General features: G+C 68.4%; 427 protein-coding genes, 8 tRNA genes and 9 pseudogenes (2 of these 444 only partly in view). 165 read left to right on the top strand and 279 right to left on the bottom strand.

Annotation, left to right across the window (positions count from 1 at the left end; translation table 11 throughout):
- From Q9R13_RS04640 to Q9R13_RS04650, 3 genes are all read left to right on the top strand, one after another.
- On the top strand, nt 1–674 hold the 3' portion of the coding sequence (locus Q9R13_RS04640; protein ID WP_310963915.1) for a sugar ABC transporter ATP-binding protein. Its footprint begins 880 nt before the window's first position; 674 of the gene's 1,554 nt are visible here — the last part of the coding sequence; the start codon falls outside the window, past its left edge; it ends in the stop codon at nt 672–674.
- A gap of 14 nt (nt 675–688) precedes the next feature.
- A complete protein-coding gene (locus Q9R13_RS04645) occupies nt 689–1,792 on the top strand; it encodes an ABC transporter permease (RefSeq protein ID WP_310963916.1) in 1,104 nt (367 codons plus the stop codon).
- Between the two features lie 208 nt (nt 1,793–2,000).
- Nucleotides 2,001–3,020, top strand: coding sequence for a sugar ABC transporter substrate-binding protein (locus Q9R13_RS04650; RefSeq protein ID WP_310963918.1), 1,020 nt, complete (start codon nt 2,001–2,003; stop codon nt 3,018–3,020).
- Nucleotides 3,021–3,245: 225 nt separating this feature from the next.
- Here Q9R13_RS04650 and Q9R13_RS20200 read toward each other — a convergent pair whose 3' ends face one another.
- The 4 genes from Q9R13_RS20200 to Q9R13_RS04665 form a co-directional block, all read right to left on the bottom strand.
- Nucleotides 3,246–3,806 (bottom strand): PIN-like domain-containing protein, encoded by a 561-nt coding sequence (locus Q9R13_RS20200; protein WP_397219002.1) that lies wholly within the window; start codon nt 3,804–3,806, stop codon nt 3,246–3,248.
- Between the two features lie 2 nt (nt 3,807–3,808).
- On the bottom strand, nt 3,809–4,498 hold the full coding sequence (locus Q9R13_RS04655; RefSeq protein ID WP_310963920.1) for a DUF433 domain-containing protein: 690 nt from the start codon (nt 4,496–4,498) through the stop codon (nt 3,809–3,811).
- 221 nt (nt 4,499–4,719) lie between these two features.
- Nucleotides 4,720–5,397, bottom strand: coding sequence for a nucleotidyl transferase AbiEii/AbiGii toxin family protein (locus Q9R13_RS20205; RefSeq protein WP_397219004.1), 678 nt, complete (start codon nt 5,395–5,397; stop codon nt 4,720–4,722).
- Nucleotides 5,357–5,878: a helix-turn-helix transcriptional regulator gene (locus tag Q9R13_RS04665; protein ID WP_310963923.1), complete on the bottom strand. Its 522-nt coding sequence runs from the start codon at nt 5,876–5,878 to the stop codon at nt 5,357–5,359. Before Q9R13_RS04665 ends, Q9R13_RS20205 begins: the two co-directional genes overlap by 41 nt.
- A 35-nt stretch (nt 5,879–5,913) precedes the next feature.
- Here Q9R13_RS04665 and Q9R13_RS04670 point away from each other — a divergent pair, with 35 nt between their 5' ends.
- Nucleotides 5,914–6,087, top strand: a complete 174-nt coding sequence (locus tag Q9R13_RS04670; RefSeq protein ID WP_310963925.1) for a hypothetical protein — start codon at nt 5,914–5,916, stop codon at nt 6,085–6,087.
- Nucleotides 6,088–6,099: 12 nt separating this feature from the next.
- Here the strand turns inward: Q9R13_RS04670 and Q9R13_RS04675 are convergent, their stop codons facing one another.
- On the bottom strand, nt 6,100–7,161 hold the full coding sequence (locus Q9R13_RS04675; protein WP_310963926.1) for a site-specific integrase: 1,062 nt from the start codon (nt 7,159–7,161) through the stop codon (nt 6,100–6,102).
- 78 nt (nt 7,162–7,239) lie between these two features.
- Between Q9R13_RS04675 and Q9R13_RS04680 the strand changes: the two are divergent.
- Both Q9R13_RS04680 and Q9R13_RS04685 read left to right on the top strand, forming a co-directional pair.
- Nucleotides 7,240–7,536, top strand: a pseudogene (locus Q9R13_RS04680) (IS5-like element ISMt1 family transposase); the annotation flags it as partial.
- Nucleotides 7,537–7,645: 109 nt separating this feature from the next.
- Nucleotides 7,646–8,842, top strand: a complete 1,197-nt coding sequence (locus tag Q9R13_RS04685) for an IS701 family transposase (protein WP_397217824.1) — start codon at nt 7,646–7,648, stop codon at nt 8,840–8,842.
- Between the two features lie 326 nt (nt 8,843–9,168).
- Here Q9R13_RS04685 and Q9R13_RS04690 read toward each other — a convergent pair whose 3' ends face one another.
- Nucleotides 9,169–10,149, bottom strand: a complete 981-nt coding sequence (locus Q9R13_RS04690) for a GntR family transcriptional regulator (RefSeq protein ID WP_310963927.1) — start codon at nt 10,147–10,149, stop codon at nt 9,169–9,171.
- Nucleotides 10,150–10,221: 72 nt separating this feature from the next.
- Here Q9R13_RS04690 and Q9R13_RS04695 point away from each other — a divergent pair, with 72 nt between their 5' ends.
- Both Q9R13_RS04695 and Q9R13_RS04700 read left to right on the top strand, forming a co-directional pair.
- A complete protein-coding gene (locus tag Q9R13_RS04695) occupies nt 10,222–10,551 on the top strand; it encodes a hypothetical protein (RefSeq protein WP_310963928.1) in 330 nt (109 codons plus the stop codon).
- A 338-nt stretch (nt 10,552–10,889) separates the two neighbouring features.
- On the top strand, nt 10,890–11,735 hold the full coding sequence (locus tag Q9R13_RS04700; RefSeq protein WP_310963908.1) for an IS5 family transposase: 846 nt from the start codon (nt 10,890–10,892) through the stop codon (nt 11,733–11,735).
- Between the two features lie 160 nt (nt 11,736–11,895).
- Here the strand turns inward: Q9R13_RS04700 and Q9R13_RS04705 are convergent, their stop codons facing one another.
- Together Q9R13_RS04705 and Q9R13_RS04710 are read right to left on the bottom strand one after the other, a co-directional pair.
- Entirely contained in the window at nt 11,896–12,195 is a 300-nt protein-coding gene (locus Q9R13_RS04705; protein ID WP_310963929.1) for a PaaI family thioesterase, read from the bottom strand.
- A gap of 304 nt (nt 12,196–12,499) precedes the next feature.
- Nucleotides 12,500–13,876, bottom strand: a complete 1,377-nt coding sequence (locus Q9R13_RS04710) for a phenylacetate--CoA ligase family protein (RefSeq protein ID WP_310963930.1) — start codon at nt 13,874–13,876, stop codon at nt 12,500–12,502.
- Between the two features lie 193 nt (nt 13,877–14,069).
- Here Q9R13_RS04710 and Q9R13_RS04715 point away from each other — a divergent pair, with 193 nt between their 5' ends.
- Together Q9R13_RS04715 and Q9R13_RS04720 are read left to right on the top strand one after the other, a co-directional pair.
- Entirely contained in the window at nt 14,070–14,669 is a 600-nt protein-coding gene (locus tag Q9R13_RS04715; RefSeq protein WP_310963932.1) for a TetR/AcrR family transcriptional regulator, read from the top strand.
- Between the two features lie 34 nt (nt 14,670–14,703).
- Nucleotides 14,704–16,644, top strand: a complete 1,941-nt coding sequence (locus Q9R13_RS04720) for a thiamine pyrophosphate-binding protein (protein WP_310963933.1) — start codon at nt 14,704–14,706, stop codon at nt 16,642–16,644.
- Nucleotides 16,645–17,481: 837 nt separating this feature from the next.
- Here Q9R13_RS04720 and Q9R13_RS20210 read toward each other — a convergent pair.
- Nucleotides 17,482–17,751: pseudogene (locus Q9R13_RS20210) on the bottom strand (hypothetical protein); the annotation flags it as partial.
- Nucleotides 17,752–17,833: 82 nt separating this feature from the next.
- On the opposite strand from Q9R13_RS20210, the pseudogene Q9R13_RS20215 reads away from it, so the two are divergent.
- Nucleotides 17,834–19,072, top strand: a pseudogene (locus Q9R13_RS20215) (DUF6884 domain-containing protein); the annotation flags it as partial.
- Between the two features lie 69 nt (nt 19,073–19,141).
- Here Q9R13_RS20215 and Q9R13_RS04725 read toward each other — a convergent pair.
- Genes Q9R13_RS04725 through Q9R13_RS04750 form a run of 6 tightly spaced genes read right to left on the bottom strand, consistent with a single transcriptional unit; the run spans nt 19,142 to nt 24,728 of the window.
- Complete coding sequence (locus tag Q9R13_RS04725; RefSeq protein ID WP_310963934.1) at nt 19,142–19,306, bottom strand: XdhC family protein; 165 nt, start codon at nt 19,304–19,306, stop codon at nt 19,142–19,144.
- Between the two features lie 4 nt (nt 19,307–19,310).
- Nucleotides 19,311–19,844: a flavin reductase family protein gene (locus Q9R13_RS04730; protein WP_310963935.1), complete on the bottom strand. Its 534-nt coding sequence runs from the start codon at nt 19,842–19,844 to the stop codon at nt 19,311–19,313.
- A complete protein-coding gene (locus Q9R13_RS04735; RefSeq protein ID WP_310963936.1) occupies nt 19,828–21,294 on the bottom strand; it encodes a 4-hydroxyphenylacetate 3-hydroxylase N-terminal domain-containing protein in 1,467 nt (488 codons plus the stop codon). The genes Q9R13_RS04730 and Q9R13_RS04735 overlap by 17 nt, the downstream gene beginning before the upstream one ends.
- 19 nt (nt 21,295–21,313) lie before the next feature.
- Nucleotides 21,314–21,979, bottom strand: coding sequence for an SRPBCC family protein (locus Q9R13_RS04740; RefSeq protein WP_310963937.1), 666 nt, complete (start codon nt 21,977–21,979; stop codon nt 21,314–21,316).
- 59 nt (nt 21,980–22,038) lie between these two features.
- Nucleotides 22,039–23,526 (bottom strand): aldehyde dehydrogenase family protein, encoded by a 1,488-nt coding sequence (locus Q9R13_RS04745; RefSeq protein ID WP_310963938.1) that lies wholly within the window; start codon nt 23,524–23,526, stop codon nt 22,039–22,041.
- 2 nt (nt 23,527–23,528) lie between these two features.
- The gene (locus tag Q9R13_RS04750; RefSeq protein WP_310963940.1) at nt 23,529–24,728 is read right to left on the bottom strand and encodes a pyridoxal phosphate-dependent aminotransferase; all 1,200 of its coding nucleotides are present in this window, start codon (nt 24,726–24,728) and stop codon (nt 23,529–23,531) included.
- A gap of 95 nt (nt 24,729–24,823) precedes the next feature.
- On the opposite strand from Q9R13_RS04750, the gene Q9R13_RS04755 reads away from it, so the two are divergent.
- From Q9R13_RS04755 to Q9R13_RS04770, 4 genes are all read left to right on the top strand, one after another.
- On the top strand, nt 24,824–25,003 hold the full coding sequence (locus Q9R13_RS04755) for a hypothetical protein (RefSeq protein WP_310963941.1): 180 nt from the start codon (nt 24,824–24,826) through the stop codon (nt 25,001–25,003).
- Nucleotides 25,004–25,075: 72 nt separating this feature from the next.
- Nucleotides 25,076–26,575: an FAD-dependent tricarballylate dehydrogenase TcuA gene (gene tcuA / locus Q9R13_RS04760; protein WP_310963942.1), complete on the top strand. Its 1,500-nt coding sequence runs from the start codon at nt 25,076–25,078 to the stop codon at nt 26,573–26,575.
- Nucleotides 26,576–28,147 (top strand): MFS transporter, encoded by a 1,572-nt coding sequence (locus Q9R13_RS04765; RefSeq protein WP_310963943.1) that lies wholly within the window; start codon nt 26,576–26,578, stop codon nt 28,145–28,147.
- A complete protein-coding gene (locus tag Q9R13_RS04770; protein ID WP_310963944.1) occupies nt 28,144–28,899 on the top strand; it encodes an aspartate/glutamate racemase family protein in 756 nt (251 codons plus the stop codon). The genes Q9R13_RS04765 and Q9R13_RS04770 overlap by 4 nt, the downstream gene beginning before the upstream one ends.
- A 14-nt stretch (nt 28,900–28,913) precedes the next feature.
- Here the strand turns inward: Q9R13_RS04770 and Q9R13_RS04775 are convergent, their stop codons facing one another.
- The 19 genes and pseudogenes from Q9R13_RS04775 to Q9R13_RS04865 all read right to left on the bottom strand — a co-directional run.
- Nucleotides 28,914–29,903 (bottom strand): asparaginase, encoded by a 990-nt coding sequence (locus tag Q9R13_RS04775; RefSeq protein ID WP_310963945.1) that lies wholly within the window; start codon nt 29,901–29,903, stop codon nt 28,914–28,916.
- On the bottom strand, nt 29,900–31,330 hold the full coding sequence (locus Q9R13_RS04780) for a dihydroorotase (RefSeq protein ID WP_310963946.1): 1,431 nt from the start codon (nt 31,328–31,330) through the stop codon (nt 29,900–29,902). Before Q9R13_RS04780 ends, Q9R13_RS04775 begins: the two co-directional genes overlap by 4 nt.
- Before the next feature lie 9 nt (nt 31,331–31,339).
- Nucleotides 31,340–32,884, bottom strand: coding sequence for an acetolactate synthase large subunit (locus Q9R13_RS04785; RefSeq protein ID WP_310963947.1), 1,545 nt, complete (start codon nt 32,882–32,884; stop codon nt 31,340–31,342).
- On the bottom strand, nt 32,881–34,077 hold the full coding sequence (solA, locus tag Q9R13_RS04790; RefSeq protein ID WP_310963948.1) for an N-methyl-L-tryptophan oxidase: 1,197 nt from the start codon (nt 34,075–34,077) through the stop codon (nt 32,881–32,883). The genes Q9R13_RS04785 and solA overlap by 4 nt, the downstream gene beginning before the upstream one ends.
- Before the next feature lie 138 nt (nt 34,078–34,215).
- Nucleotides 34,216–35,073: a GntR family transcriptional regulator gene (locus Q9R13_RS04795; RefSeq protein WP_310963949.1), complete on the bottom strand. Its 858-nt coding sequence runs from the start codon at nt 35,071–35,073 to the stop codon at nt 34,216–34,218.
- Nucleotides 35,022–36,218 (bottom strand): acyl-CoA dehydrogenase family protein, encoded by a 1,197-nt coding sequence (locus Q9R13_RS04800; RefSeq protein WP_310963950.1) that lies wholly within the window; start codon nt 36,216–36,218, stop codon nt 35,022–35,024. Before Q9R13_RS04800 ends, Q9R13_RS04795 begins: the two co-directional genes overlap by 52 nt.
- A gap of 5 nt (nt 36,219–36,223) precedes the next feature.
- Nucleotides 36,224–37,177, bottom strand: coding sequence for a dihydrodipicolinate synthase family protein (locus tag Q9R13_RS04805; RefSeq protein ID WP_310963951.1), 954 nt, complete (start codon nt 37,175–37,177; stop codon nt 36,224–36,226).
- Nucleotides 37,174–39,312: a xanthine dehydrogenase family protein molybdopterin-binding subunit gene (locus Q9R13_RS04810; RefSeq protein ID WP_310963952.1), complete on the bottom strand. Its 2,139-nt coding sequence runs from the start codon at nt 39,310–39,312 to the stop codon at nt 37,174–37,176. The genes Q9R13_RS04805 and Q9R13_RS04810 overlap by 4 nt, the downstream gene beginning before the upstream one ends.
- Nucleotides 39,309–39,773, bottom strand: coding sequence for a (2Fe-2S)-binding protein (locus Q9R13_RS04815; protein ID WP_310963953.1), 465 nt, complete (start codon nt 39,771–39,773; stop codon nt 39,309–39,311). The genes Q9R13_RS04810 and Q9R13_RS04815 overlap by 4 nt, the downstream gene beginning before the upstream one ends.
- Nucleotides 39,764–40,585 carry an FAD binding domain-containing protein gene (locus Q9R13_RS04820; protein WP_310963954.1) on the bottom strand — a complete coding sequence of 274 codons (822 nt, stop codon included), beginning with the start codon at nt 40,583–40,585 and terminating at the stop codon, nt 39,764–39,766. The genes Q9R13_RS04815 and Q9R13_RS04820 overlap by 10 nt, the downstream gene beginning before the upstream one ends.
- A gap of 64 nt (nt 40,586–40,649) precedes the next feature.
- On the bottom strand, nt 40,650–41,981 hold the full coding sequence (locus Q9R13_RS04825) for a M20/M25/M40 family metallo-hydrolase (protein ID WP_310963955.1): 1,332 nt from the start codon (nt 41,979–41,981) through the stop codon (nt 40,650–40,652).
- 37 nt (nt 41,982–42,018) lie between these two features.
- Entirely contained in the window at nt 42,019–42,747 is a 729-nt protein-coding gene (locus Q9R13_RS04830; protein WP_310963956.1) for an ABC transporter ATP-binding protein, read from the bottom strand.
- Nucleotides 42,728–44,638 carry a branched-chain amino acid ABC transporter ATP-binding protein/permease gene (locus Q9R13_RS04835; RefSeq protein ID WP_310963957.1) on the bottom strand — a complete coding sequence of 637 codons (1,911 nt, stop codon included), beginning with the start codon at nt 44,636–44,638 and terminating at the stop codon, nt 42,728–42,730. The genes Q9R13_RS04830 and Q9R13_RS04835 overlap by 20 nt, the downstream gene beginning before the upstream one ends.
- A gap of 17 nt (nt 44,639–44,655) precedes the next feature.
- A complete protein-coding gene (locus Q9R13_RS04840; RefSeq protein ID WP_310963959.1) occupies nt 44,656–45,558 on the bottom strand; it encodes a branched-chain amino acid ABC transporter permease in 903 nt (300 codons plus the stop codon).
- 41 nt (nt 45,559–45,599) lie between these two features.
- On the bottom strand, nt 45,600–46,685 hold the full coding sequence (locus Q9R13_RS04845) for a branched-chain amino acid ABC transporter substrate-binding protein (RefSeq protein WP_310963960.1): 1,086 nt from the start codon (nt 46,683–46,685) through the stop codon (nt 45,600–45,602).
- Between the two features lie 505 nt (nt 46,686–47,190).
- Nucleotides 47,191–47,946 (bottom strand): 4-hydroxy-2-oxovalerate aldolase, encoded by a 756-nt coding sequence (dmpG, locus tag Q9R13_RS04850; RefSeq protein ID WP_310963961.1) that lies wholly within the window; start codon nt 47,944–47,946, stop codon nt 47,191–47,193.
- Nucleotides 47,913–48,197 carry a hypothetical protein gene (locus Q9R13_RS20345; RefSeq protein ID WP_310963962.1) on the bottom strand — a complete coding sequence of 95 codons (285 nt, stop codon included), beginning with the start codon at nt 48,195–48,197 and terminating at the stop codon, nt 47,913–47,915. Before Q9R13_RS20345 ends, dmpG begins: the two co-directional genes overlap by 34 nt.
- A complete protein-coding gene (locus Q9R13_RS04860) occupies nt 48,197–48,655 on the bottom strand; it encodes a hypothetical protein (RefSeq protein WP_310965037.1) in 459 nt (152 codons plus the stop codon). Before Q9R13_RS04860 ends, Q9R13_RS20345 begins: the two co-directional genes overlap by 1 nt.
- A gap of 13 nt (nt 48,656–48,668) precedes the next feature.
- Nucleotides 48,669–49,651, bottom strand: a pseudogene (locus tag Q9R13_RS04865) (ISL3 family transposase); the annotation flags it as partial.
- 831 nt (nt 49,652–50,482) lie between these two features.
- Here Q9R13_RS04865 and Q9R13_RS04870 point away from each other — a divergent pair.
- Nucleotides 50,483–50,926 (top strand): annotated as a pseudogene (locus tag Q9R13_RS04870) (IS1380 family transposase); the annotation flags it as partial.
- 109 nt (nt 50,927–51,035) lie between these two features.
- On the opposite strand, the gene Q9R13_RS04880 reads toward Q9R13_RS04870, so the two are convergent.
- The gene (locus Q9R13_RS04880; RefSeq protein ID WP_310965149.1) at nt 51,036–51,458 is read right to left on the bottom strand and encodes a hypothetical protein; all 423 of its coding nucleotides are present in this window, start codon (nt 51,456–51,458) and stop codon (nt 51,036–51,038) included.
- 85 nt (nt 51,459–51,543) lie between these two features.
- On the opposite strand from Q9R13_RS04880, the gene Q9R13_RS04885 reads away from it, so the two are divergent.
- The 3 genes from Q9R13_RS04885 to Q9R13_RS04895 all read left to right on the top strand — a co-directional run bounded on the left by Q9R13_RS04885 (nt 51,544) and on the right by Q9R13_RS04895 (nt 53,804).
- The gene (locus Q9R13_RS04885; RefSeq protein WP_310963963.1) at nt 51,544–51,672 is read left to right on the top strand and encodes a DUF6112 family protein; all 129 of its coding nucleotides are present in this window, start codon (nt 51,544–51,546) and stop codon (nt 51,670–51,672) included.
- A 274-nt stretch (nt 51,673–51,946) separates the two neighbouring features.
- The gene (locus Q9R13_RS04890; RefSeq protein WP_310963964.1) at nt 51,947–52,933 is read left to right on the top strand and encodes a helix-hairpin-helix domain-containing protein; all 987 of its coding nucleotides are present in this window, start codon (nt 51,947–51,949) and stop codon (nt 52,931–52,933) included.
- A 316-nt stretch (nt 52,934–53,249) separates the two neighbouring features.
- A complete protein-coding gene (locus Q9R13_RS04895) occupies nt 53,250–53,804 on the top strand; it encodes an IS110 family transposase (RefSeq protein ID WP_310963965.1) in 555 nt (184 codons plus the stop codon).
- A gap of 215 nt (nt 53,805–54,019) precedes the next feature.
- Here Q9R13_RS04895 and istB (Q9R13_RS04900) read toward each other — a convergent pair whose 3' ends face one another.
- Genes istB (Q9R13_RS04900) through Q9R13_RS04910 form a run of 3 tightly spaced genes read right to left on the bottom strand, consistent with a single transcriptional unit; the run spans nt 54,020 to nt 57,676 of the window.
- A complete protein-coding gene (istB, locus tag Q9R13_RS04900) occupies nt 54,020–54,838 on the bottom strand; it encodes an IS21-like element helper ATPase IstB (RefSeq protein ID WP_310963966.1) in 819 nt (272 codons plus the stop codon).
- Nucleotides 54,838–56,370: an IS21 family transposase gene (gene istA / locus Q9R13_RS04905; RefSeq protein ID WP_310965038.1), complete on the bottom strand. Its 1,533-nt coding sequence runs from the start codon at nt 56,368–56,370 to the stop codon at nt 54,838–54,840. Before istA (Q9R13_RS04905) ends, istB (Q9R13_RS04900) begins: the two co-directional genes overlap by 1 nt.
- Before the next feature lie 7 nt (nt 56,371–56,377).
- Nucleotides 56,378–57,676, bottom strand: coding sequence for an ISL3 family transposase (locus Q9R13_RS04910; RefSeq protein ID WP_310963967.1), 1,299 nt, complete (start codon nt 57,674–57,676; stop codon nt 56,378–56,380).
- Nucleotides 57,677–58,472: 796 nt separating this feature from the next.
- Here Q9R13_RS04910 and Q9R13_RS04915 point away from each other — a divergent pair.
- Both Q9R13_RS04915 and Q9R13_RS04920 read left to right on the top strand, forming a co-directional pair.
- Nucleotides 58,473–58,748 (top strand): helix-turn-helix transcriptional regulator, encoded by a 276-nt coding sequence (locus Q9R13_RS04915; RefSeq protein WP_082563595.1) that lies wholly within the window; start codon nt 58,473–58,475, stop codon nt 58,746–58,748.
- A 96-nt stretch (nt 58,749–58,844) separates the two neighbouring features.
- Complete coding sequence (locus tag Q9R13_RS04920; RefSeq protein ID WP_235532521.1) at nt 58,845–60,038, top strand: tyrosine-type recombinase/integrase; 1,194 nt, start codon at nt 58,845–58,847, stop codon at nt 60,036–60,038.
- 119 nt (nt 60,039–60,157) lie between these two features.
- Here the strand turns inward: Q9R13_RS04920 and Q9R13_RS04925 are convergent, their stop codons facing one another.
- Nucleotides 60,158–61,381, bottom strand: coding sequence for a hypothetical protein (locus Q9R13_RS04925; protein WP_056678525.1), 1,224 nt, complete (start codon nt 61,379–61,381; stop codon nt 60,158–60,160).
- Entirely contained in the window at nt 61,378–62,718 is a 1,341-nt protein-coding gene (locus Q9R13_RS04930; protein WP_310963968.1) for a hypothetical protein, read from the bottom strand. The genes Q9R13_RS04925 and Q9R13_RS04930 overlap by 4 nt, the downstream gene beginning before the upstream one ends.
- A 185-nt stretch (nt 62,719–62,903) precedes the next feature.
- Between Q9R13_RS04930 and Q9R13_RS04935 the strand changes: the two genes are divergently transcribed.
- The 4 genes from Q9R13_RS04935 (at nt 62,904) to Q9R13_RS04950 (ending at nt 67,930) form a co-directional block, all read left to right on the top strand.
- Nucleotides 62,904–64,214, top strand: coding sequence for an IS1380 family transposase (locus tag Q9R13_RS04935; protein WP_310963970.1), 1,311 nt, complete (start codon nt 62,904–62,906; stop codon nt 64,212–64,214).
- Nucleotides 64,215–64,699: 485 nt separating this feature from the next.
- On the top strand, nt 64,700–65,398 hold the full coding sequence (locus Q9R13_RS04940) for a hypothetical protein (protein WP_310963971.1): 699 nt from the start codon (nt 64,700–64,702) through the stop codon (nt 65,396–65,398).
- On the top strand, nt 65,391–66,482 hold the full coding sequence (locus Q9R13_RS04945) for a helix-turn-helix domain-containing protein (RefSeq protein ID WP_310963972.1): 1,092 nt from the start codon (nt 65,391–65,393) through the stop codon (nt 66,480–66,482). The genes Q9R13_RS04940 and Q9R13_RS04945 overlap by 8 nt, the downstream gene beginning before the upstream one ends.
- A 161-nt stretch (nt 66,483–66,643) precedes the next feature.
- On the top strand, nt 66,644–67,930 hold the full coding sequence (locus tag Q9R13_RS04950) for a hypothetical protein (RefSeq protein ID WP_310963973.1): 1,287 nt from the start codon (nt 66,644–66,646) through the stop codon (nt 67,928–67,930).
- Nucleotides 67,931–67,955: 25 nt separating this feature from the next.
- Here the strand turns inward: Q9R13_RS04950 and Q9R13_RS04955 are convergent, their stop codons facing one another.
- From Q9R13_RS04955 to Q9R13_RS04980, 6 genes are all read right to left on the bottom strand, one after another.
- Nucleotides 67,956–68,561, bottom strand: coding sequence for a hypothetical protein (locus tag Q9R13_RS04955; protein WP_056678536.1), 606 nt, complete (start codon nt 68,559–68,561; stop codon nt 67,956–67,958).
- Nucleotides 68,562–68,721: 160 nt separating this feature from the next.
- Complete coding sequence (locus Q9R13_RS04960) at nt 68,722–69,132, bottom strand: hypothetical protein (protein ID WP_156393525.1); 411 nt, start codon at nt 69,130–69,132, stop codon at nt 68,722–68,724.
- A 102-nt stretch (nt 69,133–69,234) separates the two neighbouring features.
- Nucleotides 69,235–69,408, bottom strand: coding sequence for a hypothetical protein (locus tag Q9R13_RS04965; protein WP_185254947.1), 174 nt, complete (start codon nt 69,406–69,408; stop codon nt 69,235–69,237).
- Nucleotides 69,409–69,418: 10 nt separating this feature from the next.
- Nucleotides 69,419–70,447, bottom strand: a complete 1,029-nt coding sequence (locus tag Q9R13_RS04970) for a DUF4192 domain-containing protein (protein WP_310963974.1) — start codon at nt 70,445–70,447, stop codon at nt 69,419–69,421.
- Between the two features lie 17 nt (nt 70,448–70,464).
- The gene (locus tag Q9R13_RS04975) at nt 70,465–70,854 is read right to left on the bottom strand and encodes a single-stranded DNA-binding protein (protein WP_056678545.1); all 390 of its coding nucleotides are present in this window, start codon (nt 70,852–70,854) and stop codon (nt 70,465–70,467) included.
- 247 nt (nt 70,855–71,101) lie between these two features.
- Nucleotides 71,102–71,557, bottom strand: coding sequence for a hypothetical protein (locus Q9R13_RS04980; RefSeq protein WP_310963975.1), 456 nt, complete (start codon nt 71,555–71,557; stop codon nt 71,102–71,104).
- Between the two features lie 306 nt (nt 71,558–71,863).
- On the opposite strand from Q9R13_RS04980, the gene Q9R13_RS04985 reads away from it, so the two are divergent.
- Genes Q9R13_RS04985 through Q9R13_RS04995 form a run of 3 tightly spaced genes read left to right on the top strand, consistent with a single transcriptional unit; the run spans nt 71,864 to nt 75,728 of the window.
- Entirely contained in the window at nt 71,864–72,478 is a 615-nt protein-coding gene (locus Q9R13_RS04985; RefSeq protein ID WP_310963976.1) for a ParB/RepB/Spo0J family partition protein, read from the top strand.
- A gap of 29 nt (nt 72,479–72,507) precedes the next feature.
- A complete protein-coding gene (locus tag Q9R13_RS04990; protein ID WP_310963977.1) occupies nt 72,508–73,635 on the top strand; it encodes a tyrosine-type recombinase/integrase in 1,128 nt (375 codons plus the stop codon).
- A complete protein-coding gene (locus tag Q9R13_RS04995) occupies nt 73,632–75,728 on the top strand; it encodes a tyrosine-type recombinase/integrase (protein ID WP_310963978.1) in 2,097 nt (698 codons plus the stop codon). The genes Q9R13_RS04990 and Q9R13_RS04995 overlap by 4 nt, the downstream gene beginning before the upstream one ends.
- A 183-nt stretch (nt 75,729–75,911) precedes the next feature.
- Here the strand turns inward: Q9R13_RS04995 and Q9R13_RS05000 are convergent, their stop codons facing one another.
- Nucleotides 75,912–76,565, bottom strand: coding sequence for a TetR/AcrR family transcriptional regulator (locus Q9R13_RS05000; RefSeq protein ID WP_310963980.1), 654 nt, complete (start codon nt 76,563–76,565; stop codon nt 75,912–75,914).
- A gap of 112 nt (nt 76,566–76,677) precedes the next feature.
- Between Q9R13_RS05000 and Q9R13_RS05005 the strand changes: the two genes are divergently transcribed.
- From Q9R13_RS05005 to Q9R13_RS05035, 7 genes are all read left to right on the top strand, one after another.
- A complete protein-coding gene (locus Q9R13_RS05005; protein ID WP_310963981.1) occupies nt 76,678–76,992 on the top strand; it encodes a hypothetical protein in 315 nt (104 codons plus the stop codon).
- 19 nt (nt 76,993–77,011) lie between these two features.
- Nucleotides 77,012–77,632, top strand: coding sequence for an NADPH-dependent FMN reductase (locus tag Q9R13_RS05010; RefSeq protein ID WP_310963982.1), 621 nt, complete (start codon nt 77,012–77,014; stop codon nt 77,630–77,632).
- A 531-nt stretch (nt 77,633–78,163) separates the two neighbouring features.
- Nucleotides 78,164–79,171 (top strand): hypothetical protein, encoded by a 1,008-nt coding sequence (locus Q9R13_RS05015; RefSeq protein WP_310963983.1) that lies wholly within the window; start codon nt 78,164–78,166, stop codon nt 79,169–79,171.
- A 345-nt stretch (nt 79,172–79,516) separates the two neighbouring features.
- Entirely contained in the window at nt 79,517–80,296 is a 780-nt protein-coding gene (locus Q9R13_RS05020; RefSeq protein WP_310963984.1) for a DUF932 domain-containing protein, read from the top strand.
- A 77-nt stretch (nt 80,297–80,373) separates the two neighbouring features.
- Entirely contained in the window at nt 80,374–80,829 is a 456-nt protein-coding gene (locus tag Q9R13_RS05025; protein WP_310963985.1) for a hypothetical protein, read from the top strand.
- Nucleotides 80,829–81,134 (top strand): hypothetical protein, encoded by a 306-nt coding sequence (locus Q9R13_RS05030; protein ID WP_056680673.1) that lies wholly within the window; start codon nt 80,829–80,831, stop codon nt 81,132–81,134. Before Q9R13_RS05025 ends, Q9R13_RS05030 begins: the two co-directional genes overlap by 1 nt.
- Nucleotides 81,135–81,555: 421 nt before the next feature.
- Complete coding sequence (locus Q9R13_RS05035; RefSeq protein WP_310963986.1) at nt 81,556–81,723, top strand: hypothetical protein; 168 nt, start codon at nt 81,556–81,558, stop codon at nt 81,721–81,723.
- 59 nt (nt 81,724–81,782) lie between these two features.
- On the opposite strand, the gene Q9R13_RS05040 is transcribed toward Q9R13_RS05035, so the two are convergent.
- The gene (locus Q9R13_RS05040; RefSeq protein WP_310963988.1) at nt 81,783–82,310 is read right to left on the bottom strand and encodes a hypothetical protein; all 528 of its coding nucleotides are present in this window, start codon (nt 82,308–82,310) and stop codon (nt 81,783–81,785) included.
- Nucleotides 82,288–82,677: a hypothetical protein gene (locus Q9R13_RS05045; RefSeq protein ID WP_310963990.1), complete on the bottom strand. Its 390-nt coding sequence runs from the start codon at nt 82,675–82,677 to the stop codon at nt 82,288–82,290. The genes Q9R13_RS05040 and Q9R13_RS05045 overlap by 23 nt, the downstream gene beginning before the upstream one ends.
- Before the next feature lie 311 nt (nt 82,678–82,988).
- On the opposite strand from Q9R13_RS05045, the gene mobF (Q9R13_RS05050) reads away from it, so the two are divergent.
- On the top strand, nt 82,989–88,880 hold the full coding sequence (mobF, locus tag Q9R13_RS05050; RefSeq protein ID WP_310963991.1) for a MobF family relaxase: 5,892 nt from the start codon (nt 82,989–82,991) through the stop codon (nt 88,878–88,880).
- Nucleotides 88,881–89,346: 466 nt separating this feature from the next.
- Here the strand turns inward: mobF (Q9R13_RS05050) and Q9R13_RS05055 are convergent, their stop codons facing one another.
- The 16 genes from Q9R13_RS05055 to Q9R13_RS05130 all read right to left on the bottom strand — a co-directional run bounded on the left by Q9R13_RS05055 (nt 89,347) and on the right by Q9R13_RS05130 (nt 106,102).
- The gene (locus tag Q9R13_RS05055; RefSeq protein ID WP_056680653.1) at nt 89,347–90,150 is read right to left on the bottom strand and encodes a M48 family metalloprotease; all 804 of its coding nucleotides are present in this window, start codon (nt 90,148–90,150) and stop codon (nt 89,347–89,349) included.
- Nucleotides 90,151–90,292: 142 nt separating this feature from the next.
- Nucleotides 90,293–90,640: a hypothetical protein gene (locus tag Q9R13_RS05060; RefSeq protein ID WP_156393578.1), complete on the bottom strand. Its 348-nt coding sequence runs from the start codon at nt 90,638–90,640 to the stop codon at nt 90,293–90,295.
- Between the two features lie 5 nt (nt 90,641–90,645).
- Nucleotides 90,646–91,347, bottom strand: coding sequence for a hypothetical protein (locus tag Q9R13_RS05065; protein ID WP_310963993.1), 702 nt, complete (start codon nt 91,345–91,347; stop codon nt 90,646–90,648).
- Nucleotides 91,344–92,822 carry a type IV secretory system conjugative DNA transfer family protein gene (locus tag Q9R13_RS05070; protein WP_310963994.1) on the bottom strand — a complete coding sequence of 493 codons (1,479 nt, stop codon included), beginning with the start codon at nt 92,820–92,822 and terminating at the stop codon, nt 91,344–91,346. The genes Q9R13_RS05065 and Q9R13_RS05070 overlap by 4 nt, the downstream gene beginning before the upstream one ends.
- The gene (locus Q9R13_RS05075; protein WP_056680641.1) at nt 92,819–93,103 is read right to left on the bottom strand and encodes a hypothetical protein; all 285 of its coding nucleotides are present in this window, start codon (nt 93,101–93,103) and stop codon (nt 92,819–92,821) included. The genes Q9R13_RS05070 and Q9R13_RS05075 overlap by 4 nt, the downstream gene beginning before the upstream one ends.
- Entirely contained in the window at nt 93,100–93,702 is a 603-nt protein-coding gene (locus Q9R13_RS05080) for a hypothetical protein (protein WP_056680638.1), read from the bottom strand. Before Q9R13_RS05080 ends, Q9R13_RS05075 begins: the two co-directional genes overlap by 4 nt.
- A gap of 77 nt (nt 93,703–93,779) precedes the next feature.
- A complete protein-coding gene (locus tag Q9R13_RS05085; RefSeq protein ID WP_310963995.1) occupies nt 93,780–96,935 on the bottom strand; it encodes a peptidoglycan DD-metalloendopeptidase family protein in 3,156 nt (1,051 codons plus the stop codon).
- Nucleotides 96,936–96,963: 28 nt separating this feature from the next.
- Nucleotides 96,964–98,499: an ATP-binding protein gene (locus Q9R13_RS05090; RefSeq protein WP_056680631.1), complete on the bottom strand. Its 1,536-nt coding sequence runs from the start codon at nt 98,497–98,499 to the stop codon at nt 96,964–96,966.
- Nucleotides 98,499–100,004 carry an SCO6880 family protein gene (locus Q9R13_RS05095; protein ID WP_310963996.1) on the bottom strand — a complete coding sequence of 502 codons (1,506 nt, stop codon included), beginning with the start codon at nt 100,002–100,004 and terminating at the stop codon, nt 98,499–98,501. The genes Q9R13_RS05090 and Q9R13_RS05095 overlap by 1 nt, the downstream gene beginning before the upstream one ends.
- Nucleotides 100,005–100,078: 74 nt before the next feature.
- Nucleotides 100,079–102,049: a type IV secretion system protein gene (locus tag Q9R13_RS05100; RefSeq protein ID WP_310963997.1), complete on the bottom strand. Its 1,971-nt coding sequence runs from the start codon at nt 102,047–102,049 to the stop codon at nt 100,079–100,081.
- Nucleotides 102,046–102,822 carry a hypothetical protein gene (locus Q9R13_RS05105; RefSeq protein WP_310963998.1) on the bottom strand — a complete coding sequence of 259 codons (777 nt, stop codon included), beginning with the start codon at nt 102,820–102,822 and terminating at the stop codon, nt 102,046–102,048. Before Q9R13_RS05105 ends, Q9R13_RS05100 begins: the two co-directional genes overlap by 4 nt.
- Entirely contained in the window at nt 102,822–103,688 is an 867-nt protein-coding gene (locus Q9R13_RS05110; RefSeq protein ID WP_310963999.1) for a hypothetical protein, read from the bottom strand. Before Q9R13_RS05110 ends, Q9R13_RS05105 begins: the two co-directional genes overlap by 1 nt.
- The gene (locus Q9R13_RS05115) at nt 103,688–103,981 is read right to left on the bottom strand and encodes a hypothetical protein (RefSeq protein ID WP_011755687.1); all 294 of its coding nucleotides are present in this window, start codon (nt 103,979–103,981) and stop codon (nt 103,688–103,690) included. The genes Q9R13_RS05110 and Q9R13_RS05115 overlap by 1 nt, the downstream gene beginning before the upstream one ends.
- Before the next feature lie 39 nt (nt 103,982–104,020).
- Complete coding sequence (locus tag Q9R13_RS05120; RefSeq protein ID WP_310964000.1) at nt 104,021–104,869, bottom strand: hypothetical protein; 849 nt, start codon at nt 104,867–104,869, stop codon at nt 104,021–104,023.
- Nucleotides 104,866–105,087 carry a hypothetical protein gene (locus Q9R13_RS05125; protein WP_056680613.1) on the bottom strand — a complete coding sequence of 74 codons (222 nt, stop codon included), beginning with the start codon at nt 105,085–105,087 and terminating at the stop codon, nt 104,866–104,868. The genes Q9R13_RS05120 and Q9R13_RS05125 overlap by 4 nt, the downstream gene beginning before the upstream one ends.
- Nucleotides 105,088–105,148: 61 nt before the next feature.
- Complete coding sequence (locus Q9R13_RS05130) at nt 105,149–106,102, bottom strand: hypothetical protein (RefSeq protein ID WP_310964001.1); 954 nt, start codon at nt 106,100–106,102, stop codon at nt 105,149–105,151.
- Nucleotides 106,103–106,514: 412 nt separating this feature from the next.
- Between Q9R13_RS05130 and Q9R13_RS05135 the strand changes: the two genes are divergently transcribed.
- From Q9R13_RS05135 to istB (Q9R13_RS05145), 3 genes are all read left to right on the top strand, one after another.
- Nucleotides 106,515–109,301 carry an NACHT domain-containing protein gene (locus tag Q9R13_RS05135; RefSeq protein WP_310964002.1) on the top strand — a complete coding sequence of 929 codons (2,787 nt, stop codon included), beginning with the start codon at nt 106,515–106,517 and terminating at the stop codon, nt 109,299–109,301.
- 236 nt (nt 109,302–109,537) lie between these two features.
- On the top strand, nt 109,538–111,073 hold the full coding sequence (gene istA, locus Q9R13_RS05140; RefSeq protein WP_021473522.1) for an IS21 family transposase: 1,536 nt from the start codon (nt 109,538–109,540) through the stop codon (nt 111,071–111,073).
- On the top strand, nt 111,070–111,855 hold the full coding sequence (istB, locus tag Q9R13_RS05145) for an IS21-like element helper ATPase IstB (RefSeq protein ID WP_021473521.1): 786 nt from the start codon (nt 111,070–111,072) through the stop codon (nt 111,853–111,855). The genes istA (Q9R13_RS05140) and istB (Q9R13_RS05145) overlap by 4 nt, the downstream gene beginning before the upstream one ends.
- Before the next feature lie 458 nt (nt 111,856–112,313).
- Here the strand turns inward: istB (Q9R13_RS05145) and Q9R13_RS05150 are convergent, their stop codons facing one another.
- Genes Q9R13_RS05150 through Q9R13_RS05175 form a run of 6 tightly spaced genes read right to left on the bottom strand, consistent with a single transcriptional unit; the run spans nt 112,314 to nt 118,223 of the window.
- Entirely contained in the window at nt 112,314–113,210 is an 897-nt protein-coding gene (locus Q9R13_RS05150) for a hypothetical protein (protein WP_310964004.1), read from the bottom strand.
- The gene (locus Q9R13_RS05155) at nt 113,204–113,770 is read right to left on the bottom strand and encodes a hypothetical protein (RefSeq protein ID WP_056680603.1); all 567 of its coding nucleotides are present in this window, start codon (nt 113,768–113,770) and stop codon (nt 113,204–113,206) included. The genes Q9R13_RS05150 and Q9R13_RS05155 overlap by 7 nt, the downstream gene beginning before the upstream one ends.
- Nucleotides 113,767–114,042 (bottom strand): hypothetical protein, encoded by a 276-nt coding sequence (locus tag Q9R13_RS05160; protein ID WP_056680600.1) that lies wholly within the window; start codon nt 114,040–114,042, stop codon nt 113,767–113,769. The genes Q9R13_RS05155 and Q9R13_RS05160 overlap by 4 nt, the downstream gene beginning before the upstream one ends.
- Before the next feature lie 22 nt (nt 114,043–114,064).
- Nucleotides 114,065–117,319 (bottom strand): LysM peptidoglycan-binding domain-containing protein, encoded by a 3,255-nt coding sequence (locus Q9R13_RS05165; RefSeq protein WP_310964005.1) that lies wholly within the window; start codon nt 117,317–117,319, stop codon nt 114,065–114,067.
- On the bottom strand, nt 117,316–117,741 hold the full coding sequence (locus tag Q9R13_RS05170) for a pilus assembly protein TadG-related protein (RefSeq protein WP_310964006.1): 426 nt from the start codon (nt 117,739–117,741) through the stop codon (nt 117,316–117,318). The genes Q9R13_RS05165 and Q9R13_RS05170 overlap by 4 nt, the downstream gene beginning before the upstream one ends.
- Nucleotides 117,742–117,764: 23 nt before the next feature.
- Nucleotides 117,765–118,223: a TadE/TadG family type IV pilus assembly protein gene (locus Q9R13_RS05175; protein WP_056680595.1), complete on the bottom strand. Its 459-nt coding sequence runs from the start codon at nt 118,221–118,223 to the stop codon at nt 117,765–117,767.
- Between the two features lie 170 nt (nt 118,224–118,393).
- Between Q9R13_RS05175 and Q9R13_RS05180 the strand changes: the two genes are divergently transcribed.
- The 3 genes from Q9R13_RS05180 (at nt 118,394) to Q9R13_RS05190 (ending at nt 121,615) form a co-directional block, all read left to right on the top strand.
- Nucleotides 118,394–119,488 carry a tyrosine-type recombinase/integrase gene (locus tag Q9R13_RS05180; RefSeq protein WP_310964008.1) on the top strand — a complete coding sequence of 365 codons (1,095 nt, stop codon included), beginning with the start codon at nt 118,394–118,396 and terminating at the stop codon, nt 119,486–119,488.
- Nucleotides 119,489–119,495: 7 nt separating this feature from the next.
- Nucleotides 119,496–119,822, top strand: coding sequence for a helix-turn-helix domain-containing protein (locus Q9R13_RS05185; RefSeq protein WP_310964009.1), 327 nt, complete (start codon nt 119,496–119,498; stop codon nt 119,820–119,822).
- 281 nt (nt 119,823–120,103) lie between these two features.
- Complete coding sequence (locus tag Q9R13_RS05190) at nt 120,104–121,615, top strand: hypothetical protein (protein ID WP_310964010.1); 1,512 nt, start codon at nt 120,104–120,106, stop codon at nt 121,613–121,615.
- Nucleotides 121,616–121,688: 73 nt separating this feature from the next.
- On the opposite strand, the gene Q9R13_RS05195 is transcribed toward Q9R13_RS05190, so the two are convergent.
- The 8 genes from Q9R13_RS05195 to Q9R13_RS05230 all read right to left on the bottom strand — a co-directional run bounded on the left by Q9R13_RS05195 (nt 121,689) and on the right by Q9R13_RS05230 (nt 128,224).
- Complete coding sequence (locus Q9R13_RS05195) at nt 121,689–122,129, bottom strand: TadE/TadG family type IV pilus assembly protein (protein ID WP_310964011.1); 441 nt, start codon at nt 122,127–122,129, stop codon at nt 121,689–121,691.
- A 6-nt stretch (nt 122,130–122,135) separates the two neighbouring features.
- On the bottom strand, nt 122,136–122,339 hold the full coding sequence (locus Q9R13_RS05200; RefSeq protein WP_056680591.1) for a hypothetical protein: 204 nt from the start codon (nt 122,337–122,339) through the stop codon (nt 122,136–122,138).
- A gap of 74 nt (nt 122,340–122,413) precedes the next feature.
- On the bottom strand, nt 122,414–123,328 hold the full coding sequence (locus Q9R13_RS05205; RefSeq protein WP_310964012.1) for a type II secretion system F family protein: 915 nt from the start codon (nt 123,326–123,328) through the stop codon (nt 122,414–122,416).
- Nucleotides 123,325–124,257, bottom strand: coding sequence for a type II secretion system F family protein (locus tag Q9R13_RS05210; protein ID WP_310964013.1), 933 nt, complete (start codon nt 124,255–124,257; stop codon nt 123,325–123,327). Before Q9R13_RS05210 ends, Q9R13_RS05205 begins: the two co-directional genes overlap by 4 nt.
- Nucleotides 124,254–125,936 carry a CpaF family protein gene (locus tag Q9R13_RS05215; RefSeq protein ID WP_310964014.1) on the bottom strand — a complete coding sequence of 561 codons (1,683 nt, stop codon included), beginning with the start codon at nt 125,934–125,936 and terminating at the stop codon, nt 124,254–124,256. The genes Q9R13_RS05210 and Q9R13_RS05215 overlap by 4 nt, the downstream gene beginning before the upstream one ends.
- A complete protein-coding gene (locus Q9R13_RS05220) occupies nt 125,933–126,772 on the bottom strand; it encodes a MinD/ParA family ATP-binding protein (RefSeq protein ID WP_310964016.1) in 840 nt (279 codons plus the stop codon). The genes Q9R13_RS05215 and Q9R13_RS05220 overlap by 4 nt, the downstream gene beginning before the upstream one ends.
- Before the next feature lie 3 nt (nt 126,773–126,775).
- On the bottom strand, nt 126,776–127,261 hold the full coding sequence (locus tag Q9R13_RS05225) for an SAF domain-containing protein (protein ID WP_310964017.1): 486 nt from the start codon (nt 127,259–127,261) through the stop codon (nt 126,776–126,778).
- Between the two features lie 516 nt (nt 127,262–127,777).
- Complete coding sequence (locus Q9R13_RS05230) at nt 127,778–128,224, bottom strand: helix-turn-helix transcriptional regulator (RefSeq protein WP_310964018.1); 447 nt, start codon at nt 128,222–128,224, stop codon at nt 127,778–127,780.
- 251 nt (nt 128,225–128,475) lie between these two features.
- On the opposite strand from Q9R13_RS05230, the gene Q9R13_RS05235 reads away from it, so the two are divergent.
- The 10 genes and pseudogenes from Q9R13_RS05235 (at nt 128,476) to Q9R13_RS05280 (ending at nt 135,263) form a co-directional block, all read left to right on the top strand.
- Nucleotides 128,476–129,111: a hypothetical protein gene (locus Q9R13_RS05235; RefSeq protein ID WP_310964019.1), complete on the top strand. Its 636-nt coding sequence runs from the start codon at nt 128,476–128,478 to the stop codon at nt 129,109–129,111.
- A 39-nt stretch (nt 129,112–129,150) separates the two neighbouring features.
- A complete protein-coding gene (locus Q9R13_RS05240) occupies nt 129,151–129,306 on the top strand; it encodes a hypothetical protein (protein ID WP_310964020.1) in 156 nt (51 codons plus the stop codon).
- Nucleotides 129,307–129,385: 79 nt separating this feature from the next.
- Nucleotides 129,386–130,301: pseudogene (locus Q9R13_RS05245) on the top strand (IS5 family transposase).
- Between the two features lie 141 nt (nt 130,302–130,442).
- Nucleotides 130,443–130,757, top strand: coding sequence for a hypothetical protein (locus Q9R13_RS05250; protein WP_310964021.1), 315 nt, complete (start codon nt 130,443–130,445; stop codon nt 130,755–130,757).
- A 98-nt stretch (nt 130,758–130,855) separates the two neighbouring features.
- Nucleotides 130,856–132,196, top strand: coding sequence for an ATP-binding protein (locus Q9R13_RS05255; protein WP_310964022.1), 1,341 nt, complete (start codon nt 130,856–130,858; stop codon nt 132,194–132,196).
- A 513-nt stretch (nt 132,197–132,709) separates the two neighbouring features.
- Nucleotides 132,710–133,117, top strand: coding sequence for a hypothetical protein (locus Q9R13_RS05260; RefSeq protein ID WP_310964023.1), 408 nt, complete (start codon nt 132,710–132,712; stop codon nt 133,115–133,117).
- A gap of 112 nt (nt 133,118–133,229) precedes the next feature.
- The gene (locus Q9R13_RS05265; RefSeq protein WP_310964024.1) at nt 133,230–133,382 is read left to right on the top strand and encodes a hypothetical protein; all 153 of its coding nucleotides are present in this window, start codon (nt 133,230–133,232) and stop codon (nt 133,380–133,382) included.
- A 6-nt stretch (nt 133,383–133,388) separates the two neighbouring features.
- Nucleotides 133,389–134,102 carry a hypothetical protein gene (locus tag Q9R13_RS05270; RefSeq protein WP_310964025.1) on the top strand — a complete coding sequence of 238 codons (714 nt, stop codon included), beginning with the start codon at nt 133,389–133,391 and terminating at the stop codon, nt 134,100–134,102.
- Nucleotides 134,103–134,110: 8 nt separating this feature from the next.
- On the top strand, nt 134,111–135,034 hold the full coding sequence (locus Q9R13_RS05275) for a helix-turn-helix domain-containing protein (RefSeq protein WP_310964026.1): 924 nt from the start codon (nt 134,111–134,113) through the stop codon (nt 135,032–135,034).
- A 10-nt stretch (nt 135,035–135,044) separates the two neighbouring features.
- Nucleotides 135,045–135,263 carry a hypothetical protein gene (locus Q9R13_RS05280; RefSeq protein ID WP_310964027.1) on the top strand — a complete coding sequence of 73 codons (219 nt, stop codon included), beginning with the start codon at nt 135,045–135,047 and terminating at the stop codon, nt 135,261–135,263.
- A 238-nt stretch (nt 135,264–135,501) separates the two neighbouring features.
- Here the strand turns inward: Q9R13_RS05280 and Q9R13_RS05285 are convergent, their stop codons facing one another.
- Entirely contained in the window at nt 135,502–135,960 is a 459-nt protein-coding gene (locus Q9R13_RS05285; protein WP_310964028.1) for a MerR family transcriptional regulator, read from the bottom strand.
- 53 nt (nt 135,961–136,013) lie between these two features.
- Between Q9R13_RS05285 and Q9R13_RS05290 the strand changes: the two genes are divergently transcribed.
- Nucleotides 136,014–136,985, top strand: a complete 972-nt coding sequence (locus Q9R13_RS05290) for an SDR family NAD(P)-dependent oxidoreductase (protein ID WP_310964029.1) — start codon at nt 136,014–136,016, stop codon at nt 136,983–136,985.
- Nucleotides 136,986–137,184: 199 nt separating this feature from the next.
- Here Q9R13_RS05290 and Q9R13_RS05295 read toward each other — a convergent pair whose 3' ends face one another.
- From Q9R13_RS05295 to Q9R13_RS05310, 4 genes are all read right to left on the bottom strand, one after another.
- Nucleotides 137,185–137,607, bottom strand: coding sequence for a hypothetical protein (locus Q9R13_RS05295; protein ID WP_310964030.1), 423 nt, complete (start codon nt 137,605–137,607; stop codon nt 137,185–137,187).
- Nucleotides 137,604–139,442, bottom strand: coding sequence for an integrase (locus Q9R13_RS05300; protein ID WP_310964031.1), 1,839 nt, complete (start codon nt 139,440–139,442; stop codon nt 137,604–137,606). The genes Q9R13_RS05295 and Q9R13_RS05300 overlap by 4 nt, the downstream gene beginning before the upstream one ends.
- A 269-nt stretch (nt 139,443–139,711) precedes the next feature.
- Nucleotides 139,712–141,475 carry a hypothetical protein gene (locus tag Q9R13_RS05305; protein WP_310964032.1) on the bottom strand — a complete coding sequence of 588 codons (1,764 nt, stop codon included), beginning with the start codon at nt 141,473–141,475 and terminating at the stop codon, nt 139,712–139,714.
- 86 nt (nt 141,476–141,561) lie between these two features.
- Nucleotides 141,562–143,121 carry a site-specific integrase gene (locus Q9R13_RS05310; protein ID WP_310964033.1) on the bottom strand — a complete coding sequence of 520 codons (1,560 nt, stop codon included), beginning with the start codon at nt 143,119–143,121 and terminating at the stop codon, nt 141,562–141,564.
- A 106-nt stretch (nt 143,122–143,227) separates the two neighbouring features.
- Here Q9R13_RS05310 and Q9R13_RS20220 point away from each other — a divergent pair, with 106 nt between their 5' ends.
- From Q9R13_RS20220 to Q9R13_RS05325, 4 genes are all read left to right on the top strand, one after another.
- A complete protein-coding gene (locus tag Q9R13_RS20220) occupies nt 143,228–143,518 on the top strand; it encodes a thermonuclease family protein (protein ID WP_397219396.1) in 291 nt (96 codons plus the stop codon).
- Complete coding sequence (locus Q9R13_RS05315; RefSeq protein ID WP_310964034.1) at nt 143,442–143,912, top strand: hypothetical protein; 471 nt, start codon at nt 143,442–143,444, stop codon at nt 143,910–143,912. The genes Q9R13_RS20220 and Q9R13_RS05315 overlap by 77 nt, the downstream gene beginning before the upstream one ends.
- Nucleotides 143,913–144,034: 122 nt before the next feature.
- Nucleotides 144,035–144,250, top strand: a complete 216-nt coding sequence (locus Q9R13_RS05320) for a hypothetical protein (RefSeq protein WP_310964035.1) — start codon at nt 144,035–144,037, stop codon at nt 144,248–144,250.
- A 9-nt stretch (nt 144,251–144,259) separates the two neighbouring features.
- The gene (locus Q9R13_RS05325; protein ID WP_310964036.1) at nt 144,260–144,436 is read left to right on the top strand and encodes a hypothetical protein; all 177 of its coding nucleotides are present in this window, start codon (nt 144,260–144,262) and stop codon (nt 144,434–144,436) included.
- Nucleotides 144,437–144,466: 30 nt separating this feature from the next.
- On the opposite strand, the gene Q9R13_RS05330 is transcribed toward Q9R13_RS05325, so the two are convergent.
- Nucleotides 144,467–145,321: a hypothetical protein gene (locus tag Q9R13_RS05330; RefSeq protein WP_310964037.1), complete on the bottom strand. Its 855-nt coding sequence runs from the start codon at nt 145,319–145,321 to the stop codon at nt 144,467–144,469.
- Nucleotides 145,322–145,553: 232 nt separating this feature from the next.
- On the opposite strand from Q9R13_RS05330, the gene Q9R13_RS05335 reads away from it, so the two are divergent.
- Both Q9R13_RS05335 and Q9R13_RS05340 read left to right on the top strand, forming a co-directional pair.
- Nucleotides 145,554–145,916, top strand: a complete 363-nt coding sequence (locus Q9R13_RS05335; protein ID WP_310964038.1) for a hypothetical protein — start codon at nt 145,554–145,556, stop codon at nt 145,914–145,916.
- The gene (locus tag Q9R13_RS05340; RefSeq protein WP_310964039.1) at nt 145,906–147,429 is read left to right on the top strand and encodes a hypothetical protein; all 1,524 of its coding nucleotides are present in this window, start codon (nt 145,906–145,908) and stop codon (nt 147,427–147,429) included. Before Q9R13_RS05335 ends, Q9R13_RS05340 begins: the two co-directional genes overlap by 11 nt.
- A 77-nt stretch (nt 147,430–147,506) precedes the next feature.
- On the opposite strand, the gene Q9R13_RS05345 is transcribed toward Q9R13_RS05340, so the two are convergent.
- From Q9R13_RS05345 to Q9R13_RS05435, 21 genes and pseudogenes are all read right to left on the bottom strand, one after another.
- Complete coding sequence (locus tag Q9R13_RS05345; protein WP_397219049.1) at nt 147,507–147,812, bottom strand: hypothetical protein; 306 nt, start codon at nt 147,810–147,812, stop codon at nt 147,507–147,509.
- Between the two features lie 8 nt (nt 147,813–147,820).
- Nucleotides 147,821–148,004: pseudogene (locus Q9R13_RS20225) on the bottom strand (transposase); the annotation flags it as partial.
- Nucleotides 148,005–148,049: 45 nt separating this feature from the next.
- Entirely contained in the window at nt 148,050–148,595 is a 546-nt protein-coding gene (locus tag Q9R13_RS05350) for a Mu transposase domain-containing protein (RefSeq protein WP_310964040.1), read from the bottom strand.
- Nucleotides 148,596–148,604: 9 nt separating this feature from the next.
- Nucleotides 148,605–150,176: an IS1634 family transposase gene (locus tag Q9R13_RS05355; protein WP_310964041.1), complete on the bottom strand. Its 1,572-nt coding sequence runs from the start codon at nt 150,174–150,176 to the stop codon at nt 148,605–148,607.
- A gap of 106 nt (nt 150,177–150,282) precedes the next feature.
- On the bottom strand, nt 150,283–151,011 hold the full coding sequence (locus tag Q9R13_RS05360) for a helix-turn-helix domain-containing protein (protein WP_310964042.1): 729 nt from the start codon (nt 151,009–151,011) through the stop codon (nt 150,283–150,285).
- A 145-nt stretch (nt 151,012–151,156) separates the two neighbouring features.
- A complete protein-coding gene (locus tag Q9R13_RS20230) occupies nt 151,157–152,020 on the bottom strand; it encodes a maleylpyruvate isomerase family mycothiol-dependent enzyme (RefSeq protein WP_397219052.1) in 864 nt (287 codons plus the stop codon).
- Entirely contained in the window at nt 152,005–152,787 is a 783-nt protein-coding gene (locus Q9R13_RS05365) for an enoyl-CoA hydratase/isomerase family protein (protein ID WP_310964043.1), read from the bottom strand. Before Q9R13_RS05365 ends, Q9R13_RS20230 begins: the two co-directional genes overlap by 16 nt.
- A 9-nt stretch (nt 152,788–152,796) precedes the next feature.
- Nucleotides 152,797–153,951, bottom strand: a complete 1,155-nt coding sequence (locus Q9R13_RS05370) for an acyl-CoA dehydrogenase family protein (RefSeq protein WP_310964044.1) — start codon at nt 153,949–153,951, stop codon at nt 152,797–152,799.
- Between the two features lie 70 nt (nt 153,952–154,021).
- Complete coding sequence (locus tag Q9R13_RS05375; RefSeq protein WP_310964045.1) at nt 154,022–156,013, bottom strand: ATP-binding protein; 1,992 nt, start codon at nt 156,011–156,013, stop codon at nt 154,022–154,024.
- Between the two features lie 14 nt (nt 156,014–156,027).
- Complete coding sequence (locus Q9R13_RS05380) at nt 156,028–157,626, bottom strand: acyl-CoA carboxylase subunit beta (RefSeq protein WP_310964046.1); 1,599 nt, start codon at nt 157,624–157,626, stop codon at nt 156,028–156,030.
- A 65-nt stretch (nt 157,627–157,691) separates the two neighbouring features.
- Complete coding sequence (locus Q9R13_RS05385; RefSeq protein ID WP_310964047.1) at nt 157,692–158,291, bottom strand: TetR/AcrR family transcriptional regulator; 600 nt, start codon at nt 158,289–158,291, stop codon at nt 157,692–157,694.
- A gap of 88 nt (nt 158,292–158,379) precedes the next feature.
- Nucleotides 158,380–158,685 carry an AtuA-related protein gene (locus tag Q9R13_RS05390; protein WP_310964048.1) on the bottom strand — a complete coding sequence of 102 codons (306 nt, stop codon included), beginning with the start codon at nt 158,683–158,685 and terminating at the stop codon, nt 158,380–158,382.
- The gene (locus Q9R13_RS05395; protein WP_310964049.1) at nt 158,682–160,043 is read right to left on the bottom strand and encodes an acyclic terpene utilization AtuA family protein; all 1,362 of its coding nucleotides are present in this window, start codon (nt 160,041–160,043) and stop codon (nt 158,682–158,684) included. The genes Q9R13_RS05390 and Q9R13_RS05395 overlap by 4 nt, the downstream gene beginning before the upstream one ends.
- Nucleotides 160,040–161,089, bottom strand: coding sequence for a phosphate acyltransferase (locus tag Q9R13_RS05400; protein WP_310964050.1), 1,050 nt, complete (start codon nt 161,087–161,089; stop codon nt 160,040–160,042). The genes Q9R13_RS05395 and Q9R13_RS05400 overlap by 4 nt, the downstream gene beginning before the upstream one ends.
- Complete coding sequence (locus tag Q9R13_RS05405) at nt 161,082–162,752, bottom strand: AMP-binding protein (protein WP_310964051.1); 1,671 nt, start codon at nt 162,750–162,752, stop codon at nt 161,082–161,084. The genes Q9R13_RS05400 and Q9R13_RS05405 overlap by 8 nt, the downstream gene beginning before the upstream one ends.
- Nucleotides 162,753–163,572: 820 nt before the next feature.
- Nucleotides 163,573–164,718 (bottom strand): thiolase family protein, encoded by a 1,146-nt coding sequence (locus Q9R13_RS05410; RefSeq protein ID WP_310964052.1) that lies wholly within the window; start codon nt 164,716–164,718, stop codon nt 163,573–163,575.
- Nucleotides 164,711–165,130: a Zn-ribbon domain-containing OB-fold protein gene (locus tag Q9R13_RS05415; protein WP_162250900.1), complete on the bottom strand. Its 420-nt coding sequence runs from the start codon at nt 165,128–165,130 to the stop codon at nt 164,711–164,713. Before Q9R13_RS05415 ends, Q9R13_RS05410 begins: the two co-directional genes overlap by 8 nt.
- A 43-nt stretch (nt 165,131–165,173) precedes the next feature.
- Entirely contained in the window at nt 165,174–165,944 is a 771-nt protein-coding gene (locus Q9R13_RS05420; protein WP_310964053.1) for an SDR family NAD(P)-dependent oxidoreductase, read from the bottom strand.
- A 37-nt stretch (nt 165,945–165,981) separates the two neighbouring features.
- Nucleotides 165,982–167,118, bottom strand: coding sequence for an acyl-CoA dehydrogenase family protein (locus Q9R13_RS05425; RefSeq protein WP_310964054.1), 1,137 nt, complete (start codon nt 167,116–167,118; stop codon nt 165,982–165,984).
- Nucleotides 167,115–167,930: an enoyl-CoA hydratase/isomerase family protein gene (locus Q9R13_RS05430; RefSeq protein WP_310964055.1), complete on the bottom strand. Its 816-nt coding sequence runs from the start codon at nt 167,928–167,930 to the stop codon at nt 167,115–167,117. The genes Q9R13_RS05425 and Q9R13_RS05430 overlap by 4 nt, the downstream gene beginning before the upstream one ends.
- Nucleotides 167,927–169,516 (bottom strand): AMP-binding protein, encoded by a 1,590-nt coding sequence (locus tag Q9R13_RS05435; protein ID WP_310964056.1) that lies wholly within the window; start codon nt 169,514–169,516, stop codon nt 167,927–167,929. Before Q9R13_RS05435 ends, Q9R13_RS05430 begins: the two co-directional genes overlap by 4 nt.
- Nucleotides 169,517–169,615: 99 nt before the next feature.
- Here Q9R13_RS05435 and Q9R13_RS05440 point away from each other — a divergent pair, with 99 nt between their 5' ends.
- Together Q9R13_RS05440 and Q9R13_RS05445 are read left to right on the top strand one after the other, a co-directional pair.
- The gene (locus Q9R13_RS05440; protein WP_310964057.1) at nt 169,616–170,164 is read left to right on the top strand and encodes a MaoC/PaaZ C-terminal domain-containing protein; all 549 of its coding nucleotides are present in this window, start codon (nt 169,616–169,618) and stop codon (nt 170,162–170,164) included.
- A complete protein-coding gene (locus Q9R13_RS05445; RefSeq protein ID WP_310964058.1) occupies nt 170,133–170,732 on the top strand; it encodes a TetR/AcrR family transcriptional regulator in 600 nt (199 codons plus the stop codon). The genes Q9R13_RS05440 and Q9R13_RS05445 overlap by 32 nt, the downstream gene beginning before the upstream one ends.
- Nucleotides 170,733–171,386: 654 nt before the next feature.
- Here the strand turns inward: Q9R13_RS05445 and Q9R13_RS05450 are convergent.
- From Q9R13_RS05450 to Q9R13_RS05490, 9 genes are all read right to left on the bottom strand, one after another.
- The gene (locus Q9R13_RS05450) at nt 171,387–172,478 is read right to left on the bottom strand and encodes an MBL fold metallo-hydrolase (RefSeq protein WP_310964059.1); all 1,092 of its coding nucleotides are present in this window, start codon (nt 172,476–172,478) and stop codon (nt 171,387–171,389) included.
- Between the two features lie 387 nt (nt 172,479–172,865).
- Nucleotides 172,866–174,020, bottom strand: a complete 1,155-nt coding sequence (locus Q9R13_RS05455; RefSeq protein ID WP_310964060.1) for an acyl-CoA dehydrogenase family protein — start codon at nt 174,018–174,020, stop codon at nt 172,866–172,868.
- Between the two features lie 10 nt (nt 174,021–174,030).
- Nucleotides 174,031–174,807 carry an enoyl-CoA hydratase/isomerase family protein gene (locus Q9R13_RS05460; RefSeq protein ID WP_310964061.1) on the bottom strand — a complete coding sequence of 259 codons (777 nt, stop codon included), beginning with the start codon at nt 174,805–174,807 and terminating at the stop codon, nt 174,031–174,033.
- Nucleotides 174,800–176,494 (bottom strand): long-chain-fatty-acid--CoA ligase, encoded by a 1,695-nt coding sequence (locus Q9R13_RS05465; protein ID WP_310964062.1) that lies wholly within the window; start codon nt 176,492–176,494, stop codon nt 174,800–174,802. The genes Q9R13_RS05460 and Q9R13_RS05465 overlap by 8 nt, the downstream gene beginning before the upstream one ends.
- Before the next feature lie 13 nt (nt 176,495–176,507).
- A complete protein-coding gene (locus Q9R13_RS05470) occupies nt 176,508–177,251 on the bottom strand; it encodes an SDR family NAD(P)-dependent oxidoreductase (RefSeq protein WP_310964063.1) in 744 nt (247 codons plus the stop codon).
- 11 nt (nt 177,252–177,262) lie between these two features.
- Nucleotides 177,263–178,438, bottom strand: a complete 1,176-nt coding sequence (locus Q9R13_RS05475; protein ID WP_310964064.1) for a thiolase family protein — start codon at nt 178,436–178,438, stop codon at nt 177,263–177,265.
- Nucleotides 178,435–179,250 carry an enoyl-CoA hydratase/isomerase family protein gene (locus Q9R13_RS05480; RefSeq protein WP_310964065.1) on the bottom strand — a complete coding sequence of 272 codons (816 nt, stop codon included), beginning with the start codon at nt 179,248–179,250 and terminating at the stop codon, nt 178,435–178,437. The genes Q9R13_RS05475 and Q9R13_RS05480 overlap by 4 nt, the downstream gene beginning before the upstream one ends.
- Nucleotides 179,243–180,769 carry a class I adenylate-forming enzyme family protein gene (locus Q9R13_RS05485; RefSeq protein ID WP_310964066.1) on the bottom strand — a complete coding sequence of 509 codons (1,527 nt, stop codon included), beginning with the start codon at nt 180,767–180,769 and terminating at the stop codon, nt 179,243–179,245. The genes Q9R13_RS05480 and Q9R13_RS05485 overlap by 8 nt, the downstream gene beginning before the upstream one ends.
- Nucleotides 180,770–180,797: 28 nt before the next feature.
- A complete protein-coding gene (locus Q9R13_RS05490) occupies nt 180,798–181,676 on the bottom strand; it encodes a CoA transferase (protein WP_310964067.1) in 879 nt (292 codons plus the stop codon).
- Between the two features lie 121 nt (nt 181,677–181,797).
- On the opposite strand from Q9R13_RS05490, the gene Q9R13_RS05495 reads away from it, so the two are divergent.
- Entirely contained in the window at nt 181,798–182,403 is a 606-nt protein-coding gene (locus Q9R13_RS05495) for a TetR/AcrR family transcriptional regulator (protein ID WP_310964068.1), read from the top strand.
- A 17-nt stretch (nt 182,404–182,420) separates the two neighbouring features.
- Here the strand turns inward: Q9R13_RS05495 and Q9R13_RS20235 are convergent, their stop codons facing one another.
- From Q9R13_RS20235 to Q9R13_RS05505, 3 genes are all read right to left on the bottom strand, one after another.
- On the bottom strand, nt 182,421–182,768 hold the full coding sequence (locus Q9R13_RS20235; protein WP_397219063.1) for a transposase: 348 nt from the start codon (nt 182,766–182,768) through the stop codon (nt 182,421–182,423).
- A 244-nt stretch (nt 182,769–183,012) separates the two neighbouring features.
- Nucleotides 183,013–183,270: a fatty acid desaturase gene (locus Q9R13_RS05500; protein WP_458295165.1), complete on the bottom strand. Its 258-nt coding sequence runs from the start codon at nt 183,268–183,270 to the stop codon at nt 183,013–183,015.
- A 16-nt stretch (nt 183,271–183,286) separates the two neighbouring features.
- A complete protein-coding gene (locus tag Q9R13_RS05505; RefSeq protein ID WP_310964069.1) occupies nt 183,287–183,925 on the bottom strand; it encodes a TetR family transcriptional regulator in 639 nt (212 codons plus the stop codon).
- Between the two features lie 115 nt (nt 183,926–184,040).
- Here Q9R13_RS05505 and Q9R13_RS05510 point away from each other — a divergent pair, with 115 nt between their 5' ends.
- Both Q9R13_RS05510 and Q9R13_RS05515 read left to right on the top strand, forming a co-directional pair.
- Complete coding sequence (locus tag Q9R13_RS05510) at nt 184,041–185,117, top strand: BtrH N-terminal domain-containing protein (RefSeq protein WP_310964070.1); 1,077 nt, start codon at nt 184,041–184,043, stop codon at nt 185,115–185,117.
- The gene (locus Q9R13_RS05515) at nt 185,117–185,788 is read left to right on the top strand and encodes a transglutaminase-like domain-containing protein (protein ID WP_056680455.1); all 672 of its coding nucleotides are present in this window, start codon (nt 185,117–185,119) and stop codon (nt 185,786–185,788) included. Before Q9R13_RS05510 ends, Q9R13_RS05515 begins: the two co-directional genes overlap by 1 nt.
- Here Q9R13_RS05515 and Q9R13_RS05520 read toward each other — a convergent pair.
- Nucleotides 185,722–186,504, bottom strand: coding sequence for a lysophospholipid acyltransferase family protein (locus Q9R13_RS05520; protein WP_082563713.1), 783 nt, complete (start codon nt 186,502–186,504; stop codon nt 185,722–185,724). The two genes, Q9R13_RS05515 and Q9R13_RS05520, sit on opposite strands and share 67 nt — an antisense overlap.
- 285 nt (nt 186,505–186,789) lie before the next feature.
- On the opposite strand from Q9R13_RS05520, the gene Q9R13_RS05525 reads away from it, so the two are divergent.
- Nucleotides 186,790–187,278, top strand: a complete 489-nt coding sequence (locus tag Q9R13_RS05525) for a PaaI family thioesterase (protein ID WP_310964072.1) — start codon at nt 186,790–186,792, stop codon at nt 187,276–187,278.
- Between the two features lie 4 nt (nt 187,279–187,282).
- Here Q9R13_RS05525 and Q9R13_RS05530 read toward each other — a convergent pair whose 3' ends face one another.
- On the bottom strand, nt 187,283–187,873 hold the full coding sequence (locus Q9R13_RS05530) for a TetR/AcrR family transcriptional regulator (protein WP_310964073.1): 591 nt from the start codon (nt 187,871–187,873) through the stop codon (nt 187,283–187,285).
- 240 nt (nt 187,874–188,113) lie between these two features.
- Here Q9R13_RS05530 and Q9R13_RS05535 point away from each other — a divergent pair, with 240 nt between their 5' ends.
- Together Q9R13_RS05535 and Q9R13_RS05540 are read left to right on the top strand one after the other, a co-directional pair.
- A complete protein-coding gene (locus tag Q9R13_RS05535) occupies nt 188,114–189,235 on the top strand; it encodes an acyl-CoA dehydrogenase family protein (protein WP_056680449.1) in 1,122 nt (373 codons plus the stop codon).
- A gap of 332 nt (nt 189,236–189,567) precedes the next feature.
- Nucleotides 189,568–191,229, top strand: coding sequence for a GMC oxidoreductase (locus Q9R13_RS05540; RefSeq protein ID WP_010832713.1), 1,662 nt, complete (start codon nt 189,568–189,570; stop codon nt 191,227–191,229).
- Between the two features lie 122 nt (nt 191,230–191,351).
- On the opposite strand, the gene Q9R13_RS05545 is transcribed toward Q9R13_RS05540, so the two are convergent.
- The 6 genes and pseudogenes from Q9R13_RS05545 to Q9R13_RS05570 all read right to left on the bottom strand — a co-directional run bounded on the left by Q9R13_RS05545 (nt 191,352) and on the right by Q9R13_RS05570 (nt 198,682).
- Nucleotides 191,352–192,179, bottom strand: coding sequence for an SDR family oxidoreductase (locus tag Q9R13_RS05545; RefSeq protein WP_310964074.1), 828 nt, complete (start codon nt 192,177–192,179; stop codon nt 191,352–191,354).
- Nucleotides 192,180–192,193: 14 nt separating this feature from the next.
- A complete protein-coding gene (locus Q9R13_RS05550; protein WP_310964075.1) occupies nt 192,194–193,702 on the bottom strand; it encodes an aldehyde dehydrogenase family protein in 1,509 nt (502 codons plus the stop codon).
- A gap of 322 nt (nt 193,703–194,024) precedes the next feature.
- Nucleotides 194,025–195,653: a long-chain fatty acid--CoA ligase gene (locus Q9R13_RS05555; RefSeq protein WP_056680435.1), complete on the bottom strand. Its 1,629-nt coding sequence runs from the start codon at nt 195,651–195,653 to the stop codon at nt 194,025–194,027.
- Between the two features lie 83 nt (nt 195,654–195,736).
- The gene (locus Q9R13_RS05560; RefSeq protein WP_310964076.1) at nt 195,737–196,942 is read right to left on the bottom strand and encodes an NAD(P)/FAD-dependent oxidoreductase; all 1,206 of its coding nucleotides are present in this window, start codon (nt 196,940–196,942) and stop codon (nt 195,737–195,739) included.
- 11 nt (nt 196,943–196,953) lie between these two features.
- Nucleotides 196,954–198,339 (bottom strand): annotated as a pseudogene (locus Q9R13_RS05565) (cytochrome P450); the annotation flags it as partial.
- 22 nt (nt 198,340–198,361) lie between these two features.
- Nucleotides 198,362–198,682 carry a 2Fe-2S iron-sulfur cluster-binding protein gene (locus Q9R13_RS05570; RefSeq protein WP_056680426.1) on the bottom strand — a complete coding sequence of 107 codons (321 nt, stop codon included), beginning with the start codon at nt 198,680–198,682 and terminating at the stop codon, nt 198,362–198,364.
- A 130-nt stretch (nt 198,683–198,812) separates the two neighbouring features.
- On the opposite strand from Q9R13_RS05570, the gene Q9R13_RS05575 reads away from it, so the two are divergent.
- Nucleotides 198,813–199,811 (top strand): helix-turn-helix domain-containing protein, encoded by a 999-nt coding sequence (locus tag Q9R13_RS05575; protein WP_310965039.1) that lies wholly within the window; start codon nt 198,813–198,815, stop codon nt 199,809–199,811.
- 340 nt (nt 199,812–200,151) lie between these two features.
- On the opposite strand, the gene Q9R13_RS05580 is transcribed toward Q9R13_RS05575, so the two are convergent.
- Together Q9R13_RS05580 and Q9R13_RS05585 are read right to left on the bottom strand one after the other, a co-directional pair.
- On the bottom strand, nt 200,152–200,640 hold the full coding sequence (locus Q9R13_RS05580; protein ID WP_310964077.1) for a PaaI family thioesterase: 489 nt from the start codon (nt 200,638–200,640) through the stop codon (nt 200,152–200,154).
- The gene (locus tag Q9R13_RS05585; protein WP_310964078.1) at nt 200,637–201,266 is read right to left on the bottom strand and encodes a TetR/AcrR family transcriptional regulator; all 630 of its coding nucleotides are present in this window, start codon (nt 201,264–201,266) and stop codon (nt 200,637–200,639) included. Before Q9R13_RS05585 ends, Q9R13_RS05580 begins: the two co-directional genes overlap by 4 nt.
- Nucleotides 201,267–201,376: 110 nt before the next feature.
- Between Q9R13_RS05585 and Q9R13_RS05590 the strand changes: the two genes are divergently transcribed.
- The 3 genes from Q9R13_RS05590 to Q9R13_RS05600 are packed head-to-tail and all read left to right on the top strand — an operon-like array spanning nt 201,377 to nt 206,183.
- Nucleotides 201,377–204,418, top strand: a complete 3,042-nt coding sequence (locus Q9R13_RS05590; protein WP_310964079.1) for an MMPL family transporter — start codon at nt 201,377–201,379, stop codon at nt 204,416–204,418.
- A gap of 22 nt (nt 204,419–204,440) precedes the next feature.
- Nucleotides 204,441–205,619 carry a cytochrome P450 gene (locus tag Q9R13_RS05595; RefSeq protein ID WP_310964080.1) on the top strand — a complete coding sequence of 393 codons (1,179 nt, stop codon included), beginning with the start codon at nt 204,441–204,443 and terminating at the stop codon, nt 205,617–205,619.
- 36 nt (nt 205,620–205,655) lie between these two features.
- Entirely contained in the window at nt 205,656–206,183 is a 528-nt protein-coding gene (locus Q9R13_RS05600; protein ID WP_310964081.1) for a hypothetical protein, read from the top strand.
- An 813-nt stretch (nt 206,184–206,996) separates the two neighbouring features.
- On the opposite strand, the gene Q9R13_RS05605 is transcribed toward Q9R13_RS05600, so the two are convergent.
- Together Q9R13_RS05605 and Q9R13_RS05610 are read right to left on the bottom strand one after the other, a co-directional pair.
- Entirely contained in the window at nt 206,997–208,076 is a 1,080-nt protein-coding gene (locus tag Q9R13_RS05605; RefSeq protein WP_310962367.1) for an IS110 family RNA-guided transposase, read from the bottom strand.
- Between the two features lie 204 nt (nt 208,077–208,280).
- Entirely contained in the window at nt 208,281–209,519 is a 1,239-nt protein-coding gene (locus Q9R13_RS05610; RefSeq protein ID WP_310964082.1) for an IS110 family RNA-guided transposase, read from the bottom strand.
- A gap of 603 nt (nt 209,520–210,122) precedes the next feature.
- Between Q9R13_RS05610 and Q9R13_RS05615 the strand changes: the two genes are divergently transcribed.
- The gene (locus Q9R13_RS05615) at nt 210,123–210,275 is read left to right on the top strand and encodes a hypothetical protein (RefSeq protein WP_310964083.1); all 153 of its coding nucleotides are present in this window, start codon (nt 210,123–210,125) and stop codon (nt 210,273–210,275) included.
- Here the strand turns inward: Q9R13_RS05615 and Q9R13_RS05620 are convergent.
- From Q9R13_RS05620 to mobF (Q9R13_RS05675), 12 genes are all read right to left on the bottom strand, one after another.
- On the bottom strand, nt 210,262–211,080 hold the full coding sequence (locus tag Q9R13_RS05620; RefSeq protein ID WP_310964084.1) for a nuclease-related domain-containing protein: 819 nt from the start codon (nt 211,078–211,080) through the stop codon (nt 210,262–210,264). The two genes, Q9R13_RS05615 and Q9R13_RS05620, sit on opposite strands and share 14 nt — an antisense overlap.
- 47 nt (nt 211,081–211,127) lie before the next feature.
- Nucleotides 211,128–213,080: a hypothetical protein gene (locus Q9R13_RS05625; RefSeq protein ID WP_310964085.1), complete on the bottom strand. Its 1,953-nt coding sequence runs from the start codon at nt 213,078–213,080 to the stop codon at nt 211,128–211,130.
- The gene (locus Q9R13_RS05630) at nt 213,077–213,376 is read right to left on the bottom strand and encodes a hypothetical protein (RefSeq protein ID WP_310964086.1); all 300 of its coding nucleotides are present in this window, start codon (nt 213,374–213,376) and stop codon (nt 213,077–213,079) included. The genes Q9R13_RS05625 and Q9R13_RS05630 overlap by 4 nt, the downstream gene beginning before the upstream one ends.
- A 275-nt stretch (nt 213,377–213,651) precedes the next feature.
- Nucleotides 213,652–214,875: a dsDNA nuclease domain-containing protein gene (locus Q9R13_RS05635; protein WP_310964087.1), complete on the bottom strand. Its 1,224-nt coding sequence runs from the start codon at nt 214,873–214,875 to the stop codon at nt 213,652–213,654.
- A gap of 13 nt (nt 214,876–214,888) precedes the next feature.
- The gene (locus Q9R13_RS05640) at nt 214,889–218,245 is read right to left on the bottom strand and encodes a DUF499 domain-containing protein (protein ID WP_310964088.1); all 3,357 of its coding nucleotides are present in this window, start codon (nt 218,243–218,245) and stop codon (nt 214,889–214,891) included.
- A 1-nt stretch (nt 218,246) separates the two neighbouring features.
- Complete coding sequence (locus Q9R13_RS05645; RefSeq protein ID WP_458295166.1) at nt 218,247–219,215, bottom strand: PGN_0703 family putative restriction endonuclease; 969 nt, start codon at nt 219,213–219,215, stop codon at nt 218,247–218,249.
- Nucleotides 219,202–221,955 carry a DUF1156 domain-containing protein gene (locus Q9R13_RS05650; protein ID WP_310964090.1) on the bottom strand — a complete coding sequence of 918 codons (2,754 nt, stop codon included), beginning with the start codon at nt 221,953–221,955 and terminating at the stop codon, nt 219,202–219,204. The genes Q9R13_RS05645 and Q9R13_RS05650 overlap by 14 nt, the downstream gene beginning before the upstream one ends.
- A gap of 146 nt (nt 221,956–222,101) precedes the next feature.
- Nucleotides 222,102–223,229 carry a hypothetical protein gene (locus Q9R13_RS05655; RefSeq protein WP_310964091.1) on the bottom strand — a complete coding sequence of 376 codons (1,128 nt, stop codon included), beginning with the start codon at nt 223,227–223,229 and terminating at the stop codon, nt 222,102–222,104.
- Nucleotides 223,229–226,639: a helicase-related protein gene (locus Q9R13_RS05660; protein ID WP_310964092.1), complete on the bottom strand. Its 3,411-nt coding sequence runs from the start codon at nt 226,637–226,639 to the stop codon at nt 223,229–223,231. The genes Q9R13_RS05655 and Q9R13_RS05660 overlap by 1 nt, the downstream gene beginning before the upstream one ends.
- 123 nt (nt 226,640–226,762) lie before the next feature.
- The gene (locus Q9R13_RS05665; protein WP_310964093.1) at nt 226,763–227,080 is read right to left on the bottom strand and encodes a hypothetical protein; all 318 of its coding nucleotides are present in this window, start codon (nt 227,078–227,080) and stop codon (nt 226,763–226,765) included.
- Between the two features lie 3 nt (nt 227,081–227,083).
- Complete coding sequence (locus Q9R13_RS05670) at nt 227,084–227,443, bottom strand: hypothetical protein (RefSeq protein WP_310964094.1); 360 nt, start codon at nt 227,441–227,443, stop codon at nt 227,084–227,086.
- A 97-nt stretch (nt 227,444–227,540) separates the two neighbouring features.
- Nucleotides 227,541–231,071 carry a MobF family relaxase gene (gene mobF / locus Q9R13_RS05675; RefSeq protein WP_310964095.1) on the bottom strand — a complete coding sequence of 1,177 codons (3,531 nt, stop codon included), beginning with the start codon at nt 231,069–231,071 and terminating at the stop codon, nt 227,541–227,543.
- Nucleotides 231,072–231,160: 89 nt separating this feature from the next.
- Here mobF (Q9R13_RS05675) and Q9R13_RS05680 point away from each other — a divergent pair, with 89 nt between their 5' ends.
- The 15 genes from Q9R13_RS05680 to Q9R13_RS05750 all read left to right on the top strand — a co-directional run bounded on the left by Q9R13_RS05680 (nt 231,161) and on the right by Q9R13_RS05750 (nt 243,831).
- Nucleotides 231,161–231,454: a hypothetical protein gene (locus Q9R13_RS05680; RefSeq protein WP_310964096.1), complete on the top strand. Its 294-nt coding sequence runs from the start codon at nt 231,161–231,163 to the stop codon at nt 231,452–231,454.
- Between the two features lie 167 nt (nt 231,455–231,621).
- Complete coding sequence (locus Q9R13_RS05685; protein ID WP_310964097.1) at nt 231,622–232,077, top strand: hypothetical protein; 456 nt, start codon at nt 231,622–231,624, stop codon at nt 232,075–232,077.
- A gap of 491 nt (nt 232,078–232,568) precedes the next feature.
- Entirely contained in the window at nt 232,569–233,021 is a 453-nt protein-coding gene (locus Q9R13_RS05690) for a hypothetical protein (protein WP_310964098.1), read from the top strand.
- 25 nt (nt 233,022–233,046) lie between these two features.
- Nucleotides 233,047–233,724, top strand: a complete 678-nt coding sequence (locus tag Q9R13_RS05695; RefSeq protein WP_310964099.1) for an SAF domain-containing protein — start codon at nt 233,047–233,049, stop codon at nt 233,722–233,724.
- Nucleotides 233,724–234,488 (top strand): hypothetical protein, encoded by a 765-nt coding sequence (locus tag Q9R13_RS05700; RefSeq protein ID WP_310964100.1) that lies wholly within the window; start codon nt 233,724–233,726, stop codon nt 234,486–234,488. Before Q9R13_RS05695 ends, Q9R13_RS05700 begins: the two co-directional genes overlap by 1 nt.
- Nucleotides 234,485–235,957 carry a CpaF family protein gene (locus Q9R13_RS05705; protein ID WP_310964101.1) on the top strand — a complete coding sequence of 491 codons (1,473 nt, stop codon included), beginning with the start codon at nt 234,485–234,487 and terminating at the stop codon, nt 235,955–235,957. The genes Q9R13_RS05700 and Q9R13_RS05705 overlap by 4 nt, the downstream gene beginning before the upstream one ends.
- Nucleotides 235,954–236,808 (top strand): type II secretion system F family protein, encoded by an 855-nt coding sequence (locus Q9R13_RS05710; RefSeq protein WP_310964102.1) that lies wholly within the window; start codon nt 235,954–235,956, stop codon nt 236,806–236,808. The genes Q9R13_RS05705 and Q9R13_RS05710 overlap by 4 nt, the downstream gene beginning before the upstream one ends.
- Nucleotides 236,805–237,707, top strand: coding sequence for a type II secretion system F family protein (locus Q9R13_RS05715; RefSeq protein ID WP_310964103.1), 903 nt, complete (start codon nt 236,805–236,807; stop codon nt 237,705–237,707). The genes Q9R13_RS05710 and Q9R13_RS05715 overlap by 4 nt, the downstream gene beginning before the upstream one ends.
- Nucleotides 237,708–237,738: 31 nt before the next feature.
- Complete coding sequence (locus tag Q9R13_RS05720; RefSeq protein ID WP_310964104.1) at nt 237,739–237,933, top strand: hypothetical protein; 195 nt, start codon at nt 237,739–237,741, stop codon at nt 237,931–237,933.
- Nucleotides 237,902–238,336, top strand: a complete 435-nt coding sequence (locus tag Q9R13_RS05725) for a TadE/TadG family type IV pilus assembly protein (protein WP_310964105.1) — start codon at nt 237,902–237,904, stop codon at nt 238,334–238,336. Before Q9R13_RS05720 ends, Q9R13_RS05725 begins: the two co-directional genes overlap by 32 nt.
- Complete coding sequence (locus Q9R13_RS05730) at nt 238,333–238,755, top strand: TadE/TadG family type IV pilus assembly protein (RefSeq protein ID WP_310964106.1); 423 nt, start codon at nt 238,333–238,335, stop codon at nt 238,753–238,755. The genes Q9R13_RS05725 and Q9R13_RS05730 overlap by 4 nt, the downstream gene beginning before the upstream one ends.
- Complete coding sequence (locus Q9R13_RS05735) at nt 238,752–239,174, top strand: pilus assembly protein TadG-related protein (RefSeq protein ID WP_310964107.1); 423 nt, start codon at nt 238,752–238,754, stop codon at nt 239,172–239,174. The genes Q9R13_RS05730 and Q9R13_RS05735 overlap by 4 nt, the downstream gene beginning before the upstream one ends.
- Nucleotides 239,171–242,182, top strand: coding sequence for a LysM peptidoglycan-binding domain-containing protein (locus Q9R13_RS05740; protein ID WP_310964108.1), 3,012 nt, complete (start codon nt 239,171–239,173; stop codon nt 242,180–242,182). Before Q9R13_RS05735 ends, Q9R13_RS05740 begins: the two co-directional genes overlap by 4 nt.
- A 98-nt stretch (nt 242,183–242,280) precedes the next feature.
- On the top strand, nt 242,281–243,270 hold the full coding sequence (locus Q9R13_RS05745; RefSeq protein WP_310964109.1) for a collagen-like domain-containing protein: 990 nt from the start codon (nt 242,281–242,283) through the stop codon (nt 243,268–243,270).
- A gap of 156 nt (nt 243,271–243,426) precedes the next feature.
- Entirely contained in the window at nt 243,427–243,831 is a 405-nt protein-coding gene (locus tag Q9R13_RS05750) for an NUDIX domain-containing protein (protein WP_310964110.1), read from the top strand.
- A 451-nt stretch (nt 243,832–244,282) separates the two neighbouring features.
- Here Q9R13_RS05750 and Q9R13_RS05755 read toward each other — a convergent pair whose 3' ends face one another.
- A complete protein-coding gene (locus Q9R13_RS05755) occupies nt 244,283–244,903 on the bottom strand; it encodes a hypothetical protein (RefSeq protein ID WP_310964111.1) in 621 nt (206 codons plus the stop codon).
- Between the two features lie 648 nt (nt 244,904–245,551).
- Between Q9R13_RS05755 and Q9R13_RS05760 the strand changes: the two genes are divergently transcribed.
- The 6 genes from Q9R13_RS05760 to Q9R13_RS05785 are packed head-to-tail and all read left to right on the top strand — an operon-like array spanning nt 245,552 to nt 250,399.
- Nucleotides 245,552–246,463, top strand: a complete 912-nt coding sequence (locus Q9R13_RS05760; RefSeq protein WP_310964113.1) for a bifunctional DNA primase/polymerase — start codon at nt 245,552–245,554, stop codon at nt 246,461–246,463.
- Nucleotides 246,460–246,798, top strand: a complete 339-nt coding sequence (locus Q9R13_RS05765) for a hypothetical protein (RefSeq protein ID WP_310964114.1) — start codon at nt 246,460–246,462, stop codon at nt 246,796–246,798. Before Q9R13_RS05760 ends, Q9R13_RS05765 begins: the two co-directional genes overlap by 4 nt.
- Nucleotides 246,795–247,604, top strand: coding sequence for a serine/arginine repetitive matrix protein 2 (locus tag Q9R13_RS05770; RefSeq protein WP_310964115.1), 810 nt, complete (start codon nt 246,795–246,797; stop codon nt 247,602–247,604). Before Q9R13_RS05765 ends, Q9R13_RS05770 begins: the two co-directional genes overlap by 4 nt.
- Complete coding sequence (locus Q9R13_RS05775; RefSeq protein WP_310964116.1) at nt 247,597–248,562, top strand: ParB N-terminal domain-containing protein; 966 nt, start codon at nt 247,597–247,599, stop codon at nt 248,560–248,562. The genes Q9R13_RS05770 and Q9R13_RS05775 overlap by 8 nt, the downstream gene beginning before the upstream one ends.
- Before the next feature lie 45 nt (nt 248,563–248,607).
- Nucleotides 248,608–249,273, top strand: a complete 666-nt coding sequence (locus Q9R13_RS05780) for a hypothetical protein (RefSeq protein ID WP_310964117.1) — start codon at nt 248,608–248,610, stop codon at nt 249,271–249,273.
- Nucleotides 249,274–249,286: 13 nt separating this feature from the next.
- A complete protein-coding gene (locus tag Q9R13_RS05785) occupies nt 249,287–250,399 on the top strand; it encodes a C40 family peptidase (RefSeq protein ID WP_310964118.1) in 1,113 nt (370 codons plus the stop codon).
- A gap of 5 nt (nt 250,400–250,404) precedes the next feature.
- Here Q9R13_RS05785 and Q9R13_RS05790 read toward each other — a convergent pair whose 3' ends face one another.
- On the bottom strand, nt 250,405–251,115 hold the full coding sequence (locus Q9R13_RS05790; RefSeq protein ID WP_310964119.1) for a DUF2510 domain-containing protein: 711 nt from the start codon (nt 251,113–251,115) through the stop codon (nt 250,405–250,407).
- A gap of 82 nt (nt 251,116–251,197) precedes the next feature.
- Here Q9R13_RS05790 and Q9R13_RS05795 point away from each other — a divergent pair, with 82 nt between their 5' ends.
- Genes Q9R13_RS05795 through Q9R13_RS05810 form a run of 4 tightly spaced genes read left to right on the top strand, consistent with a single transcriptional unit; the run spans nt 251,198 to nt 254,589 of the window.
- Entirely contained in the window at nt 251,198–251,488 is a 291-nt protein-coding gene (locus Q9R13_RS05795) for a DUF6112 family protein (protein ID WP_310964121.1), read from the top strand.
- A gap of 31 nt (nt 251,489–251,519) precedes the next feature.
- Nucleotides 251,520–251,828 (top strand): DUF6112 family protein, encoded by a 309-nt coding sequence (locus tag Q9R13_RS05800; RefSeq protein ID WP_310964122.1) that lies wholly within the window; start codon nt 251,520–251,522, stop codon nt 251,826–251,828.
- A 10-nt stretch (nt 251,829–251,838) separates the two neighbouring features.
- Nucleotides 251,839–253,131, top strand: coding sequence for a conjugal transfer protein TrbL (locus Q9R13_RS05805; protein ID WP_310964123.1), 1,293 nt, complete (start codon nt 251,839–251,841; stop codon nt 253,129–253,131).
- Nucleotides 253,132–253,137: 6 nt separating this feature from the next.
- Nucleotides 253,138–254,589, top strand: coding sequence for an SCO6880 family protein (locus tag Q9R13_RS05810; protein WP_310964124.1), 1,452 nt, complete (start codon nt 253,138–253,140; stop codon nt 254,587–254,589).
- Nucleotides 254,590–255,403: 814 nt separating this feature from the next.
- Here the strand turns inward: Q9R13_RS05810 and Q9R13_RS05815 are convergent.
- Nucleotides 255,404–260,401 (bottom strand): IPT/TIG domain-containing protein, encoded by a 4,998-nt coding sequence (locus Q9R13_RS05815; protein ID WP_310964125.1) that lies wholly within the window; start codon nt 260,399–260,401, stop codon nt 255,404–255,406.
- Between the two features lie 202 nt (nt 260,402–260,603).
- Between Q9R13_RS05815 and Q9R13_RS05820 the strand changes: the two genes are divergently transcribed.
- Together Q9R13_RS05820 and Q9R13_RS05825 are read left to right on the top strand one after the other, a co-directional pair.
- On the top strand, nt 260,604–261,836 hold the full coding sequence (locus Q9R13_RS05820; RefSeq protein WP_310961459.1) for an integrase catalytic domain-containing protein: 1,233 nt from the start codon (nt 260,604–260,606) through the stop codon (nt 261,834–261,836).
- Nucleotide 261,837: 1 nt separating this feature from the next.
- Nucleotides 261,838–262,512, top strand: a complete 675-nt coding sequence (locus tag Q9R13_RS05825) for an integrase catalytic domain-containing protein (RefSeq protein ID WP_310964126.1) — start codon at nt 261,838–261,840, stop codon at nt 262,510–262,512.
- A 173-nt stretch (nt 262,513–262,685) separates the two neighbouring features.
- On the opposite strand, the gene Q9R13_RS05830 is transcribed toward Q9R13_RS05825, so the two are convergent.
- Nucleotides 262,686–263,246 carry a DUF2510 domain-containing protein gene (locus tag Q9R13_RS05830; RefSeq protein WP_310964127.1) on the bottom strand — a complete coding sequence of 187 codons (561 nt, stop codon included), beginning with the start codon at nt 263,244–263,246 and terminating at the stop codon, nt 262,686–262,688.
- A 540-nt stretch (nt 263,247–263,786) separates the two neighbouring features.
- Between Q9R13_RS05830 and Q9R13_RS05835 the strand changes: the two genes are divergently transcribed.
- Nucleotides 263,787–264,185 (top strand): hypothetical protein, encoded by a 399-nt coding sequence (locus Q9R13_RS05835; RefSeq protein ID WP_310964128.1) that lies wholly within the window; start codon nt 263,787–263,789, stop codon nt 264,183–264,185.
- The gene (locus tag Q9R13_RS05840) at nt 264,182–265,672 is read left to right on the top strand and encodes an ATP-binding protein (protein WP_310964129.1); all 1,491 of its coding nucleotides are present in this window, start codon (nt 264,182–264,184) and stop codon (nt 265,670–265,672) included. Before Q9R13_RS05835 ends, Q9R13_RS05840 begins: the two co-directional genes overlap by 4 nt.
- Nucleotides 265,673–265,843: 171 nt before the next feature.
- Here the strand turns inward: Q9R13_RS05840 and Q9R13_RS05845 are convergent, their stop codons facing one another.
- Nucleotides 265,844–267,670 carry a hypothetical protein gene (locus Q9R13_RS05845; RefSeq protein WP_310964130.1) on the bottom strand — a complete coding sequence of 609 codons (1,827 nt, stop codon included), beginning with the start codon at nt 267,668–267,670 and terminating at the stop codon, nt 265,844–265,846.
- Nucleotides 267,671–267,860: 190 nt separating this feature from the next.
- On the opposite strand from Q9R13_RS05845, the gene Q9R13_RS05850 reads away from it, so the two are divergent.
- The 8 genes from Q9R13_RS05850 (at nt 267,861) to Q9R13_RS05885 (ending at nt 275,876) form a co-directional block, all read left to right on the top strand.
- Entirely contained in the window at nt 267,861–268,295 is a 435-nt protein-coding gene (locus Q9R13_RS05850) for a hypothetical protein (RefSeq protein ID WP_310964131.1), read from the top strand.
- Nucleotides 268,292–268,756 (top strand): hypothetical protein, encoded by a 465-nt coding sequence (locus Q9R13_RS05855; RefSeq protein WP_310964132.1) that lies wholly within the window; start codon nt 268,292–268,294, stop codon nt 268,754–268,756. The genes Q9R13_RS05850 and Q9R13_RS05855 overlap by 4 nt, the downstream gene beginning before the upstream one ends.
- Complete coding sequence (locus tag Q9R13_RS05860; RefSeq protein ID WP_310964133.1) at nt 268,753–270,462, top strand: type IV secretory system conjugative DNA transfer family protein; 1,710 nt, start codon at nt 268,753–268,755, stop codon at nt 270,460–270,462. The genes Q9R13_RS05855 and Q9R13_RS05860 overlap by 4 nt, the downstream gene beginning before the upstream one ends.
- 356 nt (nt 270,463–270,818) lie before the next feature.
- Nucleotides 270,819–272,840, top strand: a complete 2,022-nt coding sequence (locus Q9R13_RS05865; protein WP_310964134.1) for a leucine-rich repeat protein — start codon at nt 270,819–270,821, stop codon at nt 272,838–272,840.
- 308 nt (nt 272,841–273,148) lie between these two features.
- Nucleotides 273,149–273,568, top strand: a complete 420-nt coding sequence (locus Q9R13_RS05870; protein WP_310964136.1) for a single-stranded DNA-binding protein — start codon at nt 273,149–273,151, stop codon at nt 273,566–273,568.
- 12 nt (nt 273,569–273,580) lie between these two features.
- On the top strand, nt 273,581–274,087 hold the full coding sequence (locus Q9R13_RS05875; protein WP_310963899.1) for a hypothetical protein: 507 nt from the start codon (nt 273,581–273,583) through the stop codon (nt 274,085–274,087).
- A 164-nt stretch (nt 274,088–274,251) separates the two neighbouring features.
- Nucleotides 274,252–274,551, top strand: a complete 300-nt coding sequence (locus tag Q9R13_RS05880; RefSeq protein ID WP_310964137.1) for a hypothetical protein — start codon at nt 274,252–274,254, stop codon at nt 274,549–274,551.
- Nucleotides 274,551–275,876 carry a hypothetical protein gene (locus tag Q9R13_RS05885; RefSeq protein ID WP_310964138.1) on the top strand — a complete coding sequence of 442 codons (1,326 nt, stop codon included), beginning with the start codon at nt 274,551–274,553 and terminating at the stop codon, nt 275,874–275,876. The genes Q9R13_RS05880 and Q9R13_RS05885 overlap by 1 nt, the downstream gene beginning before the upstream one ends.
- Before the next feature lie 160 nt (nt 275,877–276,036).
- On the opposite strand, the gene Q9R13_RS05890 is transcribed toward Q9R13_RS05885, so the two are convergent.
- From Q9R13_RS05890 to dnaG, 7 genes are all read right to left on the bottom strand, one after another.
- Entirely contained in the window at nt 276,037–276,210 is a 174-nt protein-coding gene (locus Q9R13_RS05890) for a hypothetical protein (protein ID WP_310964139.1), read from the bottom strand.
- On the bottom strand, nt 276,207–277,475 hold the full coding sequence (locus Q9R13_RS05895; protein ID WP_310964140.1) for an IS256 family transposase: 1,269 nt from the start codon (nt 277,473–277,475) through the stop codon (nt 276,207–276,209). Before Q9R13_RS05895 ends, Q9R13_RS05890 begins: the two co-directional genes overlap by 4 nt.
- Nucleotides 277,476–277,735: 260 nt before the next feature.
- A complete protein-coding gene (locus Q9R13_RS05900) occupies nt 277,736–278,929 on the bottom strand; it encodes a tyrosine-type recombinase/integrase (RefSeq protein ID WP_310964141.1) in 1,194 nt (397 codons plus the stop codon).
- A gap of 100 nt (nt 278,930–279,029) precedes the next feature.
- A complete protein-coding gene (locus Q9R13_RS05905) occupies nt 279,030–279,395 on the bottom strand; it encodes a helix-turn-helix domain-containing protein (protein ID WP_310964142.1) in 366 nt (121 codons plus the stop codon).
- Nucleotides 279,396–279,545: 150 nt separating this feature from the next.
- Nucleotides 279,546–279,621: transfer RNA gene (locus tag Q9R13_RS05910), tRNA-Asn, on the bottom strand.
- Nucleotides 279,622–279,658: 37 nt separating this feature from the next.
- Entirely contained in the window at nt 279,659–280,018 is a 360-nt protein-coding gene (locus Q9R13_RS05915) for a hypothetical protein (RefSeq protein WP_310964143.1), read from the bottom strand.
- Nucleotides 280,019–280,184: 166 nt separating this feature from the next.
- Complete coding sequence (gene dnaG, locus Q9R13_RS05920; protein ID WP_310964144.1) at nt 280,185–282,038, bottom strand: DNA primase; 1,854 nt, start codon at nt 282,036–282,038, stop codon at nt 280,185–280,187.
- Between the two features lie 103 nt (nt 282,039–282,141).
- Between dnaG and Q9R13_RS05925 the strand changes: the two genes are divergently transcribed.
- On the top strand, nt 282,142–283,134 hold the full coding sequence (locus Q9R13_RS05925) for a YihY/virulence factor BrkB family protein (RefSeq protein ID WP_310964145.1): 993 nt from the start codon (nt 282,142–282,144) through the stop codon (nt 283,132–283,134).
- Here Q9R13_RS05925 and Q9R13_RS05930 read toward each other — a convergent pair.
- The 16 genes from Q9R13_RS05930 to Q9R13_RS06005 all read right to left on the bottom strand — a co-directional run bounded on the left by Q9R13_RS05930 (nt 283,128) and on the right by Q9R13_RS06005 (nt 299,325).
- Nucleotides 283,128–284,045, bottom strand: coding sequence for a 2-hydroxyacid dehydrogenase (locus Q9R13_RS05930; protein WP_310964146.1), 918 nt, complete (start codon nt 284,043–284,045; stop codon nt 283,128–283,130). The two genes, Q9R13_RS05925 and Q9R13_RS05930, sit on opposite strands and share 7 nt — an antisense overlap.
- Nucleotides 284,046–284,055: 10 nt before the next feature.
- Entirely contained in the window at nt 284,056–285,351 is a 1,296-nt protein-coding gene (locus Q9R13_RS05935; protein WP_310964147.1) for a deoxyguanosinetriphosphate triphosphohydrolase, read from the bottom strand.
- Between the two features lie 32 nt (nt 285,352–285,383).
- Complete coding sequence (locus Q9R13_RS05940) at nt 285,384–286,001, bottom strand: response regulator transcription factor (protein WP_310964148.1); 618 nt, start codon at nt 285,999–286,001, stop codon at nt 285,384–285,386.
- Nucleotides 285,998–287,113, bottom strand: a complete 1,116-nt coding sequence (locus tag Q9R13_RS05945; RefSeq protein ID WP_310964149.1) for a sensor histidine kinase — start codon at nt 287,111–287,113, stop codon at nt 285,998–286,000. Before Q9R13_RS05945 ends, Q9R13_RS05940 begins: the two co-directional genes overlap by 4 nt.
- Nucleotides 287,114–287,127: 14 nt before the next feature.
- A complete protein-coding gene (locus tag Q9R13_RS05950; RefSeq protein WP_310964150.1) occupies nt 287,128–287,919 on the bottom strand; it encodes an ABC transporter permease in 792 nt (263 codons plus the stop codon).
- Nucleotides 287,916–288,887 (bottom strand): ABC transporter ATP-binding protein, encoded by a 972-nt coding sequence (locus Q9R13_RS05955; RefSeq protein ID WP_310964151.1) that lies wholly within the window; start codon nt 288,885–288,887, stop codon nt 287,916–287,918. The genes Q9R13_RS05950 and Q9R13_RS05955 overlap by 4 nt, the downstream gene beginning before the upstream one ends.
- Before the next feature lie 108 nt (nt 288,888–288,995).
- Entirely contained in the window at nt 288,996–289,925 is a 930-nt protein-coding gene (gene era, locus Q9R13_RS05960; protein WP_310964152.1) for a GTPase Era, read from the bottom strand.
- A complete protein-coding gene (locus Q9R13_RS05965; RefSeq protein ID WP_310964153.1) occupies nt 289,918–290,700 on the bottom strand; it encodes a siderophore-interacting protein in 783 nt (260 codons plus the stop codon). The genes era and Q9R13_RS05965 overlap by 8 nt, the downstream gene beginning before the upstream one ends.
- A gap of 15 nt (nt 290,701–290,715) precedes the next feature.
- Complete coding sequence (locus Q9R13_RS05970) at nt 290,716–291,855, bottom strand: glycoside hydrolase family 43 protein (RefSeq protein ID WP_310964154.1); 1,140 nt, start codon at nt 291,853–291,855, stop codon at nt 290,716–290,718.
- Between the two features lie 50 nt (nt 291,856–291,905).
- Complete coding sequence (locus Q9R13_RS05975; protein WP_310964155.1) at nt 291,906–293,291, bottom strand: HNH endonuclease signature motif containing protein; 1,386 nt, start codon at nt 293,289–293,291, stop codon at nt 291,906–291,908.
- A gap of 83 nt (nt 293,292–293,374) precedes the next feature.
- The gene (locus tag Q9R13_RS05980; protein ID WP_310964156.1) at nt 293,375–294,670 is read right to left on the bottom strand and encodes a cyclopropane-fatty-acyl-phospholipid synthase family protein; all 1,296 of its coding nucleotides are present in this window, start codon (nt 294,668–294,670) and stop codon (nt 293,375–293,377) included.
- The gene (locus tag Q9R13_RS05985) at nt 294,667–296,031 is read right to left on the bottom strand and encodes an FAD-binding oxidoreductase (RefSeq protein ID WP_310964157.1); all 1,365 of its coding nucleotides are present in this window, start codon (nt 296,029–296,031) and stop codon (nt 294,667–294,669) included. The genes Q9R13_RS05980 and Q9R13_RS05985 overlap by 4 nt, the downstream gene beginning before the upstream one ends.
- A gap of 94 nt (nt 296,032–296,125) precedes the next feature.
- Nucleotides 296,126–296,464 carry a cytidine deaminase gene (locus Q9R13_RS05990; RefSeq protein ID WP_310964158.1) on the bottom strand — a complete coding sequence of 113 codons (339 nt, stop codon included), beginning with the start codon at nt 296,462–296,464 and terminating at the stop codon, nt 296,126–296,128.
- Entirely contained in the window at nt 296,461–297,822 is a 1,362-nt protein-coding gene (locus Q9R13_RS05995; RefSeq protein WP_310964159.1) for a hemolysin family protein, read from the bottom strand. The genes Q9R13_RS05990 and Q9R13_RS05995 overlap by 4 nt, the downstream gene beginning before the upstream one ends.
- Nucleotides 297,819–298,286 (bottom strand): rRNA maturation RNase YbeY, encoded by a 468-nt coding sequence (gene ybeY / locus Q9R13_RS06000; protein WP_310965040.1) that lies wholly within the window; start codon nt 298,284–298,286, stop codon nt 297,819–297,821. The genes Q9R13_RS05995 and ybeY overlap by 4 nt, the downstream gene beginning before the upstream one ends.
- 7 nt (nt 298,287–298,293) lie before the next feature.
- Nucleotides 298,294–299,325, bottom strand: coding sequence for a PhoH family protein (locus tag Q9R13_RS06005; protein ID WP_310964160.1), 1,032 nt, complete (start codon nt 299,323–299,325; stop codon nt 298,294–298,296).
- Nucleotides 299,326–299,477: 152 nt separating this feature from the next.
- Between Q9R13_RS06005 and Q9R13_RS06010 the strand changes: the two genes are divergently transcribed.
- Nucleotides 299,478–300,047: an RNA polymerase sigma factor gene (locus tag Q9R13_RS06010; RefSeq protein ID WP_310964161.1), complete on the top strand. Its 570-nt coding sequence runs from the start codon at nt 299,478–299,480 to the stop codon at nt 300,045–300,047.
- Nucleotides 300,044–301,000, top strand: coding sequence for a Gmad2 immunoglobulin-like domain-containing protein (locus Q9R13_RS06015; RefSeq protein WP_310964162.1), 957 nt, complete (start codon nt 300,044–300,046; stop codon nt 300,998–301,000). The genes Q9R13_RS06010 and Q9R13_RS06015 overlap by 4 nt, the downstream gene beginning before the upstream one ends.
- A gap of 22 nt (nt 301,001–301,022) precedes the next feature.
- Here the strand turns inward: Q9R13_RS06015 and Q9R13_RS06020 are convergent, their stop codons facing one another.
- The 4 genes from Q9R13_RS06020 to hrcA form a co-directional block, all read right to left on the bottom strand.
- The gene (locus Q9R13_RS06020) at nt 301,023–301,613 is read right to left on the bottom strand and encodes a hypothetical protein (RefSeq protein ID WP_310964163.1); all 591 of its coding nucleotides are present in this window, start codon (nt 301,611–301,613) and stop codon (nt 301,023–301,025) included.
- 105 nt (nt 301,614–301,718) lie between these two features.
- Nucleotides 301,719–302,447 (bottom strand): 16S rRNA (uracil(1498)-N(3))-methyltransferase, encoded by a 729-nt coding sequence (locus tag Q9R13_RS06025; protein WP_310964164.1) that lies wholly within the window; start codon nt 302,445–302,447, stop codon nt 301,719–301,721.
- 22 nt (nt 302,448–302,469) lie between these two features.
- Nucleotides 302,470–303,639: a molecular chaperone DnaJ gene (dnaJ, locus tag Q9R13_RS06030; protein ID WP_310964165.1), complete on the bottom strand. Its 1,170-nt coding sequence runs from the start codon at nt 303,637–303,639 to the stop codon at nt 302,470–302,472.
- 42 nt (nt 303,640–303,681) lie between these two features.
- Nucleotides 303,682–304,704 (bottom strand): heat-inducible transcriptional repressor HrcA, encoded by a 1,023-nt coding sequence (hrcA, locus tag Q9R13_RS06035; RefSeq protein ID WP_310965041.1) that lies wholly within the window; start codon nt 304,702–304,704, stop codon nt 303,682–303,684.
- A 161-nt stretch (nt 304,705–304,865) separates the two neighbouring features.
- Between hrcA and Q9R13_RS06040 the strand changes: the two genes are divergently transcribed.
- Together Q9R13_RS06040 and Q9R13_RS06045 are read left to right on the top strand one after the other, a co-directional pair.
- Nucleotides 304,866–305,819, top strand: coding sequence for an esterase/lipase family protein (locus Q9R13_RS06040; RefSeq protein WP_310964166.1), 954 nt, complete (start codon nt 304,866–304,868; stop codon nt 305,817–305,819).
- A gap of 18 nt (nt 305,820–305,837) precedes the next feature.
- Nucleotides 305,838–306,704, top strand: coding sequence for an MBL fold metallo-hydrolase (locus Q9R13_RS06045; RefSeq protein WP_310964167.1), 867 nt, complete (start codon nt 305,838–305,840; stop codon nt 306,702–306,704).
- A 61-nt stretch (nt 306,705–306,765) separates the two neighbouring features.
- Here the strand turns inward: Q9R13_RS06045 and Q9R13_RS06050 are convergent, their stop codons facing one another.
- The gene (locus Q9R13_RS06050) at nt 306,766–307,194 is read right to left on the bottom strand and encodes an NUDIX hydrolase (protein ID WP_310964168.1); all 429 of its coding nucleotides are present in this window, start codon (nt 307,192–307,194) and stop codon (nt 306,766–306,768) included.
- Nucleotides 307,195–307,239: 45 nt separating this feature from the next.
- Nucleotides 307,240–307,926 (bottom strand): PadR family transcriptional regulator, encoded by a 687-nt coding sequence (locus Q9R13_RS06055; protein ID WP_310964169.1) that lies wholly within the window; start codon nt 307,924–307,926, stop codon nt 307,240–307,242.
- 143 nt (nt 307,927–308,069) lie between these two features.
- On the opposite strand from Q9R13_RS06055, the gene Q9R13_RS06060 reads away from it, so the two are divergent.
- Both Q9R13_RS06060 and Q9R13_RS06065 read left to right on the top strand, forming a co-directional pair.
- On the top strand, nt 308,070–308,921 hold the full coding sequence (locus Q9R13_RS06060; RefSeq protein ID WP_397219100.1) for a DUF3097 domain-containing protein: 852 nt from the start codon (nt 308,070–308,072) through the stop codon (nt 308,919–308,921).
- Between the two features lie 2 nt (nt 308,922–308,923).
- Nucleotides 308,924–309,316 carry a DUF4870 domain-containing protein gene (locus tag Q9R13_RS06065; protein WP_310964170.1) on the top strand — a complete coding sequence of 131 codons (393 nt, stop codon included), beginning with the start codon at nt 308,924–308,926 and terminating at the stop codon, nt 309,314–309,316.
- A gap of 7 nt (nt 309,317–309,323) precedes the next feature.
- On the opposite strand, the gene hemW is transcribed toward Q9R13_RS06065, so the two are convergent.
- Nucleotides 309,324–310,442: a radical SAM family heme chaperone HemW gene (gene hemW, locus Q9R13_RS06070; protein ID WP_310964171.1), complete on the bottom strand. Its 1,119-nt coding sequence runs from the start codon at nt 310,440–310,442 to the stop codon at nt 309,324–309,326.
- A gap of 118 nt (nt 310,443–310,560) precedes the next feature.
- Here hemW and Q9R13_RS06075 point away from each other — a divergent pair, with 118 nt between their 5' ends.
- Nucleotides 310,561–311,484 carry a hypothetical protein gene (locus Q9R13_RS06075; protein WP_310964172.1) on the top strand — a complete coding sequence of 308 codons (924 nt, stop codon included), beginning with the start codon at nt 310,561–310,563 and terminating at the stop codon, nt 311,482–311,484.
- A gap of 39 nt (nt 311,485–311,523) precedes the next feature.
- Here Q9R13_RS06075 and Q9R13_RS06080 read toward each other — a convergent pair whose 3' ends face one another.
- The 5 genes from Q9R13_RS06080 to Q9R13_RS06100 all read right to left on the bottom strand — a co-directional run bounded on the left by Q9R13_RS06080 (nt 311,524) and on the right by Q9R13_RS06100 (nt 319,678).
- Entirely contained in the window at nt 311,524–313,356 is a 1,833-nt protein-coding gene (locus tag Q9R13_RS06080) for an AMP-dependent synthetase/ligase (RefSeq protein WP_310964173.1), read from the bottom strand.
- Between the two features lie 35 nt (nt 313,357–313,391).
- Entirely contained in the window at nt 313,392–314,312 is a 921-nt protein-coding gene (locus Q9R13_RS06085; RefSeq protein WP_310964174.1) for an aminoglycoside phosphotransferase family protein, read from the bottom strand.
- Between the two features lies 1 nt (nt 314,313).
- Nucleotides 314,314–316,188 carry a translation elongation factor 4 gene (gene lepA / locus Q9R13_RS06090; RefSeq protein ID WP_310964175.1) on the bottom strand — a complete coding sequence of 625 codons (1,875 nt, stop codon included), beginning with the start codon at nt 316,186–316,188 and terminating at the stop codon, nt 314,314–314,316.
- A gap of 171 nt (nt 316,189–316,359) precedes the next feature.
- A complete protein-coding gene (locus Q9R13_RS06095; RefSeq protein ID WP_310964176.1) occupies nt 316,360–318,084 on the bottom strand; it encodes a thiamine pyrophosphate-dependent enzyme in 1,725 nt (574 codons plus the stop codon).
- A 10-nt stretch (nt 318,085–318,094) separates the two neighbouring features.
- The gene (locus tag Q9R13_RS06100; RefSeq protein ID WP_310964177.1) at nt 318,095–319,678 is read right to left on the bottom strand and encodes an FMN-binding glutamate synthase family protein; all 1,584 of its coding nucleotides are present in this window, start codon (nt 319,676–319,678) and stop codon (nt 318,095–318,097) included.
- Between the two features lie 137 nt (nt 319,679–319,815).
- Here Q9R13_RS06100 and Q9R13_RS06105 point away from each other — a divergent pair, with 137 nt between their 5' ends.
- The 3 genes from Q9R13_RS06105 (at nt 319,816) to Q9R13_RS06115 (ending at nt 322,708) form a co-directional block, all read left to right on the top strand.
- Nucleotides 319,816–321,198, top strand: coding sequence for a WS/DGAT/MGAT family O-acyltransferase (locus Q9R13_RS06105; RefSeq protein ID WP_310964178.1), 1,383 nt, complete (start codon nt 319,816–319,818; stop codon nt 321,196–321,198).
- Nucleotides 321,199–321,308: 110 nt separating this feature from the next.
- A complete protein-coding gene (locus Q9R13_RS06110; protein ID WP_310964179.1) occupies nt 321,309–321,875 on the top strand; it encodes a DUF6318 family protein in 567 nt (188 codons plus the stop codon).
- Nucleotides 321,876–322,147: 272 nt separating this feature from the next.
- Entirely contained in the window at nt 322,148–322,708 is a 561-nt protein-coding gene (locus Q9R13_RS06115; RefSeq protein ID WP_310964180.1) for a hypothetical protein, read from the top strand.
- Here Q9R13_RS06115 and Q9R13_RS06120 read toward each other — a convergent pair.
- On the bottom strand, nt 322,705–323,157 hold the full coding sequence (locus Q9R13_RS06120) for a glutaredoxin domain-containing protein (RefSeq protein WP_310964181.1): 453 nt from the start codon (nt 323,155–323,157) through the stop codon (nt 322,705–322,707). The genes Q9R13_RS06115 and Q9R13_RS06120 overlap by 4 nt on opposite strands.
- A gap of 25 nt (nt 323,158–323,182) precedes the next feature.
- Nucleotides 323,183–323,716 (bottom strand): GNAT family N-acetyltransferase, encoded by a 534-nt coding sequence (locus Q9R13_RS06125; RefSeq protein WP_310964182.1) that lies wholly within the window; start codon nt 323,714–323,716, stop codon nt 323,183–323,185.
- An 85-nt stretch (nt 323,717–323,801) separates the two neighbouring features.
- Here Q9R13_RS06125 and Q9R13_RS06130 point away from each other — a divergent pair, with 85 nt between their 5' ends.
- Nucleotides 323,802–324,749 carry a phosphotransferase family protein gene (locus Q9R13_RS06130; RefSeq protein ID WP_310964184.1) on the top strand — a complete coding sequence of 316 codons (948 nt, stop codon included), beginning with the start codon at nt 323,802–323,804 and terminating at the stop codon, nt 324,747–324,749.
- Between the two features lie 147 nt (nt 324,750–324,896).
- The gene (gene rpsT, locus Q9R13_RS06135; RefSeq protein ID WP_310964185.1) at nt 324,897–325,157 is read left to right on the top strand and encodes a 30S ribosomal protein S20; all 261 of its coding nucleotides are present in this window, start codon (nt 324,897–324,899) and stop codon (nt 325,155–325,157) included.
- A gap of 66 nt (nt 325,158–325,223) precedes the next feature.
- Here the strand turns inward: rpsT and Q9R13_RS06140 are convergent, their stop codons facing one another.
- From Q9R13_RS06140 to Q9R13_RS06175, 8 genes are all read right to left on the bottom strand, one after another.
- Nucleotides 325,224–325,736 carry a hypothetical protein gene (locus tag Q9R13_RS06140; protein WP_310964187.1) on the bottom strand — a complete coding sequence of 171 codons (513 nt, stop codon included), beginning with the start codon at nt 325,734–325,736 and terminating at the stop codon, nt 325,224–325,226.
- An 88-nt stretch (nt 325,737–325,824) separates the two neighbouring features.
- A complete protein-coding gene (gene holA / locus Q9R13_RS06145) occupies nt 325,825–326,814 on the bottom strand; it encodes a DNA polymerase III subunit delta (RefSeq protein WP_310964188.1) in 990 nt (329 codons plus the stop codon).
- 57 nt (nt 326,815–326,871) lie between these two features.
- Nucleotides 326,872–329,190, bottom strand: coding sequence for a ComEC/Rec2 family competence protein (locus Q9R13_RS06150; RefSeq protein ID WP_310964189.1), 2,319 nt, complete (start codon nt 329,188–329,190; stop codon nt 326,872–326,874).
- Nucleotides 329,187–330,074, bottom strand: coding sequence for a helix-hairpin-helix domain-containing protein (locus Q9R13_RS06155; protein ID WP_310964190.1), 888 nt, complete (start codon nt 330,072–330,074; stop codon nt 329,187–329,189). Before Q9R13_RS06155 ends, Q9R13_RS06150 begins: the two co-directional genes overlap by 4 nt.
- Nucleotides 330,075–330,168: 94 nt before the next feature.
- Nucleotides 330,169–331,020, bottom strand: a complete 852-nt coding sequence (locus tag Q9R13_RS06160) for a DegV family protein (protein ID WP_310964191.1) — start codon at nt 331,018–331,020, stop codon at nt 330,169–330,171.
- A gap of 35 nt (nt 331,021–331,055) precedes the next feature.
- Nucleotides 331,056–333,542: a leucine--tRNA ligase gene (gene leuS / locus Q9R13_RS06165; protein ID WP_310965043.1), complete on the bottom strand. Its 2,487-nt coding sequence runs from the start codon at nt 333,540–333,542 to the stop codon at nt 331,056–331,058.
- Between the two features lie 159 nt (nt 333,543–333,701).
- Entirely contained in the window at nt 333,702–334,016 is a 315-nt protein-coding gene (locus Q9R13_RS06170; RefSeq protein WP_310964192.1) for an Asp23/Gls24 family envelope stress response protein, read from the bottom strand.
- 13 nt (nt 334,017–334,029) lie between these two features.
- Nucleotides 334,030–335,730, bottom strand: a complete 1,701-nt coding sequence (locus tag Q9R13_RS06175; RefSeq protein ID WP_310965044.1) for a sodium:solute symporter family protein — start codon at nt 335,728–335,730, stop codon at nt 334,030–334,032.
- A 106-nt stretch (nt 335,731–335,836) separates the two neighbouring features.
- Here Q9R13_RS06175 and Q9R13_RS06180 point away from each other — a divergent pair, with 106 nt between their 5' ends.
- Complete coding sequence (locus Q9R13_RS06180; protein WP_310964193.1) at nt 335,837–336,598, top strand: SDR family NAD(P)-dependent oxidoreductase; 762 nt, start codon at nt 335,837–335,839, stop codon at nt 336,596–336,598.
- 50 nt (nt 336,599–336,648) lie between these two features.
- Here Q9R13_RS06180 and Q9R13_RS06185 read toward each other — a convergent pair whose 3' ends face one another.
- On the bottom strand, nt 336,649–336,816 hold the full coding sequence (locus Q9R13_RS06185; protein ID WP_310964194.1) for a hypothetical protein: 168 nt from the start codon (nt 336,814–336,816) through the stop codon (nt 336,649–336,651).
- Between the two features lie 103 nt (nt 336,817–336,919).
- On the opposite strand from Q9R13_RS06185, the gene Q9R13_RS06190 reads away from it, so the two are divergent.
- From Q9R13_RS06190 to Q9R13_RS06205, 4 genes are all read left to right on the top strand, one after another.
- Nucleotides 336,920–337,699 (top strand): family 16 glycosylhydrolase, encoded by a 780-nt coding sequence (locus Q9R13_RS06190; RefSeq protein ID WP_310965045.1) that lies wholly within the window; start codon nt 336,920–336,922, stop codon nt 337,697–337,699.
- A 64-nt stretch (nt 337,700–337,763) separates the two neighbouring features.
- On the top strand, nt 337,764–338,552 hold the full coding sequence (locus tag Q9R13_RS06195; RefSeq protein ID WP_310964195.1) for a family 16 glycosylhydrolase: 789 nt from the start codon (nt 337,764–337,766) through the stop codon (nt 338,550–338,552).
- 60 nt (nt 338,553–338,612) lie between these two features.
- Complete coding sequence (locus Q9R13_RS06200) at nt 338,613–339,605, top strand: hypothetical protein (protein WP_310964196.1); 993 nt, start codon at nt 338,613–338,615, stop codon at nt 339,603–339,605.
- 9 nt (nt 339,606–339,614) lie between these two features.
- Complete coding sequence (locus tag Q9R13_RS06205; RefSeq protein ID WP_310964197.1) at nt 339,615–339,788, top strand: hypothetical protein; 174 nt, start codon at nt 339,615–339,617, stop codon at nt 339,786–339,788.
- 128 nt (nt 339,789–339,916) lie between these two features.
- Here Q9R13_RS06205 and Q9R13_RS06210 read toward each other — a convergent pair whose 3' ends face one another.
- Nucleotides 339,917–340,276: a YciI family protein gene (locus Q9R13_RS06210; protein WP_310964198.1), complete on the bottom strand. Its 360-nt coding sequence runs from the start codon at nt 340,274–340,276 to the stop codon at nt 339,917–339,919.
- Between the two features lie 244 nt (nt 340,277–340,520).
- On the opposite strand from Q9R13_RS06210, the gene Q9R13_RS06215 reads away from it, so the two are divergent.
- Nucleotides 340,521–341,879, top strand: a complete 1,359-nt coding sequence (locus tag Q9R13_RS06215; RefSeq protein ID WP_310965047.1) for an IS1380 family transposase — start codon at nt 340,521–340,523, stop codon at nt 341,877–341,879.
- Between the two features lie 394 nt (nt 341,880–342,273).
- Here Q9R13_RS06215 and Q9R13_RS06220 read toward each other — a convergent pair.
- The 12 genes from Q9R13_RS06220 to rplU form a co-directional block, all read right to left on the bottom strand.
- Nucleotides 342,274–342,346 (bottom strand) — tRNA-Ala (locus Q9R13_RS06220).
- 30 nt (nt 342,347–342,376) lie between these two features.
- Nucleotides 342,377–343,036: a histidine phosphatase family protein gene (locus Q9R13_RS06225; RefSeq protein WP_310964199.1), complete on the bottom strand. Its 660-nt coding sequence runs from the start codon at nt 343,034–343,036 to the stop codon at nt 342,377–342,379.
- Nucleotides 343,033–343,407 carry a ribosome silencing factor gene (gene rsfS / locus Q9R13_RS06230; RefSeq protein ID WP_310964200.1) on the bottom strand — a complete coding sequence of 125 codons (375 nt, stop codon included), beginning with the start codon at nt 343,405–343,407 and terminating at the stop codon, nt 343,033–343,035. The genes Q9R13_RS06225 and rsfS overlap by 4 nt, the downstream gene beginning before the upstream one ends.
- Entirely contained in the window at nt 343,404–344,018 is a 615-nt protein-coding gene (gene nadD / locus Q9R13_RS06235) for a nicotinate-nucleotide adenylyltransferase (RefSeq protein ID WP_310964201.1), read from the bottom strand. The genes rsfS and nadD overlap by 4 nt, the downstream gene beginning before the upstream one ends.
- Before the next feature lie 8 nt (nt 344,019–344,026).
- Nucleotides 344,027–344,167, bottom strand: a complete 141-nt coding sequence (locus tag Q9R13_RS06240; RefSeq protein ID WP_310964202.1) for a hypothetical protein — start codon at nt 344,165–344,167, stop codon at nt 344,027–344,029.
- Nucleotides 344,168–344,201: 34 nt separating this feature from the next.
- Nucleotides 344,202–344,660: a VTT domain-containing protein gene (locus tag Q9R13_RS06245; protein WP_310964203.1), complete on the bottom strand. Its 459-nt coding sequence runs from the start codon at nt 344,658–344,660 to the stop codon at nt 344,202–344,204.
- The gene (locus Q9R13_RS06250; RefSeq protein WP_310964204.1) at nt 344,657–345,913 is read right to left on the bottom strand and encodes a glutamate-5-semialdehyde dehydrogenase; all 1,257 of its coding nucleotides are present in this window, start codon (nt 345,911–345,913) and stop codon (nt 344,657–344,659) included. The genes Q9R13_RS06245 and Q9R13_RS06250 overlap by 4 nt, the downstream gene beginning before the upstream one ends.
- A 14-nt stretch (nt 345,914–345,927) precedes the next feature.
- Nucleotides 345,928–346,281, bottom strand: coding sequence for a hypothetical protein (locus tag Q9R13_RS06255; protein ID WP_310964205.1), 354 nt, complete (start codon nt 346,279–346,281; stop codon nt 345,928–345,930).
- 97 nt (nt 346,282–346,378) lie between these two features.
- Nucleotides 346,379–347,488, bottom strand: coding sequence for a glutamate 5-kinase (gene proB, locus Q9R13_RS06260; RefSeq protein ID WP_310964206.1), 1,110 nt, complete (start codon nt 347,486–347,488; stop codon nt 346,379–346,381).
- Nucleotides 347,485–348,999, bottom strand: a complete 1,515-nt coding sequence (gene obgE, locus Q9R13_RS06265) for a GTPase ObgE (RefSeq protein WP_310964207.1) — start codon at nt 348,997–348,999, stop codon at nt 347,485–347,487. The genes proB and obgE overlap by 4 nt, the downstream gene beginning before the upstream one ends.
- Before the next feature lie 119 nt (nt 349,000–349,118).
- Complete coding sequence (gene rpmA, locus Q9R13_RS06270) at nt 349,119–349,373, bottom strand: 50S ribosomal protein L27 (RefSeq protein ID WP_310964208.1); 255 nt, start codon at nt 349,371–349,373, stop codon at nt 349,119–349,121.
- 31 nt (nt 349,374–349,404) lie between these two features.
- A complete protein-coding gene (gene rplU / locus Q9R13_RS06275) occupies nt 349,405–349,707 on the bottom strand; it encodes a 50S ribosomal protein L21 (RefSeq protein ID WP_310964209.1) in 303 nt (100 codons plus the stop codon).
- Nucleotides 349,708–349,941: 234 nt separating this feature from the next.
- On the opposite strand from rplU, the gene Q9R13_RS06280 reads away from it, so the two are divergent.
- Entirely contained in the window at nt 349,942–350,523 is a 582-nt protein-coding gene (locus tag Q9R13_RS06280) for a DUF4232 domain-containing protein (RefSeq protein ID WP_310964210.1), read from the top strand.
- Nucleotides 350,524–350,533: 10 nt separating this feature from the next.
- Here Q9R13_RS06280 and Q9R13_RS06285 read toward each other — a convergent pair whose 3' ends face one another.
- The 3 genes from Q9R13_RS06285 to Q9R13_RS06295 form a co-directional block, all read right to left on the bottom strand.
- A complete protein-coding gene (locus tag Q9R13_RS06285) occupies nt 350,534–353,311 on the bottom strand; it encodes an Rne/Rng family ribonuclease (protein ID WP_310964211.1) in 2,778 nt (925 codons plus the stop codon).
- Between the two features lie 201 nt (nt 353,312–353,512).
- Nucleotides 353,513–354,268 carry a TIGR03936 family radical SAM-associated protein gene (locus Q9R13_RS06290; protein WP_310964212.1) on the bottom strand — a complete coding sequence of 252 codons (756 nt, stop codon included), beginning with the start codon at nt 354,266–354,268 and terminating at the stop codon, nt 353,513–353,515.
- A gap of 9 nt (nt 354,269–354,277) precedes the next feature.
- Entirely contained in the window at nt 354,278–355,453 is a 1,176-nt protein-coding gene (locus tag Q9R13_RS06295) for a winged helix DNA-binding domain-containing protein (RefSeq protein WP_310964213.1), read from the bottom strand.
- A 56-nt stretch (nt 355,454–355,509) separates the two neighbouring features.
- Here Q9R13_RS06295 and Q9R13_RS06300 point away from each other — a divergent pair, with 56 nt between their 5' ends.
- The gene (locus Q9R13_RS06300) at nt 355,510–356,721 is read left to right on the top strand and encodes a CynX/NimT family MFS transporter (protein ID WP_310964214.1); all 1,212 of its coding nucleotides are present in this window, start codon (nt 355,510–355,512) and stop codon (nt 356,719–356,721) included.
- 10 nt (nt 356,722–356,731) lie between these two features.
- On the opposite strand, the gene Q9R13_RS06305 is transcribed toward Q9R13_RS06300, so the two are convergent.
- The 9 genes from Q9R13_RS06305 to Q9R13_RS06345 form a co-directional block, all read right to left on the bottom strand.
- A complete protein-coding gene (locus Q9R13_RS06305; RefSeq protein ID WP_310964215.1) occupies nt 356,732–358,669 on the bottom strand; it encodes a TIGR03960 family B12-binding radical SAM protein in 1,938 nt (645 codons plus the stop codon).
- A 56-nt stretch (nt 358,670–358,725) separates the two neighbouring features.
- On the bottom strand, nt 358,726–359,904 hold the full coding sequence (gene rodA / locus Q9R13_RS06310) for a rod shape-determining protein RodA (RefSeq protein WP_310964216.1): 1,179 nt from the start codon (nt 359,902–359,904) through the stop codon (nt 358,726–358,728).
- Nucleotides 359,901–362,042 (bottom strand): penicillin-binding protein 2, encoded by a 2,142-nt coding sequence (gene mrdA, locus Q9R13_RS06315; RefSeq protein WP_310964217.1) that lies wholly within the window; start codon nt 362,040–362,042, stop codon nt 359,901–359,903. The genes rodA and mrdA overlap by 4 nt, the downstream gene beginning before the upstream one ends.
- Nucleotide 362,043: 1 nt before the next feature.
- Nucleotides 362,044–362,556, bottom strand: coding sequence for a rod shape-determining protein MreD (gene mreD / locus Q9R13_RS06320; RefSeq protein WP_310964218.1), 513 nt, complete (start codon nt 362,554–362,556; stop codon nt 362,044–362,046).
- Nucleotides 362,553–363,458: a rod shape-determining protein MreC gene (gene mreC, locus Q9R13_RS06325; protein ID WP_310964219.1), complete on the bottom strand. Its 906-nt coding sequence runs from the start codon at nt 363,456–363,458 to the stop codon at nt 362,553–362,555. Before mreC ends, mreD begins: the two co-directional genes overlap by 4 nt.
- 4 nt (nt 363,459–363,462) lie before the next feature.
- Complete coding sequence (locus tag Q9R13_RS06330) at nt 363,463–364,503, bottom strand: rod shape-determining protein (protein ID WP_310964220.1); 1,041 nt, start codon at nt 364,501–364,503, stop codon at nt 363,463–363,465.
- A 79-nt stretch (nt 364,504–364,582) separates the two neighbouring features.
- The gene (gene ndk, locus Q9R13_RS06335; protein WP_310964221.1) at nt 364,583–364,993 is read right to left on the bottom strand and encodes a nucleoside-diphosphate kinase; all 411 of its coding nucleotides are present in this window, start codon (nt 364,991–364,993) and stop codon (nt 364,583–364,585) included.
- Nucleotides 364,986–365,360: a DUF4233 domain-containing protein gene (locus tag Q9R13_RS06340; protein WP_310964222.1), complete on the bottom strand. Its 375-nt coding sequence runs from the start codon at nt 365,358–365,360 to the stop codon at nt 364,986–364,988. Before Q9R13_RS06340 ends, ndk begins: the two co-directional genes overlap by 8 nt.
- Nucleotides 365,360–366,811: a bifunctional folylpolyglutamate synthase/dihydrofolate synthase gene (locus Q9R13_RS06345; RefSeq protein ID WP_310964223.1), complete on the bottom strand. Its 1,452-nt coding sequence runs from the start codon at nt 366,809–366,811 to the stop codon at nt 365,360–365,362. Before Q9R13_RS06345 ends, Q9R13_RS06340 begins: the two co-directional genes overlap by 1 nt.
- 102 nt (nt 366,812–366,913) lie before the next feature.
- Here Q9R13_RS06345 and Q9R13_RS06350 point away from each other — a divergent pair, with 102 nt between their 5' ends.
- Complete coding sequence (locus Q9R13_RS06350; protein ID WP_310964224.1) at nt 366,914–368,014, top strand: NAD(P)-dependent alcohol dehydrogenase; 1,101 nt, start codon at nt 366,914–366,916, stop codon at nt 368,012–368,014.
- On the opposite strand, the gene Q9R13_RS06355 is transcribed toward Q9R13_RS06350, so the two are convergent.
- The gene (locus Q9R13_RS06355; protein ID WP_310964225.1) at nt 367,992–368,945 is read right to left on the bottom strand and encodes a GNAT family N-acetyltransferase; all 954 of its coding nucleotides are present in this window, start codon (nt 368,943–368,945) and stop codon (nt 367,992–367,994) included. The genes Q9R13_RS06350 and Q9R13_RS06355 overlap by 23 nt on opposite strands.
- A 92-nt stretch (nt 368,946–369,037) precedes the next feature.
- Between Q9R13_RS06355 and valS the strand changes: the two genes are divergently transcribed.
- On the top strand, nt 369,038–371,647 hold the full coding sequence (gene valS / locus Q9R13_RS06360) for a valine--tRNA ligase (RefSeq protein ID WP_310964226.1): 2,610 nt from the start codon (nt 369,038–369,040) through the stop codon (nt 371,645–371,647).
- Nucleotides 371,648–371,667: 20 nt separating this feature from the next.
- Here valS and Q9R13_RS06365 read toward each other — a convergent pair whose 3' ends face one another.
- The 13 genes from Q9R13_RS06365 to Q9R13_RS06425 form a co-directional block, all read right to left on the bottom strand.
- Nucleotides 371,668–372,285, bottom strand: coding sequence for a hypothetical protein (locus tag Q9R13_RS06365; RefSeq protein ID WP_310964227.1), 618 nt, complete (start codon nt 372,283–372,285; stop codon nt 371,668–371,670).
- A 115-nt stretch (nt 372,286–372,400) separates the two neighbouring features.
- Nucleotides 372,401–373,693: an ATP-dependent Clp protease ATP-binding subunit ClpX gene (clpX, locus tag Q9R13_RS06370; RefSeq protein ID WP_310964228.1), complete on the bottom strand. Its 1,293-nt coding sequence runs from the start codon at nt 373,691–373,693 to the stop codon at nt 372,401–372,403.
- A gap of 101 nt (nt 373,694–373,794) precedes the next feature.
- Entirely contained in the window at nt 373,795–374,403 is a 609-nt protein-coding gene (locus Q9R13_RS06375; protein WP_310964229.1) for an ATP-dependent Clp protease proteolytic subunit, read from the bottom strand.
- A gap of 10 nt (nt 374,404–374,413) precedes the next feature.
- Complete coding sequence (locus Q9R13_RS06380) at nt 374,414–375,043, bottom strand: ATP-dependent Clp protease proteolytic subunit (RefSeq protein WP_310965048.1); 630 nt, start codon at nt 375,041–375,043, stop codon at nt 374,414–374,416.
- 120 nt (nt 375,044–375,163) lie between these two features.
- Complete coding sequence (locus Q9R13_RS06385; RefSeq protein WP_310964230.1) at nt 375,164–375,631, bottom strand: SRPBCC family protein; 468 nt, start codon at nt 375,629–375,631, stop codon at nt 375,164–375,166.
- Complete coding sequence (locus Q9R13_RS06390) at nt 375,628–376,851, bottom strand: lipase family alpha/beta hydrolase (protein WP_310964231.1); 1,224 nt, start codon at nt 376,849–376,851, stop codon at nt 375,628–375,630. Before Q9R13_RS06390 ends, Q9R13_RS06385 begins: the two co-directional genes overlap by 4 nt.
- Before the next feature lie 58 nt (nt 376,852–376,909).
- Nucleotides 376,910–378,298 carry a trigger factor gene (gene tig, locus Q9R13_RS06395; RefSeq protein ID WP_310964232.1) on the bottom strand — a complete coding sequence of 463 codons (1,389 nt, stop codon included), beginning with the start codon at nt 378,296–378,298 and terminating at the stop codon, nt 376,910–376,912.
- A gap of 85 nt (nt 378,299–378,383) precedes the next feature.
- Nucleotides 378,384–378,456 (bottom strand) — tRNA-Pro (locus tag Q9R13_RS06400).
- 47 nt (nt 378,457–378,503) lie between these two features.
- Nucleotides 378,504–378,574, bottom strand: a tRNA-Gly gene (locus Q9R13_RS06405).
- 57 nt (nt 378,575–378,631) lie between these two features.
- Nucleotides 378,632–379,726: a PP2C family protein-serine/threonine phosphatase gene (locus tag Q9R13_RS06410; protein ID WP_310964233.1), complete on the bottom strand. Its 1,095-nt coding sequence runs from the start codon at nt 379,724–379,726 to the stop codon at nt 378,632–378,634.
- 64 nt (nt 379,727–379,790) lie between these two features.
- On the bottom strand, nt 379,791–380,621 hold the full coding sequence (locus Q9R13_RS06415; protein WP_310964235.1) for an Fpg/Nei family DNA glycosylase: 831 nt from the start codon (nt 380,619–380,621) through the stop codon (nt 379,791–379,793).
- A complete protein-coding gene (locus Q9R13_RS06420) occupies nt 380,614–381,111 on the bottom strand; it encodes a ribose-5-phosphate isomerase (protein WP_310964236.1) in 498 nt (165 codons plus the stop codon). The genes Q9R13_RS06415 and Q9R13_RS06420 overlap by 8 nt, the downstream gene beginning before the upstream one ends.
- 10 nt (nt 381,112–381,121) lie before the next feature.
- Nucleotides 381,122–382,048 (bottom strand): alpha/beta hydrolase, encoded by a 927-nt coding sequence (locus Q9R13_RS06425; protein ID WP_310964237.1) that lies wholly within the window; start codon nt 382,046–382,048, stop codon nt 381,122–381,124.
- Between the two features lie 77 nt (nt 382,049–382,125).
- On the opposite strand from Q9R13_RS06425, the gene Q9R13_RS06430 reads away from it, so the two are divergent.
- Complete coding sequence (locus Q9R13_RS06430; protein ID WP_310964238.1) at nt 382,126–383,406, top strand: GNAT family N-acetyltransferase; 1,281 nt, start codon at nt 382,126–382,128, stop codon at nt 383,404–383,406.
- Nucleotides 383,407–383,409: 3 nt separating this feature from the next.
- Here the strand turns inward: Q9R13_RS06430 and metG are convergent, their stop codons facing one another.
- From metG to Q9R13_RS06450, 4 genes are all read right to left on the bottom strand, one after another.
- On the bottom strand, nt 383,410–385,218 hold the full coding sequence (gene metG, locus Q9R13_RS06435; RefSeq protein ID WP_310964239.1) for a methionine--tRNA ligase: 1,809 nt from the start codon (nt 385,216–385,218) through the stop codon (nt 383,410–383,412).
- A 40-nt stretch (nt 385,219–385,258) separates the two neighbouring features.
- A complete protein-coding gene (locus Q9R13_RS06440; protein WP_310964240.1) occupies nt 385,259–385,789 on the bottom strand; it encodes a DinB family protein in 531 nt (176 codons plus the stop codon).
- Between the two features lie 92 nt (nt 385,790–385,881).
- Nucleotides 385,882–386,493 (bottom strand): mycothiol-dependent nitroreductase Rv2466c family protein, encoded by a 612-nt coding sequence (locus tag Q9R13_RS06445; protein ID WP_310964241.1) that lies wholly within the window; start codon nt 386,491–386,493, stop codon nt 385,882–385,884.
- Nucleotides 386,494–386,521: 28 nt separating this feature from the next.
- A complete protein-coding gene (locus tag Q9R13_RS06450; RefSeq protein WP_310964242.1) occupies nt 386,522–387,445 on the bottom strand; it encodes a ribonuclease HI family protein in 924 nt (307 codons plus the stop codon).
- 69 nt (nt 387,446–387,514) lie between these two features.
- Here Q9R13_RS06450 and pepN point away from each other — a divergent pair, with 69 nt between their 5' ends.
- Nucleotides 387,515–390,079 (top strand): aminopeptidase N, encoded by a 2,565-nt coding sequence (gene pepN / locus Q9R13_RS06455; RefSeq protein WP_310964243.1) that lies wholly within the window; start codon nt 387,515–387,517, stop codon nt 390,077–390,079.
- Between the two features lie 21 nt (nt 390,080–390,100).
- On the opposite strand, the gene Q9R13_RS06460 is transcribed toward pepN, so the two are convergent.
- Nucleotides 390,101–390,484, bottom strand: coding sequence for a DUF5130 family protein (locus tag Q9R13_RS06460; protein WP_310964244.1), 384 nt, complete (start codon nt 390,482–390,484; stop codon nt 390,101–390,103).
- The gene (locus Q9R13_RS06465; protein ID WP_310964245.1) at nt 390,471–390,821 is read right to left on the bottom strand and encodes a hypothetical protein; all 351 of its coding nucleotides are present in this window, start codon (nt 390,819–390,821) and stop codon (nt 390,471–390,473) included. Before Q9R13_RS06465 ends, Q9R13_RS06460 begins: the two co-directional genes overlap by 14 nt.
- 60 nt (nt 390,822–390,881) lie before the next feature.
- Between Q9R13_RS06465 and Q9R13_RS06470 the strand changes: the two genes are divergently transcribed.
- Complete coding sequence (locus Q9R13_RS06470) at nt 390,882–391,877, top strand: mechanosensitive ion channel family protein (protein WP_310964246.1); 996 nt, start codon at nt 390,882–390,884, stop codon at nt 391,875–391,877.
- Nucleotides 391,874–392,269: a globin gene (locus tag Q9R13_RS06475; protein ID WP_310964247.1), complete on the top strand. Its 396-nt coding sequence runs from the start codon at nt 391,874–391,876 to the stop codon at nt 392,267–392,269. Before Q9R13_RS06470 ends, Q9R13_RS06475 begins: the two co-directional genes overlap by 4 nt.
- A gap of 7 nt (nt 392,270–392,276) precedes the next feature.
- On the opposite strand, the gene Q9R13_RS06480 is transcribed toward Q9R13_RS06475, so the two are convergent.
- On the bottom strand, nt 392,277–393,152 hold the full coding sequence (locus Q9R13_RS06480; protein ID WP_310964248.1) for an acyl-CoA thioesterase: 876 nt from the start codon (nt 393,150–393,152) through the stop codon (nt 392,277–392,279).
- Nucleotides 393,153–393,224: 72 nt separating this feature from the next.
- On the opposite strand from Q9R13_RS06480, the gene Q9R13_RS06485 reads away from it, so the two are divergent.
- Nucleotides 393,225–394,442, top strand: a complete 1,218-nt coding sequence (locus Q9R13_RS06485; protein WP_310964250.1) for an acetyl-CoA C-acetyltransferase — start codon at nt 393,225–393,227, stop codon at nt 394,440–394,442.
- Nucleotides 394,443–394,502: 60 nt separating this feature from the next.
- Here Q9R13_RS06485 and Q9R13_RS06490 read toward each other — a convergent pair whose 3' ends face one another.
- Nucleotides 394,503–395,048, bottom strand: a complete 546-nt coding sequence (locus Q9R13_RS06490; protein ID WP_310964252.1) for a YceI family protein — start codon at nt 395,046–395,048, stop codon at nt 394,503–394,505.
- Nucleotides 395,049–395,248: 200 nt separating this feature from the next.
- Here Q9R13_RS06490 and Q9R13_RS06495 point away from each other — a divergent pair, with 200 nt between their 5' ends.
- Nucleotides 395,249–395,746: a MarR family winged helix-turn-helix transcriptional regulator gene (locus Q9R13_RS06495; protein WP_310964253.1), complete on the top strand. Its 498-nt coding sequence runs from the start codon at nt 395,249–395,251 to the stop codon at nt 395,744–395,746.
- 17 nt (nt 395,747–395,763) lie between these two features.
- On the opposite strand, the gene ettA is transcribed toward Q9R13_RS06495, so the two are convergent.
- From ettA to Q9R13_RS06520, 5 genes are all read right to left on the bottom strand, one after another.
- Entirely contained in the window at nt 395,764–397,446 is a 1,683-nt protein-coding gene (gene ettA, locus Q9R13_RS06500; RefSeq protein WP_310964254.1) for an energy-dependent translational throttle protein EttA, read from the bottom strand.
- Between the two features lie 63 nt (nt 397,447–397,509).
- Nucleotides 397,510–397,935 carry a single-stranded DNA-binding protein gene (locus Q9R13_RS06505; RefSeq protein WP_310964255.1) on the bottom strand — a complete coding sequence of 142 codons (426 nt, stop codon included), beginning with the start codon at nt 397,933–397,935 and terminating at the stop codon, nt 397,510–397,512.
- Between the two features lie 134 nt (nt 397,936–398,069).
- Complete coding sequence (locus Q9R13_RS06510) at nt 398,070–399,725, bottom strand: GTPase (protein WP_310964257.1); 1,656 nt, start codon at nt 399,723–399,725, stop codon at nt 398,070–398,072.
- A complete protein-coding gene (locus tag Q9R13_RS06515; RefSeq protein WP_310964258.1) occupies nt 399,722–401,443 on the bottom strand; it encodes a dynamin family protein in 1,722 nt (573 codons plus the stop codon). Before Q9R13_RS06515 ends, Q9R13_RS06510 begins: the two co-directional genes overlap by 4 nt.
- Entirely contained in the window at nt 401,440–402,597 is a 1,158-nt protein-coding gene (locus tag Q9R13_RS06520; protein WP_310964259.1) for a PrsW family intramembrane metalloprotease, read from the bottom strand. The genes Q9R13_RS06515 and Q9R13_RS06520 overlap by 4 nt, the downstream gene beginning before the upstream one ends.
- Before the next feature lie 50 nt (nt 402,598–402,647).
- Between Q9R13_RS06520 and Q9R13_RS06525 the strand changes: the two genes are divergently transcribed.
- The 6 genes from Q9R13_RS06525 to Q9R13_RS06550 all read left to right on the top strand — a co-directional run bounded on the left by Q9R13_RS06525 (nt 402,648) and on the right by Q9R13_RS06550 (nt 410,950).
- Complete coding sequence (locus Q9R13_RS06525) at nt 402,648–404,066, top strand: aminopeptidase P family protein (protein ID WP_310964260.1); 1,419 nt, start codon at nt 402,648–402,650, stop codon at nt 404,064–404,066.
- Between the two features lies 1 nt (nt 404,067).
- Complete coding sequence (rlmC, locus tag Q9R13_RS06530) at nt 404,068–405,195, top strand: 23S rRNA (uracil(747)-C(5))-methyltransferase RlmC (RefSeq protein WP_310964261.1); 1,128 nt, start codon at nt 404,068–404,070, stop codon at nt 405,193–405,195.
- Between the two features lie 217 nt (nt 405,196–405,412).
- Nucleotides 405,413–406,948 carry a hypothetical protein gene (locus Q9R13_RS06535; RefSeq protein ID WP_310964262.1) on the top strand — a complete coding sequence of 512 codons (1,536 nt, stop codon included), beginning with the start codon at nt 405,413–405,415 and terminating at the stop codon, nt 406,946–406,948.
- Between the two features lie 170 nt (nt 406,949–407,118).
- Nucleotides 407,119–407,192: transfer RNA gene (locus tag Q9R13_RS06540), tRNA-Arg, on the top strand.
- 177 nt (nt 407,193–407,369) lie between these two features.
- Nucleotides 407,370–408,863, top strand: coding sequence for a hypothetical protein (locus Q9R13_RS06545; RefSeq protein WP_310964263.1), 1,494 nt, complete (start codon nt 407,370–407,372; stop codon nt 408,861–408,863).
- 212 nt (nt 408,864–409,075) lie between these two features.
- Nucleotides 409,076–410,950 (top strand): hypothetical protein, encoded by a 1,875-nt coding sequence (locus Q9R13_RS06550; protein ID WP_310964264.1) that lies wholly within the window; start codon nt 409,076–409,078, stop codon nt 410,948–410,950.
- Here the strand turns inward: Q9R13_RS06550 and Q9R13_RS06555 are convergent, their stop codons facing one another.
- Genes Q9R13_RS06555 through Q9R13_RS06565 form a run of 3 tightly spaced genes read right to left on the bottom strand, consistent with a single transcriptional unit; the run spans nt 410,951 to nt 413,197 of the window.
- A complete protein-coding gene (locus tag Q9R13_RS06555) occupies nt 410,951–411,985 on the bottom strand; it encodes an adenosine deaminase (RefSeq protein WP_310964265.1) in 1,035 nt (344 codons plus the stop codon).
- Nucleotides 411,982–412,722, bottom strand: coding sequence for a DsbA family protein (locus tag Q9R13_RS06560; RefSeq protein ID WP_310964266.1), 741 nt, complete (start codon nt 412,720–412,722; stop codon nt 411,982–411,984). Before Q9R13_RS06560 ends, Q9R13_RS06555 begins: the two co-directional genes overlap by 4 nt.
- A complete protein-coding gene (locus Q9R13_RS06565; RefSeq protein ID WP_310964267.1) occupies nt 412,703–413,197 on the bottom strand; it encodes a MauE/DoxX family redox-associated membrane protein in 495 nt (164 codons plus the stop codon). The genes Q9R13_RS06560 and Q9R13_RS06565 overlap by 20 nt, the downstream gene beginning before the upstream one ends.
- Nucleotides 413,198–413,249: 52 nt before the next feature.
- Here Q9R13_RS06565 and orn point away from each other — a divergent pair, with 52 nt between their 5' ends.
- Both orn and Q9R13_RS06575 read left to right on the top strand, forming a co-directional pair.
- Nucleotides 413,250–413,891, top strand: coding sequence for an oligoribonuclease (orn, locus tag Q9R13_RS06570; protein ID WP_310964268.1), 642 nt, complete (start codon nt 413,250–413,252; stop codon nt 413,889–413,891).
- Nucleotides 413,892–413,918: 27 nt separating this feature from the next.
- Nucleotides 413,919–413,994: transfer RNA gene (locus Q9R13_RS06575), tRNA-His, on the top strand.
- Nucleotides 413,995–414,050: 56 nt separating this feature from the next.
- Here the strand turns inward: Q9R13_RS06575 and Q9R13_RS06580 are convergent.
- Nucleotides 414,051–415,031 carry a pirin family protein gene (locus Q9R13_RS06580; RefSeq protein WP_310964269.1) on the bottom strand — a complete coding sequence of 327 codons (981 nt, stop codon included), beginning with the start codon at nt 415,029–415,031 and terminating at the stop codon, nt 414,051–414,053.
- A 99-nt stretch (nt 415,032–415,130) separates the two neighbouring features.
- Between Q9R13_RS06580 and Q9R13_RS06585 the strand changes: the two genes are divergently transcribed.
- From Q9R13_RS06585 to Q9R13_RS06605, 5 genes are all read left to right on the top strand, one after another.
- Entirely contained in the window at nt 415,131–416,708 is a 1,578-nt protein-coding gene (locus tag Q9R13_RS06585; protein ID WP_310964270.1) for a phytoene desaturase family protein, read from the top strand.
- A gap of 152 nt (nt 416,709–416,860) precedes the next feature.
- Nucleotides 416,861–416,933, top strand: a tRNA-Lys gene (locus tag Q9R13_RS06590).
- Between the two features lie 143 nt (nt 416,934–417,076).
- Nucleotides 417,077–417,493, top strand: coding sequence for a hypothetical protein (locus tag Q9R13_RS06595; protein ID WP_310964271.1), 417 nt, complete (start codon nt 417,077–417,079; stop codon nt 417,491–417,493).
- A gap of 84 nt (nt 417,494–417,577) precedes the next feature.
- Nucleotides 417,578–418,012: a VOC family protein gene (locus tag Q9R13_RS06600; protein ID WP_310964272.1), complete on the top strand. Its 435-nt coding sequence runs from the start codon at nt 417,578–417,580 to the stop codon at nt 418,010–418,012.
- 101 nt (nt 418,013–418,113) lie between these two features.
- The gene (locus Q9R13_RS06605) at nt 418,114–418,674 is read left to right on the top strand and encodes a DUF2231 domain-containing protein (protein WP_310964273.1); all 561 of its coding nucleotides are present in this window, start codon (nt 418,114–418,116) and stop codon (nt 418,672–418,674) included.
- On the opposite strand, the gene Q9R13_RS06610 is transcribed toward Q9R13_RS06605, so the two are convergent.
- The 6 genes from Q9R13_RS06610 to Q9R13_RS06635 all read right to left on the bottom strand — a co-directional run bounded on the left by Q9R13_RS06610 (nt 418,671) and on the right by Q9R13_RS06635 (nt 426,575).
- Nucleotides 418,671–419,375 carry a YwaF family protein gene (locus Q9R13_RS06610; RefSeq protein WP_310964274.1) on the bottom strand — a complete coding sequence of 235 codons (705 nt, stop codon included), beginning with the start codon at nt 419,373–419,375 and terminating at the stop codon, nt 418,671–418,673. The genes Q9R13_RS06605 and Q9R13_RS06610 overlap by 4 nt on opposite strands.
- A gap of 21 nt (nt 419,376–419,396) precedes the next feature.
- Complete coding sequence (locus Q9R13_RS06615; RefSeq protein ID WP_310964275.1) at nt 419,397–420,929, bottom strand: hypothetical protein; 1,533 nt, start codon at nt 420,927–420,929, stop codon at nt 419,397–419,399.
- A gap of 53 nt (nt 420,930–420,982) precedes the next feature.
- A complete protein-coding gene (locus Q9R13_RS06620) occupies nt 420,983–421,354 on the bottom strand; it encodes a hypothetical protein (protein WP_310964276.1) in 372 nt (123 codons plus the stop codon).
- Nucleotides 421,355–421,492: 138 nt separating this feature from the next.
- Complete coding sequence (locus Q9R13_RS06625; protein ID WP_310964277.1) at nt 421,493–423,289, bottom strand: MFS transporter; 1,797 nt, start codon at nt 423,287–423,289, stop codon at nt 421,493–421,495.
- A 134-nt stretch (nt 423,290–423,423) separates the two neighbouring features.
- Nucleotides 423,424–425,043, bottom strand: coding sequence for a hypothetical protein (locus Q9R13_RS06630; protein WP_310962799.1), 1,620 nt, complete (start codon nt 425,041–425,043; stop codon nt 423,424–423,426).
- 335 nt (nt 425,044–425,378) lie between these two features.
- Nucleotides 425,379–426,575: an IS701 family transposase gene (locus Q9R13_RS06635; RefSeq protein WP_397217824.1), complete on the bottom strand. Its 1,197-nt coding sequence runs from the start codon at nt 426,573–426,575 to the stop codon at nt 425,379–425,381.
- A gap of 146 nt (nt 426,576–426,721) precedes the next feature.
- On the opposite strand from Q9R13_RS06635, the pseudogene Q9R13_RS06640 reads away from it, so the two are divergent.
- Both Q9R13_RS06640 and Q9R13_RS06645 read left to right on the top strand, forming a co-directional pair.
- A pseudogene (locus Q9R13_RS06640) lies at nt 426,722–427,607 on the top strand (IS5 family transposase).
- 109 nt (nt 427,608–427,716) lie between these two features.
- Nucleotides 427,717–428,913, top strand: a complete 1,197-nt coding sequence (locus tag Q9R13_RS06645; protein ID WP_397217824.1) for an IS701 family transposase — start codon at nt 427,717–427,719, stop codon at nt 428,911–428,913.
- A gap of 215 nt (nt 428,914–429,128) precedes the next feature.
- On the opposite strand, the gene Q9R13_RS06650 is transcribed toward Q9R13_RS06645, so the two are convergent.
- The 3 genes from Q9R13_RS06650 to Q9R13_RS06660 form a co-directional block, all read right to left on the bottom strand.
- Nucleotides 429,129–430,748, bottom strand: coding sequence for a hypothetical protein (locus Q9R13_RS06650; RefSeq protein ID WP_310962799.1), 1,620 nt, complete (start codon nt 430,746–430,748; stop codon nt 429,129–429,131).
- A gap of 159 nt (nt 430,749–430,907) precedes the next feature.
- Complete coding sequence (locus Q9R13_RS06655; protein WP_310965049.1) at nt 430,908–431,207, bottom strand: GroES family chaperonin; 300 nt, start codon at nt 431,205–431,207, stop codon at nt 430,908–430,910.
- A gap of 53 nt (nt 431,208–431,260) precedes the next feature.
- Nucleotides 431,261–431,509: a DUF3618 domain-containing protein gene (locus tag Q9R13_RS06660; protein WP_310964279.1), complete on the bottom strand. Its 249-nt coding sequence runs from the start codon at nt 431,507–431,509 to the stop codon at nt 431,261–431,263.
- Nucleotides 431,510–431,557: 48 nt separating this feature from the next.
- Here Q9R13_RS06660 and bcp point away from each other — a divergent pair, with 48 nt between their 5' ends.
- Nucleotides 431,558–432,046, top strand: a complete 489-nt coding sequence (gene bcp, locus Q9R13_RS06665) for a thioredoxin-dependent thiol peroxidase (protein WP_310964280.1) — start codon at nt 431,558–431,560, stop codon at nt 432,044–432,046.
- 69 nt (nt 432,047–432,115) lie between these two features.
- Nucleotides 432,116–432,196 (top strand) — tRNA-Leu (locus Q9R13_RS06670).
- Between the two features lie 29 nt (nt 432,197–432,225).
- Here the strand turns inward: Q9R13_RS06670 and rdgB are convergent.
- From rdgB to Q9R13_RS06690, 4 genes are all read right to left on the bottom strand, one after another.
- On the bottom strand, nt 432,226–432,831 hold the full coding sequence (rdgB, locus tag Q9R13_RS06675) for an RdgB/HAM1 family non-canonical purine NTP pyrophosphatase (RefSeq protein ID WP_310964281.1): 606 nt from the start codon (nt 432,829–432,831) through the stop codon (nt 432,226–432,228).
- Nucleotides 432,824–433,552: a ribonuclease PH gene (rph, locus tag Q9R13_RS06680; RefSeq protein ID WP_310964283.1), complete on the bottom strand. Its 729-nt coding sequence runs from the start codon at nt 433,550–433,552 to the stop codon at nt 432,824–432,826. The genes rdgB and rph overlap by 8 nt, the downstream gene beginning before the upstream one ends.
- Nucleotides 433,553–433,633: 81 nt before the next feature.
- A complete protein-coding gene (locus tag Q9R13_RS06685) occupies nt 433,634–434,419 on the bottom strand; it encodes a hypothetical protein (RefSeq protein WP_310964284.1) in 786 nt (261 codons plus the stop codon).
- Nucleotides 434,416–435,330 carry an ABC transporter ATP-binding protein gene (locus Q9R13_RS06690; protein WP_310964285.1) on the bottom strand — a complete coding sequence of 305 codons (915 nt, stop codon included), beginning with the start codon at nt 435,328–435,330 and terminating at the stop codon, nt 434,416–434,418. Before Q9R13_RS06690 ends, Q9R13_RS06685 begins: the two co-directional genes overlap by 4 nt.
- 132 nt (nt 435,331–435,462) lie before the next feature.
- On the opposite strand from Q9R13_RS06690, the gene Q9R13_RS06695 reads away from it, so the two are divergent.
- Nucleotides 435,463–436,614, top strand: a complete 1,152-nt coding sequence (locus tag Q9R13_RS06695; RefSeq protein ID WP_310964286.1) for a sensor histidine kinase — start codon at nt 435,463–435,465, stop codon at nt 436,612–436,614.
- Nucleotides 436,602–437,294 (top strand): response regulator transcription factor, encoded by a 693-nt coding sequence (locus Q9R13_RS06700; protein WP_310964287.1) that lies wholly within the window; start codon nt 436,602–436,604, stop codon nt 437,292–437,294. Before Q9R13_RS06695 ends, Q9R13_RS06700 begins: the two co-directional genes overlap by 13 nt.
- 4 nt (nt 437,295–437,298) lie before the next feature.
- Here Q9R13_RS06700 and Q9R13_RS06705 read toward each other — a convergent pair whose 3' ends face one another.
- From Q9R13_RS06705 to clpS, 10 genes are all read right to left on the bottom strand, one after another.
- Nucleotides 437,299–438,057, bottom strand: a complete 759-nt coding sequence (locus Q9R13_RS06705) for an MBL fold metallo-hydrolase (protein WP_310964288.1) — start codon at nt 438,055–438,057, stop codon at nt 437,299–437,301.
- Nucleotides 438,054–438,908 (bottom strand): glutamate racemase, encoded by an 855-nt coding sequence (murI, locus tag Q9R13_RS06710; protein WP_310964289.1) that lies wholly within the window; start codon nt 438,906–438,908, stop codon nt 438,054–438,056. Before murI ends, Q9R13_RS06705 begins: the two co-directional genes overlap by 4 nt.
- A 97-nt stretch (nt 438,909–439,005) precedes the next feature.
- Nucleotides 439,006–439,431 (bottom strand): hypothetical protein, encoded by a 426-nt coding sequence (locus Q9R13_RS06715; protein WP_310964290.1) that lies wholly within the window; start codon nt 439,429–439,431, stop codon nt 439,006–439,008.
- Nucleotides 439,424–439,780 (bottom strand): hypothetical protein, encoded by a 357-nt coding sequence (locus Q9R13_RS06720; protein WP_310964292.1) that lies wholly within the window; start codon nt 439,778–439,780, stop codon nt 439,424–439,426. Before Q9R13_RS06720 ends, Q9R13_RS06715 begins: the two co-directional genes overlap by 8 nt.
- A gap of 31 nt (nt 439,781–439,811) precedes the next feature.
- Nucleotides 439,812–440,774: a PLP-dependent cysteine synthase family protein gene (locus Q9R13_RS06725; RefSeq protein ID WP_310964293.1), complete on the bottom strand. Its 963-nt coding sequence runs from the start codon at nt 440,772–440,774 to the stop codon at nt 439,812–439,814.
- Nucleotides 440,771–441,043, bottom strand: a complete 273-nt coding sequence (locus Q9R13_RS06730) for a MoaD family protein (protein ID WP_310964294.1) — start codon at nt 441,041–441,043, stop codon at nt 440,771–440,773. The genes Q9R13_RS06725 and Q9R13_RS06730 overlap by 4 nt, the downstream gene beginning before the upstream one ends.
- A gap of 1 nt (nt 441,044) precedes the next feature.
- Entirely contained in the window at nt 441,045–441,479 is a 435-nt protein-coding gene (locus Q9R13_RS06735; protein ID WP_310964295.1) for a M67 family metallopeptidase, read from the bottom strand.
- Between the two features lie 105 nt (nt 441,480–441,584).
- A complete protein-coding gene (locus Q9R13_RS06740) occupies nt 441,585–442,448 on the bottom strand; it encodes an HAD family acid phosphatase (RefSeq protein WP_310964296.1) in 864 nt (287 codons plus the stop codon).
- Between the two features lie 132 nt (nt 442,449–442,580).
- Nucleotides 442,581–443,159: a DUF2017 domain-containing protein gene (locus Q9R13_RS06745; protein WP_310964297.1), complete on the bottom strand. Its 579-nt coding sequence runs from the start codon at nt 443,157–443,159 to the stop codon at nt 442,581–442,583.
- 12 nt (nt 443,160–443,171) lie between these two features.
- Nucleotides 443,172–443,465 (bottom strand): ATP-dependent Clp protease adapter ClpS, encoded by a 294-nt coding sequence (gene clpS / locus Q9R13_RS06750; RefSeq protein ID WP_310964298.1) that lies wholly within the window; start codon nt 443,463–443,465, stop codon nt 443,172–443,174.
- A 56-nt stretch (nt 443,466–443,521) separates the two neighbouring features.
- Here clpS and Q9R13_RS06755 point away from each other — a divergent pair, with 56 nt between their 5' ends.
- Nucleotides 443,522–444,838, top strand: coding sequence for a nicotinate phosphoribosyltransferase (locus Q9R13_RS06755; protein WP_310964299.1), 1,317 nt, complete (start codon nt 443,522–443,524; stop codon nt 444,836–444,838).
- A gap of 24 nt (nt 444,839–444,862) precedes the next feature.
- On the opposite strand, the gene Q9R13_RS06760 is transcribed toward Q9R13_RS06755, so the two are convergent.
- Entirely contained in the window at nt 444,863–445,972 is a 1,110-nt protein-coding gene (locus Q9R13_RS06760; RefSeq protein ID WP_310964300.1) for a hypothetical protein, read from the bottom strand.
- A 100-nt stretch (nt 445,973–446,072) separates the two neighbouring features.
- Between Q9R13_RS06760 and Q9R13_RS06765 the strand changes: the two genes are divergently transcribed.
- Nucleotides 446,073–446,648 (top strand): isochorismatase family protein, encoded by a 576-nt coding sequence (locus tag Q9R13_RS06765; protein ID WP_310964301.1) that lies wholly within the window; start codon nt 446,073–446,075, stop codon nt 446,646–446,648.
- A 3-nt stretch (nt 446,649–446,651) separates the two neighbouring features.
- Here the strand turns inward: Q9R13_RS06765 and Q9R13_RS06770 are convergent, their stop codons facing one another.
- From Q9R13_RS06770 to Q9R13_RS06780, 3 genes are all read right to left on the bottom strand, one after another.
- Nucleotides 446,652–447,422, bottom strand: coding sequence for an enoyl-CoA hydratase (locus tag Q9R13_RS06770; protein WP_310964302.1), 771 nt, complete (start codon nt 447,420–447,422; stop codon nt 446,652–446,654).
- Between the two features lie 75 nt (nt 447,423–447,497).
- The gene (locus Q9R13_RS06775) at nt 447,498–448,034 is read right to left on the bottom strand and encodes a DUF1697 domain-containing protein (RefSeq protein WP_310964303.1); all 537 of its coding nucleotides are present in this window, start codon (nt 448,032–448,034) and stop codon (nt 447,498–447,500) included.
- Nucleotides 448,034–449,266: a homogentisate 1,2-dioxygenase gene (locus Q9R13_RS06780; RefSeq protein ID WP_310964304.1), complete on the bottom strand. Its 1,233-nt coding sequence runs from the start codon at nt 449,264–449,266 to the stop codon at nt 448,034–448,036. Before Q9R13_RS06780 ends, Q9R13_RS06775 begins: the two co-directional genes overlap by 1 nt.
- A gap of 36 nt (nt 449,267–449,302) precedes the next feature.
- Here Q9R13_RS06780 and Q9R13_RS06785 point away from each other — a divergent pair, with 36 nt between their 5' ends.
- Nucleotides 449,303–450,193, top strand: a complete 891-nt coding sequence (locus Q9R13_RS06785; RefSeq protein WP_310964306.1) for a hypothetical protein — start codon at nt 449,303–449,305, stop codon at nt 450,191–450,193.
- Nucleotides 450,190–451,419, top strand: a complete 1,230-nt coding sequence (gene fahA / locus Q9R13_RS06790) for a fumarylacetoacetase (protein WP_310964307.1) — start codon at nt 450,190–450,192, stop codon at nt 451,417–451,419. The genes Q9R13_RS06785 and fahA overlap by 4 nt, the downstream gene beginning before the upstream one ends.
- A 14-nt stretch (nt 451,420–451,433) precedes the next feature.
- On the opposite strand, the gene Q9R13_RS06795 is transcribed toward fahA, so the two are convergent.
- Entirely contained in the window at nt 451,434–452,357 is a 924-nt protein-coding gene (locus Q9R13_RS06795) for an AurF N-oxygenase family protein (protein ID WP_310964308.1), read from the bottom strand.
- Between the two features lie 61 nt (nt 452,358–452,418).
- Here Q9R13_RS06795 and Q9R13_RS06800 point away from each other — a divergent pair, with 61 nt between their 5' ends.
- From Q9R13_RS06800 to Q9R13_RS06815, 4 genes are all read left to right on the top strand, one after another.
- On the top strand, nt 452,419–453,102 hold the full coding sequence (locus Q9R13_RS06800) for a TetR/AcrR family transcriptional regulator (protein ID WP_310964309.1): 684 nt from the start codon (nt 452,419–452,421) through the stop codon (nt 453,100–453,102).
- Nucleotides 453,095–453,379, top strand: coding sequence for a DUF4873 domain-containing protein (locus Q9R13_RS06805; protein WP_310964310.1), 285 nt, complete (start codon nt 453,095–453,097; stop codon nt 453,377–453,379). The genes Q9R13_RS06800 and Q9R13_RS06805 overlap by 8 nt, the downstream gene beginning before the upstream one ends.
- Before the next feature lie 88 nt (nt 453,380–453,467).
- Nucleotides 453,468–453,917: a MarR family winged helix-turn-helix transcriptional regulator gene (locus tag Q9R13_RS06810; RefSeq protein ID WP_310964311.1), complete on the top strand. Its 450-nt coding sequence runs from the start codon at nt 453,468–453,470 to the stop codon at nt 453,915–453,917.
- Nucleotides 453,914–455,188 carry an MFS transporter gene (locus tag Q9R13_RS06815; RefSeq protein WP_310964312.1) on the top strand — a complete coding sequence of 425 codons (1,275 nt, stop codon included), beginning with the start codon at nt 453,914–453,916 and terminating at the stop codon, nt 455,186–455,188. Before Q9R13_RS06810 ends, Q9R13_RS06815 begins: the two co-directional genes overlap by 4 nt.
- 19 nt (nt 455,189–455,207) lie before the next feature.
- On the opposite strand, the gene Q9R13_RS06820 is transcribed toward Q9R13_RS06815, so the two are convergent.
- Nucleotides 455,208–456,167: a glycosyl hydrolase family 8 gene (locus Q9R13_RS06820; protein WP_310964313.1), complete on the bottom strand. Its 960-nt coding sequence runs from the start codon at nt 456,165–456,167 to the stop codon at nt 455,208–455,210.
- A 274-nt stretch (nt 456,168–456,441) separates the two neighbouring features.
- Nucleotides 456,442–458,236, bottom strand: the 3' portion of a protein-coding gene (locus Q9R13_RS06825) for a glycosyltransferase family 2 protein (RefSeq protein WP_310964314.1). The gene runs 527 nt beyond the window's last position; only the last 1,795 of its 2,322 coding nucleotides appear in the window; its start codon lies beyond the right edge, outside the window — the gene reads right to left on this strand; it ends in the stop codon at nt 456,442–456,444.

Below are 458,236 nucleotides of genomic sequence, written 5' to 3' on the forward strand. Positions count from 1 at the left end.
TCCGAGGCGGCGAGATCGTCGGCGTGGCTGGTCTCGTGGGGTCCGGTCGAAGCTCTCTTCTCCGGGGCGTGTTTGGGGAGTGCCCTCTTCGCGGCGGAACATTAACTATTGCGGGCGAGAAGCAGCGGTTCTCCTCCTGCCGGCAAGCCATTAAGTCGGGAGTCGCTTATGTCCCTGAGAACAGAGCCGACGACGCTGCTTTCGTCGACTTGAGCATCGCCGCGAACATCGTGATGCCCTCCCTGCACGACTACCGCTCAGCGGTAGGGATCCGCGACCACGCAATTGTTGCGACCGCGCGCCGCATGATGGGCACGTTTCACGTAAAGGCAGATTCTGAAGATGCCCTTCTCGCCACGCTCTCAGGGGGCAACCAGCAGAAGGTGATCCTGGCGCGCTGGCTACGTATGGAGCCACTACTACTGCTGCTGGATGAGCCGACGCAGGGCGTAGATGTCGGAGCCCGAGCAGAAATCCACGACCTCATTCGCCGCGCTGCCGACGACGGGATGGCGGTCCTAATGGTCGCCTCCGATCCGGAGGAGCTGGCGCAGATCGTCGACCGCGCGCTCGTGCTTCAAGACGGCGAAATCGGGATCGAGTTGAGTCGAGAAGAAGTCACCGTCGAGCGTCTGACAGAAGAGATTCACCGCGGCCAGAAGTCGGTCGCATGACAAGGCTGGCCGTGATGAAGCACACCTCAGAAAACGGCAGGCGCGCGCAGTACACGCTGCGCACCAGAACGCGCCGCTATCTCCTGAGCGATCCAATCCTCCAACTTGAGCGTGCGGGACTCGGGATCGCACTCGCGGTAATGTTCACCGCATTCGGCATGAGTGGTACCGGAGATCTCTTTCTGAGTTCCGCCAACCTCGACAACGTTCTGGTGAGCGGCTCAGTGGTCGGAATCGTCGCGCTAGCGATGCTGCCGCCATTAGTAGCCGGCCACTTCGACCTCTCCGTCGCCGCAGTGGCCTGCGTCAGCAACATCATTGCCGCATCGCTGATCGGCAAGTATGGCCTGCCCGTCCTTTTGGGCGTCCTTCTAGGCGCGTTGGCGGGCGCTGTTCTCGGCGTGTTGACCGGATATCTGGTTGCAAAGTTGAAGTTGAACGCCTTCGTGGTCACCTTCGGTGTTTACATCCTGCTCAACGGACTGACCACGCTATACACCCACGGGGCGCAAATTGTCGCAGGCATCCCGCCGTCCCTGGGCGCTTGGAGCGGTAAGAGCTTCCTCGGTGTCCCACGACCATTCGTTGCCCTGATCGTGGTCGCCGCCGTCCTTTGGTATGCGCTGTTGCACGTCCCGTGGGGCCGCAAACTCGAGGCCATTGGCTCGAACGAGAGCGCGGCCCGTCTGGTCGGCATCAACGTAGACCGCTCGGTCTGGTACGCCTTCGTGGTCTCTGGCCTGCTGTCAGGAGTTGCCGGCTCGTTGTTGACGTCGATCCTCGGAGCGGGCGACCCAACCGCAGCGCTCTCTTACCTGTTCCCAGCCTTTGCCGCAGTGTTCCTGGGTGCGACCACGATTCGTCCTGGCCGATACAACGTCATCGGCACTGTAATCGGTGTCTATTTCGTCGGCACCGCTGTTAGCGGATTATCCCTACTCGGCGCCGACACGTGGGTGCAGCCGACGTTCAACGGGGGCGCACTAATCGTCGCTGTGGGGTTGTCGACATACCTCGCTCAAGTCCGTCAGCGTCGACAGACGCGCACGAGTGCAGCGACAGCAAGCTCAGCTACCCCAAGCTCGGAGGGGACCGTTCATGGGATCACCACGTCCTGAAGTAGCAAACAACAAGAAGGAGAACGTCACGATGTCACACGCGCCCTTTGCAGGTCGGATACGGCGAGGTCCCCTTTTGTCAGCCGTCGCTGCAGCCTCGGCCATGGCCGTCCTCACCGCATGCGGCGGAGGATCGGGCCCCAGCGGGACGACCTCGGGCCCAGCGAGTTCGTCGGCGTCCGGATCGTCATCGACATCGTCAGTCTCTATGGCCCACTTGAAGAAGGGCACAGAACAGACGCCGCCCACAACGGGGCCAACACCGAAGAAGGGGCTCACCATCGCCTACGTCTCGTGTGGGCAGGTTTCTCCCGGATGCAAGGACCCCGGCACCGGGCTTGAAGATGCCGCGACGGAGTTGGGCTGGACTGTCAAGACCTTTGACGGGAAGTTCAACGTCGGGGGTGGCTACTCCACAGCATTCCGCCAAGCCATCGCCATCAAGCCCGATGCCATCGCCACAGCGGGCATCGACTGTGCGCAGGTCCGACAGTCCCTCGTTGCGGCGAAGGCCGCCAAGATTCCCGTTTTCGACATGCTCGGATCCGACTGCGACGCAAATGGGGGGCAGAAACTATTCGCTGCGGACATCATTTATCGCCGGGGCGTGACCAGCGCCGCGCAGTTTTACGAGGCGTGGGGACGACAGAAGGTTCAGTACCTTGAAGCGAAGCTCGGCGGGCATGTGAACTTGATCGACGTTCACTTCAACGATGTCCTGCCATCTCTCGACCAGGGCGTCCGCAGCGAGATTGCGAAATGCTCTGGGTGCAGGATCGTCGGCGATGTCGCGGTGGGGACAGCTGACTCAGCCTCGCCGCAGGGCCCGATTGTCCCGGGCGTTCAGTCCGCGCTTCTTCGGCGCCCAGATGCAAATGCGCTTCTGGTGCCCTTCGACACCCAACTTATGGTGACGGGCCTGCTTCAGGCGCTGGAGAACAGCCCCACCGGGCGCAAACTCGTTGTCACGGGCGGTGAAGGCAGTCCAGCTGGCATCCAGGCACTCGATCGCGGTCCTATTCCCACCGCGGTAGAGGGCTACAGCAACGAATGGATGGGATACGCCTTTGCCGATGCAATTAACAGGTACCTCAACGGCGCACCGCAGGCTCCCGAAGGTTTTGGGACGCGTGTCGTCGAAAAAGGCGAGGCGCCATCCTCCGGGCCGTACGCTGCTGCGCTCGACTTCAAGGCCGCATACCGCAAGGCCTGGGGCCTGACGAAGTAACACCGCACGCACGCCCCCGGAGGGTCCAGCACGAGGTCCCGGGCTGGGCTCTCCGGGCACGATGCGTGACGCACATACAAGGAGCATGAAGTCGTTGAGCGTACCGACGTCACAACGTCGGCCGGACCGACGCCATCCCTCGTTTGCGTCTCATTGCCCCGGAGAGCGGGCTTCTGCGTTCAAAGTGGACACAATTGTGTGAACGCTCGAATCCCGACCGGGCCCTCAGGTTAGGCTACCTCGCCCCACATCGTTGCCATGGTGCACGAGCGCCTGGCGGGGGGTCGCTGCGGGCTCAGCTGTGTGAACGCACCGGCCGGGCGCCACCTCTTTGCAAGGCTTCATCGTCGGGGCCGAGTCCCCCATTTCTAGGGCTCGCGCAGAGTGAGCGGGCGAACGTCGGAGGGGTTCATCGCCAGCACCCACGGGCCGGGTCCGCGCTTGATGACCTCGCGTTGAAGTCGTTCTTCGTGGCGAAGGAGCAAGTCGACCTGTTGGCGCGGTCCAAGGTCCTGCTTGGCGCCGATCCACACCGACCTGATCCCGTGTTCCCCAGTAGGCACGTAGCTCAACGGGCCGGGTGCGGATCCGCCTGTCGCGGGTGACCACGATGAGCTGCCGGTACGCAACGACCGGCATCCAGTCCAGGTCGGGTGTGCCCACGGGTACTTCGGGAAGATCCTCATGCCCGGGGTAGATGACATCGTCACGGCCAGCACGGCGCAACAACTTGCCCAGACCCAGTGTGTTCTCGTCTGTGAAATACACCGGCGTCTGAGCCGTCATCGTCAGGCAGCGCGCTCGGCACCAGCGATCAGCTCGAAGCGGATCGCTTCATCGACCTGCTCGGAGGTGAGGTCATACAGATCCGCAAGGTCGTCGCGGCTGGTCCCCGCGCGATAGTCCTCGGCGAGCGAGTCGGGGCGGACACTGCGCACGACAGGCTGCCCGAAGGCACGGCGCGGGTCCATGACCACGTCAGGAGTTCGCGGGTCCGGGCGCAACAGACCAGCCACGTTCTCGACGTACTCAACCGCAGAACTGAACCGCTGCGCTGCATCGGTGAGGACATACTGACCGTCCCTCACGACGACCAGCCGCAGACCAAGCTCCAGCCCGATCTCCTGCTGCACCACCTGAACGAGCTCGCGGCCCTCAACATCGAGGAACGGGCGCGCATGCGCGAGCGGATAGCGCCCGAACTCGTCGCGAAGCTTCACGATCGCCGGATGCATCCGCTGCACGGGGACCCGACGATCGCGGAACTCTGCCAACAGCCGAGCCTCGACCATCTCGCCCCAAGTCACCGCATCCGAGCCGGTCGCCTCCGGCCGCAGGACCGGGTCATAGAAGTGGCTCTGGCCCTCATAGCCCTCCAGCCACCGCCGCGCAGTACCCGAGTGCAGCCCGACGAGCCGGTCGACGTCCGCGTAGGAGTAGATCGCGCGATCGAGCAGGAAGACGACCATGGCGCCCATCTTCGCACCCCACTCCCGGGCGGCGAACCAGTTTGACCCGTGTCGCGGCGCGTACCCCTGCTCTTGGGAGCGTACGTCTGCGCACAGCGCCGCTCACAGTCCGAGGCCCTTGCTGGACTCTGGAGAGCTGGTGACGGTGGTCCTTCGATCCTGGGTCGCATGTTCAAGAACCTGTTTGATGGCCGGTCCGATCCGTGGATTCGTGCCCAGCGGACTTTCGCCTACCCGAGTTCGCTCGCCCAGTCCGCGAAGAACGAACGCGCTGGCGGGAGTTCCTCGGGGACGAGTGGGATCTCGTGGTCCTCGAAGCGTCCGATGGTTCCGATCATCTGGGCGAGCACACCGGGGTCGAATCCCGCATCGAGTTCTTGCGTCTGCTCGATGAGGGCCGCCGTGCCGAAGCGTTGGGCGAGCACGTAGACGTCGGCGAAGTCGCGGGCCTCGGCACGGCCGAAGAGGGCGAGGAGCTTGCGGCCGGCGAGTTCGAGCGGTGCCAGGGTGGGGCCGAGGACGGTGATGGTCGGTCGGCTGTGGGGTGGGGAGTCGATGGCGAGGTCAACCAGGGTCTGCTCTCCCCCGCCCGTTCGACGACCAGCCTGCAGAACGTGGGTGCGTCGTGGACGATGACGACGGCGCAGCCCCGGTTGTGGAGTGCCTGCGCGAACGCGTCCTTGGCCGGTGTCACGGACGTCGTGGGTGTCCCGGCGAAGAGGTCGAGGTCCTCGGTGGGGCGGGCGATCAGGTCTGAGGCCAGGAGTGCCGCACCACCGGCGACCAGGTAGCCCTCGGTCGCGTCGAGGGCGAAGAAGATGGCGGCCAGGTCGATCTGGAAGGTGGTGAGTTGGTGGCGTCGATCCATTACGCGACCTGCTCGGTGCTCTGGTCGGTGACCACGGCATGCCACGCGGTCCGGATCGCGTGTGGGAGGACGAGCTCGTCCCAGAGGTCGACCAGCAGCGCGCCGTCGATGTAGGCGAGGACGTCGTCGGGTCCGCCCTCGCGCAGGACGATCTCGTATACCCGGGCCCGTTGGCGGCGCTCGCGCAGGTCGTAGCGGCGCCCGCGGTCGGACCAGTTCAGGTGCAGTGGCAGTTCCACGGTGACCAGGGCGCGGGTCAGCGGCAAACGGGGTAGTGCCGTGGGGACGTGGATCGGGTGGCCACGGGCAACGCTGACCTGTCGGAACTCGATCCGGGGAGCGAGGGTGAGGTCGAATCCGGCAGCCGCGGCGATCCTGGTCGCGGTGGCCAGCGTGGGCGATTTCCGATCGTGCTCGTAGGCCGACAGGGTGGGTCGCGAGGTCCCGGACCTCCGGGCGAGGTCGGCCTGGGACAGGCCCGCCTCGTTGCGCGCCTGTTCGATGATGTTTCCTCCAACCATGAGCCCATGGTATCCGATCGAATACCATCCCGGATATGCAGCGACGATCTGCCGACACGACGATCCTGGGACGTCCTGGTTCGGACCGCGCTTACGCCGCGCACCAGCGCGGCGCCATCCGGCGCGGGGTGCGGCGCGGGGTGCGGCGCGGGGTGCGTCGCGGGGTGCGTCGCGGGGTGCTCGGTCGGCACCGCCGCGAGTCGATCTGATCGGGACGTCGCTCACAGTCCGAGGTCCTTGCTGGAGGTGATGGCGAATCGTTCGAGGGGGCGGATGTAGCGCTCGAGGAGGACGCTGAGGTTCTGGTGGCGGGTCTGCGCGGCGATCCGCTCAAGTGGGACCCCGGCCAGCGCTGCGGTGGTGGCATGGCCGGCGCGCAGGGAGTGGGCGGTGATCCGGGTGCCGTCCAGACCGGCGGCCTCGGCGCGGGCGCGCAGCATCCGGGCGATGGCCCGGCCGGCGATCGGTTCGCCGCTGATCGTGGGTCCCCAGACCCGGGTGAACAACGGGCCCGGCGCGGATCCCCGGAGGGCCAGCCAGGCGTTGACGGCGGCGACGGGGTCGGTCTCGGTGTGGTGTCCGACCGCGACCACGACCCGTTGACCGCGCCCTTCGGGGTCGGTCTTCGAGGTGTGGATGGCCAGCAGGAGCCCGGCGGGCTCGTGGCTGAGGTCGGCCAGGGTGAGGGCGACGAGCTCGGAGCGGCGCAGTGCGGAGGCGAAGCCGAGCAGGATGATCGCGGCGTCGCGTGTCCCGGTCGGCGTGGCCCGGTCGATGGCGGCCAGGATCTGGCGGATCTCGGCGACCGTCAGCGGGCGGGCCAGTCGTCGGGGGGCGGTGCCGTGGGTCCGGGCCAGGCCGTGGCGGACCTGGCGGACGATCTCGGTGGCGACCGGGTCGGGGGCACCAGACAGCCGGTGGACGTGCCGGATCGCGGCACACGACAGGTTCAGGGTGCTGATCGCGCGGCCGGCCTCGGCGCGTTCGGCCAGGTAGGCGCACAGCGCGACCGGGTCCGCGGGCAGGGCCGGGGTGCCGCGGTGGACGCACCAGTGCTCCCACTGGTGCCACATCTGGGCATAGGCGGTCCGAGTGTTGGGGCTGTGCGCGGCGAGGATCGCCGAGGCGACCCGGCGCGCATCGGCCTCGGTCATCCCGGTCGGCATCGCCACCGCGGTGCCGGAGGTCTCGGGATCGAGGCGGACCAGGGAGGCGCCCGCCGGAAGGCCGGCACTGAGCAAGGTGGTCGTCGCGGTGGGCCCTGGGGCAGTCGATGGCGTCATCGCCGAGGTGTAGCGCCGCCACCCGAGCCTCGCCGGCTCACCCATCGGTGCACCCGCGCCGAACGGTCAGCGGCGACGGCTCATAAGTGTGACTCCCACAACTCCACGCGCGCCAGGTTGCGGACGATGAAGATCGCGCACACCATCCCCGAGAAGAGCGACCAGATCGCGTACCGCAAGGCCAAGGGCGCCTCGGGTGGTCGACCGCCGGCCTTCGACCCTGTGCTCTACAGCGAACGCAACACCGTCGAGCGAGGCTTCAACCGACTCAAGCAGTGGCGCGGCATCGCGACCAGGTATGACAAGTACGCGCTGACCTACCTCGGTGGCGTCACCCTCGCAGCCTTGGTGATCCACCACCGCGTCCGCCATTAGCAGACACGCTCTAGTACTACAGCCGCACTTATTTTGGCCGTGATCGGTGTGTCGCCTGTGTGAGACTGGTGTTCGCCGGCATGTTGCTGGTGTGACTGGTGAGGTTTGTGTGTCTGAGGTCGAGGAGTGGGCGGCGGGGCTTGCGGAGGTGCATGCCCGGATCGCGCCGCGGTTCGCGCGCTCGGAGCCGCGTGAGCGGGTGTTGGCCTATGTGCGGGGGTTGTTGGCGCCGTTGGAGAAGAAGAACTCCTGGACGCTGGCCGAGTCTGCAGGTGAGGCGATCCCCGACGGGATGCAGCGATTGTTGGCCTATGCCGATTGGGACGCCGACGCGGTGCGCGACGATGTGCGTGACTACGTGGTCGAGCACCTCGCCCCTGCGCCTGGCGACCCTGCTGGGGTGCTGGTGGTTGATGAGACTGGCTTCTTGAAGAAGGGCACGAAGTCCGCGGGGGTGGCGCGGATGTACTCCGGCACTGCGGGACGAATCGAGAACTGCCAGATCGGCGTCTTCCTCGGCTATGCCACTGGTCCTGGCCAGGGATCCGCACGGACGTTCTTGGACCGTGAGCTCTACCTGCCCAAGGCCTGGGCCGAGGATGCTGCCCGACGCGCTGAGGCGCATATCGGGGACGAGGTGGAGTTCGCGACCAAGCCGGAGCTGGCGATGCGGATGATCGGGCGCGCGATCGACGCCGGGGTGCCGGCTGGGTGGGTCACCGGCGATGAGGTCTATGGCCAGCACTACCGATTGCGCGCGATGCTTGAAGAACGTCAGATGCCTTACGTGATGGCGGTTCCGGTGAACCAGCGCGTCATCGCCGCCGTCGACGACGGTGACGGACCGAAAGTGCGTGAACTGCGCGCCGATGCGCTGGCCGCGATGCTTCCCGCCCAGGCGTGGAAGAAGATCTCCGCCGGGCGCGGCGCCAAGGGTCCGCGCCTGTATCACTGGGCCCGGGCGCCGATCCGCCCCCTGGAGGACAGCCCCAGCTACTGGTTGCTGGCCCGCCGCAGCCTGACCGACCCCGATGATGTCGCCTACTACCTGTGCTTCGGGCCCGAACGCACCCCATTGCGTGAACTGGTCCGGGTGGCCGGTGCCCGCTGGGCGATCGAGGAGACGTTCCAAACAGCCAAGGGCCAAGTCGGCCTCGACCAGTACCAGGTACGCCGCTACGACTCCTGGTATCGGCACATCACCTTGGCGATGCTCGCGCACGCCTTCTTGACCATCACCACCGCCCAGACCAACACCGCCGCCGGCGGCGGAAAAAGGGGGACCTCCGGCCGGTCGAGGAACTGATCCCCCTCACCGTGCCCGAAGTCAGACGGCTCCTCGCTGCCCTGATCTGGCAGCGCCAGCCAGACACCACCGTCGTCCTGGACTGGTCACGCTGGCGACGCCGCCACCAAGCCCGCGCCCGACGATGCCACTACGCCAGGCGCAGCGCTGTTCCCTAAGTGCGGCTGTAGTACTAGGTCATCGATCGACTCGTGGGGACGGTCGTTGTTGAACCAGCCGACATAGTTCAGGGTCTCCAGTTCTCGTGGGGTCCAGTGCCAACAGAACGAGCTGTGCTCGGGGTATTGGGATTGTCGGCAATTGGGGGCTCCAGACGGCGGGGCGTCTCAGGGGAGCGGCGAGATCCGTGCGAAGTGCGTGTCGTCCTCCTGCGCCCCGCGGAGTCCCCGCCCTGGCGTGCGCATCCTGATCTGCGTGCGGTCCGAACGGAACAAGTCATGGGAGAACTCGATCGGTACGCCGTCCTTGTCAAAGGTCGTGCGCGTGATGCTGAGGAGCGCGTCGCCGGCGGTGACAGAGAGCAGCGCCGCTTCCTCTTCGGTGGCATTCACCACTTCGATGATCTCGTCGGCGTCGGCAGGCACGACATCGAACTCGGACTCCAGGAGCTCGTAGATCGAGCCGCCAAGCGACATCTCGAGGAGGCCCGGGAACCGTTCTGCGGGCACACGTGCGTGGTCGAGCGAGAACGGCCTTCCGTCGGCGAGTCGCAGACGGCGTACGTCGAGCACCAGGCTGCCGGCCGGTAGTTGCAGGGCACGTCGGGTCATTGTGTCGGCAACACCCATGCGGGTGGAGACCACGCGGGTTCCGGCGGCGTACCCCTGCCGCGCGAGGTAGGCCGGGACCCCGACGACCTTGGTCAGGTCGTGCTCCACCTTGCCGTGAGTAATGAAGGTGCCGCCCGTGCGGCCGGCAACCCGACGGACCAGCCCTGCCTCTTCGAGCTTGGACAGCACCTGGCGCAGGGTGCCCCGGCTCACGCCGTAGTGCTCAGCCAGCTCTCGTTCGCTTCCCAGACGGGCACCGGGTGGCAAGGTTCCGGACCCGATGTCGGTCAGCATGCGCCGGCGCAGTTGCTCAGCTACGGCGTGCTCCGTTGCCTCCTCGTTGGTGTACGCGTTCGGTGGTGTCGAGCCGGTCGCCGCACCGCCGCGCGGCGCCGACCCCCGTACGTCGACATGGGACTGCTTCGCAGGCTTGGTGGATGCAGACCGTGACGCAAATGTCGTAATCCACATCAGCCCGACGCGCAGTACACCTATCCCGATTCGCGGCTCCGGCTCGCGGCCGATCTCGCCGAGCACCGCGGGCCACGCGAGGAGGCGCGCAGCCCAGTTGCTCCACGAGCTGGCCGTGGAGCAGAAGGCGGCAGATCGATGATCGTCCTGCCCGCGATGCCTCCCGAGCAGACCGCCTCGTGGTGGGGCCTGCTCGACCTCCACGAGCGGATCTCCGACGGGTGGACCTTGATCGGTGGCCAACTCGTCCATCTGCATTACGCCGAACGCGGGCAGCTGCCGGTGCGACCGACGAACGACGCCGACACGGTCATCGACGTAGGGGCCGACCCAACGATGCTCGCCACCTTCACCCAGACGCTGACCGACCTCGGGTTCAGGTCAGCCGGCTCTGGCGCTCATAGCCCTCCAGCCACCGCCGGCGCAGTACCCGAGTGCAGCCCGACGAGCCGGTCGACGTCCGCGTAGGAGTAGATCGCGCGATCGAGCAGGGAGACGACCATGGCGCCCATCTTCACACCCCACTCCCCCGGCGGCGCGAACCAGTTTGATCCGTGTCGCGGCGCGTACCCCTGCTCTTGGGAGGGTAAGTCTGCGCACAGCGCCGCTCACAGTCCGAGGTCCTGGCGTGTGATCAACGTCCGTCGCTGTTCGTGAGACGTAGCCCACGAGCCGACATCCCACCCGCATGTCGGTGCCTCGCTTAGAGATCGCGCGGATAGGGGCGCGTCGTTGACGCGAAACAGGCACAAGCCCTCGGAGGATCAACGGGTTGTCAAGACTCGTCTCTTCCCCGCGAGGTGCTTGTGCCTGCTGTGCCATCTTTCATCATTGAACCCCTTTGGGACCAGTTCACCGTGCTGCTCCCTGACCACGAGGACGCCCACCCGTTGGGTTGTCACCGCCCTCGGATCGGTGACCGCGTGGTCTTCGACAAGCTCGTCGAAGTGCTGGTCTTCGGCGCCGCCTACGTCAAGATCGCCGATGCGACCTGTTCGGCCACCACGATCCGCGATCGCCGCGATGAGTGGATCAGCGCCGGCCTCTTCGAAGCCCTCGAGCAGCTGTGCTTGCAGGCCTACGACTGCATCTGTGGGCTCGACTTGGAAGACCTCACCGTGGACGGCTGCATCGTCAAGGCGCCCTGTGGTGGCGAAGCGGCCGGGAAGTCCCCGGTTGACCGGGGCAAGCAAGGCACCAAACGATCGCTGCTCACCGACGGGGCCGGGGTCCCACTGGGGTGTGTGAGCGCTCCGGCGAACCGCCACGACTCGGTGTTCTTGCGCCCCACCTTGGAGAAGCTGGGACGCCTTGAGCGCTGGTTCGGGATCGGGCTGCCCGAGAAGATCACCGTGCATCTCGATGCCGGCTACGACAGCGCCAAGACCCGCGAACTGCTTGCCGAGCTGGGCTGTGATGGCGTGATCAGCCAGAAGGGCTGCCCCCTCCAAGCCGGCGCCCGATGGGTGGTTGAACGCACCAACTCCTGGCACAACCGCGGGTTCAAGAAGCTGCTGGTCTGCACCGAACGCCGCGGTCGCGTCATCGACGCCTACGTCGCGTTGGCCAACGCAGTGATCATCGTGCGCCGACTCATCCGGACCGCCTGGACCACCCACCGCTGGGACACCCGACCAGCACGTCGCCCCTGACCTATCCGCGCGATCTCTTAGGCCTTCGCACCTAAGCGAGGGTGAGGTGGTCGCCGTGCCCGTGGCAGGCTGAACTGGCCGCCAGCGCGGGCGCGCTCGCTCGTTGCTGACCGGCATGGAGAAGGGGTCATGGTGCCCGGTCGGCCCGATCTCTGCAAGTCTACTCCGCAGCGGTTCGCTCGCCGATCCAGATTCCCATAGCCTCGGCGATGAGCTCTCCGCCGTCGCGCAGCGCCGCCGAAACGAAGCGTTTGCGGCCCTCCACCCGATCGACGCGAGCGACGAAGGCCACCTCCACTCCGACGGCCGCCGGCCTGCGGAAGCCAAGGGAGAGGTGTGCGGTCTTCGCTCCGGTCGGCCCCAGTTGAGAGGCCATCCGCCCCAGCACGTCGTCGAAGAACAGGGCGATGGCTCCGCCATGGGCGAATCGGTCACCGACGTAGAACCGCGAGAACGTCACGTGTCCAGAGATCCTCCGGGCGCCGCTCTGGTCGATCCTGAACCGGGGGACCAGCGCCTGCGACCTCCCACGCTCCCCCACCTCGACGCTCGCCGAGTACGGCAGGTCGTCCGCACCCTCCGCGCTGAGGTCGTCGGCTAGCCGATGTAGCTCGGTGGCCGCTCGGGCCAGCGTCGCCGGGTCCGCGCCTGACCCTCGGGCCAGGTCCTAGACGCGACGCAGTGCCAGAGGGAGGTCATAGGCGGGCAGCGCATTGCTGCTCGGGGCACCCACGGCAGTGCCAGCCGTCCTCTGGGGCGCGCGCTCACGTCCGGCCACGCCGATCGACCACGCGCCGGGCCTTGAAGACCTGGGGCTCAAACGTGCCTGGCGCGACTACCTCGACCCTCGCACGCACCATGAGGCGAGCCTTGAGGTCCGCGGCCAGCGTGGCTGCGATGGCGCGGGCCTCCTGCGCCGCGGGATCGACGTCCGCCTCGACCTCGACGGTCAATTCGTCGAGTTCGCTCGCACGGTCCACGATGATGCGGAACTCTGAGCCTGTGTCGGGGTGGCTGTTGACGATCGCTTCGATCGCACTTGGATAGACGTTGGCGCCGCGGATGAGCAGCATGTCGTCGAGGCGCCCGATCACGCCTTCGGGCAGGCGTGGGAACGTGCGCCCGCAGGCGCACAGTTCGTCGGACAGGTAGCTTTCGTCGCCGAGCCAGAAGCGGATCATTGGCTGCGACTCGCGCCATAGGTGGGTGGCCACAAGACCGCCGCGCTCACCTACCGGCACGCTGATGTGCGGGTCGTCGCGGTCGACGACCTCGGTGTAGTTCTCGTCCTGGATGAGGTGGACGCCGCCCTCGGCGTGGGTGCATCCCACGTTGGCGTAGAAGGGGTGCATCTCCGAGGACGCACCCGCGCCCAGGTCGACGACGAAGGCGCCGCCGAGGCTGGTGGTCATGCTCTTCCGGATCTCCGAGATGCTGCCGCCGGGCTCGCCGGCGACGATGACCGTGCGGAGGCCCGCGGCGCCGAGGTCGATGCCGCGTTCCACTGCGCGACGACCGAGGTGCATGGCGTAGGACGGGGTGGCGACCAGGACGTCCACGCCGAGCTTGACGATGTGGTCGATCTGCTGGTCGGTCGGCATCAGACTACCGACGGGGAACGCCGCGGCCCCGAGGCACTCGCATGCCTGCAGCAGGCCCCATCCCCCGATGAAGAGCCCGAAAGGAAATGAGATCTGCACGAGGTGTCGCGGGCGGACACCGGCCGACCACAGGGCCATGCGGCACACTTCCTCGCTGCGAAGCCAGTCAGCGGCGGAGATCCCGTACAGCGTGGGTACGCCAGACGTGCCTGACGATCCGTGCACGCGCATCAGTGCCTCCCGGGGGACAGCCGCATAGCTCCCAAACGGCGGGTGCTCTTGCTGATCTGCGACCAGTTCCTTCTTGGTGACCACAGGGACACGGGCGGTGAAGTCGGCCAGCGTCTTGACTTGGCTCGGGTGAAACCCAGCGACGTCGTATCTGCGTCGGTAGAACGGCACCCCAGCATATGCCCGGTGAAGCTGGCGCTGCAGGCGCTCCAGCACCAAGGCCTCCCGCTCCCGAGGGTCGCGTGTCTCGCGCTTACGGTCCCAGAACTCATCGGTCTCGCTGTGCGCGGACTTCGGCGTCACGGTCACGTTGGTTCCTCTCGGTGTCAGTGGCCTCTATCGCAATGTGACAGCGAGCACGGCCGGCGTGTCAAGCATTTGCGAATACTTATTCGCACGCGCCATGGACTACTTGTTCTAGATCAGGCCCGTTGTTACGGTGCTCTGACCGACAAGGCGCGCCAGACTGCGAACAATGATTCGCAGTCAATAAGGAGGCAGGGTGAAGAGGGAGCGATCTGTCCGCTCGAGTGAAAAGCTAAGCCACATCACCGCGGTGGCCTCCCGCGAGATCACAACGCACGGGTTCGACAACCTGGCCGTCAGTGACATTGCGGACGCCGCCGGCGTGAGCGTGGGCGGGATCTACCGCTACATCACCACCAAGACCGACCTGCTCGTCATGGTTTGCAAAGGCATCTACGACGGCGTGCGCGAAGAACTCGGCGAGATCGTGGCTAGCGAAGGTCTCCTCGACGAGAAGCTCGCGGCCGCCATCGACGCGTATCTGCGCGCGTGTGAGGGTCAGCGTCAACAGATCGCCATGGTTTACCGCGAGTACAGGCGTCTACCCGGCGATGCCCAGCGCTTCTTCATGCAGCGCGAGCAGGCAATCGCCGACGTGTTCGCCGATCTGCTGCGCGCCGGAGCCAAGAGCGGGGTGTTCCGCCCGGCCGACGCCACGGTGCTCGCGATGGACATCGTCTTCCTCGGCCATCTCCCTTCCTTCAAGCACTGGGCGCTCGGCGGAGTGGTGACCGACGACGAGTTGCGCCGCGAGCAGGTGGCCATCTTCATGGACCGCGTCCGCACCGATCAATGATCCGCACAGGCACAGAGCCAGAAATGGAGACAACATGACCATCACAAATGAGGGCACGCAAGCGGTCGCCAACGACGTCTCGCCGAAGGACCGGCTCAACGGCGCGCGAGCTGTTGCACAAGCGCTCATAGACAACGGTGTCACAGACCTGTTCGGCATTCACGGGTACATCAACCCTGTGATCGAGGAGGCCTGTCGCCTTGGCGCCCGCATGTGGCACTTCCGCCACGAGCAGGCGGCCGGCTTCGCAGCAGAGGCCTACGGCCGCATGACACGGCGACCCGCGGTCTTCTTCGTCTCCGCGTCCGCGGGCATGGCCAACGCACTGTCCTCGCTCTCTCAGGGCATCGGCACCCGCAGCCCGATCATCCTCCTGGTCGGCCAGCACGGCACCGCCGGCGACCGGCTCGGCATCCTGCAGGAGGGCTATGCCGCCGACTGCTTCGAGTCGGTCGCGAAGTGGACCAAGCGGCTGACCGACTGGGAGCTCAACTCATACTGGGTCCGCAAGGCGCTGGTCGACTCGGTGACCTACCCCGCCGGTCCGGTGGTCCTGGAGCTCCCGCTCAACAACCAGTGGGCCTACGGCGACGCGCCACAACGGAAGTACGTCCCGGGGCAGGGCGCCCTACCCGTCGTGCCCATGACCCAGGCCGACCCGGCGCGCATCGACCGCGCAGTCGAGCTCCTACACAACGCCGAGCGGCCGGTCATCATCGCAGGCGACGGCGTGCACTGGTCGGACGGATCTGCCGAGATCACCGCGCTGGCCGAGTACCTCAACGCGCCCACCGGCGGTCGGCGCACCGCTCGAGGCGTGATCGATGAGCGCCACCCACTCGCCCTCAAGTCAAGTTTCCGCGGACCGCTGCTGCGCTCGGCCGACGTCCTGCTCACCGTTGGTCTCCGCGCAGGTGAGCTGGAGTCGTGGTTCGAGACTCCCGACTGGCCGGACGCCTCGCGCGTCACCTATATCCAGGCGCAGGAGAGCGCCGAGGACGTCTGGTGGGGCCTGGACTCCGAGGTGAACCTCGTCGGCTCCAGCAAGCTGCTCCTTAGACAGCTGCTCGACGGGCTCCGCGAGTGTGCGGGCTCCGACGCCCCCCGAGAGCGGCCCGACTGGCTCCAGACGCTGGCCACGGCTCGTGAGAAGGCCGAGGAGGCGCGCACCGCCTACCTCGACCGGGTCACCGACCGCACCCCGATCCACACCAAAGAACTGGCCGAGGCGATCGCCGCGGAGGCGAACGAAGACGCGATCTTCATCTACGACTCCTACCAGGGCTCGCTGTACCTGACCGACGCCGTCTCCGCGATTGAGTCCGGGCAGATCCTCGACGCGGGTCCGCGGGTGGCACTCGGCCAGGGCGTCGGCATGTGCTTCGGCGCCGGCATCGCCAAGCCGGGACGCCAGATCGTAAGTCTGATCGGGGACGGAGGCATCGGACTGGCCGGCATGGACATCGAGACCCTGACCCGCTACGAGGTTCCTGCCGTGCTCGTGATCCTCAACAACAGCTCGTGGGGCGGCAACTCGCTCATGCACGACGACATCCAGCCCAACATCGGGTCTTGGGACATGACGCCCGGTCTGCGCTACGACAAGGTCTTCGAGCCCTTCGGCTGCCACGTCGAGCACGTAGAGAACTCCGCCGACCTCCGCCCCGCGCTGCGACGCGCCTTTGACTCGGGCAAGGTCGCGGTCGTCAACGTGGTCGCCGACTCTGAGAGCATCGAGGCCTCGGTGCCGTGGCTTCGCCTGAAGATCGGCGAGTTCTACAGCCGCGGCATCGACGACCTTCCCGACGCGATCCGCCAGCACTTCCGTGTCCTGCCGGCCATCGAGATCCTGCGGCTTCACAAGTCTGCCGCAGACAACGGCACACAAATCCCGATGTCCTTCATGGCCTCGCTCTCCGATCGGTCCGAGTCCGAGCTCATAGAACTTGCCGACAAGACTTCGTACCGCTACTGAGGCTGTTCAGGTGCTCAAAGTGATTCGAGATTGGTCAGCTGACAAGCGGATCCGGAAGGCGCCAGCTGACGACTTCGAAAGCACGATCAGAGCTCGCGAACGTCTTCGTCAGCGCGTCCTGGGCCAGCTCGAGCAGGACGGGTCACCGCTTCCCCGGCCTTGTGGCCGACTTGCTCGCCCCAAAGAGACTTGAGGCCATCGACGCTGTGGCCGGCGCTGCCCCGGAGATCACGCCAACTATGAGGCGCTTCCTGACTGACCCTTCACATTGTCCCGTCAGCGTGCCCGTCCGACGACGTGTCACGGGAACCGTTGGCAGGCGCGTCTTACCGCCGCGATAGGTCGTCCAAGACGACCTTATGTGTCGGCGTCGGGCACTCGCCTCGGTGCCGAGGACCTGAGTTCAGTTGATCTGGTCGCTCTTCCTCTTGCTGACCGTCTTGCTCTTGTTCTTGCCGTTCTTCGTCCTCACCTGCTGCCAGCTCTACTGCCGACCGACCACGCATCGCCGGCATGTGGTCGCCGGTGGGTATCAACTGAAACTGACCGCCGCGGGCTCCGGTGCTAGCCGAGCCGCGCAGCGCGCTGGCTCCGCATGCGAGTCGGGCGAGCCTTGGTGGGCCCGAAAAGATCGCTATTTTCCAATACCTCGCCACGACATGGTATTTTAGGCATTCGCGAGGTGCGCCTGCGACGGCCGCGAGGTCGTCGTGGGCGGTCGCGCGGACGCCCTTCGCCGAACAAGCGCTCGGCCCCTGATGCAAAGCGACCTCGGGCGTCATGGGTTAGCGAATCTGTTCCACCTCGACTCGCTCGAACGCTGCGTCAGCGGCAAGTTCATTGACGAAGATCACGACGTTGGTTCCGTCGGCATGCGGAGAAGTTGGGGGACTGTAGATCTTCCGGGGAGGGACCGAGGGCATGCAGGTCCTCGGGGGTGATGCGCAAGACGTTTGCTGCGCTGACACGGAGCTCGTAGACGTACCGGCGTGCTTTCGGTCTCAGAGGTTGGGAGTCGATGGCGTGCTGACCCTCAGCGATAGCGGTCTCGCGCTGCTCGGAGGTGTAGATCGCTGCCAAGCCTTGGCCTTCCAGTGAGCGAAACCGGTTCTTGCTGGTAGGCCGAGCCTAGTGGGGGTTCTTGCCGGTTTTCCGGGGTTCTGTCGGACAACTCCGACAGACTTGGCCCATGGCCGACTGGAGCCCACTGCGAGCCCTGCTCACCACTGTCACCGACTCGGTCACTCTGAGCTGGGATGACCTGGACGTGCTCGTCGGCGGGCTCCCGCCCTCCGCGTACAACCACTCTGCGTTCTGGAAGGGTGCGCGTAGCGGCTGGCCGGGGTTCTTGACGACCGACGTCCGGGTAGGCGATTCAGTGACGTTTGTTAGGAGGGGAGCTGCGCTGCCGTCGCCGGCTCATAGGCCCCTCCCCCTGGCCGGCGCCGGTCCCGACAACTCGACCTCGTCGGACGTCATCCTGATCGGCTGCGTGAAAGGGAAACTTCCGACCGCGGCGCCGGCCAAGGACCTCTACGTGTCGCCGCTCTTCCGCAAGGGCAGGGCGTACGCCGAACGCGCTGGAGTCCCCTGGTTCATCCTCTCCGCCCATCACGGACTCGTCGCACCCGACGACGAGCTCGAGCCGTACGACCTCCGACTGAGCGCGACCTCCCGGCAGTACCGACGCGAGTGGGGCGAAGGTGTCGTGGCAGCGCTGCGTATGGTTCTCGGATCAATCGATGGGCTGAGCATCGAGATCCATGCAGGGTCGGCCTACGTGGACTCGATCCGAGATGAGCTGCGCTCGGCGGGTGCAACGGTCGTCGAGCCTCTCGCAGGGCTGGCCCTAGGGCCGCGACTCGCGTGGTACGGCGACCGGGCGATCGCCCCGGCACCGCCAGTAACTGCGCCCGACATGGATGAGTTGGTCGGCAACCTCCTGCAGGCAGACGAAGCCATCTCACCCGCAGAGTTCCTGGCGACCGGCGCCTCAATGTTCCGTTCCCCCGGCCTGTACAGCTGGTGGGCGGATGCGGACGGTGCTGCGGATATGGCGGTCGGCCTTCGTCACCCAATCGAACCCGGCCTCATCTACGCCGGGCTGGCCGGTGCCACACGGTCGGGCGGCCGGAAGTCGAAGAACACGCTGTGGGGTCGCATCAAGACGATGCATCTCGGCGGGCGACATGAGTTCTCGACTTTTCGCCTCAGCCTTGGGTCGGTCCTAGCGGAGTCAAGAGGAGACCAGGAGATCGACGAGCCGGGGCTGACGACCTGGATGCACGAGCACCTTCGGCTCATCGCCGTGCCCGTCGACGACCCCGACACCCTTGGCGACGTCGAGACCGAGGTGCTGCAGCAGCTGGATCCACCTCTGAACCTCGACAAGGTGGCGCGCAACCCACTGCGGACTGAACTCTCCGCACTCAGGAAGAAGTACGGGCGCGCACGCCCGACTCCACCACGGACTGACTCAACTCGTAGACGGCACGCTCTACGCAGCCGCCGGAGACGGACCGACGGCGCTCCCTCCGGTGCCGACGAGCATCGCCGCACCAGGCTCTCGGGGAGCGGAGCTGAAGGTGGCGACGACCGTACTCAGGGCGACGGTCTCACCGGACCGCCGCCAGCTCAACACCTCGGGTAGTACCTCACGCATCCGCTCACCAAAACCAACCGGCTTCGACGCCGTCGGGGGACATCTTGTGATAAGCGCCGCGGTAGAAGACGAGGGGCACGCCCTCGCGATGGAACGCGGCAACCACGCGACCGAAGACGACCAGATGATCGCCGGCGGTCACGGCCGAGTCGAATTCGCACATCGTCCAGCCGAGCGAGTTCGGGACGACCGGAAGATCTCCATCGACCTGCTCCGCTGCGAAGTGGGCGAACGGATCTTCCTTCGACTGGGCGAAGATACGTGAGATGTGCTGCTGGCGCTCGGACAAGAAGTTGACGACGAAGGCACCACGCTCCTGGAGCGCGACCGACGTCTTCGAGTCCGCCCGGAAGCACGCAAGCAACAGAGGCGGGTTCAACGACACCGAGGTGAGGGAGTTCGCGGTCATGCCGTAGGGCACACCTTCGGACGACGTGGTGATCACGACCACGCCGGTCGCGAAGACACCCATTGCATTACGCATCGCACGCGGGTCGAGATGCCCGGCGGTCGCTTCGTCCTCAGTCACCTCGGCCACCTCTCTCCAGCCCCTCCAGTCCTTCCCGATCACCCAGCCGTGCCTCGACCGCGCGCAGGCCGGGCTCGAAGTCGAACCAGTCGAACGCCTCGCGCCATTTCACAGACGCAGCGCCTCCGATGAGTGCTTCGAAATGCTGCGAGCGACCTGCGAACTCACTTCCGATGACATCCCAGGCGAGGCGAAGCAGCCCATGGCGTTCCACGTAGTCGCCACCCCTCGGAGTCGCGAGGCGCTTGACGTCTTCGAAGACGATCGAGTCCAGACCCGACACCGCGCTGGGCAGTTCGAGGATCTCTCCCCCGACCAGGTCCCGCAGTATCTGGACCGCACGCGCATGGGCCGTGACCTGTTGAGCGACCCCCGCCGTGAGGTACCGGGGGTTCGGGCACAACAGGTCGGTCTCCTCGAAGGGCTCCGCGGTGACCTCGGCTGCCAGGACCGCCGCCTCAGCAAGGGTCGCGATCGCACCGAGCTCACCCAGGAGCTCGCGCGTACGCACGCTGCCATCGGTCTCCTTCAGTGAGGCGATCTGGCGCCCAAGAGTGGCGATGAACTCCAACTTCACTCCGAGGCGCACCAGATTCTGGTGTTTGGCGAGCAGGAAGCCAGGAGTCCTCGTGAACTGTTCGCGTACGGCGTAGACGTCCGCGCAAACGAAGACGTCCTCCCAAGGGACGCGAACATTATCGAACACCACCAGGGCGTCGACTTCGTCGAATCGACCGGCCAGGGGCCCGGTCGATCGGCCCGCTTGCGCGTACGAACGTCGACAGTGGACTCGCAGTCCGGGAGCATTGACAGGAACGACGAACGAGAGCGCAAGGGCACTGTCATCGGCCGTCAGCGGATTCACGCAGGTGACGAAGATGTGATCACTGATCGCTGCGGCCGCGCCCGGCTGCTGAGCTCCGGACACGACGATGCCGCCCGAGTCGCGGCTCACGAGATGGACCTGTGTATAGATCCCCGTTTCATCCAGCGTGCGTTGCAGTTGCGATGGAGGGGGAACGGTGGCATAGGTGAAGTAGAGAGACTCGTCCAGCAAGCGTCCGTGCCAGGAACGGACGTTCGCACCGAGTTCGAGGTCGCCCCGATCGAACACGTCGGCTCGACTCGCAAGGCCCCCGATGATGGCCGCCACATGGTCCGGAGTCCGCGTGAGCCAACCGCTGCTCAGAGCCGCCCACGTACGTATGGACTCGGTCCGCCTTGCCAGCTCGAGTGGGGTCTTGGCCAGCGCGAAAGGCGTCAGAACGAGGTCACCTCGCCGGTGATCGACGGTATGCATCGGCTCCGGCATGTTGAGCGCGACGTCGTACATCCTGGCGACAGATCCGATAACGCCCGCGAAACCCGAATCGAGGGTCACATCGTCGACCCTACGGCCGTCCACGTAGACCTCACGACCGTCGCGCAACGACTCGAGGTAGTCCGCGCCCGACCTCATGCGGGCCCCTGACACGCGATCATTGTGGATCCTCGCTCGAGTGCAGGATCCTTCGCACGAGACGACGGACCTTGTCCAGCAACACCTTCACGATCAGTGACAGACCGTTGATCGGCGTGCTCACCGCTACGGCGCCTGGGACGGATCGAGACGTCAACTCATCGCGCGATTCCGGTGAATCGTGGCTGTGTCCGGCAGAGGGTGAGTCCGGCCCGTCGGCGTCCTCGGCGCGCAGCCGTGCGGCCAGGTTGTCCGTCATCTGGGCGATGATCCGCATGGCCACCTCGTCCATGAGGCCGCGGCCGAACTGCGCGGCACGGCCGGCAACCTGGTAGGTCACGTCGACCTGCACGCGCGATGTCGACGGATCGGCGGCGCCGTCGAGGACCGCCATCTTGATCTCGGCCGTTGCACGACCGGCGCCGGTCGTCTCGTCCCCGTCCGCCTTGAGTACGGCCAGCCGGCTATCGGCGTCGGTGTGGAGGATCTCGGCCTTCCCCTTGTAGCTGACGGTGACCGGACCCATCTTGATCTTGACCTTCCCGAGGTAGCTGCCGCCCTCCTCGCCCACGAATTCAGCGCCAGGGATGCAGGTCATCACCTCCGGGACGTCGAGCAAGGAGCGATAGACGCGCTCGGGGGAGGCGCCGATCTCGATTTCGTCGTGGAGTTCCGTTTGACTCACCCATTCCTGGCTCTAATCGCTCTACTCGCCCTCGACGGCGATCGGTACCTGTGCGACTTTCACGACAGTCGGATGACGACCGACTTCGTCTCGATGTAATGGTCGAGGACCTCCCGACCCATCTCCCGGCCCCATCCCGACTGCTTGAAGCCGCCGAACGGAATAGCCGCGTCGAAGGCGCCGTACGTATTCACCCACACCGTGCCGGCCTGGATGAGCTGGGCGGTTCGGTGAGCCCTGTTCAGATCCCGGGTGAAGACGCCGGCCGCCAGCCCGAACGGGGTGTCGTTGGCCTGGCGCACCAGCTCGTCGGGATCCTCGAAGGGGATCGCCACCACGACAGGTCCGAAGATCTCCTCGCGTACGACCTTCATGTCGCCCGTCGTGTCGGCCAGCACCGTGGGCTCGAGGAAGTAGCCCTTCCCTTGCGGCCGGTTCCCGCCGGTCAACGCCGTTGCCCCTTCGTCCTGGCCGGAGCGGACATAGCCGCACACGCGCTCGAGTTGCTCGCTGGAGATCAGTGGGCCCATCGTCGACTCGGGGTCGAGTACGGGCCCGACCTGGAATCCGCGTGCGATCTCGGCAACACCCTCGATGACCTCGTCGTAGACCTTGCGATGCACGAACAGGCGCGAACCGGCGTTGCAACACTGGCCCTGGTGGAAGAAGATCGCCTGAGCCGCGCCGGGGATCGCGATGTCCAGATCCGCATCGTCGAACACGATGTTCGGCGATTTGCCTCCAAGTTCGAGCGATACCCGCTTCAGGTTGCCGACAGCGGCCCCCACGATCAACCGACCGACCTCCGTCGACCCGGTGAACGCGATCTTGTCGACGCCTGGGTGTGCGGCCAGCGCGGCACCCGCCTCATGGCCGTAGCCGGTCAAGATGTTGACCACACCTGCCGGCACGCCGGCTTCGACGACGAGCTGACCGAGCCTCAGCGCGGACAGCGGGGTCTGCTCAGCGGGCTTCAAGACGATGGTGCACCCGGTGGCCAGCGCCGGACCGATCTTCCACGAGGCCATGACGAGGGGGAAGTTCCACGGAATGATGCCGGCGACGACCCCGACCGGTTCGGACCGGGTGTAGGCCACGTACTCGTCGGGAGAGCTCATGGTGAAAGGCATCGTATGACCCTCGGTCTTCGTCGCCCATCCAGCCATGTAGTGGAACATGTTGGCGGTGAGTACGACGTCGGAGCTGCGGGCCACCGATAGGACCTTGCCGCTGTCGATGGCCTCCAACATCGCGAGTTCATCGGCGTTCTCGAGGATCAGGTCACCGATCCGGTGGATCACGCGGCCACGGTCGGCAGGGGTCATCCGTCGCCAGGCAGACCCTGGCTCGAAGGCTCGCCGTGCCGAACGAACCGCGGCGTCGACGTCCTCTGCCCGCGCACGCTGCAGATGTGCGATCACCTCCTCGGTCGACGGATCGACCGACTCGAAGGTCTCGCCCGAGAGCGCCGGTATCGACTCGCCATCGATGAGGAGCCCCGGAGGCGCAGCCAGGAATGCCTGCGTTGCATCGTTGATAGTGGTCATACCTACTCCTTCACCATGTGTGGTTGCACGCGTCCCGCAGCGGCCGACCGCAGCAGCTCGCCCATGCGCGAGATGCCCTTTCGAAGGTCGGTTGCCGCACTGGCCAGGCTGATCCGAACCGCACCCTCGGCCGCCGAACCGAACGCAGACCCTGGTGCCACGGCCACGCCGTGCTCCAGGAGCATCCGGGTCGCGAACTCATGGGACGAGAGCCCCGAGGTCGAGACGTCCGCCATCAGGTAGAACGCCCCCGAGGGGTCATTGCCGGGGATCCCTTCCTCCGACAACCACTTCTGACTGAGCTGGAGGCGATCGCGGTAGGAGGCCGTCATCTGGTCGATGCAGTCCTGCGGCCCTTGCAGGGCCCCTTGGGCGGCACGCTGGCTGATGGTGTTGATGCAGGAGTTCGTCGCATCCGCGACCTTCAACATCTGCGTGACGACGTCGGACGAGGCGAATCCATAGCCGATCCGCCAGCCGGTCATCGCATAAGTCTTGCTGAAGGCCATCGCGGTGATCGACCGGTCAGGATCCATGAAGGTGGCCGCACTCGGCGCCGCGGCCGTTCCGTCGAGCATGATCTGGTCGTAACACTCGTCGCTGATCACCCACACTCCCGCAGCGGCCGCGATCTCCCCGATCCGGGCGAGCATCTCCCCCGAATAGACCGCACCGGTCGGGTTGTTGGGACTGTTGATCACGATGGCCTTCGTACGTGGCGAGATCTGGGCAGACAGATGATCGAGGTCGGGCTGGTAGTCCTGCTCTCGAGGACAGCGATACAAGACAGCCCGAGCACCGGCGAGCGCGACGATGGTGCGCAGGGTCGGCCAGTAGGGGTTCGAGATCAAGATCTCGTCCCCCGGCTCACAAACGGCCAGGACCGCCCCTGCGAGGAGACTGGTCCCACCGTTGCCGATCAGCACCTGGTCGACCGAGACGTCGTGACCGTTGACCCGGGCCAGCTTCTCGGTGATGAGGTCGAGCAGCGCTGGAATCCCCTTGGTCGGAGTATAGCCGTGGTCGCCCGCATCGATCGCCCACTTCGCCGCCTCGCAGATATGGCTCGGGGTCCGGAAATCCGGCTGGCCGAGCTCGAGATGGATGCACTCCGGGATCGTCGACGCGAGCGCGAAGAGATCCCGGATTCCCGAGGTCGGCGCGCCCACAACATGGCGTGCCGCCTCCAGCCGTCCCTGCATCCGCCCTTCCTTCCTGAGGTTGTCGCGACGGTCCATACGAGCAGTGCTCGACCATTACTGTAGACGTCGCTGCTGTGACTGCTACAGTAGTCACAATGGCAGCCGCACACAAGCGGCGCGAGATGGAAGGGGTCCGGGTCATGCGGGCACAGGTACGACGACTGGGGTCCGGCCTCATCCGGCTCATCCGGCTCATCGGGGCGATGGGCGCCGACGCCCCGGATGCCCCGGAGCACTGCCGCAACGGCGACATCCATCGGTTCTTCATCCCCTGATCCCTCGGGCCCGCCGCTTCTGACCGCCTCGCCGCCTCTCCTACCGAACGACTACCGAACGATTGGAACGACGTGGAACCTCGATATGACGTTGTCGTCGTCGGCGCAGGCAACGCAGCGCTGTGTGCCGCGCTCGCCGCGCACGACGCAGGAGCGCGCGTGCTGGTGCTCGAACGAGCCAACCGCGACGAACGCGGTGGCAACTCGGCGTTCACCGCCGGAGCCATGCGGGTCGCCTACCAGGGAGTCGATGACATCGTCCGGCTCGTCCCCGATCTGACCGCCGAGGAGCAGGAGATCACCGACTTCGGCTCGTACCCGGAGTCGGCGTTCTTCGACGATCTGGCCCGGGTCACCGACTATCGCACCGATCCCGATCTAGCCGAGATCCTGGTGAGCCGCAGCTTCGAGACGATGGCATGGATGCAGAGCAAGGGGGTTCGCTTCATGCCCATCTACGGCCGCCAAGCGTTCAAGGTCGACGGGCGCTTCAAGTTCTGGGGAGGCCTGACGCTAGAGGCGGTCGGGGGCGGTCCCGGACTCATCGACAGTCTGATGGCAGCGTGCGAGAACGCCGGGATCACCATCACCTACGACACCCGGGCGATGTCGCTCATCACCGAAGGCCCTCAGGTCACCGGCCTACGCGTGCGCCATGCCGGCGAGGACTCCGAGATCGAGGCGAGCGCGGTCATCCTCGCCTCGGGCGGGTTCCAGGCCAACGGGGAATGGCGCACGAAGTACCTCGGGCCCGGCTGGGACCTGGCCAAGGTCCGTGGCACCCGATTCAACACCGGCGACGGAATCCGGATGGCGCTCGAGATCGGTGCGATGTCCTGGGGGAACTGGTCGGGAGCACACGCCGTGGGCTGGGAATACAACGCGCCCCAATTCGGTGACCTCGCCGTAGGAGACGGCTTCCAGAAGCACAGCTATCCGTTCGCGATCATGGTGAACGCCCGCGGTGAGCGCTTCGTCGACGAAGGGGCCGACTTCCGCAACTACACGTATGCGAAGTACGGCCGCATCATTCTCGAGCAACCGGGGCAGATGGCCTGGCAGGTGTTCGACCAGAAGACCACCCACCTGCTCCGAGACGAATACCGCATCAAGCAGGTCACCAAGGTTCAAGCCGACACCCTCGAAGACCTCGGCAAAAAGCTGGAGGGTGTCGACGAGGAACGATTCCTCCGGACCGTCGACCAGTACAACGCTGCAGTCCAGCGCGACGTGCCGTTCAACCCGAACATCAAGGACGGCCGCGGCACGTCGGGATTGAGCATCGAGAAGTCGAACTGGTCGAACACGCTCGACACTCCGCCCTTCGTGGCCTATCAAGTCACCTGCGGCATCACGTTCACCTTCGGTGGATTGCGGATCTCGACGGACGCCGAGGTGCTCGACGAGGAAGCACAGCCCATTCCCGGCCTGTATGCGTGCGGCGAGCTCGTCGGGGGGATCTTCTACGGGAACTACCCCGGAGGCTCGGGCCTGACCAACGGCGCTGTCTTCGGCCGGATCGCGGGACGTACGGCAGGCTGTGCGACCTCATCAGCTGGCACCCGAGGCTAAGTGAGGCGCGCGACTGCATCACCTGAGGCCGACTGGTGGCCGTTGTTCGCCATCTGCGGCGGCGTCTTCATGCTGCTGCTGGATGTGACGATCGTGAATATCGCCCTCAAGAGCATCCAGTCCGCTTTCGGCGCCCCGTTGTCCGGACTTCAATGGGTGATCGATGCGTATGCACTCAGCCTGGCCGCACTCTTGCTCACCGCAGGCTCGCTCGCGGACATCTACGGGCGTCGCCGGATGTATGTGGTCGGCATGTGCATCTTCACCGCCGGATCGATCTTCTGTGGCCTTTCGCCGAACGTCGTGACCTTGAGCATCGCCCGTGCCGTACAAGGGATCGGTGGGGCGGCGATGTTCGCCACCTCCCTCGCCCTGCTGTCGGCGGCCTATCGCGGAAGATCCCGCGGATTGGCCTTCGGTGCCTTCGGTGCGACCACCGGGATCGCAGTCGCGGTCGGGCCGGTCTTCGGTGGTCTCATCACGACCTGGCTGTCGTGGCGGTGGATCTTCTGGGTCAACGTCCCCGTGGGCGCCCTCGCCATCGCCATCACCCTACGTCATGTGGCGGAGTCTCGTGACCCCAGTCCGAGACGGCCCGACTGGATCGGTTTCATCACCTTCGGCCCAGGACTCGCCCTGTTGATCTATGGTCTGATCCGATCCGGCCAGGTGGGGTGGACCGCGCCGTCGGTATGGCTCCTCCTGGGCGCGGCTGCCCTTGCTCTCGCGGGATTCGCGGTGTCGCAGGCCATCGGTAGCAATGCGATGGTCGCCCTGGGCCTCTTGAAGAACCCGACCTTCGCCGGCGCGATGCTGGCGGCTGCAGCGATATCTGCTTCCATCTTCTCCTTCCTTGCCTACCTGGTTCTCTACCTACAAGACGTCCTCGGCTATTCCCCGGCCGAGGCAGGTGTCCGGGTCGTCTTCGAATCGGCGGGCTCCTTCGTCTCCGCGACGATCGCCGGCAGGCTCAGCCAGCGCATTCCGCCGCGAATCCTCATCGGTTCTGGATTCGTCTTGATATCCATCGGGATGTTCCTGATCGCCCAATGCCGTCCCGGCGATGACTGGACCCAGCTGATCCCGGGGATGTCGATATGCGGTCTGGGCATCGGCTTCGTGACCGTGCCGTTGGCCGCGACCGCCGTGTCCGTCGTCGAGCCGGCCCGTGCCGCGATGGCGTCGGGAGCGAACTCGACGTTCCGGCAGGTCGGATTGGCCGTGGGCATGGCGCTTCTGGGCGCGCTGTTCAGTCAGCGGGTGCTCGCCGAGGCACAACACTCGGCGAGCAGGATCCCGGTCGTTTCTGCGGACTCATTGGCAGACGCGGTGACGGGCGGCCGGGTCGACGCCTACCTGTCGGCCCTGGACCCCACCACGCGTCGAGCCGCGCACACAGTGGCGGTCGATAGCTTCGTGGCGGCGTTCGACCACATCGGGTACATCTCCGTCGCGGTCGCACTCGTCGCCGCACTGGGGACCTTCGCCCTCATTCGCAGCAAGGACCTCATCCCCGGCACCTCGGAGGATGCCGTCACGGAACTGGCCGCCCGGGCGGTGATCGCCGAATGAGCGCAGAAGTGAGTGTCGACAGCCAGCGACGCCTGGGCATCATCCTGCTCGACAGCAGTCACTACACGACGAGCTTCCTGCACTGCGAGCCGGGCGATCCGGGTCCCGGTCTGCTGCCGCTCGGTTATTGGGAGTGCCCGGCAACCTGGCCGGTACCCAGCACCTACACAGTCGCCCGCGGTGCCACCCCGAGCGCTGTCATCGGTGGTGATCCGGGCGCGCTGGCCGGGGTGCAGCGTGCCTCGGGGCTGCTCGAGCCTCGTTGCTCGATGGTCATTGCAGACTGCGGCTTCTTCTTCAGTTTCGCAACGAGCCTGACCCAACCCTCCCGCCTGGTGACCACCCTCCACCTGCTCGACCTGGCCACGACAGCTGCAGGGAGACGCCCGGTCGTCGTCTTGACCTATGACGCCAGGGCAGCCGCCACCCTGCTGCGTGATCACCCCACGCGGCGTCGGCTTCACTTCCTCGGCCTCGACTCGCTCAGCACCTGGCAAGAGCTCGGCAGCGAGGACTGGGCGTTGCGCGTACGCGACGGGGCCGCGTTGCTGCGCTTCGAGCTCGTCCAGCGACTGGAGCAGTCCGACGTACGGGAACTGGCCGATCAGGCTGGCGCGGTTCTCGTCGAGTGCACGCTGTTGTCACCGCTCATCGACGACATCCGAGGCGCTTTCCCGGGACTCCCCTTGTTCGATCTGGCCGCGTTGGTGCGGATCCTCCTCAGCGGCCGATCGACCGCCCAGCCGTCATAGACCCCGCGCGTCGATCAGACACCTGCAAAGACTGCCTTCGGATCCAGGCCCAGCTCGAGAGCCACCATCAGGCGCAGACGTGCCTTTAACGGGCCGAGATCTCCGGCACTTATGAGTCCGCTCGCAAGCAACTGCTGCTCGGAGCCCGGGCCTGTGTAGGTCCCCTCGAGTACCCGCCCGGCGGCACATCGCGTGGAGAGCACGACCGGCATTCGAGCTGCCGCCTCCAACACCGCTGGAGAGACCGAAGCAGGGACGTGGCCACCGCCGGTGCCGGCGAGCACCAGCCCGTCGGCATACTGGGCGGTGGCTCGGACGAGCTCCCCGCGGGCTCCGGCCACGATCCAGAGTGCCTCCACGGTCTGCTGGATGCCCTCAGGTCTGCCCAGGCGGTGGCACGACGGCGCCCGGTCCAGCCAGAGTCGGTCCTCGACGATCTGCCCGATGGGCCCGTGCCCCGGGGATGCGAACGCATCGACGCTGCTGGTGTGCGCCTTCGTCACGTGAGCGGGATCGTGTACCGAATCGGCCAGTACGACCACGGGTCCGCAACCACGGAGCCCGCCCGCCGAGGCGGCCACGACCGCTGCGCATATGTTTCCCGGACCATCTGCACCCGGCGCATCCGCAGCTCGCATCGCACCCGTGACGACGACCGGGATCGCGACCTCGAGCACCAGCCCCAGGAAGTACGCAGTCTCCTCGAGGGTGTCGGTGCCATGGAGCACCACCACTCCGTCGGCGCCTGCTGCAGCCTCCGCCTCGATCGATGACGCGAGCGCGAGCATGTCGCGCGGTGTCATGTTCCGACTGGAGACCTGCATCACGTCGCGCCCGGTCAGCGCCACGTTCTCCAGACGCTGTGTCATCCCAGCCACCAGGTCGGTGGCTGCGAATCGATGGCTCAGGCCGGTCCCCGAGAATCCCGTAGAGATCGTCCCGCCACAGCCCAGGATCGATATCCGGACCTTGTGCGAGGGATCGGCGGGCACCGTGGAGCTCATTCCTCACGCACCGGCCGAACGTGCTCGGCTCGGACGTGTTTCCCGGCAGGGGTCTGGTCACGTACCTGCCCTGCCTCAGCGGCGACGCGGCCACCCAGGACCGTCGCGACAGGGGCACCCTTCAGGGTCCGGCCACGCCACGGCGATAGCGCGTTCAGTGAATGCAGGTGCTCGTCCGAGATCTTGACCGAACCTTCCGGATCCACGATCGTGATGTCGGCGTCGGCTCCGGGCCGCAACATACCCTTGCGCGGATACAGGCCATACAGACGCGCAGTGTTCGCGCTCAAGACGTCCGCAAGTCGCTGGGGGCTGAGGCGCCCACGCGCCATCGCGTCCAGCATGACCGGCACGATCGTCTCGACGCCGACGATGCCTGCCGGCTGGGTGTCGAGTGGCTCGGCCTTCTCTGCGAGCGTATGCGGAGCATGATCCGAGCCGATCGAGGCGATCGTCTTGTCCTCGATGCCGCGCCACAGAGCAGCTTGATCGGCAGCCGTACGGATCGGCGGGTAAACCTTCATGGTCGGGCCGATCTGGTCGTAATCCGCATCGGTGAGGGTGAGGTATTGGGGGCAGGTCTCGGCACTCACCAGCGCGCCGGCACGTTGCGCCCGACGGACGACGTCGGTTGCCTCGGCCGAAGCCATATGGACGACATGGAACCGGCACCCCGTCAAAGATGCGAAGTGCGCCGCGATCGTAACCGCAGTGGATTCTGCCGATGCCGGTCGTGCCCGGAGGAGATCGTCATAGGTGGACAACGAATGTCCGAGCTCCTCCTCCGCAGCCTCGAGCAGGTGCCGGTCCTCGCAATGCGCAGCGAGCAGGCCGCCTCGTGCCGCGACGGCCCGGAAGATCGAGAGGACGTCGCCGTTCTCGGGTGGCGCGATCACCTGCTCGGGTGGTAAATCGCCGATGTTGTAGACCAGGGACCTGGTGTCTCGTCGTAGCGCATATCCCCAGAACAGCTTCACGGCGACAGCGCCTAGGTCGAACATCTCGTCGATGGCGTCGACGTTCTCGTGACCCAGCGTCATACCCCACAAGCCGAAATCGACCCACGCCTGGGGCTCCAGACAGGCGACTCTGCTCGAGTAGGACGCTCCGTCGACCACGGGAGGCACCGAGTTCGGCATCTCGAGGACGGTCGTGACGCCTCCGTGCAGGGCCGAGAGCGTGCTGTGCCAGAACGTCTCCTTGTGGGTCAGGCCGGGGTCGCGGGAGTGGACGTGCGGATCGATGAAGCCCGGGAATAGCAGCTTCCCCGACGCGTCATAGGCCTCATCGGAGGGGACCGCCTCGCCGCGCGCCAGCCACGCTGCGACCTTGCCATCAGCACAGAGCAGGTCGACCTCGACCAGCCCGTCCGGGACGACCAGGCTGCCACCGCGAACCACCAACCGCGGAGCCGTATTCGTTTCCATGCGATCCCCCTAGATCTCGTCGACGTCGAGCTGGATGAGGTGCGGGCCGGCCTCGGACAGTGAGCCTGCGAACTGGGTCCGAAGGCCCTCGAGGTCGCGGGCCCGAGTCGCCGGTACGCCGAAACCTGCCGCCAAGCGCAACCAATCGATCGTCGGTAGCGACAGGTCCATGAGCGCGTCGACCCGGCCTGTGTTCTCCTCGATACCGGCACGGGCCTGCTCGACGCCGAGGATGCGATACCGATTGTTCGCACAGACCACGGTGGTGACGTTCAATCCTTCCCGGGCCTGGGTCCACAGCGCCTGCAGCGTGTAGAGCGCGCTGCCGTCGCCGACGACCGCGACCACCGGGCGGTCCGGTTCGGCAACGGCCGCACCGACAGCCAGCGGCCCGGCGATTCCGATGCTGCCTCCGGTCAGACCCAGATAGGTGAATCGAGTACGACCCATGGCATGCTCGAAGACGTCCGGCGCGGAGGTGATCGCTTCGTCCACGAAGATCGCACGGTCCGGCATGATCGCCGCCAGACGTTCGCTCAAGCGCTGCTCTCGCGTGCCCACAGGCGGTCGCACCGGTTGGTGGACATCGGCTGCCGAGTCGGGCCCACCGAGGCAGTCGGCCAAACCCTCCAAGGCACCGACGACGTCGTCGCCGACCCGAGCCACCGGATGCACCCGACTCTCGTGCGGCAAGACGTGCGTACGCCCGTCTCGGTAGGCGAAGATCGAGACCGGCTCCTCGGTCCCGACAAGGACGATGTCGGTGATCGAGGCCAGTTGGGCGGCGGACTCGTCCGGGAAGTATCCCAAGCGCTCGATGACAGGAATCTCGGGCCCGGATTCGATCCGAGTGGGCTGACGCTTGCAGAAGAGCCGGCACCCGGTCGCCGCCTGCACCCGGCCGGCCGCCCTGAGGCCGGCCTCGTGCAGCCCGGCTCCACCGATCATCAGCGCACCTCGGGCCGCCGCGGCCTTCAAGCGAGTGGCGGCCTCCTCGATCCGCTCCGCATCGAAGGTCGGCTTCCAGAGCTGGGCGGACCGCCGGGGGTGCTCGGGGACCTCGGACCACTGGACGTCGGTCGGAAGGATGAGGGTTGCTACCCCGCGCTGCTCGATCGCGGCGTTACGCGCGTCGACGAGATCTGCCGCAGCGTCCTCGGGAACGCGGGTCTCGCGTACGAAGATCGAGACCGCCTGCGCGAGCGCGGGGACGTTGGAGGAGAGCATGGACTCGTGATTCATATGTCGGGTCGCGTGCGTCCCGATCACGTTGACGACCGGCACCTCGGCCTTGCGCGCATTGTGGAGGTTGGCGATCCCGTTGGCCAGCCCCGGGCCGAGGTGCAACAGAGTCATGGCGGGCCGCTCGGCCATCCGGGCGAAGCCGTCGGCCGCGCCGGTGCAGACCCCTTCGAACAGACCGAGTACGGGTCTGATACGCGGCTCGGCGTTCATGCCACCGAGGATGTGCACCTCGGTGGTTCCTGGATTCGCGAAGCAGATGTCGAGGCCGACCGAAGCGGCGGCGTGGACGACGGACTCGGCGCCGTTCATGTGTTCTCCAATTCTGAGATGTCGAGCAAGAGTGGGTCGTGCGCCGCGGACCAGTCGCTGAAGCGGTCCGGACAGATGAAGGGGATGCGTGCCGCCGAGGACCCGTCGATGTGGTCGCAGACCATCTCCGCGAAGGCCGGCGCGAACTTGAAGCCGTGACCGGACAACGCACCGATCAAGCTGAGGTTGGAACGTCGCGGATGAGGCCCGACGACGGGGTCGCCATCGGGGGCGTCGAGAGTCACGCACACCTGACCGCCCGTCGAGTGCGGGTTCAGATAAACGTGATGCGTCCGGACGTACTCCTCGACCGCCGCATACTGCTGCCGCGATACTGCGCGCTCGACCGCAGCAATGCTCGGCGCCTCCGTGGCGACCAGCGCCATTATCTTGAACTGCGGGTCGCCCGGAAGTCCGGGCATCCCGCCCATCGGCGTCGCGCCCTCTCCCCGCTCATGGATGAACGCCGGCAGGCTGGGGCCGCTCGCTATCCACTCGAGACGGTCGAACCACGGCACGACCATGCGCTGAACCTGCAGCGACCGGCTGGACACCTCGATGTCGCCCAGCCAAGCCCCGACGGCCAGGACCACATGCCGTACTCGCAGCTCCTCGCCGTCGGCGAATCGGACGAGAGCCGGATTGCACTGGGTGTCGATCGAGCTCACCGCCCGTGGCGTCTGGATCGTTGCGCCTAGGTGCGCCGCACGGTCGACCATCAGTCGCACGGCCAGCTCGGGGCTCACCAGACCCGCGTGCTGCTCCTCGACGGCGACCGTTCCCGTCGCGGTCCGCAGCTGCGGATATGTCCGGCACAGCTGATCGTGATCGAGGGAGGCGATGGCAAGCGCGAAGCGGTCCGCCTGGTCGACCGCCGTGCGGACCATCCGTGAGTCCGGCGCTCCGAGGAGGAGCAGGCCGGTCGGATGCAGGACCCGACGAGCCGAAACGGTCTCCAGCTCATGCCAGAGGTCCAGCGCCCGGATACCCAGTGGCACGTAGTCGTCGGACTCGAAGGATGTGGTCCGCACGATCCGCGTGCGCCCATGGGTGGCGCCCTGGTCGTGCGGAGTGTCGAACCTGTCGACGCCGACGACATCATGGCCACGCTCGGCCAGACGCCACGCGGTCGCCGCCCCCGCCGCGCCAAGACCAACGACAAGGACGTCGGCTACGCGTGCCAGACCGGCCACTTGTCACCTCCGATACCTGCAGCATGCGCTGTAGTTGCCACTATAGTGTTAGCTACACGGGACCGCAAACGACGTGCCTCCTGGGTAGCAGAACGCCCCGAACAACCAGTCGTTCGGGGCGTCGCGCTACCGGGTCTCTCAGTTGGTGTCGTTGGACTGCATCATCATTCCGCTGAAGACGCTGTCCAGAGCCCCCTCGGGGCTGACCGCACGCTCGACCAGGGCCCGTACGATCCGCTCAGCGTTGTCGAACGCCTCGCGTTCACACAGGAGCTTCGCGCGGTCCAGGTCGCGGCCTTTGATCGCATCGAGGATCTGGAGGTGGGTGTCCTCCATCGCATCGGGCTCCAAGCCGTCGATCCCGAGATGGAAGAAGCGCTCGGAGGCGTCGAGGACCTGCGAGAGCGCGTGCACGAGGCGCGGATTCCCCGTCAGCCCGGCGATCGCCAGATGGAACTCGCGATTGAGAGCCACCCGTTCGGCGCCGGCCATCGGCTCGTGGCTAGCTATCGCGAGTGGGCGAAGGCCCTCGATGTCGGCCTCCTTCGCGCGATCGATTGCGATCTTGACGATGCCGGTCTCGATCGACCAACGAAGCTCCGCCAATTGCCGGATATCCGAAAAAGCCATCGGTGCGACTTCGACTCCGCGGTCCGGACGTTGCGTGACCAAACCCTCGTGGCGCAGCCGCTGAATCGCATCACGAACCGGCGTCGGACTCATCTGGTATTCCTTGGCCAGACTTTGTTCGGAAATAGCTGTCCCAGGCGCGATGTCACACGTCAGAATTCGACGACGCAAATCGGTGTATGCACGTGACCACGCCGGTGGCTTGGAGACCTTGCGCGGTGTTTGCTTGACCATCGTCTCTCTTGCCGGCCGCAGGGATGGAACAGTGAAACTATAGCAGACACTACGGCGCCGAATAACCGGGGCAGCGCCGGTTATCGTCTGGCCGGACGACCGGTCAGGTCCCACACCGCGCTGTCCACCCATCGGCGGCGCTGGTTCTGGATGTGGACCAGGTTGGCGTGCATGTCCCGGACGACCCTTTCGAGCGGGTTGTCGACGTAGATCGCCGCCGATCCGATCAGCTCGACGGCGATCTCCACGACGCGACGGGCAAGTTCGCCCGTGACCGGGCCCATGGCGATCATGCGGCTGAAGAGCTCGGGTTCGAGGAGGCGGCCAGGGGTGAATGCCACCTCGTCGAGCTGATCAGCCACGGCGTAGGCGTGGGAACGCGCGACGTCGAGATAGCTCGCCGCCTCACCCCAGAGGCGTTGCACTCCGTCGCGGTCGCTCATCGGAGCCGGCCCGCCGGTGATACGGGCGCGGGTGATATCGAGCGCGTGCCGTGCCAGTCCGAGTGTGATTCCCACCGCGTTGTAAAAAGGGAATTCGACGTGCTTATCCAGCGGGTCACCCTCCGGCTTGGGATCAGCCGATCGGACGAAGCAGTGCTCCTCCGGGACGAAGACCTCCGGAACCGAATAGCTGTTGCTCCCGCTCCCCCGCATTCCGGTCACGTGCCAATTGTCCTCAATGGCCACTTGGTCATGAGGAAGGAACGCGCCGAGTACGAGCGGTCCGTTCGGTCCGATCACCTTCTCGTCGTGGTCGAAGACATGGACTCCTCCGATAATCTGGTCCGCCGACCGTATCCCGCTCCCGAAGTTCCATCGACCGCTGACCAGGTAGCCACCGTCGACGTTTCTCGCTCTTCCCGGCGGATTGAACGAGCCCGCCGTTGCGTAGTCCAGGGACGGATACACCTGCGCGGCCGCCCGCTCCGACAACCGACTCGCATAGAAGCCCGAGTCCGACAAGATCTTGACATTCCAACCGACGGATCCGTCGACGCTGCACAACAGCTCGATCACTCGCGTCTGCTCGTGGAAGGTCAGCTCGGGTCCGCCGAGGCGTCGGGAAAACCCGATCCGGAAGCAACCGGCCCGTACCAAGGCTTCCTTCATCCTCGGCGTCAGGCACCCGTGCGCCTCGACCTGGCCTGCTTCGGTTTCGATGACCGGCCGCAGCCGTTCGGTGTTGGCGATGATCGAGGCGCCGTCGACCGGGTCGAGCAGTTCGACGCCGGCGACCTCGCGGTTGGTACCGGTGGTGCTGGTAGTGGTAGCCATCGGGGTCAGCCCTCCTGTGCACTGCGATCGTCGTATGAATCACTGGCCGCCGGACCGCTGCCCGGTTGTAGTCCCGCACCCACGAGCGCGTCAGCGACCAGATCGAGCTCGCCGTCGTCCAACGGCAGCAGCGGCGGCCGGAGGTGGTGCCCGGTCCTCCCCAGGAGCTGCATCGCGCCCTTCACGCCTCGGGTCGCGCTGCCGAGCTCCAGGATCGGCGACAGCGCACACAATCGACGGTAGGCCGTGAACGCCTCACCGACCTCGCCACGTGCCCAGGCGGCGACGATGCCGGCGGCATACTCTGGGGCGATATTGGCCTCGGCCGAGAGGAAGCCATCAGCTCCGAAGGCAACTGCGGACATGCCGTACCCGGCGAACCCGTTGTGGACGCTCACCCGTTGCCTAGCAGCACCGGCGATCTCGACCGCCTTCGCCACATAGGTCATGTTCCCGCTGTTGACATGGAGACCGGTCACGTTGTCGTAGTCCTCGATCAGGTGGGTCAGCAGCTCCGGGGCGAGCAGATATCCCATGTTCTGATGGGTGGAGATGACGACCGGTATCCGGATCTCTTCGAGGATGTCGCGGAAGTATCGTTCGAGCTCACGATCGCTGGGGCGCCCTCCGTGCCCGATGTCTAGGGAGTAGATCTGCATCCCCGCGAGCCCTTGACCTTCGACGAGATGGCTCAGCTCGACGAGCTCGGCGCTGGTCCGCGGCTCGAAGCCGCTGGCGTAGACCCTCGAGCGGCCGGCTGCTGCCGCAACCGACCACGCGTACAGATCGCTAGTCTCCTCGACCGACAAGGTGTAGCCCTGGCCCGGCGACGAGCCGCCGACGAACATGTCGATGCCCGCCTCGGCGATGCGCCCCACGTGCTGCTCGACGCCGCTGCGGTCGACGCTGCCGTCCGCAGCGAACGGCGTCACCATCATGGCTCTGATCGAGATCTTCAACGTTGCTCTCCTCCACCGACTGGGGCCGCACCGGACACGTCGACCACACCCGCCGCTGCCGCGTAGATGTCTGTCGGCGTATAGGGCAGCCGGGTCAGATGCACGCCCAGCGGTTCGACCGCGTCCATGACCGCATTGGCGACCGCACCGTGCGGCGCGATGGTGCCTACCTCGCCACAGCCCTTGCTGCCCAAGCTGTTGAGCGGACTCGGCGACTCGAAGTGGACGATCTTGAGCGCGGGAATGTCCGAGGCGAGGGGCATCAAGTAGTCGACCAGGCTCGCGGTCAGGATCTGGTCCCCCTCGCCGTACGCATGAGCCTCCATGAGCACACAACCGATCCCGTTGGCCGCGCCGCCTTGAACCTGACCGTTCACGAGGTCCTCCATGAGGACGGTGCCGCAGTCGTGGACCACCGTCATCGCCTCGACCCGAGGGATGAAGCTCACCGGATCGACCTCGACGACGGCCAATGCTGCGCACTGGGCGATCACGTGCTGTTGGTCCACCGTCCGCGTCTCATCCGCCCCCGGCTCCAGCTCCAACTTCTTGACCCCGCGCAGGGCCTGCACGAGGCTCTCGAAGATGCCGACCGCTCCTCGGCTGGCGAAGCTCCCAGTCCCCGGCGGGCACAGATCGGTATCGCCCTCGACCACGTCGATCAGCTCGGGATCGATGCCGAGCTCGGTGGCTGCGATGTGCCGATAGGTCGCGGCGTGCCCTTGACCCGACTCGGAGGCACTCGTTCGGATCTCAACCCTTCCGTCCTCGCCAACGATCACCCGGGCCGCGTCGTAGCCGGGGATCGAAACCATCCCTCGACGTTCGTAGTCGGATGCGCAGACGCCGCTTCCCTCGTTGAACAGGCCGATACCGATCCCGACCAGTCGCCCTTCGGCACGGGCCTGATCGCGCATCTCGAGCAGCCGGTCGTACTCGCTGTTCTCGCGAAGCAGGCGCAGGAGCGAGTCGTAGTCGCCGGAGTCGATCAGACCGCCCGCGGGCGTCGGCGCTGGGAGCGAGGGGATGCGGTTGCGCTTGCGCATCTCGAACGGATCGATCCCGAGTCGACGGCCGATGACATCCATCATCCGCTCCGTCGCGTGCGTCGCGGCCAGTGCTCCGACTCCCCGGTGCACTCCGGCCGGGCAGCGATTGCTGGCCACGCCTCGTGCGGTGAATCGGAATGCGTCGAGGTCATAGGGCGCGAAGACCCCTACCGCACAGGTGATCGTCTCCGAGATCGGCGAATGCGGATAGATGCTGTATGCACCGGCGTCGTGGACGGTCTCGTGGTCGACCACGAGCACCTTCCCGTCATTGGCGACACCTACCTTGAGCCGGATCGCGGTGTCGTGCGCATGCGCGCTGGCGGTGAGGTTCTCCCGCCGGTCCTCGACCCACCGGAACGTACGGCCCAACCGGCGCGCGGCGGCCGCAAGGGCCACCTCCTCGGGAAAGACGTGCGCCTTGAGACCGAACCCGCCACCGACCTCCGGGACGACGACACGCACCGACCGCTCGTCCATCCCGAGCGAACTGGACACGGCCGACCGCACGATGTCGGGGATCTGTGTCGAGGTCCATACCGTGAGCCGCTTAGTGGCCGCATCCCACGAAGCGATCACCCCGCGGCACTCGATGGGCATCGCCGAGGTACGCGAGGTCGAAAACGTCTCTTCGAAGATGTGGTCTGCGCGGGCAAAGGCCGCCTCAACGTCTCCGCGCTCCTGGGAGACCCGGAAGAACGAGTTCTCGGGAAGGCCGTCGTGAATCTGCGTGCCCTCCTCGAGGAGGGTGTAGTTCACTGCAGCCAAGTCGGCGAGGTCCTCCGCGGCATACCTGTCGGATGCCCAGACCATCGCGACCGGCTCTCCGACGTAGCGGACCTTGTCCACCGGCAGTGGGTGCCACGCGGAATCGTTCAGGCCGTGCCCGGTGATGACGAGCGGGCGGATGTCATCGAGAAGGTCGTTGCCCGTCAGACCCTGGTCGGTATCAAGGTCGATCGGACCCAACGTGGCATGGGGGAAGGGCGAGCGGACGAACGCCACCTCGAGTGCATCCTCCAAAGGCACGTCGGCGAGGTAGGTGCCACGCCCCTGAACGAGGTTCGCCTGTTGGTCGTGGGTCATCCTTGGCATTGGAACACCGCCTCTACGATCCCTGCATAGCCGGTGCAGCGGCATACGTTGCCTGAGAGCTCCCGGCGGATCTCCTCTCGCGTATAGCGCTTGTCAAGCCTGGCGCCCTCGGCAAGGAGGACCGTCGCACTCATCAAGAAGCCCGGCGTGCAGAAGCCGCACTGGAGCGCGGCGTGCTCGAGGAACGCATTCTGCAGCCGGTTGAGCTCACCGTCGGCCGCCAGGCCCTCGACCGTAGCCACCTCCGTGCCTTCTGCTTGCGGCGCCAGGATCAGACAGGACCGGACCGCACAGCCATCCATAACCACCGTGCACGCGCCGCACGCGCCCTGCTCGCAGCCGAGATGGGTACCGGTCAGCCCGAGGTTGTCTCGGAGATGGTCGGCGAGGGTGAGTCGCGGCTCCACCTCGCCGACGGCCTGTTCGCCATTGACGTTCATGCTCACGCGCATGCTTGGTCGATCACCTTCCTGGTCAGCTTCGCGCCCACCGCACGTCGGTAGTCGGCCGACGCATGGATGTCGCTCGCGACCTCCAACTCCTCGCGAGCCACGTCCTCTGCCCGAGAGGGGTCCATCCCCGAGGCGAGGGCCGCCTCGGTGGCGGTCAATCGCTGGGGCATCCCGCCGGTCGCGAAGGCGACCACGGTCCAGGACCCGCCGACCCGGTTCGCCATCGCACCGACAAGGGCGAAGTCGCCGTCACGGCGCTCGACCTCGGCGAACCCCCAGCCGCTGGAGGCGCGCGGCAACCGGATCTCCAGCAGGACCTCGTCGAGCTCGAGCGCGGACCACAGCGGCCCAACGATGAACTCCGCTGCAGGAATGAGCCGCTCTCCTCGCGGCCCGAAGGCCACCATCGTCGCGTCGAGGGTGAGCACGAGAGCGGGCCATTCGGCCGAAGGATCGAGATGGCACAGCGAGCCACCCGCGGTGCCGCGGCTGCGGATCTGGAAGTGGCCGATGCGGCTCACGGCCGCCGGGATGAGGCCGGGCAGCGCCGGATCCTTCGCGGCGAAGGCGAGGATCGCCTGCTCCGTCGTCCCGGCGCCGATGCGGACCTCGTCGGGGCGGGCCTCGATCTGCTTCATCCCCGGAATGCTCCCGATATCGACTAGCACGCTCGGCCGAGCGAGCCGGAGATTGAGGAGCGGAACCAGGCTCTGCCCCCCTGCGATGACCTTTGCGTCCTCGTTGTCCGCGAGAAGCTCCACGACGTCAGCCACCTGGCTCGGCCGCTCGTAGCGAAACCGCACCGGCTTCATGACCGTCCTCCGATCTCTCTCTTGGACGCTACCATAGCACTCACTACAGTGGCCCCTGTTGGGTTTACGATAGCAATTCTCTCGCGACGAACTTCCATACCGCGACGGACATCTCTAGCGACTCGAGGTCGACGCGCTCGTCCGAGGCATGGAACATCGCCTGCCACTCCGACAGCGAGATGCGGTTGCTGAACATGCCGAAGCCATAGGCCTGAGCACCCCGAGCACGGAAGAACCGCGCATCGGTTCCCCCGGTCATCAGTGCCGGGAGGGGGACGGAGTCTGCCCGCACCTTCATGCTTGCCGTTGTCAGTGCGTCCCACAGCGGCCCCGAGGCCGGTGTTTGCGTGGGGGCGGTCTCGTTGAAGAACTCCCACTCGACATCGCCTCGCAGATCTCCGATAGCCGCAGTAAGGAGCTCTTCGAGATCATCGCGCGTCTGGCCCGGGAGGAGCCTGACGTCAACGTCCAGCGCCGCCTGGGCCGCTATCGTGTTCGTCTTCTCTCCGCCATGGACGACGTTCGGGCTCACCGTGGCGTGCGTGCATGCATGGGCGATGCGCGCATGATCTTGGGGCAGACGCTCGAGCCCGGCCCAGATCTCGCGAGGATCGGTCAACTGTGCGGCGAGCGATTCCTCATAACCCATGCTCGCGACGTACTCGCGCCACGAGTCGCTAATATGGGTGGTCGGACGATAGGCCACCAGCCTGCGTACGACCTCAGCAGCCTTGACTACGGCGTTGTCGCTGTCGTACGGGCGCGAGCCGTGTGAGGGCGTACCGCGAATCGTGATCCGGGTCGCATACATGCCCTTCTCGGCAACGGTGACCAGCGTGCGCCGACCGTTCGGGGTCGCTACCGACATACCCCCGCCCTCGGTGAGCACGTAGTCCGCGGTTACCGCATCCCATGCGTTCTCGGTCAGCCACCGTGCGCCCTGGACTCCCCCGGCCTCCTCGTCGGCAACGCCCAGATAGATCAGGGTGCCCCGCGGCCGCCAACCCTCCTGGACCAGCTCCTTGACCGCGATCGCCATCGAGGCGGTCGAGTTGTACATGTCGATCGCACCCCGGCCCCACACCATGCCGTCATGGATCTCACCACCGAACGGGTCGTGACGCCAGCTGCTGGGATCGGCAGGGACGACGTCGGTATGCCCCATCAACATGAGCGTCGGCGCGTCGGGATCCGAGCCCTCGATCCGGGCGATCAACGAGTCCCGGCCGCTCACCGCCCGCATACGTTCGATATCGAGGCCACCGGTCACCAACACGGATTCGAGGAGGTCGGCGTTGCGACTTTCCTGCCCCGACTGCTCACTTCCGTCGTTGACGCAACGGTTCCTGATCATCTGCTGCAATAGATCGACGACGGGGGTCACGTGCTCGGCCACTCGTCTCAACTCCTCCTGTCGACTGCACGACCGCTGCTCACTCCATCGCGGCGAATCCGCCGAGATAGGCGTGTCTGACGCGCTCGTCCGCGGCAAGTGCCGAACCCGAACCGTCGAGCACGATCCGACCGCGCTCCAACACACAGGCGCGGTCTGCGATGCGCAGCGCCTGGCGCGCGTTCTGCTCGACCAGGAGAACCGCGACACCCGTATCGGCGATGTCCCTGACGACTTGCAGGACCTGCTTGGTAACGATCGGCGCGAGGCCGAGTGACGGCTCGTCCAGCGCGAGCAGCTCGGGACCCGCCATCAACGCCCGTCCGATGGCAAGCATCTGTTGTTCGCCTCCGGACATCGTGCCCGCGAGTTGCTTGCGTCGGTCGAGGAGTCGTGGAAACACGTCATAGACGTGTCGCCGCCGCTCTGCGAGCAGCTGCTTGTCGCGACGATGCAGGAACCCGCCGAGGGTGAGGTTCTCGTCGATCGTCAGCGCGGGGAAGATCCTGCGTCCTTCCGGAACGTGGCTGATGCCCAAGGACACGATGCGGTGCGCCTTGGCGTTGGTGATCTGCTCGCCGGCGAACCTCACCGAGCCCGAACGAGCTGTCTCGAGCCCTGTGATGGCCTTCAGGAGCGAGGACTTCCCGGCGCCGTTGCTACCGAGGATGCTGAGCACCTCGCCCCGTTCGAGTGCGAACGAGACCTCGTCGACAGCGCGTACGGCACCGTAGTTGACCGACAGGCCCTCAACCGTGAGCAGCGTCATCTGCCAGCCCCTCCCCGACGAGCTCCATGGCCCCCAGATCCAGGTCGGCGTCCTGAGGGAGCTCGTCCTCGTCCTCGCCGAGATACGCCCCGAGGACCCGCGGATCGGCAGCGACGTCCTTCGGTGCGCCGAGCGCGATCAGTCGCCCCTGGTCCAAGACGGCGACGCGATCCGAGACCGACATGACCAGCGGCATGTCGTGATCGATGATCACGACCGTGATACCCAGATCGCGGATCGCCCGGATCACCTTGCTGAACTCGAGCTTCTCCGAGCTGTTCATGCCGGCGGCCGGTTCGTCGAGGAGGATCATCTGCGGGTGCGACGCCAACGCTCGGGCCACTTCGAGCCGGCGCTGGTCACCGTACGGAAGCTCGTAGGGCAGCGCCGTCGTCACGTCGCCGAGCCCCACGAAGGTCATCCAGCCGCGCGCCTCGCGCGACTTGACCACCTCGACCTTGCGAACACGACCCGGGAAGAGCATCACCTTGGCAATCGAGGTTCGCACGCTCGCATACATCCCGGCCATGACGTTCTCGTGGGCGCCCATGTCCCTGAAGAGGCGTACGTGTTGGAACGTCCGCGCAAGGCCGAGGTGAGAGATCCGGTGCGGTGACAGACCCTGGATCGATCGGCCGTTGAACCTGATCGAACCCCTGGTGGGCCTGATCACGCCGGTCACGCAATTGAAGAGTGTCGTCTTGCCGGCACCATTGGGTCCGATGATGCTGAAGATCTCGCCACGATGGATGTCCAGCGACACCTTGTCGACGCAGACCAAGCCACCGAAGCGCTTCTCGACACCCTCCAGGGCAAGCAGCGTCTGGTCGCCGTGGGATCGCTCGCCGATCAAAGACATCGCCGGCGAGCCCGGCCTGACGTCTGCGTACTGCCAATCGCGATCAGGCGGGAGTGCCTTGACCCGTTGGTCGCGACCGCGCGGCCAGAGCCCCTGTGGGCGCAGCAGCATCACGATGATCAGCGCGACCGCGAAGATCAGCAGTCGGTACTCGGAGAACTGCCGGAAATACTCCGGGAGGGCGACGATGAGAACGGCCCCGAGGATCACGCCCGGCGTACTCCCGAGCCCGCCGAGGACCACCATAATGACCAACAGTCCGGATAGTGTGAACGTGAAGCTGGTCGGCCCGACGATGCCGATCCGGGCGGCGAAGAAGGCACCAGCGAGGCCGGCCCACGCCCCGCCGAAGACATACGCAACGAGCTTGAGCCGAAGGGTCGGCGTTCCCGTTGCTTCGGCTGCGACCTCATCTTCTCGAATGGCGATCCAGCCGCGTCCCAGCCAACTGTTTCCCAGATTGTAGTTGAAGAAGATCGCGACGCCGAGCAGGATGACGCCGAAGACGTAGAACCCGGTATCGGTGTCGATCTTCCACCCGAACGCCGACGGCGGCGGGATCGGGAAGATCCCTTCCGGCCCACCGGAGAACGACCAGTTGTTGAAGGCTACGTAGGTCATCTCGCCGAAGCCCAACGTGACGATGGCCAAGTAGTCGCTGCGAAGCCGCAGGGTCGGATAACCGAGGACGGCCCCGGCGATCCCGGCAGCGACGACAGCCGCCGGCAGGGTCGCGAAGAAGTTCCATTCGAGCTTGGTCATCAGCAACGCGGCGGTGTAGGACCCGATCGCGAAGAACGCTGCGTATCCGAGGTCGAGGAGACCGGCGTACCCCACCACGACGTTGAGACCGAGCCCGAGGATCGCATACGTGACGATGGAGGTGGCGACTGCGAGCGTGTATGCATTGGTCGTCGGCACCACGAGCATGGCCAGCGCAACGACGATCAGGACCCTGAGCGACACCGGCATGTTGTGTAGCCGATCGCCGACGCCCTGGAGCCGATCCTTGATTCCCGGCCTGATGCTCACGGCGCCAAGACCCTTCATCACACCCGCTCCACAACGCGCTCGCCGAGAAGCCCAGTCGGCCGGATCACCAGCGTCAGCACGAGAGCTCCGAACACCAGCGCATCGGTCCATCGCCCCGACACGTAGGCGGAGAAGTACGACGAGAGGAGGCCGATCAACAGACCACCGAGAACGGCTCCGGGAATGTTCCCGATGCCACCGATCACCGCCGCCGTGAACGCCTTCAGCCCCAGAAGGAAGCCCATCATGAAGTCGATCTGCGCATAGTAGAGCGCCAACATGATCCCCGAGGCGGACGCGAGCACCGCGCTGAAGACGAACGCCAGACGGATCATCCAGTCGACGTTGACACCCATCAACCGCGCAGCGTCATGATCGGACGATAGGGCACGCATCGCCGTACCTGTTGTGGTCTTGTTCGCAAACCACAGGAGGCCCACCATCAAGATGGCCGAGACGAGCACCAGGACGATCTGCTGGTAGCTCAGCACGACCCCACCGAGGTGGAAGGTCTTGTCGGGCAGCACAGGCGGATAGGCCTTGGGGATCGGCCCGTACAAGAGGCGTACCCCGTTCTCCAGGAGGAGCGCCATGCCCAGGGCCGTGATGACGATGCCCAAAGCGGACTTACGGCGGAGCATGGGCCGATACGCGGCCTCGAGAATCACAAGGTTGACGGCCACCGTGCCGACCATCGAGACCGCCAGGGTGACGACCAAGGCAAGGACCACGGGCATCCCGGCGGCTCCGAGCGTGACCAGGGCCGTATAGCCGAGGAAGGCACCGACCATCGAGAGGTCACCTTGCGCGAAGTTGATCATCCGCAAGATGCCGAACACGATCGTGTAGCCGAGCGCAACCAAGGCGAAGAACGAGCCGACCGTCAGGCCGTTGACCGTGTACTGAAGAAACGTCGCCATAAGGCTTCTACCCTGCTTCCAGGTCTCCGTGGGAGTACGAGTCAGCCCTCTGCCGTGAGCGGCTTCCAGCCATCGGTGCCGTAGACGTACTTGCCGACGAAGGTCTCGGGGTTGCCTTCGACGTGCAGTGCATAGAAGGACGTTGCAGGTCGATCGCCCTTCGCGTCAAACGAGATCGGACCCGTGATGCCGTTGTAGTGGACTGCATGCAGAGCGGTGTCGAGGTCGGAGGCTCCTGTCTTCCCACCATTGTCCTTGAGCGCTTGGACAAGCGTCATCATGCTGTCGTAGGCCGCCACCGCGAAGGCATCGGGCGCGCGCCCGAACTCCTTCTTGAACGCGTTATCGAAAGCGGTCGCCTGGGCGGACTTGATGACGTTCCCGTTGGGGATGCAGACGAAGCTCACGCGACTGTCGGTCACCGCAGGCCCTGCCGTCGGGAACAACGCCTCGTTGGTGTCGGAGTCGTTGCCGACGAGCTTGTACTTCTGCCCCAGGGAGGCCCATTCCTTGATGAGCAAACCGAACTCGGGATACTGACCGGTGAAAACCAGCGCCTCGGCAGGCGTCGTGCCCACCTTCGTCAACGTGGTGGTGTAGTCCTTCTGCCCCGGCGTGATGGCATCGTCGAAGACGATGTCGAGGCCCAATTGACCTGCCATCTTCTTGATTTGGTTCGCAATGGAGACGCCATAGGTCGTGCCGTCGCTGACGACTGCAAGCTTGGTGACGCCGAGGACCTTGCGCACGTACTCAGCGATCGCAGGCCCCTGACGGTCATCGCGAGAAGCAACGCGGAAGATGTTCTTGTATCCCTTCTCCGTGAGCTCGGGCGCACTAGATAAACCCGCCACGAAAGGGACGTTGCCCGCCTGCTCGAGCACTCCGACCTCAGGGATCGTTGCGGCAGAGCAATAGCCGCCGACAATGGCGACGACCTTCTGCTGCAGCAGCTTCTGTGCCGCTTGGACCCCAGCCTGAGCGTCGCACTGGTCGTCTTGCGGAATCACCTTCAGGTCACGGCCCGAGATGCCTCCGGCGTCATTGACCTCCTTCGCGGCCAACTCCGCGGCGTCGGCGGTATCCGTCCCCGACGCGGCAAGCGACCCACTGAGGGGCGCAGTCACACCGACCAGGATGTCGCCGCTACTCCCGACACTGCCTCCGTCGCCTCCGTTGGAACACCCGAGACACCCAAGGGCAATCGCGACGAGGACCACTAGACCTTTCGCGTTCCTGCTGTTCATTGCCGAACCTTTCTCGACGTGCCGGGAGCGTTGCGTCCGCACGAACTATGCGCGACCGAGTAACTCACACCATATGAGCCGCTGTAGTGAATACTGTAGCCGACTCGCACGACTCGGGCAATCGTCTCGTGCAACTGGCCTCGACTTTGTCGAGATCGCCTCCCACCGCACACTCCGGCGACCCGTTCTGAGCGGCAAATCGCGTCCCAATCCTGCGCGGCACTACTGCAGCACCCGCTGTAGTACACGCAGAGCCATGTCGGTGGTCGAGCTGCCGACGACCGTCCGGTCGTGATCTCGGTGGTGCGCCACGGATGTGCACCGCAACCGCTCACCGCCAGCGTGGGGCGACGGCCCTGATGGGCACCTGGGTGTGAAGGGGTGCTCAGGACGCGGACATCGTCAGTGCGATGTCGACGATCATGTCCTCCTGGCCGCCGACAAGACTGCGGCGACCGCATTCCATGAGGATCTCGCGGACGTCGACGCCATACCGCTCCGAGGCGACCTCAGCGTGCCGGAGGAACGAGCTGTACACGCCGGCATACCCAAGGGTGAGGGTCTCCCGGTCGACGCGCACCGGACGGTCCTGAAGAGGTCGGACGACGTCGTCGGCGGCATCCTGCAGCTTGAAGAGGTCACAACGGTGCTCGAAGCCGGCGAGATTGGCCACCGCGACGAAGGCCTCGATCGGACAGTTGCCGGCACCGGCACCCTGACCGGCCAGCGAGGCGTCGACGCGGAAGACACCGTTCTCCACGGCCACCACGGAATTGGCCACCGACATCGAGAGATTCTCGTGGGCGTGGATGCCGATTTCGGTCCCCGGGTCGAGGACATCGCGGTAGGCACGGACCCGGGCGGCGACGTCGTTCATTGTCAGCCGACCGCCGGAGTCGGTGACGTAGACGCATTGCGCGCCGTACGACTCCATCAGCTTGGCCTGCTTCGCCAACTCCCCGGCAGGTGCCATGTGGGAGAGCATAAGGAAGCCCGAGACGTCCATGCCGATATCCCGTGCTGCGGCGATGTGCTGAGCCGAGATGTCCGCCTCCGTGCAGTGGGTGGCGATCCGGACCGAACGCACGCCGAGCTCGTAGGCCTTCTTCAGCTCGTGGATCGTGCCGACGCCGGGAAGCACAGTGTCGTCAGCCGCGCCTTCTTCAGCACCGACGCAGCGGCCTCGATCCACACCCAGGCGGTGTGCGATCCCGGGCCGTAGTTGACCGACGACCCAGCCAGACCGTCGCCGTGGGCGACCTCGATCGCATCCACGCCCGCGTCGTCGAGTGCCATGACGATGCGTTGCACGTCTTCCGGGGTGATCCGGTGGCGTACGGCGTGCACGCCATCGCGCAAAGTGACGTCCTGGACGAAGATCGGAGTGCTCATCAGACGGCCTTTCCGGCTGCGATACGTTCCGCGACCTGGATGCCGGCGGAGGTCATGATGTCGAGGTTCCCGGCATAAGCCGGCAGGTAGTGGGCGGCTCCCTCGACCTCGAGGAAGACCGACACCTGGTGGGTCGGTCGGCTGCTGCCGTCGACGAGCAAGGTCTCTACTGGCTGGTCCGCGGCGATCTCGGTGATCTGCACCTTCTGCTTGAGCCGGTAGCCGGGCACGTACGCCGCCACGTCGGCCACCATTTTCTCTACGGAGGACACGATCTGCTCGTGCAATGCGGGATCGGCCGCATTGACCAGGCAGAACACCGTGTCGCGCATGATCAACGGCGGCTCGGCCGGGTTGAGAATGATGATCGCCTTGCCCCGCTTGGCTCCGCCGACCTCCACGATCGCCGCCGACGTGGTCTCGGTGAACTCGTCGATATTGGGGCTCTCCTGACTGATCTGTGGGTCAGTGCCGGCCCGGGAGGGCGGGTCGGTGCCCGCCGAGGGTGAGCATCGCCAGCGCGATCAACGCCTCGGCGGAGTGGAACCCGAACGCCATCCTGGTCAGCAGCCGGATCTTGGTGTTGGTCGACTCGATCAGCCCGTTGGACAGGTTGTGCTCGATCGCGGCGAGGATCCGGGAGCGGTGTTTGACGATGCTCTTCTGCAGCTTCACGAACGCCGAGATCCGGCAGCGTCGCGCCCAGGCGATCCACCGGTCCAGGGCCTCGGCGGCCGCGACGTGGGGTAGCTGGAAGACCACCCGCAGGCCTTCCTTGAGCAGGTAGGCGCGATACAGCCGTGGGTCGGTCGCCGCGATCCAGGCCAGTTTGGTCTGCTGGTTCTCGGTGAGGTCCTCGGGGTTCTTCCACAACGAGTAGCGGGCGCCCTTCAGGGACCTGGCCCGTTCGCTGGCCGGGCGCGGGGGTGCGTCGGCACGAGGACGTCCACGCGGTCGTTTGGGTTCGGTTCTGGCCTGCTTGCGGGCCTCGTTCCATGCCTCGCGGCGGACCTCATCGAGCGCCTCGGTGGCCCACTTCACCACGTGGAACGGATCGGCCACCCGGACCGCGTTCGGGCACCGTTCGGCGACGATGGTGTCGATGAAGTCGGCCCCGTCGGCGCTCACGTGGGTGATCTGCTGGCAGCGTTCTTCGCCGAGGAGATCGAAGAACTGCCCCACGGCAGCGCTGTTGCGTCCCGGCGCCGCCCACACCAGTCGCCGCTGGTCGTGATCAACCACGACCATCAAATACTTGTGCCCGCGCTTGTAGCTGATCTCGTCGATCCCGATCCGCCGCAGCGATCGTGCTGGATCTCGATGTCGGCCCAGACCCGGGAGATGATCGAGCCCACGGTGCGCCAGGCGATCCGCATCAGCTCGACCACGCATGACTTCGAGGCCTGGGTCGCCAGCCAGGCCACCTGGTCGCCGCGGGTGGCCTGCCGGGCCCATGCGCCTTTTCGCGGAGAGACGCGCTCGGAGCCATGATGACCTCATGAAGGACACATGGACGCTTGAGGAGCTCTTCGACCAGCTCGACGGGTTCGAAGAGGCTGCCCGTGCAGCCGGACTTGCCGAGAACTCAGTTCGCACCTACGTGGACAGATCGCGATTCTTTGTCCGATGGCTGGCCGGCGACTTCGCCTTCCGAGGACCAAACCGCTAACCCTTGCGTCGACGCCAACCGAGGCCCATGAAGGGCAGGCGCGGCGCCACGTGTCCCTTCGCGGCGGAAAACGCACCCGGCGTTTCCGGTATGGAGAGGGCTCGGACGTCGGGGAGCGGCCGGATCCGCACGACACGACGCCGCCTTTCGATGGCAAGGTGGTGGGCATGCCGACCAAGGTTTCCCAGTTACAGATGAGCATTGTGGACGAGTACGCCGCTGATCTTGGCCTCGAAGCCAAGCCGGCATATATCTCAGGCGCTCCCATAAGACCTCTCCCGCCTTTGGACGTCGGCACCGACTCGGTAATGATCGTGGGGGCCTATCCGTCAGTACGTTTTGGGGTCATCTCAGGCATCCGCGACGTTCCCATCGGCGATAACACGGGCCCGTTCGAGCCCCGAGCGCTACTTCGATGGCAGCGCGTTCGAAGCCAGGCTTCTGCAGACGAGCTGCGGGACTTGTCCTTCGATCCCCCTGGTCTGGACCGAGCTAAACCTCGATCCCCCGACGGGTTATCGGGGTGAGCGCGTCGTGAAGTGCGAATGCCCTTACGTGCTGGGCAATCTGTCTTCTCTAGGGACCGATTTCCACCATCACGAAGGGCATCTCGTAGGTGCAACTTCGCCACACGTCTCGGGCGACCCCAGCGGTCTTCGGTGATCCGAATCTCGTGTCTTCGGCCGGGCTGGTCCCGGTGATCGCGTTGTCCCGGTCAGCGGGACTTGCCGAGCTGGCTGCCACGCGTCTGACCGTGCCGACCGACAAAGGCTCGAACGCCGGGCTGAAGGTGACATCGCCGGCCGCTGGGATGGTCGCCGGCGCGGACTCCATCGATGACATGGGCCTGCTTTGTCACGGCGGGATGGCCGCGTTCGCGAACGCCTACTTGCCCTCGACGCTGTGCTCATTCCTCCGGACGTTCACCTTCGGCCACGTACGTCACCTCGACGCGGTCTCTTCCAGGTTCCTGACCCGCCTGGCCGCCCAGGCGCTGATCGCTGCATCCTTCGGCGAGCGGGTGATGGTCGACATCGAACGACACCATCACAACGATCAACCCGGAACGACCTGGCAGCAAGGCCAGCCGGACAGCCACGCCCACTCCAGCCGCAATCCGCCATCAGCGAAGCCGCCGACTCAGGCCCGGCTCATCGGTGGATCGAGGCTTAGCGGTGGCCCTCGCCCAACGTGTAGCCGTTGCCGCTGGATGAGGCAACGGACTGATACTCAAATTCGTATGCCTGTCCGTGCGGATCGACGAACCGGAAGCGGTACGGCTCGTCCACCAGGTAGATCCAATGCGAGACGTCCCACGCGACCATGAACGGAGGGTGAGCCGGAGCGCCAGGGCTGGCGTTGGGGAATACTCGAGCGGCGACGCTTGGATCCCCGCTTCGAAGGTCGTGCCAGATGGAAAGGTCGGGCGTGCTCCAGTTGAGGTAGCTATCACCGATCATGGCATCGAGCCGGAGCCATCTGCCGGCTCGGTCGTCGTCGACTTCGAGGAACCATCCAGGCGCCTCCTGATCGGTCGATGCGAGCATGAACACGTCGGAGTACGCAGTGCGCACAAAGACGGTGAAGCTCATGCGCGATGTCTATCGGTTTCTACCGACATGTCAAACTGCCAGGGTTCGGGCTTCTGGGCCGACACGTCGGGCGCACCTCCTGGGCATGAGACTCGCACCCGGCCTCTTGTCCACCGTCGGCCCCGACTTCGGCACGGTCGGCGGATCGGGTGCCCTGCGTCCGATCGTCGGCGCACTCCTGACCTACGGACTGCCCATCGCCGTACTGATTTGATCGTCTGCTCCGCGACATGGGCACTCGCATCCCATTCCGGCAGTTGGCACGGGGCAGAAGGCCAAGACCGGGCTCTTCGTCGCTCTCAGCGGCGCCGAGCTCACCGGCGTCGCGCTGACGTGAGCGAACTGGATACTGGGCAATCACGGCGGCACCCGAATTTGCGCTTGGGAGGTCGAAGGGCCGTGTTCTAGATATGGTCAGAGGTGGTCGGCTCAGCTCAGTACGTCTGGGTGACCCCCTGTACATGCGGCGGTACCGATAGGCGACGGAGGTGCTCGTGGGATTCCGCGATTGGGCCTGGCGCTACGGCCAGCAGGGCCGCGCTTGGCAGGCTTACGAGCTCGGGGGCACTAGGTACAAGACTGCATTGGACGTGACCACGGCGGATTATCGGCAGACCATCGCGGCGATTGAGGATGCTGGTTGGTGTTTTGAAGAGAGAGTCGACCACTCGCCGATCAGGACGACAACGGTCAATCCCAAGCCTGACGGTGGGCATGAGGTCATCAAGGCGACCAAGCAGCAGGCAACCTTCTACTTCACGCGGGCCGAATCTGCTCGGATTGCGCCAGAAGTCGAAGCGGCGAGGCGTCAGCGACGGGAGAGGCCTCAGCGAGACGGCGAGACCCCCGAAGAGTCAGCCATGGCTCCCCGGAAGATCCGAAAATATCTGGGCGCGCGGTCACATCGATATCGTGTGCTTGCTGCCAGCGTACTTTTAGTTCCTGGTCTGATTCTGATGACTCTCTTCTTCACATATACGAAGAAGACCACCGAGTCAGGCCACCTGTGGTGGAAGAAGACGACCACCGCTAACGTCACGGTTGGCGAGAAGCTGCCGCTATTGATCATCGGCCTGCTTCTGCTCGGTGCCGCGACGCTCTTCGCTGCATCGGCTCTCCGGCGAGTCAGACTGCAGAACGCAAATGTGGCAGCCGTTGCCAATGCAAGGTCCCTTCGCCACAGGCGAGCGGCCGCGCGCGAGTTTGCCAAGCGCGACCCCCAGATGGCTCGCGATCTCCGGATCGGGCGCCCTGACCTCCCTGGTGAATACGACGACGGCGGCCTCATCGACGTCAATATCGCGCCTGCTGAGGTCCTCGTTGTGTACCTGGGGCTGGACCGCACAGACGCCGCACAAATCGCGAACGCGCGAAAAGACGTAGGCAGATTCGAGAGCGACGCCGAGCTGGTGACTCTCGCGGGACTAGACCCAACCGCCCTCGACCAAATTCGCGGCCGAATCATCCTGCTATGACATCGCACCTCTAGGTCTGCGCTGGGCCCTCCTACTGCCTGCCCAGAACTGGGAGTGCCGCGGCGCACTGATCGGCGCAGTCGGGCTCGGTCCTTCCCGCGCTCGTCGGTATCGCTTACCGACTCGAGCCCATGGCGCCAAACGGCCGCGCCGGCAGCTTAGGGGGCGTTTGAGTACCGACGGGTCAAGAACGATCTCCGAGACGCCGAGGACCTCGCGGATCTGCTGCGGATGGGCCGGCTGCCCGAGACTGGATCGCGCCGCCGACCACACGGGAGCTGCGGGGCTGGTCCGGCACCGGGCGAAGCTAGTGGGGTTGCGTTCCCACTGCAAGGCCGAGGTGCACGCGGTGGTGGCCAAGCGCGGGATCCAGGTCGTGGTCTCGGACCTGCTCGGTATCGAGGGCAACGCCCTTCTGGACCGGCCGCGGGTGCCCGCTCCGTATGCGGCGCGGATCGCGTCACTGCGGCGGCTGATCGAGGACCTGGAGTTCGAGATCGAGGTGTTCACCAACTTGGTCCAAGGGCGCCTGCGCGCCGATCCGGGGTATGTCGCGGTGCGGCAGATCCCTGGCATCGGGCGGGTCCTGGCGGCGGTCTTCGTCGCCGAGGTCGGTGAGGTCTCGCGGTTCACCACAGCCCCGCAGTCGGCCTGCTGGGCGGGGCTGACTCCCAAACACCACGAGTCCGACACCCACGTCCACCGGGGCCGGATCACCAAACAAGGCTCTCGACTGGTCCGCTGGGCTGCGGTGGAGTCGGTCAAACGCATCGGCCCACACTGCAAGGTCGCGCAGCTGCGCGACCGGGTCGCTGAGCGTCGAGGCGCGAACATCGGCGCGGTCGCCGCGGCGCGGTTCAGATCAAACTAGCCGCTGACGCGAAGATTCATCGCCAGCGGCACTCGTCGTGTCGGTATCTCTCTGCGGGCGCCACCGATTCAAAGCGCACCCAAAGTGCGCCGTCGAAGAAGGCGGCTCGGAGGTTGTCAACGGACAGCGGGACTTCCCTGTGGGCGGTCAGGTGATCTCCTTGCTGGCGGACAGTTGATATCCCTGTCCACGGACAACTGATCTCCCTGCGTTGGTTAGGTCAGAGGCACCACTCCTCGTCCGGCGGTGGCTTCGGAGAGGCGCAGTGAGGTGCCCTCGGTGAGCACGACGTGTGCGTGGTGGAGCAGCCTGTCGACGGTGGCTGTGGCCAGAGTCTTGGGCATGATCGTGTCGAACCCGGAGGGGTGCAGGTTGCTGGTGACGGCGATGGAGCGGCGTTCGTAGGCAGCGTCGACGACGCGGTAGAACGCCTCGCCGGCTGCTTGGCCAGCGGGGAGCATGCCGATGTCATCAATCACGATGAGCTCGGCCCTGGTGATCCGGGCGATGGTCTTGGCGACGGATCCATCGACGCTCGCGCGACCGATCGCTGTGGTCAGCGATTCGAGGCTGAACCAGGAGACGCGCATGCCCTCGTCGATGACCTTGTGGGCCAGGGCTTCAACGAAGTGCGTCTTCCCGGTGCCGCTGGGGCCAGCGACGGCGAGGTTCTCGGCCCGGCCGACCCATTCCAGGGTGGCGAGGCCGGTCTGGGTGCCGGGTGGGATGGAGGAGTCGGTCTCGCGCCAGGACTCGAACGTCTTCCCGGCGGGCAGGCCGGCGGCTTTGCGTCGCATCCTCCTGGTGGCGTCATCACGGCCGCGGATCTCCTCGGTGATCAGGACCCGCAGGACCTCGGCGGGGTCCCAGCGTTGCGCCCGTGCGGTGGCCAACACTTCGGGTGCGACGTTGCGAAGGTAGGGCAACCGCATCCGTTTCAAGACCGCGAGGAGTTCCTCGGGCAGCTCCGGCGCCGAGGCCGACTGGGTGCTGAGGGCGGTCGACCGGGGACCTCGCGTGGTCGGCGTGGTCATCACTGTTCCTCTTCTAGACCCTCTGGGCGGGCACCGAAGGTTGCCCAGCCGCTGGTGCCGGGTTGGACCGAGTGAGCGTCGTCGGCGACGACCATGCTGGCGATCGAGGCACCGTTCGCGCGGTGGGTCACGATCGCGAGGAGGTCGCCCTCGGCGAACCGGCCGGCTGCGGCAGCAACACCCAACGCAGCGTCGACCGGTCCGGTCCCGACCAGGGCGGCGAGCTCGAGCGCGGCGGTCATCTTCGACCGAACGCGTTGCGCACCCACGGCTGCAGCTTCGATCAGCCACGAGTGCGCGCCCGGTCCCAACCCGAGGAACGCTTTCTCCTGGTCACTGCGGCCCTTCGGCTGCGGTGGCTTCGGGGACCCGTCGGGCTGTTGGGGATGGTCGGGATAGTGGGACAGGTCGATCCGCGGGTTCCCCGGCGTCGAGAGCCGGTGCCGGGCGACTTCGGTGAGCCCTGCCTGGAGGTTGGCAGTGATGACGAGCTCGTCGCCGTCGGCACGGACCCAGACCTCACGACCCACCAGGCCCGACGGGGTGGAGTAGCGCACCGACCCGAACCGAATTGTCTGGTCGGTGTTGACCATGCGGGTCTCACCGAGCGCTGCGGTGAATGGTGCCACCGGTATCGGATGCAACCGTGCCTGCTCGATGACCAGCGCCTCGGCCGGGATGCGTGCGGTCTCACGGTGGATCCGGTTGTTGACCTTGACGCAGAACGCCTCACACGCCTCGTCCAGTTCGGCGAACGAGTTGTAGCCGGTCAGCAGGTTCGCCTTGGTCGGGACCAGGTCTGCCTTCGCGATCCGCACGGTGGCTTCGGACCCACCCTTGGACTCAGGGTCGAACGGGACACAGGTATGGATCGTCAGCCCGTAGTGGCGGCCCGCGGCCACGGTCATCGGATGCCGGACCGGAACCCGGGCGATGTGCTCGACCGTCACGGTCTTCTCGTTGTCGGTCAACGCATACGTCGGCGCCCCACCCACCCTGCGCAAGGTGGTGTCCAGACACGTCAGCAGGGTCTCGAGTTTGCGGTCCCAGGTCGGCAGGACGACCCGGAATCGCGACCAGGCCAACCACGCGCAGAACAGCAGCGTCTGCCGTGGTCGACCATCAGGACCGAAGACGACCGGCCCGTGGCCCCAGTCGAACTGCAACCACAAACCAGGCTCGGTGATCCAGGGCCGGTACTGACGGCGGTGCCCGTTGCGCCAGGCCTGCTTGGCGTTCGCGACCGCGCGCCGGGTGGTCCGCTCGTCGCCGGTGAATCCCATCGCGGCCAGCCGCTCGTGCAGCACATCGGCACGGACCGTGCCCTCGGACTGCTCGACCAGTTCCTCGATCTTCGGCAGGAACGGGTCGATCAACTTCGGACGCTGCACCGGCGCATCGACCGGCTCACCAGCATCACGCTTGGCGACATACCGGCGCACGGTCTTGGGGTCTACCCCCGCCAACAGCGCCGCCGAGTGCGCACACCCGGTGGCATCAAACGCTTCCAGAATCTGGCTCTCCTGACTGATCTGTGGGTCAGTGCCGGCCCGGGAGGGCGGGTCGGTGCCCGCCGAGGGTGAGCATCGCCAGCGCGATCAACGCCTCGGCGGAGTGGAACCCGAACGCCATCCTGGTCAGCAGCCGGATCTTGGTGTTGGTCGACTCGATCAGCCCGTTGGACAGGTTGTGCTCGATCGCGGCGAGGATCCGGGAGCGGTGTTTGACGATGCTCTTCTGCAGCTTCACGAACGCCAAGATCCGGCAGCGTCGCGCCCAGGCGATCCACCGGTCCAGGGCCTCGGCGGCCGCGACGTGGGGTAGCTGGAAGACCACCCGCAGGCCTTCCTTGAGCAGGTAGGCGCGATACAGCCGTGGGTCGGTCGCCGCGATCCAGGCCAGTTTGGTCTGCTGGTCCTCGGTGAGGTCCTCGGGGTTCTTCCACAACGAGTAGCGGGCGCCCTTCAGGGACCTGGCCCGTTCGCTGGCCGGGCGCGGGGGTGCGTCGGCACGAGGACGTCCACGCGGTCGTTTGGGTTCGGTTCTGGCCTGCTTGCGGGCCTCGTTCCATGCCTCGCGGCGGACCTCATCGAGCGCCTCGGTGGCCCACTTCACCACGTGGAACGGATCGGCCACCCGGACCGCGTTCGGGCACCGTTCGGCGACGATGGTGTCGATGAAGTCGGCCCCGTCGGCGCTCACGTGGGTGATCTGCTGGCAGCGTTCTTCGCCGAGGAGATCGAAGAACTGCCCCACGGCAGCGCTGTTGCGTCCCGGCGCCGCCCACACCAGTCGCCGCTGGTCGTGATCAACCACGACCATCAAATACTTGTGCCCGCGCTTGTAGCTGATCTCGTCGATCCCGATCCGCCGCAGCCCGGCGAAGCGATCGTGCTGGATCTCGATGTCGGCCCAGACCCGGGAGATGATCGAGCCCACGGTGCGCCAGGCGATCCGCATCAGCTCGACCACGCATGACTTCGAGGCCTGGGTCGCCAGCCAGGCCACCTGGTCATCGAAGCTCAGCGTGTGGCCGGCGTCATGGCGAGCCCAGGGCACGTAGGCCACCACCACCCCATGGGCCCGGCAGGCCACCCGCGGCGCGTCGGCCTCCAACACCGCGACCATCGTTCCCAGATCCAGCGCCCGCCAACGCCTCCTGCCCGCCCCGGAGTCATAACCAGGGCTGCGTCGCCGACAACGCCCGCAGCGGCTCCGCTGCCGCTTGGTGGGCCGCACGTGGGCGACCAGCACCTGGTCGTCCTCGTCGAACTCGACCCGCTCGATCACCGTCTTCTCGACCCCAAACACAGCCCGCCATAGGCTGACATCACGCACGCCGTTCTCCTCGACATCGGTTCCTGTGCCTTCGACAGCTCAGAAACCTATGCAGGGAACGGCGTGCGCCACCCTCCGGCCCGCTCAACCACCCACGGATGCGTCAGAAGAGCCCAGAATCTCCATGATTTCCCTGTCAGACTTCTTCACAGTCCCTCCGGTGAGGCAGCTCGAGCGTGGTTAGAGACCTCGAGCGTTGCCCCGGAGGGACCTTCAATTTCGGACCGACACGACCGGCCCCGTAGTCCGTGGAAGGGAGATCAGCTGTCCGCGGAGAGGGAGATGAAGTGTCCGCCTACAGGGATCTTGGACTGTCCGCTGTCAGAGGTTCACAAGCGACAGCAAAGTGCGCACCTGGCTACCAGCCTGCGGAAAGCCAGTTCGAGCTGATCTACGACATCTAACCGGGCCGCCGGCTGCGGTCGTTCAGTAACGCTGAACAACCGCAACAAACAGCCGCTGACCTGCAGAAACGCCGCTGAGCGACCCTTTGGTCGCTCGGCGGCGTTTGCTGTTGCTAGCCGCTCGCCTGTTACAAATCCAGTACAAATCTCGGGAGCGCCACCTTCCGCCAGGCTCGTCTCTTGGCGCTCCCCGGGCGGTCCACCCTGGGGGTCTCGGCGTAACTCGGTCGCCCGAATCGTCGCCGTCGCATCGCATGAGCTGACAACCGTCGTAGCGGATGCTCGGCGAGCGCGTTGCCAGATCATTTCCACCTGCGTGATCGCTCCCGCGCGGTTGTCGGACATAGGTGCCCGTAGACCAAACGTCCGTCAACGCCGCGAGGAGGGGCTTGATGATGGCAACAAACTCGAACGTGCCGACTGCGGAACCGGGAGTCTTCGGTCCGCGGCGTCGCGGAAACGCCAGCAGCCGGTCACCCAGGCTGGTCGATGCGCAGGAACTGTGGGACATCGACGATGTCGCGTCTTACCTCGGCGTCACCAAGCAGACCATCTACTCGTGGCGGACGACAGGCTACGGTCCCGCCGGCTTCCGTGTCGGCAAGCACCTGCGCTGGCGAGCAGCAACCGTCATCAATTGGACGGTTCGACTCGAGGAGAATCAGTGATCCCGACGGGTCCTCGGCCAGACCCGGGACCGGCGATAGCGACGGGACATCCGGCAGCACGACTTGTCCCTCGATCGGATTGTGCCGAGGACAGCCATGGCCAGCGTTAGCTCTGGCAGGCCAGCCGACGACGGCAGCCCTCGTTACGTCGTCAACTACCGAGATCCCGAGGGGCGGCAACGCCGCAAGACCTTCCGACGCAAAGCCGAGGCGGTCGCGTTCCGCAACACAGTCGAGGCGGACAAACTCCGTGGAACCTATCTTGATGTCGACGCGGGCAGGATCTCGTTTCGGACGTATGCCGAGGAGTGGCTGGCAAGCCGGACGTTCAGTCCGCTGACCTACGAGGCGACCGAGCTGCGACTCAGGCTCCACGTGTTCCCGACCCTCGGACACCTCGAACTTCGCCAGATCAAGCCGTCGACGATCCAGAAACTTCTCCGGTCGATGGAGATGGCCGAAACCTATCGACGCGTCATTTTCTCAAACGTGTCCGCCATCTTCTCTGCTGCAGTCGATGACGACATGATCGCCAAGAATCCCTGCAAGGCGAGTTCAGTGACACGGCCCGCCACGTCGCGACGAAAGGTTGTGCCGTGGCCGTCAGAGTGGGTTTCCTCCATGCACGACGCGCTGCCACCGCAGTACAGGATCGCGGTGACGTTGGGTTCGGGACTTGGACTGCGTCAAGGCGAGGTTTTCGGCCTGGCAGTCGAGGATGTCGATTTCCTTCGTGGAGTTGTCGAGGTGAGGCGTCAGGTCAAGGTCTTCGGTGGCAACCGCCTGGTCTTCGGTCTGCCGAAGGGCGACAAGACCCGGACCGTCCCACTGCCCGAAAGTGTCGGGACGGAACTCAGCAGCCACCTCGCCGCCTACCCGCGGCGCAGTGTCACGCTGCCGTGGGGCGCGCCCGAGGTTGAGAGGAAGTCGAGCGCGGGGCTCATACTGACGACACGCGAACGCTCGGCCCTCAACCGCAACTACTTCAACACGCGCCTCTGGAAGCCCGCGCAGGCGCGCGTGGGCATCGAGCAGGTGCGGGATAACGGCATGCACGCCCTCCGCCATTGGTACGCATCCGTCTTGCTGGACGCCGGCGAGTCGATCCGCGCGGTTTCTGAATACCTAGGACACAGCGATCCAGGCTTCACCTTGCGGACGTACACGCACCTCATGCCCAGCAGCTCCGAGCGTACGAGGGCCGCCATCGATCAGGCATTCGCGGAAGTGCAGGATGAGAAGCCCACGGCAGTGAATGGCGATGGCATCACCGAACTCGGCGCACCCTGAGAAGATCGACACCCGCAAGCAGCGAGTAACCCTGCACAAGGTTGGTCTTCTACAGAGAAGGTCGATGACCCAACAGGTAAGACGACAATGGGACCCAGGGCCAAGAAGTTCAGCGCCAGCTAGGTCGCATCCGATCCATCGGCTGTGTCAGCCTCAGCAGCATTCGTCGCCTGACTCGCCGTCGACCTCTTGGCCGGGGTCTTCTTCGCGGCCATCGCGCCCGCGGAGGCCTTCGCTGCGCCAGCTACGGAGACCTCCGCAACCGACTCCCCCAGCAGGTAGGCGCGAGCTTGTACCCGAAACTCCGGGTCGATGCCGGTCGCGGTCACCAGGAACCCGCAGACGTCCGCGACCAACTTGGCGGCGATCTCATCGAACTCGTCACCGAACGCGTTCGAGAGCGTCATCCGCTGCCGCGCCGCGGCGAACGCGGACGCAGCCTCGGCCTGCCGGAGCGCGTTCTGCATGTGGTCAGGGCGCCGCATCAGCCGGGTGACGAGCTCCCGGAGCGTCGGGTAGTACTCAGGCAGGTGGTCGCGCTCCTTCGCGCCGTCAGGGCGTAGTGACTGCAGGAGCTGAGCGACCTGCTTCTTCTCCTTCAGCCCGGTCGCGCCGCCGTACAGATACTCCTGGAGCCCGCGGTCAGGGTCAGAAAGGAAAGCACCTCGCACGTGCTCGGTGACCTTGATGAGGGTCACCAGGTACAGCCACGCCAGGTCGAAGAACAGCGACAGGTGGTCGGGGTCCTTCGGCTTGAGGAACTTCACCGCGTCAGAGAGGTGCGCGACGAGCTGGAATGGGTTGCGGTGGTCGTCGTAAATCCAGTAGTCGAAGTCGCGGTAATCGATGAGCGGCTTCAACCGCTTGTCCAGGTTCGTGTACGCCTTCAGGTGCGCTTCTGCTGCGGCCTTGTCGAACAAGATGGCCAGCGGGCTGCCTTCGGGCACCGGCGGACCGTGCAGGGTCTGCATGTGGGCCAGGTCCGCTGAGGGGAGCACCGTGATGCGGAGCTTGTCCGACAGCTGCCTGGTCGAGTCGAGGACCTCGTGCTCGCGCACCAGCATGGCGTCGTCGGCGCCGAACAGGTCAGCGACACCGCGGACCCAGAACATCCGGGCGGTCGGCTTGTCCGACTTGCCAGACTTGCAATCAGCGATGGTCGTCGACAGCCGGTACCCCGGCGTGACGGAGACCCCGAGAACGTCTAGGTCGGTGAACGTCTCTGCCGGCCCTCCGTCAGCACGCTCGTGACCACGCAGCACCACGTCGAGTCGGGTCGAGAAACCCATCGACCACAGGAGCGACCGGACGCCTACCTTCAGGCCCAGATCGAGCTCGCTCACAGAGACCTCGTTCCCATCGCCGCCTCGAAGATCTTGTCGAACTGCTTCGCCGAAGGCTGCACACTCTTCCGGAGCCGATGCACGGTCTGCATCGGCGCCACGTACGACCGGTCCGACGCCAGCGTTTCCCGCGCCAGCGCGTCATCGACCCGGTGCTCGACCAGCTCACCGTGCGTCAGCAGCTCCCGCGCAAGCTTCAGCACCTCCCGGTTGTCGGCGGTGTCGATGAACCGAGGAGTCACCCACCGACCGCCAGGCAATGTGTCCGGAGCGAACTCGATGAGGCGGGCGTTCCGCATCAATTCATACTGCCGCTTGTGACCGCTGTGCGGCGCCAAGAACCCCCGGTTCGGGTCCAGCAACTTGTCGATGACGTTGATGAGCCCGGCTGCATCCAGACTCGAATACCCACCGAACGACTCCGCGCACCGCAGACACGCGATGACCGCGAGCGCCTTGTCCAGAACGGGCTTGCGGGCGGTCAGGAGCTTCCTATCCGCGATGTATGGCAGCGCAGCGAACGGCTGCGCACCCCCACCAGGAACGGTCACGGCCGGCGCCATGATGAGGCCCTTCGCAACCGCGTCGGTCAGCAGCGGGTGCGTGGTCGGAGAGATGGCCAGCCCCTGCTTCGCCCGGACCGCGGCGAACTCCTCCGCGAGCTGATCACCACCGTGACTGTTCACGAGCTCTCCGAGCAGGGCCGGGTTCTCGAACCCGAAGAATGGCGAGTACACGATGTCGCCGTCGATGGCCTGCACTTTTTGCATCAGCCCGGAGTCCATGGCCAACTGCACGATCAGCGGGACATCGGCGTGGTCCAGCGCGAAGGTCGACTCGAGCTCCTCCAGCGGCACCGGGGCCTCGGACAGCCCGTCGACAACCACCAGGAGCTGCTTCTCTAGTTCGGTCGGGTTGCGGTCCTGCCACACCTCCCCGAGCCGCGTGTACAGATCGTCGTAGTAGGGGACGTTCTCGGTGAAGGTCTGGATCTTGCCGCCCGAGCGCTGGATACCGCTTACGAACCCGGCGTCGCCCAGGAGCGTGACCACTTCGTTGAACGCCAGCATGTCAACATCAAGCTGGCTGGCCGCGATCGACATCAGCGCCTGCGCGTCCTTGATGACGTCGTTGCCGCGGATGAGGCCCGCGACGGTCGCCGCCATCCCGACGATCCGGGTGTCAACCAGCGGCTGCAGCACCGGCGAGTTCGGGTCGACGTTCCGCACGCCGGAGTGCACGTCCTGGCAACGCAAACCCTCGTCGAAGTTGTCCATCGCCCTGTCCCCGTAGTTCTTCATGTTCGCGCGCGGCAACGGCAACCACACGGACCACACGCGCTTCCTTCGGCGATTCTTCCAGCGCCCACGTTCGATCGCCTAAGCCCGGATCCACCGCTCGATGAGGGGTTCCCGCGTGCCGTGAACGTGCAGATGCCCTTTGTGCGTTGAGGATTGGTCTTGCGACAGAACGATCCTTGACCGCACGAAAGGGCATCTGACAGGTGCGAGCATCTCATGACTTGAGTCGGGTCTCGGTGAGCTTCACCGAGAAGAATCTGGTCCCGAATGCCGGGTTGCTGCCGGCCGCGGTGCTGGCGCAGCGGATCGGGCTGGGTGAGCTGATCGACCAGCGGCTCGGGCTGGCACAGCATGGCGCGAACAGCGGCGCGAAGGCGTTGACGGTGATCGGGTCGGTGCTCGCCGGCGGCGACAGCATCGACGACACCGCCCTGCTGCGGGCGAGCGCGGCCGGAGAGTTGTTCGACGCGACCCGGGCGCCGTCGACGGTCGGGTCGTGGCTGCGCGCACACAAGTGGTCCAACGTGCGCCAGCTCGACGCGGTCAGCCGGGAGCTGCTGGCCCGTCTCTGGGCAGCTGGTGCGGGTCCTGCCGACCTGGCAGGACCGTTGACGATCGACCTGGACTCCTCGATCGTGCCGGTGTTCGGGCGGTCCAAGCAGGGTGCTGGGTTCGGGTACACCAAGGTCCGTGGCTACCACCCCCAGTTCGCCACCTGCGCGAGCACCGGGATGGTGCTGTTCAGCCGCTTGCGGGGCGGCTCGGCGGGCGCGGCCCGAGGCGCGAAGAGCTTCCTGACCGAGACCGTCAGCCGGACCCGTGACGCCGGCGCGACCGGGCAGCTGACTGTCCGCGCCGACAGTGCTTTCTACAGCCGGGCAGTGCTCGGCACCGCGGTCAAGCTCGGTGTCGAGTTCTCGGTGACCGCACGGCAGGACAAGAAGATCCGGGCTGCGATCGAGGCCATCGACGAGGACGCCTGGGCGCCGATCCCGTACTGGCTCTCATCCCCGGAGGTCTCCGGTGCCGACGTCGCCGAGACCGCCTACACGGCGTTCTCCGGCAAGGACGCCACCACCGTCCGGTTGGTGGTGCGCCGGGTCCGTCCCACCCCCGGCAGCCAGCTCGCGCTGTTCACCACCTGGGACTACCACGCCTTCGTCACCAACCGCCCCGGAGACGTCCTTGAGATCGAGGCCGACCACCGCCGACACGCGGTCGTCGAGCAGCGGATCGCCGAGCTCAAGAGCGCCGGCCTGGCGCACCTGCCTTCGGGGAAGTTCATGGCCAACGCCGCCTGGCTCGCACTGAGCGTGATGGCTCACAACCTCGCACGCGCCATCGGTCGCCTGGCCGGCCCGGATCTGGAGAGGGCCACCGCGAGCACCCTGCAACGACGAATCTTCACCGTCCCAGGACGCCTGGTCCACAGCGGGCGACGACGACATCTACGACTACCCGCCTCCTGGCCATGGGCATCAGCGATCGCTCAAGCGCTGACCACGATCCAGGCGATCCCGCTGCGCTGCTGACCACCAACCCCTACCTCGACGACCAGGACCTCGGAGAGGCCGGCCAGACCGGCGGCTTCCGCACGCCCAGGACCGCCCGAACCGATGCTCACTCACCATCCGAGCTCCGCAATGGCCCACACCAGGGCGGGCGGTGGATCCGGGCTAAGAGATTCGGAGTGCCATTCGACCTTTCTGGCGGCGAAACGCCTGGCGAATGCCGCTGCTCGAGTGGCTGATGTCGAGCCTCGCCGATATGCAGACCGACCGTGGCTGGGGAGCATGGCGCGACGCGTACGACGATCTACCTCAGCTGGCGACTATCCCGCCCGAGGTCGCGAACACCCGGACGTCACCGCGACCGAAGTGGAGGAGATGGCTTCTGGCCGGCGACCCGCAGGGTCAGACACAGACGACTCGGCAACACTTACGAGCAGTCCGGAGCCGATCTGCCCGGCACAAATGCTACGCTTTCATTCCCAGAGCATTCCGAGCAGAGGATCGAGATGACTGCATCGAGCGAGGCGAACGAGTTCCCGGTCACCGCGCCGGCGAGCCACGAGGCGGTCGCGCAGGCAGTGGGGAGGCACCTTCCACTCTTCGGTCAGGTCCTCATCGAAGCGTGGGGCGGGTTCGCGACCACCCGCCGCTTGGCGGCGCCGCAGATGGCCTTTGCCGGCGCCTCCTCGCGCGGGATGCTGGTCTCGGACTTCACTCGTGAGCCGGCCCACCGCATCTTCAACCGGGTGCCTGAGGCCACCGTGGAGGACGACCAGTTCGGCCGGCCTTGGGTGAGCCTGGCCGGCGGCAGTCTCAGGGTCCGGTTCCGCAAGCTCACCTCCGAGCTCGGCCTGTGCCGCAGCGACTCCGACCGGGCGCTCAGCCTGGCCTACCACCTCGGCGACCCGTGCCTGCCGGGCATGGAGACGTTCACCGTCCTGACCGCTGGCTACGTCCTGGACACCGCCGAGGAGAACATCTCGCGCCTCGAGTTGGTCTGCCATCTCGGCTTCACCGACGTCTTCTACTCTCTTCCGATCCCACTCACCAGCATGACCAGCACGACCCCTGTTGTTGGCTCGGTCGCCGGCCCGGTGCAGATGCCGCTCGCGCCGCTGTCGCCACCGATCATCCGCTCGGCGCAGACGGCCGCTGCCAAGCGCCTCGCAGCCGGCTCTCGCCCCGGAGGAGGTCGTGGTGTCTGACCACGCACGGCCGCGGATGGTGACCCTCGTGCGGGAGTCGCTCGGCCTGACTCAGCTCGACCTGGGCGAGGCCGCCGGTCTGAGCCAGGGCTACATCTCCAAGGTCGAGTCGAGCCTGCTGCCCCTGACCGGTGAGAACCTCCTCAAGGTGGCGGACGCGTTGAAGTGCCCGGTCGAGCTGCTGGTCGACGACACCCCCGTGCAGGGGCTGGAGGTCACCTGCATGCACCACCGGCGCCGGCACTCCAAGATCAACGCCTCCACCAAGCGGCGCATCGAGGCCCTCACTCACCTGACCCGGGTCTCTGTCGAGGGCCTGCTGCGCGGCATCGAGCTCGTACCCGACACCGAGCTGCACCGTCTCGACCTCGACCTGTTCGACGGCGACCCCGCGGCCGCGGCACGCGCCGTACGCGCCTCCTGGCGAGTCCCGACCGGCCCGATCCACAACGTCGTCGAGGTGCTCGAGGCCGTTGGCATCATCGTGGTGGCACGGTCGCTGGTCACCAACGCCCAAGACGCGGTGTCCACCTGGCCACGTGACGGTGGGCGCCCGCCGATCATGGTCGTCAACCTCGGTCTGCCGGCCGACCGGCAGAGGTTCACCACCTGCCACGAGCTCGCTCACCTGCTCCTCCACACCATCCCCGAGGACGACCAGGAGAAGCAGGCCGACATCTTCGCTGCGGAGTTCCTCGCCCCGGCCGAGGAGATCGCACCGCAGCTGGCCGGCCTGACCACCCGCGACTTCCCACGGCTCATCCAGCTCAAGGCCCAGTGGGGCATGTCGATCGCGGCACTGATCCGGCGCGCCTACGACCTCGACGAGATCTCCGATCGGCAGTATCGCCAGTTCCAGATCCGGCTCAACCAGCTGGGCTGGAAGCAGCTCGAGCCCGGTGCCCCGCCGGCCGAAACTCCCAGCACCCTGACCAGGGTGATGGAGGTGCACCTGAGCCAGCACGGCTACACCATCGACGAGCTCGCCAAGACCGCCGGGATGCTCCCAGCCCCGTTCAAGGCCCACTACCGACCGCCCGGCGAGACACCTCCCGCGACCCCGCTACGGCTGGTGCAGCCATGAACGGCCAGGCACACAACCCGGCCGCTGACGCCGACGGCGCAGTCGTCCACAGGAACGATCAGACAGCGACTCATGCACAACCGCCGCTGAACACCGTCGAGCCGTCGGCCTCGCGGCCTAGGCTGTCCACACCCAGCCAGGTGGAAGGAGCAAGACCCCGGATGCAGATCCGCAGCAGCATCCACCGCGGAGCCCGCGACGACAGCCACGCCCACCCGGCCGCAGGGCGCGGTGTAGTGATCGGCCGCGAGGTCGACGTCCTGTCCGGGCAGATCGGAGAGGTCGGGGCCAGGTCCGCCGCAGGCCGCTTTCCGAGCCCGAACCCGCTGTTCGCAGGCTGCCCGTCCCTTTTCTTGCAGACCGCGTGCGCGACACGTCACCTCAGCGCCGCGGCTGCCCTGGTCGCGGTTGAGGAGACCGGCCTCCTGCTCACCTTGAACCCGCGGATGAAGGACCGCATCAAGGAACTGCAGCGCGTGGTCAGTGAGTGCCGAGTCACGATCGCCGCAGCCGTTCCTGCCGATGCATCCGCCCAACCGGTGCGCGCGGAGATTGTCGTGCTAGCCGACGCAAACAGGTATGCCGGGAAGAACCGAGCTGTCGCCACGGCTACGGGCTCAAACCTCGACCCGGCATGGGTCGCCGTGCAGCGCGAGCTCGGCCTTTCCGCGGCCCTCACTGATTCCCCCTACGTGCCGGCGAAGAAGCAGACGGCTCTTGCCGCGGTTCTCGACGAGGCACGCGCTCTCGGGCCTGACGTGGTCGCCGTGCTCCCACTCCATCTCGACTGGCTCAAGAAGGACGTCGCCAGCCTGATCGCCGAGATCAACAAAGCCGCAGTCCCGGTCGCGCTGGTGCTCGAGCACGACAACGACCCACTCGGCGTCCAGGACGCCGTCGCCGGACTGGTCCGACTGCTCGCCGAGGCCGAGGTCAAGATCGCGTTGCTGCGCTGCGACATCTCCGTGATCGGCGCAGTCGCCTTCGGTGCGAGCCTCGGCGCCGTCGGGACGACCACGGCGCTGCGACACCTCTACCCGACCAAGGAGAAGGGCGGCGGGTTCAACGGCGGTGCGCGGATCGGGATCTACGTGCCCCGTTCGATGGCCTACCGGGCCCTGGACACTCTCAACACCGCGATCGCGCTCGACCAGGAGCACCAGGAACGATGGATCTGCGGGTGCCATCGTTGTTTCAACCGGCCCCTGAGCCACATCCACGACGAGGTCGCGGCATACCAGCACTCACTGACAGCCATCGCAGAGCTCGGCCAGAACATCCTCGACGCCTCGAGCCCGTTGCACCGTCAGCACGCCTGGGTCGGCCAGTGCAACCACGCGCAGGTCACCAACATGGAGATCGCCGCAGAGACCGGCCTTAACTGGGATCCGCCCAAGTTCCAGGGCGCGTGGCACAAGCTCGCGCCGAGTCTGCCGCCACTGTCCTAGCCTCCGGCTCAGCCGCAGCGCTCGTTCAGCAGGCTGGCGTGACGCCCGTTCGGAGAGCCACGTCGAACAGTTGCTCCTCCATCAGGCGACGTTGGTGCGCAACCCCGCCCTCGGAGTGCTTGGCGCGTCCGAGGCCCTCGACGACCACTCGAGCGCCGACCGGGTTGACCTCGGCCACGGTGAACCCGTAGTAGTCGCACTCGAAGACATCCCAGCCATCTGCCCCTGGGGGCGAGGGGACGGCCGCGACCGCCGATGCGTAGGCCGAGGCAGCAGCTAGTGCACCCCGCGCCGCCGACAGCGGCCACAGGGTTATGAAGGCCTCCATGCGCAGGACGGCAGGCTCGATGTGGTCGCGCCCGTGCTCGAGCCGGTCGGCCAGGATGGAGCGGTACAGCACCGGACCCCGCCCAGTCGCGACCCGCCCCTCAAGAGCCTCGACGTCCCACGACACCACCGGCACCAGCAGGCCGTCGCAGAACCACACCGCCGGCAGGCACACCCCCGCACCGACCACGTCACGGCGTACGAACTCGGCGGCCTCGGCCGGCTGCAGATCGTGCCAATGCGCCAAACCGCGTGGCGTGGGCTTGGCGATGCCGAGCCGCTCCCGGGTCAGCATCTGCACCACCCCCAACGATCCTCTCCACCCACGTCACTGCGGTGCGCCTGAGCCGCGCCCCGGGCGACATCATCCGTCAGCGCGACCGCGGGGGTAACCCCCCACCCCCGCAACGAGACGCCGCCGCCAGCTGCTAGTCGGCGGGCCGAATGGCCCAACGCCCGGAGTATCACGACACACCTGCTGGAGTGACTACGCCGCGGCCCGCGAACCTACCCGCCCGCGCAGTGGGCAGCTCACGCAACATGACCTTCGCTTGAGGGACCACTCGCATCCCTCGGTCCTGGCCGAGCGAGCTGACGAACACCCAGTCATCAGGCTTCATCCCAACCCGCTCCATCAACAGCTTCGGCAACGTCACCTGCATCACCTCCGTCACCATCCGCGGTCGAACAGGGTCACGCCGCGCCGCGGCGCCGGGATCGTCCGGAGCCGGCACCGGCGTGAGCACAAGAGCCCACCGCCGGTCATCAGCAAGGCCCACCGTGACCCACACCCTCGGCCTGATCCCCGACAGCACCGCCAGCTCCATCGGAAGTCCAACACGACGTTTCTCGTTGACGCGCCGGGACACCTCCATAGTGTTCATACTAACACTACGCGAAGCCTGATGCTGAGGAGACACACTTCGGACAGGGATGGCTTTCACCTCTCACGATTCACCTCCGGTCGGCGCAGCTGCTCACGCCTCGCCTCCCCACAGCAGGTCGAGGTCCGGATCGTGGATGACGTCGAGGCGCTTGTCGGGGGCGTAGGCCGTGGGCTCAGGCACCACCAGGCGGCGCAGCTGGCGCTCTGTCGCGCTTAGCTGGGTGGCGTCTATCTGGTCGATCGGGTCTGTGTCGTCGTAGTTCATCGCGGTCTCCTCAGCGGCCCGGGGCCCGGCGGTCGGCGGTGGGCTGGGTGCGCGGCAGATCCCGCTGCTTCTCGGGAGGCTTGGGCACGAAGGACTCGTCGAGCTCGCCGGCGAGGTCCCGCATCTGGGTCTGATACCGCTCCCACTCGCGAGGGTGGATCCCGTTCTGCAGGGCGGAGGCGACGACGGCGGCCATGGAGTAGGGCCGGTCGGCGGGCACCTGGTCGAGTGCGCACCAGGCCTTGGCGCCGTCGCCGTGCAGCCAGCTGGCGAAGCCGAGCATGGAGGCCGGCGCCGCGCGGACCTCGTCAGGGGCGCGGCGGGTGAGGTCGTTCCAGATCGCCATGTGGGAGGTGTGGTTCTCCTTGGTCATGCCCTCCCACAGCGCGTCGCGGGTGCCGATCTTCTCCAGCGCGAGGAGCATCCGTGCGCCGTCGACGTCGGAGAGCCGGTTGCCGTCGGTGTGGAACTGCTCGAGACGGTCCAGGGCCCAGTCCCGCTCCGCGGCCGGCGAGCTGGCCGCGGCTTCTGCTCGAGCTGCGGGGATCAGCTGGGCGATCGGCTCGCGGTCGCCGACCATGGAGGCGGCCAGCGAGGACCGGCTGGAGGCCGGTTGGGCGGCGCCGGACAGCACGGTCGTGGCCGCGATCCGCTCGGCGGTCGCCTGGGTCTGCAGCCCGGTGGAGCCGGTGTTGAACTCCCGCCACCGCTCCCCGTCGGAACACAGCCGGATCTGGGTGGTGATGCCAACGGTCTCGAGTCGGTTGGACAGGTGCTGGCTGGCCAGCTCGGCGCTGCGGCGGTCCCCGGTGAAGCAGAGGATGCCCAGCCGAGCTCCGGGGCGGGCGTGGCGGCCGTAGGGGCCGCTGATGGCGTCCCAGACCTCCTCGCGGGCGGTCGCGCTGGTCGGGAGGTCGACGCGGGTGATCGGGAGCCCGGGCCCGAACGGGACCAGGACGATCGACTCCTCGGGCTTGAAGCCGAGGACATGCGGGACGGCGGCGAGCAGCTCGTCCGGGGACTGAACGACGAGATCCATCGGAACCCTCCCCGCGGTCAGCTGGCCTGGGCCGGGCGGGCGGCGCGATCGATGCGCGCGGAGACGTACTTGAGCGAGACGCCGACCTCGCCGAAGCGGCTGTCGACGACCACGACGTCCTTGGTGCGCTTCTCGCCGGTCTCCTTGTCCGGCCAGCTCTCGGTGCGCTCGAGGCCGTGGACGAAGATCGGGTCGCCGGATCCGCAGCTGTCGTGCACGTGGGTGGCGGCCGAGCCGAAGATATTGAAGTTGTGGGCAGTGGGCCCGTCGTTGACCCACTCCCCCTCGTCGTTCTGCACGCGCCGGTTGACCAGGACCCGGCAGCTGACGAACGGCTTGTTCTCGCGGGTGTAGAGCAGCTCGGGAGCCTCGGCCAGGTTGCCGGCGAAGGTGACGGTGGTGGACATGAGTTCCTCCTAGGTGACTGCGAGACGTCGGAATCGGTCCCGCAGTCACCTAGGTCCCGTCGGGCTCCCGCAGCGATCACCTGGGCCGAACTTGTTCGTTTCCGCTCGTGCTCGCGAAGGAGCTGCTCCTCAGGGCGCAGTGAGGGCGCAAAGAAGCGCCCCGACCGGCTCTCGGGTACCGGATCGGGGCGCTGAGAAGGACGCGAGAGGCAGGGATCGACACAACTGTGCCGGCCACCAGCTGGGCCTACCGTGCCGGCCGCCGCCGCGGCGGTCGGTTGCTGAGCTTCTGCGGTGGCGGAGGCAGGTCGTGGCCGAGCCGCCGGCGGGATTCCTCGCCCGCGGCGATCACCGCTTCCTGGGCGAACGCGGAGCGGGCGAGCATCCGGCCGAGCTCCTGGCGGTCGGCCACGAGCGCGTCGTCGACGGCCTCGATGGTGGAGGCCGGCAGGTCGTGCTTCTTGTTGAAGCTCTTGCGGGTCACGCTGACCAGGGCGGGATGCTTCTCGCTGGCGGCCGCGAGCTCGGCGCGCTGCTGGGGCGAGCGCCGGGCGTGCAGCTCGAGCGCCTGCGCGAGCCAGCCGACGAACGATCCGGGCGAGTCGGGGTCGGTGTCCAGGTCGGCGACGTAGGCCGATCGGGCGAGGTCCCACACGCCGGGCTTCCAGTAGATGCCGACCGGGGTCGTGGTCTGGCTCGTCATGCCGCCACTCCCCTGGCCCAGCGCCAGCTGCAGCACCTGGCGCTAACACCAACGCCGCTGCATTCCCGGGCGGGGCCGTGCGCAGCCGTTCCCACTCTCGCTCGATTCCTTCCGTCCAGACAGCTACGAGGGTGCAGCTGCGCCGCGTCGCCGCAGCGGAGTCCGCCTCCGTAGGAGCGGGGTTTTCCCCACCCTCCGGACGTGCCCACCTTTCCACAGGTTCGCGCTGTGAGCCGGTAGGCGTCGGCCCCGTTGGGAGACTTGGTCCTGTCAGTTCTTTCTATTCTACTCACGGAGGACAGCCGCATGACCGACACCATCCAGACCGACGCCGTCACCACCACCGAGGGCACCGACGCCGCCCCGGCTGAGGAGTTCCTGCACCTGGACCCCGCCGACATCATCATCGGCACCAACGTCCGCACCGACCTGCGACCCGACCACAAGGAGTTCCGCAAGTCGATCAAGGAGCGCGGCGTCATCGAGGCCGTCACGGTCTACCGCAACGAGGACGGCCAGTACGTCCTGCTGCGCGGCCAGCGCCGCACCGTGACCGCCGCCGACGTCGGCACCCCGACCGGCCTCATCCCGGCGCGGGTCGTCCCCCAGCCCGCCGAGACCGACCGGATCGGTGACCAGATGGTCGAGAACATCCACCGAGCCGGGATGCGCGAGACCGAGATCGTCGCGGGCGTGGAGCAGCTGGCCCTGCTCGGCGTGAGCGCAGCGCAGATCGCCAAGCGCACCAGCATCGACCGCCCGACCGTGAACGCCGCCCTGGCGGTCACCAAGGCCGACCAGACCCGCAACCGGCTCGACTCCGGCGATCTGACCTTGGAGGAGGCCGCGATCTTCGCCGAGTTCTCTGTTATCTCGACACGCCGGAGTGGCTATGTTCCCAGCATGGGGACTGCGGCCTGATGGGCTGAGTACCGGCGAGGGAGGCCGGTGTGCGGGTGGTCAAGGAGCGAGAGGACGGGATCGTCCGTCGCGTGATGCTGGTCGACGAGTCCGGTGACGAGGTGGTGCCGGTCAATCGGTTCCTGTCCCATCTGGTCGATTCGGGGTACAGCCCGAACACGGTGTGCGCCTACGGCTACGACCTGCGGCACCTGGCCCAGTTCCTGGCCGATCGATCGCTGGGCTGGAACGACTTCCGGCCGGCGATGGCGCTGGAGTTCCTCGGCTATCTGCGGCGGGTGCCGTCGCGACGGCCGGCGCAGCGACTTGGCCTGACGGTCGCGACCGGACAGGGGCGGCTGCTGTCGCCGGCGACGGTGCAACGTGTACTGGCCGCGACGTCGAGCTTCTTCGACTGGGCGATCGCGGCCGAGCAGTACACGACCGGTGAGAACCCGATGCAGCGGCGAGTCGACCTCGCGCTGGGCCGGGTGCATGAGCGTCATCAGCCGTTCGTGGGCGCGGCGAGCCGTCAGCAGCCGATTCGCCGTACGGTGCGGGTCCGGCTTCCGCTGCGGTTGCCGCGGCCGATGAGCAGCGGGGACATCGACGCGCTTCTGGCCAGCCTGACGACGATGCGCGACCTGGCGATCAACTTGTTGATGCTCGACGGCGGCCTGCGTCCGGGCGAGGTGCTGTGCCTGCAGCTGGACGACATCTCCTATGGGCGCCGGCGAGTGACGGTCCGCAAGCGCGATGACCACCCTCGTGGCGCCAGGGCGAAGGCACGTCACGAGCGGGTGGTGGACCTGCATGAGCCGCGCACGCTGGACGCGGTCAACCGGTACGTGCTGCACGAACGCCCGCTGGATGCGGAGAGCCCGTTCGTGTTCCTGGTCGGCGGCGCCGGTGCGCGTCGGTGCGAGCCGCTGAGCTACCAGGCCGTGGTGCGCGGGTTCGCCCGCCGGCTGGATCGGCTGGGGATCCGGTCGCCGGACAAGACGCCGCACGCGCTGCGCCACACGCACGCGACCGCGATGTGGGAGGGCGGGATGCGGCAGCTGGCCTTGCAGAAGCGGCTCGGGCACGCCTCGCCGGAGTCGGTTCGCATCTACACCCGAGTCTCGGACGAGCAGGTGCTTGCCGACTACGACCACGCGCTGCGGGACCGGTCGTGACCGCGGCCGGTCCGACGCGGCATCTCACCGCGGCACCTGACCCCGAGGTGGTGCCGTGGGTGCACGCCGACCGGGCGACCTACCAGGAGTGGGTGGAGCAGCACTGCACCAGCTACGCGTCGTGCTGGGACCGGATGAAGAACTACGACCGGTTCGTCGAACGGTGGCCGTCGTTGCAGGACTGGTTCGATGCGCCGTTGCGGCAGCGGCTGCTGGACAAGGAGAACTGCGTGCGTGGGCAGAATCCGCACGGCGGCGCGAGCGTGATCATGCCGTACCTGAGCTACTTGTCGCTGGTGCACGGCGTCGGTCTGGACTACCCGGTGCTGCTCGCCCGGACGTTCACTAGCCCGTTCAAGCTCCAGGCCCGTCACGGTGGCCTTGGTGTGGATGCCGGCCTGTTCGACCGGCACGTGGCCAGGCTCACCGAGCTCGGCTACGCCACGGCGCGCACGCAGTTGGTCTGGCCGCTGGGCCGGATGCTGCTGCACCGCGGCGATCCGGACCTGACCGTGCTGGGTGTGGACGACCTCGACGAGCTCCGCGACGCGATCGACGCCTTCACCGCTCGGCTGCGGCTGGACCCGGTGCGGGAGTTCTACTCCCGGGCGCCGGACGCCCGACCGCCGGCAGTGGTAGCCGACGGGTACCTGCGTTCGGCGACCGCTCGCTTGCACGCGGTGCACGTGTTGCTGTTCGACCTCGGTCAGGTCAACCGGCCGCCGACCGGACGTGTCACCGCGGGCAGCTGGGTGGACCGGCTCGCTCCGCCGGGGGCGCCGCCGAAGGTCCGCGCCGTCATCGAGCGCTACCTGCGCCTGCACCTGGACGCCAACCTGGACCGGCCACAGACCGTGCGCCACGCTCGGGACGCGCTGCGCCGCCTGGTGACCTGGATGGGCGAGGCGCATCCGGAGATGGCCAGCCTGGCCGATCTGCACCGCGAGCACGCCGAGCAGTTCTTGCGCTGGCTTGGCACGCAGACCAACCAACAGACCGGCGCTCCGTTGAGCATCAGTTACCGGCGAAGCGTGGTCACGCTGATCACCCGGTTCGTGACCGAGACCGCCGCGTGGGGCTGGGACGACGTCCCGGCGCGGGTGCTGTTCACCCGTGGCGACATCCCGAAGATCCCCAAGCCGCTGCCGCGGTTCATCCCCGACCACGAGCTCGCCAGGCTGATGACCGCGGTCGAGCAGCTGCCCAACCCCTATCAGCGGGCGGCGTTGATCGTGGCCCGGTGGAGCGGCGCCCGGCGCGACGAGATCCGCCGCCTCGCCGTCGACTGCCTCGACACCTACCCCGACGGGCACCCGCGGCTGCGGATTCCCGTCGGCAAGGGATACGCCGAACGCAGCATCCCGCTGCACCCACAAGCCGCCGACGCGCTGCAACCGCTCATCGAGCTGGCCCGCCGCACGGGCGGTCGTCGGCGCTACGACCCCAGCGCCGGCAGGGAGGTCCAGCACATCTTCGTAGTGCGCGGCAAACTGCTGTCCAAGTCGCTGCTGTTCGACATGGCCCTCGCCGAGGCCTGCACCGCGGCGGGCTTGGTCGACCCGGCCGGCAAAGCGACGATCACCGCGCACCGATTCCGGCACACCATCGGCACCCAGCTCGCCGAAGGCGGAGCCCGGATCCAGACGATCATGGCCGTGCTCGGGCACGCGACGCCCAACATGTCGATCATCTACTCGACCTTGTCCGACCCAACCGTCAAGCAGCAGTACCAAGACGCCCTCGACCGCCACATCGGAGCCGACGTCACGCTCGCCGGGCCGGCCGCGGACGCCCTTCGTGAGCACCGGCTCGATCCCGAAGCGGTGTCGTGGTTGCAGACCAACTTTCTCAAGACCGAGCTCGAACTGGGCCACTGCCTGCGCACGCCGGCCGAGGGGCCTTGCGAGTGCGACCTCGTGTTGACCTGCTCGAAGTTCCTCACCACCAGCGACTACGCACCCCGTCTGCGCGCACGCCTTGAGGTCGAGCAGCAGCTCATCGACGACGCCACCGCGCGAGGATGGCCACGCGAGATCGAGCGGCACGAAGCGACCAAGCGACGCCTGGAGCAGCTCCTCCACGACCTGGCCTGACGCTCACCGCCCGTGTTGGTATGCCCGCGAATGCCGGGAGCCAATCCGGGCACGCCACAGTTACAGTATCAACGCCTTCGCCATCAGGTTCGGTGACCGCTGGCCGGCCGCCGAGACCTACTAACCGAAGACGCCAGGTAACACCGTCCGTGCGATAGACCCAGACACCTTACGGACCAGCGGTCAACGCGTGGTTCGATCCTGACGAGTGTCCGGCGCAGGCCGGCATAACGCGTGCTCGGCGGTGTCGGCCAGGGTGGTGGTGACCGTGTGGGTGGACAGTCGTCGGCCGGTGAACAACAGGTCGAAGCTGTCGAAGCCGGTGAGGAGCCACAGCACGTCGGAGGCCTGGTCAGCGGTGATTCCGTCGCGCAGCGTGTGCTGGTCGTGGAGGCGTCGGGCGAGGCCGTTCATACCCTCGGCGCGGCCGTGTTCCAGGCGTTGGACTGATCCGCCGACTGCGTCGGCGTCGAGTTGGGCCATGGAGAACAGGGCGCGCAGGACGTCACGGTGAGCCGCGTACATGTCCACATTTCCGCGGATGCCGTCGCGCAGGGCCTGTCGGGCGTCGGGCTGCAGAACGGCGTGGACCATGCCTGTGAAGCCGCCGCGGTGGAGTAGGTCCATGCCGAGCGCGTCGAACAGGCCCGCACGAGACCCGAAGACCGTGTAAATGGTCGACCGGGCCACCTCGGCGAGTTTGGCGACCTTGTCCAGGCTGACCGGTTCGGACGGCGCGTTGACGAGCTGCTGGTAGACCGCGTCGAGGATGCGGCGCTTGGTGTCCAGGGCGGCCTGGGCACGCAGCCGCTGCTCGTACTTCCGCCTGGGGGGCATGAACCCACCCTAGCATTCACTTGACATAGCGTCTCGTGAAAGACACGCTGTCCGATGAAAGCCAGGCCGTCTGATGAAAGTGGCCTGCCGAGAACAGTGAAAGGAGCCGGGCATGCGGGTGCTGATCCGCTACACGGTCAAACCTGAACACATCCGCCGCAGCACCGAACTGCTGCGCGCGGTCTACGCGGACCTGGAACGCACCAGGCCGACGGGGCTGCGCTACGAGACGTTCCAGGTGGAGGGCACCGGCCAGTTCCTGGCCCTCATGGAGTCGGACGGTGGCCCAGGTGACGCCGCGCACCACCGGCTCGCCTCGTTCCAGCGCTACCGCGCCGAACTCGACGACATCTGCGCCGAACCGCCTACCGTCGCCCACCTGGAGACCGTCGGCGACTACCGATCCGCTGACCCCACCCCATCATGACCGCAAGGAGGTACCAATCGTGATCCGCATCGCCGTCGTCGTCGGCAGCACCCGTCCCGGCCGCCGTGGCGAGTCGGTGGCCCACTGGGTCGCCAACACCGTCGCAGCACACCCCGCCGTCACCGACGGCCGAGCCGCAGCCGAGTTCGTCGACCTAGCAGCCTTCGATCTGCCCCTGCTCGACGAGCCGGTCCCCGCCGCGTTCGCCAGCTACGCCCATGCCCACACCCGCCGCTGGGCGGACACCGTTGCGGGTTTTGATGGGTTCGTGTTCGTCACCCCGGAGTACAACCATTCCTTCCCCGCAGCGCTGAAGAACGCGATCGACTTCCTCTACGCCGAGTGGCACGACAAGGCCGCCGGGTTCGTCGGCTACGGCATCCACGGCGGCACCCGCGCCGTGGAACAACTGCGCCAGATCATGGCCGAGGTGAAGATCGCCGACGTGCACACCCAGGTAGCCCTGTCCATGTTCGCCGACTTCACTTTCACCAACCCGGCCGATCCCACTGACCCGGGAACCTGCACTCCCGGCCCGCACCACGCCGACGCCCTGGCCACCATGCTCGACGAGGTTATCGCGTGGTCGGCGGCACTGAAGCCGCTGCGCGCCCCCGCCGCCGAGCCGCAGTCCGTCTGACACCGACACGCGGTCGGGTGCCGTGGGCAGACAACGCGCCCACCGCCCGGCCGCGCGTCCAGCCCACGGACCGCCGAAGAATCGAGGCAGTGTGCCGGACCCGCAGCTCGACCAGCCCCGGCCACCCGGGGCAGAGCGCAACCTGCCGCGATGGTAGGCATGCAGACGCCCTGTCAGCGCGCCGCACAACGGGCACGACACCGGCACGTCTGCAGGCCGCGCCAGCACCAAACGTCCGCAGCGTCATCCATGAGCAGCGAAGACAGTTCCGGCATCAGAGTCTTGATCAAGTCGTGATCGCACCGCTGTGACCTTAGGTTTTGGGCGTCGGGTGGCGGCGTGGCGGGTGTGGTCCGTGAGGTTCTTGGTGGTTCCTCAACACGCCGTCAGAACCAGGAACCACACCCGCCGATGCCATCTTCGCCCACGACCCTCGTCTGTGTGCAACCCGTCGGCGATGGGCGCCGTCCGTCCTGTCATTCGGCTTGACAGACCAGAATTGTCCACATAATCGAGCACGACCCCGAGGCCGTGGAGCGCCTGGAGTACGCCAAGCGCTTCCGCCGCTCCCTGACGCACGAGGCACAACAGCTGCGTGACGAGGTCGCCGAGCGCGAGGCCGACGCCGCCGAGGTCGAGCGGCTGCGCGGCGAGGGCCTGCCGGTACTGACCGCCGAAGAGGTCGCGGCGGCTGACGAGGTGCTGCGCATCGAGCGTCTGCTCAACGCCGAGGGCGAGCCGGTGCCGGAGGAGGAGTGGCCCAGCGTCCCGGGCGCTCGCGTCCACGTCGTCAAGGAGTGGGTCTACCCCGAGGACGAGTACGACGAGAGCGAGGACGACACCGACTACGAGGCCGACGACTACGAGCCCGCCGAGCCCTACCGGCAGTACGTGCCGGTGTGGGTCGTTACCGACCTCGACGCCTCCGGCCTGCGGCGTCGTGGCGGCGTCAGTGGCGGCGCGAGCAGCGGCAGCACCGCCGACGAGGACGCGGGCGAGAGCGAGGAGGAGGCCGAGGCCCGCCGCGAGGAGCGCCGCCGTGTGATCGCCTACAACAAGGCGTGGGCCAGTGCGGAGACGGTGCGCCGCGAGTGGCTGGCCGGGTTCGTCGCTCGCAAGACGGCCCCGAAAGGAGCCGAAGCCCTGATCTGCGAGGCGGTCGTCACCGGCCACCACTCGCTGAGCAAGGCCATGGACCACCGGCACCCGATGCTCTTCACGCTGCTCGGCATCCCGGCCCCGACCGGCTACTACGGCGCAGGCCAGGACGAGTGCCGCAAGATCACCACCAAGGCGACCACTCCGAAGGCCGCGACCATGACCACGCTCGCCGCCGTCGTCGCCGCATGGGAGGCGACCACCGGCAAGCACTCCTGGCGCAACCCGAGCGCGTGGGACGCCCGCGTGCTCGGCGCGCTCGTGGAGTGGGGTTACCAGCCCAGCGAGGTCGAGTGCATCCTGCTCGGCGAGGAGCCCGAGCCGGACGCCGACACGGAGGGCGAGGCCAACGCCGACGAGGCCAGCGACAGCGCCGCCTGACGCGTCGCCCCTCCCCCACCCGAGGGCGGTTCTCCCTGTGGAGAACCGCCCCTCAGTGGAATAGAAACCATAGAATAACTCAGTTCGTTTGATCCGCTACCCGGGAGGACCCCGCATGTCACACGAGATCGAGACCCACGGCACGCAGGCTGCCGCCGTCTTCGCCCGCAAGGACGCCTGGCACCGGCTGGGCACAACCGTCCGCGACCGCGCATTCTCCGCCGAGGAGGCCATGACGCTCGGCCACCTGGGCGGCTGGGAGGTGCGCAAGTTGCCGCTCACCACCGCCGAGGTCAGCGAGGGCGGCGCGGCGTCACGCCGATCGAGATCCCCGGGTTCGCCACGGTGCGCACTACCCCGTTCACCGGCCAGCCCGAGGCGCTCGGCGTCGTTGGCGGCGGCTACACCCCACTGCAGAACGAGGACCACGCCGAGTTCCTGAACCTGCTGGCCGACGAGTCCGGCGCGATCTTCGACACAGCCGGGTCGCTACGCGGCGGGCGGCAGGTGTTCATCACGATGCAGCTGCCGAACTCACTCACGGTCGGCGGCACCGACCGCGTCGACCTCAACATCGCCGCGCTCAACAGCCACGACGGCAGCAGCGCGTTCCTCATCCTCGTCACGCCGGTCCGCGTCGTGTGCGCGAACACCCAGAGCGCGGCCCTGCGCAACCACGAGTCGTCGTTCTCGATCCGGCACACGCGCAACGCCAAGGCCGCCGTCCAGGCCGCCCGCGACGCGCTCGGGCTGACCTTCACCTACGTCGACGCGTTCCAGGTCGAGGCCGAGCGGCTGATCCAGCAGACCATGACCGACGCGACGTTCGACGCCCTGATCGACGCCACGTTCGGCAAGGCCGAGGCCAGCGCCACCAAGCGCGTCCGCGAGACCGAGCGCCGCCGCCGCTCCCGGCTGCACTGGCTGTTCGCCGACGCCGAGACCCAGGCCGGCATCCGCGACACCGCGTGGGCCGGCTATCAGGCCGTCGCGGAGTACGTCGACCACTACGCCCCGGTCCGCACCAAGGGCGACGAGGCCGCTGCCCGCGCCACTCGCGTGCTCACCAGCGACGACCCCGACCGGATCAAGCGCCGCGCCTGGACCGCGCTCGCCCCGGCCTGACCATCCGCGCCAGTTCTTCCGGTGGCGGGCTGAGACCCCGAGTCCGGCCCGCCACCGGCCCAACCGAAGGAGGAGCCATGACCGAAGCCACCGCCCTCGATACCGAGCAAGTCCGCGCATGGGAACTCCGGCCCACCGACACCCTGGTCGACCCCACAACCGGCGTCGCGTTCCCCATCACCACCGTCTCCGTGGATGAGCCCGGCCGCGCGGGACGCAGGGTCCACATCACCGCCCTGGTCCTCGGCGCCCGCATCCTGCCGCTCAACCAGTTCGTCACCATCGCGAAGCGGGACAACACCCCGACTTCCCCTGCCGCCGACGTCGAGGCCAGCGCCGCCAAGGACCGGCACACCCTCAGCGAGACGGCCTGCGACCTGATCGTCATCGAGCACCGGCTGCGCGACGTGCGCCGCTGGACCCCCGAGACCGCCAGCGCCCACCTGGACGCGGCCCTGTCCAGCGTCGCCACGGCGCTGGACGCCCTGCACGCCGAGTACGCCCACCGCACCACCACCGAACAGGAGCAGTGATGTCCAAGCAGACCCAGCCGGAGCCGACCGGCACCGTGATCAGCGAGCGCGACCAGCGCCGCATCCTCGCCGCCATGACGCGGATGCCGTACGCGGCCAGCAGCCGCGTCCCGAAGCCGTGGACGGCGCTGCGCGAGACCGTCACCGCCGATGCCGTCTTGGCGTTCCTCGACGGCCTCGCCGAGGTCCTGACCGAGGTCGCCGCAGAGAGCGACACGCACCGTCGTCGCCTGTTCTCCCTCGAGGCCGACATCGAGGCGTTCCGCCGCCTCATCGGCACCGCGCCCGCCGAGGTGACCCCGTGAGCGCGCACATCGAGTGGCTGGCCGCCCGCGAGACCAGCGTCCAGGTGTTCACACCCGGCGACGACTGGATCGGCGCCGGGGAGCACCGCCAGCCCGTCCTGACCCTCGCCGGTGACGAAGTGGTCGCGATCCAGGGGCACGCCCGCCGAGTTGCGCGCACTGGCCGTCCGGATCACCGCCGTGGCCACCGCCGCGTCCGGTCGGCTCGACCTGGCCGCCGCACGAGAGGACCAGCCCGCATGAGCGACGACGCCAGCCTCCGCGCCCTGGAGGAGCGCGCGACCCCGGCCCCTGGACTCCGGACGGCGACAAGATCCGTGCCACCGCCGCCGACGCCCTGATCCCGGACAACATCCTCGCGGCCTACTACACCGGCCACCGTCACCGGCTCGGCCTCAAGACCACCGGCCACGCCGCCGACGTGGAGTTCATGGCCGCTGCCCGCACCGCGCTGCCTGACCGGCTCGACCGGCTCGACCGCATTCGCGCTCTTCACGCCAAGTGGGGCGAGCAGTCGCCCGAGGACGCGGACGGCTACCTCGACCTGTGGGAGACGCTCGGTCGGCTCCTAGACGGCGAGCCCGGCTGACCAACAACCGCAAGGCCGCCCGTGCCATCGGTGCGGGGCGGCCTTCTGCGTCCGGCTGGTCACCACAGGGTCAGTTGCTCGCCCAGCAGCTCCTGGAGCCGCGCGAGGTCGTCGGCTACGAGCTGCGGGTCCTCACGCGCCAGGTCACGCAGTTCCCGAGCCCGCCGACGCGGCCCGCGCGGGTCGGCCAGCGGGCTGTACGGCAGTCGCCGTTGGACGGCCCACTCCTGCCGGTTCTTGCGCGCCGTCGAGACCACGACGTGTTCCGGCGCGATCCGCTGGCACAGCGGGTTGTGACAGCGGTGCCCGAGCAGCCGCGCCTCCGCGAGCGCGTCCACACCGTGCATCACCGCGTACGCGAACCGGTGGGCGATGATCACCCGACCCGGCGCGTACCAGAACCGGCCATGGCCACCGCCGTCGGTGCGCTCCCGCTCGGACCGACCCGAGACCGCCCCGGTCCACCACAGGCACTCACTGCCCGGCACCGTGGCCACCTTCGCCCGGTAGCGCGTGAGCACCGCCGGGTCTGTGAGCGCCGCCGCGACCGCCGCGAGGCCGGCGTCATCGAGCCGCCGAGCCGGCACCCGCTCCCCCGCTCTCGGCCGCCGCGTCGGGCTCCCGCTCGGCGGCCGGGCCGCCCTCGGTCTCCGCGCTGCCGGCCGGTGCGGCCAGCCGCCGCAGCCGCGTCGCCTCCCGCACGGTGATCGTCTCGCCGCACCACTCGACCGCCTCGCCCAGGGACAGCCCCTCGACCTCGGTCAACTCCCGCAGCGCATCCCCAGCGCGCTTCTCGGTCTCGGCCACCGCCGCGTCACGCTGGCCGATCGCCACCATGACCTGTTCGGCCAGGCCGACCACCCGGCGCTCGCGCTCCTCACGCTCGCGCCGCCTCTTGTCGGCCATCTCCCGCGCCGTACGCCGCGCCTGCTGCTTGATCGTCTGCTGACTCATCGGTCCTCACTCCGTGTCGACATGGACTCTGACAGTCACCTACGACAAATCCCGGTCCCCGTGCGATCACCTCCGGCCAAGAAGCCTTCCGAACCCACCAACCTCGACCCCAGCCAGCCCGTTCAACTCCCGCAGCCCGACCCGACGCCCCAGCCGTCACCGACACCCCTCAGCGTCCCCCCAGATTTCCGCGACCTTCCAAGTGCCACACACCTCTTGCATTCTCGGTCTGCCGAATAGAAAGAACACATCAGCAATCCGACCGGAAGTGATCGCAGCGGGCGCCCGCGCGCACGTAGGTGACCGTGACGATGAGCCTCCACAAGCTGACGGCGGGGTCGGGGTACGACTACCTGACCCGCCAGGTCGCAGCGATGGACGCCACGGATAAGGGCCACACCGGCCTCGCGAGCTACTACACCGAGAGGGGCGAGACTCCCGGCGTGTGGGTCGGCTCCGGCATGGAGGGACTCGAAGGGCTCGACGCCGGCGACGTCGTCACCGCTGACCACATGCAGAGCCTGTTCGGCTCCGGTCACCACCCGCTGGCCACCCAGCGGACCAAGGACCTGGACCTGCGCATCGGCCGCGACGGCGTCGACCGGCCGACCGACGCGGACTACAAGACGGCCCGCCAGCTCGGCACGCCGTACAAGGTCTACGAAAACGACATCAGCCCGTTCCGGATCGAGGTCGCCAAGCGCATCGCGGCCCTCAACGAGGCCGCCGGCCTGCCGGGTGACTGGCCGGTCCCCGCGGCCGACCGGGCCAAGGTCCGAACCGAGGTCGGCACCGAGTTCTTCCGTGCTGAGCACGGCCGCGAACCCGCCGACGCACGCGAGCTGGCCGCCGCGATCGCCAGGCACTCCCGACCGAAGACCAACGCGGTGGCCGGCTACGACCTGACCTTCTCCCCGGTCAAGAGCGTCTCGGTGTTGTGGGCGATCTCCGACCCGAAGACCGCCGCGGTGATCGAGCGGGCCCACCAGGCGGCGATCAAGGACGCGCTGGGCTTCATCGAATCCAAGGCACTGTTCACCCGCCGGGGCACCAACGGCGTCCGCCAGGTCGACGTCCGCGGCCTGGTCGCCACGGCGTTCACCCACCGCGACTCCCGCGCGGGAGACCCTGACTTGCATACGCACGTCGCCGTTGCGAACAAGGTCCAGACGCTCGACGGCAAGTGGCTGGCCATCGATGGCCGGCCGCTGCACAAGGCGGTGGTCTCGGCCTCGGAGACCTACAACACCGCGCTCGAGCGGCACCTGGTCGACGCCCTCGGCGTGCGGTTTAAGGAGCGGCCGAACGAGGACGCCCGCAAGCGGCCGGTGCGCGAGATCGTCGGCGTCGACCCCGAGCTGAACCGCCGCTTCTCTAAGCGCCGCGCCAGCGTCGAGGACCGCCGCAAGGTCCTCGCGGCCGCGTTCCATGCCACCCACGGCCGCCCGCCGACGCCGGTGGAGACCATCCAGCTGTCCCAGCAGGCGACGCTGGAGACCCGCGAGGCCAAGCACGAGCCGCGCTCGCTGGCCGAGCAGCGCGAGACCTGGAGCCGTGAGGCCATCGAGGCGCTGGGCACCCCTCAACGGGTCAAGCAGATGGTCCACGGGGCGCTGAACCCGAAGGGCGCAGCGCGGTCGCTGGCCGACTCGGCCTGGTTCGCCAAGACGACCGACCGGATCGTGGCGACGATGGAGGGAGCTCGGAGCACCTGGCAGTTCTGGCACGTCTACGCCGAGGCCCAGCGGCAGGTCCGGGGCGCCAACGTGCCCACCAACCAGGTCTCCCAGGTCGTCGAACTGCTCGTCAGCGAGGTCCTCGACGGCCGCTCGGTGAGCATGGCCCGACCCTGGGACGCCATCAGCGAACTGGTCGAGCTGCGGCGCGCGGACGGGGCCTCGGTCTACACCCAGAGCGGCGCCGTGCTGTTCACCTCGGGCAAGGTACTCGCCGCCGAGCAGCGTCTGGTCGAGGTCGCCGGCCGCCACGACGGGTACGCCGTCGAGCCGTCCTCGGTCGACCTGGCGCTGCTCGAGTCGACCGCCAACGGCATCACCCTCAACGCCGGACAGGCCACGCTGGTCCGCGAGATGGCCACCTCCGGTGCCCGGCTGCAGCTGGCGATCGCGCCCGCCGGATCCGGCAAGACCACCGCGATGCGAGCCCTGGCCAGCGCCTGGGCTGATGGTGGCGGCACCATCATCGGTCTGGCTCCCTCAGCGGCGGCCGCGGACGCGCTCCGCTCGCAGATCGACACCCAGACCGACACCCTGGCCAAACTAACCCACTCGCTCGAGCAGGCCCGCGAGTCCGGCGCCGCGATGCCCGCCTGGGTCGCCGGCATCGACGCCTCCACCCTCGTGGTCATCGACGAGGCCGGGATGGCAGACACCCTCTCGCTGGACGCGGCGGTGTCCTACATCCTCGAGCGCGGCGGCAGCGTCCGCCTGATCGGCGACGACCAGCAGCTCTCCGCGATCGGCGCCGGCGGCGTCCTGCGCGACATCCGCGCCACTCACGGAGCACTGCAGCTGACCGAGCTCGTCCGGTTCAAGGACCCCGCCGAGGGCGCCGCCTCGCTCGCGCTGCGCGAGGGCAAGCCCGAGTCGCTCGGCTTCTACCTCGACCGCGACCGCGTCCACGTCGGCGACCTGGCCACCATGACCGAGGACGTCTTCGCCGCCTGGCAGGCCGACCGTGCCGCCGGCCTGGACTCGATCATGCTCGCCCCCACCCGCGACCTGGTCAGCGAGCTGAACCAGCAGGCCCGCGCCCACCGGCTCGAGGGGATCGACCCGGCCGACCCCGACCATGAGTCCGCCAGCGGCCCGGTCCGCCGGCTCGCCGACGGCAACGAGGCCTCGATCGGCGAACTGATCATCACCCGCGAGAACGACCGTCGCCTGCGTACTTCGGCTACCGACTGGGTGAAGAACGGCGACCGCTGGAACGTGCTGGAGATCCACGACGGCGGCGACCTGACCGTCCAGCACACCCAGCACGGCCGCACCGTGCGGCTGCCCGCTGACTACGTCGCCCGATCCTCCGAGCTCGGCTACGCGTGCACCGTGCACACCGCCCAGGGCGTCACCGCCGACACGATGCACGGCCTGGCCACCGGCAGCGAGTCGCGCCAGCAGCTCTACACGATGATGACCCGCGGCGCGCACGCGAACCACGTCTACCTCGAGGTCGTCGGCGACGGCGACCCGCACTCGGTGATCCACCCGACGCTGGTCCGGCCGCTCACGCCGACTGACATCCTCGAGTCGGTGCTGGCGCGCGACGACACGCAGCGGTCCGCAACCAGCCTGCTGCGCGAGCAGGCCGATCCGGCCACCCGGCTCGGCGAGGCGTCCCAGCGCTACCTCGACAGCCTCTACGTCGCCGCAGAGGATCTCCTGCGCCATGACCACGTTGGCCAGGACGCCAACGGCGCCCCGATCAACGTGGTCGATGCCCTGGACAACGCGGTCGAGACGCTCGTCCCTGGGCTCTCGGAGGAGGCCGCCTGGCCGACCTTGCGTGCCCATCTGCTGCTGCTCGGCGCGGCCGGCGAGAACCCTGTCGACGCGCTCCGGGCGGCCGCCGGCGACCGGGAGCTGGAGACCGCGCACGACCGCGCCGCGGTCCTCGACTGGCGCCTGGACGCCTCCGGCCTGCGCAACGCCGGCGCAGGGCCGCTGCCGTGGATGCCCGCGGTCCCGGCCCGCCTGGCTGAGGACCCGCACTGGGGCGCCTACCTCTCCCAGCGCGCTCACCTGGTCGAGCAGCTCGCCGACCAGGTCCGAACGCGGGCGACCGACCAGGCAGCACTGCCGGCGTGGGCACAGAACGGCCTCCGGCCCGAGGCCGCCACGGTCGCCAACGTCGAGGTCTGGCGGGCCGCCATGCAGGTCCCGGTCGACGACCGGCGACCGACCGGTGCACCGCAGCTGCAGAAGGCCTCCGCGACCTGGCAGCGACGGCTCAACCGCGCCGTCACCGGCGACCACACGCCGGCGCTCAAGGAATGGCGCCAGCTGCTCTACTCGCTGGCCCCGCAGGTCCGCGACGACGAGTTCACCCCGCTGCTCGCCGAGCGGCTGGCCGCGATGTCCCGCGCGGGCGTCACCGCCCACGAGCTGCTGCGCACCGCCACTGCGGCCGATCACCCGGCCGGGCCGCTGCCCGATGAGCACGCCGCGGCGGCCGTGTGGTGGCGCATGGCCCGTCAGCTCACCCCGGCCGTTGCCTCCCAGATCGGCGACGGTTCCCACGGTGAGAGCGTCACCACCGAGTGGACTCCGCGGCTCGCGGATCTGTTCGGTCCCGAGCGCGCCGCGAGCATCCAGGCCAGCACCTGGTGGCCCGCGCTCGTCGCGAACGTGGACCACGGCGTGCAGCGCGGCTGGCAGGTCGAGGCTCTGCTGGGTGCCGGGCGGGCGATGCCGAGCGACGGCTGGGAGGGCGTCGACGAGTGCCAGGCGCTGGTCTGGCGGACCTCGATCGCGCTGGAGACCGCTCCCGACGAGCCACCCGCAGAGCTGTGGGACGGGATCGAGCCGGACCCGGCGACGCTCGTCGACCACGCCGCCGACCCCGACTGGGCCGACTGGCCGCTCGCCGAGGACCCCGGCCCGTACGACGAGCACGCGGCCGACGAGCACGTGGTCGACGCCGTCGCTGGCGACCTGGTCGACGTCGACGAGGACCAGTTCGTCGAGCCCGACCTGACGCTGGCCGCCTACATCCGCGACCTCGGCGGCAGCCGACTGGAGCCCACCGACGCCGACCTCCGGGTCATGTACCAGCGGGCCGACGAGTGGCACTCCTCCCCCGTCTCGCGTGAGCGCATGCTCGAGATCAACGACATGGCACAGGCCTTCTTCGAGGCCCGGTTCACCGACTCGTGGGGCCGCGACTACCTCACCGGACGGTTCGGCATCGACCTCGCCGGCGACGAGCGGTTCCGTCCCGGTCAGGCGCCAGCCGGGTGGACCAACCTGGTCGACCACCTGCGCGGCCGCGGTGTCAGCGACGCCGAGATGGTGGCCACTGGCGTCGCCACCGAGGCCAGCACCGGTCGCCTCATCGACCGGTTCCGCGACCGGGTGATGTTCCCGGTGATCCACCAGGGCGAAGTGCTCGGCTTCGTCGGCCGCCGCCGGCCCGACCTCACCGACGCCGACAAGGGCGGCCCGAAGTACCTCAACACAGCCGCCACCCCGCTGTTCCACAAGGGCGCCCAGCTATTCGGTGTCGTCGACGAACTGCTCGCCGAGGGTGCGGTCCCAGTGATCGTCGAGGGCCCGATGGACGCCGTGGCGGTCACGCTGGCCAGCGCCGGCCTCTACCTCGGCGTGGCGCCCCTCGGCACGTCGCTGACCGATGAGCAGGCCGCCCAGCTGGCTGCAGTCGGCCGAGACCCGATCGTGGCCACCGACGCCGACCTCGCTGGCCAGGTCGCGGCCGAGCGCGACTTCTGGATGCTCACCCCGCACGGCCTCGACCCCGGCTTCGCGCGGTTCCCCGACGGCCTCGACCCCGCCGACCTACTCGCCCAGCGCGGGCCCGCCGCGCTCACTGCCGCGGTGGCCAGCGGCCAGCCCGCCTTCCGCTCGCTCGGTGACCAATTGCTCACCGAGCGGCTGGACAACCTCGCCCCGGAGCAGGCACATCTGGCCGCCATGCGGGTCATCTCGGCACGTCCCAGCCGCGCCTGGGAGCCGGGCGTCAACCAGGTCCGGGCCCGGCTGCAGCTCTCCCAGTTGCAGGCGCGACGCGACCTGCGCGACGCGATCAAGACCTGGGATGCCGACCCGCGGAAGGCGGCACTGGCCGAGCTCCACAAGAGCAGCGAGGTTCGCACACGGCTCTCGGCCGCGGCCGAGAAGACCCCCGCCGAGCGGTGGGCCACCTTGGCTCGCGAGCTCGACCCGCGGCTGCTCGAGCAGGGCGACTGGCCGGCCACCGCCGCGATGCTGCAGCAGGCCCACGAGCAGGGTCAAGACGTCGGCGCCGCCACGCGCGGCCTGGTCGCTGAGAAGCCCCTGGGCGACAGCCCTGCGCGTGACCTGCGCTACCGGATCGTGTCCCGCCTCGAGATCCCGATCGACACCGGCGAAGGCACCCCGGCGCCGACCCAGTCGCCGGGCGTGGCACGAGATCGGCAGGACGTGAACCGTCCGCGGCCGCCCCGCCGCGGTACCCCTCGCCGGTGACCCGCTCCGGAAGCCCGCAGGCTGGCGTCACGGTAAGACCAGCTGCACGATCCTGTGGTCGCGGTGACAGCGGCCTCCGCAGCCGGTCTCGTCGATCAACGTCTTGGCCTCCAACGCACTATCAGCCGTCTGGTGCAGGGACACGGCTCCGTGCCGGTACCTGACAGGCCCAGAAGGTCTGCACGCCACCAACGCGATAGCTCCTTCGCCGGAGACCCACGGAGCGTCGTTCCAGATGCACTTCGCCATCGTCAGAAAGGTCCTGTGCTTACGTGAGCAATTGTGCTGCCGCCAAACTGGTCCCAGATCGGTTGGAGTCACGATCGTCATCCTCACGCAGCGAAGAAGCCAGGGTCTACCCAGGCCGCGGCCGACCGGATGGACTACGTCGGCTGCCAGCCGCAGAACGGGCCAACGAGGTCGGCCCGGCTGCTACCAGAGGTGTTTCGCCGCCGCGTTCGAGAAGTCACCCAAGGCGACTGCGCATGGCTGCGAGCCGCGCCTGCGGCTCGGGGTGGGTTGCGAACCACCGCCGCTCCAGCCGCGACCACGCGGGGCCGCCGTCGGGCGTCGGCCGCGCCAGGCTTTTCTCGTAGAACCGCATCAGCTCGGCGGCCGCGTCCAGGTCGCGAGTCAGGTCGATGGCGAAGAGATCGGCGGTGGCCTCTTCGCGCCGGTCGAAGGTGAAGCGGAGACCGAGAAACGCCACGGCCGCACTCATCGTGGCCAGCAACGAGGGGCCGGCCAGCTGGGGCGAGGCCGCAAGAGCAGCTGCAGTGAGACCAGCGCCTGCCAACACGAGGAGTAGGTAACCGACCAGCCACGAGTACCGCGCCGCGGCCGAACTGCGCTCGCGGCGGATGACGTGGCCGAGCTCGTGGGCGGCCAGGCTCTGCACTGCGCGGGCGCTGAGGCCGGTGAGCGCGGCCCGCGCGAACACCACGGTGGGGGGACGACCAGCCCGGAAGCGGGTCACCGCGAGACCACCATCGCCCACGGTCCCATCGGCTTCCCCGGCGACCGGGGCGCCCAGGATCGCAACGACGTCGGTTGCCGGAGGCGGGACGTTCGCGACTGCGGCGACGGCGGCCATCGCCGCGGCGGCCCGCTGCTGCAGCAGGACGTCGACCGGGCTTGTTTGCGCGCTGGTGCGCCAGCTGACCGACCAGGCGAGCAGGACCTTCGCAAGCGCCACGATCAACAGAACGGCTCCGCCGAGGTAGGCGATAGTCACCACGATGAGGAGCGCTGAGGTCAGCTGATCCGGCATCAGTCCTACGCCTGGGAGGTCGAAGGGGCGAGAACGCTCAGAATGGCTCTCCCACAACGAAGCGGTGTGTGACTACCCGCTGGCAGGGGTTGCCGTTCTCTCAGCGGCGTTCTAACGCCGTCTTGAGCCCGTCGTGCCCACTTCATCGCGATGCAGTGGGCGCGAGCTCCACGTCTGGGGTCGCCGACGTCGATGGGATTGCGCGGTCCTCGGCCGCTCGGCCGCGGGCGGCTGTCGCAGGCTCCTCGAGGTCCTCGGTCGCCTCGACCATTTGACGCTGCTCCTCTGTGCTCGGTACGCCGTATCGGCGATTGGCCATCGCCTCGACCTGTGCAACGGCGTTCCACACGTACTCACCCGAGCCGTGGGAGTAGCAGGCGTTGACGTGTTCGCGCGCGTGGCCGAGCTCCTTCTTGCTTGAGCGCGGGTGCTCGCCGAGAGCCTTGAGGGCGCGCTGGGCTCGGCGGATGGCCTCGGAGCGTTCGTTCATCTGCATCATTCGCGGGGTCCCTTCTCGGTGCGGGTGCGCGGCAGAGCGCCGCCCAGCTCGTCGTCGTGGATTTCGCCGGTGTCGAGGTCGACGAGGCCGAGCCGCGGTGGACCGGCCGGCGATTGTTCGTGTGCCCGCCGGTTGACGGGCAGAGCGTCGATGTCGTGGGCGAACGTGTTCTCGCGGCGCTGGCGGCTGGCGTCGGCCAGGTGCTCGCTGTGGCGCGGCTTGGCCGGCCAGCTCTTGTGCTCGTCGTCGCAGTGGGTGCGCAGCCTGTTGCGCATCCGGTCGGTGAACGCCGGCAGGCAGTAGCGGTGCCACTCCTCGAGCGCGTCGCTGGTCATCGCCAGGCCGGCCCGCCGGCGCTGGTCGGCAAGGACGGCGATCTCGTGGACCAGGTGCGGGTGCAGAGGCCAGCAGCTGGGGATGAGCCCGGAGACGTCCCAGGTGTACTCGCGGTTGAGCCAGATCACGACGTCCTCGAGCCACTCCCACAGGTCGTGACGCAGCTCGGGGTCCAGGCAGGTCGACGGCTCCCAGGGCCGCGACAGCAGCGCGTGGTTACCCAGGGCCTTCTTCTCCTCCTCGGTCCCGTTGATGGCGATGTGGAGCTCGCGGTAGGCGAGGCGGACGTGGTCCCCGGGGACGGGGAACGGGAAGACCATCAGCGTGGGTGCCGCCCGGCGGGTCTGCTGCTCGGTGGTCACAGTTCACTCCTTGCGTGGTCGGTCTCGTCGTCGACGAAGCCGAGACGGCGTGCCTCGACGAGCGCGGCGGTGGCTCGGGCCTCGGGGGTGATGACCATGCGCCGGTCGTTGGTGAGGCGCTCGCGCAGCGCCCGCTGGTCGGCCAGCAGGCGTTCCCCGGCCTTGCCTTCGACGCAGCGGTGCAGCTTGGCGATGATCGGGTTGCCGTTCTCGGCGACGACCAGAGCTTGGCGTTCGGGCAGTTGCCGGACTTCCTCGGGCCGCATGATCGGGATGTCGTCGCCGGAGAAGCTGCGCCCACCGCCACTGGCTCCGCCGGTGGAGTGGGTGACCCGCCCGATGCGGACCGTTCCGAGGAGGTCGGAGATCTCCTGGTTGAAGGCGACGTCCTTGGAGCCGCCGAACATCACCAGGGCGTTGGTGAGGCCGAGCAGTGCTCGGGCCTCGTGCTCACCGAAGATGCTGGTCAGCTGGGGCCGAGTCTGGGCGGCCCAGATGAACGACAGCCCCAGGGCGCGCTCGTTGGCCATTCGGGTGCGCAGGGTCGGAAGCGGCGCGGTCGACGGCAGCTCGTCGAGCACCGAGACCAGGGGCGGGCACAGCCGGCCGCCCCACGGTGAGCTGTTGGCCAGCAGCAGGCCGGTGTCCAAGACGTGCTCGGCCACGGCGGTCATCAGGGGGCTGGCCGAGGCGTAGGGGTCTTCGCGGCCGAGCAGGTAGATGGTGCCGCGTCGACGGATCACGTCGGCGAGGTCGGTGGCGGGACGTCCGGGGCTGGGAATGCAGCGGCGGCGGATGTCGGCCTGGAAGAACAGCGAGACCGCCTGCTGCACTGTGGTGACGGTGTTGCCGGCGGTGCGGTCGTCACCGTTCAGCGCACCGTGCAGGAGGCCGTGCCAGAACGGCTCGGCGTGCGGGTGCCGCCGCAGGATCTCCATCGGCTGGGTGGCTGCGGTGGGGTTGGCGACCCACTGCAGCACGTCCTCGAGCGTCCTACCGGTCAGCGCCGCGGCGTGGAAGTAGCCCTGCAGCACCTTCGCGGACTCGGCGGCGTAGAACCGCGCAGCATCGTCGCCGGTGCCGCCGGTGATCGCGCCCTTGACGGTGCCGGCGGTGAAAGCCTTGGCGCGCCGCTCGGCGACCTTGGGGTCCACGCAGCCGGCGATCGGGTCCCAGATCAGCTCGTCGACGGCGCCCTCGGCCAGGCCGAAGGGGTCGAGCACCACGCAGGGCCGGTCGTCGCGGGAACGCTCGGTGAGGCTGAGCAGCAGGTCCTCGACCTTTGTCAGTGTCACCAGGGCGGCACCCGGAGCGCCGAGCAGCGCAGGGGTGAGCAGGTCAAGGGTCTTGCCGGATCCCTGCGGGCCGATTACGCCGGCGGTGCGGTCCCACGGCACCCACAGCTCGCCGCCTCGCGGCTCGTGGGCATCACCGATGCGCCAGCCCACGTCCCAGGGGTCGAACCTCAGCTTCATCGCGCCACCTCGGGAACGGTGTCCCCGCACGGGGCGAGGCAGCGACGGCAGATCACCGCACGGCCGTGGCGTTCTTCTTTTCGGCGGCCGAGGAGCGGGAAAGAGGTGTCGGACAGCAGGTCGCGCGCCTCGCAGAGGAGTTCCACCTGGCCGGCAGCCACGTAGTAGTGGCGCCCGACGAGGACCGGCCGGTGTCCGCGGCGGCGACAGCTGATGCCGCCCAGGCGGCGGCCGCGGGTGCGAAGTGTCGGGTTGTCCTGCAGTGGGGTCTCGTTGCTCATCGGTCTTCCTTCGTTCGCCGGCCATGCAGGAGCCACGGGCTGAGGCCGTGGCCCAGCTGCGGGCCGGGTTGTTCGGTGAGGTCGCCGGCGGTGCGCTGGACCGGCGCTGCTGTCGCGGCGGCGTGCTTGCCGTAGAGGTCCGGGCGGACGATGCCGGCGACCTTGCGGAGCCGGGTGACGCCGAGCAGCTTCTCGGCCTCGGCTGCGGTCGCCATGCCGCGCATGCGGCCCGGGCCCCAGCGCTGGTAGGCCCACGCGCCGAGCCACATGGTCGCGGTGAGCAGCGCGACCTCAGTCAGGGCGAGGCTGACCCAGACCAGGCCGCTACCGGCCAGACCGTCGGGGGTGGGGCTGGGCAGCCCGGCGTCGGCGTGTCCGCCGAGGACGCCGGGAAGGCTGGTCCAGAAGGCGGTGCCGATGGGTGAGGGGAACGCGCCGGCGTTGGCGTCGGGCCATGTCCATCCGGCGCCGGCGACCAGGTTGGCGACTGATCGTCCGAGCTGGATGCCAATGACGATGATGAACAGGGTCGCCAAGGCCACCGCTACGGGGATCTCCCAGGTCCACGGGTAGGGGTCTCGTCGTCGCTCACGCTGCATCGGTCTGGCCACCTCCAGGCGGTCGTGGGTCGTTGGGCCTCGCTGGTCACCTATGTGCTGTCAGGGCTCCGGTGCGATCACACGGCGTGACTCGGGCGTGATGCGTTCTCTGCGAGCCAGGTCGAGGGGTCGACGTTGTCGGGGCCGTAGATGGAGCCGTTCTTGAGGTGGACCTCGAAGTGGAGGTGGCAGCCGGAGACGTTGCCCTCCTTGCCGACCTGGCCGATCGGCTCGCCGGCTGCGACGGTCTGGCCGCGGCTGACGCTGACGGTCGCCATGTGGGCGTACCACGTGGTCAGGGACCCGGCGCCGGTGGTGACCTTGACCAGCTGCGGCCCAGCCCAGGAACGCTGGGTGGTGTCGATCTCGATGGTGCCGGCGTGGGCGGCGTAGACGGTGGTTCCGCAGGGTGCGGAGAAGTCGGTGCCGGTGTGCCACCTGGACCAGTAAGGGCCGGTCTCGTGCCAGTTGTGGTTGTCGGTTCCGACATACTGCGCGGGCACCGGATAGACGACCTCGTCGCAGGAGGCGCCCTCGAGGCCGACCGGCTGGACGGAGGCGCCGGGCTTGACGTTGATGTGGACATGGTCGAGGTGGTTCTCGGTAGCGCTCCCCCGGTCCTCCATCGGCCGCCAGCCCTCGCCTGCGCGGGCGACCGACCAGATCCGCTGGTACCAGATGATGTAGTCGATGCCGAGCTTCTGGGCATTGGCCTTGGCGTAGGCGGCGAGACGGTCGCCCTGCGCGCGGCCCGCCGCGTTGAGTGGCACCATGAAGTCGGCCGCGAGCCCGGCCGGGTGGCCGTTGGGGTCGGTGGCGCTCTCGCGGTAGCCGCCGACGGTCTTGATGTCGAACATGGGGCCGAGGATGTTGACCAGCTGGGTCAGCTGCGGCTTGACCGGGCCGAGGTTGTACTTGGCCTCCGCGGTGCCGGAGTCGACTGCGCACCCGGCGCTGCTGCCGGCGGTGGTGGCGGTCACCAGCGGGTGGTCGGCGATCTTGCTGGCCTGGGCGCTGGTGTCGACCGCGGCGCTGGCCCAGGTGAGGTTGGCGCCGTAGACGTGGTCGATCGGCGCGTCCTGCTTGGGCTTCTTGCAGGGGTCGGCAGAGCCGCCGAAGGCGTTGCTCAGCTCAGGGGTCAGTGCGCAGTGCGAGGAGTTGCTGCCGTCCTTGCCGTCGTTGAAGTCGCCGAGGATCACCGAAGGGGTGCCGGTGCCTGCGAGCTCGGTCATCGTGGCCAGCTGGAGGCGCAGCGCCTCCTGGCGGTGCCCGGCGGCGTTCCCGTGGGTGTTGGCCGGGTTGTGGATGCTCCAGACCCAGATCACCTGCCCGGTGGTCGTCGAGGTCAGCTGTACCAGGGGCATGCCGACGTCCTTGCCGCCGAAGTACGGGATGTCGACGAGGCGCCCGTCGGTCTGCTCCCACTCGTTGTGGTCCCAGATCACCCGGTTCTGTGCCTTCCCGCTGGCCGGGTAGATCCCCCACTTGGCCGCGTACTGGTTCTCCAGCGCTTGGGCCTGCGGGCCATGCACCTCCTGGAGGCCGGCGATCGAGATGCCGGCGTTCTCGATCGTGCGCATGGCGCCGGGCAGTCGCTTGTCCCAGGTGTCGTACCCGGGCCGCTCCCCCGGCTTGTCGGTGTGGCCGGCGCCGAGCAGGTTGAGGGTGCCGACGGTGATGGGGTTGACGGTCTCGCCCTGGCAGTTGGCGACGTTCGTGGTGGAGCCCTCGGAGTCAGAGCCGGGCAGGTCCGGCAGGTCGCCGCCGAGCAGATCGGTGATGTCGCCGGCGACGTCCTCCCACTGGGCGTAGGCGTCTGGGTAGCCCGAGCGCTGGACGGCCTGCGCGGCCTGGGTGAGCGGCATGTTCTGCCAGCCGGGGATGTCGAGGAGGCCGGGGTTGCCGGTGTGCTGGGCCTGGCCGAAGAACGCGCGGGCCGCGAGGAGGGGGTTGGTGATCTCGGCCCGGCTTCCCCAGCCGGCCGAGGGGCGCTGCTGGAACAGGCCGCCGGAGTCGCGGTCACCTCCGGTGAGGTTGACCAGCTTGGACTCCTGGATCGCGGCGGCGATCGCGATCTGCAGCCCGTAGTGGGGAATCTCGAGGTCGCGGGCGACCTGGGCGATGGTGATCGCGTTGCGGGCCTGCTCGGCGGTCATGGTCGGGTAGTTGGACGCGAACCGCAGCCGCATCAGCTGGGCGAGCACGTCGCGGGCCGGCGGCTCGGCGGACGTCCGGGCGGTGGTCGCCGCGGGCACGATCCCGTCGGTCGTGGTGGTGGTCTCGGGCGCGCTCTCCGGGCCGGCGCCGTTCATCGCGATGCGAGCCGAGAGCCAGTGGTGGTCCGACACCATCGTGCCGTCCCAGCCCTGCTCGAGGCGGGCGCCCTGGTGGTGCGGGAAGAAGATGAAGTCGACGCCGTGGTTGTGCCATCCGTAGCCGGCGGCCTTCATCTTCGCGGCCGCCGTCCAGGGGATGTTGGTGTAGGAGGCCTGGGTGTTCATGTCGCCGCCGATCAGCACCGGACCGTGGGCGGCCAGCGAGTTGCGCAGCTGCAGCAGGATGACCATTCCGGCGCCGTACTGCTGGGGCCGGGTCAGCGGCGGGTTGCCGTGCTGCTTCGGCCAACGGTGCGGGTTGGTCATGTGGTGGGTGGAGACCACCGAGACCACGGAGCCGTCGGCGCGGCGCAGCATCACCCATGTCGCGAAGCGGTCCCACGTGACCGGACGCCCGTCGTAGAAGGTCTTGTCGTCGTCGACGAGCTGGACCCGGCCGCCGTTGACCTTCGTCCAGGTCGAGCTCTTCCAGAGCACGACGTTGCCCATGGCCTGCTCGGCGCCGGTGCCGGTGCCGGCCGGGGCTGCCACCCGGAAGGCTGAGTAGCCCGGCGTGGCGGCTTCGATCTGCTCCAGGCTCCAGCCGCTGGCCTCGTTGAGGGTGACGAACTCGGGGTTCTTGGACAGGACCTTGGGCATGGAGGCCCGGAACCCGTCGAGGCCGGAGCGGCGCGGGATGTTGGCCTGCGCCATGGTGATCTTGCCGTTGACCGGGCCGCCCACCGGGCCGTCGATGGCTCCGAGGTCACCGAGCTCGGTAGGCACGGTGCCTTGGCTGCTCTGGGTGCGGCACTCGGCGGCCGCGGTGGTCGTCATCACCACCATCAGCGTCACCAGGAACGGCAGCCCCATGAAGATGATCAGGACGGGCAGTCCCGCGAGCAGCAGCTTCTTCATGACAGGTCAGTCCCGAGGTCGCGCGCGCTCAGGCGGCGGACTCGATGGCCTCGTTGGTGTAGTAGAGCTTCTTCTCCAGCGGGTGGAGCACCGTCTGGACCTTGTAGGTGGCGTCGCCGATGCACCACAGGGCGCGGCCCTTGTCCTGCATGGCCCACCCGGAGACGAGGTCCTGGGCGATCGGGCCGAGCCCGAGCATGGAGTCGAGCTCGCGGGCGACCCGGGGCTTCTGGGCACCGAGGATCTTGATGTCGGCCAGCTCGAGGAGGTCCTTGGCGATCATCGCGGCCTGGGAGTCGGCGTCGCCGACCGAGAGCAGGTCGGAGGGCTTGTGGAGGTTGCAGAACTGGATATCGCCGCCCTTGCCGGCCATGCCGCGTGAGAGCCGCAGGTCGGCGTCGAAGCTCGCCACTGCGGCGGTTCCGAGGCGCATCTGCTTCCAGACCTCGTCGCGCACCACGATGCGCAGGTCGCCTGGCTCGGCGATCTCCCGCAGACCACGCCCCCAGGAGTTCATGCACAGCAGCGCGATGCCCACGGCCTCATCGCCCAGGCCGTCGAGCCGGGAGAGGCTGAACGACTGGATCGGGGCCCGCCAGTCGACCTCGATGTTGGTGAAGTCGTCGAAGAGGCCGGCGAGGGTGCCGGTGACCAGCTCGCCAAGCGCGTTGCGCAGCAGCCGGGTCTCGTCGAGGAACTGACGGGTGTTCGCGTATTCGCAGGCCCGGACGAGCTCCTCGGTGGGGTTACGGAGCAGGTCCCACAGCCGCGGGATGGTCGTCTCCTGCAGGACGCTGTTGCCGGCGGCGTAGCCGGTGAGGATCGCCAGCGCGTTGCGCACGACGTCGCTCTCGTCGGGGCCGAACGGCACCCGGCGCTCGTCGTCGATCTTCATGCTGCCGACCAGGCCTCGGACCAGGACGAGCCACCGCTTGAAGATGATCGTGGCGCGGCGCTGCGCCTCCTCGGCCGAGAGCTTCTCCCACCCGTCGCCGAGCGGCCCCATGGACAGCGGGTTGACCCGGGCCCAGAAGCCGGGGGCGATGACGAAGGGTTCGACACCGAGCGCGCGGCACAGCGACTCGTACTCGTCCTTGACGTCGCCAGTGACCAGGGTGCGGTAGCCGAACGGCGTCATCCGGGTGCAGAACGCCTTGGTGGTGCCGGACTTGCCACTTCCCGGCTTGGCGAACTGGAAGATGTTGGGGTTGGTCGCGGGCACGTCGTCGCGCAGCACCCAACCGAACGGGTCGCAGTAGAAGCTGCCGCCGGAGAGCTGGTCGACGCCCATCTGGGCGCCCGTCGGGGGCAGGGCGGGAGCCGACACGAAGGGCCAGAACACCGGGGCCTGGTCGCTGGTCATCCGCCAGGCCATCGCCGGGGCGGTGGCAGCAGCCCAGCCTCGGCCGCGGCGGGTGGCACCGCGGCGCGGCGCGTAGCGGAAGAGCCGGGGCTCCTTGGCCTCCGGGGCGAGCGTGGGGATCGTGGGCAGGTCGTGCCCGAAGTCGGAGAGCAGGGCAGCCATGTCGCGGCCGCCACGGCGGTTCCGGCGGGTGGTGGTCATCAGGCGTCTCCGCTCCGGGTCAGGCTCGTGCCGAGGGGGATGGTGGACGCGGCGAACCCGACGTCCTGGGCGAGGTCGAGGCGCAGCGGTGCGAACCCGGCGCGTCGGACCGAGGCGTCCAGGCGGCGCCCGAACTCGGTGATCCGCATCGACTTGGGGACGGTGACCGTGCACACGCCGTAGGGCCGGGTCAGCGAGTTGCCGCGGGCCAGCTTGGCGTCCAGGCCGCGGGCCTTGTGGGCTTCGTCGCGCTGCTTGGCGCGGGTCTTGCGGCCGAGCTTCTCGTTCATCCCCTCGGCCAGGTCGGCGGCCCACTCGGCGTTGCCGGACTGCCGGTCGGCCTTGGTCTGGGAAACGATCGGGTACGCGACGACGAACGATCGCCGCTCACCGAACTCGCTGGGGGTGAGGATCGGTGCCAGGGCACCCATCGCGACGCCGCGGGTCGGCAGCTTGATGGTGGCGCTGACCGAGTTCCAGGCGTCGTGGCTGTAGTGCCGCACCGTGGCGTCGGCACCCGAGGGGCCGGCCATCGCCCACGGGACGTCGGCGTTGACGCTCGGGTCCTTCTCCCGCAGCGAGAGGGCCTCGACGATGCCGGCGCGGTCGCCGGGGGCGAATCCGGTCCGGCAGGCCAGCGCAAGCTCGGGGCTGGTGAGCCAGCGCACCGTCGTCATCCCCATCGGGCCGCGCAGCTGGGCCTCGATCTCGGCCATGAGCAGGTAGAGCTCGCGGCAGCGGCCCTCGAAGCCGCCCCCGGACTCTTTGGCCGACCTCGCGATCCGGGTCTCCGGGATCACGACCGTCACGAATTGCTCGGTGCGCACCGATGCCTGGGTGAGGCCGTGGGCCAGGTCGCTGTTGACGACCTCCGACAGCCCCGGGGCGTTGGGGCGGCGGTGGCGGTTGACCCACAGGTCGCGCTCGGCGCCGTCCTCGGGGACGGTGCGCACCATGAAGAGGATCTCGTCGACCTTCTCTGTGCGACCGGCGACGTCGAGCAGCCCGGCCAGCGCCTCGCCGTAGCGGGCGCGCTCTTCGGTGTCCTTCATGCCGATGCCCGGGTGCACGATCGAGGCCGTGACCGCCCAGGTCTTCATGGCGTGGTCCTCGATGATCGCTACGCGCTGCAGCTGCGAGCCGTGCGGCGGGCCGTCGTGGATCTGGACGCCCTGGAGGACCCCGGGCAGGTCCGGGGTGTCGAGGTCGTCGCCGCGGCCCTGGGCGGCCTTGGCGCGGAACGAGGTCCAGCCGAACAGGCCGCCGACGGCGTACATCGTCGAGGCGAACACCCAGCCGGTGGCCGAGCGGCCGCGCACCGGGATCACGGTGATGGCCAGCAGGAACACCCAGACCAGAGCGAACAGAAACGCGGAGAACCACGCTCCGCGGCTGATCGCCCAGAACGCCGGCAGGCTGGCCAGCGCCAGGAACATCAGCTGGCCTCCGGAGAGGCCGAAGAACCAACCGATGCGGTCGCGCTGGTAGTCGGCGTAGGTGGTCATCGTCGGCTTCCCTTCTGGTCAGTGAGATCGGTGGGTGTCGATCGGTGCTCGAGCTGGGGCGGTCGGCGCATCGGTTACACCGCCACCGGTGGGATGCCGCCAGCTGCCGCGCCGGCGCCGCCGGCACTGCCAGCCGCTCCCCCACCGCCGGCGGCCGGGGTCTTGGGAGCGGCGTCAGCTCCTCCGCCGCCCTGGCCGCCTGAACCGCCGCCGGGGCCGCCGCCGGTGGGCAGCGTCGTCGGGGTGGGCGGCGCAGGAGGCGTGGGCGGGGTCGGCATCGACGAGTCCTCCTCGCTCTGGTCGCCGTTCTGCGACCCGGGGTGGGTCCCGCCCTGGCCGCCGGACTGGCCACCGGACTGCCGTCCACCCAGGCCGCTGAAGTCGGGGCCGTAGGTGCTCTGGCCCACACCGGCCTGGTTGCTCTCGTCCGACATCAGAGAGGTCGCCTTCGCGCCGGCGGAGTTGATCCAGCCCATGCCGGTCGACAGGGCCTGGCCGACCGGCCCGAAGCTGCCCAGGGCGCCCTGGGTCGACTTGCTGAACCGGTCGCCGGTCGAGGCTTCGGCGCTCTGCTCGCCCGAGGAGCGGCCGTTGGCGTCAGTGGTCGACGCAGCCGACGAGCCGCCACCTGCGCCGCCGCCGCTGAGCAGGCCCTGGAGGCCGCCCTGGATGGCCATGCCCTGGCGGAACGACGCGCCGCTGGGGGTGCCGGGGTCGACGAAGGCCAGGAGCTTGAACAGGGACAGCGGGGCGACGACGCTGATCAGGATCGTCATCACGGCCGGCAGCGCGGTGCCGAACGCCTTGGCTGTGTCCTCGGCCAGGTGGGCGGCGACTCCGTTGGCGAACTGCACGCCGATGCCCAGCACCATCACCATCAGCACCGGGGTGAACGCCGCGGCGTGGAACCAGCGCAGCGACTTCCAGAACCAGGAGCGGGTGAACTCCGAGACCAGGCCGGCGGCCGCGAGCGGCCCCGTGGCGGTGAGCACCAGCAGGGACGCCGCGCGGGCCAGGTAGACCAGGACGTGCCCGATGGCGGCCAGCCACAGGAAGATCCCCAGGAAGGCAAGAGCGGTGGCCACGCCGGCGTCGGCGATGTCGTCGATGCCGAGTCCGCCGAGCGGGTCCCAGTCGGGCCAGGTCTGCACCTTGAGCAGCGACTTCATCAGCGCCTTGGTCAGCGCCCCGCACGCCGCGATGATCATGACGCAGTACCCGAACCAGCAGGCGCACACCAAGACGAACTGGCCGGACCCGATGAAGGCCCGGGCGAGGCTCTTGCCCTCGCGCTTGAAGGCCGCGGCGCCGAGCTGGAGCATCGCCAAGATGACCACCAGGGCCAGCGCCAGCCACAGGGTGAAGGCGTAGACGTCCTTGCCCGGGCCGTCGGCGCTCAGGTCCGGAGTCAAGAACAGCTCACTGAACGTGAGCACGATGCGCAGCACGAACAGGCCGGAGTTCCAGATCGCGAGCATGGCCGCGGTCCAGGCGTCGGCCGCGGCCTTGGCGATGACGTCGCCGATGGCCTCGAACGGGTTGGGGATGTCACCGAGACCGGGGATGCCGCCGCCGAAGAGGTCACCGACGTTCGGCAGACCGGGGATCCCGGGCAGCCCAGGGACGCCCGGAAGCCCGGGCAACCCGCCGATGTTGCCGCAGATCGCGTCGAGGATCCCGCAGCCGTCGGGGAGCAGATCTCCCGCGCCGTCGAGCAGGTCGCCGGCACCGTCCTTCACATCGCCGGCGGCGTCCTTGCCGCAATCGATCGGGTCCTTGGCGCAGTCGACGGCGTCGCCGCCGAGATCGCACAGGGCGTCGGGCCCCGGGCAGCCCATCTTGAGGTTGCGGGCCGGCAAAGTGCCGCTGGCCACCACCGGGGCGATCGGAGCGAGGTGCGCCGTGCTGGCGGCCGGCTCGCTGGCCGCTGCGGCGGGAGGCTGGAGGGTCGAGGCAGCTCCGAGGAGCGTGGTGAGCACCAGGAGCGCCAGGGCGGCGTTGGCGAGTCGGCTCGCCCGGCGCACGGCGGTGATGACGGTGCTCACTGGGGAGCTCCGTTGATCCGGATCCAGCCGGCCTTCGCGAACTCGGGGGTGCCGGGCGCCACCGCCTGCGGCTGGCCCTCCGAGACCAGGTGCTCGATGTCCGCTTCGCTGCCCTGGACCAGTCGCCAGTCACCGTCGAGCCACCGCATCAGCTGGGTGCCGGCGTAGAGGCTGTCCTTGACCTGGCCGTCAACGGTGGTGAGGGTGACGTAGCTGAGCAGGTTCACCGCGTAGTAGCCGGTGTCGAGCTCCTCGAGTGTGAAGGCGACCGGGGTGACGGCGTACGACGCGGGGGCGGGCACGTCGCCCTCCTTCGCGACGCCGGCCTGCTGGCGGCGCAGCGCGACCGCGGCGCGGGAGCGCTCCTCGAAGACGGCCTTGTCCTCGAAATTGGCGTAGAGGCGGGCGACGGTGACGGCCTGGTCGTAGTCGAACCCGAGCTGTGCCTTGGCCAGCTCGACCTGAAGCGCCACGGCGCCCAGGTCGGTGGCCGGAAATCCCGTCGGGTAGCCGTCGACCTGGTCGTCGCCGGTCGGGATTACGACTCCGTCGACCGGCGCGGTGTCCGGTGCGACCTGCTCGACCGATGCGTTCTCGACCGTCTGGCTCGAGTTGTCCCCGCCGGTGGCGTCGGGGCCGCCGGAGTCGTCGTCGGCCCGGGTGCGAGCACCGAGCCAGACGACGGTGGCCACCATGCAGGCGATCCCCACCAGGATGCCGATGCGCACCAGGGTGGCCCGCGAGTCGTCGTTGCCGGTCGTCAGGTTCTTCATCAGTGGTCCCATTCGATGTGGTCAGGGTCAGTGGTGTCGTCGGTCGACCAGGTGCGCCAGCCGGCCTCGTGGGCCAGCTGCGTGCCGGGCCAGGTCGCGGGGGCGGGTGCGGGCGGGGCGCCGGGAGCGACCATCCAGCGCCCGCCGACCCACTGCATGCGCTCGCAATGGGCGAAGGCGATCTGGCCTTCCTGCTTGTAGGAGGCGGTGACCTTCATCAGCACGCAGACGGTGGTCCAGTCGGGCCCGTCGGTGCCCTTCACGAGCGCGGCGGCCGGCTCGAGGGAGACCGAGGCGCTGGGGTCCTTGACCTCGCCCATTCCGGTGCTGGTCAAGAAGGCCTGGACGCTGGCGGTGATCCACCACTCCTCGGCGCGGACCCCGCCGGGCAGAGCCCAGGCGTTGTAGACCTCCGCCGCGGTGGTCAGGCTCATCGACTGCAGCACCGCCAGGTCGATCTGCGCGAGCTGCCCGATCGCGCCCTCGGGGGTGTGCGGGAACCCGGTCATCACGAACGCCGGTCCGTTCACACCGGTGCCAGCCGGGACTTTGATGACGGGCACCTTGGCGCTGGTGGTCTCGGCCGGGAAGGCGGCGCTCTCGGGAACGGCCAGCATCGGCTCGGCCGCTACCTCGTCGCGATGCACGGCACCCTGGGCCACCGTCGAGCGATCGGTCTCGCCGGTGGCGACGTCGGTGTTGGCGCTGGCTTCCTCGCCGATCCCGGCGACGGCCAGGTAGACCGCGTAGCCGAGGCCACCGAGCAGGAGCACCGCCACGACGACGGCGGCGACCAGGATTCCGAGCAGGCGGCGCCGGCCCCACTCCGTGGCACCTTCGGCCTTCTTCGTGGCTGCGCGCCGCATCAGATGCAGCCCTTGCCGAGGATCCCGTTGAGCATGCCGGGCAGGACCAGGTAGGCGATCGCGCAGGCGAACACGACCACCACCGAGATCACCCCGACCTTGGAGGCGTGCGGCAGGGAGAACACGCGGCCGGCGATGATCGCGCCGATGGCGATCACGATGCCGAGGCCGAACAGGACGATGACGCCCCACAGCACGTAACTGGTGATCTCGTTGGTGGGTCCGACGGCACCCGGCGGCGCCTTCGGGCAGACCTGGGCGGCCATCGGGAGGAGAGCGGTCATGACGTCCATGGGTGGACTTCCTTTCTGGGTTTGCTGACTCGGTGCGGGTCAGGCGCTTTCGCTGGTGTCGGTGGACAGGTGGGCGGGCTCGAGCAGCTGACGGGCTGCCGAGATGAGGGGGGCCGGGACGGGCCGGGAGTCCAGGCCGTTGACCGCGAGCTCGCGTTCCTCGGGGATCTCCACGCACCGGTCCGCGACCAGGGCGCGACGTACGGCGGGGCCGCCGGCGTGCTCGAGGCCCCGGGGCCACTTCTTGCGGCGCGGCCCACGCACGGCGAGGGCGATCTGCTCGGGCTGCCAGTGGTTGGCCAGCAGCTCGAGCGCGACCGAGGCGCGACGCATCCCGGGGACGGTGGCGGTGGTGACCAGGACGACCTGGTCGGCGGTGCGGACGGCCTCGGCGAGCCAGCAGTCGGTGGCCAGCAGCAGGCCGGCCTCCCAGCCGACGTCGAGGATGGTCAGCTGGGTCTCGTTCTCGGCGTCGATCGGCAGCGGAATCTCGTCGACGCCGGCGAGCACCTCGCTGGCCCGCTCGAGCAGGACGTGGTCGCGCTTGCCCTGACGCCAGTCGGTCGGGTGCAGGCCGAGCTCGGCGGTGCTTGCGGCGGCGAGACCAGAGGCGGTGACCGAGCAGCACTCGATCACCCGGACCGGGCCGGCGGCAGCCAGGCCGGCAGCCAGGGCGATGGTGCTGGCCCCGACCGACCCGGCGCATCCGATCACCGCGATGGTGTGCTCCCCCGCGGCTGGCGACCAGTCGTCCGCGGCGGCGGGGCCGCGGCCGCGGGGTCCCCTGCCGGCGCCGACGCCGGTGCGGAACTTGCCGGCGTTCACGGCATCCCAGGCCCGCTTGAGCTCGTCGACCCCGACCGGGCGGCTGGAGATCTGGGTGCTCACTGGGCCTCCCCGATGCCGCCGCGGCGGAACTCAAGCGCGGCGCGGACCTCAGCCGGAGTCAGGCTTGCCAGCTGTGCCTTGGCGGCCTGGACCTCGTGCAGCTGGGCGACGCAGCCGGTGAGCTGCTCGATCGCCTCGGTCTCGCGGCCGGCGATCGCGAACAGCTCGGCAACCTGCTCCGGCGTCCGGCTCTCGCGGTCGTCCTGGGTGTTCGTCATGGGCTTCACCACCTCCAGTCGCCTATGTGTCGTGGGGCGGTGGGAGCGATCACGGTTGCGCTCATTCGTCATGGCCGAACTTCCTCGGGGCGGCCGCGGCGAGGGCGCGCATGCTGCGCGAGCCGCGGCGACGGACGGTTGCCTCGGACACCCCGACCCGCGGCGCGACCCGGCTGGACACCTCGTTGCTCAGCAGACCGCCGTAGCCGCGAGCAAGGTTGCGGGTCTCGACCCGGTCGGCCTCGTCGACCAGGCACAGCAGCAGGTACCGGTCGGCCGGGCTGATCACCTGGTTCTCGCAGGCCCACGCCAGCAGCTCCAGCAGCTCCTCGGTGGCCGACGGCTCCTCCTGCTCCGGGCCGGCGTCGGCGAGGATCTCGGGACGGTGGAACAGGGCGCCAGCAACCCGTTCGGTCGGCATCGCGGCGGCGCTCCACACTCCTGCGTCGCCGTCGGCCAAGTCTCCGGACGAGAAGGACTCCACGAGGGTGGTGTTCGCCCACGTGCGGTCGGCCCGGGAGACGTAGAAGAAGTCCCCGACCTCGCGGAGGACGCCGCCGCGAGTGTTGATCAGGATGTTCGCGGCGACCTTGCGCAGCCGGCGCCACTTGAAGGTCCGAACCTCGATCCACAGCTGGGAGGCCACCAGCTCGTCGATCCGCTCGACGGCCGACCAGGAGCCTGCCGCGACGGGCTGGCTGTCGCGGAAGACCTCGCGGGGAGGGAGGGTGCTCAGCCAGCCGGCGAGCCGGCACGCGCCGGGCAGCAGGCACTTGGCGAGCGCGGCCGCAGCAGCGATGTCGTCGCCGCCATCCGGAGCCGCCAGCATGGCCAGCGCCAGGAGGACCTCGTCAGAGGCTGCGCTGTCCACCGAGGGCAGCCAGGCCCGGAGGTCGTCGAACTCCTCGACGACTCCAAGCCGTGGATCCGCGGCCACCCAAGCCGGCCACTTCTGGCGGGCCTGGTCGAGCAGTTCGCTGTTGTCGTCGAGGCCGAGCTGGTCACCCACACTCATCGCACTCGCTCCCCTTTCGTCCGTGGCTGTGCACGGCAGAAAGGTCGCGAGCGGGCGTCCCCGCATCCGTCCCCCCAAACCCCCGATTTGGAGGGGGGACGCAGAGGAGGGACGCGCGTTTCCGCAGGTCAGAGGGCGTCCCCCCGAAAATTGCAGAAACTTCTTGACCAGGGTGGCGCGGGGCCTATTCGTCGAGATGCGCCGAACGTTTCCAAACGCGACGCCCCTACCTTTCAACACAGAATCGGTAGGGATTCGCTCCGCGGCAGCGCCCTGGTGACAGACGGACGGGTGACCGCGCGGGTCGAACCCGCCGTGTCGCTGCGCGTTGCTACCTTGAGCCGTCCGTCGAACAGTGGAGTCGTCCGTGAAGCACCAGCTGCAGTTGTTGTGCCCCGGTGCCTTTCAGTCGATGGCCGCTGCGCTGGCGATCGCCGAGTTCGGCCCAGGTGTCCAGGTCATGGGCGCTGGCAAGGACGGCGGCCGCGATCTGTACTTCGAGGGCAACCTGAAGTTCGCCTCAGCACTCGAGCCCTCAGAAGACACCTTCAGCGGTTACACCGTCTTCCAGGTCAAGCATCACGACAAGATCTCCGACTCGGAGACCACCAATGCCTCGTGGTTGTGGGGAGAGGTCAAGAAGGAACTCGACGCCTGGGCTGAGTGGGATAGGAAGGACCCGCGCGATCCCCTGCCCGATCAGCTCGTCTTCATCACCAACGTCGCACTCACGCCCGTTCAGAACACGGGCGGCCACGACGCCATCCGCAAGAACATCAAGGCCTACCGCGACAGACTCAACGACCCCAGCCGCGACATCGACGATCAGGATGCAATTCTCGATAGGGTCCAGCGGCGCAAGCGGATCGCGCACATCAAGACGATCCGATTCTGGGACGGCAACCAGCTAGACGCTCTGTTGAGCACGCACGAAGGCGTGCGCCGCCGGTTCGACGCCTTCTTGACCGCCAGCGACGTCTTCACCTTCATCTCTGAACTCACGGGCAACATCGCCGTTAAGGACAGCGAACCGGTTCTGCTTGACCAGGCACGCACCGAACTACTCTCCGACGGGCTCGTGTACTTCGACGACGCCGGTGACCGCGAAAACCGCGGCATCCCGGTGCACGAGGGCGCCATCGATCTCCCCGTGACCTTCCCGGGCGGAGGCCACAGGAGCACCGTGCTGCGGCATGTCTTCGAGCGGGGAGACAACCTCCTAGCTCGAGACATCACAGCTGTGGACGGGCCGCGCCACATCGTCCTCACCGGCCAGCCGGGCAACGGGAAGACCACGATCTCCAAGCTGATCGTGCAGGCATACCGGGTTGCAGCGCTCAAAGGCTCCACGGCACCAGCGGCCAACCACGACACCGTGATCACCGGGACCGTGGACGTGCTGCGGAGGCTGGGGCACCAACTCCCGCGGCACCGGCGCTGGCCGCTGCGCATCGACCTCGCCGACTACGCGGAGGAACGAGGCCACAAGCTCGACGAATCGCTGATGCGATACGTGGCCGAACACATCAGCAAGAAGTCGAACCATGGCACCGTCACTCCCGCAACGCTGACCTCCTGGCTGCGCGCTTGGCCCTGGCTAGTCGTATTCGATGGCCTGGACGAGGTCACCGAGCCAGAGACGCGGCGCACGGTGATCGAGCGCGTCGTGGAGTTCGTCAACAACGCAGAGGGAGACCGATGCGACCTACTTGCCGTCATCACGACCCGCCCGGTTGGCTACACCGAAAACATCGACCCGACGTCGTTCGAAACCGTCGGACTGGACGACCTGACACCCGCTGAGGCCGTCGCCTTCGGAACTAAGGCCGCCCAAGTACGCCTTAGCGGCGACGACGAGCGGATCGGCAAGGTCGTCACGGCCCTTCGGAACGCTGCGCAGGATGAGAACCTCGTCAAACTGCTGCGGACGCCGCTGCAGGTACTCATCTTGTCGATCATCGTCGACGGCGCAGGGACCATCGCACCAGACCGGTACAGCCTGTTCTGGAGCTATTACGACACCGTCGTACGACGAGAGCGCAACAAACCGACGATGGTCCGCACGCTCCTGACCAAGTACGAGCCGTTCATCCACCAGCTTCACGAGCGCGCCGGCTTCGTGCTTCAACAGCGCAGCGAGACGGCCGACCACTCCACGGCTGTCCTAACAGAGCCGGAGCTGCGCGACATCGTCTGGCACATCCTCAACGACGCCGAGTTCAAGCCCGACGGGCACCACTCCGACGTCCTGGACTCGATCATTAGGTCTGCCACACAGCGACTGGTCCTGATCGCGCCCCGGAACGACGGCTTCGGTTTCGACGTGCGCTCACTCCAAGAACTCATGGCGGCCCGGCGAATCAGCGACGCGCCCCTTGAGACCCTGATCAACCGGCTACGTCTCCTGGCCCCCAGCCCACATTGGCGCAACACCTGGTTGTTCGCGACAGGAAAGATGTTCGCGGAACCTCGCGCCCACGAACATCAGGCCGTGGTCGAGCTCATCGAGACGGTCGACCCGGAGGCTCCCGAACGATTCGGATCGCATCTACCGATCGGCCCCGAGGTAGCTCTCGACGTCCTTGACGACGGTATGGCGCGCGCATGGCCGAACTGGAGCCGCCGCATCTTGGCTCACGGGCTCCACGTACTGGACGCGCCCTCTGCGTTCAACCTGGACCGGTCGCTACGCATCCTTCTGCGCTACGCCGACAGCGGTGCCGAACAACGAGACGCAGTAGCACGAATGATGCGTGACGACCTCACAGCCACCGCAAACCGTCTGACGGTCGCCAGCGCGGCAGAGATGGTGTCCGCCATCGAGCACGATCTGCAGGTCAACGAGCGCACACTGGGACTCGGCTTGGTCCTGAACCAGCTGGCCAGCACTCCCCACCCCTGCCCGCCGGGCGTGGACTGGACAGCGTTCGACGACGAGCTCGACACCAGCCCCCACCCCGCCGCTCTCGACCCTGTCATCCGTGGCGCTGCCGCCGCGATGAAGGCAATCAAGGACGAGGTCTTCGTCGAGGAGCACGAAGCCGACCTCATCGCCTGCCTGAACATCCCCGAGGCGGCAGCAGTACTGAGCGCAGCTGTCGCTCACGTGCTCCCCGGCGACGTGTCCCTGTTCCTCCAACTCAGATCCGTGCTCTCGCAGCGCTTCCGCGCCCCACTCGCCGACTGCATCCTCGCCTGACTTCCTGCCGGACCAAGCGGCCGTCAGGCCACGCTGTGTCGAGGGTGTCGGCGGCCACGAGAAACTGCCCGGAGACGGCCACGAAGCTGCCCGGTGGCGGACATGAGAACTGCCCACTGACGGTCATGGGATCTGCCCGACACGACGTCGTCTGCCTCACCGGTTCCCACGGTTGAGGCCCCTCCTCAGGTGCGGTTGGCGGTGCTGATGCGCCGTTCGCCCCTGAGGAGGGACATGTGAAGTCTGCCGAGGAGATCATGGAAATCTTGGATGCCTACGACCTGACTGGGTCGTTTCGTGATGCCGGTGAGTTGGCCGGCTGTTCGCACCACACGGTGAAGCACTACGTGGACCGCCGCGCTGCCGGCGGGGAGCTGGACCAGACCGCAGCCCGGCTGCAGTTGATCGATGAGTACCTGCCCAAGGTCGAGGAGTGGGTCGAGCGGTCGTTCGGGAAGGTCCGTGCCGATGTCGCCCACGAGAAGCTCGTGGCGTTGGGCTACAAGGGTTCGGAACGCACCACACGCCGCGCGGTCGCTAAAGTCAAGGCGTCCTATCGCTCTGGTCGGGTGCGGGTGCACCGGCCCTGGGTCACCGAGCCGGGGATGTGGCTGCAGTACGACTACGGCGACGGCCCGGTCGTCGACGGCGTCAAGACGGTGCTGTTCGTGGCGTGGCTGGCGTGGTCGCGGTTCCGGGTCGTGCTGCCGTTGCGTGACAAGACGATGCCGTCCGTGTTCGCCGCGCTGGACGTCACGTTCCGCCGACTCGGTGGAGTGCCGACCTACGTGCTGACCGACAACGAGAAGACCGTCACGGTCGAGCACATCGCCGGGATCCCGGTCAGGAACCAGCAGTTGGTCACCTTCGCCGAGCACTACTCGGTCGTGGTGCACACCTGTGTGCCCGCGGATCCGGCGTCCAAGGGCGGCACCGAGGCGTCGGTGAAGATCAGCAAGGCCGACCTCGTCCCCAAGGACACCAACCTGCGGGAGGAGTACGCGAGTTTCGCTGAGCTCGAGGCGGCCTGCGAGGCGTTCTGCGAGAAGGTCAACACCCGTGCCCACCGGACGACGAAGCGGCCGCCGATCGAGATGCTCGCCGAGGAACGAGCTCGGCTGCACCCCGTTCCGGCGCGAGCGCACACGGTCGCGTTCGGCACCACCCGCATGGTGCCGGCGAACACCCCGATGGTGATGTTCGAGTCCGGCCAGTACTCGGTCCCACACACCCTGCTCGGTGCAACAGTGTGGGTCCGCACCCACGGGGTCGGTGAGGACGAGTGGGTCGTCATCGTTCATGTCGGCGACGACGGTCCGATCGAGGTCGCCCGCCACCGTCGCGCCACGCCGGGAACGCCGAAGATCGATGACGGGCACTTCCCGCCCCAGCCGTCCGGCCCGCTGGACCGCCAGCCCCGAGCGAAGAACGCCGCGGAGTCGGAGTTCCTCGACCTGGGTGAGGGGGCCCGGCTGTGGTTGGTCGAGGCGGCTGCCGCGGGCACGCCGCGGATGCGGGTCAAGATGACCGAGGCGCTCGCGTTGGCCAAGTTGTTCGACCCCGTCGAGGTCGACTGGGCACTGGGCCACGCCGCGGTCCATGGCCGGTTCGCCGAGGCCGACCTCTCTTCGATCCTGGACCACCACGCCCGGCAGCCCGGCACAGGTGAGCATCGTGCCAGCGAGGACTCCTCGCTGACCCAGGGCACCGCCGCGTGGGCACGGCTCGGCCAGCGGTCCACCGCGGACGGCGACGGCGAGGTGACCCGATGACGACGAGGAGCCCCATCAGCACCGCGCCGCCGTTGCCGGTCGAGTTGGAGGAGCTGCTGCGCAAGCTGCGGCTGCCGCACATCCGTCGCCACGCGCCCGAGGTGGTCGCGACCGCGAAGGCCCAACGCTGGGAGCCCGCCGAGGTCCTCAAGGCCCTGTTCGCTGAGGAGGTCGCCGGCCGGGAACGCTCCGCCTTGGCCACGAGGCGGGCGGCCGCAGGGTTCCCGACCGGCAAGACGTTCGATGCGTGGCAGCCCGAGATCTCCTCGATCCCGGCCCCGACCCAGCAGGCGCTGCGGACCTTGGAGTGGGTCCACCGGCGAGAGAACCTCGTGGTCTGCGGGCCATCCGGGACCGGGAAGACGTTCCTGCTCGAAGCGCTCGGACAACAAGCCGTCGAGCAGGGACTCAAGGTCGCCTGGTTCACCCTGGAAGACCTCGGCGTCCTGCTGCGCCGGCACCGTGCGGACGACACCGTCACCAAGGCCATCGCCCGAATCCTGCGGGCCGACCTGGTCATCGTCGATGACATCGGGCTCCTGGCCGTCGCCGCCGACGCCGCCGAAGGCCTCTACCGCCTCGTCGACGCCGCCTATGAGAAGCGCTCGGTCGCGATCAGCTCGAACCTGCACCCGTCCGGGTTCGACGAGCTCATGCCCAAGACGCTGGCCACCGCCACAGTCGACCGGCTGCTCCACCACGCCCACGTCTGCCAGACCAGCGGCGACAGCGTGCGCCTGACCCAGGCACTCGCCGGCCAGGGGGTGAGCCCGTTGAGCTGAGCACCCCGGTCGGTGGTGGCCACCGCCCCCTTGGGCAGATCCCGTGGCCACCACCGGGCAGTTCTCGTGGCCGTCAGCGGGCAGGTTTCATGTCCGCCCCTGGGCAGTTCCTACTGTCCCTTGACACGAGGGCGAGCTCGCAGATCGGCGGACCCCAGACCGCCAGAAGGGCGGGCACCCAGGTCACGTGACGGGCCAGCTGGCCCCCCGAAGGCGAGCGTCTAGGTCCGCGCGATTTCCTATTCATCAGCGCAGGCGAGCCACCCCATGCTCTACTTCTCGCGAGCCCCAGGTGACCCGAGACGCCTGGGGCTCTTTCACGTCCAGCAGCGGCAGCACGAGCAGCTCCGCTCGGCGGGCCCGGTACCTCGGGGCGCGCTCGGGCAGCGAACGACACAGGTCCCCTTCCTGCTGAGAGGACGGGACCTGTGTCGGTGGGTCGGTCGGCTAGTACAGGGTCACTGGGTCAGCACCTGGGCCTCCCCGATGCGGATCGGGAGGGGCTCGGTGGCAAGGTCGAACTCGATGGTTCCGGACTGCCCGCCACCGGTCCACTCGACCACCCAGTGACTGGCCGCGGTGACCTGGTACGCACCCTCGGGCTGGTCGGTCGACATCTTCGCGTAGCGGTGCCCGCAGGTCGGGGAGTCCTGCTTGCCGTAGTGATCGGCGTACGGCGTCCCCTTGCCGGTGCAGGTCACCTTGGTGCCGTCGCCCATGTTCCACACGATGCTGGAGACGCTGGCGGTGGCGCCGACCGAGACCGGCCCTTCGCTGGCGGACGCGGTGATCGGTCCGAACGTGTCATCGGTCGGGCTGTCGACCCACATCCACACCGGCAGACCAACGAGTCCGATCCGGTTGGGGCCGGGCTCGGGAACGATGCCGATCCTGATCGGATCCAGGTCCATCGACGCGATCGCGCGATTGGCGAGAACCACCGGGTCGATCGTGACCGTGCCGTTCTGGATCCAGACCGGATCCCATGAGGAGCCTGGGGGCGGCCAGTAGCAGATGTGCCACGCACCATCCTCGTTGCTCTGTCCAGGGGGCGGCAGTGGGCCCTCCCCACCCGGATCCCAGACGTCGCCGACCCAGCACTGATGGCTGCTGCTCCATACCGACCCGCCGGGGCCAGTGCACGGGATCTCCCTACCGTCTGAGGTCGAGCAAGTCGACGAGCCACCGGTGTCACCGCCGTCACCGCCGTCGTTGCCGCCATCCTCGTCGTCACAGACAACTTCGCCGGTCACCGGGTCCGCTGTGCAGTCAGCGCTCGCGGCGGAGGCGGTGACGAACACGATGACGAGCGACCCTGCCAACGCCACCAACAGAGCAATGAGTCTCCTCAGCATGGCTGGTCCCAAAGCAGGTCCGAGTCGGAGACCTTCCACGCACCCTTGTCCTTGACGAGCGTGTACTCAACCGGGGCGGGGTTGCGGAGCGGGTTTCCGTTGGGGTCGGTGAAGTCCGGTTGCCTGATCGCCCCGTCGTTCTTCCAGGTGACCCTGGTGCGGTCCTCGCAGTCGATGATCAGGATCGAGGTCCCGCGATTCCGCGGCGCGTCGAGCGTGTGTGCGTACTCCCCGGTCACCGTGACGTTTTCATTCATCATGCTCGCGACGGTGTGCTGCAACTGCAGAAACTCCTCACCGGTCGCGACCGGATTGAGCGCCTTGAAGTTGATGTCCCGCTTCCGGTAAGCGAGGTCGCGTACCTCGAGGTACATCGCCAGCTGGGCCGCCGCCTTCTCCTCGGGAGTCTGCGGCGTCGGCGCAGTGCTCGTCGGGCTCGAGCTCGGCGTAGCGGTCGGGGTGTCCTCGGCCTCGGGGTCGGTGCTGTCGTCCGAGCAGCCCGTGAGGGTGAGGGCGAGGGCGAGGGCCACTCCCCCGAGTGCGGAGTGGTGCTTCCTCATGCGGTGTCTCCTCCTATGTTGGGCGGCGCCATGACTGATCGCTGGCTGACGTCGGTGGCAATGTGCTCGAGGTGTTCTTCGGCGGCGTCGACGAGCTCGGCCAGCGAGCCGTTGTCGGCGGGGTCGATGCCGAACTGCTTGTCGGCGTTGTAGAGGGTGCGGATGGTGTCGCGCACGAAGACGGCCCTGGCCACGCGTCGGGCGTCGAGGTCTGGGCGGTCGCCGCCGGCCGCGACGTAGCGGCCGGTGAGCTCCTGGTCGAACGTGGTCATGTGCTGGTGCTCCCTTCCCGAGTCAGCTCGCGAGCCAGCCGTGGGTACTGATGATGGTCTTCGTGCGCTCCGACAGTTCCAGCGGGGCGTCGCCGTCGTCGGACCGGTTGCAGATCTCCTCGCGGAGGATCCGGTCGGCCTCGAGCTGGTCGCCCTCGGCCTTCATGACGTGGGCCAGGCACAGGCGGGTGCTCTCGCCGTCAGGGTCGGCCCGGTTGGCGACGTAAGCGGCGGAGCGAGCCTTGACCAGGTCGCCGGCGGCGAGAGCCTCGGTCACGACGATGAGGGCGACGTCGGCGATCCAGCCGGACGCCATGAGGTCGACGCGGTCGGGCTCATTGACCAGCCAAGACCATCCCTCTTCACGCAGTTGGCTGAACGGCTTGGCCTCGCCGACCAGCTCGAGCGCGGTGCAGAGGTCGGCGACGCCTTCCGCGCCGCCCCGGGCCTGCCCGCGCTTGCGCAGTCGGAGGAAAAGGTGGAGGTCGACCAAGAGACCGTCGTCGACCTGGTAGACGTTGACGCCGCGAAGCTTGGTGGCGGGTGCCTTGTCGGCGTGGGGCAGGTGGGGCTCTCCAGTGGCCGGGTTGGAGCCCAGCCACTCGCGGACGGTGTTGGTGTAGTCGCGCACCTTGCCGGGGGTGATCCCGAATGCCTCGCCGATCTCCTCGCGGGTGGCTCCGTGCTTGCGGTGCAGGGCAAGGTACGCGAGGAGCTCGGTGAAGTAGGGCTTGCGCTTGGCCAGGGCCTTGCCGTGGGTGCGTGCGGTGACCGGACCGAGCAGGCTGAGCCGTGGACGGTCGCAGTCGGTCGAGAACCAGTCGGCGATGTCCTGGTCGAGATTGGGGTCGCTCTGCTCGACCTCGGCTCGGACGTGCTCGGGAACCTTCGGCGCCAGCGTCTCGAGGTCCTCCTGCACGATCGCGCTCTGACGGATGTAGTCCTGGTCGTCGCCCTCCAGGAGGGAGGACAGCGGCTCGTCGACGGCGTCCGCGGGGGTGTTGCGCGGCAGGGTGTACTCGCGGCGCAGTGCCCCGGACTGGTCGGTGTAGGCCTCCCAGCCGTCGGTGGCGGTCTCGTCGACCGGCACGGGGACGTCCTCGGCGACCTCGCTCTGTCCGTAGACCAGGGCGCAGCCGCGGGCCTCGTCGCTGGTGAGGCCGACGGCGATGAGGTTGAGGCTGGCTTGCTCGAGGACGACGCGGCCGGTGTTCGTCATGTGCAGGACGGCGCCCGGTGTGTTGGGGCGCTCGCCGGCGACGACGATGGAGGTGGCGGACTGCCCGACGTGGTCGGTGACCAGCTGCAGCAGCTGCTCGAGGTCCTCGGGGTCTCCGGCCGCCGCGTCGAGCAACAGCATCCGGGCCGGCCAGGTGTCGTCGTCGACGCTGCCGGTGCGTGCCGTGGACACGTCGGTGTCGTGTCGCTTCGCCCGGTCGACCGTGGTGACGGCGGCCGCGAGGGCCTCCGCGGTCGCGAGCGACCCGGCTGCTCCGGTCGGGTGGTAGCTGATCCGCTCGTCCATGGCGACGGCTTCCTCAGCCACGCCGATGCAGTCGACCTGCACGCGCCGCGACCACGGGTTGACGGCGAACTGTGCGGCGAGGTGGCGGGCGAAGTCCCGGCCGTAGGTCGGGTCGCCGCTGATGGTGAGAGTGGACAGCTCCTCGCAGTTGAGCAGCCACGTCTCACCGGTGTCGCTCATGCCGATGGTGGCCAGGAGCGGGTAGGGCGGCTCGACGTTCCCCGTGTCCGGGCCAAGCTCGTCGACGGCGGTGTCCGTGCTGACGTGCCAGTGGGTCTGGTCCGGGCTGCCCACCCAGGGCCCCGGGACAGCGGCCGGCGCGCTCAGGTGCAAGGTCAGCTTGCCGTGCGCGAGTTCCACGGCAGCGAGCGGCGGCATCGTGATGCCCTGCGCGCCGACGGCGGCCGCGAGGCGGCGCAGCGCCTCGTCCGCGAACTCCACGGTCGCCGCGGCCGCGGCACCGGTGGCGTTCAGGGTCATCTCGACCGGCGCGAGCTCCGGAGGCGGCGCGGCGATCGCGCGGCCCGGTGTCCGGTTCCGGTAGCCGGCGCGGCGGCGAGACCGCAGGGCCATGAGCAGTGCCCCGGACAGCAGGACGCCCCCGCCGGTCAGACCGGCGAGGACCCACGGCGCGTCGAGGATCGAGTCGTCAGCGTCGTCGACCTGGTCGACGTCGGCGGCCGGCGCCGCCGGCTCCTCGGCCTGGGGCGGCGCGTCGGGCACGGCCGTCTCGGGTACCTCGGGCACCTCAGGCTCGTGGGCGACCGGCGGCTCCTCCTCGGCCGGCAGGTCGACGGGCCGCTGGTCCTCGGGGCTGGCGGGCGTCTCGGGCTCGACGTCGCGCGGCTGCTGGTGCCGGGTGTCGTCGTGACTGCCCCCCTGCTCGGCGCCGGGGATGTTGAGCTTCCAGCCGACGTCGATGACGTCGGGGTCGGTCAGCTGGGCCCCGCCGGGCTGGGTGATGCCGGTGGAGGCCTGGTAGATCTCGGGCCAGCGGTCGGCGTCGCCGAGCTGCTCTTGGGCGATCTCGCTGAGGGTGTCGGTGGGCTGCACCGTGTAGTCGTGCGCCGGTGCCCCGCCGTTAAGCGCGGGCAGTTTGAGAACCCAACCGGGCTCGAGGAAGCTCGGCTGCGCGCCGAGGAGGTCGCGGTTGAGCTCGACGAGCTCCTTGTAGCGGGCACCGTCCCCGAAGTGGTCCTCGGCGATCGACCACAGGCTCTCCCCCGGCTTCACAGCGTGGTCGACGGTCTTGCGCTGGCGCTCCTGCTTCGTCTCGACCTTGACGTCCTGCTGGGCGGGCGCCTGGTCGGCGGCACCGGCGTTGACGTGTCCCACCGTCACCGGCGCCGCGGCGGCCGTGGTGATCGTGGCTGCCTGGGCGGCGATGGGCGCGGCGATGAACAGCAGAGCGGCGAGGCCGATGAGGCCGCGTGCTGCGGCCTGCGGCCGGCCCAGGCCCGGCAGCTGGGGCGCCTGGACCTTGCGGAGCCGTGCGATGGCCTCCACGACCAGGCTCAGCGCCATGAAGACCCACGCGACCCAGCCGATCACCTTGAACAGGCCGAGGACGAGGGTGCCGTCGTCGGGCGCCATGAGCGCGTTCTTGATGCCGTCCAGGGTCGGGACGTGGTCCGGGATTGGGCTGGCACCCATCGCGAGGAATAGTGCGGGCAGCCCGAGGACGATGCCGAGTACGGCGGCAGAGGCTGCGAGGCCGGTGAGCCGCTGGCCCAGGGTGGGATGGGTGGTCATCTCTCGATGCCTCCTTCGGCGCGGATGAGCCGCGCGGACGCCTCCCCGGTGACCTGCATCGTGTCCAGGCCGATGATCCCGAGAAACTTGCTGGTGTATGTGTCGGTGGTGGTGACGATCAGGGTGTCGCCGTCGACGACGCGGACGGTTCCCTCCACGCCGGCGGCGCGGAGATAGTCCATGGCGGCCGTCTTGGCGGCGGTGAGGTCGACGCGGAGGTCCTCGCCGCGGACTGCGGTCGAGCCCTGAACCTCCTGGGCGCCGGTGCGGGCGGCCTGGGCGGCCGCGCTGCGGGCTTGCTGCTGGGTGTGGACCTTGCCGCCGAGGTCGACGGCCATCCCGACGAGGATGATCATCGCCAGTGCTGCGGTGGCGAACCAGACGCTGATGGAGCCGCGCTCATCGCGCGAGCGCGGCGTCATGAGGCAGCGGATGCGGTGGCTCATCATCGGCGCTCCCGGTAGGCGTCGACGGGGCTGCTGGCGGTCGCGGTGATCGTCCGGGTGCCGGGCAGGCCGGGGATGCTCAGGTCCGCCACGTCGACCTTGCAGGTCACGGTGGCGGTGACCTGGGCGGTGGTTCCCAGCGGGGCGTTGAAGGCCGCAGCGTTGATAGTGATGTTGGTGGTCGTGCATTGCAGGCCCTGGTCGTTCAAGCTGCTGGTGGCCGCGGACTTGCCGGAGGTGATGGCCTCGCTCTGAGTGCGCTCGATGGAGGCCGCTCGTGCCGCCTCGTAGGCGGCTGCGTCCACGGACTGCTTGGCGATCTCCACGCGGCCGCCCAGGATGATCATCGCCACGAACAGGCCGAAGGCCGGGACGCCGATCGCGGCCTCGATGGCCACCGACCCGCGCTCGTCCCGGCGCCGGCTGCGTGTGCTGGTCCGCCTCGTCTGCCTGGTCATGTCCCTAATGCCGTGAGTTCGTCGAGCTCCGAAGTTCCTGATCGGGCCGTTGTTCCTGCTCATCGGGCCCATGTGACACCCCTGGGAATCTTCGAGAGAAGGTAGAAATTCGTGAACAGACTCTGATATCTATGAGGCGTGACATGGATTCGTGATCCCCAGGGCCGCGCATGACTCTGGCAGTGGTGCGTTCGATCGACTCGCCGCTGCGGCTGGCGTCTGCCGCGGATGCGGAGGTGTTCGAGCAGGAGATCGTCGACCAGCACGCGCTGGCGATGGTCGGTGCTGGTCTGACCGACGGCTACATCGACGCCGAGCGGTCCGCGGTCATCGAGTTCGCCCGTTTCCTCGGCGAGCCTGTCTGGTGCGCGACCAGCGCGGACGCCGACCGGTACCTGACCTGGCTGCGGCGCGAACGGGGACTGTCGCGATCCACAGTGGAAGGCAAGGCCACCGCGGTGGCACGCTTCTTCGAGTTCACGATCGCCCGCTACCAGGGCGACATCCATGCCCTCACCGGCGTCGTGGTCGCCCAGCCGGTCGATGAGTTCAACCGTCCGGCGTCCACCTGGACTCAGGCGATCCGGGTGCCACCGACCGACAAGGAGGTCGACCACCTGTTCACCAACTGGGCCGACACGCTCGTCGATCAGCGCAAGTACTTGACCGCGGCACGCGACTTCATGGCCGCCTCGCTGTGGCGACGCGTCGGGCTCCGGCTCAACGAGTCGCGGATGTTGGATCTGCGTGACTGGCGTCCCGATCTCGGCGACCACGGCAAGCTCCACGTCCGGTTCGGCAAGGGATCTCGCGGCCGCGGTCCGAAGACCCGGCTGGTGCCGGCCATCAACGGGGTCGACGGGCTGCTCAACTGGTGGCTGACCGACGTGCGCCACCAGTTCGGTGACGACTGGAACGACCCCGACGCACCCCTGCTGCCCAGCGAGCGCTACGACAAGATGACCGGCCGACCGACCAGGGTGGGCGACGATGCCCTCCGTGCCGGGATCGCCCATGCCACCGCACGCTGGCTGCCCGCCTGGGAGCAACGCCTGACACCACACGTGTTGCGCCACTACTGCGCCACTTCGCTCTACCACCGCGGGATGGCGCTCAAGGCCATCCAGGACCTCCTCGGGCACGCCTGGCTCAAGACCACCACCACCTACGTGCACGTCCACGACGACCACATCGAGCGGGCTTGGGACGTAGCCAACGAACGCGTCGCCCAGCGATTCAACCTGACCTCTGACCCGAGGGAGTGACGATCCGATGAAGTGGAACCTGCGCATGGCCGCCGCCGAACATGGCATCTGGAAGTCCACCGACCTGCGTCGCATGCTCGCCGACGCGGGGCTCGAGATCTCCGCCGGGAAGATGTCGGGCCTGTGGACCGGCAACCCCACCACCATCCGCCTCGATGACCTTGACGTGATCTGCGAGGTCCTCGGTTGCGAGCCCTCCAAGCTGTTGATCCGCGAACCCGGCAAGGTCGCAGCGCTGCGCTCGAACACGACAGCCACCGGCGACGGGCCGGGCAACCCGACCCCAACTGTCCAGCCGCGGCTGGGTCGCAACCGGACCCGGCCCCCTGAGTGAGCGGCGGCAAACCACCCAAGCCCTGCATCGCCTGCCGTCAGCGTCCAGCAGCCTGGACGAAGCCACGGGTCGATTACTGTTACCAGTGCCTGCCTGGCGGCCCATTCCCGCCACCAGCTTGCACACGCTGCAACGCCGGCACGGACGGTGATGGGGCGTCGGGCAGGACCAAGCCCCAGGATGGGTTCGGGGTCGAGTACTACTCCCAGGGCCTGTGCACCCGCTGTCACTTGCACGCACCGCAGCGGCTCGCGAGTTGCCGCGACTGCCACGCCTGGGGTGTGATCCGTAAGCACAAGTGGCTGTGCTGGCGCTGCCGCAGCTGGCGCGCCCGGCTCCCGAAGGGAACCTGCCGGCTCTGTCACCGTGTCGACCTGTCGGTCAACCCCGACGCCGTCTGCAACCTGTGCGACCGGCAGATGAGCATCACCTTGGGCGCCACCGTCGACGAAGCGAACACCGGCGGGCAGCAGCTCTACTTCGCCAACATGCCCTGGCAGCCCACCAGGATTCGCTGGGGCAACGTCCGCCGGCTCGACAAGCCCAACCCTCGCAACCTCCACCGCGACCGCGCCGACAGGTTCGCCACCATCGAGTTCTACCCGGTCGAGCAGATCCAGTTCGCGCTGTTCGACATGCCCCGCGACCTCACCTGCGCCCTGGGTCGAGAGCTGTCCAGCGAACCGCTCCCCGACCCGCCCCATCCGCGGATGGCGGCCTTCCTCGACGCCGCGGTCCTCGACCACGCGCGGCGCCACGGCTGGCCCAAGTCCACCATCCACCGCACCCAACGCTCGATGCGCGTTCTGCAGCTCATGCAAGACACCCCCGGCGCGATGCTGCTCACCTCCGACGCCATTCGGCTCCACGAGATCGGGCTGACCGCGATCCCCGTCATCGACGTCGCCACCGCCGCCGGCGTCATGCTCGATGACCGCCAACCCGCCATCCACGCCTACGTCGACACCACCACCGCCGACCTGCCCGAGCAGATGCGCACCGAGCTGGGCGAGTGGTTCACCATCATGCTCAACGGCTCCACCACACCGCCACGACGCAAACCCCGCGACCAGAACACCACCCGGATGTACCTGCGCTGGGCGATGCCCGCCCTCACCACCTGGGCCGAACAAGGCCACACCTCGCTGCGAGAGATCACCAGCACCGACGTCCGCGCCGTGCTGCCGCCCTCGGGCAACCCCCGCTCCACGATGGGCGCCGGGCTCCGCTCCATCCTCACCCTGCTCAAGGCCCGCAAGATCTTGTTCGTCAACCCCATTGCCCGGATCCAGACCGGCAGCCACGAACGGCGCGACCCGCTGCCCGCGCACGCCGAGGAGATCCGCGCATCGCTGCTCTCGCCCAACCCCGCCGGCGCCGCCCTGACCGCCCTGGCGACCTTCCACGGGCTGCGCGCCGGCGAGCTGCGCAACATGCACCTGACCGACCTCGCCGACGGCCGACTCCGAGTCGGCCACCGCAGCATCCTGCTGGCGGAACCCGTCCGCGTCCGGATCCGCGCCTGGCTCGACTACCGCAACCAGCGTTGGCCCGGCACCGCCAACCCCCACGTGTTCCTCAACCACCGCAACTGCAGCCGCACCACGCCCGTCGGCCCACGATGGCTCACCCTGGCCACCGGCATCCCTATTCACGTGATGCGCGAAGACCGGATCCTTCACGAAGCCCGCGCCACCGGCGGAGACGTCCGCCGCATCTGCGACCTGTTCGGCCTCACCGTCGAAGGAGCACTGCGCTACCTCCCCGAACCCGAGCCCGCCGACCTCGAGTAGCCCGCTCGCCAAACAGTCGCCGTCAGTTCGCGAACCCACGACCACAACGGCGCTCTGTGAGACGCTCAAGGCGTCAGTTCCCACCGCTAGACCCTTCAGTATTCGTGAACTCACGGGAGGGTTCCGTCAGCCTCTCGACCGGGACGCTGGCGCTCTGGGTGACGGTCACGTGCCAGCCGGGGACAACGCTCATGGACTTGCCCGTGACGGTGATCGTGGCGGTGGTCGTGGTCCGTGATCCGGAGACGCTGGTGGAGGTCATCACGTCGGAGCCTCCGGCGTCGTGGAGGAAGGTGTTCGCCGTGGCCACACCGGCGTCGCGGGTGCCGGTCTCGCTGCCTGCCTCACGGGCGCCCTCCTGCGCGGCCGCGAGCGCTACCTGCTTCGCGTGGTAGTACAGGGCGCCTTGGAGGCCGAGGAACATCAGCAGGAACAGCGCGGGCATCAGGAAGACCATCTGGATGGTCACTGAGCCGCGCTCGTCCCGGCTGCGGCGGTGGAGGCTGGCGAACATGGCGGCCTACTTGATCTTGGCGGACTCGCTGGTCACGAAGAACTTGATGGCCGCGACGACGATGCCGACGATGACGATCACTGCGCCGGCCCACAGGACCTGCTCGATCGTGACGGAGCCGCGCTCGTCGCGCTGCCTGGTGACGCGGTCCTCGAGGGAGGCGAGCGTGGTCAGCGCCGCTATCTGGAGGGCGATGAAGAGCTTCAACATCGGGGTTCTTCCTTCCTGGTTGTTCGGTTTGCGGTCTGGGTGGACCCGGGTTCTTGGGGTCGGTGTTAGGTCGGTCAGGTGGTGAAGCGGAGCAGGGAGGGGGTGACGAGGATCGCCATGAAGACGATGCCGAGCAGGCTGGCTGGGATGTACATGCGCTCGGAGGTGGCGTTGGCCTTGCCGACCTCGGCGCTGAGCATCGCCGAGCGGAGTGCGGCGGCGCGGGCCCGGAGGTTGTTGTAGATCTGGGCTCCGTCCTGGCCGGACTGCTGCATGATGTCGGCGAGGTCATCGAGCTCGGTGACCCCGAGCTCGTCGGCCAGACCGTGCAGGGAGTCCCAGGGTGCGCGGGTCATGTAGCGGGCGCGGCGCAGCTCACTCTCGATCCGCTTGAAGACCCACTTGTCGCCGACCTCGGCCGCCTGGCGCAGCGCCTGCTGGCCGCTGGATCCGTCGCGTACACCGGTGGCCACCATGTCGATGTAGGCGCCCAGGGCGCGGCTGAACTCGATGCGGGCCTTCTTGGCGTCGTCGGCGGCGTTGTAGTTGGGCATGAACCAGAACAGGGCGCCCAGGGCCAGCGACCCGAGCGTGGGGATCGCGAACGGGAGCGGGAGCCCGATCAGGCTGAAGAATCCCGCAAGTAGCGGCGGCATGATCAGCCCGAGCATCGCCCAGACGACCTTCTCGCCGTAGAACCGGGTCTCGCTAATCTGCAGGAGCGCCAGGTCCTTGCGGGGCGTGTGCGCCCAGGCACCACCGGGCAGGTTCTTCATCGCCCACAAGCCGATCCGGTCGACCGCCGAGCTGGTGCCGGTGCCGGCGTCGTCGAGGCCATGGGCGCTGCGGCGGGGCCCGACGTGGTCAGGCGAGAGACGGTCCAGGGCGTCGACCAGATCAGGGTCGGACGGCGCGAGACGCCACACGAGCAGGGCGAGGGCCAGTCCGAGGAGGGCGCCGCTGGCGAGAGCGATCTGCAGTCCGGTCATGCGAGTGCGCCTTCCCTGTCGCCCGGTGCCGTGCGCTGGGCGGCGCGGTGCGCGTTGCGGGCCTGAAGGTCCAGGAACCGCGGGAGCGGCTTGGCGACCGCCATCCGGCGCAACCACAGCAAGGTGGCCACGTAGGCCGAGAGCAGGACGGCGAGGATGACCTGGCCCAGCGGCGAGCCGTAGGGCTCGATGTAGTCGCCGGTGAAGGCGAGCATGCCGAGCACACCGAGGGTGATCACGGTGACGGTGCGGGCGGTGGTTCGGGGCTTGGCCTGGTCGGCGGCGATCTGGCGGCGGGCGCGCACATCGGAGGCGACGGTCTCGGCGAGGGCGTCCAGGGCCTTCGCCAGACCGGCCTGGCCGCGGCCGCTGGCTGCCAGGATCAGCTGGCTGGCCACGACGTCGCCGGTGGAGTCGTTGAGGTCCTCGGCGAAGGCGCGCAGCACGTCCTCGGTGCTGGCGGTGTTGTTCCACAACCGGGAGACCATCAGTCCGACCTCACGCTCGATCGGCGCCGGCGCGGACTGTAGGGACTTGATGAGCGCCGAGCGCAGGGACTGGCCGGCGGTCAGCTTGCCCGACAGCGACCGGGTCCACTCCTCGAGCGCCTCGAGCTTCTCGATGCTCGCGGCCGCCGGCGGGGGCGTCAACAACAGCGGGATACCGACGATCCCGGCCGGGACGAGCACGATCGCGATCACCCAGCCGGTCACCAGCGCGACCAGGAGGCCGGCCACGGCACCGCCGACCATCAGCATCCGGGTGCGGCGGTCGAGCCGGACGAACCAGTTCCCCAGCCGTCCGAACGGTGTGACGGGCCGGGCGGGACGGCGCGGCTTCGGCGGTGCCGGGATCAGCGCGTAGACCATCCCGATCAGGCCGATGACGATGAGCGCGCCGAAGACGGCGGGCAGGAACGCGGTGCTCATGAGGTGGCCACCCCCGGGTTGGCCAGCGACTCGGCCTTGTACGCCTCGAGGTCGAACCCGTGCCGCGCCAGCTCCTGGGCGAGGAAGTTGTCGAGCTTGCCGGTCGCGACGGCCTGGCCGAGCTGGTTGGGCGCGAAGATCGGGGTGGTGGCGTATCCCCTGGCGGCGTCGATGCTGGGCTGGACGACCAGGACCTCCTCGACCCAGCGCTGCTTGCGGGAGGTGCCGTCGGGGTTGGGGATGACCTCCGAGCGCAGGTACATCACGATGTCGATCGCGGCGGCGAGCTTGCTGATGGCCAGCTCGCGGGTGACCTGGGGGCCCTTCTCCATGGCGCAGGAGACGAGCTTCTCGATGGTGTGCTCGGCGCTGCGGGCGTGGGTGGTGCTGATCGAGCCCGGGCCGGACTCCATGGCCTTAAGCATGTTCCAGACCTCGGGGCCGCGGACCTCGCCGACGATCTGGCGGGCGAGGTTGAACCGGAAGGAGTGGTGGATGGCCTCCTCGAGGCTGAACTCACCGGCCTGGCGTCCGTCGATGCCGACCTCGCCGGATCCGGGGCGGTGTTCCCAGGCGTGGACGATCTTGTGCCGGTCGACGAGCTCGTGCAGGTGCAGCTCGAACTCGGTCTCGAAGGTGCCGATCATCTCCCAGGGCGGGATGCACGAAGCCAGGGCGCGGACCCAGGTGGTCTTCCCGCTGCCTTGGACCCCGGAGACGACGATGCTCTTGCCGGCGCGCACGCAGGCGGCGGCGAAGTCGGCCAGGACCGGGCTACAGGCCTTGCGGTCGTAGACCATCTCGTCCATCGACACCTCGCGCATGCCGTGGCGCCGGATCACGACCGAGGTGTAGGCCATCACCCAGGAGCCGGCCGCGAGCCGCGCTCCCCCGGGCAGCCGGAGGTCCAGATGCGGCCGGGCCTCGGTGAAGGGCCGGTTCTGCCGGGCGCCGAGGTCGGAGAGGAACTCGCGCAGCTCGTCCTCGGAGTCGGCGATCGGGGCGGCCTCGACCAGGGTGCCGTCGACCAGCTCCAGCCACACCGAACAGGCCGGGCCGCGGGCGATGACGATGATGTTCTCGACGTCCTCGCGCTCGACCAGCGGCTGCAGGCGGCCGAGGCCGAACAGGGCGGCACGGAGGGCGGACTTGAGCGCCTTCTCCTGACCGGTCGTCCACGGCGGCCGACCGGTGGAGACCAGCGTCTCGGCCTCGGACTTGATGAGCTCCTCGATGACGTCGAGGCCCATCTGCTCGCGGTCTTCCTCGGTGACCCGGCCACCTTCCTTGTCGAGCCGGGCGGTCAGTCGCGACGAGATCTCCGCGCGGTACTGCGCGATCAGCTCCCAGTCCAACTCGACCTCGCCATCCGCACCGTGGATGTGATGGTGCTCCTCCGGTGTGGGCGCCACCAGCGGGCGCAAGCTGCACTCCGAGCGGGCGCGGCCGGGCAGCTGACCCTCGCCTTCGCTGGTCCAGGCGCCGGCGAAGATCGGCAGAGAGGTCGGGTCGTGGTCCTCGACGACCGGCGGCGGAGGCGGCGGGGAGCCGTTGGTGCCGCGGCCGCGGGCGAACGGCGAGGTCTGCTCACGGTTCGCGGCGTGACGGGCCTCGAGCCACTCATCGGCGCGCAGCGGGTCACGGCCGTTGGTTTCCGGGTGGTGTCCGTTGGTGCTCATGCGTGGCCTCCGTTCGTGGGAGCGAGGGCGGCCTGGTTGGCGCCGAGGATGGACTGGATCGCCGCGGCGCTGGCCCGGTAGCCGCGCAGCAGCCCGGAGGACTCGAACTTGCGGGGCTTGCGGGCGCCGTGGGAGTAGACCTCGGCCACCTCGGGCTCCCAGTCCACGGAGGCGACCACGGGGATCTGCAGGGCCTTGGCGATGTGGCGGGCGGTGTATGGCCGGACGCGGGCTCCGGTGGGAACCGTGGGCCACCGGCGCTCCTCGTCGACGAGGAGGACCCCGAGACGAGACAGGCCACCGACCGCACCGAACTGGTCGCGCAGCGACTTGGCCCACGAGCGTGCACCGGCCAGTGCCGGCAGTGAGCTGCGGGTGACCAGCAGGGTCAGGTCGGAGGCAGCGATGAGCGGCTGCGGCCAGCCCGCGAGACCGAGCCGCCCGGAGTCGACGATGACGTCCTGAACGTTGCGGTCCAGCGCGCGCAGCTGCTCGGCGAGCGGCTCCCACAACGGCAGCAGGCTAGGGGCCTGCTCGTGGGCCCGGATGCCGGGCAGGAACCAGGCCGAGCGCTCGGCCGGGACCTCGGGGTCCAGCAACAGCGTCTCGCGAGGAAGGGCGGCAGCCAGTGTCCCCTCGCGCAGCGCGAGGGCGAGGTTGATCAGCCCGCCGGTGGGTTCCTGGGTGCCGTGGAAGTAGCCGGCGAAGACCGAGGAGGAACCGGTCGGGTCGGCGTCGACCAGGAGCACGGGACGGTGCCAGTCGAGGGTGAGCCCCAGCGCCGTGGTGGAGACACCGGGCGAACCGCTGGCGGAGGCCAGGACGATCAGCGCCATCGCTCAGCGCTCCCGAGCGTCCAGGACCAGTGCGACCCGCCCGGTAGCGGCCCGGGCAGCCAGGTCGGCCGCATCGCCCTCAGGGACAGAGACGTCGACAACGGTCTCCCCCGTCTCCTCGACCCGGCTAACACCAACGACGGTGGCCTCGATGCTGACCGGCTCCTTGTCGGTGATCTCGCCCTGGTCGCCGGGCGTGGTGACGATACTGACGACGTCGCCGCCGTAGAGCGGCTCCGAGGGCATCTGGGCGGGAGTGAGACTGATGCCCACCAGGGACTCCCCCTCCCCCGGCACCAGGTTGTCCGCGACTGCCTGCTCGGTGAGCAGGGTGCCGGCCCACAGGTCGACGGCGGCGCGGCTGCCCTCGAGCTCCGCCTTCTGGCTGCCGGGAACCGGCGTCAACGCCGGGTCGACACTGACCCGCACGACGGCGAGGTCACCGGCCTCGATGGTCTCGCCGCGCTTGACGTCGCTCCTGACGACCAAGACCTCTCGGGTGTCATTAACAGACGTGAACGCGTAGCCGGTACCTAGCGCACCAGCAGCGACCAAGCCCGCGCAGAGTGCAAACACCCACCGCCTGGGGCGTTGTCTGACGGGCGGGAAGTGGTTGATGTGGGGCGTGGTCGGGATATTGGAGGGTGCCTCGCCCGACCGTTCCTGAGTGATGTTCATCGACATGGATCCCGAGTCCTCTCGTGTCTCGATCACCTACGTGTCAAGACGGGTCCGGAGCGATCATCGCCAACCCAACTCGACAAGACGACACTAGTGCATTTCTATCGAGCGAGTGGTTATCCGCAGGTGACCAACTCCGAGATGTCATCGCCCGAGTCCTGACCGGAAGCGGTTGCGCGGCCCAGTCCCCCGATGGGACCGATCAATTTCGCGCACCGAATGTCCGGATCTATGGGACCACAAAATCATCCGGTTCTCCCGGGGAGAACCTGTTCCTTGTGGATAACCGTCAACCCGGGGCGTTTGCGCGTTGTCTGCCCGAAGCTAGATCTCCTCGCGCTGCAGGCGTTGGCGTTGTGCCTCGAAGAAGGCGGCGACGACGACATCAACGGGGTGCCCCGAGGCACCGGCGAGTTTGTCGAGTTGCCTGGCCGCAGGGAGCCGAGCCCAGCGGCCTTGCTCCCAGGCGTAGTAGGTAGGCACAGCAACGTTCACGGCCGCCGCCAGCTTGGGGACTGTCAGTCCGGCCTGCAGACGCAGCGCCCTGAGGTCGGGGATCTCACCGTCAATGTGGATGAGACGAAGGGTCGGGATGTCCAGGGCTCTTGCGAGCTTGACCAGGAAATCCGGCCGGGGAACGGACGTGCCGAGCTCCCAGCGCGAGACGCGCTCCCCGCCGGCAGCACCAACGAGACGCGCCAGCTCGTGCTGGGTCAGGCCCGCCTTCTCGCGTGCTGCCCGCAACTCCGAGGGGTCGACTCCGGTAACCATCAGCGACGAACACTAGCGACAGGGAGAACGATCACAGTTCCGCGACCGCGCCGAGGTGCTCGAACTCCTGGGCATAGTCCAGCCGCCAGGCGCCCCGGAGGCTACAGCCGCCCCGGTGGACTGCTTCACCCCCGAACGCCTCTTGCTGATCGCTCGGACGCTCCTCAATCACAAAGGTGACCCGCACCTGGATGGCAGAATCCCAGTGATGACTACACCAGACCGCTACTCCCCTGCGGCCGGCTGATCGGGTGGCTGCACGATCCTGGCGCGACCGGCGCATCGACGACCTCCTGGCGGCCGTCTCCGACCTCGGCATGACGATGTCCCGGTCCGCTGCCGGCGAGTTGCTCGACGAACGGGTCAAGTTCGTCGCCGAGCAGATGCGTGTCACAGAGACCAACGCCCGCCGGTACCTCACCGACGATGCCCTCGCCGGCATGGCCAGGGAGATCGTCTTCGGCTTCGTCGAAGAGACACCGGGTGCGGACCTGATGAGCGCACCGCGGACCGCCGCGGTTCCCGTGAGGTTCGCCGGCCGGGTCTTCGCGGGGTTGGGCGAGGTCGTCCGCATCCTCCTCGTCGAGCGCGACGATCTCGAGCACACCCGCGATCGGGTGGCTCAGATCGCGCACGCGCAGAGCTATCTCGGACTGCTGGTCCATGACCAGGTGGCCACCACAGGCTTCTACGACGAGCCGTCGGTCCAGATGCCCCCGGCGCTTCTCCTGCGCGTGGCGCGCATCCTGGAGACCGCCGCAGACCTGGTGGAGGATGGCCTGATCGGCTACCAGGGGGATCCGGAGCAGAGCGCTGGGCTCCCATCAGCCTTCCGCCGAGACGTTCGCCTGATGCGCACTATGGCCGGGCAGGAGTCGAGCACGTGACGGAGACCGCAGCTCGAGTCCTCGCCCTGTACGCCCCGGGTGCAGGAGATCCCGCCCGACCACCGCGGCGGCTACACCCTCGGCCGAGAGGAGTTGACCGTCCAGGACTCCGACTACGACCAGGCGCTCGCGGCCGCCCGACGCCGCGTTCCTGACGGGTGGCGAATCATCGCCCTGCGAGTCGTGCGCAGCTAGGGCGTGTCTCCCATATCTCAGGTGAGGCGCACGTGAGTATCGGTGGGTGAGTTCTTCGAGGTGCCGGGCGCTGTCGGACATGGAGTGGGATCGGATAGAGCCGTTGCTGCCATCGAACGCTGGCCGGCGGGGCCATCCGTTCGGCGATGACCGGCGCGTGGTCGAGGGGATCGTCTACCGCTACCGCACGGGGATGCCGTGGCGGGACCTGCCGCGTGAGGTGTTCGGGCCTTGGCAGACGGTGTGGAAACGACACCGTCGGTATGCCGAGGACGGCACCTGGGACAGGGTGCTTGCCGAACTGCTGGCTCAGGCCGACGCTGCGGGCAAGGTCGACTGGACAGTCTCAATCGACGCCACGATCAGCCGTGCCCACCAGCACGGCACGAACACCACCCGCCCGGATCAGGACACGGGGGGCTCGATCGAGTTACACGAATTTGCCGGCCGGGTTCATCGCGAGCCAGCTGGGCGGTGAGCGAGAACCCGCAGGTCACGGGGTGGGTCGCTCTCGTGGCGGGCTGACCACGAAGATCCATGCCGCGGTCGATGGTCACGGCCGCCCGTTGGCGCTGGTGGTCACCGGCGGCCAGCGCAACGACGGCGCGATGCTGGCTGAGGTGCTGGCAGACATCCGGGTGCCGCGGCTGGGGTCGGGACGTCCGCGCACACGTCCCGACGTCGTCGTGGCCGACCGCGCCTACACCAACGGCGTCAACCGACGCATGCTGGCCGCGCGCGGCGTCAAGACGGTCATCCCGCAGAAGAACACCGAGATCGCGGCCCGACTACGCAGAGGCTCTGCCGGCGGGAGGACACCAGCCTTCGATGCCGAGATCTACAAGGGCCGCAACGTCGTGGAGCGCTCCTTCAACCTGTCGAAGCAGTGGCGGGGCCTGGCCACCCGCTACGACAAGCTCGCCATCACCTACCGGGCCGCGGCCGTTCTCCAAGCCTGCATCCGCTGGCTTCGCCTATTGGGAGACACGGCCTAGCAGCGGATCCGATGCTGCCGTGCCCGCCGCCGGTGCACTACGCGTGCCGGCCCAGGCCGGTGAGCTGGCGAAAGTACCTCGCGCAGCTGATCGCTCCCAAGGTCCGGGATCACCTAGGTGACCAAGCAGAGGAGGACCCAGATGAGCACTTCACCCGCAGAGCAGCCGGGCCCCGGCTTCGTCACCTTCACCCAGCAGGGCGACCGCGCCCTCGATCGCCTCGCCGCCGACCTGGTCGACCACTGCGACGGCTCCGCCGGCAGCATCGCCGACATTCTCGAGCAGGTGCTGTCCGCCGACATCGCCGAGCTTGCCGACAAGCTCGGCGAATCCCTCGTCTGCGGCGAGGCCGGCCCAGCCCCCGAGAGTCCCGACCAGGCAGCCCGTAGACGCCTCGGCGCCGACCGGTCCACTGCCGGCGGCGCTCCTCCCCCGCCACGCCGGATCGGCCGTTGACACGCCGGTCCCACGCGCGAGAGCTCGCCCGCCGAGTGACCACCTAGACTGACCTAGAAAACCCCCTAAATCTAGGTGAGTCTAGGAAGGTGGCGCTGGTGGATCAGAGCCCGTACACGCCCGGTGCTGGGCACAACCCGCCCGTCCTGGCAGGACGCGACGGCCTTCTCCGTGACTGGCACTTGATGCTCAACGACATTGTCGCTGGCGGCCGCGTCCGTGCCCAGGACATGATCCTTGCTGGCCCGCGCGGCGTGGGGAAGACCGTCACGGTGAGCGCGTTCGCGGACCTTGGCAAGGAGCAAGGCTTCGAGGTGGTCAACCTCCAGGCTGTGTCGGGCCACGCTGGTCTTGTAGAGGCGCTGCTCCAGCGCGCTCGCACCCGTATGGCGGAGGAGGCCGGCCCCTGGCAGCGCGCCCGCAAGGCCTTCGAGCGGATCGGTGGGGTCAACCTCAGCATCGCGGGCATCGGTGCCGGGATCTCTACCCGCCAATCCGACGCCGCAGCACCGGGCCTGGACGCGGGAACGCTCGCTGACGCCCTGGCCACGCTGGCGGCCGAGGTCCGCAAGGACGCCCACAGCGGCGGCCTGCTGATCACCGTCGATGAACTCCAGGTCGCCTCTGGGCCCGACCTCGCCCTGCTCGCGGCGACGCTGCACCGACTCAACGTCGACCACCCCTCCGCACCGGTCCTCTTCGCCGGCACCGGACTGCCCTTCACCCCCGATGCACTCCGCAAGGCCGGCGTGACCCACCCAGACCGCCTCTTCGTGCTGGAGCCCATCCCGCTGACGCTCGAACCCGATGACGCCCGATACGCCGTGGTGGAGCCAGCACGCCGGGCCGGTGTCGCGTGGACCCCCGAGGCGGCTGCAGCCGTGGTCGAGGCCAGCAACGGCTACCCGGCCCACCTGCAGCTGTTCGCCCACGCCATCTGGACATCCGCGCCTGGGCCCGACCAGATCACCCTCGGCGACGTCGAAGCCGCACTCCCCCAGGTCGCCGACATGCTCGAACGCCGCACGCTTGGTCCCCGCTGGGACCGCATCAGCGATCGCCAGATGGAGTTCCTTGCCGCCCTCGCTCTGCACGGCGGGCGCGCCTCGACAGCGGCGATCGCCAAGACTCTCGGTCGCTCCCAGCAAGAGCTGTCCTGGCTCCGCGAGGAGCTCATCGAGGAGGGCGACGTCTACGCACCCAAACGCGGCCAGCTGGCGATGGCGGTTCCGCTCTTTAACCACTTCGTTCTGAGCCACTACGAACGCACGCGGCCCGAGGCAGCGACCGAACTGCTGAGCCTGCAGAAGATGATCGCGAACGCCGGGCTGGATCCGTCAGCAGCCCACGCGGATCGGGACATGCTGCGCCGAAGCAAGCAGAACGAGACCCGCCAGTTGCCACCGCCCAGCGGCGAATCTGGGCGGCCGCGCTCCTGAGTGGCCGCACGCACCGCTACCGAACGCGCGGACATACGTTCCGTTACACAACGCAGCCGTGTAACAGGCTGGGAGCGGGCCGGCACGGACCGCGACAGTCCGCGCGGCGCTAGAGCTGGCGGCGGGCCCGCCGCAGCATGAGGCCCTGTCACGTCGGGCAGCAGCGCGGCAAGGGACTGCGGCGGCGCGACGTCGGCCAGCTCGTCCAGCAACTCGGAGTCGTCTGCCGTCAGTGACTCCGTCGTCGGGCGCAGTAGGCGTTCCACTCACTGACCGCCGCGGCGAGCCGGCGATAGGCCTCAACATCCTGGGGGCGTTGAACCACGCGGCGGCGGACATCGCGACGCGCCGCGCGATCAGGGCCGCTTTGTCGTCCATGGCTGCTCAGTCTCCCTCCCCACACACCTGGAGGGAGTCCCTTTCCCGTTGTCCACAGCCCCACCGCCAGCGGCGCGCGCCGGCCGGCGAGATCCGCGAGACTCAAGCCCAACCTCTCGGAGGGAAGGGCACCCGGTGGACGACAACGACCAGCTCGAAGCAGGCGGACACGCGTCGGCGGCCCGCGAGCACGTCTACGGCTTCAACCGCGCCACGATGTGGGAGCAGGACCAGATCCCGGCTGAGACCTCCGCCCAGCTTGCGGAGTTCGCCGAGATCGCGGCCGCACTCCCCCAGGCGTTATCGCAGCTTTCCAGCACGCTCGAGCAGGCTCTGGCTCACCAGGTGCTCAGCATGGATGCGATGACCGACGAGTCGGACCCGGCGATGGCGATCGGCGTCGCTCGCCTCCATCTAGAGGAGGCCCGCGGTCTCGCGGTCCACCTGCACAAGCACCTCAACGCCGCGCGCAACGCCACCGCGCACGTCATCAGCCAGGGCGCCGACGACGGCCAGGAGTCGATGCCCTGGGACCAGCCCTGACCCGGCCCCGCTGACGCATCAGCGAAGATTTCTTCGCGTCGGGTGATCGCCCCGACGGGTCGACATTCCTTTGGTGACTGAGAGATGACCCCGGTCCACCAAGGAGCTGCGCGTGAGCACGCCCACCGATTCCCCGTCCGCGGCCGACCGTGACCCGGTCCAGGACGTCCGCGCACACCTCGAGCAGGCCCTGGCTGCGCTCGATCAACTCCGCGAGGTCCTGCCCCCTCCCACCGCTCCGCCCGCCCGAAACCAGAGGCGGTGAGTCGGCATGACCACCGACACCACACTGAGCGCCGCCGACGCCGTGTTCGAGGCCGAGCAGGCCGTGGGCAGGGCCCGATGGGTGGTGGAGGAGCTGAAGGAGACGATCGGCTCCGCGCTCCGCGTGCTCAACGACGCCGAACTCAACTCGGCCAAGGCCAAGCTGTCCGAGCGCGGTTCCTTCTACCTCGAGGCCGCCGGCGAGCACCTAGGACGGCTGCGCACGAGGTGCAACGAGATGCCTGACCTGACGCACGACCTGTTCGTACACCTCAATCGCGCGTCGCAGTCGGTCACCGACGCCCGTGCCCTCCTCGACCCGGCCGACACCTCCGATCCCGTCATCGCCAGCGAGGTCGCCCAACTCAAGCCGCACCTCGCGGTCGTCGGCGAGATGGTCGCCCTGGCCAAGCCCTTCGCCCAGCTGGCTGCCCAGCACGTCGAGACGGCACACCAGGCCAGCCAGGACGTGACTGCCATGGGGCTGCTGGAGCCGGTCAGCCTGGAGCGGAGCATCGCGACCGCCGGCAAGGAGCTCGGCCGCGCCGACGAGGACGTGCGCCTGCTCGGCAACGTCGTCGACCACGCCGCGGCCAGCGCCCGTGAGTCGGCCGGGATCGCCAGCGAGATCACCGACAACGCTCGCCGGCGGATGTCCGAGCAGGCCCGTGACCCGATCCCGAGCCCCACCCTGCCGGGTCCCAGGACCCCGGGTCGGTAGAGCGAGCCATGGATCTCGACCCGGGCGGCCGCCAGCTGGCGGGCCTCATCCTCGACGCGGCTGGCCGAGGCGAACATGACCAGGTCGCCAGCCTGATTGCACCGCTCGATGCAGAGCGGCTGCGCTCGCTGGTGACGGTGCTGGCCGTCCAGGTCGACCAGAGCGCGCCGGCCTCCTCGGCAACCGGCCCGGCCGCGGTGTGCGAGCTGGCCATCAACGCCGCGGCGCCGATGTTCGGCACGACGCCGGAGGCGATTCTTAGCGCCGAACGCCGCCGACCAGTCAGCGATGCGCGGGCGGTGGCCATGACGGCCGCCCGCGAGACCGGCCTGTCCCTGCCAGCGATCGCCGAGCAATTCAACAAGGACCACGGCTCGGTGATCCATGCGGTCCGCCGCACCGCCGAGCGGCCCCGACTGGCCGACGCCGCGGCGCGGGTGAGCGAGCACGTCAACAGCCGCTACACCGCCCGTCTCCCCCGCACCGAAGAGAACGTGGTCGACCTCCCCCAGCGGCCGCCCGCCTCGACTTTCGAGCCCGATGGCCCGGTCGAACACGCCGTGCTGGCGGCCGCGGAGGCCCTCAACACCACACCCGAGGTCCCCCTGGGTGCCGACCGGAGCCGGGCGGCCGCCGATGCCCGAGCGGTGGCCATAACGGCCGCCCGGATCCACGGGCACAGCCTGCCCACGATCGCCCGGCACTTCGAGCGCGACCACACCACGGTGCTGCAAGCCACCCGCCGCATCGAGAAGACCCCGCCGCTTCGGGACCTGGCCGCCAAGATCGCCGCGGATCTCCCGAGCAGCGGGCCAGCGCCAGCGCCGGCCGGCTCGACGTCGACGATCCCGTGCCCGAGAGCGGCCACCGCTCCCTCGGGTTGCGCGAGCAGCAGCGGGCGATCCCCGTTGCTGGCGAGCGGCCGCAGCTGAGGGTGGCCCGGTGAAGGCCCTGATCGGGCTGGCCGCGGCCGCGGTCCTCGCGCTCAGCGCCGGCGGGATCAAGGCCGCGATCCCCGGAGTCCAGTCAGGCCCCGAGTCCGCTGAGGGCAAGACCAGCCAGGTGCGCGTGACCGCGGTCGTCGACGGCGACACGATCCGCGTCGAGACGCTAGGAGGCCGCCAGCTCGGCCGAGTTCGGCTGCTCGGCATCATTCATTAGTCAAGTCTGGTGTCGGGATTGGACCTGTCGTGCCCCGTGGCAGCGGAACCTGTCGTAGTCGGCACCCGTGGAAACACCGGAACGGAAGGTCCCGGTACGAGATCGACTTGCCGCCGTGGGTATGTCAGAGGAGGCCCCCGTCCCGGTGACGGAGCCCGGACGGCTCCTACGGGACGTCCGCCGGGTGGTCGGGCCAGGATGGGCTTCTAGCCTGGGCGTTCACCGTTTGTGGTTCCCGTTACGACGCAGTTCGTTGATCTCGTGCATCGGCGGCAGAGGTAGCGGCGGGGTCCCAGAGCCCTTCGGCCGTGTCGGTGGCCACGTGTTCTTCGTACACGGCGACCTTCCACGTGATCAGGTCCAAGCACTCGGTGAGTGCGTCCAGTTGTGCCTGCACCCGCGCTTGGTGAGACCGGAGCAGATCGAGGCGCTGGTGCTCGTTGCCGGGACCTTGGCGAACGAGGTCGGCGAACGTCTGCAGGCTGGCCAGCGGCATGCCCGAGGCGCGCAGCTTGGTGCAGATGGTCAACCAGTCGACGTCGGTCTGCGTGTAGATGCGCCGCCCACCGGACGTGCGCTGCACCGGCGAGACCATCAGGTTCTCGCGTTCGTAGAACCGCAGGGCGTGCACGCTCAGGCCTGTGCGGGCGGCGACGCCGCCGATACTGAAACTGTCACTGTCGTGGATCGCTGGCATGGTGTCACGGTAGCCCTTGACCTAGACCACGCTCTAACTCCTAGCGTGTTGGTATGACAACTCCGCAGCAACCGATCGGATCAGGCTTCGGCTTCCGCAGCACCACCAATGATGTCCTATCCGGTATCAGTCTCACCGGCAAGACCGCCGTGGTGACCGGCGGCTACTCCGGCCTCGGACTAGAGACCACCCAAGCGCTGAGCGCGGCCGGCGCGCAGGTGATCGTTCCGGCCCGCAGACCTGACGTGGCGCGCGCCGAGCTGGCCGCCGTACCCGGGGTCAGGGTCGAGCCGATGGACCTGGCCGATCTGGACAGCATCTACCGTCTGGCAGACGCACTGCTGGCTATCGGCCGATCGATCGACTTTCTCATCGGGGCCGGTGGGGTGATGGCAAGCCCGGAGACCCGCGTTGGCCCTGGCTGGGAGGGCCAGTTCGCGATCAACCACCTCGGCCACTTCGCGTTGACCAACGAGTTGTGGCCAGCGCTGGTCGCAGGCCGGGCGCGCGTCATCTCCTATTCCTCGGCAGGTCATCACCTGTCGGGCATCCGCTGGGACGACGTGCAGTTCGACACCGGCTACGACAAGTGGCTGGCCTACGGGCAGTCCAAGACCGCGAATGCGCTATTTGCCGTGCACCTCGACGCCCTTGGTCGGGAGCACGGCGTGCGGGCGTTCTCGCTGCATCCGGGATCGATCCTGACCCCGTTGCAACGCCACATGAGCCACGACGAGCTGACCGACCGCGGCTGGGTCGACGCCGCCGGCAACCCCGCGGACCCAACTTTCAAGACCCTGGCGCAAGGCGCCGCGACAGGCGTATGGGCAGCGACCTCACCTGGGCTGTCCGGACTCGGCGGGGTGTACTGCGAGGACTGCGACATCGCCACCATCGCCGACCCGGTCGGGCCGATGGACTCCGGCGGAGTCCGCGACTATGCCATCGACCCCGGTCAAGCTGCCCGACTCTGGCGGCTGTCCTCCGAGCTCACCGGACTCGACACCGTCCCAACAACCGCGTGACAGCGCTCATCCATCGCCGGCCCAAGATGTGCCGCTGGCCGATCGCTTTCCGGGACGCAGCCCACACATTCGGCTCGGGTGGTTGGAGCCGGTGGGCTGCCTGGCCCTGTCTGCCCGTTCGGCGCGCTGATCCAGCGGGTGCACCGCGACCTGCATGGCACAGCCGGTCGCGGGGCGAATCCCCTCAGGGTCTAGCGCGCTAGGCCGACGAATGCGCGCCGATATGTGGTACCTGTCGGAGCGAGGCGAGTTCTTCGCGTGCTTGGTGGAGTTCGAGGGACAGTTCGCCGACGATCTTGGTCAGCGTCTTGGTGGTCTCGCGTTCTTCGGCGAGCTGCGTGTTGAGAGCATCGTTTTCGTTCTTGAGCGCGCGGTTCTCGTCGGCGATTCGTGTGGTCGAGTTGGGCGTGGCGTGCTGGGCTTTGACGCGGGCCTTGAAGTCGTCGACGAGGTTCTTGTGGTCGCCGTAGACGACGTCACGTCGTAGCCCGGACTCGGTGATCAGCTGTGTGCTGGTGAGTTTGCCGGTGGTCGACCTCAGCGGGGTGCCGGCCAGGAGTCGTTCCGCGGCGGCGGCCAGGTCGCGGCGCTCGGCATCGAGGTCGCGTCGCCTGCGGGTCATCGTGTGCGTCCTTCTTTGGGCGGTGTCTGGTGTCGTGTGAGGACGCCGCGGATCTGCTCGGCTTGGGCGCGTGCGCGGTCGCGCAGCGGGGCCGGCGCCATCGGCTCGTCGGCGGCATCATTGAGGACGTTGAGGCGTTCGCGCAGGCGAGTGATGTCGCGGTCGGTGTAGGCCAGGTTGACGCACCCGGCCTGGCATTCCGCCTCGAGCGGGCCGTCGACGATCGGCAGCCCTTGGGCTTGTCGGCTGGTGCGGCAGGCGGCGGTCTCGGCCCGGTATACGCAGGTCATCCCGTCGCCGTGGTGGATGCTGCGGTCGGCGTGTTGCAGGATGCGTTCGACGTTGCGGACGCGGTTGACGACCCGCCCGGCGAACCTGTGGGTGGATGCGACTCGGTCGCGATAGTGGGTGGCGGCGGGGCCGCTGACGTGTTCGCCGCCGGCCAACAAGGCGTGGTCGTGCTGGTTGTGCTCAATGATGGCCTCCAGGCGTTCGACGGCCAGGTCGTCGAGCCATCCGGTGTCGGCCTTGCCGCTGTAGCTGAGGGTGACGGTGGTGGACACGTGCCCGTATTGCAGTGCCGCGGCGATCAGGCCGCGGGGGCGGCGCACGATGAAGTAGGCCAGGGTGCGCCGAAACCGGGTCGGGTAGATCCGACCGGCCGGATCAGGGGGGATTGCGGCGTGGCCGTCGAGCCGGTGGAAGCTGGCGTTGACCCAGGCGATGAAGTTTTCCAGGTCGCGGGTCACTTCGCCGTTTCGGCGGGCGTGCCGCTCGGCGGGCCGGATCGCGTGCGGCTTGTGGAGGCTGGACGGGAACAGGAAGGGTGCGTCGGTCAGCTGCTCGAGCAGGGTGATGGCCTGGTGGACGGGGCGCACCACGACCCAGGTGCGTTTCCAGGGATCGTCACCGAGGGTGGGGCGTGGGGTGCGGGCCGGCCCCTTGCCGTAGCGGCCGGCTACCAGTAGCTGACCGGTCGTCTCGTCCTGGCAGGTGCAGCCGCGGCGTAGGTTGAGGACCTCGCCGGGTCGCATGCCCGACAGGTAGCTGATGACGACGAAGCAGGCCGCGGACAGGTGAGAGATCAGGGCGGGGAGTTCTTGTGTCGTCAGGGGCCGTTCGCGCCACGGGCGGCCGTCAATGAGTCCGGTGATGGTGCCCACGGGTGAGCCATCGGCGACATGTAGGCCGCTGTCGAGGATGACGGGTTGCAGGCTGGGCGGTACTTGACGCTGGGGCAGGCGCAGCATCCTGGCGAGGTGGCTCCAGTTGATCCGTGGTTGCGCCTGCGGGTTACTGCTGGGGTGTCCGGGCAGGGCGCGGTCCTGCGCGGATGCGTCGGCGGCGAAGGCTTCGAGTCGTTGCCGGGAGGACAACCCGTCCAGGGTCACCTGGCTGGGGTGGGTGCCGGCCTCGAGCTGGTCCAGCTCGGCGCGCGCTGCCACGATGTCGGGGCCGATCACCTCGACCATGCGCAGACTCCAGTCCAGTAGGGCCTCCATGGTGGCCGGGGCGACGCGTGGGGTCGTGTTCTCCGCGCCCGCCGGTCGGCAGGGCGCATTTGCCAGCCGGGATGGGGGCGCACCGCCCCAGGGGTTGTGGGTGTCCAGTCGGCAGTGCGGCGGAAGGCGCGCTCGGTACTCCCAGACGGTGCGGACCGCGACGAATAGGTCGCGCTTGCGGCGGTTGCTGGTCTCCAGCCGGAGCACGTGCTGGCGGTAGCGTTCCAGCTGCTGGTCGGTGACCTCGTGCAGGCTGGGCAGTTGTTGCTGGCTCATCCAGGCCGCGAACACGCGCAGCGTGCACAGCCGGAATGCCAGGGTGCCGATGCTCATCAGGTCCCCGTCGCTGGTGAGGGTGACGCTGCGCGGAGTGGGGTGTTCCAGGAAGGCCAGGGTGACGTTCTTGAACACTTCGACCAGCTCGGTGGGCCAGCGGTCCCATTGGATCGCGTTGATCTTGGCGTGCGCGTCGGGATGGGCGGGGGCCAGGTGCCAGACTGCGTCCTCGAAGCGGGACAGCTTGCCCGGCGGGGTGCCGGGACGCACGGTGCGGTGGCGCAGGATCGGTGCCCCGACACGGTTCCGGTCGCCCTCGTCGCTGATCAGTGCAGGTCCCATTGGCCCTCCAGGAGGTCGCTGATGCGTTGGCGGTGCCCGTCGGTGATCCTGGCCCTGGCGTGGTCGATTTCGGCGGGCTGGAAGCCGGCGGTGATGTCGCGCAGCTGGCCCAGGCGGGGTGCGTACCGGCGCGCCCACAGGGCCGGGGGCAGGTGTGGACGCATCTGCTCCAGTGCGTCGATCGCGGCCAGCTGGATCGGTAGCTGGTGCGGCAGAGCGCGGGCGTTGGCGCAGTCCAGGCAGGCCAGGAACGACGCCGAGCAGGCGGCCCCGGGCGGGTCGTACGGGCTGGCCCGGTGGTCTTGGCAGGACGCCAGAACGGTGTCCCGACCGCCCTCGATCAGCCCGGCCAACTGCCTCATGCTCATGTCGGCCTGGCTGGCGGCGGCCTGTGGGTCGCGTCGGGCGAGGTCTAGGAAGTTCTGGGTGAAGACCGGCACCCGAGCATGGTCGCGGGCCTTGCTCACCTCGTCGTCCAGGGCGGCAGCGACGACGGCGTGGGACTCGGCCTGGACGGTGGGGTGGGGCATCAGGTAGGTATCGCGCATGGTGGTCGCGGTGTGCGCCACGGGGCGACGGCGCCGCTCGATCGCGGTCAGCCGCAGCGTCCTCACCGAGACCACCGGCTTCCCGGCAGGGACCGCGAGGGTGGCGGTGGGGAAGCTGCGGGCGGCGGCCCACCGCTGCACATGCTGGCTGGTCAGCGTGGTGATCCACGGGCTTGGAGTATGAACGGTCTTCTTGGCGATCCGGCCGGTGAAGAGTCCCTGGCTGTTGCTCAGGCGGCGGGCGGTGTCGCCGAGGTCGAGCAGCATCCGGTACACCCTCAGTGGCGACCGGGACCACCGGTGTTCTCTGTCGCCGCCGGTGATGAGGTCTTCCAGCGCGATGACCATGTGTTCCCGGTCGGGTCCGCGGCGTGGCTTGCACGCCTCGACCAGTGCCAGGCCCTCGTCGGTCAGCCCGCCGTCGGGACGGAAGTGCGCGGCCGGCCAGGTGACGATCGTGCCGTAGTTCTGCCCGGTCAACGCGACAAGGAGCAGCGCGAACGCGGCCAGTTCGTCCGGGGACGGGCACAGCATGCCGGCGACCTTGACCAGTCCGCCGCACCGTTGCACGTCCGGCGTGCCGTTCGTGTCGACCCTGCGGGGCAGTTGGCCGGTGCGTTCGAAGCCATCCAACAACCGACCGAGTGTGACGTCCTCGCTGCCCGCTGGAAGCTCTCCGGCCCGATACCGGACCAGGAGCCGCCGCGCGGCGTGGATCCGGTCCCGGGCCGCCCGCACGTCATGTCGAACGGCGGTCAAGATCTCCTGCCATTCGGCCTCGGTGTAGCCCCGCTTGCTGATGTCGCCCCGGCCCATCCCGCGTACCCGGATCGCCGCCAACCCGGCCCTCGCCTGGGGGCTGAGACGCTCGTCGTCGCGCAGCAAACGTCGCAGGTTCTCGACGTAGCCGCTCACGGTTCGTGGTTTCAGGTGCTCGTAGCGGCGCCGGAAGGCCAGCAAGTGCTCGGCGACGACGTCTTCTGGCTGCCGGACCGGGACCGGGTGCTCGGACAGCACGACCGCGAAATGGCGGGCCGTGTCCACCAGTGACCTGGCGGTGGGCAATCGTTTCACCGTCGAACGGGTGGTGACCTGGCGGGCGACCCGGCCGGCCAGCCACCGGCGGATCGGCTCGGCCACCGGCAGGTCGGTGAACTCGAACAGCGTGCTGCGCCCACTGGTCTCGTCGAGGAACAGCACACTTTGACCATCGGCTCCCAGTCGTGGCCGCGGCGCCCACCCGGCCGGTGGCAGGGCTGCGGGTTGTCCTCCCCCCACGCGGTCGCTCACCGAGACACCACCCCGGTGAGGGTGATCGGCTGCACCGTGCGCCCGCCTTCGCGGGCAAGGGTACGCAGCAACGCATCGACTCCGGCGGTCTCCCCCTCGTCCAACAGGGCCATCAAGTAGTCGACCTCAAGCCCGGCGAATGGTTCGAGGTAGATGTCTCGCGTGGTCATCGGGTGGGCGTGGCCCATCAGCGTGGCCAGCTGGTACCAGATGTCACCCAGCTGGTCGCGCAGGTCACGCGTCTCCTCCTCGGACAGGCCCGTGACCCGGGTCCGCCAGACCGCCGAGAAGATCGAGTACCACTTGAGGCAGAACGAGTGCCGCAGCATGTGCGGCCGCGCCCACAACGGGCACTGGTCCGCGTCCACCCCGTCACCGACGGTCTCGGCCCACACGCGGGCGATGCGGTGATTGGCGTGATCGAAGGTGTCTTCCCACCCGTAGGGCTTCTTCGGCAACCCATTCGGGGCGAGCCACAGCCACAACGGCGCCAGCCCGTCCGGGGTGCGTCGGAACAAACGGCGTCGCTCGTCCGGGCCGAGCACGTCCACCGAGACGGGCACCGGCCCGCCCGGGTCCTCGATCAGCAGCCGCTGACTGTGCGCGCGGTAGCCGGTCACGACCCGGACGCCGGGCAACTGCTGGTAGCGGCCGGCCCGCTGTGCCCGTCGGACGACCTCAGCCCGGGAGCCCGCCACCGGGTCGGTGTAGGCGGCTACCGCGTGCAGCACGCTTCGCGGGATCCGATACGTCCGGCCGGCCTTGGCGCCCTTGAGACATGCCGCCGACAGGTGCGCCGGCGCGAACCGGGCCGCGCCCGGTGCGGGGATCTCGAGGTCGAGGACGCTGGCCCACTCCGCCAACCGCAGGCCCGTCCCGTACAGGCCATCGACGAACGCCGCATCCCGGTCCTCATTGATGCCGCGCCAGCCAGGGCGGCGCAGCCCGTCGAAGCCGTAGCCACACAGCCCGATGTTGCGCCACTGCTCGAACGCCGACCGCAGCATCCACTTGACCTGCCGCCGCGTTGAGCCAGCGGGCCGCAAGGGATCCCGGCCACCCGGTCGGCGGCGCAGCGCCTCTTCGGGCGGCGCAACGCTGCGTCGCGGGCCCATGCCGGCGGTAGCGACCGGATTGGCCACGCCGTACCGCTGGCCGGCCCACGAATAGAAGCTGTTCAATGCCGACCGGTCCGTGTCGAAGCTCGTCGGCTGCACCCGCTTGGCATTGTCCAGCGACGTCAGCCGCCACTCCTTGAATGCTCCCACGTCTCTCGCCGTCGCGTCCGTCCAGCCGCGGCCGACCACGTGTAGGTAGTCCAGCCACACCACCAGGGCGTAGGCGTACCGGCGCCACGTTCCGGGGCGGGCCTCGGCCATCGGCCCGGTGCGGAAGAACAGATTGACCCGCGGGTCAGGCCACCCGCCCGGGCCGATCAACACCGGGGTCCCGTGCCGGGCACCATTGGCAGCAGCGCGGGCGTGCACCTCCCCGAAACCCGACAAACACTCAGCGTCAGGCGTGGTCACGGACGCCGTGAAGTCGTAGAACGTCACCGTCCACCCTTCCATCCCAGCAGACAAACGCTCTCTCCAAGCAGGTCGTGACCGACGACTCTGAATAGCCTAGAGAAGGATCGACGCTCCCGAAGTCGCTCATCCGCTGGAGCCGTCCGAGTGCTACGCCGCGGACGCCACGCGCCTGCTCGAGCGACTCGCGCCGGTCGGCAGCACCGTCGACCTGGTCACCGACACCGCCCAGCCCAGCCGTGACCGCTACGACCGGCTGCTGCGCTACGTCGACCACGATGCCGTCGACGTAGCCCGCGAGCTCCTGGCCAGCGGCGCCGCCCGCCGCTACGAAGCAGACCAGGCGCTTGCCCGCGAGGAGTCGTACGCCGGCGCCGTCGACGACGCCCAGGGCGCTGAGCGCGGCCTGTGGGGAAGCTGCTGAGAGCCCCGGTGCAGGTGATGGACGAGCAGCTGACGCTGGCCGCGAAGACGCTGGCCGGTGGTGCTACGCCCTCGGCGTCGACGAACGCCTCCTCGGCTGCGGCGAGCAGCTGCGCAGACTCGCCGTCGACCAGGCCCTCGGCCGACGGGCGCCGGCGCACCTCGAGCAGGCGCTATGGCAACAGACCGCCACCCTGCTGCGGCAGCGCCTCGACTGGGACCGCGACCACCAGGTGAGCCCACCGGCGCCCGCTGCGTGCCTGCCCTGCGCCGTGGCGGCCGACCAGTGCCCCACCCACGCCGACCGCCGCTGTCGCGCGTGCGGTGGCCAGCTGCACCGCATCGTCGTCGACGAGGGCTTCGACACCCACCCGTGCTGCGACCGGCCGGCGTGATCGGACCCGGCCCGTCGAGACGGATCCGCCGCGGGTGATCGCTCCCACCCCTGGCCCGCACTTAGGAGACCAAGGAGGACTGGCGCAGCCGGTGCCGGTCCACGGGATCCATGGGAGTTCACATGAGTGAAGCCGCTCGCGAGGAAGAGGCCCGTCAGCGCGCCGAGGAGATCAGGGCGACTGAGGAGGCCGCCGCCCAGGCCGCGGCCGCCGACACCGGCCCCTCCCCCGACGCCGAGATCACGCAGGTCCACCGTTCCGGTCGCCAGCACGACCACACCGACACGGCCGCCTACCAGCGGCCCCAGATCGGCCGCCGCCGCGGCCCGCGCCGCTAGGAGGTCGTGATGGCAACCGCGCTCGCATCAGCGGACGTCAGTCACGTCCCCGGCCGCACAACGGTCCGCTGGGTCGACTGCTCCCACAAGCTGGGTTCGCTGCCGTGCATGAACCACAAGCCGCACGAGGGCAACGGCCGCGGCTGCGTGCACCACTCCACCTCCGGCTTCCAGGACGACGAGTAGCTCGCGGACCTGCAGCGCCGGAGAGTGTGCCTAGCCGTGGACCAGGTGCAGCCGCGGCCGCGCCGGCTGCTCGACGGCCGCCTCCAGGAGCTGCAGCCGCTCGAGCGTCATCGGATTGCCATGACGCCGGAGCAGGCCAGCCAGCACGGAGCCGAGCCCCAGGGAGACCACCAGCTGGTCGGCCGCGGCCTCCGCGCTGGCCTCGATCCGGCGGCTGGCCGCCGGCACCAGGTAGGTCAGGAGGATCACCGCGCCGCCCAGGATCCCCGGAGCGGGCCGGCCCTCAACGACCGACTGCACGATGCAGATCACTCCGACGACACCTCGCAGCGTCCACGCCAGCCGCACGAACGGAAGCCAGGCGAACGCCCGGGCCACGCCGCGGAACGACGCGACCACCAGCCGCCACGGCGTCGTCGACGCAAGCACCGCGAGCTCGAGCCGCGGGCGGATCGCACGCCGCCGGCCGACGGCATGAGCCATCGCGGAGGCCGCCTCCGCGTCGGTCACCCCTCCGCGGTAAGTGGCGTCGACCAGGCCGGGGCTGACCACGACAGCGCCATCTGCGATCGCCATAGCCACCAGGGTGCTCGGACCCTGACGCCGGCGTACGAACAGGGCGCCGACGTCGACACCGCGGACACCCAGCTCGGCGAGCACAGGCCCCATCACCTGGAGCTCAGCCGCAGTCGCAGGCCGCGACCCGGTCAGCGCTGCGGTCGCCGACACCTCGAACCGGCCGAGCGCCAGCGCAACGAGCACGCCCGCTGCAGCCAGGAACGCGATCAGGCCGAGCGCCGGCGGGAGCACGGCGCACACCACCACGGTGAGGACGAAGCTCACCAGCACCGCCGGCGCCAGCGTCACCACTCTCAGCACGGTCATCGGGAACCTCCTCATCACGACCCTCCTCCATCTGTCAGCACTAGTGCGAATCTCTTGACTTTATCCGTGGTGATCGTCCGGCGACCGCCATACGACATAGGCGAACGAGACCAGTTTGTGCCCAGCCGCCGACACGACCCCGAGTTATCCACAGCCCGCCGCGCAGCGGAGCGAGGACCGACCCGGACGTGGGTTCATGGGCCAGACCGACCTCCGACCGAAAGGAACACCCGTGGACACCCTCAACGCTGACGGCACTTGGGACCGCCTCGGCTCGATCGCCCTCCTGCTGCACCAGGCCGCCACCCAGGTATGGAGCGACGCCGACCGGTCTGCCGCCGACTCGCCACTGCACGACCTCGGCCTCGGTGTCTACCTCGCGCACTCCCGGGCCAGCGCCCTGCTGCCCCAGGACTACGAGCTGCCCGACGTCGAGGTCGACGAGCTCGAGGAGCGCACCCCGCTGCAGCTACTCACCGAGGCCGAGGGGTTGACCCGGCCCCTGCCGTTGCACCGGCCCGACCTGGTTCACGGCTCCCAGCTGGTCGTCGACCTGTGCGACCTCATCCGAGAAGCACGCGGCCTTGGCTACTGACCTGCGGGTGGCGTACGCCGACATCGACCAGGAGCTCTTCGACATCGACCAGATCCCGGTGACCTCGCGCGACGTGCGCAGCGTCGGCGAGATGCTCTTCGACGTCGACTACCTGGCGCGCCAACTCCTGATGGATGTTGACGGAGACGCCGCCGGCACGCTGCTGCGCAGCTGGCCGACGATGGTCGCGGCCGCCGAGGACCTGTGGGCATCCCTGCCCGGTCGACGCCCCGGCATCGACGAGCGCGACCGTCCCATCACCACCCTCTCCGCCCAAGCCGCCACCATCGAGACCAGCCTCTCCGGCCGCACCGCCTGGCCAGGGCAGGGCCCGACCAGCCCCCGCATCGACCAGATGACCCAGACGTTCCTCAACGCCGCCGCGCTGGTCCGCCGCTACGGTGCCGAGATCCCCCACGCACAGCCCGACGCTCACCGCGACCTCGAGGCCGCGCGCACCCGGATCATGCACGGGCTCTACCTCACCGCCCACGCCGTCAACGTCGCGCTCCACGAGCACGGCCGCGACCGCCTCAACGACGCCCGCGGCTCCGGGCACCGGATCCAGCTGGCGCAGCACCACTCTCCCTACGCGATCGCCCCCACGGGCGCCTGGATCGACAGGATCTCCGCGTGCGAGAACACCGCCCGCAGCTACCTAAGCGACCGGTTCGCCCAAGCCCTCGCCGGCGAGGCGATGCGGCCCGTCGACGACCCCAGCCGGCTCGCGCAAGCGCTGGCCCACTGGGACATCCAGACCCACCGCGCGCTGGCCCGAGATCTCGAACCGTCCAACATCCTGCTGATCACCCGCACCCAAGGCCTGATCGCCGGCGCGAGCATGGTCCTCATCGACGCGGCCGCGGCCGCAGGCGTGCTCGAGCGCTCCGAGCGCCTGGTCCCCGCCATCGCCGAGGCAGGACGCTCCTGGAGCAATCTGGCCAGCCGCTGGGGCGACCTCGCTCCCCCAGGAGCCCGCCTCGAGGAGCGGCTGGCACGCGCGGCCGCGGAGGTCCGCGCCGCCTACCGCCAGATCACCCACAACAAGACCACCCTGGCCAGTCCCGAGGTCATCGCCGGCCGCCCAGGACTCCCCCAAGCAGTTCTCGCCACGCTGCGCGCGATCGAGGCCGGCTCCGAGCTCGCAGTTGTCGTCGCCGAGAAGGCCGACGAGGACCTCGTCGGCCCGGCCCGCGCCCTGTCCCGTCGAGCGCACAACGACGTCGAGGCCGGCCTGGCCACCCCGCCGGCCGAGGGCGACGTCGTCTGGGTCTCCCCCGCCGACATCCTCAACAAGCGCCTCGTGCCACTCCCCCCGCCCGTCGCGGAGACCCTGCGCGCGGCCAGCGACGCCACGATCGACGCCACCAGCTCGGCCTCCGCAGTGATTATGGTGCACACACCGAGCATGGAACCAGTCCCGGCCAGGGTGAATACGCATCAAAGCCCGGCCGGGCGAAATGAAGTGACACCGCTCACCGCCGGTATCCCAGCCAAGAGTCGTGGCCGGTGAAGACGCTTCGCGCCCGAACAAGTCCGGTAGCACCGCAACTGACCCGCGCCTGCCACGAACTGATGCTCCTATTGGTGTCAAGCGGCCTGAAGCCAGGTTCGGTAGCGCTCGGTGAACTCGCGGTCGTGGGTGATGCCACGCTCGATGCGACTGACGTGGATTTGGCAGGTACCGAGCGCTTCGACGACCTTGCGTAGGGGCAGGTTCTTCTCGCGTCGGACGCGGTGGCGGTCGTCGATGCTGGCCAGAGCGTTGGGCTCCCGGAGCAGCCTGAATACCTCGCGGGCAATGGTGCGCTTGAGGATCCGCAGGAGCTCAGGATTGCTCCTGTTCCTCGCCCGTTGTGCCGCGACGAACGCTCGGGTCCGGGGATCGCTGGACATTCGCACGGTGGCGACAGTGTGCAGGGCCGCGTTGGCGTGCCGGGCCCAACCGCGGGAGAGCCGGTAGCGGGTCTTGCCCGACGACGCGGGAACGGGCGCGGTGCCGCACTAAGCCGCGAAGGAGGGATCGCTGGCGAGTCGCTCGGGATTGCCGCCAGCGGTGACGAGCAGCTGAGCTGCGGTGACCGGGCCGTGCCTCGGTGCTCGTGGCCTTCGCGCTGGACTTGGTGGCGGCCATCAGTTGACCTCCAGACCGAAAGCGCGGTCGTAGTCGCTGAGATCCCGGGCCAGGTCATCGCCAGCAGCGGCGGCAGGGCGGGGTTGCTGGAACTGTTTGCGCAGCCAAGCGGCGGTCTCGACATGGACCGGGTCGGTGACCGTGGTTCCTCGGGCCCACACTCGCGGGTGTTCGGCCACGACCCGGCCCTCGCAGTGAACGCGGACCCGGTCAAGGTCCGCGCTGACGTCGACCATGCGGCCGATCACGGTCGGGTCGACGGAGTAGTCGTTGGTGTCCAGACGGACGTAGTAGTCCCGCCCGAGCCGGATCTTGTTGCGCCAGCCCAGGTGCAGCGGGACCGGTGGCAGCGGCAGCATCGCGGCCCGGTCGGCCTGGACCAGGTCGACCGGTGCGGCCTTGATCGTGCGCACCACGCGGGCGTCGGCCTTGTCCAGCCAGTCGGTGAACTGGTCGTTGAAGTCGTCCGGCGACCTGAAGGACCGGCCGGGCATGAAGGAGGTCTCGAACCAGCCGTTGCGTCGCTCCAGCCTGACTCGTGCCACCGGGGTGTGTCAGTGAGGTCTGGCCTGTAGCGCGGTGAGGATCGCCTGGGCTGCTGGGGTGGTCGGGTCGGCGGCGAGGTGCTCGTGGCCGGCGATGCGGACGGTGATCTCCTGGATCGGCCGCAGGGTCGTGATGATCTTCTTGATGCTCGCGCCGGTGCTGTTCTGCAGGTCGCGGGCGATCGCGAGGGCAGCGAACACGATGGTCAGGTGGGCCTCGATCGCGTCGCGGGTGTGGTGGAAGATCGGCCTGGCGGCGAGGTCGGTTTTGGACATCCGGAATGACTGCTCGACGTGCCACAGGTCGTGATAGCTGGCGACGACCTCACCGGCGGGCATCAGATCGGCGGGGATGTTGGTGACGTAGCCCTTCAAGCCGACCAGCTCACGCGCCCGGGCGAGTGAGGCTTCGTCGAGGACGGTGGCGCCGTTGCGGGACTTCACGAACCGGGGCGTCCTCGCGGCCCTCTCGCCGGCCACGACCGCCCTGGCCTTGTTCTCCTGCAAGGAGAGGGTCTTGTTGTCTCGCACAGCTCGCTTGCGGGAGTAGGCCCACACCGCCCGCCACGACTTCGCATGCACCTTCGGGTCCCAGACAGGTTCGGCCCGCCGCATCGGGTCACTGGCCTTCACCGCGGTGCCGCGTTGATCCCTGGGGGTGATGGTGTCGATTACCTGCCCATCGGCGAAGGCGGTGCCGTGCCAGCGGAAGTGGGACTCCAGATCCTTCGGGGCCTTCGTCACCCGCGACCCGACGATGAACCGCAGGCCCGCCTCGTCCAGCTCGCGCAGGTTCGTCGCCGACAGCATCCCGGCGTCAGCGACGATCACCATGTCAGCGACGCCGTGCCGAGCCTGGAACTGCTTGACGATCGGGATGATCGTCAACGTCTCTGCCTTGTTGCCCTCGAAGCAGCCGATCTCGAGCGGGAACCCACGCCGGTCGACCAGCAGCCCGACCACGATCTGCGGATCGACCCGGCGTTCCTTGCTGTAGCCAACCTTGCGGAGTTGGTCCTCATTCTCGGCTTCGAAGTAGAGCGTGGTCACGTCGTAGAGCACCAGGCTGACGTCGCCAGTGATCATCGCGTGGTCGAAGCAGGCAGCCGCGATCCGATCGCGGTAGTCGCGCTCCTGGGCTCGCTGCAGTGACCGGAACATCGTGCGCAACGACACCGTCGGCGCGCCGATCTCGTTCAGCACCCGGACCGAGTCGGCCTTCGAGGTCGGCTCGATGATCCGCGCCAACACCAGTTGCGCGAAGGCCTCGTCGTCGATGGCGTCGAACCCCAGCCGCGTGTAGGCCGAGGTGAGGACCTGCCACAGCAGCGCTGAGCGCTTGCTCGTGATCGGGGCAGGCCTGGTTGGCACGCCCTCATCTTCAAGGCCGACACCGTCCAGGTCGAGAGCCTCCTGGCCCTCGTGCATGCGTCGACGCGCCACCGCGAACAGCACCGCCAGCTCGGCGTCGTCGCGGGCCGTGCCAAGGTGCTCGAGGACGACATCACGCCCGTCGCGACGCTCAGCGAGCTGGACCTTCGTGCTCCCCGAACGCCCCGGGACCTTCCGCACAAACACCACTGGCCGGACCCTACCGACCAACGGGGTGTGTCAATCACGCCGCCCGCAACCCCGTGACCTGCGAAAACACCAGCGTGATCCGCGATCTCAACTCAAGTGGCACGAGTCAGGACCGGCCGGGCATGAAGGAGGTCTCGAACCAGCCGTTGCGTCGCTCCAGCAGGCCCTTGGACTCCGGGTCATTCGGTGGCAGCAGCACCAGCTTGGTGGCCAGGGTGCCCATGAACGAGGCCACCCCTTCGGCGCGGCGTTGACCGCGACCGATGCCTGCCTCGTTGTCCCAGATCAGCCGACGCGGGACCCGCCCGAGCTGCTGGATCAGCTCCCACGACCCGAGTAGCAGGTCCTCGGTCTTCCGGGTCGGGATCATCCGCCCGGTGATGAACCGCGAGTGCGCGGCTGTGATCACCAGCACCGGCAACAACTTCGTGGTGCCGTCCTCGAGCGGGATCTTGCGCGGCGGGAACCACAAGTCGCCCTGCGCGGCGTCGCCGACGGTCCAGGTGATCCGGTCAGCCGGGTCGACCGGTCGGTGATCCGGGCGCAGCCGCTTCACGTTCTCCGAGAACCAGCGGATCGAGCCCGTCCAGCCGACCCGCTCGGCCAACACCGTCGCGGGCATGTCCGGCACCTCGTCCAGCAGCGCCCGCACCGCCGGCTCGAACGCGGTGAACGACGTCGGCCCCGCCTTGCGCTCATAACGCGGCGGAGCGTCCGAGTTCACCGCCTTGATGACCGTGGTCCGCGAGATCCCCAGCTGCGCTGCGATCCGCGTCTTCGGCACCCCGTCTGCAGCCAGCCTTCTGATCAGCGCCCAGTCCTCCAAAGTGATCACTCTCCAATCGTTGAGTGCTCACTTTTCACCGCCGAAACTGTTCAGTTTTCGAGCGCCGCCGACAGCTGCCGCGAGGCAGGGAAAATGGCGGCCCGCCCTGTTGGACCGTCGGTTGGGGGCACTGTAGCGTCGGTCCGAGACTTTGCTAACCGTTTTCCGACTGGAAACTGGCCGGGACGTCGACCCTCCCCCGGTGGGCCGGCGAAGGCTTGGGCAACTGCCATCCATTCCGTCGCCACGTCGCCCACCACGGCCAGGCGTGTGTCGAGGAGATGGCGTCGCTGCGTAACGACGAGACAGAAGTCGAGCGCCGGGCCGGTGACGTGGTTCGTCGCCTCCGGTGCGCCCCAACTCCATATCCGCGCTCATGGGGTCCGGTGAGCTCTACTCGAACCGGTGCCGTTGGCACTGGACGACCGCGTACTCGGAAGCTATTTGGAAGTGTGCGGACCCCGAGATCCGCGATGTGCCTGAGCCTGTCTGTCGCAACCGGGCTGAGCCCGAGAGCATCAATGATGTCCTGCCCGTGTGCCCACGTCTCCATGAGACGAGCGGTGGCGAATGAAGCGACGCTCATGGCGGGCCCGAACCAGGGGATTCGCACCTGCGGTGCAACGGAGCGAAGCGACTCAATCAATTCCATTCGAGCACGTAGAAACTGGCCCAGCAACTCGTTTCCGGGCAACCGCCGTCCTGGAATGTTTGCGCGCTCGATGAATTCCGCGAGGTCCAAAAGGGCCTCGGCGCGAAGCTGCTCGAACCGACGTTCGTCGGTGATCGCATGGTGGGCCGCGTTGTCGGAGAAGGCCAGGTGGCTCACCTGATCCCGCACGGTCCACCCTTCCGCTGGTGTGGGTGTGTCCCATGCCGGCGTCGGTAAGGCGAGGAGCAGGCCCATCAGGTAACCGGTCTCGTCACCGAGATCCCGGAGCAGTGCCTCGAGCTCCACGCTCTTTGGGCCGCCGGTGGCGCGGGCGCTCATCGCGTTGCCTGTCACCGGCCCTGCCATTGTGGTGCACGCTTCTCTCGAAAAGCTCGCGGCCCCTCCTGGGCATCGGCACTCAGATAGACCGGCTCCCAGATTCGGTCCGCCTCGTCAAGCGCATCGTGCCAGCCACGATCAGCTGACGCGTAAACCATCGCCTTGGATGCAGCGACGGAGAGCGGGGCATTGACTGCTATACGTTCGCCCAGCTCCTGAGCGGCTTCGTGCAGCTGCTTGGCCGGCACAACCTCGTTGACGAGGCCGACCTCGCGGGCCCTCGTGGCATCGATAGGGTCGCCGGTCATAAGCAACTGCAGTGCCACCCGCGGCGGAATCAACCAGGGCAGCGGCGCCGCCCACGGGGATCCGCGACCAACTTTGACCTCTGTCACCGCGAAGCGGGCATGGTCTGCTGCGACGACCAAGTCGCACATCTGCGCCAGGAGAAAGCCACCGGCGTAAGCCACGCCGTTCACGGCGGCGATTGTCGGCTTGTTCACAGCAACCGTCCGACCGAAGTACGGAATGAAGTCGCGTGGTGGCAAAGCCAAACCTTGCTCCGCCATCTCCTTCAGGTCGCCTCCTGCGCAGAAGGCAGCGTCACCCGTTCCGGTGAGGATCAGGACCTTGGCCTCCGTATCGGCATTGAATCGTTCGACGGCCTGGAACAGTCCGGCGCGAACCGCGGCGTTGATCGCGTTGCGTGCTTCTGGTCGGTTGAGTCTCACCCAGGCGACATGGTCGACGACCTCGTAGGTCACCGCGTCGGTAGCAGCGTTCATCTCTGTCATCCGCACTCCTTAGTAGGAACTGGGCAGGCCGAGGCTGTGCCGGGCGACATAGTTGAGGATCATCTCCCGACTGATCGGCGCCGTCCGCATAAGCCGCATCGGTCCCCAGAGGGTGGCCAGGCCGTACTCGGTAGATAGCCCATTGCCACCGTGGGTCTGGATGGCTTGGTCGAGGGCGGCTATCCCCGCCTCGGCGGCCGCGAACTTAGCCATGTTCGCGGCCTCCCCGGCCAGGGGATCTCTTTCATCGTGTAACCACGCGGCGCGCTGCGTCATTAGCCGGGCGAGGTCGGCGTTGATCCTCGCATGCGCAAGAGGGTGCGCCACGCCTTGGTGTGTACCGATGGGAACACCCCAGACCTGGCGCTCGCAGGCGTATTCTGCGGCCTTTTCCAGGGCGTATCGAGCGATGCCGTTGCCGACGGCGGCACCCATGATGCGTTCGGGATTGAGACCTTGGAAGACCTGGCGTAGACCGTCGCCCTCGGTACCGATCAGGTTCTCCGCAGGGACCCGGACATCGTCGAAGAAGAGCGTGAACTGTTTCTCCGGCGCAGTCATCTCAACGGGGATCACCGTCTTCGACAGGCCTGGGGCATCCGTGGGAACCACGATGAGGCTCAGTTGACCACGCCCCGCATCGTCGGTGCCGGTCCGGGTCACGACGAGGATGGCGTCAGCCTCGTCGACACCAGAGATGTAGTACTTGGTGCCGCGAAGCACATAGTCGCCGCCGTCGCGGGCGGCGGTGGTCGACAGGTTGTGTGAGTTCGATCCGGCGTCGGGCTCGGTGATGGCGAAGGACATGATGGACTCTCCGCTGATGATGTTCCGCAGCCAGCGCTCACGCTGCGCCTCGGTGCCGAAGGTCTGAATGATGGAGCCACAAATGGCAGGGGAGACCACCAGCATGAGCAGCGGACAGCCGGCGGCAGCCAACTCCTCTGCCACGATTTGCAATTCGTAGACCCCGGCGCCGCCGCCGCCGTACTCCTCTGCCAGGTTCACTCCAAGGAAGCCGTACTTTCCTGCCATCTGCCAGAGTTCGGTGCTCGTGCCACCAGACTTCGACGTCTCGACGAAGTACTCGTGGCCGAACGATCGTCCGAGCTTGCCGACGGCCTCACGCAGCGCGTGCTGCTCTTCCGTTTCGCGAAAATCCACCTGTCATCTCCTATCAAAGTCCACATTCCGAGTGCCCAAATTGGGCTCATCACTACCGAGACAAAGCTCTCTACTTGTCCTCCCGCTCGAGAACCACGAGCACCTCCCCGTCGCGGACTGCTGCTCCCTGGTGGACTGCGACCTCCTGGACAAGACCCGGGTAGGGGCTCGTTACTGTGTGCTCCATCTTCATCGCTTCCAGGACCAGGAGTGGCTGGCCGGCAATGACGTCCTCGCCGACTTCAACCAGGACGCGTACGACGCTGCCCGGCATGGGCGCCGTGAGCGAGCCACCTGCGTCTGCCGCGCTCGGCGCCCCGAATCGCGGCTCCCGAATCAGCCGGGTGTATCCCAGCCGACTGTCCACATGGACGATGCAAGAGGCGGCGGCATCTCCAGAGAGAGTGACTTCAAAAGCGGTGCGCACGCCGGCGATTTCCAGGGTCACCCGTCCGGGGGCCAGTGTTCGGAGCAGCAGCTCTGGAACGTCCTCGTTGTTTACGCGCGCGAGAACGGCGCCATGAGCGAGCACATAGTCAACCCGGTACTGGTCCTCTGCCACCTCGAAGGTGACGTTCTGCATCTGGGAGGGGTTGTTCCGCCATCCCGCGGGAACGGTCTGCTGGACCGAGGCATTGGCTCGCTTCTGGGCGAGAAGAGCCAGGCTGGCCACCACCGCATGTAACCGGTCTGCGTCCGGATTGGCCAGCGGCCTACCGAGTTCTGCAGGCGGATGGCGAACTAGAAACCCCGTATCGGTGTCGCCGGCCAGAAACTCTGGGTGCCGGAGGATCCGAACCAGGAGGTCCCGGTTCGTCACCAGCCCGTGGATCCGGGCGCCCGCGAGTACCGTGCTGAGCTTGCGGATCGCTTCGGTGCGGCTGGGCGCCCAGGAGATCACCTTTGCCACCATGGGGTCGTAGTACTGGCTGATCGATGATCCGGAGTCCACGCCGCTGTCAATGCGCACTCCTGGCAATGTGTCGAAGTCGAACGTCTCGAGCGTCCCGGTCTGGGGCAGGAACTGCTGCACCGGGTTCTCGGCGTAGAGCCTCGCCTCCACGGCATGACCGGTGATCACTGCCTCCGATACTTCGGCGGGAAGCGGCTCTCCCATGGCGACCAAGAGTTGTTGCCGGACCAGATCGATACCGGTAACGAGCTCGGTGACCGGGTGCTCGACCTGCAGACGCGTGTTCATCTCCAGGAAGTAGTAGTGTCCGTCCCCATCCATCACGAATTCCACGGTCCCCGCGCCCACATAGCCAACGGCTCGCGCGGCCAATACTGCGGCACTACCCATCCGCTCGCGCAGTGCGTCGTCGACTGCGGGTGAGGGGCTCTCCTCGATGATCTTCTGGTATCGACGCTGGATCGAACAGTCCCGTTCAAACAGAGCGGCCACGCTGCCATGAGAGTCGGCCAGTACTTGGACCTCGACGTGGCGAGGTTGGACGACAAGTCGCTCGAGGAACACGGTCGCGTCGCTGAAGGCGGCTGCGGCCTCGCGCTTGGCGGCCGTGACGGCATCGATCAACCCATGTCCGTCGAGCACCTGACGCATGCCTCGCCCCCCGCCACCGGACGACGCCTTGACCAGTAGTGGGTAGCCGATATCTTCCGCGACCTTTCGGAGCTCGTCCTCTTCGAGGTCGGACACGTCAACCCACGGCAGCGTCGGGACGCCGGCGTCCGCCATCATCGCCTTGGCGGTGAGCTTGGATCCCATAGCTGCGATCGCCTCCGCGGGGGGACCGACGAACGTCAGCCCCTTATCGGTGCAGGCACGGGCGAAGGCGGCGTTCTCGGAGAGGAATCCGTACCCTGGATGAACGGCGTCCGCGCCCACAGCGAGGGCGGCAGCCACCAGGAGGTCAGGGTCTAGGTAGGTCTCCGCCGGTGTCACGCCGGGCAGCCGCACGGCTACATCCGCCTCTGAAACGTGGAGTGCGTCCGCGTCGGCGTCGGAGTAGACCGCAGCCGTGGCAATGCCCATCTCACGACAGGTGCGGAAGATTCGCCGCGCAATCTCTCCCCGGTTTGCGACCAGCATCATCTTCATGGAAATCATGAACCTCACATCCTGAAGACGCCGTAGCCGCGCTGACCACGGATTTCGGTGCTGTGGACGACCGACAGGCATATGCCAAGAACGGCCCGAGTGTCACGCGGATCGATAACCGCGTCGTCGTACACCCTTGAGCTGTTGGCCAACGCCGTCTCCTCACGCTCGATCTGGGCCTGCACTGCCTCGCGCATTCGCGCGTCCGCCTTCTTATCGAACCGAACGCCCCTGTCGGCAGCGGACTGCTCAGCCACGATCGACATCACGCCCGCTAGTTGCTGGGGACCCATGACCGCAGTCTTGGAGTGGGCCCAGGAAAAAAGGAAGCGGGGGCCGAAGGCACGACCACACATTCCGTAGTTTCCTGCACCGTATGAGACGCCGATGTTCACGGTCAGATGCGGCACTCGACTATTGGTGACCGCATTGATCATTTTGGCTCCGTCCTTGATGATCCCGTTCTGCTCGTAGGTCTTGCCCACCATGTAGCCCGTCGTGTTCTGCAGGAACAGCAGAGGGGTATCGACCTGGTTAGCCAACTGTATGAACTGGGCTGCCTTCTCGGCCTCCTCGTTCAGGAGCACGCCTCGGGCATTGGCCAGCACGCCCAGCGGGTAACCGTGGAGGGACGCCCAGCCGGTCACGAGGGAGGTGCCATAGAGGGGTTTGAACTCATCGAACCGCGATCCGTCAACGATTCTGGCGAGCACGTCACGCGGATCAAACGGCACCTTTGGCTCGTGCGAGGGGATGCCCAGGAGCTGATCTGCGGGGTAAAGCGGCTCGTCGGGCGGTTCGCTGGGCCCCGGTCCCAACTTGCGCCAGTTCAACCGTCGTACAATCTCCCTACCGATACGGATTGCGTCTACCTCATTCTCCGCAAGATAGTCGGCGAGCCCAGAGGTCCGGGCGTGCATCTCCGCTCCGCCGAGCGACTCGTCGTCGGACTCTTCTCCGGTAGCCATCTTGACCAGTGGCGGCCCCCCGAGAAAGACCTTTGATCGCTCGCGCACCATGACCACGTAATCGGACATGCCTGGCATGTAGGCACCGCCGGCAGTTGCATTGCCGAAGACCAAGGCAATCGTGGGTAGGCCGGCCGCGGAATGGTCAGTCAGGTCGCGGAACATGCGACCGCCCGGAATCGCCACCTCCGCCTGGGTCGGAAGGTCCGCGCCTCCCGACTCCACGAGCGTCATAATTGGCAGCCGGTTCTCCTTCGCGATTTCCATCGCCCGTGAGACCTTCTTGAAACTGTGCGGATTCAACGTGCCGCCCCGCACCGTCGGATCGTGTGCAATCACCATGACCTCCACGCCCTCGATGACTCCAATGCCTGTCACCAGGCTGGCTCCCACCGTGAACTCACTGTGCCACCCGACGAAAGGCATGAGCTCCAGGAACGCCGAGTCCTCGTCGAGCAGAAGCTCGATGCGTTCGCGCGCCAGCATCTTTCCCCGTGCGCGATGCCGCGCTACAGACTTTTCGCCGCCACCGGCAAGCGTTGCAGCGAGGACACCGTCGAGTTCCGCCAGTTTTTGGAGGAGGTGTTGCCTATTTTGCTGGAATTCGCTGGCCGAGGCATCCACGCGATCTGGCAGTACCTGCATATCTCCTCATCTCATCTGCATTCAACTTGGCGCGCTAGATCGCTGCGGATCGCCGCCGCCTCCTGCTAATCGTCGCTATTGAGAACACCCGCCAACAGGATCGCCATGATGTCGTCGACCATCCGATCGAGGGAGATCTTCCCGTCGGGCTCGTACCACTGCGGAAGCGAGTTGAGTCCCCCGAAGATGAACTTGACTACGGGTCGCAGTGGCACGTCCCGGAACTCACCAGCCTCAATGCCAGCCTTTAGGATCGACATCAGGACGTCCTCGTAATGTCGCCGAGCCTCGGCCAGCCCAGGCGCGGCCGACCTAGACATCAGCACCGCACTGTTCTCGGCCAAGGCCCTACCTGCCACCGTGTTCACCACACGGCTCACGTGCGTATGGACGAAAGCTCGCAAACGCTCGGATGGCTCGCCCTGTTCAACCTCGATCGGCTGAGTCTCGATCGCGTCGCTCAGCAACTCAGCAAGCAGGTCGCTCTTGGATGAGACGTAGTAGTAGAGACTGGGCTTCGAAAGCCCGACCCGCTCGCCGACTCGACGCAAACTCGCCTCGTGATAGCCACAGGTGGCAAATTCCTCCGCGGCCGCGGCGAGGATCTCCTTCCGCCGGCGGGCTTGCCGTAGCGCCTTGCGTTCTCCACTTGCACCCTCAGTCACGATACGACTCCCTCCCCTAGGGCGATGGCATACATGCCCGTCCATCCATATCCTGCGGACCCCCGGGCCACCATTGAGCCCCCGCCGTTCAGGCATCGATCTCCATCAGCAGTAACGCCTCACCCATCGCCTTCCCTTGAGCGTCCACCCGTAGCGAAGCCGTGCCTCCCCCGCCGAGCGCAGACTCCAAAACGAAATTGAGCGCCCCGAGGTTCGGCAGTTCGTACCGCCGAACCTCGCCGAGGCAGATACCCGCAAAGTGCTCCGCCACGCGATCGGCGGTCACCTCTCGCGCGAGCAGCGCATAATTCGAGCGATCGCGTGCGATAAGGCCGATATTGACAGAGTCGCCTTTGTCCCCAGACTTGGCATGCGCGATGTCGATGAGTCTCATACCCGCTCCCAAATAGTCACCTGAGGATCGACCGCACTCTTGGGGATCAGAGCCGGCCAGTAGGCCATCACCCGGCTTGGCTGAATCCGACCACCGGCCAGCAGGCCGGTGAACCCAGGCGGGCCCATTACCAAAGGAGCGATCTCGGCCGCGAACCTGCGTACCGTACGCTCGTCCTCCGCCCACACCGAGACCCGCAAGACGACTTCAGTCGGATCCGATGCTGGCGGCGTGAGAGGGCCGTGAACGGAGTTGTAGCCGACGAGATCGGTGCGGATCTGACGGAAGGATAGGCCCAATTCGTCCAGCCGGGTCCGCAGGATGGAATCCGCCAACTCCGCCTTGGCGACCGCGTCCGGCCAAGCCCAGGTGATCATCGCGGAACCCCGGAATCCATCCGGATAGGCCATCGACACTTTGAGCGAGTCCGTCGGTGAGTTGCCTCGCGCTCCTGACACCTCGACGCGGTCCTCACCCACCTCGCGCAGCCGAATACTCGTGAAGTCCGCCGTCACGTCGGGCGACAGGTACGCGGTGGGGTCTCCGAGCTCGTACAGCAGCTGTTCGGTCACGGTCGCGGTCGTGACGGCCCCACCCGTTCCGGGGTGCTTGGTAACGATGAAGGTTCCGTCCGCGCGAGCCTCGATGATTGGGTAGCCGACATGAGCCAAGTCGGGCATCTTCTCCCAACCACCCTGGAAGTTCCCGCCGCTGGCTTGGGCCCCGCACTCAATAATGTGGCCGGCGATGGTGCCCGCGCTTAGCAGGTCCCAGTCGTCCCACTGCCAACCAAATTCATGCACCAGCGGCCCTAGTACGAGTCCGGGGTCGGTGCAACGTCCGGTGATCACGACGTTCGCACCTTCAGCGAGAGCACGCGCGATTGGCTCGGCCCCCAAATACGCATTCGCGCTGGCTATCCGGTCTCTGACCGTGTCGAACCGATCACCATTTTCCAAGTTTTGCAGGGACACCCCGACCCGGATCAGGTCGTCCAACTGCCCCATGATGTCGTCGCCCGTGACGACACCGACACGCAGACCGCGGACTCCTTGTACCGCGGCAACGTCGAGCAGGGCCCGGGCACAAGCTTCCGGATTTATCCCACCAGCATTGGCTACTACCTTAATATTTCGCTCTAGGCACTCCCGCATGATTTCAGACATCAGCCCGACGAAATCCCTGGCGTACCCGGCAGTCGCGTCGCGCTCATACTGTTTCCGGAGCACCGACATGGTGATTTCCGCCAGGTAATCTAGAGTCAGGTAGTCGATGACGCCACCTCTAACCTGGGCTACCGGCGCCGCGGGACTGTCGCCCCAGAAGGCTTGCCCGTTCGCGACCCTGACCGTCTTCAATTCATCTCTCCTTGACAGTGGGATCCCGGGGACTCTCGGTCCTGCAGTACGTCGTATAGCAGCATTCCAACAGTGGTCACGATGTCGTCCACAGTGCATCCCCTTGAGACGTCTGCAAATGGCCGAGCGAGCCCTTGTAGGAAGGCTCGTGCCTTGGAACCCCCAAGCTGTTCCGCCACCTTGTAGGCGATGTTGGCCGAGTCGAGGCTCGGGAATACGAGAACATTCGCCGAGCCTCCCACCGCTCCTGATGCGGATTTCCGAGCGGCAACGGCACCAGACACAGCCGCGTCGAACTGCAGCTCCCCGTCCACGACTTCGTCGGGGAAAGTCCGCTGGAACAGACGAAGTGCGTCCCGTACCCGATCTACGTGCCGGGATTTGGAACTGCCCTTAGTGGAAAACGACAGGAATCCAATCCGTGGCTCGGTCCGCATCAAGGACCGCCATGAATGGGCCGTGGCTGCAGCGATGTCCACGAGTTGCTCAACCGTTGGCATGGGAGTTACGACAGCGTCGGCGAAGGCAAGTGTGCCCCCTGATCCGACGTCCGGCCGCTGGGTGTCGAGAAAGACGGCGCCACTGACGGTGGTTCGCCCTGGCGCCAGTCCGATACAGGACATTCCGGCACCGAGTATGTCCGCGCTGCTGGTCCGGGCCCCACCGATGGCCGCGTCGACCCATCCGGAGCGGACAAGCAGCGCGCTCGCATGGGCACGACTCGACAAGAACTCAGTGTCGAGGCCGACCCTATGGCAGGGGCGCCCGTATTCGTCGACCTGATTGTCGAGCGAGACCTCGTCATTCACGTCACGCATTTCGACTGCACTGAGGTCCAGGCCGAGGCCACGGGCAGTGGTCAGCATCTCAGACACGCGACCTAACACCACCGGACGGCACAACCCCGCGTCCGCCGCGGCGATAGCAGCTCTCAGCATCCGCGTGTCCTCGCCCTCGTAAAAGAGGACTCGCTTCGACGAGGACACGTTCTTGACGTCCCTCCATGCAGTGCCTATTCCATGAGGCACCACCACGGCCTTATTCACCCGCTTTGATCCCTAGGGCTTCGGCATATTGATGCTGGAGCACGAACTTCTTAACCTTGCCCGCCGGCGTCAGGGGGTACTCGGAGACGAACTGAACGTAGCGAGGCACCTTATAACTGGCGAGCCGTCCACGGCAGTAATCGATCAGTTGCGCTTCGGTCGCCTCCTGGCCTTCCTTCAGTTGGACCACTGCAAGGCCCACCTCCCCGTACTTTTCATCCGGAACGCCGACGAGATAGGCGTCTTGGACGGCAGGGTGAGTCCGCATAAAAGCTTCTACCTCGGCCGGAGCAACGTTCTCCCCCCCGACGATGTACAGGTCCTTCAGACGACCCGTGATGTAATAGAAGCCGTCTTCGTCCCACCTGACCATGTCCCCGGTGTGCAACCATCCGTCCTCGTCGATCGCTCTGGACGTCTCCCGAGGCATCTTGTAGTAGCCCTGCATGACGTTGGGCCCTCGAGTACAAAGCTCGCCATCCACTCCTGGTCCCACTTCTTCCCCAGTAACTGGGTCGATGACCTTGGCTTCACATCCCTTGGGGCGGCCCACAGAGCCGACTCGCTGAGTGAGGGGATCGGTCCGGCTGGAAATGGTGATCAGCGGCGAGCTTTCGGTCATGCCCAGTCCGATGATCAGCGTCAGCCCGAAGGCGCCCTCCACCGCCTTGCACGTTTCGACCGGGCACGGCGCGCCCGCCATGAACGCCATCCTCAATGGGCCGAAGTCCCAATCGGGAAGGCTCGAATCGTGCAGCATCGTGATGTAGATGGTGGGGACTCCACCTGTATGAGTGCACTTTTCCTCAGCCAAGATACGCAAGGCGAGGGGAGGAACAAAGCGGTCCATGGAGATCAGCGTGGATTTCCTTTGAAGAGCGCTCAGCAGGCCAAGGACACAGCCGCCGTTATGGAAGAACGGAATTGGAATGAGATACCTGCTTTCGCTATCAAGTTCCATGGCCTCACTGAAATGCCACGCGTTCTCCAACAGATTCGCGTGAGACAGCAGACAGCCCTTCGGTTCCCCGGTAGTGCCGGACGTGTACATGATCATGAGCGTGTCGCTGGGCTTGACGTTGGCTGTGAGCTTGAGAATCTCCTCGTCACTGAGGGAGCGCCCGGCATTCACTAGCTCGTCGAGGCCAATGACTCCGGTTAGACTGGGATCCCCCACGCAAACTACGTCCCGCAGCATCGGAAACCGGTCGAATCGGCCGTCGCCACCAGCAGCGGAGCCGCTTAACTCAGGCAACAGATTTTGGAGGATTTGCTCGTAATTGACATTAAGAAATCGCGGAGTGTAAATTAGAGCCACCGAATCAGACTGCCGGAGCAGATACTCGAACTCGGACTGCCGATAGAAGGAGTTCGCCGGCACGAAGACGGCTCCCAGCATCGCGGTGGCGTGCTGGAACAGCACCCACTCGATGCTGTTTGGCAGCCATACCACGACGTGGTCTCCATGACCGATACCCCGCGAACTCAACCCCTTGGCGACCTCCCCGGCCTGGGTGTAGAGCTGGTCATAGGTCAGCCGTCGCACTCGCTCGCCGTCGTCTTCATAGCAGACGACCGCTTCTCGATGGGGATTCTGCGCCCGCGCGGCGACGAGACGGTCCGACAAGGTCTCGTGATCGCGGTCGTACGTAAACGCATCCATTAAGGCGCCCCTCTGTTCTCTCGACCAATGCACCGATTCGATCGCTGGTCGAAAAACCTACTCGCGGTTGGACGCCGGGTCAATGGGTTCTTCCCTTACCTTCGATCCGTGGAGCGGCCGGGCTGACGATCGTGATGTCGGGTGATCGCCGCCGCCTGCTCTCCGCGACACTGACCGGGGATCAACACGTGGAAGGCTGGGCGGACCAGCGGATCAGAAATGCCCAGCCGTGGCGAGTCGGACGGTGATCAGGCGGTCCATGGTGTGCCCGCGGACGTCGACGGCGACCTTGCGCCAGCCGCCTTTAGGCACGGTCTGGGACAGTTGGCCGTCGTGGGCAGCCGCTCGCCTTTAGTGCGGGGGGACTGCCCCGGTTGGCGGTGCGCGGCCTCGTTGAGGGCGGCTTCACGACGCATCCTCGAGGTCCGGTGGGCTCCCGGTAGCCCGGCGCCGGCGAGGGTGGGGGTGGCGCCGTCGGTGACCATGGAAGCACCGCCTGGGGAGCCAGTCGACGATCTCAGCGAGCATCGCCACGACGTGGGCGACCGTCGTCGTGGGGCGTGCTTCTTGTGCACCCGAACGTTGACCGAAACCGTGACCGGACACCCGCCCCACGGCGGCTGTATCTGCATGGTGATCACGACCAGGTTCAGGCCACGGGCATAGACCAACCCGTTTGATGGTGCAGCGGACCGCGTCACGAAACACCCCGGCGCCTTCGGCCTTGGGGCGGTCGTATGGAAAGGCGTTGCCCCCCACAAGTGTTCAGACGCATCGAGCAGATGACACGACCTACAACTCGCGAACTACGTTCAACCTGCTAGACCGTCAGAATGTGGACACTGCCGGCTGCCGCGTCCAGCCCGGTGGCGACGCCACCCAGCATGTGGGCAAGGCCGACCTTCGCGCCAGGTACCTGGCTGGCTCCGCTGCGCCCGAGCAGCTGGTCGGTGATGTCGCAGATGACCCGGACGCCGGATGCGGCCAGCGGGTGGCCGAGGGACAGCAGCCCACCGCTCGGGTTCACGGGGATGCTCCCGCCTAACGAGGTGGCGCCGGAGCGGAGCAGACCCACGCCATCACCGCGCACGCACAGCCCCAGGTCCTCATAGTGGACGATCTCTTCGCTCGCGAAGGCGTCGTGCAACTCGACGACATCCACGTCGGAGGGCGCCACACCGGCCTGCTCGTAGGCGAGGGCCGCCGCCCGCGCACCGAGCTCGAGGGTCGTGATGTCGGAGCGCCGGAAATCGTAGTCGCCCGAGACCAGCGCTGATCCAGCAACGCGGACCGGTGCTTCGGCGTACTTCTTCGCCACGTCGGCGGACGCCATGACCACGGCAGCAGCTCCGTCGGTGTTGGGGCAGCACTGGAGCAGCGTGATGGGGTCGGCGATCATCCGGGAGGCCAGTACTTCTTCGACGGTGAAGCGCTTCTGGTACTGCGCTCGCGGGTTCAGGGCACCGAAGTCATGCGCCTTGACCGACACCTGGGCGAAGTCCTCAGGTGTCGCGCCGTGGGTCTCCATGAGACGCTGCGCCTGAAGCGCGAACAGTACGGGCATGCTGAGTCCGAGCTGACCGTCGAGGTCGTCTCTGTCCGGCGGGATCAGCTTCCCGGCGATCGGACTCGTGGTCATCGACTCGACACCGATGGCGATGCCGAGGTCGACGAAGCCGGCGGCGATGTCCTTGTAGAGGCTGCGGATCGCTGTCGATCCACCCGCGCACGCGTTCTCGACGTTGACCATCTCGACGCGGGTAACGCCGAGGTCCTTCATGATGGTCTGGCTGGTGATCATGGCGTCGTAGACCCGGGAGGAGAAGACGGCCTGTATCTGGGCGGAGTTGATGCCTGCGTCGGCGATCGCGGCGCGGGCGGCCTGGCCTCCCAGGTCGGCGATGCTGCGCTCGGGCATTTTGCAGAAGTCACTCTGTCCCACTCCGATGACGAAGACCTCACGCATGGGCGGATTCCTTTCCGGGCGCCGGGACGAAGCGGTAGGCGAGCACGTCCTGCTCCTGCTCACGCCACATCGGCACGATCTCGAGCGTCATCGGGGTGCCGGGCGCCGGAAGGTCCTCGCCGGCGGAGATCGCGAGTTGGGCGAAGACCCTCACGCCGTGGGGCATGGTCACGTAGCCGACGGTGTAGCCAGGTGGGTAGCGGTGGTTGCCCATGTGTACGACGGTCGCGCAGAGCAGCTCGCCGTCTGAGCCGAGTTCCACGGGCTCCTGCGCTTCCCTGCCGCAGTCGAGGCAGCGAGGAGCGGGCGGATACGACGTGTGGCCGCACGCGGTGCAGCAGCTCGCGAGCAGGGTCGGACCTGCCGCTGTCTCGCGGAAGAGTCCTTCGCGCAGGGGAACGGGGTTGGTCACGTCGATGCTCCTGATTCTAGGTCGCGGTCCATGGGAGGACGGGTCAGCTCGGCGGGAGGATCATCCCGGCGTCCAGCCGGATCGAACGGCCGTTGTGCATAGGGTTTCGGACGATCTCTTCGATCAACATTGCGAACTCCGCGGGCTCGCCCATGCGCCGTGGGAAGAGTGACTGGGCGGCGAGTTCCGCCTTCAGGGCGGGAGGGACCTGGTCGTAGATCGGCGTGTCGAAGGCACCGGGCGCTACCGTCATGACACGGATTCCGTGCTGGGCGAGCTCACGGAACAGCGGCATCGTCAGGCCGACGAGGGCGGCTTTGGAGGCGCTGTAGGCAATCTGCCCGATCTGGCCCTCCCACGCCGCGCCTGAGGCGACGTTGATGATGACACCACGTTCGCCGCCGGCGGTAGGCTCGCTGGCCGCCATGCCGGGGGCCACGCTGCGCATCACATGGATCGGGCCGTAGAGGTTCACCTTGATCCCCTTGTCGAAGACCTCCATAGGCAGCGGTCCGCGGCTGGACAGGAGCTTGGCGGGGGCGGCGACGGCGGCGGCGTTCACCACGACCTGGACGGCACTGTGCTCGGACTCGACGGCCGCCACGGCCGTCTCGACCTGGTCGAGCTGGCTGACGTCGACCTTGTGGTAGCGGTAGCGCTCCCCCAGCTCGGCGCGGAGGGCGGCTCCGCGTTCGTCGTTGAGGTCGAACGCGGCGACTGCCCGGGCTCCGAGCGCGAGCAGGCGGCGGGCGGTGGCCTCACCTAGGCCGGAGGCGCCACCGGTCACGATTGCTACGACGTTCTCTATCTTCACGGCTTCTCCCGGGAGCGTTGTGGTTCTCGGTGCCGGTTCAGCGGCCCATGACCTCGCGGCCGATGGCGGACCGGGCGATGATGAGCTTCTGGATCTGTGGCGTGCCGTCACCGATTTGGAAGCCGGACACGTCGCGCAGCAATGCCTGCAGCGGCATCTCCTCCGACCAGCCGACATGGCCGTGGAGCACGATGCAGTCCTGCACCGCCTGGAAGCCGACCTGGGGTGCCCACCACTTGAGCATTGCCGCCTCGACGGTGTGCGGCCTTGCGTTGCTGCGTGCCTCGAGCGTGGACGTGGCCAGGGCTCGGATGGCAGTGAGGTACGTCAGGTGTTCGGCGATCGGGAAGGTCACGCCCTGGTAGTGGCTCAGCGGCTTGCCGAAGCTCGTGCGGGTCTTGATGTGCTCGATGGTCAGGTCGATGGCCCGCTGGGCGATGCCGACGACCATGAACGCGATAAGGGTGCGCGTCAGGTCGAACTCGTTCATGATCATTGCGAACCCCTCGCCGCCCTGACCGAGTTGGTGCGAGTGCGGAACGAAGACACCCTCCATGGCGATCGAACCGCGGCCGACCGGCCGGAATCCAGGGTCGGCGAAGCGCTGGCCGGACAGGCCGGGTGAGTCCATGGGCACGACGAATGCACTGATGCGTCCCGTGTCGGTCTGACGCGCGACGATGATCGCGAGGTCTGCATCGGGCCCCTGGGTGATCGAGGTCTTCTCACCCGACAGCTCCCAGCCGCCGTCCACAGGAACGGCCTTGGCGCTCAGCGCCTGGGCGTCGGACCCGGACGCGGGCTCGGTGAGTGCGATGGCACAGACTGCTTCCCCTGCGATCACCGGTCCGAGCCAGCGGCGGACTGCCTCTTCCGAAGCGGACTTGACCAGCAGGTCGGCCGTGACGTTGTTGGCGAACACCTGGTAGCCGCAGGCAGCGTCGGCGTAGCTGACTTCTTCGCAGGCGATGCCGAGGGCTTGCAGGTCCGATCCCTGACCTCCCTGCTCCTCGGGGACGCAAAGGCCGAGTAACCCATTCCTTCCGAGGTCGATAAGGGTATCTCGCGGGTAGGGGGCACCCTGAGCGCGCTCGAGATACCCCTCGAGGAAGGATTTGCGCGCAAACGCGCGAACGCTGTCGCGGAAGTCAGCGAGCTCGTCACGGTCCGTCATCTGGTGCCTCCCGACGTCGTCTTGAACAGCGGCGCACGCTTCTCGGCGAAGGCTCTGAGCCCCTCGTCGACGTCAGCGCTGTGCAGGTGCTCGGCGGTGACGAGTCGCTCGAGCCGCAAGGCGCTGGCGAGCGGCTGGTCGAGGCCGTCGTCGATCGCCTGCTTGAACAGGCGCAACGCGCTCGGGCTGCGCCGCGCGATCGTCGTGGCAAGCTCTTCGGCTCGCGTCACAAGCTGGTCGGCCGGGACGACCTCGTTGACCAGGCCCATCGCCTGCGCCTCCTTCGCAGTGACCAGCTCACCGGTGAAGGCGAGGTACTTGGCGCGGGTGGGGCCGACCACCCGTGGCAGCCGGGCTGCGCCGCCGGCGCCGGGGAGGAGGCCGTAGTTGATGTGGCCGTCGCCGAGGCGCGCGTCGGCCGAGGCGACGACTAGATCGCAGTGCAGTGCAAGCTCCAGTCCACCCGCCATCGTGATCCCATTCAGCGCAGCGATGACTGGCTTCGGCAGCGAGGCGAGCATGGCGAAGGTCTCGGCCGCCCCCTTCTCGAAGGCGAGCAGTCGAGCGGGATCCACCTTGCCGTCCGGGCCCAGCACCTCCTTGAGATCTGCGCCGGCGCAGAAGGCACGGCCCGTCGCCGTGACGACCACGACACGCACGTCCCGCTCGTCCTCGATGTCAGCCAGATGGGCGGCAAGTGCATCGAGCACGCGCTCGCTAAGGGCGTTCATCGCTTCGGCCCGGTTGAGCGACAACCAGGCCACGGGGCCCTTGTCGATACGAGTGACGGCGGCTCGCGTCACTGCGCTCATCGATCCCCACCCTCGGCGCCGATCTCTGCACCCATGGCGCGCAGACGCTTCTTGTCGATCTTCCCGACGAGGGTGGCGGGCAGCGCGTCGACGAGGTGGATCTCCTTAGGCGCCTGGTGCGCGCCCTTCGCGTCGCGCACGAGCCGCTTGAGCACGGCCTTGTCGATGGCGGCTCCCTCGTGGAGGACAACGAACGCGGTGACCGCCTCGCCCCACTTGTCGTCCGGCATGCCTACGACCGCCACCGCGGCGACGTCGGGATGCGCCGCGATCACGTCCTCGACTTCCTTCGGATAGACGTTGAACCCGCCTGAGATCACCATGTCCTTCTTGCGGTCCACGATGTGGAGATAGCCCTGCTCGTCACGCATCGCCATGTCCCCGGTATGCAGCCACCCATTGCGCAGAGTCTCCTCGGTCAAGTCGGGCCGGTTCCAGTAGCCGGACATGATGACTGGCGAGCGGACACAGAGCTCACCGGGAATCCTATCAGGGACCGGCTGGTCGGCTTCGTCGACGATCGTCACCGTGGTGCCGATGACCGGACGCCCGCACGAACTGAGCAGGTCCGGACGCCCAACCGGGTCGTGCTCCTCACGTAGGAGGCTCGTCGTAACGCCGACGCACTCAGTCTGGCCATAGCACTGGACGAACTTCTGCCCGAACCGGTTCAGGGCCTGGGTGAGCCGGGAGGGCGAAATCGGTGCTGCGCCATAAACGAAGGTCTCGAGCGAGCTCAGGTCCGCGTCCTCCGATGTGGTGTGGTCGAGCAGGGCGTTGATCATTGTCGGCACCGCGAAGGTGCAGTTGGCCTGCTCCTTCTCAATCGCCTGCACGAAGGACTTCGGCTCGAAGCCTTGAAGCAAGATGACCGTGCCGCCGCGGGCCAGGGTTGGGAAGAGCGGCAGCACCCCGGCATGCGTGATCGGCGGTGCGACCAGGTAGCGGGGCTTGGCGGGGAGTTGCCAGCTCGTCAGCACCGCCTTGCACTGCTCGGCCATCGCTCGGTGCGAGAGCATGACGCCCTTCGGCGTGCCGGTGGTCCCGCCCGTGTACTGCAGCCAGGCGAGGTCCTCCCGGCCGGCCGGGCCCGGCTCGAGCGGCTTCGGGTCGTAGCCCTCGATCAGCTCGAACAGGTCCTGCCCAGCGTCGGACTCACCGAACACGAGCAGATGCTTCACCGTCTTGGAGCGTTCGGCGACAGCGGCTCCCACCTCCGCGAATGTCGGATGGACGATGAGGACCTCGATCTCGGCGTCGTCGCAGATCCAGACGTGATCCTCGACGGACCCCATCGGGTGGAGGCCGGTGTAGTGGCCGCCGATGAGGTAGGTCGCCGCCTGGGTCAGCCAGACCTCGGGGATGTTGACACTGAGCGCCCCCACGCCAGACCCATGGGAAATTCCGCGGTCGACGAGCAGCTGCTCTATGCGACTCATGGAGTCGGCCGCTTCGGCGAACGTCATGCGCTGTTCGCCGAGCACGAACGCCTCGTTGTCCGCGAAGCGCTCAAACGCCTCGACGATGAGGTCGCTATACGTCGCTCCGCGCGAGGCGGCCGGGATGGTGGGGGCTGAGTGAGCCATGTTGACGCCTTCCGCCGGATTAACTCATCAGTTAGTCTAGGCAAGTCTTCACGTACGTCAAGGTCGAGCACGACCTCGTTCGAGAAAGGTGCCCGCGTCGTGAGCAGTGCGGGTCCAGCTCCGATCCAGGACGGTCTGCTGTACGCCGAAGACCTCGCCGCGCGGGTCGGCGTACTGAGTTCGCTCGGCCCCGTCACCATGACCGAGTCGGAGATCCGCGCCTTCGCGCAGCGGTGGGACCCGCTTCCAATCCACGTCGGCGACGGGGGTCCTTTCGGCGGTGTGATCGCCAGCGGGCTCCACACTTTTGCAATGTTCCAGCGGCTCGCCGTCGACGCGGCGTACTCCTCCTGGGCCGTCTTCGCGGGACGTGCGATCCGCGAGATGCTGCTGCCGCGGCCGGTCCTCCCTGGCGACGTCCTGACCGGCTGGGTCCGTGTCAACGGCGCCTGTCCCCCGCGCAACGGCATGGCGAAACTCGAGGTGGAGGGCCGCCTGGAGAATCAGCACGGCAAGACGGTCCTCACTCTGCGCCTCGAGAGCTATGTGAGCACCGCACGAGCCTCGAGACACCGGTGGAGTAGCCTGCAGCCGTCCGGATCCGGAGGGAGCACGTGTGGCCAGGCAACGGGCGACGACCACGGCTGACATCATTGAAGCCGCCGCTCGCGTGTTCCAGACCAAGGGCTACCGAAGCTCGACCATCGACGACATCTGCCTCGAGGCCGGGATCTCCCGTCCGACGATCTACAAGTACATCGAGAGCAAGTTGTGGCTCCTGGACCAGATGGTGGCGCACGTCACGGAGGAGCTCAGCGAGAAGTTGCAGGCCCTGCTCACCAGCAACCTCTCGCCCCGCGAGAAGATTCGGGCGGTCGTCAAGCTCCACATCGAGTCAGCGTCCAGCAAACGCGTCTTCTACGCCACTGTCTGGGGTGAGCAACCGGAGTTGTCGGAGCTGGCGCTCCAGTCCTTCCGATCCTGGTCCCACACCGTTACCCGCGATTTCGCCGAGCTCCTGGATGATTACCGCAAGAGCGAGAGACTCGAGCCGAAAGCGGATGGCACGGTCCTGGCAAACCTAACCCTGACCATGCTCACCAGCCTTTTCCGGTGGTACGACCCACTGGGATCGACCACGCCCGAGGACCTGGCCCACCAAGTGCTGGTGATGCTGTCGGGTCCCCTTCCGGCAATCGACCAAGACGGTGCCTGAGCCAGCTGTGCCCGGACGGGTAGAGCTTGCCCAGATCGGAGGGGATCTCCGTGCCGTCGCCGTACCTCTTGTGGTTGAGCCGATCGGTGCCGAAGTCCCGACCGCTCCAGGTTCGGTGCCCGCCACCGATTCCGACGCTGACGAGTGGTCCGCCGACACTCGGCGGCCAGCCCGAGCTCGGGCATCATCGCCGCGACGGTGTTCTCTCCTGCGCCGAACGGTCGCCGTCGCGCCACTCGTAGAACCTTCCCTGCGAACGCCCAGAAACGCCCGACGCGTAGTCGCCGACGGCAGCACGCCGTGGTTCGCCCTCTGGGCGGCGATAGATCCGGCCACGGATACCAGCACATCGCCTCGTGCACCCAGTGGGCCACCAAGCTCTTGGGCACATCACGCTGGCCGAAGATCGATGATCTCCCTGCGCAGGCGCTGCATCTCCGCGCGCTCGGACTCGCTCAACGGCGCGTTCTCGCGTGACCTCCCCGGCTGGGCCTTGGCCACCCAGGTCCCCAACGTCCCTCGATGATCCCCAACTCCCGGGCCACCTGCGCGATCGGTTTCCTGGTTCCGAGCACCAGCCGGACCGCGCCCTGCTCGAAGTTCGTCGAACTTCGCTACCTGGCCATGGCTCATCGTTTGTGGCGATGCTCCACGCTACGAGGGGAAGCCCATGGAAACTGGTCGGCGAGGGCTGACGGTGTAGACGACCCCGCCGGAGGTTGGGGTGGCGGTGGCCCGGCCGCGGGCGACGAGGAGGTCGAGGTGGGCCTTAGTCTCCATGGCGGCCATGCCTTGGTTGAAGATGTCGAGCTGGTCCCACGGGTGCTCGTGGCGGGTCCAGCCGAGGTGGGTCGCGACGCCCTTCGCGGTCGACGGACCACGGGCGAGGGCAGCGAGGCTGAGCTCGAGCCGCTGCTCGTGATGTATGAGCAGCTCGTCTACCCGTGCGTGGGTCGACGGCGCGATCGGCCCGTGGGCAGGCAGGAGCTGGAGGTCGGGCAAGGCGCGTACCTTGGCCAGCGAGGTGAGGAAGTCACTGAGCGGCGCATCAGCGGGCGGCACGGTGAGACCGATCGACGGTGTGATCGTCGGCAGCACGTGGTCGCCGGCGAAGAGCAGCCCCGCCGCCTGTTCGGCGAACACGTAGTGGCCGGGAGTGTGGCCGGGCGTGTGTACGGCGTCCAGCACCCGCGTGCCCAGGTCGACCGTGAGGTCGCCCTCGAGCCAGTTGCCCGGGAGCGCCCAGATCGACAAGTCCGGCATCTCGCCTGGGCCGGCCTCAACCCAGGCCTCGGCGACGTCACGCGCTCCGGCGGTGACCAGGACGTCGTGGAACGGGTTGCGCTTGGTGTCGGGAGTGAGCAGCAGCTCCAGCGCGGGCCGCTCCGGCTCGCCGAGTATGACCTCGGCGCCATACTCCCGGCCGAGAACCGAGGCCATCGTGAAGTGGTCGCGGTGAATGTGGGTGACGAGGAACCGATCGATGTCGCCGAAGCCGTAGCCAAGCGAGCGCAGGCAGCGGTCCAGCAGTTCGCGGGCCTCGGGAATCGCCCAGCCGCCGTCGACGAGGACGGGGCCGGAATCGGTGTCGATGACGTAGACGTTGACCGCCCGCAGGCCGTCCATCGGCAGCGGCAGCGGGATTCGGTGGATGCCCTCAGCGACCTGCCACGCGCCCTCCGCGGTCCAGTGCGTGCCGGAGTCGGCCGAGATCGCCCGGTGGGTCGGTGTCGTTGGCGTCGTCATGTCATGGACCCCGTCCGAACCGTCACGACGGGCTGGACGACGATCGAGCACGTCACCGCGTCACCACGTCACCGGCGCGCTGCGGCGAAGGAAGCGTATGTCGTGGATGTCCTCGCCCGCGACGAGGCCGTGCCGCTGATACACGCCGGTCGCTGCGAACCCTTTGGATGATCCGGGCCGTGTGCAGACCGCTGGCGATCCAGTGCGCGGACGTCGGTGTGCGCGGCGAGATCGCGATCGACGTGGACGTACTGCGGGGCCCGGGCCGAGGCGAACTCGACGACCTCGTTCTCCGTGACCTGATAGGGGCCGCAGTCGATGTCTTGCCCGACGGGCATGTCCTCAGCGGGCAGGAGCACGGGTGCGTTGTCTCAACGTCGGAGCACGTCATAGGGCTCTGGCCACCAGTTCCTTCATGATCTCGTTCGTTCCCCCGTAGATCTTCTGTACGCGGGCGGCGGCGAACATCCGGGCGATCGGGTATTCCATCATGTAGCCGTAGCCGCCGAAGACCTGCAGGCAGCGATCGACCACCTTGTTCTGTATGTCGGTGCACCAGAACTTCGCGAGGGAGGCACCGGCCGCGTCCAGTTCGCCGGCGACGTGCCGGGTGATGCAGCTGTCGACGAGGGTGCGCGCGGCGAGGGCGTCAGCAGCGCACTCGGCAAGGACGAATCGGGTGTTCTGGAACGACAGGAGCGTCTCCCCGAAGGCCTCTCGCTCTTTCGCGTAGGCGATCGCGTGCCTTACAGCCGTCTCAGCCGCGGCTGCCGCCGTGACGGCGATGATGAGCCGTTCCTGGGGCAGCTGCTCCATGAGCTGCTGGAAGGCGCGGCCCTCGACGCCCCCGAGGAGATTGACGGCAGGGACGCGCATGTCCACGAACGCCAGCTCTCGGGTGTCCTGGCCGTGCATGCCGATCTTCTCGAGCACCCGGCCGCGCTCGAAGCCCGGCAGGTCCTGCGTCTCGGCGACGACGAGGGACAGGCCTCGGCCGCCGGGCTCGTCGCTGGTGCGGGCCACGATGATGAGCACGTCGCAGTGGGTTCCGTTGGAGATGAATGTCTTGGAGCCGCTGATGATGTAGTGGTCGCCGTCGCGTACGGCGCGGGTGCGGACCCGTTGCAGGTCCGAGCCAGTGGTCGGTTCGGTCATTGCGATCGCAGCGACGAGTTCACCGGAGGCCATGCCGGGTAGCCAGCGCAGCTTCTGCTCCTGCGTGCCGAAGGCGTTGATGTAGTGCGCGACGATGGTGCTGTGCACGCTGTTGGCCCAGGCGTCGTCGGCGACGTGGGCCTGCTCGGCCGCGATGACCGCTTCGTGTGCGAAAGTGGCGCCGCCGCCGCCGTACTCCTCGGGGATGCTGATACACAGCAGACCGGCGCGTCCGGCCGCGCGCCAGAAGTCGCGGTCGACCATGTGCTGCTCGGCCCACCGGGCTTGGTTCGGCACGACCTCCTTGTCGAGGAAGGTGCGGGCGAGCTGCTGCAGGTCGTTTAGGTCCTCAGTCAGCCAGGGGGACCGGTAGTCGTCCAGGATCATCGGGTCGTCCTTATCTGCCGGTGAAGGCGGGCGTGCGTCGGTCGGTGAAAGCGCCGATCCCTTCCGCAGCGTCGGACGTGCCGAGCGCGAGGAGGAAGTTGCGCCGCTCGTGGGCGAGTCCTTGTTGAAGCGGCAGGTCGTGGCCCCGCCGGGCCGAGTCAGCGGCATACGCCACGGCTCGGGGAGCGTTGGCGCCGATCTGGGCGGCGAGCTCGAGGGCGCGGTCGAGTACCTGGCCGTCGTCGACGAGGTCGGCGACGAGGCCCGCCGTGTAGGCCCATTCGGCGTCGACTGGCGCGCCAGTGAGGAGCATCCGCATGGCCTTGGCCTTGCCGATGGCGTGGACCAGGCGCTGGGTTCCGCCGGCGCCGGGGATCACCCCAAGCTTGACCTCGGGGACGGCGAAGCGGGCCGAGCGCCCTGCGACGGCGGTGTCGCAGGCGAGGACGAGCTCGCAGCCGCCGCCGAAGGCGAGGCCGCGGACCGCGGCGATCGTCGGGACGGGCAGGGAGGCCACGGTCTCGAAGAGCCGGTCGAACGGAAACGCGTCGAGCGGGGAGGCGTTGACCATGCCGGGGATCTCGCCGATGTCCGCGCCAGCGCAGAATGCCTTGCCCGATCCGGACACGACAACCGCGCGGACGGCGTTGTCGGCGGCGGCCTCCTCGAGGCGGTCAGCGAGGTGGTCGACGAGTGTGCGGCTCAACGCGTTGAGAGCGGCGGGCCGGTCAAGGGTGAGAACCAGGGTCGTACCGTGGGCTTCGGCAGACACGAGCTGCTCAGGCATCGGCCTGCTCACCCCCGTAGGCGGCGGCGTATGCCGCGCGGATCTGCTTCTTGTCGAACTTGCCGACGCTCGTACGGGGGATCTCGGCGACGATCTCGATGGCATCGGGCAGCTGCCACGCGGCGAATGCGCTCGACAGGTGGCTGCGGACCTGCTCGAGGGTGATCTCCTGCCCGGGCTTGGGGACGATGAGGACGAAGGGCCGCTCCTGCCACTTCGGGTGCGCCAGTCCCACGACCGCGGCTTCAGCGATAGCCGGGTGGCTGAGGAGCAGGTTCTCCATGTCGATCGAGGAGATCCATTCACCGCCGCTCTTGATGACGTCCTTGACCCGGTCGGTCACCTTCAGGTACCCATCCGCGTCGATCGTCCCGACGTCGCCGCTTCGCCAGTAGCCGTCGTGGAACCGGCCGGCTCGGTCGTCCTCTGGCATGTTGTGGTAGGTCCTGGTGACCCACGGGCCTCGCATGCAGATCTCCCCCTGCGTGACGCCATCCCATGCGACGTCGTTGCCGACGCCGTCGATGAGCCGGACGTCGACGCCCGTGACGGGCAGACCCTGTTTGCGCTTGAGCTCGAACAGCTCGTCCTCGCTCAGGCGTTCGCGCACGCTCGGCTTGTAGCGGTTCATCGTCACGAGCGGGGTGGTCTCGGTCGCGCCGTAGGCGTGGACGATCTCGGCGCCGGTCAGGTCTCGGAAGCCGCGCATCATCGTCAGCGGCGGCTCGGTGGCTCCAGACATCATCCGCAGCCGGGACAGGTCCGGCTTCTCGTCGAGGCTCTCGATGTAATGCAACATCGGCAGGAAGATTGCAGGTGCGCCGTTGGTGACGGTGACGCCTTCGGCGATGATCGCGTCGGTCAGCGGTTTGGTGTCCTCGGCCATATAGCGGCCGGGTAGGACGATCTTGTTGGCCATCAGCGTCGCTGCCTGGGAAAGGCCCCACGCCTGGCCGTGGAACATCGGAGTGATGAGCATGGTGCAGTCGTCGAGGACCATCCCGATGTTCGTGGCGATGCCGTACGAGTGCAGGTAGATCGCCCGATGGGAGTAGTAGACGCCCTTGGGTCGGCCGGTCGTGCCGGTCGTGTAGCACGCGCTGTACGCGGAGCGCTCGTCGATCTCCGGCCAGACCAGGTCCGGGCTGGCCGCGGCGACGAGGTCCTCGTAGTGGTGCAGGTTGGGCAGGCTGGTCTCGACCTGTGAGAGCGGCTTATCGGTCATCACGACCCATGCACGCACTCCGGGTAGCAGGTGGGCAACGGCCTCGGCGACCGGCAGGAGCGTCTCGTCGACGCAGATGACCGACGTGCCGCTGTCGTCGATCACGAAGGACAGGTCCTCTGGCCCGAGGCGGAGGTTGAGCTGGACCAACACGGCGGCAAGGCCCGGGATGGCCCAGTAGAGCTCGTAGTGGCGGCGGCTGTTCCAGTCGAGGACGCCGACACGGTCCCCGGGCTCGACGCCAAGAGCGCGCAGCGCGTTTGCGCCCCGGATCACGCGCTCGTATGCCGCCGCGTAGGTGTAGCGGTCCCAGCCCCCTTCCGGGGTGCGATAGACGATCTCGCGCTCGGGATGCGTGCGTGCCGCGTGCAGGATGAGCGTGGTCGTGTTCAGCTGGACGTCGTCCCCCATAGTCGACGGGTAGCCGGTGACGAGGGGTCGGGTGGGTAAGGGGAAAGTCATGACGGTCTCCTGTTCAGCGGGCGGCCATGCGCAGGGCTCCGTCGAGACGGATCACCTCGCCGTTGACCATCTGGTTTTCGATGATGTGGATTGCGAGGGCGGCGTACTCGGACGGGTCGCCGAGCCGCGCCGGGAAGGGCACCTGCTGGCCCAGCGACTCCCTGGCGGCTTCAGGCAGCACGCCCATCATGGGGGTGAGGAACAGCCCCGGCGCGATGGTTGCCACCCGGATCCCGTACCGCGCAAGCTCGCGGGCGATCGGGAGCGTCATGGCGACAACTCCGCCCTTGGAGGCCGAGTAGGCGGCTTGGCCGATCTGGCCGTCGAAGGCGGCGACCGAGGCGGTGTTGATGATCACACCACGCTCGCCGCTCGGGCCAGGCTCGGCGGCGCTCATCGCGGCGGCGGCGAGCCTGATCACGTTGAACGTACCGGCGAGGTTCACCTCGAGAACCTTCATAAAGTCCTCGAGTTGGTGAGGCCCGGACCTGCCGAGCACCTTTTGGGCGACGCCGATTCCGGCGCAGTTGACCACCCCGCAGAGCGGTCCCGGCTGGTGGCTGGCGACTTCGACCGCGTGGGCCACCGCGCCGGCGTCGGTGACGTCGGTCTCGACGAAGACGGCGCCGGCGGGCGCTGTCCCGGCGCGGTCGGCGACGACGACGTGCGCGCCTCGCTCGAGTAGGGCGGCGGTGGTCGCGCCTCCGAGCCCGGATGCGCCTCCGGTGACGAGGAAGGTGTGGTTGCTGATCTCCATGTCGTTGCTCCTCAGGCGATGCGCTCGATGATCGTGGCGTTGGCCATGCCACCGCCCTCGCAGATGGTGAGCAGGCCGTAGCGGGCCTCGCGGCGCTCGAGCTCGTTGACGAGCTGGGTCAGCAGGCGCGCGCCGGTCGAGCCGAGCGGGTGGCCGATGGCGATGGATCCGCCGTTGACGTTGAGCTGGTCCTCCGGGTAGCCGAACTCCTCGCACCACAGCAGCGGGACCGGCGAGAAGGCCTCGTTGACCTCGACGAGGTCGATGTCGCCGACGGTCAGGCCGGCCTGGTCCAGGGCCTTCTGACTGGCTGGGATGATGGCCGTGAACTGAAGCACCGGGTCGTCCGCGGCGACGGCCATGGAGACGACCCTAGCCCGCGGTCGCAGGCCGGCCGCCTCAGCGGCGGCGCGTTCGGCGACCAGGAGGGCGGCCGCTCCGTCGCTCATCTGCGAGGCGTTGCCGGCGGTGATGACGCCGTCCGGGGAGAACACCGGCTGCAGGGCGGCGACCCGCGCGGGGTCGATGTCGAGCCGGATCCCCTCGTCCAAGGTCATCGGCGCGGTTGAGCCGTCTTTGGCCGCGCCGTCGAGAGGCACGAGCGCGGAGGCGAAGTGCCCGGCGTCGGTCGCCGCGGCGGCGCGACGGTGGCTCCGGACGCTGAAGGCGTCGAGCTGCTCACGGGTGAAACCCCACTTCGTGGCGACGAGCTCGACCGACGGCCCTTGGGCGGGCAAGTTACCGTCAAAGCGCGCCAGGGCCCGTTCGCCGTACCAGTCGCCCTGGCCGCCGCCGGGGACGAAGAGCGGACCGAGGTCGACCCGGCTCATGGACTCGACGCCTGCGCCGATGGCGAAGTCGTACTCGCCGGACTTGATCGCTTGGGCCGCGAAGTGGACCGCCTGCTGGCCGGACCCGCACTGCCGGTCGAGGGTCGTGCCGGGCACGGCGGTGGGCAGGCCCGCACCGAGCAAGGCGTTGCGGGCGACGTTGCCGCTCTGCTCGCCGCGCTGGAGGGCGCAGCCGACGATGACGTCGGAGAGTCGGTCTGGGTCGAGGCCGGTGCGCTCGGCGAGGTGGGCGAGGGTGTGCGCAAGCAGGTCGACGGGATGCCAGTCGCGCAGCTGGCCGCCACGCTTGCCGACCGGTGTGCGGACGGCGTCGACAACGACTGCTTCACGGGTCATGGTTTGACTCCTCGGTGGCGGGTGCGGAAGGCGTTCAGGGCTCGGTGGAACTCGGGCGTCAACACGTTGGCGACCTGGGCTTCGGCCTCAGCGGCCAGCGCTTCGGTGAGGGCAGAGCTCCACGTCGCGTCGAGGAGGTGCTTGGTGCCTGCCTGGGCAGACCGGGAGAAGCCGGCCAGGCGTCGGGCCAGGGCGGTCACCGCGTCATCGAGCTCGTCCGATGGCACGCAGCGTGCGATGAGTCCGACCTGAGCGGCGGTCGGCCCGTCGAGGTCGTCCCCGAGGAGGGCCAACTCTCGCGCCCGCCGCAGCCCGACGAGCCGGGGCAGGACCCAGCTGCCACCGAGGTCGATGGACAGGCCGAGGCGGGCGAAGATCTGGGTGAACCGCGCCGTCTCGTCGGCGACGACGAAGTCGCAGGCAAGGGCCAGGTTGCAGCCGGCGCCGACCGCGTTGCCACGGACCTTGGCGATGACCGGCTGCGGCAAGTCGCGCAGGGCAGGAACGATCTTGTTGAACTCGACCATGGCCTCGCCAAGTCGACCGGGGTCGAGGTCGAGCAAATCCGCGCCGGCGCAGAAGTTGCCCCCCGCGCCGGTGAGCACCACGACACGAACGTCGGCGGCCAACGCGACGTCGGCCAACGCTGTGAGCAGATCCTGCACCGAGTGAGGGCTCAGCGCGTTGCGGCGCTCAGGCCTGGTCAGCTCGACCGTGGCGACGGGCCCGTCCACGGTGAGGCGCAGGGTCTTCGAGGTCGTCGGCGCTCTGGCGGCGGATCCACTGCCCAGGTCGCTTGAGGTGTCAGGCATTGAGTTCCGCCCGGATCTGGTGCTTCAAAAGCTTGCCGGAGGCGTTGCGGGGAATCTCGTCGACGATGATGAGCTCGCGGGGCAGTTTGTAGCTGCTGAGGCACTGCTGGCCGTACTCGCGCAGTTGCTTAAGGGTAAGCGTGGCACCGTCCCGTGGGGTCACGACGGCCACGACGCTCTCGCCGTACTCCTCGTTCGGTCGCGCGACGATGGCGATGTCCCCGACCGCTGGGTGACCGGCCAGGGCGCTCTCAACCTCGACCGAATAGACGTTGCGGCCGCCGGTGATGATCATGTCCTTGAGCCGGTCGACCAGCGTGATGTAACCGTCCTCGTCGATGCTGGCGATGTCGCCGGTGTGCACCCAGCCGTCTCGGACGGTCTCCGCCGTCGCTTCGGGGTTGCCCCAGTAGCCCTTCATCATCGTCTCGCCGCGCATGATCATCTCGCCGACCCCGCCGGGCGCCACGTCGTTGCCGTCGAGGTCGACGATGCGCACCTCGGTGTTGGCGATGGCGCTGCGACCGCTCGCGCTCGGTCGCGCGAGCACCTCGTCATGCTGCAGGAGGATGCCCCCCGGCCCGCCCTCGGTCTGGCCGCATGCCTGGATGATTGACGCGGCCGGCAGCGCCGCCACTAGCGCCTCAGCCGTCGTCGCCGGCATCGGAGCAGCGCCGTACAGGCAGACACGAAGGCTCGACAGGTCGCGTGTCGCGATCGACGGGGTGCGCAGCAGGAACGTGTACATCGTCGGGACGCCGAAGAACTGGGTGATCCGCTCGCGCTCGAGCATCTCGAGCACCGTTTCCGGGTCGAAGCGGGGCAGGATGACGTGCGTCGCGCCGTACATCATCCCGCCGATGAGAAGCATGTTGAGGGCCGCTGAGTGATACAGGGGAGCGACGTGCAACGTCCGCTCCCCCTCGTGAAGTCCTAACCCAATCGCCGTGTTGATGCCGACCCACAGGATGCGGTGCTGGTCGAAGAGGGCGCCCTTGGGTCGACCGGTTGTACCCGAGGTATAGATGATGAGGGCGTCGTCGTCTTCCGCGACCTCGACGTCGATCGGCTCAGCGGACTGGACGGCCGCGGCTGCCAGCACGTCGTCGAAACCCGTTGCGCGACCCAGCGCGAGCGCGGGGATGCTACCTGCGCGGCCCCCGCCGCGTGCCAGCCCCCGGATGTTCTCGACGACCTCGGGACCGAAGAGCAGCAGACTGACGCCCGAGTCGGTGACGAAGTGGTCAATCTCGGGCGGCGCCGACCGCGGGTTGACGGGTACGACGATGGCGCCCAGACGGAGTCCGGCGTAGAGCGCGACGACGAAGGCGCCGCTGTTGCCCGAGAGCAGGAGTAGACGGTCGCCCTTGGCCAGGCCCCGGTCGGTCAGCTCACGCGCGAGCTGGTTGACGCTGGCGTCGAGCTCGGCGTACGTCATCGAATCCGGACCGAACTCGACGGCGATCCGTTGGGGAACACGGCTGGCCGTTCGGGCGAGGACTCGGGCGAGGCTGGGCACGGCGGAGGACTCCTAGTTGGGGTGGGGATCAGCCGAGGTTGTGGAAAGGGACGGGCGTGTCAGGAACACCGGCACGCAGGTCTTGGACGGCCACGAGGGGGATGTCGAGCGAACGGCCTAGCGACTCCCAGTGGGCGCTGGACTCGGTGGCGAACCGGGCGACCAGTTCCTCACGCGTGCGCCCCACGGCGTCGGCGAGACGGCGAGCGAAGTGCGGTTCAATCGCACCGACGGCGACATGTCCGTCGGCCGTCGCGTAGATGCCGTAGGTGGGCAGGCCCCCACCTAGGACGTCACCGGGACGCGTCAGGCCGTGGCGCACCGCGGCCGATGCGTGGAAGGCCACATCGTCGAGCACGACCCGCTCGCGTACGGCCGTCTTCCTTGACGTCCGTCGCCGCAGCCCGGCCAGTGTCGCGGTCACCGCTCGCTCTGCTCCGAGCACGTCGACAAACGGCACGAGGGGCATGCTTGGCGGCATGAGCGTGCCCTGGACGGCCTGGTACGTCAGGTCATGCCCGGCCTCTTCCGATCGTTCTTCGTCGTAGCCCACGACCTCGACCAGCACGAGACCATGCCGCTCGACGCTAGCCACAAGCCCGAGCCGCGTGAGTGCCGAAGGCCGCATCGCGGTCAGCAGCACGTCGGCAGCCGCGAGCCGCGTCTCCAGCGCTGATCGGCCGACTGGGTTCTTGAGGTCGAGCGGGACGACCTCCTGGCTAGCGACGAGCTCCTTGTACCAGCTCGGCGCGACCGCTTGGAGCGGGTCTCCGGAGGGCGGCTCGACCTTCGTCACTGACGCCCCCATCGAGGCAAGGCGGGCAGCCGCCAAGGGTCCAGGCAGGTTCACGGCCAGGGAAACGACCCCGACGCCCGCGACGGCGGTCGCGTCTGGCGTGCTCGACACTGGCTGCTCCTTTGACCACCGCTACTGTTTGTACAGTTGTATAGCATCTAGTACGTTCGTGCAATAGTTGGGCTAGTATCGGGCCGATCCGATAACGCAGACCGACGAGGGCTGAGGAGACATGACGCTACGACAGCCCAGTGCGGCTCTACGCGCGGACGACCTCACCGCGAAGGCACGGATCCGGAACGCCGCACTCGATCTCTTCGCGGCGCATGGCGCCGAGGCCACCTCGCTACGCGCGGTCGCAGCCGCGGCGGGCGTGACGGTCGGTCTCATCGTCCACCACTACGGGACGAAGGAGGCACTGCGCGAAGCCGTCGAACTCGCGATCGTCGAGCAGTTCGCCCAGACGATCGCGTCCGTCCCGCTCGGCAAATGCCCGCCGGGCCAGGTCACGGCCGCACGCGACCGTGCTGTCGCCGCCATGCTCTCGGCCAACCAAGCGATCGTTGACTACCTGCGGCGGGCTATCCTCGATGGGAGCGCAGGGCGAGTCGACTTGGTCAGCCGGCTCAGCCAGCTCTCCGCCCAGCAGGTCCACGATCTGCGGGAGGCCGGCGTCGCCTCGACGAAGCACACCGTCGGCGAGCAGGTCGTCACCATCATGGTGCGGCAGCTCGGACGCCTTTTCCTGCAGCCGCTTGTCGACCGCATCGCCGACGAGTTCGCCGATGACACGGGCGCGTCGATGAGACCGCAGCTCGTTGTGGATGTGAACCACTGACCCGAGACGCAAGAGCGTCACCTGGCAAGCGGGCGGGTCCCAATGTCGCGGGAATGGGCTTTGCCACGGGTCAAGTTCGGAGCTGGGCTCGGTCGCCGCCCCCGGTAGTGCGCTCGTGCTCCTGGTGATCTGGTCAGAGTGGCGAATGCCCACCAGTGGCGGGTGTCGCCGAGCCGCTTGTTTCGGATCTTGCGGGCTTTGACGTAGTGCGATCGCCCGGACGCTCGTGTCACGGGCGCAGTTCCGGCGAACGCTCGCAGCCCGGAGGGGCTGGTGAACCGGGCTGGGTCATCGCCGATCGCAGCCAACACCCGCGCAGCCAGAACGGGGCCAAGCCAGGCACGGACCGCAGGACCGTGAGTCACATCGTGCTACCAGCCGACCGGCCCGACGTGATCGCCCGCCGCCTCGGACAGTTGGTCCTCGACGGACTCCACCTCCCAGATGAGACCGTCGGGTTCCCGTGAGGTGCCGTACGAGGACAGCGCGGGTGGTCGCTTGCGCCAACGTGTGTAATCCGGTGCGTTGTGCGCTTGTTGACGTAGCCTTTTCCATCTCAAGTATGTCCCATCTCGGGCACACCGCCGACCACCGGTCAAGTCACGGAGTTCACCTTGGTTCCACGGTCTGAGTCCGGAACGGGTGCTGCTTCTTGCGCGCGTAGCGCTTCTTCTCGATGTTCCAGGCACTCTTGAGGGAACCACCGACCGTACGCGGCCAGAACTGGTAGAAGTTCTCGCCGTACCTGCTGCTGGCGGGGTCCTCCGGTGTGGCGACGCGGACGTGATGGCCCCGGTTGTGCTCGATGTAGAAGTGGCCGTAGAAGCTCTGGCTTTTGGTCCTTGCGGTGGCGGCGGACCCGATCACCGGCTGGGAGTGTACGTCAGGTCGTGGCTTCGGACGTCGCCGCTTCGACGGAGAGCCCGAGGTACCTCAGTCCGACCTCGGTGATCTTCCGTGAAGTGTCCTTGCGGGACATGGTGGGCAGGGCTAGATGGCTCACGGTGAGCCTCACCAGAGCCTCCGCAGCGTCCGCCACATCGTCGGCCTGCACCCCGGGCACGTGAGCCATGAGCCACCGTGCCAACGAGTTCGAGGCCAGTTCCAGCAGCTGCGCGGAGGTCGTCAGCAGGGGGAGAATGCCCGTCGCGGTCGGGGAGGAATCGCGGTTGGCGATCAGCACCGCCCTGAGTAGAGAGCTGTTCTCAGCTTCCTCGAGCACGAATTCCACCGAGGCCGCGAGGCCGCGAGCAGCATCGGCGTCGTGGTGCGCGAGCACTCCTTCGATGCCCTCGATGAAGCGCGCCGCCTCCCTCAGGACGACGGCCTCTCCCAATCCGGGCTTGTCGCCGAACTCTTTATAGAGCAGGGCGCGTGAAATCCCGACTGCCTCGGCGATCTCACCCATGCGGACTCGCTCCCAGCCTCGATCGGCGATCAGGCCGTGAGCAGCCTCCACCACAGCCGTGCGGACGTGCTCGCGGTACCGATCGCGCATGGAGGGGGATGACACGGTGGACACGATAGCGACCGTGGTGCCCAACGGACTCATGTCACATCGGACCTGGCCATGACAATGAGATGCTCGTGCCTTAGGTTGGAACAAATCATGCAAATTGTCTTTAGGAATGAGTTCCATGGCCAGCTCGAGCGACGCCGTCGCGGTTCCCTACCCGCACCGACGTGGCGGCCACTGCGGCTCGGGCGCGATGCGCGACCTCCTCGAATGGGCCGGGCTCGGCTGGGAAGGCCCGCCCGACGAGGGCCTCGTCTTCGCGCTAAGCGGGTCGCTGGACCTCTCCTACGTCCGGAATGCAGCGCTCATGCCACCGGTGTACCTCGTGGGTCGGGGCGGGGACCTGGAGACCGATCTCCCGACACGACTCGGCGCCGTGGTCACCGTGCACGCCACGGAGGACCCCCAGGTGGGCTGGACCTACGTGCGCGATGCCGTGCGCGCCGGTCGCCCAGCCCTTGTGTGGGCCGACATCGCAGAGCTGCCCTACCTGCGCGTGCGCCTTCAGATGAGTCGCCATGACATCGTCGTGATCGGCTACGACGACGTGCAGCAGCTCGCGCACGTCGTCGACAACGACCGCGACGAGGTGCAGCTGGTGCCTTACGAGGCTCTGGCTCGGGCTCGCTCCTCCCGAGGATTTCCGGTCCCGACGCGCCACACCTACTTCGACATCGCCTGGCCCGATTCGCTGCCCGACCTGGCCACCGTCGCCCGGGCGGCGTTCGCCCAGGCGGCTGTCGCGATGACCACCTCGACCGGTCCCTCGATTGTCACCGGGAGGGACACGGCGACCGGGGCCACGGGGCTGGCCGCCGTCGACCTGTTCGCCGAGGACCTCGCTCGATGGCCAGAGGTCTTCCCCGACGAGGTCTTGGACCTGGCGCTCCAGGGACTCAGCGCATTCGTGGAGAAGGCCGGCACCGGCGGTGGGCTGTTCCGGCGACTGCTCTCCAGCGGCGCCGCCGACATCGCGCGTCTGACCGGGGACGTTCGCGCGAGCGAAGTCGCCAACGCTGCGCACCTCTGCGCGGAGACATGGTCACTGGTCGCGTCGCTGGGCCGGCAGGAGGGCCCGGCCCGGGGCCGGGCGGAGCAAGCCGCCCTCGCAGCTGCCGCCCTCCCGTCGCTCGAGCGGGACCTCGTCACGGCCCTCGGGGCGGCCGGCGCACTCCAGAACGCCGAGGTCAGTGCCTGATGGGCGACGAGCTCGACCCCCGGCAGGCCCTTGCCCCGACCGGGTTCATCGACAGCGACCACCACGACGTGCGCGACTTCACCGAGTCCGTGGTGCGAGGTGTCCAGGATCCGCGTGAGCGGGTCGGGCTGCTCTTCGCGGAGGTCCGCGACCGACTCCGCTACGACCCCTACAGCGTCACCGCGGCCCCCCCGACCTACCGCGCCAGCGCGATCCTTGACGGTGGCCCCACCTGGTGCGTCCCGAAGGCGGTGCTGCTCACGGCGAGCCTGCGCGCTGCGGGGATCCCGGCCGTACTGGGGTTCTCCGATGTCCGCAACCACCTCAACAGCGAGGCGCTGCTGGAGCTGATGGGCACGGACCTGTTCGTGTTCCACGGGTGGAGCGCGGCGTACGTCGACGGCCGGTGGCGCAAGGGCTCGCCGGCCTTCAACTCCGAGCTGTGCCGCCGCTTCGGCGTACCTCCGTTGGAGTTCGACGGATCGCAGGACGCCCTGCTCCACGCAGCCGACGGCGCCGGCCGCCGCCACATGGAGTACGTCCGCGAGCGGGGGATGTTCGTGGACCTACCGTTCGATGAGCTGATGGCAACACTGCTGGACACCTACGGCCCCGCGATGGTGCGCGGCTCGGGATCCTCGCGCCCTGAGGATCCCGCCTTCGGCGCCTGAGCACGGATGGACCGCGCCGCCGCGGTGGCTCCACGCAGCTCGCACACCATCGTGATGAGGACGTCCTCGAGCCGTTGACGGCCCACTTCGACGGCACGTGCGGGCTCCAGGTCACGGAGGTCCTCGAGCGGGACGGGAGCGCCGACGAACACGCTCACCTGCCGTCGCCAACCCCATCGCAACCGCCCGCTGTATGCGGGCAGGATCTCCTGGGCACCCCACTGGGCCACCGGGAGGAGCGGGACCGACGCCTCGAGGGCGATGCGAACCGCCCCTGACTTCATCGTCATCGGCATACCGTCCTCCCGCTTGCTGATAGAACCCTCGGGATACACCAGAAGGAGCTGACCACAGCGTGCCGCCTTCACCGCGTCGTCGTACCCTGCGCGTCCGGCAGCCCGGTCGACCTTGACGTGGCCGGCCGCACGGAACCACCTGCCCACGATCGGACCGTGGAAGAGGCTGTCCTTCGCCAAGAACCGCGGCACCCGCCCCGAGGCCAGCACCAGCTCCGCGACTAGCAGAGGGTCGATGTGCGAGACGTGGTTGGCGGCCAGCACTGCCCCACCCGACCTCGGGATCCCTGAGACTCCGCGCCAGTCCGGCCGGCGCAGCACGATCAGGAACGGCTTGCAGCTCAGCACGGCCACCCACCAGGCAAGGCCACGTCGCTCGGCATCGGTTTGAGGACGGTGAGGTGTCCAGATGAGCCGCATAGCGACGAGTGTAGACAAATGTAGCCCCAACGTCTCACGTGAATACAAATATGCCATCATGTCTCGTGCGTTGGCGAACGGCGGGTCATTGACTTTCGGCTATAGGCCACTCTCGTCACGACGACGACTTGATCCTGTATGCGAGAGAGACAGATGCGACGTTGTGCCTCCGCGCCCGTCGGTCTTGAATCTGAGGAGCTTTCCATGCGCGACCCGCTCCGAGGCGCCTCCGGCGCAGGCGAGCAAACCGCCCCGGCGAACGAGGTACACTCCGAGGGGGGCGCCATGTCGGCATTGGAGGCGTGGATCCGCTCGATGTCGCGGCCCGAGCCGTCGGCGGAGGGACGCCTCCCCTCGCACTCCCCCACCTGCGCGGGATGCGGGACGGAGAATCCTGCTGGTCTTGCACTGAAGGTCGACGCCACCGAGGTCGGCGTTCGCGCCGTGCACCGCTTCGACCACCGTCAGGAAGGGGCGCCCGGGATCACCCACGGCGGCCTGGTCGCTGCAGCGTTCGACGACCTCTTCGGCTTCCTCCTCTACCGGGTCGGAGAGCTTGCCGTGACGAGGTCCCTGACCGTCGAGTACCTCCGTCCGGTGCTGCTGAGGACCGACTACGAGTTCTCTGCCCACGTCCGGGACCGCTCGGGACGGCGGTTACACGTGGAAGCCGCGGCGTTGGATGCGGACGGCAACCCGGTCGCCACCGCACACGCGACATTCGTCGTCGTCGATGTTGAGCACTTTGAGCAGGGCAATATTGCGGGCCGTTGATGACTCACCCGCCGATGAACGGCTCCAGCTCGACCGCTGGGTCGAGGTCGATTCCGTGGGCGGCCAAGGCATCGTGCAGCACTAGAGTGACGTGGCGCGAGAGGCGCCCCACCATGACCTCGAGGGTTTCGTCGCGCTGGTCGAGCCACCAGATGATTGTCGCGTCGACCATCCCCATCACGCCCACCAAGATGCCCTCGGGAAAGGTCTCCTCGGCCGAGTTGGTATAGCCGCGAGCCGCCGCAGCGATCTCGTCCAGCAATCGCGAGCGACCCATCCGAGCGCGGTGAAGGGTGCGACTCTGCCCCCGTGCGGCTAGGAAACGGAAGAGGTGAGGGTGGACGTCGGCCCAGGTGGCGCAGGCGTGGACCAGCCCCTCGACGACCTGTGAGGGCGTGCCGCGCCGAGTCAGGTGGGGCCGGACGCAGGCAATGAGGTCCTGCGCGGCGAGGCGTACCACATCGTCATCCAGGTCCTCACGGCTGGAGAAGTAGCGGTAGACGTGCGGCCTCGGGATGCCAGCCCGCTCGGCAATCAGGGCCGTGCCGGCACCCACTCCTGCCTCGTCGACGACCTGCAGAGCGGCGCTCGCCACCTGTTGTCGTCGCCGCGCCCGGACCTGATCATCGCGCGACGACCGGCGCCGCACCGTTGAATCCACCCATCGCCCGACCTCGACCACAAGAGGCAGCCTATGCGGGGTCGACGAAACCAACGACTCCCGGGTCCGCATGCATGGAACACCTTGTACCCAGGGCGACGGGTGTGGTCAGATTGGTACACTCTGTACCCGACCTGCCGGAGGCACCCCTTGCCCACTCGTCGCTCCCCCTGGATGGACAAAGACCTCGACGACGTGCGCGACCTGGCACGTACGTTCTGTGAGAAGGAGATCAAACCGCACATCGAGACCTTTATCGCCGACAAGCACGTCGACAGGGAACTGTGGAACCGCGCTGGTGATGTCGGTCTGCTCTGCCTGTCGATCCCCGAGGAGTACGGCGGCGGCGGCGGCACCTTCGCCCACGAGGCCATCTTGATCGAGGAGCAGGCACGGGTCGGCGACAGCTCCTGGGGGGCGTCCCTGCACAACGGCATCGTCGCCCACTACCTGTTCGCCTACGGCACGGAGGAGCAGAAGCAGCAGTGGCTTCCCAAGATGGCTTCCGGCGAGGTCGTCGGCGCGATCGCGATGACCGAGCCCGGGACCGGCTCGGACTTGCAGAACATCAAGACTAAGGCGGTGCGCGAGGGTGACGACTACCTTGTCAGCGGCTCCAAGACCTTCATCACCAACGGCTCGCAGGCCGACCTGGTGCTCACCGTGGTCAAGACCGATCCGGACGACCGCGCCGCCGGCATCTCGCTGATGCTGGTCCCCACCAGCACGGAGGGCTTCTCCCGCGGTCGGGTGCTCGACAAGATCGGGATGAAGGGGCAGGACACCTCGGAGCTCTTCTTCGACAACGTCCGCGTCCCGGTCACCAACCTGCTGGGCCTCACCGAAGGCCAGGGCTTCGTGCAGCTCATGCAGCAGCTCCCCCAGGAGCGGCTGTTGGTCGCAGTGTCGAACGTCGCAGCCATGGAGTTCTGCTTGGCCGAGACACTGGCCTACGTGCGCGACCGAAGCGCCTTCGGACGGCCGATCTGGGGGTTCCAGAACACCAAGTTCAAAATGGCAGAGGTCGCTACAGAAGCTCGCGTGGCACGGTCCTTCGTGGACGAGTGCATCCAGCTCCACGTCGGCGAGGGTCTGGACATCCCCACCGCCGCCATGGCGAAGCTGTGGTGCTCCGAACGAGCGCAGCGCGTCGCCGACACCTGCCTCCAGCTGCACGGCGGCTACGGGTACATGAACGAGTACCCCATCGCCCGCATCTGGGCCGACATGCGCGTCTCCCAGATCTACGCCGGCACCTCCGAGATCATGAAGGAGATCATCAGCCGGTCCCTGTGAGGACCGACCCGGCTCCGGCGGCACCGCTGGAGCCGGCGGGCCGGGCCTTGTGCGCCGAGCCCCGCGGGATCCTCCGCGTTGAGCAACGGCACAGGACGCCCACTCCACCGAGGTGACACCCTCGACAGACATCGTCTGACAGGAGTGCCATGAGCTAGCGAGTCGCCCTCATCGACCGGGCATCGACCCGGACTCGGTACTCCTGGCCGACAAGTGGAGACCGCTCCACGCCATCCACAGCTGACCGCCTGCACGTACACCCGTCAGATCGGCGGCACTGCCGGTCCGCCGCCCCACTCGCGTCGAACACCTCACAGAAGGATCCACATCCCATGACCTCGGCCCACTACGACGTGCTGATCATCGGCTCCGGCTTCGGCGGCTCGGTGACCGCCATGCGCCTGGCGGAGAAGGGCTACCACGTCGGGGTGCTCGAAGCAGGCAAGCGCTACGACACCGACGACCTGCCCACCTCGTCCTGGGACACCCGTCGGTTCGTCTGGGCGCCACGGCTCGGCTGCTTCGGCATCCAGCGCATCCACCTGCTGCGCGACGTCGTCATCTTGGCGGGCGCCGGCGTCGGCGGCGGTTCGCTCAACTACGCCAACACCCTCTACCAACCTCCTGCCCCGTTCTTCAACGATCCACAGTGGGCGCACATCACCGATTGGCACGCCGAGCTGGACCCGCACTACCAGACGGCACGGCGGATGCTGGGTGTCACGCAGAACCCCCACGTGACGCCTTCGGACGAGGTGCTGCGCGAGGTCGCGCGCGACATGGGTGTGGAGCACACCTTCACACTGACCCCCGTCGGCGTCTTCTTCGGAGAGCCCGGCAAAGAGGTTCCCGACCCGTTCTTCGGCGGGGCGGGGCCGCGCCGCACCGGCTGCACCCAGTGCGGGTCGTGCATGACCGGGTGCCGGGTCGGGGCGAAGAACACCCTGGACAAGAACTACCTGTACTTCGCGGAGAAGCTCGGGGCCGAGGTACGTCCCCTGACCACCGTGGTCGACGTGCGCCCGCGCAAGGGAAGCGGGTACGTCGTCGACACCGTCCGCACCGGCAGGTCCGCGCGCCGTCGCCGCAACCGGCAGTCATTCACGGCCGACCACGTCGTCTTCGCAGCGGGCACCTACAACACCCAGAAGCTGCTCCACCGACTGAAGGCCACGGGCTCCCTGCCGCACATCTCCGCCCGACTGGGCACCCTGACCCGTACCAACTCCGAGTCGATCCTGGGGGCGAAGTCCCGCGATCGATCCAGCGACTTCACGCGCGGCGTGGCCATCACATCCTCGATCCACCCCGACGAGTTCACCCACATCGAGCCGGTGCGCTACGGCAAGGGCAGCAACGCCATGTCCCTACTCCAGACCGCGCTCACCGACGGGGACGGCCATGGGCCCCGGTGGTGGCGCTGGCTGCGGACAATCGCGACCCAGCCCTCTCACCTGACGTGGTTCAGCCCGCGACGGTGGTCGGAGCGCACAGTCATCCTGCTGGTCATGCAGACGCTGGACAACTCCATCACGGTGCGGTCGAGGAAGACCCTCCTCGGTCGCCCCACGATCACCTCGGGACCTGGCCACGGGGCGCCCAACCCCACCTGGATCCCCGTCGGCAATGAAGTCACCCGTCGCGTCGCCGAGAAGATCAACGGCGTGGCCGGCGGGTCCACGGGGGAGATCGCCAACATCCCGATGACCGCTCACTTCATCGGCGGGTGTGCCATCGGTGACTCCCCGGAGACCGGGGTCATCGACCCCTACCACCGTCTCTACGGGCACGACGGGATCTTCGTAGTCGACGGCTCCAGTATCACGGCGAACCTGGGGGTTAACCCGTCGTTGACGATCACCGCGCAGGCCGAGCGGGCAGCCTCCCTGTGGCCCAACAAGGGCAATCGGGACGAGCGTCCCCCGTTGGGCGCCGGCTACCAGCGGATCTCCGCCATTGAGCCGGAGCGGCCGGCCTTCGCCCCCCGGACCTGATGCCCGTCGTCGAGGGCGGCCAGCACCCGGCCTAAGCCACGGGACAGGAGACGACCGCGAGCGCCACGCGACGCTCGCGGTCGTTTCGGATGATCCGTGGCGCGCGATCACGCCCTGTGGCATCAGCTGCGACCGACCCGCTCCAAGTAGGCCTGACGCGCCGCGGAGTCCACGCGGTCGAGGAAGACCGTGTCGGTCCCGAGCATCGCCCCGAGCTGGGTCGCGATCCGCTCGGGAACGAACTTCATCGCCGCCACCATCGTGCCGGCGATACGCGTGACTCGCACGAAGGGCTGCGGGCGCTCGATGAGAGCCGCCGTGGCGCGCGCGATCTCCTGCGGCTCTGCGTTGCGCATGCCCTTGGCCCCGCTCGTCCCCGCGACCAGCTCGGTGTTGGTAAAGGTCGGACGCACAGTGGACAGGGTGACACCCGACCTGCGGTACTCCTGCCGGGCGGCCTCGGTGAACCCGATGACCGCGAACTTGGTCCCGCAATACGTCGCCAGCCCCGGGACCGGGAGCTCCCCGGCCAGTGAAGCCGTGTTGATGATGTGTCCCTGTCGCCGTGGCAGCATCCGCTGCAGGGCGATCTTGGTGCCGAAGATGACGCCCAGGATGTTGATCTCCACCTGCCGGCGGGTGACCTCGTCGGTCTCCTCGTGCACGTGCCCCGTCGGCATGACACCCGCGTTGTTGATGAGGACGTCGATCGGCCCCAGTGCTTCCTCGGTCACGTCGAGGAAGGACGCCACGGAGGCAGGGTCGGTGACATCTAGACGCACCGCGACGTCGAGGCCGAGCTCCTCGGCGGCCACCTTGAGCTGGATCTCGTCGATGTCCCCGATGGCGACCCGGTGACCGCGCCGGATGAGTTCCTCCGCGGTGTGATATCCGATCCCCCGGGCGCCCCCGGTGATGGCGACCACCCGTCGCTTGTTCGTTGTCGTCATGGTTTCGCTTCCTTTCAGAGGCCGAGTCGCTGCCGCAGGCCGCGACCAGCGGCCAGGCGCAGCACTCGGCCGGCGATCGCCGTACGCCGGGCGGAGTACGGGTACCAGGTGAGCTCCTTGGTGGTCAGCGGGATCCGCGGCTCGGTGATCGCTTGGACGCGGCAGTACTTCCGCAGACCCTGCGCGCCGCCGAGGCGAGCCCCCAGGCCCGAGGACTTCCAGCCGCTGTGGGGTAGCCCCACGGCGAAGAGGTTGCTGAAGACGTCGTTGATGTTGACCGCACCGACCTCCAGTTGGTCGGCGATGCGCCGCCCTCGGGAGACGTCTCGTGTCCACACGGTGGCCGAGAGCCCGTACGCGGAATCGTTGGCCAGGGCCACAGCCTCGGCCTCGTCGGCCACCCGCATGACCGGCAGTGTTGGCCCGAACGTCTCCTCGGTCATGCAGGCCATGCTGTGGTCGACGTCCACCAGCAGCGTGGGGGCGAAAAAGTTGCCTTCGTCGCCCCGCGACCCGCCGACAAGCACGCGCGCACCGGACTCCTGAGCCTCCCGCACATGCCGCTCAACCGTGTCCACCTGCGCCCGGGTCACCATGGCGCCGACATCATCGCGGGCTCGAGAGCCCTGCTTCAGCGCTCCGAGGGCCGCCACCACCTTCTCCACGAACCGGTCGTAGACCGCGTCCACCACGTAGACCCGCTCGACCGAGATGCAGACCTGCCCCGAGTTGAAGATCCCGCCCCAGACGATCCCGTGCGCGGCCCGATCGAGGTCGGCATCCTCGAGCACGATGGCAGCGTCCTTACCGCCCAACTCCAGGCTGACCGGCTTGAGCAGCTGAGCACAGCGCGTGGCCACCCGACGGCCCGTCGCCGTCGAGCCCGTGAACTGAACGAAGTCAACAGCCTCGACCACCGCTCCTCCAGTGTCCCCGGCCCCCGCGACGTGCAGGAGGACCGGCGGGGCGCCGATCTCGTGCCATCCCTCGATGATGCGCGCGCACGTCAGCGGGGTCATCTCCGACGACTTTGTCAGCACCGCACATCCCGCTGCGAGCGCCGGCGCTGCATCCATCAGGAACAGGGTGATCGGGAAGTTCCACGGGATGATCAGTCCGACCAACGGGTAGGGCCGATAGCTGCGGGTCAGCCGCTTCGGAAGGCTGAGCAGCCCTCCTGCCCCCACTCGTTCGGGGGCGAGGAACTCCTTCGCATGGTCGGCGTAGAAGGAGATGAACTCGCACGAAGCGGTCGTCTCCACCAAGGCGTCAGGGCGGACCTTGCCGGTCTCTGCGACGAGCAGGTCAGTGAGCTCATCGGTGTGGTCGAGGATCCAGCCCCGCCACTTGCGCAGCCAGGTGGCTCGCGCAGCAGGACCCATGTCGCGCCACGCGACCTGCGCCGCGCGCAGGTCCTCAGCGGCGGCGCGCACGCGGTCGCCGTCGGCGATCGGGACCGATCGGAGTACTTCGCCGTCGGCGGGACGTCGGATGTGCAGGGTGGGTGCGGACGGGGCGTTCATGACACTTCCTCGAGGTCGGTGACGGTGCCCGGGAGGGCCTGGCTTGCTGCGCCATCAGACGACGGTCGACGGGGGCCGCCGTGGGCTTGCAGCGGAGTGCGCGGGACAGCAGCAGTTGCGATGTCGCTGGCGAAGGAGTACGCAGGCGGGGTGATCCGTGCTCGCGGCACCATGCCCCGGGCTCGCGCTGGGAGCGGCGCGGGATGCCGTTGGACGGCTCCTGCTGGAACGGGATCGGCGGCAGCGGCGGCAGCTCCCGGCCGGACTCGGCCGCGAGCTCGTCCACCAATCGCGCCTCGCGCCGTGATGCCTTCCCATGCAGTCAGAGATCGATGACAGCGAGGTCGCCGTCGGCGTGCCGGGCGCGGAGCAGCTTCTTGTCGAACTTGCCGACCGAGGTCTTGGGCACGTCGGGCACGAAGCACCACCGCTCGGGCAGCCACCACTTGGCGACCTTGCCCTCGAGAAAGTCCCGCAACTGGGAGGGAGTCACCTCGGACCCGTCCCGAACGACGATCACGGCCAGGGGCCGTTCCTGCCACTTCTCGTCCGGAACGCCGATGACGGTCGCTTCCAGCACATCCGGGTGACCTGCGAGCAGCAACTCGAGCTCCACTGACGAGATCCACTCGCCGCCCGATTTGATGACGTCCTTCGCCCGGTCGGTCAAGGTGACGAAACTACGCTCGTCGATGCGTCCCACGTCTCCGGTACGCAGCCATCCGTCGTCGAACTTTTCCGCGTCCTCGTCACCGATGTAGGACCCCGTGATCCATGGGCCGCGAACCTGGATCTCCCCGACTGACTTCCCGTCGTGCGGCACCTCGTTACCGTCGTCGTCGATCAGTCGCAGCTCGACCCCGGCGACGGGACGACCTTGGGAGGCCCGCAGTGCCCAGTGCTCCTCGCCCTCGACCGCTGCCGGCGGCCGAGCGATAGCGGCTAGGGGCGAGGTCTCGGTCATCCCCCACGCCTGCACGATCTGCACGCCGTACTTCTCCTGGAAGGCCTTCATTAGATGAAGCGGCACGGCCGATCCACCGCAGGCCACCAGCCCCAGCGACGAGATGTCGTGACCGGGGTTGGAGTCGAGGTGATTCAGGACGTCACTCCAGATCGTCGGCACAGCTCCGGCGATCGTGGGGCGCTCGCTGCTGATGAGTCGCACCAGTGGCTCGGCCTGGAGGAACCGTTCGGGCATGACCAGGTCGGCTCCTGCCATCAAAGCCGCGTAGACCAGTCCCCAGGCGTTGGCATGGAACATCGGCACGATCGCCAGGATGGCATCGTCACCGGTGACGCTCAGCCCGTCGGCGGCACACGCAGCCATCGAGTGGAGGTAGGTCGATCGGTGGCTGTAGGCCACGCCCTTGGGGTTGCCGGTAGTGCCCGAGGTGTAGCACATGGCCGCAGCGGAGAGCTCATCGAGTTCCGGCCACTCGAACGTCTCCAGGTGACCTCCGATGAAGTCGTCGTAACCGACAACGGTGAGGCCGTCACGTTCGAGCGGCGCGAGATCGACACCCCCCGTGACGACCACGGTGTGCACCTCGGCGAGCTGCGGTAGGACCGCCGCCAGGAGCGGGGCGAGCGTACCGTCGACGATCACCACCCGGTCGTCAGCGTGGTTGGCGATGTAGACCAGCTGCTCGGGGGTCAGTCGAGGGTTGAGGGTGTGCAGGACTGCCCCCATGGAGGGCACTGCACAGTAGGCCTCGACGTGCTCCTGGTTGTTCCACATCAAGGTGGCGACCCGCTCGTCCCCCACGACCCCGCAGGCCCGCAGCGCGTGGGCCAGCTGCGCCGAGCGGCGTCCCACCTCGGCGAACGTGCCGGTCCTGACCGAGCCGTCGGGCTGGAGCGTGCGCACGCGCGCGGTGGCGTGCACACGGGCACCGTGCCGCAGGATGGCTGCCGTCGTCAGCTGGACGTTCATCATGGTGCTCTGCACGAGTGGTCCTCCGGCGATGGGGTGTTGAGGGGGGCGGTGATGGGGTGCGGGGCTTCGCCGAGGCGCGCGCCCGGCACTGTGAATCAGCAGGAGGCGGCGGGCCGTTGCAGTTCCGCCCGATCGACGTCGAGACCCTGGCCGAGCGTTCTCTTGGCCTTCATGAAGTCCCGGGGACGGTTCACGCAGTCCGCGGCGAGCAACCGCCCACGTTGGAGGTAGTAGCAGGTGAAGTCGCGATCGCGCGCGGGGTCGCCGCTTAGCACGATCTCGTCGTAGCCCGTGTTCAGTCCCGCGATCTGCAGCTTCAGGTCGTACTGGTCGGACCAAAACCACGGCAGCGCCGAGATAGGCCGCTCCTTGCCGCACAGCGTGGCGGCAGCCGCCTTCGCCTGCTCACCCGCGCTGGGCACCGCTTCAAGTCGCACCCGCCGGCCGTAGCGAGCAATGTGATGGATGGCGCAGTCCCCCGCCGCGACGATCTTGGGATCGCTGGTCGAGGCGAAGTCGTCGATCACGACACCGTCCTCGACCTGCAGGCCCGCCTCAGAGGCGAGCTCGGTGTTCGGGACCAAGCCCACACCCACGATGACCAGGTCTGCGGGAATCCGTTCACCCCCGGCTAGCACCACCTCGCCGGCGCGGCCGTCGCCGGCCACGGCCTCGACGAGAGCGCCCGTCCGCACCACGACCCCGGCGTCGCGGTGGATGCGCTCGTAGAACATCGACACCTCAGCAGCCGTGACCCTCTCCAGGACACGTTCGGCGGCCTCCAGGACCGTTACCTCCAGCCCGAGGGCGCGCAACGACGCGGCGGTCTCCAGCCCGATGTAGCCCCCGCCGACGATCACGGCTCGGCGACCCGAGGCCGTGGCCTCACGGATCGCCTCGACGTCCGCGAACGTCCGCAGGTAGAAGACGCCCGGCAGATCGATGCCAGGAATAGCCAGCGGACGCGCCCGGCCCCCGGTGCACAACGCGAGGCCGTCGTAGGCGAGCGTCTCACCGTCGCTCAGCACGACCTCTCCGGCCGCACGATCAATCTCGGTGACCGTCGCCCGCAACAGGCGGATCTTCTGCTTGTCGTAGAACTCCGCCTTGCGGATGGCGAGCTCCTCCAAGCTGCTCTTGCCGGCAAGGTAGGCCTTGGACAGGGGAGGCCGCTGGTACGGAAGCGCGGCTTCGTCACCGATGACGACAACCTCACCTGCCCACCCCTCCTGGCGAAGGCTGGCGGCCAACTGGGCCCCGGCGTGGCTGGCCCCGACGATCAGCGCCCTCCCCGAGGTCACGCGTCGGTCTTCGGCGTCAACTGGACCATCAACCGGCTGATCCCGCGCACGAAGTTGGACTGGACATACTCCGGCTCACCCACGACCTCGATCTTCTCGAAGCGCGGGAGCAGCTCTTCCCACAGGATCCGCAGCTGCAGCTCGGCCAGACGGTTGCCCATGCACCGGTGGACGCCAAAGCCGAACGCGATGTGGTTGCGTGCGTTTTTGCGGTCGATGATGAGATCGTCCGGACGTTCGAACACTCGCTCGTCGCGGTTTCCCGAGGCGTACCACATGACCACCTTGTCGCCCTCACGGATGAACTGGCCGTTGAGGACCGTGTCCTTCTTCGCAACGCGACGCATGTAGGCCAGCGGCGTCTGCCAGCGGATGATCTCTGAGATCATGTTGGGGATGAGGTCCGGGTTGGCCTTGAGCTTCTCGAACTGGTCGGGGAACTGATTGAGGGCGAGAACACCCCCGCTCATAGAGTTGCGTGTGGTGTCGTTGCCGCCGACGATCAGGAGCACCAGGTTGCCCAGGAACTCCATCGGGCGGTCGATCAGGTCCTTGGTGTGCTCGTTGCTCTGGAGCATGGTGATCAGGTCGAACCCGGGTTCCTCACCTGCCGCGAGTCGCGCCTGCTTGTCCCGCCACAGCGCGCTCAGTCCCCGCGCCGCGTCGACGAAGCCCCGGAAGACCTCGTCGTTGTCGGATGGTCCGCCGTTGGCCTGCTCCATGGAGCTGGCCAGGTCCGACCACTCGACGAGCTTGCGGCGTTGGTCGTATGGGAAGTCGAGTAGGGTCGCGAGCATCCGCGCGGTGAGCTCGATCGAGACGCGGTCGACCCAGTTGAAGGGCTCACCTACCGGGAGCTCGTCCAGTACTTCCTGGACCCGCGTGCGGATCAAACTCTCCATCTCGCGCAGGTTCTTGGGGGCGACTACGCCTTGGACCGCGGCTCGCTGGCGGTCGTGTCGGGGCGGGTCCATGGCGATGAACATCGCGACATCCATGAACCGTGGGGGCTCGCCGATGATGATGAAGGGCTCAGCCGAGAAGGTCTCATGGTCTTTGTCGACCGCGATGATGTCGGCGTGCCGAGTGACGGACCAGAAAGGTCCGAACGGGCTGTCGGCCTGGTAGTGGACGGGTGCCTCGTTGCGCACGCGCTCGAAGTAGGACTGCCACTTGCCCTGACGGTAGAGGAACGGGTTGCTCAGGTCGATGTCGGCGAGGGCGACGTCCTCCACGGGGGGAATGGGCTCCTCGACGAAGATCTTCTTCCCGTTGGTCCGTGTCACGAAGCGACGGGTCTTGTCGTACAGGTGCGCCCCGCGGATCTGGATCTCCATCGGGATGATGGACTGGGCTCGCTCAGCCACGGCGTCGGTCACGGTAGTCAGGGTCGTCATGGTGCAGTCTTCCTCTCGACGGTCACATCTGGAACTCGGGGAGTCGGACGACGAGGCCGTCCCAGCTCTCGCTCACCCGCATCTGGCACGAGAGCCGCGAGGTCGGCTCGCGCTCGGGGTTCATGGCGAGCATCTCCTCCTCGACCGGACCCGAACGGCCGACTTCGGCGATCCACTGGTCCTCGACGATCACATGGCACGTGCCACACGCGGCCTCCCCGCCACAATCGCCGTCGATCCCGGGCACCATGTTGTCTACGGCGATCTGCATGAGGGACGCACCCTCCTCGAGGGGTGCCTCGCGCTTCTCCCCGTCGTGGGAGATGAAGGTGACAACTGACATGGAACGACTCCTTGCTCGAACGTGAGTCAAGTGTTGGCACTCTGGACATGCTGTGGCTATGGTCACTCGAGTCAATATGTTGTGATTTCGGCTCAGGAGGTCACTGCCCATGAAGTCCCCCGAGCCCGGGGTGCCTCCGTTGGCGTTCGTCCAGCTCTTGAACAGCGATGCTCTCGGTCCTCAAGCCGTAGGTCGCTTCCGCGCGATCATCGACCGCGAGGGGACTTCCGAACTGGAGCTGGTCCAGCGCGACCGACAGGTGCCGATCCGGTGGTTCCGTGAGGTCTACCCCGGACTCGACCACGACGAAGCCACAAGCCTCGGGCTCTCCTTCGCCGAGCACGCGCAATTGACGTCGTTCGGCCCGCTCAGCCTGCCGCTAGTCAGCTCCGGCTCCGTGGCCGAGGTCTTCGAGCTGCTCGGGTATCTTCCGATCATCTCGAGCGCCTTGCGCCCCCACTTCCACAGCAGTCAGCGCAGCCTAACCGTGGGCCTCACCGGCCACACCGGCGACCGTGATCTCGACTGCCTAGTCATCACCTACGGCGGAGCGGCACTGCTGCGGCTCCTCGACATGCTGACGGGCCCGCTGCCAGGCGTCACGATGAACCTGGCTTGGAAGACACCCCAGTCCCCTCAGCGCATCGCCGGCGCGCTGGCCGGACGCTTGGTGTTCGGCGCACGCGCGTCGTTCATCGACGTTCCCGTCGACATCCTCCAAGCACCCTGTCGCTTCCCCGACCCGGTCGCCTATCGCATGGCCATCGGCGAACTGCGCCGAAGCCTCGACCGTCACACCGCTGCCACCAGCTTTACCGAGACCGTGAGGCGATTGCTCGAGGAGGACCCCGGACACATCAGCAGCCATGACATGGCTGAGCTCCTCGCAGTCTCCCCGAGCACCATGAAAAGGCGCCTCCACGAGGAGGGCACGACCTTCCGCGACGTACAGCAATCGCTGTTGCGCGAGAGGGCGATCGTCCGCCTGCTCGACCGATCGCTGACGGTCGGTCAGATCGCCATAGATCTCGGCTATAGCGACCTGGGCAACTTCTCGCATGCCTTTAAACGCTGGACCGGGCAGTCGCCAAGCGAATTCCGTCAGTTCGGTCGCCGCGAACCGGGCTAGGTAGGGCCCGGCTACCAACCTTCGCTCGCTTCGCGCCACTTAAGCAGCACGCTCGCGGCGTTGTTCACGCAGTCACGTCACCGTTCACGATCCAAGTGGGGGCGTCATCCCTCCCGACACGCACGCCGACAGCCATGTCAGCCCAGCGTGCGACTCGCACCCTTCCGTCGTCACACGGCAGAGGAACAGGCACCAGCCGGGAGTACCGACCGGGAGTACCGGTCGCGCCCGTGTCGAACCCGACCGCGCTGAGATCCCGCAGAGTCCCTCCGCCACGGTGCGCTTGCGACCGTGGCGCCCACGGGAACTTCGGGGATAAAGCGGCCCACCCACGTCTTAGTCATCGCGGCCTGCCCTGGTCGAAGTGGGTCACGTCCACCCTCAGGAAAAGGGCCGAAGCGAAGGCGACAGTTGGTCCTCCGGTCTCACTCATGTCGGCCTCCACGAAGAGCTTGCGCCCTTCTGTCCGGACGACCCTGGCCGCGAGCTCGTAGGTGGTGCCGAGGATGACGGGCGAGTCGTAGCGCACCTCGAGCTTCCGGGTCACCGCTGGACTGCCGGTGAGGTAGAGCAGGAACCCGAACAGGTCGTCGAGGACCGTTGCCACGGCGCCTCCGTGCGCGATCCCGGGAGCGCCGACGTGGCGCTCGTCGAAGACGTGAACCGCATGCACCTCGTCGCCGCGACGCTGGACGGTGAGGTGATGGCCGTGGGGGTTGTCGGGTCCGCAGGCGAGGCAGTGGTCGTGGTGCGGCGGAAGCCGGGCGCCGTCCTCGTGCGGCCGGAACTTCTCGTTCCAGCTCGCGAGGAGCTCATCCAGGCTGGTCACGGCCGCTCACCCGATTCGTGGTCATCGCGAGTGCGAGGTGTCGCGAGACCGTCGAGGATCAGTTCGCAGATCGCCGCGGAGAAGCGTGCCGCATCTGCGGACGCCTCAGTTGAAGACCCCTCGACCGCGGCGCTGAGACCGGCCACGGTGATGGCACCGAAGACGCTCATCGCAACGGCACCCGGATCGGCGACCTGGCGCAGCGAGCCGTCGGCGACGCCCTCGGACAGGAGCTTCTCGATCGGCTGGTAGAACGCGCTGCGCAACGCCTCAGCGAGGTCGGGCAGCCGAGTGGCGCGGCCGAGGTCCCCCACCAGCGCCCGGCACAGGAACGGATGCTCGACCATCACGCCTAGTTGGGCTGCGACGGCGGCCTCGAGCCGGGTTCGGGCGTCCTCTTCAGTGGAGACTGCGACGCCGACCTCGCCAGCGATGAGGTCAAGCAGGTCTCCCAAAAGGAATGCGAGGACCCCGTTCTTGCCGTCCAGGTGGTAATAGATCGTGGCCTTCGGGATACCCGTGGCTTCGGCGATGTCGTCGATCTTGGTGCCGTCCAGACCGCGCTCGGCGATCAGCTCGGCCGCGCCGTAGAGCTGACTGGCCAGCTTCGCCGGAAGTTTCCTCACCGCTCTCACTCCTCCCCTTGTGCCCCACCGTGCCAACTGGCCTCGACGTCGACCACATCCTATGTTGTACTGCCAGTACAACATTTCAGTCCAGAGCATTGGTGCGGGTGATGGGTCGCGGACCACGAGCCGGAAGCAGCGGACCGCTGAGGTCTGCCCTCAGGCTGGGGCACCGCTTCCCATCGATCGTGGTGCTCGGCTGGGTGCTGGCCGCCGCCGCGCTCTCGCTGCTGGTCACCCCGCTGGGGACCGTGGTCGAACGCAGCAGCACTGCCTTCCTGCCCGAGGACTCACCGACCCTGCACGGGCTGCGGGTGATGGACACCGCGTTCGGGTCGGGCAACACCCACTCGTATGTGTTCGTGGTCATCACCGACGACGACGGCCTGGGCGTGGGGGACCGCCGCGTCTACGCCGACCTCGTGAGCACCCTCCAGAAGGAGCCGGAGCGGGTCTCGGAGGTCCAGGACTACCTCGGCAAGCCCGAGGCCCGGCGCTCGATGACCAGCAAGGACGGCGAGGCGACCTACCTGGTCGTCGGGCTGCGATCTGCGGTCGGCTCCCCGGCCTCGGACGAGGACGTGAAGTGGCTCCGCTCGGCCGTCGAGGACCTCGATGCTCCACCCGGAACGGAGGTGCACGTCACCGGTGACCCGGCGATGATCTCGGATCTGACCACGGCAGTGAACGAGGCCTCGTTGAAGATCACCGCGGTCTCGCTGTTCTTGCTGGTCGGCATCCTGTGGCTGGTCTACCGCCGGGTCGCGACTGTCCTGGTGTCGCTGGTGACCATCGGTGTCGCATTGTTGTGCACCCGCGGCGCCCTGGCCTGGGCAGGTGAGCACGGGCTGGCCCTGTCCACCTACACCGACGCTTTCGTGGTGGCCATCACCTTGGGGGCAGGGACCGACTACTGCGTCTTCCTCATCTCACGATTCCGGGAGGAATACGGCAACGGCCTCGAACCCCTCGATGCGGTAGCCGAGGCGGTCTCCCGGGTCGGGCCGGCCTTGCTGGCCTCGGCGGCCACCGTCATCCTCGGCGCCATCTGCCTGGGTTTCACCGACCTGGCCATCTTCGCCACCACCGGTCCCCCGATGGCGATCTGTATCGCGGTCACCCTCGCGGTCAGTCTCACCTTCACCCCCGCCCTGATCCGCTGGTTCGGACCGCGGATCGGGCCAGCTCCGGCACCGCGACCGGACTCGTGGTGGGTCCGCACCGGCCGCCTCGTCGGGCGCCACCCGGCCCGGATCCTGGTCGCCGGGGTGACCATGCTGGTCCTGCTGGCCCTCGCGCTGCCCACGATGCAGCTCTCCTTCGACGAACGCGCCGCCCAACCGCCCGACACCCCCAGCAACCTGGGCCTCGCGGCGATGGCCGAGCACTTCCCACCCAACCAGACCCTGCCCGACTATCTGCTCATCCGCTCCGACCACGACATGGCCAACACCCGCGACCTGGCTGTCATCAACTCCGTGAGCACCGCGGTCGCGAAGGTCGACGGCGTCAACCAGGTCCGCAGCATCACCCAACCGGCCGGAAGGCGACTGGAACCCGCCTCCATCGCCAACCAGCTCGGGAAACTCGCCCGAGGACTCCACCAGGCCGACCGCAAGCTCGAGTCCGGGGAACCCGGGCTGGAACGCCTCGCGTCCGGGGCCGGCGACCTCGGAGACGCCCTCGGCCAGGTCTCCGCAGGCGCCGGGAAGGCCCAAGACGGCGCCGGGAAGCTCAGCGACGGCAGCCGCCGCATCGCCCACGGCCTCGGGCAGGCAGCCGATCACACGAGCCAGGCCGCCAGCGGCGCCCGCCGGCTCCGCTTGGGCGCCGCCGCACTGGCCGCCGGGCTTCGCACCGCACACGACCAGGTCGCCCAGGCCGTCGAGGGCCTCGGCAGGATCGTCGAAGCCCTGGAGGACGATCCGATCTGCACCGCCGACCCGATCTGCAAACGCTCCCGTGAGGGCCTGCGCAAGATCTACACCGGCGAACGCGACCGGCTCCTGCCCGGGCTGGCCCACGCGGCCGCGGGCGCGGAACGCCTCGCCGCCGGTGACGGACGCCTCGCGACCGGGCTCGACCAGCTCGCCGCCGGCCTCCGCCAAGCCCAGTCGGGCAGCAACCGGATCGCCGAGGGCCAAGCGCTGTTGAGCGAGAAGCTCGGCGAGCTCGAGGGCGGCACCGACCGGCTCGCCACCGGTGCCGCCGGCATCGCACCGGGCATCGAGCAGCTCCTCACCCAGACCGAGAAGCTAGGCAACGGGCTCGACGACTCCGGCGACTACCTCCAGGCCGTCAACCAGCGCGCCGACACCCCCGAGGCCGGCGGCTTCTACCTGCCCGCCTCCGCGCTCGGAAAGCCCGACTTCGCCCTGGCCCGCAACCAGTTCCTCTCCGAGGACGGGAAGCTCGCGCGCATTCAGGTCACCGGCGACACCGACCCCCTCACCCCCGCCGGCCAGGAGCGCTACAACGAAGTCCAGGACGCCGCCGAACAGGCCATGAACAACACCCGCCTCGACGACTCCACCATCCTCGCCACCGGCGCCGCCGGCCTGGGCGCAGACCTGGCCCACTACCTCGCCCAGGACGCAGTCCTCGTGGTCCTCGCCGTCCTGCTCATGGTGCTGCTCATCCTCATCCTCACCCTCCGCGCCCTGGCCGCACCGCTGTACCTGCTCGCCTCCGTCGTCCTGTCCTGTGCAGCCGCCCTGGGGTTGACCACGCTCGTGTTCCAGCACCTGGCCGGACAAGACATCCACTTCACCGTCCCGGTCATCGTCTTCGTCCTGCTCGTCGCGGTGGGCGCGGACTACAACATCCTGCTCATGAGCCGGATGCGCGAAAGCGGTCTCGCACTGGACCGCAACGAGGTCGCCCGCGCGGTCACCGCCACCGGACCCGTCATCACCGCAGCCGGCCTCATCTTCGCCTCTACCTTCGTGGCCCTGCTCTTCTCCCCCGTCGAGGCGCTCGCCCAGACCGGCTTCGCCGTCGCCGCCGGACTCCTGCTCGACACGTTCATCGTCCGCACGCTGGTCGTACCCGCCTGCGCGGCGCTCTTCGAGGACCGCAGCTGGTGGCCGCACCGGAGGCCGAACCGCCCCGTCGCAGCGCGGCCAGCCACCACATCCGAGGCACGCGCGTGACCCCACGACCGAGAGAGATCCCATGAGCAACCAGCAGCTCACCTACAGCCCGTTCGACCCAAAGGTGATCGCGGACCCGTACCCCGTCTACCGCGAGCTGCGCGACAACGCCCCCGCGTACTGGTCACCAGACGCGAGCTCGTGGGTGCTCAGCCGCTACGACGGCGTCTCCGCCGCCCTCACCGACCCAGCGACCTACTCCTCCGCGTCCGGCATCTTCCCCACCCCACCCGGGGTGGACATGACCGAACTGTTCCTGCCCATGCTCATCATGAGCGACACACCCCGCCACACCCAGCTGCGCCACCTCGTCAGCAAGGCCTTCACCCCCCGCCGCATCGCCGGTCTCGAAGCAGGCATCCACACCCTCGTCGACGACCTCCTCGACCAAGCCCCCGAAAGCGGCCCTTGGGACTTCGTCTCAGGGTTCGCCGGACCCCTCCCGGCCATCGTCATCGCCGACATGCTCGGCGTCCCGCGCGAAGACCGCGACCAGTTCCGGACCTGGTCCACCACCCTCATCCAGTCCAACCCCACCCGAGGCGAGTTCGGCCCCGGCCTCGACGCCGCCGCGGCGCTCTATGAATACTTCGCGGCGTTCCTCACCGAACGACGGGCTCAACCCCGAGACGACCTCATGACGGCACTCGTCCACGCCGAAGTGGACGGCGAACACCTCAGCGAAGACGAACTCCTGGGCTTCTGCCTGCTGCTGCTCGTCGCCGGGCACGAAACCACCACCAACCTGCTCTCTAACAGCGCCGTCATACTCGCCCAGCACCCCGACAGCCGACGGCAGCTCGCAGACAACCCACATCTCGTGCCGACCGCGGTCGAGGAACTGCTCCGCTACGACTCACCGGTCCAAGGCCTTGCGCGCACCCTGACCCGACACCTGGACCTGCACGGGCAACGCATGAAGGCCGACGACACCGTGCTGCTGCTCTTCGGCTCGGCCAACAGAGACGACCACGCGTTCCCCAACGCCGACCACTTCGACATCAACCGTCACCCCGAACGACAGGTCGCCTTCGGACGCGGCATCCACTTCTGCCTCGGCGCATCCCTAGCCCGCCTCGAAGCACGCATCGCCCTGCAGGCACTCCTAGCCCGCCGACGTGACTGGGACGTCGACCTCGACTCAGCGCTCCGACTTCGCTCCGGCCCGATCCGCGGCTACTCCTCGCTGGCCCTGCAGTAGGTCAGGCGCACCACCTCATCTTCGAAAGGAGCAACCATGAAGGAAGGACCCAAGCCAAGCCGCGCCAGCGTCCTCCACGACGTGATCGAGGAGATCCTTGTCCGGAAGGACGGACAGATCCCCACCGACATCGAAGGCATCGACACCTTCTTCAACGGCATCGAAGACCTCGCGAACGCTCTTCTGCTTCGATGGCACACCCGCCTGGTGGCATCGCTAGAGCGGGGACTCGCCGACGAGCCCGAGGACCGCGAAGAGGCCGTTGTCGAGGCCTGGCGGCACGCCACCTGGATCTACTGGGGCGTGCGGAAGGTCATCGACGACCTCGCGGACCACCCTCCCACCGAAGAAGTTGCTCATGCCGTCCGCGCGACCGCGCACAACGACTGGGCCGCCATGGCCGTCGCCGCCGGGCTGGCCAGTGCCTTCGATGAACCAGCAGTTCGAGTCGGCCACCGTCTCGAATTGGAAGCGCGACGACGCAACATCGTGGAGCAAAGCACCGCTCGCACGCCTCGGCCGCGAACCGTGCTCGGTAAGGTCAAAGCCATGATCACCGGTTGAGGCACCAGCGCCCAGAAGCAGAGCCTGCGGCGGGTGGTCGTCCAACCACAACGGCGTCTCTCAGCTTTGCTTCTAGCGCGGCCTCGTCCATCCACTTCGGTCGGGTCTTGGCGATGATGAGTTCGGGGTCTTCGCGCGGATGGCTTCCTCAGAAGGAGCGATGAGAACTCCCCAGAACCCGCCCATCCTGTAGTCGTTGGCGACCAAGTATTCGCCCTCCCCAAGGACGGCGGGCAGGTCGTCCCGATCGGCCATGCCGTGAGAATCTCGCGCCCGTCGGTCGCTCGCTCATGGCTGCCATGGGCGGGCGCATCGACTGCGTCCACTCCCCCGCCCGCCAGGAAGATCCGACACAGGGCACGGAGCTCGACGGCCCGGAGCGATGACCCCGACTCCCTAGCAGACCCGCATCCGTTACAAGCGTGGTACAAATTGTCGAAAGTCCTCGACGTTTGCGCAGGTCAGCATGGGTCAGTCAGTCAGTACTACGACATCTAATCCAGCGTGGGCTGATATGTGGGCCCTGTCTGTCAAGAGGGCAGGGTGAGGCGCCGCCGGCACTGGGTGTGCTGGCGGCGCCTCTCTTGGTCTGGGGCTGTGGTCGTCTTGTCGCAGCGTGTCGTTGTCGACGCGCGGTCGATGCTGATATGCGCGGGTTGGTTACCGCAGGACGGCGTGCGGCAGGAGTGGTCGGCTTCTCTGAGGTCGAGCGTCACGAGCTTTTTCGTGGCTCACAGCCCAATCGCGGACGGGGTTCTCCTCGCGCTGCTCGTCAAGACGGTTGACGGGCCAGGCCAAGTCTTCGTAGGCCGGCTACTCCAATATGGCTAGTGACCAGCACCAGCCGGCTAGCTCACGCGCGATCGCGGTGTTCGCGACGGTGTTCTTCTTGTGCCGGCGGGTGTAGCTGGCCCAGCGTTGGTTGAGTCGGGTGTTGCCCACGTGCGCGCGCACGCGTGCCGCTTCTGGGGCCTGTTCCCAGCGGGCTCGCAGAACCGCACCGACGGTGTAGCGGGGCTTGTGGTGCCAGGCGGCCTCGATCAGTAGCCGCCGGGCGTGGCTGTTGCCGGTCTTGGTGATCGAGCCCTGGCGGCGGGACTGGCCGCTGGAGTGCTCGGAAGGGACGAGTCCGAGGTAGGCGCCGATGCCGTTGGCGTTGAATCGCTGCCAGTCACCGAGCTCGACGGCGAGCGCGAATCCGGTCAAGGTCGAGATACCGCGCAGGCAGCACAGTCGACGTGTCACGTCGGTGAACTCGCTGTCTGCGGCGACCTGGGCGATCAGCTTGTCGAGGCGATCGCGGCGCGCGACGGCGAACTCGATGGCCTCGAGGTCGGCCTCGTAGGCGCATCGGGTGCCCAGCTCCTCGAAGCGGATCCGATGCAGCCACCCATGGTGCTTGGCCGACCAGGTCTGCCCGCCGTAGTAGACGTGTCCGTGGCGCAGCAACAGCTTCGAGACCCGGTGCCGGGCGCGCATCAGATCGCCGCGGACGTCCTCACGGGCCCTGACAAGGTCGCGTGCCGATTCTTGGGAGATCGTCGGCACCCGGACGCTGGTCACGTCGTCGTTGCGCAGCAGCTTGGCAAGTTGCAGCGCGTCACGGGCATCGGTCTTGACCCGATCACCAGCCGGACGAACGAGCTTGGACGGTGCCGCGACCTCGCACCGCAGCCCGGCCGCAGCCAGCGCTCGGGCCAATCCGAACCCCGTCGGTCCTGCCTCGTAGGTGACCGCGACCGGACCGGGCAGACGAGCCAGCCATTCCAGGACGATCTCGTTCGAGGGGATCAGCCGTTCCTTGAACAGCTCGCCGGTCGTGGTGTCGATCGCCGTCGCGACGACCGACCGTGCATGCACATCGAGTCCAACACTCGTACGCTCAGTGAACACCGGGGCCTCCTATGCCTGTGGATAGGTCGAGCAGGCCGCTCCTGCCCGATAACCCACGTTCATGCATGTGAGAGGCCCCGGCCCGCAACCCCCTCACGTCGAGGCGGTCACGTCATACCGTCTGATGCCCGCCTGCTAGGTGCCTAAAACGGCCCCTGACGCGAAGATTCACCCCAAGTGGGTGGGTCTTCGCGTCAGGGTGTTTCATGACGCTTTGTCCAGGGTGACTTGGTAGCCCATGGCCTCCAGTTGTCGGATCGCTCGGGTACGGGCTCGTTCGGGGTTCAGGCGGGTGTAGTAGTCCCCGCCGAGGTCCTCGTAGAGTTCGCCGGTGGTGCCCATGTGCCAGATCGCGATCAGGAGCGAGTGTTGGATTGCGACGTTTGCGCGTTGCGGCCCGCGGCGCAGGCTGATGCGTCGGTAGCGCGCGCCGAGGTAGGTGTGGGGATGCTGAGCCGACCACATCGCTGCCTGGCCAAGGGCTCCTTGCAGGTAGGGGTTGCCGGGACGAGTCTGTGTCGACTTCTTCTTGCCCGCGGACTCGTTGTTGCCCGGTGTCGTCCCGGCCCACGAGGCCAAGTGCTTCGCGGTCGGGAAGCGGGTCATGTCCGCGCCGGTCTCGGCGATGATGACGTCGGCGACCAAGGCTGCGATCCCGGGGATCGAACAGATCAGGTCGCGGAAGCCCTGAAACGGCTCGATCACCACCTCGATCCGCGCGGTGAGTTCCTCGATGGCAGCAGTGTGCCGGTCGATCAGGTCCAGGTGCACCCGAGCGAGGAAAGCATGGTGCTCGGTGAACCGGCCAACCAGCGCCTCGGTCAGCTCAGGGATCTTCGACCGCAGCCGCCGCTTGGCCAGGTCAGCCAACCCGGCCGGGTCGCGGTCGCCGGCGATCAGCGCTTCGAGCATCGCCCGCCCTGACACGCCCATGATGTCGCTCGCGACCGCAGACAGCTTGATCCCGGCATCCTCGAGCAGCTTCTCCAGCCGTTGCACCTCCCGGGATCGTTCCCGAGTGATCGCGGTCCGGGTCCGGGTCAGGTCGCGCAGTTGCCGGATCGGCTCCGGCGGCACGAACGAGCCCCGCACCAGGCCATGCGCGCCGAGCTGCGCTAGCCAGGTTGCGTCGGCGACGTCGGTCTTGCGACCGGGCAGGTTCTTCACATGCCGGGCGTTGACCAACATCAGTTCCACACCTGGCAGGTCCTCGAGCAGGTAGTAGAACGGCTTCCAGTAGTCGCTGGTCGCCTCCATCACCACACAGGTGACCTTCTGATCGATCAGATGCTCACGCAGCGCAAGGACCTGGTTGGTCATCGAGCTCCAGGTCGTGACGGTCTCGACCGTCTTGCGGCGCCCGGCACCGGCGATCCGGACGCACACCTTGGCGTCCTTCTTCGAGATGTCCAGCCCGGCGCATCGGCCATGCACCACTTCCATCGACTTCCTCCTCCTGGTGTCCACAACGGGTGTCCGTCGTGGGGAGGACCGGGAGTAATCGGAAGTCTGACGCTCGGGCTCATGGCACCAATCCACGGTTCCCGTGGAAGTCCTCCGCCGCCATGCTGACCTGCGGGCTCACGGGCACCAAGGGGCCTTCCGGGGTCGCCACGACGGACGAAACCACGATCCACCCCGACCGGCGCGAACCGCAACGGCTGCACGGGAATCTTCGCGCACCACGGTGCGCCCAGCGAAGCCGGCGCCGCGTTGCTGACCTGCGCAAACGTCTTCCAACGTTTGCCAGCGTCAGGGGTCGTTTGTCGTTGACGTGCGGCCAAAATGCGGCCCAAACGGTCCCAGCGGGTCGTGCGGCCCCGGAACATGTCAAGTCCAAACTCACGCCTGATCGGGCACAGCCCTACCCACTTGCCAACCTCGTGGCCGCCGCCGTCCAAACGGGCATACACCCGCGCGAGTGAGAAGTTGCCAACTCCCGACGCGCCGCGCGCGGGCCGGATAACGCGGCAGACTTCACCGCCCGCCGCTCGGCTACACAAGCCGGACCGGCTCGACCCGCGCCCGGATTCTGAGGATGCCCCCGTGGACGCCATCTACAGCCGACGCCACGCATCCAGCCGGCTCGAACGACTGCTCGCCCATCTCGTACCGGCCAAACTGGCTCAGCAACCTGTCGCCACCCGCATCGACTTCGCACGCAGCGAGGACCTAGAGGTGGAGGTCACGCAGGCTTGAAGTGTGCGGCCAGCGCCTCGCGCATGGCAGCAACCTCAACGGCGCCCTCGGCCTCGACCAGGAGTTTGGCGAGCCGCTTCGGCCAGAGCACCTGCACCCCACGGGTTTCGAACGCACCGCCGATGAGCGGCCAGTCTGCCTCGACGAAGCAGAGCGATCCCGTGATCGGGATGTCACCGAGCAAGTCGTGCACGAGGTCCACCTGCTTGAGCACGCCGTCGACCAACTTGGTGCAGTCCCGTCGACCGACGAGTACCTTCTCAACCCGGGGCCGCAGGAGCCCGCCCTCGATTTTCAGCTCGGGTCGACCCTTGTACCGCTTGGCGTCGATCACCCAGATGCCTGCGCGGGTGATGACGATGTGGTCGATGTTCGCATTGGTCCCGGGGATGCGACGATCGTGAAGGACTGCGACCGACTCCGACGCCAATGAGTCGAGTCGCGCGCCGAGCCGCTCTTCACCGACGGCACCGGTTGCCCACGCCTTCGTGCTCTGCTTCTCGTCGGCGAGCGCAACGGCGATGCCGCCGAGCTTGCCCCACTTCTGGCGGAGCCGCTCCTCATCTTTGAACTTGCGCCTTTCGTACTCACGGCGAGCAGATGATCCTGCGACTCCCGGGTCTTCGTCTGCGACCAAGGCAGGCGGCTCCTCGGCACCGACTTCGACTCCCGGCACCACGACTTCGACCACGGTCGGGCACTCAATGCATCGGACGGTCTTGGTCGTCCGCTCGTAGATGGCATCGGCGCGGGCTGAAAGGTCGGAGCCACAGAGGCGGCACGCTCCGGCGTAGCGGAGCCTCATCCGCTTGTCGTCGGACCCCTCAACGGCAGGCGCTGGTGCACCATCCATCACACTGTCGACGTCTCATCGCCGGTGCTCGATTCGCTGCCGATCAACCGGGAATCCTGCGCCAGCGTCAAAATGATCCGGTCGGACATCTCGTCAGCCACCTCAGGTGGGAGATCGTTATCAACGATGACGAGCTGCAATTGCTCTCCGTACTGGTCTGCAACTTCACCGAAGAGCTTGTACATGTCGACGATGCGATCACCCTCGAGTCCTTCCTTGCCGGAGTTCGCGGAAACGCCGTCAAGGATCAGGAGCCCGGGCATATCGAGCCCGCGATCAATGGCCACTGTGTGGTGCGCAAGCGCGTGAGCGACATTGACTAGCGTCTTGAGACCCTGGCTTGAAAGCTCGTCGAAGTTTCGAGTGCTCACTTCGGGGAGGTAGGTGTTCCGATTGATCTTGACCGTCAACAGGTCACCGAGCTGTGGTACGTGCAGGCGGGTCAAGTAGTCAACGATCCGCTTCTCAAGCGCGTCGATGTTGTCGTCGGCGACCGCAACGCTCGTACTGTGCGCTTCGATCTGCGCCTCCAGCTCAAGTTTTTGCGTTCGCAGCTCATCCAGGTAGCCCGACTGATCCGACTGCCTGTCGATCAGCGTCAGATAGCGCTTGATCCATTCAACATTCGCCTCAACGGTTGCCGTCTCGGCTGCGACGCTCTGCAACTCAGCAGCCTGGGCGGACACGAACTCCTGCGTGAGGTTGTTCAGCTGCCCGGAGAGCGCTGCCAGCGAGCCCGACACCTCTTCTTCCCGTAGTCGCAGTTCGTCCAGCGTCTTGGTCCGCTCGGCGATCAATTGGTCGGTCTCGGCGATCTGATAGGTGACTCGGTCCTGCTCCCGGATGAGCGCGTCCCGGTCAGGGGCAGACGTTGGTTCGGGTTGCTCGCAGAGATAGCAGATCGGCGACGAGGTCCGGTGCTGGTCGACGTCCTGGCCGCAACGAGGGCACACGACGAAGTCGAAGTCGACCATCCATTCGTCTGCGACGATCGAGCGGGTCAGCCTCTTGGACAGCCCTGTGAGTTGGCGCTGGAGGTCGCCGAGGTCCCTGAGTTGGGACTGATGCTGCCGCACTTCGGCACGGATGGAATCGAGTTCTTGACGCGCATCAAGTAGTCCTGCGCGCGTTCGGCCGATCTCCGCGCCGGGCTCAGCAGTGCTCGATCCACTCAGACTCTGAGCCTGGTCACGAAGCTCGGCCAGTCGCGCTTGTTGCTGCGCGAGCTGCGTCTCCAACTCTTCGGGCTTGCCGATCGTGGTCCCCGCGAGGAACTGCCGAATGACCTCGGCCTCGCTCTCGGAGGCACGGATGGCCAAGTCCGCTCGGCGGAGGCTGGCAGCGAGGTTCGCCATTTCCTCGTCGTAGAGGCCGTAGGCAATCTCGAAGACCCAGCGACGCTTAAGGTCGCGGAACGGGTGCCTGTGTCCGAACACCTGCGTATCGAGATCGTCGCCAGTGACGATGCAGTACAGAAGCCAGTCGTTGATCGTGACCGGAGACAGCTCGTTCGTGGGCTCTCGGCGCGCCCGAGGAACCGACACAATGGGCAAGCCGAGCTGAGCGAGCAGGAATTCGCCGTAACCGCCCTGGCCCCCCGCGGGCAGACGTACGGCGAGCCCGTCCTCGCCCGCCTGGTCTGGAATGGACGCGACCTCAACCGGCGCTTCGTTGGTCGTCACCATCGGCCGGTAGATGTTCCATGCCTGTACGCCAAGAAGCACACGACCCTTGATCGCGCGCACTGCGGCCGTCTCCGGCGGCAAGTTATTCGGAATGCTGCCCAAGAACGCATGTATGAGACGAATCAGCGTTGTCTTGCCCGTGGTGATGTCGCCGCGCACCAAGTTGAGGCCCTGCTGGAAGGCGACCGTGCGCAAACCCCCAACCAAGTCGATCTCGTCAAGTCGGAGATCATGGCGAATGGTCGCTTCGCTTGGCTGTTCGGTCATGTGAGCTCCTCGTGCCACGTCGCATCCGCCACCTCGGGGAGGTCGTAGAGCATCTTCTTTAGTGATTCGCCGGTCAGGTCGAGATGGCGGCGCAGCAGCGTTATGCGTCCGACTACTTCGTCGAACGCTCCGTCGATCTTGAAGTGCTCCACGAGGGCGGCGCCCGGCTCGGTGGTGCGGTAGCCGAGTGCGTTGGTCCCCTCCGCCGGCACGACCTCGATGAGACCGCGCCCGACAAGAGAGCCGAGAACGGCGAAATAGCTCGGGTCCCATGGGCCGTATCGGTAGCGCATCATCCGAGACTCCAAAGGGCTGTCCTGTCGGTCGAGAGTCTGGCGCTCGCTATCGCGCACACCCCGACTCGCAAGGACCGTCGCAAGGTGGCGGGGGTATCGCAGGAGAAAGTCCAGCTTCGCGAGCTTCACGCGACCTTCTAGTGTGCGGGGTCCGGTGGTCTTCCTGCTGAAACCGTCGATCAACAGGAGCACACGAGCCTCCGCCTCGCGAGTCGCCCTGAAACCTGCACGTCTTGAGTCCGTCGGGTTCTGCGGCACGATGTCGTCGCTTGCGCTCATGTGACCCCCCAGCCGAATCTGCACTGGTCCGACACGCTGCATAGGTGGCCAACGACCAGTCGGTGGTCACGGTTGTAGACACCGTCTACGTCAACAGCGGCCGTGTTCGCGACGTTGCCCATCAAGCTGTGGAAGATGTGTTCTGCCGGTCTCTGCAAGGTCGTCCCATTTGACGCGGCCAAGGATGCGATTGAGCCCGCGGCGGCAAGAAGGCGCGTGTCCAGCGCGACCTCTGACTCAGGCGTCATGGCACCCGAGGCCCTTGAGCCGGTCGCCGCGACGTCGGCGTCCGCTCGTGCGAGGAGGGCGCTCTTCACTGTCGCCTCCGAAGCTCCGGCACGGACGAGTTTGAGCTCCAAGAGCGAAGCCTCACCGGACGCGGCCCGTGCCACGAGGTCCTGGTCAGTGTCCGCAGCCCATGGCGGGCAAAGCGATCGGAGCTGTTGGTCGGTGAGGGTTTGGGCTGAGATAGGCGACCACGCATCAGCAGAGGTCGGAGCATTGCGCGCTGCTTGCATAGCGCTCCGCACACTCTGTGGTGTCGCACTGGCGCTCTGCGCAGCCTCCGCGGCCTGAAGGAGAGTCTCGTACAGCCGCTCAACCTGCTCCATCGAATGTCCCGGCCAAATCGCGCCGATCAGCCTGATGTTGACGGCATCTACAGCCTGCCTCGCCGGCTGGCGGCTGTGAATCGCGAGCCTCTTGAGGAAGTCCGTCAGCTTCACGCCGGTCAGACCAAACCCACGAATCTTCTTCTTAATCTCCTCCGACGCCGACGACGGGTCGGCGAAGAATTCGGTAGTCGTCTTGTGCTCGGACGGCGGGCCTTCGAGCCAGACTTCGAACCTCGACAGGCTCGAAATGCCTGCCTCGTCTGCAAGCTTGTAGGAGGCCACGAGTCGCTCGATGGCATGCCCGGCTTCGCAGATCTTGGCTGCACTCCAGGAACCCTTGTCTCTCGTCTTGAGCTGAGCGAAGCGGAACCCGTCAGCTTGGACGATCGCGAGGTCCTCGACGTGTTCGCACACGACGGCGAGCACTCCAGTACCAGCGAACACGCCTAACCACGTTCTGATCGCGAGCTTGGCCTGCCAGACATAGCGCTCGAACGTGGTGATTCCGGTGGGATCAGATGCGAGGCCGGCGAACGCAGCAAGGTGCTCCGGGCCAGGCGACCCAGAGGCATCTTCCACGCCGCTCGTGGCCTCGTCAGTTGACATGATCGGACCGGGTTCAGCTCTCCTCGAAGCCCGACTGGTCGAACTTGAGGGTGCGAGCGTTCTCAGACACGGTGCGGACCTTGCCATCCTCAAAGCCAACCAGGTTGGTGGCTTCGATCTCGATGCGGACGGTCAACGCCGTGCCGTCAGCTGCGCGGAGGTTGGCGATGACCTCGTCGGCGATGTTCTTGAAGTCCACCGCGATCTTGTCGGAGTTGAGAGTCTTCACGCCGTAGAAGCGGGTCTTGGGCTTGGTGAAGACAATGTCGACCTTCGGTGCCGACGGGTCGTGTGTCGTGGGTCCACCGTACTGATCAACGAGTTCAGCCAGTTGCTCCTCGGGCGATGCCTTCGCTGCCGACTCGGCCTCGCGCTGCTTCGACGCGACGTCGGGCCGCACGAGCAGGAGCGTGTCGGTGGCGACCGGCGCCGGGCCCTTGTCGTCGGGGGTCCAGAGGCCGATGTAACGGCCGGCGGCCTCATCTAAGCCGGTGGCCAGCGCAAATGCGTCGGTCACCCAGATCATCGGCAGGTCGACGATGCCTTCGTTGAGGACCTTCCGGTCCCGCAGCCGCGGCATGTAGGGGTACTGCGAATAGAGGCCCCACAGTGAACCGAGGGTGACGTGGCCGTCCTTCCAGATCTGCGGCACCTTGTTGATTGCCAAGCGAATCGTCGCAGCGGCCTGCCTGGTCGAGAGATCACCGTCGTTCCCGAGGCGCCGAGAGACGCGCTCGGCGAGCGACTCGGACTGACCCTCGACCTTGGACTCGCGGATCAAGAACGGCGAACCCGGGTCCGGCTGCGTTGGGACGAGTGCCCAGGTGAAGGACTGCAACAACCGAGCGGTCACAGTCTGGTCGGCCTGCGCTTGACGCTGCGCCGCCTGGTTCTTCTGGTTCTGCGTGAGGTCGAGGTCGGACTCGTTGGCGAGGACATGCGTCCAGCCGAGGTAGTCGCGCGTCGCGGCGTCGAGCTCTTCGAGTCGTGCCTCGTCGGCAGCGAGGTAGACGACTGTGTTGCGGTTGGTCCGATTGGCGCTGCCGCGCTGTTCGGTCGCCTTCTGCGCGAACGCCTTGGCCTCCGACTCGGACTTGCCCTTGTGGGCGACCTTCGGGTGAAGGATCACAAGCCGGGCTTCGTCGGTGTCTGGGATGTCGGCGTTCGTCTCCGGACAAACGTGAACCCCCGCGAAGTCACCGCGCGTGCGGCCCTGTCCCTGGAGCCGCTTAACGATCTCAGCCCACACGTCCTCCTTGTGGAGTCGCTCGGCCTGGTCCTTGGCGGTGCGAGTGATGTTGGGCTGGAGGTCGTACCAGTACTTGCCCGAGCCGGAGTAGAAGTACGTCGCCCGGTCGCCGAGGGAGGTCAGTGCGGCGTGGAAGTTGCCGGGCACATCGCCGGGGACCGCCGTGCCAAGGAAGACACGCTGGGTGCCGATGCCCTTGCGGGTGGAGCCGGGCGCGACGGTCGGGGCGGCACCGAAGAACACGGTGCGGGCCAGGCGCTTGGTCAGGGCACGCTGGCCGAAGAGCGGCTTCTCCTTGTCGATGCGCGCTGGCTCGGAGTTGGGGCCGTCGACGTCGGCGTCGATGATCGTCTTCCACGAGTCCTGGAGGTACTGCGTCAGCTCGGCGTTCACGTTTGCCGTAGCGAGCGGTATCGAGCCGGGCATGATCAGCGGCGATGCATCCTCACCCGTCCAGAGTGCGTGAATGACGGTGCTCATCAAACGCAGAACACCACGGGTGCGCTGGAACCGTTCCAGCGAGGACCACTCTTCGTAGAGCGTGTCGAACAACTCCGGGTGGATCGGGTACGTCCGCTTGATGCGGTCCTCGTACGCCGCGTCCCGAACCTCGCGCGGGAAGTCGTCGGTGTACTTGCGGTACATCTCGACGTACGCCTTGGCCGTCGCGCCGATGGAGGCGAGACCGGCGGCGTCCGGCTGCTTGAATAGCCTCTGCTTGACGATGTGGTACGCCTCGTCGGACGAAGCCGGACGCCACTGGTCCGCAACGCGGCGCACGACGTTCTGGAGCCGCTTGAGTGCTTCGAGACCGTTAGCGCCACCGACCTCCTCGGCGTTGCCAACTGCGATCTGAGCATCGTCGCCACTCTCCGACGCAGGGATCGAGATCGCCAGCAGCACCCCAGACGTGCCCTTGGATGCTTCGGTGAGTGACTGCGCGAAGGTGAACTGGTCGTCGAACGTGCCACCGGCGAGGTCGTCGCGGCCGACGAGGGACCGCGCGTACGCCACCCACTCGTCGATCAGGATCACGGCCGGTGCGTACTTGCTCAACAAATCGTGGAGCGCATCGCCCGGGTGAGTGCGGTCACCGTCAGCCTTCGCAACGAGCGCGTACGCCTCGGGGCCGCCGAGCTGCCATGCCAGCTCGCCCCAGATCGTGTTGACGTGCGTGCCGTCGTCCTTAATGAGACCGGACGGGCTGAAGTGATTGCCGACGATGGCGACTCGGTTGACCTTGGTGCCCTTGTAGCCGTTGGCGAGCAACAGCTCCTGCGTCTCCTGCGGGAACTCACCTACCGGCAGGCCTGCGGCGACGTGCCACAGCGACAGCATCGAGTGGGTCTTGCCGCCACCGAAGTTGGTCTGGAGGTTGATGACCGGCGAAGCGTTGTCGTCGCCGGACAGACGGCGCACCGCCCGGCCGATCAGGTCGCTGAGACCTTCGGTGAGGTAGGTGCGTTTGAAGAACTCGACCGGGTCGGCGTAGTCGGCGTCGACCTCCCCGCCCGTGGCGACCTTGTAGAGGTCGGCGGCGAACTCAGAGGCGTGGAAGTTGCCGGTGGCGACGTCGTCGTGCGGCTGAAGCACCTCGCGCCACGGCTTGAGACCGCCCGTGGCCTCGGGGTTGTCCACGGCGGCCTTGAGGACCTTCTTATCGTCACGATCAGCGGTGACTCGCCGCAGGTTGAGTCGGATCGACCTGACCTGGTCTGCCTCCGCAGGCTTGCCCAGCAACGTCATCAACCGCTCGGCTGTGTCGAGCGCGCGGTAGGCGTCATCATCGGTGAACGACCCGTTGTGTGCCCAGGTGTTGCGGGCATTCTTCAGCTCGGTGGCGAACGCCTCGCCAACCCGACCCAGGGTGTCCGAGAACGGATACCAACGGGGCTTCACATTGTTGGTAATCGAGGACTCCGTCAGCATGCGCAGCTGGACTTGAGGGTCGAGGGGGTCGTAGACCTTGCCTGCGTGACCATCCTTCGCGGCGACGAGCTGTACCCAGTTGGCGCCGACCGCAGCGTCGACAGCACCGATCACTGACGAGATGTAGTCGTCGAGCGCGGGCGCGATGACCTCGAACAGTTTGCCGATGCGGTCGCGATTGCTCACAGCCATGTCACGCTCCTTGCCTTGCAGTCGCCTTGCGACGTGAACTCTCCAGTGAGCGCCAGGCAGCGTCACTCCACGCTAGGTCGACGTACCGGCGAGACAACTCGAACGCCGCTGCTTCGTCTAGTGCCCCAGCCCTTTCGGCCGCCAGCAGGAAAGTCGACCAGTGCTGGTGCACTACCGATCCTGGTGTCGCGACGCCCGCGATGTAACTCGCAACGCAGTCGGCAGCGTTCCGATCATCGGGATGCGTGAGGATAACCAATACAGCGTGCTCGCCTGGGCACCCCTCTTGCTCTTGCACGGACTCGGCCAACGCATGACAGCGGGTCAACTGCCTGGTGCGGTTGTCGGCGAGGCTCGCATTCAGATCGAGCCAGGATCCACTGCGGATTCCCAGGTCCGCGTATTTGCTTCCATGCATGCCCGCCGTTCGCCGCGTCGAGAAGCGATCCGCGAGCTTTGTCTCAACGGCAACCATCTGGAGGGAACCCGCGACAGTTGTGAACCGCAGCATTACGTCGACGAGCGTCTTGTCCCCGAGGCCGTACGTCGTCCCTTGAGCCGCGAACTCGAATGACGACGTGTCCAACCTGGCCAGGTCGGTGCGACCCAAGAGAGCGTTAAAGAGTTCTGCGCATGCCGTCGGCTTGCTGACGGCCGTCGCGAGCATGTTGAAGCTGAGTGTCTGACTCGATGTCAGATACTTCGTGCACCGCTCTGGATCGACACCCCAACCCTGCGACCGACGCTCGGTATAGCGCTGAACTGCCTCGTGGTCGAGGAAGTTCAGGTGACGTGCCGCCGCATCATCGGGCAGAACTGATCCGCAAGGCGCACCGCTCCCCGCCAGACGCCCGTACCGCTCAACACCCAGAACGGCTGCGCGATACCACGCCTGATGAACACGTACTCGCCTCATGAATCGGTGATCGGAACTGGGGAGTGGGCCAATCACGACGTCACTCATCCTCATCGAACTCGAACGCGCCCTGTGTCTGAGTGGTCTTCTTGGTAGTCCGGGCAACCTCTAGGACCTCGGGCCAACTAGTCACCAGGTTGTTGAAGCTGAGTGCGTCTTTCGTCCAGCTGTTGCTCTCGGCAACGCGGAACAGGAGGTGCGCAAGCTCCTTCACAAGATCTGGATCGACGGCCCCATCCGCGCGGCCCAGCGCCGCCCGGAGGAAGTCACCTGCCGGCGCGATTCCATCCCGCTCCAAAACCTTGATGAGGTGGTGGAGAGCCTCCCAGTTGCTGGTGTGACTGTCCTTGAGCACGTCGTAGTCCCAGGGCAGGTCCGCAGGTTTGATGAGTTGTACGGTCCCTGCGCGGCTTGTCAGGATCTCGTCGCGGTCCATGACGTCGACACTCGTGTTCCGAGCGCGCGCAAGATTGTCAGCGTCGCCGAACTTGCCCGCGCTGTACCCGTGGCTGCGATACCAGGCAAGCGCAAACCTTGATGTGGCGTCGAAGTCGCCCTCCTGCTCGTTCAGTACCTGGTCAAGGATCTCGTTGATCCGAGCGAGGGCAGAGCGCACGGTCATCTTCGTCCCGTCCGGTTCGAGCACCGCGGAATACCGACTGAACACCGCCATGCCGGGTCCGATTGCCGCCTGCGGCATATCGACTGGCGCGATCTGCCCTTGCTGAAGTTTCCGTAGGGCGTCTGGCAACTCCGCTTCAAGCGCCGCGATGAATCCGCGACGATCGGTCGTTGCCGATCCTTCTGGGCGTGGCCTTAATGATAAGACGATCGACGACGCCAAGGCATTTGTTCCGCTAGCGATCATGCGGTTGCCCATCTCCGAACGGTTCGGCCAAGTTGACGTGATCTCCCAGCCGGACTGGATCATCCCTTCCAGCAGCGTCTCCCAACCGGTGGAGGCCTCGCCCGTGCCATCGGACTCACTCTGCTTGAACGCATACCAAACGGTGATCGGGAAGTCCTCAGACGCAGATTCCCTGGCCCTCGCAAAGACGGAGCGGAACCCGTCTTCAAAAAACCTGCGCGCTCCGTCCTTGCCATCATGTCGGTACGGGTTTGCAACGAGTTCCTCGGCCTTCGGAACCAGGACGGTCGAGAGGAGGTCCGGGTAGAACGGCCGGAGTGCCCGACGCAGCCAGACGTAAAAGAAGTCAGACAGATCTGAGTAGTCGATGTTGTCGTAATAGGGCGGATCGGTGGCGATGACGTACGAGTCATACGAGCGAGCCGCTGCGTCAGCCTGCTCGACTGACGCCTCCGCTGCAGGAACCAACGACTCAAGGACCTTCGCGATACCGTTGAGCGAGGTGAGGTAGCCACCACCGTGCTTAGCAGACAGAGGTGGCGTTTCTGGAAAGTCCCACGCCATCGGTATCGCCTGCCGCTTGAACAGGTTGATGGCCTGGTCCATGCTCGGTTTCCAGTTACCAAGCGAGTTGTTCATGTCTGTCGCCTTGCTAAGCGCAAGGCCCAGATAGGTGACAACGGCATCCGCATAGGAATTTGAGCCGCCATCTACCAACACGCGATCGTGTGCCTCGGCTATTAGGTCGCAGAATGTGGTGAGGGCGACCAGTTGACGGTCTGTAAACAGGTCCGAGAAGCGAGCCAGACCGTACTGCGGAGTCCAGAGGTTGCGTGGGTCATAGCCCAGTTCGTGGTCCGGCACATCAGTTGGCCGCGACACCCTCGCCGCGAGTTCGTGCTCGTCAGTCGGCGGCAAGTAAACGCGTTGCCGATTGCCCTCTGCAACAATCGCCATCAAGCGAGTCCCCATGCGTCCCGCGACGCCCTCGGACTTTATGTAGTTCTTGCTCACAGCCGAATCGCAAGAAACGCAGACTGCGCCTTGACGGCCAGACATCGTCCCGTCCGACTTGGGGCCGCCCGCGCCTTTGCCGAGCTCGAACTTCACGCGAAGGCCCGACGGATGCGACGGATCACCAACCACCGAGGGGATCACGTACCTTTCGCGCCCCTTCTTGGTCCCGAGCCACCAGCTGCGGACGAGTGGCGTTTCGATGCCACACGCCGGGTTCGGACAGATAACAGTCCGGGCCCAGATCCATGCGATCACATCTGCCGTAGTTCCATCGTCGAGCTTCGCTAGCGGATAGAGGTGGCTGATCTGAACCGCCGCTTCGTCCCTCATCCACTTGCCGTAGGCCCTAACGTCCGCCGCGAGGCCATCAGCGCCCCGCCACACGCGAATCTGAGACTCGGCCAAGCCAGGAAAGATTGGAGACTGATCCCTAAACTTCGGCGGGATCTCGATGAGGGCCCTATTGATCAGGACGGGGACAGGGTTCAAGTCGGACGCGTGCGAAATTAGGCCAAGTCGTTGGGCCTCAAGAGGGATCGTTCCGCCGCCGGCGAACGGATCGAGGATCGTGGGCGGGTTGCCGTCTGTTGACTTCAAAATTTCAGCGTGCGCCTCCGCCAGGAGCTTTTCGTCACGTGCACTGTTCCAGTCGACAAGTCGCTCAATCAGCGCGTGGAGGCGCTCGCGTTCCGCGCGTTGAAGATCTTCCGTCGGGAACTCCTCCGGGTGCGCGGACGGGTCATCGACGAGCTGGGCGAAGAGCACGGCACGGGCAGCCGCCAGCGGGCGGCGGGCCCACCAGAGGTGCAGCGTCGAAGGGTGACCGTGCCGGATCGACTTCTCCCGGGCAGACTCCCGATTGATCGCCTCCAGCGGCAACGCCACCTCGATCAGCTTGCGCTTCTGCACTACAACGACCCCTCTGCCCGACCCCGGGCATGACCAAGCGGCGCAGGAGCGCCGCATCCTCTGTGTCCAAACCTAGCTGCGACCGCCGACGGAACGTGGCGCTACGTCACATCTGACTCACGGCCACCACTCGAGCCACGCGTCATTCACAGGCCCTTCCGCATCGAGAGGTAGTGATCGGGGTACTCCTCGAGCGCCCGGAGACGGCCCAGCCCTCGTGAGTCCTCTGCTTCGGGCATTCCTCCGAGAAGATCCCCACCATCGTCCTCGGCCGACAGAACGAGGTTGTCGTTGCTGGCTACCGGAACCTCGTCGCTTCCTCGTTGGACGGCGTAGAGGAATCCTGAACGGATGTCTCGCCCGATCTGCGAACTTCGCTCGACCCAGTTCATGAGGAATCCAGGCGCAATCTCTACATCGCCGGAGTAGCCAACCACCCGCGACCCGTCGGAGACCTTGTGCGTGATGATCCGCTTATCGCCGGCGGGGAGATCCTTGTTCTTGCTTGAAGCAAGGTCCTTCACGTACTGGTCGGCTGGCGGTTTGGCTGCCGTCGTGCGTTCGCCCCATCGTGTTGCGAGGTCAGGCAGTGGCACCGTGCCACCGAAGCCTTCAAGCGGCCGATGTAGAACGACGGACTCACCCTGCGGAACTTCTGCGAAGGAATGCTCCAGCGAGTGCCCGGGTGGGACCGCCAACCGAGGATCAATGTCCGCGAAAAATCGCTCCGCATCGAACAGCGTCTCGATCACCGATCTCCCCTGAACGCCCGGTCGGTAGCCGTGCTGTGCCTCCTTACGCGCCCGCTTCTGAGCTTCGGAAGCATCGCCCTGGAGCTCAACGTAGGCGGGAGGAAGCGCGACGTAGTCTGCCCAGTGCCACACTGATCTCATGACTTGAGCTCCCGCGTGGAGCGGGACGCTGTAGCAGCGCTTCTCAACGAGCAAATCGTCGAAGACGACGGGCGAGTGCGTCTCGCAGTTCCTAATTAATTCCAGTCCCGTGACGACTCGACCACCTGCTGAGGTCCCCCGCAGACTCTTGTAAGGCTCTCCGAGCTCGGGCTCAAAGACCGCCTCGTCGAGGAGGTTCACGATCACGCAGGCGTTCGCCGCCTCGATGAGCGCTGCCTGCTGGTCTTCGATGGTCGCGTACCAGTACGACAGGACGGCGCGCCGCAGAGCTCGCATGTACCGCTCGGCCTTTGCGAGTGCCGCGTCGCTCAACCGCCCGAGGGGGCTGCCAGCCGCGCCTTCAGCGCTTCGGGTTGTCATCAGAACGGCTGCTTCCCCTTGGCCCACTGTTTCGCCCAGTCGCCTCGGATACCGGTCGCGTCGAAGTCGCCGAGGTCGGTGGTGGCGAACGGGTCGTCGAGATAGCGGACCTCGTCATGCTGTGCTCCGCGCGGGTCGACACGGACAAGAGCAAGACGGTAGCGCGGGACGGCGTTCTTGCCGGTCATCACCTCGTTGTGGGTGATGAAGAAGTCGGTTGCGCCGTCGATACGTGCCTTGACCTCGATGCGATAGGTGTCGCCCGTCGCGCCGGTAGAGAGGATGTCGAAGCCGGGGTTGTTGAACGCCTGCTCGACGGGCTTGCGACCGAGCTCTCGCTCCCGGGCGAGGACCAGGTCGACGCCGCGGCGCTCGACTTCCTTCGTCTCCTTGGCGTGGATAGGTGCGGTCGCGGGCAGCTCGCCTTCCAGCATCCCTATGGGAAGCACGAGTGCGGCGGTGACGATCCGTGGCGGTTTGGTCGACATGAGCTGCTGCTGGTCGAGCAACTCCAGCCGCTTGCGAAGACGCACGTCGAGTTCGACGGCCTTGCGGTTGAGACTCTCCGACGACTCCTTCGGCTTGTCGCCCACCTGCTCCTTCTCCGATGCGATCACGGCGTCGAGGAGGAGGCGGTCGCGTTCGCCTTCGAGGCGCTTAGTGACGAGGGCGCGGGCCTTGCCCAGCTCGGCGAGTCGTCGCGGCTGGACTTCGACGAGGTACTCCGGCAACTGGTTGGCGATGATCCAACTCGTTGCCTTATCCTCGGCATCGGCGAGCCAGGGCAAAGCACGCGCGGCGGCAGTGGCCGGACTGTCGGGTGCTGCGACGCAGTCGAGGTACGGAGCGGGGCCCGCTGGGGTAACGGTGCCAAAACTGTCGACGAAGGCATAGCCGAATCTTCGTGACACCGACCCGCCCGTGGCGTCAGCAACTTCCTCGATCACTCCGACGAGGAGGTTCGGTTCCTCCAAGGTCGAGGACACCAGGACGGTGCCTCGGTTGAGTGTGCCGCCGAACTGGCGGACTGCTTCGTCCATGACTGCGTCGTGGAGCGGGTGACCTGGCGCGAGCAGGTCGGCTCGGGCGAGGTCTTCGCCGCCGACCTTGCTCAACTCAAAGGTCACCCGGTCGTACTTGGTGGCGATTGGCCCCTTGCCCGCGGCCCGGATCTGCTGGGGCACGTTGGCGATCTCGTAGCGACCTTGCTCCCGCTTCGCGATCCGGCCACCGAGGCGGTTGAACGCCGCCTTGAACGCGAGTTCGATGTAGTGCGGCTGGAGACGGCGTGCGCGGGCCTCGTCCATCGCCGCTCTCAGCGCCTGGAGGTCCGCCTCTGCGAGGTTTTCCGACGCGAGGGCTCGCTCGTCGAGCAGGTCTTTGAGTCCGTCACCGACGGAGGCGTCGATGACCTCGTGCATCTTGGCCTTCACGTCTGGGCGTTCGCCGTACTGGATGGCCTCAAGCAGGAGGGTGCGCAGTGGGGTCTCGGTGAATGCTTCGCCGAGGACGTCGAAGACCTTGCCGCCGTAGGTCTGGCGCATCTGTTCGAGCTTCTCCAACAGCCGGGTGAAGACCTCTCCCTCACGAGTGTTGGAGGCAACGAGGTTCCAGAGCCGACAGACCTCTTCCTGGCCGATGCGGTGGATGCGACCGAAGCGCTGCTCGATGCGGTTGGGGTTCCACGGCAGGTCGTAGTTGACCATCAGGTGCGCGGCCTGGAGGTTGAGTCCCTCACCCGCGGCGTCGGTCGCGAGCAGGATCTGGACGTCGCGGTTCTTGGTGAACTCCTCGGTGATCAGACGACGCTCGCCTCGGCGTACGCCTCCGTGGATCGCGCGGACGGCATCGGGCTTGCCGATTAGTGACGTGATCCGGCGATGGAGGTAGTCGAGGGTGTCGCGGTGCTCGGTGAAGATGATGAACTTGCGCGGCCACCCGCTGTCGTCGGTGATAAGCGCATTGTCTTGGAGGATCGTGGACAGTTCGGTCCACTTGCGGTCGGTCCCGACGTCGCGGACCTGCTTGGCCGACTTGGTGAGGTCTGCGAGTTCGATCAGTTCGGCGTTCAACTCCTCGACCGTCTGCGCAGCGGTGGCTGCGTCGAGCAGTTCCTCCTCGATCTCCTCGATCTCCTCGGCATTGAAGTCGTCCGAGTCCAGATCTGAGAGGTCGACCTTGGAGTCGGTGTCGGAGTAAGTGCCGTTGAGGATCTCCTGTTTCTTGCGTTCCAACCGCTCCGAACGACGTACCAGACTCCGGTAAATCGCCTCGGGGCTGGACGCGAGTCGGCGCTGGAGCACCGTCAAGGCGAAGCCAACGGTGTTCTTACGCTTGCCGCCGAGCTTCTCGGCGCGGTTCATGCCCTCGCGGACGTAGTGGGTTACGTCCTCGTAGAGGTCGTACTCCAAGGCTGTCAGCTCGTAGGGCACGGTTTCGGCGATGCGTTCCGGGAAGAGCTTCTTGCCCTCGAAGGTGAGCAGGTCTTCCTTTGTGAGGCGTCGCATGACGCCATCAAGGTCCGCTGACTTGGTGCTCTTGCCCTCGAACCGGTCGCGGTCAAGGAGGGTAAGGAAGAGCTGGAAGTCCTCCTCCTTGCCGGAGTGAGGGGTGGCGGTCATCAGCAGCAGGTGGCGTGTGATGTCGCCGAGCAGTTCCCCGAGCTGGAAGCGCTTGGTCTTCTCCAACTTGCCGCCGAAGTAGTGCGCACCCATCCGGTGTGCCTCATCAACAATGATCAGATCCCACTCGGTCTCCTTGAGTTGCGCTTGCAACTCCTCGTTGCGGGAGAGCTGATCCATCCGCGCGATCAGCAGCGGGTTGGACTCGAAGACGTTGAGGTTGACGTTGGCGTCAATCAACTGATTCGTCAGCAGGTCGAAGCGCAGCCCGAACTTGAAGAACAACTCGTCTTGCCATTGCTCTACCAAGCCGCCCGGCGCGACGATGAGGCAATGCTTGACGTCGTCGCGGAGCAGCAGCTCCTTGACGTAGAGGCCGGCCATGATCGTCTTGCCCGCACCGGGGTCGTCGGCCAACAGGAACCGCAGTGGCGTGCGCGGCAGGAGCTCGCCGTAGACAGCCTGGATTTGGTGCGGGAGCGGCTGCACGTCACTGGTTGCAACCGCGAGCATTGGGTCGAACAAGCCGGCCAGCGTGATCCGCTGCGCTTCGGCCACCAACTTGAAGTCACTCGCGGTCGCATCGAACGCGCGGCCACCGGTCTGCGCGGCCGAAAGGGTGCCCTCGTCCTTGCGGAACACGACCTGCTGGCCGAGCCCGCCAGCGGAGTGCTTGTAGGTCAGCTCCAGCGCGTCGGTGCCGTGCCACTGCACGGCAACAACAGTGATGACCTCGGCCGGGATCAGCCCGTCGATCCGCAGACCCGGCTTGAGTTCCTCGAGCAGCACGTGTGAAACCTCCTGGTTGACAGCCTGCAGACGCTACTCGGACGTACCGACAGTTTCACGAGCCCGCCGAAGTGACGGGCCGGTTGACTAATCTTCGCGGTAGCGAGCGCCCGTGAAGCGAAGTCAGAGCCGGTCGATCCAGGTGTCCGCCTCACGCTCATCCCACTGCGAGGTGGCACTTCGCTCGCCAGAAGACCTCGGACCGAGACGCGAGAGGACCTGCAGGCCCTCCTCGTGGGTGAGCGCGCGCAACGACTCGACATTGCGGCCGGTGGCCGACTCGACGGCTTGCCGCCGGTCAGCCATCGATTTCAGGCCACGGGCATCGAGCGCCTTGCGCAGGAGGTCCACCTGCCAGTCGGCGATCGGCGTCGGCGCGCTCGGCAACTCAGCAGGCGCCGGGCTCGGGTCGTCACCGAAGAGGGAAAGATCGTCAGACACAGGTCAACTGTAGGAAAAGAAAGTGCGGGGCTGCGCACGCCTGCCCGTCACCCGCCGGACCGCGAGCGTGAGGAGGCGCAGCACGACTCCCAACGCCAACCACGAGACCTTGATGGCGTCCCACCCCAGCACCAAAACGACTAGGTTCAGCCATCCGGGCGCACCGACTGCGATTGCCTCCGCGAGGACGTGCATCCCGACGAGGAGCACGGACGCTAGGACAACCAACACCGTCAAGGTCCGAACGCGGGGCGTCATCGCTCGGACCCGACGGGCCAACAGGTTGGTCGGGGCGTAGATCTGCAGGGATCGGTGCGCGAGCGCCACCGCAGCGAAGACTGGAAGAGCAAGCAGGAGGACCATCGTGATCCCTTTCGTCGGATCTTCACTGCGTACGCCACAGCCGTCCTGAGCGCGCTCGGCAAGGTTGGACCTGTGGACGACGACCCCGCGACCGCTCCTATGGACCAGATATCGCCGGCGCACTGAGGGTCTGTCGCGGCCAAGGGGCGCCGTCGCGCACACTCGCCGCAGCACGAACCGACTCGAGCGCCCGCCGTCGTTCGTTCTCCTGCGCCGCGTTCGTGGACCGACCGCCGACCGGAAGGTCAGACACGATCCCGTAGCGGTCCCGGTAAGCAGCAACGGTGCTGACCTCGGCGATCCACGACTCGCGGGCCGTCTGGTCTGCCGGTGGTGCTACGAGACGGCGCATCCATGCAGGCCGCTTCTCGACCGCCTCCTCGGCGAGCGCGCGTGCACGGGTCTCGATCAGGTCCTTGCGCTCGTCGATGGCCCGGCGGTTCTCGTCGCTCATCGGACCGAGCGGCTCAGGGATCAGACCGACAATGAGTCGGGGCTTCACGGCGCGCTTGCCTCGGGGCACCGATGAGGCTGCCTTGTCCACGCGGTAGGTCAGGACTGCTGCCGCGTCGTCAGCGTCTGCAAGCCCGTGCTGGGCGACGACCCGCGGCACGAGTCGTTCGAGATCGTGGTGGTTCGCCTCGGCCCTGCGGAGCGCGGCCGCTAGCGGGCCGAACGCTGTCGACTCGGTGACGGCATGGTGCTCGGCGTCGCTGAGTCCGGAGCGCCGCAGCAGATCGACGAAGCGGTCGTGCTGCGCCTCGGCCGCGATGGTTTCGAGTTCTGCGGCGAGCCTGTCGATGCCGACATACGTCGAGTACTCGTCCTCGATCGTCGCGTGAGCCGACTGGCTCGCGCCGGTGTGCTGGAGCACCCCGTAGAGCACGGTGCGGGCGGAGACGTCCTCGGGCTCGGGCGTCGAGTGGCTGTCGTCGGGCTGGTCGAGCGCTACGTAAGCGATGTTGGCGTCGCGGCCGCGCGTCATCGACACATAAAGGTTCTCTCGGGCGGTCGAGGACGAGACCACGACGTGTGCCGTACCGACGGTGATGCCCTGGGCCCGATGAGCGGTAATCGCGTAGCCGAGATCGACATGCTCACCGACGTAGTCCGCAGGGAGGACCGCGCTCCCCCGTCGCTTCGTGTCAAGACGCCGTACGGCGACCGACCCGTCCTTACGAATGTCTGTGATGCGCCAGCGATCGCCGTTCTTCACCCAGCCACCTCGCATCGTGCGGAGCGATCGGTCGTTGCGACGAGTGATGATGAGATCGCCGACCGATGCGCGCGATCCGTCGGCCAGGTTGATCTCGCGACCGTCGTCGGCGCCGTCGAGCACCACGCGCTCGGCACGCGCTCGCTCGTTCAGTGCCCGCACGGCATGGGCCGACTCGGTCACGAGGATGCTGGCGCGTCCTTGGAGCTGATCCGCACGCCAACCCTCGTACGCCGCGTCGAGCATCTCGTCAGTGTTGCCCTCTTCGATTCGGTGTTCCCGGGCGTACGTCGAGATGACTTCGACGTCACCTCGGCGCAGCGCGAGGGATGCCGCCTTCTCCCAGACGTGCTTGAAGCGATGGATCTCGGCCAGCTCCGGAGCATCGGTGCGACGGTCGACCAGGAGCGCGAAGGCGCCACCAGCGTCTATGGCCGAGAGCTGGTAGGCGTCGCCGACCAGTAGGAGCTTCGCGCCTGCCGCTGCAGCAAGACTGGAGAGCCGGTCGAGGGTCGTCGTCCCGGCGAGCGTCGCTTCGTCGACGATGACGAGCTGACCGGCGCGAAGTTGATACTCGGGGTTGTCCCGGTCGTGCTCGAAGAGCCACTTGGTGGTGTTGTCGCAGACGATGCCAAGATCCTCGGCGAGCGTCTGTGCGGCGTTGGCCGACGGAGCGAGACCGATGACGCTCCCCTGCCCGTGCTCGGAGATCCAGGCATGACGCAGAGCTCGCATCGTGGTGGTCTTGCCGGCGCCCGCCGGTCCGACCAGAAGATCCAGTTGCCTTCCGGAGACGGCGATGGTCCCGATCGCGGCTCGCTGTTCCGGGCTCAGCTTCGTGGCTCGGTGCGCGACTCGTTCAACGATTAGCGGACTGGTGGTCGGTGCACCCAAGGCGGAGGAGCGGTCGAGCAGTCTGGCCTCGGCGTCGAGGACGGCCTGCGAGGAGAACTTCACGGAGTGGCGCGGACGGAAGACGCTCGTGCCGTCAGTTCGGCGAAACCCGGAAGGGCTCGCTGCCAGTTCTGGCGGTGTGAGGGAGACCGACGTCTGCTCGGCTGCGTCGACGATCATGCCGACGATGGCCTCGCGGTCGGATGTGCTCGCGAAGCGTAGGTCCATGGTCTGTTTTGACGCTTCGGCCAGCAGGTTCCAGTGGCTCCATGTCGATCGCTTCACGCTGACGGCGCCCACCACGTCGGCGGCAAGCGCGTGCACCGCAGGGATGGGCACATCGGGAGCTGCCAGGGGCTGGTCAGCCGAACGAGCAAGCAACGAAGCCGCCCACAGCTCAGCGGTGCCGTCGACCAGTTCACTTGCCCGAGTGCGCCACTCGGCGGTGAGGTCCGCGAGGGATCGGATCTCCTTCGGTGGTCGGGTGGCGAGCGTGGCCTGGGCGCGGAGCTCCACGATCTTCTTCTCTGAAGGCATTCGACCGTGACTGCGACGGTAGGCGGCGATGAGGCGGTCCTTCTCGAGCTCGATCTCGCGGCTGCGTGAGGAGAACTCTCGAAGCACATCGTCGCCGACCCCGGCGATCTCCCATTGCGGGTTGCGGTCGGCGCCCCGAGAGCGCAGCTCCCACTCGATGCCGAGGTCGCGGCTGAGGCGGTCCGCGAGGACAGCGTTGTATTGAGCCGACAGGCCCGTCACCGCGGCGTGGACAGGTCTGCTGTCGAGGCTGCGCCAGCGCTGGTCCCAGACGGTGAGGACCTTGTTCGACACGACCAGGTGCGTGTGGAGCTGGGGGTCGCCGGCGCGTGAGTCGTAGTGGTCGTAGGCGACCGCGGCCACTCCGACCACGTCGACCTGGGCGACGGCTCCGTCGCAGTCGCTGACTCCGGTCCGGGTAGCTGCGACTTCTCTTTCGAAGTAGTCGAGGACGTCAGCGACGGAGTCATGGTGCGCTTTCACGATCCGTTCCTGGGTGGCGGGATCGGCGACGCCCCAGAGCACCGAGACCGACTTCGGGACACTGAACGTGAGATCGAAGCCCGCCACCGCCTGCCTCATGCCCGCGGCCGTCTCCTCGGCTTCGATGCGCGTGGTCTCCGCCGCGCAGTCATCCAACGTCATCTCAGGGTCAAGCGCGTCGACGCGGTCCTGGATCCGCTCCGCGAGCCGCTTGTACGACGGATAGGCGCGCCCGAGCTGATCGCCGGTGATCGGGTCGCGTCCCATGCCGACGAGGAGCGCGAGCTGCTCCTCCGTCACGACACACCCGGGCACGAGCTGACCGTCACCGAAGACTCGGACCCCCGAGCCCATCCACCGCCCCGGCGGCGTACCTGCCTCGGAGTAGTAGCGCGTGAGAGGTGTGGAAAGCGCGCGGTTGCCGTCACCCGCGGCGACGGACCGCAGGAGGTACTTGTAGCCACTGCCTGCTGACATGCGACGCATCGAGACCGTCACGACCGTTTCCTCTCCACAGCCCTCAGGTGCGCCTCCTTCTCCACAGGAACCTCGGTCTGCCATGCGTGTGAGATCGAGGAAGGGTTGAGGTGGAGGAGGTGGGAAGGAGGGTGAGGAGGGCTGAGGAAGGGGAAGGGGAAGAGGAAGAGGAAGAGGAAGAGGAAGGGATGGGGAGATGGGTGAAGAAGAAGTGGAGGGAGAGGAAGAAGGCAGGCGAGGGGGTGGGAGGTGACGAGTACCTATCCCCTGAAGTCCCGGCAAATCGACCTGCCACGGAAGGCGAAAACAGGCTTACGATGAGGCCAGACGATGTGTCGCACCGCCCGCGGGGCGACTCGTCCGCCTCGAGCCGACAGGCAAGAGGGAGCAGGAAACGCACATGACTCATTTTCTCGGGTTGAGGTCTTGGGCGGCCGGCGCGGTGGTGTTGGCCGTGGCATCCGCCTGTGGTGGCACAGCCGCCGATCCCAGCGGTTCGAGCTCACTTTCCCCCACGCGGTCGACGCCAACAGCTGGCTCGACCAGTGCGTCGCCCTCTTCCCCCGAGGATGTGGCCGCGACCGACGCGACGGCAGTTGTCCGGAAGTACTTCGCCACCCTGGACCGGCTTGGGCAGCACCCAACCAGTCGCCTCAGCTCACTGGCCTCCGTCACGACGAGCACCGAACTGACGGCTGAGCGAGCATTCCTCCGGGCGCAGCACCGCCGCGGCGAACGGCAGGTAGGAAACACACGGATCGCTCATCTGAAAGTTCAGTCGGTCAATCTCGACAATTCGGATCCGACTGCGGGAAGGGTCCCGACGGTCTCGATTGACGTCTGTTGGGACGTCAGCAAGGTCGACGTGGTGGACCGGACCGGCAAGTCGATCGTCAGCCCGAACCGAGCGGACAGCCGGTGGACTCGTTACGACGTCGCGAACTATCACTATCGAGCAAACCCCAGCAACGGATGGCGGGTCGCCGACGCGCACGACCTGAAGGCGACACCATGCGCGGTCTCCTGAGGCAGACGGCTCTCGTCGCCCTTTTGGGTACCTGTCTGGCGGTTCTCACCTGTTCGAGAGCTGAAGCGGGCACGAACTGCCAGCACGTGAATCCAGCAACGGGCGAGTGCGTCGTATTGGTCAAGGCTCCTAGCCCGGCCAGTCCTGTTGCCGCGGCCAACGATGGCCCGAGGGACACTGGCGCTGGCGCGGCCTGCTACTGGGATCCGGCGAAGCAGGGACTCAAGGGGCCACCAGCAGGCCCTGTCCCGTGTACGTCGTCGCAGTACGGCTACTGGTCGGACATCCACAATTGCTACGTCCAAATCGAGAAGCCTCAGCCGCCGGCGGGAGACCCCAGCCGGCAGGGCCATCCGCCTGGCGACGGCGCGGTCTACTCGTGCTATCAGCCGCAGACGGATCTGGTCGCGGAGCTGTGGGCGAAGTCCACACCTACCGCCTCAGGAGCCGGCCCGTCGCCTCGCGACGTCGCTCAGATCGCGGTCAAGCGGATGAAGCTCTCCGCAATCGAGATCGGCATCGTGCCCAGGCCGGGGCAGAACAGTGTGGGCCTGGTCGGTATGCCGGTGTGGATGTGGGCGAAGGCGCCGAACGATCACACCGTCGGGCCGATCACCGCGAGGGCATCGGCGGGCGGAATCACCATCACGGCGATCGCGAAGCTGCTTCACGTCACTTGGGACATGGGGGACGGGTCGCGGGTCGTCTGCAAGACGGCGGGGACGCCGTACAAGCCGGAGTACGGGCGGAAGGCCTCCCCGGACTGTGGCTACACCTACAAGTTGTCGAGCGCGCGCGAGACCAATGACGCCTACACCGTCACCGCCACGTCGAGCTGGGTCATCACCTGGTCGGGCGCCGGCCAGACCGGGACGATCCGCCTCGACGGCCTCAACCGCTCGACCCAGATCCGGATCGGTGAAGCGCAGGTGCTGGTCGACTGACGAGCGCTGCGCAGGAGGTACGACGATGACCACGACTGCCCGAGAGGACCGGAAGCCCGGCCCCCGCACCGCCACGCCGGATCCCGGCGCCGCTGTCGCTCCCCCGGTCAAGCTCCGAAAGCGCCCCGCACTGGTCGTCATCGCCGTCGTCATCACCGCGCTCGGCTGCCTGCTCGGCGCCTGGGCGTGGAGCGCGACGACCAACACCGAGGAAGTCCTCGCCGCCCGGCACACGATCCACCGCGGCGAGGTGATCACATCCGGGGACATCGAGCGAATCCGGATCAGCGGCGATCCCGCCCTGACGCCGCTCCCTGCGTCGGCATACGACCACGTCGTCGGTAGACGCGCCGCTCTGGACATCTCCGCCGGCGGCCTGTTGACGACCGACTCGACCAGCGGCGCACCGATGCCGCCGCACGGCCAGTCGATCGTCGGGATCTCCCTCACCCCAGCGCAGACGCCGGCGCTGCCGATGCATGGTGGCGACAAGGTCCGGATCATCGTCACACCGGGCGACAACGGAAGCGGAGCCGTGGGCACCCCGCAGTTCACCTCTGCCGAGGTCGTCGACACCGCCCTCGACGAGACCACCGGAAACACTGTGGTCAACGTCCTCGTGCCGTACGCCGACGCCGGTGTCCTGGCCGCCCGCGCCGCGACCGGACACGTCGCGCTCGTCCTCGACTCCGAGGTTCACTGATGGCCGTCGTCGCTCTGACCTCCGCCGCGGGATCGCCGGGCGTCACGTCATCCGCGGTCGGGTTGGCGTTCTGCTGGCCTCGTCCGGCGGTGCTGGTCGAGGCCGACCCAACAGGCGGGTCCGGGGTCCTCGCAGGCTTCTTGAAAGGCACCACGCCCTACGACGTCGGACTGCTTGAGCTGTCCCTGTCGCCGCTCGGCGTCGCCGATGCGCTACGGGACGTCGTGCGTCCCCTGAGCCCGACCGTCTCACTGGTCGCCGGCACGAGGACGCACGCACAGGCCGCGGCTCTGCGGGACGTGTGGGAGCCGCTGGCGAGTGCACTGAGCGACCTGGAGGCCAGCGGGCAGGATGTGATCATCGATGCCGGTCGGCTCGGCTTGGCCGGCTCCCCGCAGCCTCTTCTGGAGGCTGCGGATCTGACCCTGCTCATGACGCGGGCGACGCTGCCGTCGATCTCGGCGGCTCGGTCGTGGGCCGAAGCCGCCCGCCAGCCTGCGACCGGCTGGCGCCACCCGGGACTGTTGCTGGTCGGCGAAGGACAGCCCTACCACGCCACCGACGTCGCCAAGGTGCTCGGCCTCCCGGTCGTCGCCGACCTGCCCGACGATCCCGAGGCCGCAGCGGTCTATCACCGCGGTGCGCCGCCGCCGCGTCACTTCGAGACCGGCCCCTACGCGCGCAGCCTCCAGGCAGCCGCCCAGTCCGTCCAGGCACAGCTCGCCCGCGGCCGGTTCGCGGTCGTCGAGGAGCCAGGACGATGAGCGAGGCGTCGCGCTACCTGAGCGAGTACGGCGAGCTGTCCAGCGTCCCGCTCTTCAACCAGCCGACCAACGCAGCGCCGCCGACACCGACCGGACTCGGCGCCACGGTCATCACACCGTCGACCGTCAGCAACGACGTCGACTGGTCACTCGTCGCAGCACTGCGCGCCCAAGCCTCCGAGCAGTTGAGCCAGACGATCGCCTCTGATCGCAGCCGACTCGACAAGGATGCCCAGCAGGAACTCGGCCGCTCGATCGTGTTGGACCTGATCGAGTCCGCGATGGCCGACGCCGCCAACGCCGGACAGGGCACATGGAGTCCGGCCCGACAGCAGGCGACCGCACAGGCCGTCTTCGACTCACTCTTCCGGCTCGGCCGGCTCCAGCCGCTCGTCGACGACGACCGCGTCGAGAACATCATCATCATCGGCTACGACCGGGTCCGGCTCGAACTGATCGACGGCACCCTCATCGACGGGCCGCCGGTGGCCGACTCCGACCAGGAGCTCATCGACTTCCTCGTCTTCCTCGCCTCGCGCAGCGAGGTCAACGCCCGTTCCTTCTCCGAGGCCCAACCCCGGCTCCACCTGCGACTCGACGGTGGCGCCCGCCTGGCCGCCGCCGCCTGGGTGACACCGCGCCCGTCGGTGGTGATTCGGCGACACCGACTGATGCAGGTGACCCTCGACGACCTCGTGAAGCGGGAGATGCTGACGCCGATCGCAGCATCGTTCCTGCGGGCGGCGGTCCGCACCAGGAAGTCGATCGTTGTCGCCGGCGCCCAAGGGGCGGGCAAGACCACCCTGGTCCGCGCCCTGTGCGCAGAGATCGACGAGATGGAGGCGATCGGAACCTTCGAGACCGAGTACGAACTCCACCTCCACGAGCTCGACCGGCACCAGATCGTGCACGCCTGGGAGTCGCGTCCGGGCTCTGGTGAGCGCGGCCCCGATGGCCGACAGGCCGGCGAGTTCACTCTCGACGAGGCGCTCGTCGACTCCTTCCGGTTCAATCTGTCGCGCCAGATCGTCGGCGAGGTCCGCGGCAAGGAGATCTGGGCAATGATCAAGGCCATGGAGTCGGGCACCGGCTCGATCTCCACCACCCACGCCGCCGATGCCGTCGCCGCGGTCCGAAAGCTCGTGACCTGCGCGATGGAGGCGGGGCCGCACATCACTCAGGGCCTGGCGACCAGCAAGCTCGCCGCGACGGTAGATCTGATCGTCCAGCTGAGCATGGAGACCGTGCCCGTCCCCGGCGGTGGGCGGCGCACTCGTCGCGTCGCGGAGATCATCGCCTTGGCGCCCGGTGAGAAGGACCCGGGCTACGCAACCACCCACGTCTTCAGCCCCGACGCCTCCGGGGTCGCGGTACCTGATGTGCTGCCCGACGAGTACCGAGCACTTGCAGGGCACGGCTTCGACCTCGCGGGCTATCTCTCCACCCGGCCGATGGGAGGTACCCCGTGAACCCGTTGCTTCCGGGTCTCGCCGGCGGTCTGGTCGCCGTCGGGATCCTCGGCATCGTCGTGGGGCTCCGGACAGTTCCGGTGGCCCCCAGGACGAAGCCCGCCCGCGGCCGGTTCAACCTCAGCGCTCGCGTCCGAGTGCTTCTGCTTGCCGGCCTCGGGCTCGGCCTCCTCGGCTGGGTCGTCACCGGCTGGGTCCTGGCGCTCGTGATCGCTCCGGTCGCGGTCATCGGACTCCCGGCCCTGCTCTCCGCCCCGCCGGCCGCGATCCAGATCAACCGGCTCGAAGCCATGGAGGAATGGACCCGATCACTTTCCGGGGTCCTCACCGTCGGCATCGGGTTGGAGCAGGCACTCGTCGCGACACTGCGTTCGGCACCTGCGCCGATCAACGCCGAAGTGACCAGACTGGTGAGCAGGCTCCGTGCCCGTTGGGACACCGAGGCCGCGCTCCGGGCGTTCGCCGACGAACTCGACGATGCCACCGGGGACCTCATCGCGGCCAACCTCATCCTCGCCGCGCGCCGCCGCGGCGCGGGCCTGTCCAGCGTTCTTGAGGGCCTGGCCGAGTCGGTCGCGGCCGACGTACGTGCTCGACGTCAGGTCGAAGCGGACCGCGCCAAGCCACGCTCGACCGCCCGATGGGTCACGCTGATCAGCGCGAGCGTGCTCGTCGTACTCGCCCTCTCCGGAAGCTACGTGAAGCCGTATCGCAGCGCCATCGGTCAGGTGATCCTCGTCGTGCTGCTCTCGGCGTACGTCGCAACACTCGTCTGGATGCGCCGCATGGCGACCGGCAAGCCGCTGCCCCGGTTCTTCGAGCGGCGCTCTGAACCGAGGACCGCGCCATGATCTCCGGACTCCAGTTGGCGATCGTCTCCGGCGGACTCGTCGGGCTCGGCCTGACGCTGCTGGTCGCCCGGATCCTGCCCGTCGAGCCTGACCTGGCCGACGCCCTCGACCGGGTGACCTCCGTCCGTAGTCGCGCGACCGCCAGTGCGACGACCGCGCGCAGCGGCAAGGAACGCCTCGGCCTGTGGGGGTTGCGTGTCCTCCCGCCCGGCATCTGGGTCCGGACGCCCATGCGCGAGCTTGCGCTGCTGCGGATCTCGACCGCCCAGTTCTACGGCGAGAAGCTGACCTTCGCCGGACTCGGCGTCGTGATCCCGCCCGGGCTGACGCTGCTGTTCAACTCTCTCGGCCTGGGCGTGCCGCTTCCGATCCCGGCGCTGGCCTCGATCGTGCTCGCGACGGTCATGTTCTTCATCCCGAACTACAACGCACTCGACGACGCGAAGAAGGCCCGCCTCGAGTTCGCGCGCGCACTGGGCGCCTACATCGATCTGGTCGCGCTCGAACGCAACAACGGCATCGGTGTGCGCCAGGCGATGGAGGCCGCGGCCGAGGTCGGCGACTCGTGGGTTTTCACGCGGCTATCCGAAGAGCTCACTCAGTCGCGATGGTCCGGCCTGCCGCCCTGGGACGCGTTACACACCTTGGCTACAGAGCTCGGACTGCCCGAACTCGACGACTTCGCCGACATCATGCGGCTCTCCGGCGAGGAAGGGGCCGGTGTGTACGCCACCCTGCGCGCCCGCTCGGCCGCCATGCGCGCGGCGATGCTCAACGACGAGATCGCCCAGGCAAACGCCGTCGGTGAACGCATGACCATCCCCGGCTCCATGCTCGGAGTCATCTTCATGGCGCTGCTCGTAGCCCCCGCACTGCTTCGCATGCTCACGGTCTCGTGACACGGAAGGACAACCACCCAGGAGGAACCCGATGTTGAAAGCCCTCGTCGTGCTGCAGATCGCAGCACTCCACCTCTACGACGTCCTGCGGAAGCGGTCGCGTCGCGAACGCGGATCGGTGACCACCGAACACGTGCTCTGGGCGGTCGCGGTCATCGCGATCGTCGGCATCGTCGTCGCGGCCATCACCAGCTATGTCACCAAGCAGTCCGGCAACCTCAAGTAGCCGCGCCAGGCTCCACGAAGAGCGAGGCTCGGTCTCGATCGAGCTCGTCATCCTGCTGCCCGCGCTCTTCGCGGTCATGTTCCTGGGGATGCAGGCCGCGCTCTTCTACCACGCCCGGACGACCGCTATCGCGGCCGCGCAGGAAGGTGCCCGGGCCGCCGGTGCCGAGCACGGACGTACGACGGACGGCGCCGCCGCGGCCAACGCCTTCATCGACGAGGCCGGCGGTGACGGCGTGCTCACGAACACCACGACCACGGTTCATCGGACCAGCACGACCGCCACCGTCACGATTACTGGGTTCAGCCTGAGCGTCATCCCCGGCTGGCACGTCCGGATCGTCCAGAGCGCCTCCGTGCCAGTCGAACGCCTGACAGATCCCACTGCAGCGGGGGCACCATGATCCGGCGAGGCGAGCGCGGTTCTGCGGCGATCGAGGCAGCGATCGGCGTACCGGCCTTCGCGCTGTTCGTCGGCCTGATCATCCTCGGTGGCCGTACCGCGAGCGCCCACGAGGCCCTCCAGTCCGCCGCAGCAGACAGCGCTCGATCTGCGTCCCTCGCGCGCGACGCCCAGACCGCGCGGGACGAGGCGCGAGGAGCCGCGACAGCGAGCATCGCCAACCAACATCTCGGCTGCACCAACATCGACGTCACCGTCGACACTTCCGACTTCGACAAGCAACCGGGCGTGCCCGGATCCGTAGCCGTCACAATCTCGTGCCGCCTCAGCTTGTCGGATCTCGCGGTGCCGGGCCTGCCGGGGTCCAGGGTGTTCACGAGCACGATGTCCAGCCCCATCGACACATGGCGCGAGCGATGAACCGCCGGCGCGATGAGCGCGGATCCATCACCGTCTGGCTGGCCCTGGCCAGCTTCGCGATGATCTTCCTCGTCGGACTCGCCGTCGACCTCGGCGGTCAGGTCCACGCGCACGAACGCGCACACGACGTCGCCGCGCAGGCCGCTCGGGCCGGGGGCGAAGAGGTCGACGGAGGTCCCGCCATCCAGGGCAGCAGCCTCACGATCAACCCGGCCGCCGCCCGAGCCGCCGCACAGCGCTACCTCGACCAGGCAGGAGTCAGCGGCACCGCCGCGGTCACCGACGGCAACACGATCACCGTGACCGTCCACGACAGCTACAAGCCGCAGTTCCTCGGGCTGATCGGCATCCACCGTCTCGACGTCACCGGCACCGCCACCGCACGCCTCATCCGCACCCTCGGAGGTAGCCAGCAATGAACAGAGCCAACTCCAGGCTGCGCGGCCTCTTCGCCACGCTCGCGCTCGTCGGGTTCGTGGTCGGCGTACCAGCCCTGCTCCTCGCCATCGCCGCCGTCCCCGATCCAGGCGCGTTCGCCGGATCACGGCTCACCTCACCGGACGACGGGACCCTGGCATTGCAGTTGATCGCGGTCGTCTGCTGGATCGCCTGGGCCATCTTCACCTGCCAGCTGATCGCCTCAATCGTCTACCAGCTCCGCGGCATACGAGCCCTGCAGATCCCGGGCCTCGTCGTACCTCAACTCGCCGCCGACCGCCTCGTCGCAGCCGCAGCGCTGCTGTTCGTTGCGATCCCCACCGCGACCGCATTTCTCCCCCAGCCAAGGGCAGAGGCAGCGATCACCGCGACTCCCCCACCCGACACCGCTCCCCAAGCCGCCCAGCCCACGGAAACACCCGTCACCACCCATCAAACCGCGGACTCGAAGCAGCAGCCGGACACGGAGCGCTACACGGTCAAGCGCGGTGACAGCCTCTGGAAGATCGCCGAGGAACGCCTCGGCGACGGCACGAGGTACGCCGAACTCGTCGCCCTCAACGACGCGGTCCTGAACGGGCGTCCGGACTTCCTGCTGCCGGGCACCGTCCTGAAAGTGCCCGTCGCCGAGACCGCCCCCGAGCGTGACTACGTCGTCCAGCCCGGCGACACACTCGGCCAGATCGCCGAGGACGAGCTCGGCGACGCCCGCGTCTACCCCTCGATCTTCGAGGCATCCAGGGACACCGTGCAGGCGAACGGCGCCCACCTCAGCGACCCCGACCTGATCCTCCCCGGCTGGCGCCTCACCATCCCGGGGCACACCGATCCGCACGAGCCCACGAAACACAAGCACGTCCAGGAGCCGACCATCCCTGAGACGACTCCCCCGGTCGAGCTCACACCTGCCCCGGGACCCCCCGAGCCCGCGCCGACGCAACGCGATCACCAGCCCGCGGAGGACCAGGTCGTCCCGGGATGGCTGCTTCCTGGACTCGCCGGTGCGGGCACCCTCCTGGCCGGCTCGCTCTGGCTGGTCTTACGTCAGCACCGCAGAACACAGCTGCGCTACCGCCGACCCGGCACGGTCATCGCTCCCCCGCCGAAGGAGCTGCGTGCGGCCGAGAAGTCGATCCAGGTGACGGGCACCGCGACCGCCCACCGGATCGAGGAACTCGACGCCGCCCTCCGATGCCTGGCTCCTGCGCCGCGCCTGATCTCTGCCCGGCTCTCGCAGAAACGGATCAGCCTGACGCTCGCGGAGCCAGCTGAGATCCCCCAGCCATGGACAGGCGAAGGAGTCGCATGGCAGATCCCCATCGATTCACTGACGACTCCTGAGCCGGACGCGCTGTCGCCGTACCCGATGCTCGTCAGCGTCGGCGAGACCGACGACGGGACGCTCGTCCTGCTCAATCTCGAGGAGCTCCGCACAGTGGCACTGACCGGCGATGACGAACGGAGCGCTGCGCTGGCTCGTCACGTCGTGGCCGAACTGGTCGTCAACCCATGGGCCTCGCCGGTCCACGTCGAGGCGCTCGGCGTCGGCGAGGAGATCGCCGCGATCAACCGCGACTTCGTCCACGTTCACGATCCAGGCGACGCGGCATTCCTGGACACGCTGGCTGCCGACCTCGGCGCGGCCAGCCCGACCGGCGAGCCCGACGAGTTCCACGCAGCGGTCATCACAGCCGACGAGAACGCAGATGGCCTCACTCGCCTGGCGGGAGCCCTCGTCGGATTCCCGGGACGATCCGGCGTGGCTCTCGTGACCGTCGGAACCGAAGCGTCCGCACCGTACGTCGACATCAACCTGTCTCCCGAAGGCCGTCTCCGCATCCCATCCCTCGACCTTGACCTCGCTGCAGCAGGGCTCACCGCCACCGAAGCGGAGGCGTGTGCAGCCCTGATCGACCTCACAGCGGAGGCCCAGGTCGTGCCCGTCCCCCGCCCGACTGACAGTGGGGCCGTGTCGGACTGCGCTGGCGCCCTCGTGGAAGAGCTGACCGAACCACGACCAGAGGAACAACAAGCGGGCAGCTCGTCGCTCCTTCCGCTCGACGCCCACATGTACGCCGACCGGGCGGCCACGACCGTCGACGACGTCGACGCTCTCGCTCCGAATGCAGGCGCTCAGGCTGCGCCGGCGGTGGAGGCCGCCGACCCGGATCTGGATGAAGACGTTGCCCGCTGGGACTCCCCGGTTCCCGCCGCCCCCAAGGTCACATTGCTCGGACCGGTCGCGGTCAGGACCCTTGGCGACGCGACAGCGACCGCGCACCGGCGGCCCTACTACGTCGAGTTTCTGGCCTACCTCGCGCTCCATCCCCATGGAGTCAGCGCCGAGAAGCTTGCCGAGGACCTCTGCATCCGTCCTCAGAAGGCGCGCTCCGACCTGAGCATCGTCAGGAAGTGGCTCGGACAGAGTCGCGCAGGCAGGCCGTACCTGCCGCGAGCACAGCAGACCCACCAGGACGGTGTCCCGGCGACATACGCACTGGACGGCGTCCTCTGTGACCTCGACCTGTTCCGTCGGCTGCGCGCTCGCGGCCAGAGCCGGGGGTCCGAGGGTATGGCCGATCTCGTCTGCGCACTTCATCTCGTCAGTGGCGAGCCGTTCACCGACCTCCGCAAGGACGGCTGGGGCTGGCTCCTCGAAGGCGATCGTCTCGACCACATCATGACCGCCGCGATCGTGGACGTCGGTCACATCGTCACAACGCATGCCCTGGCTTTGGGCGACCTCGACCTCGCCGACTTCGCCTCAAATGTCGCTCTGGCCGCGTCGCCGTACGACGAGGTCGCAACACTCGATCGCGCTGAGGTCGAGCGCGCCACGGGCGACGCCGAAGAGGCCGATGCCCGGATGCGTAAGGACGTCTTCAACAGAACCGACGATGCACTCGGGCCGATCCAACTGCCGCCCCGAACCGCGGAGGTCGTCGAACGAAAGCGTTCCTCCACGACGGGCCGACGCCGCACCGGCTGATCTCATGCGAGGACGCACGGACGCCGCCACACTCCGGCCGTGAGGATGTGGACATCTCCGGCTGACCGGTCGCTTCAGTTCCGCAAGCGGATCCCGTAGTGGTCACGCTCCGCGTGACGATGAGCAATCGGGTACACGACGGCGCGGTGGTTGCTTGGGCAGGTCCCGGTGGCTTACGCAAACGCCGTACCGGTGTGCTCGGCCGGCGGTACGGTGCCTGCGGGGCGGGAACAGGCTGGTCGGAGCAACGGAAGGTTGCCATGATGAAGTTCCCAACGAAGACCAATCGACGTGCCCCGGCCCTGGTGGCCGCCGCCGTGTTCGGCGCAGCCCTCACCGGGGGCATCGCCTATGCGGCCGGGGTCCCCGGCGGGGACGGGGTCATCCAGGCCTGCTATGCCCAGAACGGCAACGCCAACCTGCGGGTGGTCGACGATGCTGCGGCGTGCAGGTCGAACGAGGTTGCGCTGAGCTGGAACCAGAAGGGGGTCCAGGGCGACACCGGTCCCGCCGGCCCGCAGGGCCCGAAGGGAGAGACCGGTGCGACAGGACTGACCGGCGCGACCGGGGCGACAGGACTGACCGGCGCGACCGGCAAGACCGGTGCGACAGGACTGACCGGCGCGACCGGCAAGACCGGCGCGACAGGGCTGACCGGCGCGACCGGCAAGACCGGCGCGACCGGGGCGACAGGACTGACCGGCGCGACAGGACCACAGGGGCCGCAAGGTGCAACCGGCGCCACCGGGCCGCAGGGGCCGCAAGGTGCAACCGGCGCCACCGGGCCGCAGGGTGATACGGGCGCGACCGGCCCCAGCGGCATGACCGGCTATCAGATCGTGTCCGTGTCGAGTTTCGTGTACGGATGCGGATCCGGGTGCGCCTACACGCGCACCGACTACACGGCGCACTGCCCAACCGGCAAGGTGGTCGTCGGTGGTGGCGTCACCTTCGCGAACAAGGCCGCGCAATCGTACGTGCAGTCCTCCGGGCCCAGCGGCTCGACCGGTTGGTATGCCGACGTGTTCAACGAGCACTCCGGACAGCATGACTTCACGGTGTACGCCATCTGTGTGAACGCCGGTTAGCCCACGGCGAGCCCACAGCCGCAGGTCAAGTGCCGGCCCAAGCCGGCGGGCCGGAACGCGCGTTGCCGCGCGACAATCGTCGTCCGGAATGTCTGCGGTTAGCGCGTGACGGCATAGAGCAGGTCACTTGTCGGAGGTCCGTGCTTCGATCTGGGTATGGATCAGGTAGTTGTTGGGGCGCTAGTTCGCGCAGACCGAGTGCTTCTCGTGCATCGCCGCCCCGACAAGCGCGCGTACCCGAATGTGTGGGAGTTGCCCGGTGGAGTCGTGGAGGCGGGCGAGTCGGAGCTGGCCGCGCTCGCAAGGGAACTGCACGAGGAACTCGGCGTGCGGATCGCGACGGAGTCGGCGTCCCACCTGTGCTGGCTGACCGCGAGACCTGCGGGCGAGCCGGCCCACCTGAGCGCTTGGCTTTTGCGCGACTGGCAGGGCACGCCAGCGAATGTCGCCCCCGAAGAGCACGACGACATCGAGTGGCTTGGCCTCGAGGAGCTGCCCCCTCCCGTCCACGTTCCCGTGCGCACCGCCTTGGTGGCTGCGATGCGGACCCACCAAGCCTGAACCGCACCAGCCGTTGTGAGCGCGTCGCGAAGTTCTCCAAACGCAATCCATTGGGTGCTCCGACAAGAGCCGAGGGTTACAAGACCGATATCTCGGGCAGACGTCACGAGGCCGGACACGGGCACCGGTAGCGGATCGGCACGCGGAGCATGCCACTGACCGATCGACCTACGGAGAACATCGAACCCATCGTTCTGGGCGCACCAGGTCGCAGGTCCGTATTCCGTCGCCGTATCCCCAATTGGTGGCGGACCGCCTGTCATGCGCGACGACGAAACAGGCCACGGTCGCTTGGGTGACCGGTGAAGGGTTTCAAGCAGGTCCGTTGCCACACGATGCCCAGGTCGGTGATCTCCCGGAGTGCGCGATCGCCCACTCGACAGAGTTGCCCTCTACACGTGGCCCATCGATCTGCTCGGCTCGGACGCGGCGCGACGACGTGGAGTGAGGATCAGCAGACCTTGTTCGCGTGCATGGAGGCGGTGTTCCAGTAGTAGTTCAACTTTTCTGGCTGTACGAACGCGATGGGCCGGAGCGTGGTCCAGCCACATTTGAGGTCGTCGGCGCCGGGTACGGCCGCCTTGAAGACAAGGAACGCGTTCGCGCCGGCCCCAAAGTTGCCTATGTTGAGGCCGTTCTGGTCGAGATCATTGGACTCGATCTTAGTTCCGTTCGGATGGGACGAGTCCGCGAGGTAGGTGGAGCCTGGGACCAGGCGCATGCCGGTGGGCAGGTGGACGCGTACCACCACCTGTCGTTGCACCCTTCGACTCGTGTTCTTGTAGCTGATCAGGAGACGCACCACATGTCCTGGGTCGACCGGGGCCAATTCGGCGGTCCAGCACCTCGTGTCCTTCGTTTTGACGGTCATGTCGACCGACACCGCGCCAGTCGGCTCGGCTGTGCCAGTGGGGCAGGCGGGACCTGCTTCCTTGCCGGCAGCGAGCCTCTTTACGGTACCGGTGATGACGACGGCCTGCGGCTTGTTGAACGGCCATACGTGAAACGCCACCAGAACGCTCAGCACGAGCACGAGGATGGTCGCGACGCCTGCAGCGGCGTTCAGCCGCACACCTCCACGTTCAGGGTGCCGGTACCGCCTGAGAACCATGGCCGCACGGTACCGGTGGCGAGCCGGGGCCGAATGGCGAAACGACTGGGAGCCCCGCAGCCTCGCTGTCCCTTTGATGTCCACGGAGGTCCCGGACGGTCCCGGGCATAGGCGCCGACAACCGTCTTCCTCCGATGCTCGTGCTCGGTCGGCCCCAAAGCGAGCCAACGCAGCGACGTGCGACAAGCGCCCCGTAAGCCGAACCCCTAGCGGCAACGCAGCAGTTCATGGGCCCGAGCGACTCACTGGCGTCCCGTACGTCCTGTCCGGAGAGGTTCACGGTAAGGGTGCCCCATTCGGTGCTGGGCTCCTCCCCACATGGACGACTCCGAGAAGCAGAGCGACGCTGAGGTCGTTTACGTCGCCGTAGCCGAGTGGACGCTCTGGGACTACGAGCCGCGAGCGGCCTCGCGCGCGAGGTTCGGATCCCTTCAGCGAACTAGAAACCAACCTCCTGGGCAGGGGTCGATCCCCATTCCACGGCCCGGCAAGCCCGAATCCACAATGACTTAGGGATACCTGTTGACCTGCGCAAACGCAGGTATCCCTCTCCCAGATCCGGGCAGGTATCCCGAAATCGTGGATACCTGACGTCGCATCGTCGGAGGCATGTTCGACGCCAACAACCCGATCCCGATGTGGTCGGTCTCGACGATGCAGCGAGTCGCTGAGGAGCCCTCGCTCGCGGCCGCCGCGTTGCGGTACGCCAACCTCGGCATCCCGGTGTTCCCGTGCGTGCCCGGCGGGAAGCAGCCGCTGACACCGAACGGATTTCACGACGCGACCTCGTCAGCTCGTGCGGTCCGCGCCTGGTGGGAGCGCCACCCGAGCGCGAACATCGGTCTCCCGACCGGCGCCCGGACCGGCGTAGTCGTCGTCGACGTCGACGTCCGCCCAGGGGGCAGCGGGTTCCTGGCTTTCGAGCGCGCCCGCTCCGAGGGAATCGGCGAGCAATGGGGGTGCCTGGTCCGCACGCCGTCCGGTGGCGTCCACGCGTACTACCCGATGGACGCCGACCGGGAGCAGCGCTCGTGGCAGGTGCCGTCGGCGCACGTCGACTTCCGCGGTGATGGCGGGTACGTCATCGCTCCGCCGTCCCACATCGAGATCGATGGCACCACGAGGACGTACGACGTCATCGCCGTCACGACCCAACCCGCGAGGCCGGTCGACGCGATCGAGCTACGGCATCTCCTCGAGCCGCCTCGACCCGCAGCCAACCTCAGAGCGCCGACCGCACTCGCCGGACCAGGCTGCCACCCGCCGGCACTCGCGCGGACCGTCGCGCTGACCGCAGAAGGCGGGCGCAATCGAGCCCTCTTCTGGGCGTCGTGCCGCATGGCCGAGAACAACTTCGCCCCCACCGACATCGCGAGTTGGCTTGTGCCCGCCGCTCAACACGCCGGACTCGGCGACCGCGAGATCGAGACGACGATCAACTCCGCTGTCCACCACGCCGCCCGCCTCGGCCCTGCGAGCCGCCCGGGCCCTACCCGAACGAGTGAGGGGATCCAGCTATGAACACACATGCCGAGTACCGCCGCCACGGCTACCAGCCACCCGAGCGACCAGACGCGGAAGCCAAGGTCGCCGCGAGCGAGCTGGCCCGCCATCGCGACCCCTCGCTCAGGGCGCAGACCTCGGGGCCTGAGATCCCGCAGGGACGGATCGCCTGGATCCGTCCCACCGACCTCGCGTCCTACGCCGGTCCGATGGTCGGGCGCGGGATCGACATCCACTCCGAGCTGGTGCGGCGTGCGCGGCGTACGCCGGTCACCGCCAGCCGGGCCTTGCGTCGCGCCGCCCCAAGCAACCCGCCGACGACTCTCAACCGCACGGAAGGACTACAGCTGTGAGCCACTCATTCGAGACATCCAGGGGCCTGCGCCGGCTCCTCACGCGGCTCCGTGTCTTCGGTGCGCACGCGTGGGAACAGGATCCCGAGGCGCGCGAACTGATGGTGTTCGCGGCCAAGAAGTACGCCGCGCTCGCGGTCAAGCACCACCTCGATCCGAGCGCCGGCGCCGCCGCGGCGTTCGAGGCGATGCGAACCTACGCCGTACGCACCGCCGACGACCCGTGGGCCGTCGTGACAATGGCGGTCAAAGCCACCCTTATCGCGGAGGAACGCGCCAACGGGCTGCTCTGTTCGGTCGACCGGGCTCGGCGGCCGGAGGTGTCGCAGCACCACGACGTACGGCGCTTCTGCGACACCGAGGCCGACCTGCCGAACTTCCTGCCCACGCTCACGGTCGAGCCGTTCAACCTCGACGAGGCGCCGCCGACGGGGGCTTACGAGGCGGTCGACGCGACGATCGACCTGTTCACCGCGCTCGGCTGGCCACGCGACACGGCGACGTGTGCGCTCGACTTCATCACCTCGCGACTCAGCGAGTGTGGGTCCCGCCCGAAGACTCACGCCGCTCTCCGCCGCGACCGGACAGCACGAGCTCTGCTCGACATCGACCAGGAGGCTTGGTCGACAGTGCTGCGGATCATCCTCGGCAACCCGAACCCCGACGAGTTCTGTACGACCGACGGCCATGGCGTGCTGCTTCGCCTGCTCATCGGCGACCCCGTCAGCGAACTACTCGACGACGACCTGCTGCTCTTCGAGATCAGCCAGACGGCGCCGCGGGTGAAGGGCGACGCGCATGTCTGAGACCCGCGGCCACATCGAACTCGACCGGGCGATCGATTCGATCATCGTCGGCGCTCGGCACCGCAAGGACCTCGGAGACGTCGCGAAGCTCGCCGAGTCGATCGACCGGATGGGGCTGTTGCAGCCGGTCACCATCACCCCCGAGGGCGTGCTCGTGTGCGGGTGGCGGCGCCTGGAGGCAGTGCGTCGCCTCGGCTGGGACTCGATGAAGGTCTGGGTCCGCTCCGGCATCTCCGACCAGCTCAACGCTCTCCTCGCCCAGCAGGACGACAACGAGCTTCACAAGCCACTGAACGAACTCGAGAAGGCCGGGCTCTACCGCGAGCTCAAGGCGATCCGCGCCGAGGAAGCCGACCGCCGCATGAAGGCGAACCAGTACGGCGCAGCGGGCGGGCGCACCGGCTCCGGACCGGGTCCGGAGCCGGGCGAGAACGGGGACGCCCGCCTGCAGGCCGCCATGGCGATCACCGGTCAGGCGAGCTACCACACGCACGAGCGGGTCTGCGCGCTCATGGACTGCGCCGCGCGCAAGGCCACCCCTCCCGAGATCCGTGCGATGGCCAACGACGCGCTCCGCAGGATCGAGAATGGCGAGCCGGTCAAGCCTCTCTACCTCAAGGTCAAGGCGGCCTACGACGAGAGCCAGGCGCCCCAGCCAGACGTGGAGACAGACCTCGAGGGGATGGCGCGGAAAGCCCTCGAGCGGGTCAATCGCGCCCAGAAGGAGCAGGAGAGGCTCAAGCGGAGCCACGGTCCGACGACCCACTACCGCAGCGTCCGATCGTTCAACCTGATCTGGACCGAGCTCGACGGCCTGAGCGAGATGTACGACGTCGACGCACTCGCCGCCGAGATGACAGCGGCCGACTGGGACCGGTTCGACCGCGTCGTGACCGCCACGATCGCGTTCCGTGATCAGCTCGCCGCCGCCCGACGCTGCGCGAAGTCGCCGTCGTAACGAAGGTATCGCTCGGCGCCCAGTTCGCCGTCTCAGGAGGCCTCGATGCCCAATCTCACCGGCCGCCAGGCCATTCTTCTCACCGCTGCCGCCTTCATGCTCGCGACCGCCGCGGCCGGCATCTACGGACTGGTTCGAGGACCGGGCGGAGCCTCGGCGCGGATCGGCACCGGCCAGCCGGGGCTCGCCCAGGTGGTCACGCCGCCGGACCCTCCGGCGGCCACGCTGAAGGACCGGTCGCTCCCCCACACCAAGGACCCGATCGCCTACGCGCGAGCAGTCGCCACCTCGCTCTTCGACTGGGACGCCGCCTCCGGCTACCTGCCCGCCGACTACGACGCGGTCGTTATCGATGATGCCGACCCGTCCGGTGAGGAGACACCGGGACTCCTCGACGACGTCGCCACCTACCTGCCGACGACCGACCAGTGGCTCGACCTTGGCGCGATGAACGTCGTCCAGTCCATCGACATCGAGAACTCCTACATACCCGACTCCTGGACCTCGGCGCTGGCGCAATCGCACGGGCAGCTGCGCCCGGGTACGTCCGCGGTCACGATCACCGGCGCAAGAGATCGCAGCGGCGTCTGGGGCGACAAGTCTGCGAACTCGTCGTCCCCCGTGTCCTTCACCGTTTTCGTCGCTTGCCCGCCCGCGTTCGGCCGCTGTCATGTGCTCCGGCTATCGCAGCTCGACAACCCGCTGAAGTGACCACACGATGGGGATGCGGACGTTCGCGATCGGCGCCGCAGCGGCGGTTGTCCTCGCCCCGGGAGCGGCGCTCGTCGGGGTCGCGGCGCTGTTCAGCCCAACGGCCGCCAGCTCGAGCAGTTGCATGTGGGACGACCCGCCGGCCGGCAGCCTCGGCGTCTCTGCCCCGGTCCCGGCGAGCCTGAGCGCGGTCAACGCCCACGGCGAGACCGTCGCCCTCAACCGGCAGCAACTCACCCGCGCCGCGACGATCGTCGCCGTCGGCAAGTCCGAACAGGTCCCGGCTCGTGGCCAGTTGATCGCGATCATGACGTCACTGACGGAGTCGTCGCTCAGGGTGCTGTCGAACACCTCGGCGTACCCCGAATCCGGGTCGATCCCGAACGACGGCACCGGCGGCGACCACGACTCGCTCGGCCTCTTCCAGCAGCGACCGGCCGCGGGTTGGGGCACCGTTGAAGACCTCATGGATCCCGTCTGGTCCTCACGGGCGTTCTACGGTGGACCCGACGGGCCGAACCACGGGTCGCCCCGCGGCCTACTCGACGTGGACGGCTGGCAGACGTTGGATCCCGGCGCTGCCGCCCAGGCCGTGCAGGGTTCTGCCTATCCCGACCGGTACGCCGTCAACCAGCCCGTCGCCGAGAAGGTCCTCACGACCCTCACTGGCGTCTCCGTGGACAGCGACTCCGGGTGTTCCCACCCGGTTGGCGACCTGCCCGCGAGCGTTCCACACGGCTTCGCCGGCGCGCTCATCAGGACAGCGGCATCCCAACTGGGCACGCCGTACGTCTGGGGTGGCGGCTCCTTCACCGGCCCTACCGGCGGCGGATTCGACTGCTCCGGCCTCGTGCTCTACGCCGCCTACCAAGCCTCGGCTGGCCGCATCCGACTCCCGCACTACACCGGTGACCAGATCCGACTCGGGCACGCGGTCGCATGGCACGACAAGGAACCCGGCGACCTAATCTTCTTCAGCTACCCGGGCGCTAGCGGCCCCCACCACGTCGCGATCTACGTCGGCGGCGAGAAGATACTCCAAGCGCCACACACCGGCGAAGCCGTTCGGTACGGGACGATCGGCGAGTTCGCCGGTGAGGTCATGACTGTCCGCCGCCTGTCATGAACAAGTTACGAAGCCAGCAAGCGTGCCTTCGCGGCCGCGAACTCCTCGGCGGAAAGTGCCCCCGCAGCGTGCAGATCCGCAAGCTGCTTCAGCTGAGTCGCCATGTCGCTGCTAGACGCAGCTGAGGAAGGCTGCACAGCACTCGATTGCGCGAGCATCGCATCCGCTGCGGCCTTCAGTCCCCGAATCGACGAGAGCGTCGTCCCACTCGGATTTCGCGTGGTGAAGGTTCGAACGTTCGTGTTCGCACCGGTGACGGTCACATAGACCACGCCGCGGTTGTTCGAGGCCAGCAGTGACGCACCGCCGGTCAGAAGTGCGGCAGCTCCCCGGCCCGTGGTCGACTTCCGTCTCATGGAGTCGATGTCGTGATCGAATCCTAGGAGCCGGTCTGGCGACGACTCGGCGCCCAGAAGCCCCTTCGTGGTGAAGGTTCCGTCCTTGAATATCTTCATCGTGATCGTGTTGTCCACGAGTCCGGACGCGAGGACGATCGGGTCCGGGGCGAGAGACGCCCAGAAGCCCTTCCTTTCGTTGGCCACTGCCGTACCTCTTTGAGGCTGCCGCGTCGGCTGATGCGACACCGCCTTACGTGACATCTTCACTTTGGGCTTGCGACGGGTCATGTCCGTCCAGGCTGCGCCGTCCCAATACTTCTGCGTTTTGGGAACTGATGGATGTGGATACCAGCCTGCAGCGGGAAGGTCGTCTGCCATGTCGCGACCGTAGCCAGAACGGCCGACACATTCGGAGAGTTCACGAAAGTGCTCGCTGACCATGTGCGCGTACCTGCGGCACATGAGGGCTACTTCGATCCTAGGCGCGAGTGTCGGTCCTGATTTTGGGGCCGTTAGCGGCGCTGGAGACCTACGCACCATCGTCGGCGCGCTGCTGACCTACGGCCTGATCATCGCCGTGCTCATGCTCGTCCTCTGCGCGGCGACATGGGCGATCGCATCTGGCTCCGGCAATTGGCACACCGCTCAGAAGGCAAAGCTCGGATGTTTCGTCGCCCTTGGCGGCGCGAGCCTCACCGGTGCCGCGTTGACCTGGGCGAACTGGCTGCTGGGCGTCGGCGCCCACCTGTAGGACGTCTGCCAACGTCGACAGGAGAACCTTGATGTTCCGCCTCTACAACCCGGTCACGGTGCCGCTCGATATCAGCATCGACCCGAACTCCAACGGCCTGCCGGGCATCAGCCAACTGAAGAGCATCGTCGGCGCCTCGATGACGGTCGGGCTCGTTCTCGCCGTCTTCGCATTGATCGTCTCGGCGATCGTGTGGGCGCTCGGGTCGAACTCGTCGAACCCGCACTTGGCCGGCCGCGGGAAGCTCGGCGTACTCATCGCCCTCGGCGCGGCGATCGTGTGCGGCGCTTCGGTCACGCTCGTGAACTTCTTCTGGAACGTCGGCCAGCAGGTCGGCTGAGGACGAGATCATGGGCGTCTGCGATGTGCCGGTGATCCACAGGGTCTGCAACGTGGCTGGCGATGCCGCCGGGGCGGTCGTGACCGCACCGTTCGACTGGCTCGCCAACGGCATGGCTGGCACGGCGGCGTGGATGTTCAAGTCCGTCTGGAAGGTCGTCGACACCACGACGTACGTCGACGTGACCAGCGGCGTGTACACGAAGGTCTACAACCTCATCTTCGGTCTGGGCGTCTTCGTGATGCTCGGGTTCTTCATCCTCCAGGTCATCGGCGGCATGATCCGACGCGAATCAGCCGCGCTCTCGCGAGCCGTGCTCGGGCTCGCGAAATCCATCCTGGGGTCGTTCGTCGTTCTTGCTCTGCTTGGCACCGCGCTTGAGATCGCAGATCAGCTCTGCGTCGGCATCGTCAATGCTGCTGGCACGAACATGAACGAGATGGGTGAGAAGGTCGCCGCACTCGCCGGTGGACTCGGTGCTATCAGCCTCTCCGCGCCCGGGGCGGGCGCGATACTGACGATCTTCCTCGCCAGCCTGGCGATCGTCGGCTCGATGGTGGTGTGGATCAGTCTGCTCATCCGCAAGGCGCTGCTGCTGATCGCGATCGTTTTCGCCCCCATCGCGCTCGCGGGGTCCAGCTGGGATCACACGCGCAGTTGGGTCGGCCGCTGGGCCTCATTCGTGATCGCGATGATCCTGTCGAAGATCGTCCTCGTGGTGATCTTCCTGCTCGCTACCGCTCAGGTTTCCGCTCCGATCGATGCCGACCTGGAGTCGGTCAGCCAGCCGGTGGCCGGCGTCGTCCTGATGCTGATGGCCGGGTTCGCGCCGTATCTGACCTACAAGGCGATCTCCTTCATCGGGTTCGACATGTACCACGCGATGTCGGCCGAGCAGGAGGCTAAAGCCTCCCTCAACCGCCCCATGCCGATCCCCCTGCGCGGACGCGGCGGCGGGGCTGAACCGGCCAGGATCCTCGGAGGTACAGGTAGTGCCGACGGCAGCGTCGGTACGCCGGGAGGTGCGCCTCCAACTAAGGCGCCCGCGGGCGGCGGTACGGCAACCGCAGCCGGGGCTGGCCGATCTGGAGGTGGCGCCGGTGGCGGGACGGCTGCCGCCGGCGGAGCTGCCGGCGCGAGCGTCGTCGTTGCGAAGGAGGCGGCCGCGACGGGGCCCCGCCTCGGGGGTCTCGTCGCCACCCAGGCGACCGGTCAGGCAGAAGCGCGCGAGTCCTCGACATCCCCGACGGTCCCGCCGCCGGTCGCGGACTCGACCCTCGCCGAATCGGCTGGACGGAAGTGATCGGTGATGGGTACTTCAGCCCATGCGGAGTCGGCGCTGACACCGGTCAAGTTCTCCCGGCTCGCCCGTCGTGGGGTCCTGCTCGGGCTCTCTGGTCCGCAACTGGTGATGGCAGGCCTCGCCGCGGGCTCCCTGATCCTCGGCCTGTACCTGGGTGTCGTCGTCATGACGTTCCCACTCATCGGGCTGTTCGTCGCCCTCGCGTTCGTCCGCGTCGGTGGGCGGAAGCTGATCGAGTGGGCACCGGTTGGCGGTCAATGGCTGTGGCGATCGGCCGGGGGCCAGCTGATCTACCGCCGCCGGATCGTGAGGCCGCGCCCCGCGGGAACGCTCGCACTGCCTGGCGACGCGGCACGGCTGCGGCAGTGGCTCGATCCGGAGACCGGCGCTGTGCTGATCCACGACCCGCACGCCGCGACACTGACCGCGGTCGTCGGTGTCTCCCACCCGGCGTTCGTGCTCCTCGACCCCGCCGAGCAGGAACGCCGCGTCGTCGCATGGGGGCGTGTCCTCGCCTCAGCCTGCCGGTCGGGTCGCATCGCGTCGCTCCAGGTGATGGAGCGGACCTTGCCGGACTCCGGGAAGGGCCTTGCCCAGTGGTGGGACAGCCACGGCATCCACGATCAGACCTGGAGCTCGCAGACCTACGCCGAACTCATCGACCGTGCCGGGCCGGCTGGCGAACGCCACGCGTCGACCATCTCGGTCTCCCTCGACATGAAGATCGCCGGCCGCGCGATCCGCGCTGCGGGTGCCGGGATGAAGGGCGCCGCCGCGGTATTGCGCCAGGAGATGTCGACCCTGGTCGCTGCCCTGCGCTCGGCCGACCTCTCCCCTGGCGACTGGCTCGCGCCGGGCGAGCTCGCGGTGATCCTGCGGTCGGCCTATGACCCCGCCGTCGCTGGGGCGCTCGAACGCCACGGCGAGCTCGGCCGCGACCTGGCCACCGCCGGGCCGGTCGCCGTCACCGAGTCCTGGGGTTCGCTGCGGAGCGACTCCGCCCATCACTGCGTCCTCTGGATCAGCGAGTGGCCGCGCTCCCTGGTCTTCCCCGGGTTCCTCGCACCGCTGCTTCTCTCATCTGGGATCCGGCGCACGTTCACGCTGCTCTACACGCCGATGCGGACCGACCGCGCCGCCCGCGACATCCGGAAGAAGAAGACCGAATACATCTCCGACGCCGCCCAGCGGCAGCGCATCGGCCAGATCGAAGACGCCCAGCAGTCCGCGGAGTACCAGGACGTGCTGCAGCAGGAAGCCGACCTCACTGCCGGCCACGGCGTGCTCCGCTGCAGCGGACTCGTCGCCGTCAGTGCGAGTGGCCCGGACGAACTCGAGCGCGGGGTCGCAGCCATCGAGCAGGCCGCGATCCAGGCGTCCTGCGAGACCAGACGGGTCTGGGGCCAGCAGGCCCAGGCCTTCGCGGCCGCGGCGTTGCCGCTCGCGCGCCCGGTCTGAACCTTCCTGAATCGCCTAGGCATCGGGCCGCGCCGGCTCCGAGAAACTGGCCCAACCAAGCCGAGGGCAGCCGGCACAAGGACCGACCTGGGCGACCTGGCAGCGGCGTGGTCTAGTAGCGCCGCGGCTAGCGACGCGTCGCTAGCCGAACAGTTAGGCTCGACAACATCCAGCGCCCGTTCCTCAGGCCCGATGGACCACGACCAGTTCATCGGTATCGAGGCTAAGTTGGACCGCGTGTGCACGGCCGCCAGTCGGATTCGGCGTCGAGCATCCGGGCGCACGCTCGTACGCTGGTGCCCAGAAGTGGGCCCTCGTTGATAAACCGCCGTCTTCGTCATGGCGGGACGGTCCACGGCGACGTAATCATCCCTCCTCGAGGACGGGAGACACTTTGTTGATCGCGGCCGACCGTGCAGCGGCGTCCAAGTGATGCAATTGCATTCGAACGACCGTTGCGTTGTGGAGAAGCCGGCCGACGACGAGGCCGGAAGCCGAACCCGGTCAAGATGAGCGTCCCGCCCGGCCCCGCGCCGGATCACAGCGAATGTGGGCGACTTCGGGACTTGAAGCGATCATCCCGAAGGAGGCGTCGGTAAGCGTCCGCCAGGTCGACGGCGTCACGGACGCTGCCGTCAAGGGCGGCGGTGCCATTGTCGAGCTCGACGTCAGACGGCCAAACGGCGACCGGCGTCGGTCCAGGTCGAGGCCGAAGCCGTCCAACAAGGTGCGCTGCGTCGTGGCGTGTGACCCAACCGGGACCGGACTCGCCGGTGAGGAAGTCCGACGGTGAGCCCGGCAGCTATTCCGAGACCTACATGCTGCACGTCGCCGGGCTCGTCTTATCTTCGTTGTAGACGTTGTGCCCGGGGGCCTCCGCCTGCGACCAATTGACTTTTGTGGCGTAGACGCTGTGGCGCTGGGTAACACAATTCCAGGTGTTGGTGATGTGGTGCCACACCCCGTTTCCGTCGATGTAGTACGCGTCGTTCCACTGGTCGTTCATGGTTATGACGTGACCCCGAATCTTGTACCTCGGGAGGCACGGCGTCGCGTGGCTGCCCTCGGACAACCGGTTGAGGTCTGATTGAGGTGCTGGACGTCCGCCGCCTGGACTCATTTCGGAGTAGCAATCCCAGCTGAGTCGGTCGGGGATCCAATGGCGTTGCCCACCGCTCCAAACATAATCCGCGCCGGTGTTGCCGTAGAAGGCGATGGCGTCCATACCGCAACCCCAATGCCCGCCTTCGGCTCCGAGCGATTGAATCTGATCGGTGCGGAGCCCGGTCCGGCTGATCCTCTTGCCTTGTACGTATTGCGTGCAGAACTGTGTCGGGTAGTCGGGGATCCAATGCGCTTGGGCGTTGCCATCGACGTAGTAGCAGTTTCCGTTGGCGTTGCAGGCAATGGTGTCGCGGACGGAGTTCGGATCAATCATGTGGGGCTCGTCAGCCCCCTTCGGCAGGCCGTTCACGTCACCCGAGGGCCACGAGTAGACCGTGGTGTAGGTCTTGTTGAGTTGGACGTACGTCTCCCCATCGGGGATCCAGCGGCGCGTGTTGCTACCGTCGACCACCCATGACGAACCGTCCGTCGACTTCACGATCGAGTTGCCGATCGAGCATGACCCATGCTTATCGGATTTGTTGGGCCAGCCAAGTGCTTTCGGGTCCACGCCTCGTGCTTGCCACGGCAGCCCGGCCTTGTCGCGCCAGCACACCTCGTCTGCGAACGATGGCACCCGATGGAGCACGTAGCTCGAATCGACCTTCCAGGAAACGCCACTGGAGTCCTTGATCAGCTTACCCGGCTGCGGGTTGATCACCGCCGTCAGGTCGCTAGCCTTCGGGATCGCATATGCGTCCGATGTCGACCAAGGCCCGTACACCGGATATTGACGTGCGAGCACCGCGAAGGTCGCACCATCGGGGATCCAGTGCCGCGCGTTCTTCGTATCGACGTAGTAGGAGGTGCCATCGCTGGCCTTGACTACAGCGTCGCCGATAATGCACGGCCATGCCGAACCCTCTACAAGTGGTGGGCCTGTCTGCGATGCACTCAGGCGGGTGCGCGAAACCGTGTAACCGCGCACGTCTCGCCAGCAGACGTCGTCCTGAGCGTATGGGATGTGGTGGAGCACGTGATCGGAGCCGACGACGTATGAAATGCCGTCGGACCGCCTGATGATCGTGCCGGGGGTCGGGTTGACTACTGCGGTCGTGTCCGAACCCTTCGGGATCGCATTGACGTCGGCCGCGGCCCAGGGCCCATACACCGTGCCGTACTTGCGGACCATGACTGCGTAAGTATCGGTGTCGGGAATCCAGTGCCGCGTGTTGGTCCTGTCGACGAACCACGAGGATCCGTTGGACGACTTCACCACCGCGTTTCCGATGACGCACGGCCACGCCTCGTGCTCGGTCAGCGCCCCGATCTGCGCGTTCGACAGTCCGGTCGCCGAGACGGTCCGGTTCTGTACGTCTCGGAAGCACACATCATCCTGGGCGTACGGGATGTGGTGCAGGTCGTAGTCAGGACCAACGACGTAGGAGACACCGTCTGAGCGCCGGATGATTGTGCCCGGTTGTGGGTTGATCAGCTTGATTTGATCTGGGCCTTTGGGAAGGCTCGCGACATCTTTCGCAGGCCATGGCCCAAGGACCTTCGCGTACTTCCGAGCCAATACCGCGTACGTGGCGGTGTCCGGGATCCAGTGCCGCGTGTTCGCCGCGTCGACGAAGTACGAGGATCCGTCGGACGACTTCACCACCGCCGGCCCAATGATGCACGGCCAAGCGTCACCTTCGGGAAGCGTGTTCACATTCGCAGCGCTCAGGTTCGTCGCCGACACGGGGTACTTCTTCATGTCCCGCCAGCAGACATCGTCCTGGATGTAGGGGATGTGGTGTCGGGTTCCGCTGGCATCGACGATCCAGGACACCCCGTCGGCACGACGGATGATGCTGTTTGGCTGTGCGTTGAACAGATGCGGATTGTCGGCGCCCTTGGGGATCTGACTGACATCAGTTGCCGGCCAAGGTCCCGACGCCGCCCCGTATCGCCTCACGAGTGCCGCGTATGTGTCCGTGTCCGGGATCCAGTGCCGCGTGTTGGTCCTGTCGACGTACCACGAGGAGCCGTCGCTCGACTTCACGACCCTGTTGCCAATGATGCACGGCCACGCATCGCCCTCGGACAGTGAGGCGACATCGGAAGAAGTCAGGTTCGTGGCCGACACGGGGTACTTCCTGAGGTCTCGCCAGCACACGTCATCCTGGGCGTAAGGGATGTGATGGCGAACTTCGTGCGCTCCGATCACCCACGAGACGCCGTCTGCACGGCGGATGATGGTGTTGGGTGTGGCATTGAACTTGTGCGGGACCGGCCGGCCCGTGGGCACGGAATCCAGATCTTTCGTGCTCCAGGGTCCCAACGCAGTGCCATAAATATGCTGGTAGGCGTAGAAGGTGTCGGTGTCGGGGATCGAGTGCTTGGTGTTCTTAGTGTCCACGTACCACGACGAGCCGTCGCCGCCCTTGACCACTGCATTGCCGATGATGCACGGCCAGGCGTCGCCCTCGTCGATAGTGCCTAGCCGAGTAGCTGTCAGGCCGGTCGCCGAGACGGCGTAGTTCTTGACGAGTCTCCAGCAGGTGTCGTCCTGCGCATAGGGGATGTGGTGCCACACGCCCCTGTCATCGACAACCCATGAGACACCATCGCTGCGTCGGACGATCGAGTGCAGGATCGGGTTATACATGTGCGGCTCGGCGTTGCCGGGCGGGATGGCGTTGACGTCCGATTTGGGCCAGGGCCCGTAGACCTTACCCGCGTTCTGGCGAGCGAGGACTGCGTACGTGTCGGTGTCCGGAATTGCGTGCCTCAAGTTGGCCGTATCGACGTAATAGGACGAGCCGTCCGACGCCTTTACTACTGCCGGACCAATGATGCACGGCCACGGGTTGGCTACGGTCAGTGGGGCGATACTGGCCGACGAAAGGCCCGTTGACGAGACTGGGTACCGTTTCAGGTCGCGCCAGCACGTGTCGTCCTGGGCGAACGGAATCTTGTGCAGTACACGCTGGTCGTCCACAACGTAGCCTGTGACAACTCCGTTGTTAGCGGTCCGGATGACCGAATTCTTGGTTACGTCCGGCGGCGACACGGCCTCAGCGGGGAGGGCGGCCGTCGTCACGCACTTCTCCGGGGCGTTGAATAGGACCTGGGTGGCTGTGAACTGCTGCGTGTCCCACTCGGTCCACCAGGTCTTCAGGTACGCCCAGGCCTGTTCCTTGAGGAAGCTCTTTGCGGTGTAGCACGACGAGGCGGTCGCGTTCGCCCCAGTTGTCGCGGCGGTGACCTTGACGGCGCCTTGGAGATGGAGCCGGAGGTTAGCGACAAAGCCAGCGACCTGTACCTCCGGATACAGGTTGAATTGAGCCCCGATGTACGAGTCCGTAAGGTTTGCGCTCGCAGATCCGGTCAACTGTGGTGCCATCGGTTGGAAAGTCGTGGAGAAGTCCACCTTGCCGTTGGGCAGCAGGTGCCCCCAGGTCTGGGCATGCGAGCTCAGGACCGCGTGCAGATGGGCCCGCGCGTCGATCGTGAATGAAGCTTCCGGGGTGACGTCGAGACGCAGAGGTGAGGCCCCGAGCTGGGTCGAGTAGGTGAACTTCGAGCCGTTAAGACTGCAGGTAGCGCTGCCCGACACGCTGAAGTCGAGCGTGAGAGTGGGTTCCATACTCATGTGGGCCTCGAGATGCCTGCCAAGGACGTCGACGCTGAATGTCGAATTCACATTCTTGAAGGCGATTCCCGCCGAGCCACTGACATCAACCTTGCCGCCGTGGGTGGCCGTGCAGGTGACGTACTTCGCGGCCATCGCCCCGAAGTCGATCGGTGTCGTGGACGAGCCAGACTCACTTGAGCCGTAGCGAACCCTGGCGCGAGATGAGGGGTTCGTGCTCGAGCTCTGTGTGACCGGACCGCTGTAATTGACCTTGTATTTGGCCAATAGTTGATCGAGCGGAATTGCTGCGATCGTGATCGTCGCGGTACTTTTTGCAGTCGTCACCTTGGTTACCCAACCGCCAAGAACGCCGGTGAGCGGTGAGCCGGCCGGAGTGCTCCGGTCCGGTGAGGCGAACGCCTTCGCGCCGACGGTCGGAGTGGGGGTAAACCTGTTGACTGTGACAGCCCAACCTGCATCGGTCTTTGCGATGGCGGTGATCGCTTTACCTGGTATGCGTACGACTCCATTCTTAGCAGCAACCGTCGACGTGCTCCGTACAGGTGGCTTCACATAGGTGAACTGGTTGTGCCCCTTTTTGGGCGTGGTGCCTCTGGCGGTGACAACCTTCACGCGCACCGTCGCGGGCCAGTAGGGCGGCACTACGACCCTGATCCTGGTGGGAGCCAGGACCTTTATGTTCCTCGCGGCCGCAGTTCCAAAGGTCACACTTCGCACATGCAGAAAGTTCCTGCCGCGGATACGGATCGTCTGTCCCCCCGTTGTCAGCCCAGAAGCGGCGCTGAGACGATCGATGACTGGCCTGCGGCCGGCTGACCGTGGGTGAGCTGTCCTCGCGGCAGGGGCAGCGGCCAGGCCCGACGTTCGAGCGGTTGGGGGAACCGATTGGAGCGGAATCGCCGCCGCCGCAGGTGAGACCTTCGGCGTGACCACGCCTGCGAATGCCGGGACAGGGGCAGTGACCGTGATCAGGCCGAAAGCCAGAGCCGCAACCAGCGGTGGCGTGACACCTACGAGCAGACGTCGAGGCATGGGACGGGGCTTGCGGCGCTGCGCAGTCATTGGCGGACCTCGGATTTACGGCCGCCCCGAATGGACCGATTCAACAGGTGCGCGCCACGGTAGTGGTGGGAGCCTCGGCGTGCAAGGGAGCGCGTTGACTCATCAAAAGTGCGCGCGTAGAGGGGTTCGTTGACTCACGTAGGAATGCGCGCGTAGAGCGCGCCTATCGGGCTGTGTGTTCGGTGACCGGTAGGCCCTGAGCATGGGACTGACGTTGAGCCAACGACGAGCTGTGACCAAGGCGATCGCGACGCGGTACAAGCGTTGCGACAAGGCTGGCAAGGGCCTGATTCTCGATGAGCTGTGCGCGACGACGGGCTGGCACCGCAACCATGCCCGCAAGGCGCTGACCGCGGCGTTGAAGCCGAGGCTCGTGAAGCCCACCAGGAGGCCCCGGTCCCCGAAGTACGACGACGACACCGTTACTGCGTTGGGGTTGTGCTGGGCGGTGCTCGGTGCGCCGACCGGGAAGCGGCTGGCCCCGGTGATGGGCGAGCTGGTGCCCCGGTTGCGCCGGTTCGACGAACTCGACGTCACCGACCAGACCGCCGCAGCGTTGATGGCGATGTCGGCGGCGACCATCGACCGCCGGCTGGCCGCGGACCGGGCCAAGCTGATCCTCAAGGGCCGCTCCCACACCAAGCCCGGGTCGCTGTTGAAGTCCCAGATCCCGATCCGGACCTGGGCCCAGTGGGACGACGCCGTGCCGGGGTTCGTCGAGATCGACCTGGTCGGCCACGAGGGCGGCAACGCGGTCGGTGAGCACTGCTACACCCTCACCGTCACCGACATCGCCACCGGATGGACCGAGAACCGCAGCGTGCCCAACAAGGCCCGCAAATGGGTGATCGCGGCGTTGGAGGAAATCTCTTCGATCATGCCGTTCCCGGTGATCGGGGTCGATTCGGACAACGGATCGGAGTTCATCAATCACCACCTGCTCGACTGGTGTGAGCGACGCAAGATCACCTTCACCCGGTCGCGGCCCGGCAACTCCAACGACGGCGCCCACGTGGAGCAGAAGAACTGGGCGATCGTACGGACCGTGGTCGGCTACCACCGCTACGACACCAACGCGGAACTGGCTCTACTGAACGAGATCTGGGTCCTGCAGTCACAGATGACGAACTTCTTCGGCGCCCAGCAGAAGTTGATCTCCAAGGTCCGCGACGGCGCGAAAGTGACCAAGAAGTACGACAAGGCGACGACCCCACACCGGCGCGCCGAGCGACACGAGGCCGTCGTCGCCGAGGACAAGACCATCCTTGCCGACTTCTACGCCAACCTGAACCCCGCCGCGATCCAACGCCAGATCCAGGCCCTCACAGTCAAGCTGCTGACCCTGACCACCAGCAAGGCGGCAGCCCTCAGAAAGCCCGACCTCACGCGCGCATCCGGTCATGAGTCAACGAAACCAGCTACGCGCGCATCTTGACATGAGTCACCGGGCCCTCACCGTCACCGACATCGCCACCGGATGGACCGAGAACCGCAGCGTGCCCAACAAGGCCCGCAAATGGGTGATCGCGGCGTTGGAGGAAATCTCTTCGATCATGCCGTTCCCGGTGATCGGGGTCGATTCGGACAACGGATCGGAGTTCATCAATCACCACCTGCTCGACTGGTGTGAGCGACGCAAGATCACCTTCACCCGGTCGCGGCCCGGCAACTCCAACGACGGCGCCCACGTGGAGCAGAAGAACTGGGCGATCGTACGGACCGTGGTCGGCTACCACCGCTACGACACCAACGCGGAACTGGCTCTACTGAACGAGATCTGGGTCCTGCAGTCACAGATGACGAACTTCTTCGGCGCCCAGCAGAAGTTGATCTCCAAGGTCCGCGACGGCGCGAAAGTGACCAAGAAGTACGACAAGGCGACGACCCCACACCGGCGCGCCGAGCGACACGAGGCCGTCGTCGCCGAGGACAAGACCATCCTTGCCGACTTCTACGCCAACCTGAACCCCGCCGCGATCCAACGCCAGATCCAGGCCCTCACAGTCAAGCTGCTGACCCTGACCACCAGCAAGGCGGCAGCCCTCAGAAAGCCCGACCTCACGCGCGCATCCGGTCATGAGTCAACGAAACCAGCTACGCGCGCATCTTGACATGAGTCACCGGGGGGAGCGCTTCACGGGCACCTTGACTTGATGCACTCCGGTCGCAGACCTCGTCGAGTCCCCCGAGGACGAGCATGCGTAGCCGGTATATGTCGAGCTTGCGAGGCGCCGCTCACGACGCCTCATTAGTGCCGACGATCCTCTGGGTCGGCTGAATATGCTCAGTGGGCCGCGCCGTTAGCATCGACAGCCCGGAACAGGTAGATCCCGACCACTCGGCCAGTCACGGTTGTCCGCTCGCCTGACGAGAGGACCTTCTCCCGACTCGACGAGCCCGACTCAATGAACAGCCAGGTTGCATGCTCGAGCCGCCAGCCGAACGCTTCGATCTTGCCAAGAAGGTCCGGTGCGGCACCGTGTCGCGTGGTCTTCGCCTGGTCGAAACCAGGGGCAAGAAAGAAGTCGCTGCTGTAACCCGACAGCGTCGAGTGTGCGATCTCGACTTGGAAGAACCGGTCGCCCCGCTGGGCAGCGGCTTCGGCTTGGCCGACAGGGGTGAGGAGGTATGCGTTGCGGCGCTGCTCTTCAGCCTTGGACGCACGGGCCTGCTCCTTGGCGAACCTCTTCCGCTCCCGTGGATTGGTCGTGGCTACCGCGCTACTGGCGACTGCAGCATCGTCCGCGGGCTTCCTGTGGTCGGTCCACGCTTCGCCGTCCCAATAGCGCAGATCCTGACCATCATCGGTCGGGTCGGGATACCACCCCGCAGGTGCACTACTCATGCGGCAAACGATAGGTCAACTGGCGGTGAGAAAATGCAACTCTGTCCACGCCTCCGGAAAGCGATGCGGTGTTTGCTTGAGTCACCGGCGGAGGCGTGAAACGAGAGTTGGCCGATCCTTCAGGCGTGGACCGAGCACGCACCGTTTACGCGTTGCCGGAGCGCGAGGAAGTCGACAATGGGCACGCGTCCCGCGCCGGGGTCGATCGCACCGTGCGACGGGCCCCCGGGGCCGCCCGAGTAGGACGCCAGCGATCGAGCGGCTACTACGGCGGTCATCGATCTCGTTCGCAACTGAACGCTCCCAAGGAGCGACGCCGTCAGTTACAGGGAGCGCCTTCGCAGCACGGACGGATGTACCCGCAGCCGTCGCAGCGCTCGTGGGACGTCTCCCAGCGCATCAACGTGCCGCAATTCGGGCACGGCTCGGTCAGATCAGCCATCCCCCAAGCGTAGGTTGACGATCGCGTGATGCTCGGTCGACACGACGGAGCCGGACACGCACCTCCTTGATGACCACTGAATCGCCGAGGAGGTCGCGATGCCCACCTTCAACGATCCGATCGCGGACGCGGCCGAAGTCAGTGAGGCCATGCGCGGCCTCGCGCATGCGACGCGCAACGTCGAGGACCCGACCGCGATCTACAGCGCCATCGGCTCGCTCAGCGCCGCGCTCAGATCCATGGCCCAGGTGCTGCACCAGCTGGGCGAGACCCACGACCGCATGTCCGCAAGCAACCGACCTGCGCCGATCGGCCGACCTGGTCGTGCGGCGGCGTACCAGGTCTCGTGGGAGCTCCACCGCGCTTCGGAGATGGTCAACCAGGTCGCAGCGACCGTCGACCACGCGCACCAGATCGAAGCTGCGATCACCTACGACGTCCACCTCCCGCCCGAACCGGTGCCCACCGTCCGGCGCGAGCACGGCCTGTCGCTGTGAACAACCGGTACGAGGAGCACCGGCTCTACTCGAGCGTGCTCGTCGCCCCCGGCCGCGAGAAGCGATCTGACCGTCGGCTCCGGAAGGCATCCGCCCGCGCGCTGATCGCCGAGGACCGCGGAGCACGAAGGGCCGCCGCGAAGCAGAGGGCCGAGGACCTCGCGGCCGAGCGGCGCTCCACGGTCACGCTTCCCCGAGCCGGCGAACCCGGTCCGGCAGCGCTACGTACGCCGGGCAGGTTCCGGCTCCCCCGCCACCAGGACACCTCAGCCACCCTTGCGGGTGCCTACCCGTTCCTCGCCGAAGGGGGCCTCGGCGCCGAGGGCGTGTTCGTCGGCCAGGACCTCTACTCCGGATCGTCGTTCGTCTACGACCCCTGGGTCCTCTACTCTCGCGGACTGATCACCGCACCGAACCTCGTGCTCGCGGGCATCGTCGGCGCCGGCAAGTCCAGCCTCGCCAAGAGCCTCTACACGCGCTCCATCCCGTTCGGCCGCCGCGTCTACGTGCCCGGCGACCCCAAGGGCGAGCACACGCCGGTGGCCGAAGCCGTCGGCGGCAAGGCGGTCCTGCTCGGCCATGGGATGGCCAACCGGCTCAACCCGCTCGACGAGGGCCACCGTCCAGTAGGGCTCGATGACGTCCAATGGGCCAGCCAGGTCACGTCGCGGCGTAGGGATCTGATCGGTGCCCTCGCCGAAACGGTGCTCGACCGGCGGCTCACCCCGCTGGAGCACACCGCGGTCGACCTTGCCCTGGACGTGACGGTTCGCGGCGCCGACGTACCCGTCCTCCCGATGGTCGTCGATCGGCTTCTCGCCCCCAGCCCCACCGACGACCATGACGGCCGACTCACCGAGGACGGCCGCGTCGTCGGCCATGCCCTGCGCCGCCTCGTAGCGGGCGACCTTGCCGGGCTCTTCGACGGCCCGTCGACGGTGCCGTTCGACGCGAGCCTGCCGATGATCTCCCTCGACCTTTCCCGCGTTGCTGAGAACGCGACCCTCATCTCGGTACTGATGACCTGCGCGTCCGCGTGGATGGAGTCCGCACTGATTGATCCCACCGGCAGCCCGAGGTGGGTTGTCTACGACGAGGCTTGGCGCCTCATGTCTCATCCCGCGCTTCTGCGGCGGATGGACGCCCACTGGCGGCTCGCGCGGCATTACGGGATCGCGAACATGCTGATCTTCCACAAGCTCTCCGACCTCGACAACGTCGGCGACTCGGGCTCGGCGATGCGTGCCCTCGCGTCGTCCCTGCTGGCGAACGCCGAGACCCGGATCGTCTACCGCCAAGAATCCGACCAGCTCGGCCTCACCTCGGCCGCGCTCGGCCTGACCGGCACCGAGCAGGCGCTGATCCCGACGCTCGGTACAGGACAGGGGCTGTGGCGGATCAAGAATCGATCCTTCGTGGTACAGCATCAGATGCATCCGGCCGAGCTCGAACTCTTCGATACGTCGGCTCGCGCGGCGGCTGTCTAATGGAAGTTTGCGCCGAAACCGTTAATATTCACGCGAAATTCCATTAGACAACCTCGGCATGCCCATGTTCCCGCACCCCCTTGGATGAGGGTGCGACGGTCCCGCAAGCGACTGACGGAAGGCCGTGACGATTCCCACCAGGGCCGTGTCGCGGGGATCCAGCTTCGCCCCCTAGTTGAGTCGCCAGATGACGCCACTGGTCGTCGTCGAATAGGTCGCAACAGCTGGTGACCCAGGATTTTGTTGAAGGACCTGGATTGACCCGGCGCTCGGTGAGCCAATCACGACGACGACGTGCTGGATCCCCTTCACTCGCGTTATGACATCACCAGGTCGGGCTGCCGAGAGGTTGCCGGAGACGTAATGCCATCCGGGCTTGCTCTTGGTGCTTGTGTCCCATCCATCGAATCCGACTGGTCGGCCCGCTTGCTTGGACCACGCGATGCCGAGGTCTGCGCATTGCGCGCCGTACCATCCGTCGGAGTCGATACCACGGTTGCCAGCGTCGGTGGAGCTGTTCCAGTGTGCCGAGTCGAGTGCCCATGCTTTGAAGCTGCCGATTCCGCCTGCCGCTGGCCCGCCGGGCGCGCCGTTACTGAAGGCATCCCACAGCGCCGTAGCGCCCACGTAGACCACGAGGTTCCCATCGTCCTGGATGACGAGGCGCGCGTCCGAGCCCGATGTTGCCGAGCTCCATTTCGCGGTGCCACCGGCGTATACGACCAGGTTGCCGTCGCCTTGCATGACGACACGGTCTGCGCCTGTTCCTGCGGTGGCCGAGGACCATTGAGAGGTGCCCGTGCTCGTGTACTTGACGAGGTTCCCGTCGCCCTGCATGACGACGAAGTACTTGTCGTTTCGGCTGACGATCCGCTGACCCACCGTGAGGCGACCGCCTGCCGGAACCGTGTCTTGAAGGTACCCAGTCCTGCCGCCCTTTGAGGACCACAGAGCGAGGCCACCTTGGCTGTAGAGGACGAGGTTCCCGTCGTCCTGCATTACCAAAACGGTCTTGGCGCCCGGTGCTGTTGAGGACGACCACTTGGCGACACCGGCCGCAGAGTAGACCACCAGGTTGCCGTCGTTCTGATTTACAAGGGAGGCACCAGACGACCCTGCCGTGCCGGACGACCACTGAGCCTGGCCGGAGGAGTTGTAGACCACAAAGTTGCCGTCGCCCTGCATGACAGCCCGGTAAGCGCCGTTCCGGGAGATGAGCGACTGCCCACTCCGCAGCCGATTCACAGCTCCGTTGCTTTGGATAGAGCTTTGCGAGGCTCCGGTATGGCCTGTTCCTGCAGACCACATGGCGACGCCGCCCGCGCTGTAGACGACGAGGTTGCCGTCGTCCTGCATGACCAGTCGCGAGCCGGCCGCGCCCTGCGTTGACGACGACCACACTGCGGTCGCGGCGGTTGTTGGGCCTGCGTACACGACAAAGTTTCCGTCGCGCTGCATTACTGACCAGCGTCCTGCGCCGTTGGTCCGCGCCGACCAAACAGCGTCGGATCCCTTGTAGACGACCAGATTTCCGTCGCCCTGCTGGATGAGCCTGTACGCACCGCTGGCTGATCGGATTCCGCGATTCGCAGTGAGTCTCTGCCCCGCCGCCAGTTGGTTGTACACGCCGACCCTCCGCGTGGTCGACTTGATCACGGTGTACCGATGACCGTTGTGCCTGGCCGCGGGGAGAAAGATGCGGTACTTGCCAACGCGTGATGCAACGGGGTCGTTCAGCCGGTACGTCCGCCGCGAATCTGTGTATCCGGTATCGATGTTGTGCCATCCCGTCGAGCTGCGACGCTGGAGGATGACCTTGCGCTTGAACGAGGTCGACGTCGCACCCTTCGCAACGACGCTGTCGCCCAGGAAGATTCTTGACGGTGTCGAGATGGACACGGTGGCAGTCGCGGCGCTGGCGGGTGCCACCACGCCGAAGGCCATGATCCAGGCAGCGGTAAGCGCTCCTACGAGCGTGACAACGAAACGGGTTCGCATGTAGCGAAACTCCTACCTGACTCGCGACCAGCCGACCCCACCGCAGCTAGTCAGTGTTCCCCCGAGTCTGGGCGCATCTAACCAGATCTTGTCGGGCGGTGGGTCCGGGTTCCGGTGGATGCGTCCGTCACCCCCCGACCGCCGGCCACCCTGCACCGCACCAGCGGTCTGACTCGCACACCTGATGGGCATGACGCGAAACGAGGCGATCCGCCGACGGTTCTGCTGCAGTAAGGAACTCGGCCACGTCCTGCTGCACGCGCCGCCGGAGAACGAGTTGTCTGTCGAGTTCGCCGCCGACGCGACGCTGCACCGCGGTGTCGCGGAGGTCGAAGCCGAGTCGGTCGCACTGATGGTCGGCGCCGCCCACGGCCTGGACACCTCGGCGTACACCGTCCCGTACGTCTCCACCTGGGCCGCAAGCGTTCCCGGCAAGAGCCCGATCGAGGTCGTCCAGTCGACCGCGGAGCGCGTCCGGAGCACCGCACTCGGCGTCCTCGACAAGCTCGAGACCCAGAAGATCGGCGACGGCAACCCGCCGGGACTCGACCACGAGGGCCTTAGCCACCGCGCGGCGCCGATCAGCACCGGCCTACGACGCAACCAGGCGGTGCTCGGACTATGAAGACGCCCGTCGTCCTCAGCACCGTCCACGTCGACATCGACACCGACGGAACCCTGACCGTCGACCTCGACGGCCGGCCGTACGCCGACGACCGACCGCTCGGCCGAGCCGATCTCCGCGACGTCCTCAACGAGATCACCACCGACATCGACACCGCGGTTCGCGTCGAGGTCCGCGAATCCGACGGAACGACGTACGCCGATATCGCGACTCCCCCAGATCCTGCAGCACCCGCCCGCGACGAGGCTCCATCCAACCGGCGCCGCTCCGCGCTTGCCGGCACCGGGTTCAAGCCCGGCGAGGAGGTCGCCCTCGCGTACGTCATCGCCCGGCGCCGGGCCGACCCCGACGGCTGCGCATCGATCAACCTGCCGCCCGCGCTCATGGCAGCGACCCGCGGTGGGCTGGTCCTCCTCGGGCTCACCTCGCAGATCGTCGCGCCGGTCGAGGCACCGTCATGAACGGCCGCGTACACCGCGTCGACGACAGCCTGGTCAACTTCGCATTGGTCGCGATAGGTGCGGCGTTCGTCGTTGCGGCGACACTTCGCGGAGCAGGATCGATCGCCACCGAACTGGAGGGCAGCTCGCATCCGCGGTCACGTGTCGCTGCGGGCTTCGGCGTTCTCACCCAACCCGGTGATCCGGCCGCAGCGCTCGCGGCACCGGGGATGTCCGCGGTCCTCTACTGGAGCGTCGTCGCGGTGGTCTTGGTTGCCGCAACGACGCTGGCACTCGTCGCCTGGCACCTGGTCCAGCGCGCCCGCCACCGGGCTGCCCACGATCCGCACCGGATCATCGGCATCGCGACGCGAGCCGACATCGCACCAGTCGCCTCGAGGCGCGCGCTGCTACGCCGCGGACGAGCCTTGCGGCCATCGCTGCCCGACCCGAGTCCCGCGGACCTCGGGTACCTGCTCGGGCACGCCTGCGGCGAGGAGATCTGGGCGTCGGTCGAGGACTCCATCCTCATCGTCGGGCCGCCGCGGTCAGGCAAAGGGCTGCATTTGGTCATCAACGCGATCCTCCACGCCCCCGGCTCGGTGGTGACCACCTCGACCCGTCCGGACAACATCACCGCCACCCTCCGAGCCCGCAAGGCGCGCGGACCGGTCGCAGTCTTCGACCCGCAAAGACTCGCCGCCGAGCTCGACGTCCCAGCCGGCCGGCGCTGGTCGCTCGTCCGCGGCTGCGACGACCCGCTCACCGCGATGATCCGTGCCAACGGCCTCGCCGCCTCGACCGGCCTGTCCGCGGGCGGTGTGGACTCAGGCAGTTTCTGGGAGGGCAAGACTCGAGCCGCCCTCCAAGCACTCCTTCACGCTGCGGCGTTGGAGAAGCTCACGACCAGGACGCTCTTCGAGTGGTCGCTCGCACCGGCCGCAGCAACCGATGCGGTCGGCATCCTGTCGAGCCATTGCGAGGCAGCGAAGGGTTGGGGCGACTCGCTCGAGGCGATGATCAACTCCGATCCGCGTACCCGCGATTCCATCTGGATGGCCGTCGCAGAGGCGCTCGCCTGCCTGGCCGACCCCCGCGTCCTCGACGCAGTCACCCCAGAGGCCGGCGAAGAGTTCGACCCCCGCGAATTCCTCACCAACAACGGCACCCTCTACCTGCTCGCCACCGGCGCGGGCGCAGGCGCCTCCTGGTCGCTGGTCGCCGCCCTCATCGAGGACCTCGCCGAGACCGCCCGCCACCTCGCCGCGGCATCACCCGGCGCGCGGATGGACCCGCCGCTGCTGCTGGCACTCGACGAGATCGGCAACCTCTCGCCACTGCCCTCGCTGCCGGTCCTGATGGCCGAAGGTGGAGGCACCGGCATCACCACGATGCCGGTCCTTCAGTCCCTGTCCCAGGCGCGGAGCAAGTGGAGCACCCACGCAGCCAGCGCGATCTGGGATGCCTCCATCGTTAAGGTCATCCTCGGTGGCGCATCTGCCTCGCGCGATCTTCAGGACCTTTCCGTGTTGATCGGCGAACGCGACGAACTCTCGGACGCAGTCACGGTCGGCGACTACGGCTCACGATCGCTTCAACGCTCGACCCGCCGGGTGCCGATCATGCCACCCGAGCGGATCCGCACACTGCCCTTCGGCACAGGCCTGGTGCTCCTCAGGAGCGCACCACCGATCATCACGACCCTCCGGCCTTGGACCGACCACTGAGACTCGGGAATCGCGCCCACGCACACCCAGCGGCGGTCCGCCCACTGGGCAGCAGCCTCCACCCTCCTCCCTAGTCGGACGGCACGGCGTGGCACTTGGCCTCAACTGCTCCGGTTGACGCTCCCTCACCGAAATCGGCACCCGGACTCGTCTTGGGGACACTCCGGCGGTATCCACGCTCGCGCATGCGCCGGGCGGTGTCTGCATTCGGCTGCGGCCGCCGCATTTCTGCACCCATAGTGTTCGTAATCGTTCGTGGGTCGTAGAGACGAGGCACAGCCATGCGCATGATCTGGACCCTTCGCCCACGTGCTGCCCAGGCTTTGCTGGCGTCTGCCACAGCAGTCTTGTTGACGGTGCCACTGCTGCTGCTCACCAGTTCACCAGCCGCCGCCGCGACGACGTCGTGCACGGTCGGCAACATCAGCTACACGGTGGACCCTGCCGACGTGGCTGCGGGTGCGACGGCAACCGATTACACCGGGGCCGGCGGTGCCGTTGCGATACCGGCCACTATCACCTGCGGCACGCAGTCATACTCGGTCACCACCATTGCGACCGAGGCCTTCTACGGCGACCAGTTGACGTCGGTGACCATCCCCGACACGGTCACCACCATCGAGTACGGCGCCTTCGCCTCCAACCAGTTGACGTCGGTGACCATCCCCGACTCGGTCACCACCATCGCGTTCAGCGCCTTCGCCTACAACCAGTTGACGTCGGTGACCATCCCCGGCTCGGTCACCTTCATCGGGCAATACGCCTTCGGCGGCAACACCGGCCTGTTGAGTGTGACCTTTGAGGGGGCGGCTCCCGCTCCCACGTCCATCACGCCCGCCGGGATAGACGCCTCGTTGGGCACGGTACGGGGTCTGATCGTCTACTACCACTACGCCTTCGACGCCGCCAACACGTCCCAGGGGTTCACCACCCCGACCTGGCAGGGCTACAACACCAAGGACCTCGAGACGTCGTGCACGGTCGGCAACATCAGCTACACGGTGGACCCTGCCGACGTGGCTGCGGGTGCGACGGCAACCGATTACACCGGGGCCGGCGGTGCCGTTGCGATACCGGCCACTATCACCTGCGGCACGCAGTCATACTCGGTCACCACCATTGCGACCGAGGCCTTCTACGGCGACCAGTTGACGTCGGTGACCATCCCCGACACGGTCACCACCATCGAGTACGGCGCCTTCGCCTCCAACCAGTTGACGTCGGTGACCATCCCCGACTCGGTCACCACCATCGCGTTCAGCGCCTTCGCCTACAACCAGTTGACGTCGGTGACCATCCCCGGCTCGGTCACCTTCATCGGGCAATACGCCTTCGGCGGCAACACCGGCCTGTTGAGTGTGACCTTTGAGGGGGCGGCTCCCGCTCCCACGTCCATCACGCCCGCCGGGATAGACGCCTCGTTGGGCACGGTACGGGGTCTGATCGTCTACTACCACTACGCCTTCGACGCCGCCAACACGTCCCAGGGGTTCACCACCCCGACCTGGCAGGGCTACAACACCCAGGTGATTGCCGTGACACCGTCGATGACGAAGAGCCCATCGGATGCGACGGTCAATGCCGGTGACACGGCGACATTCACCGCGGCAGCCTCGGGAATCCCGACACCGACCGTGCAGTGGCAGGTCAACACCGGCGACGGATCCGGCTACACCGACATACCCGACCCCACCGGCACCAACGCGACGCTGACGTTGACCGACGTCACCGCAGCGATGAACGGCAACACCTACCGAGCCACGTTCACCAACAGCGCCGGCAACGCCACCACCACGTCCGCGACCCTGACCGTCAACTCGCCCCCGAAGCTGACCGGTGAGTCGGCCGCAACCGGCAAGGTCGGCGACCCATTCACCTACTCCTACACCGTCACCGGATTCCCCGCCCCCACCGTCACCATCAGCGGCGACACCCTCCCCGACGGCGTGAGCCTCGACCCGGCAACCCACACGATCGCCGGCACCCCCGGCCCAGGCACCGCCGGCACCTACCAGGTAGTGCTGACCGCCCACAACGGCACCGGCGACGACGCCACCCTCAACGTCGCCCTGACCTTCACCCCGGACACCGTCGACAACCTCACCCCGACGATCACCGGAATCGCCCAGGCAGGTCAGACCCTGACCGCCGATGCCGGACCCCACCTCGACCCGGCCGACGCGCACCTGACCTACCAGTGGAACGCCGACGGCCAACCCATCCACGGAGCAACACGGCAAACCTTCAAACTCCGCAACCCCCAAGCAGGCACCCGGATCACCGTCACCATCACCGCCTCGAGCCCCACGTACACCCCAGCAACCGCAACATCCAAGAAGACAACCCCGGTGGCCGACAGAGTCACAGGTCCCCGCTAAACAGCCGAACCGCAACCAACGCACCAACACCCCTGGGTCACCACCGTCGAGAGGCCCATGTCGGCCGCGAGCACGGATGACGTGGGTCGCATTCCTTGGCACGACCTGAGAGAGCCGGATCGTGCCTTCACTCCGGTGCAGCGCCTCATCGCAGGGCGCGGCGACCCTCTGAGCGTGCCGTCGGCCGCCAGGATGCGTCGATCCGAGGCCGCGATTGCGTCCGAGCGGCGCAGGACATTGGGGCGTTGTGTGCACCTGGGTCCCGAGAGCGGCTTCACCGGGAAGCCGCGGCGAGTCCGGGAGTCAACGTGTCCATCCCCACCCAGATGAGCCTGGTCGGGTTCGTCGCATCAGCGCCGGAGCTGCACTTCACCAAGGACGGCGCCGAGTGCTGCCGTCTCCGTGTCGGCGTCGAGCAGTGGCGCCGGGAGGTCGACGGCGACTTCACGAAGCTCGACCCGACCTTCCACGACATGGTCGCCTTCGAGAGCACGGCCCGGGAGACGTACGCCCGGTTCCGCAAGGGCGACTCCTTCGTTGCCAGTGGCTACGTCCACGAATACGAAGTCGAACACCCCGGCGAGGCGAGCGTGATCAAGGAGGAGTTCGTCGCCCGCAAGATCGGCCACAACGTCAACAATACGGCCTACGAGGTCCAGCGCCGCCGGCTCGCGCCGGCACCAGCTCCGCCCGCTCAGCGATCGTCGAACACGGCCATCGGCCTCTGAACAGGCGGCGTCGTGGCCCACGAGTCATCGTTCGGCGCCGAGCGTGACCTGCCGCCGGGGCCGATCGACTGGAACCTTCTCGACGCTCCGACCGCAGTCGCCGAGTGGCGCGACCTGGACGGGTTCGTGACCTGGCTGAAGAACACCTTCGGTCTGCCGCCGGCGATCGTGCCGCCGTACTGGCATCGCCACGACGAGCTGATCTGGGAGCTGTCCGCGCTACACACCCACTTCCTCGCCTGCTACGACCAATCCGCCTCGCCCTCGGCGCCGGTTGGGTGGATGCGGGAGTTCGCCGAGTGCCGCCAGCGCCTGCGGGAGTGGGTGGCAAACTGCGGGACCCGCCTGGACCGTGACCGGCCGACGCGGCAGACGACCTGGCCGGGCGAAGCCGCCGCTGTCGTAGCCGGCGAGGTCGAGATCGTCGATCGTGCGGCGGACTTCACCACGTTCGTGCACGAGGACGTCTCGCGGCGACCGCGTGTCGAGGAGATCGCGCGAGATGAACTCCGCGGGTGACCACCAGGCGTCCCCCGGGGGGTCCGCAGGGCGTCCGCAGGGCGTCCACGCAGCGCCTTCAGGCCCCGGCGCCGTGCCCGGGTCCACAGCTGCGGCCACCAGACCGCTCGGGCCGCGCGGGTCGGCGGGAGCCTTCGACCAAGACCGGGAGGAAGGAGATGCTCATGGATCTTGAGCATGCGTTGACCCTCGCGCGGGCGAGGTCGTTCGTGGCGGCGCTCGCCGACGCAGCCATCGATGACGACGCCTCCGCGTGTTTCGAAAGGGTCCTGATCGAGCTCGACTGGCTCCACGACGACGAGTCTTCGGGCCTGGATACCGACGGGCTCGGCGATGATCGCGAGGTCCTGTATCGGGGCGCCACCGCAGCGATCGAGTCCCTGGTCCTCTTCGGGGTCGACGCACTCGACCTCGAGCTGCTCCTGGTCCGGCTTGAGGCCGCGCACGCGTTGGACGGCGCCTGATGTACGGCGAGACCGGCGACCTGATGCGCACCGAGCTCGCCGCCCTGCTGCGCCAGCACCGGATCCTTCACCGGCTCGGCGAGCACCCACCGTCGGCTCCTGACGCTGTTCCAGAGCGCGAGGCCGCGGGAATCGTGATCGGGCAGTACCGGCAGACGGTGCTGAGCTGGTGCGCCGAGGCGGTCATGGCCGCCAAGCCGCTGGTGTTCAGCGCCACCCTGCCGGCGCCGGCCAACCCGTTCCGGACCTCCGCTGACCGCGGTACCGCGGTCAGCGAGCTGGCCCGCGCCCTGGGCCGTGCCCGCGAGGCGTCCAGGACACCGCCCGCGAGCACCGCGCTCCTCGGCACGGCCCACCCGAACGAGGTCGTCGAACACTGGCGCCACGCCGCCCGGGCCGCAGCCCTGGCCGAGCACGACACCAACGGCGTCGCCGGACTGCGGCTCACCGGGCCCCAGGCGCAGGCTGTCGTCGGCGACGTCGCCGCAGTCACCCAGGCGCTCGTGGTCCTCGACCAGCGGTACCTGAACGTCCCCGGCTGGGAGAGGTTGACCGAGCCGGGGCGTCTCGGCTGGACCGCCCTCGCGACCGCGCTCGACGTCGGTCTCGGGCAGCCCGACTACAGCGTCGACGACACCGGCTGGCGGCCACGGACCCACGCGCTGCGCATCGGCCCGCAGCGCGGCATCCTCGGCGTCCTCCAGTCCGAGCACGACCTGCTCGTCCACCTCAGGCCGTTCCCGACCGCGATGAACCTGCGGCTGATCGTCGACTCCCAACAACGCCTCTCCCGCCGGCTCGCGATCCTCGCCCAGCGAACCGACGCCCGCCGCGCGGAGACCTGGCGAGCCCGCGCCGCGGCGTACTCGGTGCTCAAGCAGCAGCTGCGCAACGTCGGCGGGCGGATCGGTAGGGGCGGCCCCGCGGTCGCCGATGCCGCGAACGCGACAGCGCGTCTTCGGGCCCTTCCGGCCCAGACCATCGTCGAGCCACGGGTCGCCGCCGGGTTCCAGACGCTGTTCAACGGCATCGACCAACGCATCGCCGAGATCATCGAGACCGGCATCGACCAGAAGACCTACCTCCAGCGCGTGCAGCTCCCCCGGCTGGTCCCCGACAGCGCCGGCCTGGTCGCCCCCGTACGCGAACGGTTCACCCCGATCGACCGCAGCGCCAACAAGGAACTCGTCAGGGCCGTGCACGGACTGGTCCCGCACATCGAACCCGAGCCAGCCACACCGGGCCGCAGCCGCTCGGCCCTGCACTCAGCGCTGATCCACCACCCCGCGGGCCGACGCACCGACCCCGGCCTCCCGGGCCCATGACCCGCGCGGATGACCAGCACCAGGAGGGGATGGTCCCGCCCCGCCCCCACGAGGAGACCACATCGCGGCCGTGTGCACCATCCGTGAACGGCTCACCCCTGGCCGACTCCTGTGGTCAAGTCCCCTGAAGTGGTGTAACGGCTGATCCTTCAGGTTCGGGTTAGAAGGGCTGCTCGTCGGATTCGTGGGTGACGAGCTGGGTGTCGGGCCTCCAATCGGTGTCGGGGTCGAAGAAGTCCTCGGGCCAGGGCGCAGGGCGGCCGTGCTCGTCCCACCAGCCGGTGTGGCCGCCGGCCGCGAGGTTGGCGAGGTCGTGCTCGCGCTGGGTGCTCATGCTGCTGGTTCCAACTCGGGCAGCTCGGCGCCATCGGTGGTCGACTTGCTGGTCTGGGCCCGGGCGCTGGCGCGGGCGCGGGTGAGCACGTCGAGTCCGAGGTAGCGGCGGCCTTCGGCCCATTCGTCGTGCTGCTCGGCGAGCACGGCTCCGACCAGTCGGATCACCGAGTCGCGGTCGGGGAAGATCCCGACCACGTCGGTCCTCCGGCGGATCTCCCGGTTGAGGCGCTCGTTGGGGTTGTTGGACCAGATCTGGCGCCAGATCTCCTTGGGGAACGCGGTGAAGGCGAGCACGTCGGCGCGGGCGGCGTCGAGATGGTCGTGGACCTCGGGGAGCTTGTCGGCCAGCGCGTCGAGGATCCGGTCGTACTGGGCGTGCACCGCCTCGGCGTCGGGCTGGTCGTAGACGCTGTGCAGCAGCGCCTTGACCCAGCCCCAGCTGGCTTTCGGGCACACACTCATCAGGTTCGCGGCGTAGTGGGTGCGGCAGCGTTGCCAGGCGGCGCCGGGCAGGTTGGCCGCGATCGCCTCGACCAGCCCGGCGTGGGCGTCGGAGGTGACCAGCAGCACGCCGTCCGGCCCGGAGGTCAGCCCGCGGGCGACCAGGTCGGCGAAGAAGGTGTTCCACGCGGCGTGAGTCTCGCTGGTGGCGACCTTGATGCCGAGGATCTCGCGGTGTCCGTCGGCATTGACCCCAGTCGCCACCAAGACCACGGCGTTGACGACCCTGCCGTTCTCGCGGACCTTCATCGTCAACGCGTCCGCGGCCAGGAACGCGAACGGACCCGATTCGCCCAGCGGGCGGGTGCGGAACGCGGTGACCTGCTCGTCGAGGTCGGCGGCCATCCGAGAGACCTGAGACTTGGACAAGCTGGTGATGCCCAGGGTCTGTACCAGCTTGTCCATCCGGCGGGTCGAGACCCCGAGCAGGTAGCAGGTCGCGACCACACTGATCAGCGCGGCCTCGGCGCGCTTGCGCCGCTCGAGCAGCCACTCGGGGAAGTACGTCCCCTCGCGAAGCTTGGGGATCGCAACCTCCATCGTCCCGGTCCGGGTGTCCAGCTCCCGCCGCCGGTAACCGTTGCGCGAGTTGGTCCGATCCGGCGACACCTGGCCGTACTCGGCACCGCAGACCGCGTCCGCCTCGGCCGAAAGCAACGCATTGATCACCGTGGTCAGCAGGTGACGCATCAAGTCCGGCGACGCGTCACAGAGCGCTTGGTCCAGCAGCCGGGCAGGGTTGAGACTATGTGGTGCGGTCATCGTGATGGTCCTCTCGAGAGTGCTTTGGAAGGTTCACTCGAAGGATCACGCGGTGGCCGCGCTCTCGTCTCGCCGACATGCCGGGCGACGATCACGCCAACCGCGTTACACCACTATCAGGGACTCAACTACTCCTGTGCTGGGCCCACGCACAGGCTGTGCCGCCTTGCACGACGCGATCGTGCACCGGCCGACCGCGCATCCAATGCCACCGGATGCCCCCGCCTGTGAGCGGAGAATTCGACGTGCCGGCCCGGGGTTCAACGACCCCGGGCGGTTGCTGTGGGCACCGCGGCCGCCCAGGCCTCCTCGATGATGCGCGAGGAGTCCGGAGCCAGCCGACTCCGGTGGATGTAGTGGGCCTCGGCGATCTCGCGGGTGTTGCCCATCTGGGAGGCGGCGATCTCGGCGCCGCTCGCCTGCGCCACGACCGTGCCCGTCGCCGAACGCAGCAGACGGAGCTCGAACCACTCGCCGACCTCGCGATCCTTGAGGATCGACTCCCGGAACCGGGTGTTGATGTTGTTCGGCGAGAGCCAGCCGCCGGCCCTGGTGGCGAAGATGGCTCCGGAGTCATCGGGCGCGGTGGCCATCAGGCGCTCACGAAGCATCCGTACCAGGAAGGGCGGCAGGACCACCGTTCGGTCTCCGGCTCCGCCGCTCTTGGTGTGCGGCTGCCGGTACAACCCCCCGTGGTCCCGGTCATAGACCAGCGTCCCGGTGATGTGTACCACCGGCTTGGTCAGCCCGTCGCCGACCGGGTACGCGAGGTCGATGTCCTGGCGGCGTACGGCCAGCGCCTCCCCGGGTCTGCACGCGGTGCCGACGATGAACAGCACCAGGTCGCGGTACACCGCCGAGGGCGTCGGCCCCGGGCGGGCCGCTCCGGCCCAGTCGTCGACGGCGGCGAGGACCGCTCGGACGTCCGCTGCGGTGATCTCACGGTCCTTGGACCGGCGGCCGATGTTGCGCCGCTGGTAGCTGGGCAGGGGCGCCAGCGGGTCGCGGGCAAGGGCGCCTTGGACGATCAGCCACTTCACGAACGCGTGTAGCGCCTTGCGGACGTCGGAATAGCGGGTCGGTGTCACCTCGGTTCGGAAGTAGCGGTCGAGGCGACCCGGGGTCAGGTGGCGTACCTGGAGGTTGCCGAGGGCGGGCGCGATCCAGTTGCGGGCCAGGGAGCGGTACTGCTTGATCGAGCGCGTACTGGCTCGGCCAATGCCGGTGCGGGCATCCTCCATGCGCTGATCGAGGTAGATCTCCACGGCGTCCTTGATCAGCGTGCACACCGACACCAGGCCGCCGGTGTCGAGTTCGATACGTTCGCTGATCTCGGTCACGACTGCTCGGCGCGCGCTGGCCTCGGTTCGCCCCGACTTGCGAGCGCGCTGTTTGTGCCCAGCGGTGTCGGCATAGAAGGCGTCGGCGCGCCAGAGGCCTTGGCGAATTTGCATGGTGCGGACCTTGCCAATCTCACCTGGTTGCAGGGGTTCGCGTGACATGTGAGTGCTCAATTCTGTGCGCACCCGGCACCGACTTCACCGTCGGCTGGCTTCAGGTGCGGATGCGGTTGTTGTCGAAGGGGAGCGACGCGGGTCGTGGGCGCCGCTGTCTCGTCAGGGGACGAGCTGGAGGCGGATTGACCCCGCTGCCGGGCGCGGCGATTCCGTCCGGCGGGTCGCCGTTCGCGGTCTCGGTGTGGGCGTCGATCCAGCCCAACAAGTCCTGGGGGCGATAACGGATGTTGCCGCCGAGGTGGACCGCCGGTGGACCGTAGCCGCGTCGGCGGGATCGCCAGGTGCGCAAGGTGGCGACCGGGACCCCCAGGATCGCGGCCGCCTCGTTCGAGGTGAGGAGTCGGTAGCCCGCCAGATCGGCGGTGAACACAGGCGCTTCGGTATCGGCAGAGTTGGTGGCCATGCCCGGTAGGTACGCCTAGGACGCCGGCCACGGCGGAGCCCACGGGGCGTCCCGGCCACCAAAAGTGGCCCAATAGTGTGAATAGGGCCGTAGACGCTCGAAACGAGCGAACCCCGTCTGACCTGTTCGTGCAGGTCAGACGGGGTTCGGTGGCTCCCCCGGTTGGACTCGAACCAACAACCCTCCGGTTAACAGCCGAATGCTCTGCCAGTTGAGCTACAGGGGATCGCGCGGGAAAGACTAGCAAGCGACCGGGCTGCGGTCTAAATCGAGTCGCCCACCTCGGCACGGGCCGCGTCGAGGGCCTGCTCCGCCAGTCGGGCCACCTGCGGGTCGTTCGGGTCGACGCCCTCGTCGTACTCGTGCATCCAGTGCAGCGGACCCCCTGCGGGATTGCGCCGGGCGATCACCCGGAAGCCGCGCCGGCCGACGATCGGCACCTGCCGCTGGAGCACCACGCTGGCGCTCACCCGCTCTCGAACGAGTTGCAGCAACAGCCCAGCATCCTCGAGCAGGTAGGCCTCCCCGACCCGCGGCCGGCCGAAGGCGCCCACCTCCCGGATAGTGAGCCGGCCCGCGTCCTGGTCCCAGTCAGCGGCCTGGACGTCTTCCCATGGCCACACCCACGAAGCTGCCTGGCCGTCGACGGGATCAGGGACGACGGAGAGGTGGCGACGCGTACCAAGCAGCCACGCTGCCGGTTGTCGCGAGGCAGCCGCCGCCAGCACGCGGTCCCCGCCTGGGTCGATGGCCCACGAGGGCCGGCTACGACGCCTCATCCGATACCTGTCACTCGAGTGCCTCGAGGGCCAGCTCACGCAGCTGCCGGCGGTGTTGCTCCAGGGCGATCAGCTCGCCGAACATCTTGTTGTAGTCCGCCGCCTGCTCGACCGGGTTCGTGCGCTGCAACCGCGACTTCAGGTCAGCGATCCGACGCAGCGCAGTGAGCTCACGGAGCCGATGGACGTGTTGGCGCACGTAGGCGGCGGTCGGCTCCTTGGGCGACTTCACCGGCTCGACCGCGAGCGCGCTGACCAGGTCCGCCAGCCGCGGGTCGGGCTGGGCACTGCGCAGCGCGGCCACCCACGACGGCCCGGACGTCTCCCCCGGGCCGCCCAGGCCCGCGACGCTGCCCCACACGGCGCGGTAGGCGGCGTGAGTGAAGTCGTCGCCGTCGACCTCGGCCATCGACCGACCGACCAGCTCGGGGTGCTGCACCACCAGTTGGAGCGTCTCCCGCTCGATCATCAGGCGCGGGTCGCGCGGGTCGGGCAGGTCGCCACTCACCTGCGGGCGAGGAGCGACCGGCGAGGCGTCGCGGGAGGCAGCCCTGCGCACCTCGCGCCGGGCGTCGTCGGGCTCGATGCCCAACATGCCCGCGAGCTCGCGGGCGAAGGCGTCGACCTTGGACCGGTCCCGGATCGCGGTGACCAGCTTGGCAGCCTCCCGGAGCGCATCGACGCGACCGTCGGCGCGGTCGAGGTCGTAGCGCTGCACCACGTTGGCGAGCACGAAGCGGTAGAGCGGAATCCGCCGCGCGACCAGTTCGCGCACCCCGGCGTCGCCCTGCTGCAACCGCAGGTCGCAGGGGTCGAGTCCGGTCGGCTCGATCGCGACATAGGTCTGGCCCGCGAAGATCTGGTCGCCCTGGAAGGCACGCAGCGCCGCCTTGTGGCCGGCTTCGTCCCCGTCGAAGGTGAAGATCACCTCGCCGCGGAACTCGTCGTGGTCCTGGAGCAGTCGCCGGATCACCCTCGCGTGGTCGTCACCGAAGGCGGTGCCGCAGGTCGCGACCGCCGTCTTCACGCCCGAGAGATGGCAGGCCATCACGTCGGTGTAGCCCTCGACGATCACTGCTTGCGAGGACCGGGCGATCTCCCGGCGGGCGAGGTCGATGCCGTAGAGCACGTGGCTCTTCTTGTAGATCGCAGTCTCGGGGGTGTTGAGGTACTTGGCCTCGATCCGGTCGTCGTCGAAGATCCGTCGAGCCCCGAACCCGATCGTGTCCCCACTGGTGTCCCGGATCGGCCACATGAGCCTGCCGCGGAACCGGTCGTAGAGGCCACGTCCCTCACCGATCAGACCGCTGGCGACCAACTCGGCGTTGGTGAACCCCTTCTGGCTCAGATGCTTGAACAGGTCCTCTCCTCCGCGCGGGGAGAACCCGACCCCGAAGGTCTCCGCCGCGGAGCGGTCGAACCCGCGCTGGTCGAGGAACTGTCGGGCGACCATGGCCTCGGGGCTGCCCAGCAGGTCGACGAAGTAGTCGCTGGCGACGCGGTGCGCCTCGACGAGTCGCGGGCGCTGCGGTCCCCCGCTGGGACGTTGCGGACCGCCCTCCTCGTAGCGCAGTTGCACGCCGTACTTCTCCGCGAGCCGCTCGACGGTCTCGGTGAAGCCCAGCCCGTCGATCTCCATCACGAACTTGATCGCGTCGCCGCCCGCCTGGCAGCCGAAGCAGTGATACATGCCCCGCGCCGGGGTGACGTTGAAGCTGGGCGACTTCTCGTCGTGGAAGGGGCACAGGCCCTTGAGGTTGCCGCCACCGGCGTTGCGCAGCGTGACGTACGACGAGACCACCTCGTCGATGCGCGCCTTCTCCCGCACCTCGGCGATGTCCTCGTCCCTGATCCGGCCTGCCACGACGTGATCCTACGAGGGCGCGCCGACGGCGCGGGAGCGGTCCCGCCCGCGACAGCCCGGTAGCGTCTCCTCCACGCGATCGGGCACGAGACGTGGAGGTGGGATGTCGATCAGCGAGCGGCTCGACCGCACCCAGCAGCGCCACCCTGTGCTCGGCTTCCCGATCGCATGCTTCTACAAGTTCTTCGATGACTTCGGCAACTACCTCGCCGCGACCATGACGTACTACGCCTTCGTCTCCATGGTCCCGCTGCTGCTGCTGGCCTCCACGCTGCTCAGCGTGATCCTGGTCGGCCACCCCGGGCTGCAGCGCCAGCTGCTGAACTCGGCCCTCGCCCAGTTCCCGGTGGTCGGAAGCCAGCTCAAGACCCCCTCCGCCCTGGCCGGTAGCCCCCTCGGGGTGATCGCGGGCGGCCTGGTGGCCGTGTACGGCGGGCTGGGCGCCGCCCAGGCCCTTCAGTACGCCGGCAACACCATCTGGCACGTGCCGCGCAACAGCCGACCCAACCCGTTCCTCGCGCGCGGCCGCTCGCTGATGCTGCTCGCCACTGCGGGCCTGGGCATGCTGGTCGCGACGATCGGCTCGGTGGTGCTGCGCAGCATGTTCCAGCAGACCCTGCTGCTGAAGGTGGCCACCAACATCGGCGGAGCCGCGATCGCGATGGCGGTGCTCCTGGTCGCCTACCAGCTGGCGCCGAAGCGCCACCTGACGCTCGCCCAGCTGTGGGTCGGTGCGCTCCTCGCCGCCGTACTGCTCCAGCTACTGCAGACCTTCGGGTTCTTGTACGTCGAGCGGGTGATCAAGCACGCGACCGATACCAACGCGGTGTTCGCGATCTTCCTCGGCCTGGTGGGCTACCTCTACCTGGCGGCGGTGATCCTGGTGCTCGGGATGGAGGTCGACGTGGTGCGTGCCGAACGGCTGTGGCCGCGCGCGCTGCTGACCCCGTTCACCGACAACGTGGTGCTCACCCGGGCCGACCAGACTGCCTACGCGGGGCAGGCGAAGGCGCAGCGTGCCAAGGGGTTCCAAGAGATCGACGTGCGCTTCGAGCCGGGCGGCGGGAACGATGGCGACAGCGGCGACGATCAGTAGTCGCCGGTCATCTGATTGACCAGCGGCTCGCCCGCGGCGTAGCGCGCCAGCTGCTCGCGGACCAGCCGGTGCGCTCGCGGCCACATCGCGGCGCTGGCCCCGCCGACATGGGGTGTGATCAGCAGCTGTGGCGCCTTCCAGAGCGGATCATCAGCCGGCAGCGGCTCCGGGTCGGTGACGTCGACGGCGGCGTACAGCCGGCCGCTCTCCAGCTCGGCGCACAGGTCGGCGCTCACCACCACGTTGCCGCGGGCGACGTTCACCAGCAGGGCGCCGTCCTTCATCCGGGCCAGCATCGCCGCATCGAAGAGACCCCTGGTCTGCGCCGTGCCGGGCAGGATCAGCACCACCACGTCGGCGCTGGGCAGCAGGTCGGGCAGGTCGGCTACTGCGTGGACGCCGGGCCGGGCGCTGCGGGCCACCCTGGTCACCTCGCACTCGAAGGGCAGCAGCCGCCGCTCGATGGCGGAGCCGATCTGGCCGTGTCCGACGATGAGCACGTTCCGGTCGGCCAGTCCGCGCCGCCACCGCGGCTCCCAGGTGCCGCGATCCTGGGCATGGCCGAACTCCTGCAGCCGGTTCAGCGAGGCCAACACCAGGGTCAGGGCCTGCTCCGCAGTGGCGGTGTCGTGGATGCCGCGGCCGTTGCACAGCAGCACGCCGGCCGGCACCGATGCGCGGAGGTGGTCGACCCCCGCCGTCATCGTCTGGACCACCCGCAGTCGCGGCATCCGCGCAAACAGGTCCGGCGGCATCGGCCCGAGCTGGTACGCCGGAACGAAGAGCTCGACCTCGGCGGCGCTCTCCGGCAGCTCCCCCCGGTCGGGCCTGACCAGCTCGTAGCGCAGGCCACCCGGCGGGTCGCCCAGGTCCGCGGGCGGGAACGGCAGCCAGACGAGCGGATCGGTCACCCTCCCGAGGCTACCGGCGTTCGGTCCCGCACAACCGGGCGTGCCAGGCCAACGCCGAGGCATCGGTCAACGACGCGAGCTGGTCCACCAGCACCCGACGACGCGCGCCGTCGTCGTCGGCGTCGGAGAAGTCGCGACGGAACTGTGGATCCAGGGCGGCCGGCGCGCCACCCGCGAGTGCCTCGAACAGCTCGCGAAGCATGGCGCGCTGACGGCTCATCAGTGAGACTCGGCCGGCCGCCTGCATCACGTAGTGCGCGGCGATGCCCTTGAGGACCGCGATCTGCAGCGCCGTCTGCCCGGGGATGACCACGTCGACCCGGTGGCGCACCAGCGGCCGATCGCCGAACGCCTCCCGGGTGGCCTGTTGCACGTTGCCGCAGAAGATCCCGATCAGGTCGCTGGTGAGATTCTTCAGAGCGGCCAGGCCCCGGCGGCTGCCGTCGTACGGCGCGTCCGGCCAGGCGTCCACCCGCTGCATCCGGAGCAGCGCGTCGTCAAGCGCTGCATCGTCGCCGTCCGGGAGGTACCACGACCGGGCCGTTCGCCACACCGCCGCCCGCTCGGCCGGCTCGGTCAGCGCGGTCAGGTCGATCTTGCCGGCGACGATGCCGTCCTCGAGGTCGTGCACCGAGTAGGCCACGTCATCGGCGAAGTCCATCACCTGGGCCTCCACGCAGCGCCGGGGCCCGTCGACCCCTGACCTCATCCAGTCGAACACCGGCCGATCGTCGTCGTACACGCCGAACTTGCGCAGCGTCTTCGGGACGCCGTCGGTGTGCACGCCGAGGGGCTCGCGCGCGTCCTCGCGTGCCCACGGGTACTTCGTGCACGCGTCGAGGGTCGCTCGGGTGAGGTTCAGCCCCACCGACCGGCCGTCCGCGTCGGCGGTCTTCGCCTCCAGCCGGGTGAGGATCCGGAGCGTCTGGGCGTTGCCCTCGAACCCGCCGATGCCCTGAGCCAGGTCGTTGAGGGCACGCTCCCCGTTGTGCCCGAACGGCGGGTGGCCGAGGTCGTGGGCGAGCGCCGCGGTCTCGGTGAGGTCAGGGTGACAGCCCAGCGGATGCGCCAGGTCCCGGGCGATCTGGGCGACCTCGAGGCTGTGGGTGAGCCGGTTGCGGACGAAGTCGTCGGACTGCGGACCGACGACCTGAGTCTTGGCGGCGAGCCGGCGCAGCGACGCGGAGTGGACCACTCTGGCCCGGTCGCGCTCGAACGGCGTACGCACCGGCGCCGGCACCCGCTTCGCCGGTTCCGGGACGATGCGCTCCCGCGCGGCGTCGTCGTAGAGGTCGTCCCAGGTCACTCGTGGAGCGTAGCGAGCGGGTGAGGCAGGTGTCAGAGCCAGCCGTTGTCCGTGGCGATGGCGACAGCCCCGGCGCGGTTGGCGGCACCGGTCTTGCCGATCGCGCTGGAGAGGTGGTTGCGCACGGTGCCCTCGGACAGGAACAGCGTCGCCGCGATCGTCGCGACCGAGGCACCGTCGCGGGCGGCGCGCAGAACGTCGGTCTCCCGGACGGTCAGCGGGGACTCACCGGCCACCAGCGAGTCGGCGGCCAACGCCGGGTCGACCACCCGGAGCCCTGCGTGCACCCGGCGTACGGCGTCGGCGAGCTGGCGAGCGGGGGTGTCCTTGACGACGAATCCCGCGGCGCCGGCCTGGACCGCCCTGCGCACGAACCCCGGGCGCCCGAAGGTGGTGACGATGAGCACCCGCACCTCCGGGAAGGCGGCCTTGACGGCTGCAGTGGCCTCGAGCCCGTCCATCCCGGGCATCTCGACATCGAGCAGCGCGACATCGGGCCGCTTGTCGCGGACCGCGTCGACGACCGCGTCGCCCGAGCCGACCTCTCCGACCACCTCGAGGTCCGGCTCGAGGTTGAGCAGCGCGGCCAGCGCGCCGCGGACCAGGGCCTGGTCGTCGGCGAGCAGCAGCCGGATCGTCCGGGTGGTCACCGAACCACCACGGTCAGCGCGAAGCCCGAATCGCGGCTCTCGGTCAGCACGGTCCCGCCGAGCTTGGCGGCGCGCTCACGCAGCCCGACGAGTCCGTGCCCCGGCGTGCCACCGGCAGACCCGCACCCGTCGTCGATGATCTCCACCCGGTCCGCGGACAACCGCACCTGGCAGCGGCTAGCCCGGCTGTGCCGGATGACGTTCGTGATGCCCTCCCGCACGGCCCAGGCGAACAGCTCACGCCGATCCGAGGGGACGTCGTCGGTCGAGTTGGGCAGCTCCGCCTCGATCTCGGCCGCGGACAGCGCACTGCGGGCCCGGGCGAGCTCACCGGGCAGCGTCAGGTCGCGGTATCCCCCGACGGCACGGCGTACGTCGGCCAGGGCATCACGGGACAGCCGCTCCAGGTCCGCCAGCTCGGCGCGGGCGCGGTCGGCGTCCACCTCGAACAACCGGTTCGCCAGCTCGGCCTTGACGGTGATCACCGTCAGCGAGTGGCCGAGGATGTCGTGCAGGTCGCGGGCGAACCGGTTGCGCTCGTCCTCCAGGGCGAGCTGGGCGTTCTCCTCACGGACCGCGAGGACCTCGATGTTCCGGTTGATCGCCTGCGAGATGCCCCAGATGGCGAGGGCAGCGACGAGCGTGCCGAACAGGATGCCGGAGTCCTCGTCCCAGCCGGGGACCAGGATCGAGGCCAGGTAGGCGCCGAAACCGTCGACCACCGCCACCAGCCACGCCCAGCGGGTCGGCAGGCACATCACCGCCGTCACGGCGATGTAGACCGAGGCGGTCGTCCCGCTCTGCCCGATCGTCACGCACATCACCACGGCCAGGACGACCTCGACCAGGACCACGCCCGCCCCCGGCCACGGAGCCAGGTACGCCCGGAAGGGCGCGCCCACGGCCCGCCGTCGGCGCAGCCTGATGAAGATCAACAGGTAGATCGCCGCGAATGCGACCGTGGCGGCCATCCCGACCCAGCCCGCCACAGTTTCGCGCCGGTCCCACCCCGCCTCGAGCGGGGAGGCCAGATAGAAGAGCCAGACCGCCGCGAACACGCTGCCCCAGCGACGTTGACCTATCTCGTCCAGATCGCGTGGGCGCTCGTCCATGGGGGTCACGGTAGTCACACCCGGGCGGTGTCCTTGCTCATCCGCCAGGCAGCGCCTGCGACGAAGACGACCAGCCACCCGACCGCGTTGACCACGGAGTACCACGGCAGCTCATGGGTCAGGGGGGCGCGGGCGATCTCGGAGACGCCGTACATCGGGGTCCAGTAGGCGATGTGCAGCATCGTGGAGCTGTACTGGCTCAGCGGGATGAACACGCCGCCCAGGAACGACAGCGCGGCCAGGCCGGGCCCGAGGATCTGCATCGCGTTCTCTCCGGGGACGATGTAGCCGATGAAGACGCCCAGCGCCGCGAAGGTCAGGGTGCAGAACATCGTGAGCACGGCGCAGTAGACCCACACGTCGGTCGGCATCTGGGCGTTGCCGTGAGTGGCGCTGACCACGTTGACCACGACGATCACGACAGCGCCCATCACCAGGGCGACCAGCGCCTTCAGCACGATGTACGACGCGGGGTTGAGCGGGGTGAGCCGCAGCTGTCGGCTCCAGCCCTGGGCGCGCTCCATGGCGACCATGGAGCCGATCGAGGCCGACGTCAGCGCCGCGCCGTACAGCGCCATGTTCACCAGGATGAAGGCCGCGACGTTGCCCGAGCCGATCCGGTTGTCGCCGTACTTCTGGTTCGAGAACACGAAGTACATCAACAACGGGAAGAGCAGCGCGAAGATCACCAGGCGCCGGTTGCGCAGCATCCGGCGCAGCTCGATCCCGAACAGGGTGGGGTTGATGCCGCCGAAGCGCGGCAGGGTCCGGGACTCGGCGCTCAGACCTGGTTGCACGGCACTCACTGGACTGCTCCTTCGTGGTCGGTGTCGGGTCCGCCGGTCAGGCTCAGGAAGGCATCCTCGATGCCCTTGGCGGTGATCTCCAGGTCCCGCGCGGAGGTCTGGGTCAGCAGGTGGCGGGCGACGGCGTCGCTGTCCTTGGTGTGCACGAAGACCTGGTCTCCACGCACCTCGACGCTGTCCACACCCCCGAGCGCGGACAGTGCGGAGGTGTCGACGTTCTCCCAGGTGGCGCGCACCGTCCGTCCGGAGGCGAGCGCCTTGATCTCCGAGCCGCTGCCGTCCGCGACGACCCGTCCGTGGCTCACCAGCACGATCCGGTCGGCGTACTGGTCGGCCTCCTCGAGGTAGTGGGTCGCGAACAGCACGGTGCGACCGAGCTGAGCGTCCTCGCGGATGGTCGACCAGAAGGCCCGGCGTCCTTCGACGTCCATGCCGGTAGTGGGCTCGTCGAGCAACAGGAGTGCCGGATCCGGCAGCAGTGCCAGGGCGAAGCGGAGCCGCTGCTGCTCGCCGCCGGAGCACTTCTGCACCTTGCGGTCGGCGATGCTCGCGATCCCCGCCCGCGCCAGCGCATCATCGACGTCGCCGGCGGTGCTGAACAGGCTCGCCATGTAGCGGGCCGTCTCCCGGACGGTGAGGTCCTTGAGCAGGCCGCCGGTCTGCATCACCGCGGAGACGAGTCCACGGGCCACCGCCGCACGCGGTTGCATGCCCAGGATCTCGATGCTGCCCGCGGTGGGCTTCGACAGCCCCAGGAGCATGTCGATCGTGGTGGTCTTCCCGGCGCCGTTGGGGCCCAGGAAGGCGACGATCTCACCGGGTTGGATCGTCAGGTCGATGCCGCGCACGGCGTGCACGGCGCCGAAGTGCTTGGTCACCGCCGTCAGCCGTACGGCGTCGGCGCCCACTCTCGGCCGGGGGCCGATCGCGTCTGTGGACGCCGACCCCGTTGCTGTCTTCTCTGCCATGGCTCCAGCATCGGCCACCGACCCCCGCCGCGCCTCGTGCCTGCGTCACGACCTGGGGGTGACAAATGTCAGCGATCCGCGGCGGCCAGGTCCGGCCCGGCGGCCCGCTCAGAAGCCGAGCTTGCGCAGCTGGCGCGGGTCGCGCTGCCAGTCCTTGGCGATCTTGACGTGGAGGTCGAGGTAGACCGGTGTCCCCAGCAACGCCTCGATCTGCTTGCGTGCGGCCGAGCCGACCTCACGCAACCGGGATCCCTGGTGCCCGATCACGATTCCCTTCTGCGAGGACCGTTCGACGTAGAGGTTCGCGTGGACGTCGAGCAGCGGCTTGTCCGCAGCGCGGCCTGGCCGCAGTCCCATCTCCTCGACCACCACGGCGATCGAGTGCGGGAGCTCGTCGCGGACCCCCTCGAGGGCGGCCTCACGCACCAGCTCTGCGACCAGCACCTCCTCCGGCGCGTCGGTCAGATCCCCATCGGGATACAGCGGCGGACCCTCGGGAAGCCTCGCGACCAGCAGGTCCGCGAGCAGGCCGACCTGGTCGCCGGCCACGGCCGAGACCGGCACGATCTCTGCCCACTCCGTGCCGGTCTCCCGACCCAGGGCGTCGATGGCCATCAGGTGCGAAGCGATCTGGTCGGGGCTGGCCAAGTCGGTCTTGGTCGCCACCGCGATCTTCGTGGAACGACGCGCCTTGCCCAGCTCGTTGACCAGGAACCGGTCACCCGGGCCCGGCTTCTGGTCCACCGGGAAGCAGACCGCCACCACATCGACCTCCGCCCAAGTGGACTTCACCAGGTCGTTGAGCCGCTCACCGAGCAACGTGCGCGGGCGGTGCAACCCCGGGGTGTCGACCAGCACCAGCTGGGCGTCGGGCCGGTGCACGATGCCGCGGATCGCGGTGCGCGTGGTCTGTGGCCGTGACGAGGTGATGGCGACCTTGCTGCCCACCAGGGCGTTGGTCAGGGTCGACTTGCCGGCGTTGGGACGTCCCACGAAGCAGGCGAAGCCGCTGCGATACGCCTGTTCCGGGCTAGTCACGTCGCGCCTCGTCGTAGTCCATCCAGATCTCCTCGTCGGTCTTGCCCGCTGCCTTGCCGCGCGCATAGATCGGCGCCGGGTCGACCGCCCGGACCGCCCGTCCGCGGCTGTTGCTCCAGTAGCCCATCAGGTCGTGGTGGTGCGAGTCCCAGCCGAGCTCTCGTCGTACCGATCGACGGATGTCGCGCATCTGCGCCGACTCCCCCGCCATCCAGAAGTAGCCCGGCCCCTCGGGCCAGTCCAGCGACGCCACGAACGCGGCCAGGCCGGAGACCCCGACCTCGGGCGGCTCGAGCCAGTCGCCCTCGGCCAGATAGCCGGGCAGTGGCCCGTCGCCACTCTCCACCCAGGAGCGCACCGGGCCGTCGAAGTCGGCGAGGTGCTCGCGGATCCGCGCGATCGCCGGGAGCGCGGTGAGGTCGCCGACCAGCACTACCCAGCCGGCGTCGTCGGGCAGCGCGAAGGAGCCCTTGGCCTCGGTGATCGTGACTGTGTCACCCACGCAGTCGCCCTGGGCCCACTCGGTCACCAGGCCCTGCTCGTGCACGACCACGTCGAGCACCATCTCCGGCTGCTCGCCGTCGGACCACGAGCGGACCGTGTAGTAGCGGGACTGGAACTGACCGGGAACCACCAGGCCGACCCACTCATCGGGGATTCCGGTGCTGGCGAACGACCGCAGCCCCGGTCCCCCGAGCACGATCCGCACGAGGTGCGGCGAGAGCTGCTCGCGGCGCACCACCTCGGCGGTGCACGATCCAGGGCGGGAGCTCACCGGGCTAAGGCTATGTCAGTTGACCTGCGCGACCCGCTTCGGGGCGCGAGCCGGCTCCAGGCCCAGGTCGGCCGCCGACAGCAACCCATCCGCACCCACGTGCAACCTCGCCACGTGCATCCGACGCTGGGCGCAGCCCTTCTCCGTGCCGCGGCACCGGTCGGAGCGCGGGTAGTGGGTGAATCCCTTGTCCCAGGCGTGGTAGGCCAGTCGTAGCCGACCGCGCTTCGTGAGGAACGCGAAGCCACCGCCGGGCCCGTTGATCTGTGCGTTGGTCGCGATCAGCGGCGTCGTGGTCGGTCGCTGGCACGGTCCCTTGACGCCGTCGCACAGCGCGTAGCCGACGGCGTACTGCTTGCTGCCCCAGCCGTTGCCCGAGTAGAAGAGGTAGTGCCGCCCGTGCACGACGATCATCGAGGGGTTCTCGACGACCTGGTTCTCCCAGGTCGCCGGTCCCCGCGCCGTGAGCAGCTTGGTCGGTGCCGCGGCGGTGGCGTGCAGCCCGCGCGCGCCGAGGCGCTGCACCCACAGGCGAGTGGGCCGGCCGATGCTGATGTCCTCGGTCTTGTAGAGCAGCCACACCTTGTGGTGCTCGATCAACAGCTGCGGGTCGATGGCTCCGCGTCGCCTCGGACACACCAGGGGCGCGTGGCTGCGGTCCACGAACGGCCCGCGCGCGGAGGCGCTGGTCGCCACCGAGATGCACATCTTGAACCGGTGCCCCGGCAGCCGGGTGGCGTACGCCGCGACGTACTGGCCTGCGATGCGGGCGACCGACGGCGCCCAGTTCATCCCGACCATCCGGTCGCCGACCGGCCGCGACCAGGCCCAGCGCGCGACGGCCGGCATCGCGTCGGGACTGTCGGCTCCGCGTCGTTGCTTGTCGGCCCGCCAGCGCACCAGGTCGTGGGAGGTGAGCACGGGCAGGTTCAGTCCGCCGGTCGTGGTCGCGTAGGCGAACCAGGTGCGGCCGACGCGCAGCACCGCCGGGTCCGGGAAGTCGCCGCGGTAGGGCAGCCCGGCCCGGAACGGGTCGCTCCCGAACGGGTCCGGCCTGCTGGTCTGCGCCTGGGCGGCCGGGACGAGCACGCCGACGACGCACAGGCACGCGAGCAGTACCACGACGTGGCGCAGCGAGGACACGGACAAATGCACCGGGCAAGTGTCCCAGCCCGGCGCCGCTACGGAGCAGATTCGGGCTGTCTTCAGTCCAGGTTGATGGTGTGGCCGGCGCAGGTGAGGTGGCGCAGCCCGTGTGGGGTCTTCCAGAGGAGCACGCCGGGGAGTAGCTGCTGGTAGGTCCAGCTGGTCAGTGTCTTGGCTCGGTGGTGGTGTCGGCATAGCGCGGCGAGGTTCTTCGATCTGGTCTGCCCGGGTGGGCCGTGGTCGTCCCAGGCCTCGATGTGGTCCAGGTCGAGGTGTCGGGCCGGGCGGCTGCAGTGGGGTGCGGCGCAGGTGCGGTCGCGCAGGATGACCTGTTCGCGGTGCAGGCCGGTGGCGAACCGGCTGGTGCTGGTCAGGTCGGCGTTCAGATCGATCACCGGGCGGATCGTGATGTGGACATCGCCGGGGATCGTCAGCCAGTCCCGCAGCGTGTCCAGGGTGATCTCCGGATCGCGGTGTCCCTCCAGCCTGACCATGGCGTCCGCGAGGGTGCCGTCGGTCGAGGTCGGGGTGCCGTGGATCGCGTCGGCGGACAGGTGCGCGTACAGGATCAGATCCCGGCGACCGCGCCTCTGGGCGGCCCGGACATCGGGCCGAGCCTCGGCGGGCTGGTCCACCGTGTCGGCGCCAGTGCCGGCGCCAGTGCCGGCGCCGGTACCGGTTCCCGTGTCCAGGTCCAGGGCGAGCTGGCGGCGGGCCAGCTCCCCGGCTGCCAGCGCCCGGCGCTGGTCCAACGGCAGGTCGCTGCCCAGGTCCATCAGGCGTGCGGCGAGCCCGGCGATCGCGGCGTCCAGGTCCAGCGCGTCGGCCAGGTCCAGCTCGGCCTCGACCCGGCTGGTCCCGGCGAAGGAGACCTGCTGGTGATCGATGTCGAACCGGCGACCGTCCGCCGCCAGCCGCCGCTGCTCGGCGGCCAGGTCGGGCATGAACCGGCCCACCGCCTCGGCGACCAGCCGCTCCACCGCAGTGGCGCCCATCCGGGCGGCGAACCCGGCGACCTGAGCATCGACGAACCCCGCGGCCTCGATCGAGAGGGCCTGGGTCTGCTCGGCGATCCGGCGTGCCCGCCACGCCGCCACCTCCCCGCCCTGCACCCGCGCCCACAACCGCGGGAGCCGGAACGCCAGCTCCACCACATCGGAGACCAGCGACCGGGCCCCGGTCAACGACAACCCCAACCCGGCCGCGAGCTCGGTGATGGTGAACTCACCGACCCACGGACACCCGACGCCCCCGAGCCGGACCGGGGCCTCACCCCAGGTGGCTGCCCGGTCCGGGTCCTCGGTCACATGCAGCTCACACCAAGCCAGCACCCCGGCCAGCTTGGAAGCCTCGGCCGCCTGCACGACCTCCTGGTCCGCCCGGATCCCGGCCAGCACCGCACCCGCAACCGACACATCGCCGCGAACGCTGCTCCCCGAGACCATGAGACGACTCTAGACGCGACCACGGACAGTATCGATCGAGCCGAATCCCCTTACCCACAAGGCGAATCCGCCAGCCGCAACGCTCAGCCCACCCAGTCGTGGCGCAGCGGGTAGCCACTGCCCCCGCGGTCGTCGGTCCTGGTCGCCAGCACCTGGTGGAGCTGGATCTCGTTGGTCTCGAAGCCCATCCGCGACCCGGCCATGTAGAGACCCCACACCCGCGCGGTGGCCTCACCGACCTCGGCGACGCACTCGTCCCAGTGAGCCACCAGGTTGCGGTTCCAGCCGGCGAGCGTGCGGGCGTAGTGCGGCCGGAGGTTCTCCTCGTGCTGCACCTCGAGGCCGGCGTCCTGCGCCTCGGTGATGATGCGGCCCGAGCCGGTGAGCTCGCCGTCGGGGAAGACGTAGCGGTCGATGAACGCGCCCGTGTGCGTCTTCTGGTTGTGTGGGCGGGTGATGCAGTGGTTGAGCAGCCGGCCATGCGGCCTGAGCTTGCTGCGCAGGAAGCCGAAGTACGCCGGGTAGTTGCCCACGCCGATGTGCTCGGTCAGGCCGATCGAGCTCACCGCGTCGAAGCCGCTCTCGACGACCTCGCGGTAGTCCATGTGCCGCACCTCGGCACGGTCGTCCAGGCGCAGCTCCTTGATCCGCTCCTGGCCCCAGGATGCCTGCTCAGCCGAGAGGGTGACGCCGAGCGCGGTCACGCCGTAGTGCTGGACGGCGTGCCTGACCATGCCGCCCCAGCCGCAGCCGACGTCGAGGAGCCGCATCCCTGGGCGCAGGCCGAGCTTGCGGCAGACCAGGTCGTACTTGGCGAACTGCGCGTCGTCGAGAGTCGTCTCCTCGGTCGGGAACAGCGCACAGGTGTAGGTCATGGATGGGCCCAGCACCATCTCGTAGAACCGGTTCGACACGTCGTAGTGGTGGTGGATCACCTCGGCGTCGCGCTCCGGGGAGTGCAGCATGCCCTCCATCACCCGCCGCCACCGAGGCAGATGCTCCTGCGGAGGGACGGGTGGCGGCTTGAGCCGGCTCAGCCCCACGGCGCGGAGCAGCGCGACCGCCTCAGCGGGCGAGGGCCTGCGGAACTTCAGGCCGTGCTGGTTCCCCTTGACGAGCATCAGCGCCTCGAAGGGGTCGCCCGGGTGCGCGCCGACCAGGTGCAGGTCCCCCTGGACGTAGGCGCGGGCGAGGCCCAGGTCGCCGGGCGCACTGACCAGGTAGGACAGCCCCCGCTCGTTGCGCAGGTCGATCCCGAAGGGTGCGTCCGCGGGTCCGGCGCTGCTGCCGTCGTACGCGGTGAACCGGAACGGCAGCTCGCCGGCGAGCAGGGTGCTGAACGCCTCGGCCAGGTTCATCGTCGAAGTGCGCTGGGTCATCGTCGTCGTACCGCCTTGTCGTAGAGGGTGATCAGCCGGTCCTCGGGGTCGTAGCGCTTCTTGACCGCAGCGAGGTGGGCGCCGTTGTAGAGCGCGTCGAAGGTGTGGGCGTCATAGAACGCCTCGGAGTAGAGCGACTTGTGGCCGTCGAGGTCGTGGACCTTCGCCTCGATGGCTCGGTTGGTCGGCGCCTCGGCGGCCGAGGGCCCGACGTGCACGGTCCCCCAGAATCCGGCGTTGACGTAGGTCTCGTCCGGCCGCAGAGGGTACGACGGCCACGGGTCCCTGGCCACCAGCGGGCACAGCCACACCGGACGCATGCCCACCTCCGCGTCGAACCAGTCCAGGAACTCCCGGAGCCGGCCGACCGGCACCTCGACGTCCTGGATCACCCGCTCACGCTGCGGCCGGCCCGCGCGCCGGTCGAGTCGGTCGGCGATGCCGAACCTGGTGTCGAGGCCGACGAGCCGGTGGTAGACATCGGAGCGCTTGAACCGGCGCGGCCACAGCCGCCGCACGGTGGGGTTCTGCAGACCGAACGCACCCGAGCACCAGAACCAGTCCGTGTCCCAACGCCACAGGTAGTCCTCCATGGTGAGCAGGTCGGTCGGCCGCTGCTGGATCGAGCGGAAGTAGATCTGCTGGCCGGTGTAGTCGCTGGTGGCTCCGCCGGCGTCGGTGAAGGTGGCCACGGTGAGGTAGTACTCCCCGGGCGCGAACGCGACTCCGTCGAGGCCGTCGACGCGCTGCCCGTCCCAGCTCCTGGTCGCCACGATCTCCGTGATCGCGTCGGCCAGCCGGGTGGCGTCGTCGAAGGCGACGTGGCGCAGCGCGACGTACGCCGGCACCGGCTCCAGCTCGATCCGCAGCCGGGTGGCGTACCCGAGCGAGCCGTAGGAGTTGGGGAAGGTCCAGAAGAGGTCGCTGTGCTCGTTGGCGCGGGTGCAGGTCACCACCTCGCCGGCGCCGGTGAAGACGTCCATCTCCAGCACCGACTCGTGCGGCAGCCCGCTGCGGAAGCTGGTTGCCTCGATGCCGAGCCCGGTGACCGCGCCCCCGAGGGTGATGGTGCGCAGCTGCGGGACCACCTTGGGGATCATCCCGTGCGCCAGGGTCACGTCGACCAGGTCCTCGTAGGTGCACATCCCCTGCACGTCGGCGGTGCGTGCCTGTGGGTCGATCGCGATCACGCCGTCGAGGCCGCTCACGTCCAACCCGGCGTTGCCCGCGGACTCTCGAGGACGGAAGAGGTTGGAGGTCTTCTTCCGCAGCCGCACCGGTGCGCCCGCGGGGACCTCGGCGTACGAGTCCTGCAGCCGTCGCACGGCGACGAGATGCTGATCCGGTCCCCTCAAACCCATGGGCACAGCCTAGACAAACCTTTGCAGGCAACAACCAGTCGGGGTCCACCGCGAGACACGGGATCCACCCTAGCCACTCCCGGCCGTAGGGGCGTCAGCTGATCAGCGTCGACTTCAGTGCCCCGCTGGGGTCGCCTGCATGCACAGGCACCCCCGCACCGGCGAAGTCGCGGAGCGCGGCCAGGTCCTCGGCGGCGGGATCGTCCGCGCCGAGCACCACCACCGCCTCGGCTCCCTTAGCGCCACTGGCGACAGCCATCGCAATGCAGACCCCGACCGCTGAGACCTGCAACGACGGCAGCTCCACGGTCGCGCCCGCGTAGGTCCGCCCGTCGAGGTCGCGCAACGCGGCGCCGTGGGCGGCGCCAGTGCGGGCGCGGGTGGCCCGGGCCAGTACGACGAGCTTGTGGTCCTCGGCGCTCAGATCGCTCATGCGGGCGAGTCTAGGGAGGTCCGGTCGGGCAGCGTGCCGGTGTGGCCGGCGTGGTCGGCGTGGTCGGCGTGGTCGGACCTGCTGGTCGGCAACGGTGTGATCAGCACGGTGCCGATCCGCTTGCGACGCCCGGTGGTGCCCTCCGCCTCGAAGATCAGGCCGCCCACCTCGACGACCGATCCGGGGATCGGAACCTTCCCGAGGTGCTTGGCCATCAGGCCGCCCACCGAGTCGACGTCCTCGACGGTCTCCTCGTCCAGGGTGATCCCGACGACCTCGTCGAGATCGTCGACCGGGAAGCGCGACGAGACTCGGGTGGAGCCGTCGGGGAGCGACTCCACCGGCACCTCGTCGGGGTCGAACTCGTCGGTGATCTCGCCGACGATCTCCTCCAGGACGTCCTCGATGGTGACCAGCCCCGCGGTGCCGCCGTACTCGTCGACCACGACGGCGATGTGCCGGCGCGCGGCCTGCATCTCGCGGAGCAGGTCGTCGACCGGCTTGGAGTCCGGCACATGCAGCACCGGCCGCATCAGTGTGTCGACGTGCTCGGTGCTCTGGGCGTCCTGACGGTCGAAGACGCGTCGGGAGATGTCCTTGAGGTAGGCGAAGCCGACGATGTCGTCGAGGTCCTCCCCCACCACCGGCACCCGGGAGTACCCGGTGCGCAGGAACAGCGACATCGCCTGGCGCAGGGTCTTGTGCCGCTCGATGTAGACCACGTCCGTGCGCGGCACCATCACCTCGCGCACGCTGGTGTCGCCGAGCTCGAAGACGGAGTGGATCATCTCCCGCTCCCCCGACTCGATGACGCTGGAGGCCTCGGCGAGGTCGACCATCTCGCGCAACTCCGCCTCGGAGGCGAACGGACCGGCGGAGAACCCCCTCCCCGGCGTCAGCGCGTTGCCGAGCAGGATCAGCAGCCGAGGCACCGGACCGAGCACCCGGGACAGGAGCAACATCGGCCCCGCGGCAACCAGGGCGATCCGCTCCGAGTGCTGCCGGCCGAGGGTGCGCGGGCCGACCCCCACCGCGACGAACGAGATCACCACCATCACCGCGACCGCCACCACGATCGCGGTTGCGCTCCGGCCGTAGCTCCCGGTGATCATCAGGGTGATCACCACCACCGCCGCGGTTTCGCAGAGGCTGCGCGCGAACAGGACGGTGTTGAGCACGGGCGCCGGGTCGTCGAGCACGTCGAGCAACCGCCGCGCCCCGGGCCTGCGGTCATGGGTGAGCTCCTCGGCGCGGGCGCGCGAGAACGAGGCGAGTGCCGCGTCGGCGCTGCTCAGCACGCCGGCGAGTACGACGAGTCCGATGACCAGGATCAGCAGGCCCGGACTGTCTGCCCTCATTTCTCGGGGCCTCCCGACGACCCCTGCCACTCCCCGAGCAGCCGGGCCTGGAGGCCGAACATCTCCTTGTGCTCCTCAGGCTCGGCGTGGTCGTAGCCCAGCAGGTGCAAGATGCCGTGCACGGTGAGCAGGTCGAGCTCGTCGGTCGTGGAGTGCCCCGCGGTCTCCGCCTGCCGCTCGGCCACGACCGGGCAGAGCACCAAGTCGCCGAGCACGCCCTCCTCGGGCTCCTCGTTGACCTTGCCCGGGCGCAGCTCGTCCATCGGGAAGGCCAGCACGTCCGTCGGGCCCTCCTTGTCCATCCACTTCGCGTTGAGCTCGGCGATGGTCTCCTCGTCGACGGCCGTCACGCAGAGCTCGGCGAGCGGATGCACGCGCATCCGGTCCATGACGAAGCGAGCCAGCCGCTGCGTCCGGCGGGCGTCGATGGTCACCCCCGACTCGTTGAGCACCTCGACGGTCATCGCGCGCTCACGACCGGTGTCCACGGAGCTCGTGCCGCTCCGGCCGACTCTGCTCCTGCCGCCGGGCGTCGAACTCGTCGTATGCGGCGACGATCTCGCCGACGAGCCGGTGCCGCACGACGTCGTGGGCGGTGAGCCGATTGAAGGAGACGTCCTTGATGTTGTCCAGGATCCCCTCCACGACGCGCAGCCCGCTGTGCACCCCGCTGGGCAGGTCCACCTGGGTGACGTCGCCGGTGACCACGATCTTCGACCCGAAGCCGAGCCTGGTCAGGAACATCTTCATCTGCTCCGGTGAGGTGTTCTGCGCCTCGTCGAGGATGATGAACGCGTCGTTGAGCGACCGGCCGCGCATGTAGGCCAGCGGCGCGACCTCGATGGTGCCGGCCGCCAGCAGCTTCGGGATCGTCTCCGGGTCCAGCATGTCGTGCAGCGCGTCGTAGAGCGGCCGCAGGTAGGGGTCGATCTTCTCGCTCAGCGTGCCGGGCAGGAAGCCGAGCCGCTCACCTGCCTCGACCGCGGGTCGGGTCAGGATGATCCGGTTGACCTGCTTGGCCTGGAGGGCCTGGACGGCCTTGGCCATGGCCAGGTAGGTCTTGCCGGTGCCGGCGGGCCCGATCCCGAAGACGATGGTGTGCTTGTCGATGGCGTCGACGTACCGCTTCTGGTTCAGCGTCTTGGGCCGGATCGTGCGGCCCCGGTTGGACAAGATGTTGAGGGAGAGGATCTCGGAGGGCCGGGCCGCATCCTGCTGCGTCTCCATCCGCAGCATCGCCACGGCGCGCTCGACGGTCTCCTCGCTGATCCCCTGCCCGGTGCGGATGATCGCCACCAGCTCGTCGAGCAGCTGCTCGACCAGGGCGACCTCGGCCGGCTCGCCGTGCAGGGTGATCCGGTTGCCGCGCACGTGCACGTCGGCGTCGAAGGACTTCTCGATCAGTCCCAAGTGGGCGTCGGCCGGACCGAGCAGCGACACCATGTTGATGCTGTTGGGCACCACGACGGTGTGCGCCGCGGCGGGGTCTGTCAATTCAGTCATGGATGCCCCGTCGGGGGCGGCCCTTCTGGTAGCCGGTGGTGATGCCATGCTACCCAGCGCAGTCGATCGGGCTCCATCCGTTTGACCTCCGGCCGATCCTGCCGCCGGGTTTCGTGCGTCAACCCCCACGCTGCCTCGCGCGTGGAAGTAGCGTGACGTCCATCGTGCGCAGCCGACCGGCCCAGGGGGTGACCGTGGTGGTGACCGAGCCTCCGGCCGACCCGGTCGATGTCGCGCTCGTCGGGCTCTACGACCGGCACTACGCGACGCTCGTCCGGGTCGCGGTGCTGCTGGTTCGCGACCGCGAGACCGCGGAGGACGTCGTGCAGGACGCCTTCGTTGACATGTGCCGGCGATGGCCACGGCTGCGGGATCGCGAGGCTGCCGCGGGCTACTTGCGCACGGCCGTCGTGAACCGCTCCCGCTCGGTGCTGCGACACCGCAAGGTGGTCGACCGGCAGCGTCCCGAGCGCACCGACACGGCACCGGGGGCCGACGAGTCGGTCCTGAGTCGTTCGACGCGCACCGCGGTCCTCGACGCGCTCGCCGCACTGCCGCGCCGCCAGCGCGAGGTCCTGGTGCTGCGCTACTACCTCGACCTGTCCGAGTCCGAGATCGCCCAGACCCTCGGGATCTCCCGGGGCTCGGTGAAGACCCACGCCTCCCGTGCCGCCTCGGCACTGCGCGAGGCCCTGGAGCCCGACGGAGGGAGCCTGCGATGAACGACCACGAGGGCCGGATGCGGGAACGCCTGCACGACGCGGTCTCCGACGTACGGCCGGAGCGCGGGGTGGACGAGATCCGGGCGCGCCTGGAGGATCGGCGCGTCGCCGAGCCGCGGCACTGGTTCGCCGGTACGGCGGCCGCGGTCGCCGCCATCGTGCTCGTCACCGGCGGCGTCGCGTGGATCAACCACCACGGCAAGGCGCCACGGATCGCCTCGTCGACGACCGGCCACTCCGCCGCGGTGGTGGCCTACTACCTCGGCGCCACGGCGAACGGCTCCCGGCTGTTCTCCGAGCACCACACGGTCAAGAACGTGCGGGGCAGCGACCTCGAGGCCGCGGTGAACGAGACCCTCAGTGGCCTACCCGACGATCCCGACTACCACACCGGCTTCCCCCGCGGCACCAGTGCCTCGGTGAGTCAGGACGGCAACGGCGTCGAGGTCGACTTCGACGACTCGGCCGTCGCGGATGCCCGACCGACCCTCGGGTCGACCGCGCGCGAGGCCATCCAGGCAGTCGTGTGGACCGTCGACGACACCGTCTCCCGGCCCGTGGCCGTGCGGTTCATGATCAAGGGCCAGCCTGCGTCCCGGCTCCTCGGGGAGCCGCTGGACGGATCGGTCCGCGAGGGCTCCGCCGACTCGGTGCTCTCACCGGTCTCGGTCACCCTGCCCGAGGGCGCCCAGCTCAGCGGGGGCAGCGTCAACGTGATCACCGGCCACGCCGCGGCGTTCGAGGGCAATGTGGTCTGGGAGCTGCGACAGGGCGAGCAGGTGGTCAAGTCCGGCTTCACCACCGCCAACGAGTGCTGCACGCTGTCGCCCTATGCGTTCGAGCTGAAGGCGCCTCCCGGCAACTACACGCTCGTGGTGCACGACACCGACCCGTCGGGCAAGGGGCACCACGTGACGTCGGACAGCAAGGACATCGTGATCCTGCCCCGCTGAGTCGGTCCGGATCGGGTCGCGGTCAGGACGCCGACGCGCCAGCCCGTCCGCTGTCCGCGATCGCGGGGGTCGCGGCCCGGCTGAGCAGGACCTGGCCGATCGCGATGCCGATCGCCGGCCCGACCACGAACGCGAGAATCGCGCCGATCGCGCCGGGCTGGTCGACCATCAGCCACAGGAACGCGAACGCGGCGCCGGTGCTGCCCCAACCAGCGGTGTGCAACACCGGATCGCGGGTGAGCTCCGCCAGCTCGGCGGGGACCTCGCCGTCCAGCGCGGTGCCGGCCACCCGGCCGATCGCGGCCAGCCTGCGTCCCTGGACCACGTTGCCCACCACCGCCAATGCCAGGGTGACGACGATCGCGAGCACGACCCATGCGTCGCCGAAGCCGATCCAGCTCATCCTCGCGACCATCCAGAGGCCGGTGCCGGCGATGAGCAGGGTCGCCACGGGAGCGATCCGCTCGATGGCGGGTCCGGCGTACAGCGCGGCCCGCAGTTGCCCGACCGACGTCGCGCGCGGTGCGCCGTACAGCGCCACCAGCTCTATCGAGATCATCACGAACAGCAACGCCACCCCGAAGAGATGTGCCGTCAACAACGACGTGTCCACGTTGGCTCCTCACCGGTCGTCCGGTCCCGGATCGTGGACGATCGCCCGTTCAGCTGCAGTCCGTCCACGCTACCGCCGCGCAAGGCCCGGCGAGGCGAAACCGACTTACCAGCGCGAGGTCCGCGACAGCAGGGCGGCGGCCGCGGCGACACCGGCCGTCGAGGTGCGCAGCACCGTGGGCCCGATCCGGACCACCGCGGCTCCCGTGAACGCCTCGAGCTCCTCGGGTGCGATGCCGCCCTCGGGCCCGACGACGACTACGACCGAACCGGCCTCGGGCATCGCCAGGGAGCCCAGGGAGGTCTGCGCGTCCTCGTGGAGCACCACGGCCAGGTCGACACTCGCGAGGAGGTCGGTGACCGTGGGGGTCCCGGCAGGATCGGCGACCTCCGGGAACCACCAGCGCCGGGACTGCTTGGCCGCCTCCCTGGCGGTCGAGCGCCATCGCGCCAACGACTTCTGGGCGCGCTCGCCACGCCAGACCGCCACCGAGCGGGCGGCCGACCAGGGCACGATCCGGTCCACGCCGACCTCGGTCAGCACCTCGACGGCGAGCTCTCCGCGGTCGCCCTTCGGGATCGCCTGGACGACGGTGAGCTGCAACGGGTGCCGTTCGGCGTGCGAGACCGACAGGACGGTCGCCTCGAGCACGGTCCGGGCCGCCGTGGTGACCTCGCACACCGCGGCCGTGCCTGCGCCGTCGGTGAGCACGACCTGCTCACCGGGACGGATCCGGCGAACGACCGCCGCGTGCCGGGCCTCGTCACCCTCCAGCCGTGCCGTCGCACCGACCACGGCCACCGCGTCGGGGGCCCAGAAGACCGGGAGCGTCATCGCACGGACGCCGGTCGCGGGCTCACTTGAAGGCGTCCTTGAACCGGTCGAACACCGACCGACGGTTGGGATGCAGCCTGCCCTCGGGCGACTCCTCGTTGCGGAGCTGGGCCAACTCGCGGAGCAGCTCCTGTTGCCGTTCGTCGAGCCTGGCGGGCGTCTCGACATCGATGGTGACGATCACGTCGCCGCGGGCGCCGGTGCGCAGGTGCGGTACGCCGCGGCCACGGACGACCTGCTCGGTGCCGGGCTGGGTGCCTGCCCGGACATCGAGGTCGACCCAGGACTCCACGTCGCTGTCCTCGCTCCGGGACGCCTCATCGAGGAGGTCCGCCTCGAGCAGCGGCAGCCGCAAGGTGGTGCCCAGCGCCGCTGCGGTCATCGGGATGGAGGCGTGGCAACGCAGGTCCTGGCCATCCCGGATGAACACGGGGTGGGGCCGCACGTGGATCTCGACGTACAGGTCGCCTGCGGCGCCTCCTCCCGGGCCGACCTCGCCCTCACCGGCGAGCTGCACGCGGGTGCCGGTGTCGACGCCGGCCGGGATCTTCACGGTGATCGACCGGCGCGATCGGACCCTGCCGTCTCCGGCGCACTCGCGGCACGGCTCCGGGATGATCTCGCCGTACCCCCGGCACGCCGCGCACGGCCTGAGCGTGCGGATCTCGCCGAGGAACGACCGCTGCACGTGCTGCACCTCGCCCTGGCCGTGGCAGGTCTCGCAGGCGACCGGCCGGGAGCCCGGCGCCGCGCCGCTGCCGTGACAGCTCGAACAGAGCACTGCGGTGTCGACCTTGAGCTCCTGGCTGGTACCGAATGCGGCCTCGGCGAGCTCGATCTCCAGTCGCACCAGCGCATCCTGGCCACGCCGGGAGCGCGGCCTGGGCCCTCGGCCGCCGCCCTGCTGGCCGCCGAAGAAGGCGTCCATGATGTCGGTGAAGGAGAACCCCGCGCCCTGTCCCGCGAAGCCACCGCCGCGGCCGAACGGGTCGCCACCGAGGTCGTACATCCGCCGCTTCTCGGGGTCCGACAGCACCTCGTAGGCAGCGGAAACCTCCTTGAACCGCTCCTGTGTCGCAGGATCAGGGTTCACGTCCGGGTGCAGCTGGCGGGCCAGCCGGCGGTAGGCCTTCTTGATGGTGTCGGCGTCGGCGTCACGCTCGACGCCGAGAACAACGTATGGATCGCTCATGTGCTTTCTTGGCGCTCTGGTCGGATGGGTCTGGTCGGGTGGTCAGGATTCGTCGAGGTAGCTCGACACGTAGTGGGCGACGGCACGGACGGCGGACATCGAGCCGGGGTAGTCCATCCGGGTCGGCCCCATCACGCCGAGGGCGCCGGCCCGATCCTCGCCCGGGCCGTAGCCGCTGGCGACCACGGAGGTGCTGGACAGCTCCTGGAAGGGACCCTCGTGGCCGATGCGCACGGTCAACGCGGCGGTCGAGCTGGCCTGACCGAGCAGCTTGAGCAGTACGACGTGCTCCTCGAGGGCCTCGAGGATCGGCTTGACGGTGGTCTCGAACCCATCGCCGAACCGAGCCAGGTTCGAGGTGCCTCCGACGACCACGCGCTCGTCGGAGCGATGGTTTGACATCGCCTCGATCAGCGAGCTCACCACGATCGCGAGTGGAGTGCGCCGAACCTGGTCGACCTGCTCGGGCAGATCCCCGAGCGCGGTGACCGCGGAGCTGATCCGCTCGCCGATCGCCGCCCGGTTGAGCCGGCTGCGCAGGTCCGCGATCGTGGCCTCGTCCAGCTCGTCGGGCAGCTCGACGAGGCGCTGCTCGACCCGGCCGGTCGACAAGATCAGCACCAGAAGCAGCCGGGAGGGCGAGATCGTGACGACCTCGATGTGACGGACCGTCGAGCCCGCCAGCGTGGGGTACTGCACGATCGCGACCTGCTGGGTCAGCTGTGCCAGCAGCCGGACGCTGCGCTGCACCACGTCGTCGAGGTCATGCGCCCCCTCGAGGAAGGACGAGATCGCGCGCCGTTCGGCAGGGCTCATCGGCTTGACGGTCGTCAGCCGGTCGACGAAGAACCGATATCCCTTGTCTGTCGGGATCCGGCCGGCACTGGTATGCGGCTGGGCGATCAGTCCGTCGTCCTCGAGCGCGGCCATGTCGTTGCGCACCGTGGCCGGGGAAACGCCAAGCTGGTGTCGCTCCACCAGCGCCTTCGAGCCCACCGGCTCGTGGGTCGCGACGTAGTCCTCCACGATGGCCCGCAGGATGGCGAGCCGGCGGTCCTCGTGCATCGACACCTCTGGCCCCCTCATCTCGAGTCTGCTGGCACTCATTCGTCCGGAGTGCCAAGCCTACCGCCCGTAACCACGACGTCGTCGTTCTCGTTAGTCCGCAGGCCGGTCGTCGCAGCGCGACGGGCGCGTTTGCGGGACGGACCGGGTGAGAGGTGTCGATGAAGCTCCGGATCTTCGCAGGACTGGCCGCTGCCGTTCTGGTCATGGCGGGAGTGCTGTCCGGCGGTCCCGCCGACGCCGCCGCCGCGCCGTACCCGGTGAGCTACAACTTTCTGCAGAACACGTTCACGACCAATACCGCGGCCAGCGCACCCGGCGAGAACATCTGGTCGTGTCGCCCGACGGCCAGGCACCCCCGCCCCGTGATCCTGGTGCACGGGACCGGCGGCAACGCAGCCACCAACTGGGCCACCTATGCAGCCCTGCTGGCCAACCACGGCTACTGCGTCTTCGCGCTGACCTACGGCGTGTCCCCCACCCTGAGTGCGAGCCCGGTGGCCATCGGCGGGATGGGCAGGATCGAGGACAGCGCCCAGGAGCTCAAGGACTTCGTCGCGAAGGTGCTCCGCCGGACCGGCGCCACCAGGGTCGACCTGGTCGGCCACTCGCAGGGCACCCTGATGCCCGACTACTACGTCAAGTTTCTCGGCGGCGCGCGGTTCGTCGACCACTACGTATCGCTGGCCCCCGTGTGGCACGGCGAGGGCGTGAGCGCGCTCGGCCAGCTGATGTCGGCGGGCGCGGCGTACGGCTTCGACGCGGCCAAGACCGTCCCGGTGTGCGCCGCCTGTCCGGAGATGGTGAACGGGTCCCCATTCATGCAGCAGATGCGCAGCGGGAGGTACGGCGTGGCCGTCCCCGGGGTGAAGTACACCAACATCTACACCCGCTACGACGACGTGGTGATCCCTTACACCAGCGGCATCGAGCCCGGCCACCCGAACATGACGAACATCCTGCTGCAGAGCCGCTGCGCCAACGACTTCTCCGATCACCTCGAGATCGCGTCGAGTCCCAACGCGGCACAGATCGTGCTGAACACCCTCGATCCCGCCCACGCCCAGCCGCTCCGCTGTCGGCTCACCCTGCCCGTGAACGGCTTCGTCCACTGACCGCCTAGTGTCGTCGGGGTGAACGGCGCTCCCTTCGTCGAGATCGGCGACCGCTGCTGGACGGCCCGGTATGACTTCCTCGACGTCAACGTCTCAGTGGTGGCCGGCGACGCCGGGCTGGTGGTCATCGACACCAACGCCTCGGCCCGACTCGGCGCGCAGGTGCTGGCCGACGTCCGCCGCGTCTCCCCGGCCCCGATCCGCAATGCGATCAACACGCATGCGCACTTCGACCACACCTTCGGCAACGGTGCTTTCGCCAGGGCTGGCGCCGAACTGGTCTGCCACGAGGGCGCCGCCGCGGAGCTTCCCGGCCACGCGACCGCGACCCGTGCGCAGGCGGCGACCGATGACTCTCGTCCCGAGCACGCCGACATCGCCGCCACCGAAGTGGTCGTGCCCTCGCGCACGTTCTCCTCGGCACTTGCCATCGACCTCGGCGACCGGCAGGTCGAGCTGGTGCATCCCGGCCGGGGCCACACCGGGGGCGACCTGGTCGTCCGGGTCGCGGACGCAGACGTCCTCCTCGCCGGCGACCTGGTCGAGGAGTCGGCCGCCCGCGAGGCGGTGCCGGGCTTCGGCTCGGACTGCTATCCGCTGGAGTGGCCGGCCACCCTCGATCTGGTGCTGGAGCTGATCGGCCCGGACACCGCCGTCGTACCCGGCCACGGCGCGCCGGTGGGCCGCGACTTCGTCGAGGAGCAGCGTGCCGCGATCGGCGTGGTGGCGGGCACGATCCGCGACCTGGCCGGCCGCGGCGTACCGGTCGACCAGGCGTTGTCCGCAGCCGAGTGGCCCTACCCGGCAGAGCAGCTCACCGATGCGGTACGCCGGGGCTACGCCCAGCTGCCACGATCGGCTCGCCAGCTCCCGCAGGTGCGGTGACCGCCGCGCCAGCGACCGCCTCGGTCGTGGTACGCCTCGGGTCGCACGCCCCGGGATCTGGTCACGCGGACAACACGCGCTGGTACAGAGCTCGAGTCGCTTCGGTGAGGTTCAAGTCCGCGATGCGCTCGGGTGCCACGAAGACGATCTGCCGGCCTTCGTGGCATTCGACCTCGGCGTCGGTCAGGGCCATCCGCGCGGCATAGAGGTCGACCTGATCGATGCCGTGGATCTCGCACGAGCTCTCGAACGACCCGAGGTGCACGAGACTCTCGCATGCCACGCCGGTTTCCTCCGCGAGCTCGCGTCGAGCGGCCTGGGCCGGCAACTCACTGGGCTCGACACCACCACCGACCAGGCTCCACATCTCTGGATTCACCGGTGCCCGATCGTCACGTTCCTGGAGGAGGAGCCAGCCTCGCGGATCGACGATCCCCACCAGGACTGCACGTCCGGCCGGGGGCCGGTCTTGGCTGGCAGGGTCGGACACGGTGGCGAGTGTGTCACGGCCCGCTTCCCCGCATGCGAGCCGATGTCAGTCCTCCGACGGCCCGTCGGCGAGGATGCCGTACAGCTTGCGGCGGGTCTCGGCGAGCACCTCTGCAGCGCGCTGCTGCTGGTCGGGGGTGCCGGTCATCGCCACCTGCCAGACGGCCGTCATCGTCTGGGCGACGACGTGCTTGAGGCTGCCGTGGTCGTCGTCCTCGTCCTGGAACGCGTCCCAGACTGCTCCGATCTCGTCCGCGTGCTCAGCGTGATGCGCGCGACCGGCCTCGGTCAGCCGGAGCACCTTGCGCCCGGGCCCGGTGACGGTCTCCACCAGTCCCTCGTCCTCGAGCTGGGCGATCGTCGGATAGACCGAACCCGGGCTCGGTCGCCAGGCGCCGTCGGTGCGCTCGGCGATCGTCTGGATCACCTGGTAGCCGTTCAGCTCGTCGTCACTGGTGGCGAGGACGTCGAGGATCGCGGATCGGACGTCGCCGCGGCGTACCCGCGAACCACGACCGTGACCGTGACCACCTCGGCCGCCCGGCCCGAACACCGGACCCCAGGCAGGACCGAAGAAGGCGCCACTGCCCCCGAAGCCCTGGCCGGGCCCTGGTCCGAACCCCGGCCCGAATCCAGCTCCACGACCGGCGCCGCGTCCACGGCTGGCGTGTGCCCGGCGCACTGCCTCCATCTGGTGGGCGAGCTCCGGGTTCCACATCTTGTTGGCTCTCATCTCGAGATCTCCTTTCGTCACACGGCGCGGACTCATCACACGCTGCTCTATCTCGATATGTTGACGATATATCGCGATGCGTCCGTCGTCAAGCCCGCGTGCCGATCCCGTCGTGCGGCCCCCGCGCGCCGTACCGTGTGCCGGTGCCCTCCCACGACCGCTACGGCTCCGATGTCCTCGCCAGCGACTGGCGCGCCCCGAAGCGAGGGCGCGCGGTGGAGATCGCCGCGGACGTCGGCCTCGTCGTCGAGCAGGTGACCACCGACTGGTGCGGCGAGATCGTCAAGGTCGAGCGCGACCTCGGCACGGTGACCTTGGAGGACCGGCACCAGCGCCGGCGCACCTTCCCGCTCGGCCCGGGCTTCCTCCTCGAGGGGCGCCCGGTGATCCTGGTCGCACCGCTGACGCAGGTGGCGCCGAAGGCACCCACCCGGACGGCCTCGGGCTCGGTGGCGGTCGCCGGCGTCCAGGCCCGGATCGCTCGGGCCAGCCGGATCTTCGTGGAAGGGCGCCACGACGCCGAGCTCGTCGAGAAGGTCTGGGGTGACGACCTGCGGATCGAGGGCGTCGTGGTCGAGTACCTCGAGGGCGTCGACGACCTCTCCGAGCACCTCCGTGACTTCGGCCCCGGGCCGGACCGCCGGGTCGGCGTCCTGGTGGACCACCTCGTGGCCGGCTCCAAGGAGAGCCGCATCGCCGACGCCGTACGACGCTCCCCCGTCGGCAAGCACGTGCTGATCGTCGGCCATCCGTTCATCGACATCTGGGCGGCGGTCAAGCCACAACGACTCGGCTTCGCGGCCTGGCCCACCGTGCCCCGCACCATCGAGTGGAAGAAGGGCGTCTGCCAGCAGCTCGGCTGGCCGCACCGCGACCAGGCCGACATCGCTCGCGCGTGGAAGCACATCCTCGGTGGCGTCCGCGGCTTCGGCGACCTCGACCCCGCGCTGCTCGGTAGGGTGGAGGAGCTCATCGACTTCGTGACGGGGGACTGAAGATGTCCGAGCAGCAGAACTATCCTTCCCAGCCCTCGCAGCCGTACCGCTCGGCCATGACACCGGCCGACGAGCGGCTGTGGGCCGGTGCCGCGCACTGGGGCGCCCTGGTCGCCAGTGGCATTGCGCTGGCCTTCCTCGGCCCGTTCCTGGTGCTGCTGGTCAAGGGCGACCAGTCCCCGTTCGTCCGGCGTCAGGCGGTGGAGTCGCTGAACTTCCAGCTCTCCGTGCTGATCTACGGACTGGTCTCGCTGGTGCTCTGCCTGCTGCTGATCGGCTTCCTGCTCCTCATCGTGCTCGGGGTGGCCTGGCTGGTCCTCACCATCGTCGGTGCGGTCAAGGCCAGCAGTGGTGAGGACTACCGCTACCCGCTGACCATCCGGATGGTGCGCTGAGCCGAGCTCAGGGCAACAGGTCGCGCACCACGGCGTCGGCCAGCAGCCGCCCCGCGCGGGTGAGCACGAGGCGATCGCCTTCGAGCTGGGCCAACCCGTTGGTGACCGGCTGCTCGGCGCGGCGCGGATCGTCCAGCGCACCCAACGGAAGGCCCTCGCGCAGCCGCAGCTCGAGCATCACCCGCTCCAGGCGTCGAGTGTCGGCGTCGAGCACCTCGCGATCCGCCGCGGGCAAGGCTCCGGCAGCGATCCGCTCGGCGTAGGCACGAGGGTGCTTGACGTTCCACCACCGCTCGCCGGCGACGTGGGAATGCGCGCCCGGGCCGATCCCCCACCAGTCGTCGCTGCGCCAGTAGCCCAGGTTGTGCCGACAGCGCGCAGAGTCGTCCTTGGCCCAGTTGGACACCTCGTACCACCCGAGTCCGGCAGCCTCGAGAGCGGCGTCGGCCTGCAGGTACTTCTCGGCGAGGTCGTCCTCGTCCGGCATCGGCACCTCGCCGCGCCGTACCCGCCGGCCCAGCGCGGTGCCCTCCTCGACGATCAGGGAGTACGCCGAGACGTGGTCGGGCTCGCACCCGAGCGCGACGTCCAGCGAATGCTGCCAGTCCGCGGTGGACTCCCCCGGCGTGCCGTAGATCAGGTCCAGGCTGACCTGCTCGAACCCCGCCCTACGCGCCCACTCCACGACGCGTGGCACGTTGTCCGGATCGTGGGTCCGGTCCAGCACGGCCAGGACGTGCGGCACCGCCGACTGCATGCCGAAGGAGATCCGGGTGAACCCGCCTGCCCGCAGCCGGTCGAGCGACTCCGGCGTGACGCTGTCCGGGTTCGCCTCCGTGGTCACCTCCGCGTCGGGGGCGAGCCCCAGCACGGCGTCGATCGCGCCGAGGATCCGCACCAGGTCCTCGGCCGGCAGCAATGTCGGCGTACCCCCACCGAAGAAGACGGTGTCCACCATCCGACCGCCCAGCATCCCCGCCGTCTGACCCACCTCGGCGACCGCCTGGTCGGCGTACGCCGCCTGGGACGCGCCGCCACCCAGCTCGACTGCGGTATAGGTGTTGAAGTCGCAGTAGCCGCATCGCACCGAGCAGAACGGCACGTGCACGTAGATCCCCAGCGGCATCCGTCAATTATCCCGGTCGTCCGGCTGGGGACGGCCAATGGGTCGTTCCCAGCCGGACGACGGGCGGCCTGTGGACGACCGGATGCGGATGCCGGGCCGCCACCTCATCCTGTGGCGCATGCGAACCACCGACTCGGCACCGTGGCGCGCTCTCGCACACCGGCAGGCCGGAGTCCTGTCGCGGAGCCAGCTGCGCCGCCTCGGCGTCGACGCCGACAGGGTGCGGGCCCAGCTCCACGCCGAGCGCTGGCAGATCGTGACCCCCACCGTGGTGGCGACCTCCACCGGGATCCTGACCCGCGAGCAGCTGGCGTGGGCGGGAGTCCTGCATGGCGGCACGGGCGCGGCGATCGGCGGGCTCTCCGCGCTGGCAACGCACGGGCTGAAGAACTGGCACCGCGATGACCTCACCGTGATGGTGCCCAAGTCCAGCGGCATCGAGCCGGTGGCGGGGCTGGAGTTCGTCGAGACGCGCCGGGACGCCAGCGGTTACCTCGCGGACACTACCCTGGCTACCTGGCGGGTCGAGCCGGCCGCACTGCTGTTCGCAGCGTACGAGCCGGTGACGCGCTCGGCCTACGGACTGCTCGCCGCGGTCGTCCAGCAGCGACTGACCACTGCGGACCGGCTGGTCCGCTGGATCGGCGCCATGCGCCCGCTGCGGCGTGCGCGCGCATTCCGGCAGCTGCTGGCCGAGATCGACGGAGGCGCGCAGTCGCTGGCCGAGGTCGACGTGGCGCGGATGTGCCGAACGCACCACCTGCCGACGCCGCGCCGCCAGAACATGCGTCGTGACTCCTCGGGGCGACGGCGCTACACCGATGCGGAGTGGCCGTTGCCGAATGGGCAGGTGGTCGTCCTGGAGGTCGACGGCGGATTCCACATGTCGAGCGAGAGCTGGGAGGACGACATCGGCCGGGAGCGCGGCCTGGTCGCGAGGGGCGCGATCCTGGTGCGCTGCACCGCCAGGGAGCTGCGGGACGACCCGGATCGGGTCGCGCGCGACCTGATCATGCTGGGCGTGCGCAGTTCGTCCGGCTGAGGACGACCAATGGGTCGCCCTCAGCCGGACGACCGATGCTCAGGCGTAGAAGGACTCGAGCAGGCCCGAGTAGTTCTGCTCCACCACGTTGCGCTTGACCTTCAGCGAGGGGGTCAGCTCGCCGGACTCGATGGTCAGGTCGTGGTCGAGCAGCTCGAACTTCTTGATCGTCTCCCACCGGTTGAGCTGGTTGTTCAGCTCGTCGATGTAGTCCTGGACCATCTCGCGACAGGCCGGGCTGGCCACGATCTCGGCGTACGACTTGCCGGCGAGGCCGTTCTCCTTCGCCCAGCCGACGATCTCGTCGGGATCGAGGGTCACGATGGCGACGCAGTAGTTCCGCTCGTTGCCGAAGACCATGAACTGGCTGGCATAGGGGCAGATCGCCTTGAACTTGGACTCGATCGCGTTGGGCGCGATGTACTTGCCGCCCGAGGTCTTGAAGAGCTCCTTGATCCGTCCGGTGATGCGCAGGAAGCCGTCCTCGTCGAGGCTGCCCTTGTCACCGGTGCGCAGGAACCCGTCCTCGGTGAACACCGCGGCGGTTTCCTCCGGCCGGTTGTGGTAGCCGGCCATCACGTTGGGACCCTTGATCAGGATCTCGTCGTTCTCGCCGAGACGCACCTCCGAGCCGGGGAAGACCGGGCCGACCGTCCCGATCCGGTTGTCGTTGGGGTGGTTGACGAATGCCCCCGCCGACGTCTCGGTCAGGCCGTAGCCCTCGAGGATCACCAGGCCGGCGGCGTTGAACCACTCGGCGATCTCGCGGTTGAGGGCGGCCGAGCCGGAGATGAAGAACCGGACCCGGCCGCCGAACCGCTCACGGACCTTGCTGAACACCAACGTGTCGAAGAGGCCGTGCTGCGCACGAAGGAGTAGCGGGACGGCCTGCCCTCGCGACTTCAGGTCCGCCACCTTCCGACCGACCACGAAGGCCCGGGTGAAGATCTTCTCCTTCAGGCCGCCCTCCTGGGCAGTCATGGTCATGACCCGGGCGTGCGCCTTCTCGAAGATCCGCGGCGCCGCCCCCATGAAGGTCGGCCGCACCACCGCGAGGTTGTCGATGATCCGGTCCACCCTGCCGTCGATCGCCGTCGAGAACCCGCAGGCGAGCTGTGCCGAGAGCAGCACCTTGCCGAACGAGTGCGCCATCGGCAGCCAGAGGAACTGCAGGTCCCGCTCGTCGAGGATGCCCTGGGACTCGATAACCGCGCCCTCGTAGGTCCATGACTGGTGCAGCAGCCGGACGCCCTTCGGCTTCCCGGTCGTGCCCGAGGTGTAGATCAGGGTGGCCAGCTGATCGCCCGGGATCGACTCCGCGATCTGTCGGATCTCGCCCGGGTGCTCCTGGTTGTACGCCGCGCCGAGCTTCTCCAGGTCGGCCAGCGAGATCACCCAATCGCCGTCGGTCGCCCCGGTGAAGGTGACCACCTTCTCCAACCGGGGCAGATCGTCACGATGTGCGCGCAGCTTCCCGACCTGGGTGTCGTCCTCGGCGAAGACCACCCGGCACTCGGAGTCGGCCAGGATGTAGGCGACGTCCTCGGCCATGGTGGAGGGGTAGACAGTCGTCGTCGCGGCGCCGGCGCACATCACGGCGAGGTCGGCGGCGACCCACTCGTAGCTGGTGGCGGCTGCGATGCCGACCCGCTCCTCGCGCCCGATCCCGAGGGCGAGGAGGCCGCCGGCGAGCTTCTCGACGTACTCACCGACCTGGTGCCACGTCACCGCCTGCCAGGCATCCCCGACGGGGAACCGGAACGCCTCAGCGTCCCTGGAGAGCTCGATGCGACGGAGGAACTGCAGGGCGACGTTGGCGGGACGTCCCTCGATCACGGCGGGGTCGTAGTCGGTGGCAGCGGTGCTGGACATGCCCGCACCCTAGTTCACCCGGGCTGCGCCCGCAGTCAGTCCTGGACCGCTTTCGCGATGGTCACACAAATGGTGAGCCAGTGCTCGTCGGGATCGAGGTTGCGTACGGCGGACGACGCGCGCACGTGGCTGGCGGCATTGAGCACCATTCGTACGACGACCCAGTCCCGGGCCCGGCCCTCGTCGAGACCGGCCACGTCGATGAGCGTGTGGAACCGGCGCCGAAGGGCGTCCCGCACACTCGCACCGCCCGGGGCCCGCTGGAGCTCGTCGAACCGATTCCACAGCATCGGTGCCAGCTCGTAGTGGGGGTCGCCGGACAGCGGCTTCGGATCGATCACCAGCCAGGCCGCTCGGTCCGCGGAGAGGACGTTCTCATAGTGCAGGTCGGTGTGCAGCAGCGTGCCGTCGGTCGCAGGATCGGCGACGAGATCGGTCGCCAGGGACAGCGCCTGCTGGACGAGCCGCCTCGGCAACGGGGCACCCCGGGGCAGCTCGCGCAGCAGGGCGAGCTGTGCGCCGACGTACGACGACAGGGTGCGCAGCTGTGGCGGCGCTGGGATGTGGAGCCGTCCGTAGAGCTCACCGACCACGGTGCAGGCCTCGATGTCCCACGCATCGGCGAGGCTGACGTCGCGTAGCCTCTCAAGCAGCATCGCCCGGCGGCGCGGAGCCGCCCGCAGCAGGCGCACCGCACCCTCACCGTTCCAGTGGGTCAGCGCCAGGTGCTCGTGCTCGGTCTCCTCGTCGGGGAACGACACCTTGAGGACGGCCCGGTCGCCGGCCGAGGTCACCACCGGCACGACGAGCGCGCAGTAGCCGTGCATCATCCAGCCGTCGGTGCGCAGCTCCCACTCGTCGAGGAAACCGTCGACCAGGCGGGGCAGGTCGTCGACCCAGTGCGCCCAGTATGGCCCTCGCTCGGCCATCCCGAGCACTCCGTCGGGCAGCCGCACGCTACCTCTGCTTCTTCTCGCCCGGTCCGGAGGTGGACAGCGCCGCGATGAACGCCTCCTGGGGGACCTCGACGCGGCCGACCATCTTCATCCGCTTCTTGCCCTCCTTCTGCTTCTCCAGCAGCTTCCGCTTGCGGGTGATGTCGCCGCCGTAGCACTTGGCCAGCACGTCCTTGCGGATCGCCCGGATGGTCTCGCGCGCGATGACCCGGGCACCGATGGCGGCCTGGATGGGCACCTCGAACTGCTGCCGTGGGATCAGCTCGCGCAGCTTGCCCGCCAGCATCACGCCGTAGGAGTACGCCGCATCGCGGTGCACGATGGCGCTGAAGGCATCGACGGGCTCGCCTTGCAGCAGGATGTCGACCTTGACGAGGTCGGCGGCCTGGTCTCCGGAGCGCTCGTAGTCCAGCGACGCGTAGCCCTTGGTGCGCGACTTCAGCTGGTCGAAGAAGTCGAAGACGATCTCGCCCATCGGCAGGGTGTAGCGCATCTCCACCCGGTCCTCTGAGAGATAGTCCATGCCGAGCAGCTGACCGCGCTTGTTCTGGCAGAGCTCCATGATCACGCCGATGTAGTCGCTGGGACTGAGGATCGTCGCCCTGACCACCGGCTCGCGGACCTCCGCGATCTTCCCATCGGAGGGGTACTCGCTCGGGTTGGTCACCACGAGCACCCTGCCGTCCTCCATCACCACGTCGTAGACGACGTTGGGGGCCGTCGAGATCAGGTCGAGGTTGAACTCGCGCTCCAGACGCTCTCGCACGATCTCCATGTGCAGCAGCCCGAGGAACCCGCAGCGGAAGCCGAACCCGAGGGCTCCCGACGTCTCGGGCTCGTAGGTCAGCGCCGCGTCGTTGAGCTGCAGCCGCTCGAGCGCGTCCCGCAGCGTCGGGTAGTCGTCGCCGTCGATCGGGTAGAGCCCGGAGTAGACCATCGGGTTGGGGTGCTTGTAGCCGCCCAGGGGCTCGGTGGCGCCGTGGTGCTGGCTGGTGACCGTGTCGCCGACCCTCGACTGGCGGACATCCTTCACGCCGGTGATCAGGTAGCCGACCTCGCCCACGCCGATCTCGCCGGCCTTGACCGGCTCGGGGCTGATCACGCCCACCTCGAGCATCTCGTGGACCGCGCCGGTCGACATCATCTTGATGCGGTCGCGGTGGGTGAGCTTGCCGTCCACCACCCGCACATAGGTCACCACGCCGCGGTAGGTGTCGTAGACCGAGTCGAAGATCAGGGCGCGGGCGGGCTTGTCAGCGTCCCCGGTGGGCGCAGGGGTCTGCCGGACGATCTCGTTAAGCAGCTCCTCCACCCCGACGCCGGTCTTCGCGCTGGTGAGCAGCACGTCGGAGGGGTCGCAGCCGACCAGACCGGCCAGCTCCGCGGCGTACTTCTCCACGTTCGCGCTGGGCAGGTCGATCTTGTTCAGCACCGGGATGACGTGCAGGTCGGCACCCATCGCCAGGTACAGGTTGGCCAGCGTCTGCGCCTCGATGCCCTGGGCGGCGTCGACGAGGAGTACGGCGGCCTCGCACGCCTCGAGCGATCGGGACACCTCGTAGGTGAAGTCGACGTGCCCGGGCGTGTCGATCATGTTCAGCACGAAGGTGCGCCCGGCCTGCTCCCCCACACTGACCGTCCAGGGCATCCGGACGGCCTGGCTCTTGATGGTGATGCCGCGCTCCCGCTCGATGTCCATCCGGTCCAGGTACTGCGCCCGGGCGGCGCGCTCGTCCACCACGCCGGTGAGCTGCAGCATCCGGTCGGCCAGCGTGGACTTGCCGTGGTCGATGTGGGCGATGATGCAGAAGTTGCGGATCACCGCGGGGTCGGTGCGGCCCGGCTGCGGGGCGGGCGAGGCGGAGAGCTGGGACATCGGGACTTTCATCGAGGATTGCATCGGTCGGGCGCGAACCCACATTCTTCCACGCAGCAGGGCCGCATCCGCCCCCCGTTGCCTCGTGCGCCGCCATGACCAGCAGCCGGCCCTCCCCCTGTCGGTCTCACGGGTCCGGTGTCCCCTCCGCGACGAGCACGCCTGCCGAGGTCACTCGGCGCTGTCGAGGATCTCCCGCGTCTTGGCGATGGCGAAGCCCTTCATCTGCTCGAGGCTGGGCTTCGGCGGCACGGCGATCTCGTCAGGGTTGGTGACCAGGTCGAGCAACACCGGCCCATCGTGCGCGAAGGCCTGCCGTACGGCGTCATCGACGTCCTCGGGCTTCTCGACCCGAATGCCCTTCATGCCGATCGCCTCAGCGACCCTGGCCAGGTCCGGGTTGTGCAGGACCGTGCCGAACTCCGGGAGCCCGACCTGCTCCATCTCGAGCTTCACCATGCCGAGTCGGTCATTGTCGAAGACCACGAGCTTGACCCGGAGGTCGTGCGTCACGGCCGTGATCAGGTCACCCAACAGCATGGTCAGCCCACCGTCGCCACAGAACGCGACGGTGGCCCGGGACCGGTCGAGCGCCTGGGCACCGAGCGCCTGGGGCATCGCGTTCGCCATCGACCCGAGGTTGTAGGAGCCGATCAGCCGGCGCCCGCCGGTCATCCGGACGAACCGCGACAGCCACACCGTCGACATCCCGGTATCGCTGGTGAAGACCGCATCCGCCGGGGCGTGCCTGTCCACGACGGCGGCCACGAGCTCCGGGCGGATCCGGTGCTCGCGGTTGTCGAGCTTGCCGCGGAGCCTTCCGGTCAGGGTGCGACCGTGGTCGGGATCGGTGAGCCGGGCCTGGAGCCTGCGCCACACGGCGTACTCCTCGAGGCAGTGCTCCAGGTGCTTGCGCTTCTTGCCGCCTTCAACGAGCGGCAGCAGGGCCTGGAGGGTCAGCCGGGTGTCGCCGACCAGCCCGTGGTCGACCGGCGTACGACGCCCAATGTGCTCGCCACGCACGTCGATCTGCACCACGGTCTTCCCGGTCGGGTAGAAGTTCCGATAGGGGAAGTCCGTGCCGAGCATCACCAGGACGTCACCGCCCTCGAACGCCGCCTGGGCCGCCGGATTGCCGATCAGACCGGACTGCCCGACCTCGAAGTCCTCCGCGTCATCGAAGGCGTCCTTTGCCTTCAAGGTGAGCACCATCGGCGCAGCCACCCGGCCCGCCAACGCGAGCACCTCGTCATGCGCGTCGCGGGCGCCGTGGCCGACGAGCAGAGTCACCTTGTCCGCCGCGTTCAGCACGCTGGCCACCGCGCGCACGTCGTCGCCGGACGCGGGCGCCGGTGGCGGCGTCGGGACGAAGCGGGGCGATCGCACGCCCTTGGGCAGCTCCAGCGCGCCGACGTCGCCCGGGATCGAGAGCACCGCGACGCCGCTGCGGGCGAGCGCGGTGTTGACCGCCTGCTCGAGGAGCTCGGGCAGCTGGTCGGTGTCCGTCAGCGTCTGGTTGAAGACCGCGACGTCGGCGAAGAGCACGTCGTTGTTGACCTCCTGGAAGAAGTCCGAGCCACGTTCCTCCCGCGGCACCTGCCCGATGATCGCCAGCACCGGAGCGTGCGACTTCTTCGCGTCGTAGAGGCCGTTGAGCAGATGGATCGCACCGGGCCCGACCGTGCCCATGCACACCGCGAGCCTGCCGGTGAGCTGGGCCTGCGCGCTGGCGGCGAAGGCGCCGGCCTCCTCGTGCCGGGTGCCGACCCACTCGAGGCGGTCCTCACGGCGGATCGCGTCGGTGACCGGGTTGAGCGCGTCGCCGACCACGCCCCACACCGTGGTGACGCCGTAGTCGGCGAGGGAGGCGATCATCAGCTCGGCAACGGTGGTCACGGGGGCCTCCTCAGGCGACGAACTTGTCGGGATCGGCGATGCTCCAGTCCAGGGCCCACTCACCCGGCGGTGGCGCGGAGAGGAGCTCACCCGGCTCGAGGTGGCGGTAGATCTCTGCGTAGCTGAGCACGCGTTCGTGGTCGATCCGGCGACGGAGCATGTGCGGCCGCAGCTCGTCGGGACCGTGCACCCCCATCGACGCCATCACCTGCATCGCCTGTTGAACGGCGTTGCGCTGGTAGTAGTAGACCCGTTCGGTCTTGTCGGGCACGTAGAGCGCCCGCATCCGCTTGGGGTCCTGGGTCGCGACGCCGACGGGGCAGGTGTTCGTGTGGCACAGCTGGGCCTGGATACAGCCGACCGCCATCATCATCGACCGTGCCGAGTTCGTGTAGTCCGCTCCTTGGGCCAGTCGCTTCACCACGTCGATACCGGTCGCGACCTTGCCACTGACCCCGACCTTGACGCGATCCCGAAGGCCGACGCCCACCAGCGAGTTGTGGACGGCGAGGAGCCCCTCGGTCAGCGGGGTGCCGACGTGGTCCTCGTACTCCAGCGGCGCGGCACCGGTTCCGCCTTCTCCACCGTCGACGATGACGAAATCCGGGGTGACCTGCTCCTCGAGCATCGCCTTGCAGATGGCCAGGAAGTCCGAGCGGGAACCCAGGCAGAGCTTGAAGCCGGCCGGCTTCCCGCCCGAGAGCTCGCGCATCCGAGCGATGAAGTGGACCAGCTCGCGAGGGGTCGAGAACACCTTGTGGGCCGGGGGGGAGACACACTTCTCGCCTTCGGGCACGCCGCGCGTTTGCGCGATCTCGCGGCTCACCTTCGCTCCGGGCAGCACACCGCCGATGCCGGGCTTGGCGCCCTGGCTCAACTTGAGGGAGACCATCTTGACTTGGTCGTCCGTCGCGGTCTCACGGAACTTCTCCGGGTCGAAGTCGCCGTCATGCGTACGGCAGCCGAAGTAGCCGCTGCCGATCTCCCACACCAGGTCACCGCCCTGCCGATGGTAGGGGCTGAGCCCACCCTCGCCGGTGTCGTGGGCGAAGCCGCCCTTCGCAGCGCCGGCGTTGAGCGCCATCAGGGCATTGGCGGACAGGGCACCGAAGCTCATCGCGGACACGTTCATCAGCGCCATGTCGTAGGGCTGCGTGCAGCCCGGTCCGCCGATGCGCACCCGGGGCGGTTCGGCAGCCGGCTTGACAGGGACAGTCGAGTGGACGAGGTACTCGTACCCGGGCTGGTTGACATCGAGCTCTGTCCCAAAGGGCTGTTCCGCCTTGGTGTCCTTGGCGCGCTCGTAGATCGAGGAGCGGGTGTCGCGGTCGAAGGGGCGGCCGTCGTAGTTCCGCTCGATGAAGTACTGCTGGATCTCCGGACGGATGCCCTCGAGCAGGAAGCGCATGTGCCCGAGGATCGGGTAGTTCCGCAGGATCGAGTGCCGGCGCTGCAGCACGTCGTACCCACCGAGAAGCAGAAAGACTCCGAGCACCCCCACGAGGATCCACCAGCCCCAGCCGCCGATGGCAGCCGCGAGGGTCGCCACGGCGCCCAAGAACACCAAGACACCGAGAATGAAGAAGCGAAGCACGTGGCCTCCTCTGCCAGCCGACACCTGTCTCTATCAGATGCAGCACCGCACCGGGTCCGATTGGCGCTGAGCAACACCTGAGAGTTCGGCAACCGAGAAGGGGGTGCGATCCGCCCACGCTCCCCTACGCTGCCGTCATGAAACGCATGTCGGGCGTGGACGCGGCCTTCTGGTACGGCGAGACGCCCGCCTGGCACATGCACATCGGTGCGGTGGCGATCCACGAGACCGAGAACGCTCCCGACTTCAGCTTCGAGCTGGTCCGCAAGCTGGTGATCGAACGGCTGCCGCAGATGCCGCAACTGCGCTGGAAGGTCGTGAGCGCCCCACTCGGGCTCGACCGGCCGTGGTTCGTCGAGGACGAGAACCTCGACCCTGACTTCCATATCCGGCGGATCGGCCTGCCGAGGCCGGGGACGCGCCGAGAGCTCGACGATCAGGTCAGCCGGCTGATGTCCTACAAGCTCGACCGCTCCCGCCCGTTGTGGGAGCTGTGGGTGATCGAGGGACTGCAGAAGGGGCGCATCGCCACCCTTACCAAGATGCACCACGCGATCGTCGACGGGGTCAGCGGCGCCGGGCTCGGTGAGATCCTGCTCGACATCACCCCGGAGCCGCGACCACCGTCAGAGGTCGTGGTGCACGGCATCGGCTCGCGGGGCCCGCACCCGGTCAGGGCGGCGGTCGATGCGGCCGTCAACGTGGGCGTCCGGACGCCGCTGCGGATCGGCGGCCTGGTCCGACAGACGGTGGCGCAGCAGTTCGCCGTCCGCGGCGTGCAGAGCAGGCCGCCCCGGTTCTTCAGTGCACCGACGACGCGGTTCAACGGAACCATCAGTCCGCATCGGAAGATCTCCGGCGTCAAGATCGAGCTCGACCGGGTCAAGGCCGTCAAGGACGCCTACGGGGTCAAGCTCAACGACGTCGTCCTCGCCCTTGTCTCCGGCGCGATGCGCACCTACCTGGGCGAGCGCGAGGGCGTGCCCAGTCGCTCCCTGATCGCGCAGATCCCCGTGTCGATCCGCGACGACAAGAACACCGACACCGTCGGCAACCGGGTCAGCTCGATGACGGTGACGCTGGCGACCGACCTCGAGGACCCGGCCGAGCGGATCCGGACCATCTACGAGAGCTCGCAGGGAGCGAAGGAGATGGCCAAGGCGCTCAGCGCCAGACAGATCATGCAACTGCCCGACATCACCCCGCCGGGCCTGCTGACCATCGCGTCCCGGGCCTACACGATGAGCGGGCTGTCGAACGCGCTGGCGCCGATCAACGTGGTCGTCTCCAATGTGCCCGGCCCGAGCTTTCCGCTCTACATGGCGACGGCGCCGCTGCGCTCGCTGCTGCCGATCGGTCCGCTGGTGATGGACGTGGCGCTCAACATCACCGTGTTCAGCTACCTGGACTCGGTCGACTTCGGCTTCATCACCACCCCGGAGATCGCACCTGACATCAGCGACATGGCGGACGCCGTACCGAAGGCGCTGGAAGAGCTGGAGCGCGCGGCCCCACAGTGACCGGTCACCGAGCCTCCGGCTGCCGGCGGTTGTCCACAGATCGGCCCGGTGGTGTAGCGCGGCGGCCGGGCGGGTAGTGAGATGGGCACTCTCTCGGGACAGGGGACCTGATGGTGCATGCTCGATCGTGGCGGTTCGCACCGGCACTGCTCTGCGGACTGGTGTGCGCGCTGACCCTTGCCGGCTGTGGCAACGAGCCCGCGACGTCGCACTCCCCCTCGGCGACCCCTTCGGGCAGCGCGTCCGCCCGTCCCTCCCCGGCGATCCCGCCGATGCCCTCGGCCGCGAAGGCGCACAGCAAGGCGGGTGCGGTCGCCTTCGTGAGGTATTACGTCACCGCGTTCAACCATGCCCAGGCGACCGGAGACGTGCGCCCGTTGCGGGAACTCGGTGCGAAGGGATGCATCTCCTGTCGCAGCATCCTCACGACGGTGAGGGAGATCTACTCCGCTGGCGGCCACATCGAGGGCGGTCGATGGCGCATGGTCTCCCACGAGGCCCACCGCGCTCCGAACAATCAGTGGACGGTCGACGTTGGTGGTCGCTTCGCACCATCACGAACCTATTCGTCCGACGGCGCCGGCCCGGCACGCGCCAAGGGCGGAGGCGCCGTCGCAACCTTCTTCGTGAAGTACACCGGTGGATGGAAGGTTCTGCGGTGGACACGCGCCGACTAGGTCCGCTGCTGGCATTCGTCCTCATCACGTGGCTGATCGTCATTCCACAAGGCCAGGCGCAGGCCTCTGGATGCCACAGCGGGGCGGGCGCTGCGGCGGACACCAACGGGCTGTACGCACACGCAGAGTCCGGATCGTGCGCTGCTGCCACTCCTTCGGGCGGCGAAGCCACGCAGCCGCCTGGTCAGCCGCAGCCGGTTGAGGTCTGGGTGTGGCGACCAATCTGCGAGAAGCACATCTCTGGCCTGCCCGGCGGGCAAGGACTCTGCACCGTGGGTGACAAGTGCCGTGACGACGAGCAGTTGATGCGGCACTGGCGGATCAAGCCGCCGCCGCACCTCGCGGGCACCATCACCTGCATGCCCGCCGCGGTGGCCAACAAGCCCCAGATCACCCCCGGCCTGGTCGCCCGAGCCTTCCAACGCATCCCACTGCCCCACCCGAGAGCACTGGTACAACCCAGCAACACCACCCTGGTCAACCTCGAGACCATCTTCTCCACCCAGGCGACCCCGTTCACCCGTACGGTCACCCTGCTCGGACAACACGTACAGCTGGCGATCCGGCCGACCACCTTCACCTGGACCCACGGCGACGGCACCACCGCCACCACCACCACACCCGGCGCGCCCTACCCCGCCAAGACCATCACCTACCGCTACCCCACCACCGCCCACCACCTCGACATCCACGTCACCATCACCTGGGCCGCCCACTACCGCGTCAACAACGGACCCACCCGACCGGTCCCCACCACCGTCACCACCACCGGACCCACCACCACCCTCGACGTCGTCGAGGCCACCCCAGCACTCTCCGGCACCGGACACTAGGTCCTGGGCGACGGCCTCAACGTCGAACGCACCCAGGTCGGCGACGGGTTCGTCCTCACGACGTCGCCGACGAACACGGTGGGCACCGTCTCGTTTCCGCCGTTGACGCCCCGCACCCGCTCCGACGCCGCCGGGTCGCGCGAGACGTCCACCCAGACCGCGGCGTTCCCACGCAGGCCGAGAGCCAGCCGCAGCCGGACGCAGTAGCTGCATCCAGGTCGCCAGTAGATCAACGTTCGAGCGTGCCCGAGCTCGCGCGCCTCACGATCGGTCCGCGACCGGGGGAAGATCAGTGGGGACGTCGTGACGGCCAGCGCCAGCAGCACGATCAGGACGACGACCGAGACCACACCTCTCGGTTCCGCGGTGAACAGCGCGAGCGCCAGGACGGCCAGCGCCACGGACGGCAGCCACTGCGCGGCCAGGCGATTGCGGGCCGGACTGCTCATGTCGCCACGGTACGGCGTGGCGGCGTCATGCCGTCGGCACCCAGAAGCGGAGCTTGCCGGACCGCTCGTCCTCCAGCCGGCCTCCGCACGCCTCGATCACGCGGCGCGAGGCGACGTTGGTGGTGTCGCAGGTGATCAGGGCAGGATCGATTCCCAGCGCATGGGCCCGGGGCAGCGCGGCCCGCAGCATCGCGGTGGCGTGCCCCTCGCGTCGGCGGCTGCGCCGGATGTCGTACCCGATATGGCCGCCGAGGGCCCGCAGGAAGTCGTTGAGCCGGTGCCGCACCGCGATCCGACCGAGGTACTCCTCGCCCTCGACCCACCACAGATTCGTGCTCGGCACCCGGTCGGCAGGCCTCGGGGTGTCCGCGAGCCCGTCGGCGATCTCGAAGGCGACGTACTCGGCAAAGCCCTCCGCGGTGTGCCACTGCTCGCCGAACGCCCCCAACCGGTGGCCGACCATCGAGTTGTCGCCGCGGCGCCCCTCAGCGATGAACTCGTCCATCGCCTCGAGGAACGACCGTTGGTAGCGCACATCGGGGGTCACCAGCTCTGCCATGCCTCCCATCCTGCCCAGGACGTCCACCGCTTTCGTCGAGGACGTCGGACGGCGTCACGACGCTGAGTGCGGAAGGATCGTCGACGTGCCGCAGTCATCCGACGCCGTCAGCCCCCTCCCGCACGGTCACACCGCCCGCCGGCTGGTCTGGGAGTTCCTGCCTCCGCCGATCCGGGCGATGGTCGAGGAACATCTGGGCAGCCCTGTGGTGCGCGCCGAGTCCCGGGACTCGGGCTTCACGCCGGGCTTCGCCTCCGTGGTGACCGGCGCCGACGGCAGCACCCAGTTCGTCAAGGCGGCCAGCCGCAAGGCCCAGGCGCCGTTCGCAGCGTCGTACGCCGAGGAGGCCCGCGCGCTCCTACTGCTGGGAGACACGATCCCGGCGCCGCGCCTGCTCTGGTTCCACGACGGCGACTGGGTGGTACTCGGCTTCGAGACGTTCGCCGGCCGCCAGCCACGCCGCCCATGGGTGTCACGCGAGCTCGACCGGGCACTCGACCTGGCTGAGCACATCGCGCGAGTGCTCGACCCGGTCCCCGAACAGCTCGTGCTGGAGCCGCTGGTCAAGGGCATTCCCGAGCTGGTCACCGGTTGGGCGTCGGTCGCCGCCCAGCATCCGGACTTTCCGCATCTGGACGAGCTGGCCATGCTGGCCGCGTCGTTCGCCGACCTCTCCGATCGGGCGTTCTGCCACGCAGACCTGCGCGACGACAACGTCCTGCTCGGCCCCCACGGCGACGCCGCCTGCGACTGGAACTGGCCGGCCCTCGGACCCGCGTGGCTCGACACCGTGGACCTGCTGGTCGGGGCCCGCGGCGACGGGCTGGACGTCGAGCGCCACCTGGCCACCCGTCCGCTGACCCGCGACGTCGACCCTGCGCACATCGACGGCTGGCTGGCCGCGCTGTGCGGCTCCATGATGGTCTCTCGGGAGCGACCGGTGCCGAACTCCTCGCCGTACCTGCGTGCGCACGCCGCCTGGTACGCCGACACCCTGTGGGACTGGCTCGTCGAGCGGCGCGGCTGGCAGTGACCTTGCATGGCGAGACGGCGGGGACCATGGCGCGCGATTTGGGCGTCGACCGGACCCGCTGATATCGTTTCCCTTCGTGTCTGGACTCCGTCCGGACCCCCAACGCTTGAAGTCCAGCACCACCCGAATCCAGCAGAAGGCGCACCCGTGGCGAACATCAAGTCCCAGATCAAGCGCAACCGGCAGAACGAGGCTGCGCACGAGCGCAACAAGTCCGTGAAGTCGGGCCTCAAGACCGGCGTCCGCAAGTTCCACGAGGCCGTTGCGACCGGCAGCGCCGACGAGGCCCGCACCCTGGCCGCCGCCGTCGCCCGCCAGTTGGACAAGGCCGCCTCGAAGGGCGTCATCCACAAGAACCAGGCCGCCAACCGCAAGTCGGCGATCGCGAAGAAGGCCGCCTCGCTCTGAGGTGACCCACCCGCTTCGAACGAGGGGCGCCGGGCCGACTGGTCCGGCGCCCCTCGTCATGCTCGGCTACTTCTGGTAGCTCTCCGTGACGGGAGCGCCGTTGCTGCCCATCACCGAGCTGAGACCACCCACTGCGACGTTCAGCGCGGTCAGGGTGGACAGGTCTCCGTGCCGGAGCCGGGAGCTCAGGTCGTCGACGAGCCCTGACACCTTCTGCATCGGCGTGTAGAGAGCCTTGCACAGGGTCGGGCTGGCCTTGACGTTGTCCAGCGCGTTCTTCATCTCGTGGCTGATGAACGCCGCAGTGGCCACCGCCTTCGCGATGGCGAAGAACCGATGGTGCGCTCCCTTCTTGAAGCTGCCCGCCCGGTAGGGCTTCCAGATCCAGTGGTGGAACGATCCTGCGATCAGGCCGACGTCGGCCGCGAAACGGGTCTTGGCGAACGACTTCGTCGCCGCCGTCGGACAGGCCTGTGCCGCCGACATTGTGGATTGGCCGCTCGCGGTGGTGTCGTTCGAGCTGCCACATCCGGTGAGCCCGAGCGTCACGACCACCGCGAGCGCCATGGCTGTTGCCATCCGCCGCATCTGGTTCTCCTTGTCTGAAGGAACATCTCCACAGCCGTGCTGACCTCCCTGGTCATGCATCGGCGAGGACCAGTCTGGATCAGCGGGTCGGAGCAGAGCGCGACGCCACGACGTCGAGCACCATCTTCTCCAGCGCGTACGACGGGTCGCTGGCCTGTCCCTTGATGTCGGCATCGGCCCGCGCGACCACCCGGATGGCCCGCGCGAGGCCATCCCCGTGCCAGCCCCGGGCCTGCTGCCGGAGATCTCGCAGCTTCCAGGGCGGGACGCCGACGACCTGGGCCAGGTCGGCGTCGCGGATGCCCCGGCGCGCCGAGGAAAGCCGAGCCAGACCACGCAGCGATCCGGCAAGCGCACTGGTGACCAGGACGGGTGCCGTCCCCGTGTCGAGCGCCCAGCGCAGCTCCTCCAGGGCACGGGCGGCCTGGCCCGCCATCGCCGCGTCGGCGATCGAGAACGACTTGGCCTCCGCCCTTCCCGCGAAGTACTTCTTGACCATCGACAGGCTCAACGGCTGGCCGTTGAAGTCCGCCGCGAGCTGGCTCGCCGCCGACGCCAGCGCCCGGGTGTCCTGCCCGATGGCGCGGACGAGGTGCTCGGCGGCGTCCTCGTCGATGCGCACCCGGTGGTTGCGCAGCTCGTTGACCACGAAGCCCTGGAACTCACGCCCCTTCAGCGGGGCGGTCTTCACCTCGGTCACCGAACCTGCCTTGCGCAGCTTGGTGAGCAGCCCCGACCCCTTCTGCCCGCCGGAGTGGACCAGCACCAGCGCGACGTCGTCCGCCGGAGCGTCCACATAGGCGAGCATCCCGGTCACGGACTCCTCAGGCAGATCCTCGAGTCGGCCTACCACGACACACCGGGTGCTGGAGAACAGTGAGGGCGCGGCCAGCTCGCCCAGGGTCGCCATGGTCAGCTGGTCGGCGGTGGTCTCGCCGAGCTCGGCCTCGGCGTCGTGCCGACGGACCGCGTCCCGCACCTGACCGACCGCGCGTTCCGCGAGGAACTCCTCGGGTCCGGTGACCAGGATGACCCGGCCGAGCACGTCTGCGGGCTGCGGAGATGCCATGCGCGAAGCCTCTCACGGCCCGGGGACAGCACCCGGGGGGCGTGCTGCGCCGGCCGTTCATCGGTGTCCGACCACCCGGAGGCCGTGGTCGACGACGACGGCGACGGAGCCGTCCAGGTCGGTGCGGTAGGCCCGGATGTGCGCGCTGCGCAGCAGCTTGAGTGTCGACGGCGCCGGGTGTCCGTAGTCGTTGTCCGCGCCCACCGAGATCAACCCGACCGCGGCACCGAGCGAGCGCACCAGCCCCGGGTCCTGCTTCGCACTGCCGTGGTGGGCCACCTTCAGCACGTCGGCGCGCAGCGCTGGGAACAGCGCGTGCAGCCGCTCCTGCGAGCCGGTCTCCTCATCCCCCATCATCAGCAGCCGGATCCCCCGGGTCTGCACGTAGAGCACGACGCTGTCGTCGTTCGGTGGCGAGTCCGATCCGGCCGGTGCCGCCTCGCTCGGTGCCAGCACCTGCCAGCGCAGCACGCCCAGACTCCGGACCTCGCCGTACTGCGCCGTCACCACCGGCACATGGTCACGGGCCGCCAGCCCGCGCACCATCTGGGCGCCCGCCTCCGGCACGGCGTACGGCGAGACCTCGATGGCGCCCACCTGCCGCCCGTCGAGCACGCCGGACAGTCCGCCCACGTGGTCGGCGTGGAAGTGGGTCAGCAACACGAGAGGGATCCGGCGCACCCCGAGCCCGTCCAGACAGTGGTCCATTAGCTCAGCCGTAGGCCCGGTGTCCACCACGACGGCCTCGTCGACGGAGGCGCGCAGCACGAGTCCGTCCCCCTGGCCGACGTCACACGCGACCAGCACCCATCCGCGTGGCGGCCACCCCGGCGTCGGCAGCGGCACCAGCACGGCGACCACCAGCACCGCGCACAGTCCGAGGGTGGTGGCCCGCCGTGCCAGCGCCGTGCCCAGCAGCAGCGCTACCGCTCCACACAGCACCACCAGCACGGTCAGGCCGACCGGCCCGGTAGAGACCTCTCCTGCCGCCACCGGCAGCGCTGCGGCGTGCTTGGCAACGCCGATGATCCAGGCGCCGCACCAGGCGGCCGGCAGGGCGACCAGCGCCCCGAGCGCCTGGGCCACGAGGGCGATGACGCCGCCGGTCAGACCGAGCACGGTGGCCGGGCCGACGACCGGCGCGACGGCCATGTTCGCGCCGACCGCGACCAGGCTCACCTGGCCGGAGAGCGCAGCGATGAGCGGCGTACAGGCGAGCTGCGCCGCCGTGGGTACGGCGATCGCCTCGGCCAGCCAGCGCGGCATCCACCGACACAGGGAGTCGCGCCATCCCGGGGCCAGGAACAGGATGCCTGCGGTGGCGAGGGCCGAGAGCGCGAAGCCGGCCGAGATCGCCAGGCCAGGGTCGAAGAGCATCAGCAGCAGGACGCAGGCGCCCCAGGCACGTGTCCCGCGGGCCCGAGCCCCCGAGCCCATGCCGACCAGCGCCACCGAGCCCATCGCGGCGGCACGGAGCACGCTCGGCTCGGTGCGCGCGAGGAGCACGAATCCGGCGATGCCCAGGAAGCCCACCGCCGTCAAGCCTCGGGCGCGCACGCCCAGCCCACGGGCGATCACGAGCAGGAAGCCCACGACCAACGTCAGGTTCGTCCCGGACACCGCCAGCAGATGGGTCAGGCCGGTGGCCCGGAAGTCGTCCTGCAGCGCGGTGGACATCGCGGTGTCGTCGCCGTCCACGAGCGCGGGGATCAGCCCGCGAACCTCGCTCGAGCGTCCGGCGACGGCCGCGTGTACCCCCGCTCGCACGGAGGCCGCGGCCCGCAGGAGTACGCCCGGCCTGGTCAGCACGTTCGGCGGGCCGCGTGCAGTCAACAGCCCGGTGAGTCCGTCGTCGTCGGAGGGGCTGAGCCGCCCGGCGACCTCCAGCCGCTCGCCGAACTCGACCTGGCGCCACGCGTCGGCGCCGGGCCCGTGTCCGCTCGGACCGAACACCAGAACCGGCGCATGCACCCGGTAGGTCGCACCTCGCCCCGTGACCCTCTCGACCGAGGCCCGAACCATCACCCGACTCCCGAACCGGCCCTGGATCGTGCGCGGGTCCGAGGTCACCGCCAGCGCCGCATGGACCGTGGCCCGCTGCGCGGACAGTGCCGCGACCGGGGAGTCACGCACCGCAGCCCCCCGCAACAGCACGACACCGACGACCGCGGCCGCCAGCACCAGCCAGCCGCAGCGCGCTCGCACGGACGAGCTCCTGATCGCCTGCCAGGCCCACCACCCGAAGCCGACGGTGCCCATGGCGGCGAGCACCGGCGCCGGCACCAGGCGGGCCGCCAGCGCTGCACTCCAGGCCACCACGGCCAGCGTCGGCAACCGCAGGTCGGGCGCATCGACGGCCTCGACATCCGGCGTCACAGCGTGAGGTGCGGGGCCAGCTCGGCCAACGTCTTCGGGCCGATGCCGTCCACCTCGAGCAGCTCGTCCAGCGAGGAGAACGAGCCATGTGCGGTGCGCCACGCGAGGATCTTCTGCGCGGTGACCGGACCGACCCCGGAGAGCGACTCCAGCTGCTCCTCGGTGGCGGTGTTGAGGTTGACCAGCGACCCGGTCGCCGGCTGGGTCGCTGCAGCAGAGGCCGCCATCCCCGTGGCCGCCGAAGCACCGCGCCGGCCGATCACGATCTGCTCACCGTCGGCAAGCACGCGGGCGAGGTTCACCGAGTCGAGGTCCGCATGCGGACGTGCGCCGCCGGCCTCGTGCAGCGCGTCGATCACCCGGGCACCGGCCGGAAGGGTCACCACGCCCGGGCGACGGACCCGACCGGACACGTCCACCGTGACCTCCGCCGAGGACGACGGGCTGATCGCCGCTCCGGCACCGATCGACGCTGTCGGGCCTCCCGGCGGTGCGGCCGGCTCGGTGAGCAGTCCGGTCGGCGCGGTGGCCCGCGACAGCGCCACCGGGTCACCGCCGCTCCCCGAGCGGAGCACGAGGACCGCCGCGGCGACCAGGCCCAGCGCGGCCAGCAACACCACGAGAGCCGCCTCGCGACCGCCGATCCGGACCCGGCCACGAAGGGTGGTGGGCAACCGGTCCTCGAGCCAGGTCGCCAGCTCGCCGGCAGGGGTCGACCCTATGCGCAGGTGCCGTCCCGCCGGCGCGACGGTGACCGGCGCAGGCGGCTCGTCCTCGGTCGCAACGGGGCGCGGCGTGAGGCCGGCGTCGGTCAGGTCGTGGCGGAGGGCCTCAAGCCTGCGGCGCGCCACTTCCGCGACGACTCCTGCTGGTTCCTTGCGCACGCCCCGACGCTAGGAACCGACCCGGTCGGCGTCGAGACGCCGTGGCGGCGCTGTGGACAACGGGGCAGAGCGCCCCACTGTGGATGCCAGACGGTCAGCGGGCGATGCACACCGCGACCATGCCGGGTCCGACGTGCGCACCGAGGACAGCGCCGATCTCGCCGACCAGCACGGCACGGCCCTCCAGCCCGTCTGCCAACCGCGTGGTGAGGTGCTCTGCGAGCTGGACGGCCCGCTCGGGACTGGCCAGGTGCGCGACCGCGACCCGGACCGGACTGTCGGCGGCGGCCTCGACCGCCAGCTCCTCGAGGCGGGCGAGTGCCTTCGCCGCCGTACGCACCCGCTCCCGGGGACCGATGCGACCGTCCTCGACCTCGAGGATCGGCTTCACGGCCAGCGCCGAGCCCAGCAGCGCGGCGGCAGCCCCGATCCGACCGCCGCGGCGCAGGTACTCGAGGGTGTCGACGTAGAACAACGACGTCGTCGCGTCCGCCCGGCTCCGGGCGGCAGCCACCATGCCGTCGACGTCCGCGCCGGCGTCGCGCGCCTCGGCTGCGGCCAGCACGGCGAAGCCGGTGCCGATGCCGACCTGCCGCGAGTCCACCGGGTGCACCGGCACCGAGGCCTTCCGGGCAGCGAGCATCGCCGACTCGAAGGTGCCGCTGAGCTCCGCGGACAGGTGCACCGACACGATCGCGGAGGCTCCCGCGCGGGCCAGTCGCTCGTAGGCGGCGAGCATCTCCTCGGGGTTGGGTCGCGAGGTGCTCACCGGCACCCACTCACGCAGCGCCTCCGCGAGCCGCTCCGGCGTGACGCCACCGGCGACGCCCTCGTCGTAGGACTGCGCGCCCATCACGACCTGGAGCGGGACCACGCAGATGTCGTGCCGGTCGACGAGGTCGGCGGGGACCGAGGCCGTGGAGTCGGTGACGATCGCGATCGACATGGGAGCGAGAGTACGGCGAGTGGGCGGCGACGCCGTCAGCCGACCACGACGTTGACCAGCTTCGGGGCGCGGACGATCACCTTGCGCACGCTCTTGCCATCGATCGCGCGCTGGACGGCCTCGTCGGCCATCGCAGCGGCCTCGAGATCGACCTCGCTGATGTCCGGCGCGACCTCCAGACGCGCTCGCACCTTGCCCTGGACCTGCACGACAGCCGTGACGGAGTCCTCGATCAGGAGCGCCTCGTCGACCTCGGGCCACCCCGACCGGGCGACGGTGGGCTGGTGGCCCAGCCGCTCCCACATCTCCTCGGCGGTGTACGGCGCCACCAGCGACAGCAGGATCGCCACCGTCTCGGCCGCCTCACGGACCGCCGGGTCGGCCGGACCGCAGCCACTGTCGATCGCCTTGCGGGTGGCGTTGACGAGCTCCATGATCCGGGCGACCAGCACGTTGAACCGGTGGGACTCGATGAGCTGCCCGGCCTCGTGCACGGTCCGGTGGGTGGCCCGCCGGAGCGTGACGTCCCCGGCAGTGCGGTCCACGGTCGGCTCCGAGGTGACGTCGCCGCTGAGCCGCCACGCCCGCTGGAGGAACCGGAGCGACCCCGATGGCGACATCTCCGCCCAGTCGATGTCGTCCTCCGGCGGCCCCGCGAAGACGAGCGTCAGCCGGACCGCGTCCACACCGAACTCAGCAAGCTGCTCGCCGAGGTTCACGCCGTTGCCCAGCGACTTGCTCATCTTCTTGCCGCGGTTGATCACGAAGCCCTGGTTGAGCTGGGCCGCGAAAGGCTCGCGGAAGCCCACCAGGCCCATGTCGGCCAGCACCTTGGTGAAGAACCGCGCGTACAGCAGGTGGAGGACCGCGTGCTCGACGCCGCCGACGTAGATGTCTGCCGGCATCCACGCGTTGACCTGGTCGGTGTCGAAGGCGCGCGTGTCGTCGCCGGGCGAGCAGTAGCGCAGGAAGTACCAGGACGAGTCGACGAAGGTGTCCATCGTGTCGCTGTCGCGCTTCGCGGGTCCCCCGCACTGCGGGCAGTCCACGTTCACCCAGTCCTCGGCCGCCGCCAGTGGCGAGACCCCCTTCGGCTTCAGGTCCGCGCCCTTCAGCTCGGGAAGGACGACGGGGAGCTGGTCCTCGGGCACCGGGACCTCTCCACACGAGGCGCAATGGATGACCGGGATCGGGGCGCCCCAGTACCGTTGCCGGCTCAGCAGCCAGTCCCGCAGCCGGAAGTTCACCGCACCCGAGCCCGTGCCGTCCGCCTCCAGCAGGTCGATGGTCCGGCGGACCCCGGTTGCCTTGTCGGTCAGTCCGTCCAGGGGGCCGGAGTTGACGTAGCTGCCGTCGCCGGTGGTCGCGACCCCGGTCTCCTCGGGGTTCGGCTCCCCGGTGTCGACGACCCTCCGGACCGGCAGGCCCATCTGTCGGGCGAAGTCCAGGTCGCGCTGGTCGTGAGCCGGCACCGCCATGATCGCGCCGGTCCCGTAGTCAGCGAGCACGTAGTCGCTCGCCCACACGGGCACCTGCTCGCCGTTGACCGGGTTCGTCGCGGTGACCCCCAGGTCGACGCCGGTCTTGGCCCGGTCCGTCGAGAGCCGGTCGATGTCGGACGCCTTGCGGACCTGGGCCTGATAGGCCTCCAGCGCGGGGCGCTGCTCATCCGAGACCAGTTCGGAGGCCAACGCCGCGTCGGCGGCGATGACCATGAAGGTCGCGCCATAGAGCGTGTCGGGGCGGGTGGTGTACACCTCGACGGCCCGGCCGGCGCCGCCGGTCGCCACCTGGAAGGTCACGTGGGCGCCCTCGGACCGTCCGATCCAGTTGCGCTGCGCGGTGACGACGCGGTCGGGCCAGGTGGGCGCGAGCACGTCCAAGTCGTCGAGCAGCTCCTGGGCGTACTCGGTGATCTTGAAGTACCACTGGTTCAGCTCACGCTTCGTGACCTCCGCGCCGCAGCGCTCACAGCGTCCGTCGACGACCTGCTCGTTGGCCAGCACCGTCTGGTCGTTCGGGCACCAGTTGACCGGCGAATCCTTGCGGTAGGCCAGTCCGCGCTCCCGGAACTTCAGGAACAGCCACTGGGTCCACCGGTAGTAGTCCGGGTCCGAGGTCTGCAGCCGCCGTGACCAGTCGAAGGACACGGCGTACCTGCGGAACGACTCCGCCTGGGTGGCGATGTTCGCGTAGGTGTAGGTAGCCGGGTGCTCGTCGTTGCGGATCGCGGCGTTCTCCGCCGGCAGCCCGAAGGAGTCCCAGCCGATCGGGTTCATCACCTCGTAGCCGCGCAGCCACCAGTAGCGGGCGATCACGTCGTGCAGCGCGGTGACCTCGGCGTGGCCCATGTGCAGGTCACCGCTCGGGTAGGGGAACATCGTCAGCGCGTAGCGCTTCTCCCGCGGGCTGCTGTCCTCCGCGCGGAACTGGTCGAGCTGCTCCCAGACCGGCAGCCACTTGGTCTCGACGGCCGCGACGTCGTAGTGCTCGGGTGCTGCTTCGCTGTCGTGCACGCTCATCTCGTCTTCCTCGAAGTCTCCGGTCGGGCTGCGCTCCGGCGTCGCGTCGGACATGAAACGGGCCCCCCGCAAGGAGGGGCCGCGCCGTCGGGTACGCCGATGCGGCTAGGTGAGCAGTCCGGACCTCATGGCGGTCATCGTACTCCGACGGGGACGCACTCAGCCCGCCGGCGGACGCTCGTCGGATTCGGCTGCGGCCTTGTCGCGCGCGAGCTCCGCCTCGTCGACGACCGTGGGCCGCAGCTGCGTCCAGACCAGGAAGAAGGCGGCCACGATCAGCAGCGCGACGCCGACCCAGATGTTGGTTGCGTCCCCTCCGCTGTGGCGCGCCGTGGCCGATGCGCCAGCGAGACCGACGACGAGCAGCACGATGCCGTAGATGCCCATCAGGGTTCCGATGATGTTGCGGATGTCGAAGATGCCGGCGGTGTGCTTGCGCGGGGATCCCGATCCGGTGCCCGTGGTGTTCGTCATGGGTCGTCCTCCTTCAGTGGAAGATCACGTTGAGGATGATGACCAGCACCAGGGAGACCCCGGCGAGCCTGGTCGGGGACTGCCACCAGCTGCCGACGTGCTCGTCGGCGATGTCCGCCTTGGGAGTCAGGGAGTACACCAGTCCGCGCAGCTCCTCCTCCGGCTTGCTGCGCGTGACGAACGTGACCAGGACGCTGAGCAGGATGTCGACCACGAAGGCGGCGCCGGCCGCGACGAAACTGGCGCCCTGTCCCTTGAGGTGGTCGAACCAGCCCACGCCGACGCTCAGGGTGCCGAGACCGTCGTGGCTGAGCACGGCGACGACGACGGCCGCGATGGTGCCGGACACGAGCCCGACCCAGCCTGCGGCGGAGGTCATCCTCTTCCAGAACATGCCCAGGATGAACGTGGCGAAGAGCGGGGCGTTGAAGAAGCCGAACAACGTCTGGAGATAGCCCATGATGTTGTTGAACTCCTTGGCGAGGATCGTCGTACCGATCGCCAGGATCGTCGCCACCACGGTCGCCCAGCGACCGAAGACCGTGTAGAAGTGGTCCGGCTTGTGCTTCTGCACATAGGTCTGCCAGATGTCGTAGCTCATCACCGTGTTGAACGCCGAGATGTTGGCAGCCATGCCGGCCATGAACGCCGCCAGCAGCCCCGCGATCGCGATGCCGAGCAGGCCGTTGGGCAGCAGGTCACGCATCAGCAGCAGCAACGAGTCGTTGTAGGTGAGCCCGCCCCCGGTGCCGCCGTGCGCCTTGAACTTCGCCAGCTCCGGTACGACGACCGCGGCCATCATCCCCGGCAGGATGATGATGAACGGAATGAACATCTTCGGGAACGAGCCGATGACCGGTGCCCGCCGGGCCGAGTTCATGTCCTTGCTGGCCATCGCACGCTGAACCTCGACGAAGTTCGTCGTCCAGTAGCCGAACGAGAGCACGAAGCCGAGCCCGAGCACGATGCCGACCGAGGACCACACGTCGGAGCTGAACTGGGTCAGCGAGTTGCCCGGCCACGACGAGAGCTGGTCCGTGGTGCCGGCGTGGGCCATCTTCTCCTTCAGCCCGCCCCAGCCACCGACCTTCTGCAGCGCGACCACGGTCAGCGGCAGCAGAGCGGCGACGATCACGAAGAACTGCAGCACCTCGTTGTAGATCGCTGCCGAAAGCCCACCGAGGGTGATGTAGGACAGCACGATCACCGCCGCCACAAGGGTCGAGACCCAGATGTTCCAGCCGAGGAGCACGTTGACGATGGTGGCCAGCAGGTAGAGGTTGACGCCGGCGATCAAGACCTGGGCGACGGCGAAGCTGATCGAGTTGACCAGGTGGGCTGCCGGACCGAACCTGCGGAGCATGAACTCCGGGACCGACCTGACGCCGGAGCCGTAGTAGAACGGCATCATCACCACCGCGAGGAACAGCATCGCGGGGATCGCGCCGATCCAGTAGTAGTGGAAGGTCGGCATCCCGAACTCCGCGCCGTTGGCCGACATCCCCATGATCTCGACCGCACCGAGGTTCGCGGAGATGAACGCCAGACCCGTCACCCAGGCAGGCAGCGAGCGGCCGGACAGGAAGAAGTCGAGGCTGCTCGACACCGACCGGCGCGCCATCACACCGATGCCCAGCACGAAGAGGAAGTAGACCGCGACGAGCAGGTAGTCGACCCAGCTCGCGTCCAGGCGGAGCGATGTTGCCAACGGCAGCATGATGACCTCCCGATAAGTCGGCACGCGCAGCACGTCGCACGCACGTTACTCCCGACTGCGGACCGGATGCGCGCTCCGCCACGCGGCACGGCATGATCGGTCCATGAGCCTTCCTGACCTCTTCCGTCTCGACGACAAGGTCGCGATCGTCACCGGCGCCTCCTCCGGCCTCGGTGTCGCCTTCGCGCAAGGCCTGGCCGAGGCCGGTGCCGACGTGGTGCTCGGCGCGCGGCGTGTCGAGCGGCTCGCCGACACCGCGCGGCTGGTGGAGGGCGGCGGCCGGCGAGCCCTCGCCGTCGCTACCGACGTCTCCGCCCCCGAGGACTGCCAACGCCTCGTGGACGCAGCGATGGCGGAGTTCGGCCGGGTCGACATCCTGGTCAACAACGCGGGCATCGGCACCGCCGTACCCGCCAGCCGCGAGAAGCCGGAGCAGTTCCGCCAGGTGATCGACGTCAACCTCAACGGCGCCTACTGGATGGCCCAGGCCTGCGGACGGGTGATGGCGCCGGGAAGCTCGATCATCAACGTCTCCTCGGTGCTCGGCATCACCACCGGCGGGTTGCCGCAGGCGGCGTACTCGGCCTCGAAGGCCGGCCTCAACGGCCTGACCCGCGACCTGGCCCAGCAGTGGATGGGCCGCAAGGGCATCCGGGTCAACTCGGTCGCGCCGGGGTTCTTCACCTCGGAGATGACCGACACCTATCCCGACGGCTACCTCGACCTGGCGCTGCAGCGGGTGCCCGCCGGTCGAAAGGGCGATCCACGCGAGCTCGCCGCGACCGTGGTGTTCCTAGCCTCCGACGCGGCCGGCTACGTCACCGGGCAGACGCTGCCCGTCGACGGCGGGATGACGATCGCCTGACCGCAGCCGATCGGCTGGCCGACCGCCAGGACGGCGAGCGTGCCCGATGATCAGTGCTGCGTGTGCGCGGCGTGCTCGGCGGTGAGTACCCGGCCGAGCCAGGCGATCTCGAGTACGACGCCGGCCAGGAAGACCCACGGGTTCTCGATCTCGAATCCGACTGCGATGGCGATCAGGAAGATCCAGCCCAACACCTTGGCGCCCAAGCTCAGCTGCATGGGACAAGCGTACGACTGTCGCGACCGCCGCACCCCATCTGCCCCGCACAGGGGCGAATTTCGGAACCGAGGACGGGATCGCGTAACGTGGTCGGCCGTGTCCATGACCCGTTCGATCGCCCGGGCGTCCGCGGCAGCCATCGCTGCCCTGCTCGCCGCCACGCTCCTCCCCGGCAGCGCCATCGCCGAGGCACCCGGCCCGATCCACGCCGGCAACACCTACGGGTGGTACCGCAGCGGTGTCACGCGCTACGAGTTCCACGGCCACAAGAAGCGCTTCTGGCACGTCTCCGGCCGGGGCACGGTGCGCAACCAGCACGGGATGCTCACCTTGAACACCGCCAGGCGAGGCAGCGTCAGCGCCACCCTGGCCAGGGCCGGACACCGCACCGGCAGGTGGGAGATCCGGCTCCGCTCACGTCGGTACGGCAGCGGGCACACCAACTACCGCGTGGTCACCCAGCTGATCCCTGCAGGGACGCACAAGCAGCACTGCGGCGGGCGCAACATCGGACTCGAGGACTACCGACTCGGCACCAGCCGCACCCGCTTCTACATCCACACGCTTCCTGACAACACCTTCCGGGCGCGCAAGGGCATGCGGCTGCACAACGACCAATGGCACACCTTCGCGGTCGAGGTCACCCGGCACCACATCTCCTGGTTCGTCGACGCGCACGTGGTGCGCACGGAGCGTCGCTCGGCCGCGTTGTCCGGCGTACCCCTCACCGTGCGGTTCACCATGCGGGCCACGCCACACGCACGGATGAACCGGAGCCGGATGCAGATGGACTGGCTGCGCTACTGGACCGACCGCTACCCCAGCACCAAGTCGATCCGCGCTCCGCGCACGCACCGGTCCACGTTCAACCAGGCCTGCTGACCCGGTACGCCGAGTTGGTCGATCGGGTCACGGCAGGCGAGCTCGCCGCGTACCGTCAGATCCCGTGCACGCACGCCGACTCCTCGCGCTCCTGACGTGCGCAGCCGCCGCCCTGGTGCCTGCGACGATGCTTCCCGGTGTTGCGCGCGCTGGCGATGACGTACCCGGACCCGTCCACGCCGGAAACACCTTCGGGTGGTACCGCAGCGGCGTCACCCGCTATGAGTTCCACGGCACGATGTCGAGCTACTGGGACGTCACCGGCGACGGCGTGGTCCAGGACCAGCACGGGATGCTGACCCTCAACACGACGGACACCGGCAGCGAGAGCGCGACGCTGGCCCAACGCGGTCACCGCCAAGGGCGCTGGGAGGTCCGACTGCGCTCGCGGCGCTTCGAGACCGGCCACGCCAACTATCGCGTGCTGACCGAGCTCGTCCCGGCCGGGGCCCAGGACCAGCACTGCGGTGGCCTCAACGTCGCGCTGGAGCGCTACCGGATCGGCGGCGACCGCGCGAGGTTCTCCATCCGAACGCTGCCCGACAACAGCTTCAACGCCCGGCTGCCGATGGAGTTGCACAACGACCAGTGGCACACCTACGCCGTCGAGGTCGGCCCGGACCACATCTCCTGGTTCGTGGACGCCGCCGTGGTGCGCACCGAGCGGCGCCCGGCCGCGCTGTCCGGCGTGCCGCTGACCGTGCGGTTCACCATGGAGGCGGTACCGGGCGCACAGATGAACCGGAGCCGGATGCAGCTGGACTGGCTGCGGCACTGGACCTACCGCTATCCGAGCACCAAGCCGATCACCGCACCGCAGACGCACCAGGCGGTCTTTGCCAGCGCGTGTTGACGTTCTCCACAGATTCGAAAATACGTTTGCCTCGCTGATCATTTCTTGATCGAATGGGGTATGGCGGATCTCGGGCCTCTGGAAGACCTCTCGGGGAGCGACCTCCTCGCCGAGGTCGCGGTGCTGCACCGAGCCCGCGAGGAGGCCGGCGTGCGGATCCTGCGGGGCGCCGCCGAGTTCGCCTTCGCGAACGGGCCGGAGCGGTTCGACCCCCGGCTGCGCATCGACGGCGATGAGCGGTTGGTCCGGGTCGGCGGCGAGGGCACACCTGAGGTGGCGGAGTTCGGCCCGGCTGAGCTCGCAGTCAGGCTCCAGCGCTCGCCGTACGCCGGTCGTCTGCTGATCGCCGACGCCCTCGACCTCCAGTTCCGGCTGCCCCGTCTGTGGGAGCGCGTCGAGCGCCTCGAGGTCCGTGAGAGCTATGCGCGGATGGTGGCCCGGAAGACCCGCGCCCTCACGCGCGAGCAGGCCGGCTGCGTGGACCGCCGCGTGCACGCGTACGCCGACGTCGACGCTGCGATCCGGGCCGCTGACCGAGCCGCTGCGCGAGCCCGTGAGGAGGAGGCCGGCCGTCGACAGTTCGCCAAGCCGACCCGGGAGTCTGCCGACGGCATGCACGGCTTCTACGTCCGCGCCGGGATCGCGGTCATCACCCGTCTCGAGGCCACAGTCGCCCGCCTGGCCGCCGTGCTCGGCGATCTGGGCCATCAGGGCAACGAGGACGAGCGCCGCGTCCTCGCCGTCCTGCTGATGGCTCATCCTGCCGAGGCCGTGCAGGTGCTCGCCCGGCACGCTCGAGGACGCAGGGATGACGCGGACGCGCTGGACACCAGCAAGCTGCTCCCGACCGTGTGGTTGTTCGTCCACCTCGCTGTCGACCCGCGCAGCGGTCGGACCGGTGACGTCGCACGCGTCGAGAGCCACGGCCCGCTCACTCCCGACTGGATCCGTAGCCAGCTCGGCGACCGGGCACGGTTCAAGATCACTCCGGTCCTCGACCCGCTCGGCCAGGCACCCGTCGACGCCTACGAGATCCCCGACCGGCACCGGTAGGCGGTGCACGTGCTCAGCCCGACCGACGTGTTCCCGTACGCCACCAACACCAGCCGGACGAAGCAGATCGACCACACCGACGCGTTCCGGCACGGACCGAGCGGTCCGCCGGGGCAGAGTCGGATCGGCAACTACGGCCCGATGACCGCTTTCCACCACCGCCTGAAGACCCACGCGGGATAGCAATTGAAGCAGCCGTTCCCCGGCGTCTTCATCTGGCGGGACCCACACGGCCAGATGTGGCTGGTGGACTGCACCGGCACCCGCGCCCTGAGCGACACCGGCTGACGGCCGAGACTGTCAGCTCCGGGTCAGTGCCGATCTACACCGTGCGGGAAGCGGTGCACCTCCTGTGGCCAGCCGACGGCCACCGCGATCCTGCCCGCCCAGTACCGAGCCGCGGCCTCATCGGCCACGTCGACCACCGCGAAGCCGCCGAGGTGCTCCTTGGTCTCGACGTACGGGCCGTCGGTGAAGACCGGCGTCCCGCTACTTGGATCGACGCTGCACACCACCGTCGAGCCGTCCAGGCCGCCGTCGCTGAACACGAAGACGCCCGCGCTGGTCATCTCCTCGATCAGGGCCCGAGCAGCCGCTCCTCGCTCGCGCACGTCCTCCACCGTTAGCTCGGGCACCCACTCGTCGTTGAATGCGATCAGGTACAGCGCCATCTCGATGTCCTCCGTTCACGGCGCGGCCCCGGCGGCCGCCCCTCACCTACTCCACGAACGCACCTGCGCCGATACGACATCCGACCGAACCGAGTGTTCTCGCTCGGCGCTCCGGTCGGGCTCAGCCTGAATCCACCGGTCTGTTGAGGGCTCCGCGGCGCGTCTGAACCAAGAGGGTGCTCTTGACCTGCACGATCACGGTTACCACGCCGATGAACGTTCAGAGTCAAGGAGCACCCTCTTGGTGTCGAAGTCTTGCACGCTCGATCGTGTTGATGTCCGTGCTGATGATGAGAACGGCGTGTCTGATGCCGGGTTGCTGATTGCGGCCACGCTGGGGCAGCGACTTGGCCTGCCTGGGTTGTTGCGCGAGCGGGTCACGGTGCCCGGAAGCGTGGGCGCCAATGCTGATGAGAAATGCCTGACCGTGATCCACTCCCTGCTCGCCGGCGCAGACTGCATCGACGACCTCGACGCGCTGCGTGCCGGGTCGACCGGTGCGGTGCTGGGTCATCGGGTCGCGGCGCCCTCGACGGTGGGTTCGTTCCTACGTGCCTTCGGGTTCAACCACGCCCGCCAACTCGACGCCGTCTCACGTGAGCTGCTCGCCCGATCGGTCACGGCCGGGGCGCATCGCGGCATCGCTGAATCGGTCACCGTCGATATCGACTCGACGCTGTGTGAGACCTACGGACTGGGCAAGGACGGCGCCAGGGAGGTGATGCGCACCGGCCGCCGCGGCTATCACCCGCTGCTGGCGGTCATCGCCGGCACCGGCGACGTCGCTCACGCCCGGCTGCGCCGAGGTCGGTCCAACGACGCCACCGCGGCGCCGGTGTTCATCAAGGAGACCATCTCTCGGCTGCGCGGTGCTGGCGCAGCCGGGGAGGTCGTGCTCCGCGCCGACTCCGGGTTCTACATGCACGGCGTGGTGGCGGCCTGCCGGGCCGCTGACGTCCGATTCTCGGTGACTGCTCGGATGATCGGAGGGCTGCGCGGCGCGATCGAAGCGATCCCCGAGCAGGCCTGGACGCCGATCGACTACTTCCTGCCCGGTGCCGGGGTCGCCGAGATCAGCTGGACACCCTTCACCCAAGACGAGCGCGGCCACGACCGGACCGATGCGGTCCCGGTGCGGCTAATCGTGCGCCGCACCCCGCCCACCGACGCACTGGCCAGAAACCGCGGCCAGGACCCGCTGTTCCCGGTCTTCGACTACCACCCGATCATCACCGACCGGCCCGGCGACCTGGTCGAGGTCGAGGCCGACCACCGTCGCCACGCCGAAGTTGAGCTGACCATCCGGGACCTCAAATACGACATGGGCATGAGCCACTTCCCGACCAAGAGCTTCGGTGGCAACGCCGCGTGGCTGATCCTGAACACCATCGCCCACAACCTCACCCGTTGGACCGCCCGGCTCGGCTTGGAGCTGGGGCATGTGATGACCAAGAAGATCCGCCGACGCATCTACAACGTCGCCGGCCGCCTGGTCCGCACCGGGCGACGCGTGATCCTGCGCCTTCCTCGCCGGTGGCCCTGGGCCGGCCAGATCACCGCCGCCCTCGAACGACTCCGAGCCATCCCGGCCGCCAGCGGCTGACCAGAGCGAAACCGCCCCGACGACCCGAGGAACAGGAGAAGCCGGCAGACCGGCAGGACAACCGCGCCCTCAACACCAACTACGACGACAGCCTGCCGATTCAGCACACGAAAGCTGAATCCGCATCCCCATCGGTGGATTCAGGCTCAGTCCACCAGCACGACGACGAACACCACGACGAAGAGCAGCACGGGGCCGGCGATCATCCAGAACTCCGGCGACCTGAGCCGGTCGCCCCAGCGGGGCCGCTGCACGTTGTCCTCCATGGGTCCATCGTGCACCTGAGAGCCCTCAGGGTCATCGGCGGGCTCGTCTGACCTTGCTGGAGGCAAACGACCCACCACAGACAGAAGGCAGGACCCGATTTCTTGGGCCCTGCCGGTCCATCACAAAGTGGAGCTGAGGGGATTCGAACCCCTGACCCCTTGCATGCCATGCAAGTGCGCTACCAACTGCGCCACAGCCCCATCGCCCTCGCCGGGGCAACGCCGAGGATCTTATCGAACGGGAGCATCGGTTGCGAAATCGGGACCGTGGGTGGCCGGGTGCGCGGTCTCGTTGTACGACGCAAGCCTGAGACCGCGGCCGTCGTCGGCCTCCTCCAGGACGCTCCAACCGCAGTTGTCCATCCCACGGAGAGCCGTGTCGGCCGACGCAGGCCATCCGAGCAGGGCGCACAGCGAGACCTTCAGGCAGGCGCCATGCGCCACCACGACCGAGCATCGGCCCGCTGCGGTGGCGGCAAGGATCTCCCGGAGCGCGGGAACCATCCGGTCGACGACCTGCTCCGTCGTCTCCGCGCCGGGGACGTGACCGGTGACGTGACCGGCCCGCCAGGCGACGTACTCACGGGGGAACCGCTCGGCGAACTCCGCGCCGGTCAGCCCGGCCCGCTCCCCCACGCTGAACTCGCGCAGCCGCGGGTCGAGGCGCGCGGTCAGGTCGGTGGCCGACTCGACGTACGCCGCCGTCTCCCGTGCTCGGGCCAGGTCGCTGGACCAGAGCGCAGTGGGCTGCATGGCCGCGACGTACGGCGCCATCGTCGCCGCCTGGGCGCGACCGGTTTCATCGAGGCATACGTCGGTGTGCCCCTGGGCCCGGCCCTCGAGGTTCCAGGCGGTCTGACCGTGCCGGACCAGCACCAGCCGACGGCTCACCGGGATGAGGACGTGACGTCTGCCGGCAGCTCGATCAGCGGGCAGTCGCGCCACAGCCGCTCGAGGGCATAGAACTGCCGCTCCTCGGTGTGCTGGACGTGCACCACGATCTCCGCGTAGTCGATGAGCACCCAGCGGCCGTCCCGCTCGCCCTCGCGACGCAACGGCTGGACGCCGATCTCCCGCAGCCGGTCCTCGATCTCGTCCACGATCGAACGCACCTGCCGGTCGTTGCCGGCCGAGCAGAGCAGGAAGGCATCGGTGATCACCAGCTGCTCGGAGACGTCGAAGGCGACGATGTCCTCGGCCAGCTTGTCGGAGGCGGCCCGAGCCGCGGCGTGCACGAGCTCGCGCGCGTGGTCGGTGATCATGACCGGGTCCCGGAGTAGAGGTCGTACTTGGCGATGTACTGCACCACGCCGTCGGGGACGAGGTACCAGACCGGCTCCCCCTTCGCCCGGCGGGCACGACACTCGGTCGAGCTGATCGCCAGAGCCGGAATCTCCAGCAAGGTCACCCGGTCGGGGGGGATGTCGCCGAGGTCGTTCTCGTCCATCTGGTAGCCCGGTCGGGTGCAGCCGACGAAGTGCGCCAGCGCGAACAGCTCGTCCGCATCGCGCCAGGTGAAGATCTCCGTCAGGGCATCCGCACCGGTGATGAAGAAGAGATCGGTGTCCGGCCGCAGGGTGTGCAGGTCGCGCAGCGTGTCGATGGTGTACGTCGGGCCGCCGCGGTCGATGTCGACCCGTGACACCGTGAACCGCGGGTTGGACGCGGTGGCGATCACCGTCATCAGGTAGCGGTGCTCGGCGGGCGACACCTCTCGGCCGGTCTTCTGCCAGGGCTCACCGGTCGGCACGAAGACGACCTCGTCGAGGTCGAACCACGACTGCACCTCGCTGGCGGCCACGAGGTGTCCGTGATGGATCGGGTCGAAGGTGCCACCCATCACACCGACCCGGCGTCGGACCCCCTCGGTCATCGCGCCGCTCAGGAGTGCTCGCGTCCCTTGCCGAAGGCGAGCATGCACAGCAGCGAGAACAGCAAGATGGCCAGCGCGCACGCGCCGATGATCCAAGGGGTCGCCCCGGCGCCCGACTCGGTCTCCAGCGCGATCATCAGTGTCGACATGGGCACAGACTATCCGGCCGCGCGACCGGACGGCTCAGTGGATCGCGAGCCCGACCCCGGCGAGGATCGCCCAGAAGAACAGCGTCCGGCCGACCAGACCGGCGACGAAGAACACCACCACGTTCATCCGGAGGGTGCCGGCGATCATCGCGATCGCGAAGAAGGGCGGGAAGCCCACGGTGGCGGAGACGAAGGTGAGCACGAAGCTCAGGGCCGGGCGACCCTCGACCTGCTGGCGCCACTTCTCGTAGCTCTTCTGCCGCTTCGGCTCGGCCAGCTTCTGCTGCAGCCAGGGGATGTCGAGCGCACCACGGGCGGCGTAGTACCAGACCAGCTTGCCGATGTTCTGCCCGAGCGACCCGATCGCAGCCAGCGCCAGCTCCGAGTGCCCGCTGCTCCTGGCGTAGGCGAGCACGATGTATGCCTCCATGTTGAAGACCGGGATCACGGCCGACAGGGTGCCGAAGACGAGCGTCAGCAGGAGTAGCTTCACCGGATGTGGCCGTCTCCGGTCACGACGTACTTCGTCGAGGTCATCTCCGGCAGGCCCATCGGTCCGCGGGCGTGGAGCTTCTGGGTGGAGATCCCGATCTCGGCACCGAAGCCGAACTCGCCCCCGTCGGTGAACCGTGTCGACGCATTGACCACCACGGCCGCCGAGTCGACCTCGGCGGTGAACCGGCGAGCGGCCGCCTGCGACCCGGTGACGATGGCGTCGGTGTGGCCGCTGGAGTGCCGGCGGATGTGCTCGATCGCGGCATCGAGGTCCGGGACCACCGCCGCTGACATCTCCAGGGCGAGGTACTCGGTGCCCCAGTCGTCGTCGCCGGCCGGCTGCACGCCGTCGTACGACGAGAAGGCGCCGTCGCCGTGGATGAGCACGCCGGCGCCCTGGAGCGCGGCGACGATCCGCGGGAGGAACTGGTCAGCGACCGCCGCGTGGACCAGCAGCGACTCGGCGGCATTGCACACCGATGTGCGATGGGTCTTGGCGTTGAGCACGATCCGCTCGGCCATGTCGAGGTCCGCCGCGGCATCGACGTACACGTGACAGTTGCCCACCCCGGTCTCGATCACCGGGACACTGGCGCGCTCGACGACCGTCCGGATCAGTGCGTCGCCGCCTCGCGGGATGAGCACGTCCACCAGCCCTCGGGCGCTCATCAGCACCTCTGCGGCCTCGTGGCCGTCCCCGGGCACGAGCTGCACGACGTCCTCGGGGAGCCCCGACCCGCGCACAGCGCGACGGAGTGCGTCCACGATCGCGGTGTTGGACCGCACCGCGCTGGACGAGCCGCGCAGCAGCACGGCGTTGCCGCTCTTCAGGCAGATGCCGGCCGCATCGGCGGTCACGTTGGGGCGCGCCTCGTAGATGATGCCCACGACGCCGAACGGGACGCGGACCTGGCGCAGCTCGAGACCGTTGGCCAGCGTGGAGCCGCGGAGCACCTCCCCCACCGGGTCGGCCAGGCCGGCGACCTCGCGGAGCCCCTGCGCCATCGCGCCCACTCGGTCGTGGTCGAGGCGCAGCCGGTCCACGAGGTGTCCACCGGTGCCCGCCGCCTCGGCGGCCTCGACGTCGCCGGCGTTGGCGGCCAGAACGGCCGCCTCGTCCTCCAACAGCGCGTCGGCCATCGCGTGCAGGGCGGCATCCTTGGCCGCTCGGGTCGCGAGCGCCAGCACGGTGCTCGCCCGGCGGGCACGGTGGCAGGCGTCAAGGACGCCGTCGCGAATCTGGTCGGGCATGCCCGACAGGGTATCTAGAAGGTGAGCGGTACCAGCTTCGTGTCCCCGAGGGCCGTGCCCTCAGGGCGACGATGGTCGCGCACGGACTGTTCGACCACCTCCAGGCCGACGACCTCCCAGCGCGGGAGCCGGGCGCTGTCGCGATGCTCGTCCCACAACCGCAGGGCCAGCGAGGCGACGTCGAGCATCGCCTCGCCCTGGTCCCAGAACTGCAGCTCGACGGAGTCCCTGCCGAACCTCATCGAGTCGAGGAACGGCCGCTCCTTGCTGAGTCGGAGGAGCGCGGCGCGCAGCAGCACAGGCTCGACCGGCTCGCCGGCCAAGGTGAGCGTCACGTGCCAGTGACGCGCGTCGTTGGTCGCGCCCACGCAGCCCTCCCTTTCCTCGGTGAACACAAGTGTTCCCGATCTATGGGCCGGAACAACACATTTCGGCAAATTCCCGCGAACCGTCCGGCGCCTCGGCTCAGAGCAGGACCAGATCGTCGCGGTGCACGACCTCGCGCTCGTACGCCGGCCCGAGCGTGTCGGCCAGCTCGCGGGTGGACCTGCCTGCGAGGTCGGGCAGCTCCGCCGCGTCGTAGTTGACCAGTCCTCGAGCCACCAGGGTGCCGTCCGGACCGAGCAGGTCCACCGGGTCGCCCGCGCCGAAGTCTCCGTCCACGTCGATGATCCCGGCGGGCAGCAGCGAGGCGCGATGCTGTACCACGGCCCTCACGGCACCGGCATCGAGCGTGATCCTCCCCCTCGGCTCGCTGGCGTGGGCCAGCCAGAGCAGCCTGGTGGGACGGCGGCGACCGGTCGGATGGAACAGGGTCCCCACCTCCTCGCCGGTGAGCGCGGGACCCGCCAGGCGGGCATCGGTCAGCACCACGGCGATCCCGGCACCGGTGGCGATCCGGGCGGCCTCGAGCTTGGTGTGCATGCCGCCACTGCCGACCTTCGACCCGGTGCCCCCGATCCGGATGCCCACCAGGTCGTCCTCGGAGCGCACGTCGGTGAGCAGTCGGGCGCCGGGCCGCGACGGCGGGCCGTCGTACAGCCCGTCGACGTCGGAGAGCAGCACCAGCAGGTCCGCCCGCACGAGGTGAGCCACCAGGGCGGCCAACCTGTCGTTGTCGCCGAAGCGGATCTCGCTGGTCGCCACCGTGTCGTTCTCATTGACGACCGGCACTGCGCCAAGCTCGAGAAGCTTCGCGAAGGTGCGCTGGGCGTTGCGGTAATGGTTGCGACGCATCACGTCGTCCACCGTCAACAGCACCTGGCCGGTGGTGGCGCCGTGCCGGGCGAACTCCTCGGTGTAGCGGTGCACCAGGACGCCCTGGCCCACCGACGCCGCCGCCTGCTGGCGAGCGAGGTCCCGGGGTCGCCGGGCCAGATGGAGCGGCGCCAGGCCGGCGGCGATCGCGCCGGAGGAGACCACGACCACGTCGGCGCCCCGGGCACGGACGGCGGCGACGCTGTCGACGACCGCGCGGACCCGGGCGGGATCCAGCGCGCCCTCGACAGTGGTCAGCGACGACGAGCCGACCTTGACCACGACGCGGCGCGCCCCGACCACCGCGTCGCGCGTCACTCGTCGTCCTCGGACTCGGGCTGGTCGTCGGTCCCGTCCGCGTGGTCCAACCGCCGTGCGACATCGGCACGCGTCTCGGTCTCGCCGCGCTCGGGCATCGCCTCGTCGATCGCCCGGCGTCGCTGTGCCGCTGCCCGGGACTCGACGAAGCGCTGGTCCTCGCCTCGACGACCGAGCATCTCGGCCCCGGCCTCGATCCCGGGCCGGAAGTCGAAGACCACCGCGTTGTCCGGGTCACCGATCAGCACCGGGTCACCTTCGACGGCGCCCATAGCGACCAGACGGTCCTCGACACCGAGGCGGTTGAGCCGGTCGGCGAGGAAGCCGACCGCCTCGTCGTTGCTGAAGTCGGTCTGCCGGATCCAGCGCTCCGGCTTCTCCCCGAGCACCCGCCAACCCTCCGTGCCGTCGTCGGTGCGGGCCGGCGCCACGGTGAACTCCTCGCCGCGCGTGGTGGACGGCGGGCGGAGCACGATCCGCTGGACCTCGGTCACCGGCTGGGTCGCCCGGCGCTGCTCGACGATGCGTGCCATCGCGAAGGTGAGCTCGCGCAGCCCCTCGTGGCTGGACGCGCTGACCGGGAGCACCTGCCAGCCGCGCTCCTCGATGTCGTCGCGGACCATGTCGACCAGGTCGCGCCCGTCGGGAACGTCGATCTTGTTCAGCGCCACCAGGCGGGGCCGGTCGTCGAGGCCGCCGTACCGGCTCAGCTCGGCCTCGATGACGTCGAGGTCGTCGACAGGGGTGCGGCCCGGCTCCATGGTGGCCATGTCGACAACGTGCACCAGCGCGGCACACCGCTCGATGTGGCGCAGGAAGTCGTGCCCGAGCCCGCGGCCCTCGCTGGCGCCCTCGATCAGGCCGGGTACGTCGGCGACGGTGAACGTGGTCTCCCCTGCCGTCACCACCCCCAGGTTGGGCACCAGCGTGGTGAACGGGTAGTCGGCGATCTTGGGGCGGGCCCGCGAGATCGCCGCGATCAGGCTGGACTTGCCGGCACTGGGAAAGCCGACCAGGCCGATGTCGGCGACGACCTTCAGCTCCAGGACGACGTCGCGCTCCTCACCGGGCTCACCGAGCAGGGCGAAGCCGGGCGCCTTGCGCTTGGAGGAGGCCAGCGCCGCGTTGCCCAGGCCCCCGCGGCCGCCCTGGGCGACCACCAGCTCGGTGCCCGCACCGACCAGGTCCGCCAGCACCGCGCCACCGGCGTCGGTGACCACCGTGCCGTCGGGAACCGCCAGGACCAGGTCGCCCCCGTGGCTGCCGTTGCGGTGTGCGCCGGCACCGTGCCCACCGTGCTCGGCCTTGCGTGAGCCGCCGAGGTGGTAGTCGATCAGGGTGGTGACGTCGGGGTCGACCCGCAGGATCACCGAGCCGCCGGGGCCGCCGTTGCCACCGTCAGGACCGCCGAGCGGCTTGAACTTCTCCCGATGGACCGAGGCGACGCCGTTACCGCCGCGCCCCCCGGCCACGTGCAACCTGACGCGGTCCACGAAGGTGGGGACGGCCATCGCTCTTCCTTCCGTGCTGAGAGGCTCGAGTGGGCTCGACTGGGGCCGAGGACGACGAAGGGCGTCCCCGGCAGATCAGGGACGCCCGACGTGGGTCTGGGTGGTGTGGAGTGTCCCGGTCACTCCGCCGGGAGGATGTTCACGACGCGACGCCCGCGACGGGTGCCGAACTCGACGTTGCCCGTCACCAGGGCGAACAGCGTGTCGTCGCCACCACGGCCGACACCGGTGCCCGGGTGGAAGTGCGTGCCGCGCTGGCGGACGATGATCTCGCCGGCGTTGACCAACTGGCCGCCGTACCGCTTGACGCCGAGGCGCTGGGAGTTGGAGTCGCGGCCGTTCTTGGTGGACGCCGCGCCCTTCTTGTGTGCCATCGTGAGTGTCCTTCGTGACGCGAGCCGAGGCTCAGAGCTTGATGTCGGTGACCTTGACCTGGGTGTACTTCTGGCGGTGACCCTGGCGCTTCTTGTAGCCGGTCTTGTTCTTGTACTTCTGGATGACGATCTTCGGACCCTTGGTCGCACCGAGGACCTCGACGGTCACCCCGGCCTTGTCCAGCCCCGAGCTGGTCACGGTCTCGCCGTCGACCACCATCACCACGGGGAGGGTCACGGTCTCGCCGACGCCGGTGTCGACCTTGTCGATCTCGATGACGTCGCCCACAGCAACCTTCTGCTGCTTGCTGCCACTGCGCACGATCGCGTACACCGCGACTCACTCTCCTCGTTGGCTCAACGTTGCGGGCCTTCGCGCGGCACCCCATGGAAGCGGCGGGGCCGCGGGCGAAGGGACGGCACGCCTGTCTCGGCACACCGAGGATCAATACTACGGACTGGGCCTGCCGAGGGCAAAACGAGGGGTCACCCATGCAACCTCCACGGGGCACGGCGCGTGAGAACGGTGTGGCGCCATCGGGGCGCCGGTCCCGGAAGGAGTCCAGCCATGTCGATCACCTGGTCGATGACCCGCCCCACCAAGGCGATCCACTCGAGGGGGCTGCGGGTGACCGTCGCGGCGCTCGCCCTGGCAGCGGGCTCGGTCGCGACGACCGCCGCCGCGCCCGCCACGGCATCCCCCACGGCATCCGCGTCCGGGCCGGTCGCGCACTGCCGGAACGCAGACCTCAAGGTGAGCTACCGCCACGCCGTCGGCGGCGACGGGATGAACCAGCACTGGGGCTGGATCATCATCCGCAACCGGTCCCATCACCGCTGTGCCACCGGCGGATACGGCGGCATCTCGTACGTCGGCCACGGCAACGGCACCCAGATCGGCGCGGCGGCGACCCGCTTGGCCCCCGCCCCACGCACCTTCATCGTCAAGCCGGGACATGCACTGCGCTCCGCCATCGACGAGATCAATGCGAGCGTCTACGACCACTCCCGGTGCCGCCCTCGTCACGTCGACGGGTTCCGCGTCTACGTCCCCAACGCGACCCGGTCACAGTACGTGCCGCACCCGACCACGGGCTGCGCGAACCGGCGGGTGCACCTGCTCATGCACCGGGCCTACCGGCGTCCCTGACCCGGTCCGGTCAGCGCTTGCGCGAGCCCTTCTTCTTGACCGGCACGTGTGGCATCGAGGCGTCGTCCTCGGACCGCTCGCCGGCCTCCTCGGGCTCGGCCTCGGCCGTGAGGCTGGCGGCCGGGGCCACGGGAGCCTCGGAGCCGGTCTCTGTACTGGTCTCGGCGCTGGGCGGGCCGGCCGGCCGGCTCGCCGTACGACGGCGGCGGGTGCTGGTGACCACGACCGGTGCCGCTGGCTCGAGAGCCTCGGCATCGGTGTCGGGGCTCTCCGGCTCGTCGACGACCGCCGCGTCGACGGCCTCGACAGGGGACGGCTCGACCTCGGGGGTCTCGTCGGTCTCGACCACCGGCTCCTGCTCGGGGTGCGGTCGGGTGCCGGCGAGGTCCTTCGGCGACGGCATGGGCGGCTCCGGCTTCGGTGAGCCGCCGGGCCCATCGCTGCCTCCGGACTTGCCACGACCACGACCACTGCGGCTGCGCCGACCACGGGGCTCGTCGTCGGTGGCGCTGGACCCTGCTGTCTCGATCGGGTGGTCGTGCACGATCACTCCGCGGCCCTTGCAGTGAGTGCACTCCTCGCTGAAGGCCTCCAGCAGTCCGGTACCGATCCGCTTGCGGGTCATCTGGACCAGGCCGAGCGAGGTCACCTCCGCGACCTGGTGGCGGGTCCGGTCCCGGCCGAGACACTCGACCAGGCGTCGGAGCACGAGGTCGCGGTTGGACTCCAGAACCATGTCGATGAAGTCGACGACGATGATGCCGCCGATGTCGCGCAGCCGGAGCTGGCGGACGATCTCCTCCGCCGCCTCGAGGTTGTTCTTGGTGACGGTCTCCTCGAGGTTGCCGCCGGAGCCGGTGAACTTGCCGGTGTTCACGTCGACCACGGTCATCGCCTCGGTGCGGTCGATGATCAGCGAGCCACCCGAGGGCAGCCACACCTTGCGATCCAGCCCCTTGGCGATCTGCTCGTCGACACGGTAGGTGGCGAACAGGTCCTTGCCCGCCTTTCCTGACCCTGCCGAGGCAGGGTCCTGCCCCTCGAACCGCTCCAGGCGGTCCTTCAGATCGGGGGCCACGTGGCTGACGTAGGCGTCCACAAGGTCCCAGGCCTCGTCGCCCTCGATGATCAGCCGCGAGAAGTCCTCGGTGAAGAGGTCGCGCACCACCTTCAGGGTCAGGTCTGGCTCGCCGTACAGCAGCTCGGGCGCCTTGCCGGCCTTCACCTTCGCCTCGATGTCGGTCCACCGGGCGGTCAGACGCTCGACGTCACGGGTGAGCTCGTCCTCGGCCGCACCCTCGGCGGCGGTCCGCACGATGACGCCGGCGCTGTCCGGAACGATCTCCTTGAGCAGCGTCTTCAGGCGGTTGCGCTCGGTGTCGGGAAGCTTCCGGGAGATCCCGCTGGTGGTGCCGTCGGGCACGTAGACCAGGAATCGGCCGGGCAGGCTGATCTGGCCGGTCAACCGGGCACCCTTGTGCCCGATCGGGTCCTTGGTGACCTGCACCAGGATGGTCTGCCCCGAGGTCAGCACCGACTCGATCTTGCGCGGCTGGCCATCCTTGTGGCCCAGACCGGACCAGTTGACCTCCCCGGCGTACAACACCGCGTTGCGGCCCTTGCCGATGTCGATGAAGGCAGCCTCCATCGAGGGCAGCACGTTCTGCACGCGGCCCAGGTAGACGTTGCCGATCAGCGAGGTCTGCGACTCGCGGCTGACATAGTGCTCGACCAGAACCTTGTCCTCCAGGACGCCGATCTGGGTCAGATCGTCGCGCTGCCGGATCACCATCACCCGGTCGACGGCCTCGCGACGCGCCAGGAACTCGGCCTCGCTGACGATCGGGGCCCGGCGGCGACCAGCCTCCCGGCCCTCACGACGGCGCTGCTTCTTGGCCTCCAGGCGGGTCGACCCGCTGACGCTGGCGATCTCGTCCTCGGGGCTCTTCGGGGCCCGGTTGCGGGTACGACGCCGCTTGCTGCCGGCCTCGCCACCCTCGCCACCGTCGGCCCCGGACTCGTCGTCGGCCTCCGAGCCGTTGTCGCGCGAGCTGTCCGCACTCGAGTCGCTGTCGTCGTCCCCGCCGGGCTTGCGACGACGGCGGCCACCGCGGCGACGGCGGCGCCGGGCACCGCCCTCGCCCTGATCGTCGGTGCCGGGCTCCTCGTCCTGGCCGTCCCTGCCGGTCTCCTTGCCAGTCTCCGTGCCCGCCTCCGGGCTGGACTCCGCATCGGCCTCCGCCGGAGCAGCCTTGGCAGCCGGGGCCGCCTTCTTCGGCTTGGCTGTGGACTTCCCGGATGCCTTCCCGCCAGCCTTTTCGGCAGCTTTTTCGGGCGCCTTGAACAGCACCATCGGCGCGCCGGCATGATCGGCCTCGCCCTCGGCGGTGCCACCCGACTGCGGCTGCTCAGACGGCTGCTCAGCCTGCTTCTGGGCGGCCGACTTCCGTGGCCGGGCAGCAGCCTTCTTGGCCGCCTTCTTCGCCGGGGGCGGCTCCGCCGCGGGCTCCTGGCCGGAATCCTGGGCGGGCTCAGTCTGCTCGGTCGCCTCGGCAGCTGGCGCGGCACTGGTCTTCTTGGCGGCCGTCTTGCGGGCCGTGGTCTTCTTCGTCGCCGTCTTGGTGGCGGCCTTCTTGGCCGCCTTCTTCGCCGGCGCCGGGCCAGTGCTGTCGGCCTCGCCGGCGGCACCGTTGGGCGGCGCACTCTCCGGTCTCGACCCCGGCGCGGTCCGGGCGGTGTCCTCTGCGGGGGCAGCGTCGCTGGCGGTGGGGTTCTCTTCGTCGCTCATCTGAGCTCCTAGGCGACGTCGCCGGGTCCTTCACCCTGCGCGACGTGCGGGTCGCGGCCGTCCGGCCCCGGGTCGGACCCGGGCGTCGTACGACGGAAGCCTTCATCTGGCGGCGACGCTCCCCGCATCACGTCGTATGGACGGTCCGAGCCACCAACCGCGGTCAGCGAACCGATTGCGCTGAAGAATCTGTCACCTTCATCAGCCAGCCGCGTCGCGGTCGGGTGACAACGGATCACCCACCGTGCCGCCTTCACCCAAGGGGCCTTGCGCCAACCGCTGCTGCAGGGCAGCGGCCGGAACGCTCAGCTCCGAGCTGGTGCGAAGACCGGCGAGAACGTCGTCGGGTCTCACGGATGGCGTGCCATGCCGCAGGACCACGTTGAGTATCGCACACGTCGCGTCGTGCGTGGGGCACGCCGAGCCGACCAGCTCCACGATCGCCGCCCGGACGTCGAACCGACGCAGCCCCTTCTTGGTCATCCGCTCGACCGGGACCTCGTCGGCAGCGAGCAAGGTGGCCACCGCCCGGGCAAGGTCGTCCGGGTCGACGCCGGGCAGCTCGATGCGCCAGTGCGACCCCTCGAGGCGGTCGGTCAGCGAGCCACCGGCACTGACCACGACCTCGAGGACGTCGAGCCCGTCGGGCAGCGACTCGTCGAGGTCCGCGTGCAGGGCGGCCGGGTCGACCTCGGTGGCCAGCCCGATCTCGAGGTACTCGGCCTCGCTCGACGCCCCGGTCGGGGCGGCTCCCGCGTAGGAGATGCGCGGATGGGGGTTGAATCCCGACGAATACGCCATCGGCACCCCGGCCCGGAACACCGCCCGCTCGAAGGCCCGGCTGAAGTCGCGGTGGCTGGTGAACCGCATCCGGCCACGCTTGGCGTAGCGGATCCGCAGCCGCTGGACCGGCGGGGCCTGCTGCTCGGGCTGATGGCGAGAGTCGGGAGCGGGCACAGGGCCAGCCTATGTGGCCACCTCCGACCGAAGGGCGCGGACCAGCGGCGACTGGTAGATGGTGCTGACCACGTCGCCGGCGAGCCAGGTCGTCAAGGCAGCGGCGCGAGCGTCGAGGGCGTCCCGGGCCGCGCGCGGCAACCGCTCGCAGGGCACCACCACGACCGTGCCGTCGGGGTCCTGTCGCCAGCCGCCGACGATCCGTCCGCCCCACCAGGCAGTGGGCCCGGCATTGCCGTTGCGGTCGAAGACCTTCCCGGCGTGGTCCCCGAGGTAGAAGTCCCGCTGCTTCCACCCCATCGTGGTCGGGTCCAATGCCGGCAACAACGCTGCCCACGGCTCGACAGGTGCGACCGGGTCGAGGTCCTCGGGCAGGACGTACGCCGGTCCGAGGGCCGTGCTCACTTCGACGGCACCGTTGTCGGCCAGGGCCCGACGCACGGCAGCCTTGGTGCCGCCCAGCCACCAGACGATGTCGGCCTCGGTGCCCGGGCCGAACCGATCCAGCCACGCCCGGACCAGTGCCGCGTAGCCGGCGGCCTCGGCCAGGGCCACCCGTGGAGCGCCGAGCCAGTCCTCGGCCAGGGTCCACCGCGGCCGGGAGAGCCGCCAGTCGCCGGCGTTCTCGCCGCGAACCACGTCGCCCCGGGCGGCCAGGGCGCTCAGCACCCGCGACGCGATCGGGAACTCCCCGCCGTAGCTCTTGCCCGGTGAGATCATCAGGCGCCGGTCCAGGCCCGGAACCCGGCCCCGCAGCTCAGCGGTGGTGGCGGGCCCGTCGGCCAGGACGACCCGGACCGCGTCGGTCGTGCGAGCCAGCCAGTCATCGCCGCGGGGGGCGATGCCGGCGGCCTCGACCTCCTTGGCGAGCCTGGTCTGCAGCCGGGTGGCCACGCGCGCTGCCGCACTCCCCCACACCGCGGGCAACAGCTCCCGCGGGAAGGCGAACACCGTGCGCCGCATCGCCAGCTGCTTGACCACGCTGCGGGCGTCGTACAGCGCGGCATCGACCTGCGCCCGGGTCGCACCGCTGCGCGCGAACGCGGCCAGGTGCACGTTGGCGGGCTCGGTGGCGTGCAGGCAGACGACCGCCTCGACCGCCCCTGTCACCGAGGCCACCGGGTCGGCCAGGCCCTGCCGGCGGGCGAGCCTCGCCCGACGCTCGTCGTCGTCGATGAGCCGCATGACGCCCATCCAACCCCACCGCACCGACAGGTCCCGCGGAGTGCTTGGATCGACCGGTGCACGAGGAACTGGACCCCGCGCGGGAGACCCGCTGGCAGCGGATCCTCGTCGTCGTCGGGATTGTCGTCCTCGCCGTCAACCTGCGTCCCGCAGCGGTCAGCGTCGGCCCCGTGCTCGACGAGCTCAGCCACGGGCTGCACATGTCGCCTATCGGTGCCGGCCTGCTCACCGCACTGCCGGTGCTGTCGTTCGCGACCGTCGGTGCGCTCGCCCCCCGGCTGGCCCGCTCCGTCGGCATCCATCGGCTGATCCTGCTGGCGCTGGTCTGCGTGACCGCCGGCCTCGCCCTCCGCGCCCAGGTCCACGGGGGAACCCTGTTCCTGGTGCTGTCCTTCCTCGGGCTATCCGGGATGGCCGCGGCCAACGTGCTGCTCCCGTCGCTGGTCAAGGCGCACTTCCCCGACCGGATCGGGCTGCTCACCGCGGTCTACTCGACTGCGCTCGCGATCGGGCTCACCGGGGCCTCGGTGCTGACGGTGCCGATCGCGACGTTCCACACCCACGACGTCGACTGGCGCCGAGGCATCTTCGTGTGGGCGATTCTCGCCGCCGCCGCGGCGATCCCCTGGCTCGGCCTGGTGCGCCACGACCGCGCACCCGCCGACGGAGGTCGACCGATCCGGCTGGCCGCGGTCGCACGAACCCGGCTCGGCTGGGTGATGGCGGTGTTCTTCGGCCTGCAGTCCTTGCAGGCCTACTCGGTCTTCGGCTGGGCCGCGCAGGTCTACCGGGACGCAGGCTTCTCCGCGACCACCGCGGGTCTGCTGCTGGGGGTGATCACCGGCATGAGCATCCCGCTGTCCTACCTGATCCCCAGTGTCGCCGCCCGGATGACGCACCAGAGCTCCATCGTGGTGCTGCTGATGGCCTGCTACCCGATCGGCTACCTGGGACTGATCCTCGCGCCACACGCGCTTGCCTGGCTGTGGGCGGTGGTGATCGGGATCGGGCTGTGCACCTTCCCGCTGATCCTCACCCTGATCGGCCTGCGCGCCCGCACGCCCGAGGGCGTTGCCGCGCTGTCCGGCTGGACCCAGTCGGTGGGCTACCTGATCGCCGTGGTCGGCCCGTTCGGGGTGGGTGCGCTGTACGACGCGACCGGCGGCTGGACGGTCCCCCTCCTGGTGCTGCTGGCCCTGTGCGTCCCGCAGTTCCTGGTCGGCATGCTGGCCGCCAGACCCGCCTACCTCGAGGACCAGCTCGCCTGACCTGGGTCGGTCAGACGACGCTCAGCGGGAGCAGCTGTCGTCCTGTCGGGCCGACCTGGATGTCGGTGCCCATCTCGGGGCAGACGCCGCAGTCGTAGCAGGGCGTCCAGCGGCAGTCCTCGACATCGGCCGACGTCGGGTCGAGGGCGTCCTCCCAGTCCTCCCACAGCCAGTCCTTGTCGAGGCCGGAGTCGAGGTGGTCCCAGGGCAGCACCTCGTCGTACCCGCGCTCCCTGGTGGTGAACCAGTCCACATCGACGCCCGTGCCTGCGAGCTCACGCTCGGCGCAGGAGAGCCATCGCTCGTAGGAGAAGTGCTCGCTCCAGCCGTCGAAGCGCCCGCCGTCGCGCCACACCGCCTCGATCACCCGCCCGACCCGGCGGTCCCCACGCGAGAGCAGCCCCTCCACGATGCCCGGCTTGCCGTCGTGGTAGCGGAAGCCGATCGCACGACCGAACCGCTTGTCGGCGCGGACCATCTCGCGCAGCTTGCGCAGCCGCTCGTCGGTGGTCTCGGCGTCGAGCTGGGACGCCCATTGGAAGGGCGTGTGCGGCTTCGGCACGAACCCGCCGATCGAGACCGTGCAGCGGATGTCGTTGCGCCCGGAGACCTCGCGCCCCTTGGCGATCACCTTCTTGGCCAGGTCGGCGATCTCCAGGACGTCCTCATCGGTCTCCGTCGGCAGCCCGCACATGAAGTAGAGCTTCACCTGCCGCCAGCCGTTCGAGTACGCCGCGGCGACGGTGCGGATCAGGTCCTCCTCGGTGACCATCTTGTTGATCACCTTGCGCATCCGCTCCGAGCCGCCCTCAGGGGCGAACGTCAGACCCGAGCGACGCCCGTTGCGGGAGAACTCGTTGGCGAGCGTGATGTTGAAGGCGTCCACGCGTGTGCTCGGTAGCGAAAGCGACACGTTGGAGCCCTCGTAGCGGTCGGCCAGACCCTTGGCGACGTCGGCGATCTCAGTGTGGTCCGCGCTGGACAGCGACAGCAGCCCGACCTCCTCGAAGCCGGACTTGCGGATGCCGTTCTCGACCATGTCGCCGATGGTGGTGATCGAGCGCTCGCGGACCGGCCGGGTGATCATCCCCGCCTGGCAGAACCGGCAGCCGCGGGTGCAGCCGCGGAAGATCTCCACGCTGAACCGCTCGTGCACGGTCTCGGCGAGGGGCACCAACGGGTTGCGCGGGAACGGCCACGAGTCCAGATCCATCAAGGTGTGCTTGCGCACCCGGGCGGGCACACCCGGCACGTTGGGTACGACAGCGGCGAGCGACCCGTCCTCGGCGTACCGGACGTCGTAGAAGCGGGGCACGTAGACCCCGCCGCTGACCGCGAGCCGCCGAAGCAGCTCGACGCGGCCCCCGGGGGAGCCTTCCAGCTTCCACTCCCGGACCACCTCGGCGATCGCCAGGACGATCTCCTCGCCGTCACCGAGCACCGCCGCATCGATGAAGTCCGCGATCGGCTCGGGGTTGAACGCGGCATGTCCGCCGGCAATCACGATGGGGTCGTCGTCGGTGCGGTCGACGGCGCGGAGCGGGATGCCTGCCAGGTCGAGGGCGGTCAGCAGGTTGGTGTAGCCGAGCTCGGTGGAGAACGAGATGCCGAACACGTCGAACGCCCGCACCGGACGGTGCCCATCGACGGTGAACTGCGCGATGCCGTGCTCCCGCATCGTCGCCTCCATGTCCGGCCACACCGCGTACGTGCGCTCGGCCAGGGCGTGCTCGGACTCGTTGAGCACCTCGTAGAGGATCTGGACGCCCTGGTTGGGCAGGCCGATCTCGTAGGCGTCGGGGTACATCAGCGCCCAGTGCACATCGACGGAGTCCCACTCCTTGTGCACGGAATTGAGCTCGCCGCCGACGTACTGGATCGGCTTGGAGACTCCTGGCAGAAGCGGCTCGAGGCGGGAGAAGAGCGACTCGGCAACCGTGGCGGACATGCGTCCCATCGTAGGCTCGCGGCCGGTCAGCAACGAATCCTCGGCACCGCGCCCGCTCAGCGCAGCAGCCGAGTGGAGCGCAGGTGGATGTTCTGTAACAGGCCGATCGCCATCAGCGAGGCGAACATCGACGACCCGCCGTAGGACACCAGCGGCAGCGGTACGCCGGTGACCGGCATGATGCCCAGGCACATGCCGATGTTCTGGAACGCCTGGAAGGCGAACCAGCAGGCGATCCCGGCCGCGGCCACCCGGCCGAACATGTCGTCAGCGCGCAGCGAGATCCGCAGCGCACGCCACAGGAGTACGGCGAACAGCGCGATCAGCACCCCGGCGCCGACCAGACCGAGCTCCTCCCCGGCGACGGTGAAGATGAAGTCGGTGTGCTGCTCGGGAACGAACCCGGAGCGGGTCTGCGAGCCGTGGAACAGCCCTTGTCCGAACAGGCCACCGTTGCCGATCGCGATCCGGGCCTGGGTGGTGTTGTACCCGGCGCCGCGCGGGTCGAGCCCCGGGTTGGTGAAGGCCATGAACCGGTCGATCTGGTAGTGCTTGAGCAGGCCCGCCCGCACGACCGCCGCCGCCGCGGCCACTCCCCCGACCAGCATGACGCCCAGCCATCGGCGCGAGACGCCGGCGACGGCCAGCACACCGAGCACGGTCGCGGTCAGCACCAGCATGGTGCCCAGGTCGGGCTGCAGCAGGATCAGGACGGCGGGCACCCCGGCGATCGCCAGCATCAGCAGGACCTCGGTGGTGCCCACGACTCCGCGCCGCGACGCCTCCGTGCGCTCCGCGACGACGAGCGCCATCCCGACCACCACCGCGAGCTTGGCGAACTCCGCCGGCTGCAGAGACATCCCGCCGAGCTCAAGCCACGAGCGGGACCCGTTGATCGTCGAGCCCATCACAAGCACGAGCAGCAGTCCCAGGATCGAGCCCACGTAGACCAGTGGCGCGAGGATCCGCACCCACCGGTGGTCCGTGGCGACCACCACGAGCGCCAGGATCAGCCCGATCGCGACGTTGACCAGCTGCTTCTTCAGGTACTCCGCCGGGTGGCCGCCGGTGAGCGCGGCCTGGTGCGAGGTGGCCGACCAGACGAGCAGCGACCCGATCACCAGGATCGCCGCCGTCACCAGGGCGAGCGGCCAGTCGATGCCCGCGGCACGGACGCGGGTGCGGACCAGGGGCAGCCGCATGGCGCCCGAGCGAGTGGTGGGGACGACGGTCACCGCCGACCTCCCTTCGTCGGCTCGGTGGCGGGCGGCAGGATCGAGCCGTCCTTGGCGAAGACGGGCAGCCGCGAGGGCAGCAGGGTTCCCGGGATGACGGAGGTGGAGGGCCGGACCTGCTCGCCGTGCACGCCGTACAACGCCTCCCAGATCTTGCGGACCGCGGGTCCCGAGGTGCCCGAGCCGGTGCCGGCCTGGGTGACCACCATGACCACGACGTAGTCCTTGGTGTACGTCGCGACGAGCGAGGTGGACTGCTTGCCCTGGACCTCGGCCGACCCGGTCTTGCCACGGACCTGCACCTTGTCGAGCGGGAAGCCGATGAACTTCCAGGCCAGGGTGCCGGTCTTCGGGGTACCGAGCAGCGCGTTGTCGACGTACCGGAAGGCGGATGCCTTCGACTTCACGTGACCCTGGACCTTCGGCCTGATGTTCTTGATGAGCCGCCCCGTCGGGGACACGATCGCCCGGCCCACACGCGGCTCGTAGAGCGTGCCACCGTTGCTGATCGCGGCATAGGCACGCGCCAGCTGCAGCGGGGTCACCATGGTGTCGCCCTGGCCGATCGCGAAGTTGACCGCGTCGCCCGCGCGGTACTCGTAGCCGTCGACGCAGAACTCGTGCGAGAACAGCCGCATGAACGCGCTGCCCTTGTTCTCCTTGTCCAGCTTGCAGTAGTAGCCCTTCATCGCCTTCCAGTAGGCGAGCTTCCACTTGCGGTCCGCGATCCGCCCCGAGGCCTCGCCCGGCAGGTCGATGTCGGTCTTCCGCCCGTAGCCGAACTCCTTGGCGATGTGCACCAGCGGGTCCTTCGCGTGCACGTTGCTCGGGTCCGAGCCGTACTTGCGCCAGAAGGACAGGCCGACGCGGTAGAAGAACGTGTCACAGGAGACCTGCAGCGCCTTGGCGAAGTCGATCATCCCGTAGGACTCGGACTCGTAGTTCTTGAACCAGCGGTTGCCGACCTGCAGCCCCGACGAGCAGTCCAGCCGACTCGACGGGCCGAAGCCGTTGTTGAACGCGCCGACGGTCATCTCCGGCTTCCAGGTCGAACCCGGCGCGTACTGGCCCTGGGTGGCCCGGAACAGCAGCGGGTTGTCGGCCTTGGGCGAGTAGAGCCGCTTGAGCTGCTTGCTCGAGATGCCGTCGACCCACACCGAGGGGTCGTACGTCGGCTGGCTCGCCATCGCGACGATCCTGCCGTTGCGCGCGTCCATCACGACCACGCTGCCGCTGTCGGCCTTGTAGTTCATGTGCGTGACCGGGTCGTAGGTGTGCCGAGCCGTCCTGATGGTCTGGGCGAGCTGATGCTCCACCACCGACTGCAGGTGCGCGTCGATCGAGGTGACCAGGGTGTCGCCAGGGGTCGCCTGCACCTCGCCACTGTCGCCGAGCACCCGGCCCATCGAGTCGACCGTGACCCGCTTGTACCCCGGCTTGCCGCGCAGGTACTTGTCATAGCTCTGCTCGACCCCGGCCCGGCCGACCACCGAGGCGCCGTTGACCGAGGTGTCGTGGTGCTTGCGGGCCTCGGCGAGCTCACCCTTGGTGATCGGGCTCAGGTAGCCGAGGAGGTGTGCGGCGTTCACGCCGTACGGCGCCGGATAGGCACGCACGCTCTGCTGCTGGGCGAGGACGCCCGGGTAGTCCTCGGACCGCTCGAGGATCCGCACCGCGTCGGCCTGCGCCACGTCGGTGGCGACCGGCACGGGCTGGTAGGGCGACCCGTTCCAGCACGAGCCCGCCGTTGCGCCGGGCTGGCCACACACCAGCGTCCGTGCCTTGACCTGTGAGTACTTCTCCCCCACCGCGCGCGCCACCCGGTGCAGCAGCTTCTTCTGGTCCACGGCATCGAGCTTGTCGAGCATCGTCCGGTCGACGCTGACCACCCAGCTGGGGCGGTTGGCGACCAGCGGTCGGCCCTGGTCGTCGACGATCAGCCCACGCGGCGGCTGGACCACCAGCTCGCGCACCGACTGCTGGACCGCCTGGGCCTGGTAGCCCTCGCCGCTGAGCACCTGGATGTACCAGAGCCGCGCGAAGAGGGTGACGAACAGCGAGACGACCAGGGCACGGACGACGAACAGGCGGAGCCGGCTCTTCTGCGTCGGCGACGGTCGGATCAGCACGGCGGCCATGTCAGTAGGCGACCCTCGCGGGTCGGAGCCGGCGCAGCAGCGCGGTCATCGGTGGCAGCAGCACTGCGGCGACCAGGACGTCCCACACAACGCCGATCACGATCACCTGCAGCATCTGCCCGGCGGCCAGCCCGTCGTCGCCGAGCACGACGCCGGACAGCGCGAAGATCGACGACGCGACGAACGAGCAGCCGGCCACCGCGAGCAGCGCCGCCGGGACCGAGTTGCGGGCGTCCAGCCGCACGCGGCCGGCGAGATATCCGGCGACGACCAGGGCCAGCGCCCAGCGCCCGGCGACGTGGTCGGCCGGTGGAGCGAGATCGAGGACCAGCCCCGCGACGAAGCCGAGCGTGGCGGCGTAGTGCGGTCCACGCACGAAGCCGGCCGCCACCACCAGCAACAGTGCGAGGTCGGGGACGACGCCATCGACGGAGACGTAGCGCAGCACCGCCACCTGCAGCACCACGGCGACCAACACCAGCACTACCACGGCGCCGTTGCGCAGCGAGTTCATCGCGCGGCCCCCTTGATCACGGCACGGTCGCCGTGGGTGCCGCGCGGGACCACCACGCCCACCACATCGAGTGAGCTGAAGTCGACGAAGGGCTCGACCTCGGCGTGGTTGGTCAGGTCACGGGGGTTGGAGTAGACCGAGGTGACCTTCCCGATCGGGATCCCCGCCACGTAGGGCACGCCGTGGTCCGACCCCCAGGTGACCACCACGTCGCCGTGCTGCGGCGTCACCGAGCTGTCGACCAGGTCCAGCTCCAGTCGGCCGTTGCCGTCGATGGACCCCTCCCCCCGCACGTTGCCGATCTCGAGGTTCGCGCCCAGGCGACCACCGACCACCGAGCTCTTGTCGGCGATGAGCAGCACGGTCGCCGTGGTGGAGGTCACCCTGATGACGCGGCCGACGAGCCCGTCGCCGTTGAGCACGGTCATGTCCGTGCGCACGCCCGAGCTGGTCCCCGCGTCGATGGTCACGGTGCGGTTGAACGACTGCGCAGGGCCGATCCCCACGACCCGCGCAGGCACCAGCGAGTATCCGGTGTCGCGGGCGGTCCGGCTCAGGCCGTCGTACTCGGCCAGCCGCCGACGGTCCAGCGGAGCGACCTCATCAGCGGTGCGCAGCCGGGAGTTCTCCGCGGTGAGCGAGGCGACCTGGTGCCGCAGCGACTGGTTGTCGCGGAGCGCCCCGGTCAGGTCGCTGAACGGGCGTACGGCGGCCGCGCTGACGGTCTCCACCGGGCCGATGACGTTGCCGACCACCGTACGCAGCGGCTCGATGGGCGAGTTGTCGCCGCCCTTCGCGTCCAGGGTGATCACGGTGAGCGAGGCGAGCACCAGCAGCACGATCAGTGAGTGCGAGCGGCGCGGCCGCGGGCCCGGTGCCCGCCGAGGGTCGAGGTCCACCATCGGCTCAGCGCCTCGGCTCGGAGACGAGCACCTGCTGGAGCGCCTCGAACTCCTCGACGCACTTGCCAGCCCCCATCGCCACCGAGCTGAGCGGGTCGTGCGCGACGTGCACCGGCATCCCGGTCTCGTGGCGCAGCCGCTCGTCGATGCCGTGCAGCAGTGCGCCGCCGCCGGTGAGCACGATGCCTCGGTCCATGATGTCCCCGGCCAGCTCCGGCGGAGTGTTGTCCAAGGTGGTGCGGACTGCGTCGACGATCGCGTGCAGCGGCTCCTCGAGCGCCTTGCGGATCTCGCTACTGGTGAGCGACACGGTGCGAGGAAGCCCCGAGACCATGTCGCGACCACGGATCTCCGCCTCCGGCTCGATCGCGGCCGGGAACGCCGAGCCCAGGGTCATCTTGACCTCTTCGGCGGTCCGGTCGCCGAGCATCAGCGCATGCTCCTTCTTGAGGTGCGCGATGATCGCCTGGTCGAGCGCGTCGCCCGCCGTACGCACCGAGAGCGTGGTGACCAGGCCGCCGAGCGAGATCACCGCCACCTCGGTGGTGCCGCCGCCGATGTCGACGATCATGTTCCCGGTGGCCTCGTGCACGGGCAGCCCCGCGCCGATCGCCGCCGCCATCGGCTCCTCGACGATGTAGACGCGTCGGGCGCCAGCGACGTAACCGGCCTCCTTGACGGCACGCTGCTCGACGGCGGTGATCCCGCTCGGCACGCAGATCACCAGCCGCGGCTTGGCGAAGTAGCGCCGTCGGTGCACCTGCTGGATGAAGTAGCGCAGCATCTGCTCGGTGGCGTCGAAGTCGGCGATCACGCCGTCCTTGAGCGGGCGGATCGCGGTGATCCCGTCGGGCGTGCGGCCGATCATCCGCTTGGCCTCGTGGCCGACCGCGAGGACCTCGCGGGTCTGGGTGTTCATCGCGACCACCGACGGCTCGTCGAGGAGCACGCCCTTGCCACGCAGGTAGACCAGGGTGTTGGCGGTGCCCAGGTCCACGGCCATGTCGCGGCCGATGAAGCCCGGAATGATGCCACGCTGCGCCATCAGTGCCTCGCTGCTACTTGGGGAAGTGCTTCCAAGCGTAGGAGCGAGGCACGCTCAGCCCCGGCAGGACACGCGGGCCCTAGGCGAGGTGGGGGAACCAGATGGCGATCTCCCGAGCGGCCGACTCGGTGCTGTCGGAGCCGTGCACGAGGTTCTCCCGGTTGGACAGCGAGAGGTCACCTCGGATTGTGCCCGGAGCCGCCTTCCGACCGTCGGTGGCACCGTTGATCGCCCGGACGACCTCGATCGCCTGGTCGCCCTCGAGCACCAGGCTGACGAGCGGGCCACTGGTGACGAAGTCCCGCAGCGGAGGGTAGAAGTCCCTCTGCACGTGCTCGGCGTAGTGCCGGTCGGCCAGCGTCGCGTCGATCTGACGGTGCTCCATCGCCACGATCGTCAGGCCCTTGGCCTCGAACCGGGACAACACCTCGCCGACGAGACCCCGGCGGACGGTGTCGGGCTTGAGCAGTACCAGGGTGCGCTCACTCATGGCCCGAAGAGTAGTCAGGCCCCGGCGCCGCGGCGGCACGGGCCTCCCACTCGGCCCGCTCACGCTCGATCTTGGCTCCGAGGAAGTACGCCGTCGCCCACAGCACCATGAAGACCACGCCGAGCACGATCATCGCGGTGATCACGGCCGACAGGGCGAGGGCGGCAACCTGGATGCCCCACCCCAGGACGTAGGCCCAGCGGAACCGGAGCAGACCCGCGACCAGCAGACACGCCACGAAGAGTCCGAGCCCGATCGCCAGCCCGGTGCTCGTCGCGATCGAGGTCAGCGAGACCAGCACGATCGTGCTCAGGCCGAGGACGATCGCTTCCAGCGACAGGATCGCGGAGCAGAGACGACGCTGCATCAGGCCGACTCCCCCGCGTCGTCGGGCTGCTGGCTGCGGCGTGGACGCAGCATGGCCCGGGCCTCCCCGACGGTGACCACCGACCCGGTGACCAGCACCCCGCCCGACCCGATCGCCTCACCGAAGACGCCGCCTGCCTCGGCGAGCGCCACCGCCTGGTCGATGGCGTCGGCGAGCGACGACGCCTCGGTCACTCGGTCCTCGCCGAAGATGCCCCGCGCGACCTCGGCCAGCGTGGCGGCCGGCAGCGTCCGGGCTGTGGAGTTCTGTGTGCACACGACGTGCGCCAGCACGGGCTCGAAGGCCGCGAGCACGCCCTCGTAGTCCTTGTCAGCCATCACCCCCATCACCCCCACGAGCGGGCTGAACGTGAAGGAGTCCTCGAGCGCGGCGACGGTGGCCGCGGCGCCGTGCGGGTTGTGGGCCGCGTCCAGCACGATCGTGGGTGACCGCCGGATCACCTCGAGCCGCCCCGGCGAGGTAACCGTGGCGAACGCCTCGTTGACCACCTCCTCGGCCAGCAGATCGGTGCCCCCGAGGAGAGACTCGACCGCCGCCAGGGCGAGCGCGGCGTTCTGGGCCTGGTGGGCGCCGTACAGCGGCAGGAAGACGTCCGGGTAGCTGCCCCGCACCCCATCGAGGGACAGCTGCTGGCCACCGACGGCGGGCACCCGGGTCCGCACGCCGAAGTCACGGCCCTCGACGAGCAAGGTGGCTCCGACCTCGACGACCCGCTCGGCGATGACGGCGGCGACCTCGTCGGTCTGCTCTGCGCTGACCACCACTGCGCCCGGCTTGATGATCCCGACCTTCTCCCGGGCGATCGCCACCGCGGTCTCGCCGAGGTACTTCTCGTGGTCGACCGCGATCGGGGTGAGTACGGCGACCTGCCCGTCGGCCACGTTGGTCGCGTCCCAGGCACCTCCCATCCCCACCTCGACCACGGCGACGTCGACGGGCGCGTCGGCGAAGGCGGCGTACGCCATCCCGACCACGGTCTCGAAGAACGACAGCGGGTGGTCGTGCTGGGCGTCGACGAGGTGGGTGTAGGCCGCGACGTCGTCGAAGGCACGCACGAACGCCTGCTCGTCCAGCGGCTCTCCGTCGACGACGATCCGCTCCCGCAGGGACTCCAGGTGGGGACTGGTGAACCTCCCGGTCCGCAGACCGAGGGCGATCAGCAACCCCTCGGTCATCCGAGCGGTCGAGGTCTTGCCGTTGGTCCCGGTCAGGTGGATCACCTGGTAGGAGTGCTGCGGGTCGCCGAGCAGGCCGGTGAAGTCACGGATCCGGTCGAGGGTGGGGTCCAGACGCGACTCAGGCCAGCGGGACAGCAGCGCCTCCTCGACCTCGGCCATCGTCTCGGCCAGGCGGGGCGCTGCCCCGGGCTCGTTGGAGTCGTCGGACGGGTTCTCCGGGCGGCCGCCGGCGGTCGCGGGTATCTCTGACATCGTCCGGGAAGTCTACGGTCCGGCCGTCACCGGGCACCCGCCGCGGTCGTTGCGCTAGCGTCCGGACATGCTGACCAGAACACGTTCTTGTTCGGAGCGCGGATGATGAGGACCACGGCTGCGGTGGTCGAGCGCCCGGGCGGGGAGTTCACCCTCACCGAGGTGGACCTCGACGAGCCGCGCGAGGACGAGGTGCTGGTCCGCGTCGTCGCCTCCGGCCTGTGTCACACCGACGTCTCCCTGCGGGACACCCTTCCCGCGGAGATGTTCCCGCGCATCTTCGGCCACGAGGGGGCGGGCGTGGTCGAGCAGGTGGGCAGCGCGGTGACCCACCTCTCCCCCGGCGACCACGTGGTGATGAGCCTTGCCTCCTGCCGGTCCTGCCCCCGCTGCACCGCCGGCGAGGTCGGCTACTGCGACGACACCTTCGTGCTCAACTACCTGGGCACCCGGATGGACGGCTCGACGACGTGCCGCCGCGAGGGCGGTCCTGTCTTCGCCTCGTTCCTGGGCCAGTCCAGCTTCGCACGGCACGCCCTGGCGCACGCGTCGAGCTGCGTCCGCGTCGACCCGGCCCTCGACCTCACCCGGGTCGCGCCCTTCGGATGCGGCTTCCAGACCGGGGCCGGAGCCGTGCTCAACGTGCTTCGCCCTGCGCCCCGAGACAGCGTCGTGGTGTACGGCGCCGGCGCCGTCGGACTCGCCGCCGTGGCCGCTGCTGTCTCCGCCGGGGCGGAGCCCGTCGCCGTCGACCTCAACCGCGACCGGCTCGCCCACGCCGAGCGACTCGGCGCGGTGACCGTCGACCCCGCCGAGTGGGGAGGATCGACCGTCGAGCGCGTCAAGGAGCTCACCGGCGGCGGCGCGCACGGCGCTGTGGAGACGACCGCGGTTCCCGCGGTACTCACCGAGGCCGTCCGTGCCCTCGGCGCGCGCGGAACCCTGGTGGTTCTCGGCCTCGACATGGCCCACCCCGAGTTCAGCGTCGACGCGGTCGACCTGCTCCAGTCGGGCAAGGTCGTGCGCGGCTCGATCGAGGGAGACTCCGACCCGCAGCAGATGGTTCCTCGGCTGCTGGACCTGGTCGGCACCGGTCGCTTCGCGGTCGATCCGCTGCTGACGACGTACTCCTTCGCCGACCTCGACACCGCGATCGCGGACGTCGTGTCGGGCAGGGTGGTCAAGCCGGTGCTGGTCTGGTGACAACGGCACGCGCACGCGGCATTGCCGGCTCGAGGCGCAGGTTGGCGTGGTCGACCACGCGGCGGAAGCCCAGGGCCTGGTAGAGCCGCGTGGAGACCGCGTTGGCCTGGTCGGCGTACAGGCACACCCGGGCGCCCTGGTCGGCGAGTCGGCATGCGACCGCGGCGACCGCCGAGGAGGCGTAGCCCCGGCCACGGTGCTCCCGCGGGGTGTAGACGGGGCCGATCCGCGAGACCCCGAAGCTGGGGGTGCTCGCACCGGTCAGGTGGACGGGCCGACCGGCGTCGTCCTGCCAGAGCCAGACGTCGCCGCGGTCGATGCGCGCCAGCATCGCGGCGTGGTCCTCGACCGGCCCGCTGAGGTGACCGCCGTGCCGCCCGACCCGGCCAGCCTGCTCGGCAGCGTCGGCGCCGAAGGCGCGCAGCCACCGGACCGTCAGGTCGACGTCGTCCCGGGTGGCGGCGCGCAGCGAGCCCGCCGGAGCCCTGAGGGGCGCGACCAGGTCTCCGAGTGCGAACAGCCGGGTGTGCTCGACCACCTCGACGTTGCGGTCGGCCAGCCGGGCGTACTCCTCGGCGACCTCGTCGGCGGTCGGACGAGCGCCGTTCACCCCGCCCACCTCCTCGCCGCGGGCGTGCAGGGCACGGGCGAGGGCGACGGTCGCGTCGTCGGGCATGGTCAACACGAACAGCGGATAGGGCGCGAACGAGGCGGTGCGCATCGCTGCGCCGACGACAGCCCCGGCCTCGTTGCGAACGGTCAGCCACCAGTAGGGCCGGTCATCGGGAGCGGGTACGCCGGCGCGTCGCTCCCGCGCCTCCCGCTCGGCGTTCGTCGCGACCACCGTGTTCACCACCGGGTCCGCCGACAACCAGTCGGCGGTGTCTGCCAGGAACGTCGCTGGGTCGGTCGTGAACGCGAGGCGGACCATGTCCGGCACGCTAGTCCCCGGACACCCAGGGCGGAACCCACGGCCGGGAAACCGATGCGCGACGTGCGCGGGCACCCTCATAGGATTCAGCCATGACCCAGGAGCCGACCCGTGCCGCTGACCCGACGAGTGCGACCGGGCACGACGTCGTCGTACCGGACAAGCCGGCGCTGGAGGGCTTGGAGGAGAAGTGGTCAGCCCGCTGGAAGGCCGATGACACCTATGCCTTCGACCGCACCCAGCCGCGGGAGAACGTCTATGCGATCGACACCCCGCCCCCCACGGTCAGCGGCAGCCTGCATGTCGGGCACGTGTTCTCCTACACCCACCCCGACCTGATCGCCCGCTATCAGCGGATGCGGGGGAAGACGATCTTCTACCCGATGGGCTGGGACGACAACGGGCTGCCGACCGAGCGCCGGGTGCAGAACTACTTCGGGGTGCGCTGCGACCCGTCGCTGCCCTACGACCCGGACTTCACGGCCCCGGCAAAACCGGACCCGAAGAAGCAGGTGCCGATCAGCCGGCCGAACTTCGTCGAGCTCTGCGAGCGCCTGGTCGTCGAGGACGAGTTGGTCTTCGAGCAGCTCTGGCGTCGCCTCGGTCTCTCGGTCGACTGGAGCCAGGACTACACCACGATCGGCCCCAAGGCGATGCTCGCCAGCCAACGCGCGTTCCTGCGCAACCACGCGCGCGGCGAGGCCTACCTGCAGGAGGCGCCGACGCTGTGGGACGTCACCTTCCAGACCGCGGTCGCCCAGGCCGAGCTCGAGGCCCGGGAGTACCCGGGCGCCTACCACCGGGTGCGCTTCCACGGGGCCGAGGGCCCGGTGCCGATCGAGACCACCCGTCCCGAGCTGATCCCGAGCTGTGTCGCGCTGATCGCCCATCCCGACGACGAGCGCTACCAGCCGTTGTTCGGCAGCACGGTGACCAGCCCGGTGTTCGGCGTCGAGATCCCGGTGCTCGCCCACCCTGCCGCCGAGCCGGACAAGGGCGCCGGCATCGCGATGTGCTGCACGTTCGGCGACCTCACCGACGTCACCTGGTGGCGCGAGCTCCAGCTCCCGGTGCGCACCGTCATCGGTCGCGATGGAAGGCTGCACCGGGAGACGCCGGAGTGGCTCTCCTCGCCGGAGGGGTCAGCGGCGTACGCCGAGCTCGCCGGCAAGACCACCTTCAGTGCCCGCGAGGCGATGGTCGCACTGCTGCGCGAGACCGGCGACCTCGAGGGCGAGCCGACCCCGACGCAGCGGATGGCGAACTTCTACGAGAAGGGCGACAAGCCCCTCGAGATCGTCTCCACGCGCCAGTGGTACCTGCGCAACGGCGGTCGGGATGCGGAGATCCGTGCCGAGATGATCGCGCGCGGCGACGAGATCAGCTGGATCCCGCCGCACATGAAGCACCGTTACGACAACTGGGTCGGCGGGCTCAACGGAGACTGGCTGATCTCCCGGCAGCGCTTCTTCGGGATTCCGTTCCCCGTCTGGTACCCCCTCGACGAGGCGGGCGACCCCGACTACGAGCACCCGCTGCTGCCCGGCGAGGCAGACCTGCCGGTCGATCCCAGCACGACGGCGCCCTCGGGCTACAGCGAGGACCAGCGGGGCAGGCCCGGCGGCTTCCTGGGTGACCCCGACGTGATGGACACCTGGGCGACCTCGTCCCTGACCCCGCAGATCGCGGCGGGCTGGGAGACCGACCAGGACCTCTTCGAGCGGGTCTTCCCGATGGACCTGTGCACCCAGGCGCACGACATCATCCGGACCTGGCTGTTCTCCCGCGTCGTGCGGGCGCACTTCGAGAACCACGCCGCGCCGTGGCGGCACGCGCTCATCTCCGGCTTCATCATGGACCCGGACCGCAAGAAGATGAGCAAGTCCAAGGGGAATGCCGTCGTCCCCGACGAGATCCTCGCCAAGTACGGCGCGGACGCCGTTCGCTGGCGCGCGGCGATGGCCCGACCCGGGCTGGACTCGCCCTTCGACGAGACCCAGATGAAGGTCGGCCGTCGGCTGGCGATGAAGGTCCTCAACGCCTCCCGCTTCACCCTGGACTCCGTGGGCGCCACCGACCCGGACCCGACCCGGATCTGCGAGCCGGTGGACCGTGCGATGCTGGCTCGCCTGGGCGCCACCTGCGCGGAGGCGACCGAGGCGTTGGAGTCCTACGACTACACCACCGCGTTGGAGGCCACCGAGAGGTTCTTCTGGTCCTTCTGCGACGACTACCTCGAGCTGGTCAAGGAGCGGGCGTACGCCGAGGGCCCGGCGTCCGACTCCGCCCGCGCGACCCTCGCCTGCGCACTGCACACCACGTTGCGGCTGCTCGCCCCGTTCCTGCCGTACGTGACCGAAGAGGTCTGGTCGTGGTGGCAGCCGGGCTCCGTGCACCGGCAGCCCTGGCCCACGCCCACCGACCTCGCGGTCGGCGAACCCGGCGACCCCACGCTTCTCGAGCCGGTGTCGCGAGCGCTGGCCGGTGTCCGTGGCGCGAAGTCGAACGCCAAGGTGGGGATGCGCACGGCGGTGACCACGTTGACCGTGGCCGCTCCTGAGGCGGCGCTCGCCGCGATCAGGACGGCGGAGTCCGACCTGCGGGCGGCCGGGCGGATCACCGGTGCGATCGACTGGCAGGTCGACGAGGACGCTGCCGAGCCGGTGATCACCGCGGTGCTCGACCTCGCCCCCCAGGGCTGACCTCCGGCGCCGCGCCGGCGTCAGCGGTGTGGATCGTGCTGGTGCCCGTGGGCGCCATGCCCCGGCGTGCGGTGTCCCGATCCGGGGAGGAGAGCCGGACCCCGTCGATGGCCGGTGGGCGGCGAGGCCGGTGCGGCCAGTGCGGCCGGCGCGTGCCCGCGTCCGTGACCCGGGCTGACCGGCGGGTTCGACGCGTGCCCGTGCCCGTGGCGGACCGGCGGGGTCGGTGGCCTGACCACCGGCGGCGTCACCTGGCGCGCCGGCTGGTGGGCACGGTGCGCAGGCGGGTGGGCAGCCGTCGCGTGGTGCGTGGTCGCCCGATGGCGCCGCGGCGGCGGCGTGTGGCGCGCAGCGGTGTCCGATCCGGAGAACGTCCGCGAGGCGGCCCGCACCGGCGTGCTTGCGGCGTGGTCGACGGCGGCTTGGAGGAGCCCGGTGGCGAGCGTCGGCGATCCCGACGATCGCGGGGTGAGCTGCTGGCCCAGCAGGACCTCCGGGCCGGCCTGAGGCGACGGAGCCGCCACCGTGTCGGTCACCAGCCTGGCCACCGGTCCGGCGAGGTTCAGGGTCACGATGACGGCGCACAGCAGTGCCACGAGCGCGTAAGCGATCAGTGGCCGGGTGCGTTCAGGTGTCATCGCGGTCCGTCCCGAGCGGGTGGGGAGTATGCCCGGATTCTAGGTCAATCCGCGCACTTCGGTCACCCGATCAGGAGATCCCGCGACCGACGCGATCCCCCGGTCCGGGCCCGGCTCAGGCCGACTTCTTCTTCTTGGGCTCCTCGCGGGGCACCAGCGTCGGGTTCACGTTGTCGGAGACGACCTCACCGGTCACGACGACCTTGCCGATGTCTCCGCGCGAGGGCACGTCGTACATCGAGTTGAGGAGTACCTCCTCGATGATCGCCCGCAGCCCACGGGCGCCGGTGCCGCGCTCCATCGCCCTGTCCGCGATCGCGGACACCGCATCGGCGGTGAACTCCAGCTCGACCCCGTCGAGCTCGAAGAGCTTCTGGTACTGCTTGACCAGGGCATTGCGTGGTTCGGTGAGGATCTGGACGAGGGCCTCGTTGTCGAGCTTGGTCACCGTCGCGATCAGCGGCAGCCGGCCGATGAACTCCGGGATCAGGCCGAACTTCACCAAGTCCTCGGGGCGGACGTTTGCGAAGGCTGCGGTCTCGTCGTGGTCGCTGCTCACCCGCATCTCCGCGGTGAAGCCCAGGGTCTTCTTGCCGATCCGCTGCTCGACGATGTGCTCGAGCCCGGCGAAGGCGCCGCCCACGACGAACAGGATGTTCGTGGTGTCGATCTGGATGAACTCCTGGTGCGGGTGCTTGCGTCCGCCCTGCGGCGGCACGGAGGCAGTGGTGCCCTCGAGAATCTTCAGCAGCGCCTGCTGCACGCCCTCGCCAGAGACGTCACGGGTGATGGACGGGTTCTCCGACTTGCGGGCGACCTTGTCGATCTCGTCGATGTAGATGATCCCGGTCTCGGCCTTCTTGACGTCGTAGTCGGCGGCCTGGATCAACTTGAGCAGGATGTTCTCGACGTCCTCGCCGACGTAGCCCGCCTCGGTGAGCGCGGTGGCATCGGCGATCGCGAACGGGACGTTGAGCATCCGAGCGAGCGTCTGGGCGAGGTAGGTCTTGCCGCAGCCGGTGGGGCCGATCAGCAGGATGTTGGACTTGGCCACCTCGACCGACTCGTCACGGCTGTGCTTGCCGGCCGCTGCCGAGCCCACCGCGGTGACGCCGGCCTGCACCCGCTTGTAGTGGTTGTAGACGGCGACTGCCAGCGACTTCTTGGCGTTCTCCTGGCCGATCACGTAGGAGTTCAGGAACTCGAAGATCTCGTGCGGCTTAGGGAGGTCGGCGAGCTCGACCTCAGCGGACTCGTTGAGCTCTTCCTCGATGATCTCGTTGCACAGGTCGATGCACTCATCGCAGATGTAGACACCGGGGCCGGCAATGAGCTTCTTGACCTGCTTCTGACTCTTTCCGCAGAACGAGCACTTCAGCAGGTCGCCTCCGTCGCCGATGCGTGCCATCCGTCCCCTCATCTCCTGGCGACCCACTCCCGGGCCGTTGATGCTGGCTTGAAACCGACCGTACCCCGTCCCGCCCCCAGTGGGGGCGGGACACGACCAAACTAGGCCGGGCTGGGCGCGGCCTTGCGCGACTCGAGGATCGAGTCGATCAGTCCGTACTCGACAGCGTCCTGAGCGGTCAGGATCTTGTCGCGCTCGATGTCGTGGCTGACCTCCTCGACGGACTTGCCCGAGTGCTCCGCGATCATCTTCTCCAGCTGCTCGCGCATCCGGAGGATCTCGTTGGCCTGGATCTCGATGTCCGACGACTGGCCGTAGGTGCCCTCGGTGTAGGGCTGGTGGATCAGGATCCGGCTATTGGGGAGTGCCAGCCGCTTGCCGGGCGCACCGGCTGCCAGCAGGATCGCGGCCGCCGAGGCCGCCTGGCCCAGGCAAACGGTCTGCACGTCCGGCTGGATGAACCGCATCGTGTCGTAGATCGCGGTCATCGCGGTGAATGATCCGCCCGGGCTGTTGATGTAGATGTTGATGTCGCGGTCGGGGTCCATCGACTCCAGGCACAGCAGCTGGGCCATCACCGCGTTGGCGATGTCGTCGCTGATCGGCGTGCCCAGGAAGATGATCCTGTCCTCGAAGAGCTTGGCGTAGGGGTCGATCCGGCGGAAGCCGTACGACGTACGCTCCTCCCACTGCGGGATGTAGTAGTTCATGTCCACGCCCTCACTTGTTCCGGGCCGGACGGCCCTCGTCGGCGGCCTCGCGAGCACTGGTGATCACGTGGTCGATGAAGCCGTAGTCCTTCGCCTCCGGCGCGGTGAACCAGCGGTCACGGTCGGCGTCGTGCTCGACCTGCTCCAGTGCCTGGCCGGTGTGCTGGGAGATCAACTCGAACAGCACCTTCTTGATGTGCAGGGACTGCTGGGCCTGGATCTTGATGTCCGAGGCCGAGCCGCCCATCCCGCCGGACGGCTGGTGCATCATGATCCGGGCGTGCGGGAGGGCGTAGCGCTTGCCCTTGGCTCCGGCGCACAGAAGGAACTGCCCCATCGAGGCGGCCAGCCCCATCCCGACCGTGGCGACGTCGGGCTCGATGTAGTTCATCGTGTCGTAGATCGCCATCCCGGCGTCCACCGAGCCGCCGGGACTGTTGATGTGCAAGAAGATGTCCGCGGCAGGGTCCTCTGCGGCGAGCAGCAGCAGCTGGGCGCAGATCGCGTTGGCGTTGTCGTCGCGCACCTCAGAGCCGAGGAACACGATGCGCTCACGCAGCAACCGCTGGTAGATGTGGTCATCCAGGCCATACGTCGCGCCGCCGCCGTTGAGCTGGGGCGACCGGGGGGTCTCGTTCAGGTTCACGTCCCTGACCCTAGACAACCGACCGGACAAATCCACGGGCGACCTGCCCTTGTTCGCCGACAGCGGATTGAGGCACCGGCGCGGCACGGGCCCGGAGGAGCCCGCGGGGCCCACTCAGGCCTCGACGACCTGCTTCATCCGGGCGAGCGTCGCGGCGAGGCCGTGGGCTAGCTCACGGTCGTGACCTGCGGCGCCACCCAGCAGCGGCGTCATGAGGCGCGAGGCGACCGTGTACGCCGGCAGCTCGCGCCTCGCCGTGACCCGGCTCCCCGGACGACCGTCCACGTCGACGGGCTCGATCTCGTAGACCCACGTCGCGCCGGACTCCCGGGTGCGCCAGGCGATCGCGCGCCCGGGCTCCCAGCGCACGACCCGCGAGGTGGTCGGCCAGGCCACCGGGCCGCGTCGGTTGATCCCCAGCAGCAGCTGGCCCAGTCCGTTGCGATGGCCGAGCAGCACCACCGCGCGAAGCTCCGGGCTGAACCGGGGCATCCGACGCAGGTCGCTGACCACGTCCCAGACCCGATCGGGGCCGGCCGCCATCTCGGTCGTCGCGCTGATCGGGATCGGGGTGTCGCTCACTGGCCGGCCTCCTGGGCGGGATCGGGTGCCATCGGGTGCGGAGCGAGCCATTCTCGCAGTGCGGCATGGACGTCGTCGTGGTTGAGCAGGTCGAAGTGGTCCGCGCCCGGCACGTGCAGCAGGTCGGCGCCCGGGAACATCTCCGGCCCGGAGCGAGGGAGGCCGAGCGCGGAACGCGGCTGCACCAGCAGGTCGCCGATCGCCAGGGCGACCGGGTGCCGGGGCGAGCGACTCACACTGCCGGCCACGAGGTGGTAGCGGGCGTGAGGCAGGCTCTCCACGTCGGGCGGCAGTCCGTGCCGCAGGTCGAGGATGCCGACCGACCGCTGCTCGAGAATGCGGCTGTAGGGCGCGATCTCGGGCAGTCGCTCCATCAGCCCCGTGCCGCGGGCGACGACCCGCTCCAGCGGAGCACCCAGGTGCGGACTGCCGAGGGTGACCACGTCGGTGACGAGGCTCGTCCAGCTCCCAGAGGTCTGGACCGCACAGGCCGCGCGCAGCACGAGCCCGCCCAGCGAGTGCCCGACCAGCACGAGCCGGCGCACTCCCCCGGGCCAGGCCGCCACCAGGTCGCCGAGCAGGGCGGCCACCTCGACCCCGTTCTCGGAGAGCGACAGGCCCGTGTTGATCCGCAGGTGGACCGGCGTCCAGCCGCGGCCGGCGAGAGCCTCGCCGTACGACGGCGGCGCGGGTTCGTCGGGGGTGACGTCGTTGTGCGGGCGCCGTCGTCGCTGCCAGGCTTCCTCGTTCTCGCACAGGCCGTGCACGAAGACGACGAGCGCGTCGGTGTGGTCGGGGAAGGCCGCCTCGAGGTCCGTCGGATTGACCGGGACGTCGCGCCCGCCCACGCGGACCCCGATGTCGAAGAACAACTCGGGGACCTCGTCGCGCAGCCTGTCCCCGATCAGGCCGTTGACCGCGGCCAGCAGGAACCTCCCGGCGGGTCCCTCCTCAAGACGCGGGCCCACGCCCGGCCGGTCGGCCGCGCGCAGGGCCCGGGCTCCCTGGCGCAGGCCGAGGTCCAAGCCGGCGTACACCGTGGTGGCGATCCCGTCGTGGAGGCGCTCCTCGACGCTCGCGTGGCGGCTCATGGCGCGCATCGGGGCGTGCACACGACGGGAGATGGCACGGTGCACGTCGCGCACCGTGCCGACGACCAGGTCGTCGGCGACCTCGGCGGCGAGCGCGGCGGCACCCAAGACCCCTGCGGTGGCTGGCATGGGCCCCAGTCTGGAACGTCAGCCCAACTCAGTCAACAGTCGTTCACTGAGTTGGTGGTCACGCCTCGGCGGGCGCTGCCTCCGGGCTCTCGTCCACCGACTCCTCGGCCACCGGCTCGCCGACGGAACCGTCGGGACGCAGGTGGGCCAGGTCGACGACGTTGCCCGACGCGTCGGTCACCCGGGCGCCCTCGACGATCAGCGCCAGCGCCTTGCCGCGCACGACCTCGGCCACCATCTCGGGGATGTGGTTGTGCTCGACCATGTGCTTGACGAACTCATCGGGGTTCTGACCCGACTGCTGGGCACGACGGAATAGGTGCTCGGACAGCTCCTGCTGGTCCACGCCGATCTCCTCGGCCTTGGCCACCGCATCCAGGATGAACTGCGCCGCGATGGAGTCGCGCACGCGCTTCTCCATCTCGCCGTCGAACTCGTCCTCGGTCTGCTCCTCGTTGTCGAGGTACTGCTGCAGGGTCATCCCGGCGTACATCAGCTGCTGCTGCAGCTCCTGCTTGCGGCTGGCCAGCTCGGCGTCGGCCATCGACTCGGGGATCGGCACCTCGACCCGGTCGAGCAGCTTCTCCAGGACCGCGTCGCGCGCGGCGGCGGCCTGCTCCAGACGCTTGCCACGCTCGAGGCGGGTGCGGATGTCCTCCCGCAGCTCGGTCACGGTGTCGAACTCCGACGCCTCCTGGGCGAACTCGTCATCGAGCTCCGGGAGCTCCTGCTGCTTGACCGCGGAGATCTTGACGTTCACCTCGACGTCCTCGCCGGCGAGGTCGCCGCCGAGGAGCTGGGAGGTGAAGGTGGCGTCCTGGCCGGCACCGAGGCCACGGATCGCGTCGTCCACGCCCTCGAGCATGTCTCCGGAGCCGACCTTGTAGGAGTAGCCGCTGACCTCGCCGCCCTCGACGGGCTCGCCGTCCTTGGTGGCCTTCAGGTCGATGGTGACGAAGTCGCCGTCCTCGGCGGTCCGCTCCACGTCGGTGAGGGTGCCGAAACGCTCGCGGAGCGCCTCGAGCTGCTCCTCGACGTCCTCGTCGGTGACCGTCAGGTCGTCGACCTCGGCCTCGATCCCGTCGTACGACGGCAGCGAGATCTCGGGCTTGACGTCGACCTCTGCGGTGAAGGCGAAGGTCTCGTTGTCCTCGAGCCTGGTCACGTCGATCTCGGGCTGGGCCAGTGGCTCGAGGTCGTTCTCCTGCAGCGCCTGCACGTAGAGCTTCGGCAGCGCGTCGTTGATCGCCTCGTCGAGGACCGGGCCGCGGCCGATCTGGCGGTCGATCACGGCCGGCGGGACCTTGCCCTTGCGGAAGCCGGGGACGTTGATCTGCTTCGCGATCGACTGGTAGGCCGCGTCGAGGCTCGGCTTGAGCTCCTCGAAGGGCACCTCGACGGTGATCTTGGCCCGGGTCGGGCTCAGCGTCTCGACGGCGCTCTTCACAGGGCTCTCCTCCAGGTTTGCATGTGGTTACCTTTTATCGTTGCAGCGGTGCCCCGAGGGGTGCCTCGCTGTACTTACTGTTCAGTCGGGGCGACAGGACTCGAACCTGCGATCTCCTGCTCCCAAAGCAGGCGCGCTAGCCACTACGCTACGCCCCGCCAGGTGCCTTGCCTGCCGCCGTCTCGGGCGGCAATGGGGCCCTGAGAGCGGATGACGGGAATCGAACCCGCGTAGCCAGTTTGGAAGACTGGGGCTCTACCATTGAGCTACATCCGCGCGCACCTGAAAGTGCGGGTCACATGGTGCCACACGGCCGCCTGCGACCACGAATCGTCACCGCCGGTGCAGGAGCACCAGGGCACAGTCGTCGTTGCCCGCCTCGAGCTGACTCACCAACCGACGCGCACCGCCCTCGAACCCGTCACGCACCAGTCGCTGCGCCTGGCCCGCGAGCCGGTCGATGCCGCTGCTGATGTCACGCCGGGAGGTCTCGACGAGGCCGTCGGTGTAGAGCAGCAGGGCGTCACCGTGCTCCAGCCGGCCGCGCACCACCTCGAACTCGGCAGCCTCGATGATCCCCAGCACCGGCCCGTCGGACTCGAGCACCCGCCAGGTTCCCGACCCCGACTGCAGCCACAGGCCCGGCGGGTGCCCGGCCTTGCGCAGCTCGAAGTCACCCGTGCGGGTGTCGATGTGCAGGTGGATCGCAGTGGCGAAGCCTTCGTCCCAGTCCTGATGGAGGAGGTAGGTGTTGGCGGCGGGGAGGAACTCCGACGGTGGCAGCGCGGAGAGCAGCCCGCCGAATGCGCCCGACAGCAGCAGCGCCCTGGTCCCCGCCTCGACGCCCTTGCCGGAGACGTCGACCACGGCGAGTGCCAGGCATTCGTCGGCCATGCCGGGGTTGGCCACCAGGAAGTCTCCGGCGAAGGCGGTGCCTCCGGCCGAGCGGGTGTCGGACTCGACGTACCACTCGTCGGGCAGACCCGGCAGCACGCCCTGTTTGGAGATCCGGTCGCGGAGGTCAACGAACATCGACTCGCTGCGCCGACCGGAGACCCCCAGCCGCAACCGCCGGAACGAGCTCACCAGGATCACCAGCCCGATGCCGAAGGTGACCACGATGCGGAGGATGCCGGCGGTGTCGATGCTCCCGCCGGCCGCAAGGAGCACACAGACGCCGAGCAGGCAGAACACGACGAACCAGGGCAGCTTGCGCGGTCCGAGCCACAGGCTGCCGAAGAACATCGGCGCGACCATGGCGCCATACGGCACCACCTCGGTCCACTGGAGGCCCACGACGACGATCGCGACGGCGAGCAGTACCAGCACACCCAGGGCGAGCCGGTCGGAGTAGGTCACCTCGCGGCGCAGCTGCAGCCACCAGCCGCGCGCCCGGCGCGCGGTGGTCGGCTGGCTGATCGCGGTCACGGGACAACCCCCTGTGGCGGACGGTGGCCGGTGGTGCGGTGGCCGGTTCTCTCGAAGTGCAGCCTCACCCTACGGCCCGCGAGCGGAATCGCGGCTGACACCGGGGGCACCAGAAGGAGTTTCGCCCGGCGAGCTCCGCGGTCCGCACCGTCGCACCGCACACATGACAGGGCTGTCCGGCGCGCCGGTAGACGTAGACCTCGCCGCCGTGGTCGTCCACGCGTGGCTCGCGCCCCATCGCCTCCGGAGTGTGCTCGGCCCGGACCGTGTCGATGCGTCCGGTGCGCACGCCTTCCGCGAGCAGGTCCACGAGGTCGGACCAGATCGCGTCGAACTGTCGGCGGCGCAGGGTGCGGCCCGGTCGCAGCGGATCGATCCGGTGCCGGAAGAGCACCTCGGCGCGATAGACGTTGCCGACCCCCGCCAGGACGGCCTGGTCCATCAGGAGCTCGCCGATCGACCGTGGACTCCGGGAGATGCGCTGCCAGGCGCGTTCCGGATCCGCGTCCGGACGCAGCGGATCGGGCCCCAGCTTGTCGAGGATCTCGGCGCGGCGCGACGGCCCCACGAGCTCGCACTGGGTAGCGCCGCGCAGGTCGGCGTACGCCGTCTCGTTCTGCAGCCGCAGCCGCACCTGGCCCACCGGAGCGCCCGCCGCACCCTGGTTCACGTCGAACTTGCCGATCAGGCCGAGGTGCACATGGACGTGCCTGTCCCCCTCGAACCCGACGAAGAGGTGCTTGCCGGCGGACTCGGCACCGAGCAGCACCGAGCCGTCGAGCGCCGCGGCGTCGGCGGCGAACCTCCCCTGGGGACTGCTCACCCGGGCCCGGCGGCCACCGAACGCGGCGTCGATGTCCCGGGCAAGCCGGAAGAGGGTGTGCCCCTCAGGCATCGGAGCCGTGGGACTGCGCCGACTCCGGCAAGGGCGGGAGCTCGCCGGTCTGCTGGAAGTGGGCGAGCTGCGCCAGTCGCCGCACGTGGCGCTCCTCACCACTGAACGGCGTCTTCAAGAAGATGCCGATGAAGCGGGTCATCTCCTCGACGGTGTGCATCCGGCCACCCACCGAGATCACGTTGGCATCGTTGTGCTCGCGGGCCAACGTCGCGGTCTCGTCGCTCCACACCAGGGCTGCGCGGATCCCCTTGACGTAGTTCGCCGCGATCTGCTCGCCGTTGCCCGAGCCGCCGATCACCACTCCGAGGCTGCCCGGGTCACCGGCGACGCCCTCCGCGGCGCGCAGGCAGAAGACCGGGTAGTCGTCCTGGGGGTCGTAGACGAACGGCCCGTGGTCGACGACCGCGTGCCCCTCGTCGCGGAGCCAGCCGAGCAGGTGCTCCTTCAGCTCGAGGCCGGCATGGTCGGAACCGATGTGCACGCGCATGGGAGGCAGGTTACTGACGCGGCACCGTCGCGGTGCCTCCGGGCAGGAGATGTGATTGGAAGAAGCCGGCGATCTGCCGGGTCAACGGCTCGGCGGCGTCGAACGCCTCGGGATGCCGCCAGAAGCCGTGCAGCATGCCCAGGTAGCGGGTCGCCACGCAGGAGACCCCGGCCTCGGCGATCCGCGAGGCCAGCAGCTCCCCCTCGTCGCGCAGCGGATCGTGCTCAGCGGTGGCCACGAGCGTGGGAGGGAGCACCGCCAGGCGGGTGGACTCGATCGGTGAGAAGTCCGGATCGTCATAGTCGTCGGGCGACGATGCGTACTGTTCCCAGTACCAGGCGGCCTCACCACGGTCGAACAGGCCGACGGCCTCGTCGTACGACGCACCGCGCATCCGTGCGTCGACGAAGGGATAGGTCAGTGCCAGCGCACCGAGCCGGCCCGGATGGCGCAGCGCAGCCACCAGCGCCAGGTTGCCGCCGGCGCTGTCGCCGTGCACGCCAAGCCTGCTCGTGTCCAGCCCGTGCGCCGCCCCCGTGCGACCGAGCCAGCCCATCACGACGTCGACGTCGTCCGGGGCCGCCGGGAACGGGTGCTCCGGGGGCCGCCGGTAGTCGACCGACACGGCAGCGAGTCCCGACCGGTTCACCAGCCGGCGGACGGCGGCGTCGTGGACCTCGATGTCGTTGAAGACGAACCCGCCGCCGTGCAGATGCACGATGACAGGGAGCAGGAGGTGGTCGGTGCGCGGTCGATAGAGCCGCACCGGCACCCCGTCTGCGTCGGCGTCGAGCACCTCTCCGACGTCCTCGCGCGGCCCGGCGACGGCCGCCGCGCGTCCTGTGCGCCGCTCGACGTCGATGTCGACCGAGGGATCGCTGACCGGAGGCGCGCCATCCTCCTCGGCGAGCGCTGCCTTGGCCTGGGGATGCAACATGCCGCGAAGTATCGGGGCCGACCGGCCGGCGTGGCAATCGGGTTGCAGGGGCCCGGGTCGGCGGGTTGGCTGGGGCGATGAGCTCCCCGATCCGGGTCGGCATCGCCGACGACGCCCAGCGCTACCTCGCCACCGACCGGCTGGTCTGGTTCGAGGAGCACCTCGCCGCACCGGCCGAAGACCTCCTGGCGAGCATGCCGGTCGACCAGCGGTTCGCGGCACTGACTGAGGCGGCCGACGGGGCCGACGGGGCCGACCCGGCGACCTACCCGGGCATCTATGGCGTCCGACCGATGACCCTGAGCGTGCCCGGGCGCGGACTGCCCCGGGCCCTCGAGGTCGCCGGCCTGACCTGGGTGGGCGTGCATCCCGACCATCGCCGCCGAGGCGTGCTGACCGCGATGCTGCGCGACCACTTCGAGCGCTGTCGTGCGCAAGGGTGGAGCGTGTCGGCGCTGCACGCGAGCGAGCCGGCGATCTACGGCCGGCACGGCTACGGGCTGGCGTCGCACGAGCTCACCGTCACGCTCGGACGCGGTACCGATGTCGCGGCCCCGCACCTCGACGCCACGGCGGCACGGATCGGGACCCGCTGGGGAACCCTCGCAGACGCTGGCGTGGCCGATCGGCTGCAGGCGAGCGAGCAGCGTGCCGCCGCGGGCGTGCTCGGCGCGATCGTCGGCGACCTGTCGTTCTACGCCATCATCGCCCGCGAGTTCCCTGAGCTCCAACGCGGGCGGGAGCCGAGGCGGGTGATGTTCGCGGTGCAGGACGGGGTCGACGTCGGGCATGCGATCTTCCACCGCACCCAGCGCTGGGAGCACGGGCGTCCCGGCGGCAAGGTGCTGGTACGCCGGCTGGCGGGCACCCCGGCAGCGAGGCTGGCCCTGGTGCGCCGGCTGGTCGACCTCGACCTGACCACCAGCGTTCAGGTCGACGGGGTGGGCCTCGATGACGAGCTGCTGCACTGGGTCCGTGGGCCGCGGGGCGCCTCGGAGGTGGAGATCTTCGACAGCCTCTGGGTGCGCCTGGTCGACGTGCCTCGGGCGCTGGCCGCCCGGAGCTACGCGGCGCCGTGCGACGTCGTCGTCGAGGTCGATGACGAGGCAGCGCCGTGGAACACGGGCTGCTGGCGGGTCGCGGTCGACGACCGAGGGACCGCGGAGGTCACCCGTTGCGACCGGAGTGCCGAGCTCCGGCTTCCGGTGCGGGCACTCGGTGCGGCGTACCTCGGCGGCGGCAACCTCGCGACCATGCAGCGCGCCGGGTTGGTCGAGGAGCTGCGCAATGGCGCGGCCGTCGAGCTGTGGCGGACGATGCGTACCGACTCGGCACCGGCCGCGGCGATCGGCTTCTGAGGATCAGCCGGACAGCCGCGCGAGCTCCTCGTCGACGACGGCCGGGTCGAGCTTGGTGAAGACCGGCGCGGGCTTGGTCACCGCGGTCCCGGGCCGGAGCGGGTGGCGCTCCCAGCGGCGGATCCCGGTGTAGTCGCCGGTCAGGACGGGGTAGCCGGGCCCGCCGTCGAGGTCGTCGACCTCGACCAGCTCCGGCATCGGCTGCACGTCGCCGACGCCGCCGAGAACCTTGTCGACCTCGTTGGCCGAGAACGGCAGGAACGGGGACAGGATGGTGTTGAGGTCACTGACGCACTGCGCGGTCACGTGCAGGACGGTCCCCAGCCGCTCACGCTGGTCGTCACCCTTGAGCTTCCACGGTTCGTGGTCCGAGACGTACTTGTTCACCTCGGCGACGGCCCGCATCGCCTCCCCGATCGCCTGCTTCTGCCGGTGCCGGGCGATCAGGTCCCCCACGGTCGTGAACGCCGCCTCAACCTGGTCGAGCACGGCGCGGTCGGCGTCGGTGAGCTCGCCCACGGGCGGGATCTCGCCGAAGCTCTTCGCGATCATGTTCCCGGTGCGGTTGACCAGGTTGCCCCAACCGGCGACCAGCTCGTCGTTGGTGCGGCGGACGAACTCTGCCCAGGTGAAGTCCGCATCCTGGTTCTCGGGCCCGGCCGCGGCGACGAAGTAGCGGAAGGCATCGGGCTGGTAGCGGCTCAGCAGGTCGCGAACGTAGATCACCACCCGCTTGGAGGAGGAGAACTTCTTCCCCTCCATGGTGAGGAACTCGCTGCTGACCACCTCGGTCGGCAGGTTGAGCTCGCCGTACTTGCCGGGCTCGCCACCGCGGTCGCCGCGCCCCGAGTAGGCGAGCAGCTCGGCGGGCCAGATCTGGCTGTGGAAGGTGATGTTGTCCTTGCCCATGAAGTAGTAGGACAGCGCGTCGGGCCGGTTCCACCACTCCCGCCAGCGGTCGTCACTGGTTCCCTCGGTCCGGGCGAGGCGTCGGGCCCACTCGATGCTCGCGGACAGGTAGCCGATCACCGCGTCGAACCAGACGTAGAACCGCTTCGCGGGGTTGTCCACCCAGCCTTCCAGCGGTACCCGGACTCCCCAGTCGATGTCGCGGGTCATCGCGCGGGGCCGGATGTCATCGAGGATGTTCTGGCTGAACCGGATCACGTTCGGCCGCCAGAGCCCGGTGGCCTCACGCTCGTCGAGCCAGCGCTTCAGCTCCCCGGCCAATGCCGGCAGGTCGAGGAAGAAGTGCTGGGTCTCGACGAACTCGGGCACCTCACCGTTGATCCGGGAGTGCGGGTTGCCCAAGTCCTTCGGGTCGAGCTGGTTGCCGCAGTTGTCGCACTGGTCGCCACGGGCGCCGTCGTACCCGCAGATCGGGCAGATCCCCTCGATGTAGCGGTCGGGCAGAGTGCGGCCGGTCGACGGGCTGATCGCGCCGAACGTGGTCTGCTCGATGAAGTAGCCGTTGCGGTGGACGCCCCAGAACATCTCCTGCACGACCAACGCGTGGTTGCGGGTCGTGGTGCGGGTGTAGAGGTCGTAGGAGACCCCGAGCGCGGCCAGGTCCTCCGCGATGAGCCGGTGGTTCTGGTCGGCCAGCTCCTGCGGGCTGAGGCCCGCCTCGTCGGCGGCGATCAGGATCGGGGTGCCGTGCTCGTCGGTGCCGCTGACCATGAGCACGTCGTGGCCGGACATCCGCATGTAGCGGCTGAAGACGTCGGAGGGCACACCGAAACCGGCCACATGGCCGATGTGGCGCGGCCCGTTGGCGTAGGGCCACGCGACTGCGGAGAGGATGTTGGTCACGGCACGATCCTATTGATCGGGCGCGACCCGGTTTCGCCGGTCAGACGACGCGCCCGGCGAAGGCCGCCAGCAGCTCGTAGCGTCCCGCCCCGGGCGGGGCCTGCTGCTCGGGCGCGAACGCCGGCCCGCGTCGCTCCGCACTGAGGTTGGCACGCATGAACGCCAGCCCCCGCTCGGCCACCTCGGGATCCAGCCGCGCGGTGTCGAGATCGAGTGCTCGAGCGAGGTCCCAGCTGTGCACCGCGAACTCCGCGGTCTGCCAGTCCGGGTCGATCGCGGCGTCGGTGGCCTGGTGCCACGCGTGGACCAGGTCGTCGGCGCGCTCCCTGAAGACCTCGGCCCAGTCCTCGCGGACCTCCGGCGTCGCCGCGGACCAGTCCGGCTGCCCCCCGCGCATCATCTCCAAGAACCCCACCTCGTCGGTGAGGAGGTGATCCACGAGCGCGGACACCTTCCAGCCGTGGCAGGGTGTCGGCAGGTCCCGATGCTCGGGGTGCACGCGCTGCACCAGATCGCCTGCTTGGTCCAGGGCCCGGGACAGCACCCGGACCGCGTCAGCCACCGCATTCATCCGACCACCCTAGGTCGCCGTGGGCGGCCCCGTGAACCCGCGCCCTGAGCCCGCGCTGGGCCCGACACGCCTGGCGTCCAAGCCGAGGCGGGTCAGCTGAAGTCGAGCTCGCCGGTGCGGCTGCGCTTGATCTCGTAGAAGTAGGGGAACGACGAGAGCGCCACCGAGGCGTCCCAGAGCCGACCGGCGTCCTCGCCACGGGGGATCTTCGAGATCACCGGGCCGAAGAACGCGGACCCGTTGATGTGGATGGTCGGCGTACCGACCTCGTCACCGACCGCATCCATGCCCTCGTGGTGCGAGGCCGCCACGGCCGCGTCGTAGGAGGGGTCGTCCATCGCGTTCGACAGCCCGACCGGGAGACCGACCTCCTTCAGCGCGTCCTCGACGACCTCTCGGGTGAGGTCGAGTCCCTCGTTGTGTCGGCGGGTGCCCAGTGCGGTGTAGAGCGCGCCCAGCACCTCCGCGCCGTGCTGCTGCTCGGCGGCGATGCAGACCCGCACGGGCTGCCACGCCGTGGAGAGGAACTCGCGGTAGTCGTCGGAGATCTCACGGCCCTGGTTGAGGTAGGCGAGGCTCATCACGTGCCAGCGCACCTCGATGTCGCGCACCTTCTCCACCTCGAGCATCCATCGCGAGGTGATCCACGCGAACGGGCACATCGGGTCGAACCAGAAGTCGGCGACGTCCTTGGTTGCGGTCATACAACAGCCAACGGCTTCCGTCGCGCCGTCATTCCCCGACCGGGGTGCCCTGCTGGAAGAGCTGGCGCCACTGCGTTGGGTCGCGGAGCCACAGCGAGCTGCGCAGTCGGGTGCCGGTCTCACTGTGTGCCCGCCAGAGCAGTAGCAGGGCGTCCGGCCCGGCCGGGGTCAGCGAGACGACCTCGAGCTCGGTCGGGGGCAGCGGCTCCAGCCCGGAGAGAGCCTCCTCCCTGGTCCGGATCCGACCCGAGGCGCCGATCTCCTGCCAGCGTGGGTGGAGCAGGGCGGCCAACGCGGCCGGGTCGTCGCGGACCTCGGCGGTGAGCAACGAACGCTCGAGGGCGATCACCTGGTCGCCGTCGGTCATCGGCGCCACCGTCGAGGCCTGCTGCTCGGCCTCGTCGAGGGTCGAGAACAGGTCCGGCTCGGGACCAGGGGCGGGCTCGCGGCCCGGCTCCGCGAGAGAGTCGTGCCGATCGACCACGGGGGCGCCGGGGAAGCCGGGGCCCGGCTCCGGCGGCAGGCCGTCACGGAACCTGACCGCGGCCGCGTTGGCGAGCCGGTCGGCGGCCTCGTTCAGCGCGTGCCCGGCGTGCCCCTTCACCCAGACGAACTCGACCCTGCGACCCGCCATCGCCTCGTCGAGCGCCTTGATGATCTCGACATTGAGGACCGGTTTGTTGTCCCTCTTGCGCCACCCACGTTGCTTCCACCCCGCCATCCACTTCGTGACCACGTTGATGGCGTAGGTGCTGTCGCAGTAGACGAGCAGGTCGTCGTCGGCGTGCGCGGTCTGGCGCAGCAGGTCCAGTACGGCGGTCAGCTCGCCCATGTTGTTCGTCCCGTGGGCCCAGCCCCCCGACGCCCAGCAGTCGTCGTCGACGTACCAGGCCCATCCCGCAGGCCCGGGGTTGCCGAGCGCGGACCCGTCGGCGGCAGCAATGATCGTCACGGAGCCGATCCTTCCAGCCAGCCTCCACCCGGTTCGATCGGGTGTGACCCGGGTGACATGATGCCCGGCATGCCAGGAATGAACCTCACCCGGGACGAGGCGCACACCCGCGCCCAGCTGCTGAGCGTCGACTCCTACACCGTGGAGCTGGACCTCACCACCTCGGAGACGACCTTCGAATCGACCACCACGATCGCGTTCGGCTGCCGGCAGCCGGGCGCCTCCACGTTCGCCGACCTCGTCGAGGGCGAGATCCACGCGATCACCCTCAACGGCACGGCGCTCGACCCGACGAGCGTGTACGCCGACCACCGGATCACGCTCGACGGCCTCGCCGAGACCAACGAGCTGGTGGTCCGTGCCTCGATGCCCTACAGCCACTCGGGCGAGGGTCTGCACCGCTTCGTCGACCCGGTCGACGACCGCGTCTACACCTACAGCCAGTTCGAGGTCCCCGACGCGCGCCGGGTGTTCACCACCTTCGAGCAGCCCGACCTCAAGAGCGTCTTCACCTTCCACGTGACCGCGCCCGCCCACTGGCTGGTCGTCTCCAACGCCTCGACCCCCGAGCCCGAGGCGGCCGACGACGGCAGGGCCGTGTGGCACTTCCCCACCACCAAGAGGATGTCGACGTACATCACCGCGATCGTCGCCGGCGAGTACCACGCCGAGTTCGACAGCTACCGCGGCAGGTTCAACGAGATCCCGCTGGGTCACTACTGCCGACAGTCGCTGGTGCCCTATCTCCAGCGTGACCTCGAGGACGTCGTCACGCTCACCAAGCAGAGCTTCGCGTTCTTCGAGGAGAAGTTCGACTCGCCGTACCCCTTCGAGAAGTACGACCAGCTCTACGTCCCGGAGTACAACATGGGCGCGATGGAGAACGCCGGCTGCGTGACCCTGCGCGACGAGTACCTCCCCCGCAGCCGGCAGCCGCGCTCGTTCTACGAGTTCCGCTGCTCGGTGATCTCCCACGAGATGGCACACATGTGGTTCGGCGACCTCGTCACCATGCGTTGGTGGGACGACCTGTGGCTCAACGAGTCCTTCGCCGAGTGGGCCTGCTACTGGTGCGAGGCCGAGGCCACGGAGTTCACCGACGCGTGGACCGGCTTCGCGAACGCACGCAAGCAGACCGGCTACCGCCAGGACCAGATGCCGAGCACGCACCCGATCGCGGCCGACAACTACGACCTGGAGGCCGTCGAGGTCAACTTCGACATGATCACCTACGCCAAGGGCGCGTCGGTGCTCAAGCAGCTGGTCGCTTGGGTCGGCCTGGAGCCGTTCCTCGCCGGCCTGCGGCAGTACTTCAAGGACCACGCCTACGACAACGCCGAGTTCGGCGACCTGCTCGGCGCACTCGAGAAGGCCTCCGGCCGTGAGCTTCAGGGCTGGGCGCAGGAGTGGTTACAGACCGCCGGGGTGAACACCCTCGCGGCGGAGTTCGAGCTGGACGCCGACGGCGCGTTCTCCACGCTCACCGTGGTGCAGAGCGCAGCCGTCGACTGGCCGACGCTGCGCCGGCACCGCCTTGGCATCGGCCTCTACGACGCGGTGCCCGACGCGCAGGGCGGCGACAGGCTGGTGCGGCGGGAGTATGTCGAGGTGGACGTCGAGGGCGAGCGCACCGCGATCCCGGAGCTGGTCGGCATGAAGCAGCCCGACCTGCTGCTGCTCAACGACACCGATCTCACCTACGCCAAGATCCGCCTGGACGAGCGGTCGCTGGCCACCGTGGTGTCGAACCTGTCCGGGCTCGACGACTCGCTGGCCCGGGCCCTGTGCTGGAGCGCCGCCTGGGACATGACGAGGGACGCCGAGATGTCCGCGACCGACTTCATCGAGCTGGCGTTGGCCAACATCGGCACGGAGACCGACTCGTGGGGGGTCAGCCGGATCCCGACGTACGCGGCCCAGGCTGTGCACAGTCTCTCCGCGCCCGACCACCGCGCGGCGCTGGTACAGCGCTGGCAGGACGGCCTCCGGGACCTGGTCGAGAAGGCCGAGCCGGGCAGCGACCACCAGCTCACCTTCATCCGCTCGTACGCCGCGGCCGCCCGCGACGACCGCGCACTGGACGCCCTGGCGGCGCTGCTGGACGGCTCACTCACCTTCGAGGGGCTCGACGTCGACCAGGACCTGCGGTGGGTGCTGTTGACCGGACTGGCCCGGGCCGGTCGGGTCGGTGACGCCGAGATCGACGCCGAGCTCGAGCGTGACGGCACCATCACCGGCAAGGAGCACGCCGCTGCTGCACGTGCCGCCCGGCCCGATCACGACGCGAAGGCCGCTGCCTGGCAGATCGCGATGGACCCGTCCACACCGAACGAGACCGCGCGCAGCATCGCGTTGGCGTTCATGCAGCACGGCCAGGACGAGGTGCTGGCGCCGTACGTCGGGAAGTACCTCGACGCCGCAGAGTCGGCGTGGAAGGTGCTCGGGCCGCACAAGGCGTCGGTCGCGCTCGAGTTCATGTTCCCGCGGGTGCTCGCATCCGCGGATCTGGTCGACCGGGTCGACGGCTGGCTGGAGACGACCGCGGCGAACCCCGGGGCGAAGCGCTACGCGCTCGAGGGGCGCGCGGACGTGGCGCGCTATCTCGCCGCGCAGCAGCGCGACAGCCAGGCCTGAGCCGCCCAGCCGGCTCCGTCGTCAGTCGGTGTGCAGCGTCTCGGGCGCCCGGGCGGCGTCGGAGAGCTGGGCAAGGCCCCGTTCGATGGCGCCGACCAGGTCGCCGACCGAGAGCGCCGACTGCATCGCCACCACGGCGAGCTTCACGTGGTCGTCATCGAGGTCGCGTCGTACGACGGAGCCGGTGACGACCTCCAGCACTCGGCGCTGTGGGTCGATCATGATCAGCACGCTGCGCTGGGGGGTACCGAGGCTGGTGTGCAGGCGCTCGGCGTACGCGCGCGGCTCACCCTCGCAGCTCCCGACATACACCGAGAACTCGAAGCGCGACGCGGTCTCGGCCGCGCGGATCGCCCGGTCGATGTCGTAACGCTGGCTGGCCGAGAAACCCTCAGAACGTGGCACCGGCGCCACCCTGTCCCTGATCTTCCTTCGCCGGGAGGGCGGCGTCCGTTCCCTTGCGGGGGCCGCCGAACCACTCCGGCATGCCGTGCCAGGCCTCGCCGGGCCGGTAGGAGTCGCCCTTCACCAGGGACGGCAGCATCACCAGCAGGGTGATGACCAGCGCGAGCCCGGCCGGGATCAGCAGCAGCACCACCAGGAAGTCCAGACCGGAGACGTGCGGCTCGCTGCCCCACGCCGCCGGGGGCTCGGCAAAGGCTGGTGCTGCCACGAAGGGGAGGGCGACGGTCACGGCCAGTGCCGCGGAGCGTGCGAAAGTGCGCGACGGGTGAGTGATCACACAAGCAGGATAGCCACTCCCGGCTTGGTCGCAGTCATGCGTTCTCGTAGCCTCCGTCACATGCATGTCGTCCAGTCCCTGCTCGACATCCCGCGCACCTGCCAGAACCCCGACAGCGTCACGTGCGCGGCCGTCTACCGATGGACCCACGATGCGACCCTGGCGCACGCGGCCAGCTGGGTCCTGGGACGGCCGGCCTCGATCGTGCTCATCATCCTGGTCGCCTTCGCGATCCGCTGGGTGGTGCACCGGATCATCGACCGGACCGTCGACCGTGCCGAGAAGGGGATGCTGCCCGGGCGGCTCTCGGGTGCGCAGGGGGGCGGAAGGCGCGGCAGCCAGCGGCGAGCCCAGCGGGCGAAGAGCCTCGGCTCGCTGCTGCACAGCATCTCGACAGGTCTCATCTACGGCATCGCGACCGTGATGATCCTCGCCCAGTTGGGCGTGAACATCGCTCCGATCATCGCCAGTGCCGGAGTGGTCGGCATCGCCATCGGCTTCGGTGCGCAGACGCTGGTCAAGGACTTCCTGTCCGGGATCGCGATGATGGTCGAGGACCAGTACGGCGTCGGCGACGTGGTCAACCTGGGCACGGTGTCGGGCACCGTGGAGGCGATCGGCCTCCGGGTGACCCGGCTGCGGGATGTGGCGGGGACGGTGTGGTACGTCCGCAACGGCGAGATCCTCAGCGTCGGCAACATGAGCCAGAACTGGGCACGCGCAGTGCTGGACGTGCGGGTCGGATACGACGAGGACGTCGCCTCCGCCGAGCGGGTGCTCGGCGAGGTCGCGCACACGATGTGGGACGACGACGAGTACCGCGGCGTGGTCATCGAGGAGCCCGAGGTATGGGGGGTGGAGGACATGACCAGCGAAGGAGTCGTGATCCGCGTCGTCCTCAAGACCGCACCGATGCAGCAGTGGGCGGTCGCACGCGAGATGCGGAAGCGGATCCTGAACCGGTTCCGTCATGAGGACATGTCCCTGCCGATGTCGATGCTGATCCGCAACGACGCCCCCGGTGAGGACCTGACAGAGGAGACCGAGCAGGCGTGACGACCTTCTACGACGAGATCGGCGGGTACGAGACGATCCGCCGCATCGTGGCCCGGTTCTACGAAGGGGTCGCGACCGACGACCTGCTCCGCGAGATGTATCCCGAGGAGGACCTGGGGCCGGCCGAGGAGCGCTTCCGGATGTTTCTGGTCCAGTACTGGGGCGGCCCGACGACCTACTCGGAGCAGCGCGGCCATCCCCGGCTGCGGATGCGCCATGCACCGTACGCCGTCACACCGACGGCCAAGCAGCACTGGCTCCGGCACTTCCGCGCTGCGCTGGACGACGTGGGGCTCAGTCCCGAGCAGGACGCCCAGTTCTGGGACTACATCCTGCATGCCGCTCAGTTCATGGTGAACAGCCCGGACGAGGGCGGCGTCGTACTTCCCTGAGGGTCCGTCAGCAGGCTGACGCTGCGTGCGCCGCCGCCAGCTCCGCCGCCAGCCGGGCCCGCTGGTCGGTGGCCATGGGTGCCGAGCGCTGCTCCGAGCGGTCGAAGGTCACCATCCGCACCCTGCTGCTGGCCAGCACCTCGTCGCCGTCGCAGAGCTCGCTGCCGATCGTGAAAGAGCGGTCGCCGAGGTGGGAGACCCAGGACCGCGCCTCGTAGGGCTCCATCCGGAAGAGCATCGGCCGGTGGTAGGCCACGTCGGCGCGGGCGATCACGTGGTCGTTCCAGTGCTCGCCGCGGGTGTGCAGGTCCATCAGGTACTGGATCCGGGCCTCCTGGAAGAACTCGAAGTACATGACGTTGTTGACGTGGCGGTAGACGTCGACGTCGGAGAAGCGCACCTTCAACGGGTACACGTGGCGCGGCGCGCCCGTCCCTGGCAGCGGCTTCCTGGGCTCGGCCGGATCCAGGAACCTGGCCAGCACCTCCCGCTCCCGCGTGGTGAGTCGCCGCGGGTGCTCGCCGGCGAAGACGTACGGCACCAGGACGCTGCTCGCCCGCACGTACACGCGGCGGCCTCCTCCGGCCTCGGGAGCGGGGTCGTAGACCTCGTAGGCCAGGGTGAACTGTGCGGCGCGGACCTCGGTCACCCACACGTCCACCGTCACCGGCGCCCGGTGGAAGACCAGCGGCGACACGAACTCCACCTCGTGCCTGGCCACCACGACGCCCTCGGCGAGGTCGGCGACGCCGGTGAAGCCGGCGTGTGTGGCGAACATGTCGACGCGGGCCTCCTGGAGGTAGTCCAGATAGGTCACGTTGTTCACGTGGCCCAACAGGTCCATGTCGGCCCATCGCATCGGGCACTTGTAGGCGTGGCGCACAGGCCGAGGCTAGCGAGTGCCCGAGCCGCACTAGGCTGAGCGGGTATTCCCCACGAAGATCGGAGAACCTCCATGCCCGAGGCAGTGATCGTTTCTGCGGCCCGCTCCCCCATCGGCCGAGCGAACAAGGGCTCGCTGAAGGAGTTCCGCCCCGACGACCTCACCGCGCTCATCATCAAGGCCGCGCTGGACAAGATCCCTGCGCTCGATCCGAACGACGTCGACGACCTGATGCTGGGCTGCGGGCTGCCCGGAGGCGAGTCCGGCAACAACATGGGTCGTGTCGTCGCCACGCTGCTCGGCTACGACAGCATCCCGGGCACCACCATCACGCGGTACTGCTCATCGTCGGTGCAGACCTCGCGGATGGCCTTCCACGCCATCAAGGCCGGCGAGGGCGACGTCTACATCTCGGCTGGTGTCGAGACCGTGTCACGGTTCCAGTTCGGCACCTCCGACCACATCCCGAACACCCGCAACCCGAAGTTCGAGGACGCCCAGGCACGGACCGAGGAGTACGCCCAGGGCGGCAAGGACTGGCACGACCCGCGCGACGACGGCAACCTGCCCGACATCTACATCGCGATGGGGCAGACCGCGGAGAACGTCGCCCGGCTCCGCGGGCTGGACCGCAAGGAGCTCGACGAGTTCGGCGTGCGCAGCCAGAACCTGGCCGAGAAGGCCATCAACGACGGCTTCTGGGCAAACGAGATCACTCCGGTGACCACGCCGGACGGCAACCTGGTCACTGCGGACGACGGTCCGCGGGCCGGTGTCACCTACGAGGCGATCTCCCAGCTCCAGCCGGTGTTCCGGCCGGACGGCGTCGTGACCGCCGGCAACTGCTGCCCGCTCAACGACGGCGCCGCGGCGGTCGTGATCATGTCGGACACCCGCGCCAAGGAGCTGGGCCTGACCCCACTCGCGCGCATCGTGTCCACCGGCGTCACCGGTCTGTCCCCGGAGATCATGGGCCTGGGCCCGGTCGGGGCGACGCAGCAGGCGCTCAAGCACGCGAACATGTCGATCGACGACATCGACCTCGTGGAGATCAACGAGGCGTTCGCAGCTCAGGTGGTGCCGTCGTACCAGGACCTGGGCATCGACCTCGACCGGCTCAACGTCAATGGCGGCGCCATCGCCGTCGGCCACCCCTTCGGTATGACCGGCGCCCGGCTGCAGAACACCATGCTCAACTCGCTGAAGTGGCACGACAAGTCCGTCGGCCTGATCACCATGTGTGTCGGTGGCGGCCAGGGCATGGCGATCATCCTGGAGCGGATGTCCTGACGCGGCGAGGCGGCGCAGATGTGCAGAGTTCCTGCACGTCTGCGCCGCCTCGGCCGTGGGTCAGGCCTGCTCGAGCACGGCCTCCACGGCGAGGCTGATGGTGACCTTGTCGCCGATCAGGACCTTCGAGCCGTCCAGCGGGATGTTGAAGTCCACACCCCAGTCCTTGCGGTTGATGACCGCGGTCGCCTCGAAGCCGATGCGGGTCCCGCCCCAGGGGTCCTTGTCCACGCCGAGGAACTCGACATCGAGCTCGACCGGCTTGGTGATGCCCTTGATGGTCAGGTCGCCACGGGCGGTCTCGCCGTCGAACGACGTGGCCGTGAAGGTCATCGGGCCGCTGTTCTCGACGTCGAAGAAGTCGGCCGAGCGGAGGTGCCCGTCACGCTGCTCGTCACGGGTGTTGATCGAGTTCAGGTCGATCGTCGCGGTCGCGCGGGTCTCCTCGATGCCGGCCCCGGTGGTCAGGGTGCCCTCGAACTTCTCGAACTGGCCGCGGACCTTGCTCATCAGGTGACGCACCGTGAAGCCGACCTCGGAGTGGCTCGGGTCGATGGTCCAGGTGCCGGCCACCAGGTCGGTGCCCACTGCGGTGTCGGTGCTCATGTGAATGCTCCTCATATAGTTGAAAGTTCAACGTCTTGCTAGAGACTAGCAGTTGGTGATAGATGCTTCAACTACCTCGTCCGGCCGGATATTCCGTAGCCAGGTCGGGACACGCTGGTGGGGCACTTCTGGGGCACTTCTGGGGCACTTCTGGGCGGCCTTCCCCGTCAGCACGGCCTGCTCCCCCTAAACTCAGCGTCATGAGCGACCGTCTCGGACCCCGCTGGCTCGACCAGGACCAGCAGCGGTCATGGCGCGCCTACATCATGGGGACCACGTTGCTACTGGGCCAGCTGGACCGGGAGCTGCGCCAGGCACACGGGATCTCGCTGCCGGAGTACGAGCTGCTGGTTCGCCTCTCCGAGGCTGAGGGACGCTGCCTGCGCATGGCTCTGTTGGCGGACGCGATGTCGTTCTCGCGAAGCCGGATCACCCATACCGTCGCGCGCCTGGAGCAGATGGGCGTGGTCGAGCGCACCGCCACCGATGACGACCGGCGTGGCGTCACCGCCCGACTCACCGCGCGCGGGTGGGACCTGCTCGAGAAGGCCGCACCGGTCCACGTCACCGGCGTTCGCGAGCATCTCGTCGACATCGCGAGCGACGAGGACTTTGCCGCGGTCGGTCGCGCCTTCAATGCGGTGTGCGATCACCTGATCGCAGACCACGCCCCGGCAGCCGATATCCGCCAGGGCTGACCGGCCGTTCGTTTCGCTCAGTCGCGGGTGAGCCGCCGGTGCGTGACCCGGTGCGGTCGGGCCGCGTCTGCTCCCAGCCGCTCCACCTTGTTCGCCTCGTAGGAGGCGAAGTTGCCCTCGAACCAGAACCAGCGACCCGGCTCGTCGTCGGTGCCCTCCCAGGCGAGGATGTGAGTGGCGGTCCGGTCGAGGAACCACCGGTCGTGGGAGGTGATGACCGCACAGCCGGGGAACTCCAGCAGTGCGTCCTCCAAGGAGCCCAGAGTCTCGACGTCGAGGTCGTTGGTGGGCTCGTCGAGCAGCAGCAGATTGCCGCCCATCTTGAGCGTCAGGGCGAGGTTGAGACGGTTGCGCTCACCGCCGGACAGGACCCCAGCCTTCTTCTGCTGGTCCGGACCCTTGAAGCCGAAGGAGGCGACGTAAGCGCGCGACGGCATCTCGAAGTTGGCGACCTTGATGTGGTCGAGCCCGTCGGAGACCACCTCCCAGACATTCTTGTTCGGGTCGATCCCGCCTCGGCTCTGGTCTACGTAGGAGATCTTGACCGTCTGGCCGACCGCCAGGTCGCCGGAGTCGGGCTGCTCCTCGCCCACAATCATCCGGAAGAGGGTGGTCTTGCCGACGCCATTGGGTCCGATCACACCCACGATGCCGGCGCGCGGCAGGCTGAACGAGAGCCCGTCGATCAGCACGCGGTCGCCGAAGCCCTTGCCGAGGTCCTTGGCCTCGAGCACCACGTCGCCGAGGCGCGGGCCCGCGGGAATGTTGATCTCGGCAGTGTCGATCTTGCGCATCCGCTCGGCCTCCGCGGCCATCTCCTCGTAGCGCGCCAGGCGTGACTTGCTCTTGGCCTGGCGTGCTTTGGGGTTCGAGCGCACCCACTCCAGCTCGCGCTCGAGCATCTTCGCCTTCTTGGCGTCCTTGGCGCCCTCGACCTTCAGACGGTCCTTCTTGGTCTCGAGGTACGTCGAGTAGTTGCCCTCGTAGGGATGGGCCTGCCCGCGGTCGAGCTCGAGGATCCAGCTCGCGACGTTGTCCAGGAAGTAGCGGTCGTGGGTGACGGCCAGGACGGCTCCGGGGTACGACGCGAGGTGGCCCTCCAGCCATTGCACCGACTCCGCGTCGAGGTGGTTCGTGGGCTCGTCGAGCAGCAGCAGGTCTGGCTGCTGGAGCAGGAGCTTGCACAGCGCGACCCTGCGCCGCTCGCCACCCGACAGGTTGTCGACGATCGCCTCGGGAGGCGGGCAGCGCAGCGCGTCCATGGCCTGGTCGAGCCGACTGTCCAGGTCCCACGCGTTGGCGTGATCCAGGTCGGTCTGAAGGTCGCCCATCTCGGCGAGGAGCTTGTCGTAGTCGGCGTCGGGATCGGCCAACGCTTCGGAGATCTCGTTGAACCGGTCGATCTTGGCCTTGATCTCGCCGACCGCCTCCTCGACGTTCTCCAGCACCGTCTTCCCCTCGGTGAGCGGCGGCTCCTGCTGGAGCATCCCGACGGTCGCGTCGGGATCGATGATCGCGTCACCGTTGTTCGCGTGCTCGAGGCCGGCCATGATCCGCAGCAGGGTCGACTTGCCCGTGCCGTTGGGGCCGACGACGCCGATCTTGGCACCGTGCAGGAACGAGAGCGTGACGTTGTCGAGGACCACCTTGTCGCCGTGGGCCTTGCGGACGTTGCGGAGCGTGAAGACGTATTCAGCCATGGTCCGCAAAGCCTACGGTCAGGGGCGGCGCCGCCCGAAATCGGGCGACGGCCCGCCCCGCCCTCAGGCGGCCGACGCGGCGGGCGAGGCCTCCTCGCCCTCCATCTCGACGACGGGCCCGGCCTCCGAGCGGGGATTGCGGACGAAGGTGGTCGTCCCGCGGCCGAGATCGTGGCCGACGAACGTCGCCTCGACCTCCATCGAGGTGACCGTGATGCCCGCGCGGTTGGTCCAGCTCTCGGCGGTCAATCTCCCGTGCACCACCACCGGGTCGCCGCGATGCAGCGAGACCGTGCAGTTCTCCGCGAGCTGGCGCCACGCGGTCACGGAGTACCACTGCGTGTCGCCGTCAACCCACTCCCCCGACTTCTTGTCGAAGCGACGCGGCGTCGTGGCCACCCGGAAGCTGGCCACCGGGGTGCCGCTGGCGTCACGGCTGGTGACCTCGGTGCCGAGCCAGCCGGCGAGCGTGATCTGCGTGTCGTTCATGTGTCTCTCCCTTGTCTGACGTGGTCCGTTCGGACACATCGACAAGACTGCGAGCCAGGTCGGACGTGGGCCACCCGCCACAGGGACCGGCTGTGGACCGTGGTCCCGGAAGGGGTGCTGTGGACAGGAAACGGTCAGCCGAGCGCGCGGTCGAGTCCCTCGCGGGTCCGGCGGTAGGCGTCCAGCTCCGCCTCGATCGGCGCCGCGACCAGCTCCTCGGTGACCTCGGCGACGGCGGTGCGCAGCCGACGCTCGGCCTTGCGCGCCCGGGCGCGCGCGCCCAGGCCGACCAGGACCCGACCCAGCAGCGCGAGCAGGACGCCGAGCACGACCCCTCCGACCAGCAACAGGGTCGGGAGCGGGAGTCCGGCGTACCTCGGCGTGTCCGGCTGGGGCACCTTCAGGTAGCCCATCACCGCGAGCGCGAGCAGCCACCCGCCACCACACAATGCCGCCAGCAGCAGCACCCACTGCGCGAGCCTCACCACCCGGCACCACGCCGGCAGCCCGCCAACGCCGAGCTCGGTGCTGGTCACCGCCCGGTCGAGCCGGTCATTGAGGTCGCCACTGCGGGACACCGAGGCGCGCCGCACCGCCTGGGACCACGGCACGGACAGCGGCCTGGACACCGAGTCGGCCAGGTCACGCAGCGCCGAGTCGACCCTGGCCCGCTGGATGCTGTCCGCGGAGGGCAACGACGACCGTGTCGCAGCGACCAGGTCACGCTGCGAGGCCGACAGGTCGAGGTGGAGGCGCTTGAGTGGGTCCGGACGAAGCCTCGAGAGCCATGCGGTGACCGGCCAGCCGGTCGCTCGCCGCGACCGCATCACCGAGGCGCCGCGCACCGCGTCGACGACGACGGGTACGCCGGCAGCGTCCGCGACCGCGTCCACCAGCGACGCCTTCTCGGGCCTGCCGAGCGCCGGCACCTTCCCCGAGCCGGTGACGGTGGACAGTTCCTCCGCCGCCCGGCGTACGTCGGTGTCGATCCGCTTGCGTACGGCGGCCTTGCCGGCCACCCGCTTGGCGATCTCCCGACGCAGGTCGTCGATGCCCTCGCCGGTGCGCGCCGAGATCGCCAGCAGCGGGACCTGGCCCAGTCCGTCGGCGGCGAGGAGCCGCCGAACGTCGGACATGATCGTCTGCCGTCGTCCCGGCGCGACCTCGTCGATGTGGTTGAGCACCACCATCATCACGTCACGGTGGGCCGCCATCGGCCGAAGGAAGCGGTCGTGGATCGCGGCGTCGGCGTACTTCTGCGGGTCCAGCACCCACACCATCAGGTCGGTCAGCTCGATCAGCCGGTCGACCTCGAGGTGGTGGGCGGTCTCCGTCGAGTCGTGGTCGGGCAGGTCCAACAGCACCAGGCCATCGAGGTCGGCGACCTCCCGGCCGGTGTCGAGCATCGAGTCGCGCATCACCTGATGGCGCAGCGGGATGCCCAACCACTCGAGCAGATCTGACGGATTGTCGCGACCCCACACGCAGGCCGTCGTCCAGGAGGTGGTGGGGCGGCGGACCCCCACGGCAGCGACGTCGAGGCCGCTCAGCGCGTTGAACGTCGAGGACTTGCCCGATCCGGTGGCACCGGCGAGGGCGACGACGGTGTGCCGCGCCGACATCCGCAGACGCTGACCGGCGCGAAGGGCGACGGTGCGTGCAGGTGCCAGGATCTCCTCGTCGATGCGGCCCTCAGACGCCTCCACCGCATCGTGCAGGCCGTTGACGCGTGCGTCGAGATCGTTGCGCCGCCCGAGCCTGTCACGGGCAGCGTCCAGGAGTGCGGTCACAGCCCGTCCTCCTGGCGGTAGCGCAGATCGTCGACCTGTCGGGCGAGGTTGCGCAACCTCTCCGAGGGGTCGTCACCGAGGCCGAGGTCGTCCAGCAACGCGGTATAGCGACCGCGCTCCTCGGCGAGCAGTGCCTCGACCCGCCGACGAAGGTCCTTGCGGGCACGCTCGGCGAGGCGGCGGACGGCCTGGTCGCCGAAGACCGCCTCCAGCACCTTCTGACCGAGTACGGCGCTGCCGCCCGCGATCCCGACCTCCGCACCGGTCACGCCACCGGTGGAGGCGAACACCACCACCATCAACGCGACGGCGAGCCCGTTGACGCCGTACGCGAGGAAGCGGGCAGTGGCGCGCTTGTCTGCGCCCTCGGTGCGGATCAGGTCGAGCAGGTCGGCCTGCCAGTCACGCACCAGCCGCTCGGTCATCGGGCGGGCGCCCCGCGACGCCCGGGACAGGTCTGCCGAGGTGGTCTCGAGCAGCGCGCGTCCGGTCGCCGACGACCGCCAGCTCTTGTCCGTCCGCTCGGCGGCGGACTCGGCGTGCTCGAGGACCAATGTCTGCAGCCCGGACTCGACCGCGACGCTGACCCGGGTGGCTGCCTGCGGCTGGCCCTTCACGGCCCGCACGAGGCGGTCGCGAGCCCAGCTCACCTTGGACTCGAGCGTCTTGAGCAGCTCGCCCGTGCCGACGAAGTCGCTCCAGCGGGAGAGCACCTCGCCGCGCAGCAGGGTGCCGTCGGCACAGGCACGGTCCACGTCTTCTCCGGCCTGCTCGTAGCAGCGCACGACGTCGTTGCGCAGCTGCTGTGCGGCCTGTTGCTGCTCGGCGCTGGCGTCGGCGATCGTGTAGACCCGCCGGGCGATCGTCCTGATCGCGCCGCCGAGGGTCTGACGGACCACCCCCGACCGGGCATCGGTGTCGGCGGCGAGCGCTTCCAGCCACTCCTGGATCCGCTCCACTGACGCGATGGGCAGCAGCCCGCTCTCGTCCAACTCGGTCTCGGGCACTTGGAACAGCGGCGAGTCACGCAGCCCGCGGGCGCTCAGCATCCGGCTCAGATGGCTGGCCACCTCGGGCACGGCGGCCGGAGCGGTCCGGTCGAGCACGATCGCTACCGCGGCCGACCGTTCGGCTGCCTTGTGCAGGAACTCCCACGGGACCTGGTCGGCGTAGCGCGCAGCGGAGGTGACGAACAGCCACATGTCGGCAGCGGCGAGCAACTGGGCGGCAAGCTCGCGGTTCTGCTGCTCCACGGAGTCGATGTCTGGTGCGTCCAGGATCGCGAGGCCCTCCGGCACCCGGTCGGAGGCGACGAGCTGGAGTGCGCCGGGGTCGGCGGATGCCCGGCTGGTCCGCTGGAAGTCCGGGAGGATGCGGGACTGGTCGAACCAGTCCGCGTCGGTCGGGTGGTGCACCAGCACCGGCGAACGGGTGGTCGGGCGGAGCACGCCGGCCTCGGTGACGACCTCGCCGACGATGGAGTTCACCAGCGTGGACTTCCCGGCTCCGGTCGATCCCCCGACGACCGTGAGCAGCGGCGCGTCTATCTGGACGAGCCGGGGCAGGACGTAGTCCTCGAGCTGGGACACGATCTCGCTGCGCAGGGTGCGGACCTGCTCGACCTCGGGGAGCTCGAGGGGCAGCCGGGTGCCTTGGAGCGCCTCGTGCAGCCTGACCAGGGTGGTCAGCATCTGCGTCGCCGGATCAGACCCGCTCACCGTGCTTCTCCGCTCCTGTGCGAGGGAACCGGGCGGGCTCCGCTGACGCCGTTCGCAACCGGCCACAGCAGTCTGGGCCGCAGTGCTCGCAGGGCCTCGACGTGCTGCTGGCCGAGCGCCTCGAAGCCGGCAGGCGCGGTCCCGCGCAGGTACCTGTGGTGCAGGTAGGCCAGCTCGATCGCCTCACGCTGATACGCCGCCATCGTCCGTCGGGCCGGCGTACCGCCCGCGCGCTGGGCATACCGGCGGCAGGCACGCCTCGCGGGCAGCCGGACGAGCCACGGGATCTCGGACGGATCGAGGAAGCCCCGCTTGGCGCAGTCGGCCAGCGCGGAGGTCAGCATCCGGCCCTCCCGCGCGCGGGCCCAGACTGCGAAACCGGCGAACAGCAGGAAGGCGGGCACCATCAAGAAGAGGTAGGCGGAGACCGCGCCGCGGCCGTGGTCGACCATCAGCGCCCCGTTCCACAGACCGTGCGCACAGACCGCCAGCAGGTAGCCCACGACCGGGGCGCCGAAGCGCACCATGCGTCGACGTGACGAGACGGCGATCCCGACACCGACCCCGGTGAAGGCGGTGAACAGCGGGTGCGCGAACGGCGAGAAGAGACACCGGATCACAAACAGTCCGACGGCGCCCTCCAACCCACCGGTCGCTCCGTTGTCGCCCATGTACGCCGACGTCAGGTAGAGGATGTTCTCGACGAACGCGAAGCCGATGCCCACCATTCCGGCGTACACGATGCCGTCGAGGATGCCGTCGAGCTCCTGGCGTCGGTAGAAGAGCAGCAGCACGATGAAGAGACCCTTGGCGGCCTCCTCGGTGAGTGGTGCGACCACGACGGCCGTGATGGCCTGGCCGTCGCCGAACGCGAAGGTGTCGACCGCCTGCAGGACCAGCGCGATCGTGGTCGCCACGAACGCGCCCCATCCCAGCCCGAGCACCAGCAGCGAGCGCGGCTCGGGCTCGTAGCGGTCCAGCCACAGGTAGCAGGCGATCAACGGGGCGACGGGCACCGCGGCCAGCACGGTGCCGGTCACCAGCGCCAGTGGAGCGCCCGAGAGCAGCAGCACCACGCCGATCGCCAACGCACCGACGAGCATCACCGTGCTGACGAGCACGGTGAAGACGGTGGTGTTGTGGCGGGCCGGCATGGCCGTAGCGTATCGACAGCGGCGGGTGCCGGCCGACGTAGAGTTGCAGCGTGAGTGAGGACACCCAGCAGCACACCGACGAGCACACCGAGAGCCACGACCCCGCCGTACCCGAGGCCTACGCGGCTTTCATGCGCGAGGGGTGGGGCGAGCGCGAGCTCGACCTGCAGCGACACCCGGTCGCCGACTTCGCCGATCTGCGACGCAAGCGGCTGTCCGAGGCGTTCCCCGGCGAGCGCCTGGTCGTTCCCGCAGGGACGTTCAAGGTGCGCGCCAACGACACCGACTACCGCTTCCGGGCCGACACCGCGCACACCTGGCTGAGCGGCAACCAGACCAGCGACGCCGTGGTCGTGATCGACGACGGCCAGGCCGTGCTCTACGCGCGTCCGCGCAGCTCGCGTGAGACCGACGAGTTCTTCCGCGACCGGCAGTACGGCGAGCTCTGGGCCGGCCGTCGGCCGTCGCTGCGCGAGATCTCCGACTCGCTCGGCATCGAGACCCGGCACATCGCCGACCTGCCCGACGTACTTCGCAGCGGGCACCGCACCCGCGTGCACCGCGGGGTGGACCCCTCGGTCGATCGTCTTGTCCTCGCCGACGACGACCGTGACGCTGAGCTGACCCGGGTGCTCGCCGAGCTGCGCCTGGTCAAGGACGAGTGGGAGCTGGGCGAGCTCCAGCACGCCTGCGACATCACCACGCTGGGCTTCGAGGACAGCGTCCGCGACTGGGACAACGCGATCCGTTACGGCGAACGCTGGATCGAGGGCACGTTCTTCCGTCGAGCGCGGGCCATGGGCAACGACATCGGCTACGACTCGATCGTCGGCGGCGGCCGGCACGCGACGACACTGCACTGGATCGACAACACCGGACCGATCACGCCGGGTGACCTGGTGCTGCTCGACATGGGCGCCGAGGCGCCCTCGCTGTACACCGCGGACGTCACCCGCACCCTCCCCGTGTCCGGCACGTTCACGCCGCTGCAGCGGGATCTCTACGCGCTCGTGCTCACCGCCCAGCAGCGCGGGATGGACGCGATCCAGCCCGGCGAGACCTTCCGGGTGGCGCACCACGCCGCGATGGACGTGCTGGCCCATGGGCTGGCCGACCTGGGACTGCTGCCCTGCTCCGCGGAGGAGGCGCTCGACCCGCAGAGCCGAGTCCACGCCCGCTGGACGCTGCATGGGGTCAGCCACATGCTCGGGATGGACGTGCACGACTGTGCCCAGGCGGCCGCGGAGACCTATCCCGAGGGTGACCTCGCCGAGGGGATGGTGCTCACCGTCGAGCCGGGGCTCTACTTCCAGGAGGACGACCTGCTGGTACCCGAGGAGCTCCGAGGCATCGGCATCCGGATCGAGGACGACGTCGTCGTGACCGCCGAGGGCTGCCGCAACCTCTCCGCGGCGCTCCCCCGCGACCCCGGGGCCGTCGAGGAGTGGATGGGCTCCCTGCGCGGCTGAGGTGGACTGCACCCACTACGACGCCGGCCGGTGTCGCTCATGCTCTTTGCTCGAGGTGCCCCGCGCCGAGCAGCTCACCCGCAAGGAACTGGCCTGCCGCACCCTGGTGCCGGCGCAACGCTGGTTGCCGACGGCGGCCGGCCCCGACGCGGCGTTCCGCAACAAGGCGAAGATGGTGGTGGCCGGGACCGTCGACCAACCGACCCTGGGGATCCTCGGCCCGAACGGGTCGGGGGTCGACCTGCGCGACTGCGGCCTGCACGCACCGGGCCTGCAGTCGGCCCTCCCCTCGCTGGCACGGTTCGTGACCAGGGCCGGCCTGACGCCGTACGACGTGCCTGCGCGCCGCGGCGAGCTCAAGCTGCTCATCGCCACGGAGTCCCCCGACGGAGAGCTGATGGTGCGCTTCGTCCTGCGGTCGCAGGAGCCGGTGGCTCGGATCCGCAAGCACCTGCCGCAGCTGCTGGGCGAGCTGCCCGGGCTGCGGGTCGTGACGGTGAACCTGCAGCCCGAGCACAAGGCCGTGCTGGAGGGAGAGCGCGAGATCGTGCTCACCGAGGCGGCCACCCTGCCGATGCGCGTCAACGACGTCACGCTGCAGCTCCACCCGCAGGGCTTCTTCCAGACCAACACGCTGCTCGCCGCAGCGCTCTACCAGCAGGCACGCGACTGGGCGAACGAGGTCGGCCCACGCACGGTCTGGGACCTCTACTGCGGGGTGGGGGGCTTCGCCGCGCACCTCGTGGCCTCGGACCGTTCGATGCTCGGTGTCGAGGTCAGCGTCGGCGCCGTCGAGGGGGCGCGGGCAGCCTCGGGTCCATCGTCGGGCCCCGCTGCCGACTTCGTCGCCGCCGACGCCACGGCCTATGCGATCGCTGCCGCCACGTCTCCGGACCTGGTGGTGGTGAACCCGCCGCGTCGCGGTATCGGCCCGGAGCTGGCCGGCTGGCTGGACCAGTCGACCGTGGGTCACGTCATCTACTCCAGCTGCAACGCCACCACGCTGGCCCGGGACCTCGCCGCGATGCCCGCTTTCCAGGTGAGCCGGGCCCGGATGTTCGACATGTTCCCGCAGACCGACCATTACGAGGTGATGGTGCTTCTCGAACGGTCAGATCGACCGGACTGAACGGCAGGGTCTCGAACCGGCCTCCGCCGGGCAGCAGCCATCTCCAGCGCGGTTCGAATCCAGCGTCCGCCTCCGACGAGGAGAGCGGGAGCTGATGCGCGCTCGGGCTGACCCGTCCCTCGGGCTCGCGCGGCGCGTGACGGGGGCTGGTGACGAGACAGCACAGCGGCCTGTGACAAAGGCAGGACATCCTGCCGCCCGTGTGTCAGCATCAGCCATGTCCCAGACCAGCAAGGTCAGCGCGCGTCCATTGTTCTCAGTGCTTGCGATCGCGGGGCTGTCGCTCAGCGGCCTGGTGGCCGCCAGCCAGGCCGACGGGGCGTCGGCTGTGCCGCTGAACAGGTGCGCCGAACCCGACAACGGCTTTCCCGTGATCGACGGGGTGAGCTTCGAACCGCCCGCGGTCGACGTGACGGAGGCGTCGAGCGAGGTGACGATGACCGTGCGCGTCCACGACACGGGCGGGCCGGGAGACCCCAGCGGGGTCCGGCACATCCTGACCGAGGTGAGAGCGGAGGACGGCCCACGCCTGTACCTCGACCTCGACCGCAAGACCGCGCAGTCGTTCTCCGCCACGTTCACGGTGCCGCGCCATGCTCGTGCCGGCGCGTGGAAGGTGGACGGGCTCGTCCGGCTCGAGGACGCCGCGGGCAACGACGCCGTCGACGACCGCGATCCCGATGCCGTCACCCAGGCGGCGCTGGACGCAGGCGTGCTCACCGTGACCTCCACGCCGGACACGACCGCGCCGGTGGTCAGCTCCTTCGACCTGCCGACGCGGCACGTCGACACTCGGACGCACTCGCGCCAGGTGCCCGTGGTGGTGCACGCCACCGACGACGACGCCGGGGTCCAGCAGGTCCTGGTCCAAGCGGCGCGGCATCGCCACATCCAGAGCGCCGCGCTCCACCGCAAGGAGGACGGGTCCTTCCGTGGGTCCCTGACGATCCCGCGCTGGCAGGGCACCGGCGACTGGAAGGTCCAGCGGATCGACCTGCTCGACAAGGTCGGCAACCAGGCTCTCTATTCTCGCGGACGGCTCGACTCGGTCGGGGATCCGGAGTTCGCGGTGAGGAGCGGCGACGACACCGCCGAGCCGCGGCTCGAGAAGGTCCGGACCAGGCCCACTCCGGTCGACATCCGGAGGCACGGCAGGACCGTCCACTTCGCCGCGCACATCCGCGACCGCGGGGCCGGGGTCGACACCGGCGAGATCGCCTTCGCCGGTCGGTCGATCGCCCTGAAGCGTACCGACGGCTCCCGCCGCCACGGCGTCTGGTCGGGCTCGATGCGCCTCGGTCGCTGCCAGACGCTGCCCAGACGCGCCGCGATGATCGTGCGCGCTACCGACAGGGCGGACAACGAGATGGAGGTGCTCGGACCCAGGGTCAGGGTTCGCTCGGCTGACCATGCGATCCGCGGCGTGTCGCGATCGACCTCGACGCTTGCGCGACGTGGGCCGCTGGCCCTGCGGTTCCGCGAGGCGGTCAACGGCATCGGCGCACGCAGCGCGCCCGTCCGCCCGGGCACGGGGGGGCCCGGGCTCGCCGGCAGTTGGCGCTGCTTCAACGCACACGACCATCACACCTCGTGCCGGACCGGCAAGGTGCGGCGTGCGACCTGGCGACCGGACCATCGCCTGGCCGCGCACTCGGCGTACCTCTTGGTTCTCAACCCGGAGCACAACCTGGGCATCAGGGATCTCGCCGGGAACCCCTTCCGGCGCGAGCGGCTCTCCTGGTCGACCCGCTGAGTCCGGATCGGCACGCGCCACAGACAGTGGCGGCTGCCTTTCCGTGCGCTGCGTCGGTCATGATCTGACGGGCGAGCGCTCATCGCCGGATGTGACGACTCGGCCCCTGGATGCGACCCGCATTGCGGCATACTCGTGCCTGGATCGGCGCCGCCCGAGTGCGCCCTCCGGCCCCCGTAGCTCAGCTGGATAGAGCAAGAGCCTTCTAATCTCTAGGTCGCAGGTTCGAGTCCTGCCGGGGGCGCCGAGCTCCACCGCGATCACCCAGACCGGGCCGGACGACGCGCTCACTCAAGATTGACTCAGGATCGCCGCAAGGTTGCCGCAGGTCCGCTCATTCCGGGCCGACCCTCGCGCACAGTGGGTCCAGCGACTTCCGCTGGACCGAACGGAGAGCACCGTGCTGACAACCCCACGACGGATGGCAACCATCCTCGCCGCCGCCCTGCTCGGCGTCGGCGTCCTGGTCCTCGGCGCCACCGTGCTGCCGGCAACCGCCACTCAGGTCCAGGCGACCGACGGTGACAACCCCATCCCGGTGGGAGCGAACACCTGTCCGGTGCTGGACGGCAAGGTCGACGTGAACGGCAGCCACACCTCGCTGCAGGTCACCACCGCCGGGCTCGGCGCCCCGGCCGGCGCCCTCATCTCCGGCTACTGCGTGAAGTCGGGCTCGACCAAGCAGGGCTTCGGCCCTCGCTGGGTGACGGTCGACCCGCCCTCGGCAAGCGTGGTGATCACCTATCCGGGCCTCACGCCGCACGGACAGATGTTCGCAATCTCGCACTACTCGGTGCAGTACACCTACGCCGGGTCGACCCCGACACAGACCCCGACGGACACGCCGACCAGCACACCCACCGACACACCCACCGACACACCCACCGACACACCGACCGACACGCCACCGTCGACCGGTCCGTTCGACTGGAACTGGAAGTACGCCGGCCCGAGCTGCTCGGCGCTGACCGTGACCTACCCGAGCAACATCCCCGCGCACCAGTCCAACGACGTCAACGTCCGCTTCGAGACTCCCGACGGCAAGACCTTCACGCTGAACTTCCACAACAACAGCGCGGACTGGACCGGCACCGTCACCTTCGACTTCACCCACCACCCCGCCTGGCCGGCCGGACTGACCGTCTACAAGGTGGTCTGGGTCCAGGTCTCCGGCACCAATTACCACTGGCAGGGCAAGCTGTCCTGCCCCGGCGGTCAGCCCGACCCGGCGCCGGTAACCACCCCGACCGGCACCGGTACGACGACGACCGCGGGCTCGACTTCGGGATCCTTCAACTGGGACTGGACCTACCCCGACCCGACCTGTGACTCGCTCACCGTCGGCTACCCCTCCGACCTGCCGGCCGGACAGGCCAACGACGCGAACATCCGCTTCCGCACGGCGACCGGGTCGTTCACGCTCAACTTCCACAACGACTACGAGACCTGGTCGGGCTACCGGCAGTTCGACTTCCTGGCCCACCCGGACTGGCCGGCCGGCCTGAGCAGCTACGCGATCACCTGGGTGAGCGTGGCCGGCACCAACTACCACTGGCAGGGCAACGTCACCTGCCAGACCCAGCAGCTCACCCAGGCGGGCGCCACCCAGACCTTCGCGACCGCACTGACGTCGGTGTCCCGGTGGCACACCGGCACGGCCAGGCTGCGCAAGGGACGGGCGCTGGCGGCCCGCACGGTCACCGTCCGGCAGACCGACGGAACACCGGTGGCGCTGCAGCGTCGTACGACGGGCACGTGGCACACCGTGCGCCGGATCACTCCGACCGCCGACAAGGTGCGGGTCAAGTTCCCCCGCGAGACCCACAAGCGCAGGGTCGCCTACCGGCTCGACGTCCCGGACACGGGGCTGGTCACCGGCACGACCACGCAGCCGCTGACGGTGCACGTCCGCTGATCGAAGCGACCTGGCGGCGTGATTCGGGCCACGCTGCCAGCGTGTCGCTGTCATCGCCCCGCAGCCGCTCGTAATACAAAGGAGGCGGCCCTGCGGAGTATGAGACCGCAGGGCCTGAACCGTTCGTGGGCTGCAAATGGCCCGATCCGGCCATTGCGCGTCTTCGCCGCGCGGCACTAGCGTCGGATGGTTCCTCGCCGCCAGGGGGCCACATGAACGTCTCGGCCGCGCGTCTTGCAGGTATCGCCGTCGCCGCCACTCTCGCCACGCTCGTCGCTGGCACCGCGCCACCGGCGGTCGCACTCGTCCGGACCTCGCCTTCGTCCTCGGCGCGAGTGAGGCCGACAACCGCACCGGCGGCACGCCGCAGCGTCTGGCGTGCCCCGAGTCCGGCGAAGCTCACCAGGGCTGTGCTGCATGCCCGCACGACGAAGGCCCGGGTCAAGGCCATCGACAAGGTCCTCAAGGGTGTTGGCATCGGCGTCTACACCGGCGCGGGCAGGAAGGTCGTCGGCGGGTTCGAGCGTGGCCCGAGGGACATCTACCTCTACACCGGCGAGGTGAAGGCCCTGGCCGCCCAGCTCGGCCGCAAGCAGGACGGCAGCTTCGCCCAGGTCGCGGCACAGCTCGCGCTGGCCAAGGAGACCCTCCACGGCAAGAAGGTCACCGGGAGCCGGCTCGCCTCGGCAGTCGCCGCCGGCATCAAGAGGCTCGCCAGGAAGAAGTGGAAGCACCGGCCAGAGGGCGTCCTCGCCGCCGTCGTACGCAAACTCGGTCAGGCCCGGCACCACGATCCGGCTCACAGCGCGGCAGCCAACGCACTCGTCCTCGATCCGCTGCAACGGCTCCTCATCGGCATCGACGCGACTCGGTCGGCCACGAAGAAGACGCGGGTCGCGGCGCGCACGACGGCTGGCGGACCATCGGCCCGCAGGCTGTCCGGGTCCGACTGCGGCTCGTTCGGCGGTGGCTCCAGCTACGGGGTCGCCACGGGGGTGATGGTGGCGACGAAGGGTGCAGTCAAGGGCGCGCCGAACGGGGTCATCGCCCAGGAGATCTTCGACGGCGTCGACGGGAGCGCGATCGCCTACTCCGTCGGTGTCGCACCGGTGAAGCCGGACCTCACCGGAGCGTTCGGCACCGACGGTCCGCAGTCGGCCGACCCGATGAAATTCCAGGTGCGCGTGTCGATGCGCGACGACTACGGCAAGTTCACCTGCGGTCGCGGCGTGCACTACAACTTCCCGCAGAAGGGCGGGATCTCCGGCGTCACCGTGACCTGGGATCCCGATGCGGTCAGTCACCTGACTTACCTGGGCCACATCGTCGGCTGCTCGAACTCGTGCACGAGCGTGACCGACACCAACGGCGTCGCCACCATGACCTTCCAGCCCGACGACGAGTACCTCCCCGGCGTGGGACCGAAGATCATCCAGCACGGCACCAGCACCGGAGCGGCGCTGATCCAGCGCGCAGCGCACAACTACCTCGGGATGATCGCCGAGGCACTGGGGTTCACCAAGCAGGCCGAGATCGGATGGGAGATCAGCTATCACCATCCAGCGGGCTACCGAGTCGACCTGCCCGCACAGACACTGCCGCTTCAAGACGGCGCCACCCAGACCTACCGCACCGACGGGCTGGAGATCTGTCTGGCGCCGTCGACCCAGGACGTGCCACACCCGCTCAAACCGGGGCTGACCCCTCGCCCGCCGGGCATCGGCGACCAGAGCGGACGCGGGCCCGAACTCGGACTCCAGGGTGCCTGGTCCCAGCAGCCGGTCCCGACCGGGCAGGCCACGAGCCCCTACTACGGGAGCCTTCGGCAGACCTTCCACATCGACGGCCACACCCAGGTCGTCAACGAACCGGTGATGGCGGTGCCGATCGACTTCACCCAATCAGCTCGGGAGAGCGACACGGGCGGCGTCGACTCGGTCGCTCAGTGGGTTTTCGACCAACCGACGCTGCACGCGCACATCACCTTGTACTACGTCACCCAGGAGGAGGCGGGCATGACGCCGTCGTCACACGCGTTCGACGTACCGATCACCCAAGCGCGCTACTGCCCGGCGCCCCTGGGCTGATCAGCTGGGCGTCGCGCAGTAGTCGTCGATCTCGTCGAGCAGCCGACGCTTGCCCGCATCGTCCTGGAACGAGGCCCGTACGGCGGCACGCGCCAGCTCGGCCACGCCTGGCTCGTCGAGATCGAGCAGCTCGGCCGCCAGCTCGTACTCGTGGTCCAGGGTCGTGTTGAACATCGGCGGATCGTCGGAGTTGACGGTGATCGTCACGCCGGCATCACGGAACACGCGGATCGGGTGCTCCTCGATCCGGTCGACCGCCCTGGTCGCGACGTTCGACGACGGGCACACCTCGAGCGGGATGCCGTGGTCGGCGAGGTGGGCCAGCAGCGCCGGGTCCTGCGCCGCCGACGTACCATGCCCGATCCGCTCGGCACCCAGCAGCCGGATCGCGTCCCACACGGTCTGCGGTCCGGTGGTCTCCCCGGCGTGCGGCACGCTGCGCAACCCGGCGGAGCGTGCGGCGTCGAAGTGCGGCTGGAACTGCGGCCGCGACACTCCGACCTCGGGGCCGCCGAGCCCGAAGCCGATCAGTCCGTCGCACGGATGACGCAGCGCGAAGTCCAAGGTGGCGTCCGCCGCGGGCAGCCCGGACTCCCCCGGGATGTCGTAGATCCACCGGAGCACGACGCCGAGATCCCGCTCGGCGGCGACGCGCGCATCCTCGATGGCCTCGGTGTAGGCCTCGATGGGCATCCCGCGCTCGTCGTCGTGCGGCAGCACCGAGGTGTACGGCGTGCAGGTGAGCTCGGCGTATCGGATGTTCTGAGCGGCCATGTCACGGGCGACCTCCATCGTCAGCAGCCGGACGTCCTCGGGGGTCCGGACCAGGTCGACGACCGCGAGGTAGACCTCGATGAAGTGCGCGAAGTCCCGGAAGGCGAAGAACTCGGCGAGCTGCGCGGGGTCGCTGGGGACCACGCCCGGGTGCCGGGCCGCGAGCTCCGCGACGATCCGGGGCGACGCCGAGCCGACATGGTGCACATGCAGCTCGGCCTTGGGCAGCCCTGCGACGAAGTCGGTGAGCCCGCCGTTCATTTCTTCGCGATCTGCGTCTCGAGCTGGTCCGCGATCTGGGTGGCTGAGCCCTGGACCTGCTTGCCGTTCAAGTAGACCGTCGGCGTGCCCTGGACGTTCGCCTTCTGCGCCGCCGCGTTCGCAGCAGTCTCGAAGGCGGGATCGGCGGCGTTCACCGCGGCCTCGACCTTGGACTTGTCCGCCCCGACGCTGGCCGCCCAGTCCGCGAGCTGCGACGCGTTCGGCTTGTTGGCCGCCGCCTCGTAGGGCTGCTTGTCGTAGAGCAGGTCGTGGAACTTCATCGCAACGCCCGGGCTCTCCGACAGCACTTCGGCGAACGCGTTGAGCGCCCGGGTCGAGTAGTCGTCCTGGAGCAGGTGGAAGGGCCGGTACTCCACCTCGACGAGGCCCTTGGCCGCGTCGGCGTGCAGGAAGTCACGGGAGGCGGTCTCGAACTCCCGGCAGTAGGGGCACAGGAAGTCCTCGTAGACGACGACGTGGTCCTTCGCGCTCTTCGGACCGATCACCAGTGAGTGGTCGCCCGCACGCGGATGCAGCTTCGCGACGTCCTTCGTCGTGGCGGTCGAGCTCCCCCCGCTGCCTCCGGAATACCAGAAGACGGCGGCGGCGATGATCGCCAGCACCACGACCACGGCGCCACCGATGGCGATTCGGCGGTTGCGCTCCGCCCGTGCGTGAGCCGCCTGGATCGCAGCTGCCCGTTCGGCGCGTCCCTGCTCACGGTTGCTCTTGGACATGGGGGGTCCCTTTCTCGAGGGGCGGGAAGAGGAGGTTGTCGAGGGCCAGGACGGTGCGTGGCCGCACCACCATGTAGGCCGAGACCAGGAACAGGCCCACGTCGCGAGCGATCTCCCAGGGGTACGTCGCCTTGGCGTGCGCCCAGGAGGTGGCACCGCCGTTGCCGAAGCAACCGCAGTCGATCGGGATGCCGCGCGCCCACACCGACGAGATGCCGATGATGAAGGCCAGCTGGAGCAGAGCCGAGAGGACACCGCCCAGCCGCACCAGCACGCCCAGCACGAGGACCACGCCGATCAGCACCTCCACGATCGGGAGGAGGTGGCCGACGAAGTTCGTCGTACTCAACGGCAGCAGCTGGTAGGCCCGGACTGCGGCCACGCTGGCCTCGGGGTGGGGCAGCTTGATGACCCCGGCCGCGATCCACACGCCGCCCACCAGCAGGCGCGCGACGAGTCCCACCCAACGCAGCATGCCCATACCTTAGGAAACCCACATGTGGAGAGCCTGAGTAGGCTCGACCTTCGTGGCTGAGAGACTGGTGTGGATCGACTGTGAGATGACTGGCCTCGACCTGGGCGCGGACGCACTGATCGAGGTGGCGGCCTTGGTCACCGACTTCGACCTCAACGTCCTCGGCGACGGGGTCGACATCGTGGTGAAGCCGTCCGCGGCCGCTCTCGACCAGATGGTGCCGTTCGTGCGGGACATGCACGTCACGTCCGGCCTCCTCGATGAGCTCGACGCGGGCACCACCCTCGACGACGCCCAGGCCCAGGTCCTCGACTACGTCCGGCAACACTGCCCTGATGGCAGCCGCCCACCGCTGGCCGGCAACACCGTCGGGACCGACCGACTCTTCATCGCACGGGACATGCCCGAGCTCGAGGCGTTCCTGCACTACCGGATCGTCGATGTGTCCTCGATCAAGGAGCTCGCCCGGCGCTGGTACCCGCGCGCCTACTACGCCGCTCCGTCGAAGAGCGGGAACCACCGTGCGCTCGCCGACATCCGGGAGAGCATCGAGGAGCTGCGCTACTACCGGGAAGCGATCTTCGTACCCCCGCCGGGCCCCGACAACGACACCTCACGGGAGATCGCCGCGCGCCACCAGGGCAGCCTGACCGGCGCCGACGACGGGAGCCGACCCGATTCGGTGGACGACTGATCGACCGCTACACTCATCCCTCGCATGGTGGGCGTAGCTCAGCTGGTAGAGCATCGCGTTGTGGTCGCGAGGGTCGCGGGTTCAAGCCCCGTCGCTCACCCCAAGCAGTGCCGCGCTCCGGTGTCACGTCGTGACACCGGAGCGCGGCACTGTGACGACTCAGCCCTCCTGGAGCGTGGTGGGTGCACCGTGGACCGACGGGATCGTGCCGAGTCGACCCTTCTGGAAGTCCTCGTAGGCCTGGAGCACCTCGGCCTTGGTGTTCATCACGAACGGCCCCGCCCAGGCGACCGGCTCACGGATCGGGCGGCCGCCCATGATCACGACGTCGAGGGCCGGCGTACGGCTCTCCTGTCGCGCCGAGGCGGCCAGGGTGATGAAGTCGCCGGCTCCCAGCACCGCGAGGTTGCCGGTGCGCACGGCGACGCCGTCGGTGCCGACAGAGCCCTCGCCCGACAGCACGTAGACCAACGCGTTGTACGACGGCTCCCAAGGCAGGTCCAGCCGCGCACCGGGGGTGACGGTGGCGTGCACCATCGTCATCGGCGTGTGGGTCGAGCCCGGCCCTTCGGTGGAGCCGACCCGGCCGGCGATCACCCTCACCAAGGCACCGGCGTCGGCCGAGGTGGTCAGCCCGACCTGACCGGAGCGGATGTCCTGGTAGTGCGGCGGCTTCATCTTGTCCGCCCCTGGCAGGTTCACCCACAGCTGCAGGCCGTGGAAGAGACCGCCCTTCTGCACCAGCCACTCCGGCGGCGCCTCGATGTGCAGCAGCCCGGCACCGGCCGTCATCCACTGGGTGTCGCCGTTCGTGATGGTGCCGCCACCCCCGTGGGAGTCCTGGTGGTCGAAGACGCCATCGATGATGTAGGTCACAGTCTCGAAGCCGCGGTGCGGATGCCACGGCGTGCCCTTGGGCTCCCCCGGTGCGTACTCCACCTCACCCATCTGGTCGAGATGGATGAACGGGTCCAGGTCGCGCAGGTCGACGCCGGCAAAGGCACGGCGCACAGGAAAGCCCTCTCCCTCGAAGCCCCTCGGGGCATCGGTCAACTGCTTGACCGGTCGCACGGTGTCGCCGAGTCCGGGCACGGCGAGTCGCTGCAGCACGGTCAGATCGTCCACGGTCACTGCTGGCATGGCTGCCACCTCCTCTGACTCCACAAGGGTAGTTGAAGTCTAAATATTCCGGTAGGGAAGCCGAGCGGCGCCATGGGCCGCGTTCGTTACGGTGATTCCATGCCACCAGCCGAGCGCACGGAGTACGACGTCGTCATCGTCGGCGGCGGACACAACGGCCTCGCGGCGGCCGCCTACCTGGCGCGGGCAGGGTTGAGCACCCTGCTGCTCGAGCGACTCCCCCATGTGGGCGGAGCCGCGGTCAGCGCCGAGGCCTTCCCGCAGACCGGTGCCAAGCTGTCGCGGTACTCCTACCTCGTGTCGCTGCTGCCCGAGTCGATCGCGCAAGAGCTCGACCTGGGTGTCGAACTGCGCTCGCGACGGACCGCTTCGTACTCGCCCACCGTCCGGGATGGCCGCGCGACCGGCCTCCTCGTGGAGCATGACGAGGGTGACGCCACCGCTGCATCGTTCCGCGAGCTCACCGGCAGCGACGAGGAGTACGCCGCCTGGCGCCGGTTCTACGGCGAGGTGAGCGATCTGGCCGATGTGGTGGCACCCACGCTCACCCAGCCGCTGCCCACCGAACCCGCGCTGCGTGAGCAGGTGGATGCCGAGATCTGGCGAAGCCTGGTGCAGCGCCCGCTGGGCGAGGTCATCGAGGAGCGCTTCACCGACGACCTGGTCCGCGGCGTCGTGGCCACCGACGGGCTGATCGGCACCTTCGCCGACCTGCACGACCCCTCGCTGATCCAGAACCGATGCTTCCTCTACCACCTGATCGGCAACGGCACCGGCGAGTGGCGGGTGCCGGTCGGCGGGATGGGTGCGGTGACCGATGCACTGGCCCGCTCGGCGGGTGCGGCCGGCGCCGAGCTGATGACCGGCGCCGGTGTCAGCAGCATCACCGCAGGGACGGACGGGGCTGAGGTGCGGTGGCACGACGGCGTACGAAATCACGGGGTGCGTGCCCGGTTCGTGCTCGCGAACGTGGCCCCGTGGGTGCTGCGGATCCTGATGGGAGAGTCGCCCGAGAGCGGGACCAAGCCGGTCGGCGCCCAGCTCAAGATCAACTTCCTCCTGTCCCGCCTCCCTCGGCTGCGCAGCGGCGCCGACCCCCGGGAGGCGTTCGCCGGGACCTTCCACGTCGCCGAGGAGTACTCCGCGCTGGCGCATGCGTATGCCGAGGCCGCCCGCGGGGAGGTTCCGAGCGCGCCACCCGGGGAGTTCTACTGCCACTCGCTGACCGACCCGTCGATCCTGGGCGAGCTCGCCGACTTCGGGGTGCACACCCTGACCTACTTCGGGCTGCACATGCCCGAGCCGCTCTTCGCCCAGGACACCGAGGGGCAGAAGCTGCGGGCGGTCAGCCGTGCCCTGGCCGCGATCGACCAGCACCTCGCCGAGCCGCTGCTGGACTGCGTGCTCGTCGGGCCGAACGGTGAGCTCTGCGTCGAGGCCAAGGTGCCCCAGGACATCGAGCGCGACCTGGCCATGCCTGGCGGCCACATCTTCCACGGCGACCTGAGCTGGCCCTGGGCCTCACATCGGGAGTCGTTGACCACCCCGGCGCAGCAGTGGGGCGTGGCCACCGAGGTGCCCTCGATCCTGCTGTGCGGCTCGGGCGCGCGCCGCGGCGGCGCCGTCAGCGGCCTGGGCGGCCACAACGCAGCCCATGCCGTGATCGCGATGCGCTAGCAGTTGCGCGCGTCGACCGGCAGCGGCTCTGCCACGAGCAGCGCGAGAGCCGCCGCAGCCGGACCTTCGGCCGGCGAGATGCCGACCCCAGCGGACCGTGGCCTCGATTTCAGATCCGGCCCGACAGACTGCTAAGGTTCCACACGCTTCACGCGCCATTAGCTCAATTGGCAGAGCAGCTGACTCTTAATCAGCGGGTTCGGGGTTCGAGTCCCTGATGGCGCACACATTCGCAGGTCAGGCCGCTCACACGGCCTGACCTTCGTGCTTCTCGGACCTGGCCGACGACGACGCTGCGGGGCAGGGGGGTGTCCGCGACCGGCGGCTATGGTCGAGGTGTCCATCACCTTTGTGTCCCGGGAGTTGCGATGAAGCTGCGAAACGTCCCCCTCCGCCTTGCCACCGGCGCCTACGTCCTCCACAGCGGTTGGGAGAAGTGGCACGGGAACGAAGCACAGGCAACGGGGCTCCACGGCATGGCCTCGGGCGCGTTCCCAGCCTTCAAGCCGATGAAGCCCACCGATTTCCTCCGGATGCTCTCCGTCGGCGAGATCGCGCTGGGCTCCGCGCTGTTGGCCCCGTTCGTTCCGGCTGCGGTGGTCGGCATCGGCCTGACCGGGTTCTCGGGGGCACTGGTGACCATGTACCTGCGTACCGACGGCCTGCACCGGCCGGGCACCGTGTGGCCGACCTCCCAGGGCACCGCGATCTCCAAGGACGTCTGGATGCTCGGCATCGGGCTGTCCCTCATCGCCGATGGAGCGTCGCGGCGCGCCCACGAATGAGACGCCGGGCGTGGTGTCGCCGTACGCATGTCCGGTGGCGTCACCACCGCGGGCCCCGCTCGCCCTCATCGCTACCCTGAGCCGATGGCAACGGTGAAGCACGTGCAGGTGACCTTCGACTGCGCGCAGCCGCGGGCGGTCGCGGAGTTCTGGAAGGCCGCGCTCGGATACGTCGACCCTCCCGCCCCGCCGGGCTTCGATTCCTGGGACGCGTTCGAGGCCACGCTCCCTGCGGAGCGCCGAGGCGCGACATGGGCGTGCCAGGACCCGGACGGAGTCGGTCCGCGGCTGTTCTTCCAGCGGGTGCCGGAGCCCAAGACGGTGAAGAACCGGCTCCATCTCGACGTACGCGTGGGCACCGGGCTCACCGGCGATGAGCGAGTCTCTGCGCTCGAGGCCGAAGCGACTCGGCTCGAGACATTCGGGGCTCGGCGTCAGTGGCTGCTCCCTGCCGACGAGGAGAACGAGGCGTGCCTGGTGATGCAGGACGTGGAAGGCAACGAGTTCTGCCTCGACTGACGGACCTCGGGGCCGGTCATTGTCCCGGCGCCACCCGCGCGGCAAGGTGGGTACGGCGGCGCCGGCGACCCATCCCCCGGCGAGAGCGCCAAGGAGGAGCCATGGAACCCACTCAGCGGACCCGGCCGCTCGTCGCGTGGACCCGAGGCCTGGAGGAGGCGAGCGCGCTCGACGGACCGGTGCGAGCGATGGAGCCCACCATCCAGCAGATCTTCGGACAGGGCGCGCGGGGCTCGATGCTGCGCGGCGACTGGTTGGGCCACGCCCTCCACCCGTCGCTGACGGACCTGGTCCTCGGCACCTGGACCTCGGCCACCATCCTCGACCTGTTCGGGGGCGCCGAGTCCTCGCGACCGGCCCAGCGGCTCATTGCCACCGGCCTGCTCGCCGCAGGCCCGACGGCATGGACCGGGTGGGCCGAGTGGAGTGCCGCAGGCGCCCGGGACAAGCGCGTGGGTCTCGTCCATGCGGTCACCAACGGGCTAGCGATCAGCATGTACGCCGCCTCCTGGCTGGCCCGCCGCCGCGGACGGCAAGGCTCCGGCACGGGCCTGGCCCTCGCCGGAGCCGCCGTCTCCGCCGCCGGCGGCTACCTCGGCGGCCACCTCGCGCTGGCACGCAAGGTGGGCAGCCACGATGCCCGCTTCGATCAGACGAGCTAGGCGGAAGGGTCGGTCTTCGTCCGCCGGTTCCAAGGCCAGGTGATGAGCGCCCAACCCGCCGCCACCAGAGCCACCTCGACCACGACGTACCACGGCCACGGACCGAGCAGGTCCAGCAGGGAGTGCGACACCGGCTTGGCGTTCAGGTAGCCGTAGTTGCTGCCCAGGGCACGGTTGAGCGCGATCATTCCTGCGGCCCACACCGAGGTCACCATGAGTGCGAAGCGATAGTCACGCCAGGTCGGGCCGATCCGTGCACCGACCAGGTACACCGCCGCCCACACCGGGACGAGGTGACGCACCCAATAGCCGAAGAACTGCACATCGGGGAACGCCTGGTCCAGGTCGGGGGTCAGCACACCCTGCAGACTCAGTGTGAGCCCCCAGTAGTAGAGGATCGCCGTCCAACGCCTGCTCCGGGTGAGCAGTGCCACCCCGGCCACCAGCCACGCCACGTCACAGATCTGGAGGGGCAGCGACGTGCGCCAGTGCGCGATCCCGTGGATCCAGTCGACAACCTCGAACGGACCGCAGACCAGGAGGGTCAGGGCACCGAAGGCCCGGACGAGTCGCCTGCGCGCGATGGGTCCGAGCCGGCGTCCCGACCACCACATGAGCGCACAGCCGCCGACGAACACGGCCAGGATGACGAGGTGCTGCGCCCCGAACAGCACGAACCGTGCCTGCAGGACCGCAGCCATGCCACCAGTCTCTCGCGCAGATCAGCGGCCGTGCGCCGCCGCCGCCTCCGTGGCTGCCGCAAGCGCCTTCGCGCCGACGGACTTCGCGATCCACCAGGTCCAACCCGGACCTCCACCGACGTTGCGATAGTCACGATTCAGCAGTGGCATGATCCACGGCTCGGTGTGCATGGTCCCCACCGAGATCACCGTGGGGTGTCGGGCCCCGATGTCGTCGCGGAGACCGACCAGTCCCCCGGGATAGGAGTGGTCGACGTAGTCCGCCAGGCCGGCACTGAACATCTGGTGTCGGAACGGGTCGGTGCTCCCGGACAGCACGAGCGGCTGTGGACCCTCGATCGACACGATCGTCGCCTTCCCGGGCAGCGCAGCCAGGACCGCGTGCACGTTGGCGCGCTGGACGAGCAGGAGGTTGTTGCGGGTGTTCACCGCATAGGCCACCGCTCCCACCGTGGCGAGGACCGCCCAGACCAGTACGACGGACAGCGCAGCCCGGCCGGGAAGCCGCAGCGTGACCTCGTGAGAGATCAACCCGACCCCGAGCAGGATCGACGGCAGCATGAAGAACAGGTCCGGCCATCCGTTGAACACCCAGGTCGACCAGATCAGCCCGGCCACGAACGAGATCCCGAAGGCCGCCTCCATCCGGCGCTGGGGCAGCGCCCGCCGCTCGGCGGAGAACAGGGTCCACGCCGTGAACGCCAGGATCGACACCGACCCGACCGCCAGTGTCACCAGCGAGATCCCATAGGCGTCGCGGAGCGAACCGAGCACTGCTCCGAAGTCCGAGTAGAGACCGGGCTGGTGCGTGTAGCCGACATGGATCAGCACGAAGCACTCGAGGAACGCGTGCAGGTGGCCGATCGCGGCGTACCACACGATGAACACGGCCAGCGGGAGCAGCCCGCCCAGGGTGATCCGCCAGAAGCCGCGCAGCCGGGTCCCCCGGGGTAGCACCCACAGGCCGGCGAGCGCGGCGACGACCCCACCGAAGAAGGCGGGCTGCCAGGTCAGCGTGGCGAGCGAGACGAAGAATCCCGACCAGAAGAACCGCCGATGGACCAGCGCCAGTGAGGCCAGCAGCATGCAGAGCACCATCGTGGTCTTCTCGCGCGGCCCGTCGGAGGCGTACTGCGTGAAGCCGTTGACGTACAGCAGCGCCATCGCCATGGCCAACCCGACCAGACGGTTGCTCAGCAGGTCGCGGCCCAGCAGGTAGGCCACCCAGATGGACGCAGCAGCCAACAGCAGGAAGAAGACCCGCTCGGCACGGACGTCGTCTGCCCCGACCAACCGACCGAGCCATGCTCCGATACCCGGGACGAGGTGGCTCAGCGGGCCGGATCGGTTCACCACGGCGAGGTACGGCGGCACCCCGTCGGCCTGCTGCTGGCCGGCATAGGCGTACAGGCTGAGGTCACGACTCAGGTAGCCGTTGAAGCCGTGCAGCCAGTAGATCAGACCCGCCACGACCGCGAGGAACGGACCGACGAGGTCCGGTCGCGATGTCGGGCGAGAGCTCGTCGTCGACGCGACCGGACCGTTGCTGGGCACCCGCGAAGGCTAACGAACCGCCCCGAACAACCTGTGGCCGAGGTAGGCGAGCGTCAACGGCAGAACGCGTAGACGGTCAGGCCGTGCGGCGTGCCCGCGAAGACCTGGTCGAGGGCCAGGTGCACCATCCGGGCTCCGCCGTACACCGGGCCGGCACCGCGCCCGGCCACCACGTGGCCCGGCACCGAGACGTCGTCGGGCGCGGACCCGGTCCAGCAGTCGTGGGCTCGCACCAACGCTGACACGGACCCGGGCTCAGTCGCGCCTCCGGCCAGGACGTCGCCGTCCGAGACCGAGACCGCACCTCGCGCCGCGAGCCCGACTGCCGAGCCGATGATCCAGGCGGCCACGACGACGAAGAGCACCAGCTTGACCCGAGTCGCACGCCACAGGAGCGTTCGCAGGCCTGAGGGAGCAGGACGCACGCGGCGCTCGTTTCCGCCACCACCGAGCTGGGAGGCACTGGTCGGGACGCCGAAGCGTCATCGGGCCCTCCCCGCGACTATCAACGAGACACCAGCCGCGAAGTTCCGCGCCGGACCGCGCTCAGCTCGTACGCCTGCTCACTCCGCGCCTTCGGCCACCAGCTCCGCCGGCACGGTCGAGTCGGCGTCGACCAGGTTCTCGACCTCGTCGGTGTGGACGTACTTGCCGCCCCGGAACGCCGACGCCAGTGCCGCGATCAGGCAGGCCGCGATCGCGAAGCTGAAGGCCACTCCGAGGCCGTCGGAGAACGGTCCGGAGATCAGGGACGGGAAGAACTGATGCCCGGTCAGGTGCGCCTGGGTCGCGGCCGGCAGATGGTGCAGCACGTCGGGGCCCAGCAGCGACTGGATCGGGTTGTAACCCAGCAGCGACGCGAAGAGCACCCCCACAGGTGGCAGCGCGGCCACCTTGGCCGCCGCATCGTGGGGTACGCCGTTGACGGTGAGCCCGTGCATCATCGTCTGCGGCAACGACGACGCCAGACCGGTGATCATCAGCGAGAAGAAGATGCCGATGGAGAGCACCATGGCGGCGTTGCTGAACACCGTGCTCATGCCCGCACCGACACCGCGCTGGTGCGCGGGCAGGCTGTTCATGATGCCGGTCCGGTTGGGCGCCGCGAACAGGCCCATCCCCAGCCCGTTGATCAGCAGCGCAAGGGCGAACTGCCAGTAGCTGAAGTTGACCGGCAACAGCCACAGCCACACGAAGCTCGCCGAGGCGACCAGCATGCCACCGGTCGCGAACGTGCGGGCGCCGAACCTGTCGGACAGCCAGCCGGAGGTCGGACCGGCCACGAGGAAGCCCGCAGTCATCGGCAGCATGAAGATTCCCGCCCACAAAGGGGTGGACGCGAAGCTGTAGCCGTGGCGGGGCAGCCAGATGCCCTGCAGCCAGATGATCAGGATGAACATCAGACCGCCACGCCCGAGGGCGCCGAGCAGGCTGGCGAAGTTTCCGAACGTGAACGCGCGGATCTTGAACAGGCTCAGCCGGAACATCGGCTCGGCGACCCTGGTCTCGACCCAGCAGAAGACTCCCAGCACCACGCAACCGCCGATCATGGCGGTGAGCACCCACGGGTTGGTCCAGCCCATCGTGTGCCCGCCGTGCGGCTGGATGCCGTAGGTGATGCCGACCAGGACCGCGATCAGGCCGACCGCGAAGGTCAGGTTGCCCCACCAGTCCATCGTCGCGTGTCGCCGGATGCCGGTGTCGTGCAGCTTGTAGTAGGCCCAGACCGTGCCGAACACGCCGATCGGGACCGAGACGAGGAAGACCAGGTGCCACTCGATCGGTGCCAGCACGCCGCCGACGATCAGGCCGATGAAGGAGCCGGCGATCGCGGCGACCATGTTCAGGCCCAGCCCCAGTCCGCGCTCGTTGACGGGGAACGCATCGGTGATGATCGCGCTGGAGTTGGCCATCAGCATCGCGCCGCCGATGCCCTGGAAGATCCGCATCGCCACCAGCCACAGCCCGGCCGGGGTGCCGTGCATCCAGGTGATCGCCAGCATCACGGAGAAGAACGTGAAGATCGCGAATCCCGCGTTGTAGATCTTCACCCGGCCGTACATGTCACCGAGCCTCCCCAGCCCGACGACCAGGACCGCGGTGACGACCATGTAGCCCATGATCAGCCAGAGCAGGAGGCTGGTGTTCCCAGGCGCGAGTGGGTCGATCTTGATGCCGCGGAAGATGTCTGGAAGGGCGATCAACAGGATGGAGGAGTTGATCGTGGCGATCAGCACGCCCAGCGTCGTGTTGGACAGCACCACCCACTTGTAGCGCGGGCTCGCGGTGTCGCGGAGAGCTCGTGCATGAGCGCGCTCGCGGCGGCCGTCGGCGCGCTGTCTCGTGCTTGGGTCGGTCATCGACTCCCTTTACTCCATGATTGCGTCTCAATTGGTTGAGTTACACACCAATTTTAGCAAAGGAGCAGGGGGCTACGTGAACGGGTCCTGACTAGAAGGCTTGGTCCGGCGGAGCCGGAATTTCGGGTCAAGTCTCAGGCTGCGAGTCCAGATTCCTTCGTGAGTTGGTCGAGGGCGTGCTGGTAGGTGCGGCTCGCGGCCTGTAGGGGGTGGGGTTCGGGTCCGGCGAGTTGGGCCATGCCGGTGCGCAGCAGTCGGTCATGGGCGCGGGTGAGGAACAGGGCGTGCTCGATTCCGGTGTCGGTGACTTGGTAGTGGTTGCTGTGCGCACGACGGACGATGAGTCCGTGGACGCGGAGTCTGCGCAGGTCGTAGGTCATTTGCCCTGCCGACATGACGGTGCCGAGCAGTTGCCCAACGAGGTCGCGCAGGTCGCGGTTGGTGAACCCGTCGGGTAGCAGCCGGAATACCAGGAGGGCGTGCAGCAACGCCATCGCGCGGGTATCGGCGAACTTCAGCCCGGCGACCCGGGCCCCGGTCTCGGTGGTGACCGGGTCGTTGAGCGTGGTGAAGACCTGTTGTCCTCGGGCCGGGTCGTGGCTGAGTCGTTGGACGTCGAGCAGACGCCTGTTGGCGGTGAAGCCGATCTCGCACAGGGCGGGCAGATTGGTCAGTCGTTTCCGGATGTCGAAGTCGTAGGTGTTGTTGATCGTGGTCTCGGTGCGCAGCGCTCTCCCTTCCTTGTGGTACTGCTTGATGGTGGTCGCCTTGTAGTCCACGTGCAGGCTGGGAGTCACGCCTTGGGTGATCACTCGAGTCCGGAACCGTCCTGGCGTCTGGTGCTTCTTCCCGGCGTGGATGCGGCGGTTGAAGACCAACCCGACCTGGTCGGGGCGGCCCAGGTCGAGGTTGTCGCGGATGACTTGTTCGAAGAAGATCCGCCCGCTCACGGGCCGGTCCAGCATCTGGGTCAGCGAGAACTCCGCCTGCAGGATCGAGATGTCGTAGCGGTAGCCGGCCGCCCGGTCCGCCTTCGAGTAGGGGTGTGGCACCTTGGCCAGCCACTTGCGCAGCAGCGCATCGATCTGGTCGGGGCCCAGACTGGCGCAGATTGCCTGAACGGTGGCGACATCGGCGGGGTCATCGAAGGAGGCAAACGCGTTGTCCAACGCGGTGAACCCGATCCCCGCCTTCGCGGCCTGTCGCTTGGCCCACTCGTTGCCGTTGATGCACAACCGGGCGTTGTAGGGAAAGTAGGAACAGAACTTGAGGAAGAACGGCCCGAAGTCGGCATCGACGGCGTAGACGTAGAAGTGGTTGACCATCCCGGTGGTCTTCACGATCCACGGATACGCCCGCCCCTCGACGTTGCGGCGCTTCTCGGTGCGAAACAGCGACGTCTTCTCCTGCGCACGGCCGATGAACAACACTCCCTCGGTGTGCCCGGCTGCTTCGAACCGCGCCAGACGCTCGTGCATGATGTCGTCCTTGCGTTGGCCCTTGACGAAGTCGACCCACGGCACGCCCTGGTCCACCGCGAAGCGGCGCATCTGTTTGCTGAACGCATCGGTGATCTTGCTCAGCGGCGCGGTCGAGGCGACCGGAAGCCCGAGCTGGCGCTGCACATAGCCCACCAGTCCGGCCGCGTACTGCAACTGCGGAACGTAGACGTTGAGATACATCCGATCGATGCACTCGACCTCAAAGACGGTGTGCTCGGAAACGACATCGGACACGGTGCGCGGTAGCGTCATGAGAAGGCTCCGGTCAGGCGGGACGGCTCACCTTGAGCCAACCACCGCCAAGCAGGCGGTCACAACACGGGCCCCCGGGCACCGTCAACCCGCCGACCGGAGCCGCCAGCACCACCCCGGGACACCACGCACGGCTCGTCGGGCTGGGGCGATGCCCCGTTAGTACTACAGCCGCACTTAGGGAACAGCGCTGCGCCTGGCGTAGTGGCATCGTCGGGCGCGGGCTTGGTGGCGGCGTCGCCAGCGTGACCAGTCCAGGACGACGGTGGTGTCTGGCTGGCGCTGCCAGATCAGGGCAGCGAGGAGCCGTCTGACTTCGGGCACGGTGAGGGGGATCAGTTCCTCGACCGGCCGGAGGTCCCCCTTTTTCCGCCGCCGGCGGCGGTGTTGGTCTGGGCGGTGGTGATGGTCAAGAAGGCGTGCGCGAGCATCGCCAAGGTGATGTGCCGATACCAGGAGTCGTAGCGGCGTACCTGGTACTGGTCGAGGCCGACTTGGCCCTTGGCTGTTTGGAACGTCTCCTCGATCGCCCAGCGGGCACCGGCCACCCGGACCAGTTCACGCAATGGGGTGCGTTCGGGCCCGAAGCACAGGTAGTAGGCGACATCATCGGGGTCGGTCAGGCTGCGGCGGGCCAGCAACCAGTAGCTGGGGCTGTCCTCCAGGGGGCGGATCGGCGCCCGGGCCCAGTGATACAGGCGCGGACCCTTGGCGCCGCGCCCGGCGGAGATCTTCTTCCACGCCTGGGCGGGAAGCATCGCGGCCAGCGCATCGGCGCGCAGTTCACGCACTTTCGGTCCGTCACCGTCGTCGACGGCGGCGATGACGCGCTGGTTCACCGGAACCGCCATCACGTAAGGCATCTGACGTTCTTCAAGCATCGCGCGCAATCGGTAGTGCTGGCCATAGACCTCATCGCCGGTGACCCACCCAGCCGGCACCCCGGCGTCGATCGCGCGCCCGATCATCCGCATCGCCAGCTCCGGCTTGGTCGCGAACTCCACCTCGTCCCCGATATGCGCCTCAGCGCGTCGGGCAGCATCCTCGGCCCAGGCCTTGGGCAGGTAGAGCTCACGGTCCAAGAACGTCCGTGCGGATCCCTGGCCAGGACCAGTGGCATAGCCGAGGAAGACGCCGATCTGGCAGTTCTCGATTCGTCCCGCAGTGCCGGAGTACATCCGCGCCACCCCCGCGGACTTCGTGCCCTTCTTCAAGAAGCCAGTCTCATCAACCACCAGCACCCCAGCAGGGTCGCCAGGCGCAGGGGCGAGGTGCTCGACCACGTAGTCACGCACATCGTCGCGCACCGCGTCGGCGTCCCAATCGGCATAGGCCAACAATCGCTGCATCCCGTCGGGGATCGCCTCACCTGCAGACTCGGCCAGCGTCCAGGAGTTCTTCTTCTCCAACGGCGCCAACAACCCCCGCACATAGGCCAACACCCGCTCACGCGGCTCCGAGCGCGCGAACCGCGGCGCGATCCGGGCATGCACCTCCGCAAGCCCCGCCGCCCACTCCTCGACCTCAGACACACAAACCTCACCAGTCACACCAGCAACATGCCGGCGAACACCAGTCTCACACAGGCGACACACCGATCACGGCCAAAATAAGTGCGGCTGTAGTACTAGAGCGTGTCTGCTAATGATCTGGCTGTCGGTCCGCGAGTGTGGGAGACATGCTGCGAACCGATGTCATCAGCGATGAGCTGTGGGCCGTTCTCGAGCCCCTGATGCCGTCCTCGCGCCGGCCTGGTCGACCTTGGAATGACCACCGGTTGACGATGGAGGGCATCGTGTGGCGTTTCCGGACCGGCTCGCCGTGGCGAGATCTTCCCGAGCACTTCGGTGCTTGGCAGTCGGTCGCGGAACGGCATCTGCGCTGGTCCAAGGACGGCACCTATGCCCGGATGCTGCATGCGGTCCAGGCCGAGACCGGCGGGGTCGAGGAGGATCTGGCCGCGTTGTTGAGCGTGGACTCCACCAGCGTCCGAGCCCATCAGCACGCCGCAGGAGCGCGAACCGGCCAGGCAGTCCTGGCCAGCACAGGGGGCTGAATCGAGTTACAGGTTTTCGCCCGATGAGCCCGAGGATCATGCGATCGGACGCTCGCGCGGCGGCCTGACCACCAAGATCCACGCCCTCACCGACACCACCTGCTCGCCGGTCACCTTGTTGCTGACCCCCGGCCAGGCGGGGGACAACCCGCAACTGTGGCCGCTGCTGGAACAACACCGGGCGGCCTCGAAGTCCGGGTTCCGACTGCTGGCGGACAAGGCGTACTCCCACAACTCCACGCGCGCCAGGTTGCGGACGATGAAGATCGCGCACACCATCCCCGAGAAGAGCGACCAGATCGCGTACCGCAAGGCCAAGGGCGCCTCGGGTGGTCGACCGCCGGCCTTCGACCCTGTGCTCTACAGCGAACGCAACACCGTCGAGCGAGGCTTCAACCGACTCAAGCAGTGGCGCGGCATCGCGACCAGGTATGACAAGTACGCGCTGACCTACCTCGGTGGCGTCACCCTCGCAGCCTTGGTGATCCACCACCGCGTCCGCCATTAGCAGACACGCTCTAGTACTACAGCCGCACTTATTTTGGCCGTGATCGGTGTGTCGCCTGTGTGAGACTGGTGTTCGCCGGCATGTTGCTGGTGTGACTGGTGAGGTTTGTGTGTCTGAGGTCGAGGAGTGGGCGGCGGGGCTTGCGGAGGTGCATGCCCGGATCGCGCCGCGGTTCGCGCGCTCGGAGCCGCGTGAGCGGGTGTTGGCCTATGTGCGGGGGTTGTTGGCGCCGTTGGAGAAGAAGAACTCCTGGACGCTGGCCGAGTCTGCAGGTGAGGCGATCCCCGACGGGATGCAGCGATTGTTGGCCTATGCCGATTGGGACGCCGACGCGGTGCGCGACGATGTGCGTGACTACGTGGTCGAGCACCTCGCCCCTGCGCCTGGCGACCCTGCTGGGGTGCTGGTGGTTGATGAGACTGGCTTCTTGAAGAAGGGCACGAAGTCCGCGGGGGTGGCGCGGATGTACTCCGGCACTGCGGGACGAATCGAGAACTGCCAGATCGGCGTCTTCCTCGGCTATGCCACTGGTCCTGGCCAGGGATCCGCACGGACGTTCTTGGACCGTGAGCTCTACCTGCCCAAGGCCTGGGCCGAGGATGCTGCCCGACGCGCTGAGGCGCATATCGGGGACGAGGTGGAGTTCGCGACCAAGCCGGAGCTGGCGATGCGGATGATCGGGCGCGCGATCGACGCCGGGGTGCCGGCTGGGTGGGTCACCGGCGATGAGGTCTATGGCCAGCACTACCGATTGCGCGCGATGCTTGAAGAACGTCAGATGCCTTACGTGATGGCGGTTCCGGTGAACCAGCGCGTCATCGCCGCCGTCGACGACGGTGACGGACCGAAAGTGCGTGAACTGCGCGCCGATGCGCTGGCCGCGATGCTTCCCGCCCAGGCGTGGAAGAAGATCTCCGCCGGGCGCGGCGCCAAGGGTCCGCGCCTGTATCACTGGGCCCGGGCGCCGATCCGCCCCCTGGAGGACAGCCCCAGCTACTGGTTGCTGGCCCGCCGCAGCCTGACCGACCCCGATGATGTCGCCTACTACCTGTGCTTCGGGCCCGAACGCACCCCATTGCGTGAACTGGTCCGGGTGGCCGGTGCCCGCTGGGCGATCGAGGAGACGTTCCAAACAGCCAAGGGCCAAGTCGGCCTCGACCAGTACCAGGTACGCCGCTACGACTCCTGGTATCGGCACATCACCTTGGCGATGCTCGCGCACGCCTTCTTGACCATCACCACCGCCCAGACCAACACCGCCGCCGGCGGCGGAAAAAGGGGGACCTCCGGCCGGTCGAGGAACTGATCCCCCTCACCGTGCCCGAAGTCAGACGGCTCCTCGCTGCCCTGATCTGGCAGCGCCAGCCAGACACCACCGTCGTCCTGGACTGGTCACGCTGGCGACGCCGCCACCAAGCCCGCGCCCGACGATGCCACTACGCCAGGCGCAGCGCTGTTCCCTAAGTGCGGCTGTAGTACTAGAAGGCTTGGTCCGGCGGAGCCGGAATTTCGGGTCAAGTCTCAGGCTGCGAGTCCAGATTCCTTCGTGAGTTGGTCGAGGGCGTGCTGGTAGGTGCGGCTCGCGGCCTGTAGGGGGTGGGGTTCGGGTCCGGCGAGTTGGGCCATGCCGGTGCGCAGCAGTCGGTCATGGGCGCGGGTGAGGAACAGGGCGTGCTCGATTCCGGTGTCGGTGACTTGGTAGTGGTTGCTGTGCGCACGACGGACGATGAGTCCGTGGACGCGGAGTCTGCGCAGGTCGTAGGTCATTTGCCCTGCCGACATGACGGTGCCGAGCAGTTGCCCAACGAGGTCGCGCAGGTCGCGGTTGGTGAACCCGTCGGGTAGCAGCCGGAATACCAGGAGGGCGTGCAGCAACGCCATCGCGCGGGTATCGGCGAACTTCAGCCCGGCGACCCGGGCCCCGGTCTCGGTGGTGACCGGGTCGTTGAGCGTGGTGAAGACCTGTTGTCCTCGGGCCGGGTCGTGGCTGAGTCGTTGGACGTCGAGCAGACGCCTGTTGGCGGTGAAGCCGATCTCGCACAGGGCGGGCAGATTGGTCAGTCGTTTCCGGATGTCGAAGTCGTAGGTGTTGTTGATCGTGGTCTCGGTGCGCAGCGCTCTCCCTTCCTTGTGGTACTGCTTGATGGTGGTCGCCTTGTAGTCCACGTGCAGGCTGGGAGTCACGCCTTGGGTGATCACTCGAGTCCGGAACCGTCCTGGCGTCTGGTGCTTCTTCCCGGCGTGGATGCGGCGGTTGAAGACCAACCCGACCTGGTCGGGGCGGCCCAGGTCGAGGTTGTCGCGGATGACTTGTTCGAAGAAGATCCGCCCGCTCACGGGCCGGTCCAGCATCTGGGTCAGCGAGAACTCCGCCTGCAGGATCGAGATGTCGTAGCGGTAGCCGGCCGCCCGGTCCGCCTTCGAGTAGGGGTGTGGCACCTTGGCCAGCCACTTGCGCAGCAGCGCATCGATCTGGTCGGGGCCCAGACTGGCGCAGATTGCCTGAACGGTGGCGACATCGGCGGGGTCATCGAAGGAGGCAAACGCGTTGTCCAACGCGGTGAACCCGATCCCCGCCTTCGCGGCCTGTCGCTTGGCCCACTCGTTGCCGTTGATGCACAACCGGGCGTTGTAGGGAAAGTAGGAACAGAACTTGAGGAAGAACGGCCCGAAGTCGGCATCGACGGCGTAGACGTAGAAGTGGTTGACCATCCCGGTGGTCTTCACGATCCACGGATACGCCCGCCCCTCGACGTTGCGGCGCTTCTCGGTGCGAAACAGCGACGTCTTCTCCTGCGCACGGCCGATGAACAACACTCCCTCGGTGTGCCCGGCTGCTTCGAACCGCGCCAGACGCTCGTGCATGATGTCGTCCTTGCGTTGGCCCTTGACGAAGTCGACCCACGGCACGCCCTGGTCCACCGCGAAGCGGCGCATCTGTTTGCTGAACGCATCGGTGATCTTGCTCAGCGGCGCGGTCGAGGCGACCGGAAGCCCGAGCTGGCGCTGCACATAGCCCACCAGTCCGGCCGCGTACTGCAACTGCGGAACGTAGACGTTGAGATACATCCGATCGATGCACTCGACCTCAAAGACGGTGTGCTCGGAAACGACATCGGACACGGTGCGCGGTAGCGTCATGAGAAGGCTCCGGTCAGGCGGGACGGCTCACCTTGAGCCAACCACCGCCAAGCAGGCGGTCACAACACGGGCCCCCGGGCACCGTCAACCCGCCGACCGGAGCCGCCAGCACCACCCCGGGACACCACGCACGGCTCGTCGGGCTGGGGCGATGCCCCGTTAGAGATAGAGGCCGGTCTGCACATCACCGAGGCGATCAGCCGCGACGGCATGGATGTCACGCTCGCGCACCACGACGTACAGCTCGCCCTGCACCTCGACCTCGGCCTTGTCCTCAGGGTCGAAGAGCACCCGGTCGTCGACCTCGACGGTACGCACGTGCGACCCGATGGACACCACGCGGTACCAGGACAGCCGCTTGCCGCCCATCGCCGCGGTCGCCGGGATCAGGATGCCGCCCGACGAGCGCCGCTCCCCCTGCTCGGTCTCCACGGCCACCAGCACCCGGTCGTGCAGCATCTTGATCGGCGTGCGCACGCCGTCCGTCGTCACCGGCGCCGTCTTGCCCACGCTCAGCGAGCGACCTTGCGGACCAGGGCGAACAGCGCCACCACCCCGACGACACCACCGACGACCTTGGCGATGTTCTCGGTCCGCGGCGCGCCCGAGCCATCGACGAAGAATGCCTTCACCGAGCTGATCTCGCGCTTGGCGATCGTCTTCGGGCTTGCCCGGTAGGCGAGCTGGTCGATCGTCGCCGCGAGTCGTTCGCGGGTCTCCTCGATCTCCCGCTCGAGGGAGCTCAACTGCTTGTCGGCCACGTTCACTCCTTGGTCGCCGGTCTCGAGGGCAGACGTTACCGTGTGCGCATGCCCGACAGACCTGTGCCCAGACTGCAGCCCGGTGACACGGCCCCCGACTTCACCCTGCCCACTGACGACGGGAGCACCGTCTCACTGTCCGGCCTCCGCGGTCGCAAGGTGATCGTCTACTTCTATCCCGCCGCGATGACGCCCGGCTGCACGAAGCAGGCCTGCGACTTCACCGACTCCCTCGAGTCGCTGCGCAGCGCCGGCTACGAGGTGGTCGGCATCTCCCCCGACAAGCCGGCCAAGCTCGCCAGATTCCGCGAGCGGGACGCGCTGAGGATCGCCCTCGCCTCCGACGAGGATCGCTCGGTGATGACGGCGTACGGCGCCTTCGGCGAGAAGAAGCTCTACGGCAAGGTCGTCCAGGGCGTGATCCGATCCACGTTCGTGGTCGACGAGCAGGGTCGCATCCAGCTCGCGCAGTACAACGTCAAAGCCACCGGTCACGTCGCCAAGCTGCGCCGCGATCTGGGCCTGGATGCCGCCTGAGACGTCGTCGGTGCCCTCTGGGGCTCGCAGCGGGGGCGTGCGGGCCTCCCCCCTAGACTCAGCAAGCCCGCCGGAGTGGTGGAACGGTAGACACGCGGCGCTTAGGACGCCGTGCCTTCGGGCGTGGGGGTTCGACTCCCCCCTCCGGCACCGTGGCAGCGGCTGCCCGCGGGACCGGCTCAGCCCACCAGGGCGGCCACCCGCGGAGCGATCGTCCGCAGCGCCCTGCCCCGGTGGGAGATCGCGTCCTTGGCCACCGCATCCATCTCCGCCGAGGTCAGATCGCCATCCTGGTCATCGGGCACGAAGACGACGTCGTAGCCGAACCCGTTGCTGCCGCGCGGCTGGCGGATCACCCGCCCCGCCATCTCGCCCTCGACCGTGGCCTCCCCACCGGGGTGGCAGAACGCCACCGCGCACCGGAACCGTGCACCGCGGCGCTCGTCGGGGACGTCCTCCAGCTGCTCCAGCAGCAGCCGGTTGTTGCGGGCGTCGTCCTTGGGACGGCCCGACCACCGCGCGGAGAGCACCCCCGGCATCTGGTTGAGCGCGTCGACGCACAGCCCGCTGTCATCTGCCAGGGACGGGAGTCCGGTCGCGGCCAGACCCGCGCGGGCCTTGACCAGCGCGTTGCCCTCGAAGGTGGGCTGGTCCTCGACCGGCTCGTCGTACGGCGCGACGTCGTCCAGGCCCAGGACCCGGACGCCGGGCAGGTGCGCCTCGAGGATGCGCTGCATCTCCGCGAGCTTCTTGGCGTTCCGGGAGGCCAGGAAGATCTCAGCCACGCAGGGACTCCTCCTGGATCCTGGTGAGGTCGGCGCAACCCTTCTCGGCCAGTGCCAGCAATGCGTCCAGCTCGGAGCGGTCGAACGCAGCCCCCTCGGCGGTGCCCTGCACCTCGACGAAGCTCCCTGTGCCGGTCATCACCACGTTCATGTCGGTCTCCGCGCGGACGTCCTCCTCGTAGGGGAGGTCGAGTCGCGGCACACCGTCGATGATGCCCACGGAGACCGCGGCGACGGAACCGGTCAGCGGCTCGCCGGCCAGCGCGCCCTCGGCCCGGAGGTGGGCGACCGCGTCGGCCAGGGCGACGTACGCGCCCGTGATCGAGGCGGTGCGGGTGCCGCCATCGGCCTGCAGCACATCGCAGTCGAGGACGATGGTGTTCTCGCCGAGCGCCTTGTAGTCGATGACGGCGCGCAGCGAGCGACCGATCAGCCGCGAGATCTCGTGGGTGCGGCCACCGATGCGGCCCTTGACCGACTCGCGGTCCGAGCGCGTGTTCGTCGACGACGGCAGCATGGCGTACTCGGCGGTGACCCAGCCCAGGCCGGAGCCCTTGCGCCACCGCGGGACGCCCTCGGACGCGGACGCCGCGCACAGCACGCGTGTCCGGCCGAACTCGACCAGCACCGAGCCTGCGGGGTGGTCCTGCCAGTGCCGGGTGATCTTGATCGGACGCAGCTCGTCGTTCGCGCGGCCGTCGGAACGTGCGGTCTCAGTCATGGCGCCGACCTTATCGACGCAGCGGACGGGGCCTGCCTCCCCCCGTGGAAGCAGGCCCCGTCCTCCGGGGAGGGATCGTTGCTACTTGACCTCCGAGCGCAGCACCCGCCAGGTGCCGACGACCGCGGGGATCCCGATCCAGACCAGGAACCCGACGATCAGCTGTCCCCAGTCGTCGCCGGTCATCTGCTTCTCATAGAGGTGGCTGGTGGCCTGGTTGAGGTCGATCCAGACCAGCTTGTCCCCGACGGATGCCCAGATCCCGCCGACGATGCTGAGGACGGTCGGGACCAGGTAGTAGGCGACGATCGCGAAGGCAGAGTTGAGCAGCGCTGAGCCGAACGCGAGGCCCCACATCACGCCGATCTCGACCCCGAGGAGGACGCGGAGCATCAGACCGACCGAGACGTCCTGGAACGGGTGGGACGCGCCCCCGAACGGCACCAGCACGGCGGCGACCACGGCGATGGCGATCAACGCGGCGAGCGCGAACCCGAGGGCCGCGGCGACCTTGGCGCCGAGCACCCTGCGGCGGTGCGGCACGTGGGTGAACGTCACGAGCGCGGTCCGCTGGCCCCACTCCTGGGTCACCAGCAGGATGCCGAGCACCGGGAGCAGCATCGCCAGCGGGATCCCGCCGAAGGACATCAGCGACAGGAAGGTGCGATCACTGGACTTGCCCCAGATGAAGAATCCGGCGGTGACCAGCACCGAGATGGCGCCGATCGCGATCAGCAACCACTGGCCGGCGCGGGTGTCGTACATCTTGCGCACCTCGACGCGGACCAGCCTGGCCATCGGGATCCGCGGAGTGCCCGTGACGTCGAGCGTGGGTGCGGACGGAGGAACGAGGGTCTGGGCGCTCATGCGTGTGCTCCCTGGGTGATCGCGACGTCCTCGCGGGCGTCGTCGGCGGTGAGTTGCAAGAAGAGCTCCTCCAGGCCGGCGCCGTCGGCGGGCCGGAGCTCGGTGAGTACGACGTCGGCAGCGGCCGCGGCACGGCCCACCTCGACCGGGTCGACCTCGGCGCGCAGGCCGTCCCCTGAGGGGACCGCGGTCACACCGGCGCTGTCGAGCGCCTTGGCGAGGAGCTCGGTGTCGAGCGCGCGCACGAACGTGCCCTTGGTCTGGAGCAGCTCCTGCTTGGTGCCCTGCGCGACGATCCGGCCGCGCCCGATGAGCACCATGTCGTCGGCGATCATCTCCACTTCGTGGAGCAGGTGGGACGACAGCAGCACCGTGCCCCCCTCGGCGGCGTAGCTGCGCAGCAGGCCGCGCATCCAGCGGATGCCGGCCGGGTCGAGGCCGTTGGCCGGCTCGTCGAGGATCAGCACCGACGGGTCGCCCATCAAAGACGCGGCGATGCCCAGCCGCTGGCGCATGCCCAGCGAGTAGTTCTTCACCCGCCGCTTGGACTCGGCCTCGGTGAGCCCGACCATCGCGAGCATCTCGTCGACCCGTGAGTCGGGCAGGCCCATCGTGAGCGCGCTGAGCGCGAGGACCTCGCGGCCGGTGCGGCCTGCGTGCTGCGCGGAGGCGTCCAGCAGGACCCCCACGTGCCGGCCGGGGTTGGGGATGTCGTGGTAGCGCAGCCCACCGATGGTGGCCGACCCAGCGTCGGGCGGAGTCAGGCCGGCCATGATCCGCATGCTCGTCGACTTGCCCGCCCCGTTCGGCCCCAGGAACCCGGTCACCCGCCCCGGCTGTGCCACGAACGAGACGCCGTCGACGGCGGTGAATGCGCCGTACTTCTTGGAGACGTTCTCGAGCTTGATCATGGTCCGAAGTCTTTCGGACCGCACGTGCGCGCACATCAGGCAAAGGACTGATTTCGCCCTATACCTGGGTAGGGGGCATCCCCGACCTCCGCCAGTGGTACCCCGCACGCACGGGGGCCTAGGGTTTCCTGCGTGCAGCAGCCCACGCCCGAGCAGTACAACCTGCCGCTGACCCGGTGGCAGAACGTTTGGCGGTTCGCGCTCGCACTGGCCATCTCGGGTCTGGTCTGGTCACAGGTCGCACTCCGCGAGTGGCGGCACGACCCCGTCCTGCTCTGGATCGACCTCGGTCTGGGCGCGGTCTCCCTGTCGCTGGCGCCGTACCGTCGCCGCTGGCCGATGCCGGTGGCCCTCCTCGGTGCCGCCTTCGGCGTGCTGTCCGCGTCGTGCTCCGGACCGGCGACCCTGGCCGCGGTGTCGCTGGCGACCCGTCGTGACCTGCCCAAGATCATCACCGTCGGCGTGGTCGGGGTCGCCGGGTCCATCGCGATGAACGCGCTCGAGCCCTGGGCCACCGACGGCCCGTGGTGGGTGGACCTGGCCTTCGCAGTCGTGTTCACCATCGCCATGATGGCCACCGGGATGTACGTCGGGTCCCGGCGCGAGCTGGTCTGGTCGCTGCGCGAGCGGGCCGAGCAGGCGGAGCAGCAGCAGCAGCTGCAGGTGGGGCAGGCCCGCGCCCTGGAGCGGGAGCGGATCGCACGGGAGATGCACGACGTGCTGGCCCACCGGATCTCCCTGGTCACCATGCACGCCGGCGCGCTCGCCTACCGCACGGACCTGAGCCCCGAGCAGGTCCGGGAGACGGCCGAGATCATCTCCGGCAAGGCCCACGAAGCACTCAGCGACCTGCGCACCATCCTCGGCACCCTGCGCGAGGACGAGCCGATGCGGCCGCAGCCCACCCTGGTCGACCTGCGCGACCTGATCGCGGAGGCGACCACGTCGGGGATGACCGTCAGGCTGGACGACGCGCTCCTCGACCTGCGGGCCGTGCCGGAGAGCACGGGCCGGACGGTGTACCGCATCGTCCAGGAGGCGCTGACCAACGCACGCAAGCACGCGCCCGGCGCTGCGGTCGAGATCGGCGTGTGCGGTGCCCTCGGCGAGGGGCTCACGGTGGCGGTGCGCAACAACCGCACACGACTGGCGCCCTCGGCAGAGGGTTCAGGCCTCGGGCTGGTCGGCATGCGGGAGCGCGCCGAGCTCGCCGGCGGCCGCCTCGACGTCCGTGACGACGGGAGCACGTTCGCTCTCGAGGGATGGCTGCCGTGGCCGACCTGAGCACCGATGGAACCAGCGCGCCAGGCGCACCCATCCGGGTGGTCCTCGTCGACGACGACCCGCTGGTGCGCAGCGGCCTCGCGCTGATCCTCGGCGGCGCCGACGACCTGGCCGTCGTGGGCCAGGCCGAGAACGGCCAAGCCGCCCTCGACGTGGTCGCCGTCGCATCGCCCGATGTCGTGCTGATGGACATCCGGATGCCGGTCCTCGACGGGATCGAGGCCACCGGCCGGATGCTGGCGGCGACGGCACCGCCGAAGGTCATCGTGCTGACCACCTTCGGGGCCGACGACCACGTGCTGCGGGCGTTGCGCGCCGGGGCGCACGGGTTCCTGCTCAAGGACACTGCGCCGGTGGACATCGTCGAGGCGATCCGCCGCGTCGCGGCCGGTGAGCCGATGCTGTCGCCTGCCGTGCTCTCCCGGCTCATCGAGAAGGTCGCCGGCCACGGCGCACCGGATCGCTCGGCTGTGGCGCGGCAGCGACTCGCTGCCCTCACCGAGCGGGAGCGCGAGATCGCGGACGCGGTCGGCCGTGGGCTCAGCAACGCCGAGGTCGCCGCCGAGCTGTTCCTGAGTGTGCCCACCGTCAAGGCGCACGTGGGTCGGGTGTTCAGCAAACTGGGGGTCGAGAACCGCGTCCAGGTCGCGCTGTGCGTGCACGACGCCCGCGAGGGGTGACGGGTCAGATCTCGTAGCTGCGCCCCGGGGCCGCCAGCTCCAGCGGGCCGGCATAGGTCCCCTTGGCCTCGGCGAGCATGACGCCGGCGTCGTGCCACGGCGGGACGTGCGTGAGCACCAACCGATCAACGCCGGCATCGGTGCCGATCCGGCCGGCCTCGGCGCCGGTCAGGTGCAGGTCGGGCGGGTTGTCCTCGCCCTCGACGAACGACGCCTCGCAGAGGAACAGGTTGCTGTGCGCGGCTGCCTCACGCACGCCTGCGCAGACGCCGGTGTCGCCGGAGTAGGCGAGCGTGCGGCCGCCCGCACTGATCCGCAGGGCGTACGCCGGCACCGGGTGCTTGACCTCGACGGCTCGGACCGCGAAAGGACCGATCGTGACCGTCGCGTCCGGATAGTGGTGGAAGGTGAACTCCTCGGTCATCCCCGGCGACTTCGGCAGGTCGTAGGCACGGGCGAGGCGTCCCGGCGTGCCGTCCGGGCCGTAGACAGGGATCGGCGGGCTGGAGCCGGCCGGATGATATTTGCGGAGCACGTAGTAGCTCGTCAGGTCGATGCAGTGGTCCGCGTGCAGGTGGCTGAGCAGCACCGCGTCGATGGTCAGCGGGTCGGCGTACCGGTGCAGCGCGCCGAGCGCTCCGTTGCCCAGGTCGAGGACCAGGCGCCACGTGCGACCGAGGTGCTCCTGCTCGAGCAGGTAGCAGCTCGCCGGCGAGTCCGGTCCCGGGTAGGAGCCCGAGCAGCCGACGACGGTGAGCCTCACTGGACGGCCACCGGTCCGGCAGCGGCGCCACCGTCCACGTACCGGCTGCTGCTGACGGGACCCCCGGTGTACTGGGCGACCCCGGCGAGCTCCGGACCGAGGAAGCGCTGGCCGATGCGGGCGAACTCCTCGGGCTGGCCGGTGGTGAGGAACGTGTGGACCGGCGCGGACTCGTCGCCCATCTCGCCGCGCTCGGCGAGCACCCGATAGACCTCCTTGGCGCACTCCTCGGCGCTGGAGACCAGGGTGACCTGGTCGCCGACGACGTAGGAGATGATCCCGGTCAGCAGCGGGTAGTGCGTGCAGCCGAGGATCAGGGTGTCCACACCCGCTCCGACCAGGGGGTCGAGGTACTCGTGGGCGGCGTCGAGCAGCTCGGGCCCGCTGGTGACACCGGCCTCGACGAACTCGACGAAGCGCGGGCACGCGCGAGTGGTCAGCTCAACGTGCGGGGCGGCCGCGAACGCGTCGTCGTAGGCAAGCGACTCCGCCGTCGCGCGCGTGCAGATCACACCGATGCGCCCTGTCCGGCTGGCCGCGACCGCGCGCCGGGTGGCCGGCAGGATCACCTCGACCACCGGCACGTCGTACCGCTCACGCGCGTCGCGCAGCATCGCAGCGCTCGCGGAGTTGCAGGCGATCACGAGCATCTTCACACCCTCGGCGACCAAGCGGTCCAGGCATTCCAGGGCGTACTCCCGCACCTCGCCGATCGGCTTGGAGCCGTAGGGCTGCCGTGCGGTGTCCCCGAGGTAGACGATCGGCTCGTGCGGGAGCTGGTCGATCACGGCCCGGACCACGGTGAGACCCCCGAAGCCCGAGTCGAAGATGCCGATCGGTGCCGCTGCCATGAATGCAGGCTAGTTGCCCGAGGCCCCGCAGGCTGTCATCCACGACACATCACCTCACCGGGCCTCCGCCGAGACCCGCCGCTGGACGGCCGAGCGGTCAGTTGCTGGTGGCTGTCCCGCGGTTGTGCCACAGCCACCAGATGACCACGAACGGCAGCAGCAGCGGCACGTAGCCATAGTTGCTGCCGAAGTCCGTCCACACCGTCTGCTTGTCCAGGGGTACGGAGGACGAGTGGGTGGCGCCGACGACCAGCACGCCGAAGAACTCCACGGTCACCACCGCGACCGCCATCGGCTTCCGGTTGGTGCCCAGCGCCCAGGTCGCGAGGATGTAGATCACCGCGGCGACCGCCGAGAGCGAGTAGGCCAGCGGAGCCTTCGACGCCTTGGTCACCAGCTGCACCGATGCCCGCCCGGTCGCGCTCAGCGCCAGCACGCCGTACACGAAGACCAGGATCCGACCGAAGTTCCGGTTGAGCATGCCGGCTCCCGTGCGCAGCCGACCCGGGCGGCGCTCAGCCAACGTTCCACACCTGGTGCAGCCGGAGGAACAGGAACGGCACCACGGCCAGGCCGACGAGGAGAACGCCGAGGCCGCTGCGGCTCCGCTCGGCCTGCGCCCAGATCCACGCGGCCGGGAGGATCAGCAACGAGCCGATCAAGTAGCCGACGTACGTCACCACCGAGACACCTGGCGGTGCGTGGCCGACGCGCACGATGCCCACCCCCAGCTGCACCACGAGGCCCACCTCGATGAGGGCCAGCAGCCCGTCGCCGAGGTTTCCCGGCGGGCGGTTGCGAACCATCTGCACGACGATCACGACGGCGGCCAGCGCGCACAACGCCCCGACGACTGCCTGGACGAACGTCATCGGCCGGCCGCCGCTGTCCGCACGACGGACCTCAGGCCCACAGCTGCCCCTCGAGCCGCTCCTCGGCCTCCTCGACCGTCCCCTCGTAGGCTCCGGTCGAGAGGTACTTCCAGCCACCGTCGGCGACCACGAACACGATGTCGGCGCGCTCACCGGCCCGGACCGACTTCGCGGCCTGGGCGAGCGCGGCGTGCAGGATCGCACCGGTGGAGATGCCGGCGAAGATCCCCTCGTTCTCGAGCAGCTCGCGCACTCGGCGTACGGCGTCGCGCGGGCCCACCGAGAACCGCGCGTCGATCAGTGAGGCGTCGTACAGCTCGGGCACGAAGCCCTCATCGAGGTTGCGCAGGCCGTAGACCAGCTCGCCATACCGCGGCTCGGCGGCGACGATGCGCACATCGGGCTTGTGCTCGCGGAAGAACCGGCCGGCTCCCATCAGTGTGCCGGTGGTGCCGAGCCCGGCGACGAAGTGCGTCACGCCGGGCAGGTCGGCGAGGATCTCCGGGCCGGTCCCCTCGTAGTGCGACAGCGCGTTCGCGGGATTGCCGTACTGGTAGAGCATCACCCAGTCGGGATGCTCCTCGGCCACCTGCTTGGCGACCCGCACCGCCTCGTTGGAACCGCCCGCGGCCGGGCTGGAGATGATCTCCGCGCCCCACATCCGCAGCAGCTGCCGGCGCTCCTCGGAGGTGTTCTCCGGCATCACGCACACCATCCGGTAGCCGCGCAGCTTGGCGGCCATCGCCAGCGAGATCCCGGTGTTCCCGCTGGTCGGCTCGAGGATCGTGCAGCCGGGTCGGAGCAGCCCCTCCTTCTCGCCCTGCGCGATCATCCAGAGTGCGGCACGGTCCTTGATCGACCCGGTGGGGTTCTGGTCCTCCAGCTTCGCCCAGAGGCGCACCTCCGCGCCGTTGGGCTGGGTGCCCGGCGAGAGCCGCGGCAGCCCCACCAGCGGCGTACCGCCGACGGTGTCGAGCAGGCTCTCGAACCTCATCCGCCGGCGACCGCAGGCAGGATGACCACCTGGTCACCGTCGCTGAGCTGGGTCTCCAGGGCCCCGGTGAACCGGACGTCCTCGTCGTTGACGTAGACGTTGACGAAGCGACGCACCTCGCCCGCCTCGAGCAGGCGCTCCTTGATGCCCGGGTGGTTCGCCTCCAGGTCGTCGATCAGTGCGGCCAGCGTGTCGCCGGAAGCGTCGACCGCCTTGTCGCCCCCGGTGTAGGTGCGCAGGATGGTCGGGATGCGGACCTCGATGGCCATGTCAGCTCTCCTGGTCTGTGGTGGTGACGATGACCTCTTCCTCGGTCACCTCGCCGTCGATGATTCTGTAGGACCTGAACTCCACCGGCCCGTCGCTATTCCCGTGCTCGCGTGTGGAGACCAGCACATAGTGGGCGCCGGGCTCGTTGGCGAGGCCGATGTCGGTGCGGCTGGGGTGGGCCTCGGTGGCGGTGTGCGAGTGGTAGATCACGACGGGCTCCTCGCCGTCGGCCCACATCTGCTTGTAGAGCGCCAGCAGCTCCGAGGAGTCGAACTCGTAGAACGTCGGACTGCCCGCCGCATTGGTCATCGGCACGAACCGCTCCGGACGATCGCTGCCCTCAGGTCCGGCGACGATGCCACAGGCCTCGTCCGGGTGGTCCCGGCGAGCGTGCGCGACGATCTCGTCGACGATGTCCTGGCTGATGGTCAGCATGGACCCAAGGTTAGGTGAGCCGCGGGCAGGCGCCGGCCCCGGGACCACCACGCGGAAGGCGGTGGCTCCAGGGCCGACGGTCAGCTCAGATCCGCGGCTCGCCGGCTAGGGCAGGTAGTACATCGGGTTCGGGATCTTGAAGGTCTTGTCGGCGTACCCGCCCTTGAGGTCGCTGAACTGGTCACCGAAGTTCGCCACGATGTCGTAGCCCTGCGACTCGATGTACTTCCGGGTCAGCGACTTGTACTGGATCGTGGTGCACGTCGGCGCGCAGGACGAGAGCCACGGCTTGGTCTGGTCCTTGAGGTAGATGTTGCCGCCGTCCCACGTGTAGCCGGCATCGGTGAGGTTCGCCTCGGTCCCGTCCAGCTGGCTGGCCGGCCGGCCGGTCAGGAAGAACACCGTGTAACCGTGCTTGACCGCGGCGGCCTCGAGCTGCGGCATCCCCGGCACGGCCGGGAAGACCGTCGCCGAACCGGCGTTGACGAAGCTCGCATTGGTGGCCGGGTTGTAGACGAAGTTGCTGTAGATCTCGTAGCTGTAGGTGTTCAACGTGGTGTCGTCGACGTCGAAGAGGATCGCGGGCTTGGTCGACTGCCGCTGGGGCTGCTTCGCGGCGAGGTGCGCCTCCTTGCGCAGGTACGCACGAGCGCGGTCGGCGATCTGTGAGGTCTCTGCCGCGTAGGCGCCGTCCGGGGAGAACTGGTGCAGGGTGACGCCCGGGTCGCCCGGTGCTGGCGTCGTCGTCTTGGTGTCGCCGTAGTAGGCCTTGATGGCCGTCTTGACCTGGTCGACGTTCTGGATCTGGTCCGCCGAGGTGGGCTGCGCCGGCGGCGCCGGTACGGCGTGCGGCTGGTGGGTGTGGCCGGTCGATGCGAGGGCCGACCCGGTGAGGGTGAGGCTGACGGTGGCGGCGACGGATGCGGCGACGATCGAGACCGTCCGGGCGCGTCTGGGCAGTGTGAACACGAGTTCCTCCGAGATGAGAGATGTTGCGTGCCCAGCACGGTCGCACGAGCATGACCTACGTCACAAGAGGGACGCGACGGGAAGTTCTCCCGTTCTTCCGCCGCCGCGCCAACCGCGGAGGAGGCAAGCAGCCTAGGAGGCCGCCTCGACCAGGGTCTCCTGCAAGTAGCCCAGCCAGAGGTAGATGTCGTGCACCTGTGCCCGCGGGTCGTCGTCGGGGAGCGAGTCCCAGAAGTCCTCGTCCTCGTCCTCGATCTCCAGCCTGGTGGCGATCGCGAGCCGCATGTCGGTGAAGCTGCGCAGCCAGGACAGTGCGTCGGGCTCGGCGAGCTCCACGTCGATGAACAGCCCGTCCTCGGGCTCGGCGGGCAGGCCCGCCTCCTCCAGAGCGTCGATGACGCTGGCCGCTGCCTCCGCCTTGCCGTTGCGCAGCCTGCTCTCGGTGAAGCGGCGGAAGTCAGCGGCCGCCTCGTCGTCATCCGGGTAGGCGGTGGGGAACAGCCTGGCCAGCACCGGATCCTCCGGCTCGGTGGTCGGGCCCGAGAAGTCCAGGAGGTCCTCGAGATCGTCGGTTTTGGCCGGTGTCGCCTCCTCGTTGCGCAGCAACTCGATCAGCTGTGCCGCCAGTGAGCGGAGCAGGTCGGCCTCGAAGACCGAGAACGTCGCCGCGCACGCACCGGTACGGCGGTGCCGGGTGAAGCCTGAGCTCATCGGACCATGCCTCTACGCGTCGGCCTTCTGCATCGTCGCCCACAGGCCGTACTCATGCATGGCCTGCACGTCACGCTCCATCTCCTCGCGGCTGCCGGTCGAGACCACGGACTTGCCGTCGTGATGGACCTCCAGCATCAGCTTCTCGGCCTTGGCTCGCGCGTAGCCGAAGTACTTGCAGAACACGAAGGTCACGTAGGACATCAGGTTGACCGGGTCGTTCCACACGATCGTGACCCACGGCTTGGCGAGCATGGTGACATCGTCGAGCTGCGGCTCGTCGAGCTCGACCGGACTCGTGGACATGGACTCCAGCGTAATCGGCGGCTGGAGCGGCGGGCGTACTGCGTAGGCTCCCGGTCATGACCTCGACGGCCATGTTGACCGACCACTACGAGCTGACCATGCTGCAGGCGTCGCTGGAGTCCGGCGCCGCCTCGCGCCGCTCGGTGTTCGAGCTCTTCGCGCGCCGGCTGCCCGGCGGGCGGCGGTACGGCGTGGTGGCGGGCATCGGTCGTGTCCTCGATGCGATCGAGCGGTTCCGGTTCGGTCCCGAGGAGCTGGAGTGGCTGCGCGCGCACCAGGTGGTCGACGAGACCACCCTGGACTTCCTGGCCTCCTACCGGTTCTCCGGGGACGTCTGGGGCTACCCGGAGGGCGAAACCTACTTCCCGCACTCACCGGTCCTCGTGGTCGAGTCCAGCTTCGCCGAGGCCGTGCTGCTGGAGACCCTGGTCCTGTCCATCCTCAACCACGACTCGGCGATCGCCTCGGCGGCCTCACGGATGATCGTCGCCGCCGGTGACCGGCCGTGCATCGAGATGGGCTCGCGTCGCACCCATGAGGAGGCGGCCGTCGCGTGCGCTCGTGCGGCGTACGTCGCCGGCTTCGCGACCACCTCCAACCTCGAGGCCGGGCGCCGTCACGGCATCCCTACAGCGGGCACCAGCGCGCACAGCTTCACCCTGCTCCACGACACGGAGACCGATGCGTTCCGCGCCCAGATCCGCTCGTTGGGCAGGGGCACCACGCTGCTGGTCGACACCTACGACGTGGCCGAGGCGGTCGCCCTCGGCGTCGAGCTCGCCGGCCCGGAGCTCGGTGCGGTACGGCTGGACTCCGGTGACCTCGGCGTGCTCGCCCAGCAGGTGCGCACCCAGCTGGACTCCCTCGGTGCCACGGGGACCCGCATCGTGGTGACCTCCGACCTCGACGAGTACGCCATCGCGGCTCTCGCGGCGGCCCCGGTGGACAGCTACGGCGTCGGCACCCAGCTGGTCACCGGGAGCGGGCACCCGACCTGCGGCTTCGTCTACAAGCTGGTCGCGCACCAGGACGACTCCGGTCGCTGGGTCGATGTGGCCAAGAAGAGCAAGGACAAGGAATCCCTGGGTGGTCGCAAGCACGCGCTCCGACGGGTCGTGGACGGCGTCGCCGAGGCCGAGGTGATCGCAGTCGGGGCGCCACCCGCAGCCGCGCACGACGATGCGCCGATCACCACCGGCGAGCGCCTGCTCCTCGTCCCTCTGGTCAGGGGTGGCGAGACCGTCAGCGCCGAACCACTCGAGCGGGCACGCGCGCGACGTGCGCGCAGCGTCGCCGAGCTCCCCATGCGTGGCCGGCAGCTGCAGAAGGGCGATCCGGCGATCCCGGTGGAGCTGCCGCACCAGCGCGCCTGAGGACTCGCCCTCAACGACGCACCGTCAACGGCGCCGCAGGGATCGCCACCGGGCGTGCACACCCGCCCGCAGCCGGACCATCGGGCGATCGGGTACCGGCGGCCTGCTGACCTCGGCGATGGTCGCCGCGAGGGCGTCCACGGCCGCCCCAGCCACCTCGGCGGGCACCGGCTCGTCGGGGTCGCGCCACTCGCCCTGCGTCGGGCGCGGGCGCAGGTCGTCGAGATCGCCGGAGACCGGCACTCCACGTTCCCGGACCCAGCCGATCCACCGTTCGGCCAGCTCGGCCACCCAGGCGTGGTCCTCCGGCGGCAGCAGGATCGGCATCGAGTCGCGCAGGCTCAGAGCACCTTCGGCGACGACGTACTTGAGCAGCCGATGGGCCTCGGGGTTACGGCGCCCGTGCCGCCGGTTCACCCGGCGCAGCAGCTGGGTCTCGGCGATGCCGAGCGACTCGTTGGACCGGTCGGCCGGCAGCGGCCCCGAGTCCGGGTCGATACCGAGGGCGTCGCAGAACCGCTGCCAGAGCAGGTCCCGGTCCGCGCCCGGTCGAGGCAGCGTGACCAGGTGCAACCGGTCGGCTGGGAGGTCGGCGCCCCACGACTCCAGCACGGCGTCGACATCCATCGCACGGGCCAACCAGACCTCGCCCTCGCGTGCCCGGTCGAGGAACTGCCGGTAGGTGAGCCGGCGCCCCTGCTTCACGCTCTCCTGCCAGGCCGCCGGGAGCGCCCGGGCCGGGTCGCGGGCGGTCACCACCACGTGCAGCTCCGCGTCCGCCAGGTCTGCCCGCGCGCGGCGGATCACGTCGGCGTCCGCGGTGGCCAGCAGCTCGTGGCTGATCACCGTCACCCGCTGGCGCCGCGACTGTCGTACCGCGCGAGCCCATGCCCCGCGGGCGTGCCCCGGCGGGCCGCCGAAGTCCTGCCCGGTGAGGTCGAGGGCCGCCCGGAAGCTCGCGTCGATCCCCCGCGCGCGCCGTGGATTGCGCGGAATCCCCACGCCGTGGGCACGGAGCGTCTCGGCATTGCGACGCAGCCGCCGCTGCAGGTGGGTGGTGCCGCTCTTGGGCGTCCCCACGTGCAGATAGACGCGCCGCACCTCTGTCCCCATGCCCGCACGCATGTCCGTCATTTCACCAAAGGTCGGACTGCCCCGGCGATCCGGGGTCCTCCCCTGCCGGCCGGACTCTCGCTCCGAGCGGTCCGGGTCGCCTCCGAGTAGCCTTGCGGCCATGGCTCGCGGTCTGATCGTGGTCGACGTGCAGAACGACTTCTGCGAGGGCGGCTCGCTGCCTGTCACCGGCGGCGCCCGGGCCGCCAGCCGGATCGCGGAGCTGCTGCACCACTGGACCCGACAGGATCCGAAGGCGCCGCCGTACGACGTCGTGGTGGCGACCAAGGACCATCATGTCGACCCGGGGGACCACTGGTCACGTGAGCCCGACTTCGTGACGTCCTGGCCGGTGCACTGCCGGGTCGGCACCGACGGTGAGGCCTTCCATCCCAACCTCGACCCGCAGCCCTTCGACGCGGTGTTCCTCAAGGGGGAGCACGCGGCCGCCTACTCCGGTTTCGAGGGCACCTGCCTCGACGGCACCGGCCTGGCCGACTGGTTGCACCGGCACCAGGTCGACACCGTCGACGTGTGCGGCATCGCCACCGACCACTGCGTGCGCGCCACCGCACTGGACGCCGTGCGTGAGGGCTTCGCCACGACGCTGCTGCTGGAGCTGTGCGCGGGCGTGGCGCCGGAGACGACCGCTGCCGCGCTCACCGAGATGGAGTCCGCCGGCGTTGTCCTGGGTTGAGGCTCAGCGGCCCCGGAAGTCCGGACGCCGCTTCTCCAGGAACGCCCGCATCCCCTCGCCGGCGTCCTTGGTCCGGAGCAGCACCGACTGCCCCCGACGCTCTTGGGCGTGAGCCTCCGACAGCCGGTCCAGGGTCGCGGCGTTGATCGCCCGCTTGGTGGCTGCGAAGGCCAGCGGTGGGCCGCTGGCGAGCCGCTGCAGGATCCGCTCCAGCTGATCGGCGTACTCCGTGTCGGGGAAGACGTGGGTGACCAGGCCGGCGTCGTACGCCTCGGCCGCACTGAGCATGTCGGAGGTGAGGGCCAGCCGCATCGCGCGGGCACGTCCGACCGACGCAGCGAGGGTGGCGGTCGCGCCGCCGTCCGGCATCAGGCCGACCCGTGCGAAGGCGAGCGTGAGAGCCGCAGACTCCGTCGCGACGACCAGGTCACAGGCCAGGGCCAGCGACATGCCGACCCCGGCCGCTACGCCGTTGAGCCCACAGACCACGGGCTTGTCGCAGCCGATGACCGCGTCGACCATCACCGCGGCGCCGTCCACCGAGCCCGCGTCGTACTTCGCAGCCGGGTCTGCTCCCTCGAGGTCCGCGCCCGCGCTGAACGCCGCGCCGGTGCCGGTGACCAGCACCACCCGGACGGCTTCCTCGGCGGTGGCCCGGTGCAGCCGGTCCACCAGCGCGACGACCATCTCACCGGTCAGCGCGTTGAACTGGTCGGGGCGGTTCAGACGCAGCCGGAGGACACCGGCGTCCTCACTGATCTCCAGCGCGCTCATGGCGGTCCTCACCTGCGCTCGACGATGGTGGTGCGGGCGCGGCCCACACGGCGAAGGTGCCACTCCGTCTCATGGTCAGCACCACTTCTGGACCAGTGCGCGCACCACCGTGACATTGCGGTTGGTGGAGACGCCCAGAGCGCGCTTGACGGCGGCGCTGGGTGGTTTGGCCTGGTGGAAGGGGAGGTCGAAGAGCAGGTGCACGGCCCGTCCTCGGACCACGGCGCGCTGGCCGGGGTGGCGAGGCTCCTCGATCACTGCGGTGGCCTCCGCCGACGGGGGCGAGCGCAACAGCTCGACGTAGTGGCCGAACTCCGGAGCACCGAGCTCGGCGACGACCTCGTCCGCCTCGGCGGCGACGGCGCCCAGCTCGGCCGGCGCCATCGCCACGGTGCCAACGTCGAACCCACGGTCCGCTTCGAAGAGTGCCTCGAGGTCCTTCTCCAGCCTCGCCTGCGAGCGCAGCGGCGAGGTCAGTCGGATGTTGCCGGTCTGGATGTGGGTGGCGACGTCGCCGTACCCCGCCTCGGTCAGCATCTGGCGGAGCTCCGCCATCGGGTACTTGCGGCCGCCGACGTTCACCGCCCGCTGGAAGACGATCCAGGTCGACATCAGCTGTTGGAGAACATCGCCGGGCTGTCGCTACCCGGGCCACGGCCGGCCCAGGTCCACGCGTACGCCGGGTCCTCGGTCGCGAGCGCGGCCTCGCCAAGCTCCAGCGGACGGAACGTGTCCACCATGACCGCGGTCTCGTCGAAGAACTCCACCCCGATGGAGGCCTCCACCGCGGACGGCTGCGGCCCGTGCGCGAACCCGCCCGGGTGCAGCGAGATCGAGCCCAGGTTGATGCCCGAGCCCTTGCGGGCCTCGTAGTCGCCGCCGACGTAGAACATCACCTCATCGGAGTCGACGTTCGAGTGGTAGTAGGGCACCGGGATCGAGCCCTCGTGGTAGTCGACCTTGCGGGGCAGGAAGTTGCACACCACGAAGTTCGATCCCTCGAAGACCTGGTGCACCGGCGGCGGCTGGTGGATCTTGCCGGTGATCGGACAGAAGTCCTCGACGTTGAACGTGTACGGGTAGAGGCAGCCGTCCCAGCCGACCACGTCGAAGGGGTGAGTGGCGTAGGTGAGCCGGCTGCCCACCAACCCGCCCTGAGAGTGCTGCCCGGTGCCCCGATGCTTGACCAGTACCTCCACCTCGCTGCCCTGCTCGAGCAACGGCGTGGCCGGTCCGTGCAGGTCGCGTTCGCAGTAGGGGGCGTGCTCGAGGAACTGGCCGAAACGGGACAGGTACCGCTTCGGCGGGGCGATGTGGCCGTTCGCCTCGATCACATAGAGCCTCGAGACCTCGCCGTCGACGTCCGAGGGCACCCAGCGGTGCGTGGTCGCCCGCGGGATCAGCACGTAGTCGCCCGGACGGTAGTCGAGGGCACCGAAGACGGTCTCGACCGTGCCGGTCCCGGCCTCGACGAACACGCACTCGTCGCCGACAGCGTTGCGATAGAGCGGGGACGGCGCGTCGGTGACGACGTAGCACAGGCGTACGTCGCCGTTGCCCAACACCAGCCGGCGACCGGTCACCGGGTCGCCACCCGCCGGCACCTCGTGCAGCCGCAGGTGCCGCGGCTTGAGGGGATGGTTCGCCGTGGTGGCCAGGTCGGGGAGCTCCCAGGGCTGGCTGTCGGTGATCGCGGACGGCACCCCGGTGTGGTAGAGCAGCGAGGAGTCGGAGGAGAAGCCCTCCTCCCCCATCAGCTCCTCGAAGCGGAGGTTGCCCGCATCGTCCCGAAAAGCGGTGTGCCGCGTCGGCGGCACCTCTCCCACACGCCGGTAGTAGGCCACACCTCCACCCTGCCCGGCATGATCTAGCCTCGCAACATGAATGCCGCAGGAGGCTCTTCGTCCGACACTCCGGGCACGCCGGAGTTCCTCAGCGAGATCATCGACGACGCCGCGATCTTTCCCCCGGGCAACGCCCCGCTCGACCGCGCCGTCGAGGACTACCTCGCCCGACGTCCCGAGCCGCACGGCGGCCTGGTCGGCGGTTTCGTCGTCAGTGACGTGAAGCTGCCGGAGCTGGTGGACCTGGTCGCTGCGAGGGACCCGTTGCGCCTCAACCTCGTCGTGACCGGCGGCGCCGGAGCGATCGAGGGAGCGGTCCGGTGGGCGACCCGCGCCGAGGGACTGCACCTCGAAGCGCTCGAGTTCGCGCTGCGCGACGAGGAGGATCTCGCCCACAACGCCCAGCGGGTGTTGGCTGCGGTCGACGCGCTGGACACGGAGCTCGAGGACGTCGACCTGTACGTCGAGCCACCTCGGGTGCACGGCTCGCCGACCGCGGGCTGGCTGGCGGCGCTCGACGAGCTGGCTACCCGCGAGGTCCGACTGAAGTTCCGCACCGGCGGCGTGCACGCTGACGACTTCCCCACGTCCGCGGAGCTGTCGAGCTGCATCGGGGCCGCTCTCGACCGCGAGCTGCCGTTCAAGTGCACCGCCGGGCTGCATCACGCTGTGCGCCAGCGGGCCGCGCTTCCCGACGGGACCGAGCCCTGGCAGCACGGGTTCCTCAACGTCCTGCGCGCGACCCGCGCCAACCTCGACGGCGAGGACACGGTCGCGGTGCTCGAGGCGACCGATGCCGAGTCGCTGCTGGACGGGCTCGACCCGGACGCGATGACCCGTACCAGGAGGTGGTTCACCTCGTTCGGCAGCTGCAGCGTCCTCGAGCCCCACGACGACCTGGTCGAGCTCGGGCTGGTGCACGCATGAACGCCGTCGCGACCACGTGGGTGTCCGGCGCCGCCGGCTCGCCGTACGACGTCGACAACCTGCCGTACGGCGTCTTCTCGCGCGAGGGCCAGCCCCCACGCGTGGGCGTACGGATCGGCGACTTCGTGCTGGACGTGGCGACGGTGGCGGCATACGGCCGCGATCGCGCCAGTGAAGGCGATCTCGACCTCGCGTCCGTCTGGGCGCAACCGACGCTCAACGCGTTCCTGGCCCTCGGCCGGCCGGCCTGGGACGCCGCCCGCACGTGGCTCGTCGAGGTGCTCGGCAACGAGGTGCACCGCGCCCGCACCGAGCCGCACCTCATGCCCGTCGACGCTGTGACGATGCACCTGCCGTTCGAGGTCGCCGACTACGTCGACTTCTACTGCTCGATCCAGCACGCCACCAACGTCGGGCGGATCTTCCGCCCCGACGGCGACGCGCTGCTGCCGAACTGGCGGCACCTGCCGGTCGGCTATCACGGTCGGGCCGGCACCGTCGTGGTGAGTGGTACGCCGGTGCTCCGGCCCTCCGGCCAGCGCAAGCGCCCCGACGAGGTCGCGCCTACCTACGGCCCGTCGCGACGTCTCGACATCGAGGCGGAGCTGGGCTTCGTGGTCGGGGCCCCGACCGCGCTCGGCAGCAGCGTCGCGACCGGTGCGTTCGCCGAGCACGTCTTCGGCGTGACCCTGCTCAACGACTGGTCCGCGCGCGACATCCAGGCCTGGGAGTACGTCCCCCTCGGGCCGTTCCTGGGCAAGTCGTTCGCGACCTCGATCTCGGCCTGGGTGACCCCGCTGGCCGCGTTGGACGCCGCCCGGACACCCCTGCCCGGGCAGGACCCCGCACCGCTGGACTACCTGAGGGTCGAGGAGCCGGCCGGGCTCGACATCGCACTGGAGGTTCTCCTCAACGGGGAGGTCGTCAGCCGGCCGCCGTACGCCGCGATGTACTGGTCACCCGCGCAGATGCTCGCGCACCTGACCGTGAACGGCGCCAGCCTGCGCAGCGGTGACCTGTTCGCCAGCGGCACGATCAGCGGCGACGAGCGGGACCAGCGCGGCTCGTTCCTCGAGCTGTCGTGGGGTGGCGCCGAGCCCTTCGCCGCTGCCCGCACGTTCCTCGAGGACGGCGACGAAGTGACCCTGCGCGCGACCGCCCCCGGTACTGCGGGCGGTCGGATCGCGCTCGGTGAGGTGATCGGCCGGATCGCGCCGGCGCGCTGATCGGGTCGGTCTGCTCAGGGCAGCAGCAGCGAGGCGCGCCAGACCTTCTCCTGGCTCCTCGGCAGCAGGCCGTTCTCGCGGAGGAAGGCCAGTGGCTTCTCCCCCATCCACTGCATGGTGGCGCGGTAGTGCGGGTTCCCCAGCGCAGCGCGGCGCCCCACCCCGGGATCGATGCCGACGCTGCGGTAGATCTCCGGGTTGACCAACGCGCGCGCCACCATGAAGCACGTCTGCGCGGTCACGGTCTGATGCCATAGCAGTTTGGAGCCGGAGAGCCCGGCGAGCTGGCGTCGTACCTCGTCGCGAGCGAAGCTCATGTGGCGGGCCTCCTCCAGCACATGGATCCGCGACACCATCCGGACCACGGGTTGGATCCGCACGTCGTCGACGACCTCCCGCTGCCAGGTGTCGAGGACCTCCTCGGCCACCAGGATCGACGCGTACGCCGACGGCCCTCGGACGACGTAGTTGAACAGCCTGCCCAGTTGATGGATCCGCCGCTGCGGGCCGTACGGCGGGACCCCGAAGCGACCGATCGCCTTGCCGAACATCGTGGAGTGCCGGCACTCGTCCGCCACCTCCGTGAGTGCGTACTGCATGTGCGCACCGGTCGGGTCGTCGTCGTAGGCGTCGCGCAGCATCATCTGCATGAGCAGCAGCTCGAACCAGAGGCCGACACTCGCCACCGAGGCGACCTCGTGGAACGACAGGGTCTGCCGCTGCTCCTCGGTGAGCCGCTCCCACAGCGGCGTGCCGTAGAGCGACATCCGCTCGGGCTGCATGCCCCAGAGGCCTTCGACGAGAGGGGCGTCCCAGTCGATGTCCACTTCGGGGTCGTAGGACTGCTTCGCCGACGACCTCAACAGTCGCTGGGCGAGCGCATCCCCCGGCTCCGCCCCCGGCTCGCTCCGGGCACCGGTCAGCACGGTCGCCGTCATCGGCCCGACCTCCTCAAACTGTCTGTGACTCGGAGTAACACTTACTGCTAGGATTGCTCGCATGGCACCCGAAGTCAAGGGTCTCCACGGCAGGTCCAAGGACGAGTCCGAGGATGACCGCAGCGATGGTCGCAGCACCCGTTGGGACGATCACCGCGACCATCGTCGCGAGCAGCTGGTGATGGCCGCGATCTCCGCCATCGACGAGCATGGCCCGGCGACGAGCGTCGCCGACATCGCCGCTGCCGCCGGGGTCAGCAAGCCGGTCCTCTACCGCTACTTCACCGACAAGGACGACCTCTACCGCTCCGTCGGACGATGGGGCGCCGCCGAGGTGCTCCGCGCACTCCGTCCGACCCTCGCCAGTGACAGGTCCATCCGGGAGAAGGTGGAGCAGGGCGCAGAGGACTACCTGGCCCTGATCGCCGAGCACCCTCAGGTGTTCCTGCTGCTCGTCGAGCACCGCACCGCGGACGACCCGCTCGTCGACGGCAAGGAGATGCTCACCGCCGCCTTCGCCCGGAGCATGGGCAACGCGCTCAGGGCGCTCGGGGCAGACACCGGCGCGGCCGAGCCCTGGGCTCACGGCGTGGTCGGACAGGGCCTGGCCATCGGGGAGTGGTGGCTGCGCCGCCGCACGATGAGCCAGTCGGTGGTCGCGAGCCACCTCGCGTCGTTCATCTGGCACTCGTTCTCGGGCATGGCGACCGACTACGGCGTGACACTGGAGCCAGCCGATGCCTGAGCGCGAGCCCCGCGAGGAGTACGACGGACCCGCGACGCTGGTCACCGATGAGTCCGGCGTGGAGGTGACGGTGCGGCTGCGCGGCCACTTCGAGCCCATCGACGGTCGCTTCCACTGGTGGGGCCGGATCACCGCGGACCGCGGGGTCGAGGACCACTTCCGCTCTGGCGACACGATCGTGCTGCGCACGCCGTACGGCGACGCACCGGCCCGGCTGTCCGACGTCGACCCCTGGGGGCGCTTCCGCATCGCGGGCACGGGCCGGCCCCCGTTCTGATCCGGTCCCCACACAGCCCGGCCGGGATGAGCGAGGTCACACCGAGAATCGTCCCCATTGCATAGGTTTCCGATGTATATTGCGGGACGTGGACAGTGCAGACGAGCTCCGTGACGCCGGCAGCGACCTCGTCACGCATGCGGCCCGCCTGGTCCGCGCGATCCGGCGCGCCATTCCTCAGCAGACCGGCATCCGGGTGCTGTCGCTGCTCGACGAACACGGCGCGCTCGGGGTCACCCAGCTCGCCGAGATGGACCGCTGCTCGCAGCCGACCATGTCCGGCACCGTCAACGTCCTGCTCGAGCAGGGCCTGGTGCTGAAGGCCCCACATCCCGACGACGCGCGGAGCACCCTGGTCAGCCTGACCGCGTCCGGACGCCGGACGCTGGGCGACTACCGCAAGCAGAGCGGCGCGCTCGTCGCAGACCGGCTGACCACCCACGGTCAGCACACCGCCGAGGACGTCGCGATTGCCGTCTCGGTGATGCGTGCCGTGCTCGCCCCCGAACCCGACGAAGCCCAGGAAGGCATCTCGTGAACCACACCACCGGCGGTGCGACCGCCAGCCCGTTCCGGCAACCGAAGGCTGTCTGGGCCGTCGCGTTCGCCTGTGTCATCTCGTTCATGGGCATCGGCCTGGTGGACCCGATCCTGCCCTCACTGGCCAGCAAGCTGCACGCCAGCACCAGCCAGGTGGAGCTGCTCTTCACCAGCTACCTGGTCGTCACGGCGGTGATGATGCTGGTCACCGGCTGGGTGTCGAGCCGGATCGGTGCCAAGCGCACCCTGCTGGTGGGCCTGGTCCTCATCGTCGTCTTCGCTGCCTTGGCCGGGTCGGCCGGCAGCATCGACGGCATCGTCGGCTTCCGCGCCGGCTGGGGTCTGGGCAACGCGCTGTTCATCGCGACCTCGCTCTCGGTGATCGTCAGCTCGGCGACCAGCGGCTTCGCGGGCGCCATCGTCCTCTACGAGACGGCGCTGGGCATCGGCATCGCCTCCGGGCCGATCCTCGGAGGCGAGCTGGGCAGCCTGAGCTGGCGCGGTCCGTTCTACGGCGTGGCCGTTCTGATGGCGATCTCGCTGGTGGCGACCTTCTTCCTGCTTCCCGCGACGCCCCCGCCGGCCCGCAAGGAGAGAATCAGCGAGCCGATCAAGGCCCTTCGGCACCGTAGCCTGGCCACCACCAGCGTCGTCGGCCTGCTCTACAACTGGGGCTTCTTCACGATGTTGGGCTACTCGCCCTTCCTGATGAGGCCGATCTCCCCGCAGCAGCTGGGCCTGGTGTTCTGCGGATGGGGCATCTTCGTGGCGATCTTCGCGATCTGGGGTGCGCCGATGCTGCGCGAGCGCTTCGGTACGGCGAGGACCCTCTACGGCAACTTCACGCTGATGGCGGTCGACCTGCTCGTGATCGGGATCTGGCCCGACAACCGGGTCGCCGTGATCGTGGCGGTGATCCTCTCCGGCGCCTTCATCGGTGTGAACAACACGCTCGTGACGACCGCGGTGATGAGCATTGCGCCGGTCGAGCGGCCGGTCGCGTCGGCGACGTACGGCTTCGTCCGCTTCATCGGCGGCGGCCTCGCCCCCTTCGCAGCGAGCAAGCTCGTCGAGCACTACAACGCCCACGTGCCCTTCGTCATCGGTGCCGGCGCGCTCGTCGCTGCCGGAGTGGTGCTCTCGACGGTGCATCGCTCCCTGGCAGCCGCGGACCGCGGCGAGGTGGTGCAGCCCGAGCTGGACGAGCTGGACCGCATCGAGCGCGAGGACGACCTCGAGATCGGCGCGGGGCTCGGCAGCGGCAGCTGACCCGGCGCCCTGCGCCCACTCAGCGGCAGCGCACCAGCGCGCCGTCGCGTAGTCCTGCGGCGAGCGCCACCCACGCGTCGCCGTAGTACGTCGGCGTCGTCTGTGCCTGGGCCGTGGCCTGCCCGGTCAGCTCGGAGGCGTGTGCGGTGTCGCCGGCAGCGCGTGCCGCCGCCGCGGCGGCGAGCATCGACACCGGGCTCGGGCTGCCGTTGACGACCGAGCCGTCGGTGCCGAGGGCGAGCGCCGTCGGCCGGCCCGGCTGACTGAGGATGCTCCACCAGGCAGCCGCGAGCTTCCGCGCCGACCCGTCGCAGGCGGCCGCGAGCCACAGCGGCAGCCGGGCCGCATCCTGTCCGTACTGCACCGGCGCGGACCCGTCCGGCGCCGCCGTCGAGTGCAGGGCTCCGCCATCGAGCACGGCCCAGTCCGGGGGCAGGACGGTGCCGCCACGCGTCGCCTGCGCGAGGATCCGCACCGTAGCCCCGGCCATCGCGCTCCACCGCTCGTCGCCGGTCAGCCGGGCGAGGTCGCTGAAGACACCGGGCATCCAGTACGACGGATCCACCACCGCCGGTGGCCCGACGGCCCAGGTGCCGGCCACCGGCACCAGCGCGTCACCCACCCGGACCGTCTCATGGGCGAGCACCGCATCGGACAGCGTCCGGCCGTCCCGGTGCAGCTGGCCGGCACCCGGTCCGTCGTACCGCAGCAGTGCGAAGGCGGCGAGAACATCCGCGTCGGCGGCCGGCTCGTGGTCCTGGACCACGCCGTTGCTGTCGGCATGGAAGCTGAGCAGCTTGTCGGGGCGCTGGAGGTGCGACTTCGTCCAGGACCAGATCGTGCGCACCGAGTCCGGCCGTCCGGCGAGCTCGGCAATCAGCATCCCGTAGGCCTCCCCCTCGCTGACGATGTCATCACCCTGGTCGTGTCGGAGCACCCGTCCGTCCCCCGTCACATAGGCGTCCAGGAAGTGCGCCACCGCCGAGCCGAGGTCGACGCTGACTCCCGACGAGGGGCTCGGTGGTGCCGAGGACGACGGAGTGGTCGACGGCGAGGACGCTGCCGACGGGGATGCGGACGACGGGGATGCGGAGAGGGAGGGCGAGGCCGGCGCCGATCGCTGTCCGCCGGAGGAACATGCCCCCACCGCGGCCAGCACCGCAACGAGCACGATAAGGGGCAGCACCCGGGCCATACCCGGCAGTCCCCGCGTCGCACACCGTGGATCGCGCCTCATGGATCACCTCGATCGGTCAGGGCGACGGAGACCCGGTCGGGCTCGCCGAGGTGCGGGACGACGAGCGGCTGGCCGGCGCCGTCTGGCCAGTCGGCGAGGGTGACGGCGTTGAGCTGGTCGTGGGTGAGGGCGTGGGAGTGGGTGACGGCGTGGTCGACGTGGGGGACGGGGTCGGTGACGTCGTCCCCGAGGCACCGGTGGACGGCGTCGGGGAGATGCTACTTCCGGGCGTGGGCGATCCCGGAGCAGCGGGGCCCGATCTGTGTTCGCCCGGCCGGCCGCGATGGCTCCTGCTCCGGTGCCCCGGCTGGTTGCCGCTGCCGGCCGAGTGCTGGTGCGGGTTCCCCAGGCTGGGCGGCCGCACGTCCTGGCCGCCCGGCGAGAGCAGGCCGAGGACGACGACCGCCCCCACCGCGATCGTTCCCGCCGCGGCGACCGCGGCCGCGCTCCGGCGTACGTAGTAGCCACGACGCAGCTCGCTTCGACGGCGGGCGGCGAGCTCCGGGGACAAGGCAGCGCGCTGTGCCGAGAGGCTGTTCAGCGGCGCACTGGCGTAGGCGATCGTGGGAAGCAGCAGCAGGCCGGCGAGCAGTGGTCCGCTGAGCGCCTGGGCGTGCATCAGTGCGGCGATGATGCCGAGAATCCCCAGGACGGCGAGGAAGGTCTCGCTGCGGTTCCCCCGGAGCGCGTCGATCGCGCGGGCGTCCTCACTCGTCTTGGGAGTCCTCAGGAACTCGGCCTTGCGCGCGTAGAGCGCCTGGACCGAGGCGCGCGCGACCACCAGTGACGTCGACTGCCAGATGAAGAACGCCCCGAGGGCGTCACGCCAGGACGCACCGGTCCCCCGGCGGATCAGAGCCACCGCCCGGACGAAGCCGAGCAGCACCAGCACGGGGATCGCGGCGAGCAGGAACGGCGTCAGCTTGCGGAACAGCAGACCGCCGCCGAGGGCGATGTTGACCGCACCGCCGAGCAGGAAGAAGAAGAAGACCAGGGAGATCAGGTCGCCGTACCACTGCAGGGCGCCGGAGAGGTAGGCCCAGCGCTGGCCCGCCGTCATCCGGTTCTCGGCGGTCACCGGGCCGGGCATCATCGAGCGCCAGTGCATCCGCAGGATCTGGATGCCTCCGAAGCACCACCGGAAGCGCTGGCCCTTGAGGGCCTCGAAGGACAAGGGCATCAGGCCATGCCCGTAGGAGGCGTCGATGTGCGTGCCCGACCAGCCGGCTCGGAGCAGACGCAGCGACAGCTCGGCGTCCTCGGTGATGCACCACTCGTCCCAGCCCCCGAGCTCGACGAGCGCCTGCCGCCGGATCAGGCCCATGGTGCCGGCGAAGATCGCGCCATCCCGCTCGTTGCGCGAGGGTTGGGAGACCGTGAAGAAGTACTTGTAGGAGTAGTAAAGCTGCCGGAAGAACGGCGCATCGGCCCACTCGCGGTAGTCCTGCGGACTCTGCACGAAGCCGACGGTCGGGTCGTTGAACATCGGGGCGCAGCGGAGCAGGAAGTCGGGCTCGATCTGGTAGTCGGAGTCGATCACACCGACGACCTCGGCGCGCTCGTCCGTCAGCTCCTGCAGTGCGTAGTTCAGCGCGCCGGACTTGTAGCCCGGCCAGTCCTGCAGATGCGCGAACTTCACACCGTGCTCCAGGCACCACGCCTCGACCGGCCGCCACAGCGACTCGTCCGTGGTGTTGTCGTCGATCGCCACGATCTCGTAGTTGTCGTAGTCGAGCCGGGAGAGGGAAGCCAGCGTGCCGATCACCATGTCGGGAGGCTCCTCGTACGAAGGCACGTGCAGGCTGACGAAC

It is taken from the genome of Nocardioides marmorisolisilvae, assembly GCF_031656915.1.
Classification (GTDB): domain Bacteria; phylum Actinomycetota; class Actinomycetes; order Propionibacteriales; family Nocardioidaceae; genus Marmoricola; species Marmoricola terrisoli.

Coding starts and splice junctions, on each gene's coding strand:
- Q9R13_RS05975 (WP_310964155.1), bottom strand. CDS start 293,291: ATGGTCTCGGGGAGCAGCGTTCGCGGCGATGTGTCGGTTGCGGGTGCG.
- Q9R13_RS06120 (WP_310964181.1), bottom strand. CDS start 323,157: ATGAGCAGTCCGGCCCGCAATCGCCTGGCCGCGCAGTGGCTGCCGTCC.
- Q9R13_RS04650 (WP_310963918.1), top strand. CDS start 2,001: ATGGCCCACTTGAAGAAGGGCACAGAACAGACGCCGCCCACAACGGGG.
- Q9R13_RS05720 (WP_310964104.1), top strand. CDS start 237,739: ATGTTGAAAGCCCTCGTCGTGCTGCAGATCGCAGCACTCCACCTCTAC.
- Q9R13_RS05105 (WP_310963998.1), bottom strand. CDS start 102,822: ATGAAGAACCTGACGACCGGCAACGACGACTCGCGGGCCACCCTGGTG.
- Q9R13_RS04920 (WP_235532521.1), top strand. CDS start 58,845: ATGGCCAGCGTTAGCTCTGGCAGGCCAGCCGACGACGGCAGCCCTCGT.
- rsfS (WP_310964200.1), bottom strand. CDS start 343,407: ATGATCACCGACCACGCGCGCGAGCTCGTGCACGCCGCGGCTCGGGCC.
- Q9R13_RS06610 (WP_310964274.1), bottom strand. CDS start 419,375: ATGGCTGCGGTCCTGCAGGCACGGTTCGTGCTGTTCGGGGCGCAGCAC.
- Q9R13_RS05165 (WP_310964005.1), bottom strand. CDS start 117,319: ATGACCACCCATCCCACCCTGGGCCAGCGGCTCACCGGCCTCGCAGCC.
- Q9R13_RS05070 (WP_310963994.1), bottom strand. CDS start 92,822: ATGAAGCTGAGGTTCGACCCCTGGGACGTGGGCTGGCGCATCGGTGAT.
- Q9R13_RS05175 (WP_056680595.1), bottom strand. CDS start 118,223: ATGACCAGGCAGACGAGGCGGACCAGCACACGCAGCCGGCGCCGGGAC.
- Q9R13_RS06580 (WP_310964269.1), bottom strand. CDS start 415,031: ATGCCAGCAGTGACCGTGGACGATCTGACCGTGCTGCAGCGACTCGCC.
- dnaJ (WP_310964165.1), bottom strand. CDS start 303,639: ATGAGCGATCCATACGTTGTTCTCGGCGTCGAGCGTGACGCCGACGCC.
- Q9R13_RS05835 (WP_310964128.1), top strand. CDS start 263,787: ATGCCCACCTTCAACGATCCGATCGCGGACGCGGCCGAAGTCAGTGAG.
- Q9R13_RS05150 (WP_310964004.1), bottom strand. CDS start 113,210: ATGCTGAGGAGACTCATTGCTCTGTTGGTGGCGTTGGCAGGGTCGCTC.
- Q9R13_RS04775 (WP_310963945.1), bottom strand. CDS start 29,903: ATGAGCTCCACGGTGCCCGCCGATCCCTCGCACAAGGTCCGGATATCG.
- Q9R13_RS06295 (WP_310964213.1), bottom strand. CDS start 355,453: ATGCGGCTCATCGACGACGACGAGCGTCGGGCGAGGCTCGCCCGCCGG.
- Q9R13_RS06760 (WP_310964300.1), bottom strand. CDS start 445,972: ATGACGGACATGCGTGCGGGCATGGGGACAGAGGTGCGGCGCGTCTAT.
- Q9R13_RS04735 (WP_310963936.1), bottom strand. CDS start 21,294: ATGAGGTCGGGCGCGGACTACCTCGAGTCGTTGCGCGACGGTCGTGAG.
- Q9R13_RS04975 (WP_056678545.1), bottom strand. CDS start 70,854: ATGTCCACCACCGTCACCTTCGCCGGCAACCTGGCCGAGGCTCCCGAG.
- Q9R13_RS06425 (WP_310964237.1), bottom strand. CDS start 382,048: ATGTTGCATCCCCAGGCCAAGGCAGCGCTCGCCGAGGAGGATGGCGCG.
- Q9R13_RS06755 (WP_310964299.1), top strand. CDS start 443,522: ATGACCTCGACGGCCATGTTGACCGACCACTACGAGCTGACCATGCTG.
- Q9R13_RS05160 (WP_056680600.1), bottom strand. CDS start 114,042: ATGACCACGTTCGACCAGGAGCTCACCGGCCGCTACGTCGCGGCCGGC.
- Q9R13_RS04830 (WP_310963956.1), bottom strand. CDS start 42,747: ATGACGCTGCTCACGGTTGAGGGCCTGTCGGTCAACTACGGTGCCGTA.
- Q9R13_RS05730 (WP_310964106.1), top strand. CDS start 238,333: ATGATCCGGCGAGGCGAGCGCGGTTCTGCGGCGATCGAGGCAGCGATC.
- Q9R13_RS06720 (WP_310964292.1), bottom strand. CDS start 439,780: ATGACGTTCGTCCAGGCAGTCGTCGGGGCGTTGTGCGCGCTGGCCGCC.
- Q9R13_RS05705 (WP_310964101.1), top strand. CDS start 234,485: ATGAGCGAGGCGTCGCGCTACCTGAGCGAGTACGGCGAGCTGTCCAGC.
- Q9R13_RS06520 (WP_310964259.1), bottom strand. CDS start 402,597: ATGCCGGCCCGCCACAACACCACCGTCTTCACCGTGCTCGTCAGCACG.
- Q9R13_RS05030 (WP_056680673.1), top strand. CDS start 80,829: ATGTCCAAGCAGACCCAGCCGGAGCCGACCGGCACCGTGATCAGCGAG.
- Q9R13_RS04980 (WP_310963975.1), bottom strand. CDS start 71,557: ATGACGAGCCAGACCACGACCCCGGTCGGCATCTACTGGAAGCCCGGC.
- Q9R13_RS05820 (WP_310961459.1), top strand. CDS start 260,604: ATGGGACTGACGTTGAGCCAACGACGAGCTGTGACCAAGGCGATCGCG.
- Q9R13_RS05600 (WP_310964081.1), top strand. CDS start 205,656: ATGAAGGAAGGACCCAAGCCAAGCCGCGCCAGCGTCCTCCACGACGTG.
- Q9R13_RS05170 (WP_310964006.1), bottom strand. CDS start 117,741: ATGACGCCGCGCTCGCGCGATGAGCGCGGCTCCATCAGCGTCTGGTTC.
- Q9R13_RS05000 (WP_310963980.1), bottom strand. CDS start 76,565: ATGCCCCCCAGGCGGAAGTACGAGCAGCGGCTGCGTGCCCAGGCCGCC.
- Q9R13_RS04795 (WP_310963949.1), bottom strand. CDS start 35,073: ATGGGTGGACAGCGCGGTGTGGGACCTGACCGGTCGTCCGGCCAGACG.
- Q9R13_RS05330 (WP_310964037.1), bottom strand. CDS start 145,321: ATGACCGTGCTGAGAGTGGTGACGCTGGCGCCGGCGGTGCTGGTGAGC.
- Q9R13_RS05995 (WP_310964159.1), bottom strand. CDS start 297,822: ATGAGGGCAGACAGTCCGGGCCTGCTGATCCTGGTCATCGGACTCGTC.
- Q9R13_RS06160 (WP_310964191.1), bottom strand. CDS start 331,020: ATGTCGATCGCGATCGTCACCGACTCCACGGCCTCGGTCCCCGCCGAC.
- Q9R13_RS05855 (WP_310964132.1), top strand. CDS start 268,292: ATGAAGACGCCCGTCGTCCTCAGCACCGTCCACGTCGACATCGACACC.
- leuS (WP_310965043.1), bottom strand. CDS start 333,542: ATGAGCGTGCACGACAGCGAAGCAGCACCCGAGCACTACGACGTCGCG.
- bcp (WP_310964280.1), top strand. CDS start 431,558: ATGCCCGACAGACCTGTGCCCAGACTGCAGCCCGGTGACACGGCCCCC.
- murI (WP_310964289.1), bottom strand. CDS start 438,908: ATGGCAGCGGCACCGATCGGCATCTTCGACTCGGGCTTCGGGGGTCTC.
- Q9R13_RS05325 (WP_310964036.1), top strand. CDS start 144,260: ATGGCAACCGCGCTCGCATCAGCGGACGTCAGTCACGTCCCCGGCCGC.
- Q9R13_RS06655 (WP_310965049.1), bottom strand. CDS start 431,207: ATGCTGCACGACCGGGTGCTGGTGGCCGTGGAGACCGAGCAGGGGGAG.
- Q9R13_RS06125 (WP_310964182.1), bottom strand. CDS start 323,716: ATGGCAGAGCTGGTGACCCCCGATGTGCGCTACCAACGGTCGTTCCTC.
- Q9R13_RS05695 (WP_310964099.1), top strand. CDS start 233,047: ATGACCACGACTGCCCGAGAGGACCGGAAGCCCGGCCCCCGCACCGCC.
- Q9R13_RS06745 (WP_310964297.1), bottom strand. CDS start 443,159: ATGAGCTCAGGCTTCACCCGGCACCGCCGTACCGGTGCGTGCGCGGCG.
- Q9R13_RS05815 (WP_310964125.1), bottom strand. CDS start 260,401: ATGACTGCGCAGCGCCGCAAGCCCCGTCCCATGCCTCGACGTCTGCTC.
- Q9R13_RS05470 (WP_310964063.1), bottom strand. CDS start 177,251: ATGGAGATCAGCAACCACACCTTCCTCGTCACCGGAGGCGCATCCGGG.
- Q9R13_RS05195 (WP_310964011.1), bottom strand. CDS start 122,129: ATGTTCGCCAGCCTCCACCGCCGCAGCCGGGACGAGCGCGGCTCAGTG.
- Q9R13_RS05365 (WP_310964043.1), bottom strand. CDS start 152,787: ATGACAGAGATGAACGCTGCTACCGACGCGGTGACCTACGAGGTCGTC.
- rpmA (WP_310964208.1), bottom strand. CDS start 349,373: ATGGCACACAAGAAGGGCGCGGCGTCCACCAAGAACGGCCGCGACTCC.
- Q9R13_RS06415 (WP_310964235.1), bottom strand. CDS start 380,621: ATGCCTGAGGGGCACACCCTCTTCCGGCTTGCCCGGGACATCGACGCC.
- Q9R13_RS05545 (WP_310964074.1), bottom strand. CDS start 192,179: ATGACGACAACGAACAAGCGACGGGTGGTCGCCATCACCGGGGGCGCC.
- Q9R13_RS04950 (WP_310963973.1), top strand. CDS start 66,644: ATGCAGATCCGCAGCAGCATCCACCGCGGAGCCCGCGACGACAGCCAC.
- Q9R13_RS06330 (WP_310964220.1), bottom strand. CDS start 364,503: ATGGCGCAGCGTGGCATCATTCCGGGCTTCATCGGCCGCGACATGGCC.
- Q9R13_RS04880 (WP_310965149.1), bottom strand. CDS start 51,458: ATGAGCTTCACCGTCTTTGTGCGCACTGCGTACTCCGACGTGTTCATG.
- Q9R13_RS04780 (WP_310963946.1), bottom strand. CDS start 31,330: ATGGAAACGAATACGGCTCCGCGGTTGGTGGTTCGCGGTGGCAGCCTG.
- Q9R13_RS05185 (WP_310964009.1), top strand. CDS start 119,496: ATGAAGTGGAACCTGCGCATGGCCGCCGCCGAACATGGCATCTGGAAG.
- Q9R13_RS05465 (WP_310964062.1), bottom strand. CDS start 176,494: ATGACTTTCCCCTTACCCACCCGACCCCTCGTCACCGGCTACCCGTCG.
- Q9R13_RS05890 (WP_310964139.1), bottom strand. CDS start 276,210: ATGAGCACCCAGCGCGAGCACGACCTCGCCAACCTCGCGGCCGGCGGC.
- Q9R13_RS05860 (WP_310964133.1), top strand. CDS start 268,753: ATGAACGGCCGCGTACACCGCGTCGACGACAGCCTGGTCAACTTCGCA.
- Q9R13_RS04665 (WP_310963923.1), bottom strand. CDS start 5,878: ATGGTTGGAGGAAACATCATCGAACAGGCGCGCAACGAGGCGGGCCTG.
- Q9R13_RS05540 (WP_010832713.1), top strand. CDS start 189,568: ATGACCTCGGCCCACTACGACGTGCTGATCATCGGCTCCGGCTTCGGC.
- hemW (WP_310964171.1), bottom strand. CDS start 310,442: ATGCCGCTGGGGATCTACGTGCACGTGCCGTTCTGCTCGGTGCGATGC.
- Q9R13_RS06600 (WP_310964272.1), top strand. CDS start 417,578: ATGGCAACGGTGAAGCACGTGCAGGTGACCTTCGACTGCGCGCAGCCG.
- mobF (WP_310963991.1), top strand. CDS start 82,989: ATGAGCCTCCACAAGCTGACGGCGGGGTCGGGGTACGACTACCTGACC.
- Q9R13_RS04915 (WP_082563595.1), top strand. CDS start 58,473: ATGATGGCAACAAACTCGAACGTGCCGACTGCGGAACCGGGAGTCTTC.
- clpS (WP_310964298.1), bottom strand. CDS start 443,465: ATGTCCACGAGTCCGGTCGAGCTCGACGAGCCGCAGCTCGACGATGTC.
- Q9R13_RS05055 (WP_056680653.1), bottom strand. CDS start 90,150: ATGCCGGATCAGCTGACCTCAGCGCTCCTCATCGTGGTGACTATCGCC.
- Q9R13_RS05380 (WP_310964046.1), bottom strand. CDS start 157,626: ATGCAGGTACTGCCAGATCGCGTGGATGCCTCGGCCAGCGAATTCCAG.
- Q9R13_RS05250 (WP_310964021.1), top strand. CDS start 130,443: ATGAGCACTTCACCCGCAGAGCAGCCGGGCCCCGGCTTCGTCACCTTC.
- Q9R13_RS06005 (WP_310964160.1), bottom strand. CDS start 299,325: ATGACTGAATTGACAGACCCCGCCGCGGCGCACACCGTCGTGGTGCCC.
- Q9R13_RS06110 (WP_310964179.1), top strand. CDS start 321,309: ATGGTGCATGCTCGATCGTGGCGGTTCGCACCGGCACTGCTCTGCGGA.
- Q9R13_RS05825 (WP_310964126.1), top strand. CDS start 261,838: ATGAGTCACCGGGCCCTCACCGTCACCGACATCGCCACCGGATGGACC.
- Q9R13_RS04755 (WP_310963941.1), top strand. CDS start 24,824: ATGGCAGCCGCACACAAGCGGCGCGAGATGGAAGGGGTCCGGGTCATG.
- ndk (WP_310964221.1), bottom strand. CDS start 364,993: ATGAGTGAGCGCACCCTGGTACTGCTCAAGCCCGACACCGTCCGCCGG.
- Q9R13_RS05900 (WP_310964141.1), bottom strand. CDS start 278,929: ATGCAAATTCGCCAAGGCCTCTGGCGCGCCGACGCCTTCTATGCCGAC.
- Q9R13_RS06305 (WP_310964215.1), bottom strand. CDS start 358,669: ATGTCCGCCACGGTTGCCGAGTCGCTCTTCTCCCGCCTCGAGCCGCTT.
- Q9R13_RS05480 (WP_310964065.1), bottom strand. CDS start 179,250: ATGCCTGACACCTCAAGCGACCTGGGCAGTGGATCCGCCGCCAGAGCG.
- Q9R13_RS05595 (WP_310964080.1), top strand. CDS start 204,441: ATGAGCAACCAGCAGCTCACCTACAGCCCGTTCGACCCAAAGGTGATC.
- Q9R13_RS06340 (WP_310964222.1), bottom strand. CDS start 365,360: ATGCAGCGTCGTCTCTGCTCCGCGATCCTGTCGCTGGAAGCGATCGTC.
- Q9R13_RS05375 (WP_310964045.1), bottom strand. CDS start 156,013: ATGAAGATGATGCTGGTCGCAAACCGGGGAGAGATTGCGCGGCGAATC.
- Q9R13_RS05135 (WP_310964002.1), top strand. CDS start 106,515: ATGGCCGCTGCGCTGGCGATCGCCGAGTTCGGCCCAGGTGTCCAGGTC.
- Q9R13_RS06345 (WP_310964223.1), bottom strand. CDS start 366,811: ATGTCAGAGATACCCGCGACCGCCGGCGGCCGCCCGGAGAACCCGTCC.
- Q9R13_RS05805 (WP_310964123.1), top strand. CDS start 251,839: ATGGGCGTCTGCGATGTGCCGGTGATCCACAGGGTCTGCAACGTGGCT.
- Q9R13_RS06350 (WP_310964224.1), top strand. CDS start 366,914: ATGATGAGGACCACGGCTGCGGTGGTCGAGCGCCCGGGCGGGGAGTTC.
- Q9R13_RS05570 (WP_056680426.1), bottom strand. CDS start 198,682: ATGTCAGTTGTCACCTTCATCTCCCACGACGGGGAGAAGCGCGAGGCA.
- Q9R13_RS05790 (WP_310964119.1), bottom strand. CDS start 251,115: ATGGCAGACGACCTTCCCGCTGCAGGCTGGTATCCACATCCATCAGTT.
- Q9R13_RS05845 (WP_310964130.1), bottom strand. CDS start 267,670: ATGCGAACCCGTTTCGTTGTCACGCTCGTAGGAGCGCTTACCGCTGCC.
- Q9R13_RS05045 (WP_310963990.1), bottom strand. CDS start 82,677: ATGAGTCAGCAGACGATCAAGCAGCAGGCGCGGCGTACGGCGCGGGAG.
- Q9R13_RS06735 (WP_310964295.1), bottom strand. CDS start 441,479: ATGCTGACCATCAGCCAGGACATCGTCGACGAGATCGTCGCGCACGCT.
- Q9R13_RS04770 (WP_310963944.1), top strand. CDS start 28,144: ATGAGCGCAGAAGTGAGTGTCGACAGCCAGCGACGCCTGGGCATCATC.
- Q9R13_RS06390 (WP_310964231.1), bottom strand. CDS start 376,851: ATGCCAGCCACCGCAGGGGTCTTGGGTGCCGCCGCGCTCGCCGCCGAG.
- Q9R13_RS06190 (WP_310965045.1), top strand. CDS start 336,920: ATGACCCGTTCGATCGCCCGGGCGTCCGCGGCAGCCATCGCTGCCCTG.
- Q9R13_RS05525 (WP_310964072.1), top strand. CDS start 186,790: ATGTCGGCATTGGAGGCGTGGATCCGCTCGATGTCGCGGCCCGAGCCG.
- Q9R13_RS05735 (WP_310964107.1), top strand. CDS start 238,752: ATGAACCGCCGGCGCGATGAGCGCGGATCCATCACCGTCTGGCTGGCC.
- Q9R13_RS05550 (WP_310964075.1), bottom strand. CDS start 193,702: ATGAACGCCCCGTCCGCACCCACCCTGCACATCCGACGTCCCGCCGAC.
- Q9R13_RS04745 (WP_310963938.1), bottom strand. CDS start 23,526: ATGACCACTATCAACGATGCAACGCAGGCATTCCTGGCTGCGCCTCCG.
- Q9R13_RS04815 (WP_310963953.1), bottom strand. CDS start 39,773: ATGCGCGTGAGCATGAACGTCAATGGCGAACAGGCCGTCGGCGAGGTG.
- Q9R13_RS06765 (WP_310964301.1), top strand. CDS start 446,073: ATGGCTCGCGGTCTGATCGTGGTCGACGTGCAGAACGACTTCTGCGAG.
- Q9R13_RS05205 (WP_310964012.1), bottom strand. CDS start 123,328: ATGACCGGACTGCAGATCGCTCTCGCCAGCGGCGCCCTCCTCGGACTG.
- Q9R13_RS06565 (WP_310964267.1), bottom strand. CDS start 413,197: ATGCTGCGTTGGGTGGGACTCGTCGCGCGCCTGCTGGTGGGCGGCGTG.
- Q9R13_RS05635 (WP_310964087.1), bottom strand. CDS start 214,875: ATGTCAACTGACGAGGCCACGAGCGGCGTGGAAGATGCCTCTGGGTCG.
- Q9R13_RS04820 (WP_310963954.1), bottom strand. CDS start 40,585: ATGAAGCCGGTGCGGTTTCGCTACGAGCGGCCGAGCCAGGTGGCTGAC.
- Q9R13_RS04810 (WP_310963952.1), bottom strand. CDS start 39,312: ATGACCCACGACCAACAGGCGAACCTCGTTCAGGGGCGTGGCACCTAC.
- Q9R13_RS05095 (WP_310963996.1), bottom strand. CDS start 100,004: ATGACCACCTACGCCGACTACCAGCGCGACCGCATCGGTTGGTTCTTC.
- Q9R13_RS05620 (WP_310964084.1), bottom strand. CDS start 211,080: ATGAGGCTCCGCTACGCCGGAGCGTGCCGCCTCTGTGGCTCCGACCTT.
- Q9R13_RS06595 (WP_310964271.1), top strand. CDS start 417,077: ATGAAGCTGCGAAACGTCCCCCTCCGCCTTGCCACCGGCGCCTACGTC.
- Q9R13_RS05980 (WP_310964156.1), bottom strand. CDS start 294,670: ATGACCCAGCGCACTTCGACGATGAACCTGGCCGAGGCGTTCAGCACC.
- Q9R13_RS05945 (WP_310964149.1), bottom strand. CDS start 287,113: ATGGACGAGCGCCCACGCGATCTGGACGAGATAGGTCAACGTCGCTGG.
- Q9R13_RS05410 (WP_310964052.1), bottom strand. CDS start 164,718: ATGCGTGAGGTCTTCGTCATCGGAGTGGGACAGAGTGACTTCTGCAAA.
- mrdA (WP_310964217.1), bottom strand. CDS start 362,042: ATGGCCGCCGTGCTGATCCGACCGTCGCCGACGCAGAAGAGCCGGCTC.
- Q9R13_RS06470 (WP_310964246.1), top strand. CDS start 390,882: ATGCATGTCGTCCAGTCCCTGCTCGACATCCCGCGCACCTGCCAGAAC.
- Q9R13_RS05715 (WP_310964103.1), top strand. CDS start 236,805: ATGATCTCCGGACTCCAGTTGGCGATCGTCTCCGGCGGACTCGTCGGG.
- Q9R13_RS06355 (WP_310964225.1), bottom strand. CDS start 368,945: ATGGTCCGCCTCGCGTTCACGACCGACCCAGCGACGTTCCTGGCAGAC.
- Q9R13_RS05495 (WP_310964068.1), top strand. CDS start 181,798: ATGACGCTACGACAGCCCAGTGCGGCTCTACGCGCGGACGACCTCACC.
- Q9R13_RS05795 (WP_310964121.1), top strand. CDS start 251,198: ATGAGGGCTACTTCGATCCTAGGCGCGAGTGTCGGTCCTGATTTTGGG.
- Q9R13_RS05450 (WP_310964059.1), bottom strand. CDS start 172,478: ATGACGACGCCAACGACACCGACCCACCGGGCGATCTCGGCCGACTCC.
- Q9R13_RS05510 (WP_310964070.1), top strand. CDS start 184,041: ATGGCCAGCTCGAGCGACGCCGTCGCGGTTCCCTACCCGCACCGACGT.
- Q9R13_RS06505 (WP_310964255.1), bottom strand. CDS start 397,935: ATGAACGACACGCAGATCACGCTCGCCGGCTGGCTCGGCACCGAGGTC.
- Q9R13_RS05700 (WP_310964100.1), top strand. CDS start 233,724: ATGGCCGTCGTCGCTCTGACCTCCGCCGCGGGATCGCCGGGCGTCACG.
- Q9R13_RS05925 (WP_310964145.1), top strand. CDS start 282,142: ATGTCGATCAGCGAGCGGCTCGACCGCACCCAGCAGCGCCACCCTGTG.
- Q9R13_RS04675 (WP_310963926.1), bottom strand. CDS start 7,161: ATGACGCCATCGACTGCCCCAGGGCCCACCGCGACGACCACCTTGCTC.
- Q9R13_RS05760 (WP_310964113.1), top strand. CDS start 245,552: ATGTTCGACGCCAACAACCCGATCCCGATGTGGTCGGTCTCGACGATG.
- Q9R13_RS20345 (WP_310963962.1), bottom strand. CDS start 48,197: ATGAGCACTCCGATCTTCGTCCAGGACGTCACTTTGCGCGATGGCGTG.
- Q9R13_RS05655 (WP_310964091.1), bottom strand. CDS start 223,229: ATGACAACCCGAAGCGCTGAAGGCGCGGCTGGCAGCCCCCTCGGGCGG.
- Q9R13_RS06535 (WP_310964262.1), top strand. CDS start 405,413: ATGTCCCAGACCAGCAAGGTCAGCGCGCGTCCATTGTTCTCAGTGCTT.
- Q9R13_RS20200 (WP_397219002.1), bottom strand. CDS start 3,806: ATGACGGCTCAGACGCCGGTGTATTTCACAGACGAGAACACACTGGGT.
- Q9R13_RS20230 (WP_397219052.1), bottom strand. CDS start 152,020: ATGGCAGGGCCGGTGACAGGCAACGCGATGAGCGCCCGCGCCACCGGC.
- Q9R13_RS05180 (WP_310964008.1), top strand. CDS start 118,394: ATGACTCTGGCAGTGGTGCGTTCGATCGACTCGCCGCTGCGGCTGGCG.
- Q9R13_RS05610 (WP_310964082.1), bottom strand. CDS start 209,519: ATGGAAGTGGTGCATGGCCGATGCGCCGGGCTGGACATCTCGAAGAAG.
- Q9R13_RS04840 (WP_310963959.1), bottom strand. CDS start 45,558: ATGGCGACGTTTCTTCAGTACACGGTCAACGGCCTGACGGTCGGCTCG.
- Q9R13_RS06770 (WP_310964302.1), bottom strand. CDS start 447,422: ATGAGCGCGCTGGAGATCAGTGAGGACGCCGGTGTCCTCCGGCTGCGT.
- ettA (WP_310964254.1), bottom strand. CDS start 397,446: ATGGCTGAATACGTCTTCACGCTCCGCAACGTCCGCAAGGCCCACGGC.
- Q9R13_RS06200 (WP_310964196.1), top strand. CDS start 338,613: ATGGCGGATCTCGGGCCTCTGGAAGACCTCTCGGGGAGCGACCTCCTC.
- Q9R13_RS05220 (WP_310964016.1), bottom strand. CDS start 126,772: ATGGCGCTGATCGTCCTGGCCTCCGCCAGCGGTTCGCCCGGTGTCTCC.
- Q9R13_RS06585 (WP_310964270.1), top strand. CDS start 415,131: ATGCCACCAGCCGAGCGCACGGAGTACGACGTCGTCATCGTCGGCGGC.
- pepN (WP_310964243.1), top strand. CDS start 387,515: ATGCCAGGAATGAACCTCACCCGGGACGAGGCGCACACCCGCGCCCAG.
- Q9R13_RS05290 (WP_310964029.1), top strand. CDS start 136,014: ATGACAACTCCGCAGCAACCGATCGGATCAGGCTTCGGCTTCCGCAGC.
- Q9R13_RS04940 (WP_310963971.1), top strand. CDS start 64,700: ATGACTGCATCGAGCGAGGCGAACGAGTTCCCGGTCACCGCGCCGGCG.
- Q9R13_RS04645 (WP_310963916.1), top strand. CDS start 689: ATGAAGCACACCTCAGAAAACGGCAGGCGCGCGCAGTACACGCTGCGC.
- Q9R13_RS06555 (WP_310964265.1), bottom strand. CDS start 411,985: ATGAACGGCGGGCTCACCGACTTCGTCGCAGGGCTGCCCAAGGCCGAG.
- Q9R13_RS04785 (WP_310963947.1), bottom strand. CDS start 32,884: ATGAACGGCGCCGAGTCCGTCGTCCACGCCGCCGCTTCGGTCGGCCTC.
- Q9R13_RS04670 (WP_310963925.1), top strand. CDS start 5,914: ATGCAGCGACGATCTGCCGACACGACGATCCTGGGACGTCCTGGTTCG.
- Q9R13_RS04725 (WP_310963934.1), bottom strand. CDS start 19,306: ATGCGTGAGGTACTACCCGAGGTGTTGAGCTGGCGGCGGTCCGGTGAG.
- Q9R13_RS06630 (WP_310962799.1), bottom strand. CDS start 425,043: ATGACGCTACCGCGCACCGTGTCCGATGTCGTTTCCGAGCACACCGTC.
- Q9R13_RS06420 (WP_310964236.1), bottom strand. CDS start 381,111: ATGCGCGTGCACATCGGTTCCGACCATGCCGGCCTCGAGCTGAAGGAG.
- Q9R13_RS05455 (WP_310964060.1), bottom strand. CDS start 174,020: ATGATCCTGGACGACTACCGGTCCCCCTGGCTGACTGAGGACCTAAAC.
- Q9R13_RS04885 (WP_310963963.1), top strand. CDS start 51,544: ATGAGACTCGCACCCGGCCTCTTGTCCACCGTCGGCCCCGACTTCGGC.
- Q9R13_RS05895 (WP_310964140.1), bottom strand. CDS start 277,475: ATGACCGCACCACATAGTCTCAACCCTGCCCGGCTGCTGGACCAAGCG.
- Q9R13_RS05640 (WP_310964088.1), bottom strand. CDS start 218,245: ATGGCTGTGAGCAATCGCGACCGCATCGGCAAACTGTTCGAGGTCATC.
- Q9R13_RS05475 (WP_310964064.1), bottom strand. CDS start 178,438: ATGACCCGTGAAGCAGTCGTTGTCGACGCCGTCCGCACACCGGTCGGC.
- Q9R13_RS05785 (WP_310964118.1), top strand. CDS start 249,287: ATGCGGACGTTCGCGATCGGCGCCGCAGCGGCGGTTGTCCTCGCCCCG.
- Q9R13_RS05905 (WP_310964142.1), bottom strand. CDS start 279,395: ATGGCCACCAACTCTGCCGATACCGAAGCGCCTGTGTTCACCGCCGAT.
- Q9R13_RS05230 (WP_310964018.1), bottom strand. CDS start 128,224: ATGGTTACCGGAGTCGACCCCTCGGAGTTGCGGGCAGCACGCGAGAAG.
- Q9R13_RS04985 (WP_310963976.1), top strand. CDS start 71,864: ATGACCGACACCATCCAGACCGACGCCGTCACCACCACCGAGGGCACC.
- Q9R13_RS06685 (WP_310964284.1), bottom strand. CDS start 434,419: ATGAGCGCCCAGACCCTCGTTCCTCCGTCCGCACCCACGCTCGACGTC.
- Q9R13_RS05080 (WP_056680638.1), bottom strand. CDS start 93,702: ATGCAGCGTGAGCGACGACGAGACCCCTACCCGTGGACCTGGGAGATC.
- Q9R13_RS05800 (WP_310964122.1), top strand. CDS start 251,520: ATGTTCCGCCTCTACAACCCGGTCACGGTGCCGCTCGATATCAGCATC.
- Q9R13_RS06185 (WP_310964194.1), bottom strand. CDS start 336,816: ATGCAGCTGAGCTTGGGCGCCAAGGTGTTGGGCTGGATCTTCCTGATC.
- Q9R13_RS06375 (WP_310964229.1), bottom strand. CDS start 374,403: ATGAACTACTACATCCCGCAGTGGGAGGAGCGTACGTCGTACGGCTTC.
- Q9R13_RS05535 (WP_056680449.1), top strand. CDS start 188,114: ATGGACAAAGACCTCGACGACGTGCGCGACCTGGCACGTACGTTCTGT.
- Q9R13_RS05630 (WP_310964086.1), bottom strand. CDS start 213,376: ATGATGCGCTACCGATACGGCCCATGGGACCCGAGCTATTTCGCCGTT.
- Q9R13_RS05850 (WP_310964131.1), top strand. CDS start 267,861: ATGACGCGAAACGAGGCGATCCGCCGACGGTTCTGCTGCAGTAAGGAA.
- istB (WP_021473521.1), top strand. CDS start 111,070: ATGACGACGAGGAGCCCCATCAGCACCGCGCCGCCGTTGCCGGTCGAG.
- Q9R13_RS05210 (WP_310964013.1), bottom strand. CDS start 124,257: ATGAGCACCGCGTTCCTGCCCGCCGTCTTCGGCGCGCTCATCGTCATC.
- rph (WP_310964283.1), bottom strand. CDS start 433,552: ATGACTGAGACCGCACGTTCCGACGGCCGCGCGAACGACGAGCTGCGT.
- Q9R13_RS04655 (WP_310963920.1), bottom strand. CDS start 4,498: ATGGGCGCCATGGTCGTCTTCCTGCTCGATCGCGCGATCTACTCCTAC.
- Q9R13_RS05460 (WP_310964061.1), bottom strand. CDS start 174,807: ATGCCTGAGCAGCTCGTGTCTGCCGAAGCCCACGGTACGACCCTGGTT.
- Q9R13_RS05625 (WP_310964085.1), bottom strand. CDS start 213,080: ATGACCGAACAGCCAAGCGAAGCGACCATTCGCCATGATCTCCGACTT.
- Q9R13_RS05885 (WP_310964138.1), top strand. CDS start 274,551: ATGTACGGCGAGACCGGCGACCTGATGCGCACCGAGCTCGCCGCCCTG.
- Q9R13_RS05275 (WP_310964026.1), top strand. CDS start 134,111: ATGGATCTCGACCCGGGCGGCCGCCAGCTGGCGGGCCTCATCCTCGAC.
- Q9R13_RS06170 (WP_310964192.1), bottom strand. CDS start 334,016: ATGACGAACACCACGGGCACCGGATCGGGATCCCCGCGCAAGCACACC.
- Q9R13_RS05645 (WP_458295166.1), bottom strand. CDS start 219,215: ATGAGGATGAGTGACGTCGTGATTGGCCCACTCCCCAGTTCCGATCAC.
- Q9R13_RS05320 (WP_310964035.1), top strand. CDS start 144,035: ATGAGTGAAGCCGCTCGCGAGGAAGAGGCCCGTCAGCGCGCCGAGGAG.
- Q9R13_RS06210 (WP_310964198.1), bottom strand. CDS start 340,276: ATGGCGCTGTACCTGATCGCATTCAACGACGAGTGGGTGCCCGAGCTA.
- Q9R13_RS05215 (WP_310964014.1), bottom strand. CDS start 125,936: ATGAGCACCAACGGACACCACCCGGAAACCAACGGCCGTGACCCGCTG.
- holA (WP_310964188.1), bottom strand. CDS start 326,814: ATGGCATCTCCGCAGCCCGCAGACGTGCTCGGCCGGGTCATCCTGGTC.
- ybeY (WP_310965040.1), bottom strand. CDS start 298,286: ATGACCGTCGAGGTGCTCAACGAGTCGGGGGTGACCATCGACGCCCGC.
- Q9R13_RS05130 (WP_310964001.1), bottom strand. CDS start 106,102: ATGAGTGTGGGTGACCAGCTCGGCCTCGACGACAACAGCGAACTGCTC.
- Q9R13_RS06025 (WP_310964164.1), bottom strand. CDS start 302,447: ATGACGCTCCCGGTCTTCTGGGCCCCCGACGCGGTGGCCGTGGTCGGT.
- Q9R13_RS05390 (WP_310964048.1), bottom strand. CDS start 158,685: ATGAGACTCATCGACATCGCGCATGCCAAGTCTGGGGACAAAGGCGAC.
- nadD (WP_310964201.1), bottom strand. CDS start 344,018: ATGACCGAGGGGGTCCGACGCCGGGTCGGTGTGATGGGTGGCACCTTC.
- Q9R13_RS05005 (WP_310963981.1), top strand. CDS start 76,678: ATGCGGGTGCTGATCCGCTACACGGTCAAACCTGAACACATCCGCCGC.
- Q9R13_RS06440 (WP_310964240.1), bottom strand. CDS start 385,789: ATGAATGCGGTGGCTGACGCGGTCCGGGTGCTGTCCCGGGCCCTGGAC.
- lepA (WP_310964175.1), bottom strand. CDS start 316,188: ATGTCCCAGCTCTCCGCCTCGCCCGCCCCGCAGCCGGGCCGCACCGAC.
- Q9R13_RS05955 (WP_310964151.1), bottom strand. CDS start 288,887: ATGGCAGAGAAGACAGCAACGGGGTCGGCGTCCACAGACGCGATCGGC.
- Q9R13_RS05750 (WP_310964110.1), top strand. CDS start 243,427: ATGGATCAGGTAGTTGTTGGGGCGCTAGTTCGCGCAGACCGAGTGCTT.
- Q9R13_RS06285 (WP_310964211.1), bottom strand. CDS start 353,311: ATGAGCGACGAAGAGAACCCCACCGCCAGCGACGCTGCCCCCGCAGAG.
- Q9R13_RS05200 (WP_056680591.1), bottom strand. CDS start 122,339: ATGTTGAAGCTCTTCATCGCCCTCCAGATAGCGGCGCTGACCACGCTC.
- obgE (WP_310964207.1), bottom strand. CDS start 348,999: ATGGCCGTCCCCACCTTCGTGGACCGCGTCAGGTTGCACGTGGCCGGG.
- Q9R13_RS05830 (WP_310964127.1), bottom strand. CDS start 263,246: ATGAGTAGTGCACCTGCGGGGTGGTATCCCGACCCGACCGATGATGGT.
- Q9R13_RS06560 (WP_310964266.1), bottom strand. CDS start 412,722: ATGTCCAAGAGCAACCGTGAGCAGGGACGCGCCGAACGGGCAGCTGCG.
- Q9R13_RS06795 (WP_310964308.1), bottom strand. CDS start 452,357: ATGACGGCGACCGTGCTGACCGGTGCCCGGAGCGAGCCGGGGGCGGAG.
- Q9R13_RS06495 (WP_310964253.1), top strand. CDS start 395,249: ATGAGCGACCGTCTCGGACCCCGCTGGCTCGACCAGGACCAGCAGCGG.
- Q9R13_RS06250 (WP_310964204.1), bottom strand. CDS start 345,913: ATGCCCGACCAGATTCGCGACGGCGTCCTTGACGCCTGCCACCGTGCC.
- istB (WP_310963966.1), bottom strand. CDS start 54,838: ATGACCACGCCGACCACGCGAGGTCCCCGGTCGACCGCCCTCAGCACC.
- Q9R13_RS05435 (WP_310964056.1), bottom strand. CDS start 169,516: ATGGCTCACTCAGCCCCCACCATCCCGGCCGCCTCGCGCGGAGCGACG.
- Q9R13_RS06550 (WP_310964264.1), top strand. CDS start 409,076: ATGAACGTCTCGGCCGCGCGTCTTGCAGGTATCGCCGTCGCCGCCACT.
- Q9R13_RS06625 (WP_310964277.1), bottom strand. CDS start 423,289: ATGACCGACCCAAGCACGAGACAGCGCGCCGACGGCCGCCGCGAGCGC.
- Q9R13_RS05425 (WP_310964054.1), bottom strand. CDS start 167,118: ATGACGGACCGTGACGAGCTCGCTGACTTCCGCGACAGCGTTCGCGCG.
- Q9R13_RS06800 (WP_310964309.1), top strand. CDS start 452,419: ATGGCACCCGAAGTCAAGGGTCTCCACGGCAGGTCCAAGGACGAGTCC.
- Q9R13_RS04800 (WP_310963950.1), bottom strand. CDS start 36,218: ATGGCTACCACTACCAGCACCACCGGTACCAACCGCGAGGTCGCCGGC.
- valS (WP_310964226.1), top strand. CDS start 369,038: ATGACCCAGGAGCCGACCCGTGCCGCTGACCCGACGAGTGCGACCGGG.
- Q9R13_RS06485 (WP_310964250.1), top strand. CDS start 393,225: ATGCCCGAGGCAGTGATCGTTTCTGCGGCCCGCTCCCCCATCGGCCGA.
- Q9R13_RS06445 (WP_310964241.1), bottom strand. CDS start 386,493: ATGACCGCAACCAAGGACGTCGCCGACTTCTGGTTCGACCCGATGTGC.
- Q9R13_RS04720 (WP_310963933.1), top strand. CDS start 14,704: ATGACCATCACAAATGAGGGCACGCAAGCGGTCGCCAACGACGTCTCG.
- Q9R13_RS05345 (WP_397219049.1), bottom strand. CDS start 147,812: ATGTCCAGCGATCCCCGGACCCGAGCGTTCGTCGCGGCACAACGGGCG.
- Q9R13_RS05155 (WP_056680603.1), bottom strand. CDS start 113,770: ATGAGGAAGCACCACTCCGCACTCGGGGGAGTGGCCCTCGCCCTCGCC.
- hrcA (WP_310965041.1), bottom strand. CDS start 304,704: ATGCACGAGGACCGCCGGCTCGCCATCCTGCGGGCCATCGTGGAGGAC.
- Q9R13_RS06725 (WP_310964293.1), bottom strand. CDS start 440,774: ATGAGGTTCGAGAGCCTGCTCGACACCGTCGGCGGTACGCCGCTGGTG.
- Q9R13_RS04965 (WP_185254947.1), bottom strand. CDS start 69,408: ATGAACTACGACGACACAGACCCGATCGACCAGATAGACGCCACCCAG.
- Q9R13_RS05075 (WP_056680641.1), bottom strand. CDS start 93,103: ATGAGCAACGAGACCCCACTGCAGGACAACCCGACACTTCGCACCCGC.
- Q9R13_RS05740 (WP_310964108.1), top strand. CDS start 239,171: ATGAACAGAGCCAACTCCAGGCTGCGCGGCCTCTTCGCCACGCTCGCG.
- Q9R13_RS06240 (WP_310964202.1), bottom strand. CDS start 344,167: ATGTCGACACTGATGATCGCGCTGGAGACCGAGTCGGGCGCCGGGGCG.
- Q9R13_RS06430 (WP_310964238.1), top strand. CDS start 382,126: ATGAGCTCCCCGATCCGGGTCGGCATCGCCGACGACGCCCAGCGCTAC.
- Q9R13_RS05990 (WP_310964158.1), bottom strand. CDS start 296,464: ATGAGCGATCTGAGCGCCGAGGACCACAAGCTCGTCGTACTGGCCCGG.
- Q9R13_RS05810 (WP_310964124.1), top strand. CDS start 253,138: ATGGGTACTTCAGCCCATGCGGAGTCGGCGCTGACACCGGTCAAGTTC.
- Q9R13_RS05125 (WP_056680613.1), bottom strand. CDS start 105,087: ATGACGAACACCCAGGACGACCGCGAGAGCCGGACGCCGGAGCAGGTT.
- Q9R13_RS05725 (WP_310964105.1), top strand. CDS start 237,902: ATGTCACCAAGCAGTCCGGCAACCTCAAGTAGCCGCGCCAGGCTCCAC.
- Q9R13_RS06775 (WP_310964303.1), bottom strand. CDS start 448,034: ATGTCGACCTGGATCGTCTTCCAGCGGGCGGTGAACGTCGGCGGCCGC.
- Q9R13_RS06040 (WP_310964166.1), top strand. CDS start 304,866: ATGAAGCTCCGGATCTTCGCAGGACTGGCCGCTGCCGTTCTGGTCATG.
- Q9R13_RS05295 (WP_310964030.1), bottom strand. CDS start 137,607: ATGACCCGCAGGCGACGCGACCTCGATGCCGAGCGCCGCGACCTGGCC.
- Q9R13_RS06075 (WP_310964172.1), top strand. CDS start 310,561: ATGCGAACCACCGACTCGGCACCGTGGCGCGCTCTCGCACACCGGCAG.
- Q9R13_RS06785 (WP_310964306.1), top strand. CDS start 449,303: ATGAATGCCGCAGGAGGCTCTTCGTCCGACACTCCGGGCACGCCGGAG.
- Q9R13_RS06055 (WP_310964169.1), bottom strand. CDS start 307,926: ATGAGAGCCAACAAGATGTGGAACCCGGAGCTCGCCCACCAGATGGAG.
- mreD (WP_310964218.1), bottom strand. CDS start 362,556: ATGAACTCGCTGCGCAACGGCGCCGTGGTAGTGCTGGTGTTGGTCGCC.
- Q9R13_RS05690 (WP_310964098.1), top strand. CDS start 232,569: ATGAAGCTCTCCGCAATCGAGATCGGCATCGTGCCCAGGCCGGGGCAG.
- Q9R13_RS05780 (WP_310964117.1), top strand. CDS start 248,608: ATGCCCAATCTCACCGGCCGCCAGGCCATTCTTCTCACCGCTGCCGCC.
- Q9R13_RS05775 (WP_310964116.1), top strand. CDS start 247,597: ATGTCTGAGACCCGCGGCCACATCGAACTCGACCGGGCGATCGATTCG.
- Q9R13_RS04750 (WP_310963940.1), bottom strand. CDS start 24,728: ATGCAGGGACGGCTGGAGGCGGCACGCCATGTTGTGGGCGCGCCGACC.
- Q9R13_RS06545 (WP_310964263.1), top strand. CDS start 407,370: ATGGCAACCATCCTCGCCGCCGCCCTGCTCGGCGTCGGCGTCCTGGTC.
- Q9R13_RS06180 (WP_310964193.1), top strand. CDS start 335,837: ATGAGCCTTCCTGACCTCTTCCGTCTCGACGACAAGGTCGCGATCGTC.
- Q9R13_RS05880 (WP_310964137.1), top strand. CDS start 274,252: ATGGATCTTGAGCATGCGTTGACCCTCGCGCGGGCGAGGTCGTTCGTG.
- Q9R13_RS05060 (WP_156393578.1), bottom strand. CDS start 90,640: ATGAACGAACGCTCCGAGGCCATCCGCCGAGCCCAGCGCGCCCTCAAG.
- Q9R13_RS06365 (WP_310964227.1), bottom strand. CDS start 372,285: ATGACACCTGAACGCACCCGGCCACTGATCGCTTACGCGCTCGTGGCA.
- Q9R13_RS05285 (WP_310964028.1), bottom strand. CDS start 135,960: ATGCCAGCGATCCACGACAGTGACAGTTTCAGTATCGGCGGCGTCGCC.
- Q9R13_RS05520 (WP_082563713.1), bottom strand. CDS start 186,504: ATGCGGCTCATCTGGACACCTCACCGTCCTCAAACCGATGCCGAGCGA.
- Q9R13_RS05300 (WP_310964031.1), bottom strand. CDS start 139,442: ATGAGCATCGGCACCCTGGCATTCCGGCTGTGCACGCTGCGCGTGTTC.
- Q9R13_RS04960 (WP_156393525.1), bottom strand. CDS start 69,132: ATGGAGGTGTCCCGGCGCGTCAACGAGAAACGTCGTGTTGGACTTCCG.
- Q9R13_RS06080 (WP_310964173.1), bottom strand. CDS start 313,356: ATGTCCAGCACCGCTGCCACCGACTACGACCCCGCCGTGATCGAGGGA.
- Q9R13_RS05085 (WP_310963995.1), bottom strand. CDS start 96,935: ATGAAGAAGCTGCTGCTCGCGGGACTGCCCGTCCTGATCATCTTCATG.
- Q9R13_RS05765 (WP_310964114.1), top strand. CDS start 246,460: ATGAACACACATGCCGAGTACCGCCGCCACGGCTACCAGCCACCCGAG.
- Q9R13_RS06730 (WP_310964294.1), bottom strand. CDS start 441,043: ATGGCCATCGAGGTCCGCATCCCGACCATCCTGCGCACCTACACCGGG.
- Q9R13_RS05515 (WP_056680455.1), top strand. CDS start 185,117: ATGGGCGACGAGCTCGACCCCCGGCAGGCCCTTGCCCCGACCGGGTTC.
- Q9R13_RS06280 (WP_310964210.1), top strand. CDS start 349,942: ATGTCGATCACCTGGTCGATGACCCGCCCCACCAAGGCGATCCACTCG.
- Q9R13_RS20205 (WP_397219004.1), bottom strand. CDS start 5,397: ATGCCGTGGTCACCGACCAGAGCACCGAGCAGGTCGCGTAATGGATCG.
- Q9R13_RS04970 (WP_310963974.1), bottom strand. CDS start 70,447: ATGGATCTCGTCGTTCAGTCCCCGGACGAGCTGCTCGCCGCCGTCCCG.
- Q9R13_RS06490 (WP_310964252.1), bottom strand. CDS start 395,048: ATGAGCACCGACACCGCAGTGGGCACCGACCTGGTGGCCGGCACCTGG.
- Q9R13_RS04695 (WP_310963928.1), top strand. CDS start 10,222: ATGATCGTCCTGCCCGCGATGCCTCCCGAGCAGACCGCCTCGTGGTGG.
- Q9R13_RS05115 (WP_011755687.1), bottom strand. CDS start 103,981: ATGGACGTCATGACCGCTCTCCTCCCGATGGCCGCCCAGGTCTGCCCG.
- Q9R13_RS05430 (WP_310964055.1), bottom strand. CDS start 167,930: ATGAGCGCAGTGACGCGAGCCGCCGTCACTCGTATCGACAAGGGCCCC.
- clpX (WP_310964228.1), bottom strand. CDS start 373,693: ATGGCACGCATCGGCGACGGAGGCGACCTGCTGAAGTGCTCGTTCTGC.
- Q9R13_RS05110 (WP_310963999.1), bottom strand. CDS start 103,688: ATGCGGCGCGCAGCCACGAAGAAGGCCGAAGGTGCCACGGAGTGGGGC.
- Q9R13_RS06015 (WP_310964162.1), top strand. CDS start 300,044: ATGAACGACCACGAGGGCCGGATGCGGGAACGCCTGCACGACGCGGTC.
- fahA (WP_310964307.1), top strand. CDS start 450,190: ATGAACGCCGTCGCGACCACGTGGGTGTCCGGCGCCGCCGGCTCGCCG.
- Q9R13_RS05025 (WP_310963985.1), top strand. CDS start 80,374: ATGACCGAAGCCACCGCCCTCGATACCGAGCAAGTCCGCGCATGGGAA.
- Q9R13_RS05090 (WP_056680631.1), bottom strand. CDS start 98,499: ATGACCACCACCCGCCGGAACCGCCGTGGCGGCCGCGACATGGCTGCC.
- Q9R13_RS05590 (WP_310964079.1), top strand. CDS start 201,377: ATGGGTCGCGGACCACGAGCCGGAAGCAGCGGACCGCTGAGGTCTGCC.
- Q9R13_RS05270 (WP_310964025.1), top strand. CDS start 133,389: ATGACCACCGACACCACACTGAGCGCCGCCGACGCCGTGTTCGAGGCC.
- Q9R13_RS06805 (WP_310964310.1), top strand. CDS start 453,095: ATGCCTGAGCGCGAGCCCCGCGAGGAGTACGACGGACCCGCGACGCTG.
- Q9R13_RS06650 (WP_310962799.1), bottom strand. CDS start 430,748: ATGACGCTACCGCGCACCGTGTCCGATGTCGTTTCCGAGCACACCGTC.
- Q9R13_RS06105 (WP_310964178.1), top strand. CDS start 319,816: ATGAAACGCATGTCGGGCGTGGACGCGGCCTTCTGGTACGGCGAGACG.
- Q9R13_RS06690 (WP_310964285.1), bottom strand. CDS start 435,330: ATGATCAAGCTCGAGAACGTCTCCAAGAAGTACGGCGCATTCACCGCC.
- Q9R13_RS06140 (WP_310964187.1), bottom strand. CDS start 325,736: ATGGCAACAGCCATGGCGCTCGCGGTGGTCGTGACGCTCGGGCTCACC.
- mreC (WP_310964219.1), bottom strand. CDS start 363,458: ATGGTGGACCTCGACCCTCGGCGGGCACCGGGCCCGCGGCCGCGCCGC.
- Q9R13_RS06605 (WP_310964273.1), top strand. CDS start 418,114: ATGGAACCCACTCAGCGGACCCGGCCGCTCGTCGCGTGGACCCGAGGC.
- Q9R13_RS05670 (WP_310964094.1), bottom strand. CDS start 227,443: ATGGTCCTCCTGCTTGCTCTTCCAGTCTTCGCTGCGGTGGCGCTCGCG.
- Q9R13_RS05405 (WP_310964051.1), bottom strand. CDS start 162,752: ATGGATGCGTTTACGTACGACCGCGATCACGAGACCTTGTCGGACCGT.
- Q9R13_RS05985 (WP_310964157.1), bottom strand. CDS start 296,031: ATGGGTTTGAGGGGACCGGATCAGCATCTCGTCGCCGTGCGACGGCTG.
- Q9R13_RS06065 (WP_310964170.1), top strand. CDS start 308,924: ATGTCCGAGCAGCAGAACTATCCTTCCCAGCCCTCGCAGCCGTACCGC.